We start from the raw sequence: 461,373 nt of genomic DNA, 5'->3' as shown, positions 1-461,373 counted from the left end.
GGCCATTCTGGCGCTCTCCACCAATGAAAAACCCTATGCCATTGATGACGATTTCCAGCTGCGCGGTAACCTGATCGATCTGCGTGATGAAACCCTGTTTGATCGGGAACCCCAGGCGATCTTGCGTATGTTCTATGTCATGGTACGCAATGAAAACATCAAAGGGATCTACTCCACTACACTGCGCCGCCTGCGTCATACACGACGTCATCTTGAGCAACCCTTATGCCAGTTGCCTGAAGCGCGTCGCCTGTTTATGTCGATTCTGCGTCATCCCGGTGCGGTCAGTCGCGCGCTGGTCCCGATGCATCGCCACAGCGTGCTCTGGGCTTATACGCCGCTCTGGGGCCACATTGTCGGGCAGATGCAGTTTGATTTATTTCATGCTTATACCGTCGATGAGCACACTATCCGGGTGTTGCAGAAACTGGAGAGCTTTGCCAATGAAGCAACGCGCCCGCAACATCCGTTGTGCGTTGAACTCTGGCCTCGCCTGCCACAACAGGAATTACTGTTAATGGCTGCGCTGTTACACGACATCGCGAAAGGGCGTAACGGCGATCACTCCGTGCTGGGTGCGCAGGACGCGCTGGCGTTTGCGGAGATGCACGGTCTTAACTCACGTGAAACCCAGTTAGTGGCCTGGCTGGTTCGTCATCATCTGCTGATGTCAGTTACCGCGCAGCGCCGCGACATTCAGGATCCTACGGTCATTCAGCAGTTCGCCGAAGTCATGCAGAACGAGAACCGGCTGCGTTATCTGGTTTGCCTGACCGTTGCCGACATCTGCGCCACTAATGAAAGCTTGTGGAACAGCTGGAAGCAAAGCCTGCTGCGAGAACTGTTCTTTGCCACTGAAAAACAGCTGCGCCGCGGCATGGAGAACAGCCCGGATCTCCGTGAGCGTGTCCGTCATCACCGTTTACAGGCGCTGGCACTGTTGCGCATGGACAACATCGATGAAGCCCGCCTGCACCACATCTGGAACCGGTGCCGTGCCGACTATTTCCTGCGTCACACGCCGAATCAGATCGCCTGGCATGCGCGCCATTTACTGGAACACGATCTGCGTAAACCATTGGTGCTGGTAAGCCCACAGGCTACACGAGGCGGTACAGAAATTTTTATCTGGAGCCCGGACCGGCCCCACCTGTTTGCCGCCGTGGCCGGTGAGCTGGATCGCCGCAATCTCAGCGTGCATGATGCGCAGATTTTTACCAGCCGCGATGGTATGGCGATGGATACGTTTATCGTGCTGGAGCCGGATGGCAGCCCGCTGGCTCCCGATCGTCATGCGCTTATCATTCAGGCGCTGGAACAGGCGATTACGCAGTCAGACTGGGTGCCGCCACGTACCCGCCGTCAGGCTGCCCGACTCCGCCATTTCAGCGTGGATACCGAAGTAAACTTTCTGCCGACGCATACCGATCGCCGGAGTTATCTGGAACTGGTGGCGCTCGATCAGCCGGGCTTGCTGGCGCGCGTCGGCGAGGTGTTTGCCGATCTCGGCGTATCACTGCATGGCGCGCGCATCAGTACCATTGGAGAACGTGTCGAAGATTTGTTTATTCTGGCCAATAGCGAACGCCGGGCACTGGATGAGGAAATGCGCCAGACCCTGCAACAACGGTTGACAGAGGCCCTTAATCCAAACGATAAAGTGTGACCCGCTTCAATTTGTGAACTTTCACTTTTTACCTGTGCTGGTCGCTGACCGGCACCACAAATGACAGATCAGGAAAAAATATGCAACAGTTACAGAGTGTTATTGAATCTGCCTTCGAACGTCGCGCTGATATCACCCCGACCAGTGTGGATACTGAAACCCGCGACGCGATTAATCAGGTTATCGCCAAACTGGACAGTGGTGAGCTGCGCGTTTCTGAAAAAATCGACGGTGAATGGGTAACGCATCAGTGGCTGAAAAAAGCCGTTCTGCTCTCTTTCCGCATCAATGACAATCAGGTCATGGAAGGCGCAGAAACACGCTTTTACGACAAAGTGCCAATGAAATTCGCTGACTGGGACGATGCGCGCTTCAAAGCCGCCGGTTTCCGCGTCGTACCGCCCGCCGCCGTGCGTAAAGGTGCCTTTATTGCACGTAATACCGTGTTGATGCCTTCCTATGTGAACATCGGTGCCTTTGTTGACGAAGGAACGATGGTGGACACCTGGGCCACCGTGGGCTCCTGTGCGCAAATTGGTAAAAATGTCCACTTATCTGGTGGCGTAGGCATCGGTGGGGTGCTTGAGCCCCTGCAGGCTAATCCGACCATTATTGAAGATAACTGCTTCATCGGCGCACGTTCTGAAATTGTTGAAGGCGTGATTGTTGAAGAAGGTTCCGTTATTTCAATGGGCGTTTATATTGGTCAAAGCACCAAAATTTATGACCGCGAAACCGGTGAAATTCATTACGGACGCGTACCTGCCGGATCGGTCGTCGTCTCGGGTAATCTGCCGTCAAAAGATGGCAGCTACAGCCTGTATTGCGCGGTTATCGTGAAAAAAGTGGATGCCAAAACACTGGCCAAAACCGGCATTAATGAATTGCTGCGCACGATCGACTAAGCTTGTGGACGGGCTGCCTGACAGCCCGTCATCTTTTGTTTACAGCTGTTACGGGTAATGTTGTTTTTCAACGCGAACCAACGGGTGCGTTTACTTTTCATCCAGGTCATAATTCGCGCCAGTTAAATCCTGTTGCGCACTGATTCATGTTATTTATGTCTACAGTCATTAAGTCATGAACAATTCTGCGCGCTTATCATTTGGTGGAAAAAACGTTATGTATGACAATATTAAGAGCTTAGGCATTAGTAACCCCGACGATATCGATCGCTACAGCCTGCGTCAGGAAGCGAATAACGATATTTTGAAAATTTATTTCCGCAAAGATAAAGGCGAATTTTTCGCTAAAAGCGTGAAATTTAAATACCCTCGTCAGCGTAAAACGGTCGTCGCCGATAATGCGTCGCAGGGCTACCGTGAAGTGCAGGAAATCAGCCCTAACCTGCGCTATGTCATCGATGAGTTGGATCAAATTTGCCAGCGCGATCAGGTTGAAGTCGATCTGAAACGTAAAATTCTGGACGATCTGCGTCATCTGGAAGGCGTGGTGTCACACAAGATCGCGGAAATTGAATCCGATCTGGAAAAACTGACCCGCAGCGGCCGTTAATCCCTTCAAACGTACTACGGCCTGCCGTCCTGAGTGAGCGTCACTTTGTGCGGCGGGCCTTTTTTATGCCCTGCTACTCCTGCCGCAGCAACGCCCCTTCACGCAAGACATCTTCAGTCGCCTCACGCCAGTCAAACCGGTCAATCCAGGATTGATAGCGTGCAGAACCCAGCGCATTATCCGCCAGCATAAGCAGGGGAATGACGCGCCCGCTGTTACGGTCGCGCGTCTTCCACGGCCAGCGGCGCGCAGAATCACTAAACGGTGCCATATAATCCAACGCAGCCAGCAGCGAGCCGCCCTGTTTGTCAGAGTAGTGCCAGAGATCGTCCTCACCGCGCTGAGACGACAAGGCCGCTATCGCAGTCAGCGCCTGTAAATTAAAAAAACTGTAGTGAAAAGAGCGGGTGCGGGCCAGTTCAAGCGGCTGCGTGCCATCACGCGCTATCTGCCCACCGATCTTCGTTTTAGCCAGCGCCATCATGTCCCTCATAACGGCGTCGTTATGCAGGTAAGCGGCAATCCCGGCCACCTGAACACAATACCAGCTACCGTGATTGTTGGCCGCATGCCGCTCCTGGCGCGCCAGCTTACTGGTTTGCAGCCAGGTAAGGTAGTCGTGGAACCAGCGCTGTAGCGCGGCCTCGTCGCCTGCACGCCAGCCAAGTGACTGACGCAGCAATATCAACGCATCAACAATGCGGGTGGCAAAATAACGCCCATCCAGTACGCCATCATGCCGACCCGTGCTGATGCCCGGCACGCCTTGCGCAAAGTTAAGGTTGGGGTTCATGCGGCTGGCAGGATCGATAAACCAGTGACGGATCATCGATTGGGCTTTACTGGCATAGCGTACATCGCCCGAAAAGAACCAGGCCAGCGTCAGTGCCTGCACATCGGCACTAAAACGCGCAAAACGCAGCCCGTCTGTTTGGTTGTTTTTTGTGTCGGGATTCACCTCGCCATCCCGACGCCTCCACGGAAGCCCCGTTTTCTGCCGGGCGTCCGGCCACCAGTACGCGCTCAGGCTGAGATAATCGTGTCGCGAGCCGCTGGGGGGCACCAGACCTTTGTCCATGACGCTGGGATCGGGCTGCTTAAGCGCCTTATCCGCCTGCTGTTTCAGCTGTTGCCAGGCTTGCTGCGTACGTGGGCTTGCCTGCTGATTCTGGATGGTCTGCCGTGTAGTGAGCAAAGTCTTTGTCGAGAGAAAAATCAGTGTGTCCGCCGCCGCCGCCTGGCAGGTGAACGCAAGTATCAGTAAGCCACATCCCCAACTCAGTGCGCGCATCAGTCTGTCCTCTTCGTTTTTTCGGGCCCTGTCAGCCCTGCTCATCCAGTTGGATCGCGATGTACAACAGCAGGCGATCGTCGACCTTGCCCAGGTTGAGTCCCGTCAATTCAGCGATACGATTTAAACGGTATTCCAGGGTATTTCGATGAATAAAAAGCGCACGCGACGTCGCGCCGGGCTGCACGTTGTTGCTGAACCAGGCACTCAGCGTGCGTCGCAGCAAACCGTTGCTGTCCATGCTTTTTAGCTTTTCCAGCGGACGCGCCAGTTCATTTGACTGCCAGCCACCCCGTAAGCTGTCGAGCAGGACCGGCAGTATCAAATCCTGATAAAAATAGCTGCGAACCTCGGGCATACGCTGCTTTCCCACCGCCATCGTTGTTCGCGCAGTACGATATGAACGTGCAATGCTGCCCATGCCCGTAAAGAAATTGCCCAGCGCGATACGCATGCGCAGATGACCACTTTCCTTCATGCGCTGCATGAGCTGTTCGATCCGCCTGCGGTGATCGTGTTGATCATAACGTCCGTGAGCATTTAATGCCGGTTTCAGCACGACCATTTCGGTTAGTGAGACGATGGCAATCAGGTTATCCCGCGCCGGTGTCGTCAATAACGTCTGCAACTGCTGTAATTCTGACATCGCGCTGTCAACGCCAAGCTGCCCGCTGTCCACTTCGATCACCGCCACGATTCGGGGCTGATTAAGATCGATGCCGAGGCGCTGCGCCCATTCGGTGAGTTGCGGGGAGATCGCGTCACTGCGAATGAGATTGAGCACCAACTCTTCCCGCAGACGGCTGTCCTGCGCCAGCATGTGCAACAGCCGCGCCTGCTCCAGCATCATCTCTGCGGCCATACAGACTAATTCACCATAGTGACGCAGCGCACCCGGCTCGCCCGTCAGACCAATCACTCCAACAATCATCCCGTCGATACGCAACGGCAGATTAATTCCCGGCCTGACTCCATGCAGATGCCGGGCCACCGCATCGTCAATATCCACAATACGTCCCTGAGACAGCACTAACAATGCACCCTCATGTAATTCGCCGATGCGCTCCCGGTCACCGCTGCCAATAATCCGTCCTCGTGCATCCATAACGTTGACATTGCCATCAATGATTTTCATAGTGCGCGCGACAATTTCCTGCGCCAGTCGTGCGTCGAGATGACAGGTTGCCATCCTGTACTCCTGAGTCATAAAGAGGGGGAAAACAGCATAGACGCGCGATACCGGGAGAACATTGTGCATCTGCACAAGGCCTGGCAGGCATTAACAGAAATGCGGCGACCATCACATTTGTGCGCGTCGCCATAAAAAAGGCGGACCGAAGTCCGCCTGTGATAAACCCCTGCCTGTGATTACTGCGCCAGCAGATACAGTGAACTGTCTCCGCGCTGCACGTTCAACGCCAGTACCGGTGGTTTGGTATCGAGGATTTTACGCAGTTCGCCCAGATTGCTGACGGCCTGCTGGTTGACGCCAAGAATCAGGTCGCCTTTTTTCAGGCCAATTCTGGCCGCCGCGCTGCCCGCTTTCACGCTGTCAACCCGAACGCCTTTCTCTTTACCTGAATTATTGCTCAGATCCGCGCCTTCAATACCGGTGTAAATGGTGGCGGACTGCACCTTGTCCTGCGTGCTCTGCTGCAGCTGAACCGTCACATCCAGCGGTTTACCGTCACGCAGTATGCCAAGTTTCAGCGTGGTTCCTACCGGCAACGAGCCGACTTCGGCACGCAGTGAAGCAAAGCTGGTTAACGGCTTACCGTTCATCGACACAATGACGTCACCCGCTTTAATACCGCCCTTCGCCGCCGCGGAGTTCGGTACGACCTGACTGACGAATGCACCGCGTTGCGCATCGACTTTCATCGCCTTCGCCAGCTCAGAGTTAAGCTCGGTTCCCATAATGCCCAGCTCACCGCGTTTAACCTGACCGTATTCCACCATTTGTGCCGTCAGGTTTTTCACCATGTTGCTCGGGATGGCGAAACCAATACCAATGTTGCCGCCGTCCGGTGCCAGGATAGCGGTGTTGATGCCAATCAGCTCGCCGTTGAGATTTACCAGAGCGCCACCCGAGTTACCCCGGTTGATGGCCGCATCGGTTTGAATAAAGTTCTCATAGTTTTCAACATTCAGGCCACTGCGTCCCAGCGCGGACACGATACCAGACGTAACGGTTTCACCCAGACCATACGGGTTACCAATCGCCACGGCGTAATCGCCCACCCGTAAATTGTCAGAGTCGGCCATCTTAATCGCGGTAAGATTTTTAGCACCTTCCAGCTGAATTAATGCGATATCCGAGCTGGGATCTTTACCAATCACTTTGGCATCGTAACTGCGACCATCGCTCAGTTTTACCTGAATTTTCGTCGCGTCGTTTACCACATGGTTATTGGTGACCACATAGCCTTTTTCAGCGTTAATGATGACACCAGAGCCCAGCGCTCTAAATTTTTGCTGCTGCGTATCTGGCGCGGCAGGGGCACCGCCACCGTCACCGCCCTGGCAAAGCGGTGAGCCCATGAACGGCGAACCGTCCTGGCAGAAAGGCGAATTATCGCCAAAAAATTGCTGAAACTGCTGCGGCATCCGTGGCGTTTTGACCGTCGTACTTCCTTCAACGCTGATACTCACGACTGAAGGCATAACCTTTTCCAGCATTGGCGCAAGGCTCGGCAACTGCTGGCTGTTGGTGGATGACACGGAAGAGGACGTTTCCGCAGCGAAAGCACTCACAGGGGTCAGTGCCATGCCAAGACTAAGCGCCAGGGCGCTTAACATTAACGAGGTTTTTTTCATTTTGGTATCTCACAATGATGGATATACTGACCATTGCTGTGGTCGAATGTTGAGATAAATGTTTTAGCGCGAAGTTCCTCTAAAAGTTTTAGGCAAAAGTAAAAATTTATTCGCGCTCTTTACAATTCTCGGGTTATTCCACCGCCATTAAGCGACGATACTCATCCCAGGCATAGAGATCCGTCATGCCACTAATGTAATCCTGAATCAGGCGAAAACGATAATAACGTTCCCATAACAAACGCTCATATTTATGCTCAACAACCAATGTACGCATTTTATACAAATAGGCTTTTCGGTGTTTACCAGACAGTTTATGGAACAGTCGGGTCTCTATGGGATGATGGCGTAAAAAGTCTTCATTTATCAGTGTGGTAAACGCTTCATAATTGAGCGACATCAGCGGCTGATATATTTCCAGCAAGCCCTTAATTACCCGATAACCCTGCAGTTCCAGTTGCTCAACTTCGGAATGATTAAACACCTGCTGGCGCGCCACGGTTTTAAAAATCTGTAATAAACGGCCCTCTTCACCTTCGTCTTCTAATAAAGCATGGTTGAAGTGCCCCTCGAATATGGCAGGCAGATTATCAATAAAACGTTTCACCGCGTAGGTGACCAAAACATTCTGAACATTGACCCGCAGCGACATAAAAAATTGATCGCTACGGCTACGGCGTTTTTTACTGCCCGCTTCGCGCCACGCTTCCCCCACTGTACGACTGAAGGCATCGTTATTATTTATTGTTCCCCAGGCCTTGCTGAGATATTCATACAGACTGTCCACGTTAAATATGGCTTTTTCAACGGCATCGTCTAAATCGGCAATACAATAGGAGATGTCGTCAGCGGCTTCCATGATATAGGTCAGCGGAAAGCGATGGTGTTCCGTCAAATTTGTGGCGGTGCGAAGCTCATCGATATATTCCCGCTCAGATAAATAGAAGCCCGGCTTTTTCATTAATACGCTAAACTGAGCCGGTTTTTCCCCCTGCCACCATGCGGGCGCGGTATATTTCAGGATGCAGGCTACCTGAGAATAGCTCAGGTTGAGTTGCAGCAGCGAATGCACCATGCGAATAGCCTGAGCATTCCCTTCGAAGTGGCACAAATCCTGACGAATCATGGCGTTCATGCGATCAAAGTCCGCGCGCTGCGCCTCGTTTTCAACACCCGCAACCAGCGGATCGACCAGTTCAGCGGGCAGGTTATCTTCAAACCAGTCATTAATGGCGGCTTCGCCAAAATGCCCAAACGGTGGGTTACCTACATCATGTAACAGGCAGGCCATTTCGACGAGGCTTTCGAACGCCCCTTCCATGTCATCCAGACCATATTTTGCCAGTCCACCCTGCATCTTTAGCGTCTGCAGAATTTCTTTGCTGATATACCGGCCGGTTTGTTGCACTTCAAGCGAATGCGTCAGACGGGAACGTACGGCGGCGTTGCGCTCAAGCGGGAATACCTGGGTTTTTTGTTGCAGTCGACGAATTGCCGCTGAATTAATGATCCGCCCACGATCGCTTTCGAAATGGCGGGTAATAAAATATTCCCCCTGTGGATCTTTACGGTTGCTATAAGGGCGAGTGAAGCTGATCTTCTTCCTGAAATTGATCGTCGCCATAGCTGTCCCCTTATTTTTTCGTGAAATAATCCCGTCACTGCCATGATAGACTATGCCTGATATTGACATCCATTACATTAGCGAGACGTAAAATGAAAGCAGGCATCATTGGCGCAATGGAGCAGGAAGTTACCCTGCTGCGAGACAAAATTGAAAATCGCCAGACCCTGTCTCTGGCTGGTTGTGAAATTTACACTGGCACACTGAATGGTGTGGACGTTGCGTTGCTGAAATCCGGCATTGGTAAGACCTCGGCCGCTATGGGCACCACATTGTTACTGCAATTGTGCAAACCCGATTTGGTGATTAACACCGGCTCAGCGGGCGGCTTAGCCTCTTCGTTAAAGGTAGGCGATATTGTGGTGTCCGATGAAGTGCGCTATCACGATGCCGATGTCACAGCCTTTGGTTATGAACCGGGCCAGATGGCGGGCTGCCCCGCGGCCTTTACCGCAGACAGTAAGCTGATCGCCGCCGCAGAAGCCTGTATTCAGCAGTTGAATCTCAACGCGGTTCGCGGCCTGGTAGTCAGCGGTGACGCGTTTATCAATGGCGCAGCCCCTCTGGCCCGCATTCGCGCCACGTTCCCACAGGCGATTGCCGTTGAGATGGAAGCCACCGCTATCGGCCATGTCTGCCACCAGTTTAACGTGCCGTTTGTGGTCGTCCGCGCGATCTCCGATGTGGCCGATCAGGAATCGCACCTGAGTTTCGATGAGTTCCTGAGCGTTGCCGCTAAGCAGTCCTCCCTGATGGTGGAAAATCTGCTGGCCCGCCTGGCACATGGCTAAATCCCTGCTGTTTTGCTGGCTGCTGCTGTTTTGCAGCAGCCTACCTGCTGCACCGCCCCGCGTCATCACCCTGGCTCCTCACCTGACTGAACTGGCTTTTGCCGCCGGCATCACGCCGGTTGCGGTCAGTGCCTGGTCGGGTTATCCCGCTGAAGCACAAAAGATTGAGCAGGTCGCGACCTGGCAGGGGATGAACCTTGAGCGCATTTTACAGCTTAAGCCCGATGTTGTGCTGGCATGGCCCGGCGGCACCTCATCCCGTCAGGTGGCGCAGTTAGTGCACTCAGGGATTCATGTGGAATGGGTCGCCACCTCGACACTGGATGACATGATTCATTCGCTGGCTGGATTAGCCCGATGGAGCCCGTCCCCCCAGCGTGCTACACAGGCCGCTACGCAACTACGCCAGCAGGTCGCAGCCTTGCGCCAACGCTACCGTCCGCAACCCCCCGTACGCGTTTTTGTGCAGTTTGGTCTTTCCCCCCTGTATACGGCGGCTAAAGCGACGCTGCAAAATGACATTATCGGCCTGTGTGGCGGGCAAAATATTTTTGCCGCAAGTCCGGTGAGCTGGCCTCAGGTGAGCCGGGAGCAGGTCCTGATGCGCCACCCTCAGGTCATTGTGACAACGGGCGGTTCGCAACAGGCTGAAACGCTTGCGCAGTTCTGGCGACCGCAGCTTAACGTACGCATCATTGCCATTAACGAGGACTGGCTCAGCCGTCCGGGCCCGCGTATCCTGTTAGCCGCAGAGCAGCTCTGTGAGGCACTGCATCCTGCCCCAAAGGCATCTTCAGGCCACTGAATATTGCCCTGCCGATTAAAGTAATCATTTTCACTGCCGTTAACGTTATTTAAGAGACGCGTGCCATGTAAGCCCGCCGTCCTTCAGCGCGATGCGCTTTTGACTACACCAGGAATTCACTATGACTAAAGCCCTGCTTATGGCCATAGGGCTTGTGATCGCGCAGCAGGCGTTCGCGGGATCCACGACCGGCTCTATCAATGTCAGACTTGTTATCTATTCACGTTGCGAAGTCAACAGCGTGCGAAGCCCGTCTTCGCCACAGGTTGACTGCGGTCGCCAGAGCAGCGCACAGCCGCGCGTGACGCAAACGGTGCTGAAGCGTCAGGGAAGCCGCACAACGAACGACAGACTGGTGACAATCGAATGGTAAGAGGCCGCCCGGAGAGAGCGGCCTGATGATCAGATGCTGAAGGAAGACCCGCAACCGCAGGTGGTTTTGGCGTTCGGGTTGGTTACGATAAAGCGCGACCCTTCCAGACCTTCGGTGTAATCCACCGAACCGCCTACCAGATACTGCAGACTCATTGGATCAACCACCAGCGAAACGCCCTGCTTTTCAATGGTCATATCACCGTCGTTCATTTGATCGTCGAAGGTGAAACCATACTGAAAGCCGCTGCAACCACCACCAGTGATATACACACGCAGCTTCAGCGCCGGGTTATCTTCGTCAGCAATCAGATTTTTCACTTTGTTGGCTGCTGCGTCGGTAAACTGCAACGGCAGTGCTACTACTTCATCACTCATGAGTTACTCCGTAAACGTCCGGGTCAGAAAACGACCTCAATGTTGCTATTATCTGCCAGCGACCCGCCGCAATCAAGCGCTCAGCTTCGCACTCTGTGCCGGATTGACGCGGAGAAGTCGTACGCAGGGATATCTGGCTTTCGTCGGCCGCCCCTCTTCCGTAGAATAGCCCGAAATTATATGAACTGCTGGAGCCGAAAATGAGTAAGTCTGAAAAACTGTTCGCCGAAGCACAACGCCTGATCCCCGGCGGTGTGAACTCGCCGGTCCGTGCGTTTACCGGTGTCGGCGGCGTTCCGCTGTTCATTGAGCATGCTGATGGCGCCTGTCTGTATGACGCCGATGGCAAAGCCTATATCGACTATGTTGGCTCATGGGGGCCAATGGTACTGGGACATAACAACGAAGGCATTCGTCAGGCTGTGATTGAGGCAGCCCAGCGCGGCCTGAGCTTTGGTGCGCCGACCGAAATGGAAGTCACCATGGCGCAGCTGGTATGTGACCTGGTACCGAGTATGGAAATGGTGCGCATGGTCAACTCCGGCACCGAAGCGACCATGAGTGCGATTCGTCTGGCGCGCGGGTTTACCGGACGCGATAAGATCATCAAGTTCGAAGGGTGCTATCACGGCCATGCCGACCACCTGCTGGTGAAAGCCGGATCAGGTGCGCTGACGCTGGGCCAACCCAACTCGCCGGGCGTACCCGCCGATTTTGCTAAGCATACGCTGACCTGCACCTATAACGATCTGGATTCTGTTCGTGCGGCCTTTGAACAGTATCCCGCGGCTGTCGCTGCCATTATCGTTGAGCCTGTTGCCGGCAATATGAACTGTATCCCTCCGCAGCCTGACTTCCTGCCGGGCCTGCGTGCCCTGTGCGATGAGTTCGGTGCGCTGCTGATTATTGATGAAGTGATGACAGGCTTCCGTGTGGCGCTGGGCGGCGCACAGGCACACTATAACGTGAAGCCGGATCTCACCTGCCTGGGCAAAATCATCGGCGGTGGCATGCCAGTGGGTGCGTTCGGTGGCCGTCGCGAGGTCATGTCCGCGCTGGCTCCGACCGGGCCGGTTTATCAGGCCGGTACGTTGTCCGGTAATCCCGTAGCCATGGCCGCCGGTTATGCCTGCCTGACGCAGATTGCGCAGCCAGGTATGCATGACAGGCTGAACCGTCTGACTGAACAACTGGCTCAGGGGCTGGTTGAGGCAGCCAGACAGGAAAATATTCCCGTGGTGGTGAATCAGGTTGGCGGCATGTTTGGCCTGTTCTTTACCGATGCCGACAGCGTCACCTGCTATCAGGACGTGACACAGTGCGACGTGGAACGCTTCAAGCGCTTCTTCCACCTGATGCTCGAAGAAGGCGTGTATTTTGCGCCGTCCGCATTTGAGGCCGGGTTTATGTCGCTGGCACACACTGATGAGGATATTCAGCACACCATCGAGGCGGCCCGGCGCTGTTTCGCGAAGCTCTGATGAGAAAAGACCGGCTGAGCCGGTCTTTTTTTTAACGTGAACGGCGCAGTAGCCAGATAAAATAGGGTGCGCCCAAAAAGGTCGCCATCAGGCCCGCCGGAATCTGACTGGGAAAGGCCAGCATGCGCCCGCACCAGTCTGCGGCCACCATTAACCCGGCCCCCAGCACGCCAGACAATAAAACCTGTGGCAGCGCGCGGCGAAAGCCCAACATACGGGCCATATGGGGTGCCATTAAGCCGACAAAGCTCAGCGGCCCAATCGTCAGCGTGGCGCAAGCCGTTAAAGCCGCCGCTAACAACAACAGGGCGAGTCGTGAACCCGTCAGTGCCATACCGACAGACCGTGCGGTCATGCTGCCAAGTGGCAGAATGGTTAACCAGCGGCTGGCCAGTGGCGCTAATGCCACTAAAACAGCCGCACAGCCTGCACTTTGCAGCGCCTGCGTAGCACTGATGTTGTAAGTTGATCCGGATATCCAGGTCAGTAACCCTGCCATGCGCGGATCGCCACTTGCCATCAACAGCATCAGAATGGTGACAAAGGCGCTGTTGAGTGCCATACCCGCCAGTAGCATACGTTCCGGTGAGAAACCACCACGACTGGCGACCAGCATAATAACCGCCAGCGTTATCGCCGCCCCCAGCGCACCTGCCGGCAACAGAAATGCCAGCGCGTTGCCGGGAACAAAGAACAGCATCACGACCACACCGCAGGCCGCGCCGGAACTGATGCCCAGCACTTCAGGACTGGCCATGGGATTACCGGTGAGGCGCTGGATCAGGCTGCCCGCCACACCGAGCATCAGGCCGACCTCCAGTGCCGCCAGCACACGCGGCGCGCGCCAGGGTAATAACTGTTGCAGCATGTCGCCAGACGTCCAAACCCAGCCATGCGCATCGCGCCCAAAGGCCAGGCACAGCCATGTCAGCCCGCCCAGCATCAGCAATCCCACCAGCGTCCAGCGCCCGTAACGGTATCGCTCGACCGGCACGTTGTCCCCCTGATCCAGCGCAGGCGGAACGGATCCGGTTCGCAGGCGAGGTAACAGCGCCAACAGAATGGGCACGCCCAGCAGCGCCGTCACGGTTCCGGTGGAGACCTCGCGCCAGTGCGCCGTGAGCCAGAGTACGCAGGCATCCGCCAGCCAGAGCAGCAGTGCACCAATCAGAGGTGCCAGCAGCATGCGGCTCAGTAACCGCCGTCCACCCAGCAGCCTTGCCAGCAGCGGTGCAAATAAACCAATGAAGCCAATGATCCCCGCTACGCTCACCAACTGAGCGCTCAGCAAGATGGCCAGAACCAGGACGGCCAGCCGCGTAGCAGACAGCGCTAACCCAAGATTTTTGGCGACGCCATCGTCCAGCCCCATCAGCGTAAGCGGTCTCAGTAGTGCCAGAGACAGCACCAGCGCCAGCACCAGACGTGGCCAGAGTTGGGTAACGCTGTCCCAGCTCATCTGATTCAACGTGCCGGTGCTCCACAGAAACATATTCTGCAGTTGATCGTGGTTAAAGATGGCAAATATTTGGTTCACTGCGCCGCTGTACAGGCTGAGAACCAGCCCTGCCAGAATCAGCGTAACGGGCGACAGACGTTTGCGCCAGGCCACGCTGAACACCAGCGCACCGACCAACAGCGCGCCACCCGACGCGGCGAACTGATGAGCCAGCGCCCCACCCGGCAGGTGCCATAAGGTCGCGACGGTCATTCCTAACTGCGCGCCGGATGAAACGCCTAACGTGCCCGGTTCGGCCAGCGGATTGCGCAACACCTGCTGAAACAGTAATCCGGCTAACCCCAGCCCTGCCCCCACCAGCAGCGCCAGTGACCAGCGCGGCAGTAAGCTGTAGTGAAAGACCATTTGCTCAATGTTGCTGCTGTCCGGTGTCCACAGCGCCTGCAACCACTGGTTCGTGGGCAGCGCCTGTTGCAGATTGATCGCGGTTAACACCAGCGCCAGGAAGAACAGCGTACCTGTCACGGCTAACGGGAAAAAACGATGACGCATTACGATTTCTCCAGCGCACGTTCCAGCACGCGAATAAAGTGCAGGGCTGACAAGGTCGCACCGTAGTACCACACCGCCGGAACGCGCTGGAAATGGCCGCTGTGAACAAACGGCATGGACTGCCATAACGGACTTCGCGACAGCTGCTGCATCACGGCATCATTGTCATGATCGAAGCAGATCGCCTCTACGTCATGGAAAACGGCCAGCCGTTCCAGTCCAATCACGGCGCTGCCCCAAAAACTGGTTTCGCCCTGCCAGGCATTTTTCAGATTCAAAAGCGCCATCACTTCCAGGAATAAGCTGTTTTTACCGAAGGTAATAGCGTGGCGGCTGTCGAGTAGCGACATCAGCAAAATGGCCCGACCGGCGTGCGGCGCCAGACGCTGACGCGCCGCCGCAATCTCCGCATCCACCTGTTGCAGATGCGCTTCAGCCTGCGCCTCCCGTCCCAGTCGGGCCGCCAGCGCCCGCAATGAGGCCCGTGCGCGACTCAGCGGTTTGCCATCGCCATTGTGCAGGTCAAACCCCATGATCGGCGCAATGCGCCGCAGCTTATCTTTCGGTGGACCGTAACCGTTCGAGCAGAGAATCAGCGAGGGATGCATCTGAGTCATCAGTTCAAGATTTGGCTCGGTACGTAACCCGACATCCACCACGCCCGCAGGCAATGGCGGCTGTCCGACCCAGACGTTGTAGTTATGCACGTCCGCCACACCCAACGGGTTCACGCCCAGCGCCAGGAGTAACTCGGTGGGCAGCCACTCCAGCGCAATAACGCGGTCGCTGTCAGGCTGTGCCGCAGGCGATGGGAAAGACGGGATGAGAGGCGACAACGCCATTGCCATCAGCAGGCGACGGCGATATAAATCCGGCATTATCGTATCCTTAACACACAAAACTCACCGGCGCGCCGCCGCCAGGATGGGGGAAGATGCCCATTGGGATACCGTAAATCGCCTGCAACACATCTGCCTGCATAATGTGTTCTGGTCCACCTTCTGCAATCAGTTTGCCGCCGCGCAAGGCGACCAGATGGTCACAATAGCGAGCCGCCATATTAATATCGTGTAAGACGGTAATGACCGTTAAGCCATGTTCATGGCTCAGCGTCTGAATCAGCGCCAGCACATCCACCTGGTGGGCAATATCCAGCGCAGAGGTAGGTTCATCCAGCAACAGGCAGCGGCTGTTCTGAGCGACCATCATTGCCAGCCATGCACGCTGGCGCTCACCACCAGAGAGGCTGTCGACCAGCCGCGAGGCGAATGGCGTTAGTCCAACCCGCGCGATTGCCTGCGCGACCCGCTCGCGATCGTCCTGCGTAAAGCGCCCCAGCGCACCATGCCAGGGATAACGCCCAATGGCCACCAACTCACGTACCGTCATGCCTTCCGCAGCCGGTAACTGCTGCGGCAAATAGGCGACCTCACGGGCAAACGCTTTGCTGCTCCAGCGATCAACAGGCTGTTCGTTGAGCAGAACCCGCCCTTCACTGGCCGCGTGATGCCGCCCCAGCATTTTTAACAGCGTGGATTTCCCTGAACCATTGTGCCCAATCAGCGCGGTGACTTTACCTGGCGTAAAAGCGAGAGAAACGGGATGAAGGAGCGTACGGCCCGGTACGCGAAAGCTGGCGTTATCCAGTCGGAAGGCGGTCTGTTGGTACTGCGGAAGCTGCATGGTTATCCCTGTAAACGGGCGCCGAAGCGCCCTCATCGATCAGAACCGGAACGTGGCGGTGCCGACAATTTGTCGCTCTGCGCCCCAGTAGCACGCGTATTCACGGTAGCAACTGGCAACGTAGTCACGGTTAAACAGGTTGTTAACGTTAACGCCAACCGTTGAGCCAGGCAAACCAAAACGGCCTAAATCATATTTCAACGCGGCATCGACGGTAGTGTAACCCGCGACGGTGAAGTTTTGGTTCACGTCGGGACCCGCACTGTATAACCCCTGTGTTTCGCCCACATAACGGACGCCCGCGCCCACCGTTACGCCGGACAGCGCCGTTTCATGGAAGGTATAGTCGCTCCACAGCGAGGCCATGTGCTTAGGCACCTGCACCGGGGTTTTGCCTTTAAGCTGTGTATCTTCCGTATATTCAGCATCGGTGTAGGTGTAAGACGCGGTCAGGTTGACGTTGGCATTGAGGGCCGCCTTGGCTTCCAGTTCGACACCGCGAGAACGGATTTCGCCGCTCTGGATGCTGAAAAGGGTATGGTCAGGATCGGCTGTTAAATTTTTGGACTTAGTCAGTTCATACATCGCAGCCGTAACCACGACAGGACGATCTTTCGGCACATATTTCACTCCCGTTTCGTACTGCTTAGCACGCGATGGGTCGAAAGGTTGCCCGCTCACTGTCGTCCCGGCCGTTGGGATAAAGGATTCGCTATAACTGAAATAAGGCGCGATACCGTTATCAAAAACGTAGTTTACGCCGCCACGCCAGGTGAAGGCCTGATCATGATTTTTGACTTCGGTATTGGTGTCGCGATTTAACGCAGATGTCATCGCGTAATCATAACGGCTGCCTAACGTCAGCACCCAACGATCCCACGCCATTTGATCCTGCGCGTAAAGGCCGGTTTGTTCCTGTTTGTTCAGATAACGATAGGGGAAAGGCGTGCCGTTAAGCGAATCATTACCGTACTGAGGAGCAACCGCATTCAAAGGAAATGCTGAACCAAACGCTGCGTTGATATCATTACGCATACGTTGATAATCCACACCAAGCAAAAGCGTATGGTCGAGTTGACCGGTTGCAAATTTTGCCTGTGCCTGGTTATCGACAGCGAACTCATTCAGTTTTTCGTCTGAAGTGGCATAACCTCGCGTGATTTCCTGGGTGGCGGCGTTAAATCCATTGCCATAAATGCTGCGGTAATCCGTCGTTAACTCGGCATAACGCAGGTTCTGGCGTACCGTCCAGGTCTCATCAAAACGGTGTTCAAAGCTGTAGCCGACCATTTTGGTGTTACGGGAGATGCGATTGCTCTTCTCCCCTTCATCAAAGTTGGTGGGCAGTTTGTACTGACTGCCATCAGGGCGCGTAATGGGCACGACCGTGCCTTCACGCGGTAACCAGCCGTAATAACCCGTGTCCGGTTCATTCTGGAAGTAGGTCAGCAGATCCAGACGGGTGTTTTCGTCTGGTCGCCAGCTGAAGGACGGCGCGATGATGTAGCGCTTTTGCTTGTTGTTCGCCTGCTGGGCATCCTGGCTGCTCGCCAGGCCTGTCAGACGGTAGCTGTAAACGCCTGCGTCATCGATCGCACCGCCAAAATCAAAGCCGGTAGAGTAAAGATTGTGATTGCCCATCTGGAACTGCACTTCACGCAGCGTTTCCTGGGTGGGACGTTTACTGACCAGCGCGACCACACCGCCCGGGTTGCTCTTACCGTACAGCACCGACACCGGCCCGCGCAGCAGCTCAGCCCGCTCCAGGAAATAGGGATCAATAGCGAATTCCGAGTAGTTGTCGCCCTGCAGCTTCAACCCATCGAGATACTGGTTGGTGTTGGTTTCGCTAAAACCGCGAATTGACAACGCATCATAGACGCCTGAACTGCCGCGGTTACCGGTAAGCACACCCGGCGTGTAATTAAAGGCCTGCTTCACGCTGGTGACGCTGCGCATCTCCATCTCTTCCCGCGTCACCACAGAAACCGACTGCGGATTCTTTTCAATCGGCGTGTCCGTTTTGGTGCCGGTGGCGCTGTGTTTTGCGGCGATGGTGGGCGCCGGGCCCCACGCGTTTTCCTGCGCTACCGCACCACCGCCATTTGCAGATACCACCACCGTTTGTTCAGCGTAAGCCATTACGCTTGCGCCGCTGGTCACCAGGGCAATGATCAAAGCCAGAGGCCGACGCGTAAATACGCCGGATGGAGAAGCAAAAGGGAAAGCACGCGCTGTCATGAAGGTGTCTCTCAAATGGGGATGATTAAGCGAATCGAAACGATAATGATTATTATAACGATTGGATAATATGCGAAGTCTCGCAATTTCTGCAAGCAGAATTCCCCGGCGTGGCGTCGTGTCACGGGCGATAACAAGGGGTTTTGATGTGGAATAAAAAAGGCACCGAAGTGCCTTTTTCATCCGCGTTTGACGGGTTATTTGCCGAACATATCTTTTATCCAGCCGGCAACGCCGTTGCTGTCTTTTTGTTCCTGCTGTTGCTGCTGCTGTAACTGCTGTTGTTGCTGGTCCTGCATCTGCTGCTGTTGCTGCATTTGCTGAACCTGCTGTTGCTGCTGCTGGCAGAGCGCATTCGGATCCAGCGTCCAGACAGGCAGCGTGCGCCATGTGCTGCTTCCTGAACCGCAGACAAAGTTACCCGCAGTATCGATGTTCATCATCGTCACATCTTCCGGCGGAGTAAGCTGCAGCGGCATCGGAGCCTGATTGTCCAGGTAGCGGCGGTAAATCTGCATCGCCCCGCTGGCACCATAGAGTTTGGTCGGCTGGTTGTTATCACGGCCAACCCAGGTGATCGCCACTTCTTTACCATCAATCCCGGCAAACCAGCTGTCGACCAGATCGTTCGTGGTGCCGGTTTTCCCTGCCAGGTGCGCATTCGGGAAACGTGCCCCCAGCGCCCGGGCGGTACCGCGATCGACGACCTGTTGCATGGTATACAGCGTTAAGTAAGCCGCCTGTGCCGGTTCTACGCGCTGCGCCTGCGGGAAGCTCTGGTACAGCACGGTACCGTCTTCCGCGATGACCGAACGCACGGCTGACAGCTCTGCATGATTCCCACCGCTGGCAATGGACTGGAAGGCCTGAGCCACTTCCACAGGCGTCAGGTTGAGTGCGCCCAGTAACATCGCCGGAACCGGATTCAGCTGATCTTTAGGCACACCCAGCTTCGTCCAGGTGTCCACCACCGCATTCAGTCCCAGCGTCATGCCCAGGTTAACCGTTGGCACGTTCATGGAGTTCGTCAGCGCATCGACCAGCATCACTTTGCCACTAAAGCGCCGGTCGTCGTTCATGGGTTTCCAGATGCTGCCATTCGGCTGTTTCAGCGCGATAGGCTCATCCGCAATCCAGCTGTTCAGGCGGTAAGTGTTGGGTTGACTCAGCGCGGTCAGATAGGTGGCCGGTTTCGCCAGCGAGCCGATGGATCGGCGCGCCTGCAACGCGCGGTTATACCCGGCAAACTGCGGATCAGCCCCACCGACCATCGCGCGAACTTCACCCGTAAAGCGGTCAACGACCACCATTGCGGTTTCCAGATCTTTCAGACCGCGCTGTTTTTTCAGGGTGGGAATACCGTCTACAACGGCTTTTTCGGCCGCATCCTGAGAAACCGGATCCAGGGTGGTGAAAATTTTCACGCCCGACAGATCTTTGACTTTGTCGCCCAGTTTTGCCTGAAGCTCATTACGCACCATCTGCATAAAGGCAGGCTGTGGCGTAATCACACCGCCTTTCGGCTGCACGCCCAACGGACGGGCCGACAGCATGTCGTACAGTTCCTGATCGATCACTTTCTGCTGCTGCAGCAGGCGCAGCACCAGATTACGTCGTTCCAGGGCCAGTTTCGGGTTACGCCATGGGTTATAGAGCGACGCCCCTTTCACCATGCCCACCAGCATCGCCTGCTGATCGAGACTCAGCTCGTCAACCGGGCGGCCAAAATAGTAGAGGCTGGCCAGAGGGAAACCGCGGATCTGATCGTTACCTGCCTGACCGAGATACACCTCGTTCAGGTAAAGCTCCAGAATACGATCTTTGCTGTAACGGGCATCCATGATCACGGCCATATAGGCTTCACGGGCTTTACGCCACAGCGAACGCTCATTAGTCAGGAACAGGTTTTTGACCAGTTGCTGGGTAAGCGTACTGCCGCCCTGCACCGCTTTTCCGGCGGTGATGTTCGCCAGGAAGGCACGGCCAATGGAGTACGGGCTGATGCCGTCGTGCTCATAAAAGTGGCGATCTTCCGTTGCGATTAAGGTATCCACCAACAGATCAGGGAAACCGGCACGGGGAACGAACAAGCGCTGTTCACCATTGGGTGACTGCAGCATCGTAATCAGACGAGGATCAAGCCGGAAGAAACCAAAATCACGCCCGGTTTCGACGTTCTTAATCTCACTCAGCTCATCTTTGCTGAATGTCATTCGGGCATGAATCTGCCCTTCTTTGCTGTCCGGGAAATCAAACGGACGACGCAGCAGTTCAATGGTGTTACCTTTGACCGAGAATTCTCCCGGACGCGTAATGCGCGAGACTTCGCGGTACTGCGTGCCTTCCAGCAGGGCAATCATTTCGCTTTTATTGTAGGCCATGCCAGGTTCGAGGCTGACCATACGACCGTAGACAGCAGCGGGCAGTTGCCACACTTTACCGTCAATGCGGCTGCGAATTTCCGAATCGAGGTATACGCCCCACGCGGCCATGACCACTACAAATACCAGGAACAGCTTAATAAACCATCCCAGCCAACGGCGTTTGCCGCGCGGCGGTTTTCCACCTTTACCTTTACGTGGCACCGGCGCTTCCTCCTCGTAATCATCATCAAAATCGTCCTGAGCGACATCACTATCGATGTCTCTGCGCCGCCCACGGCGGGCGCTGTTGCGCGGTGGCAACGGTTTTCCTTTGCGCCCAATAGGTTCGCGATCGTTCCCAGACATTGGTTTCATTCTCCAGGCATAGCTTACGGCTGCGCCGCTACTCTAACTGCTTTCTTCACTGTCGCATGGCAGAACCCTCTGAATTAAACAGCGGGCCCGCCCTGTGACGTATTCTTTTTCGTCCGCCGGGTCGGTATTGCGGAGGCCGGATCGTCGGGCCAGGGATGTTTGGGATAACGCCCTTTCATTTCTTTTTGCACATCTTTATAGGCACCGCGCCAGAACGCCGCCAGATCGCGGGTGATCTGTAAGGGACGCTGGGCGGGCGATAACAGCTCCAGCACCAGCGGCACGCGACCTTCTGCGACAGCAGGATTACTGGCTTCGCCAAACATTTCCTGAATACGCACCGCCAGCGCGGGCGGTTTATCTGCATCATAGCGAATCGGCAGCCGACTTCCGGTGGGCACAGTGTAATGAGTTGGCAGCACAGTATCCAGCCGCTGACGTTGTGACCATGTGAGCAAATGTAAGAGCGCAGTGACCAGATTGACCGACTGCAGACTCTTCAGATCCCGCACGGCGCTCATCTGCGGTTGCAGCCAGCGATCCAGCGAGTCAAGCAGGCTGGCCTCATCGACGGCGGGCCAGTTCTCTTCGGGCAGCCACTGGGCAGCACACTGGATACGTAACCGCAGTTGCTCAGCCTCCGGCGTCCATCCCAGTACCGATAACCCCTTTTTAGCGACCCAGCGTAGCAGCGCGGCCTGTAACGCCTCGGCATCCGGTCGGGCAAGCGGCTGAGTCTTCAGTATCAGTTCGCCAATCTGCTCACGGCGTAAGGTGCGCAACGTGCCCTTCTCGTCATCCCATTCCACGTCGGTACGCTGTTCGACAAGCTGTGGACAGGCCTGCGTCAATGCCGCAAGCTCGACGGGAAGGGCCAATAGGATACGTGCATCGGGGGCGCTGCTGCCCTGTAATAAGACAGGCGCAATGAGCCATTCGTAACGCGTGAGCGCCTGCTGTTCGTCCAGCCCTGCCCCCAGTCCGTTGGCTAACTGATAGCGTCCGCTGTTATCGCGTCGGCGCGCCAGACGATCGCGAAATCCCGCCGTTAACAACGCGGGAAAATGCGCGTCATCGACCCGTCCGCCTGTGACGCCAAGGCGTTTTTGCCAGTGCTGCGCGCGCCGCAACCAGTGCGGTAAAGGCCGACAGAGAACATCACGTAGATCAACACTGCCCGCGCGGGGCGGATCCTCCAGCACGGCGACGAGTAGTGCCGCGCTGGCCACCGCATCGGCATCACGCCCTGCGGCACATAATATAGCGCTCAGCCTGGCATCACTGCCGAGCTGCGCCATGCGTCTGCCCTGTGTGTTCAGTCGTCCTGATTCATCCAGCGCTCCAAGGCGTATCAGCTGCTGCTGCGCTGCCCGTAAGTGCTTTTCAGGTGGCCGATCGATCCACTGTAGCTGGTCGATGTCTGTACAGCCCCACTGCAGCAGTTCCAGCCACAATGACGCGAGATCGCTGTGCAGGATTTCGGCTTCGCCCTGTGCAGGCGCCCGTTCCGCCTGCTCCTGTGAAGTCAGGTGCAGGCAGATGCCCGGCATCAGTCGTCCGGCGCGTCCGGCGCGCTGCGTCATCGACGCCTGGCTGATGCGCTGAGTCTGCAACCGCGTCACGCCGCTGCGTGCATCAAACAGCGCGCGCCGCTCCTGGGCACTGTCCACGACCAGACGAATACCTTCGATCGTTAAGCTGGTTTCGGCAATATTGGTCGCCAGCACCACTTTGCGGCGTCCGGGGGCGGCAGGCAAAATAGCCTGCTGCTGAGCGGCCAGCGGAAGCGCGCCATAAAGCGGCGTTAAATCGACATCCTCATCGACACGGGTTTCCAGCTCGCGTTTTACGCGCGCTATCTCTGCCACGCCGGGCAGAAAAAGCAGCAGCGAGCCGCTTTCCTGTCGAAGCAACTGCGCGACTTCACGCGCTACCGCCTCGTCAAAACGCAGGCTCGGACTCAACGGAGCATAACGCCGTTCGACCGGATAGCTGCGACCTTCTGAGGCAATCAGCGGCGCGTCCGGTAGCAGCGTCGCCAGGCGAGTATTATCGAGCGTGGCTGACATCAGCAAAATTTTCAGATCGTCACGCAATCCCTGCTGAACATCCAGTAACAGCGCCAGCGCCAGATCCGCCTGCAGGCTGCGCTCATGAAATTCATCCAGAATCACCAGCGACACGCCATCCAGCATCGGATCCTGCTGCAACATGCGCGTCAGAATACCTTCGGTCACTACCTCAAGCCGGGTCATGGGTCCGCTGCAGTTTTCGCCGCGCATGCGGTAACCCACCGTGGCGCCGGGCTGTTCGCCCAGTAGCTCAGCCAGCCGTTGCGCCACGTTGCGTGCGGCCAGTCGGCGTGGCTCCAGCATGATAATGCGCCCTGACAGCGCCTTGTGCTGTAACAGCTGAAGGGGTAACCAGGTGGATTTACCTGCGCCGGTAGGCGCAGCCAGCAGGACGTTCGAGGCCTGATCAAGGGCGCTCAGCAGGTCAGGCAACACCGCGCTGATGGGGAGATCACTCACCAAAAACTCCGCTAATGGCTGTGTTAAGATGGCGCGCATTGTAGCACTCATCCGTGAGGATTACCGGAGACCGCCATGGCGTTACAGCGCTTATTTTTTGCTATTGCCCCACCCGAAGACCTGCAACAGCAACTGGTGCAGTGGCGAGCTGAGACCTTCAGTGAGGAGGCAGGTCGCCCGATTGCGGCCGCGAACCTTCATCTGACGCTGGCTTTTTTGGGCGAGGTCTCAGCGGAGACCTCAAAACAGCTGCAAACCCTGGCCTCGCGCATCCATCAGCCTGCTTTTGATGTGACGTTAGATGATGCGGGGCACTGGCCGCGCCCCGGCGTGGTCTGGCTGGGCTGTCAGCGTCCACCCCGGGGATTGCTGCAGCTGGCAAGTCTGCTGCGCGCCCAGGCCGCCCGGCACGGCTGTGAGCAGCCCGCTCAGCCTTTTCATCCACACATCACCCTGCTGCGCTCGGCGACGCAACCCGTTGCCCTGCCCGCTCGCGGCTTTCTCTGGCGCTTTACGGCCAGTCAGTTTTCGCTTTTTGCCTCAGAGTACGTAAAAGGGCGGACGCGCTACCGGACACTGGCCACCTGGCCGTTACAGTCATAATCAGGAGCCCTATGCTTTTTTCTCCCGCCCTCAAACCGGCACGTCTGATTACCCGTTACAAACGCTTTCTGGCGGATGTCATTACGCCAGAAGGCGAAACGCTCACCATCCATTGTGCCAACACCGGCGCCATGACCGGCTGTGCAACGCCGGGTGATACCGTGTGGTACTCCACGTCCAACAGCCTGACACGCAAGTACCCGCACAGCTGGGAGATGACCGAGACGCAGCAAGGCCACTGGATTTGCGTGAATACGTTGCGCGCGAATCAACTGGTAAAGGAGGCGTTAAGCGAAAACCGAATTCTGCCGCTGTCGGGCTACGAAGCGTGTCGGGCTGAAGTAAAATACGGCAGCGAAAAAAGTCGAATTGATTTCCTGCTTACAGCACAGGACCGACCTGAGTGCTATATTGAGGTGAAATCCGTAACGCTTTTACAGGAAGGTAAAGGCTATTTTCCGGATGCGGTGACGATTCGAGGACAAAAACACCTGCGCGAGCTGAGTCAGGCTGCGGCAGAAGGTCATCGGGCCGTTTTGTTGTTTGCCGTTCTGCACTCGGGGATTGAGGACGTTTCCCCGGCGCGTCACATCGATGCGGCTTACGCAGAACAACTGGTACAGGCGCGGCTGAGTGGCGTGGAAATTTTGGCGTACCGGGCAGAACTGTCATCAGAAGGCATGTTTATTACAACGGCTGTTGACGTAACGTTGTAATATCAGTGGCATCCTTCTGTGATAGGACTATCTTCTGTCAGGGGCCAACTACGCTGTTCCTCACAGGCTTGTCAAGATGGGCGCAGGAATAATTGCCAACCTTGACAGCTTCTGTTATTTATAGCGGCCTGTTTTTCCCCGTTGGGGGATCGATGTACCCAAGAGTGCGTCATCAATGAAGGTTAGTGTGAATATACTGGCCGATGGCAATCGAAGGGTATAGTGCGTGTTATCCAGGAGAAACAACATGCAAGAAGGGCAAAACCGTAAAACATCGTCCCTGAGTATTCTCGCCATCGCTGGGGTGGAGCCTTATCAGGAGAAGCCGGGCGAAGAGTATATGAATGACGCGCAACTGGACCATTTTCGCAAGATTCTGGAAGCCTGGCGTAATCAATTGCGGGACGAAGTTGATCGCACCGTTACACACATGCAGGATGAAGCCGCTAACTTTCCGGACCCGGTTGACCGTGCCGCTCAGGAAGAGGAATTCAGCCTGGAACTGCGTAACCGCGATCGCGAGCGCAAGCTCATTAAAAAGATCGAAAAAACGCTGAAGAAAGTTGAAGATGACGACTTTGGCTATTGCGATTCCTGTGGCGTTGAGATCGGTATCCGCCGTCTTGAAGCGCGTCCGACGGCCGATCTGTGCATCGACTGTAAGACACTGGCAGAAATTCGTGAGAAGCAAATGGCGGGCTAATGTTGCCGTCTGACTGCAGCCATGCGGCGGGAAAAGGCCCTCTTTTTCCGCCGTCTGGTTCATGAAACCTATGGCATTCTCATCCTGTATCGGGCGCTTTGCGCCGTCTCCCTCTGGTGAACTCCACTTTGGATCGCTGATCGCTGCCTTAGGCAGTTACCTTAGCGCACGCGCGCAGCATGGCCGCTGGCTGGTGCGCATTGAGGATATTGATCCTCCCCGTGAAGTCGCAGGGGCCGCCACGCGTATTCTGCGCCAGTTAGAACAGTACGGTTTGCACTGGGACGGTGAAGTCATGTGGCAGTCACAGCGCCATGACGCTTATCGGGACGCCCTACAGTGGTTAAGAGCGCACCGGCAGAGTTATTACTGCACCTGCAGCCGAAGCCGCATTCAGCAGCTGGGTGGTTTTTACGACGGGCACTGCCGGGATGCAGGTTCAGGTCCGGAGAATGCGGCACTGCGGTTGCGTCAGCATGCGCCGGTTTTCCAGTTTGAAGACCGGTTACGGGGCACGCTTGTGGCCGATCGGCGGCTGGCTGAAGAGGATTTTATTATCCATCGTCGCGACGGCCTGTTTGCCTACAATCTGGCCGTGGTGGTTGATGACCATCATCAGGGCGTCACCGAGATCGTGCGTGGCGCAGACTTAATCGAGCCGACGGTGCGGCAGATTGCCCTTTATCGACAGTTTGGCTGGGCCGTTCCGGATTATCTGCATTTGCCGTTGGCCATCACTGCTGACGGACACAAACTTTCTAAGCAAAATCATGCGCCCGCGCTGCCGGATGGCGATCCGCGCCCGTGCCTGGTGCAGGCCTTACGGTTTCTGGGACAGCCGGTCAGCGAAGGCTGGCAGGACGATTCTCAGGAGAAACTGCTGTCTAATGCTGTGAAGCAGTGGAATATCGCTTTGATACCGCATGATAACGCCCTGAGAGCGGATGCATAGACAACAGCATTCTCAAATGATTCACAACAGGCTATGATTAGCCGCTGATTTTACCTACACCCTAATTGTCACTGTCGAGGTGTCCCATTTTTACCCGAGTCGCTAATTTTTGCCGGAAAGTCCTGAAGCGTGATGACGAGGAAGCACCAGCAGAGGTTGAACCTGAGAGTCATATGACCATCATTCCTCGTGAAAGCCACACCATCTCACGTAAAGACATCAGCGAAAATGCCCTCAAGGTGCTGTATCGTCTGAATAAAGCCGGTTATGAGGCCTACCTGGTGGGCGGTGGCGTTCGCGATTTACTGCTGGGGCAGAAGCCTAAAGACTTCGACGTGACCACAAACGCCACGCCGGAGCAGATGCGTAAACTGTTCCGCAACTGCCGTCTGGTTGGCCGCCGTTTTCGCCTGGCACATGTGATGTTTGGTCCGGAAGTGATCGAAGTGGCTACGTTCCGCGGTCATCATCAGATTGAAGAGAACAGCGAAGATCACAATAATTCCCAGCGTGCCCAGAGCGGTATGCTGCTACGGGACAATATTTTCGGCAGTATTGAAGATGATGCCCAACGGCGTGATTTAACCATTAACAGCCTGTATTACAGCGTGGCCGATTTTTCGGTGCGGGATTATGTTGGGGGCCTGAACGATCTGCAACAAGGCATCATTCGGTTGATCGGCGATCCGGAAACACGCTATCGCGAAGATCCGGTGCGCATGCTGCGCGTCGCGCGCTTCGCGGCCAAACTGAATATGCGCATTGCTCCTGAAACGGCAGAGCCCATTCCCCGCCTGGCATCGCTGTTACGCGATGTACCTGCTGCGCGCCTGTTTGAAGAGTCGCTAAAGCTGCTTCAGGCTGGTTATGGCTACAGCACCTGGCTAAAACTGTGTGAATATCAGTTATTCCAGCCGCTGTTCCCTACGCTGGCACGCAACTTTACCGAACAGGGCGACAGCCATATGGAGCGCATGCTCGCCCAGGTGCTGAAGAATACGGATAACCGCATTCAAAATGATATGCGCGTTAATCCGGCGTTTCTGTTCGCGGCCATGTTCTGGTATCCGCAACTTGAAGCCGCCGAGCGCATTGCGCAGGAAAGCGGCCTGACTTATTACGATGCGTTTGCCCTGGCGATGAATGATACGCTGGATGAAGCCTGCCGCGCGCTGGCTATTCCTAAGCGCATTACGTCGCTGATTCGTGATATCTGGCAGTTGCAGTTACGCATGTCCCGTCGTCACGGTAAACGCGCCTGGAAGCTGATGGAGCATCCGAAGTTCCGTGCGGCTTATGATCTGCTGGCCCTGCGGGCTGAAGTGGAAAATAACCCGGAGCTGCTGCGCCTGAGTAAGTGGTGGGGAGAGTTCCAGGTCGCTGCGCCGCCGCAGCAGAAAACCATGCTCAACACGCTGGGAGACGATCCGGCACCGCGCAGCCGTACGCGCCGCCCGCGTCGTCGTTCTTCCGCGCCCCGTCGTGATAACTCTAACGCGTCATGACGCGCGTTTATCTGGCATTAGGCAGTAATCTTGCCGATCCGCTGCATCAGATTGATGCAGCGTTGTCAGCGCTGGATGCGCTCACCGATGTTCAGCGCATCGCCACCTCGTCCTTTTACCGCACGCCACCTTATGGCCCACCCGATCAGCCCGATTATCTCAATGCGGCGGTGGCCCTCGAGACCACGTTGTCGGCTGAGGCCTTACTGGATGAGACGCAGCGCATCGAGCGGGAACATGGCCGGGTGCGTAAAGCCGAGCGCTGGGGGCCACGCACGCTGGATATTGATATTATGCTGTTTGGTTCAGAGCAGATTCACAGCGAACGCCTGATCGTCCCCCATTACGATATGCTGAACCGTGCGTTTATGCTGGTGCCGCTGCTGGAAATTGCGCCCGATCTGCGCCTGCCTGATGGCCGTCCGCTCCAGCCGCTTATGGCAACGCTTGACTGCGCCAGCATCCGTCCCTGGCACAGCTGACCATCTATTCGCGCGTCACAGATTCCGCTCAGCAACGCGATACAGTAAAATGCGTCCATCTGAATTTCTGAGCTGAGATCGTCATGAAACCCACCACCCTTTCTCATCTGCGTCAGTGCAAAGCGAGCGGTAAAAAATTCGCGACGCTGACCGCTTACGATTTTAGTTTTGCCCGCCTGTTTGCTGACGAAGGCATTCAGGTTCTGCTGGTTGGTGACTCGCTTGGCATGACGGTGCAGGGTCATGATTCCACGCTGCCCGTCACGGTAAGTGATATTGCTTACCATACCGCCGCCGTCCGTCGTGGTGCGCCTCACGCGCTCCTGTTAGCCGATTTGCCTTTCATGAGTTATGCCACACCACAGCAAACTTTTGATAACGCGGCGCAGCTCATGCGCGCCGGGGCCAATATGGTGAAGCTGGAAGGCGGCGCATGGCTGGCCGACAGCGTGCGCATGCTGACCGAACGCGCCGTGCCCGTGTGTGGTCATCTGGGCTTAACGCCACAGTCCGTAAATATTTTTGGCGGCTATAAAGTGCAGGGACGTGATGAAGCCGGTGCAGAGCAGCTTATGGCTGACGCGCTGGCGCTTGAGGCCGCAGGCGCACAGCTGATGGTGCTGGAATGCGTACCGGTTGCCCTGGCCCAGCGCGTAACGCAGGCACTGGCAATTCCAGTGATTGGTATTGGCGCAGGCAACGTGACTGATGGACAAATTCTGGTGATGCACGATGCGTTTGGCATTACCGGTGGACATATCCCTAAATTTGCAAAAAATTTCCTGGCGGAGACAGGCGACATCCGTGCCGCCATTCGCCGCTATATTGCTGAGGTTGAAGCAGGAAGCTACCCCGCAGCGGAACACAGTTTCCAGTAATTCAGGAGAATGGCAGTGCTGATCATCGACACTCTGCCCATGCTGCGCCGTGAAGTGCGCCGCTGGCGTCAGCAAGGTAAACGTATTGCGTTAGTGCCCACGATGGGCAATCTGCACGAAGGGCATTTAACGCTGGTAGATGAAGCGCGTGAGCGGGCCGATGTTGTGATCGTGTCGGTTTTCGTTAACCCGATGCAGTTTGATCGGCCTGACGATCTGGCGCGCTACCCGCGCACGCTGCAGGAAGACTGTGAGAAACTGAACCGCCATGCGGTGGATGTCGTCTTTGCGCCCTCGCCTGCTGAGGTGTATCCACACGGGCTGGCTAATCAGACCTTTGTCGAAGTGCCGGTGCTTTCATCTTTACTGGAAGGCGCCAGTCGTCCCGGCCATTTTCGCGGCGTGGCGACCATCGTCAGCAAGTTGTTTAATCTGGTTCAGCCCGATATCGCCTGCTTCGGCGAGAAAGATTTCCAGCAGTTAGCCATCATTCGTAAAATGGTGGCAGACATGGGGTTCGATATCGAGATTGTCGGCGTGCCTACGGTGCGAGCCAGGGACGGTCTGGCCCTGAGTTCACGTAACGGCTACCTCACTGAAGATGAGCGTAAGCTGGCACCTGGCCTCAGCCAGGTGATGAATGCGATGGCCGCCCGACTGGCTAATGGTGAACGGCAGATTGACGATATTATTGAAGACGCAACGCGGTCGCTGCAGGAAAAAGGATTGCGTCCGGATGGCCTGGCCATCTGTGATGCGGAAACGCTGCAGCCTCTGACGGTGGACAGTCAGCGAGCCGTCGTGTTAATGGCCGCCTGGCTGGGGAACGCACGGCTGATCGATAATCAACAGGTAGACCTCACGCAGTAGTCTTGCAGGCTGAGGGTCACTCTTTTTGGCTGTATAACAAGGTTTCTGACTATGATTCGCACGGTTTTACAAGGCAAACTGCATCGCGTTAAAGTCACGCAGGCGGACCTCAACTATGAAGGCTCCTGCGCTATCGATCAGGATTTCCTTGATGCTTCTGGCATCCTGCAATATGAAGCTATCGATATTTATAACGTGACCAACGGTCAGCGTTTCTCTACTTATGCCATTGCCGCTGAACGCGGATCGAAAATCATTTCGGTCAACGGTGCGGCCGCGCGCTGTGCCTGTGAAGGCGATATCCTGATTATCTGCTCGTATGTCCAGGTCGATGATGCAGAAGCGCGCCAGTGGCAGCCTAAAGTGGCCTACTTTGAAGGTGATAACCAGATGAAGCGTCTGGCGAAAGCCCTGCCGGTGCAGCTGGCCTGAGTCTGGTCGCATAAAAAAAGCAGCGCTAACGCTGCTTTTTTTTCGCCGGTATCAGGTCCGCAATCCGCGGCCCCGCTGAATCAGAAAATACACGGCGATATAAAACACCACGATAAAGGCAATCAGTACCGACATGGTCAAGGTCAGAGGAACATCGTGAATGCCCAGAAAGCCAAAGCGGAAACCGCTGATCATATAAACCACCGGATTAAGTTTTGATACTGCCTGCCAGAAGGGCGGTAACAGCGTCAGCGAATAAAACACGCCGCCCAGATACGTTAGCGGTGTCAGCACAAACGTGGGGATCAGGCTGATATCGTCAAACGTGCGGGCAAACACCGCATTAATCAGTCCCGCCAGCGAGAACAGTACCGCGGTTAGCAGTAGCGTAATGGCCACCATCAGCCATGAATGCACATGAAACGGCACAAAGAACAGCGAAACGGCGGTCACCAGCACACCGACACAGATCCCGCGCGCGACGCCGCCGCCGACATAGCCAGCGATAATAATGTGCGTCGGTACCGGTGCCACCAGCAACTCTTCAATATTGCGCTGAAACTTGGCGCTAAAGAACGACGATGCCACGTTGGCATACGCATTGGTGATCACCGACATCATAATGAGCCCTGGCACAATGAACTGCATATAGCTGAAGCCGTTCATATCGCCGATGCGCGCACCGATAAGGTTACCGAAGATGATAAAATACAGCGTCATGGTGATCACGGGCGGCACCAGCGTCTGGATCCAGATGCGGGCGAACCGGTTCACCTCTTTGGCCCAGATGCTTTTTAACGCCACCCAGTACAAATGTGTCATGCTTTTGCTCCTGTTTTTCCTTGCGTCAGGCCGACGAACAGCTCTTCCAGACGATTCGCTTTATTACGCATACTGAGAACCTGAACGCCCTGTGCGCTGAGCTGGCTAAACACGCTGTTCAGCCCCTGCTCACGCAGGACTTCAACTTCGAGCGTCGAGGTATCCACTAACCGGTACTGGAAACCTTCCAGCGACGGTAACGGGCTGCGCGGGGCCAGATCCAGAATGAAGGTTTCGGATTTGAGCTTCGACAGCAGGGATTTCATTGAGGTGTTTTCAACCAGTTCACCATTTTGAATAATGCCGATATTGCGGCACAGCATTTCCGCTTCTTCAAGATAGTGAGTCGTCAAAATGATGGTCGTCCCCTGCGCATTCAAATCTTTCAGGAAAACCCACATCGACCGACGCAGTTCAATATCCACCCCGGCGGTAGGTTCATCCAGAATCAGCAGTTTGGGCGCGTGCATCAGAGCACGGGCGATCATCAGACGGCGCTTCATCCCGCCAGACAACATGCGCGCCCTTTCGTGACGTTTCTCCCACAGGTCGAGCTGTTTAAGGTATTTTTCGGCCCGCTGAAGGGCCTCACGGCGCTCAACACCATAGTAACCGGCCTGGTTCACCACGATCTGCATGACCGTCTCGAACGGGTTGAAATTGAACTCCTGCGGCACCAGGCCCAGCTGGCGTTTGGCATTGACGACATCTTTTTCCAGATCGTAACCAAAGACGCGGACGCTGCCTTCCGACTTATTCACCAGCGAACTGATAATCCCGATGGTGGTCGATTTGCCCGCGCCGTTGGGTCCCAGTAGCGCATAAAAATCACCGGCTTCGACGTAAAGATCGATGCCCTTGAGCGCCTGTACGCCGCCGGGATAGGTCTTAGTCAGCCGGGAAAGTTCCAGTGCATAGGTCATTCTGAATACATACCCTGTTTTATGGCATTGCAATGCCGTTTGAATTTAGGAAGCCTTCGCCTATAGTACGCGCACGCAAATGCGCAGTAACAGGTTGCTTAACGCCATGACAGACATTGATACCCTGATCAGTAATAACCGCGAGTGGTCCAGATTACTGGTCAAAGAAGATCCTGGTTTTTTTGAGCGACTGGCTCAGGCGCAAAAACCACGTTTCCTTTGGATTGGCTGTTCAGACAGTCGCGTCCCCGCAGAACGTCTGACCGGTCTTGAGCCAGGTGAACTGTTTGTCCACCGTAACGTTGCCAACCTGGTTATCCATACCGATCTTAACTGCCTTTCTGTGGTGCAGTACGCGGTTGAAGTGCTGGAAGTTGAACACATCATCGTGTGCGGCCACTATGGCTGCGGTGGCGTGCAGGCTGCCATGGATAACCCGGAGTTAGGGCTCATTGATAACTGGCTGCTGCACATTCGCGATCTCTGGTACAAGCATAGCGTGTTGCTGGGTGAACTGCCGCCCGATAAACGTCTGGATAAACTCTGCGAAATCAACGTTGTTGAGCAGGTCTACAATCTGGGGCATTCCACCATCTTGCAATCGGCCTGGAAGCGTGGACGTAAAGTCTCGCTACATGGCTGGGTCTACGGTATTCAGGATGGCTGCCTGCGTAACCTGAATGTTACCGCGAACAGCCGCGAAAACCTGGAGCAACGCTATCGTCACGGCATGGCTAACCTGTTAGTCAGTGGCGATTTTCACCGCCCCTGACGCTCGCGCGCGACAAGCCTACACGAATCCAGAGGTCAGAGCCTTGGAAGAATGTGCGGTCACTCGCCTGAGGATTCGAGGGGAACCACTTTGCCAATGTAAGGCAGATGGCGATAACGCTGCGCATAATCGATGCCAAAGCCCACCACGAACTCATCAGGGATAGCAAAGCCCACGAATTCAACCTGAACGTCGACTTCACGGCGTTCAGGCTTATCCAGCAGCGTACAGATGGCCAGGGATTTTGGCTCCCGCAGACGCAGGATTTCCCGCACTTTGCTGAGCGTATTGCCTGAGTCAATGATGTCTTCAACGATTAACACGTCTTTACCGCGGATATCCTCATCCAGATCTTTGAGGATTTTGACATCGCGACTGCTGGACATCCCGCTGCCGTAACTGGAGGCGGTCATAAAATCCACTTCGTGCGGAACGTCAATCACGCGGCATAAATCCGCCATAAACATAAATGAGCCACGAAGTAGCCCTACCAGCACCATATCGCTGCCGCTGTCGCGGTAGTGGTCGGTAATTTCTTTGCCCAGTTCCGCGATGCGCGCGGCGATTGCCTGCTCAGGGATCATTACGTCAACAGTGTGTTTCATTGCCTTCAGCCCGGTCTCTCACAAAGCCACGCAGTCTACCATAACAGAAGTCCCTACTGACGCCGCGCAGAGAACGCAAACGTTTACGTGCACTAAAAATCTTCACCTGCGCGCAGGCAGTTGCACAAACAGCATTACCTTAGAACAACCCGGCATTTAGCCGCATTAATAGCTGCATGATACGATTTTATCGACATATCGTTATGCAGTTAGCGACCTTATTGGGAGATCTCAATGACTTCACCCTCAAGTAAAAAAACGCACGTCGGCGACCGCCCACTGCATCCCGAAACACAAATGCTGAACTACGGTTATGATCCGCGCCTGTCTGAAGGGGCCGTGAAACCGCCGGTCTTTTTGACCTCCACCTTTGTGTTTAACAGTGCAGAAGAAGGCCGCGATTTTTTTGATTATGTTTCCGGCCGCCGTCAGCCTCCCGAAGGTAAAAGTGGCGGACTGGTGTATTCCCGCTTTAATCATCCCAACAGTGAGATTGTTGAGGACCGCCTCGCTCTCTACGAACAGGCAGAAAGTTGCGCGCTGTTTGCCTCCGGCATGGCGGCCATTTCGACGGCGTTGCTGACCTTTACGCGACCAGGGGAAGTGATTTTGCATTCCCAGCCCCTGTACGGCGGTACGGAAACGCTGCTCAGTAAAACCCTGCACAACCTTGATATTCGTGCGGTGGGTTTCACTGACGGGCATGATGAAGCCAAAGTGCGCGAGGCCGCCCAGCGTGCAATGGCGCAGGGACGCGTCGCCATGATCCTGGTGGAAACGCCGGCAAACCCGACGAACAGCCTTGTGAATATCGCGCTGATGGCCCGTATTGCGGACGAGATCGATCGTCAGCAGGGTTCACGCCCGGTCGTCGCCTGTGATAACACCTTACTGGGGCCGATTTTTCAGCAACCGCTCACGCTGGGCGCGGATTTATCGCTGTATTCCCTGACGAAATATGTGGGCGGTCACTCTGACCTGATTGCGGGTGCGGTGATGGGAAACAAAACACTTATGTCGCCGATCCGCGCTCTGCGTAGCGCTATTGGCACTCAGCTTGATCCGCATTCAAGCTGGATGATTGGCCGTTCGCTGGAAACGCTGTCGCTGCGCATGGAAAAAGCCTGCCACAACGCTGAAACCGTCGCCGCCTTTTTACGTACACATCCTGATGTCGCCGCCCTGCACTGGTTACCGTATCTGGATGCAGACAGCCCGGCAGGCAGAACCTATCGGGAACAATGCACCGGGGCCGGTTCAACTTTCTCTTTTGACATTGTCGGCGGACAACCTGCAGCGTTTCGTTTCCTGAATGCCCTGACGCTGTTTAAACAGGCCGTCAGTCTGGGCGGGACAGAATCGCTTGCCAGCCATCCTGCCACCACCACCCATTCTGGCGTGCCGGATACAGTGCGTCAGCGCATCGGGATCACCGACGCGACGATACGCTTATCCATCGGTATCGAGAACGCCGGGGATCTGGTGGAGGATATCCGTCTGGCGCTGGCGCAGGCCTGATATCAGGTCACGGTGAAGCCCAGCATCATGCCGGTGTCTTCATGCTCCAGTAAATGGCAATGCGCCATATACGCATGATCGGCGGCGGCAAGGTGGTTGAAGCGCACCAGCACTTCGCTACGCCAGCCGTCGACATTGACCATGTCTTTCCAGCCCTGACGGTGTGGCGCAGGTGGCTTGCCATTTTCAGACAGAATACGGAACTGGGTGCCGTGAATATGGAAAGGATGCAGCATGCTGTCGCCTTCACCGGAAATGGTCCATTTTTCAACGGTGCCCTGCTTCACATCAAAGGCTGGCCGCGTCATATCAAATGGCTGACCATTGATTTTATTGCCATTGTGAAAATCGTAGGCAGGCGCGGCCATCCCGTCATGGTCCATCTTCTGATGATCCATTCCCTGGGACGCGCTGTCGTGCTGCATCGCATGATCGTTACCGCTCATAGCCATATCATGGTGCGCGCCGTTCCCCATCGCTTTCGCGCCATAGCGTGCCATCAGCGCCTGCATACCTTGCTGATCCAGTTGGGGATCCATACTGAGTTGTAACCAGCGCGATGACAGACCGTCCGTTTTCGGTATGGCCGGTAATGTGGCTAGCTGATCCGGTAAAGTCGCGCTGGCCATGATCCGCAGCGGAATGATATTGACCAGCGGCAGGGGCCGATCGAAGGGAGCCAGCGTCATGCCCATTTGCGAAACAGGTAGCGTCACGATATCAAAAGCCTTGCCATCGGACGTATCGACCATAACTTCAAAGCGCTCGCCCGGCAGGAGCGGAAGGGAGTCGACCTTTACCGGCTCAGGCAGCAGACCGCCGTCACTGGCAATCACATACAGTGGGCGTTTATCGCTGGCAGCCAGATGCAGCGAACGGGCATTGCAGCCATTAAGCAAACGCAGACGTAACCATCCACGCGGTACGGCATGCTGAGGATACTGTGCACCGTTGGTCAGCATCATGTCGCCGAACCAGCCCACTGCGGCCCGCATAATATCAAGCTCATAATCGATGCGGTCACCGGATGAGGTGAGCTGTTTGTCCTGAAAAATCAGTGGAACATCGTCGGTGCCCCACTGATTAGGCAGACGAAGCGTCCCTGACGGCTGATCCTCTAACACAATCATGCCGGCCAGCCCCTGGGCAACCTGATGACCCGTTTTGCCATGCAGATGAGGATGATACCAGCAGGTGGCGGCAGGCTGGTCCGGCGTAAACGTCACCTGACGCGTGGCGCCCGGCGCAATGATTCCCTGCGGTCCACCGTCCACCTCGCCGGGGATTTCCAGACCGTGCCAGTGCAGGGTCGTCGCTTCACTAAGCCGGTTATGAATATTGATGGTGGCCGCCTTGCCACGCTGGAGCCGAATTGCGGGCCCCAACAGGCTGCCATTGTAGCCCCAGGTGGGTACGTCTTTGCCCTGCCACTGGCTGATGCCCGGCATCGCCGTCAGGCTGTACTCTCCTTTCGCATCCGCGTCCAGCAGGGAAGGAACCGGCAGCAGTGGCCGACTGGCCGCCATCAGGGATCGGCTCCAGAGCGGCAGCGCCCCTGCAGCACCCAGTGCCGCGCTCAGTTTCAGAAAGTGACGACGTTGCATAATCCGCATCCTTGTAACGAAATGACTTCAAGCCTAAACCCTGCCCTTATGGCAAGGTCAAGCATCAGCAGGCAGAATGCCCCAAAAATCGTAAATTGATCGAAAATCTTTACACAACTGTGCTAACGTCTTTCAGACGACTATTACATGAGAATATCTATGAAGAAGAGCATCAGGATCCTGCTACTGGCAGGACTCTTCGGCTTCTCCTCCACCAGCTTTGCCCTGAGCGAATCCGAAGCAGAAGATCTTGCCGATCTGACTGCGGTATTCGTTTATCTCAAGAACGACTGTGGCTATCAGGATTTGCCCGATGCGCAGATCCGCAAGGCGTTGGTGTTTTTTGCCCAGCAAAACCGCTGGGATTTAAGCAATTACAACAACTACAACATGAAAGCCCTGGGTGAAGACAGTTACCGTGATTTAAGCGGTATCGCGATTGCCAACGACAAAAAATGTAAGTCGCTGGCCAGAGATTCTCTCAGCTTGCTTGCCTATGTAAAGTAGCTCCCCAGCCCGCTCTCCCGTCAGACATTTGACCGTGCAACGACTATCATAGTTAGCTATGATGTTTCGCCGATTTTTATGGCAATGTCACGAAGGAGAGCCCCATCATGGCCCAAAACGAGATGTGGTATGAAACACTTCATACCGGCTTTGGCCAGTATTTTACCGTCGATAAAGAGCTTTATCGTGATAAAACGGCCCACCAGGATTTAATCATCTTTGAAAATGCGGCGATGGGCCGCGTTATGGCGCTGGATGGCGTGGTGCAAACGACCGAACGTGATGAATTTATCTATCACGAAATGATGACGCATGTGCCGTTGCTGGCGCATGGTGCCGCCAAAAGCGTACTGATTATTGGAGGGGGCGATGGCGCGATGTTGCGCGAAGTGTCCCGCCATACCGGCATTGAGAAAATCACCATGGTCGAGATCGACGCCGGCGTGGTGACCTTCTGTCGTCAGTATCTGCCGAACCACAGCGCTGGTGCGTACGACGATCCGCGTTTTAATCTGGTCATCGATGATGGTGTGAATTTCGTCAACCGCACCACCGAAAAGTTTGACGTTATCATCTCTGACTGTACCGATCCCATTGGGCCTGGCGAAAGCCTGTTTACGTCCGACTTTTATGCGGGCTGTAAAAATGCGCTGAATGAAAATGGGATCTTTGTTGCCCAGAACGGCGTTTGCTTCCTGCAGCAGGATGAAGCGGTTAACAGCCATCGTAAACTCAGCCATTACTTTGCCGATGTCAGTTTTTACCAGGCGGCCATCCCAACCTACTACGGCGGCATCATGACCTTTGCCTGGGCAAGCGATAATCCGGCCCTGCGCCAGCTTGATCCCGCCCTTCTGCAGGCGCGCTTTGCGGCCTCGGGCCTGAACTGCCGTTACTACACACCGGCGATCCACACGGGCAGCTTTGCTCTGCCACAATATCTGTTGAATGCTCTGTCAGAGACGCGCTGATCGATCATTTATAAGGGGGTGAATAAAATTGCAAAAGCTAAAACTGCATGGCTTCAATAATCTGACCAAAAGCCTGAGTTTTTGTATCTACGATATTTGCTATGCGAATACCGAAGCCGAGCGCGATGGTTATATTGCTTATATCGATGAGCAATACAATGCCAATCGCCTGACGGAAATTTTGACCGAAACCTGTTCGATTATTGGTGCGAATGTGCTGAACATTGCGCGCCAGGATTATGAGCCACAGGGTGCCAGCGTCACGATTTTGGTCAGTGAAGAACCTGTTGATCCTAAAGATATTGATACGTCTGAGCATCCCGGCCCGTTGCCTAATTCCGTGGTCGCGCATCTTGATAAAAGCCATATTTGTGTGCACACGTATCCGGAAAGCCATCCTGAAGGCGGCCTCTGTACCTTCCGTGCAGACATTGAGGTCTCAACCTGCGGCGTGATCTCACCGCTTAAGGCGCTCAATTACCTGATTCACCAGCTGGAATCTGACATTGTCACTGTGGACTACCGTGTACGGGGTTTTACACGTGATGTGAACGGCGTTAAACACTTTATCGACCATGAAATTAACTCCATCCAAAACTTCATGTCCGACGATATGAAGCGGATGTACGATATGGTTGATGTGAATGTTTACCAGGAAAACATCTTCCATACCAAGATGTTGCTGAAAGAATTCGATTTAAAACATTATCTCTTTAATACCCGCCCGGAAGATCTGACACCGCAGGAGCACAAACGCATTACTGACCTGCTGTGGAAAGAGATGCGTGAGATTTATTACGGTCGCAATATTCCGTCTGTGGGATTAAAAACCTACTAAGTTATGCCCCCTTTGCGGGGCATTCTCTCTTTCGTCTGCCTGTTATCTGTCACAGCCCGTTCAGGGCCACTTATTGCGCCCTGCGAACCAGGGTAGCCCCGGCTGCCTTTCTTTCGCGGCATGTGGTCTTGCGATGGTGAGACTGGCAGACCCGTTACGACGTTCTTCCGTGAAATAAATCAGCCGCCCCCTGCGTTCTGTTGTGAAGACGCTACTTCCGAGATCGTCCCGTAACGCCCGTCAGTAACAGGCCACAGTGTGGCACTAACACAAACTCACCACAGTAATCCCTGCCGAGCCGTTCGCCCCATGATAAAACATTAATTAAATTTACCATGAATACAGTAAGGATAATAAAGTTTTATGACACTATAAAATAGACCAGCCTCCCTTTCCTCGCCTGGATTTTATGAGGAAAATCACACTTTAACGGCCTGCTAAGTTACTTAATTTTCCATGAAAACTAAGATGATGGAGAAAAACCAGGAGCATTTAATTTATAAACACCTTTAAATCAATAAGATGAAAGATTGCGGATTAAAAACAGCGATAAAACATAAAAATAACTTAATGATTACCATTTGCTGTGATATACATTAGAAAACTTTAATATTTGATGATGTTTCTTGGTGGGGAGAGTGATATGAGTCACGGTTATTCTGTAGTAAACATAAATGAACTTAACATTTATGTGGAGTTAACAAAATGCAGTGTCCCGACCCGTAACAGGACCATCCTGATTAACGGTGCACTGGCAACCTCGTCTTCTTTCCGCAACTGGAAACGCTTCCTGGCGGATAAATCAGATGTCATTACGTTTGATCTTCCGTTCTCAGGCAAATCAAAACCCTTCAACGAACAGGGCTGCCATATCGTCACGCTTGATGATGAAGTCACGATTATTCGCGAGCTGATTTCAATTTATAAGCCCAATATTATTGCCTCAGCCTCCTGGGGCGGTGCATCGACTCTCAAGCTCTTGAATCACGGTGAGGAGGGCCTGGAACATGCCATCATCGCGTCCTATTCCTTTGAATTTAATGACCGTATGCGGACTTACGTGAAGCAAGCCAATCTGTTTTCAAAAGAGAAGAACTTTGTCGAGCTTGCGCATTTGATGAATGACGAAGTGGGTGCATATCTGCCGAATAAAATGAAGTTCTGCAACTTCAGGCATCTGACGTCGCTGGATGAGATTGAATACCGTCAGGGGCGTTTCCATCTTGAGCAGATTGCCACGCTGCGCAACCACGACTACAAAAACATTATTGATAACTCGGCCTGCCAGTTTCACTTTATCAACGGCGACCTGGATATTCATACGCCGCAAAAAAACATCGAAGAGATATGCGGCGAGTCGGATAAAACGCGCTTTTATCAAATCAGGGATGCGGGACATTTTCTGGATCTGGAAGGCAAGCGCAGCCGGGAAAGGACCGCTGCCGCCTTCAACACTATTTTTAGTCAGATTGGTGTCTGAGATGAAAGTGATTATTGGCGCACTGGGCTCAGCAGGCGATGTCTTTCCCTGTATTGAGATTGGCTCGCTGTTAAAAGAAAAGAATCATGATGTTTACCTGCTCGCTAACGACTATTTCAGATCTGAGGCAGTAGATCGCGGCCTGTCCTTTGTGGCGGTCGGCGACAAAGAGGCTTATGTGAAAGCCGTCCAGGATCGGGCGTTATGGGACAAAAAGCACGCCCTGAAACGGATTTCACATTATATGGCGGAACAGCAGGAGTCGATGTTCGATGCCATGAGCGCTCTTGTCGAAGATGACGCCATCATCATTCACTCTTTATGGTGTTTTGCGGCGAAAGCCGTCAGCGAGAAATACCGGTTAAAGAAATATGCTATCAGCCTGACCAATTCAAATTTAAAATTGCAGCCCGGGCGTATTATCCATGCGCTGGAAAAAAGCCTGCGTGTCAGTCTGAACTGGAAACTGGCTTTATTTCAACGGGCCCTGGTTTCGCCTGCACTCCAGCGTACCATCGACACGCTGCGACGCGACCATAATCTGCCCGCCTCTCGCAATATTTACGCTGACTGGGTCAATAACGAACCGCAGTCGATTGTGTTATACGAACCCTGGTTTTATCAAAAGAAAGCGCGCGAGGGATTTTATGCCGGTTTTTTACTGAACAAGAGCCGGGCGTCGCTGGATGACGATCGTATTACCGATTTTATTGACTCCCGTACGGTGGTCTTTTTTACCAGTTGGGCCCTGGCTGAACAATCATCCGTGACACGCGTTTTACAGGACTTAAAAACAGAAGGACTGAAGTGCGTGCTTGTTACGCCAACCGCAGCCGCGTTAGCGGTAAACGATGATGTGATGACGCTGCCGCATCTCAATATTGCCCTGACTGAAACCTGCTTATTTGCCATTCATCATGGCGGTATTGGCACCACCGCGCAGTTGCTCAAGAACGGGGTGCCTCAACTGATTTATCCGTGCGCATTTGATCAGTTTGAAAATGCCCGCGCCCTTGAACGACTGGCCTGCGGCCTCAAGGGAAAAGGGATCAGGGAAATCAGAAAAATGGCGGCACTTGCACGTCAGAAGAAACACAACTGCGACTTTTATGCTGTGCAACTGGCTAATCAAACCCACAGAGGTCTTGAGCTGGAACGCTTTCTGACCCGTTAAACGCGTCTTCAGGCCAGGCATCGGGGTGCATGCCTGGCCTGAAGGCATCAGACCTGAAACGCCGCGGTTAACATGCGCAGACTGCGCGCCTGTTCAGTTAAGGATTGCGATGCCGAAGCCGACTGCTCCACCAGCGCGGCATTGCTTTGTGTGACGCTGTCCATCTGCGTGACGGCAATGCTGACCTGCGAAACGCCCTGCATTTGTTCCACTGATGCCAGCGCCAGACCATCCATATACTGTGCCAGTGACGCGACTTCACTTGCCGCTTTAAGAATACTCTGGGCGGTATGATCGGCCGCCTGTACACCTTTCGCCACGCCGGTGACCGCTTCTTCAATCAGGTTACCGATTTCACGCGACGATGATGCGCTGCGCTGTGCCAGCGTACGGACTTCCGTTGCGACAACGGCAAAGCCACGACCGTGCTCACCCGCTCTTGCCGCTTCTACCGCCGCATTCAGCGCCAGAATGTTGGTCTGAAAAGCGATACTTTGAATAACCGCGGTAATCTCTTTCACTTTCGCCGCGCTCACCGAAATGCTGTGCATCGTGTGGCTCATTTCATTGACGGCTTTTTCGCTGGCGCGCGTCAGTGATTCCGTCTCCCGGGCCGAAGACGCTGTAGATTCAGCGACAGAGGTGTTATTGCGAACCGTCGCAGTAATTTGTTCCATGCTTGCCGCCGTCTGTTGCAATGCCGCAGCCTGCTCTTCCGTACGGGAGGACAGCTCGGTATTGCCCTGCGCAATTTCACTGGCCGCCAGTTCAACCGATGCCGCAGAATCTTTGATCTGGGTCACCAGGTTCCGCAAATGATTTTGCATGTTCGCCAGGGCCGTCAGCAGCTTTCCGGTTTCATCCTGACGGTTTACGGTAATCACAGAGGTCAGATCGCCCCGGGCAATGGTATCGGCCGTGTGCACCGCGACAGCCAGAGGACGAGAAATACTGCGGGAAATCAGCAGGCCCAGAATCAGGGAAATTCCCGCTGACAGTAGCAGTCCGGCCACCAGGATCACGCGCGTTTTGGTCCGCTCGCTTGTCAGTTCATCTTCACGCGATTTGAGTAACGATTTCTCCGTGACAATCATGGATTCAATCACGTTACGCATCGCATCCATTTGCACTTTACCTTCATCAGTCGCAAAGATGTCTAAAAAGTGTTGCTGGTCGAGGTTCCCCTGATTCAGACGCTCACGCGCCGCCATTACGTTACGGGCATAGCTTTCCAGCCAGTTCTTCTGTCTGCTTTCCAGATCGACTAAGCGTTGCTGCTGCACCGGATTGTCCTGCGTCAGCTGATGTGTACTCGCGGTGTAGTCGCTAAAGGCCTGTTTACCCTGATTAAAGGGTGCCAGCATTTGTGTCTGACCGCTAAGTGCATAACCCCGAAGGCCGGTTTCCATATTCAGCAGACTTTCGGTCACCTTATTCAGGCCTTCAACCACCTGATAGGTATGAACGTTAAGTTTGCTGGCCTGCGTGACGCGATTAAACCCCATATAAAACAGACTGCATACCACAATCATGACAAGCGTCATGGCACCAAACGCCATATAAAGGCGGGTTCTGATAGATGTATTGCTGAGCATAATATCTCCGCGAGTGGAAAGAGAATAATTAAATTCCATTAATTCACGAGAATAATGGCAAGGCACATTAATAAATCAGGCATATAAATTTAATGAAAAGCCTGACCACTCAACCGATCGGTGAGTGACGTAGAAATGAACGCATCAATGTTAAGTTGATTATTAGCGCTCTCGCGGAAATTTCCACTGCGTTACAATTTAAATTAGCGTTAGCGGAAATAACGAGAAAACAGGGAGGAGGATAATCCCTGTTATCGCCCTGTTCTCACGGTGCGCGTGGCCATAAAAAACTGAAAAATCAAACAGATTAAGCATTCAAAAAGGACAGTGAAGCCTGTTTCGTTTTACCGAACAATAAATTTGACTTAAGCGAGTAGTTGCATTCAGGTAACGAAATGTAACAGCACCCTTGGGGAGTACAGCATTACACATCGAACAGGGAGCGTAGGGATTTATTATATTTTAATAATGGAGAATATCGCGCCCTTTATTAAACAGGGCACAGCTATTCTCATCATTCCGCCAAATTTCCCCTGACTTATCCTGTCGAAACGCAATTCTGGCCTGCACATCTGCAGGCTCAGGTTTACTCATTCAGATACAGCTCCTCAATATAATGCAGCGCATCACAGAGCGTATCATCCGTCCCGAATCCCCCTGCTTTAGTGATAACGGGCAGATCATCGATGTCACTGTTTACGAAGGTGCCACACGGGATACAGGGCGCCACTTCACCATGGATACGGTAACCTTCTGCGCCGAGAGCATTCGCCACCGCGATCGCGATGTCGCCGCCCGTCAGGAACAGCCCACCCGTACGGGCACGATCCAGGATCGCTAAGGTGATATCCCCCATTCGCCGACTCAGCGTTTCGCCCAACGCCTCGCGACTCAATGCATATTTTCCGGTCAGCGCTGCAATCTGGTTACGGTCGTCCCCGTGGCTGCTGGTCTGCAGAACACAGTGCCTGTTCTGTGCAAGGATCTGGCACGCCTGCTCTACGATCTCTTTTTGCTCTTTCTCAGGTGCAAGCAGGGTTTCGACCGCGATTCTGACCACGTCAGCCCGCCCCAGACGTTGCGCCTGAGCTACCTGACGCCGGGTCATTTCACTCATCGAGCCCGCCACCACCAGAACCGGAAGCGTTTGATCGCTGTCCATATAGCTGTCGGTCGGAAGCGCGTTGGCCAGTCCCGCCGCCCCAACCAGCAAAGGGCGCGCAGCCATTGAGAGAGCAGCCCGGGCAATGAGGGCCAGATCGTTATCGCTTTCTGCATCAATAATGACGATGCTGGCGGGCTGTTGGCGCAGGTTTTCAAGCCGGTCTGCGAGGTCGCCACGCCTGACGTCGTCCAGCGTCATCTCCCTGACAGGCAGATCGGTCTGTAAGCCGATCAGCGTGCGGATACGCGAGGAGATAATCGGTGTGCGCGGATCGCTGGCAAACTCGGTTTCCAGCAGCGGGCGCTGGTGAACCCAGCATTCACCATTGCGCGTCATGCGCCCCGCAGACGGAATGGCTGCGGCGACAATCGCCAGCGTGGTTCCGCTGGCGGCCATAGCGGCAGCAATCTCTGCGCCGGGATTGCCACGAAAGGTAGAGTCGATTTTTTTATAGATCAGCACGCTGTTTTGCCCAGGGCGCACCCAGGGAGACAGCGCCTGTTTCACCGCAACCGCCGCCTGCTCAGCGCTGAGTGCCCGGCTGTCTGTGTTAATCACCAGCACATCAGCGCGACGTGAGGGCTTTTGCTGTGACGTCAGCATCACTTCCGTACGTGCCCCTTTTTTAGCCAGTTGCACGCCCGTATCATTCGCACCGGTAAAGTCGTCGGCAATAACGATCATTTTCATCGTGATTTTTCCGTAGATGAAGCGACAACCCGTCGCTGATTACCTTTTGCCACCCAGGAAGGTCAGCATCGGCGTTAAAAGGGCGGTGACAATCACCGATGTCGCAATCAGCGGCGTTGCCGCGGCGACCACACAAGACAGGGCCGGATCGGCCTGCGCCAGCGCAGCCGGCGTGACGGCAGTTGTCCTGGCCGCGGCCCCTGCCGGGACCGTATGAAGACCGCCGTTGCTGTTCTCCATCGCCGCAATGACCGCAACGGATGACAATCCCCACCGGCCTTCAGGGCCAGACAACGTATCGACAGACAGACCCAGCGCGACAGCAGCAAGACACTTCGTCACGGTGATACCGCCGCCCGTAACCCGCGCCTGGGGCAGCGCTTTAACCGATCTCATGCATAACAAAAAAACACCGATAAGCGCAGGCACGTCCTCTTTAAACGGTGCCGTCGTAAAGCCCCCTGTCCCTGAGGCGTCGGGAGCCAGCGTGTTAGCGGCGGCCCCCAGCACCAACGGGGTAATCATCATTCCGCCAGGCACTTTTTCGATTGTTTCCTTAATCTTCATACCACCACCTTAGTGATTAATTATAATCACCATGATGATATTAAATCACAAGAATAAAATATGCGGCGGGAATCTCAGATTAAAACGCTGATAATTGAGCATTATCAATCAACAAAGGAGGTAAATGGCGATCGGTGTGCAAGCTTTCAATCATTTGCCCGACATAAATCGCCGCCAGGCGGCAATCACGGCCAGGAAATCTTCCTTACCGCAGAAGCACAGGCTTTCTTCATCGTAGTAATTCATGCCCTCTTCCATCTCATCGCCTTCGAAATTCAATGTATTCGCGCGGACAATGACCTCTTCATCATCCATCCAGAGCGTATATTCGCGCCCGATGCGCTGCCACTGGCGCTCACTGCCTGTAAGTTTTTGGGCTTCGGCTTCAACCTCATCCAGCACGCTGGCGTCATGCCCGACTTCTTCATTAAACCAGTGGCCTAATGCTTCATGGCCCATCGACATGCGCACTTTTACCTTGCCCGTGATGTCGCGTAAAAATTCATACTCCATGATCTTATCTCTTTGTCAGTTACTCGCGCTGTTATACCGCTATTTTTATTGCCGTGCACCTGCTTAGCGCGCCTATCCAGATTCCCTGGACGCCCCTTTTCAGGCATAAAAAAAGAGGAGCGCCGGGGCGCTCCTCTCAAACAGAACGATCGTCACCTGTCAGACGGCAGTCTGGAAAATCACGCCGTCTGCTTTTTCCGTGTACTGACTCAACTGGTCAAAGTTGAGATAGCGATAGGTGTCAGTGGCTGTTTTATCAACCTGTGCCATGAACTGCTGATACTCATCTGGCGTAGGCAGTTTACCTAACAGCGATGAGACGGCAGCCAGCTCCGCAGAGGCCAGATAGACATTAGCCCCTGTACCCAGACGGTTCGGAAAGTTACGGGTTGACGTCGAGACCACCGTTGCGCCGTCAGCCACACGTGCCTGGTTACCCATGCACAGTGAACAGCCCGGGATCTCAATACGCGCACCGCTCTTACCAAATACGCTGTAGTAACCTTCTTCTGTCAGCTGAGCCGCGTCCATTTTGGTCGGTGGTGCAACCCACAGACGGGTTGGTAACTGGCCTTTATGGCTGTCCAGCAACTTACCTGCCGCACGGAAGTGACCGATATTGGTCATGCACGAGCCGATAAAGACTTCATCAATCTTCTCACCCTGCACATCAGACAGCAGACGCGCATCGTCCGGATCGTTTGGCGCACACAGAATCGGCTCTTTGATCTCAGCCAGATCGATGTCAATCACCGCGGCATATTCCGCATCGGCGTCGGCTTCAAGCAACTGTGGATCCGCCAGCCATTTCTCCATGCCTTCGATACGGCGCTCCAGCGTACGACGATCGCCGTAGCCTTCCGAGATCATCCATTTCAAGAGGACAATGTTAGAGGTCAGGTACTCTTTGATCGGCGCCTGATCCAGCTTAATGGTACAGCCTGCAGCAGAACGTTCTGCAGACGCATCGGTCAGTTCGAACGCCTGCTCAACTTTCAGATCGGGCAGACCTTCAATTTCAAGGATGCGGCCAGAGAAGATGTTCTTCTTGCCTTTCTTCTCGACGGTCAGCAGGCCCTGCTTAATGGCATACAGCGGAATGGCGTGAACCAGATCGCGCAGCGTAATGCCAGGCTGCATTTTACCTTTGAAACGTACCAGCACCGATTCCGGCATATCGAGCGGCATAACGCCCGTTGCCGCAGCAAAGGCGACCAGGCCCGAGCCTGCCGGGAACGAAATCCCGATAGGGAAACGCGTATGAGAATCGCCACCTGTTCCGACGGTATCCGGCAGCAGCATACGGTTCAGCCAGGAGTGAATAACCCCGTCACCCGGACGCAGAGAAATCCCGCCGCGGTTCATGATGAAGTCAGGTAACGTATGGTGCGTGTTCACATCCACCGGCTTAGGATAAGCCGCCGTGTGACAGAACGACTGCATGACCAGGTCAGCCGAAAAGCCCAGGCAGGCCAGGTCTTTCAGTTCGTCTCGGGTCATTGGACCGGTAGTATCCTGTGAGCCCACAGAGGTCATCTTAGGTTCGCAGTACGCACCGGGACGGATGCCGTCAACACCACAGGCACGGCCCACCATTTTCTGTGCCAGCGAGTAGCCACGTGTGCTTTCAGCCACGTCTTTCGCGATACGGAACACGGTACTGGCAGGCAGCCCCAGCGATTCGCGCGCTTTGGTCGTCAGGCCACGGCCAATGATCAGGGGAATACGACCACCAGCACGGACTTCATCGATCAGGACGTCGGTTTTCAGTTCAAAACTGGCCAGCAGGTCGCCGGTTTCGTGGTTGCGGACTTCACCTTTGAAGGGGTAGATATCAATGACATCGCCCATATTCAGGTTGTTCACATCCACTTCAATCGGCAGCGCGCCTGCATCTTCCATGGTGTTGAAGAAGATAGGGGCAATCTTGCCACCCAGCACAACGCCACCGCCTTTTTTGTTTGGCACGTTCGGAATGTCATCGCCCATAAACCACAGCACCGAGTTGGTCGCCGATTTACGTGATGAACCGGTGCCTACAACGTCACCGACGTAGGCCAGCGGAAAACCTTTGGCCTGCAGCGCTTCAATTTGTTTGATCGGTCCGATGTTGCCTGGCTCATCTGGCTCAATGCCTTCGCGGGCATTTTTCAGCATTGCCAGCGCATGCAGAGGGATATCAGGACGTGACCAGGCATCCGGTGCCGGAGACAGATCGTCTGTATTGGTTTCGCCAGTGACTTTGAAAACCGTTACGGTAATTTTTTCAGCCAGCTCTGGACGTGACAGATACCATTCGGCATCCGCCCATGACTGCATCACCTGTTTCGCATGCGCGTTGCCTGCTTTGGCTTTTTCTTCAACGTCGTAAAAGCTGTCAAACATCAGCAACGTGTGGGAAAGCGCTTTTGCCGCAATCGGCGCGAGTTTCGCATCATCTAATGCTTCAATCAGAGGATGGATGTTGTAACCGCCCTGCATGGTACCGAGCAGTTCAACGGCTTTTTCAGGAGATACCAGAGGAGAGGTTGTTTCGCCTTTGGCGACAGCAGCCAGGAAACCTGCTTTAACATACGCCGCTTCATCGACGCCGGGTGGTACGCGGTTGACCAACAAATCGGTCAAAAATTCTTCTTCACCCGCAGGTGGATTTTTTAGCAGTTCAACCAGCGCGGCCATCTGGGAAGCATCTAATGGCTTAGGTACGATCCCTTGGGCAGCACGCTCGGCAACGTGCTTACGGTATTCTTCTAGCACGACGTTCTCCTCGCTCTCATTGTATGGGTTTCCGGTGCACCCTGATGACAACGCATTCCATGAGTAGGGTAAGGTGCCCGGTTCCGCGTGGGGCAGCATAGCAGGATTTCAACAGCTTGTTAATCTGTTTACAAAAAAGCAACATTGCGGTTTTCTGCAGCAGAATGCGCTACCTGAACAGAGATAAACGAAAAAAACGCAGGGCTTAATGCCCTGCCGGTTAACCCAGTCATTTCGCTGTAAGCTTAACGATCGATCATGCCATATTCTGCATCCGCATAGCGTTCACCCCGCACGTTTTGCGGCGCAAAGAGCCTGTCCAGCGTGTCACTGTCCGCCCCTGTCAGGACGACATTCGCTGCGGCACAGTTTTCTTCCAGATGATGGGCCTTGCTCGCTCCCGGAATCGGCACAATATCTTCCCCCTTCGCCATGACCCATGCCAGCGCCAGTTGTGCCGCAGTAATACCATAACTGTGTGCCATCTCAGTGAGCTGCGCGACTAACTTTTGGTTATGTTCCTGTGCCTGCTCCTGAAAACGGGGCAAACTGCGGCGGAAGTCATGCGGATCCAGCGCGTCCACGGACGTCAGTTTGCCCGTCAGGAAGCCCCGGCCCAACGGACTGTAAGGCACAAAACCGACATTCAGTTCACGACAGGTCGCCAGAATGTCCTGCTCGGGATCGCGGGTCCAGAGTGAGTATTCGCTTTGTAAGGCAGAAACGGGATGGACGGCACAGGCGCGCCGCAGCGTAGCAGATGAGACTTCAGACAACCCAATATAGCGGGCTTTTCCCTCTTTAATCAGATCCGCCATCGTGCCAATCACGTCTTCAATCGGTACGCTCGGATCAAAACGGTGCTGGTAAAGCAGATCGATATGATCGGTCCCCAAACGGGTTAACGATCCTTCGACTGCACGGCGAATATGCTGAGGCTGGCTGTTAACGCCCGTCATCTTTTCCCAGCCCTGACCTTCGCCAGTAATCGCAAAACCAAATTTTGTGGCAACCGTGATATTGTCGCGGCGGCCTTTAAGGGCTTTAGCGATGAGCACCTCGTTGGTAAAGGGACCGTAGATTTCGGCGGTATCCAGAAAGTTGATGCCCAGTTCAAACGCGCGCGACAGCGTATTTAATGCCTGCTGCTCATCATGATTGCCATAGGCGAAGGTCATGCCCATACAGCCGAGTCCCAGTGCTGAAACCCGTAATCCCTGATTACCCAATTGACGTTGTTGCATGATGTTTTCCTCTTTGTTGCGGTGTTATTGTTATAATCCTCATCAATACCAACAACAATTGCGCTATTCTTGCCCATTCAGTGAGGAAAATTCATCAATGACACTTTCGCGGGCCACCCTGCAGGAACTGGAAATGTTCAGCGCCATTGCGCATCACCGGAGCTTCCGCAAAGCCGCACAGGCACGCAACGTGACGCCGTCTGCGCTGAGCCACGCCATGCGTCATTTCGAACAACGGCTAGGAGTGAGATTACTCAACCGCACGACGCGCAGTGTCTCACTGACCCAGGCTGGACAACATTTCCTGCAGCGCATTCAGCCTGCCTTACTTGATTTATCGCAGGCCGTGGATGAACTTAACGACTGGCGAGCCCGGCCTCACGGTACGCTGAAACTCAATATGCCCCGCTCTGCAGAAGCGCTGTTTTTTGACAGCCTGATCCTGCCATTCCTCCAGCGCTATCCGGACATTACGCTGGAAATTGACAGTAACGATGCGCTGGTGGATATCCTTGAAGCCGGTTTTGATGCAGGCATTCGCTACGGTGATGTGCTGGCGCAGGATATGATCGCCCTGCCCTTTGGCCCGGCAATGCGTACACTGGTTGTCGCAAGCCCGGCGTTTATCGAACGTCATGGTGCCCCGCAAACACCGGACGATCTGCTGCAGTTTCCCTGCATTGAGCGGCGTTTCCCGAGCGGGCAACGCTATCGCTGGGAATTCATGCACGCAGGGAAAAAGCGGGAAGTCGCCGTCAGTGGCTCTCTGGTGCTGGACAACAACGAACGAATATTGCAGGCCGCCCTTGCGGGAGCAGGGATTGCTTTTCTGCAGGAGGCCGTGGTCAGTGCCAGTCTGCGAAGTGGCTCACTCGTTGAGCTGTTAAGTCACTATACGGAGAATGCCGATGGCTTCTGGCTCTACTATCCTGGCTGGCGTTATGTCTCTGCACCATTACGTCATTTTATTGACTGGTTACGTGTTAATAATAACGAAGTGATCAACCATCAAAATTAACAGCAACATAAGAACCGAGAAATAATTATTTTAAAATAGTCATGAAAGAATCAGCATAAATAACATTTAAAATATAAAAGACAGAAATTTTTATTTATTAGCATTATGAAAAAATAAAAAACCAGGGGACAGTAAAATAATAAATGCGTAGACTGCGGTTGGGCGCCTGAAGCTTTCTGCTTTGGGTAAGAACCTGAGGTGGAAAGAGGAAGGAACCGCTCACATTAATCAGTCACCTAATGCGAGCGGAGGTCACTACCCTAACACCTCAACACTGTCAGGGTAGCCCCTCGCTCGATGAAAATCAAGAGAGGTGCCACCATGAAGTCGAAATACGGTTTACTTGTTATTAGCGGGTTAATTCTCTTAGGATTGAGTTTATCAAACCGAGGTTCATTATGTGAGCTTCGCCTCAGAATAATGAGTGCTGAACTTTCGGCTGTCTTGAATTACGAAACCAGGCAGTAAAACTTCGTTAGTGGCGGAGTTTACTCCGCCCTATATGCCAGTGTAAATGTGTTAGCGCAGGCGCCCTTTCCTTTATTGATTTTCTTATTCGATAATAATCAGCATAAAAAAACGGCCCCATAAGGGGCCGCTATGACTGTCCTGAGACTTATTTCTTCTTCGCTTTCGCGTTAGGCAGATCGGTGATGCTGCCTTCAAAAATTTCAGCCGCCAGTCCTACGGATTCATGCAGGGTTGGGTGCGCATGAATGGTCAGCGCAATATCTTCTGCGTCACAGCCCATTTCAATGGCCAGACCGATTTCACCCAGCAGTTCACCGCCGTTCGTTCCGACAATGGCACCACCGATAACACGATGGGTCTCTTTGTCGAAAATCAGTTTGGTGATGCCATCTGCACAGTCAGAAGCAATCGCACGGCCTGATGCCGCCCACGGGAATGTGGCGGTTTCATAGCTGATGCCTTTCTCTTTCGCTTCTTTCTCAGTCAGACCGACCCAGGCAACTTCTGGCTCAGTATAGGCAATGGAAGGAATCACTTTCGGATCGAAGTAGTGTTTCAGACCTGAAATGACTTCTGCCGCAACATGGCCTTCATGCACGCCTTTGTGTGCCAGCATTGGCTGACCTACAATGTCGCCGATCGCATAAATGTGTGGCACATTGGTGCGCATCTGCTTGTCAACGCGGATGAAGCCGCGATCGTCAACTTCGACACCGGCTTTGTCAGCATCCAGGCCTTTACCGTTCGGTACACGACCAATCGCAACCAGAACCGCATCATAACGCTGAGCCTCACCCGGCGCTTTTTTGCCTTCCATCGAAACATAGATACCGTCGTCCTTGGCTTCTACGGCGGTCACCTTGGTTTCCAGCATCAGGTTAAATTTCTTGCTGATACGTTTGGTAAAGACTTTAACCACGTCTTTATCGGCCGCCGGGATAACCTGGTCAAACATCTCGACCACGTCGATCTCTGAACCCAGCGCATGGTAAACGGTAGCCATTTCCAGACCGATGATTCCGCCACCCATAACCAGCAGACGCTTAGGCACTTCTTTCAGTTCCAGTGCGTCAGTGGAATCCCATACACGAGGATCTTCATGAGGAATGAATGGCAGTTCGATAGGACGTGAACCTGCAGCGATAATGGCGTTATCGAAGTTAATAGTGGTTGCGCCACCTTCACCTTCGACCACCAGCGTATTGGCACCGGTAAATTTGCCCAGGCCATTAACCACTTTCACTTTACGCCCTTTCGCCATGCCAGACAGGCCGCCGGTCAGTTGGTTAATCACCTTCTCTTTCCAGCTACGGATTTTGTTGATATCCGTTTGCGGCTGACCAAACACAATGCCGTGTTCTTCGAGCGCTTTCGCTTCTTCAATCACTTTAGCAACGTGCAGCAGCGCTTTAGACGGGATACAGCCTACGTTAAGACAGACACCACCGAGGGTGCTGTAGCGCTCAACCAGTACGGTTTCCAGACCTAAGTCAGCGCAACGAAAAGCTGCAGAGTAACCTGCAGGACCTGCCCCAAGTACCACGACCTGAGTTTTAATCTCTGTACTCATCATGACCTCTTATTGGATTTCCGGCGGGTCAGACGCTGAGCCTATCCCATTAGGCTAGTTAACTGGCCATATTGCGTCTGCTGCTGCAAACATTCCCCTATCGGATTTGCCTGCCGTGACTCAATCTGACTGCGCCAATTATGCCTAATGGAATAGGCTCATAATGTCCTTATTCCACCGGGACATGTTCACCGCAAGAGTTTACAGAATTGTTAATAAACTGCCAACAGCGGTGCCCTGAATGTTACAAAAAGGCCGGCATTTGCCGGCCTTTTGCGCTTTTTACATAACCAGACGACGAATGTCTGACAGCATATTGCCAATAATAGTAATGAAACGTGCACCATCCGCACCGTCGATAACACGGTGATCGAAGGACAGAGAGATCGGCATCATCAGACGTGGTGCAAACTCTTTACCGTTCCATACAGGCTCCATTGCGGATTTGGACACGCCAAGGATGGCCACTTCCGGCGCGTTAACAATCGGCGCAAAGTGCGTGGTGCCCAGGCCGCCCAGGCTGGAGATGGTGAAACAACCGCCCTGCATATCGCCTGCGGTCAGTTTGCCATCGCGCGCCTTTTTAGAGACCGCCATCAGCTCACGAGACAGCTCGGTGATGCCCTTCTTGTTCACGTCTTTAAAGACCGGAACGACCAGACCATTTGGCGTATCGACCGCCACGCCGATGTTGATGTATTTTTTCAACGTCAGCTTCTGCGCGTCTTCAGACAGGGAGCTGTTGAAACGTGGCATCTGCTCAAGCGCTGCAGCGACAGCTTTCATGATGAAAACAACTGGCGTGTATTTCACGTCCAGTTTGCGCTTCTCGGCTTCGGCGTTCTGCTGCTTACGGAAAGCTTCCAGATCGGTAATATCGGTTTTATCAAAGTGGGTTACGTGTGGGATCATCACCCAGTTACGGCTCAGGTTGGCACCCGAGATTTTCTGGATACGGCCCAGTTCCACTTCTTCAACTTCACCGAACTTACTGAAGTCAACTTTCGGCCATGGCAGCATGCCCGGCAATCCGCCACCGCTGGCTGCGGCTGGCGCAGCCTCTGCGCGTTTCACTGCATCTTTCACGTAAGCCTGAACGTCTTCTTTCAGGATACGGCCTTTGCGTCCTGTGCCTTTCACCTTCGCCAGGTTAACGCCAAATTCACGCGCCAGGCGACGAATCACCGGCGTGGCGTGCACATAGGCTTCATTCTCAGTAAACTCGCCTTTGCTGTCTGCTTTTGGTTCAGGGGCAGCGGCAGCGGCAGCGGCAGCGGCAGCGGCAGGCTTAGATTCCGCCGCCGCAGGGGCAGGGGCCGACTCTTTCTTAGCCGCCGGTGCCGCGGCAGGGGCAGCGCCTTCCACTTCAAACACCATGATCAGCGAACCGGTGCTGACTTTATCGCCCGTCGCGACTTTCAGTTCTTTGACGGTGCCCGCGAACGGTGCCGGAACTTCCATCGACGCCTTATCGCCTTCCACTACAATCAGTGACTGCTCAGCCTCGACTTTATCGCCGACCTTCACCAGCACTTCGGTGACTTCAACTTCGTCGCCGCCGATGTCAGGTACGTTAACGTCTTTTGCCCCTGCGGCCGCAGCGGGTGCCGTCGCAGCCTCTTCTTTCACTTCTGGCTTCGCATCAGCAGCCGGTGCAGCACCCTCTGTTTCAAAGACCATGATGTGAGAGCCGGTATTCACTTTATCGCCGGTGGCGATTTTAATCGCTTTCACCACGCCCGCGAACGGTGCCGGGACTTCCATTGAGGCTTTGTCGCCTTCAACGACGATCAGCGATTGTTCAGCTTCAACTTTGTCGCCCACTTTCACCAGAATTTCGGTGACTTCGACTTCGTCACCACCGATATCCGGTACGTTAACGTCTTTGCTGGCGCTGGCAGACGCAGCGGCGGCAGGGGCGGCCTCAGCTTTTTTCTCTTGAGCTGGCGCCGGTGCCGCTTCAGCAGCACCTTCTGCGTCAAACATCATGATCAGCGAGCCGGTTTCCACTTTGTCACCGGTTGCGATTTTGATCTCTTTTACTACGCCGGCCTGCGGCGAAGGCACTTCCATAGAGGCTTTATCGCCTTCTACAGTGATCAGCGACTGCTCGGCTTCCACCTTATCGCCAACCTTGACCAGAATTTCGGTGACTTCAACTTCGTCTGACCCGATATCCGGTACCTTGATTTCAATAGCCATTACTCTGTTACCTCTTAAGCCAGACGCGGGTTAACTTTATCGGCATCGATCTTGAACTTCACGATCGCATCCGCCACGACTTTCTTATCGATTTCGCCACGTTTAGCCAGTTCACCCAGCGCCGCTACCACAACGTATGCTGCATCCACTTCAAAGTGGTGACGCAGATTTTCACGGCTGTCAGAGCGGCCAAAGCCGTCGGTGCCCAGCACACGGTAATCGCTTGAAGGCACGTAGCTGCGAACCTGCTCAGCAAACAGCTTCATGTAGTCAGTTGATGCGACAGCGGGTGCTTCGTTCATCACCTGAGCGATGTAAGGCACACGCGGCGCTTCTGTCGGATGCAGCATGTTCCAGCGCTCACAATCCTGACCATCGCGGGCCAGTTCGGTGAACGAGGTAACGCTGTAAACGTCCGAACCGATGCCGTAATCAGCCGACAGGATCTGCGCGGCTTCACGCACATGGCGCAGGATAGAACCTGAACCCAACAGCTGAACTTTACCTTTGCTACCGTCTACGGTTTCCAGCTTGTAGATACCTTTACGGATACCTTCTTCGGCACCTTTCGGCATCGCTGGCATGTGGTAGTTTTCGTTCAGCGTAGTGATGTAGTAATAAATGTTTTCCTGCGCTTCACCGTACATGCGTACCAGACCGTCGTGCATGATGACAGCCACTTCGTAGGCATACGCTGGATCGTAGGAGATACAGTTTGGAATGGTCAGTGACTGAATATGGCTGTGACCATCTTCATGCTGCAGACCTTCACCATTTAGCGTAGTACGGCCTGAGGTACCGCCGACCAGGAAGCCGCGCGCCTGCTGGTCACCCGCCAGCCACATCAAATCACCAATGCGCTGGAAGCCAAACATCGAATAATAGATGTAGAACGGAATCATCGGCAGGTTGTTAGTGCTGTATGAGGTCGCCGCCGCCAGCCAGGACGATCCTGCGCCCAGCTCGTTGATCCCTTCCTGCAGAATCTGACCTTTCTCGTCTTCTTTATAGTAAGCCACCTGCTCGCGGTCCTGCGGCGTGTACTGCTGACCGTTCGGGCTGTAGATACCAATCTGACGGAACAGGCCTTCCATACCAAAGGTACGGGCTTCATCGGCAAGAATCGGTACCAGACGATCTTTAATCGACTTGTTCTTCAGCATCACATTCAGCGCACGCACAAACGCGATGGTGGTAGAGATCTCTTTGTTCTGCTCTTCCAGCAGCGCACTGAACTCTTCCAGAGCCGGCATTTCCAGCTTTTCCGTGAAGTTAGGCTGACGTGAAGGCAGGTAACCGCCTAACTTCTCGCGCTGACCATGCAGGTAGTTGTACTCTTCGGAACCTTTCTCAAAGGTGATGTAAGGCAGCGACTCAATTTTGTCGTCTTCGACCGGCACGTTGAAACGATCACGGATATAGCGTACGCCATCCATGTTCATCTTCTTCACCTGGTGCGCGATGTTCTTGCCTTCTGCGGTGTCACCCATACCGTAACCTTTGATGGTATGAGCCAGAATCAGAACCGGCTTGCCTTTGGTGTCCTGCGCTTTTTTCAGTGCCGCGTAAATTTTCTTCGGATCGTGACCACCACGGTTCAGTGACCAAATCTCATCGTCTGACCAGTCTTTCACCAGCGCAGCGGTTTCCGGATATTTACCGAAGAAGTGCTCACGCACGTAGGCACCATCACGCGATTTAAACGTCTGGTAGTCGCCGTCGACGGTTTCGTTCATCAGTTGGATCAGTTTACCGCTGGTGTCATTGCGCAGCAGTTCATCCCAACGACCGCCCCAGATAACCTTGATCACTTCCCAGCCAGCACCGGCAAAAATGCCTTCCAGCTCGTTGATGATCTTACCGTTACCGGTGACCGGTCCATCCAGACGCTGCAGGTTACAGTTGATGATAAAGACCAGGTTATCCAGTTTTTCACGGGTCGCGATAGTGATCGCACCTTTGGATTCTGGTTCATCCATCTCGCCGTCGCCCAGGAACGCGTAAACGGTCTGGCCAGAAGTGTCTTTCAGACCACGGTGTTCCAGGTACTTCAGGAACTTAGCCTGATAGATAGCGTTGAGTGGGCCCAGGCCCATTGAAACGGTCGGGAACTGCCAGAACTCCGGCATCAGTTTTGGATGCGGATAAGAAGACAGGCCTTTACCATCGACTTCCTGACGGAAGTTATTCATCTGCTCTTCGGTCAGACGGCCTTCCAGGAAAGCACGGGCATAGATACCCGGAGAAATGTGGCCCTGGAAGTACACCAGATCGCCGCCATCTTTCTCACTGCGCGCGCGGAAGAAGTGGTTAAAACACACTTCATAGATAGTGGCAGAAGACTGGAAGGAGGACATGTGGCCGCCAAGCTCCAGATCTTTCTTCGATGCGCGCAACACCGACATGATGGCGTTCCAGCGGATAGCGGATCGGATACGACGTTCAAGTGAGGTGTTGCCCGGATATTCCGGTTCATCTTCAACGGCAATAGAGTTGATATAGTTACTGATAGCGGCAGCACCGCCAGCAACTTTCACACCGCCTTTACGGGCTGCACTCAGCACCTGATCAATCAGATACTGTGCACGTTCAACACCTTCTTCACGGATGACCGATTCGATCGCCTGTAGCCAGTCACGAGTTTCAATCGGATCCACGTCATTGTGTAAACGTTCTGACATGGGGGTATTCCTTATCTGTGTCTAATACGTTGAAAAATCGGGAGCCTGTTAACGTCAGGGAGACAGGCTCGTCGCACATGTCCGCACGGTCTTTGCCGCGCGTTATTCCTTACGTTGCTGTAAACGACGTAGGGAGCGTTCTCGACGGCTCTGCTCCCGACTTCTGTCCAGCAAGATTTCCTCAATGAACGCCAGGTGACGGTGTGATGCCTCGCGTGCTTGTTCTGGCTCACGAGCCACAATCGCCTCAAAAATTCTGGCGCGGTGACCGCTCACTTTCGCCAGCATTTCCCGGCGAGAGTAGAGCAATTCAAAATTCTGTCGGACATTCTGTTCCAGCATAGGGCCCATTGATCGTAGCAAATGCAAAAGCACGACATTATGGGCCGCTTCTGTGACAGCGATCTGATACTTCATCACTGCGTCTGCTTCAGCGTCGAGATCGCCGCTGTCCTGCGCCTGTTGGATATGAAGATGACAGTCGCGAATACGCTGCAAATCTTCTTCTGTGCCACGCAGTGCCGCATAGTAAGCCGCAATGCCTTCTAAAGCGTGGCGCGTTTCCAGCAGATCAAACTGAGATTCCGGATGTTCGGCGAGTAGCTCTACGAGTGGATCGCTCATGCTCTGCCAGAGATGTTTTTGTACGAATGTTCCGCCGCCCTGACGGCGTAATAACAATCCTTTCGCTTCTAATCGCTGGATTGCCTCACGGAGAGACGGACGTGAAACATCGAATTGTTTGGCGAGTTCGCGCTCGGGGAGCAACTTCTCTCCCGGCTGCAGCGTCCCTTCCATAATGAGGGATTCCAGTTGCTGCTCAATCGCATCGGAGAGTTTGGGTTGACGAATCTTGCTATAAGCCATCTTCCCTTCTTAAAGTATGCCGGTCAAACAAAGTAAATTGGTAATACCAATTCAAAAAAGGTGCCCGTAAAGTAACAAAGTATTCACCTTGTGTCTATACGGCATCTGTGACACTTCAGTGAAGGAATGCGGGATGCGCGCGTTAAATCCAGAGATAAAAGTGGAGAATCAGGCCATACCTGGACGTTAATTTTTTTAACCTTTACCAAAAATTACACAGCATGTATGACTAAACCGATTTAGCCATCAGCGCCTGGTCAGCGCAGTTTGCTGCCGTTTTTCTCATCGGGGGTTAATAAGACGGCAGACCGTTTGATTCTTTTTAAGCCAACTCGTACCGGGGCTGGCGAAAGCAGGTGCAAAGCCCTGCGCTTATCACTATTCTGTTGGTCAGGTTACAGCTGGCGGCATTACGCAAGTCTGACACCTTAAAAACATCATTCTTAAGTGTATTTAATTCTTTACAGTCAGCACATTCTGAAGCGAAGAATAACAACATCATGAGGTGTGTATGGAACAACAGCACGGTGAATCGCTGAAGCGCGGTTTAAAAAATCGCCATATACAGTTGATCGCCTTGGGCGGTGCAGTGGGAACCGGCCTGTTTCTGGGCAGCGCGTCGGTCATCAAATCCGCAGGTCCCGCCGTTATTTTAGGCTATGCGATTGCCGGGTTTATCGCCTTTCTTATCATGCGTCAGTTGGGTGAAATGGTGGTCGAGGAGCCCGTTGCCGGGAGCTTCAGCCACTTTGCCTATAAATACTGGGGAAATTTTGCCGGTTTCGCCTCTGGCTGGAACTACTGGGTGCTGTATGTGCTGGTCGCCATGGCGGAGCTGAGTGCCGTCGGTAAATACATTCAGTTCTGGGCGCCCGATTTTCCCACCTGGGCATCAGCCGCTATCTTCTTCGTGCTGATTAATGCCATTAACCTGACGAACGTTAAAGTGTTTGGTGAAATGGAGTTCTGGTTTGCCATTATTAAAGTTATCGCGGTGATTGCGATGATCCTGTTTGGCGGCTGGTTACTGTTCAGTGGTACCGGTGGGCCGCAGGCAACCGTGCGTAACCTGTGGGAACACGGCGGCTTTATGCCGAATGGCCTCGGTGGGCTGGTGATGGTTATGGCGATTATCATGTTCTCCTTTGGCGGTCTGGAACTGGTCGGGATTACGGCGGCAGAAGCGGACAATCCTGAAACCACGATTCCAAAAGCCACCAACCAGGTGCTGTGGCGTATCCTGATTTTCTATATCGGCTCGCTGGCAGTGCTGCTGTCATTAATGCCGTGGACGCGCGTGACTGAAGATACCAGCCCCTTTGTGTTTATCTTCCACGAACTGGGCGATGCCATGGTTGCCAATGCACTGAACGTGGTGATCCTCACCGCCGCACTGTCGGTCTATAACAGCTGCGTTTACTGTAACAGCCGCATGTTGTTTGGTCTGGCCCAGCAGGGGAATGCGCCAAAAGCGCTGCTGAACGTGGACCGCCGCGGTGTGCCCGTGATGAGTATTCTGGTGTCAGCCGTCGCCACCGCGCTGTGCGTGCTGCTGAACTTCCTGATGCCGGGTGAGGCGTTTGGTCTGCTGATGTCGCTGGTCGTGTCTGCGCTGGTCATCAACTGGGCGATGATTAGCCTGGCGCACCTGAAATTCCGTAAAAAGAAAAACCAGCAGGGCGTTACCACCCGTTTCAAAGCGGTACTGTACCCTGTGGGTAACTGGGTTTGCCTGATCTTCCTGGCTGGCATCCTGGTCCTGATGGCGATGACGCCAGGCATGGCCATTTCCGTATGGCTCATTCCTGTCTGGCTGATCATCCTGGCTATTGGCTATTTCATCAAGAATAAGACGCAAAAAGCCTGACGGCATTGCCAGCCCGCCGACAGAAAGCGGCGGGCTGGCAGTCGGTAAACCCGACCCTGCTCACACTTCTCCCTGCACGGCTGTTTTGTCCATCATCCCAACAATTTCGTGCCGCGCCGCCTGTGGATTAAACATTAATAATCCTTTTATGTTTAATTCCTCTGCAGGTTACAACAATGACAGATAACCCCCTCTCATTCAGAGAAAAGCTGGGCTATGGCATGGGTGATGCGGGGTGCAACATGATCGGTGGCGCTGTCATGCTGTTCCTCAGCTATTTCTATACCGACGTTTTTGGCTTAGCACCGGCCTTAGTGGGCGTGCTGTTACTCTCGGTGCGCATTCTGGACGCCATCACCGACCCGATAATGGGCGCGATAGCTGACCGTACCAAAAGCCGCTGGGGACGTTTCCGTCCCTGGTTACTGTGGGTGTCAGTGCCCTACGTTATATTCAGTGTACTGATGTTTACCACGCCAGACTGGAGCTATTCCAGCAAGGTCGTCTGGGCCTTTACCATCTACTTTTTCATGTCCCTGGCCTATACCGCCATTAATATCCCCTACTGCTCGCTGGGTGGCGTCATGACTAACGATCCCGGTGAGCGTGTCTCCTGCCAGTCGTACCGGTTTGTCATGGTCGGCATTGCCACCCTGATTCTGTCACTGTCGTTGCTGCCGATGGCGGAATGGTTTGGCGGTGCGAACAAGGCGCGGGGTTATCAGATGGCGATGGCTGTGCTGGCCCTGGTGGGACTGGCAATGTTTCTGTTCTGCTTCGCCACCGTGCGAGAACGTATTCAGCCTGCCGTCCCTACTCATGATGAGCTGAAAAACGATTTGCGTGATGTGTGGAAGAACGATCAGTGGGTGCGCATCTTGCTGTTGACACTTTGCAATGTCTGCCCGGGTTTTATTCGTATGGCAGCAACCCTGTATTACGTGACCTGGGTCATGGGACAAACGGCGCACTTTGCCACGCTGTTTATCAGCCTGGGCGTGGTTGGCATGATGCTGGGTAGCACGCTGGCAAAAGTCCTCACCGACCGCTGGTGTAAGTTGAAAGTCTTTTTCTGGACCAATATCGCCCTTGCCCTGTTCTCCTGCGGTTTCTACTGGCTTGATCCCCACGCCACCGTGACAGTCGTTATCGCTTACTTTCTGCTTAATGTCCTTCATCAAATTCCCTCCCCTTTACACTGGTCTTTGATGGCGGATGTGGACGATTACGGTGAATGGAAAACCGGTAAGCGTATTACCGGCATCAGCTTTTCAGGCAATCTGTTCTTTCTCAAGGTCGGACTGGCCGTCGCGGGGGCGATGGTCGGCTTTCTGCTCTCGGCTTACGGTTATGATGCAGGTGCGAAACAGCAATCGGCTCACGCGCTCAACGGCATTGTCCTGCTGTTTACCGTTATCCCCGGGACTGGCTATTTGATTACCGCGGGCGTGGTGCGACTGATGAAAGTGGATCGCACATTAATGCAAACCATTCAACGCGATCTTGCCCTCCGCCAGATTCAGGCGCACGAAAAACACCCTACCGAGCTTCCGACTGGAGAGTTGAAATGAGCGAAAACTGGCCCAACCCCTTTATTGAACGGCGCGCCGATCCGTTTATCCTGCGCCACGGAGAACACTATTACTTTATTGCTTCCGTACCGGAATATGATCGTCTTGAGCTACGTCGTGCCAGCACGCTAACGGCCTTACGCACCGCGACACCGGTCGTGGTCTGGCGTAAACCCGATATTGGGCCGTTCAGTGAGCTGATCTGGGCACCGGAGTTGCATCGTATTGCAGAACACTGGGTTATCTATTTTGCCGCAGCGCCTTCGCGCGATATCAAAGATGGCTTGTTTCAGCACCGGATGTACGCGCTGGTGTGCAACGATGACGACCCGTTCAGTGGCCACTGGCAGCCCCCGCGCCAGGTGTTAAGTCATCTCGACAGTTTTGCGCTGGATGCCACCCACTTTGTTCACCAGGGGAAAAACTGGTACTTATGGGCGCAGAAAGATCCTGCAATTCCAGGGAATTCCAACCTCTATCTGGCTGAATTGCGTAATCCATGGACGCTCAAAGGCAAACCGGTGATGCTGAGCCGTCCGGAATATGAATGGGAGTGCGCGGGGTTTAGCGTCAACGAAGGCGCGGCCGCGATAGTGCATGGTGACTGGCTGTTTATTACCTATTCTGCCAGCGCAACGGATGAAAACTATTGCATGGGCCTGCTTTCCATTCCGCGTGATGCCGATCCGCTGAACGCGATGGCCTGGCAGAAATCAGCGCGTCCGGTCTTTGCAACCAGTTGGGAAAACCGCCAGTATGGACCGGGACACAGTTGTTTTACTCAGGATGAGGACGGGCGCGATCTGCTGGTCTATCACGCACGCAATTATACAGAAATTGAGGGCGATCCCCTTTGGGACGGTAATCGCCATACGCGTCTGAAATATTTTCACTGGCGTGAGGATGGCACACCCGACTTCGGGATTCCCCCTGCCGACTACACCAACGTGCCGTAAATGGTCAGCAACGCCACAACCACCACCAGCACCAGCGAAATGCGCTTCGCCAGCGCCACGGCGACACGTGGCGTTGCGACCTTATCGCTGTGCGGATCGCGAGCCAGCGAAAACTGCGCCAGCGTGGTTAAAACCTGGTACTGCGAGTGGTGCCTGTCCGTCAGCGAGGCAAACCAGGCAGGCAAGGCTTTCTCACCGTGCCCCAGCAGCGCATAGGCAACGCCCGCCAGCCGCACCGGGAGCCAGTCAACCACATGCAGAATGCTGTCCACGCCAGACTGAGAGCGGGCCATGGGCGTGCAGTGTTTTGCCAGCCAGCTTTGCCAGGCGCGTAAAAACGCATACCCCACGAGTAACACCGGTCCCCAGGCACCGCCCACCACGAACCAAAACATCGGTGCCAGATAGAAACGGAAGTTAATCCAGATGAGCGCATTCTGAAGCTCACGAAGGAATTCGCGTTCGCTGCACTCAACAGGCACACCGTGGATCAGGGTTAACTCTGCCGCCATGGCCTGATGTGCCGCGGCGTCATCACGACTCGCCGCCTGCAAATACGTATGATAGTGCTGACGCACCACACCCGCTCCGATGCACAGTAACCCCACCACGATCCAGAACAGAAGCTGAGGAATACCAAACAAAATGCCTTTCAGGCTCCCGACCACCAGCGCGGTCAGGCCCATCGCGATAATCAGCATCAGCAGTGTGCGCATCACCGAAAAGTGCTGACGGCGACGAAACACAGGCTCCAGCCGGTGATCCAGTTGCCAGTGCTCCCCCAGCTTAAACAGCCGTTCCCAACCTAAAACCAGTAACAAGGTAAATAACGTCATAGTTACTCCAATTTTTGTTGCTGTAACCGCTGTTTAAAATCGTCCCAGTCAAACGCCGGGCCGGGATCGGTTTTCCGTCCCGGTGCAATATCACTGTGGCCGGTAATGCGCGCAGGCGTTAACGGATAATGGGCTAACAACGTCTGCGTGACCTGATGCAGAGCGGCGTATTGTGCCTCGGTATAAGGTTCAATATCCGTGCCCTCCAGTTCAATGCCAATTGAAAAGTCGTTGCAGTTTTCCCGCCCCTCAAACTGCGAGATGCCAGCGTGCCAGGCACGTTTATCAAAGGGGACATATTGCACGATTTCGCCATCACGTCGGATAAGGCAGTGCGCCGCAACGCGCAGATGAGCAATCTCAGCAAAGTAGGGATGCGCGTCGGCAGGCAGCGTGCCGGTGAACAGTTTATCAATCCACGGGCCGCCGAATTCGCCGGGCGGCAGGCTGATATTGTGAATGACCAGAAGGGATGGCGCTTCATTATGCGGCCGATCATTACAATGGGGGGACGGCACCTGTCGCACACCGGACAGCCAACCTTTTTCTACTTTCATGCTGGATTCTCTTCGCAGGACCGGTTTGAGAATAGCATGAATTTTAAGGGATTATTGCGTCAAAATGCGTTGCGCTATCGGGCTGATAAACGCACATGTTAAGTATACTAAACAAAAAGTGACTAAGGACTGGTGCCTTCGCGCTATTCAGGCTATGGTAATCGCCTCTGTTAGCTGACATTTACTGGAGCGGAACGCGTATGTCTGTGCGTCGCTATGATCCTGACAGTCGCCATCAGGCGCTGCTTGAACGTATTGAAAATGATATCCCCGAGGCCGTTGAACGCGCATTAAAGGAAGATCTCGGCGGTGAGACAGAGAGCGACCGCGACATTACCGCGCAGCTCCTGCCAGCCGACAGTCGGGCACATGCTCAGGTTATTACCCGTGAAGCCGGTGTTTTTTGTGGTAAACGCTGGGTCGAAGAGGTGTTTAACCAGTTAGGCGCGCACACCGCCCTGACATGGCATGTGGAAGATGGACAACATGTTATCCCGGATCAACCCCTGTTTGAGGTTGACGGGCCAGCCCGCCTGTTGCTGACGGCCGAACGCACCGCATTGAATTTTGTACAAACCTTGTCCGGCGTCGCCACGGAAGTCAGCCGCTATGTCGCGCTGCTGGAAGGCACACAGACACAGCTTCTGGATACACGCAAAACATTGCCAGGCCTGCGAACAGCGCTGAAATACGCCGTGCTGTGCGGTGGCGGCAGTAATCATCGCCTCGGCCTGTCCGATGCGTTTCTGATTAAAGAAAACCATATTATTGCCAGCGGCTCAATTCGTCAGGCCGTCGAAAAAGCCTTTTGGCTTTATCCGGATGTCCCTGTGGAAGTCGAAGTTGAATCGCTGAAAGAGCTGGAAGAGGCACTGGCTGCGGCAGCCGACATCATCATGCTGGACAATTTTTCCCTTCAGGCGATGCGCGAGGCGGTGAAGATCACGGCTGGTCGTGCGCTACTGGAGGTGTCAGGCAACGTCACCGAAACGACGATTCGGGACATCGCCGAGACCGGTGTGGATTATGTCTCTGTCGGCGCGCTGACTAAGCATGTGCGTGCTCTGGATCTGTCGATGCGCTTTCAGGCGCAATAATCTCTGTTGCCGTGCCGCCGGCACGGCCTGTTTTGTGCACCAGCATCCAGTGACGTAGTCCTGTTCCTGTAACCCTCCAGATTTATTGCCTGCCCTTTTCCACTCTCCGGGTTTCCTGCTGTTATTACCCACAGCGTCTTCCTAGACTGCGGCCTTCTTACTCAGGAGGCAAATATGCACTATCAACAAGGATTCACGTTAGTTGAATTAATGATTGTGGTCGGCATCGTGGCGATCCTCAGCGCTATCGGGCTGCCTGCCTATCAAAATTATCTGCAGCGCGCCGCGCTGACCGACATGCTGCAAACCATGGTGCCCTTTAAGACGGCCGTTGAGCTTTGCGCGATTGAACGCGGCGGGCCTGAACAGTGTCAGGCCGGGCAACGCGGTATTCCGCAGGGCACAACATCACGTTACGTGTCGGCGATCACCGTGGTCAACGGCATGATTACCCTGACCGGGCAGGAGAGCCTGAATGGATTAAGCGTAGAAATGCTGCCCGTCTGGGACAGTAACGAAGGCACGCTCGTCTGGCAGCGTACCTGTACCAGCACTAACACCACGTTACGTGACAACTGTCAGGAACAATTCCGCTTTGACAGTCGTGGGGGCACAAATGAGTAAACCCGACGATGCGATAGCGCTGATCTGTCAGCGCTATCGCGCCATCATCCTCGACCACAACGCGACGCATTTACGTCTTGCTGTCGCTGAGCAGGTTCCGCCAGGACTGGCCGAAGCCCTGCAATTTGCCAGCCCGTGTCAGATCGCTATTGAGTGCTGGCCGCAGGCCCGGCTCGAACAGGCTGAAGCGATGCATAGCCCCTTGTGTGCTAAAGAGGGTGCCGCCACAGAATCGGCAATCGATACCGCCAGCCAGCTTCTGCATCAGGCCGCACAGCGGCGGGCCTCAGACATCCATATTGAGCCTTATCAGCACAGCCTGCGTATTCGTCTGCGCATTGACGGCGTGTTGCATCCCCTGCCCCTGCAACGGGACATACAGCCAGCGGCTCTGCTGGCGCGGCTTAAAATTTTGGCCGGACTGGATATTGCCGAACGTCGTCTGCCACAGGACGGTCAGTTCAGCCATGAGATTGACGGTCAGGTCGCTTCCTTTCGGCTCTCAACGTTGCTGACGCAGGGCGGAGAGAAAGCCGTCGTACGTTTGCTGCAGCGGGAAGGCGCTACACTGTCCCTGGACTCGCTGGGCTTACCCGCGGCACCGCTGCGCCTGCTCAAGGCTGCGCTGGCACAGCCCCAGGGCCTGATTCTGGTCACGGGCCCAACCGGCAGTGGAAAAACGTTTACCCTTTACAGCGGACTGAGCGCGATTAATCAGCCCGGAAAGAACATTTGCAGTGTGGAAGATCCCATTGAGATCCCTTTGCCGGGCATCAATCAGACGCAAATTAATCCAAAGTATGGGCTCGATTTTAATCGCGTGTTACGCGCGCTGCTTCGCCAGGATCCGGATGTCATCATGATAGGCGAAATACGTGACGGCGAGACCGCTGAAATTGCCGTAAAAGCCGCGCAAACCGGTCATCTTGTCCTCTCGACTTTGCACACTAACTCAACGGCTGAAACGCTAACGCGCTTACGCCAGATGGGCATTCCTGGTTATTTACTGGGCTCAGCGTTGCGCCTGATTATTGCTCAGCGCCTGGTCAGACGCCTGTGTCCGCACTGTCGTGAACCTGCACAGGCCGTGGCACATCTCCCGGCGTCAGTCTGGCCAGGCACGTTACAAACCTGGCGGGCACCGGGTTGCGATCACTGCTTTTCGGGTTATTTTGGCCGTCTGGCTTTATTCGAACTCCTGCCCGTTACAGCCAAACTGCAAAATGCTATCGCCGCCGAAATGCCTCTGGAGGAGGTATTGGCGCTGGCAAAACAGCAAGGGATGCGCACGCTACAGGCTTCGGGGCTGGACGCTGTCAGCCGCGGCGAAACCTCCCTGGAGGAGATGCAGCGCGTTATTGGGCTCGAATCATGACGCACCTTTTTCTTTATCGCTGGTATGCCGTAGATACACAGGGCAGACTGCAAACGGGTTATCATCTGGCCCCCGACAGTGAGACGCTGTCTGACGACCTTTCGCGCCGGCACTTAGTGCCGGTGAGCGAGAAGCGGGAAAAAATGATGCGCCGACGTGACTGGCGGTCACAGCATAAAATTGATTTCATTCGCCAGCTCGCCACCCTGCTAAAGGCGGGCCTTCCTTTATCGCAAAGCCTTGATCTGCTGGCATCAGGTCACCCGCATGCCGCCTGGCGGGCGTTGATGCAGGCCTTACAGCATCACGTCTTGCGTGGCGAGCCATTTTCGCAGGCATTACGCCAGTGGCCAGAGGTTTTTCCGCCACTTTTCGCTGCGCTAATGGCGGTCGGCGAGCTGACCGGTCAGTTGGATATCTGCTGCGAACAACTGGCGCAGCAACAAACACGTCAGCAGCATTTGCGCGCTAAGGTTCTGAAAGCCCTGCGTTATCCCCTGTTTATTCTGTTCGTGGCGTTGGCCGTCACCTGCGGTATGTTACTGTTTGTCTTGCCGGAGTTTGTTTCCGTCTATGCCTCGTTTGACGCGCCTTTACCCGCCTTCACCGCCGCCGTTATCACCGTGTCCGACGCATTACAGGCGGGCGGATTGCCGCTAATCGGGGGCATTGCCCTGCTGGCGACGGGCTGGTACCACGCGCGACGGCGCTCTGAAAACTGGCAGCGCTGTGAGCAACGCGCCCTGCTGCGTGTGCCGGTTATCGCCGGGCTATGGCAGGGTAGTCAACTGACGCAAATCTACAGTGTGTTGCAACTGACCCAGCAGGCAGGATTAACCCTGCTCCAGGGACTTGATGCGGCCTGTGTCACGTTGTCATCGCGGCTGTGGCAGGATGCCATCAAGGCTATTCAGCAGCACATTGCGCAAGGCAATCCTCTGCACCAGGCGTTGCACATGCATCCCCTGTTTACGCCACTTTGTCGTCAGTTGATTCGTGTGGGCGAAGAGTCAGGCGCACTGGATGTGATGCTGGCGCGTCTGGCTGAATGGCATGAAAGAGAAACGCTGACGCGGGCCGATAATCTGGCCGCCTCGCTGGAACCCGTGATGATGGTGGTGATTGGCGGCATTGTCGGCACACTGGTGATCGCCATGTATCTGCCTGTGTTTGGGCTAGGTGAGGCCATGCAGTAAAGGTGCTCCGTTCCTTTACTGCATGCTGAGCATGCGGGGTTAACGGGAAAAGATGCGGTTTTCCTGCTCGGCCACCCGAATAAACGTGGTGCGCTTGGTTAACTCTTTTAGCCGCTCAGCTCCCACATAGGTGCAGGCAGAACGAAGTCCGCCGAGAATATCGCGAAGGGTTTCTTCTACCGGCCCGCGCAAGGGGAGTTTCACTGTTTTCCCTTCTGCCGCACGATATTCCGCCACGCTTCCCGCATGACGTTTCATCGCGGATTCTGAGCTCATGCCGTAAAACAGCATAAACCGCTCGCCGTTTTCTTCTGTAATTCGGCCTTCGCACTCATCATGTGCCGCCAGCATGCCGCCCAGCATGACAAAATCCGCGCCGCCACCAAACGCTTTGGCGATATCACCCGGCACAGCGCATCCGCCATCGCTGACAATTTGCCCACTCAGGCCGTGCGCCGCATCGGCGCACTCAATCACGGCTGAGAGCTGCGGATATCCCACGCCGGTTTTGACGCGCGTGGTGCAGACTGAGCCCGGTCCAATCCCCACCTTCACGATATCCGCTCCGGACAGGATTAACTCTTCGACCATTTCCCCCGTGACGACGTTACCCGCACAAATCGTTTTGCCCGGGAAGATCTCACGCGCACGCTTCAGGAAATCGACAAAGTGCTCAGAATAACCATTGGCAACGTCAATACAGATGAACTGCAGGTCATCGCAAATGGCCATGACCGCGATAAGTTTGGTGAGATCGGCGTCTGAGGTGCCGGTAGATACCATCACATATTTCAGTACTGATGCCGGTACGCGTTGAACAAACGTCCGCCAGTCTTCCACACTGTAGTGTTTGTGTACGGCTGTTAAGACATTGAAACTGGCCAGCGCCTCGGCCATTGAAAAAGTCCCCACCGTATCCATGTTGGCCGCGATAACAGGTACGCCGCGCCAGTCCAGGCCGGAGTGTTTGAACGTAAAGCTGCGATCCAGTTCGACCTGAGATCGGCTTTTCAGCGTGGAGCGCTTTGGACGAATCAGTACGTCTTTAAAGCCCAGTTTCAAATCTTCTTCAATGCGCATACATAATGTCCTGGTAAGAGGTTATTCATCGCCATGAAGGGCGTTATCACAAAGCCAGTCACCTCATGATACGCGCCATTTGCACCGCAACAAGAGTGCGAATTTCACTTTATTTACGCTACAATCCATCAGATTCGACGGCGTCTTTCTAACGAAATCGGACGCGCAACATGATCGTGTCGTAACGCTTTGGCTTACCTGTGACTGAACGACTAAGAGAGTGAGAGTGAGAGATACGCCCTACACGGTGGCGCTGACCGGTGGCATTGGCAGCGGCAAGAGCACTATTGCCGCTTACTTTGCTGCAGAAGGCGTGACGATCATTGACGCTGATGTCATTGCCCGCGAGGTCGTCGAGCCGGGCACGCCTGCTCTGCAGGCGATTGTTGCACGCTATGGTGACAGTATTCTGACCGATCAGGGAACACTGCAACGTGCGCGCTTAAGAGAGATTATTTTTGCGGCACCTGATGAAAAAAACTGGCTAAACGCGCTGCTCCATCCCCTGATTAACGCCCGCACACAGCAGCTTAAAGCGCAGGCGACCTCACCTTATGTCCTGTGGGTCGTGCCGTTGCTGGTTGAAAACCAGCTCCAGCATCAGGCCGATCGGGTTTTGGTTATCGACACCGATGAAGAAACACAGCTGAAACGTACGCTCGCACGCGACAACGTTTCTCCTGAGCAGGCTAAACGCATTCTTGCGGCACAGGCGACGCGCCAACAGCGCCTCGCCTGTGCCGATGATATTATTGATAACAGTGGCGCGCCTGAAAATGCGCTACCCCAGGTTGCCAGACTTCATCAGCGTTATCTGAAGTTTGCGGCAGCGAAACAGGATTAATCCATGAGTACAGTCGTTCTGTTTGAACATCCACTGAATGAAAAAATGCGCACCTGGCTGCGTGTCGAATTCCTGATCGATCAGTTGCATCAGGTTACGCCATTGGAAAATACCGCCACGGCACTGACTTTTTTTCGTCTGATCGGCGAACTGCTGGATATCTTTGAACGCGGCGACATGCGCACCGAGTTGCTGAAAGAGCTTGAGCGTCAGCAAACCAAACTGCGCGCGTGGGCGGATGTGCCCGGCGTCGATATGTCCGTGGTGGATGCATTGCGCGACAAACTAAAAGCACAATCTGTTCTGCTTAACAGTGCGCCGCGTATGGGGCAGCAACTGAGGGAAGATCGTCTGATTGCTCTGGTTCGTCAGCGGCTCAGTATTCCGGGCGGGTGCTGCAGTTTCGATCTGCCTGGTCTGCACATCTGGCTGCATCTGCCGCAGACAACACGTGATGCGCAGGTGACAAGCTGGATGGAAACCCTGATACCGCTGCACAGCACACTGGCCATGTTGCTCGATTTAATCCGTCAGTCGGGCACTTACCGTTTACAAACCAGTCTGAACGGTTTTTATCAGGATAATGCCGAAGGCGCCGATCTTCTGCGTCTGCAACTGGACATAGAGGACGCACTTTATCCTCAGGTATCCGGTCATAAGAGCCGTTTTGCGATACGTTTTATGCCACTGGACAGTGAGCGCGGTGAAGTCCCTGCGCGCCTCAACTTCCAACTGGCCTGTTGTTAGAGGTGAACATGCAGGAAGAAATTATGACCGTTAACTGTCCGCAGTGCGGTAAAACGGTTATCTGGGATGAACTGAGCCCGTGGCGGCCGTTTTGCAGCAAACGTTGTCAGTTAATTGACCTTGGCGAATGGGCTGCGGAAGAAAAGCGCATACCCAGCAGCGATGAGTTGAACGACAGTGACAACTGGAGTGAAGAAGAACGCTAAGTCACGCGGTGGGGCATAATGCCCCACCCTGTTACAGTTCGCCTGCCACCAGACGCGCTATCAGTTCATGATTTGCCGCCGGAAATTCTTCAGCGATCAGCGCCCGCTGTTCGACCCAACGCTGTGGCTGACCTTCTTTGCCCCAGGGTTCACCTTTCCAGCCTTCGACCAGGAAAAAATGCAGCGTCACACGCAGATCGTCATAGGTATGATCTTTGATGCCAATGGCGCGGGCATCAGTCACCTCAATGCCGGTCTCTTCGAGCAGTTCGCGCACTAAACCCTGCTCAGGGCTTTCACCCGCTTCAATTTTACCGCCGGGAAATTCCCACTTATTGGCCATGTAGGAGGAAGCCGCACGCTGGGCAAGAAAAATGTGTTTATCAGCATTGCGGATAATGCCGACGGCAACCTGCAGGTGCTTCATGAAGGTATCCTGAAGAGTAGGTGAATGAGCGCTGATTCTAAAACATGTTAAGCGGGTTGTTAACCGCGCCATCGTTCAGCGGACAAAAAGCCAAAAAAAAGGAGCCAGAGGCTCCTTTTCAGTCAACACGTTATCAGGCCAGGCGACCATGACACTGTTTGTATTTCTTACCTGAACCGCATGGGCAAGGATCGTTACGTCCGACTTTACGCTCGCCGCCCTGCTGGGCAAGCGACTCGGCCGCCAGCACATCTTCGCTGACATGGCTGAGATGCTGCTGCTGCGCCAGACGCTCTGCCTCTTCGCGACGTTGCTGCTCCATCGCTTCCACTTCTTCTGGCATTCGCACCTGCACCTTGCTCAGTGTGCTGATTACTTCATACTTCAGCGTTTCAAGCATGGCGGCAAACATGGCAAACGATTCACGTTTATATTCCTGCTTCGGATCTTTCTGCGCGTAGCCACGTAAGTGGATGCCCTGACGCAGATAATCCATTGCCGCCAGGTGCTCTTTCCACAGGGAGTCCAGCGTTTGCAGCATCACGCCTTTCTCAAAGTTACGCATCATCTCCGCGCCCACGATCTCTTCTTTCGCCGCATAGCTATCGGCAGCGTGTTTCATAATGCGCTCACGCAGCGTCTCTTCATGCAGGTCCGGTTCTTTATCCAGCCATTCACTGATTGGCAGATCCAGATCGAAATCGTTACGCAGGCGCTCTTCCAGTCCTGGTACGTCCCACATTTCTTCCAGTGACTGCGGTGGAATGTAGCTGTCGATAATCGATTTATAGACGTCTTCGCGAATACTGTTGATGGTATCGGAGACATCAGAAACATCCAGCAGCTCATTACGCTGGCTATAGATCGCGCGGCGTTGGTCATTCGCCACATCATCGTATTCCAGCAGTTGCTTACGAATATCGAAGTTACGGCTTTCCACTTTACGCTGTGCGTTGGCAATGGCTTTGGTTACCCACGGGTGCTCAATGGCCTCGCCCGGTTTCATTCCCAGCTTGCGCATCATGTTAGAAACACGATCAGAGGCAAAAATACGCATCAGCGCATCTTCCATTGACAGGTAGAAACGTGAAGAACCCGCGTCCCCCTGACGACCCGCACGACCGCGCAGCTGGTTGTCAATACGACGCGATTCATGGCGTTCCGTACCGACGATATGTAAGCCACCTGACGCCAGCACGGCATCATGGCGAACCTGCCAGGCCGCTTTAATCGCCTCGATCTGCTCTTCAGTCGGATCCTGCAGCTCAGCGACTTCGGCATGCCAGCTACCGCCCAGCATAATATCGGTACCACGGCCCGCCATGTTGGTGGCGATGGTCACGGCACCCGGCTGACCAGCCTGAGCAACAATATCCGCTTCGCGGGCGTGGAATTTGGCGTTCAGAACATTGTGCTTAATGCCTGCGCGTGTCAGCTCGTTTGATACAACTTCTGACTTCTCGATCGAAATCGTACCTACCAGTACCGGTTGCCCTTTCGCGGTACGTTCGCGAATATCCTCAATAATGGCATCGATCTTCTCTTTCTCTGTCATGTAGACCAGATCGGCCAGATCTTTACGCACCATCGGACGGTTGGTTGGCACAACGATGGTATCGAGCTTGTAGATGGAGCTGAACTCAAACGCTTCTGTATCAGCCGTACCCGTCATACCGGCCAGCTTTTCATAGAGGCGGAAGTAGTTCTGGAAGGTGATCGATGCCAGCGTCTGGTTTTCGTTCTGGATTTCAACGCCTTCTTTGGCTTCAACGGCCTGATGCAGACCATCAGACCAGCGACGTCCTTGCATGGTACGACCGGTATGCTCATCGACAATGATGACTTCGCCATCTTTAACGATGTAATCAACATCGCGCGTGAACAGCGCATGTGCACGCAGCGCAGCCGTCACGTGATGCATCAGCATGATATTCGTCGGTGAATAGAGGGATTCACCTTCCACCATAATGCCCTGACTCACCAGCAGCTCTTCGACTTTCACCAGGCCGCGCTCGGTCATGTGCGCCTGACGCGCTTTCTCGTCAACCCAGAAATCGCCTTCACCCTGGAAGTGGTCAGAATCTTCTTTTTCCTGACGGATCAGGTGAGGAATGATTTTGTTCACTTTGGTATAGAGTTCAGAGCTGTCTTCTGCCGGACCTGAGATGATCAGTGGCGTTCGCGCTTCGTCAATAAGGATGGAGTCGACCTCATCCACCAGCGCATAGTGCAGTTTACGCTGTACGCGCTCTTCAGGGCTGAACGCCATATTGTCGCGCAGATAGTCGAAGCCATATTCGTTGTTCGTACCGTAAGTGATGTCCGCTGCATAGGCTTCACGTTTGGCGACGGAAGGCAGACCTGACATGTTGATACCGACACTCAGGCCAAGAAATTCAAACAACGGGCGGTTATTTTCCGCATCACGCTGGGCCAGGTAATCGTTGACGGTAACAACATGAACACCTTTACCGGTCAGGGCATTCAGGTAGGCTGGCAGCGTTGCCGTAAGCGTTTTACCTTCACCGGTACGCATCTCAGCAATACAGCGGTTGTTAAGTACCATACCGCCAATCAGCTGGACATCAAAGTGACGCATGCCAAAGACGCGTTTACTGGCTTCACGCACGGTTGCAAAGGCTTCCGGAAGTAAACTCTCCAGCGACTCGCCTTTTTTCAGGCGCTCACGGAACAGTTCCGTTTTCGCTTTCAGTTCTTCATCAGAGAGCTTTTCAAAATCCGGTTCCATCTTATTGATGATATCAACGGTTTTACGCATGCGGCGCAAAGTACGATCATTGCTGCTACCAAAAACCTTGGTTAACATTTTGATTAACATAATAAATATATTCTCAATTCAGCCGAATCGTCGGACTGCGAAATCTAAAAGGGTGTAATGAAAGTGATTAGCAGAACAATGAAGCGGGGCCGGCACGGATACCGTGCACTTTGCCATGCCAGGCTGCTCGCGTCAGGGCAGGCGCGTCAGACACAGGCAGCAGAGACAAACCAAAGGCGTCGTATGTCTGTGCTGTCTGGGAGGTCAATAAGGCATGAAGTGAATCGATTAACGCCAGCTTTTGCGCGGCCAGCGGATGTACCTGCTCTTCCGCCTGAGACTGCGGCGTCAGCGTGAAAGAGAGGTGGCGGATTACCGTGCGAATGGCATGCTGGTGCCAGTAGTCAACCGTAAAACTGGGACGTCGCGAGGCTTCCTGAAGACGAATAAGATGATCGAAACGAACGACATTGCCGATGAACAGGCTGCTGGCTGAGGATTCGGATCCGGTGTTAAGTTCCGCTGTTTGCGCACACGCCGGCAAGCCGAGACTGGCCGCCACCATTCCCAGCAGGAAATGAGGCCAGAAATAGCGTCTACCTATTTGTCGCCAGCGTAGAAGGATTCCGATCACAATTGTTCCATTGCGCATAACAATTTCATTATTCACTGCTGTTTTCAGCAGCATGCAGCCTGTAAAAGCGCCAGAGATAGTAACACTAATGTGGCGTGCCGACACCTGCGTTTAAAGCGACAACGGAAGAAATCGCACCTGATTGTGCAGCAATTCAGCAATTGTTTGCTTTAGCATGTGAAGAGTGTCGCAACACACAGAGAGCGAAGGCGGGGCAATAAAAAACGGCCGGCGCGACTGACCGGAGAGAGTGTCAGCGCAACCAGCCGTTTTTACGTTCTGATCAGGAATTAAGCCAGAACCAGATTTGGTGCTTTAAACGCCAGCGGCAATTCAGCTTCGTCTTCGAAGGTCGCCCATTCCCAGGCTTCCTGCTTAGCCAAAACGGCCTGCAGCAGTTTGTTGTTCAATGCATGGCCCGATTTGTACGCGGTAAACGCGCCGATAATGTTATGGCCACACATAAACAGATCGCCGATAGCGTCCAGCATTTTGTGACGGACAAACTCGTCTTCAAAACGCAGACCTTCTTCATTAAGCACGCGGAAATCATCAAGGCCTATCGCACAATCTAAACTACCGCCCAGGCACAGGCCTTTAGACTGCAGATATTCGATTTCATGCATGAAGCCAAAGGTGCGTGCACGGCTAATCTGACGAACAAACGCTTCGGCAGAGAATTTCATCTGGTAACGCTGAGAGCTGGCATCGATAGCCGGGTGTTTGAAATCAATAGTGAAATCAAGCGAAAAACCGTTATACGGTTTAATTTCCGCCCATTTATCACCATCTTCAACACGCACGGTTTGCTTAACGCGCACAAACTTCTTGGCGCTGCTGAGCTGCTCAATACCTGCATCCATCAGCAGATAGATAAAAGGCGCTGCGCTGCCATCCATAATCGGGATTTCAGGTGCATCGACTTCCACAATAATGTTGTCGATGCCAAGGCCCGCCAGTGCGGCATTTAAGTGTTCAACTGTCGAAATACGCACGCCTTCATCATTCACCAGGCAGGTACTCAGCATGGTGTCGCGCACGTATTTTGCATCAGCCGGAAAATCAACCGGGGGATTCAAGTCGGTGCGACGATAGATGACCCCGGTATTAGCCGGTGCAGGGCGCAACGTCAGGCTGACTTTCTTGCCGGTATGTAAACCGACACCTGTCGCCTGAACAATACGTTTTAATGTCCTTTGTTTGATCATCGTAATTATCTCGCAATATTACTTTCCGACCGCCAGTATACGTTACCAGCGGGCGAACACTTTAGCACAAAGAGCGGGAAAACCCAATTATAAGGTTATTCCTAGTCGGCCTGCTTACGCAAAAACGCCGGGATATCAAGGTAATCTGGCTCTTTGTTCGATTGCGCATTCTGATCGTTCACCACTTTCGCTGCAGGTTTCTGCTCCTGCGGCAGCGGCGACATACCGTGCTGCTGGTAACGGTGATCCATCACTGGCTGGCTGGCCGGTTTGTTGGTGACCAGCGTGATTTCAGGACGCTTGTCCATACCAATACCGGTTGCCACCACGGTGACGCGCAGTTCATCGTTCATTTCTGGATCCAGAGAGGTACCGATAACCACGGTGGCGTTGTCTGAGGCGAAGGCGCGGATGGTATTACCCACGGTTTCGAACTCATCCAGACGCAGGTCAAAGCCCGCCGTGATGTTGACCAGCACGCCACGCGCACCAGACAGGTCGATATCTTCCAGCAGTGGGCTGGAAATCGCCATCTCAGCAGCTTCTTCCGCACGATCTTCACCGCATGCCACGCCAGAGCCCATCATGGCATAACCCATTTCTGACATGACGGTACGCACGTCAGCAAAGTCGACGTTCATCAGGCCAGGGCGGGTAATCAGTTCAGCGATACCCTGCACTGCGCCTTTCAGCACGTCGTTGGCTGCGCCAAAAGCGTCGAGCAGCGAAATGCCGCGCCCAAGCACTTTTAACAGCTTGTCGTTAGGAATGGTGATCAGTGAATCGACGTGCTTAGACAGCTCTGCGATCCCCTGCTCGGCAAACGCCATGCGCTTCTTGCCTTCGAAGTTGAAAGGCTTGGTCACGACCGCAACGGTCAGAATACCTAAATCTTTCGCCACTTCAGCTACAACAGGCGCTGCACCGGTACCGGTACCGCCACCCATTCCCGCTGCGATGAACACCATGTCTGCCCCTTCCAGCGCAGAACGCAGTGCTTCGCGATCTTCCTCTGCAGAGTTACGGCCCACTTCCGGGTTCGCACCCGCACCCAGCCCTTTGGTAATGTTATTACCAATCTGGATGGTCTGGCCGACCGCTGTTTTACGCAACGCCTGGGCGTCGGTGTTAACAGCGAAGAATTCCACACCTTCGATACGCTCGCGTACCATGTGCTCTACGGCGTTGCCGCCGCCACCGCCGACGCCGATGACTTTAATCACCGCGTCATTGGTTAATTCCATAGGTTCAAACATGATTTCTCTCCGTTATGTGCCTGTCGCCTGGAGATCACAAAAGAAAACAGCATGATCCCCTTTTACAAAAATTAAAACTCTTTTTTTAACCAACTATTGATACGTTTAAACCAGTTGCCGACTGAAACCCGCTTTTCCGCCTCTGCGTCACCGTTCATGTGTGACTCTTTGCCGTAATGCAACAGCCCTACCGCCGTGGAATAGTAAGACTCCTGCGCGTAGTCCGTCAGGCCAGTAATGTTCAACGGCTGTCCAATGCGCACCTGCGTATGGAATACGCGCTGCGCGCAGGCGGCCAGACCTTCAATCTGCGCCGCGCCGCCGGTTAACACAATCCCCGCAGCAAGATGGTGTTTCACTCCCTGCTGGCGAAGCTGCTCTTGCAACTGCAAAATCTCGTCATTGACCAGATTTAAAAGTTCGGTGTAACGCGGCTCAATTACCTCAGCCAGCGTCTGACGCTGTAAGCTCCGTGGCGGACGTCCGCCAACGCTCGGCACTTCAACGTTCTCATCTTTTCCAACAATCGATCCCAGCGCGCAACCATGCCGGACTTTAATCGCTTCCGCATCGGTAGGCGGCGTGCCAAAGGCGTACGCAATATCGCTGGTAACTACATTGCCCGCATAGGGAATGACCTTCGTGTGGCGCAGTGCACCGCCAGTATAGACGGCGATATCCATTGTGCCGCCCCCGATATCCACCACGCAAACGCCCAGTTCGCGTTCGTCTTCGGTCAGTACAGCAAAGCTGGACGCCAGACCGGCAAAAATCAGTTGGTCAACTTTGAGGCCACAACGTTCAACGGCTTTAACAATATTTTTCGCCATATCATTGTGACAGGTGATCAAATGGACTTTCGCCTGCATACGTACACCGGAAAGGCCGACCGGGTTCTTGATGCCTTCCTGGTAATCGATGGCATATTCCTGAGGAATAACGTGCAGAATGCGATGCTCGTCACGAACGCGCACAGACTTTGCCGTGTGCACCACATTTTCTACATCATCCTGAGTCACTTCCTCTTCTGAAATCGGAACCATCCCGATTTCGTTCTGGCAGCTGATATGTTTGCCCGATAATGCAAGGTAGACGGAGGAAATCTGGCAATCCGCCATCAACTCAGCCTGATCAATGGCGCGCTGTACGCATTTCACCACCGACTCAAGATCGTTAACGCCACCTTTATCCATACCGCGGGACGGACAACTGCCGACCCCAATAATATTGACCATACCATCGGGCAGAATTTCCCCAACCAGGGCGGCGACTTTCGCAGTGCCGATTTCGAGTCCAACTACCAGTTTTCTGTCCGTTGCCTTGATCATTGTTGTTTAGCCTGTGCCTGGTTTTGTTGCTGATTACTGTCCTGTGGCTCCATCACTATCGGTGTCCAGCCAACGGAGGCGCCAGAGTCATAGCGTAAATCAACGGAGTTGATGCGCTTGTGTTCATTCTCGCCTTGTTGCTGCAACACCGGATAAAGCTCAATAAAACGATTCAGACGCTTCATGGTATCGGTACGGCCCAGTTCGATACGTACATCGTCACTGGTCACCAGCTGCCATGAACGTCGTGCCGTCATCGACGCCACCTTCAGGGTAAACTTCCTGGCTTTCAGCACATCATCCATACTGTGATAGCCCGCCAGGACCTCTTTTTCACTGCCTTCTGGCCCATACAACATGGGCAACGCTTCTTTGCCCATATGATTGGCCGGTACGCTAAATGACACGCCGTCGCTGTCCACCATATGCGCGTCGTTCCAGCGTGCCACCGGCGTGTACTCAACCAGATGAATCTTCAGTTCATCAGGCCACTGTTTGCGCACACTGACCTGTTTAATCCACGGCAACCGTTCAATCTGCTGCTGGATAATGTTCACATCCTGCGACATAAAGGTGCCGGGTGGCCCCAGGGATAAAATCGCCTGGCGGATGTCGTCGTGGGTGGTGTAATGCAACTCACCGGTGACCACCAGTTTCGACAGGGGTAAGCGGGATGCATCGTTCATCCACTTCAGCACCACTAATCCACCCGCAATCATTATGCCCATCACCATCAGCAGAAAGACGATGCCAAACAGCCGGGCACCGTTACTGCGGCCGGTGCGTGCCCGCTCCTGCGCCTCACGATTGCGTACATTCATCGCCGCCTGTGACATATCAGTCAGCCAGTTCCAGAATGCGTACGACCAGTTGAGAAAAGGTCAGTCCCGCCTGCTTTGCTGCCATCGGCACTAAGCTGTGGCTGGTCATGCCCGGGGAAGTATTGGCTTCCAGTAACTGAAAGCGGCCCTCACCATCGGTCATCACATCGACACGACCCCAACCCTGACATCCCAGCGCCTGCCAGGCAGACCACACCAGCTGTTGTAATTCTGCTTCACGCTCTGCACTCAGCCCTGCGGGACAGAAGTACTGAGTATCGTCAGAAATGTATTTAGCTTCATAGTCATAGAACTCGCTGGCAGTCTTTATTTTTATCGCTGGCAGAATCTGATCGCCCAGAATGCCCACGGTATATTCTTCACCACTCAGAAACGCCTCGATAAGCACGTTATCGTCGTGACGAAATGCCTCTTCCAGCGCGGCCAGCAGATCACCCTGCTGATTAACCCGGCTGATGCCAACGCTGGATCCTTCACTGCTCGGTTTAACAAACAGAGGGAAGCCCAGTGCGGCAATCGCCGCCGCTGTCGCGGCGTCCAGACCCGACTGCATCTGTGCACGGGTCATCCAGACAAACTTACCTGCCGGCAGTCCCCTGCCCTGCCACAGTAATTTGGTACGCAGCTTATCCATGGTCACCGCCGACGCCATGACCCCGCTGCCGGTATAAGGCAGTTGCAGGAATTCAAGCACGGCCTGAAGCGTGCCGTCTTCGCCACCGCGACCATGCAGCGCGATAAAGGCTTTGTCGAAGCCCTGCGCTTTCAGATCCAGTACAGACTGCTCGCGTGTATCAATACCGTGCGCATCAATGCCCGCTTCACGTAAACCGGCCAGTACGGCAGCCCCGGACATCAGGGAGACCTCGCGTTCGGCTGAGGTGCCACCCATCAAAACAGCCACTTTAGACATGACGGCCCTCCACTTTGCGCTCTGGCTGCAGTTTGCATTCCGCCAGTTTACGCGCCACTTTCCCGACGTTGCCTGCGCCCTGAACCAGAATCAGATCGTTACCTGATAATAACGGCGCCAGCATCTCGACTAACGCATCATGCTCCGGCACCAGAATGGGGTCGACTTTACCGCGGTTGCGGATTGCACGACACAGCGCACGGCTGTCAGCACCCGGAATCGGCGTTTCGCCGGCGGCATACACATCCAGCATCAGTAAAACGTCGACCTGTGACAGCACGTTAGCAAAATCGTCAAACAGGTCGCGCGTGCGGGTATACCGGTGCGGCTGAAAGACCATCGCCAGTTTTTTATCCGGCCAGCCTGCGCGCGCCGCTTTAATGGTGGCATCCACTTCCGTTGGGTGATGGCCATAATCATCAACCAGCATAGCCGTGCCAGGCGTGCCGTTGACCGGTTCGGTAGCAAACTCGCCCAACTGATCGAAACGACGGCCGGTTCCCTGGAAGCTCTCCAGCGCAGCCAGAATCGCGCTGTCTTCAATGCCTTCTTCGCTGGCAACCGCAACCGCTGCCGCCGCATTCAACGCGTTATGCCGTCCCGGCGCATTCAGCGTGATCGCGAGTGGTGCCTTGTCCTGACGAATCAGGTTGAAATGCACCTGAGCGCCACGCTGTTCAAAATCTTCAATGCGGAAGTCCGCATCCTCGCTGAAACCATAGGTCGTAATCTGACGTCCTACACGCGGTAACAAGTCGCGAATCACCGCATCATCAACGCACATCACCGCACGGCCATAGAAGGGCAGGTTGTGCAGAAAATTGATAAACGTCTGCTTCAGGTTTTCGAAATCACCCTGATACGTGTCCATATGATCGGCTTCGATATTGGTCACGACGGCAACCATCGGCTGCAGATGCAGGAAGGACGCATCGCTCTCATCCGCCTCGGCGATCAGATAACGGCTGCTGCCCAGACGCGCATGCGTGCCCGCCGCTTTCACCAATCCACCGTTAACGAAGGTCGGATCCAGGCCACCTTCGGCATAAATGCTGGAGACCATCGCCGTTGTCGTGGTTTTGCCGTGCGTTCCGGCGATCGCAATGCCATGACGAAAGCGCATCAGTTCTGCCAGCATCTCAGCGCGACGAATCACCGGGATACGTTGCTCGCGTGCCGCAACCAGCTCAGGGTTATCCTGAGAAACCGCACTGGAGACCACGACGACACTGGCATCCGTCACGTTTTCTGGGCGGTGGTTGAAGTAAATCGTTGCGCCCAGATTGATCAGATTTTGGGTTACCGGGTTAGGCGCCAGATCAGAACCGCTAATATGGTAGCCTTCATTCGCTAACACTTCGGCAATACCGCCCATGCCAGCACCGCCGATGCCGACAAAGTGAATGTGCCGGACGCGACGCATCTCGGGCACGATTGAACGCAGTTTTGCCAGTTGTTGTGTATTCATTACGCTTTCTTATACCTACTCATTCAGTTTGTGCTCAGGTTGTTGAGCACGGGCCAGCCAGGCTGACCTGATTCTTTAACGTGCGGCGCGAGCCACTTCCTGTGCAACCCGTTCGGTGGCATCAGGTACCGCTACCGCGTGGGCCTTTTCTGCCATCGCGAGTAATGTTGGACGGTCCCAGTGACGCAACGTTTCCGCTACCGCCTCCGCAGTAAACTGCGGCTGCTCAAAAATTTTGGCTGCCCCTGCGCCTTCAAGCGGCAGGGCATTCCAGTACTGCTGGCGATCTTTGTGCTGAAACGGCACGAAAATCGCCGGTAAGCCTGCGGCAGCGATTTCGCTTACCGTTAATGCGCCAGAGCGGCAAATCACCACGTCGGCCCAGGCATACGCAGCGGCCATATCATCAATAAACTCGGTCACTTTATGCTGCGGCTGACCGGCTTGGTGATAGGCCTGTTGGACTTCTTGCAAGGCGCCCTTACCCGTCTGATGCCAGAGGGTAATGGTCTCGCCCAGCCTGGCGGCAATCTGAGGCAACGTCTGGTTCAGAATGCGCGCGCCCTGACTGCCCCCGATAACCAGAATACGAATCGGTCCACTGCGGCCAGCCAGCCGTTGAGCCGGTGACGGCAGCGCCAGCACATCAGTACGCACCGGATTACCCACAACGTCCGCGTGCGGAAAGGCACCCGGAAAGGCCTGCATGACCTTGGTGGCAATTTTAGCCAGCCATTTATTGGTGAGCCCGGCAATACCGTTCTGCTCATGGAGTACCACTGGCACCCCGCAACTCCAGGCGGCCAGACCACCGGGCCCCGATACATAACCGCCCATGCCCAGCACCACATCGGGCTTCCAGGCTTTGATAATCTTGCGCGCCTGACGCCAGGCGTTGAAGATGCGTACCGGCGCTAACAACAGCGCTTTACTGCCTTTACCGCGTAATCCACTGATGCGGATAAAATCAATGTCGATACCGTGCTTCGGTACCAGGTCGGCTTCCATACGATCGGCCGTGCCTAACCAGCGCACCTGCCAGCCCTGCGCCTCAAGATGATGGGCCACAGCCAGCCCCGGGAAAACATGCCCACCGGTTCCTCCTGCCATGACCATCAATCGTTTACCGCTCATCGACCACCCCGGGTAAACGCCTGCGCTTTAGCCAGACGCGTTTCATAATCAATACGTAACAAAAATACGATGGCCGTCGACATAATGAGCAGGCTCGAGCCACCGTAACTAATCAGCGGTAATGTCAGACCTTTTGTCGGCAACATCCCCGCCGCCGCACCCACGTTGACCAGCGCCTGAAAGCTGAACCAGACGCCGATTGAGCAGGCCAGAAAGCCGGAGAAACGTTGGTCAAGTTCAAGTGCGCGGCGGCCAATCGACATGGCGCGAAAAGCCACGAAGAATACCATTAACAGGGCTAAAACCACACCGATGTAACCCAGTTCTTCTCCGATAATCGAGAAAATAAAGTCGGTATGTGCTTCCGGCAGGTATTCCAGTTTCTGTACCGAATTGCCCAGTCCCTGGCCCCAGAATTCGCCGCGGCCAAACGCCATCAGTGACTGAGTAAGCTGGTAGCCGCTGCCGAACGGATCTTCCCACGGATTCCAGAAAGAGGTCACACGGCGCATACGATAAGGCTCGGCGATGATTAACAACACCACCGCGAAGATGCCGGAACCGATAATCGCCAGGAACTGCCACAGCTTCGCTCCCGCCAGGAAGAGCATCGCGAGCGTCGTGACAAACAGCACCACCACCGTACCCAGATCGGGCTGAGCGAGCAGCAGCACCGCCAGCACGACCATCACCCCCATCGGCTTACAGAAGCCCCAGAAGTTATTTCGGACTTCCTCAACCTTACGCACCAGATAACTGGCGAGATAACAGAAGAGCGTGAGCTTAGACAGTTCCGCTGGCTGAATACGCAGTGGACCCAGTGCAATCCAGCGTGATGCCCCGTTTACGGAGCTTCCTACGACCAGCACAATCAGCAGCATGACGACCGACGCCATCAACATCACGTTGCTGTAGCGCTGCCAGAAATCCATGGGTACGCGCAGCGTGACCAGGGCAATACCAAACGCCAGCGCAATATAGAACGCATCACGCTTGGCAAAGTAGAACGGATCGTCATTCAGACGCTGTCCCACCGGCATTGAAGCCGATGTCACCATCACAAACCCGATTGCAGCCAGCCCCAGGGTCAGCCAGAGCAAAGTCCGGTCATAGAGCACCTGCGAGGTATCGTCGCTCTCACGCGCGCCCATCACCCAGTTACTCAGGCGACCTGACAGATAATTCACAATGCCCGCTCCAGGAATACGCATCAGCTTAACTCCCTGGCCAGTTGCGCGAAGACATCGCCGCGCTGTTCAAAATTGCGGAACTGGTCAAGGCTGGCGCAGGCCGGGGAAAGCAGGACCATGTCGCCTGGCTGTACCTGTTTTGCAATCTGCGCCATTGCCTCCTGCAGCGTTTCGGTCCTGACCGCCACGTCAGGGCGGAGCGCGGCCAGTGCATCACCATCGCGCCCAAAGCAAAACAGCCGGATACGATCGCCCTGCAGATACGGCTGCAATGGAGAGAAATCCGCAGATTTGCCATCGCCTCCCAGCAGTAACCAGAGCGTACCGTCAACCTGTAATCCTTTCAGAGCCGCTTCCGTACTGCCCACATTGGTTGCTTTTGAATCATTGATCCAGCGCACACCGCGGCTTTCATGAACCAGCTGGAAACGGTGCGCCAGACCTGAATAAGCCGCCAGTGCGGACAGACTGGTCGAGCGTGGCAGACCAACCGCATCGGCCAGCGCCAACGCGGCGAGCGCATTGGTGTAGTTATGCTGTCCGACCAGCGTCATCTCGTCTGTGTTCAGGACTTTTTCGCCTTTCGCCCGCAGCCAGACACTGCCCTGCTGCTTATTCAGGTGATAATCGCCGATATCAATACCGAAACTGACACAGCGTGCGTCGGCGCCGCGTACCGGCATGGTCATGCCATCGTCGGCATTCACCACGCAAACCTGAGCGTTCTCGTAAATCCGCAGTTTTGCCGCGCGGTACTGCTGCATACCTAACGGATAGCGATCCATATGATCTTCGGTCACGTTCAGGATCGTGGCCGCTGCGGCCTTCAGGCTGTAGGTGGTTTCTAACTGGAAGCTGGAAAGCTCCAGAACATAGAGCTGAGCGGGCGCTTTCAGCAGGCTCAGCGCGGGCAACCCAATATTACCGCCGACGCCTACCTGCCAACCGGCGGCTTTCGCCATTTCGCCGACTAACGTAGTGACCGTACTCTTTCCGTTTGAACCGGTGATCGCCACGATCGGTGCCTGTGCTTCCCGGCAAAACAGCTCAATGTCGCCGACGATTTCAATGCCCGCGTCTGCCGCTTCACACAATGCGGGATGGGCCAGGGCAATGCCGGGGCTGGCCACGATGAGATCCGCAGCCAGCAGCCAGTCGCGATTGAGACCGCCCACATAACGTTCCACCTGCTCAGGCAGTTTATCCAGCCCGGGCGGTGATACACGGGTATCCATCACGCGGGGCGTTACGCCCTGCGCTATAAAGAAATCAACACAGGACAGGCCGGTCAGGCCTAATCCGATGATGACGACTTTTCTCCCGCGGTAATCAGCCATGATTAACGTACCTTCAGCGTCGCCAGGCCAATCAGCACCAGCATGAGCGAAATAATCCAGAAGCGCACAATCACGCGCGGCTCTGGCCAGCCTTTCAGTTCGTAATGGTGATGGATCGGTGCCATGCGGAAAATACGCTGGCCACGCAGCTTGAACGATCCCACCTGCAGGATCACCGACAGCGTTTCAACCACAAACACGCCGCCCATAATCACTAATAAAAATTCCTGGCGCAGCAGGACAGCGATGGTACCGAGCGCACCGCCCAGTGCCAGCGAGCCGACATCGCCCATAAAGACCTGAGCCGGATAAGTGTTAAACCAGAGGAAACCTAATCCAGCCCCAACAATCGCCGTACAGACGATAACCAGCTCACCTGCGTGACGCAGATAAGGAATGTGCAGGTAATCGGCGAACTTCACGTTACCGGTCGCCCAGGCGACCAGGGCGAAACCGGCCGCAACAAACACTGTCGGCATGATGGCCAGACCATCCAGCCCATCAGTCAGGTTGACAGCATTGCCGGTACCGACGATGACGAAATAGGCCAGCACAATGTAAAACAGGCCAAGCTGTGGCATCACATCTTTGAAAAACGGCACCACGAGTTCCGTCGCAGGCGTATCTTTACCGGCCAGATAGAGCGCAAAGGCGACTCCGAGCGAAATCACCGACATCCAGAAATATTTCCAGCGGGCAATCAGCCCCCTGGTATCCTTGCGAACCACTTTACGGTAATCATCAACAAAGCCAATGACGCCAAAGCCCACCAGCACCACCAGCACGCACCAGACGTAGGGATTAGAAGGATAAGCCCACATCAGCACCGACAACGTAATCGACGTCAGAATCATGATGCCGCCCATCGTCGGCGTGCCCCGCTTGCTGAAGTGCGATTCGGGACCATCATTACGGACAACCTGCCCGATCTGCAGCTTTTGCAGCCAGGCAATCAGACGCGGCCCCATCCACAGCGAAATAAACAGTGCGGTCAGCAGGCTGACAATGGCGCGAAACGTCAAATACGAAAAGACGTTAAAACCGGAATAAAATGCGACCAGATGCTCGGCCAGCCAAACTAACATGTTCCTTTCTCCTGTAAGCTCTGTACTACCTGCTCCATGGCGGCACTACGCGAACCTTTAATCAATACGGTCATTTCTTTGTGTTCGGACAGCAACTGGCGTAATCGTTCAGTCAGCGCCGTTTTATCGCTGAAATGTTCGCCAACTCCGCTACTTTCACTCATAAAGTGGCTGAACTGCCCGGTGCTTAATACCCGGTCAACGCCTGCAGCTTTGGCGGCCAGGCCGACTTCGCGATGAAGTTGTTCACTTTCATCCCCTAATTCAGCCATATCGCCCACCACCATCACACGGTAGCCAGGCATTTCAGACAGCACCTGTGCCGCCGCAACCATCGATCCTACATTGGCGTTATAGCTGTCATCCAGGAGCAGTTGATGATCTGAGAGCCGGACAGGAAATAAGCGACCAGGAACGGACTGCAGGCTTTTCAGCCCGGTCTGCACCGCGCTAAGCGGTGCATCGACCGACAACGCAAGCGCCGCCGCCGCCAGAGCATTGGCGATATTGTGCCGACCGGGCAGAGGCAGAATAATGTCGATGTCACCACGGGGCGTATGCATGACAAAATGGGTGCCATCCTGGCGAATACGGATATCGCGCGCACCAAATTCGCAGTCTGCGGCCTGCGGCGAGAAGCGCCATACCGTTTTACCGTGCAGGTTCTCCTGCCAGCGTGGCCAGTCATTGCTGTCAGCATTTAAAATCGCCGTTCCCTTTGCGGGCAGGCCGTAAAAAATTTCACCCTTCGCTTTTGCGACACCTTCAAGCGATCCGAAACCCTCAAGGTGCGCGGCAGCCAGATTATTGACCAGCGCCGCTTCCGGACGAACCAGGTCGGTGGTATAGGCGATTTCACCCTGATGATTAGCGCCAAGCTCAATCACGGCATACTGATGTTCTGGCGTGAGACGCAGCAGGGTCATGGGCACGCCAAAATCGTTATTCAGGTTACCGGCGGTATGCAGCGTTTCGCCGCACTGGCGTAAAATCGCTGCGGTCATTTCTTTCACTGACGTTTTACCGGATGAGCCGGTCAGCGCAACGACGCGGGCACTGACCTGCTGACGCACCCAGGACGCCAGCTTACCAAAGGCGATGCGCGTGTCTTTGACAACGACCTGCGGCACCGACACAGGTAAATGCTTACTTACCAGCAAGGCTTTCGCGCCCTTGGCAATCGCATCCTCGGCAAAGTCATGTGCATCAAAGCGCTCACCCACAATGGCAACAAACAGACTGTCTGCGGTGACCTTGCGGGTGTCTGTCGTGACGGTGTTGAACGTCAAATCGTCGCCGTGCAGCGTACCGCTGGTGACCTGCGCTAAGGTGCGTAATGAAACCGGAATCATGCAATGCCTCCTAACAGCGTGGCGACCGTAGCACGATCGGAGTAGTCCAGCCGCTGATGACCAATAATTTGATAATCTTCATGGCCTTTACCGGCGACTAACACAATGTCGTCGGGCTGAGCCTGCATAATAGTGCTGGTGACTGCCTGTGCACGGCCCGCGACAACGCGAGCGCGGCCCGGATCAAGGAGGCCGCTCAGAATGTCCTGCACAATCGTCGCAGGATCTTCGCTGCGCGGATTATCGTCAGTAATCACGACCACATCGGCAAACTGTTCCGCAATGGCACCCATAAGTGGGCGCTTACCTTTGTCGCGATCGCCGCCACAGCCGAACAGGCACCATAGTTTACCTTTACAATGCAGGCGGGCGGCGGCCAGTGCTTTCTCTAATGCGTCGGGCGTGTGGGCATAATCCACCACGACAGTGGGTTTGCCCGGTGCGGTGAAGACTTCCATCCGTCCGGTAACCGGCTGCAGTTTTGCGGCAACGCGCAGTAAATCATCCAGTGCATAACCCAGCGCCAGCAGTGTGGCCAGCGCCAGCAACACGTTACTGACGTTAAAAGCCCCCATCAGACGACTGTCCAGTTCGCCATCGCCCCAACTGGAGCGGAAACGAATGTGGGCACCATTGTCGTGATAGTTCACCTCGGTTGCGCGAAGCCAGCGACCATGGCAGCCAGGCTGCAGGTTATTTTCCATCGAGACAGCAACCGCATCAGGCAGGTTTGCCAGCCAGCGGCGTCCGACTTCATCGTCGGCATTCAGGATGGCCACGCCCACCTGATGTTCAGAGAAGAGCAGCCATTTAGCTGACTCGTACTGTTGCATATCGCCGTGATAATCCAGGTGATCGCGACTGAGGTTGGTAAAGACAGCAGCAGCGAACGGCAAGGCTGCGACACGATGCTGCACCAGACCGTGGGAGGAGATTTCCATGGCGGTCAGCGACGCGCCCTTGCTGGCCAGTTCATCCAGAGTATGCTGGACGTCCACAGCGGAGCCGGTGGTGTTTTCGGCAGGCACGAGCTGGCCGACCAGACCATTTCCCACCGTCCCCATCACCGCGCTGGTTTCACCCAGCAGCTCAGCCCACTGGGCCAGCAACTGACTCGTGGTCGTTTTGCCATTAGTGCCGGTGATGCCAATCAGTTTTTGTCTTTCGCCCGGCTGTTGGTAAAAACGCCCCGCCAGAGCGGAAAGACGCTGGGGCAACTGTGCAAGATAGATAACCGGCACGCCGTGCATTTCGCGTATTTCACCGTCGCTCGCTTCCCCTTCGGCTTCCGCAATCACGGCGGCCACGCCCTGGGCAATGGCCTGAGGAATGAAGCGGCGTCCATCAACCTGATGGCCGGCGATAGCGACAAACAGATCACCCGCAGCCGCCACGCGACTGTCCAGCGTCATGTCACGCAACGGGCGCGCAGGTGCACCAGGCACCCACGGTCCGAGTAAGTCGCGCAGGTTACGATCTGTCACTTGTTTCCTCACTTCTGTTTGTCACCAACTCGTTCTTGTCATTGGTCGGCAGCGCATCCGGCTCGATGTTCATGGTGCGCAGTACGCCGCCCATGATGGCACCAAACACCGGTGCAGAAACCGCACCACCATAATATTTACCGGCCTGAGGATCGTTGATGACCACAACAAGCGCAAAACGAGGACGGCTGGCAGGTGCCACGCCTGCGGTATAGGCGATGTATTTGTTCACATAACGCCCGTCCGGTCCGACTTTTTTCGCCGTACCGGTTTTAATGGCGACGCGATAACCTTTAATGGCGGCTTTCACGCCGCCCCCGCCCGGCAATGCAACGCTTTCCATCATATGCACCACGGTTTTCACCAGAGCTTCAGGAAATACGCGCTCACCGCCCACCGGCGGATCCACTTTGGTGATTGAGAGCGGGCGGGCGATACCAAAGCTGCCAATCGTTGCGTAGACTCGCGCTAACTGTAACGGCGTTACCATTAGCCCGTAGCCGAAAGAGAAGGTGGCCCTCTCTATGTCAGACCACCGTTGTTTTTTAGGGTATAAGCCACTGCTTTCCCCGACCAGCCCCAAATTGGTCGGTTTACCCAGACCAAAGCGCGAGTAAGTTTCTACCAGCGCTGAGGAGGGCATCGCTAACGCCAGTCGGGAAACACCGACGTTACTCGATTTCTGTAGTACGCCAGTCAGCGTGAGTTCGTTATAGCGCGCTACGTCTTTAATCTCATGACCATTTACGCGATACGGCACGGTGTTCAAAACGCTGTTCTCTTTCACCACGCCGCGTTGCAGCGCGGTCATCACCACCATCGGTTTTACCGTCGAGCCGGGTTCGAAAATGTCGGTGATGGCCCGGTTGCGCATCAGATCTTTTGGCGTGTCGCTGAGGTTATTGGGGTTATAGGCAGGGCTGTTCGCCATCGCCAGGACCTCACCGGTATTCACATCCACCAGAACCGCCGTTCCCGATTCGGCTTTGTTAAAGGCGACCGCATTATTCAGCTCACGGTACACCAGCGCCTGTAAACGCTCGTCAATACTCAGAGTGAGGTTATGTGCCGCACGACTGTCCACCGATGAAATGTCTTCGATAACGCGCCCATAGCGATCTTTACGCACGGTACGCTCGCCGGGCTCACCCGTCAGCCATTTGTCAAAGCTCTTTTCGATGCCTTCGATTCCCTGACCATCGATATTGGTGAAGCCAATCAGATGTGAGGTGACCTGTCCGGCAGGGTAATAACGGCGTGATTCTTCGCGCAGATGGATACCGGGCAGCTTGAGTTTTTTGACGTATTCACCAATGGCGGGATTGACCTGGCGGGCCAGATAGATGAACCGGCCTTTAGGATTGGCATTTACGCGGGCGGCCAGTTGATCAATGGGAACAGAAAGCGCATCTGAGAGCGCACGCCAGCGACTGTCGAGCGTGACACCGCCCGCATCATGCAGCTCTTTGGGATCGGCCCAGATGGCGTTAACCGGCACGCTGACCGCCAGCGGACGCCCGCCGCGGTCGCTGATCATCCCCCGCGAGGTGGGCACGGCCTGAACGCGCAGTGAACGTAAATCGCCCTCTTTAACCAGTTTGTCCGGATTAATCACCTGCAGCCAGGCCACGCGTGATAACAGCCCACCTAAGGCCAGTAAAATGCAACCGCATAACAACGCAAAACGCCAGCTTACAAAGCTGGCTTTATCTTCTGGTTTTTTTAACTTCAGCGTTCTTTTTACGCCGCTCATTAGCAGTAACAGGTCCTTATTTTTGCACCACGATGTTTTCCTGCGAAGGATCAACGTGCTGCATCTGCAGCTTCTCGGTGGCGATCCGCTCAACGCGGCTGTGATCGCCAAGGGCATTCTCTTCCAGAATTAAGTTGCGCCACTCAATGTCCAGCGCATCACGCTCAAGCACCAGTTGCTCTCGCTGGGCAGTCAGCAAGCGTGTTTTGTGCGTCGTTGTCACGACCAGCACGGCAGAAACCAGCACAGCAATCAGCAACAGAAAAGGGAGTTTCCCTTTACGCATAATGTCGCCCGCGATGACAGCGGGTAAGCTGTGCCGTTCGTTGCCAATCATGCGTCAGTTCGCTCCGCAATTCGTAAAACGGAACTGCGCGCACGGGGATTCTCTTTCACCTCCGTGTCGCCAGGTACCATTTTGCCCAGCAGCTTCAACTGACGCCCACCCAGTGCATTCAGTTGCTGCTCGGTCATGGGTAAGCCATGGGGCACCTGCGGCCCGCGGCTCTGATCGCGCATAAACCGCTTCACCAACCGGTCTTCCAGCGAATGGAAGCTGATGACAGACAAACGCCCTTGCGGAGCCAGCACATCGACTGCACCTTTTAATGCGGTGTCGATCTCTTCCAGTTCGCTGTTGATCCAGATGCGAATGGCCTGGAAACTACGGGTCGCCGGGTGTTTGAACTTGTCTTTAACCGGTGTTGCTGCGGCAATCACCTCTGCCAGCTCTTTCGTGCGCGTCATCGGTTGATCCAGGTTGCGTTCCACAATCGCCCGCGCAATCCGCTTCGCAAATCGTTCTTCACCATAGGTTTTCAGCACAAAGGCGATATCGGCCTCTTCTGCCTGCATCAACCATTCGGCGGCAGAGTGGCCGCGCGTGGGATCCATGCGCATATCCAGCGGCCCGTCGCGCATAAATGAAAACCCGCGTTCGGCATCATCCAACTGCGGGGATGACACGCCCAGATCCAGTAATATGCCGTCAATCTGACCTGCCAGTTCACGCTCTGCCACATACTCCGCCAGCGCGGAAAAGGGGCCATGAACAATGGAAAAACGCGGATCCGTTATTTCAGCGGCCGCGGCGATAGCTTGCGGATCACGGTCAATGGCGATGAGCTTTCCGTTGGCGCCAAGCTGCGCCAGAATCAAGCGTGAGTGACCGCCACGACCAAAGGTGCCGTCAATATAGATTCCGTCTTCCTTGATGTTGAGGCCATTCACTGCCTCATCCAACAGCACGGTGGTGTGTTTATAATTTTCCTGCATAGCTATAGCGATAAATCCTGCAACCGCTCAGATAAAGGCGACTGAGCTGACTGTTCTGCGTCAATATCATCCCTGACTTGTTGATACCAGGTCTGTTCATCCCACAGTTCAAACTTGTTGAACTGCCCAACCAGCATCACTTCTTTGCTTAAATTTGCATGCTGGCGAAGGGTATTCGCCAGCAATAAGCGGCCCGCATTATCCATCTGACACTCACTGGCATGTCCCAACAGTAAACGCTGCACGCGGCGCTCCATCGGATTCATGCTGGACAGACTCGCCAGTTTTTTCTCAATGATTTCCCATGCGGGTAAGGTGTAAAGCAACAGGCATGGCTGATGGAGGTCGATGGTACAAACCATCTGCCCCTGCGATTCCTCGTTCAGCAAATTACGGTAACGGGTTGGTACCGCCAGTCGTCCTTTGCTGTCGAGATTGACTAACGTTGCTCCACGGAACATGTCAGTCTCACCCCTCAGTTACCCATTTGCACCACTTTATCCCACTTTTTACCACAAAACGAGTTTAAGGATCGTAGGAAATCATTGTCAAGCCGGAGCGGCAGTAGAATATGATTATTTACCGAGGCGGGAATTAACACTGAAAAGGTTTCAAAACGCCGGAAGATGATTAATCAAAATTAAACTAATGAATAATTGAATAAAAAATTCAGCTCTGAAAAAAAACGGCGAAAATTAACACGTTTATTACGGTTGAATAATCCGATGCCGTTTTGAGACAGGGGACGCATTTTAGGGGATTTCTTAACGGAAGCCTAGCCACTCGCCTGATGTTAAGGGGCTAAACCAGCGTTAAGTTGTAAGTAAACAAGAATGGTCTGTTAACTTAATTTGTTAGAATGAATGTTAAACGCTTACGCTTTTTTACTTTGGATAAGAAAGAGTTTAAAAACAGCATTTAAACATCGGGGCAGACAAATCGCTGCCCGTATTATTAATTAGAAATTCTGCTTAATTGTCCGCGACGTAATAAATTGCGGCGAATACGCGTTAATCCAGGCTTGGGTTTACGCGGTTCATCGAGAGACGCTAATACCAATTCCAGTACCCGTTCGGCTACATCACGATGACGCTGGCCTACCGATAACACCGGGCACTCCAGGAAGTCCAGCAGTTCATGATCGCCAAAGGTGGCGATCGCCAGATTGGACGGCAGGCGGCCGTTACGCTTCAGGGTCACATCCATCACACCCTGTAACAGGCCGAATGACGTGGTGAACAGCGCGTCTGGCATTGAGTGATCCTGCAAATACTTTTCGAACACGGCGGCCGACGCCGTGCGCTCAAAACTATTGCAATAGAGGAAGTCGATGGGACGCTCATCCCCTTTCCAGGCTTCTCTGAATCCCAGTTCACGCAGAAAGCTGACCGATAATTCTGGTAACGCGCCCATGAACAGAACGTTGCTGACCTTAAGCTGACGCAGTTCAGCCGCCAGGGCATAAGCATCGTCCTGGTCAGCACCGACCACGCTGGTAAAGTGTTCACGATCCAGCGCGCGGTCCAGTGCGATGATGGGCAGGGGATTGTTAATCCAGCGCTGATAAAAAGGATGCTCAGGAGGAAGTGAAGTGGATACGATAATGGCGTCCACCTGGCGTTGCAGCAGATGCTCAATACAGCGCATTTCATTGTCAGGCTGATCTTCAGAACAGGCGATCAATAACTGGTAGCCACGCTGGCGGGCCTGACGCTCAAGATAGTTAGCAATACGTGTATAACTGGTGTTTTCCAGATCGGGAATCACCAGACCGATCGAGCGCGTGCGCCCGGCGCGCAGCCCTGCCGCCACAGCATTAGGATGATAGTTATGCTCGCGGACCACCGCCATGACTTTCTCAACGGTTTTATCGCTGACACGATACTGCCGTGCCTTTCCATTAATGACGTAACTGGCCGTGGTGCGCGATACACCCGCCAGGCGCGCAATTTCATCCAGTTTCACTGTAACCCCACCGTTAAGCGGGTCTGATAACCCGCAGATAAGCTATGGACATTCTTTTATCACATCTAACAGCAGAAAAGTGCGCGGAGCAACCGCTTTTCTGATGGTGAACCTTGTTCTGCACAAAAAAGAAAAAACCCGGCATTTCGCCGGGTTACATTCGTTTTAGATCGTTACGGCGCGTGATTAACGCATTATCCGTTCGCCACGTGAAACACCAACGATGCCGGAGCGCGCGACTTCTACAATTTCAGCCACTTCGCGTACCGTGCTTAAGAATGCATCCAGCTTATCACTGGTGCCTGCCAGCTGAACCGTGTAAAGCGAAGGCGTCACATCAATAATCTGGCCCCGGAAAATTTCTGCGCTGCGCTTTACCTCTTCGCGGCCATAACCTGTCGCCTGAATTTTCACCAGCATAATTTCACGTTCGACGTAAGCGCCCTGCCCTAACTCGGTCACACGCAAAACATCGACCAGCTTGTGCAGCTGTTTCTCAATCTGCTCCAGGACTTTCTGGTCGCCAACAGTCTGAATCGTCATGCGTGACAGCGTAGGATCGTCCGTGGGTGCAACCGTCAGGCTCTCAATGTTGTAGCCACGCTGTGAAAACAGGCCAACAACACGAGACAATGCGCCGGATTCGTTTTCCAGCAAAACCGATAAAATGCGACGCATAATTAAGTCCTCTCCGTTTTGCTCAACCACATCTCATCCATACTGCCACCGCGAATCTGCATCGGGTAAACATGCTCACTGCCGTCAACGTTAACATCAACAAACACCAGTCGTCCTTTTGCCAGAGTTTCCAGTGCCAGCGTCAGCTTCTCTTCCAGCTCCGCAGGATGACTGATGGCAATGCCTACGTGACCATAGGCCTCCGCCAGGCGAACGAAATCAGGCAATGATTCCATATAAGACTGAGAATGGCGGCCAGAGTAAATCATGTCCTGCCACTGTTTCACCATGCCCAGGAAGCGGTTGTTCAGGTTCAGCACTAATACCGGCAGATCATACTGGAGCGCGGTCGAAAGCTCCTGAATGTTCATCTGAATACTGCCATCGCCCGTCACGCAAATCACCGTTTCGTCAGGCAGCGCCATTTTGACACCCAGCGCGGCAGGCAGGCCGAAGCCCATGGTGCCGAGGCCACCAGAGTTAATCCAGCGACGGGGTTTATCAAAGGTGTAGTAGAGCGCGGCAAACATCTGATGCTGCCCTACGTCCGATGTCACGTAAGCATCACCATTAGTAAGACGGCAGATGGTTTCGATCACGGCCTGGGGTTTGATTTTGTCACTGGTACGATCGTAGGCAAGGCACTGACGTCCGCGCCAGGTCTCAATCGACTGCCACCAGTCACGCAGACTGTCTAACTGCTGCTTCGCCTCCGTGTGATCAAGCAGTTCCAGCATCTGCTGTAACGTCTGTTTTGCATCGCCCACAATCGGAATATCCGCGGAGACCGTTTTGGAAATCGACGTCGGATCGATATCAATATGCATCACGGTGGCGTTCGGGCAGTATTTTGCCAGATTGTTGGTGGTGCGATCGTCAAAACGTACACCAACGCCGAAGATCAAATCGGCATTGTGCATCGTCATATTCGCTTCGTAGGTTCCGTGCATACCGAGCATACCTACGCACTGGCGATGGCTGCCAGGGAACGCACCCAGCCCCATCAGTGAAGTCGTGACCGGAATATTCAGGCGCTCAGCCAGCTGCAACAGCTCGGCTTCACACGACGATGTAATGGCACCGCCGCCGGCATAGATAACCGGCTTATGCGCCGCCAGTAAGGTTTGTAACGCACGCTTAATCTGGCCTTTATGGCCCTGAATTGTCGGATTATACGAGCGCATGCTCACTTCCTGCGGATAGTGATAAGGCAGCTTATTCGCAGGATTAAGGATATCTTTTGGCAGATCGATAACCACCGGTCCCGGGCGACCGCTGGATGCCAGCCAGAAAGCTTTTTTCAGTACCGTCGGGATCTCTTCGGTGTTTTTCACCAGAAAACTGTGTTTCACCACCGGGCGGGAAATCCCCACCATGTCACATTCCTGGAAGGCATCATAACCAATCAGCGAAGACGGCACCTGACCCGACAGAATGACTAACGGAATAGAATCCATATAGGCGGTCGCGATACCGGTGATCGCATTGGTTGCACCCGGCCCGGACGTCACCAGCACCACACCGACTTCACCGGTTGCGCGTGCCAGACCATCGGCCATGTGGACCGCACCCTGCTCGTGGCGGACCAGAACATGGTCGATGCCCCCTACAGTTTGCAGCGCATCATAGATATCGAGTACTGCGCCACCCGGATAACCGAACACTTGCTTCACGCCCTGGTCGATCAACGACCGGACGACCATTTCGGCTCCTGACAACATCTCCATCTTCTGCCTCCCGGCTTGAGGAACTGAATCCACTGGCGACGGCTTTTCCGCTAGCCATATGCATCCTGCCCTGTTTCGCCAATTAAAATCAAAACCTTATGTTTTTGCTAAGACCGCAAAACTCATTTCTGCGATCCAGATACAGAGAATTCTGCTGGGTTAATTTTTCTAAGAGTAGGTCGATTACCATAACCGTAGAAAAACGGGCTGGCAAACGCCAAACGCATTTGATGAAAGGCGGCGGGATTCAAAGCCTCTGCCCGCCAACTTTTGCCTGCGATTATTAAACTAAATACGTTCAATAATGGCAGAGGAAAATGCTGTGAATGATATTTTTTGTAGCCATATCTAAGAAATAAAAAAAACCTATGACGAACGGACTCAGCCAGCCATTTTTTCCTCATGCGTTTTTATGGCGTAATTATCTTATAAAAATTTAAAGCGCATGAGATTATGCTGCCTGAGATGGCCTGATTATGGATAAAGCGATACTGGAATATTAATTTATCATTATATTTCATCACCTTAAAAAGCAGCCTTTCTTCTGTAACCCCGTATCAGCAGTAATGAACGTCATGGGTTCTGTCCGCCTCGTTTAATACTCTGTGAGCGTCAAAAATGTCAGAACATTTTTCTTTGTGGCGGCTGAAAATAACCCTTCGCTTATGGTTGACATCGATTGTTGATTCCAGTACCAATAGATGCAGCAAAAAATTCACGGGGTTTGAAACATGTCACGTTCTTTTCGTCTATCAGGTCTACTACTTATCGCAAATTCTCTGCGCGGTAGACTTGTGGGCGAAATCAAACACTGATTCGAACCTGCTAAAAGTTAAAAACCCGCGCCTGTCGCGGGTTTTTTTATGCTCGTTGCAAGGCAAGAAACGCAAAAGGATGAACACGATGAGCCAGCAAGTTATTATTTTCGATACCACTCTGCGTGATGGTGAACAGGCCTTACAGGCCAGCCTGAGTGTGAAAGAAAAACTGCAGATTGCGTTAGCGCTGGAACGTATGGGCGTTGATGTGATGGAAGTCGGCTTCCCCGTCTCGTCACCAGGTGATTTTGAATCCGTACAAACCATTGCGCGTACCATTAAAAACAGTCGGGTTTGCGGCCTGGCGCGCTGCGTTGAGCAGGACATTGATGCCGCCTACGAATCATTGCGGGTTGCCGAGGCCTTCCGCATCCATACCTTTATTGCCACCTCGCCGATGCATATCGCCACGAAACTGCGCAGCACCTTACCCGAGGTAATTGAGCGGGCGGTGCGCATGGTAAAACGTGCCCGTAACTATACGGACGATGTTGAATTCTCCTGTGAAGACGGTGGTCGTACGCCCATTGACGACCTGTGCCGCATGGTCGAAGCCGCCATAAATGCGGGCGCAACCACCATCAATATCCCTGATACCGTTGGCTATACCCTGCCGAATGAATACGCCAACATTATCAGCCAGTTAATCAACCGCGTACCGAATATCGACAAAGCGATTCTGTCTGTGCACACACACGACGATTTAGGCATGGCCACCGGTAATGCGATTGCAGCGGTGCAGGCCGGGGCGCGTCAGGTGGAAGGGACATTGAACGGCCTGGGCGAACGTGCCGGTAACTGTGCGCTGGAAGAAGTGATCATGGCGATTAAAACCCGCCAGCAGATCATGAATGTTCATACCAACATTCACCATCATGAAATTTATCGTACCAGCCAGATGATTAGCCAGATCTGCAATATGCCGATTCCGGCCAACAAAGCGGTTGTCGGATCGAACGCGTTTGCCCACTCGTCGGGCATTCATCAGGACGGCGTGATTAAGAATCGTGAAAACTATGAAATCCTGACGCCAGAATCCATTGGCCTGCATAAAATTCAGCTTAATCTGACATCCCGTTCCGGTCGTGCAGCGGTAAAACATCGCATGGAAGAGATGGGCTACACAGAGAGCGAATACAATCTGGATTCCCTGTATGACGCTTTCCTGAAACTGGCGGACAAGAAAGGTCAGGTTTTTGACTACGACCTGGAAGCGCTGGCTTTCATCGACAAACAAAACGAAGAGCCTGAATTTTTCCAACTGAATGATTTCACTGTGCGGTCAGGCTCCAGTATTACGGCGACCGCGTCGGTCAATCTGGGTTGTGGCGAACAGACGAAATCAGAAGCGGCGACCGGGAACGGTCCGGTTGATGCGGTTTATCAGGCCATTAACCGAATTACCCAGTTCAATGCCGAGCTGGTTAATTACAAGCTGACGGCAAAAGGCCACGGCGAAAATGCCCTGGGCCAGGTCGATATTGTGGTGAGCTACAACAACCGCAAATTCCACGGCGTTGGTCTGGCGACAGATATCGTCGAATCGTCTGCCAAAGCGATGGTGAACGCCTTAAACAACATCTGGCGAGCCAAACAGGTCGAGAAAGAGTTACAGCGCAAGTCTAAAGATCAGAAGGAAACGGTGTAATCATGTCAAACTCTTCACATATCGCAGTACTGGCGGGCGACGGTATCGGCCCGGAAGTGATGGCGCAGGCTATCAAGGTATTAGATGCCGTTCGTCAGCGCTTTAATCTGCGTATTACCACCAGCGAATACGATGTGGGTGGCATCGCCATTGACCGCCATGGTGAACCGCTCCCCCCAGCCACTGTAGCCGGTTGTGAGCAGGCTAATGCGATTCTGTTCGGTTCCGTGGGCGGGCCAAAATGGGAGCACCTGCCCCCGGCTTCCCAGCCCGAACGTGGCGCGCTGCTTCCCCTGCGTAAGCATTTTAAACTGTTCAGTAACCTGCGCCCGGCGGCGCTGTACAGCGGTCTCGAAGCGTTTTGTCCACTGCGCAGCGATATCGCGGCACGCGGTTTCGACATTCTGTGTGTCCGTGAACTGACCGGCGGCATCTATTTTGGTCAGCCGAAAGGACGTGAAGGTAGCGGTCCGCATGAACGCGCGTTTGATACCGAAGTCTACCATCGCTTTGAAATCGAACGTATTGCACGTCAGGCTTTCGAGTCCGCCCGCAAGCGCCGCAACAAAGTCACCTCCGTGGATAAAGCCAACGTACTGCAAACCTCGGTCATGTGGCGCGAGATCGTCAACGAGATTGCGAAAGATTATCCCGATGTGCAGTTGAGCCATATGTACATCGACAATGCCACCATGCAGCTGATTAAAGATCCTTCTCAGTTCGACGTGCTGCTGTGCTCAAACCTGTTTGGCGACATTCTGTCAGACGAGTGCGCGATGATCACCGGTTCTATGGGCATGCTGCCCTCAGCCAGCCTGAGCGAAGACGGCTTTGGCCTCTACGAACCGGCTGGCGGCTCCGCACCGGATATCGCCGGGCAGAACATTGCCAACCCGATTGCTCAGATTTTGTCGCTGTCACTGCTGCTGCGCTACAGCCTGAACGCCGATGAGGCCGCTGCCAGTATTGAACGCGCCATCAGCCGTGCGTTAGCCGAAGGTTACCGCACCAAAGATTTAGCCGGTGATGGCCCTGCGATTAGCACCGATGAGATGGGCAGCATCATTGCTCGCTTTGTCGCCGAGGAAAAATAATAAAATGAAAACTTTATACCAGAAGTTATTTGATGCACATGTCGTTCACGAAGCGCCGAATGAAACGCCGCTGCTCTATATTGACCGTCACCTGATTCATGAGGTGACCTCACCGCAGGCGTTTGATGGCTTGCGGGCGCACGGTCGTAAAGTGCGCCAGCCGTCGAAAACCTTCGCCACCATGGATCACAACGTTTCTACCCAGACCAAAGATATTCATGCCTCGGGTGAAATGGCCCGTATTCAGATGCAGGAGCTGATCAAGAACTGTGCGGAATTTGGCGTGCAGTTATATGACCTGAATCACCCGTTCCAGGGCATCGTGCACGTCATCGGTCCGGAACAAGGCATGACCTTACCGGGCATGACCATTGTCTGCGGTGACTCGCACACGGCTACACACGGCGCTTTTGGCTCGCTGGCCTTCGGTATCGGTACCTCTGAAGTCGAGCATGTTTTTGCCACCCAAACCCTGAAACAGGGCCGTGCTAAAACCATGAAGATTGAAGTGACAGGTACGGTTGCCCCGGGCATTACGGCGAAAGATATCGTGCTGGCCATTATCGGCAAAACCGGCAGCGCGGGCGGTACCGGCCATGTTGTCGAATTCTGTGGTTCCGCGATCGAAGCGCTGAGCATGGAAGGCCGCATGACGCTGTGTAACATGGCTATCGAGATGGGCGCAAAAGCCGGTCTGGTGGCCCCCGATGAAACCACCTTCGCCTACCTGAAAGGACGTCAGTTTTCACCGGAAGGTGAGAAATGGGCGCAGGCCGTTGAATACTGGCGCACGCTGAAATCCGATCCGGACGCGAAATTTGACCGCGTCGTGACGCTGCGTGCAGAAGAGATCGCCCCGCAGGTTACCTGGGGAACGAACCCTGGGCAGGTTATCGCGGTGGATGCGCAGATTCCCGACCCGGCCTCGTTTGCGGATCCCGTGGAGCGGGCATCCGCAGAGAAGGCGCTGGCTTATATGAACCTGCAACCCGGTATCAAACTGACCGACGTCAGCATCGATAAAGTCTTTATTGGTTCCTGCACTAACTCGCGCATCGAAGATCTGCGCGCCGCCGCCGCGATTGCCAAAGGGCGTAAAGTTGCGCCGGGCGTTCAGGCTCTGGTGGTGCCAGGTTCAGGCCCGGTTAAAGCCCAGGCCGAAGCCGAAGGGCTGGATAAGATCTTTATTGAGGCCGGATTTGAATGGCGCCTGCCTGGCTGCTCCATGTGTCTGGCGATGAATAACGACCGCCTGAATCCCGGCGAGCGTTGTGCTTCAACCAGTAACCGTAACTTCGAAGGCCGCCAGGGCCGTGGCGGACGGACACATTTAGTCAGCCCGGCGATGGCCGCTGCTGCTGCCGTTAATGGCCATTTCGCTGATATTCGCAGCCTGACATAAGGACGCCATCATGGCAGAAAAATTTACGCAACATACGGGTTTGGTGGTGCCACTGGATGCCGCTAACGTCGACACCGACGCCATCATTCCAAAGCAGTTTTTGCAGAAAGTGACGCGTGTTGGTTTCGGTGCGCATTTGTTTAACGACTGGCGTTTCCTGGACGATCACGGCCTGGAGCCCAATCCGGATTTCGTGCTCAACTTCCCGGAGTACAAAGGGGCATCCATCCTGCTGGCACGTGAAAACTTTGGCTGTGGTTCGTCACGTGAGCATGCGCCATGGGCACTGACCGATTACGGTTTTAAAGTCGTCATCGCGCCGAGCTTTGCCGATATTTTTTATGGCAACAGCTTTAATAACCAACTGCTGCCGGTCACGTTGACTGAGGAGCAGGTAGACGAATTGTTTACCCTGGTAAAAGCCCGTCCGGGCATCCGCTTCGAAGTGGATCTGGAAGCGCAGGTGGTTAAAGCCGGCGACAAGACCTACAGCTTTAAGATTGATGATTTCCGTCGCCACTGCATGCTGAACGGACTGGACAGCATCGGCCTGACGCTGCAGCACGAAAGCGCGATTTCAGCTTACGAAAATAACCAGCCCGCCTTTATGCGCTAAGCTTCGTTATCACCGTACGGCCCGGTCTGCTGACCGGGCTTTTTTTTGTCCTGCGCATCTCACTGGCGCGGATCACGCCTCTTTGATTCTTCTGATCATCACCAACGTAACCAGCGAAATCGCTGCAATCACCCAGTACACACTGCCGTGCCCAAAATGTTCAACCAGCGCACCCTGACATAGCCCCGCCAGGATAATCCCGGTCGAAATGCTGTTAGTAAACAGGGTGGTGGCCGCGCCCGCCCGTCCAGGCATCAGATCCTGAAACCACAACATGCCAATGCCTGCGACCACGCCGATAAACAGGGCGTTAAACACCTGCAGGATCAGCAGCGCCAGATGGCTGTGAAACAGGATAAGGCCGCTGTAGAACACGACGGCAGCAGCCACGGCGGCGGCCATCATATTCCGCTTGCCCCATCGTTTGGCGTAAAAGCCCGCCACGATCATGACCGGGATCTCCAGCCCGGCAGCCGTACCCATTAAGATTCCGGCCAGATTTTCAGGTAAGCCCAGATCCGTACTGATCCATAACGGCATGTCGATGATATACATGGTGTTGCAGGTCCACATCAGCGTCGATGCGGCAAACAAAATACGTACATCACGAATACGCCAGCCACTCAGCGGAATTCCGCCTGACTGCATCAGGGACGCGGTGCGCGGCACCGAGGGCACCGTGAACCAGATCAGCAGAAAACAGAGAAAAAACAGCCCGGCGGCCACGCTGAACAATGTGACAAAGCCAAAATTCAGCGCCAGCGCAAATGACAATGGCGGGCCAATCACCCAGGCCAGAGAGACCTGAGCACGCATGATAGAGCTGAACATCACCACTTCGCGCGAAGCACTGTCGGCATATTCACGCGCCAGGGCAAAAAGCTGCGGCATGGCGACATTCGCCAGCGACGACAGCAGTACGCCCAGCGTTATCAGCGTCAGATAATGGCGGGTAAAGGCGAACAGGAGCGCGTTTGCCAATGCCAGCATGCAGCACAGCAAGATGATATTGCGGCGATCGCCGACCCGGTCGGAACGTTTTGCGATCATCATGCTCACCACAATCCCGGCAACGGCATTGAGGGTAAAAAACAGTCCAACCCACAGCGGCGGCACCTGCACTTCTCGCGATAAAAACAGGCTCAGCGTCGGTGCCTGAAGCGCGCCCGCTACGCCGAGGATAAAGGCGGTCACCATAAAAGCGAAAAACACTGGATTGAAACGGCGCGAGAATGCTAACAAAGATTTCATGCCTTATCCCTGACAGAACAACAATAGAAACGGGAAGCGTGTCCCCCGACCATAACCTGCAACGTAAAAAAAACCAGCAGAATAACTCTGCTGGCAAAATCGTAGCACACTACTCAGAAGGGACGGGCATCGCTGCCGTCCATGTCAGAGCGCCATCCATCGCTGAATGCCTCCCGCTCTTCCAATGCGAGAAAGTTTGCCTCTAAAATAGGGCAGGAAAAACAGAGCAGGTTTCAGAGGGAGTTCCTCTTTTATGTCGTCATCACGTTTGAAGCAGCAGTTCATTCGTCTGTGGCAGAGCTGTCAGGGGCAATCGCAGGAAACCACCCTGGGTGAACTGGCCGACGCCCTGCACTGTTCACGTCGCCATATGCGGAACCTGCTTAACAGGATGCAGGAAGCCGGCTGGCTCACCTGGCAGGCGGAGGCCGGACGGGGCAAGCGATCCGTGCTCACCTTCTGCTACACCGGACTAACCCTGCAGCAGCAGCGCGCTGAAGACCTGCTGGAACAGGATCGTATTGATCAACTGGTGCAGCTTGTCGGCGATAAAGATCAGGTCAGACAGATGATCAGCGCGCATCTGGGCCGCAGTTTCCGGCAGGGAAAACATATTCTGCGCGTTCTCTACTATCGCCCTCTGCTCAATCTGCTGCCTGGATCGCCCCTGCGTCGGTCAGAAACCCATATCGCTCGCCAGATTTTTAGCGGTCTGACACGCATAAATGAGGAAAAGGGGGAAATCGAAGCCGATATCGCTCATCACTGGCAGCAACATTCGGATCGACACTGGCGCTTTTATTTACGTCCGGCTATCCGTTTCCATCATGGCCGGGAACTCGACATGGACGATGTGATTGCCAGCCTTGAGCGCCTGCGCCAGCATCCGCTGTTTTCCCATCTTCAGCGACTTGACTCCCCTGCCCCCTGGACGCTGGATATCTATTTAGATCAGCCCGACAGCTGGCTACCCTGGCTGTTGGGCAGCGTCAGCGCCATGATTCTGCCGCGCGAGTGGCCCGATATGCGCGATTTTGCCCGTCAGCCCATAGGGACAGGGCCCTATCGGGTCATCCGCAATCAGCAAAGTCAGCTGAAGATCGAAGCCTTCGACGACTACTTTGGCTATCGCGCCTTGATCGATGACGTGTCGGTATGGGTGCTGCCCGAAATCAGTGACGAAGTGGTTTATGCCGGTGTTCGCCTGCAGGGCGAACAGGCCGATGAGAAACAGGAAGAGAGTCGGCTTGAAGAGGGCTGCTACTTTTTACTGTTTGACCAGCGCTCCGCGAAGGCAGGCGAACCGGGCATTCGACGCTGGCTTAGCTTCCTGCTTAACCCCATTGCCTTACTGAACAATGCGGATCTGGGTTACCAGCGTTACTGGTTTCCTGCTTACGGCCTGCTGCCCCGCTGGCACCACCGGCGCGATTTGACACCGGTAGAAAAACCCGCCGGTCTGACGCACCTGACGCTGACCGTTTATAACCAGCACATTGAGCACGTCAGTATCACCGATGCCTTGCGTCCACTACTGGCGCAACACGACGTGACGCTGGACGTGCGTGAGGTCAGTTATGAATCCTGGCATCAGGGCACAGGTGAAAGCGATATCTGGCTCGGCAGCGTCAACTTTACCCTGCCCCTGGACTATTCTCTGTTTGCGCTGTTATACGAAGTCCCGTTGTTGCAGCACTGCCTGCCGGTGAACTGGCAGCAGGATGCTGCGCGCTGGCGTGAGAAAACGCTCCCCCTTGCTGAATGGGCGAAACAGCTGGTTGAAAGCAACTGGCTTCATCCGTTGTTTCATCACTGGCTGCTGCTGGAAGGCCAGCGCAGTATGCGCGGGGTACGGATGAATACGCTGGGGTGGTTTGACTTTAAATCCGCTTGGTTTGCACCGCCCACGCTGTGATCCTTTCCCGGCGGGCATTAAATGACTAGAATGTGACGTTCTCAACGGGGTGCCTCTTTCCATCATGTCAGAGCGCTGAGATATACCCGTCGAACCTGAATCGGTTAATGCCGACGTAGGGATTTGAGAGGCAACTTTGCTCAGATCCTTTGCGACTCAACCCTGCCGCTATAGGAGCGCAAAGTGTTAAAAAACGTCCTGCCCGTGCTGCTGTTACTCTCTGCCCCGGTCTTCGCGGCCAAACCTGTCCTGACGGTTTACACCTATGATTCGTTTTCCGCTGACTGGGGACCGGGTCCGGCCGTTAAAAAAGCCTTTGAAGCCCAGTGCGGTTGCGAACTGAAATATGTGGCCCTGGAAGACGGGGTTTCGCTGCTGAATCGCGTCCGTCTGGAAGGCAAGAACAGCAAGGCCGATGTGGTCTTAGGGCTGGATAACAACCTCCTGCAGGCCGCGCAACAAACCGGGCTGTTTGCCAAAAGCGACGTTGATACCGGTAAATTGCAGGTTCCCGGCGGCTGGAAGGACACCACCTTTGTGCCCTTCGATTACGGCTACTTCGCGTTCGTCTATAACAAAAACACGCTGAAAAACCCACCAAAGAGCCTGAAAGAACTGGTCGAAAGCCCCGAAAAATGGCGCGTGATTTATGAAGATCCCCGCACCAGCACGCCGGGCCTTGGCCTGCTGCTGTGGATGCAAAAAGTCTACGGAGACAAGGCGCCTGAAGCCTGGCAAAAGCTGGCAAAGAAAACCGTCACGGTGACCAAAGGGTGGAGTGAAGCCTACGGTCTGTTTCTGAAAGGCGAGAGCGATCTGGTGTTGAGCTATACCACGTCGCCGGCTTATCACATTATTGAAGAGAAGAAGGATAACTATGCCGCGGCACCGTTTGCCGAAGGCAACTATCTGCAGGTGGAAGTGGCAGCCCGCCTGGCTAACAGCAAACAACCAAAACTGGCAGAGCAGTTTATGCAGTTCATGGTCACGCCCGCTTTCCAGAATACGATTCCAACCGGCAACTGGATGTACCCGGTGATCAAAACCGACCTGCCTGCAGGCTTTGCTTCACTCAGCGTGCCGAAGACGGCATTACAGTTTTCGCCTGAAGCCGTCGCCAGCCACCGTTCACAATGGGTCAGCCAATGGCAACGCGCCGTGAGTCGCTGATCCCCTTCTGGCTGATTCCGGGTTCACTCGCCACGTTGCTGCTTTGCAGCGTGGCGTTGTCAGCTTTTGCTGCACTGTGGATGGCGGCCCCGGCGACCGACTGGCGCGCGGTTCTGCAGGATACCTATCTGCATCATGTGATTGGCTTTTCATTTACGCAGGCGCTGCTCTCCGCCCTGCTCTCTTTGCTGCCGGCCATTCCGCTGTCCCGGGCTCTCTATCGACGCCGTTTTCCTGGCCGTCAGGGATTATTACGCCTGTGCGCCATGACGCTGGTCTTGCCGGTGCTGGTCGCGGTATTTGGTCTGCTCACTGTCTATGGTCGGGTGGGCTGGCTGGCCCGGCTTTGCGCCTGGCTTGGCGTGGACTATCACTTCTCGCCTTACGGGCTTCAGGGCATTTTACTGGCCCATGTTTTTTTCAACCTGCCGCTGGCCACGCGCCTGATGCTGCAGGCGCTGGAAAGCATTCCGGCCGAACAGCGTCAGCTTGCTGCACAGCTGAATATCCGTGGCTGGCATCACTTTCGGCTCCTTGAATGGCCGTGGCTACGTCGCCAGTTACTGCCTACCGGTGCGTTGATTTTCATGCTCTGCTTCGCCAGTTTTGCCACGGTTCTTTCACTGGGTGGCGGGCCGCGGGCCACCACTATCGAACTGGCCATTTTTCAGGCTTTAAGTTATGACTACGATCCGGGACGCGCCGCACTCCTGGCGTTGATTCAGCTTTGCTGCTGCCTGGTGCTGGTGCTTCTCAGTCAGCGCTTCAGTCACGCCATTCCCGCTGGCAACACGCAGCGCCAGGGCTGGCGCGATCCGCAGGATTCCGTGCTGGCGCGCATCAGTGACATTGCTCTCATCGGTTTAGCCTTGCTGTTACTGCTACCGCCCCTGATCGCAGTGATTATTAATGGCCTGGACGGCGGACTGCGCGGCGCCTTGCAACAACCGGCGTTGTGGCAGGCAACATTCACCTCACTGCGCATCGCCCTGGGCGCTGGCGTGCTGTGCGTGTTACTGACGACCATGCTGCTCTGGAGCAGCCGCGAACTGCGCCTGCGCCAGCGTAAACTCGCCGCACAATTTATGGACACCAGCGGCATGCTGATCCTGGCCATGCCGGGTATCGTGCTGGCAACCGGCTTTTTCCTGCTGCTGAATGCCACTACAGGGCTGCCCGATGCGGCGGATGGCGTAGTGATGTTCGCCAATGCACTGATCGCCATTCCCTATGCCCTGAAAGTGCTGGAAAACCCGATGCGGGATATCGCAGAACGCTACAACCACCTGTGCGGCGCATTAGGGATCAGCGGATGGAACCGCCTGACGCTGATAGAACTCCGTGCACTGAAGCGGCCACTGGCACAGGCGCTGGCGTTTGCCTGCGTACTGTCAATTGGAGACTTTGGCGTCGTGGCGCTGTTCGGTAACGCCGATTTCCGTACGCTGCCTTTCTACCTCTATCAGCAGATTGGTGCCTATCGCGGGGCCGACGGAGCCGTTACCGCATTACTGTTGCTGGTGCTCTGCCTGTCTCTGTTTACTCTGATGGAAAAATTACCGGGTCGCCATGCTGACACTGAATAATCTGACTTACCTGTATCAGCATTTGCCGATGCGTTTTTCCCTTCACGCCGGGCGCGGCGAACGGCTGGCGATTCTTGGTCCAAGCGGCGCGGGTAAGAGTACGTTGTTAAATCTGATTGCCGGCTTTCTGCCCGTCAGCCAGGGCAGTCTGATAATGGATGGCGTCGATCATACCCACAGCGTGCCCGCTCAGCGCCCGGTATCGATGCTGTTTCAGGAAAACAACCTGTTTCCGCATCTCAGCGTGGAACAGAATCTGGGGCTGGGCTTACATCCCGGGCTCAGGCTGACTGCGGACCAGCGTCAGCAGGTAGCCACCATTGCACAGCAGGTCGGGCTCAGTGAGATGCTGTCGCGCCTGCCAGGCCAGCTCTCAGGTGGACAACGTCAGCGCGTAGCGCTGGCACGCTGCCTGCTGCGCGAGCGGCCGATATTACTGCTGGATGAACCTTTCTCGGCGCTTGATCCGGCACTGCGTGGCGAGATGCTCAACCTGGTGCGTACCGTCTGCGAAGCCCGTGAAATCACATTACTTATGGTGTCGCACAGTCTTGAAGATGCGCAGCAGATTGCGCCACGCAGCGTGGTGGTGGTAGATGGACGGGTTTACTGGGATGGCGCAACGGACCGGCTGCTGTCAGGGGACGTGCGGGAAGCCGATGTGCTCGGCATCCCACGTCGTTAACCGATAAAGACCTGCCACAGCAGGTGGCGGAAAACTGGCATCATCGGGTGAAACTGAATACCGACGAAGGCCGCAACGGCCACGACCAGGCCCAGTGGCGCTAGCCAGCGCAGTCGTTCAGGCGGCAAATACGCGGTGGCCCAGTCGCGGGTCTTTTCACCGCGCCACCAGCGCCAGCACAGCCAGCATCCCAGCCACACCACAAGGGCAACGGCAACCAGCAGCCAGATAAAGTGACCGCCCTGGGCTTCTTTCGGGACATCAATCGCCACGCCTGCCAGAATCCCCGGCAACAGATAAAGCGGGGGCCATAAAATACAGCCGATCAGATTGGGGGGCAGAAACTTGCGTACCGGCAATTCCAGCATACCTGCCGCCAGCGGGATCAGCGGGCGAGTGGGTCCCACAAAACGGCCGACCAGAATGGTAAACATGCTGTGCTGATAGAGCGCATGTTCGGTTTTATCCAGCAGCCCTTTGTATTTTTGCAGGTACTTCCAGCGATGAAGCGGCCCCTGAAACTTCCAGCCAATCCCGTAAGAAACCCAGTCGCCAAGCAGACAACCGACGAAGCCAGCGGCCCAGGCGGGATACAAACCGATCTGCCCACTGCCCACCAGCGCGCCAAGGCTCGCCATCATCACGGTGCCGGGGAGCAGCAGCCCCACAAACGCCAGTGACTCCAGAAACGTCACCAGCGCCACGGCAAACAGCGCCCACTCCAGCGACTGTGTAATCAGGTGTTGAACCCAGGCTTCCATATCAATCCTCAGAAAAAGCAGAAGGCTGGATTGTCCAGAGCAGACATCACAGCGTCAAGGCAAGAATTGTAGGCCAATATTGACAAAACGCACCGGGAGACACTGTATAAATATCCATGTTATACTTTTTAACCGCATGTCCGATTCGCTATCAGCCTGGAGAATACGTGAATAAGCCCCGCGCAGGGTTTCTGCTGAGCCGTCACTGGCGCGATACGCCGCAAGGCACCGAAATTACGCTCTGGCTGGCCACCGATGACGGTGCTCAGCGCGTCGTGCTGCCCGTGCAGGAATCGGTGACGTTTATTCCCTGCGAGTACCAGGCGCAGGTCGAAACGCTGCTACAGGACGAGCGCCAGGTGCGCATGCAGCCTCTCCAGTTAACCGATTTTCGCCGCCGGCCGGTATTTGGCCTTTACTGCCGCCAGCATCGCCAGCTTCAGTGGATTGAAAAGAAACTGCGCGAAAACGGCATTCCCCTTTACGAATCCGATATTCGTCCGCCTGAACGCTATCTGATGGAACGGTTTATCACCGCGCCCGTGTGGTTCGATGGTGACGCGCAGGGCGATGCGCTGGTTAACGCCCGGCTCAAACCGCATCCTGACTACCGCCCACCGCTGAAATGGGTCTCACTGGATATCGAAACCACCCAGCATGGCGAGCTTTACTGCATTGGCCTTGAAGGCTGCGGCCAGCGTCAGGTTTACATGCTGGGACCGCCTAACGGCGATGCCAGCGCACTGGATTTCGAACTCATTTACCTGGAAACCCGCCCTCAACTGCTGGAGGCGCTCAATCGCTGGTTTGCCGACCACGACCCCGATGTGGTGATCGGCTGGAACGTGGTGCAGTTTGACCTGCGCGTTCTGCAGAAACATGCCGACCGCTATGGCATTCCGTTACGCCTGGGCCGCCAGCAGGCTGTACTGGAATGGCGTGAGCACGGTTTTAAACCCGGCGTGTTTTTTGCCCAGGCGACAGGTCGGCTGATCATTGACGGTATTGATGCGCTGAAATCCGCCTTCTGGGATTTCCCCTCTTTTAGTCTGGAGTCGGTTTCACAACAACTGCTCGGCGAAGGCAAAGCTATCGATAACCCGTGGCAGCGCATGGAAGAGATCAACTGGCGTTTTGCCAACGATAAACCGGCGCTGGCACGCTATAACCTGAAGGACTGCGAGCTGGTCACACGCATCTTCCATAAAACCGAGATCATGCCGTTTTTGCTGGAGCGCGCCGCCGTTAACGGGCTGGCGGTCGATCGCCACGGCGGCTCTGTGGCGGCCTTCAGCCATCTGTATATTCCCCGCATGCATCGGGTCGGTTTTGTCGCCCCCAATCTCGGCGATGTTGCGCCGGAAGCCAGCCCCGGCGGCTATGTGATGGATTCCCGGCCAGGCCTGTATGATTCCGTATTGGTGCTGGATTACAAAAGTCTTTATCCCTCGATTATCCGCACCTTTCTGATCGATCCCGTCGGCCTCATCGAAGGGCTGGCGCACCCAACGGATGCGGACTCGGTGCCCGGCTTTCGTGAGGCGCGCTTCTCACGCGAAACGCATTGCCTGCCCGCGATTGTGGAACAGATTTGGCAGGGACGCGAAACCGCGAAAAAACAGGGCAATAAGCCCCTGTCACAGGCCCTGAAAATCATTATGAATGCGTTTTATGGCGTGCTGGGCACCAGCGCCTGCCGCTTTTTTGATCCTCGCCTGGCCTCGTCGATTACGCTGCGCGGTCATGCCATCATGCAGCAAACCCGCGAGCTTATTGAAGCCGAAGGCTATGATGTGATCTATGGCGATACGGATTCTACCTTTGTCTGGCTCAAGTCCGCCCGGGATGAAGCCGAGGCGGAAGCAACAGGCCGCGCACTGGCCGCGAAGGTCAATGACTGGTGGCGTGAACATCTCCAGCAGCAATATGGCCTGACAAGCGCACTCGAACTGGAATATGAAAATCACTTTTGCCGTTTCCTGATGCCAACCATTCGCGGTGCCGAACAGGGCAGTAAGAAACGCTACGCGGGATTAATTCGTGAAGGCGACAGTGAACGTATGGTGTTTAAAGGGCTGGAGTCCGTCCGGACCGACTGGACGCCACTGGCGCAGCAGTTTCAGCAGGAACTCTACAGCCGGATATTTCATCGTCAGCCCTGGGAAGAGTACGTCCGCACAACCGTAACACAGCTGCTGGCGGGCGAACTGGACGATCAGCTCATTTATAAGAAACGCCTGCGTCGTCCGCTGAAGGAGTATGAACGCAATGTGCCGCCTCACGTGCGCGCCGCCCGTCTGGCGGATGAACACAACCGTAAACTGGGTCGGCCGCTGCAATATCAGACCGGAGGCCGCATTCGCTATGTGATAGCGACGGGCGGCCCCGAACCCGTTGAAGCCCGGACCACGCCGCTCGACTACGATCACTACGTCACGAAACAGCTGCAACCTGTTGCCGAAGGCATTTTGCCTTTCGTCGAGGGTGACTTTGCTACACTGATTACCGGGCAACTGGGGCTTTTTTGACAGGTGACGAATGCCCTGCCATCCAGTACCATAACGCCCTTCCTCAAAACTCACTGCTCTGACATACGCACCAGGCCCCTTTTGCCTGGTTGACATGCTATTGCCTGAGAATGGGGAACACCTTCAAAAACGTTAAAAATTCGAGCAAAAATTATATGGTTTTTACATTAGGTCAGCGTTGGATTAGTGATACAGAAAGTGAACTGGGATTAGGTACCGTGGTGGCGATCGATACTCGCATGATCACGCTGCTCTTCCCGGCCACAGGGGAAAATCGCCTCTACGCTCGCAGCGACTCGCCCGTCACCCGCGTGATTTTTAACCCGGGCGATACCGTGACCAGCCATGAGGGCTGGCAAATGCGGGTGGATGAAGTCCGTAATGACAATGACCTGATAACCTATATCGGTACGCGCCTGGATACTGAAGAAACCAACGTGATGCTGCGTGAAGTCATGCTCGACAGCAAACTGGTGTTCAGCAAGCCCCAGGATCGTCTGTTCGCTGGCCAGCTCGATCGCATGGATCGCTTCGCCCTGCGTTTTCGTGCGCGTAAATATCAAAGTGAACAGTACCGCCTGCCCGTCAGTGGCCTGCGTGGGATGCGTACCAACCTGATTCCCCACCAGTTGCATATCGCCCATGATGTGGGCCGTCGCCATGCACCGCGCGTTCTGCTGGCGGATGAAGTGGGTCTGGGTAAAACCATCGAAGCCGGTATGATCATTCAGCAGCAGCTGTTGGCTGGCCGCGCTGAGCGCGTACTGATTGTGGTACCAGAAACGCTGCAACATCAGTGGCTGGTTGAAATGCTGCGCCGCTTCAACCTGCGCTTTGCGCTGTTCGATGACGATCGTTACGCCGAAGCCCAGCACGACAGCGACAATGCCTTCGATACGGAACAACTGATTATCTGTTCGCTGGACTTTGTTCGTCGCAATAAGCTGCGTCTTGATAAGCTGGCCGACGCGGACTGGGATCTCCTGGTGGTCGATGAAGCGCATCACCTGGCCTGGTCTGAAGGTGAGCCAAGTCGTGAATACCAGGTCATTGAAAAGCTCGCCGAAAACACACCAGGCGTCCTGCTACTGACCGCCACGCCAGAACAACTGGGCATGGAAAGCCACTTCGCACGCCTGCGCCTGCTCGATCCCGATCGTTTCCACGACTTCGCCGCCTTCGTCGAAGAGCAACAGCATTTCCGTCCGATTGCCGATGCGGTCACCTCCCTGCTGGCGGATAATCCCATCTCGCAAGACGAGATGAATATGATCAATGAGCTGGTTGGCGAGCAGGATATCGAACCGCTGCTACAGGTCGCCAACAGTGACCGCGAGGGCAAACAAGAGGCGCGCCAGGAACTCATTTCCATGCTGATGGATCGCCACGGCACCAGCCGCGTGTTGTTCCGTAACACCCGTAACGGCGTGAAGGGCTTCCCGAAACGGGAATTGCATACCATTCGCCTGCCGTTGCCGGCTCAGTACCAGACGGCCATCAAAGTTTCCAGCATCATGGGCGCGCGTAAAAGCGCCGAAGAACGCGCGCGCGACCTGCTCTATCCGGAGCAGATTTATCAAGAGTTTGAAGGCGACACCGGCACCTGGTGGAACTTCGATCCACGTGTAGAATGGCTTATGGGCTATCTGACCAGCAACCGTAAAGAGAAGGTGCTGGTGATTTGCGCGCAGGCCGCAACCGCTCTGCAACTGGAGCAGGTATTACGCGAGCGTGAAGGTATCCGTGCCGCCGTGTTCCACGAAGGGCTGTCGATTATTGAACGCGATCGGGCTGCGGCCTGGTTTGCCTCAGAAGAAAACGGCGCACAGGTTCTGCTGTGTTCAGAAATCGGCTCTGAAGGCCGTAACTTCCAGTTCGCCAGCCGCCTGGTTATGTTCGATCTGCCGTTTAACCCGGACCTGCTGGAGCAACGCATCGGTCGTCTGGATCGTATCGGTCAGGCGCATGACATTCAGATTCTGGTGCCATGGCTGGAAAAAACTGCTCAGGCGGTCCTGCTGCGCTGGTATCACGAAGGGCTGGATGCCTTTGAGCACACCTGTCCGACCGGCAGAACCCTCTATGACAGCGTGCACGCTGAACTGATTAATTATCTGGCTGCGCCGGAAAACAGTGAAGGCTTTGATGACTTTATCGACGCCTGCCGTAAACAGCATGACGCGCTGAAATCTCAGCTTGAACAAGGTCGGGATCGGTTACTGGAGTTGAACTCGAACGGCGGCGACGCCGCGCAGATGCTGGCGAATACCATTGCCGAGCAGGATAACGACACCGAGCTGGTCAACTTTGCCCTGAATCTGTTTGATATCGTGGGCATCAATCAGGAAGATCGTAGCGATAACCTGATTGTGCTGACGCCGTCAGATCATATGTTAGTCCCGGATTTCCCGGGCTTACCTGAAGACGGCTGCACCATCACGTTCAACCGCGATCAGGCCCTGTCGCGTGAAGATACCCAGTTTATTACCTGGGAACATCCGCTGATCCGTAACGGCCTGGATCTGATCCTGTCGGGCGACACGGGCAGTTGTGCGCTGTCGCTGCTGAAGAATAAGGCATTGCCTGTCGGCACGCTGCTGGTAGAACTGATTTACGTGGTGGAATCTCAGGCACCTAAGCATCTGCAGTTAACCCGTTTCCTGCCGCCAACGCCTGTGCGTTTGCTGTTAGATCGCAAGGGCACTAACCTGGCAGGTAAAGTGGAGTTCGAGAGCTTCAACCGTCAGTTGAATGCGGTCAACCGCCATACAGGCAGTAAGCTGGTGAACGCCGTTCAGCAGGATGTTCACGCTATTCTTACCCTGGCGGAAAAAGAAGTCGTCAGTGAAGCACGTGCCATAATCGATACGGCACGGCGCGAAGCGAGTGAAAAGCTGGGGGCCGAGTTATCGCGTCTGGAAGCCCTGAAAGCCGTCAACCCCAATATTCGTGACGATGAAGTTGACGCGCAGGAAAGCAATCGTGAGCAGGTGCTGGAAAGCCTGGATGAAGCCACCTGGCGCCTGGATGCGCTGCGTCTGATTGTGGTTACGCATCAGTAAGTTCAGGGCCGCAAGGCCCTCTTTTTTGGAATAATGTATGGAACCCTATAATCCGCCGCTTGAGCCCTGGCTGCACATTCTCTATCAGGATGCGCACATCATGGTGGTGAATAAGCCCAGCGGCCTGCTTTCCGTGCCGGGTCGACTTGAGGCGCACAAAGACAGCGTGATGACGCGGATCCAGCGGGATTATCCTGAAGCCGAATCGGTGCATCGGCTGGATATGGCCACCAGCGGCGTGATTGTCGTCGCACTGACGAAAGCCGCTGAGCGTGAACTAAAACGTCAGTTTCGCGAGCGCGAACCCGCCAAAACCTATGTCGCTCAGGTCTGGGGACATCCGGCAGAGGAAAAAGGCCTGGTGGATTTGCCCTTGATTTGTGACTGGCCAAACCGGCCAAAACAGAAAGTGTGTTTTGATACGGGTAAGTCGGCACAAACCGAGTATCAGGTGGTGGAATATCGGGACGATAACAGCGCACGCGTCACGTTGAAGCCCATTACCGGCCGTTCGCACCAGTTGCGCGTGCATATGCTGGCGCTGGGCCATCCGATACTTGGGGACGGGTTTTATGCTCACCCGGAAGCCAGGGCAATGGCAAGCCGGCTTCTGCTGCATGCCGAATCGCTGACCATCACGCATCCTGCTTTTGGCAGTGCGATGACCTTCAAGCAGCCCGCCGATTTCTGACCGGCCCGTTTATGACTCGCGCCCCGCGGATGAATCACCGGGGCGCACGCCGCTTACTTAAAGCCTTTTTCTTTGCGAATCAGATCGTAAGCCGACTGAATGTCCTGCGCTTTCTGTTTGGCCATTTCCATCATTTCTGGCGGTAACCCTTTTGCCACCAGCTTATCGGGATGGTGCTCACTCATCAGTTTGCGATAGGCTCGCTTGATGGTAGTGGCATCATCACTGCTTTTCACGCCCAGTACATTACAGGCATCGTCCAGCGTAGGACCGCGTTGTGCCTGCTGGAAACCGCCTTGAGAATAACTGCGGCCGCCGCCAAACTGCTGGCCGCCTTCCATCATGCGCAGAAACTGATCGAACTGGCTGTGTGAAATGCCCAACTCTTCACCAATAACGTACAGGACCTGACGTTCGTTGGGATGCAGTGTGCCGTCGGCAAACGCGGCCTGAATCTGAATTTCCAGAAACATCCGAATCAGGTCAAAACGACCAAAGCAGGCACTGCGTAATTCGCGCAGTTTGGTCCGCAACGGATATTCGCCCTGTTTGCCCTCACGAAAAGCACGTTGTGCGGCAGTACGCGCCTCACCGTGAAGCTGCATGCGGTCCATAAACAGAGACGCAATCTGGATGTCCGCTTCCGTTACGCGCCCTTTCGATTTGGTTAAATGCCCCATCACCTGAAACGTGGTGCTGAAAAACAGTGACTGTCGGGTCTGGGTGTTTGAAAAGTACGCCTTGCTTTGTGCGCCGCGAACCTTGTCAAATCCATGCCCAATGATCAGGCCGATTACAATTCCCCAAAAGCCCGCGCCAGACAATAATCCCAGCACCAGACCTATAACTTTTCCCCAGTAGCGCATAAACTCCTCAATTCGCCATGCTTACGGCTGAAAATTGCATTATCATACCTGTCATTTATCTCAGCGCCTAACGGCAGCGCGGACAGAAAAGGATTAACACTGGCGCAACGCCAGGCAGTGCGTTAGTCTCTGACCCGATTGTCGGCATGATGCCAGTTTTCATGGAATTCTCGATACCGCGTATGAAAAAACGTATACCTACTCTGCTGGCCACCCTGATCGGCGCAGCCATTAGCCAGCAAGCCTTCGCCGACGATTTAATGTCGCAGTGTATGTTAGGCGTGCCGAGTTATAATCGCCCTCTGGTCAATGGCGATCCCAATCAGTTGCCCGTTACTATTCACTCGGATTCCGTGAAAGGCAACTATCCTGATGATGCCATTTTCAAAGGTGATGTAGACGTCAGCCAGGGCAACAGCCGCATGCTGGCTGATGAGGTGCAACTTCACCAACGCCAGCCAGAAGGTCAGACGACGCCCGTCCGGACCGTCGATGCGCTAGGTAATGTGCACTACGACGATAATCAGGTCATCCTGAAAGGTCCGAAAGCCTGGTCGAATCTTAACACCAAAGATACTAACGTCTGGGACGGTGATTATCAGATGGTCGGCCGCCAGGGGCGGGGTACAGGCGATCAAATGAAGCTGCGTGGACAAAACCGTTACACCATCATGGAAAACGGCACCTTCACGTCCTGTCTGCCCGGCAGTAACAGCTGGAGCGTGGCGGGGTCCGAAATCATTCAGGATCGCCAGGAAGAAGTGGCAGAGATCTGGAACGCGCGCTTTAAGCTTGGCCCGGTTCCGGTGTTTTACAGCCCGTATCTGCAGTTGCCGCTGGGCGATCGGCGCCGCTCAGGCTTCCTGATCCCTAATGCCAAATACGGCAGCAATAATGGTTTCGAGTTTATTCTGCCTTACTACTGGAACATCGCGCCTCAGGCCGATGCCACCATTACGCCGCACTATATGAGTAAACGTGGTCTGCAATTGCAGAACGAATTCCGTTACCTCACAGAAGCGGGCGCAGGCCTGGTCGAATTTGATTACCTGGCGTCGGATAAGCAGTACGACAATGAAAAAGCAGCGCGCGGCATAGCCCAAAGCGACAGTTCAGACCGCTGGTTATTTTACTGGCGTCATGCCGGTGTATATGACCAGCACTGGCGCTTTAACGCCGACTATACCAAGGTCAGCGATCAGTATTACTTCAACGATCTGACGTCGCCTTATTACAGCTCGACTGACGGCTATGCCTCACAGAAATTCAGCGTCGGTTATGCGGATACTAACTGGGACGCAACCCTGTCGACCAAAGATTTCCAGATTTTTGGTAATACCAGTAACAGCAATGTCTATCGTGCCTTTCCGCAACTGGACCTGAACTGGTACCAGAACGATGTCGGCCCGTTTGACACCCGCATCTATGCACAGGCCGTAAAGTTTACTAACGTGAACAGCAGTTTCCCCGAAACCACGCGTTTACATGTTGAACCTACGCTCGATCTGCCGTTATCAAACAGCTGGGCCAGCCTGGATACTGAAGCCAAATTTCTGGCCACGCACTATCAGCAAAAAGATGTTGATTACTACAACGCTAACTTTGCCCCCACCAGCACTACCAGCGGTGTCCTGAAAGACTCCGTCAACCGCACATTACCGCAGTTTAAAGTCGATGGGCGCATGGTATTTGATCGTGATATGGACTGGGCACAGGGTTACACCCAAACGCTGGAGCCAAGGGTTCAGTACCTGTATATCCCGTATCGGGACCAGAGCGACATCTATCCTTACGACTCCACGCTGCTGCAAACGGACTACACCGGCCTGTTCCGCGATCGCTCTTACAGCGGTCTGGATCGCATCGCCTCAGCGAACCAGGTCGCGACCGGTGTGACTACACGAATTTATGATAATGATCTGGTTGAACGTTTTAACGTTTCTGTGGGTCAAATCTATTCGTTCACGCCTTCGCGTACAGGCGTTAACCAGACCAATAAAGATGACGATACCGGCAGTCTTCTTTGGGCCGGGGATACGTACTGGAAGATCAGCGAACGCTGGGGCGTGCGTGGCGGGCTGCAATACGATACCCGCCTGAATAACGTGGCGCAGGGCAATACCGTGCTGGAATACCGTCGTGATGCTGACCGTATGGTGCAGTTGAGCTACCGTTACAGCAGCCCGGAGTATGTTGCTTCTGCGCTTAACGACAGCTCACTGGTGAATAACCCGATTTATAAAAACGGGATTTCACAGGTTGGCACCACGGCAAGTTGGCCAATTCATGATGCCTGGTCGGTGGTTGGCGCGTATTACTACGATACGCGCAATAATCGCCCGGCATCACAGCTGGTTGGCCTGCAGTACAGCTCGTGTTGCTACGCGATTCGTCTGGGATATGAACGTAAAATCAACGGTTGGGAAAACAACGACAGTAAGTACGACAACCAAATCTCATTCAACATTGAGTTACGTGGCCTGAGCTCGAATTATGGCCTGGGCACTGGCCAGATGCTGAGTCAGGGGATCATCCCTTACCAGCGTGCATTCTGATGTTGTGATGTTTGACAGGCAATCCCGCAGTGCGGAACCAATAATGGATAAAGTATGAAGAACTGGAGAATGCTGATTCTTGGTGTGGCGATCACTGCCAACACCGTGTTCGCAGCACCACAAGTGGTTGATAAAGTTGCAGCTGTGGTTAATAACGGCGTGGTCCTTGAGAGTGACGTGGACAGCATGATGAACACCGTTAAATCTCAGGCGAAACAGGCCGGCCAGCAGTTACCGGACGATAAAACCTTACGCCATCAGATCCTTGAGCGTGAGATTATGGACGCGATCATTCTGCAGTTAGGCGATAAAGCCGGTTTGCAAATCAGCGATCAGCAGTTGGATCAGGCCATTCAGAATATTGCCGCTCAAAACCACATGACCCTCGATCAGCTGCGCAGTCGTCTGGCCTATGACGGTATGGACTACAACACGTATCGGTCGCAGATTCGTAAAGAGATGCTGATCTCTGAAGTCCGTAATAACGAAGTCCGCCGTCGCGTCACCATCCTGCCACAGGAAGTGGATACGCTGGCAAAACAGGTGGGTGCGCAGAATACTCAAGGGACTGAGATGAATATCAGCACCATTCTTCTGCCGCTGCCTGAAAACCCGACACAACAGCAGGTTGACGATCAGGAAAAACTGGCAAAACAGCTGGTGAGCGAACTGAAGGGCGGTGCTGATTTCGGCAAACTGGCCGTTACCTACTCCGCTGACTCCCAGGCCCTGAAAGGCGGCAATATGGGCTGGTCAAAAATTGAAGAGCTGCCGACGTTGTTTGCTCAGGCTCTGGCCACGGCAAAAAAAGGCGATATCGTTGGTCCGATTCGTTCCGGTGTGGGCTTCCATATTCTGAAAGTGAACGATTTGCGTGGCGAAAGCAAAAACATCTCTGTCACCGAGGTGCACGCACGCCATATTCTGCTGAAGCCGTCACCGATCATGACTGACGATCAGGCCCGCGCGAAGCTGGAACAAATTGCCGCCGATATCCGCAGCGGTAAAACCACTTTTGCGGCCGCCGCAAAACAATTCTCTGACGATCCGGGCTCGGCTAACCAGGGCGGCGATCTGGGATGGACCTCGCCTGAAGTCTTTGACCCGGCGTTCCGCGATGCGCTGCTACGCCTGAAAAAAGGGGAAATTAGCCAGCCCGTTCATTCCTCTTTCGGCTGGCATTTGATTCAGTTGCTGGACACGCGTCAGGTTGATAAAACGGATGCAGCCCAGAAAGAGCGTGCTTACCGCATGCTGTTCAACCGCAAGTTCGCGGAAGAAGCGCAGACCTGGATGCAGGAGCAGCGTGCAGGGGCTTACGTGAAAATTCTGGATAACAATGCGCAGTGATTGTCGTGTGGTGATTACGCCCGGCGAACCCGCCGGGATTGGTCCCGATCTGGCTGTGCAACTGGCTCAACAGGCCTGGCCTGTTGAGCTGGTCGTTTGTGCGTCTCCCCAGCTCTTGCTGCAGCGCGCCGCATTGCTGGGTTTGCCTCTGACCCTGCGTCTCTACGATTCTGCCGAGCCTCCAGTGCCCCAGCAGGCCGGTACACTCACCGTCCTTCCCGTTGAACTCCCGCAGCCCGTCACACCCGGTACGCTTTGTGTCGACAACGGTCACTATGTACTGGAAACGCTGGCTCGCGCCTGCGACGGCTGCTTGTCCGGTGAGTTTGCTGCATTGATTACCGGCCCTGTGCATAAGGGCGTGATCAATGACGCTGGGATACCGTTTACAGGCCATACCGAATTCTTTGCCGAGCGTGCAGGCGCGCAGCGCGTGGTCATGATGCTGGCAACAGAGCAGTTACGCGTCGCGCTTGCGACTACGCACCTGCCGTTAAAAGCGGTCGCTGACGCCGTCACCCGGGATTGCCTGCATGAAGTGATCACCATCCTGCATCAGGATCTCAAAGAGAAATTCGCGATCGCCCAGCCGCATATTTTTGTTTGTGGGCTGAATCCTCATGCGGGTGAAGGCGGCCATATGGGTCGGGAAGAGATAGACACGATTATCCCGGCCCTGAATGAACTCCGCCAGCAGGGTATTCAACTGACTGGCCCATTGCCCGCGGACACACTTTTCCAGCCCAAATATCTGCAACATGCCGATGCGGTGCTAGCGATGTATCACGATCAGGGCTTACCGGTTCTCAAATTTCAGGGATTTGGTCGCGCGGTAAATATTACCCTCGGCCTGCCGTTTATCCGTACCTCAGTCGATCACGGCACCGCGCTTGAACTAGCCGGGCTGGGTCAGGCTGACGCGGGCAGCTTTATCACGGCGCTTAATCTCGCCATCACTATGATCAAGAGCAGTAATGAATAATCGCGTCCATCAGGGGCACTACGCCCGTAAACGTTTCGGGCAGAACTTCCTGAACGATCAATACATTATCGACAGCATTGTCTCCGCCATTCATCCGCAACGCGACGAAGCGTTAGTCGAGATTGGGCCGGGCCTCGGTGCCCTGACAGAACCGGTCGGCGAACGTCTCGACAGCTTAACGGTTGTGGAGCTTGACCGCGATCTGGCAGCCCGCCTGCAGACACATCCGTTTTTAGGTCCTAAGCTGACGATTTATCAGCAGGATGCCATGACCTTTGATTTTGCCGCGCTGGCTAAAGAGAAAGGCCAGCCGCTACGCGTCTTTGGTAATCTGCCCTACAACATTTCGACCCCGCTGATGTTTCATCTGTTCAGCTATACTGGTTCGATTAAAGATATGCACTTCATGCTGCAGAAAGAAGTGGTTAATCGCCTGGTGGCCGGTCCGGGCAGCAAAGCATATGGTCGCCTGAGCGTCATGGCGCAGTATTACTGCCAGGTCATCCCAGTGCTGGAAGTGCCACCACACGCTTTTACGCCGCCTCCTAAGGTGGATTCAGCGGTAGTACGTTTGGTGCCTTTTATGACGCCACCGCATCCGGTAAAAGACGTGCGTATTTTAAGCCGTATTACCACGGAAGCGTTCGGCCAACGTCGTAAAACGCTGCGTAACAGCCTGAGCCATATGGTGACTGCGGGTGCGCTGGAAGACTTGTCGATCGATACGGGCCTGCGTGCAGAAAACGTGTCGGTTGCGCAATATTGTCAGTTAGCAAACTGGTTGGCAGACCATCTGGATAAACCGCAGGAGTAACCTATGAGTGAACCGGCCCGCGTATCGATCCACGTCCAAAGCCTTTATGTCGCCTCGCAATCCTCACCGGAAGAAGAGCGTTATGTTTTTGCTTATACCGTTACGATCCGCAATTTAGGCCGCTCCTCTGTGCAACTGCTCGGGCGCTACTGGTTGATCACCAACGGCAATGGACGTGAAACAGAAGTTCAGGGTGAAGGCGTAATCGGTGAACAACCACACATTGCGTCCGGTAGTGAATACCAATATACCAGTGGCGCGGTGCTTGAAACGCCTATGGGCACGATGCAGGGCCACTATGTGATGGTGGATGAGCAAGGCGATACGTTTCACGTCGACATCCCCGTTTTCCGCCTGGCTGTTGAAAGCCATATTCACTGAACCTGATGCCTTTCGCCCGACTAACGGGCGACTGTTTTTTGTTGGATAATTCACAATGAATACTTACCTGATTGGCGACGTTCACGGTTGTTATGATGAATTACGTGCTCTGCTAAACCAGGTGAACTATGATCCTGGTCAGGATACCTTGTGGCTGACAGGTGATCTGGTCGCACGTGGGCCCGGCTCGCTGGAGGTACTACGCTACGTCAAATCGCTGGGAGACAGCGTTCGCCTGGTTCTGGGCAATCACGATCTGCATTTGCTGGCCGTTTATGCCGGCATCAGCCGCAATAAACCTAAAGATCGCCTGACGCCACTGCTGGAAGCGGAAGACGCAGATGAATTGATCAACTGGCTACGTCGGCAGCCTCTGCTGCAGGTTGATGAAGAAAAGAAGCTGGTGATGGGCCATGCGGGCATTACGCCGCAGTGGGATCTGGAGACGGCGCAACGCTGCGCGCGTGAAGTCGAAGCCGTCCTGGCCAGTGACAGCTATCCGCTGTTCCTTGATGCCATGTATGGCGACATGCCGAATAACTGGAGCGAATCCCTGTCCGGCCTGGCGCGGCTACGTTTCTCTACTAACGCGCTGACCCGTATGCGTTTTTGCTTCCCAAACGGACAGCTCGATATGATTTGTAAGGATGCGCCTGAATCAGCGCCGCCACCGCTTAAACCCTGGTTTACGATTGAAGGGCCCGTTGCCCGCGATCACACCATTGTGTTTGGGCACTGGGCATCACTGGAAGGCAAAGGGACACCAGAGGGCATTATCGGTCTGGATACCGGTTGCTGCTGGGGTGGGAATCTGACCCTGCTGCACTGGGAAACGCAGCGTTATTATGTTCAGCCTTCCAACCGCCAGCTTTCTGTACCAGACGATCTGTCACCCCAACAGTCAGCCAGCTGATCCACCGCCATAAAAACGCCTTGTCCCAACAACAAGGCGTTTTTCGATCCCCCATTAACGACGTCGTTCGAGAATCTCGAAGCAGTAGCTGTGCGAATTCTGCTCGTCAGCGTCATGGAATTCGCTAAAGGTAGAATGCCATTCATCCGGTTCGTAGTCCGGGAACTGGGTATCCCCTTCTACTTCAGCATCAATATGCGTCAGATAAAGGCGGTCAGCGCGGGCTAACATCTGTTCATAAATGCGGCCGCCGCCAATGACCATGATCTCTTCAGCTTCGCCCGCAGCGTTTACTGCGTCATCCAGCGACGTTACCCAGGTAACGCCTTCTGCGTGACCGGGTTTACTGCTGACCACAATATTCAACCGGCCCGGTAAAGGCCGGCCGATCGATTCAAAAGTCAGCCTGCCCATAATGACGGGCTTTTTCAGTGTGTTGCGCTTAAACCACGCCAGATCTGCAGGCAGGTCCCACGGCATGGCGTTTTCCATTCCAATAATGCGATCTGCTGCTAATGCCGCGATAAGACTAATCATGTTAAAAAGCTCGCTGAAAAAAAACAGGCGCCATGATACGTAAAGGTTAAACCTTCGTCGATAGCAGGAACGGGCTTCTTAAATAAAGCGGCATAGACACCGCCTTTCAGAGTTTGTACAGGGTTTTACTCCGCAAAAATCGCGGTTATAACCCTTAAATCGCCAGATAATGACGCGAGTGCGTGATAAACACAGAGAATAAAACGGCTCCAGACGGAGCCGTTGGGATTATCAGAAATCGTAGCGGAAGCGAACCAGATTCATGTCGCCCTGATTATCCGTGCTGGACGTGAAGACATGTTCGTAATCCACACGGAAACCATAGTCAAGGAACAGCGTTACGCCCAGACCATTGTCGATGCGCTGGTAGTTACGGCCATTCGCATATTCTAAACGGTCACCCATGACATAAGGCTGAACGGCTTTGACACCATATTGCGCCACCGGGATTTTATATCCGGCGTAATATTCGATGCCCCAGGCATCATCCGCAAAATAGTTATTCACGTTGCGCTGTTTGGTGGTCAGGAAGTTTTGGTACCAGCCACCCCCTGCTGACAGGGTCCAGTTACCTGGCGTCCAGCTCAATGCTGTTCCAAAAATGTTTTGGTCGTAATCTTTACTGTTGCCAGTAGCAGGATTACGCATGCTGGCGCGGGTGTAGTTCCAGGCCGTGCCCCATGCCAGGGTAGGCGTAATATTGTAATTCACACCCAGCGAGCCACCGCCCTGGCGCTTATAGCGCAGCCCGTTGCCCGGCAGATACTCGTTATCGCTAAACAGGTAAGAGGCGTAAAGATCGACTGCCCCATAACTGTTTTTGTATTTCAGCTGTTTACGAGAACGGTAGGAACCATCGTAATCACCGTTAATGCCGTTGCCCGGCGCCTGGGCCAGCATGTCGTAATCCCAGATATCCGTCTTGGCACCCACAACATCGTAATAAACGCTGTTCTGCTGACCAAAGGTTAACTGGCCCCAGGTTTTACTTTTCAGGCCGGTATAAAGCTGGCGGCGAGTAGTCTCGTGCGCACCTTCAGCGTAGTGATTATCCCAGTTAAACACGGCCGGAATGTTAACGCCCAGTTCATAGTAGCTGGTCCAGCTAATATCATCGAACAGGTAGTAGTCGGCGCTGAAACGGAAACGGGATCCGCCGTCAAAACCATTACGCTTGTAAGATTTATCGTTGACGCCGGTTTGATGATTAAACTGGGGGCGAATGCTGCCACCAAATTTGAAATCGAGACGGCTAAGGGGATCGCCTGCTTGTGGGTCTTGTTTAAGAAGAGTGATTTCAGCCTGGCTGGAAAACGTGACCAGAGCCAACAGTGCAGCCACTGCACTCAGTGCAAAATTACGCGCTTTCATTGTTATAAATATCCTGTTTACGCTCTCTTCATGAGCGGGCAGGATATTACATTGGCCATGCATGAGTTGGTAGTACTTTGTATTATAAATTCGTGCGAAAAAGCGAATCAGGCATGATTTGATAATAATTAAATCAAATTTCTTAAATTGTTTACCCACCTCTCTCTTTTGCCGGAATCGTATCAGACATCGTACGGCTTTTTTGCTTCAGTCATTTCCTGAAAAACGGTAAGAGAAACAGGCCCGCCTGGTAACTGTTATTGAAGATAAGACGCGTTCTCACAACGCACTGACTTCAGATAATGACGCGTCCATTAGGCACAGCATGGCACCATCTGTTTTTGTACTCTCCTGACATCGAACCATAGGAATAATAGAGAGGAACCTGTTTATCAGACGCCTCCTGATGCAAAGAGGTAAGATTCTTCCACATCAGCATCGTCCCCACTGCGCCCGCATTGCTGTCCATCCGGTAGCCAATATTGATAAAGTCCACAAACATGCCAACCTGGCTATTTACAGAGACCAGTAATTGCAGCCCGATTGGCTCATTGTTCAGGAACATCATATGCCCTTTGAAGCAGTGCTGGAACTCACGGAAAAAGGCTTTATTGATGTCTCTTTCAGCAATTGGCTGCTCCCGTCTCGCGCGATATAACGCTTCGAAAACCTCAAAAATATGCTCACCATCAAGATGATTTACATTAAGCAAACTCCCGCCATCAGCGAGGAATTTTCTTAATTCGCGTTCGCGGGTTGAGACAGTTTTTCGTGAGAAGTCGACAGCAGGGTTTTTCGTCAATGCTGCTTTATTCTTGCTCAACAAACGATAAGACGCATTAAGAAACGTATTACCGTGCAGATGATGCAACGACTTACAACGAAAGGGCAAAAGGACCTTTGTTTTGGTGTCGCGACAAAAGGGTATATAAACGGATGTTGATGGGGTCAGTAGCGCAGGAAGCGAACGCTGAGGGTTTTTACCATCGTTGGCGAGCCAGCCTTTTTCAACGCAAACGCTCCCTACCATAGCCCCTTTCACCTTATAGGCATAAAACGTGAAAGGCTGCTGATGGCGCATCCGGAAAGCGATAAATTCCGGCGCTGACTCACAGTTGTACCCAAAATCATCACACGCTTTTTGATAGTCGTTAAAAGAGCACTGCTCCCATCTGAAAAACCTGGGGATCAACATGGTAAATACGCACTTATATTAGCGAAAAAGGTTTACAGTACCTGTCGGCACTCCGGAACAGCATGGCCTTAACCAATTCCGCATTGTAAAGTTAAGCACAACAACAGAACAGTTTGTTATTCGCGACTTTATATAATAATGGCCTCCCGTTTAGATTTCGTTGATTTTTTGGCAATGGTTTAAAATAACAGGGCGAAACCTGACGAGCAATATTAAAAACAAGAGTAACGAGAAAAATAAACAATTTGATGAATAGCTAGATAAAACCAATTAAATATGAAAAACAAATTAACTTATAATTAATCTTTTTTAAACGGATGATCCATTGGCAACACAGCATTCTTATTTTTTATAGAATAAACTTTTCATCTGATTCAGAGCATATCTGGAATATTACAGCGCCGTTTAAACCTGCGGGCTGTGGGGCGGCCCTGGCCAGTGATGACGCATGGCCGAGAGCCACAGCCGCATTTAGACGGGGTGCGAATGGTGGCGTAAGACAGAAAAGGCACGCTGGTCAGGCTGTTGCAATACAACACTCTCTGCATCAGCTTTACAGGCACATCGTGTGAACACATGCGATGTAAACTGGACGTACTGCAAAAAAAAAGCCCCTGCCAGAAGCGCTCTGCTGATGGCAGATGCTCCCGACAGGGGCCTGAGCGCTCAGTCTGCGCTATTTATGCGCAAGGATTTGCGCATGCATCTCCTGCACCGAAATGACTTTTTCGGTTGGATCGGCATTTAGCGCCATTGCCGTTGCGAAGCCACCGTTCAGCGTCGTGTCGTAATGCACCTTATATTGCAGTGCGCTGCGACGAATCAGCTTGGAGTCTTCAATCGCCTGACGACCTGCTGTGGTATTTACGATATAGGCGTACTCACCGTTTTTCAGGCGGTCCTGAATGTGCGGGCGGCCTTCGTGAACCTTATTCACCAGGCGCGGGTTAATACCGGCCTCGCCCAGTACCACAGCCGTACCGTGCGTCGCATCCAGTTCAAAACCAAACTTCTGCAACTTCGCCGCGAGATCAACGATACGTTTCTTGTCGCCTTCACGAACGGACAGCAGCGCACGTCCGGTTTTCTTCATGTTGCTTTGCGCACCCAGCATCGCCTTGGCAAACGCCTCGGCAAAGGTACGGCCCACGCCCATGACTTCCCCGGTTGAACGCATTTCAGGTCCCAGAATTGGGTCAACGCCCTGGAATTTGTTAAACGGCAGCACCACTTCTTTGACAGAGTAGTAAGGTGGAATCACCTCTTTGGTGACGCCCTGCTCCGCCAGCGTTTTGCCTGCCATTACGCGGGCTGCCACTTTTGCCAGCGGAACGCCGGTTGCTTTTGACACGAACGGGACGGTACGCGCCGCACGCGGGTTAACTTCAATCAGGTAAACTTCGTTGTCTTTGACCGCAAACTGTACGTTCATCAGGCCACGCACATTCAGCTCAAACGCCAGTTTTTCAACCTGCTGACGCATGACATTCTGAATATCCTGACTCAAGGTGTAGGCCGGCAGTGAACAGGCCGAGTCACCCGAGTGAACGCCAGCCTGCTCGATATGTTCCATGATACCGCCGATCAGCACGCGCTCACCGTCGCAGATAGCATCCACATCGACTTCGACGGCATCATCCAGGAAGCGATCCAGCAAGACCGGCGCATCGTTGGACACTGACACCGCCGTCTGGAAATAGCGTTTCAGGTCGATTTCGTCGTAGACAATTTCCATGGCGCGTCCGCCCAGGACATAAGAGGGGCGGACCACCAGCGGATAACCAATGCCCGCCGCTTTTTCAACCGCCTGCTCCAGCGTGGTGACGGTGGCGTTAGCTGGCTGCTTCAGACTCAGACGGTCAACCGCCTGCTGAAAACGTTCACGGTCTTCTGCGCGATCGATGGCATCCGGGCTGGTGCCAATGACCGGCACACCTGCCGCTTCCAGCGCGCGAGCCAGTTTCAGTGGCGTTTGTCCACCGTACTGCACGATAACGCCTTTCGGTTTTTCGATGCGCACGATTTCCAGCACGTCTTCCAGCGTGACAGGTTCAAAGTAGAGGCGGTCAGAAGTGTCGTAATCGGTGGACACGGTTTCCGGGTTACAGTTGACCATGATGGTTTCATAGCCATCTTCACGCAGCGCCAGTGCTGCGTGGACACAGCAGTAGTCAAACTCAATGCCCTGACCAATACGGTTTGGTCCGCCACCCAGCACCATAATCTTGTCGCGATCCTGATTAGGATGAGCTTCGCACTCTTCTTCATAGGTGGAGTACATATAAGCGGTGTCTGTTGCAAATTCCGCCGCACAGGTATCCACGCGCTTATAGACTGGATGAAGATGATACTGCTGACGCAGTTTACGAATCTCGCCTTCCGCGACTCCCGCCAGGGCTGCCAGACGTGCGTCAGCAAAACCTTTTCGCTTCAGTGCGCGCAGGAAATCCGCGTTAAGGCCGTTGATGCCTTCACGCGCTACCTGCTCTTCCAGGCGAACCAGCTCTTCAATCTGCACCAGGAACCAGCGATCAATATTGGTAAGATTAAATACGCCATCGACCGACATGCCTGCACGGAACGCGTCCGCGATGTACCAGATACGATCCGAACCGGCATCTTTCAGCTCACGACGAATGCGGGTCAACGCTTCCGCATCGTCCAGATGCACTTTCGGGTCAAAACCATTAGCTCCCACTTCCAGACCACGCAGTGCTTTCTGCACCGACTCCTGGAAAGTACGGCCAATCGCCATGACTTCACCCACCGATTTCATCTGGGTGGTCAGACGGTCATTCGCACCGGCAAATTTTTCAAAGTTGAAGCGAGGAATTTTTGTCACGACATAATCAATAGACGGCTCGAACGAGGCTGGTGTGCGTCCCCCAGTGATATCGTTCATCAGCTCATCCAGCGTAAAGCCTACCGCCAGTTTCGCGGCCACTTTGGCAATCGGGAATCCGGTGGCCTTCGATGCCAGCGCTGAAGAGCGTGACACACGCGGGTTCATCTCGATGACGATCAGACGGCCATTTTTCGGGTTCACCGCGAACTGGACGTTGGAGCCACCGGTTTCCACGCCGATCTCACGCAGTACCGCCAGCGAGGCGTTACGCATGATCTGGTACTCTTTGTCGGTCAGCGTCTGTGCGGGCGCCACCGTAATGGAGTCACCGGTGTGAATGCCCATGGCGTCAAAGTTTTCGATAGAGCAGACAATGATGCAGTTGTCGTTTTTGTCACGCACAACTTCCATCTCATACTCTTTCCAGCCAATCAGCGATTCGTCGATTAACAGCTCGTTGGTAGGCGAAAGATCGAGTCCGCGTTCGCAGATCTCTTCAAACTCTTCGCGGTTATACGCGATACCGCCACCGGTGCCACCCATAGTGAACGACGGACGAATAATGCAGGGGAAGCCGACATCGGCAGCCACCGCCAGCGCTTCTTCCATCGTATGTGCGATACCGGAGCGCGCCGTATCCAGACCAATGCTTTTCATCGCCACGTCGAAGCGGCGGCGGTCTTCCGCTTTATCGATCGCATCGGCCGTGGCACCGATCATGGTTACGCCAAACTCGTCAAGAACGCCCTGACGTTCCAGCTCCAGCGCACAGTTCAGCGCCGTCTGGCCGCCCATGGTTGGCAACACCGCATCCGGGCGCTCTTTCTCAATAATCTTACGTACTACTTCCCAGTGAATCGGCTCGATGTAGGTTGCATCGGCCATTTCCGGGTCGGTCATAATGGTCGCCGGGTTCGAGTTCACCAGAATGACGCGGTAACCCTCTTCGCGCAGGGCTTTACAGGCCTGGGCACCGGAATAGTCGAATTCGCAGGCCTGACCGATCACAATCGGACCGGCACCAAGAATCAGGATGGATTTTATATCTGTACGTTTTGGCATGATTAGCTCCTGATTACTTTGCTTTCGAACGGAATGCGTCAATCAACTCGATAAAGTGGTCAAATAACGGTGCGGCATCACCCGGCCCCGGGCTGGCTTCAGGATGGCCCTGGAAGCTGAACGCAGGCTTGTCGGTGCGATGGATACCCTGCACGGTTTTATCAAACAGCGAAATATGCGTTACCCGCAGATTGGCGGGCAGATGGGTTTCATCCACCGCAAAGCCGTGGTTCTGTGCCGTAATCATGACGCGATTGTTATCGAGATCTTTCACCGGGTGGTTACCACCGTGGTGACCCAGCTTCATTTTTACGGTTTTTGCGCCGCTGGCCAGTGCCAGCAACTGGTGGCCAAGGCAAATGCCAAACACCGGAATGTCGGTTTTCAGAAAGGCTTCAATCGCCTCAATGGCGTAATCGCAGGGCTCCGGATCACCCGGACCGTTTGACAGGAAGATGCCATCCGGATTCATCGCCAGAACGGTTTCGGCGGGCGTTTTAGCCGGGACAACCGTCAGACGGCAGCCGCGGTCGACCAGCATGCGCAGAATATTGCGCTTAGCGCCATAATCGTAAGCCACAACATGGTAGGGCAGCGCTTCTGCTGACGTCTGCGCGGGTAAATCCCCTTCCAGCGTCCAGCTCCCCTGCAGCCAGGTGTAGGTTTCTGCCGTCGTCACTTCCTTCGCCAGATCCATCCCTTTCAACCCCGGAAACGCTTGCGCTTTCTGTAAGGCCAGAGCGGCATCCGGATTGTCGCCCGCGATAATGCAGCCATTCTGTGCGCCTTTCTCGCGCAGCAGACGCGTCAGCTTACGTGTATCAATATCGGCAATAGCAACAATGTTATTGCGCTGCAGATAGGCTGACAGGCTCTCTTCGCTGCGGTAGTTGCTGGCAATAAGTGGCAGGTCGCGAATGACAAGCCCCTGAGCGTGAATCTGGCTGGATTCTTCATCGGCGGGGTTGGCACCAACGTTGCCGATATGGGGATAAGTGAGAGTAACGATTTGACGAGAATAGGAAGGATCAGTGAGGATTTCTTGATAACCAGTCATTGACGTATTGAAAACGACTTCCCCCACTGCCGACCCTGTAGCCCCGATGGCCCGACCGTGGAATTGGGTTCCGTCTTCCAGAACCAAGAGCGCTGACTTAATCAAAACATCCTCCAGGGAATAAACAGTCACATTATCTGCATATTAATTCATAATGATGATCTGAATCAATGCAAAAACGGCCTGAGTGGTCAATTTTTGGCAAATTGCGCGCATTCTAATGATCGCTCTGGTACTTGTCCACCCTGAAGCCACTTTTTTAACATCTTTTCAGGCTCAGAGCGAAAAAAAAGAGGATAAGGGACAAAAACAGGGGCAAACATAATCAAATAATCGTTTGCTCATCGTGGAGAAGCATTATTCTGCCTGAGAAGGCTATTAATTTTGACCAAATGGTCAAATTTAACAGGTTTACCGTTAAGATGAAGAGAGAAGAAATAAGTTTATGAGCATTTATACAGAAAAAATAAATAAGAGGCTTATTTTTTACAAAATTAAGGGCAATAATATTATTGCCCTTTTTCAATCAATAAATTAGCGATTGAAATCACCACATCACACAGGTAAAACCCATTACAAACTGGCTAAATCAAGGACATCACGCATATCGTAAAGCCCTTTTTTCTTCGCACTTACCCATAATGCCGCCTTAACCGCGCCATTAGCAAACGTCATACGGCTTGACGCCTTATGAGTAATCTCTACACGCTCTCCGTCATCTGCAAACATGGCCGTATGTTCGCCGACAATGTCACCGGCTCGCACTGTTGCAAAACCAATGGTTTGAGCCTTACGTTCGCCGGTGTGCCCTTCGCGACTGTAAACGGCATGATCAGCCAGTTTCCAGTCCATGGCGTCGGCAATGGCTTCCCCCATGGCCAGCGCCGTTCCTGAAGGAGCGTCCACTTTGTGACGATGATGCGCTTCGATAATCTCAATATCCGCATAATCGCCCATCACGGTAGCGGCTTTCTCCAGCAGCTTCAGAACCAGATTGACGCCAACGCTGAAGTTCGCCGCAAAGACTATCCCCGTCTCTGTTGCCGCATCACGAATCGCCGCCTTACCGGCTTCGTCAAATCCGGTCGTACCAATAATCATTGCCTTGCGGTGTTCACGGCACAGTGCCAGGTAGGCCAGCGTCCCTTCGGGACGGGTGAAATCGATTAAGACGTCAAAATCATCCATCACAGCACGCAGATCATCGACAACGGGAACGTCCAGTTTGCCCACGCCCGCCAGTTCACCAGCATCGGTGCCGATTAATGACGAGCCCGGACGTGCCAGTGCCGCGCCCAGATCCACGCCGTTGGCATGAACGACCGCCTGAATCAGGTTACGGCCCATGCGTCCCGGCGCACCCACGATGGCAATGCGGATATTCTTCATATTTATTCATTCCTAAAACAAAACTATGCATGCAAGCGCAATCAGGTTAACCATGAGATAACAACTGCGCCACTTTTTCTCGGGGATAATAAGAATTTTTATGCCAGGCGAAGGCGATTATCAGTAAAAGCAATTTCACCTCGTCGTTGGCCGGGCGGCGGATAGCAAAAAGGCCGAACAGAGTCGGCCTTTTTGCTACTACAGGTTTGTTGTCACTGCACGTTGCGGACATCAACCCGCAACTCTTTGGGGACTTCAAACACGATATTTTCTTCCCGCCCTTCCAGGACTCTGGCTTCGCCGCCACCTAACGCCTGCAGACGGCTGATGACATTCTGCACCAGAATATCCGGTGCCGATGCACCCGCGGTGACGCCAACACAGCGGGCCGTGGCGATCCATTCGGGCTGGATATCCTCTGCATCGTCGATCAGATAAGCCGCTTTACCCATGCGCTGCGCCAGTTCGGCCAGACGGTTAGAGTTTGACGAGTTTTTAGATCCGACTACCAGCACGACATCCGCCTCTTCAGCGAGTGCCCTTACCGCTTCCTGCCGGTTTGTCGTGGCATAGCAGATATCATCTTTACGTGGGCCGACAATTTTCGGGAAACGGGCACGCAACGCATCAATCACTTCAGAGGTATCATCGACCGACAGCGTGGTTTGCGTCATGAAAGACAGCCGGTCATGATCTTTAACGTCCAGTTTCCAGACGTCATCCGGGGACTCCACCAGATACATGCCGCCCTTGGGGTTATTGTACTGCCCCATGGTGCCTTCGACTTCCGGGTGCCCGGCGTGACCAATCAGCACCGACTCTTCGCCCCGGCGGCTGGCGCGAGCGACTTCCATGTGCACCTTGGTCACCAGGGGGCAGGTCGCATCAAAGACCGTGAGATCACGGCTTTTCGCTTCGTTACGTACCGCCTGAGAAACGCCATGGGCAGAGAAAATCAGGATAGCACCATCCGGCACTTCGCTGATTTGCTCAATAAAAATTGCGCCGCGCTGGCGCAGGCTGTCCACCACGTAGCGGTTATGTACCACTTCATGACGCACATAGACCGGCGCACCAAACAGCGTCAGTGCGTTTTCAACAATGCTGATGGCGCGATCGACGCCAGCACAAAAACCACGTGGATTAGCCAGCAGAATTTGCATGGTTCGCCTCCAGTACCGGATCGATTTCCAGCACCTCAATGTCAAACTGAACGCGATGGCCTGCCAGCGGATGGTTAAAATCAACGGTGATTGAATCACCATTGATTTCGCGAATCACGCCCGGCATTTCACTGCCGCCCATGCCGGTAAACAGCATAATAGCCCCAATCTCAGGCTCGCCCGCTTCATTAAAGTCGCGACGCGAAAAGTACTGGATCAGATCAGGACTGACACCGCCAAACGCCTCTTCCGGTGCCAGTGAGAACTGATGTTTATCCCCGGCTTTTAAGCCCAGCAGTGCCTGTTCCAGCGCGCCGGACAGGCTACCGTCACCCAGACGAAACAGCGCAGGTTTACCGCTGGCGCGGGTGGATTCCGCCACTGAGCCATCTTCCAGCTTCAGAACGAAATGCAACAACACCGCGCTGTCGCGCTGTACAGACTCAGTCATGGTTTACCCTTTTTTAACCTGCTTGCTGGACGGATTAAAAAATCCCTCCAGCACCACCAACGCCGCACCGATACAGATGCCGCAGTCAGCGATATTAAATGTAGCAAAGTGCCAGTTACCGATATAGAAATCGATAAAATCCACCACGAAGCCATGATACGCACGATCAAACAGATTACCGACAGCGCCGCCGATAATGAGCGCATAAGCACTGTTGGCGATCTTCTGTTGAGCGCTGTTGCGATACATCATCACCAGCAGCGACACCACAATCGCCAGCGCAATACCGGCGAAGAACCAGCGCTGCCAGCCGCCTTTATCCGCGAGGAAACTGAACGCCGCGCCGTAATTGTGCGCGTAAAACAGGTTAAGGAACGGCATCAGCGGCTGCGTTTCATGCAGCATCATGTTGTTCATTACCCACTGTTTGCTGACAAAATCAACAACGATAACAACCAGCACCAGCCACAGCCAGCGCAATCCGGTGGAGAAAACAGGTCTACTCATCAGGCAAACTTACGCTCTTCACCGTTTCCGGCTACGTTAGTGTAACAGCGACCGCACACCGCAGCGTGCTCAGGGTTCTGACCGACGTCAGTAGTGTAGTGCCAGCAGCGCGGACATTTCTCGCCTTCTGCTTTGTGCAGGCCGATTTTCAGACCTTTTACCAGTTCACTCTGCTGCGCATCAGCGTCAGCCTGGGCGTAGTCGGCAACCTCAGCACCGGAGGTCAGCAGCACAAAGCGCAACTCATTACCCAGCGCCTTCAGCTTCGCCGCCAGCTCGGCATCAGCATACAGCGTGACAGAGGCTTCCAGCGCGCCACCAATGCGTTTATCGCTACGTGCCTGCTCAATCACCTTGTTCACTTCACCGCGCACTTTAAGCAATTCAGCCCAGTACGCATCGTTCAGCGCTTCGTTTTCAGGCAGACCAAACAGGCCGGTGTACCACTCTTCAGTGAACACATACTTCGCGCGCTCGCCCGGCAAATAGCCCCAGATCTCATCAGCTGTGAAAGACATGATCGGCGCCATCCAGCGCACCAGCGCTTCCACAATGTGCCACAGCGCAGACTGACAGCTACGGCGCGCCAGGCTGTCACCTTTCGCGGTGTACTGACGGTCTTTGATGATATCCAGATAGAAGGAGCCCATCTCAATGGAGCAGAACTGCATCAGGCGCTGAATCACTTCGTGAAAATCGTAGTGCTCGTAGGAAGCCACGATATCCGCCTGCGCCGCCTGCGCACGTCCTACCGCCCAGCGATCGACCACCACCATCTCTTCCGGTTTAACCAGATCGGTGGCCGGATTAAAGCCGCTCAGGTTCGCTAACAGGAAACGCGCCGTGTTACGGATACGACGATAGGCATCGGCAGAGCGCTTCAGGATTTCGTCAGAAACGGCCATTTCGCCCGAGTAATCGGTCGAAGCAACCCACAGGCGCAGAATGTCTGCCCCGAGCTTATCCATCACATCCTGCGGCGCAACGGTATTACCAATGGATTTGGACATCTTGCGGCCCTGACCATCAACGGTAAAGCCATGCGTCAGCACCTGACGATAAGGCGCTTTGCCTTTCATCGCTGTCGAGATCATGAGCGAGGACATAAACCAGCCACGGTGCTGATCCGATCCTTCCAGATACATATCCGGCGTATTACCGCCAAATTCCGGGCGCGCATCCACGACGGAATAGCTGGTCGATCCTGAATCGAACCAGACGTCCAGCGTATCCGGCACCTTCACATAGTTGTCGGCATCATCGCCCATCAGATCGCGGGGATCGAGATCCCACCATGCCTGAATACCGTCCTGCTCAACGCGCTGCGCCACTTTTTCCATCAACGACAGGGTGTCCGGGTGCAGTTCTTCGGTCTCTTTATGGACGAAAAGCGCCATTGGGACACCCCAGGTACGCTGACGGGAAATACACCAGTCAGGACGGTTGGCGACCATGGATTCAATACGCGCCTGGCCCCAGTCCGGGATCCACTGAACGCCTTTAATCTCTTTCAGGGACTGCGCGCGCAGGCCTTTCTGATCCATGCTGATAAACCACTGCGGGGTAGCACGGAAGATGATCGGGGTTTTATGGCGCCAGCAGTGCGGGTAGCTGTGCAGCAGTTTTTCAACATGCAGCAACGCGCCCTTCTCTTTCAGCAGTTCAACGATCAACTCGTTAGCTTTAAAGACGTTAATGCCGTCAAGCCCGGGATAGGTACCGGGCAGGTAGGCGCCATCAGGCCCAACCGGATTCGCCGTTTCCAGACCGTATTTCTGACCGATCACATAGTCATCCGGACCGTGACCCGGTGCTGTGTGAACCGCACCGGTACCGGCATCCAGCGTCACGTGATCGCCCAGAACCACCTTCGACTGGATCTGCGCCAGGAAAGGGTGCTGGAACAGTTGAAGCTCCAGTGCTGCGCCCTGGCAGGTGCCCAGCACAGTCCAGTCGCTGACGCCCGCGCGTTTCATGACGCTCTCAACCAGATCCTTCGCCAGGATTAGGCTGCGGCCCTCAATCTGCAACAGCTGATAGTCAAATTCGGGGTGCAGAGAGATGCCGCGGTTAGCAGGCATGGTCCACGGCGTGGTTGTCCAGATGACCAGCGAAACGGGGCCTTCTGAGGCCGTTACCCCAAATGCCGCACGCACGGCATCCGCATCCACGGCATTAAACATGACATCGATGGAAGGCGACGTTTTGTCATAATACTCAACTTCCGCTTCCGCCAGCGCAGAGCGGCAATCCATGCACCAGTGCACCGGCTTGGCGCCTTTGTGCAGGTGGCCATTACCGATGATTTTGCCCAGCGCACGAATGATATTCGCTTCGGTCGTGAAATCCATCGTCAGGTAAGGACGATCCCAGTCGCCCAGTACGCCCAGACGAATGAAGTCGGCTTTCTGTCCTTCAACCTGTTCGGCCGCGTATTTACGGCAGGCTTCGCGGAATTCGGCGGCGGTGACTTTCTCGCCCGGCTTACCGATCATCTGCTCAACTTTGTGCTCGATAGGCAAACCGTGACAGTCCCAGCCCGGCACATACGGTGAATCGAAGCCCGCCATGCCTTTCGACTTGACGATAATGTCTTTCAGAATCTTGTTAACAGAGTGACCAATATGAATGCTGCCGTTCGCATAAGGAGGGCCATCATGCAGGATAAAGGTTTTTTTCCCTTTTTTGGCTTCGCGGATGATGCCGTAAAGATTGTCATCATACCAACGCTGCAGCATTCCCGGTTCGCGTTTGGCCAGATCGCCACGCATGGGGAACCCCGTTTCCGGCAAATTCAGGGTAGATTTATAGTCACTCATCAGATTCTCGATTCCGTTTTTTGCTCAGGTTACAGGCCAAAAAATTGTCGGGCCGTTACCGTGTCTTTCGCAATTTGCTCTTTCAACGCGTCCAGTGAAGCAAAGCGCTGCTCGTTTCGTATTTTCTGCTTCAATACCACATCAATGTGGCGACCATAGAGATCCATATTGATGTCCAACAGGTGAACTTCAAGCTGTTGGCGTAAACCTTTTACTGTCGGGCGCGTGCCAATGTTGGCGACGCCGGGCAGGGGTTTCGGCCCCAGGCCCTCGACTTCTACCGCATACACGCCTTTGACCGGCGAGACGCAGCGGCGTAAAGGGAGATTGGCAGTAGGGAATCCCAGCGTGCGTCCCAGTGCATCACCGTGCACCACGCGCCCTGAGATACTGAAAGGATGGCCCAACAGCGACTGCGCCAGCGCCAGATTGTCCTCAGCCAGCGCCTGACGCACCGCCGTGCTGCTGATGCGTTTACCGCCGTCGCAAAACGTTTCTGTGCTGACGACGTCGAAACCGTATTCTACTCCGGCTTTCTGTAATAGCAGGAAATCCCCCTGCCGACCAGCGCCAAAGCGGAAATCATCCCCAACGGCCAGGTAGTTCACGCCCAGTTTGCTCACCAGCAATTCGCTGATAAAACTTTGCGCCGAGAGTGCGGCGAAGCGATGGTCGAACCGCACGCACAGCACATAATCCACGCCGATTTCTGCCAGGTACCTGAGTTTTTCGCGCAGGCGGGTCAGTCTGGCAGGGGCATTGCCACCGGCAAACAGCTCCAGCGGCTGAGGTTCAAACACCATCACCATGACCGGCAATTGACGTTTCCGGCCTTCTTCCATCAACCGCCCCATCAGCGCCTGATGGCCGCGGTGCACACCATCGAAATTACCAATGGTCAGAACGCAGCCGTGATGCTGCGCATTAAGATTATGAATACCGCGGATAAACTTCATGGCTGACTCAAACCGGTGGAAATCGGCGGATTATACCCTCGAAAGCCGCCGAGGTTAACCCGTGAACACGCCTTTCATGCGTAACAGGCCGTATTTACCGGCACGCAGAGCCACAAAGAGAATTTTGTTGCGAAATACTGTATTCAGGACACAGAAGCTGGTAGAATCTTGCGCCATCAAATACGTAACCGAGTGTCGTGCAGGTTATCACTTGTGAACGACGCTTATTTGCACAAATCCATTGACAACAGAAGGTCCAAAAGGCATAGTCCTCGGCCTTTGATTTGTCTCTATCGAACATATTTGGGAGTTGGACCTTGGCTAATATCAAATCAGCTAAGAAACGTGCCGTAACATCTGAGAAACGTCGCAAGCATAACGCAAGCCGTCGCTCTATGATGCGTACCTTCGTTAAGAAAGTATACGCGGCGATCGCTTCAGGCGACAAAGCTGCTGCGCAGAATGCATTTAATGAAATGCAACCAATCGTGGACCGTCAGGCTGCTAAAGGTCTGATCCACAAAAACAAAGCTGCACGTTATAAAGCAAACCTGACTGCACAGATCAACAAACTGGCTTAATCGCCTTTTGTTTATCGCTTTGTTGAAAGAACCGGCTCTGAGCCGGTTTTTTTATGTCTGCGATTCACTGCCGACTTTCCTCTTTCCCGCTTCCTTCGCCAGACAGCCCGCGCAGGTGGCGAACCGCTTCAAAGCTCGCCTTTCTGTGACATCGGATAGCCCACAGGCGACGGGAAAACGCTATCAGGCATAAGCGGTAGGTGCCCATGATTCAGCCTGTGCCGCCCCGATCCGATATCTGCCCTTTTCGCGTTATCCCCGTACGCAAAAACGTAATCTGTTATGTTCGCCCTGGCTGCATAACCGCGTCGGGGAAGACAAAAAGGAGGCGTGCGCCTCCTTTCGTTTACCGCAGTTTATATCGCAATAATGTGTAACCCAGCACAGCCGAGAGCAGTGAACCGCTCAGAATCCCCAGCTTCGAGAATGTCACCAGCTGTTCATGAGCCGCATCAAAAGCCAGCGAGCTGATAAAGATCGACATGGTAAAACCAATGCCGCACAGCACGCCAATCGCCATGATATCGCGCAGCGTCGTGCCATTGGGCAGCACCGCCAGCCTCAGCGTCACCGCCAGCCAACAGAACAGGGTAATCCCCAATGGCTTACCGATCAGCAGGCCAAGGATGATGCCCAGCGGCTCGGGTGACAGCACATCGCCAAAGGTAATCCCTGTCAGGGAAATCCCGGCGTTGGCGAAGGCAAACAGCGGCAGAATCAACCAGTTCACCCAGGGCATCAAGCCATGCGCCAGATGTTCAGCCGGCGAGTGACCGTCTTTCTCTTCCAGCGGGACAAAGAAGCCGACGACGACGCCCGCAAGCGTTGCATGGACGCCGGACTTCAGTACCGCAGTCCACAGCACCAGCCCGACCAGCATATAAACGGCGATATTACGCACGTTACACCGGTTCAGGATGGCCAGCACGACAATGGCTCCTACCGCCACGCTGAGGGACGTGACTGAGAGATCGCTGGTATAGAACAGCGCGATAATGATAATCGCCCCCAGGTCATCGATAATTGCCAGCGCCATCAAAAAAACTTTCAGGGCCGTCGGGACACGGCTGCCCAGCAGGGCCAGCACGCCCAGCGCAAAAGCGATATCCGTCGCGGTGGGAATGGCCCAGCCATTGCGGGCGATCTCATCCCCGTGATTAAACAGTAAAAACAGGATGGCAGGCGCCGCCATTCCCCCTAAGGCGGCAATAACCGGGAAGATGGCCCGATCGCGGCTGGCCAGTTCACCCGAGATGAGTTCACGCTTCACCTCCAGACCAATCAGCAGGAAGAACAGCGCCATCAGGGCGTCATTGATCCATAACAACAGATTTTTGCTGATATCCAGCTCACCGAAGCGAATCTGCACCGGTGTCTCCAGCAGCGCCTGGTAGCCCTGAGCGGTGGACGCACTGTTCGCGAGAACCATCGCCACCACGGCAGCCAGAATTAACACCATACCGTTGCTGGCATCACTCTCAATAAAACTTTTAATTAAATGCCTGATACGACGAGGTTTTGACAAAATGCACTCCTCCTGAGCGGAAAACACAATGCTGAGCAGTGTAACGATTCACTGAACCTGATAAAAAGCTAATTTATCCGCTTTTACGTAATGTCGACATTTTGGCGACAGCAAAGAGAAGAAGGAAAACAGGCAAGAGAAGACAAGGCCCTAGGTAACGGCGTACCTCCGCCCTGGTGCTGGCATAAAAAAAGCGGAGAATGTCCTCTCCGCTTTAGTGACATACGTCCGTGCGATTAACGAGTTAAATCGTCAAAAAACTTTTTCACGCCGTCAAAGAAGCTTTTGGAACGCGGGCTGTTGTGCTCGCCGCTGGGCCCACCAAAGCTCTCTTCCAGTTCACGCAGCAGCGCTTTTTGCTTGTCATTCAGGCTGACTGGGGTTTCCACCACGACACGGCACAGCAGGTCACCTACCGCACCACCGCGCACCGATTTCACACCGCGACCGCGCATACGGAACAGCTTACCGGTCTGAGTCTCTGCCGGTACCTTCAGCTTCACGCGTCCGTCCAGGGTAGGCACTTCTATCTCACCGCCCAGCGCCGCCATGGCAAAGTTGATCGGCACTTCGCAGTAGAGGTTGTTCTCTTCACGTTCAAAGATCGGATGTTTTTTCACCGTCACCTGAACGTACAGATCGCCCGCGGGTGCGCCCTGCTCACCGGCTTCACCTTCACCGCTCAACCGAATACGGTCGCCCGTGTCGACGCCCGCCGGAATTTTCACCGACAGCGTTTTGGATTTCTCGACGCGGCCATGACCATGACAGGCGTTGCACGGATCTTTGATCACCGAACCCCGGCCATGACAGGTTGGACAGGCCTGTTGCACGGTGAAGAAGCCCTGACGCATTTGCACCTGGCCTGCGCCATGACAGGTCGAACAGGTTTGCGGTTTGGTCCCCGCTTTGGCACCGCTGCCGTGGCAGACATCGCACTCTTCTAACGTCGGAATACGGATCTCTTTGGTCACGCCGCGAACCGCTTCTTCCAGCGTCAGCTCCATGTTGTAGCGCAAATCTGAACCACGGGCTGCGCGCTGACGGCGGCCACCACCAAAGATGTCACCGAAAACGTCGCCAAAGATATCGCTGAAATCTGCACCGCCGCCGCCAAAGCCGCCGCCGAATCCACCTCCGCCCATACCGCCTTGTTCAAAGGCGGCATGACCGTACTGATCGTAGGCCGCGCGCTTCTGGGCGTCCGTTAAGATTTCGTAGGCCTCTTTTGCTTCTTTAAACTTGGTTTCGGCGTCTTTATCGCCTGGATTACGGTCCGGGTGATATTTCATCGCCAGGCGTTTGTACGCCTTTTTGATTTCACGCTCGTCTGCAGATTTGGCGACGCCTAAAATCTCGTAGTAATCACTCTTCGCCATTTATTTAGCCCTTAACATGATCGCACGGGCGTGGAGAAAACTCCTACGCCCGTGCTGGTTTCAACGGCTGTCAGGGCAACCGTCGCGCCCGGTCAGGGGCAATTATTTCTTATTGTCTTTTACTTCTTCGAATTCAGCATCGACCACATCGTCATCTTTCTTCGCTGACGCATCGTGGGCATCCGCTGTACCCGCCTGAGACTGCTGTGCGGCTTCCATCAGTTTGCTGGAAACTTCCATCAGCGCCTGCATTTTGGCATCGATCTCTGCTTTATCTTCGCCTTTCAGCGCCGTTTCCAGCGCGCTCAGCGCCGCTTCGATTGGGGCTTTGTCATCCGCTGACAGTTTGTCGCCCGCTTCATCCAGCTGCTTACGTGTGCTGTGAGCGATCTGGTCACCCTGGTTGCGGGTCTGCACCAGCTCTTCGAACTTACGGTCAGATTCCGCGTTCGCTTCAGCATCACGCACCATTTTCGCAATCTCGTCCTCGTTCAGGCCGGAAGACGCTTTAATGGTGATCTTCTGCTCTTTACCGCTGTTTTTGTCCTTCGCTGATACGTGCAGGATACCATCCGCATCGATGTCGAAGGTCACTTCGATCTGCGGCATACCGCGTGGCGCAGGCTGAATGCCGTCCAGGTTAAACTGGCCCAGTGACTTGTTGTCGCTGGCACGCTTACGCTCACCCTGCAGCACGTGAATCGTTACCGCAGACTGGTTGTCTTCTGCCGTCGAGAACACCTGGCTGTGCTTGGTTGGGATGGTGGTGTTCTTGCTGATCAGCGAAGTCATCACGCCGCCCATGGTTTCGATACCCAGTGACAGCGGAGTCACGTCCAGCAGCAGAACGTCTTTCACGTCGCCACCTAACACACCGCCCTGTACCGCAGCACCGACCGCCACCGCTTCATCCGGGTTCACGTCTTTACGTGGCTCTTTGCCAAAGAACTCAGTCACTTTAGCCTGAACCAGTGGCATACGTGTCTGACCACCCACCAGGATAACGTCGTTGATGTCCGAAACGGACAGGCCCGCATCCTGCAGTGCGACTTTCAGCGGCTCGATAGAGCGCGCAACCAGATCTTCAACCAGCGACTCCAGTTTAGAACGGGTCACTTTGATGTTCAGGTGCTTAGGACCGGTAGCATCCGCCGTAATGTACGGCAGGTTAACATCGGTCTGCTGCGCAGAAGACAGCTCGATCTTGGCTTTCTCGGCCGCTTCTTTCAGGCGCTGCATCGCCAGTGGATCGTTGTGCAGATCGATGCCCTGGTCTTTCTTAAATTCTGCCACCAGATAGTTGATCAGGCGGCTGTCGAAGTCTTCACCACCCAGGTGTGTATCACCGTTGGTTGCCAGAACTTCAAAGGTCTTTTCGCCATCAACGTCGTCGATTTCGATAATAGAGATATCGAAGGTACCGCCACCCAGGTCATAAACTGCGATGGTGCGGTTGCCCTGGCCTTTATCCAGGCCGTACGCCAGCGCTGCTGCCGTCGGTTCGTTGATGATACGTTTGACTTCCAGACCTGCGATACGGCCAGCATCTTTGGTTGCCTGACGCTGAGCATCGTTGAAGTAAGCCGGAACGGTGATAACCGCTTCAGTTACGGGCTCACCCAGGAAATCTTCAGCCGTTTTCTTCATTTTTTTCAGCACTTCCGCAGAAATCTGCGGCGGTGCCATTTTCTGGCCTTTCACTTCCAGCCATGCGTCGCCGTTATCAGCACCCACAATTTTGTAAGGCATGATTTTGATATCACGCTGTACTTCTTCGTCCTGGAAGCGACGGCCAATCAGACGCTTGATCGCAAACAGGGTATTCTGCGGGTTGGTCACAGCCTGACGTTTAGCCGGTTGTCCGACCAGAGTTTCACCATCCTGTGTATAAGCGATGATCGAAGGCGTGGTGCGATCGCCTTCGGCGTTCTCAAGCACACGCGCTTTGGTGCCGTCCATGACCGCAACACAAGAGTTGGTTGTACCCAGGTCAATACCAATAATCTTACCCATCTAAACATCTCCCACTTAAATTCGTTGCCAGTTTGGGTTGTGAACCTTTTATGTGGGCAGGTTGATGACATTCAACCCGACCTCACATGCTTTTTTTTCCAACGTCCACAACGCTCGATGACAAGTAAATGGGGTCGCTTAGAAGCGCATCAAGGGTTAAATGAAAAAAAATTTTCAACGGCCGCTCAGGCTGCCTTAACCAAGATAATAAACTGACGCGCTCCCTGATGAGAGTGCGGCAAAATGCCGCCTCGAAACAGTCCACGTTTCGGTTCTGTTCATCCATACAATGGGCAGTCCGGGTACGGTACGCTTTTATCTGGCGCAGGGCGCGGCGGCGAGCATCAGACTGCACGCCGCGGCTGGCAGAGAAAAAGAAAGCGCGGAGCCGGGCTCCGCGTACAGGGTTCAGGCCTGCTTGATGCCTTCACTCAGGCAAGGCTCGTGGCTGATATCCTGTCTCAGCCAGACGCTGACGATCAGTCCCACCAGCGCCAGCGCCATGACATACCAGCCAGGCGCCAGGGGAGACACATTCATTAGCAATGTTACGCAAATCGGCGTCAGCCCGCCAAACACCGCATAGGAAAGGTTGTAGGAAAAAGACAGGCCGGTGAAGCGAACCTCGGCGGGGAACGCGCGCACCATGACAAAGGGCACAATCCCGACAACACCCACGCTAAGACCTGCCAGCCCGTAAAGCAAAAACAGGTAATCAGGATGCTGCGGTGCCAGCGAATAGAACAGCCCGCTGCACAGTGCGAGCAATACGCTTCCTGTGCTTAATGTCCGGCTGGTACCGAAGCGGTCCACCAGCAGTCCGGATACGATACAGCCCACACACAGCATAATAATCGCAATGCTGTTGGCTTTTAAGGTCAGCGCCGGCGCCATTCCATGCTGTTTCTGCAACCAGACCGGTGCCATCAAAATCACCACAACGATACAGGCCGACAGCATCCAGGTCAGCAGAATTGAAATCGCTACCGATTTTCGATGTTTCATGACCACGGTTTTCAGCGGCAGTTCCTGCGCCAGCGTTTTGCGCTGCTGCATCTCCACGAAAACCGGCGTTTCATGCAGCCAGCGGCGTAAATACATGGCGCCTAAGCCAAACGCCCCGCCCAGAAAGAAAGGAATGCGCCAGCCGCCATCGTGAATCGCCTGTTGCGTCAGCGTTGTATTAATTAAGGTTGCCACCACCGATCCCAACAGGATGCCAATCGTCAGTCCGGCGGTCAGCGTGCCGCAGGCAATACCAATGCGTTTGTAAGGTACATGCTCCGCCACAAACACCCATGCACCAGGCACTTCACCACCGATAGCCGCCCCCTGCAGCATGCGCAGAAGCAGCATCAACAGCGGCGCGGCAAGACCAATCGACGACCAGGTGGGCAACGCGCCCATTGCCAGGGTGGGTAAGGCCATCAGCAATATGCTCAGGCTGAACATTTTTTTACGGCCCACTTTGTCGCCAAAGTGCGCCATGATGATGCCACCAAGCGGACGCGCCAGATAACCCGCGGCAAAAATGGCGAACGTCTGTAACTGGCGAAGCCAGTCGGGGATATCGGCGGGAAAGAAGAGTTCACCGATAACGGCGGCGAAAAAAACGAAGATGATAAAGTCGTAAAATTCCAGCGCGCCACCCAGCGCAGCCAGTGCCAGCGTTTTATAGTCCTGAGGTTTCAGGCGCGGCGTCTCAAGTGTGGTCATAGGCGTCCAGAGATAAAGAGAACGGTTGTAAAGCTGTGCTTACTATACCGTCAATTTATCACCACACCAGCCAGGCTGTAGCTTATTCCTGAAAAGCAGAATATTTAGTTATTTATCTCACGTATGGCGCTTTTTGGGCGAAAAGCTGCTACGCATTCCGCGTGGGTTTCGACATAAGGTCCGTCGAGCAACTGTAAACAATAAGGTACAGCTGCAAAAATTCCTGGGACCAGGACGTTGCCCTGCGCGTCTTTCAGCCCCTCCAGCGTTTCTTTAATGGATTTCGGCTGACCGGGCAGGTTAAGGATCAGGGATTGTTTACGAATCACGCCCACCTGGCGCGATAGAATCGCGGTCGGCACAAACTTCAGGCTGATTTGCCGCATCTGCTCGCCAAATCCTGGCATCTCGCGATCGGCCACCGCTAACGTCGCATCCGGCGTCACATCACGACGTGCCGGACCGGTTCCACCGGTGGTCAGCACCAGATGACAGAAGCGTTCGTCCACCAGCTCGCAAATGGTCTGCTCAATCATGGGCTGCTCATCCGGGACCAGTCGCGTTTCCAGTTCAAAAGGCGTGCTGATCGCACCGCTCAGCCAGGCTTCCAGAGCCGGAATGCCCTGATCCTGATAAATGCCGTTCGCTGCGCGATCGGAAACCGAGATCAATCCGATACGTAATGTGTTCATGATGTTGTTCGCTGTGGTTTACCGCAGTGCGGTGATAAGGAAAGGACGTAGTGAAAAGAATAACAAACCGTGACGGAAAGGGAAAACCGTGGCGACGGTGCCGCCACGGTGAACGATTACAGCATTTCTGCCAGCATCTTCTCAAGTTTGCCCTGGTCGATGGCAAAGTTGCGGATACCTTCCGCCAGCTTGGTCACCGCCATCGGATCCTGGTTGTGCTGCCACAGGAACTCTGACTCGGTCATTTTCTCCGGACGCGCTTTCACTTCACCGCTGTAGCTCAGCTTACGCTCCAGCGTGCCCTCGCTTTCAGCCAGCTCCTTCAGCAGCGCAGGTGAAATGGTCAGACGGTCACAGCCAGCCAGCTCAATGATTTCACCGACGTTACGGAAGCTTGCCCCCATAACCACCGTTTCATAACCGTGTTGCTTGTAGTAGTTATAGATTTCAGAGACGGATACCACGCCTGGATCTTCGTGTGGCGCGTACTCTTTTTTATCGGTGTTCGCTTTGTACCAGTCGAGGATACGGCCTACGAAAGGCGAAATCAGATACACGCCCGCTTCCGCACAGGCACGCGCCTGGGCGAAGGAGAACAGCAGCGTCAGGTTACAGTTGATGCCTTCTTTTTCCAGCTGTTCTGCTGCACGAATACCCTGCCAGGTTGACGCCAGTTTGATCAGGATACGATCGTTGCTGATACCGGCATCGTTATACAGTTTGATCAGGCTGCGTGCCTTGGCAATGCTGGCTTCTGTGTCGTAAGAAAGACGCGCATCCACTTCGGTCGAAATGCGGCCCGGGACCAGTTTAAGGATTTCCAGACCAATGTTTACGGCCAGTTTGTCAGAGACCAGTTGCAGTTGTTGCTCTTTATCGTTGCTCTGCTGACGTGCCCACGCGATCGCTTCATCAATCAGTTTACGGTATTCAGGGATTTGAGCTGCGTTAAGAATCAGAGAAGGGTTGGTGGTGGCATCCTGGGGTTGATACAGCTTCATCGCTGCGATATCACCGGTGTCGGCCACTACGGTGGTCAGTTGACGCAGGGAGGTCAGTTTGTCCGTCATGTTCTTTTCTCTTAGTTAACTGTCAGGGTGATAAAAGGCTGTTGGGATAATATCACGCGGCAACGGCGGTGCAAGGTCGGGGAATGCCGTTTACGATAGCGCGAACGAATGGGAGTGATTTGCCGATCCTTGCGGCTTTTTTGCTACACTCGCAGCAACAATGACTGGCTCTCCCCTTTCTGAAAGGGACTTACCGAGGACGCGACGATGTTGATGGTGATCTCGCCCGCCAAAACGCTGGATTATGAAAGCCCCCTGGCCACGCAGCACTTTACCCAACCTGCCCTGTTAGAAAAGTCACAACAGTTGATTCAGATTGCGCGTACGCTGTCGCCTGCGCAGATCGCGTCATTAATGAGTATCAGCGATAAACTGGCCCATCTGAACGCCGAACGTTTCAACAGCTGGCATCCCGACTTCAGCCTGGACAATGCCCGTCAGGCTATTCTGGCGTTCAAAGGCGATGTCTACACCGGTTTGCAGGCTGAAACCTTTAGCGAACACGATTTCGACTTTGCGCAGCAACATCTGCGGATGCTGTCGGGCTTATACGGTTTACTGCGTCCGCTGGATCTGATGCAGCCGTATCGCCTGGAGATGGGCATCAAGCTGGCGAATCCGGCAGGCCAGGATCTTTACAGCTTCTGGGGCGACCTGCTCACTGAAAAACTGAATGAAGCCCTTGCCCGCCAGGGCGATGACATATTGATTAATCTGGCGTCAGACGAATACTTCAAAGCGATCAAACCGAAAAAACTGCAGGCGCGCCTGATCAAGCCGGTGTTTCTGGATGAGAAAAACGGCAAGTATAAAGTCATCAGTTTCTATGCGAAGAAGGCCCGGGGATTGATGAGCCGCTTTATTATTCAGCAGCGCCTGACCCAACCTGAGCAGTTAACCCGGTTTGACCTTGAGGGTTATCGGTTTGTAGCAGAGGAAAGCAGAGACAACGAACTGGTGTTTAAACGCGCCGAACAGTAAACCTGCCCGACGCGCGACTGAATGCAGGAAGGTGGCACGAGCCACCTTTCTTTTATTTCAGCAAAAAGGCCCGCAGTGAGGCAAAATCTGCCTTCATGGTATGCGACAGCAACGGCAGATCGGCACGCTCTGCCAGTTCAGTCGGCAGCGCCAGCTTCTGCTCCAGAATACTTTCCACGCTCTCCAGGAACTTCGCCGGGTGCGCCGTGCCAAGGAATAAGCCGTACTCGCCGTCCTGTAACTGGTCACGCAGCAAGCGCCAGGCAATCGCCGCGTGCGGCTCTGATACGTAACCCAGTTTCGCCAGATCACGCATCGCTTCGCGCGTCACCGCGTCGGATACCGCGCCGTAGGCTAAATCACTCAGGCGCCAGGTTTTGCGACGGAACAGCTCCTCAACGCGCGGCCAGTTATTCGGCTGGCTCACATCCATGGCGTTCGACAATGTCGCGACGGTCGCGTTAGGCTGCCATTCGCCGTTGCCAAGAAAGCGTGGCACCGTGTCATTGGCATTCGTTGCCGCAATAAACCGCTTGATCGGCAGCCCAAGTGACTTCGCCAGCAGACCTGCCGTCAAATCACCAAAGTTGCCACTTGGTACAGAGACGACCAGTTGATTACGTTTTTCCTGCGGCAGTTGCGCGACGGCTTCAAAGTAATAACAAATCTGCGCCAGCAGACGGCTGATATTAATGGAGTTGGCTGAGTTCAGGCCGATAGCTTTCTTCAGTTCCTGATCATCAAAGGCCTGTTTGACCAATGCCTGGCAGGCATCAAAATCGCCGTCAATCGCAATGGTTTCGATGTTGCCGCCCAGCGTACAGAACAATTTCTCCTGCAACGGGCTGATTTTGCCCTGCGGATACAGGATCACGACGCGCACATTTTCCATGCCGTAAAACGCATGGGCGACGGCGGCACCGGTATCGCCAGAGGTTGCCGTCAGAATCGTGATCTGCTCATCTGAACCACTTACATAGGACAGCATCTGCGCCATAAAACGGCCGCCAAAGTCTTTGAACGCCAGGGTTGGGCCGTGGAACAGTTCAAGACAGGCGACATCATCGGTCACCGCTTTGATCGGTGCCGGAAAGGTAAAGGCCGTTTTCAGGCGTTCGGTCAGATGCGCCGCCGGCACTTCGTCGCCAATATAGGCAGAGAGGATTTTGCTGCTGCGTGTAACAAAATCCATCTCCAGCATGGCATCGATATCGGTCAGTTCAAATTCAGGTAGCTCAAGCGGGAAAAACAGCCCTTGCTGTGAACCCAGACCTTGTTTCACCGCCTGGGCGAAGCTGACCTGCTCGTTATGATCCTTAAGATTGTAGAGTTTCATGCGTTATCCCAGTTTACGTGCGCCAGCCGTATCAAGACGGCAGATATGGACGAAGCCTTCATCGTTCTGCAGATAGTGCTGGCTCAGCCAGTCGGCCATCTGCTGTGCCGTTTCCATCTGGTTGCAAATGGCAAAGAGCGTGGGGCCAGAGCCCGAAATACCGCAGGCCAGCGCCCCGATATCCTGAGCAGCCTGACGTGCCTGGGCAAAGCCCGGTAACAGCTGAGTCCGGTACGGCTCAGCAATCACATCCTGCATCAGTTTAGCCGCCAGCGCGGGTTGGCGCGTATGGCAGGCGTGAATGAATCCGGCCAGCAGTCGGCCGTGCTTGATGCAGTCCTGCTTCGCGTACTGCGCCGGTAAAATCGCCCGCGCCTCCGCTGTTGACACTTTGATGCCCGGATAGGCCATCACCCACAGCCAGTCGTCAAAGCCTGGCACCGCCTGGGTAATGATCCCATTTTCCTCGATCATCAGTTGAATCCCGCCAAGGAAGCACGGCGCGACATTATCGTAATGCACGCTACCGGAAATGCGCCCTTCCAGCTCCCCCATTAACGTCAGGAGTTGGTTGTCATCCAGCGGTTTGCCACAAAATTCGTTCATGGCCATCAGACCCGCAACCACGGAACAGGCGCTGGAGCCCAGCCCCGAGCCTATAGGCATGTTTTTTTCCAGCGTGATCGCCACCGGCACGCTTTTGCCAATGGCTTCGCAGAACCGCTCCCAGCACTGATAAACGATATTCTCTTTAGGATCGCTGGGCAGTTTACTGACAAAGCGGCCAGTATTGCTCAGGCTAAAGCTGTCGGCCGCCTCGACCGAGACGCAATCTCCCAGCAATGAACCATCCACCGGCGAGACCGCCGCGCCCAGCACATCAAAGCCCACGCTGACATTGCCTATTGAGGCCGGCGCATGAATTTTTACCATCATTACACTCCCAACTTCCACGACAGTGTGCGCAGCAGATCGGCGAACACGCCCGCTGCTGTCACGTCATTTCCTGCACCGTATCCGCGCAACACCAACGGAATGGGCTGATAATAGCGGCTGTAGAACGCCAGTGCATTCTCACCGTTTTTCACTTTAAAAAGCGGATCGTTACTGTCTACTGCCTCGATCTTGACTTTGCACGCCCCGCCTTCTTCGATCACGCCGACCAGACGCAACACTTTGCCCGCCTCACGCGCCTGCGCCACTCGGGCGGCAATCGCCGCATCGACGTCGGGCAGTTGCTGCATAAACTGCTCAACATCGGCGATGGCGGTCAGGTGCGCTGGCAGCAACGGCTCAATCTCAATGTCGTGCATTTCGTGTTGATAGCCGGCTTCGCGGGCCAGAATGAGCAGCTTACGCGCGACATCCGTGCCGGATAAATCGTCACGCGGATCCGGCTCAGTGAATCCCATTTCGCGCGCCATGCGCGTGGCCTCCGACAGCGAGACACCTTCATCCAGTTTGCCAAAAATATACGACAGCGATCCCGACAGAATACCGGAGAAGCGGATCAATTCATCGCCTGCATTCAGCAAATTTTGCAAATTTTCAATAACGGGCAAACCGGCGCCCACATTAGTGTCGTACAGGAACTTACGGCGCGATCCGGCAGCGGCGGCGCGCATCTTTTGGTAATATTCCCATGACGCGGTATTCGCCTTTTTATTCGGCGTCACTACGTGGAAGCCCTCAGCCAGGAAATCCGCGTACTGGTCGGCCACCGCCTGACTTGATGTGCAGTCCACAATGACCGGATTGAGCAAATGATACTCTTTTACCAGACGAATTAAGCGTCCCAGATTGAACGGCTCTTTGGCCTGCTCCATCTCGCCTTTCCAGTTACTGAGATCAATACCGTGTACATTAGTTAACAGCGCACGGGAATTGGCGATACCGCATACGCGTAAGTCGATATGCTTCTGTTTGAGCCAGGCCTGCTGGCGATGCAACTGATCCAGCAGGGCGCCGCCCACACCGCCAACGCCCACCACGAAGACTTCAATCACCTGATCGGTGGCAAACAGCATCTGGTGCACCACGCGAACACCGGTGGTGGCGTCGTCATTGTTTACCACGACGGAAATCGATCGTTCAGACGAGCCCTGAGCAATCGCAATGATATTGATATTGGCCCGCGCCAGCGCAGAGAAGAACTTGGCTGAAATCCCGCGCAGGGTACGCATTCCGTCACCCACGACCGAGATCACCGCCAGATTTTCGATAACGTCCAGCGCATCCAGCAGACCATCTTTCAGTTCAAGATAGAATTCGTCCTCCAGCACGCGACGGGCGCGGGCCTGCTCGCTCTGAGGAACGCAGAAGCTGATGCTGTATTCAGACGAAGACTGGGTAATGAGCACCACAGAAATGCCGGTGCGCGACATGGTGGCAAAGACGCGGGCCGCCATGCCCACCATGCCTTTCATGCCCGGGCCGGAGACGTTAAACATCGCCATATTGTTCAGGTTGGTGATGCCTTTGACCGGATACTCATCCTGCTCGCCGTTGCCGCTAATCAGCGTACCTGGCGCCTGGGGATTAGCCGTGTTTTTGATCAGGCAAGGGATTTGAAACTGCGCGATAGGTGCGATAGTGCGAGGATGCAGAACTTTGGCCCCGAAATAGGACAGCTCCATTGCTTCCTGGTAAGACATGGATTTGAGCAGGCGCGCGTCCGGAACCTGGCGCGGATCGCAGGTATAAACCCCGTCCACATCGGTCCAGATCTCACAGCAATCGGCCCGCAGGCAGGCCGCCAGCACCGCCGCTGAATAGTCAGAACCGTTGCGGCCCAGCACCACCAGTTCACCCCGTTCGTTACCGGCGGTGAAACCAGCCATCAGGATCATGTTTTCTGTTGGGATCTGACTGGCTTCAATGCGGCGGGTTGACTCGGCGATATCCACGGTTGATTCCAGATAATGACCGATGGCCAGCAGTTTTTCGACCGGGTCGATCACGCTGACGCCATAGCCACGGGCTTCTAACAGCTTTTCCATAATGGCAATGGAGAGCTTCTCGCCCCGACAGATAATGGCCGCATTGACGCTGTCAGGGCACTGTCCTAACAGGCTGATGCCGTGCAGAACCTGTTTAAGTTGCGCAAATTCGCTGTCAACACGGCTTTTCAGCCCCTCATAGTCGAAACCGGGTTGTGCCTCGGCCAGCCCCTGCAGCAGTTCTGCGAAGATGCGCGTCGCATCACTCAAATTGGGCAACGCATCCTGACCGCTGATGGTTTTTTCAATCATCGCAACCAGGTGGTTGGTAATCTTTGCAGGTGCAGAAAGCACGGTAGCAACCTGTCCCTGTTGCGCATTACTTTCCAGAATATCGGCGACGCGCAGAAAACGCTCTGCATTGGCCACCGAGGTCCCACCGAATTTCAGCACTCGCATGATGTCAACTCTCCTGATTTTGAGTCAAAAAAAAACCCGCACTCGTGAGGTGCGGGCTTCTTTTTTTGTTTTTCCTGGATGCGTCAGCCCGCCCCGTTACCCATGGTAATGGTGGTGGTAATAATTGTGGTGTTCAGGCTGTGATTACGCATTCAGATTTATTTTCTGTCTGTCATTGATTGTCCGTCTGGTTCTAAGAAGTAAATCAAAGCGCACATCAAGTCAACGGTTTTATCCTTTGTGCAAAAAAAACTCGCCATGCTTAGCGTGTCATTGCAGGAAAAAAACCTGGCGAATCGTTTGGTATCGTGCGCTTAATTAACATCTGTCACTAAATAGTTACGCATTCCCCGAGGATTTCTCTGCGAGCTTTTTTTCCACATCATGTAACAGGCGATGCAGCATTGCACTGTCGCGCTGTTCCAGCAAACCAATACGCTGATTAATCCAGTCTGACATTTTGATGTCGTCGCTGACATCCAGTTGCTGGAGTAGCTGCGTCAGACGCTGGCGCAACGCATGCAATTGCTGCGCATCGGCAAGCGGCGTAACGGGCGCTGTGACCTGGTTAAGGGCCGCTAACTGATAACAGTACACCATCACCGCCTGCCCGAGATTTAATGAAGGATAGTCCTGCGCCATAGGGATCCCGGTGAGCAGGTCAACCTGATCCAGTTCCTCGTTGGTCAGCCCACTGTCTTCGCGACCAAACACCAGCGCCATGCTGTTTACCCACTGCCGCTTTTCAAGCAACCGGGCTTCAACCTGCTGGGGCGTGGCGTAGTAACGGAACCTGGCGCGACTGCGCGCGGTGGTGGCGACGGAAAAATCGATATCCTCCAGCGCATCAGCCAGCGTAGCAAATGTTTTCACGTTATCCAGGATGTCCCCCGCGCCGTGCGCCACACGCCGTGCAGCCGGGTCCTGCCAGGCATCGCTGGCGACAATGCGCAGTTCACTAAAACCCATGGTTTTCATGGCACGGGCCGCTGCGCCGATATTTTCCGGCCGGGCGGGCGAGACGAGGATAAGAGGAAAAAGCATGATCATTCCATCAGTAAATGTAGACGGTGCAGTGTAACATGTAGCGTGATATTAAGAGGTATAAGCTTTGAGGTTAACACTCTGAAATACATGTTAAAACACGTTAAAAAAAGCCATTGCGTCCTTTTTTACCATAAAGTGCACATTATCAGAAACTTCAAAATAAAAGCCTTTCAATTCAGCCCCCTGTGATAGTAAGTTTCTAACATCCCGTTTTGTGCTGTGCTGTGACTGTCGGTACAAAAATGACGTGTAATCGCCTTCTGCGTCAATTTTTCGGGATGTTTTTCACAGAAATGTTAACGTGCTACAATTGCATTTGATATAAGTCAACGAAGCGTTGTTTTTATGCTTAGCAGTTGTTGTTATTGCTGTTAGGTTGCTGTTAAGACAGTTAGTATATGTTTCAATTTATTATTCCGCAGGGCATGGAATTGTCGTTACGGCTGGCTGAGCGAACACGGTTGTTGACCTTGATAAAAGCTTATCACAATGACTTTCGTACAACGGTTCAGCAAAGCTTGCCGTTCTCCGCACTGGAGAGCACCTAACCGCTGTACGCCCTGTTTTCAATTTAGTTGGCAAAATTAGGTAGCTAAACATGCAGACCCCGCACATTCTCATCGTTGAAGACGAACTGGTCACGCGTAATACCCTCAAAAGTATTTTTGAGGCGGAAGGTTATGTCGTGTATGAAGCGACCGATGGTGCAGAAATGCATCAGGTATTGACCGACAATGATGTCAACCTGGTTATCATGGACATCAACCTGCCGGGCAAAAACGGCCTGTTACTGGCGCGTGAACTGCGTGAGCAAGCTAATGTGGCATTAATGTTCCTGACAGGACGCGATAACGAAGTTGATAAGATCCTTGGACTGGAAATTGGCGCAGACGACTACATCACGAAGCCATTTAATCCGCGTGAGTTAACTATTCGTGCACGTAATCTGCTGTTACGCACCATGAACTTACCGCTGCCTAATGAAGAGCGTCGTCAGGTCGAGAGCTATAAGTTCAACGGCTGGGAGCTGGATATCAACAGCCGTTCATTGATCAATCCCAACGGTGAGCAGTACAAACTGCCGCGCAGTGAGTTCCGCGCCATGCTGCACTTCTGCGAAAATCCCGGCAAAATTCAGACCCGTGCTGATTTGCTGAAAAAAATGACCGGACGCGATCTGAAACCTCACGATCGTACCGTTGACGTCACCATCCGCCGTATTCGTAAACATTTCGAATCCACACCGGATACGCCAGAAATCATTGCTACCATTCACGGTGAAGGCTACCGTTTCTGCGGTGACCTGCAAGAGTAACGGCCTCAGAAAAACGCCCTTTCGGGCGTTTTTTTATGCGTTAATGCCAGGGCATAATCGGCACGGCACTCAGCGCATTTTTCGGCGAACCATCCACCACCTTATCCGAATACGCCAGGTAGACCAGCGCATTGCGCTTGCTGTCAAAGAAGCGAACAACCTGCAACTTCTTAAAAATCAGGGAAGTACGCTGGCGAAACACAACGTCACCCTGCGCTTTTCCTTTGGCGATCTTATCACTTAACTCAACCGGTCCGGTTTGCTGACAGGAAATAGCGGCGTCAGACGTGTCCTCTGCGAGTCCCAGTCCGCCCTTAATCCCGCCCGTTTTGGCCCGACTGATATAGCAGGTTACATTTTTAACATCAGGATCATCGAACGCTTCCACCACAATTTTGTGGTCCGGCCCAAACATCTTAAATACGGTATCGACCGAGCCGATCTCTTCGGCCAGCAGCGAACTGGAAAATAGCAGACCGGCGAAGGTGGCGATCGCAAGACGAGTTATTGTCATGAGTTACCATTGCAAATGTAATAGATGAGCATGTAATGTACTGTCAATTGATACAATAACCAATGCAAAAAGGGTATAAACTCCCGCGTTAGTGAATAGTACAACTACCCCAATCAAAGCCGATCACGTCTTTACGCTATAAGTACTATTATTCGTCGACTTCATTTAGCTGCGCCACCAGAGTATGAGGATGTTTTATGGACCAAGCCGGTATCATTCGCGATTTGCTTGCCTGGCTGGAGAGCCATTTGGATCAACCCCTTTCACTGGATAACGTTTCCATTAAGGCAGGTTATTCTAAATGGCATCTACAACGGATGTTCAAAGATGTCACCGGGCACGCCATCGGCGCTTACATCCGGGCACGGCGTCTTTCTAAAGCCGCCGTCGCGCTTCGCCTGACCAGTCGCCCGATTCTTGATATCGCCTTACAGTATCGGTTCGATTCCCAGCAGACCTTTACGCGTGCCTTTAAAAAGCAGTTTAATCAAACCCCTGCATGGTATCGCCGTTCATCTGACTGGAACTCCTTCGGCATTCGCCCACCGATTCGCCTGGGCAATGACACACTGCCGGAACACCAGTTCGTTACGCTGCCGGAAACCGTACTGTTTGGTCAGACACAGAGCTACACCTGCACGCTGGAACAAATTTCCAAATATCGTGATGAAATGCGCCTCCACTTCTGGCGGCAGTTTCTGCTGGAAACGGATACGGTGCCGCCAGTGCTTTACGGTCTGCACCAGGTCCGTGCCAGTCATGAAAAGGATGATGAGCAGGAGATTCTGTATACCACGGCGGTGCCTGTGGACAGCGCAACGAATATGCACTCCGGGCAGAACGTCAGCCTGGAAGCAGGCGACTATGTGCAGTTCAACTATGCAGGTCCCCGCGTAGATTTGCAGGAATTTATCCTGTTACTGTATGGCACCTGCATGCCGACACTGGGACTGACTCGCCGTCAGGGCCAGGATATTGAACGTTTTATTACCCATGGCGGAAAGAAACGGACCGAACCCCCAGCAGATATTAAGTGCGAGTATCTGATCCCGATTCGCCGTTAATCGCGTTTGTGATTATGCCGTCGCGATGACGGCATGATCTGTCAACTTACCGCTGAAGTTCGTCCAGCGCGGGCTCGTCAAGATGCGAAATATCTCCCGCCGTTTCGACCACCCAGCCCGCTGCCAGCCAGGCGCTTTGTTGATGATCAACGCGGGAAATCGAACAGTTACGCAGACGAAGACGACGTTCCGCATACGCAGGCAATCCCAAAATGGTGCTCACCAGCACGCCCAGCGCCATACCATGGCTGACAATCAAGGGGCGGCTGCCAGCCGGTAACGCCAGGCAGGCATTCAGGGCATCCTGCATACGCTGCGCCAGTTCAGTCATAGATTCGCCCTGCGGAATACGGCCACCCTCAGTGCCGTTAACCAGCGACGCGCGCCAGCCCTCTTCTTCCGCACTCAACTCGTCCAGCAGGCGTTTTTCCAGCACGCCCATATTCAGTTCGCGCAGGCGGGCGTCAAAGGTGACATCGCAGCCGCAGGCATCGGCAATGATTTCTGCCGTACGTCGGGTACGTCCTAAGTCGCTGGAAATGATATGGGTGATACCTGCGTGTTTAATCCGTTCACCGACCTGACGGGCCTGGTGCTCGCCTTTTGCCGTCAGCGGACTGTCGGAGTGCCCTTGAATGCGGCGTTCTGCATTCCATACCGTTTCACCGTGACGAACAAGATAGACCTGTAGCATGCGTAGTTTCCGTTATACTGCGACCAAAATCGCCTTTATTACCTGAGGGTTCAATTAATTATGTACCATGTCGTCGCAGCTACCACCAATCCAGCGAAGATTCGTGCGATTGCTCAGGCATTCAACGACGTTTTCGGCGAGGGATCCTGCCATACAGAAGGGGTGGAGGTCGAGAGCGGCGTGGCAGCACAGCCCCTCTCTAATCTTGAAACCCGCACCGGCGCACGTCAGCGCGTCATGAATGCCCGTCAGGTTCGCCCGGAAGCCGATTTTTGGGTCGCGATTGAAGCAGGCATTGAAGAAGAGAGTGCGTTTGCCTGGATAGTGGTGGAAAACCACAAGCAGCGGGGTGAATCACGTTCAGCCAGCTTTACGCTGCCGCCGCCCGTGATGGCGGGTTTACGTGAAGGCCGTGAACTGGGCGACGAGATGGCGCGCCTGACCGGCATAGAAAACATTAAACACAAAGGCGGTGCGATAGGCACGTTAACCCATGGTCTGCTCAGCCGCTCCAGTGTGTATCATCAGGCGTTAATTCTGGCGCTCTGCCCGTTTACACATCCTTATTACGCGTAATCGACTCCGGGTGGCGCAGTTGGGCCTCCAGCCAGCGCTTGAGTGCGGGAGGCGCCTCTTTCAGGCTGTTCGATCCCCGGGTGATGGTCGCGATGCCGACGCCAAGCTCATTTTTCAACTCACGCTGGCTCATGTCGCCGTTCAGCAGCGATTCGATGATACGCAGACGTGTGCCAAAGGCTTCACGCTCATCGGGCGTCATCATGAGTTGCAGGAGCGGTAACGCATGCTGATCGGCAAACGCCTGCTGAATCAGATCAACAAAACGTAGCCAGTTCGACTCCGCAGCCTGTTCAGTTTCGGGTGGCACAGCAGGTTGGTTCATGAGAGGGCTTCCGTACTCACTAAAGAGTACGGAAGCTTAACACAGCTAGTAACGGCGATTCCACTCAGCATCTGACAGGATCTTGTCAGGCTGGCCCAGGAAGTAGCGATAGTAGGCATCATAAGCCAGCACATTCTTCACGTAACCCCGCGTTTCGGAAAACGGAATGGTTTCGATGAAGGCGACGGCACTCAGATTGCCCGCGGTGCTGTTTTGCCAGGTCCGTACGCGACCGGGCCCGGCGTTGTAGGCCGCCGAGGCGAAGATCCGGTTCTTATCAAACTGCTGATAGACATAATCCAGATACTGCGTGCCAATCTGGATATTGGTTTGCGGATCGAACAGCTGAGACGGATTCACATAGCCAGGAATGCTAAACATCTTCACGGTATGCGTGGCGGTGGCGGGCATAATTTGCATCAGGCCACTCGCACCGACCGGGGAACGCGCTTTCGGGTTCCACGCACTTTCCTGACGGGAAATCGCCATCGCATAGCTCTGCGGAATGGTTTTCCCCTGTGTGTTCTGCTTATAAAGATTCTGCCATGCCAGCGGGAAGCGTTCTTTCAGGCTGTCCCACATTTTTGCGGTGATGGTGGCCTGTACGCTGAGATCCCACCAGTCCTGCTCGCTTGCGTAACGCGCCAGCATCTGCTGCTGGACATGGTTTTTGCTGTTAATCAGGTTGGCCCATTCGCTTCGCGCCAGATTATCCAGCCCCCAGTACATCAGCTCGCGAACCCGGGCCAGCTCGGGCCCCTGTATCGTGGCGCTGTCGGGTTTCGGTGCGGCATCTACCTGCAGAGGATAATTCACGCCCAGACGCTGTGCAGCCACCATCGGGTAAAAGCCGCGTGACGTCATCAGTTTGCGCAGAATCTCATCGGCTTCTTCTTTGCGATCTTTGGAATAGAGCAGATCGGCCTGCCAGTATTGCCATTCGTCTTTCTCTTTCGCTTCTACCGGCAGACGGGCAATCCAGGTATTCAGGCCACGACGGTCATTTTCACTCAGCGCCAGGCGGACGCGCCGCTCCAGCAAGGCAGTTGATTCGCTGTTCATCACCACCGCATCGCGCCAGCGCGCTTGCTCAGAAGTCAGATCGCTGCCCATCATGCGCCAGACCACAATCTCCTTCAGCGCCTGTTCATCCTCCGGCCCCATTTTTTGCGCCCGGACCAGTTCGGGAATCATGCTGCGGGCATTTTCCATATCGGCACGCGCCACACGGGCGAAGGCAAAGATAGTGGCCTGGCGCGTAAAGTCGGTGGCGCCAACGCTGTTGGCAAAAGTCGTTACGGACTGGGGATCTTTCTGCAGCGTCAGTAAGGCATCCGACATCGTCTTATAATCAGCGGGCAGCATCTTCGCCAGATAGCTGACCAGGCTGTCATTGCCCGCTTTCATCGCCAGACGAATGCGCTCCAGCACCGTAATAGGCGAGAGCTGCCCTGAGGCCTGCCAGACTGAAAACAGCTTGTCACAGTCATTCGGCAAGGCGGTGCCGCGCAGCCAAATCGCTTTTGCGCCCGCAAAGGCCGCCTGCTGCTGACCGGTAGACCATTTTGCATAATACCAGTTGCAGCGCGCCTGCACCGGCGTCGGTTCATCCGGGCTGAAATTCAGTACGCCTTGCCAGTCCTGACGATGGGCCAGCACGTTCACAAACCGTGTTTTCAGCGACCGTGCCGGGGGCAAGGTGGGATACTTTTGAATGAAGTTCTGCACCGCCAGGCTGGTTTCCTGATCGAGATCCTGCGCCAGCAAACGGTATTCTAAGTAGGGATAAAGCGGATAATCCTGCAGCGTCGGTAACAGTTGATCGACTGTCGCCATCTGGTTACTGTCCCACGCCTGTTTAATCTGTTGATATCGTTGCCGTTGTTGATCAAGCGAATCAGCCCATGCGCTGCCGGCCATGCTCACCAGGCAGAACCCTATCATCCCGTTACGCCACTTCTCCACGTAAATCTCCTCTGTTGCTGGGCCCTGGCAGGGTGCCAGACGTTATTCATGCTAACCAGGGGAAGCCACTCTTGCCATGTTCTTCACAAAATTTACCTTTGCGCAGGCGTGGCGCACCGCAATGTCACACGTTCTGCGCTACGGCTGTGCATTTTATCATCACATAAACTTATGGCATGCCGCTTTATCTCTTTGATTCATCAAGTTAAAAATCTGGCACAGCCTTTGCTCTGTTGAATGCCATCTTGTATACCAGTTGGAATTTATTGCATGGCTTCAACATCTGGCTTGACCCTTAGCGAATGGCAGCAACGCGCCCGGCAGCACCCACAGCAGCTTCACACGTTGCTGGCAACCCACCTGGCGGAACAGGAACCCAGTGATAATGCCTGGATCTGTCTTGCCAGTCCGGCGCAACTCGAAGCACAAATCACGCCGCTTCTGGCACGCTATCAGCAGGATCCCGACGCGCTTCCTTTGTTCGGTGTGCCGTTCGCGGTCAAAGACAATATTGATGTCGCAGGCTGGCCGACCACCGCCGCCTGCCCGGCGTTTAGCTACACCGCCGAAGAGGATGCCTTTGTGGTGGCGCGCCTGAAGGCAGCAGGTGCGGTGGTCATCGGCAAAACCAACCTTGATCAGTTTGCAACCGGCCTGGTGGGCACACGGTCACCTTATGGCGCGGTGTGTAATACCTTTGATCCGGATTTTGTCAGTGGCGGATCCAGTTCCGGATCGGCCTCGGTACTGGCGCGTGGCCTGGTGGGTTTCTCACTCGGTACTGACACCGCCGGGTCAGGTCGGGTGCCGGCAGGGTTTAACAATATTGTCGGCCTGAAACCGACAAAGGGCTGGTTCTCTGCCCGTGGTGTGGTCCCGGCCTGTCGCCTGAACGATACGATTTCGGTGTTTGCGCTGACGGTTGAAGACGCCTTTACCGTGGCCAGCCTGGCCGGTGGCTACGACGAGAAAGACGCCTATTCGCGCGTGAATCCCCGTACGGCCCCAGCAGGCATGAAAGCCCGTCCTGATTTCGCCATTCCGGCTACACCGGAATTTTACGATGATGCTGCCGCCGAAGCCGCCTGGGATGCCGCGCTCAGCGCACTGAAGGCGACCGGCGCGACGTTGCATCCCATTGACTTTACCCCTTTCCGCCAGCTCGCCGAGCAGCTTTATCAGGGTCCGTGGGTCGCCGAGCGCACCGTCGCCGTAGGCGAGATGCTTAACCAGCCAGAGAACATGGATCCGGTGGTCCACGGCATTGTGGCGAATGGCCTGAAGTACAGCGCCGTGGATGCCTGGCAGGCCGAATACCAGCGTGCCGAACTGGCCCGGCACATTCAGCAGGTTCTGGCCTCGTTTGATGCGCTGGTGGTGCCCACCTCGCCCACCATTTACACGCTGGACGAAATGCAGCAGGAGCCGGTGCTGTATAACGCGCATTTTGGCACTTATACCAACTTCACTAATCTGGCCGATCTTGCTGCACTGGCCCTGCCCGCCCCGTTCAGAAACGACGACCTGCCGGCGGGCATTACGCTCATCGCTCCCGCCTGGCATGACCGCGCGCTGGCGCAGTTTGGACTGCGCTGGCAGCAGGCTCTGGCCCTGCCTCTCGGCGCAACCGGCCTGCCACTGCCGCCCTCCCCGATGGCGCTTCCTCCATCCCACGATCATGTTCGTGTGGCCGTCGTCGGCGCACACCTGACCGGGATGCCCCTTAATTTCCAGCTCACCACGCGCCAGGCCGTTCTGGTGGAAGAGACGCAGACCGCCAGCCAGTATCGTCTGTTTGCCTTATTAGAGGGTCCGATTAAGAAACCCGGCCTGATGCGCACAGAACAGGGGGCGGCCATTACCGTTGAACTCTGGGATATCCCGCTGGCGCGCTTCGGTGAGTTTGTGGCGGAAATCCCTGCCCCACTGGGCATTGGCAATCTGACGCTTGCCGATGGACGTGTGGTGAAAGGCTTTATTTGTGAAGGTGCCGCGCTAACCGGCGCGCTGGAAATCACTGAATTTGGCGGCTGGCGTAACTGGCTTGCCTCGCCTGGGAGTAACTAATTATGTTCAGCACAGTCCTGATTGCTAACCGGGGTGAAATTGCCTGTCGCGCCATCCGCACGCTGAAACGTCTGGGCATTAAAAGCGTGGCCGTGTTTTCCGATGCCGACCGCAACGCGCAGCATGTGAAAGAGGCGGATATCGCCGTGGGTCTGGGCGGCGACAAAGCCAGTGACAGCTATCTGCGTATCGACAAAATTCTGGCGGCGGCGCAGGAAACGGGCGCCCAGGCGGTCTGGCCCGGCTATGGTTTTCTGTCAGAGAGTCTGCCCTTTGCTGCCGCCTGTGAAGAGGCCGGTATCGTGTTTGTCGGTCCCACGGCTGCGCAGATTGGCGAGTTTGGGCTGAAACATCGCGCGCGTGAGTTAGCCGCGCAGGCCGGAGTACCGATGACGCCAGGCACGCCGCTGCTCAACACACTTGATGACGCCCTCAGCGCAGCCGAATCCATCGGTTATCCGGTGATGTTAAAAAGCACGGCAGGCGGCGGAGGCATTGGGCTGACGCGCTGTGCCGACGCCGGGGCACTGCGCAATGCCTGGGAGAGCGTCCGTCGACTGGGCGAACAATTCTTTAGTGATGCCGGCGTTTTCCTCGAACGCTGTATCGATCATGCCCGCCACGTGGAAGTGCAGATCTTCGGTGATGGCAAGGGCACCGTGGTGGCGCTGGGTGAGCGCGACTGTTCGCTGCAACGCCGCAACCAGAAAGTGGTGGAGGAAACCCCCGCGCCCTGCCTGCCCGCGGCCACGCGCGCGGCGTTGCTTGCCTCAGCCGTTCGGCTGGGTGAGGTAGTCAATTACCGCAGCGCGGGGACCGTGGAATACATTTATGATGCACAGCAGGACGCCTTCTATTTCCTGGAAGTGAATACCCGCCTGCAGGTTGAGCATCCGGTCACCGAATGCGTCACCGGCCTCGACCTGGTGGAATGCATGTTGCGCGTCGCCGCTGACGAAGCGATCGACTGGCCGCGCCTGCAGCAGGCACCGCAGGGCGCGTCGATTGAAGTCCGTTTGTACGCCGAAGATCCGTTAAAAAACTTCCAGCCCAGCCCCGGCGTGCTCACGCATGTCAGTTTTCCTGACGATGTCCGTGTGGACAGTTGGGTGACGACCGGCAGCGAGGTTTCCAGCTATTACGATCCGATGATCGCCAAGCTCATCGTCCATGCGGACACGCGAGAGGCGGCGCTGGAAAAACTGCAATGCGCACTGAACGCCACACAACTGCACGGTATCGCCACCAATCTTGATTATCTGCGGCAGGTCGTGGCCACCGAGGCGTTCCGTAGCGGCAAGGTCTGGACACGTTTTCTGGACAGCTTTACGCCCGCGGCAGCCGTAGTCGAAGTGCTGCAGGCGGGCACGTTCAGCTCCATCCAGGACGTGCCGGGCCGTCTGGGTTACTGGAATATCGGCGTACCGCCGTCAGGTCCAATGGATGATTATGCCTTCCGCCTTGCCAACCGCATCGTCGGGAATCACGAGTCGGCGGCCGGGCTGGAATTTACCCTGCAGGGCCCAACGCTGCGCTTTCATTGCGCGGCGACCCTTGCTCTCACAGGGGCAGACTGCGGCGCCACGCTGGATGGCATCCCTGTCAGCAACTGGCAGCCGATAACGGTCAATGCTGGTCAAACGCTGACACTGGGTCGCGCCCAGCGCGGTTGCCGCTGTTATCTGGCTATCCGTAACGGCTTTGATGTCCCGGAATACCTTGGCAGTCGTTCCACCTTTTCTCTGGGCCAGTTTGGCGGGCACGCCGGTCGCACGCTTCGGGTTGCCGATATGCTGCCTGTCTCGCAACCGTCACTGGCAGCCTGCACCACGCCCGCGCCGGTCAGCGCTCCGCAGGCACTCAGCCCGGCGCTGATCCCGACGTACACCAGCGAATGGCACATTGGTGTCCTGTACGGACCGCACGGCGCACCTGACTTTTTCACCCAGGCCGCCATCGATGAATTCTTTGCCAGCGACTGGCAGGTTCACTACAACTCCAACCGCCTTGGTGTACGTCTGGTCGGGCCTAAACCGGCCTGGACGCGCGCTAACGGCGGTGAAGCGGGCCTGCATCCGTCCAACGTGCACGACTGTGAATACGCGATTGGCGCAATCAACTTCACCGGTGACTTTCCGGTCATCCTGACCCACGACGGTCCCAGCCTCGGCGGCTTTGTCTGCCCGGTGACGATAGCCAAAGCCGAACTGTGGAAGGTCGGCCAGGTCAAACCGGGCGATAAAATTCGCTTCCATCCCATCAGCGTCGAAGAAGCCGTCGCGCTGGAAAATGCCCGGTTGCAGGTCATCGCCACGTTGCGTCCGCACACGGCGCAGACGTTTGACGTACCGTCGCTGGCCGACAACCGCTTTGGCTCCGCTACCGTGCTCGCCGCCGTTGCCGCCACCGACACCACACCGCAGGCGGTGTATCGTCAGGCCGGCGATAAATACATTCTGATCGAATATGGCGACAACGTGCTGGATCTGGCGCTCCGCCTCCGTGTTCATCTGCTGATGGCGTCGCTGCGTGAGCGACCGGTTGACGGCATCGAAGAGCTCTCCCCCGGCGTGCGTTCACTGCAAATTCGCTATGACAGCCTTACCCTGTCGCAGTCCCAGTTAATGTCCGAGCTGCTGGCCCGGGAAGCCATGCTCGGTGATGTCAGCACGCTGAAAGTGCCCTCTCGCATTGTCTGGATGCCGATGGCGTTTGAAGACAGCGCTACGCTCGGTGCCGTCGAACGTTATAAAGAAACCGTGCGCGCCAGCGCGCCCTGGCTACCCAATAATGTCGATTTTATTCAACGTATCAATGGATTATCCGATCGTGAACAGGTCCGCGATACGCTGTTCAATGCCAGCTACCTGATTTTGGGCCTGGGCGATGTTTATCTGGGTGCACCCTGCGCGGTGCCGATTGATCCTCGCCATCGCCTGCTCAGCTCCAAGTACAGTCCGGCCCGTACCTTTACCGCAGAGGGCACCGTCGGCATCGGCGGCATGTACATGTGCATTTACGGCATGGACTCTCCCGGCGGTTACCAGCTGGTCGGCCGTACGTTACCCATCTGGAACACCTTCCTGAAAAACCCGCAGTTCGGTGCCGGTGAGCCCTGGCTCCTGCGCTTCTTCGATCAGGTGCGCTTCTATCCGGTGAGCGAAGAGGAACTGGCGCAACTTCGTGATGATTTCCGCGAGGGCCGTGCTGCGCTGCGTATCGAAGAAACGGAATTCGATTTTGCCGCTCACCAGGCGTTTCTGGCGGCGAACGCCGACGACATTGCGGCGTTTCGCCAGCGCCAGGCCGCGGCATTTGAGCAGGAGGTCCGGCTCTGGTCGCAGGAGGAGCCGGAAGCCCCCGCTTCCACTGAGGCCGAGTCAGACGCGCCCGCTGAGGATAACAGCGCGCAGGCTGTACAGGCAGATATGAACGGCAATATCTGGAAAGTGCTGGTGCAGGCGGGCGAGACGGTGAGTGCTGGACAAACGCTGGTGATTGTTGAAGCAATGAAAATGGAACTGGCCATTACGGCTCCCTGCGCGGGTCGGGTGAAACGCGTGGCCTGCCAGGCCGGCCGCCCTGTCAGCCCTGGCGACACGCTGCTGTGGCTGGAATAAGGAGCGCCGATGACGACCCGATCACCACGAAGCAAAGCCCGCCCGGAAGCACTGGCAGAACGGGTTTACCAGGCACTGAAAAACGACATTTTTGAGTTCCGCCTGATGCCCGGCGACCGCTTCAGCGAAAGTGAGATTGCAGAGCGCATGGCGGTCAGCCGCACCCCGGTTCGCCAGGCCCTGTTCTGGCTGGAGCGTGAAGGCTATGTCGACGTGTGGTTTCGCAGCGGCTGGCAGGTGAAAGCCTTTGATTTTGCCTACTTCGAAGAGCTGTACGATTTGCGTACCGTCCTGGAGTGCGAGGCGGTCACGCGCCTGTGTGCGTTGCCGCCGACCCAGTGCGCCGACCGACTACGCGAGCTGTATCAGTTCTGGTGCGAAGCCGCGCAGGTGGAAGATGGCAAGCGGGTTTCACAGCATGATGAGGCGTTTCATATGACGCTGGTCGCCGCTGCAGGCAATGCGGAAATGGCGCGGATCCATGCCGAGCTGACAGAGAAAATCCGCATTATCCGGCGGCTTGATTTTACCCGGGAAGATCGTATCGCGGCGACCTATCGCGAACACGCACAGATTTTGCGAGCCATTTTATTGCAAGAGACCCGCGACGCCCGCCAGATCCTGACCGGGCACATTGCCGTCAGTAAAGCGGAGGTCAGAAAAATCACGCTACACATGCTCCAGCAGGCCCGGCTTCAACCCATTGAATAACGTATCCATATCATTAGGGGTTTATCATCGATGAAAAGACGTTCATTGCTTAAAGCTTTTGCTCTCTCAGCTACCGTCGCGGGCATGGGGTTCGCCTGGAGCGCTCAGGCGGCTGACACCATCAAAGTAGGCATCATGCACTCCCTTTCCGGCACCATGGCCATTTCTGAAACGCCACTTAAAGATGTCGCCCTGATGACCATCGATGAAATTAACGCCAAAGGCGGCGTGCTGGGGAAAAAACTGGAGCCCGTAGTGGTGGATCCGGCCTCAAACTGGCCGCTGTTCGCCGAGAAAGCCCGGCAACTGCTGACCCAGGACAAAGTGGCTGTGGTGTTTGGTTGCTGGACCTCGGTATCGCGCAAATCCGTGCTGCCGGTCTTTGAAGAACTGAATGGTCTGCTCTTCTATCCGGTGCAGTACGAAGGTGAAGAGATGTCGCCGAACGTCTTTTATACCGGTGCAGCACCAAACCAGCAGGCGATTCCGGCGGTGGAATACCTGATGAGCCAGGATGGCGGCGGGGCCAAACGTTTCTTCCTGCTGGGAACAGATTATGTTTATCCCCGCACCACCAACAAGATTTTACGCGCCTTCCTGCATTCAAAAGGCGTGCAGGATAAAGATATCGAGGAAGTGTACACCCCGTTTGGCTACAGCGATTACCAGACCATCGTCTCTAATATCAAGACGTTCGCCGCTGGCGGCAAAACCGCGGTGGTCTCCACCATCAATGGCGATTCCAACGTACCGTTCTACAAGGAACTGGCTAACCAGGGCATCAAAGCCACCGATATCCCGGTCGTAGCCTTCTCGGTGGGTGAAGAGGAACTTCGTGGGATTGATACTAAACCGCTGGTCGGTCAGCTGGCAGCCTGGAACTATTTTGAATCCTTAGATAATCCGACCAACGCGAAATTTGTTGCCGACTATCGGGCTTATGCAAAAGCGCACAATCTGCCGAATGCCAGCACCGTGGTAACCAATGACCCGATGGAAGCCACCTACGTAGGCATTCATATGTGGGCGCAGGCCGTCGAGAAAGCCGGTACGACCAATGTGGATAAAGTGCGTGCGGCCATGGCCGGTCAGACCTTTAAGGCCCCGGACGGGTTTACCCTGACGATGGATCAGACCAACCACCATCTGCACAAACCCGTGATGATTGGCGAAGTTGAAGAAAACGGTCAGTTTAACGTGGTCTGGCAGACGGACAAGCCGGTACGCGCCCAGCCCTGGAGCCCGTATATTCCCGGCAATGATAAAAAACCGGATCATCCCGTGAAAACGACGCAGTAAAACTCAGACCGCCCTCGCGCTGGCTGTGAGGGCGGCCGTCAGGACATCCTATGCTCGCCCTTTTGATGAGGCTCACCATGATGCTTCGCCTGAATTTTTTAGCGTTATTGCTGCTTCTGCCGCTGTTTGCCAGCGCCGGACCCGCTACGGACTTTGCCGCCGCCAGCCGAACTCAGCAGGCCGATCTGCTGCAACAGTGGGCCGCTGCGCCAGATGCCCGCCGTTTACCCTTGCTGGAAGCGTTAAAAGCGGAAACCGTCGTAACGGATCAGGACCACCATCCCTTTAGTAAAACCGGGAATACGCTTCAGCCACTGGATGACGCCGCACAGCCCAACGGCGACGTTAAAAAGCTGTTTATGAACAACCGCCTGCGTGTACTGGTCGCCAGTGCTCTCGCCGCCCATCAGTTGGTAAGCCCTGATGCCGGCGTGCGCCTGCGCGCGGCGCAACAGTTACAAAACGACGCGGCCGCAGACCTGCTTCCGCTCATAGAGAAACGCCTCAGTGTTGAAACGGATCCTCAGGTTCATGCTGCGCTGGCCATGACGGCAGCCAACCTGCAGCTGAGCAGCCCGCAGCCGATGGTGCGGCTTAGAGCGGTCAAACTGCTGGGCGAATCCAGCGATCCTAATACTCAGGCCAGCCTGCAGCGCCTGACGCAGCCCGCAGCCGAGCCCGATGAAACGGTGCGCGAGGCAGCGGCAGACAGCCTGAAGCAGATGAAAAGTCGCCTGATGTGGGGCGATCTGCTGGGGCAGGCATTCAGCGGGCTCTCGCTGGGATCGATCCTGCTGCTGGCCGCGCTGGGCCTGGCCATCACCTACGGTCTGCTGGGAGTGATCAATATGGCGCACGGTGAAATGCTGATGCTGGGCGCGTACGCCACCTGGCTGGTACAAAACCTGTTTCAGCAGTTTGCACCGCAGTATATCGCCTGGTATCCGCTGCTGGCGCTGCCGGTCGCGTTTCTGATGACGGCAGCCATTGGAATGGCGCTGGAGCGCACCATCATTCGCCATTTGTATGGCCGCCCGCTGGAAACCCTGCTCGCGACCTGGGGCATCAGCCTGATGCTGATTCAGCTGGTGCGTATGCTGTTTGGTGCGCAGAACCTGGAGGTCGCCAATCCCGCCTGGCTGTCGGGCGGATTGCAGGTGCTGCCCAATCTGGTTCTGCCCTGGAACCGCATTGCAGTCATCCTGTTCGTGGTGTTTGTGCTGATACTGACCTGGCTGCTCCTCAACCGCACACGGCTGGGGATGAACGTGCGCGCCGTCACCCAAAACCGGGCCATGGCCGACTGCTGTGGCGTGCCGACGGGCCGGGTGGACATGCTGGCATTTGGTCTGGGTTCCGGTATCGCGGGGCTGGGCGGCGTCGCCCTGTCGCAGTTAGGCAATGTCGGGCCAGAACTGGGCCAGGGCTACATCATCGATTCTTTCCTGGTGGTGGTGCTGGGCGGCGTCGGCCAGCTTGCCGGAACCGTGGTCGCCGCACTGGGACTGGGCATTCTCAACAAAGTGCTGGAGCCGCAGATGGGGGCCGTATTGGGGAAAATCCTTATTCTGGTGTTGATCGTGCTGTTTATTCAAAAACGTCCGCAGGGACTGTTTGCCGTGAAAGGAAGGGTGACTGACTGATGACGCAACCTCTCACCTTACGTCTGACGCGTCAGGCACCGCGCCTGACGCTGGGCATTGGCGCAGTCGTTACGCTGCTGCTGCTGATCATGCCGTTCCTGGCACTGCTGCCCGCCTCGCATCCGCTGGCGATCTCCACCTATACCTTAACGCTGGTCGGTAAAATTCTGTGCTACGCCGTGGTCGCGGTGGCGCTGGATCTGGTGTGGGGTTATGCGGGCTTACTTTCTCTGGGGCATGGCCTGTTTTTTGCGCTGGGCGGCTATGCGATGGGCATGTACCTGATGCGCCAGGCCTCCGGGGACAGCCTGCCCGCGTTTATGACCTTCCTGTCCTGGGATCGGCTGCCGTGGTTTTGGGCAGGCACGCAGCATTTCGCCTGGGCGCTGTGTCTGATTGTCCTCGTGCCGGGCCTGCTGGCGCTGGTGTTTGGTTTCTTTGCCTTCCGCTCGAAAATCAAAGGCGTGTATTTCTCAATCATGACCCAGGCGCTGACCTATGCCGGCATGCTGCTGTTCTTTCGCAACGAAACCGGTTTTGGCGGTAACAACGGCTTTACCGGTTTTACGACCCTGCTGGGCTTTAGTGTGACCTCAACCAACACGCGCATCGGCTTGTTTATTGCTACCGTCATGCTGCTGTTAGCAAGCCTGGTGCTGGGCTTCGCGCTGGCCCGCAGTAAATTTGGCCGGGTGCTGACCGCTGTTCGGGATGCCGAAAACCGCCTGATGTTCTGCGGTTACGATCCCCGGGGTTTTAAGCTGTTCGTCTGGACCCTCTCGGCCATGTTATGTGGCCTGGCAGGCGCGCTCTATGTGCCCCAGGTTGGCATTATTAACCCCAGTGAAATGTCCCCGACCAACTCCATTGAAGCCGCTATCTGGGTCGCACTTGGCGGGCGCGGTACGCTTATCGGTCCGCTGCTCGGGGCCGCCATCGTCAACGGCGCGAAGAGCGTCTTCACCGTGGCTTTTCCGGAGTACTGGCTGTTTTTCCTGGGGATGATGTTTATTTTGGTCACGCTGTTTCTGCCGCGTGGCGTGATGGGTTTACTGCGCCGGAGAAAAGATGACTGAGACCCTGTTCACCCAAACTCTGCCAGCCGATCGTTATCGTGCCCGGCGCGATCCGGTCCTGCAGTTGGCTAACATCACCGTAACCTTTGAGGGGTTTCGTGCGCTTAACAATCTCTCTTTACAGATTGGCGTCGGTGAACTGCGCTGCATCATTGGTCCTAATGGCGCAGGTAAAACCACGCTGATGGACGTTATTACCGGCAAAACGCGTCCCGACACAGGGCAGGCCATTTACGATCAGGATAAAAACCTCATCGCCCTGTCGCCGGTCGAGATTGCCCGTAGCGGAATTGGGCGCAAATTTCAGAAGCCGACAGTGTTTGAAGCGCTGACGGTATTTGAGAATCTGGAGATTGCCCTGAAAACCACCAAAACCGTCTGGGCCAGCCTGCGTGCGCGCCTTGACAGCGCGCAACGGGATCGGATCGATGAGATCCTGACGCTGCTGCGGCTTAGCGCCGCCCGCCAGCGACCGGCAGGTCTGCTGTCGCATGGCCAAAAGCAATTTCTTGAAATCGGCATGCTGCTGGTGCAGGAACCGCACCTGCTGCTGCTTGATGAGCCCGCTGCGGGCATGACCGATGCGGAAACTGACTACACTGCCGAACTGTTTCGCAGTCTGGCAGGCAAGCATTCACTTATGGTGGTTGAGCACGATATGGGCTTCGTGGAAACCATTGCCGATCACGTCACCGTTTTGCATCAGGGAGCCGTACTGGCAGAAGGTTCCCTGCGCGAGGTACAGGCCAACGAGCAGGTCATTGACGTTTATTTGGGGCGCTAAATGTTACAGGTATCTGAACTGCATCAGTATTATGGCGGCAGCCACATTCTGCGTGGCCTGTCTTTTGAGGTTAAACAGGGTGAAGTCACCTGCCTGCTCGGCCGCAACGGTGTGGGGAAAACCACGCTGCTGAAATGCCTGATGGGCTTAATACCGGCTAAATCGGGCGAGGTGCGCTGGCAGGACAATATCATCAACGGGCGAAAGCCCCACCAGCGCGTGCAGGCCGGCATGGCTTACGTGCCGCAGGGGCGGGAGATTTTTCCGCGTCTGACGGTTGAAGAAAATCTGCTGATGGGCCTGTCACGCTTTTCATCCTCGCAGGCAAAGCAGGTGCCTGAAGAGATTTACCAGCTGTTTCCGGTATTGTTCGATATGAAATCCCGCCGGGGCGGCGATCTGTCCGGCGGCCAGCAACAGCAGTTGGCCATTGGCCGGGCGCTGGCCAGCCGTCCACAGTTGCTGATCCTCGACGAGCCTACCGAAGGGATTCAGCCTTCAGTGATCAAAGAGATTGGCCTGGTGATCCGCCAACTGGCACAGCGCGGCGACATGGCGATTCTGCTGGTCGAGCAGTTTTATGATTTTGCCGCGGACCTGGCCGACCGCTATCTGGTCATGTCGCGCGGTGAAATTATCCAGCGCGGGCGCGGTGAAGAGATGGAAACGGATAACGTGCGGAGCCTGGTCGCCATCTGATTCTCCTCCTGTCAGGCAGGTCGGCGCGCAGGCTGACCTGCCTGGATCGCGGCACCCTGCGCTTTCTTCCCACCTGAGCCATGCACGCCCACGGTACGCATCCGTGACCGGCCCGTTTCTTTTCCGTCGTTAAATTCTTGTGTAATAACGCACAAGACATCTTGTAATAAATAACAGTAAGTATAATAATTCTCATTTGCATTCAATGTGCATAACACCTTTGTCACATGACTTTCTGCGCCTTTCTTCTGCCGGGCGCGTTGTATTTGCCTTTGTAAGGGATAAACAATGAGAATGCCTTTTGGCCCGAAACGGTTAGCGCTACTGTGTTCCATCGCCATTGCCGCCCCTGCGGTCTCCTTTGCCGCCGATACGCTGGTGGTGACAGCAAAGCCGGAAGAAACATCGACCACGCCCACTGAAGGCTACACGGCGACCGTCAGTAAAGGGGCAACCAAAACCGATCGTCCTTTGATCACCACCGGTCAGTCCGTTTCGGTCGTGACGCGCCAGCAAATGGCCGATCAGGGCGCAATGGATGTGAATCAGGCGCTTAACTACACCGCCGGTGCCTTCACGAACTTCGCTGGCGCAGCCACCCGCTACGACACGGTCTCTCTGCGCGGCTTCCACGGCGGCGATGTCGATAACATTTTCCTGGACGGTCTGCGCCTGATGAGCGATCCCGGCAGCTATAACGTGCTGCAGGTCGATCCCTGGTTCCTCGACCGTATTGATGTGATCAAAGGCCCCTCTTCTGCCCTCTATGGACAGACGGTGCCGGGTGGCTTAGTGATGGAAAGCTCCAGACGTCCGCAGTATGCGCCTGAGGGACATTTCCGTTTGTCTACCGGCAACCATAACACCAACAGCGCTGCGTTTGATTACACCAATGCCATCAACGATCAGTGGGCGTTTCGTCTGACCGGCATAACGCGTAACAGTGATACGCAGTACGATCACACACGCGAAGAAAAATATGCGATTTCGCCTTCACTGCTGTGGCAACCTGATGAGGATACGTCACTCCTGCTGCGCGCTTATCTGCAAAAAGATCCGTCCGGCGGCTATCACAGTGCCGTGCCAGGGGACGGCAGCATCACCGAACATAACGGGCGTAAGCTCAGCACCGGTTTCTATGATGGCGACAGCGCGCTGGATCAGTTCAAGCGGCGGGAGCAGATTTACAGCGCGGAATTCGCTCACCGCTTTAATGAAACCTGGGCGTTTCGCTCGAATGCCAGCTACTCCCATTCCAATGTCGATCTGGATCAGGTTTATCAGATTGGCTGGGCATCACCGCAGTCAGAACTGCTCAATCGCTACTATTCCGGCTCGCGTTCGTCGCTGCAGGCGTACGCGATTGATAACCAGCTGGAAGCCGACTTTGATACCGGTCCGGTGGATCACAAGGTGGTGCTGGGTGCGGAATACCATCAGTACACGAACGATTTACGGGGTGCCAGCGGCCCGGCCAGTTCACTCAATGCGCTGACAGGTCAGGCCATGGGCGTGAATCCGGCTTACGTGTTTACAAATTCACAGCGTCGTTACTATCAAACCGGCGTGTACCTGCAGGATGAGCTGAAATGGGACAAATGGCATCTGGATCTCTCAGGCCGCTACGATCGCATCGTGTCTGAAAACCGCCAGTACAGCACCGATACCCAATATCGTCGTCAGGATGATCACGTCAGTGGCCGGGCGGCGCTGCTGTATGCCTTCGATAACGGGATTTCGCCCTACGTCAGCTATAGCCAGGCGATTACGCCACAATCCCTTTCCGGACGGGATGGCAACCTGCTGAAGCCAACGACCTCGGAGCAGTATGAGACCGGCATTAAGTACCAGCCCGTGGGCACGTCCGATCTCTACTCCGCCGCGATCTACGACCTGACACAGAATGATGTCGGTAACCGCGTGGTAGTGGGCTCCTATTATGAACCGGCTGGCAAAGTGCACTCTCAGGGCCTCGAACTGGAAGCGCATAATCAGCTCACCCCGCGACTGAGCACGCTGGCGAGCGTGACGGTGAACCATGTGCGCTTCAAAGATTCCATCGACGGCAATAACGGCCACACGCCTTACGTGACGCCTGACTCGATGGCGTCTGCCTGGGCGAAATACCAGTTTGATGCGGGAATCAGCGTCGGTGCTGGCGTGCGTTACATTGGTCGGCAGTGGGCAGACAATGAGAACACCACACGTCTGCCTTCCGCTACGCTGTTTGACGCCTCGGTCCGCGCTGATTTAGGTGCCTGGAACAGCAGCCTCAAAGGCGCGTTTGTGCAGCTTAATGCCAATAACCTGACCGATCGCGACTACGTTTCTGCCTGCTACGGCACGGGCTTCTGCTACTGGGGCGCAGAGCGCACCGTGGTGGCGACCGTCGGCTACGATTTCTGATCCCTCCCAGGGCGGCAATCCGTGCCGCCTGTCAGCGCTTATGCCACAGCGGCGCAATGTCGCCGCTGTTTTTCTCGCAGAAAAACACGTACTAACCACAGCCACAGCACACCACAGATCAGATTCAACAGGCTGAAGCCTGCGGTACCGCCATGAAAATAGGCCGCTTTGCCTGCCTCAATCCCAAAAGCAAAGACCACCATACTGACCATGCCCAGCATTGCTGCCACGCTGCCCTTCCCTGCCTGACTGGAAAATAACGTCAGTCGGTACAGTCCGGCATTGACCATCCCGCTGCCGAAGCCGTACAGGCTGAGGCCAGCCGTGAGCCCAATGTAGCTGTCCGCCTGCCATAACGTGCTCAGCGCAGCGATCAAAAGCCCTGTAACCACAGGCCAGGCCCCCAACCGTAACGGCTGCTCGACGGAGAGACGGCTGGCCAGTCGTCCCAGCGTGAGATTCCCGGCAATCATTGCCATAAAGACCGGCAGTTGAAGCAGTGCGTAATCCAGTCGGCTCAGGCCCAGACCGTGAATCAGGATAACAGGCGAAAGCGCGACCCATGTCAGGCAGGGAATCGTCACCAGGCCAATAGCCAGCGAACCGCACATCACCTGGCGGTCTTTTAGCAACGCATAATAGCCCGCCGCCAGCGACGGCAGCGATACGGAGGTGCGTCTGTCACCAGCGGTTTCCGGCATCGACAGGCCCAGGCCAATGAGCGACAGCGCGGCCAGAGCAGCGAAAAACAGAAACAGTGTGCGCCAGTCTGCGACGGCCAGAAACGCCGTACCCGCCAGCGGCCCGGCCAGCGGAGCCAGCAGCGCAACGTTCGCCATCAGCGCCATCATCTTTACGCTGAGTGCCTCGTCAAAAGCCTCCTGAATGGCGGCATAGCCCACCGCACCGATAAAGCACAGGCTGATGCCCTGCAGAAAGCGCAGCAGGATAAACGGCCCGATGCCCTGCACCCAGTGCGTCGCCAGACAGGTCAGCATAAAAAACGCAACACCGGTCAGCAGGACCGGACGGCGGCCCAGCTTGTCGGACAGCGGCCCCAGGAGCCACTGTAACAGCATCCCGCCCATCAGATAGGCGGTCAGCGAGGTGGCCACCCACTCCGGGCCCACGTGAAACGCCTGTGTGACCCGCAGCATGCCGGGCTGAATCATGTCATGCGCGAGATAGGTGGCAAACTCAAACAGCACCAGCGATAAAGGAAATAACAGATGTCGTCGCGTCAGGCGCGAGACAGGTTGAAAACGAGCCATCGTCAGTATTATCCAGTAAAACGAGAAAAACGCGGCCGCCAGGGCGACCGCGCTGATGGGAAGGCGGTGATAATCCCGTTAACGCCACCGGGCGACAGGATTCTCCAGCGTGCCGGCAAACTTGAGGTTTTCGGCAGGATCGGACAGGTTGATCATCTGCTGATTATTGGCCAGCTGCAGGCGGTTCAGACAGGAGCGGGTAAAGGTGGGCGCAAACATATCGTAGCGGGCAAATTTACTGGCCAGCTGCGGATGCGCCTGCTGATAATCCTTCACGCACTGTGCCACCAACTGCCAGAACTGACTCTCGGGCAGCGTACCTGACTGGTGCAAAATCGCGCTGATAAAGCGGAAGATACAGTCAAAGACGTCGGTAAAAATCGACAACAGCTTCAGTTCTTCAGGCACGTCTACCGCCAGACGCTGGACGTTCTCCGGCAGTACCGCCTCCGGGTTCATGACGGCGATTTCTTCGCCAATGTCTTTCATGTAGGCGCTGACCGGCACATTGTTTTCCAGCAGCAGGATCAGATTTTCGCCGTGGGGCATAAACACCAGATCGTGTTGATAGAAGCAGTGCAGCAGCGGACTGAGGTAACAGTTAAGGTAACGTTCAACCCACTGTGCCGCGGGCAGGCCTGAGTCGGCGATCAGTGCGGGCAGTAACGGCTGCTGATGATGATCAACATGCAGGAACGCCGCCATGGTCATCAAGCGCTGGCCGGGCTGCAGATCAGGAACCGGATTATCGCGCCACAGGGCCGCAAACATTTTCTTATAGGCGGAATCGCCCTTAATGGCACGTTCGTAATGGCGGTTGTGATAGCCCACGGCGGCCACCTCGCGCAGGATGCGGAAGTTGCAGCGCTGAAGCCAGCCGTCGTTTGCCACCAGCGTTTCCAGCCATTCATTAATCGCAGGCGTGGTCGCCATATAGTACGGCGACAAGCCGCGCATAAAGCCCATGTTGAGCACCGACAGGGCAGTTTTCACATAACGCTTATGAGGCTGGCTGCGGTTAAAGAAGGTACGAATCGACTGCTGCGCCTGATACTGGTCATCACCGATGCCCAGATAAATAATGTCCCGACTGGCAATATCCGCCGCAAACACCGTCAGCAGCTTGTTCTGCCACTGCCACGGATGCACGGGCATAAAGATATAGTCCTCGGGTTCCACCCCGTGGCTTGTCAGCTGAGCCGCGAACCGATCCAGAATGGACTGCCCTAGCTCCTCCTGCAGCAACTGCGTATAGCTCAGCGCGCTGAGGCTGGAGAAATGGGCATGACGACGGTGCACGGCTACCCAGATGAGATTTACCGGCGCGGCGGCCTCTGGAGCATAAGCCAGGTAATCCCGCGCATCGAAGCCGATGCGGCCGTTATTGGCGACGAAGCAGGGATGCCCTTCCGTCATAGAGGATTCCACGGTCTGGAAGTCCGCTTTTACCAGCGCCTGGCTGTCTGGATTCTGCTTCTGCAACTTAAATACGCTGCTGCATAAGGTGCTGCTGATCTCTTCCATATAGGTGGCTAACAGCGCCTGAGGAATGCCGATCTGCGCATTAAACTCCTCAATAAACTGCAGCGCATCCAGCGGTAACGCCCGACCATTCTCCTGCTTTTCCAGTGAGGCAACGTCGATATCCCAGTGGTCCAGCGCCAGACGCTGAGCGGAAAAATGGTACTCTGCCTCGGCACCCGGCACGGCCAGGCGATAACGTCCTGGGTGCATTTCGTCGGGGACGATCAGCTTTTCATGCGCGAATTCGGCAATCGCTTTACGAATCAGTAAACGGTTAGCCTGCAGCCAGTGAGGTCCGGTGAGATGGGCACCGGTTAACAGTGAGGTGGCGTGATTCATTCGTGAGTCCTGCAGTAATGCCTGTTGATAATCGTCGCGCTGACAGAAGGCGAGCCAGGCGGTTTTGTGGCCCATATCAATGGTGTGCTGGTAGCGAAAACCCGCACGTTTGTTCAGGCGATGGATTTTGTCGTTGCGCACATCCGGCTCGACCACCACGCGACTGACCTCGGGGCGGCTGAACAGGTAGTCCATAACGGTGCTGAAGACCTGCCAGCTAAATTCCCTGACCGGGGTTTCCGCGGGCGCGATCAGAATATGCATGCCGTAGTCGTCCGGCTGAGCGGGATAGTATTTACCTACTTCATCCTCGCGGGCGCGATAGCATTCGACAAGGAAGGCCGGTTCACCATTGCAGCAGCCGATCAACGCCGCATGCGGATCCCTGGCCGTCAGCTGGTGGTAAAAGTCGGCGACCTGCTCTGGTGTGTCATTCTGCATTCCCCAGAAGCGGGCATAGTCGCGCGTCACCCAGCGATGAATCAGCGTGGCGTCAGCGGCCTGCATGGGGCGGAGGGTAAACTGGCCTGCCGGGCGGGCGGCAGTGAAAAGCGTTAACTGTGACATATTACGATTCCGATTGAGCCGGGAAAGTCTGGAAGGCAATCTGCCGTTCGACGGGATAGATCTCTTTGCCGGTGATTTCACGCAGCAGCACCGAATTGCGATAGCAGGCCATACCCAGATCCGGTGTAACGAAGCCGTGCGTGTGCAGCTCCGCGTTCTGCACGAAGATCTGGTTGTGGCGATCAATGCTGTAGTTACGCTGAACGTCGTAACGGCCCTTCTCGTCCCAGCGCAGACGCTGGCTGATGCCTTCAATAAACATCGGCGGACGATACTGATAGCCCGTTGCCATCACCAGACCGTGCGTACGGCGGGTAAAGGCACAATCCTGCTCCTGCTGATGCAGCGCGAGCTCGAACTCTCCGTTGGGTAATGCGCGCATTCCGGTCAGTTCTGAATGGGTGAACAGATTAACGTTCAGCGCGCCATCCAGTTGCTTAACGTACATCAGATCGTAAATAGCGTTGATCAGCGTGCTGTTGATGCCTTTATAGAGATTTTTGTGGCGCGCATTCAGCGCATCGCGTTTCTCACCCGGCAGCGCGTGGAAATAGTCCACCCATTCTGGCGAGGTCATCTCCAGCGTCAGTTTGGTATATTCCAGCGGATAAAAGCGTGGCGCACGGGTTATCCAGTTCAGCTGATAGCCAAACCGATCGATCTCCGTAAGCAGATCGTAATAGATCTCTGCCGCGCTCTGCCCGCTACCCAGTACGGTAATGGACGGTTTTTTCTGCAAATCCGCCTTATTCGCCAGATACTGACTGGAGTGCGTAAAACGCGACCGGAATGGATGGCTGCAGGCAGGCAGCCAGGCTTCAGGACCGGTGCCCAACACCAGCCTGCGGGTCAGCCAGTCCTGCTGCTGCCCACTGACCGTATCGACTGCCCGCACGCGGTAGCACTGCAACGCTTCGTCGTAGCTCACATAGTCCACGCGCGTGTTCCAGCGTAGGTTACTCAGCTTTGAACAGGCCCACTGACAGTACTGGTTGTACTCTTTACGCATCAGGAAAAAGTCTTCGCGGATATAGAACGAATACAGTTTTCCTTTCTGCTTCATATAGTTCAGCAGACTGTAAGGACTGGTGGGATCGGCCAGCGTCACCAAATCGGCCATAAACGGCGTTTGCAGATGCGCACTTTCCAGCATCATGCCGGTATGCCAGTCAAAGCCCGGATTCTGATCCAGAAAGAGGCCATTCAGCCCTTCAACAGGTTCACTCAGACAGGCCAGGCTGAGATTGAAAGGACCGATGCCAATTCCGATAAAGTCATAAATGTTGTCGTTCATCGTACCGTTCTCACTGGTTAGCGGCTTGCAAAGTCAGGTCACGTGCCTGCTCCCGGCCGTAATGGACAATCAGGGCAATGACGTCTTCCATGTCAGCCACCGTAGTGGTGGGATTCAGCAGGGTAAATTTGAGGTACTGGTGACCCTCGACTTTCGTACCGGCGATCACCGCGTTACCCGAGCGGAACAACGCCTTGCGGATACCGGCATTGATGGCATCCAGCTGTGCGGCCCGCATGTCAGGCCGGGGTACGAAACGGAAGATTTGTGTGGTCAGTTCAGGCGCATGCAGCACCTCAATGGACGGATGGGCTTTCAGCAACTGATGGGTTGCCTCGGTCAACGTCAGGATGGTATCGAATGCTTCCCCCAGCGCCGCCGGGCCCATGATGCGCAACGTCAGCCACATTTTCAGCGCGTCAAACCGGCGCGTCGTCTGAATACTTTTGTTGACCAGGTTTGGCGTCCCTTCCTGCTGGGCGCTGAGCGGATTGAGGTAATCGGCATGGTGCGTTACATGGCTGAGGTGCTGTTTATCGCGCACGAAAAACGCCCCGCAACTGACGGTCTGGAAGAATGACTTGTGATAATCCACCGTCACCGAGTCCGCTTTTTCGATACCACTGAGGCGCTGCCGCTGCGTTTCAGATACCAGCAGGCCACAGCCGTAAGCCGCATCGACGTGCATCCAGATGCCGTGCTGCTGACACAGATCCGCGATAGCGTTCAGCGGATCGATACTGCCAAAATCGGTGGTGCCACTGGTGGCCACGACGGCGATGGGAATCAGGCCCTGCGCATGGCAGTGCTCAATTTCGCGCTCAAGCTGTACGCTGTCCATGCGGTAGTGTTCGTCGTAATCCACGGAAATCACCGCATCGTAGCCCAGGCCAAGAATCGCCATCGACTTCTGAATACTGAAATGACTCAGTCGGGAGGTCAGCACGCGCCATTTCGCGGCCTCCGCCGGCAACCCCTTATGCTTGATCAGGTGACCCGGATGGTGCGTGGCGCACCAACTGTCCCGCGCCAGCAGCATCGCCATCAGGTTGGACTGCGTACCGCCACTGGTAAAGATGCCGTCTGCGCTCGCAGGCAGGCCGATGCGGCCCAGCGTCCAGTCAATGACCTTCTGCTCAATCAGCGTGCCGCCCGCGCTTTGATCCCAGGTATCGACGGAGCTGTTTACCGCCGCCATGATCTGCTCTGCCAGCAGCGAGGGCAGCACAACCGGGCAGTTAAGATGGGCGACATATTTGGGGTGGTGGAACCAGACGGCATCGCGCAGGTAAAGTGACCGCAGCTCTTCCAACGCGGCTTCGCTGCTGCCCAGAGGCTGATCAAGGTCGACGGCGCTGAACGCCGGGGCCAGCTCATGGGGCAGGATTCCGCTGAACGGCTTCTCCACGCGCTGCACCGTGCTGCTGATCAGCGCCAGCGCCGCGTGCGTTTGCTGCTGCCACGCCGTAATCTGCGCCTCGTTAAAGATGACGTCCTGAGCCGCAGGAATATCTTCAGACAGATGTCGGCGCGGGACCGACAGAGTTTGCTTACGTAACACCATATCCTGTTCCTTTGTTTAAGACGTAAGTCGCCTGGCCGCCCCGGTAAAAGGGCAGCAGATCGTGCCAGACCGCACGTGTCAGTTCAGATTCGGTAATCTTTAGCCGGTACAGCTAACCCATCAGCCCTGAAAAATTGAGAATTTATGTTCGCAAAAATCCAAAAAACTACATTTTGTGTGGTTTATTTGTATTTACTGAGTGATTGTTAACGAAAATGACAACATAAATAATAATCATTATCATTCAATTTATGGAAGTGTAACCATTCTCATAAGTATGACTAATATCTATTTACGTGATCTTGATCACAAAAAGTAGGCAAAAGGAGCCGCCAGGCTGACAAAACAGGCTTCCCCACAGCCCTGATTCCGTAGGGAAGTGCTGTTTTCAAGATGTGAATACAGATGACGGGATGCAGAGGCTCAGCCCCGGCACGGTTCTACATTGCGGTCTGGGCATCAAGCCTGAATACACTGACGTTCTCAACCAGCGCGCTGACCTGCTGGTCTAATGCCCGTGCGGACTGGGCTGACTGCTGTGATAAGGTTGCGTTTTGCTGCGTCGCGGCATCCATATGCGTCACCGCCAAATTGACTTGTTCAATACCGGCACTCTGTTCAGCGCTGGCAGCAGAGATATTCTCCATGAGCGTACACAGCTGTTTTACGCTCTCAACGATCGCCTGCATGGATGCCCCCGCGCCTTTTACAAGTGAATTGCCTTGCGCAACCAGCGTCACCGATCGATCCGTGAGTCCCCGAATCTCGCGGGCCGCCGTAGCGGAACGCTGCGCCAGTGCACGGACCTCTGAAGCGACAACGGCAAAACCGCGTCCGTCGTTACCAGCACGGGCGGCTTCTACCGCCGCGTTAAGGGCCAAAATATTCGTCTGGAAAGCAATGCCGTCAATTACCGTAACGATGTCATTAATTTCGCGTGAAAACTGATGGATATCTTCCATGGCAATGACCACTTTTTCGACCACCTCACCGCCATCATCGGCGCGCTGGCGCGTATCACGTGCAATGATGCTGGCATGATGGGCATTTTCTGCATTGATTTTTACAACAGAGGTCAGTTGTTCCATTGACGCCGCCGTTTCTTCCAGCGCACTGGCTTGCGCTTCATTACGTGAAGAAAGCTCACGGCTGCCATGTGCCACCTGATCTGTCGTGGCCGCAATGGCTTCTGTTCCACCGCGAACACCGATCACAATGCGTGTCAGGCTCGTATTCATATCGCGCAGTGCGGCCATCAATTGTGCCGTTTCATCATGTCCGCTGACGCTAATACGGGCGCGCAGGTCACCCGCTGCTACCGTTTTGGCTATCGTGATTGCCTGTTTCAACGGTTGCGTAATGCTCTGGATAAGCCACCATGTAATTCCCGCGCCTACTAACAGGATGCATCCCATTGCGATCAGCAACAGCAGGCGCGTTTGTTGGTAATGCGCAAGGTTACTCGCATCAATGTCCCGATGCATTTCCTGCGCACGCGCTAAGGTCGACGTGACCAGCGCATCGATTTGCTGGGTGGGCGCACGATCAATGCCCGTTACCTGATGATCGACCCGCGCGGGGCTGCTGATGTCGTTGATAACATAGCTGTTCAGCGCCGTCAGGTACTGGCGTTCCAGCCCGGCATGCGCCGCGCGCGCCTGCTCAACCGGGGCAACTGGCAGGTTCAGCTTGGCCTGAATCTGACTGAGCCGGGTCAATAATTGCTGCGTTTTCTGGCTTTCATTCAAAAAGGCCGTTTTATATTTATCAAATGTATTTTGTCCTTGTGTCCCACGCAGCAGAATATTCTTCCACTCCTGCACTTGTATTTTGAACTGCACCTGCGCGCTGCGTGCAGTATCAATACTTTCTGCAATGAGCATCTCCTTTGCCATAACGGCCTGACTGTTCTCTAAAGCCTGTCCGTTAACACGTAATCCGTTCACCCCCATCAACAGGGTTGCAAGCAGCAGCAACGTGGCAAGAAAACCGAGTCTTTGACCAATTTTAAATCGATTGAGCTTCATAAAAACTGTTACCTGATGAATAAATAGGAGAACAAACGTGACTTTCGTCACATTGATTATCGTCCTGGCGGGTAGCAACCTTTATGGAGCCGGTTGAGGAAATAACGTGACACTTTTGTGACAGAAAGCCCCCAAATAGCGACATTTTTACCCATAATATCTTGCCTTGCGCTTTCACAGCCTGTTCGCTTTGACCTGTAACGGAGGTTGCTCAGCGGGCATTACCGGTGCGACCTGCGCACTGGCATATTGCGCTGCGGTACAAACCGTCCGATATCGCGCAAAGACATTGTTAAAATTTCAACATCACACATCGGCTTATTGCAGGTTACAGTACGGTTCCCCGGGTGGCATGCCAGCGATTTACGGGATAATCGCTTTGCAGGTAAGATAAAAAACGGATGCGTCGAGCATGCAACGCCTTCTTTTTTGCCTTTATCAAAGGTCACGAAGTGAAAACGGGCGAGTTGAACGCCCCCGTTACCGGCCACCTTCGCGGTGTAACAGACATATGACGTCCTCCTCAAGGAATACAGGTTCAGAGATGACAATGGAAACCCGCCGCGACGAACGTCTGCGCAAACTCGCTCTGGCACTGAAGCGCACCGATAAACTTCACCTGAAGGATGCCGCCCGGTTGCTGGACGTCTCAGAGATGACGATTCGCCGGGATCTGAGCGAACCGACATCCAGCGTCGTCCTGCTCGGCGGCTATATCGTCAGCGATCCCAGAAGCCAACCCGGTCACTATTTTGTCTCCGATCAGCACGGCCAAAACGCCACCCGCAAACAGCAGCTGGCGCAGGCGGCGGCAGGTCTGATCGGGGAGAACGATACCGTCTTTTTCGACTGCGGGACGACCTTGCCCTATGTGGTGGATGCCATTCCGGATGCCCTGCCCTTCACCGCCATCTGCTGTGCCATGAATACTTTTCTGGCGTTAAAAGAAAAGCCCGCCTGCCATGTCATCCTGAGCGGCGGTGAATTCCATGCGGATAACGCCTTATTCACGCCGGTGGGCGGACAGTGCATTCTGGATGACCTGTGCCCTGACCTGGCCTTTATTTCTGCGGCAGGCGTCAGCCACGATCAGGGCGCGACCTGCTATAACCTCAATGAACTGCCCATGAAACACCACGCCATGCGGCGCGCCCGCCAGCTGATTCTGGTGGCGGACAGCAGTAAATACGGGAAAGTGTTACCGGCCCGCATTGGCGCGCTTTCACGCTTCGACCTGCTGGTCAGCGACAGCGCGCCAGATGCCACGCTGAGTCAGTGGTTAGCGCAACAGTCTATTCCCGTGCGGCTGCCCTGACTTCAGCCTGTCCACCGGCGTTCTGATGCGCGTAGCCCTGTGCCGGGTCGGTCTGACAACGGACATAAATCAAACAGTTATTCTGAACCCGCGGCCGCCATCGAATAATCCCGTCCCCTCGGCTGTGATTAGGCGGCGAAAAAGGCTAAACTTCGACATCATCCAAACGACAAACAGACCCAGAGGCTCAATACAACGTGGCTCAATTCGTCTATAGCATGCATCGCGTTGGCAAAGTGGTACCGCCAAAGCGTCATATTCTGAAAAACATCTCCCTCAGCTTCTTCCCCGGTGCGAAAATTGGCGTACTCGGCCTGAACGGTGCCGGTAAATCGACGCTGCTGCGCATCATGGCAGGCATCGATAAAGACATCGAAGGGGAAGCCCGTCCACAGCCCGGTATCAAAATTGGTTACCTGCCGCAGGAACCGCAGCTCAACCTTGAGCACACCGTGCGTGAATCCGTTGAAGAAGCGCTGTCGGAAGTGGTTGGCGCGCTGAAACGCCTTGATGAGGTTTATGCGCTTTACGCCGAAGAAGATGCGGATTTTGACAAGCTGGCAGCTGAGCAGGGACGTCTGGAAGAGATCATTCAGGCCCACGATGGCCATAACCTGAACACACAGCTGGAACGTGCCGCCGATGCGCTGCGCCTGCCAGACTGGGACGCCAAAATCGCGAACCTGTCCGGTGGTGAACGCCGCCGTGTTGCGCTGTGCCGCCTGCTGCTGGAAAAGCCAGACATGCTGCTGCTGGACGAACCGACGAACCACCTGGACGCCGAATCGGTCGCCTGGCTGGAACGCTTCCTGCATGACTTCGAAGGCACCGTGGTCGCGATTACCCACGACCGTTACTTCCTGGATAACGTTGCCGGCTGGATCCTGGAACTCGACCGTGGTGAGGGGATTCCGTGGGAAGGTAACTACTCTTCATGGCTGGAGCAGAAAGATGCCCGTCTGGCACAGGAAGCTTCGACTGAAGCGGCCCGTCGTAAATCTATCGAGAAAGAGCTGGAGTGGGTACGTAAAGGGCCAAAAGGCCAGCAGTCTAAAGGCAAAGCCCGTCTGGCACGCTTTGAAGAGCTGAACAATACCGACTACCAGAAACGTAACGAAACCAACGAACTGTTTATTCCGCCGGGTGCTCGCCTGGGTGATAAGGTGCTGGAAGTCAGCCACCTGCGTAAATCCTACGGTGATCGCGTGCTGATTGACGATCTGTCCTTCTCGGTACCGAAAGGTGCCATCGTCGGCATCATCGGTCCGAACGGGGCCGGTAAATCCACGCTGTTCCGCATGATGTCCGGTCAGGAACAACCGGATTCCGGTGAGATCGTGCTGGGTGAAACCGTGAAGCTGGCCTCTGTCGATCAGTTCCGTGACAGCATGGATAACGCCAAAACCGTGTGGGAAGAAGTCTCCGGCGGCCAGGACATCATGCGTATCGGCAACACGGAAATGCCAAGCCGCGCCTATGTCGGACGCTTTAACTTTAAAGGCGTCGATCAGGGCAAACGCGTCGGTGAGTTATCCGGTGGTGAGCGGGGCCGTCTGCATCTGGCAAAACTGCTGCAGGTTGGCGGCAACATGCTGCTGCTCGATGAACCGACCAACGACCTGGACATTGAAACCCTGCGCGCGCTGGAAAACGCCCTGCTTGAATTCCCTGGCTGTGCCATGGTGATCTCGCATGACCGTTGGTTCCTTGACCGCATCGCGACGCACATTCTGGACTACCAGGATGAAGGGAAGATCGAGTTCTTCGAAGGTAACTTTACCGAATACGAAGAGTACAAGAAACGCACGCTGGGCGCGGATGCGCTGGAGCCGAAGCGCATCAAGTACAAGCGTATTGCCAAATGATTCAGGGGCGGCAGCAATGCCGCCCTTTTCTTTTCCTCAGCGGTAAAAGTCGCGAAACACCGACGACTGCAACGCAAATTCAATAAACCTCATCAGCGCGGGCGAATTCAGTTTACGACTGGGATAGACCAGCCACAGCTCGTTTCCCTCAACCGTCCATTCCGGTAACACCTGCACCAGGCGCGCATCGCGCATCTCCCCGTCCGTTAAGAAACGCGGCAGTAGCGTAATGCCGGCATGCCCCAGCGCCGATTCGCGGGCATAGAGCAAATTGTCGGTCAGGTGCGCGGGCGGCAGCAGCCAGCGATGATACTGACTGTCGCGTTTAAGCACCCACTCGTTCCAGGCGCGGTGCGCGATACAGCGATGTTCAGCCAGCTGCTGCGGATGAGTAACCGGCGGATGCTGATCGAGATAAGTCTGCGAGGCCACCAGCAATCGCTCGCAGTAGCCGACACGCCGCCCAATCAGAGACGATTCCTGTGGCTGGCCGGTGCGTAAGGCAAGATCAAAGCCATCCTGTACCAGGTCGCGAATCTCGTCTGAAACGGAAATGTCCAGCGTGACATCAGGATAACGCCGTAAAAACGCGGCGTTACAGCGCGCCAGTAGGGTTGCCCCAATGCCCGCCGGACTGGTGATGCGCAGGCGACCGCTGGGATTTTCCCGCAGGTTGGCAATCGCCTGTTCGGCGCGTTCGCTGGCCTGCATCATCTCCTGACAGTGCAGCAGATAACGCTCCCCGGCAAAGGTCAGGTTAAGCTGGCGCGTCGTCCGGTTTAACAGCCGGATGCCCAGCCGCTGCTCAAGCTGGCTGATACGTTGACTGACGCTGGATTTGGGCAAACCTGCCCGCTCTGCCGCAGCGGTAAAGCTGCCGCACTCCGCCACCAGCGCAAACAGCGCCATATCCTGCCACTCACGAAACGCCATTGTTCACCTCAGACGAACACTCTAATAACTATTGTCCATCTTATCAGCCTGGCGGTGGGGTTCTACACTTGAAGAAACACTACAGGAGAATAAATTATGTCTGTCCGCGCGATTGCTGTTGATCCCGAAAACCCAAAAAACTTTACCGAAATTTTCCCGGAAACGCCTGTGCCCGGCGAGTATGACCTGCGTGTCCAGGTAAAAGCCGCCTCGGTCAACCCGGTGGATACCAAGGTGCATAAAGGCGCGATCAAAAATGGTTTGCAGGTGCCGCGTATCCTCGGCTGGGATGCCAGCGGCGTGGTGCTGGAAACCGGCAGCAAAGTCACGGGCTTCAAGCCCGGGGATGAAGTGTACTATGCAGGCGATATTACCCGCCCGGGCAGTAACAGCACCGAACAGTTAGTCGATTCCCGTATCACTGGCCATAAGCCGAAAACGCTCGACTGGGCGGCCTCTGCGGCGATTCCTTTAACGGCGCTTACCGCCTGGGAAGGTTTGTTCGAGCGACTGGATATGGCAGCCGCGCGTGACGATCAAACACTGCTGATCGTTGGCGGCGCAGGCGGTGTAGGCTCTCTGGCGATTCCGCTGGCGAAAATGCGCAGTAAGGCGAAAGTGATTGCCACTGCGTCACGCGAAGACTCTGCCCAGTGGTGCCGCGATCGCGGGGCCGACCTGGTGATCAACTACAAAGACATGCCCGCTGAGCTGGAAAAGCACGGCATTAAGCAGGTCGACTACATTTTCTGCCTTAACGACACTGACGGCCACTGGGAAACCATGAGCCAGCTCATCGCGCCCCAGGGTCATATCTGCACCATCGTCGAGAACGAACATCCGCTGTCAATGGATCAACTGAAGCTTAAGAGCGCCTCGCTGCACTTTGAGTTTATGTACACTCGCAGCATGTTCACCACGCCGGATATGGCGCAACAGGGTGAGATTCTGAACAGCGTTGCCCGCCTGTTAGATGACGGAAAGCTGCAAACCACCCTGAGTGAAACCCTGCACGGGTTAAGTGTGGAAACCCTGGAAGCGGCCCACCAGCGTGTACTGGAAGGCCATATGCGCGGCAAAGTGGTCATGGTTTACTGATCACCTGCGGATGCCGGTCCGTGCGGCATCCGCTCGCCCCGTTTCACGGGGCTTCCTCGGAGGGAGCCACAGGCGCGGTAAAAGCCTGCGGGTTCCCCTCATCGTCCAGCGCCGTGTAATCAACAAGGATCTGGCTCGCCGCGGAAGGCGACGCGTTTCCCATCAGGGGATACTCTTTGCTGGAAAAAGGCGCGAGCGTTTTATCCCCGTCCAGATAAACGGTGTAGCCTTTTCCGCCTGCCCGCACGGTCATTTTGCCCGGCGTGAAAAAGTAGCCACTACGGTTGGTGGCACGAATGAAAACCTGCCCCTGCATTTTCCTGACCTGAAAGGTGACGGCGTTCACCCGTGCCGTAAACGGTATCGCCTTCTTAAACGGTCTGTTGATCACTTTAAGTTGGGTATTCAGCGCCATGCTGATCTTATCGCTGCCCGGCTGTATCGTTCCTTTTTTTACGGCGCTGATTTCGTACAGATTGAGCCAGTAAAGGGATTCCCGATCCTGTGGCAGCGTTGCGGCCAGCTCAGTGCGTAAAACGGTAATCTGTTTTTTTTCATCTTTGTTCAGCGTAAAAACGCCGGGAAGCGCGACAAAAGGAAAGGCTTTACTGCCCGGCGATTTTTCCGGTGCGCCGCTGTCGACCCAGGTCTGGATCAGCACGGGTGCGTCGCCGCTGTTAACCAGCAGTAACGGGGTTTGCACCTCGCCGGGATGGAAGATCAGTCGGCTTTGCTGCGGAATTACCGCGGCCTGAGCGTTAATCACGATACACATCCATAACCAAAGAAACGTTTTCATCTTATTGCAGCCGAATGAGGATAGATGCGGTTGCATCAACATGGCCCGCCGTCACCGTTTTACCCGGGAGCTTTGTTAGACGGGCGTTGAAAGTACGCTGATACAGTTTCTCGTCATTCTGCTGGCTGCCGCTGATCACCTGCGCGTCCTCCAGCACCGGTCGCCAGCCCGCACTCCCGCTGAAGCTGCTCCAGCTTAAAAAGGAGACGGGCTGGCCACCTGACGTTTCCAACTGAATGCCCACGCCTTTCGCCAGCGACGGTAAACTGTCGTAATGATCGGACACCAGGTAGCGCGAAAGACCGTCTCCCGTCGTCAGTCCCAACTGCTGCGCCTGCAGCCACGCGGCGTAGCTCGGTTGAAACCCCAGAGACAGCTGACCCGACTGAACGCCAGAGAGGTTTTCGGTTCCGTTCGCACAGGCCAGCGTAATGCTGAGCGGCGCCGTCACCGCCTGGCCTTCATTGAGCGCATTGATGCTGATGCCGGGGAAAAGGACGTTTGCGGTATAATTCTCCACCCGGCAGCCCTGGGTCATATTTTGCGTCAGAGTGGCGACCGGCGCGGTATTCATCCCAAAGGCCATGTAACGTCCGGTTCCCCAGGTTTCAAAATGGTTCCAGCTGTCCTGACCCGCTTCGGGCACATTCATCCCCGGCCCCATAAACACCACATAGCCATTGGGCTGGTTGCAACTGTAGGAGCCAGTGTAATTATCAGCCGCCGCCCAGAGGCAGCCCCACGACGCGTAACCCGGCGTACGGTTGTTGCTGTCGGTACGAATGAGCTCCGCGCTGATGGGGCTGAAATCGCGCCCCCTGATCTTGATTTTGTTCCCGTCTATCTCATACTGCGTGAGCGGCACTTTTTGCCAGATACGGGTAAAAGGCTTACCACTGCGCACGTGAACCAGCTTTAATGCAGTAAAAGGAAAATAGGTCTGGAAATAGTTGTCCCCCATGTCCCAGGCACCGCCAACGTTGCTGTCACCGTTAGTGGCGAAGACTTCAAACAGTTGGTCTTTATCAGCAAGGTCACACTCGTACAACACGCGATCGGGATTGTTGTTAGCAACAGACGGCACCACCCGGAACACCGAACGGGCCAGCACGGTGCCGGCGGGCTGATAGCGAAGATTCATTAACCCGATATTGCCGAAATTCAGGGGCGCACCGCAGGCATCACAGCCCTGATCGACCGGGTTGACCCGGGTGCAGGTCGCGTAAGCCGGGAGCCATGCGGTCAAAAAAAAGAATGTCATTACCGCTAAAACGCGTTTCATCATTAACACCTTAGAATCTAAAAACGACAGACGGCATCCGCGTAGGTCATCACCGCGTCAGGTTCAGGTTGAGGAATGTGGTAATCCATCACACAGGACGATTGCGCATCGTCACCCCAGACGGCTTTCAGTCGGCCCTGGGTTTTCGCCACACGTAACCAGGCATTGCCGCCCTGGCCAAACGTGCCCACGCGCTTGCCCGTCTCATCCAGCAGATCCGCGCCCACAGGCACCATAGCATCGCGATTCGTACGGGTTTTCAGCATCAGGGGATAACCGCGTAAGGTTCTGAACGACACCTTCACCATCGCACCGGCATAAGGCGCGACACTTTTTTCGCTGTCCTGAATTTCCACATGACCATCGCTGCCGCTGGCACCCAGCGTAATGGTGTTGTAGTGATACGGGTTGAGCGAAGGGACCAGCGCATAGCCAAAGCGATCGATTTCACTGCCCTGGCTGTTCAGGATCCGTGCGCCCCTGGCCCCTTTCGCCTCGACGAGGGCGAAGGTATCGCCCAGATAATGGCCTAACGTCACACCACCGCTGTGGATCACCGCCGCCCCCATGGCGTTAACGGACATCTGATTAAACCGTGAAGAGGTCGAGGCAGTACCGGTCACGCTGGCCTCAGAAAAGGTTTTGCCCAGACTGCCGCTTACTGTCGTGTCACGCTGCTGCTGATCGCGATTTACATTCAGGCTGTAGCTGGTGCCGCTCTCACCACTCAGCCCGCTGAGCGACGCTGTGTAATTACTGCCGTTCTGGCTTCCACGGGATCCCCCCAGAGCCAGGTAAGGTGAAGTGGCGTCCGTGCCCAGCGGCACAGAGACACTGACCTGTAACTGGGTATCTTTATAAAACGTCTCGTCTGCGTACTGAGCCATGACAGCTCTGCGCGGATCGGTGGCATAGGCTCTGCGCGAATACTGGCGGGACAGGGAAATATTCAGTGCGATGTTTTTGGGCAGCACCGTGCCATAACCGACCTGAAACTGTGTCGTCCGTGAGCGACCGTCATAGTAATTTTGCTTCGAGCCGGAGAGATAGATGTTGCCCCACTGCCCCAGCGTCTGATTCAGGGTCATCTGCAGGCGGGTACGCTGCATATATTCGCTGGTAATACTGTTGCGGCCCGGCGTTTCCGCATTATTCAGTGCAATCACGTCGTTGAGATCGCGGTAACCCTGGGTGGAATACTGGTAGCCCGCAAACGTCAGAGTGGTATTCGTGGGCTGAAATGTCCGGCTGTAACTCAGTGCGTAACGCCATCCCTGGGTCGACTCACCGCCGTTCAGAACCGCGCTGGAATACGCGCTGTTAAATCCCACGGCCCCTATGTCTGAAGCCCAGACGCCGCCAGCCAGCACGGCATGATAGCGTTCGCCCAGCCTGACGCCGCCGTTCAGCGTAATGGCATTGCTCAGGCCGTGCCTGACGGTTAACTCAGTAAAGGTGTTGGCTTTGCTGTAATCCCTGACTTTACCGGCGGCAAAGTTGTAGTCTGTCCGGCCTGGACGCAGCGACTGCGGTAAGACCGCATACGGCACGCTAAAACGATGCAGGCTGCCGTCAGACTCCTGAACCTCCACGCTGAGATCGCCGCCATAGCTCACCGGGCTCAGATCATTGATCGTAAACGGCCCTGGCGGCACGGTTGTCTGATATATCCGTTGCTTGCCCTGCCAGACCGTCACGCGGGCATTGCTGTTTGCCACGCCGCGTACCAGCGGTGCGTAACCCCGAACAGAATCCGGCAGCATACGGTCATCAGAGTCCAGACTGACCCCGTTGAAACTGACCGCCGTAAACAGATCGCCGTTACTGAAAAGCTCGCCTATGCCCGCCTCACTTCGCAATGACGGCAGCGCACGTTGTACCCAGGCCCTGGCGCTTTGCCAGCGATTGCCGACCTCGTCATGCGTAAAGTTTCCCTGTTGACGAAAACGCCACATGCCGACATTGATGCCACTGTTAATACCCAGATACGTGGATTCGAAACGCTGCGCATTTTTATAATCGGAATAGAACTGGTTCAGATTGTAATTCACGAATCCCATGGTCGTGCCCGCCGTCAGGTTTTCGGGCGCGATATAGCCGACGGGCCGCTGAACCCGCATCGCCTGTGGGACGGTAACGTCTACACGCAGGCTGCCCGTATTCACGTTAACTGACGCGCCCGTCAAAAGCGCATCGGGCCTGGCACAGTCTTTCGCCTTGAGCGCAGTGAGATAGTGGGCTTTGACGCCGAAGGCCTGATAAAAGGACAACGGCAGGCATACCGAAAGCGCTCTGCCCGCACGAACGATATCAACCGACGTGGACTGTTGAAATTTACCGTTGAGATAAAGATCGACATCATAGCGGCCGGGCTGGAACCAGGCGTCCTGCACATTGTCAGGCATCGCAATCTGTCCAGGCAGCATTTCGCGCACTAAGGCAGGATCAAACAGATAGTCAGCCTGACCTTCAGCCGCCTGACCGCCCCGGAGGAAAAGCAGACTCAAAGCGAACAATAAGAATAATGAGACTATATTCATTTCTGCTACTTTTCGTTCACGTTTATTCTTTCGTCGGCACCAAAATCATTAATAAGAACGGCGTTAAGCGTATATCCCTGAAGGGATGACTGGCCTTTTAACGTAATACGCTGCTCACTAAACGGTGCCAGCGTCACGGCTTCATGCCAGGGAACACGGTTATTTCCTTTGACCAACGCAAAAGATCGAATATTGGCGTAAAAGGGCGAGGCATTGCGGAAGATGATGTCATGTCCCTGAATATGGTATGAGAGCGCATTCTTCAGGTTATCCATGGAAAAATTCAGTCCATTTGGGCGAACGATAACCTTTACTCTGTTCTTAATAATCAAATAGAGTTTATTCTTATCCTCCAGCCCTTTTTTTAACGAGGGGATCTCGGTGTAATCCATATAAAACAGTGACTCTCTGTCCTGAGGAAGATTATTCTCCGTCACGTTGAGCTTTACCGTTTGGCCGGCTTCAGGAGCAATCCTGAATATTTGCGGCAACGCCACAAAAGGTGGGACAGAATGATTATTGAGATTGATCGCCTGAATCTGAATCAGCGCTGGCTGATCGCCAGTATTCGTAAACTGAAGCGTTTTTTCTTTTTTCGCACCCTCTACAATGACGCGCGTGCCATTTAATACGACGCTTGCCTGACAAAACATGGCTGAAAAGGCCAGAAAAAGAAGAACAAGAGACTTCAACACAGGGTTCTCCTGCCCCCTTAAAAGAAGGGGGCCTGATGATTAGGGATAGCTGACAGAATATTGAACGCTACTTAAAACCGTACCGGCGCCCGCCTTTCCAGAGTCGCTGTAATAGACGACTGAAAAGTTTTGCGATGCGCTGGTGCTTCCGCTTTCCAGCGTCATACCGGTGACCCTGGCCGTCCCACCCGACAAATCTATCGCGTTGTCGTTACTGTCCAGTAAACGCAGCGCCACGTTTTCGGCGGTGCCGGTATTGAGTAAATCGCCGGTGGGTGAAATATTATTGCCAGCCAGATTAATTGCCATTGCCTGTGTTGATCCGGCGTCCGGTGCGACGCAACCGGTTAAGTTAATCGTAAAAGGTGTTTTACCGGCGGTTGATTTTGCTGTACTCAGCTCGGCCGTTGAAACGGTCGGCAGCAAAATAATCGGGCTGCCGGTTGCATCATTAACATTAACGTTACAGGTTTGTGCATTGACCTCGCCCTGAAAGCGAATTGTATTTTCTGAGGCTGCAAAAACATGGCAAGACATTAAACTCGCACTACAAACAACAAGCGTCATGCAGCGTGAAAAAGAGCTGGCTTTCATTGATTCCCTCTTATGATTTTTGATGAATAAAGATGCGCATTGGCGGCGAGGATCATAAGGCGCACGGCAGGGGAACGGTGTGTGAAATGTTCTGAGCTTATGTGAAGGAATGCACCATCAAATAGAAAGATATTTAAATTCAATTAGATGGTGTTAATCCTCTGTTACTGAAATGAGAGTCCCCTTAAGATAACCACAGGCCGGGAACCCACAAAGAACATTAACGATCGCCACGTTTTATGGCTTATTTTTCGCAGAGGTAAAGCGGAACAGGGCCCGAATAAAATGTCCAGGTGTCAATACCCGTCCTTTTGATGACAAAGGGAAACGTCGCCCCCACGTTAATAAAAAATGCCGGCAGCCACTTTTGCTGTTCCTGCTGGGACATTTGATTATCCGGGGACGATTCAATTAATGTTGACCGGGCAAGGTACAGATCGCCCTCGCGCTGATAAGTAAACCGGATAATTTTGCTCAGACGAGTAACGTTATTATCGTGATCGGTGAGTCGGCCGGTGATGGCGATAACACCGTGCCCCTCTCGCATATCATGAGAGGTGATGACGGAAAATGTCTCACCATTTCTGATGTAATTACTGTTTGCAATACAATGGACAGAATCCTGTCTGAATAAAAACACGACAATGCCTGCTGCTGTCATCACGATTACAGCCAACAGAAAGGTTAACTTCACTACTTACTCCTTATATAATAATACGAAATACAGTCGGGGGAACCGAAAAACGAGAGTGCATTTTTACATTGCAGTACCGAAATGCGTTCACCATTGGTAAATGCCGTGATATAAATCTTTCGTCGTTCTGTACAACTGACTTTACTGTCAACGGCGATGCGCGCGACCAGGCCATTACCGGCTTTTTCATTGGCGTATATTTCACATCCATTCATATCAAACCGTTTAATAAAAATCATCTCGTTGCGGTGAAGTGAAAAGGTCATGATGGCAAAACCACAAACCAGTATCGTCATCACCGCCAGTCCCGTGATAAAAAGATGCCGTGTCGAAATAGCATAGCGATAAGCGCCTTTGCTGACAGTGAATTCAGCAGGATCAGGACGGCTGATGGGCTGTTGAGATTCTGGCTCAGAATACGGTGCGTTCTTAATAAGGTTTTCTGAAATATCCTCATCATCCTGAATAACGGATTCCGTTGTATCGCACGCACTCGTCTCTTCACCGGACGTAGCGAAGGGCGGAATATTCTGTTCGTCTTTCTGGTCGTTTTTTCCTGCCCCAGCGTCCTCATCAGCAGGCGCAATTGTCGACTCCTCAATAAGAATCGCATTTGCCAGCATGAAGCCACGGCGTGGAATGGTCCTGATCACATCCTGACGGATATTGCATGCCAACAGCGCTTTTCTGATGAGCGAAATACTTTGATATAACGCATTGGCACTGACCTCCATCCCAAACCGTCGCCAGGCATACTGATAAAACGCCTCATGATCGACAATTTCGCCCTGCCGCGCGATCAGCAATTCAAAACAATATGAGACTGAAGAATGCAGCTTCAGCACCTGATTATTACCAATAATTTCCCTTTTCCCAGGATAAAAAACCACTTCATTACCAATACTTATCTTTTTCATATTATTAAATCCGGATATATCCTTATTTCTGTCTTATGAATGCTCCCTTAATATAAGCCAGTAAATAATATTGAACTTACATTTAACATAAACAAACAGAAGAAATAAAATAATTTCAGACTTTAAATACGAAATAATGTTACTCAGGAATTCAAAATTCTTTATTTTGTTTGTGTATGTTACGTACGTTATTTGGCGGGCGCGGTATTTCGCAAAGCATTATTTTTTGTAATCAAAAAGGCGGGAAAATAACAGGGGCAGAAAACAGGACGTGAGGAGCGGCAGGGTGTCCCCTCACCGCCCCGGCGTGCAGGCAAAAACCTCAAAGGGCGCTTTGTTCGCCCAGCATACCTTTCACCAGTTCAATACAGCGCAGGAAGCGCGCGTCATAATCTTCTTCCTGCACATGAACAAAGTCGATGTTGTTTTCACCTAACATCGCTATCAACATGCTCTGGAACTCGCGGCGATCGACAGAGCTGCCCAGGCTGCGTAACCCGTCCGCTACCCAGGGTACGTTGTTTTCCAGCAGGATCACCAGATCGAAGCGATACTCGTCAATCATGGCCTGAACAAACGGATGCTCACGGCCTTCATACTTTTTACAAAATGCCTGGGTCGTGACGAAATCGGTATCAATAAATGCCACTTTATTGGCATATTTCACCGCAAAATCGATGTACTGTGCATGGCCCAGCGCGATCTTGTCGTAGTCTGAATACTGAAGCGCCATCTCATCGCCGCCCAGATGTGAAAAGACATAGTCGCGGCCATATTCCCAGGCGCTGGACGTGTTAAAGATGTTCGCCAGCTTATTCACCAGCATCGATTTCCCACTCGACTCACCGCCCAGAATGGCCACGGTGCGCACAAAGAAGGGCTTCACTTCGGTGGGGATGTAATCCCAGAAGCGGAAAGGATCCTGACGAATCTGCGCGCCGCTGATATTCATAAACGATCGGTTCGGATCGATCAGTATGGTTTGAATGCCCAGATGCTGTTGATACATCTCAGCATCAGGTGCCTCACTGGTATAGACGCAGTCTGCCGCAATCCCCTGCTCTTCCAGAAAGATCTTTACCCCTGCGCTCCACACATCCCAGCCATGAGGATAGGGCTCAATCCCCTCTTCATCGAAGGCGTGAATGCGAATATTTTTCTGGTACTTAAAGGTTTGCAGTAACCAACGCAGACGATCACTGACGGTGGGCTGCTGCGACATGGCGCTGTTTTCAAACAGGCTCAGATCGCGCGGCTCGTCGTAGCCCATGATGATATGCAGCTCATCGACCTGACTACAGGCGCGCTGAATCAGATAGATATGGCCAGTATGGAGCGGATAAAACTTGCCAAAAATCACCCCTATTTTTTTATCGCGACGGGGGAATTCCAGGCCGAGAAAACGGTGCAGTGCCTCCAGCTTTTGCGCGCTGGGGCTTTTAATTTTCGCGTTAAGCAGTTGGCTTAAATACCCTTTGGTCATGCCACTGGCATCGGCCACCTGTTGAAGCGTGTGGCCCTGCTGGCGAATCGCCGTTTTTAAATAATCAAACGCCGACATGTGGTGCCTCCTGCAAACAATGTTCAACGAGGGGAAGAGCGTAGCCTGTCGTCTGCCCGGTGACCATACGGCCACCGGACAAACGGACTCGCTTAGAGATCATCAAGGATAGCCAACGCATCCGCCAGCTTCTTCGCGCTGTATACGCGCATGCCCTCAATCGGCTTTTTCGGTGCGTTACCCGCCGGCACGATCGCCCGCTTAAAGCCATGTTTAGCCGCTTCAGCAATGCGCTCCTGTCCGCTGGGCACCGGACGAATCTCTCCGGCCAGTCCGACCTCGCCAAAGATAACCAGATCCTGCGGCAAAGGGCGATCGCGCAGGCTGGACACCATCGACAGCATCAGGGCCAGGTCAGCACTGGTTTCCGTGACTTTCACGCCGCCGACCACGTTGACGAAGACATCCTGATCCGCCATTTGCAAACCGCCATGACGATGCAGCACTGCCAGCAGAATGGCCAGGCGGTTCTGTTCCAGACCGACCGCAACCCGACGCGGATTGCCCATCATCGAATGATCCACCAGCGCCTGAATCTCAACCAGTAAAGGACGGGTGCCTTCCCATAACACCATGACCGAACTGCCGGACGTGATCTCTTCACCACGCGACAGGAAAATGGCGGACGGGTTGCTCACCTCACGCATGCCCTGCTCGGTCATGGCAAATACGCCAAGTTCATTGACGGCACCAAAGCGGTTTTTATGGCTACGTAACGTCCGGAAGCGGGAATCGGCATCGCCGTCCAGCAGGACGGAGCAGTCAATGCAGTGCTCCAGAACTTTTGGCCCGGCCAGCGATCCGTCTTTGGTCACATGGCCCACCATGATAATTGCCACGCCACGGGTTTTAGCGAAACGCGTCAGATAGGCGGCCGTTTCACGCACCTGCGCCACGCTGCCCGGCGACGACTGGATATCCGCCATGTGCATCACCTGAATCGAGTCGATCACCATGATTTGCGGCTGCTCCTGCTCCGCAATCAGGCAGATCTGCTCAATGCTGGTTTCCGACAGCATGTTCAGATTGTCACTCGGCAATCCCAGACGATGGGCGCGCATAGCGACCTGCTGTAATGACTCCTCACCGGTGACGTAGAGGGTTTTCATGCTCTCGGCTAAACGGCACATCACCTGCAACAGCAGCGTCGATTTCCCGGCGCCGGGGTTACCGCCAATCAGAATGGCACTGCCCGGCACCACACCGCCACCCAGCACGCGGTCAAACTCTTTAAAACTGGTCGAAAAACGGGGCAAGGCTTCCAGACTGATTTCGGACAGCTTTTGCACCCGACTGGTTCCGGCATTGCCTGCATAACCGCTGAGGCGCTCATTGCGCGCCGCCGCCGGTGAGGCCGCAATACGGACCTCGGTAATCGTGTTCCAGGCGTGACAGGCGCTGCACTGCCCCTGCCAGCGTGGATAATCTGCGCCGCACTCGTTACAGACAAATGCGCGTTTTGCCGCTTTGGCCAAAACAACTCCTCAGTTAACGCTCTTCGTGAATCAGGCTACCGGTCAGGATGCAAAACACGCCCATCAAATCGGCATGGCGAATCGTGACGGCGGTTTGCTCATTGACTTTCGGTTTGGCATGGTAAGCAATGCCCAGCGCCGACGCTTTTATCATCAGCAAATCATTGGCACCGTCGCCGATCGCCACGGTCTGCTCTGGAGCAATCTCAAAACGCTTCGCCAGCTTTTTCAACGTTTCTGCTTTGTACTGTGCGTCAACGACAGGACCCAGCACCTCGCCGGTGAGTTTTCCGTCCCGGATTTCCAGTTCATTAGCGGCTATTGCCGCCAGATGCAGCTTATCGCGCAGGAACTCGGCAAAATAGGTGAAGCCACCTGAGGCAATCGCGACCTGCCAGCCCAGCGCCTGTAATTTTTTGGTCAGCGTGGTCAGACCCGGCATTAAGGGCAGTTCGTCGCGCACCTGCTTAAGAATATTGGCATCCGCCCCTTTCAGCGTCGCCACGCGCTGGCGCAGGCTGGCGGTAAAATCCAGCTCGCCGCGCATCGCCCGCTCGGTGACTTCTGCCACCTGCTCGCCGCAGCCCGCCAGTTTGGCTATCTCATCAATACATTCGATTTGGATGGCGGTAGAATCCATGTCCATAACCAGCAGGCCCGGCGTTTTCAGGTGGGGGATTTTCCCCAGCGGCGCTACGTCCAGCGCCAGCTCGTGCGCAAGTTTGCTGGCAAACGGCGTCAGGGAGCCCGCCAGGCGGATAACCTGATAGTCGTCGACGTTCCAGGCGCTGACGATCACCATGGCGGCCCCAAGCTGATGCTGGTAATCGGTCAGACGCTGTTTATCCAGACCGCGGCCATAGAGTAACCAGCCGGTTCGGCCAGCACGGTAATCCAGCGGCATGACTTCATCACCGCTCAGTGAAAGGGGCAACCCCGGCCAGAGAGAGACATCAGCAGGCAGATCGCACCAGGTAAGATGATTTGACATCAGGGCTCCTGTAGGAACAACAAAACCACGCAAGAGGCTACCTTGTCTGCGCTGCTTCTGGCAACATAATATCCAGGCTTTCTGTCGTCACGTGATTCGGATAATTAATGGCTAAAACCGCACTGAAATTTCGCTTACATCGCACGGTGATTGTTTTGATTTCACTGGCGCTGTTAGTGGTGCTTATGCAAGGCGCATCCTGGTTTAGCCTTGGCCATCAAATGGCCCGTTCTGAACAGGCAGAAGAGCTGGCCCAGACGCTGACCCGGCAAGTGGCTTTCAGTCTGAAACCCTTGATGGATAACAGCGAAGACAATCGTAGCCAGATTGAGGCCATCATCAGTCAGATGACCGACAACAGCCGTATTCTGGATGCGTCCGTCTATGCAGGCGATGGCAGCCTGGTGGCGCACAGCGGCGAAAATATCAACGTGCGCGATCGGCTGGCGCTGGATGGCAAGCGCGCGGGCAGTTACTTTAATCATCAAATTGTCCAGCCGCTCAGCGGCAGCAATGGCCCTGCTGGCTTTCTGCGCGTTACGCTGGATACGCACGTGCTGGTCACCGAATCACGCCAGGTGGATAACACCACCAATATTCTGCGCCTGATGATGCTGCTGGCGCTGGCCATTGGCATCATCCTGAGTCGCACGTTACTGCGCGACCGTCGCACGCGCTGGCAGCAGTCTCCGTTTTTGCTCACGGCCAGTACGCCTGTGAAAGAGGATGACGAAGAGGACGAGAAAAAAGACGACGCCGCGAAACCTTCCGCGTGACGGAAGGGTTTACAGGTCAACGTCTGACAGCCCTCTCCTGCTTTCCTTAACGCTTAGCCCAATGTAAAAGGCCCGTTTCACGGGCCTTACTGACGTTGCACTTCGGGCGAGAGTCAGCCTCTGAGCAGCGCCTCCAGCTCTGATAACGTGTTCACCCGCCAGTCGGGTTTAATTGCGTCAGGCAAGGGGCGCGTCCCATGGTCAACCCAACAGGTTTTAATACCGGCATTCATGCCGCCAAGGATATCGGATTCCGGCGTATCGCCGACCATCAGCACCCGATCGCGCGGTGGGTTTCCCAGCTGCGCGAGCGCATAGTCAAAGATTCTGGCGTCAGGCTTAGGCACGCCCACTTCTTCTGACACCACCAGCGCAGAGAAGTAATCAAGAAAGCCGGTACGCTCCAGACGGCGCTGCTGCAGGGCGGTAAAGCCGTTGGTAATGATGCCCATTTTGACGCGGCCGTGCAGCAGCGTCATCAGGCTGTCTGCGCCCTCCAGCGGCAGGCAAATTTCCGCCATCGCTGACAGAAAGCCATCGTTAAGAATGGCCGGCGCCACGCTCAGTTTTTGCCCCCAGCCGGCAAAGCGGCGAGTCTGAAGCTCCAGTGCGGATAACTGGCCATTCTGGTATTCCACCCATAACGGCTTGTTGACCGCCTGGTAATCTGCAAAATCCTGGTCGGTAAACCGGACATCGTACCCGGCAAACAGGCGTTGCAGGCCGGCATACGAATCAAAGTGAAACAGCGTGTCATCTGCATCAAACAGAATGCAATCCCAGTTATCTAACATCGACATTCCTTACAAGCGGCTACAGCGTCAGCGCCATGATCAAGGCATCTTCACGGCCACTGGCACAAGGGTAATAGTTGGTACGGCGGCTGACCTGGTTGAAATCCAGCTGTTCGTACAGCGCGATGGCCGGTGCATTGGACGCACGCACCTCCAGCCACAGCGTCATCACATTGCGTGCAAGCAGTTGATCGATTAAATGCTGCAGCAGCGCCCGCCCGAAGCCGCGCCGTTGATACGCCGGATCGACAGCGATATTAAACAGCGAAGCTTCATCCAGCACCACCTGGGTAATGGCAAAGGCGGCCATCTGGCCCTCGACATCCAGCCGCAGGTTGAGAAACCTCTCGCCCTGGTTGCTGATAAAGGTCTCTTCGCGCCATGGAAACGCATGGCTACGGCACTCAATCGCGAAAGCCTGGGGAATCGCGTCAGGCGTGAGAAAAGAAATGGCTGTCATGTTCACACATTTGTTGCCAGAGCGCGCGCCGGGCGGCACCGCTACTCAGGAGTTCATTGAAAGAGGCGCTCGATAACGCCACGCCGTTAAAGGATTGCTCGCTCTCAACGCCCAGCAACCACCCTGCACAGTTCAACGTTTCCGGCAGCATTTGCAGTTGATCCGGCGTAACGGTCATGACCTGAGTGGGTTTCAGACCGAGCGTGTGCAGAACATCACGCAGGAAAGGCTCCTGCAAACCGGGCGGATTTTCCGCCACGATAATCAGTTGGGTATCCGGCAAAAGCCGCACGGCGATTTCGCCCTGGAGCACGCGCGGGCGGCGCAGTTGATACTGCGTTATCCCCATTTGCTGTAAAAGCCAGTCGCGCCTGGACGTCATGGTATACCTGCTTTGCTCGCGGAATGCGACGCTATGCTAGCAAACCCATCGAACATGCGCCAACAAACCACTATAATCTCCGCTCAGATCTTACAGGAGCCCGACATGTCTGCTTTTACCCCGGCCAGTGAAGTCATTCTGCGCCACAGTGATGAATTTTCCACCCGCCACGTTTTATTTGCTGGCGACCTGCAGGATGACCTGCCCGCACAGCTGGAGACTGCCTCTTCCCGTGTGCATACCCAACAATATCATCACTGGCAAAACCTGAGCCGCCGCCTGGGCGACCAGGCGCGTTATGGACTGGTTGCGCAGGCCGACGATGTGCAGGGTTGCGATACGCTGGTTTACTTCTGGACCAAAAACAAACCTGAAGTGCAGTTTCAGTTGCAGAACCTGCTGTCGTTACTGCCCGTCGGCTGTGATGTGTTTGTCGTCGGTGAGAACCGCAGCGGCGTGCGCAGCGCAGAAGGCATGCTGGAGCAGTGGGTGACCCTGGAAAAAATCGACAGTGCGCGTCGCTGCGGTCTTTATCACGGACGTCTGGAGAAGCAGCCCGCCTTTGATGCTTCGGCCTTTGGCAACCGCTATCAGCTGGATGACCTGACCATCCATACCTTACCTGGCGTTTTCAGCCGCGACGGCCTGGATGCCGGCAGCGCGTTACTGCTTTCAACATTCACGCCCCATACCAAAGGCAAAGTGCTGGATATCGGCTGTGGTGCAGGCGTGATTGCGGCGTCGTTACCGGCGCATTCGCCCAAAGTGCGCCTGTGGTTATGCGATGTCCATGCCGCCGCAATCGAGGCCAGCAAAGCCACCCTGGCCGCTAACGGTCTGGAAGGCGAAGTGTTTGCCAGTAACGTCTTTTCCGATGTCACCGGGCGCTTTGACATGATTATCTCCAACCCGCCGTTTCATGAAGGCACCCAGACCAGCCTGGATGCAGCACAAACGCTGATTCGTGGTGCCGTTAAGCACCTTAACAGCGGCGGAGAACTGCGCATTGTGGCGAATGCCTTCCTGCCTTATCCCCAGGTGCTGGACGAAACCTTTGGCAATCATGAAGTGCTGGCGCAGACCGGTCGCTTCAAAGTTTACCGTGCCGTTTACGGTCGCGGTGCGAAAGCCCGTTAATCTTTTTTCTGCCTTTTTCGCCCTTTTTGCGTGTTGCCAGGCTGAAAACGTTGCTTTTTGCAGCGATCGTTTCCGTCTGGCGAAATATGTGTTGACGCATTGAGTAAAATCTCTAAAATGCGCCTCCGTGGTTGTAATACGGTAACGTATTACGGGTATGCGAAGGTGGCGGAATTGGTAGACGCGCTAGCTTCAGGTGTTAGTGTCTTAACGGACGTGAGGGTTCAAGTCCCTCTCTTCGCACCAAAATCACAGATTTCATATCGCGAGCACTGCGCGAAGGTGGCGGAATTGGTAGACGCGCTAGCTTCAGGTGTTAGTGTCTTAACGGACGTGAGGGTTCAAGTCCCTCTCTTCGCACCAATGCGGTGATATGAAAAGACAACAGGATGCGAAGGTGGCGGAATTGGTAGACGCGCTAGCTTCAGGTGTTAGTGTCTTAACGGACGTGAGGGTTCAAGTCCCTCTCTTCGCACCAACGTTGTCCTCCCTCTCTTTTTCTTCTGCTCCCTTTTTACTGTTACTATCCGGTTAATCTCACGCTAATCGCGGCCAGCACGCTCGCCAGCGCCAGACAGGAAGGCAGTAACACATAATGCCGCATCCGCTGATTAAACAGCATCAGCACTGTCAGCAGTAACGCCACCAACATCATCATACGCCACTGCCCGAAGCTGGGTTGCCACAGCGTCATGGCTGGTATTACCGCACAGGCCAGTACGCCCGCCCATGCACTGTCCAGTTTTATCCCGCGCATCATCGTCTCCTCATCTGTCATCGCTGTCAGGACAGTACCTGATCACATGGATGATAACCATTCCCATTATCATATGATAACTATTCTCAATGCGCAGCTTGTTTTTTGTGGCCCGGCGGGAAGATGACAGAGAAACAAGAAAATGCTAAATTGCGGCTGATTACACAATTTATAACAGCAATATTAAATCTGTCGTTCGGCTGAAATCATTTGCCGGCTTTTGCTTTGTTATTTCAGGGCCGTCACGAGTATTAATAATGAAAATAGAATCTTATGATGAATTGAAACACAGCAAATACCGCCTTTCTTTCATGCTCTTTTTGTTTTTAAACGCTGCAGTTTCACTATTTTGTCTGCTCCCTTTAGCAGAAAACAATGAAACACAAGTTACTTTACCGGTGATTATGGTGGCTTTCTTCAGTATGACGATGCTGGCCACGTGTTTAATAAAGGCAAAACTAAAATTACCCCTGTTAAATCCTGTGGCGTTGATTTTAGGCGGGTTATGGGCGTGGCATATTCAGCACCGCTACCAGTTTGTTTCTTTGACGGATGGTGGATTTCTGATTGTCAGTCTGCTGTGCGTTTTTTTTATCAGTGCGATTGCCTTAAGCGATTATTTAGTGGCGTTTTGTTTGCACATCACGCCCGCAATGCTCACCGTGCTGATGCTGGATCACGGACAGCATTTGCCCTTGATTTTATTGACCATTGCCCTGCCGCTGATCGGGTTTTCTTTACAACATTTAATGCGCCGACGTTCGGAAGATTTTACACTGCGCTTAATGTATCAATTATATGAAGAGAAAGAATCGTTTAGCGATCTCAGTATGCTCGATCCGTTAACCGGTTTATATAACCGCCGCGGACTGAAGAACCGCCTTGATAACATTCTGGATAATCATGCGGGTAGCCATTATGTGTTATTGCTTGATATCGACCATTTTAAGGCCTACAACGATAATTACGGCCACGCGATGGGCGATCAGGCGCTGGCCCGCGTTTCCGTCGCTATTCGTGACGCCGTTCGGTCACGTGATGTGGTAACCCGTTATGGCGGCGAAGAATTTCTTGTGCTGATGACCAATGTGAATGCCTCGATTGCCATGAAACTGGCTGAACGTATTCGGCAATATGTCGTCAACCTGGAAATACCGCATATGTTTAATGAGCGCGTTTCTACGCATGTGACTATCAGCGCAGGCATTGCCCCTATTTACGATGATGAATTTGATCAGGCGGTTGCGAACGCCGACCGTGCGCTTTACGTGGCAAAAAATCAGGGGCGCAATACCATCCTCGCCTGGGAAGATCTCCCCGTACTTCACAACACCGTCAGCGAGATCGGCTAACCGCCGTGCCGGGTCGCAGGACCACCAGCCGTCGGCACGTACATCACCGGGGGCTGTCTGTCCCCGGCCTGACGGCCATAGCTCTCTGTTAACGTACCGTTATGCATTCTGTTACCTATTCTTTCGCTCTGCCGTTTACACCACCGCGGGCTTATGGCAATTTCTACGCCTTCGATTAGTCGGGAGTAAAAAATGAGCCTGGAGTCTGTACGCCAGTTTTTTGCCGAGCGTGCGCCGGAAATAGACATCATTGAGATGCCATACAGTACGGCAACGGTAGAAATGGCGGCACGTGTTCACGGTGTTGAACCGGGACAAATTGCGAAAACGCTGTCACTCAAAGTGAAAAATGAGGTGATCCTGGTGGTCACACGCGGTGATGCACGGTTAGATAATCGTAAGCTGAAAGCGGTGATGGGTGCGAAAGCGCGCATGCTGAGTGTGGACGAAGTGATTAACTGGACCGGGCATCCTGTGGGCGGCGTCTGCCCTTTTGGCCTGGAAAACCCGGTGACCGTGTATTGCGATATCTCGTTAAAAAGCTTTGATGAAGTGTTGCCTGCCGCAGGATCGATTCACAGCGCTGTCCGCATTTCGCCGCAGCAAATGGCTGAACTCACTGCGGCAAAATGGGTAGATGTCTGTGAAACGCGCTAGTGCGTCTGCTTTGCCACCGTTCCCGAAATTGTCATGCCGCGCGTTTCCCGGCCAAAGGCGACAAACAGGCAAATCAATACTGCCACCGTCCCGGCTACAATGGCCATACCGAGACCGTAATTGCCGCCATGCGCTTCAGCAATGCGCGACTGCAGCGTCGCGTTGACGGACGCAATGAGATTCCCCAACTGATAAACAAAGCCGGGCAACACTGCTCTTGCGTTTCCCGGAACCAGTTCGTTCAGGTAAGTCGGGATCACGCCCCAGGCGCCCTGCACCATAAACTGCATCAGGAAGGCGCCAAGTCCAATCGTCCAGGAACCGCTGGAAAAGGCCCACAACGGCAACACAGGCAGCGTCAGCAGCGCCGCGATAATAATGGCTCGCTTGCGCCCAATGCGTTCTGACAGCGTACCGAAGAAAATGCCCCCCAGCATCGCAGCGATGTTGTAGGCGATAGCAATAATACTGACCGTGTGCGCATCAAACTGATGCTGCACTTTGAGGAAAGTCGGATACAGATCCTGCGTGCCGTGGCTGAAAAAGTTAAAACAGGCCATCAGCAGCACCATGTAAATACATATTTTCCAGTGCTGGCGCAGGACGGGCATCAGGGCACTGCTTTCTTTACGTTCACGCGCGGCCAGCCAGACCGGGGATTCCGGGACTTTAAAGTAGATGAACGGCAACAACAGAATCGGGACAGCGCCGATAAGAAACATGCCGCGCCAGCCTACCATGTCGAAAACCAGACCGAACACAATGGACGCCAGCAAATAGCCACAGGGATAACCCGCCTGGAACAGTCCCGACATCAGACCGCGTGAACGATCGGGTATCGTCTCCATCGCCAGCGAGGATGCCACGCCCCAGATTCCGCCCATGGCAATACCGTAGAAAACACGAAAGGCCAGAAATGCGGTGAAGGTGGGTGACCAGGCGGACAACAGCTCAAACGCCGAGAAAAAGACGATATTCAGCATCAGGATGGGCTTGCGGCCATATTTTTCCGCCATCCGGCCAAACAGTAAGGCACCCAGCGGGCGCACCGCCAGCGTCAGCATGATAGCGACCGACACGTCGGTGACGGAATTATGGAAGTACTGAGCAAGATTACTCAGGACAAACACCAGAATAAAAAAGTCGAAAGCGTCCAGCGTCCAACTGGCAAAACAGGCGAAAGCCACATTGCGCTGGGTCGATGTCCAGTCAAGCATACAAGTCTCCTCTCTGAGACACTCTGGCGCTCCGCCCAAAAATTTTCTGGTGGCTAACGAAGAGTGATGTGATTGTTAATCAAATGTATACATCATGTTTAGGAGGAGAGCGTATTGCGTAATTGTGAGGCAGTGGATCAGGCTGTAAGAAAGCGTGTCTGACTTTCTGCCAGCAGGTCAGGCGACGAATCGCCTGTACGTTATTCAGGAAGATGTTGAAATGCCGACTCAATGATGGACAGCAAAAGAGCGTTATCCACACTGTGCAGCACATGTACCAGCGCACCGCTGTCCGGTGGGATACCGACATCCAGCCGCAGGGGTTGACGATAACGCCAGCTTTTCCCGCGTGTGGCTCCCGGACGGAGCTCAATATCGACCCGGTAATCCGTGCCCCAGGCGACACGCTGATTAAGCAACCAGGCGACAACCAGCGCGTCATGAATCCAGCAACCTGGCAGATGCCGGGTCTGCATTGAATAATCTATCCAGGGCTGCAACGTTTCCCGCACAAAACGGGTCAGCGGATGAGCGTGCCGGGTAAGACGTTTGAGATCGGCCTGGGTCAGCATGGTTTGTGTTGTCACATCCATCGGCACCAGGGTAATGGCGGCACCGCTGTGCAACACCTGATGAGCCGCCTCGGGATCCACACCGAAATTCGTGTCTTTGATGTAGTCTTCCAGCGCAAAGACACCCCCCATAATCACAATCTCGGCTACCGATTCGGCCATTGCGGGAAAACGCTGCATGGCCAGCGCCACATTGGTCAACGGGCCAATCGCAATCAGGGTGATCTCGCCGGGATTATCACAGATGAGCTGCCCCATCGCCTCAGCAGCATCGTTTCCGTCAGCCGGTAATGCCGCAGGCTGAGGAACGCCCTGCCATAACGCCATCAGGTCGAGTTGTTCGACCCGCTTATCCAGTAGCGCGCGCCAGGGCGCAGGGTCTTCGCACAACGCCCGCGTAGCCCCCTGTACGACAGGAACCGCACAGCCCAGCCGCGCCATTAAGTCTTTAGCGACTCGTGCACCGACATCACTCGGGGTATTCCCGGCGACCGTCGTAATTAACTCCAGCGAGAGCCCTGGTGAGGCTAACGCCAGGGAAAGGGCCAGGCCATCATCAGTATTGGCCCCGGCAATCCCGTTCCCCGGATCGCAATCAATAATCAGTCTTTTCATTAGGTCGCTTTATTTGTTTTGTTCTGATGGCCGACAGCCACAAGATTCACCAATCTCAAGTTGGTGTGGGAATGCTTCAATCCGTGCCTCGCCATTCCACGCTTTCAGCATATGAATCGCACAGCGAGCCATCTCTTTAACCGGCTGGCGCACGGTGGTTAATGCCGGAACATGGTAGGCGGATTGATCGGTTCCGTTAAAACAGACCAGGGCCACATCGTCCGGCACACGAAGACCATGCTGGCTGAAGGCGCGAATGCAGCCAATCGCCTGACCTTCGTTGCTGGCAAACAGGGCGCGCGGCACCCGTTTACTGGCAATCATACGTAAAGCAGCCTGATAGCCGCCCTCACGTGTATAGGTTGCGGGGAAAATATTGGCATCATCGGCTGGCAAACCATACGCCCGCAGCGCATCGCGCCAGCCCTGAATACGATCCTGCGCATTCAGCATGTCCCGGGGACCGCTGATCATCCCGACCTGCTGATAGCCATGGCTGAGTAAATGCGACGTCACCTGAAACGCCGCGTCACGCTCATCTACCCGCAGCATGCTGACACCGGGTTGTGGGTCGACCCGATCCAGCATGACCAGCGGTGTCCCGCTGGCTTTGATGATATCGATGAAAGGATGGCGATCGACACTGGTGTAAAACAGACCGTCGACCTGACGGTTCAGCAGCCCCTGAATCAGCTCCAGTTCACGCTTGCGATCGTCGCCGGCATCACCCAGCAGCATCACATGGCCGTGGTTGAGCGACTCCTGAAGCAGCATATGCGCCATGGAGGCGACGAAGGGGTTACTGATATTGGGCACCACCAGACCAAACGTTTTGGTATTCCCTGACGCCAGGGCACGCGCGGCGGCATTCGGGCGATAGCCGGTCTGCTCTATTGCCGCCAGTACCCGTTGCCGGGTCGCGTCCGCGACCGGACGCGGGCCATTATTGATGACATAACTCACCACAGCGACGGAGGTCCCGGCAGCTTTAGCAACGTCACTCCGCGTCACGGCGGTTTTCACCTGTTTCGCCACTTCCCCTTCCTCACTTAACGTGCACTGCCTTTAGCATAGCCTGTTTCAGATAGCGTCCTCTGGCAGGTTAAGGTCGCGCCCACGTGTTTCCGGTGCCACAAACGTAGTCAGGAAACCAATCGTGGCCATCACGGAAAAATAGACGGCGATAGACCACCAGTGTCCGGTATAAGAGAGCATGGCCGCCGCTACTAACGGGGCGGTGCCGCCTGAAATAATAGAACCCAGCTCTTTCGCGACCGCCATCTTGGTATAACGGTGATTCACGCCGAACATCTCCACGCCCCAGGCCGCCTGTACGCCAAAGATGCCCAGAGAAGCCAGCGCCATGCCGACCACAATCACCGGAATCACGATGGCCGGTTCACGCGTATCCAGCAGGGTAAAAGCAGGCCAGGCATAGATCATCAGCAGCAGGCAGAACATGCGATAGACCACACGGCGACCAAAACGGTCAGACAGCCAGCCTGCAAACGGAATAATCAGGAACCCCAGCAATGAGGCGATAAACACCGCCGTGGTGGGCACGGATTTATCTACCATCAGCACCTTGGCGACATAGCCCACAATAAAGCCCTGGGCCAGATAAGAGGGGCCGTTTTCACCGATGCGCAGCCCGACCATTGTCCAGAAGGCACGTGTGCGCTGAAAGAACGGGCGTGTATCCGCTTCAGAACGATGCGCGGCAATCACCTGGGCGCGCGTTTCGGCAAGCTCTGCTTTCTTACGCTCGAATACCGGTGTTTCACGCAGATTACGACGGATCCACAAGGCCACCAGAGCGATCACCGCACTGCTCAGGAACGGAATGCGCCATCCCCACTCCAGCAGACTCTGCTTGTCCATTTGCACCACCAGCAGCCAGACCAGCGAGGCCAGCAACGTGCCGCTGTTAGAGCCGAGTGCAATGACCGATGACACCAGGCCACGGCGCCTGACCGGTGCATATTCACCCAGCATAACGGTTCCGCCTGAGAGTTCGGCGCCCGCCCCAAAGCCCTGACTGAAGCGTAACAGCACCAGGCAGGCCGGCGCCCAGATGCCAATCGAAGCATAGCTGGGAATCAGCCCAATCAACGTGGTGGAGGCGCCCATCAGGATAATGGTGGTGACCATGACGACCTTGCGGCCTTTACGATCGCCCAGCCAGCCGAAAAACAGGGCACCGATCGGACGGGCAATAAACCCAACGGACCAGGTGGCAAAACTGGCAAGCAGTGCCATCGCGGGCGTTTGTTCGGGGAAAAAGACATCACCAAAAATGATGCCCGCAGCCAGGCCATAGAGCGCAAAATCTGCATACTCCATTGCCGTGCCTAACCAACAGGAAACCGTAGCGCGCCAAAAATCTTTGCGGCCGGCTGAGGTGTTAAACCGCTCATCTGCGGCGGAGGTTGAAGGCAGTGATGCCTGTGTCGTAACGGAGTGCTGTGCCGTCATAAACGCTGTCCCTTGAAAATATGCAGATAGATAAATGCCATTCCGAGAGACAATTCCCTGACTGTAAGCAGAAGAATCGCTCTGGTGGCGACATTCAGTTGGCTAACCATGATGAAAGGAAAGTTAAAAGATTCCCTGGTGTTGGAATCCGCAGTATCGCGAGCTTCGCCGCTGTATTTTTCAGCGGTCGTATAAGTCTGGCGAATGTAACTTGTTCCTCGATCGGCCTACCGTGCATCGGGCACCGAGAGCAATCACTGGAAGCTAGTTTATCTACGCGCGTAGATAAATCAATAGCACTTGAGAAAATTTGTTAGATTTTCTTTAGTATCAAGCTGCATCAGATGCTATTTTTAACGCAAAATCAGAGAGTTAATTGTAACCTGACGCGCAAAAAAACAGCATAACGCTAGACCCGGTTCACTTTTCTTTTATCATTAAGCCAAACTGGCCGTCAGAACCTTTCATCAGATGCTGTTGTCGCATACTGGTGTGACTGCAAAATGACAACGCACCACGTTTGTATCGCGTACAGTCGCGCAGAGCCCTGTCCGCACCTGACCTGGAGGACGCTGTTTACACGTTATGACCATTATCCTGATGCGACACGGCAAACCCGCCCACCCTTTTGCCCGCCGTTTGAGTGCGCAGGGCATGGCGGACTGGTGCGAAGCCTATGATCTTTCGCTGGTCAGCGATGGGCCGCCTGAGCGCAGCATCAATATCGCGCGCAACGCCGCGGTTGTCGTCTGCAGTCCGTTACCCCGCGCCCACTCATCGCTGGCGCACCTGGGGCTGCGCCCCCATCATGTCGATGCGCTGTTCAGTGAAGTCGGCATTCCGCTGCTGCGGGCCGATCGCCTTCAGTTACCCACCTTTGTCTGGCAGGCCATTCTGCGTGCGATGTGGTTGTGTGGTTACGCGGGCGAGACCGAATCACTGCAACATGCGCGCGCACGGGCGTCGCGCGCCGCAGAAAGGCTGATCGCCTTATCGGAGAAAGGCACGGTTTTATTGCTGGGTCACGGCATTATGAACAAAATGATTGCCCGCGAACTGCGTAAGCGTGGCTGGCAGGCCGAAAAGCATGCCAGCAGCCGTCACTGGAGTTCCGCGATTTATCATCGCCCGTTTATTTAATCGATTTGGAAGTAGCTCAGCGTTTCATAACCCGCGCCCACTTCTGCGGTCACCACCACGGTCTGGCGCATCAAATCAATCACGCTTAACGTCTTATTGTCATCATGCGTGATCAGCAGCTTTTTTTTGTCCGGGCTGAAACAGCCATCGAGCGGTTGTCCAGCCAGCGTGATTCGCCCCAGCGGATTAAGCAACTCGTCAAACAGTGTCACAGTCGGCTCCTGATCACCCATTGCCATAAGGTAGTCCCCGTCCGGACTAAAGCGCACTTTCTGGCAGGGATGCTGATGATCGGGCAAAGCCAGCCTCTGGCGGATACGATGACTCTGGCGATCCACCACATACAGCAAGGGCGCATCGGCGGCGCTGGCGATCAGGTAGGGATGTTTGGGGGAAGCTGTCAGACCCGAAACGGGGCCCGGCATAAGCACCGTATCAATGACGCGCCCTTCCGCCTCACAGAGATCCACCACGGTGATAGTGGCGTCCTGCTCGTTGTCGGTAAATAATTTGCGGCCGCTCGGAGAGAGCGTCAGGCGATGGGTATTATCCAGCGGAATGGGAATGGTCTTTTCAACACGATGCGTCTGCGGGTCGATCACCACGACGGCCGTTGGATTCTCGCAACACAAATAGACTTTGCCATCCCGCCCTAACTGACCGCTGTGGGGCGCTTTAGACGGCGACAGATCAATGTAGTCGGTAATTTCCCGCCGTCGAAGATCAATTACGGCGACTTTGTGCCCGGGATGCGGGAGTTCACTTCGCATCGCATCGCCGTACAAGGGCAAAAAAGCTTTTCCCCAGGGCGCAAGCATCAGCAGTTCATGCAGCCGCGTCGGAATCACGTCCACGGCCTGGCTGACGGCAAACGTGTCGGGATCGAGAAACAGCGCACGGCGGGTTTGTCTGTCGATCGCCAGTAATCCTCGAGAGTCAAACGACATGGCATCTCCTTTATCATCGGTAAGCTTAAAGCGTAGACAAGGGTTATCGGGCTGCGTACACCTGAGAATTGATAAAATATGCTAAATAATTTTTTTATCCCGATTTAGCCTGTATCCCTTTGACAGCTTCACAGTGTATCGGTTTTTTTTGAAGTTAAATGTTCAGCATGGCGACAGACTCAGTTTGTCATAAACAAATAAACCATTAGCGTGAATAAATATTTATTTTTGTTTCCGGCTGAGCGTTATTTCCGTTTTATCCTAAAGTGTTTATCAGGCATAGCGAATGACTACATTGTGTTCTATTAAATAATCTGGCGTGGTTGATTTCGCCTGTTCAAAACGTCGTTGCCACATGCCATCGTCACATCACCCGGCAAGACGAATAAGCATTGCAGTACAGCGATGCCTGCTTTTATAGCGGTTCAGATACAGGCTGGCAGTTAAGCACGTTATTTTGACGACCGGCATAAAACACAATAACCAAAATAACAGGTGAAATATGACTTCGCATCGCCGTTCTTTGCTTCCGCTCTGGCGCCATTGGGAAAAACTCGCCTTCACCAGCCGTATGCTGCTGACGATGAAACAGCACCGTGCCCTCAGTGCGCCAGAATATGATCCTGGCCTTGAACACGATGTGGAACTGACCGCGGTGCCTAAGTCACTGCCTGCCATTGCCAGAACGGTCTGGCTCTATTGGCCTGGCGAACGGTTACCTGCCTCTGTCGCCTTAACAATTCGCAAACTTCGTCGCGATAATCCGGATCATGATGTTCATCTGGTGACTCCGCAAACGCTGAGTCATTGGCTGCCTGAGTTGCAGTTCATCTCTTCAGATCTGACGCAGGCGCTAAAAAACGACATCATCCGGCTGGAACTGCTGCTCCGTTATGGCGGCATCAGCATTGATTGTCATACCTTACTGTTTGAAGATCTGACGTGGATACATCAGGCCCACAGCCTCAGCCCCAGGGATTTGATCGGCTATTACCGCCAGGAATCCACCTGTCATTCACTCAGGCCGGTGATTGATACCAGCGTTCTCGCCGCGCCCGTCCAAAACCCGTTTATCCGGGAATGGCTCAAACAACTGGCACCGGTAAAATATGTCGGTATGCATAACTATCTACTGGAGTTAAAGAAACGCAGTGACTTCCCTGCGCTGAGACAAAACCTCAGCCATCCTGACAGTGAGCTGCCGTCGCTGGCCCACCAGCTGGCGATGGACGAACATCGTCGGGTCAATTTCTTTTTGCGTAAAGCCGAAGCGAGCGCCGGGTATTATCACAGGGTTGATGCCGGTAACAGCACGGCGTTTGTCCGCTGTGTTTTATTCCAGCAACGTCCTCTGACGCCTCCTCCGGTGATCAAACTGAGTGCCCGCGAACGCACACATCTTGATTTCAACCTTAAGCTGCGCTTTTACAATCGCTCCAGCCTGATAGGTGAAGTCATGCATCAAACTCTGTCGTCGCCCGCCAGACTGCTGGCCCCCCAGGAGCAACGCGCGTAATCCGTCACGGGTTCTTCAGCATTCGCGATGGCGTGTTTTTATCTGTTGGCAATGTGAATCTGCCGCCAAAATGGCGGCAGACAGGTTGCAGCCTGATGACAGCCAAGCTAGATTGAGCCGCAATTTAATGAAAATGTCCCCCTCAGAAGAGACAGGTTCACATAATAAGAGGATGTGACGTTGCCCGAATTCGTGTCAGTGCTCCTTTTTCTGACCGCGATTGCTGTTTATTCCTGTAAAGCAGGCCGAAACAGAATCTGGTTTTGCCTCGTCCTGGTGTTGCTCATGCTGTTTGTCGTGCTGAATGCCACGCTGTTTGCCAGCAATTATTTTACGGGCGAGGGCATTACCGATGCCGTGGTGTATACACTGACAAACAGCCTGACCGGTGCGGGCCTGAGCAAATATGTTGTACCCGGCCTTGGCCTGCTTATCGTGCTGTTTTTACTCTTTTGCGCCTTATCATGGCTGCTCCGACGCCGTAAGCGCCCTTTTCACCCTGGCTGGAGCCTGGTCGCATTTATCTGCGCCGCCGGTGCGGTGCAGACCACGCCGGCTTTTCATCAGGTCAGCACACTGATCACCTCTTACTCACTGCGGGACGACTCTGACTTCGACACCGTTTATAAGGTGCCGAAGAACCGCATTGAGCGGCCTGCGCTTAATGTCGTGTATATCTACGCTGAAAGCCTGGAGCGCACCTATTTCGACCAGATGGCCTTTCCGGGTCTGGCCCCCGAATTGAATCGCGAGAAAGAGCAAAGCCTGGACTTCAGTCAGACCGAACAACTGCCCGGCACGGATTACACCATTGCCGGTATGGTCGCATCGCAATGCGGCATTCCCCTTTTTGCCCCTTTCGACGGCAATGCCTCCGCTTCCCTTTCCAGCTTTTATCCACAAAATATCTGCCTGGGCGATATCCTGAAGAACTCGGGCTATGAGAACTGGTTTATTCAGGGGGCCGATTTACGCTTTGCAGGCAAAGATGTCTTTTTGCATTCCCACGGTTTCGATGCCGCACATATGTACGGTGCACAGGAGCTAAAAGATCAGGTGCGCGATCCCACGTACCGCAATAACTGGGGATATTATGACGACACGGTGCTGGATAAGGTTTACGACACTTATGCCTCGCTGTCACGCCAGCAAAAACGGTTTGCGCTGTTTGCGCTCACCGTCGACACGCACCATCCCGACGGTTTTATTTCTCGCGGTTGCCAGCGCAAAAGCTATAGCTATGCGGGCAAACCCAACCAGTCGTTCAGCGCGGTGTCCTGCTCACAGGAACATATCGCCCGACTGATCGCCCGTATCAAAGCGTCCCCGTGGTTCGCTGACACGGTGATTGTGGTTGCCTCCGATCATCTGGCGATGAACAATACCGCGCACCCTTTTCTGATAACGCATCCCCGCCACGATTTGTTTATGGTGATTCGCGGCGATCGGCCTGAGACCGACGTGATTGATATGAAACGCAGTACGCTGGATAACGGCGCCACGTTGCTGGATATCCTGGGCGGGGATAATGCGATTGGCCTGGGCCGCAGCAGTCTGTCAGCGGTGTCGTTATCCAGTCAGTTTGAGGACATGAAAACCAAAGTCTTAAACTGGAAGCCCGATATTATTCAGCTCTGGAATTTTCCCAGCAAAATCGACAGTTTTATTATCAATCAGGCAAAAAATACTTTCAGCTTTTCCGGAACCAGCTTTAAATTGCCGATTCTGTTGCGCGTAACAGATAAACATGTAGAGCCGCTGCCGGAAGGAGAATACTCCGCGCCGTTGCGTTTCCAGCTGGCCGATTTCAAAGCAGATGAGAAGTTTATCTGGGTCGATCGCTGTTTCAAAATGGGCCGCATCTGGCAACCTTCTCTGGCACTGTCCGGTGACTGGTGCGTTGCGATGGGGCAACCTGCGGGTCAGCCCACCGTCACACGCGTTGATACGCCTCAGTGGAAAGGTCAAGCCCGGTTTCCGGCAGCCCCCCTCAGCAATGCCCGCTACCAACTTGCTATGGCACAGCTGCGCATCGAAGATAATGCGATTCGTTATGACGCTGAAAGCTTTCTGTTTGCGATCCCCGGCGCGCCAGCCAGTGTGAAGCAGTTTAGCGGCATTTCGCGCCAGGAAAGTTGGGGACGCTGGTCGAATGCCCGTCTTGCCCCCGACGTGACGATTGAGTTTGTCGATCCGTTACCCGCGCACTTTGATCTGGTGATCACCGCTCGTGCCTACGGTCCGAACATCCACCGGCCAATACCGGTCAGGGTGGGCGATACTGAGCAGTTGCTGACGCTGGGGGAGATTCCCTCTACCCATACGCTACGTTTTGACAATCCTGAAGGAAGCCACCGGTTAACGCTCTCGCCGCCCGAGCCGCAACTCAGTAACCTCAACAATATCGCCGGACAAGATCCGCGTAAACTCGGTATTGGTCTGGTCGAGCTCAAGGTCGTTTCCCTTCCCTGAGTGGTCATGCCACTGACGTTGGCTGCCGGCATTGAAATGGCGATGTCGGCAGCAGCAAAGCGCTCATCTTTTTGCGAAGCGCCACGCAAAAAAATGATTATTACCTGTTTAACTAATTGATATTTTTGGATTTAATCCGCAAGATATTGCCTCTGTACTGTGACTGTTTCGGCTTGCCTGTCATGATGCCATCACGGTGTGATGAAACGGGAAGAGGCATGAATGGCGACCGCAATGATGAATACACATAAAGCGTTTAAACGTCTGCAACGGGCAGGCATCAATGACCGTCAGGCCGAAGTGATGGTCGATATTTTTGCGCAGATACAGCAGGACAACGCACTCTCGCGCGCTGATGTCATGCAGGCTTTTACGCGTCATAACCAGCATATTCTCAGGCTGAGTAAGCAGTCTGAGAATATGGAGACCGATCTCAGCGTGTTGAGAACGGACTTCGGTAGCCTGAAGAGTGATGTCAGCATACTGAGAACGGACTTCGGTAGCCTGAAGAGTGATGTCAGCATACTGAGAACGGACTTCGATAGCCTGAAGAGTGATGTCAGCATACTGAGAACGGACTTCGATAGCCTGAAGAGTGATGTCAGCATACTGAGAACGGACGTCGACACCCTGAAGAGTGATGTCAGCGTGCTGAGAACAGACGTTGACAGCCTGAAGAGTGATGTCAGCGTGCTGAGAACAGACGTTGACAGCCTGAAGAGTGATGTCAGCGTACTGAGAACGGACGTCGACACCCTGAAGAGTGATGTCAGCGTACTGAGAACGGACGTTGACAGCCTGAAGAGTGATGTCAGCGTGCTGAGAACAGACGTTAATAGCCTGAAAACCGATGTGAACAGGCTGACTATGGATGTCAGTACGCTGAGAACCGATGTGGATGAAATCAGGACGGATGTCGGCGGGTTAAAAAACGATATGTGCTGGGTTAAACGTCTGCTTATGGTCATGACCACCACTCTGCTTATGGCGGCCATGAAATACATGCTTGTCTGAACGACCAGGCAGGGGCAGATCTCAGCCCCGAAGCGTTTCCAGCTTTTCTCGTTGCTGGCCTTCACGGGTGAAGTTGGTCTCTGCCAGCCAGCGTTCAAAACCCGCTTTCACCTGCGGCCATTCGCTGTCAATGATCGAAAACCAACTGGTATCGCGCGTGCGACCTTTATAGATGCGGGCCTGGCGAAAATCCCCTTCAAACTGGAACCCCAGACGTAACGCGGCCCGGCGAGAAGGCAGATTGCAGCTGTCGCATTTCCATTCATAACGTCGGTAGCCAAGCTGTTCAAAGGCGTAACGCATTAGCAGAAAATGTGCCTCTGTCGCCATTCTTGTCTGCCGAAGTAAGCGGGAGAAGGTGACGAATCCCACCTCCATCACACCATTCGCCGCGTCAATACGCATCAGCGATAGCGTCCCCACAGCCCTGTCGGTTTTTCGATCAACCACACTGAAATGCAGCGGATCCCGACTCGCCTCCATGGTTCTGGCATGAGCTAACCATGCGGCCTCATCATCACAAGGACCATCTGAAAGGTAAGTCCAGTCACGACCATCTTCCGCCAGTGACCAGGCCTGCCAGAGTGCCGCCCCATGCGCAGCGACGCTAAAGGGTTCAAGCCGACAGACCTGTCCCTGAAAAATCTCGCGTTGTGGTAAAGGGCGTGACTGCCAGTCGGGCATTGATTGCCCTACCGGTTGACCATACTGATTGAGGTGCTGTGCCATCGTGCCTCCTGCGTTTCGGTTAATCAAAACACGTTGCCACGTTACGCAGAGGTTGAGAAGTCTTACTCTGATAAAACGAAAAAAAACGGCCCCGTGACGAGGCCGTTATTTCACATTCTCCGGTTGCGTCGTGCCGACGTCCGGCGACGGGGTTATCCGCGGAAGAAGATATCGCCTGATTTACCCATGACGATCTTACCGGTGTCATCGGTAATCAGGATGTAATTGGCATTGATATAAGCCCAATGCGTACCGGGCTGAGGCGCAGGCAGGTTACGTTTCTGCCACTCCGTGATGGTATAGGTCTTGCTGCGGTATTTATCTGGCACGGTATCACCGATTTTATGCTCTTTGTAATCGATGATGATGGTGCTGAGATCGTAGTTCGGCTTACCGGGATTACCCTCCGCATGCGATGGCGTGGTTGGCGTAATACCGTCGTTAGAGTCAGAACTCGCAGGTGCCTGGGACTGAACGGGTGCCGTTTCGGGTTGAGCCGCATTACTGCCTGGCTGTACGTTCGACTCGCCAGACGGGCTGGCAGGCGCAGCAGGTTGAACCTGCGGCGGCGGCGGCACATTGTCGGTGGTTTCGCCTGCGGCCTGAACAGCAGGGATAAGGCTCAGCGAGCCGAACAGTAAACCCGCTGAAATTAAAGCAATTTGAGTCCTGCGCATAATAATTTCCACATTGAATTGATTTTAATAACAGTAGACCACTCTGAAGACAATCTGAACAGGATTACCGTTCCATCACTCATAAAGGTAAGTGTAAGGAATCGCAACGTATTCCGGCTCCTGCTTACACCTTACCTGTCTTTTTCTGCCAGGTTAAGCAGCAATGTGATACCCAGGTAGTTACTCCAGTTAAACGCGTTTTGCAGCACCACAATCGCATTGCCAGCCTCTCTGTCAAAACCGATAAATGCCGAATAACCACCAATATAGCCTACCTGATAAGTGATGTTTCGCCCTTCCAGCCGGTCCGTTACCCAGGCGATGTTCTGCGTCTGGTTGCCCTGTTGGTATACGCGTTTATTCACCCCGGCGAACGCGCGGTTGATTTCAGGATACGGACCGGGCGTCAAATGTGCCCGCAGATAGACGCTGAGATCGCGGGCATTGCTGTACAGACTGCCTGCAGCCATCATATTACGTCTGAAGCGCCAGTCCGGCGTAATATCGCCGCGCGGAATAAACTTTGGCTGATCGCCAGCATGGCCCAGCGCCCGCGTGGGGAAACCGCTGAGGCGCTCAGGCACAAAACTCGTTTGCGTCATTCCCAGTGGACGAAAGATTCGCTGACGGGCCAGCCTGTCAATATCACTGTGGCATCGGGTGCGTAAGATATAGCCCAACAGCGCATAACCCAGATTTGAATACTGAGGAACGCGGTGACGGGGTGCCCTAAAGTCAGCCAGATAGCTGAGCACCCGGTCATCGTCGAGATTGCCGTAAAAATTCTGCCCCGTGCGAAGATAAGTCATGAACTGTATAAACATCGCCAGGTCCATGTCCTGGCGCGGCAATCCTGACGTGTGCGTCACCAGTTGTAACAGCGTGATACGACGGGCATCCGGGCTCAATGCCACCGTTGCGGGTAGCAGGGTTGCCAGCGTATCTTCCCAGCGCAGTTGCCCCTCATCGACTTGTTGCGTGATCACCTCTGCGGTTACGCCTTTACTCAAGGAGCCCAGCGCAAACAAGGTATCAGGCGTAATTGGATAACGATGGACATCGTCCGTCACGCCGGCGCTGTAGAACAACGTGGGCGCGTTTTTGTGGATAATGGCAATGCTGATGCCGGAGACCTGTTTGCGCTGCATGTAATGGCGCACCAGGTCATCCAGATTATCGTGGAAGGCGCTGTGAGTCAGATAAAGCCTGTCGCCCGTGGGGGCGGACGTTTGCGACAGTGTGCCGCAGGCGGTTAACCCTACCGCACCGATCGTCACTATGCCGAACCGTGTCAACATACCGCAGCATCCGGTCAGCAGGCCGGATAACGTCCGGATGAGCGTCTTTTTTCTGGTCACGTCCTCGCGCCCGTCTTATTGTCGTATCAGGGCGCTGACGAAAAGCTTCATCGCGATCCTGCAAGATGATACCGCTGTGCTTATATCGGCACAGTCAGCTAAATCTTTATCCGGTTGCCAGGCGGCGTTCCGCCTGTCGTTCCCTCTGGCATCAGGCCTTGCGGAGCCGGGAGAGTAACATAGCGACTGAGAGAATGCCTCTGTCGTGTTCCTTATTGCGTTGTGCATCTGATGGCGCTGCCATCAGATGCATAAGCGTGTACACTGCGCGCTTTTACACGCAGTCAATTTTCTGCTGAACCAGAAACGCCCGGAGAGAACCATGAAAGAAGGTCCATTAAGCGAGAAAGAGCTGCAGTGGCTTGATGATATGCTGGAAAAATACGGTAGCGAAGCATCTATTCTTGATGTGTCCGAACTGGATGGCCTGCTCACCGCCGTACTGTCAGGCCCGACAACGGTTGAACCCAACCGCTGGCTGGTTGCGCTCTGGGGCGGCGAAAAGCATATCCCTAAATGGAGCAATGAGCGCGAAATGACGCGCTTTATGGAGCTCTGCTTTCAGCATATGAATGATATCGCTGACCGCCTGTCCGAGTTTCCGGAGCAATTTGAGCCGCTGTTTGGCGTGCGTGAAATGGAAGGTCTGGAATTCACCGTGGTGGAAGAGTGGTGCTATGGCTATATGCGCGGCGTAGCGCTGACGGACTGGTCTGCGCTGCCTGCCGAACTGCATGAATCACTGGACGTCATCGCGCTGCATGGCAAGGAAGAAAACCTCGAAAAAGTCGATGCGTTAACGCCGGAAGAGATGGAAAGCAGCATGGATGCCATACGTCCTGCCGCTCTTGCGCTGCACGATTACTGGATTGCGCAGCCTGAGGCGATTCCTCAGGTTCAACAGCCTGTCACGGCAGCAAAGCAGCCCGGTCGCAACGATCCCTGCCCGTGTGGCAGCGGTAAAAAATACAAGCAGTGCTGTCTGCACTAAGCCACTCGGGGCCGGTAACCGGCCCCATTCACTGTTACAGGTACATGACATTAACGCGGCGCGGGAACGGGCTGCGCAGGTGACAGACCTTCGCCGTTCTTAATCCTGTCGATAGCCACCACGTTGTGCTTCATCGCGTCATTCAGCACCTGCACTGCCGAAGACGCATCGCGGTTTTTAATCGCCATAAACACCTTAATATGCGCTTCCACGCTCTCAAGGGTGATACCCAGCGAGCGATTCAGCTCTTCCAGGTAATAGTAGTAAATGTCCTTAATTGACTTCATCACGTTGTAAAACACGCTGTTATGGGAAGCCCGGATAATCGCCAGATGAAATTCATAATCGGCCTCCGAGTATTTCTTGTAATCCCCTTTGTTGATGAGCATGTTATTCAGGGCCTGCTCAAGCAGGGTAATGTCGTCTTCCGTCGCGTGTTCAACTGCCAGCTCGACACATTTAAACTCGACGGTCTGACGAAACACCATCATGTCATTAAACGCTTCCCGACTCAGGTGCATCAGCGGTCTGGCACTGCTGTTCAGCATCTGCGGCGTGAAATCTTCGCACACATAGCTGCCGCTGCCCTGACGGGTGATGATAATGCCAAGATCACGCAACCGCTGCACCGCACTGCGCACACTCACCCGGCTGACATTGAAAGAGTGTGTCAGCTCCGCTTCAGAAGGCAAGCGAGCGCCCGCGGGCCAGCTACCGTCCAGTAGCCGGGCCTTGATTTGCTCGAACACTTCGTTAACAACGTTCTGTTTCTGAATGGATTTTATGCTCACAACACCTTCTCATATGATGTCCTACATGATGCCATTCTATCTCATCCTTTCAGACAAAGTCCTGTGTTGACACTGTAAAGCACGCCGTTCGAAAACAGGTCATTATTCGCCGCGACGCGGGCTGAGCGCGGACACCCTGTGCTGACTGATGGCAGACTGTGCCTCCACCGCATCGGCTTCTGCGGTCAGATCGCGATCGGCCACCTCAGGCATGATCAGTGACGCCAGCAGACCGATGCAGGAATAACAGATTAACATCACCGCAATCGGGTGCCAGGAGCCGGTAAGTTGACAAAATATCCCCGCCAGCAGAGGACCTAATCCGGTGGCAAACAACCCGCCAATTTCTTTTGAAATCGCCATTTGTGCGAAGCGGTTTTGCGAACCAAACATCTCTGCCATGGTGATCCCTTCAATAGCGGCCTGGCCCAGCACCGCGATGTTATGAATCACGATCAGGCACACCATAATGGTGCTGACAGCCTGGGACTTGTCGACGATCAGTGAAATCATCGGGTAGGCCAGGAGGATCGAGCCGACGGTCAGTATGCGATAAGGAATGCGCCGCCCGACCCTGTCTGAGAGCCAGCCGAGCAGGGGAATCGTCAGAAAACCAATCACGGAACTGACCATGATGGCATCGGTGGGAATCGCTTTATTAAATAACAGCGTTTGCACCATATAGCCTGCCAGGAAGGTCTGAATAATCCCCGAATTTCCGGCCTGGCCAAACCGCAGGCCGGTTGCTATCCAGAACGCTTTCCCCTGAATTAACTGAAAAATGGACTGACTTTCCTTCGACCGGAGCGTAACGGTTGCGGATGCTGCCACATTTTCAAACACCGGGCTTTCTTTCAAATTAAAGCGCAGCCAGAGCGCAAACCCCATCACAACAAAACTGGCCAGAAAAGGAATACGCCATGCCCAGGCGACGACCTCTTCGTTAGTGAAAAACAAGAACATGACGGCCCAGATAGCGGTGGCACTCAAGGTGCCGCAGTTAGTGCCCATGGCAACCAGGGAAGCGATAAGGCCTTTTTTCCCTTTGGGCGCATATTCCGCCAGCATCGTACTGGCCCCGGCGATTTCTGCCCCTGCCCCTAATCCCTGTATTACGCGCAACGCGACCAGCAATAAAGGCGCCAGAATACCGACCTGCTGATAGGTCGGTAACACACCAATTAATGTGGTGCATATGCCCATTAATGCAATGGTCATAAACAGCACTTTTTTTCGGCCCACGCGGTCGCCCATTTTGCCAAAAAAGACGGCGCCCACAATACGCGCGATATAACCTGCGCCGTAGGTGCCCATGGCCAGAATTAACGCCATTGCGCCTGATTGCCCGGGAAAAAAGACTTCATGAAAAACCAGAGCCGCACCGAGGGAATATAACTGGAAATCCATAAACTCCAGCGTGGTACCCAACCATCCTGAAACAGAGGCCCTGACAAGATCAGACGTATTACGTTCTTTTGTACGCGTATGTGAATGACTCATGTTTTACCCCGAGGCCAACCCGGCGTTGACAGGTGAATAAAAGACAGGCGAGCGCAGTCCACGCGAGACGTGAGAGCATTTCACTCGCCCTGATCATTAAGGTTATTTGCACGCTGAATAACAGCGCTGTTGTGAATGAACTTAAAAGACGACTAACACTTTTGAATGCTGCGTTTTATCACTGGCGGCCTGCAAAGCCACTTCAATATCCTGATGCGCATACTGACCAGACAGGATCGGTCGCGGATCGATAATGCCTTTTTCCAGCCATTTCACTGCAACCGCAAATTCATCAATAAAACGAAAGGAACCTTTCCAGCTAATTTCTTTTACCAGCATCTGCGCGACAGGAAAATGAAGCGGGCTTTTTCCCATGCCAATTTGAACCACCGTGCCACCTGGCCGCGTCGCCAGGATACTGGTGCTGATGGCTGCCTCTGCCCCGCTGGCCTCCAGTGTGACGTCAAAGTAGCCCCGGTGTTCACAATAGCGGGCCATGGCCGCCGTATCGGCCGCGTCCACGGCGACATCGGCACCCATTTCACACGCAATACGACGACACCGCTCGCTGAGATCACAGGCCACAATTTCCGCTGCGCCCGATGCTTTTGCTGCGGCAATGGCTAACGCGCCTATGGGGCCTGCGCCCATTACCAGCACCTTTTTGCCCACGATACTGCCTGCCACATTAAGCGCATGAATGACGACTGCGGTGGGTTCGGCAACCGCCATCACGCTGGCCGGAACCTGCTCGTCGTAAGGCACACACTGCTGCGCGGACACCACGACATACTGTGCAAACCCGCCTTCCACATGCGGCGTGAACTGCGCACTGCCCATGAAGCGCATGGTTGGGCAGGCATTTTGTTTCCCGGCCTGACAATATTCACATCGCCCGCAGGGCTGCGACGGGTTAACCGCCACTTTCTGTCCGGGTTTGAGGGCAGAAGATTCCGGCGCATGATAAATCCGCCCCACAAATTCATGTCCGATAATAAAAGGATGCTGAATGACGGATAACCCGGCCCGCCCTTCGTGATAATAATGAATATCGGATCCGCAAATGCCGCCGCACTCCACTTTTATCACGACGTCATCTTCTGCGTAATGCAGCTCGCGCTCTTCTACCACAATGTCTTTTTTACCCTTTGCCACACAGGCCTGGGTCATTAAGCTATGCACGATGGGTTCCCCTTTGCAGGTCAATAAGGCTCACAACACGGCCAGCCAGCCGCCATCAACGTAAATCATCTGCCCGTTGATATAATCTGACGCGCGCGAAGCGAGGAAAACGGCGGTACCGGCCACTTCGTCTGGCCGGCCCCAACGTTGAGAGGGATTGCTGCTTTTCACCCAGCTATCAAACCGGGCGTCGTCCACCAGCGCACGGTTCATGTCGGTTAAGATATAACCCGGACCAATCGCGTTGGTCTGGATATTAAACTGCGCCCATTCGGCCGCCATTGAGCAGGTCAACATCTTGATTCCGCCCTTGGCCGCCGTATAAGGCGCAACCGTCGGACGCGCGGCCTGACTGGTTAACGAACCGACATTGATGATTTTCCCGCCCTGGTGACGGGCGATCATGCGCTTTGCCGCCGCGCGTGAAACCAGGAAGGCGCTGGTCAGGTTGGTATCAATGACTTTTTGCCACTGTTCAAGCGCCAGTTCCAGCATCGGTTTACGGTACTGAATGCCGGCATTATTGATAAGGATATCCACCGCAATCGCCTGCTCATCCAGCGCGGCAAATGCCTGTTCAATTTCGCCTTCATCTGTCACATCGAATACCCGCCCCGTGACGTGATAGCCTTTCGCCACGAGTTGTTCAACCGCCTCATCCAGCCCCGCTTTACGCGTGCCGTTCAAAATCACCTGTGCCCCGGCCGCCGCCAGGGCTTCAGCATAGGCATAACCCAGCCCACGAGATGAACCGGTGATTAATGCCGTTTTCCCGGTCAGATCGAACAGTGCAGTCATATTCCACCCTTAAATATGTATGACAACTATCTTATTAAGGTGAATTTACGCGCAGATTAAATCAATACGTAATGATGCGTTATGAGGCGTCTATCACAAAGCCCCCACCCTAAAATTGATTAGGATGCTGTATTTTAAGAAAATAAATCTTAACTACGTGCATAAAGTTCAGTCATTAGATCCCCATCACAGAATCGAAAGCTAATAAGGGCAACGACCCGGCTTTGTGATAAAACAGTCATGTTGTATGACAACATACCTGTTAGCCATGAGCAGCAACGAGCACGACGGTGGCGGTAAGTGGCCTGATAAAAGAGGAGCGATTGTGAGTAATCTGTCCATCACGAATGTTAAAACCATTCTGACTGCGCCCGGCGGCATCGATCTGGTCGTGGTTAAAATCGAAACCAACGAGCCGGGCCTGTACGGCCTTGGCTGCGCCACCTTTACCCAACGCATCTATGCGGTACAAAGCGCCATTGATGATTACCTGGCGCCTTTTCTGACGGGCAAGGATCCGGCAAGAATCGAAGATATCTGGCAGTCTGCCGCCGTCAGTGGCTACTGGCGCAATGGTCCGGTCATGAATAACGCCCTGTCCGGTGTCGATATGGCGCTGTGGGACATTAAAGGCAAACTGGCCGGATTGCCGGTTTATGAGCTGCTGGGCGGCAAGTGTCGCGATGGTATTGCGCTCTATGTGCACACCGATGGCGCAGACGAAGTCGAAGTGGAAGACAGTGCCCGCGCCAAAATGGAGGAAGGTTATCAGTATATCCGCTGCCAGATGGGCATGTATGGCGGTGCCGGTACTGACGATCTCAGACTCATCGCGAACCGCATGGTCAAAGCGAAAAATATCCAGCCTAAGCGTTCACCGCGCAGCAAAACAGCAGGCATGTACTTTGATCCGGAAGCCTATGCGAAAAGCATTCCACGCCTGTTTGATCATCTGCGCAACAAGCTGGGTTTTGGCGTAGAGCTTCTGCACGATGCGCATGAGCGCATTACACCGATTAACGCCATTCATATGGCTAAAGCCCTGGAGCCGTACCAGCTGTTTTTCCTGGAAGATCCGGTTGCGCCAGAGAACACGGAGTGGCTGAAGATGCTGCGCCAGCAGTCCTCTACGCCCATCTCAATGGGCGAGCTGTTCGTGAATGTGAACGAATGGAAGCCGCTGATCGACAATAAGCTGATTGACTATATTCGCTGCCATATCAGTTCCATTGGCGGAATTACGCCGGCGAAGAAAATTGCTGTTTACAGTGAATTAAACGGTGTCCGCACGGCCTGGCACAGCCCCGGCGATATTTCACCGGTCGGCGTGTGTGCGAATATGCATCTGGACCTGAGCTCACCAAATTTTGGCGTTCAGGAATACACGCCGATGAACGATGCCCTGCGTGAAGTGTTTCCCGGCTGCCCGGACGTCGAGCAAGGCTATGCGTACGTTAATGACAGGCCGGGATTGGGTATCGACATCAATGAAACGCTGGCGGCGAAATTCCCCTGCGAAGGCGGTAACCCCACCTGGACGATGGCCCGTACGCCCGATGGCACGGTCTGGCGTCCCTGAATCCGTTAACGGGAAGCAAAGGCGCAACAGGGTGCCTTTGCTTTATTCTTCCCAGTCCTGTAAACGAAACGAGCTCGCGTTCTGACCAGGGGCCGGGTCAGTGCCCCTGAGTCGCTACCGGTTCATCCACCCCAATCAGAATTCGACGTCTTCCAGGCTAAAGTACTCGGTCTGGTCGTTATAAGAGAAAATCTCCGCATAACGGCCCCAGTTAATCACACTATCCAGCGTCTCTTTAGCCGCACTGTCGGAAAGCGAATCTTCCAGTTCCTGTTCAAAACGCACGCGCGGTGCACGATGTCCCGGACGCTCATCCAGCACCGTTTTGATCAGGGCGGCCAGCGGCACGTAACGCAGCAGATGATCGGCAAACATCACCTTGCGCTGCTGCGTGTCTGACTCGGCAAACACCCGGGCGGGCGGCGTCAGGAAGATGTCCCCTTCCCGCACGTCCGCAAAGCCCAGCGACTGAAGCACTTCGGCTATCGGGAACAGTTCATCGACTTCCAGATGCAGCGAACGGGCCACCTCTGGCATGTCGGCGCGGCCGTGGTACGGTGCTGCTGCCAGGGTTTCGATCAACCCGGCCATCAGGTTGGTTGACACATGCGGCAGCCGCGTTCCCAGTCTGAGGCTCTTTTTCACATTATCGCTGGTAGGCCGTGCGGTCATTTGGGTATAAACATCATCGACCAGCCGACGAAAAGCCGGATCCAACCGGTTACGCGGATGGCCAAAGGGCACTTTGATTTCTGCCACTACGCGCCCGGGGTTAGAGGACAGCACCAGAATGCGGTCACACATAAAGACGGCTTCTTCGATATTGTGGGTGACAATAAGCACCGATTTCATCGGCATCTGTCCCTCATTCCACAGATCGAGTAAATCGGTACGCAGCGTTTCGGCGGTTAACACATCCAGCGCGGAAAACGGCTCATCCATTAACAACAAGGTGGGATCGACGACCAGAGCGCGTGCAAAGCCCACACGCTGACGCATGCCGCCCGATAATTCACGCGGATAGGCGTTTTCGAAACCGTCCAGGCCGATGAGGTCAATGGCCGCCAGCGCACGCTTTCTGCGTTCCGCTTTTTCCACGCCCAGCGCTTCAAGCCCGGCTTCTACGTTCTGTAGCACCGTTAACCAGGGAAACAGCGCAAAGGTCTGGAACACCATCGCCACGCCTTTGGCAGGGCCGTTCAGCGGTGCGCCCAGGTAGTCAACGGAACCCGAGCCGGGCGTAATCAGACCAGAAATAATGCGCAGCAGTGTCGATTTTCCCGAACCAGAGCGGCCCAGCAGCCCCACTATCTCGCCTTCCTGCAGAGTCAGATTAACGTCATCCAGAATCAGCACTTCACCGTGCGCTTTATCGTAACCGTGCTTAATGTCTTTTACCGTCAGGACCGCCTGGCGACCGTCCGTTTTTTTGGTCGACACGTCTGCATGGTGTGTGGGTTGATTGTTTAACATCTCGGGTCCCTTAATTAGCACGGAATTTTGATTCAGCGTAGACGTACAGCGGCCGCCACAGCAGACGGTTGAACAAGGTGACAAACAACGACATCACGGCGATACCAAGAATAATCCTCGGGAAGTCCCCAGCGGCCGTGGTTTGCGCGATATACGCCCCCAGGCCGTGGGCGGTGACCTGCGTATTTCCCCATTGTACAAATTCGGACACGATGCTGGCGTTCCAGGCTCCGCCGGAAGCGGTAATGGCACCGGTAATGTAGTAGGGGAAAATGCCGGGCAGCATCACCTGACGCCACCACTGCCAGCCGCGAATATGAAAGTTTGCGGCAGCCTCTTTGTAATCATTGGGAAAGGCGGTGGTGCCCGCCACGACGTTAAACAGGATGTACCACTGCGTACCAAGCACAATAAGCGGAGACAGCCAGATATCCGGATTCAGCCTGAAGTGCACAATCATAATGACGAACACCGGAAACATCAGGTTGGCCGGGAACGCCGCCAGGAACTGGGCAACCGGCTGAATTTTTCCGGCCAGTGCAGGACGCAGGCCAATCATCACGCCCAGCGGCACCCAAATCAGCGATGAAATCAGAATCAACACGGTGACGCGCAGAAGCGTAATCAGCCCCAGGCCGAAGACGTGTTTCACGTCCGCCAGCGTGACACCGATTTGCACATAGGTAATAACCCGCCAGACCACATACAGGGTCAGTAAAATGACGAAGGCGCCCCAGATAAAGTCACCCAGACACGAGCGGGATTCCGTGCTGCTTTCGGCCCGGACCGACCTGGAGGCAGGCCAGCGCCACGAGATACGCGCCAGCGCAGACAGCAGCAGGCGCAGCGGCGTAAAGATCTGGTGAATCAGGCGCGTACGGCGCATCAGATCACGCACCCATGAGGTCGGCGCACTCCCCGAACGTGTGTTTTCCATGCGGAACTTATCCGCCCAGGCCACCAGCGGCCTGAACAACAGTTGATCGTAAGCCAGAATCACGATCACCATCGTAAGCAGTACCCAGCCCACCGCATGGATATCTTTATGCAGAATCGCCTGTGCCAGATAGCCGCCCACACCCGGTAAGGTAAAGGTGTTGTTACCCACCGTGATCGCCTCTGAGGCGACAATAAAGAACCAGCCCCCCGACATCGACATCATCATATTCCACACCAGTCCCGGCACGGCGAAAGGCGCATCCAGCTTCCAGAAACGTTGCCAGCCGGTCAGATGAAAGCCACGTGAGACTTCCACCAAATCGGCCGGTACGGTACGTAGCGACTGGTAAAAGCTAAAGGTCATGTTCCAGGCCTGACTGGTAAACAGGGCAAATATCGCCGCCAGTTCTACACCCAGCACCTGCCCGGGAAACAGGGCAATAAAAAAGGTCACGGTAAAAGAGATATAACCCAGCACCGGCACGGACTGCAGGATATCCAGAATGGGCACTAACACCTTTTCTGCCCGGCGACTTTTGGCCGCCAGCGTGCCGTAGATCAGGCTGAACACCAGTGAAGCCAGCATCGCCACCAACATCCGCAGCGTGGTGCGCATGGCATATTCCGGCAGATTAGTCGGATCAAGGGAGATGGCCTGGGTTTTCAGGCTGTCAATCGGCATCAGCGTTTGATGAAAGCCCACCGCCACCATTGCAATCAGGCAAATAATCAGGGGAAATGCCACGGCATCCCAGACGTTTGGCAGCAACCGTCTGTTAGCCGCCAGCATGGTGAATCGGAAGTTCATGAGCCCTCTCTTCTTTTCATCACGGAGCGACTGAAGTATTTCAGGTGAGGGATTATCAGTCAGGATTATTAAACGTATGCTCACCTGATAGCGGGGTTTTTATTAATTTTTTATGAAAGCCCAGTCCCGGGTTTTTGCTGGCACGCGCAATGCTGTCCTTTTCTTAATACAAACAGACTGAATGATGTGGCAAAGGCCCCAACAATTTACGCCCATGCCTTACGCGACAAAGGCATCCTCGGCGCGTAAAACCCACGACATAATCACAGTTTGCTCTGTTTTTTGATGCCAGTGGTTGCTGAGACTGAGGGTTTAAAATATAAACCTTTTTAATATTTTTTGTACAGGCGCATGCGACAGGTTCTGGCAGCAAGCCATCTCTGTCTTGATAATCCATTTACTTAACGAATCGATTATTAAGACTGTTCTTAATCTCTCACCTTTCGCTGCGCTTTACTCTTTAACGGCACTAACCTGCCTTTCATTATCAGGGAGTGATCGAATGGCCTTACCACAACCGTATTCAAATTCTCTTCCGGATTACGGCGTGGGCCGACGGATGGGGCTGGTGTCAGCTGATGACATTGATTTTAACGCACTGGCGAATCGTCTGGATTGCATGCGGGACTTTAGCCAGGTCGGCATCATCTATTCTGACGGCCCACAGCAATGGCTGGTCCGGCCTTCGCGTTATCACCCTCAAGCCAGCAAAAGTCGTGTTAGCCATGTAGTAATAACGAAGGTCGATGCTATAAATCCTCAGGTTGCCATTAAGCCGCTGACGGAAACACTTAGTAAGCCTTCGCTGGCTGGCGAGATGATATCGACGATATTTTCATGTGGTGCTTAATTATTACGGGATTTCTTGCGATAGGTTCTGCCGTTGCCTTACCTTTGACAGCAGGAGCATCGGGTATTGTAGCAGGCATGATTATCGCAGGGGGTTTAGCGACAGGTATGCAGTGCGCCATCGGTAGCGCGCGATTATATGCTATCTACGAAGGTCAGGAAGACTATGTCGCGTGATTGATTCACAGTCATGGTATGTTGCAACAACGACCGCGCTGGATGTTATATCACTTGCCGGAGCGGGTGCCGGTCTAAAAAGCGCGATCGAAACGTATAAGGTAATGAAAGCGCCCTCTTCTGCAAAGGCCATCGACTGGCTTAAAACGTTAAGTCGCGCTGAGCGAAAAAAAATTACAGAGGAAATCATCCGCGCGCAAAACCCCGGTATTTCAAATGGCGGTATCAGGGCAGCCATGAAAGCAGGTGTGTACCCTAAACGTTATCCGGCCGAGGCTATACAAAAATCTCTTCAGCGTGAATTAACGTCTGCACTGGTGAATTCATCGGCGTTTGCTGGAAGCGCATTGACAGGCACGCTAAAAAACCCGCAAAACATTGTCCAGTCCGGGAAGTATATCATCGGCGTCATTCAGTCACTTCCCTCTACATAAGTTGTTAAAATGAAATACATTAATAAAACAATCAAGCTCAGCGAAAAAACGAACAAAGAAATAAATGTTAGTGGCGTTGATGAGCTGGAGCATATTAAAGATGACATGAAAGAAAAAATGGGTATGCCAATCGGATTACACACTTTTGGCGCCCCCTTAGTCATCAGTATGGTGCTGACGTTGATCAGCTTCTCCCTGCCTCAGTTTTCATTGTGGTTATTCATCTATGACCTGATGGGGTGGCAAAAACACGCTGTCTTTATCGGTATAATTGCTGCAGCGTTTATCTATGTCCTGGTCTTGTTTACAACAATGATGCTGGTTTCACGCGGAATATATTTGGCACTAAGAGCTTATATTTCCATCCTGTTTTTGGTATTAATGACTGCTTTAGTGTTTCTCTTTCTCACCATGGTTTCATCAATGAGTGGCAATAATAATTATTCGCTATCTTTTGCAGGTGCATTATTAAGCACTGCGTTAAGCCTGACCGCTCTCAAGTGCCTTAACAGTCAAATGTTTTATAAGTCCTGCGCTTTTATGCTTCATAATCGGGCCTGGCGAAAGCAACTCAAGCTCAGAAATAAAACGCATTCAAAATAGTCTTTTAAAACCTCAATAAAAACCCATGGTAACCATGGGTTTTATCATCTTACAGAGTTTCCCACAGCGATTATCCAGGCGGTTCTGACAAAACTGTCACATCCACATCGTTTGAATGACGTTTCCTTGTAGAAGATAAAGAAAGTTATTTATTTTATTTAATTGAGCCACTAAATCCTTTCGCACACGCTTTTAACGATAATGCCCATTTTACATCAGACAGAAATTATCAAGCCTGTTTTATACAACTCATCGCAACAGGCCCGTTTTTTTGTAACAGAACTCGTAATTAATGTTGCTCATACAAGCCCGGACACGCATAAAAATCAGACATACCTCACCCTTTAAAATAAAAAATCAAAACAACGTTTCATTTTTAATTGAAAGTCATTGGTGTGCCGAATAGGATGCGTGCAACTGGAATCAATAAGCCATTTATTACGTATTGCATTTACTATTCTATTTAACGGGAGATAAACGTGGATATCAGACAAAGCATTCACAGCGCGCACGCCAACACGCTGGATACACAAGGCCTTCGCGATGAGTTCTTAATCGAGAAAATCTTTGTCCCGGATGATTACACTCTGACTTACAGCCATATCGATCGCATTATTGTCGGCGGGATTATGCCTGTCACACGGACTGTCGCGATTAACAATGAGGTGGCGAAGCAACTGGGCGTCAGTGACTTCCTGGAACGCCGTGAACTGGGCATGATTAATATTGGCGGTCCCGGTAAAGTTACCGTGGATGGCGACGACTATGAGATTGGTCATCGCGAGGCGCTGTATATCGGCAAAGGCAGCAAAACGGTCGTGTACGCCAGTCTGGATCCACACCAGCCTGCAAAGTTTTATTTTAACTGCGCGCCAGCCCATAAAACCTTACCCATTCGTAAAGTCACGGCAGCGGATGCGGCCTCGGTCACGCTGGGCGATCCGCTGTCCAGCAATCGCCGAACTATCCATAAGTACCTTGTCCCCGAGGTAGTGGAAACCTGCCAGCTCAGCATGGGGCTGACCCAGCTCGAACCCGGCAATCTCTGGAACACCATGCCCTGTCATACCCATGCGCGCCGCATGGAAGTCTACCTCTACTTTGCTATAGCCGATGACGCCTGCGTGTTCCATATGATGGGAGAACCCCAGGAAACGCGTCATATCGTGATCCATAACGAACAGGCGGTGATCTCACCCAGCTGGTCTGTTCACTCAGGCGTGGGGACGCGTGCTTACAGCTTTATCTGGGGCACCGTTGGTGAAAATCAGGTGTTTGATGACATGGACCACGTCGCAGTCAACGATCTGCGCTAACCCATGGCGGCATGATGCAGTAAGCACAAGGCGATACGCCTGAAAGGAATCATTATGATACTGAACACATTTTCTCTACACGGTAACGTCGCGGTGGTCACGGGTTGCAACACCGGCCTGGGCCAGGGAATGGCGATAGGTCTGGCGGAGGCAGGCTGCGACATCGTAGGCATTAACCAGGTTGAGCCGGATGAAACCCAGGCGCGTGTTACCGCACTGGGGCGACGTTTCCTGAGCCTGAAAGCCGACCTGCGCAAGATTGACGCGATCCCTGCCTTGCTGGACAGCGCGGTTGCCCACTTTGGTCGTATCGATATCCTGGTCAACAACGCCGGACTGATTCGCCGTGAGGATGCCATCAACTTCAGTGAACAAGACTGGGATGATGTGATGGACCTGAATATTAAGAGTCTGTTCTTTATGTCTCAGGCCGTGGCCCGACACTTTATCGCACAGGGCAGCGGCGGCAAAATCATCAATATTGCCTCGATGCTGTCGTTTCAGGGTGGGATCCGTGTTCCGTCCTATACAGCATCAAAGAGCGGCGTCATGGGTATCACGCGGTTACTGGCAAACGAGTGGGCCAAATACCGGATTAACGTGAATGCTATCGCACCGGGCTATATGGCTACCGATAACACGCAGCAACTCCGGGCCGATGCGCAGCGTAATGCTGACATTCTGAATCGCATTCCGGCCGGGCGCTGGGGACAGCCGGACGATGTCATGGGGCCAGTGGTGTTTCTCGCCTCGCCAGCATCCGACTATATCAATGGTTATACCCTGGCCGTGGATGGCGGCTGGCTGGCACGTTAACCAGCATACGCTCATCGCCGTCTGTGTGGCGGTGTTATTGCGCATCACTGATACTCAGCGCGGAAATTATATTCTGGCCCTTGTTACGTGTTATTTAAATATCACGGATTAAACAACACAGTTTATATCGGTGTTAAATCGTCGCGCGTAAAAACGGGTAAGGTTCGCACCACGTAATAATGGCATCAATAAAAGAGGACGCTGTTTTTTACCTGAAACGTTTACGCCTTTTGGGCGGACAGCATTAAACACGGCCATTTGAAGCTGACGATTATCGCGTAAATCGCGAGGGCCAGGCATGAAAAATAATCACCATGGAATAATGATAAAACACAGGAATAACAATGACTACGCAATCTATTGAGCATCAACTCAATCTGTTACTGACGGGTTTTACACAGCTAAAAGACGAAGGACGATTTAACGAACCCAATATTGATGGCACAGCGGGAGATTATATTTCCTTCGCCAACTGGGAATGGCCGCAGGGCGTGGGATTATTTGGCCTCGTCCGGTTATGGGAACTCACGCAACGCAAAGATATTTACCAGCTTATTGAGACCTGGTTCCAGAATAATATTCAGAAAGGCCTGCCGCCCTTAAATATTAATACCACGGCACCGATGCTGCCGCTGTCGCTGCTGTGGGCTCACAATCGTGATCCTCAGTATCAAGCGGTGCTGGATCACTGGGCCAACAGGGTAATGACCGCGCTGCCGCGTACGCCGGAGGACGGGTTTCAGCACGTCGTGTCCGACGGCATTAATCCCATGGAAATCTGGGATGATACGCTGTTTATGGTGGTGCTGTTTCTTGGCCACTACGGCATGGCCGCCGGGCGACAGGAACTGGTGGAGGAAGCCGTGCGTCAGTTTTTACTGCATGCCCGCTATCTTAACGATCCGCAAACCGGTTTATGGTTTCACGGCTGGAGCTTCGCCGAGAAGAATAATTTTGCTCACGCCCGCTGGGCGCGCGGCAATGCCTGGATCACCGTTGGCATTATTGAGTTTCTGGAACTGACCGCGCTTCGCGGTGGCGTACGTGACTATCTGCTGGCGTGCCTGAAAACGCAGGTGAATACCCTCATCGATCTGCAATCCCCGCAGGGCGCGTGGCACACCCTACTCGATCATCCCGACAGCTACGAAGAAATCTCGGCCACGGCCGGGTTTGGCTATGGGCTGTTAAAAGGCGCGCGTCTGGGCTATGGCGATGACCGTTGGTTACAGGCAGGGTTGCGCGCGCTGGAAGCCGTGCAGCGAAATATTGATGACGAGGGCACCGTGCACAATGTGTCTTATGGCACCCGCATGGGAAGAACCCTGCAATTTTATAAAGACATTCCGCTTCAGCCGACCGGCTACGGTCAGGCGCTGGCCATCTTATGCCTGACCGAAGGGTTAAGGCACACCCAAAAATAATAATAACGCTGACACCAGGAGAATCGAATTATGACGCAGACAACCTATTGTCACTTTCCGCTGCAACAACGAGATGCTGTGCGCTACTGGCAGCTCTCGGCAGTGGCTTCACAACCCTATGACGTGGACGATGTTCCCATGTCGGGCGAGATGGATCCTTTTTTCTTTCTGAGCAAACATAAAAACTTTATTCCGCATACCTATCCCTGCCGTACTGAATTTCAAAAACAGTTCGCTGGCAAAAAACCCTGTCCGTTTGGCGACTGTACGCTGACAAACTGGTGGTTTCCTTTTGGGTCCGATCGGGTCGATTTGTCGGGGTTTTGGTTTCGCGCCACCCGCATTGGCGCACAGGCCGAAACCGCTCTGGTCGCAGCCGCGCCCGGCAGCCGTCGTTTTCGCCTGACCACCTGTGGCGCAGCACTGGTCACCCTGAACGGCGAGGAGGTTGCCTGGCTGGCCGATTATCAGCGCAACCTGGAAAGCCAGGTTGAATTTACGCTTAACCTTCAGGCCGGGTTAAATACGCTTCGCATCTGGTTTGACGATCTGGCCGAACGCGATGTCCGCTTCTTTTTCCAGCTGGATTACGTCGAGGGGGATCCGCTTCAGGTTGCGCTGGCGGTGCCGGCGGAGGCAGAACAGGTACGGCATATGGAGTCGATGCTGGAAGGAATGGCATTTGAACAACCGACTTATACGCAGGGGCCGGTTCGCCTGTGTTTCCCGTCCCCTGCGCCAGACACTTTCGATCTGAACGTTTTGGTTTCCGGCGATTTTATTTCGCTGGATGAGCCGGTGCGGCTTCGTACCGTTCTGGAGAAAGGCGAAGGGGCCGTCACGCTCGCCGAGAGCGACACATTGCCCGCCGATTTTCGCCGTTTTGCTGTCAGCCTGAAAAAAGGCGCTTTCCACATCACCCGCACGCTGGGCGTCGAAATCTGCCACGCTGAACGCCAGGCGCAGGTGCCTGACACTTTGGCAGCCAGGGCAGAAGAAGCCCTGAGGCACGTTGCGCTGCACGGCGAGTACAGCAGTGTAAAAGCGCTGGCACGCTTAGCCTGCGGGATGGATGACGCGGAAACCCAGTCGATGCTGGAAGGCGTTCTGCCTTCCGTTGAAGCCTGTCACGACTGCGCCGACTTTACCCTGGTGCCGCTGCTCTGGTGCCGGATCCAGTGGGCCGATCGCCTGGCCAGCGCCACACGGGAAAAAATCGATCGGGCCATTTTAGGCTTCCGCTACTGGATGGATGAACCGGGTAATGACGTGCAGTGGTACTTCTCAGAAAATCATGCCCTGCTGTTTCATACCGCCGCATACCTGGCAGGCAGCGCCTTTCCTGGCGCGACGTTTATCCGATCTGGGCGAACGGGCCGTGAGCAGGCCGCAGCCGGTCTGGCGCGCGTGCGGGCCTGGCTCGATCATTTCGAGCAGTGCGAGATGGCCGAGTGGAATTCAGCACCGTACTTCCCGATAGACCTGAAAGGTCTGAGCGCCCTTGCCGCCCTGGCAGAAGATGCGGACATCGTGACGCGCAGCCAGCGGGCCATATTGCGCCTGCTGGAGCAGCTCGCCCGCTCATCACATCAGGGCATGCTGACCGCCTCGCAGGGACGTTCCTATGAGCACACGCTGTGCGCAGGCCGCTCGCTGGAGCTGTCGGCGATCTCTCGCCTGCTGTGGGGAAAAGGTTACTACGGCTGCCGCTTCCATGCCCTGCCGCAGCTGGCCCTGCTGTTGCAGCAGAAAAAATTACCCCTTCCGCCCGGCCAGGCAAAGGTCGCCTGCTGGCAGGGTGACACCGCGCAGGAATGGTATTTTGCCCAGGGGAAAAACCGCATTGCCCGCCTTTATCACTATAAAACCCGCCACGCGGCTATGGGTTCGCTTGCCGGTTACCGCTGGGGCGAGTGGGGTTATCAGGAAACCCCGATTCATTTAAGGATTGGCGACGTGCCTGAGGCGCAAATCTGGATCAATCATCCGGGCGAAAAGCTGCACGGCGGTTTTGGACGCCCTTCGTACTGGGGAGGATGTGGCACATTGCCGCGCGTTCAGCAATATCGTGGCCTGGCCATCGTGATGTTCAACGTTCATGACGATCAGCCCGATTTTACCCATGCCTGGCTGCCGCAGCGCTATTTCAATGAGATGCGCGTCTGTGAGCAACGCATTTTGCTCCGCAGCGGTAACGGCATGGTGCAAATCTCGGGCAACCAGCCTTTCCGGCTGACAACCCGCGGTCCCGCGCAGCACTGTGAAGCCCGCTTAGCGGGAAAAGAGACCTGCTGGCTGATTCGTCTGAATGACGATCCGCAACTCAGCACGTTGGAAGAATTTGACTCGCGCTTCGCCCAGATCAGTGTCGAACAGCGTGAGGACGGCACGATTTGCGTGAACGATCCCCTTTACGGCGACGTGTTCTTCCAGCCGAATGGTTGTGTCTTTGGCCAGGGCCGGTTGCTGGATCCTGACAGCTGGACCCTTGCGGGAGAAAGCCATGAACTGGAGCTGCCTTCGGGCGCCCACGCTTAAGCTGAGAATGCGCAGGCCCGGCGACTGCAAGGCCTGCGCGGCCACGTAAAGGACAGGAAGCTCAGCGCCAGAGGATTTTCCTCTGGCGCTGCAAACGGATGGGCCTGTATGCCGCAGACAGGTTGCGTTCCGTCTGCGTGGTCCCTGTTTTTTGGGATGGCGTTCAGCTCTGTAATTTCCTCAGGCAGCGATCCATGGCACTGACCACCCAGTCGATATCGTGCGTCTGGAAACAGAGCGGTGGGCGGATTTTCAGCACGTTACCGTATGGCCCGGCAACGGAGGTCAGTACAAAGGCCTCACGTAACGCCTCCACCAGATCGAGTGCCAGACGTTTGTCAGGCGCTTTGCTTTCTCTGTCCTTCACCAGCTCAAAGCCGATAAACAGCCCTGCCCCACGGACTTCACCGATGCACGGATACGTTGCCTGCAGGGATTGCAGCGCCGCCAGCAGTGCAGCGCCGGTTTTCAGGCTGTGCGCCTGAAGTTCTTCCTGTTCAATGACATCCATCACCGCGTGCGCCGCCGCCATGGAGACCGGGTTACCACCAAAGGTATTAAAGTAAGGTAGCGCATCGCTAAACGCCGCCATGACCGGCGCTTTCGCCATCAGCCCCGAGACCGGAATGCCGTTCCCCATCGGTTTGCCGGTAGTTACGACATCCGGAACCACGCCGTGTCGGGCAAAGCCCCAGAACGCCTCGCCGGTGCGGGCAAAGCCAGGCTGCACTTCATCGGCAATAAAAATGCCGCCATTCTGATGCACCACATCAATCGCCGGTTTTAAAAAGCCGGGCTGACCGGGTAAAACGCCGTCTGACGAGAAAATCGAGTCGGCCAGGAACCCCGCAAATTTAATGCCGTGCGCAGCCATATCATCGATTTGCTTCTGAATTTCCTGCGCAAACCAGGCACCCTGATCCGCCGTCTGAATGCGATAAAAGTCAGGCGGGGCCACCAGCCGTGTATGCGGTGATAACGGCTGACCGCTGCCCAGCGCGGGCGAAACGCCGGAGGTAAGCGCACTGGTGCCGTGATAGGCTTCTTTGGACACGATGATGCCCGTACCACCGCTCCAGCACTGGGCAATGCGGATCGCCAGATCGTTTGCCTCAGATCCGGTACACATATACATGGCCCGATCGATCTCGGCCGGCATCGTGGCCAGAATGCGATCGCTGTACGCAAGGATCGATTCATGCAGATAGCGCGTATGGGTGTTTAACTGCATCATCTGTTTATGTACGGCATCCACGACCGCCGGATGACAGTGACCAATACTGGCAACGTTGTTATACATATCCAGATACTGATTGCCCGCCTTATCCCACAGATACTGGCCCTTTCCGCGCACCAGATGCACCGGATTGCGGTAAAACAGCCGATAGGACTCGCCCAGTACCTGACTGCGCTTATCGGTCAGTTGTCGAATGTCCGGTGCCAGCGTTTCCGCGTTTTCAGCACGAAAGCTGTTGGTATCCATTATGGTTGAACGTACCGTCATCGTGACTCCTTGGTCTTTGTGCTGCCCGGCGGCACGTTACGCACCGCCAGGCGGATATAAACGTTAATCGGTTTCTGCGGCAACAGAGCGCTGCGCGACAGCACCGCGGCGGGAGTGCGTGGTCAGGAAGTAGAGATAGCCCGCCACCATAAAGCCCACGAACAGCGCGCCGATCTGCGGGTTAAACCACAGCATCGCGATCAGGCAGATCACCGAGCCACACAGGGCGATGGCGGGGATCACCGGATAACCCGGTGCACGGTAGCTACGTGCCAGTGTCGGATCCGTGCGACGCAGTTTAAACAGGCTCAGCATACTCATGATGTACATGACGATCGCCCCAAACACCGACATGGTGATCATCGCGGCGGTCAGACTCATTCCCTGAAAGCTGATGCCATCAGAGAAAATGGCAACAATGCCGACCACACCGCCCGCCAGGATCGCCCGGTGCGGTGTATTAAAGCGCGACAGTTTTGCCAGTGAAGGCGGCAAATAACCTTCCCGCGCCAGCGCAAAGAACTGACGCGAATAGCCCATGATAATGCCGTGGAAACTGGCAATCAGGCCGAACAGGCCAATCCACACCAGCATGTGCATCCAGCGTGAATCGTTACCGACCAGCATTTTCATGGCCTGCGGCAGCGGATCGTTAATGCCTGACAGCGTGCGCCAGTCACCTGCCCCTCCGGCAAACACCATGACACCCATTGCCAGCACCACCAGCGTTAAAATACCGCTGATGTAGGCGCGGGGAATGGTCCGGCGCGGGTCTTTTGCCTCTTCGGCCGCCATGGCAACGCCTTCAATGGCGAGGAAAAACCAGATGGCAAAAGGTATGGCGGCAAACATCCCGGATACCGAGGCCAGAGAGAACGTATCCTGCCCTGCCCAGCCATGGGCGACAAAATTCGTCAGACTGAAGCCCGGCGCGACCACGCCCATAAACACCAGCAGTTCAATCACCGCCAGCAGCGTCACCAGCAGCTCAAAGGTTGCCGCAATGCTGACGCCGATGATGTTTAGCCCCATAAAGATCAGGTAGGCACAGACCGCAATGAGCTTAGGATTCACTTCCGGAAACTGCACATTGAGGTAGGCGCCTATCGCCATAGCAATGGCCGGGGGCGCAAACACAAACTCGATTAAGGTGGCAATGCCCGCAATCAGCCCGCCGGTATCACCGAAAGCACGGCGACTGTAGGCAAACGGTCCTCCGGCCTGCGGAATGGCGGTCGTCAGTTCGGTAAAGCTGAAGATAAAACAGGTGTACATGGCGGCGACAAAAAACGTCGTGACCAGAAAACCCAGCGTACCCGCGGCTCCCCAGCCATAGCTCCAGCCGAAATATTCTCCCGATATAACCAGTCCCACAGCGATGCCCCAGAGTTGCAGGGTACCAAGGGTGGGTTTCAGTTTCTCTTTCATCACTGCGTTCCCCGTCTGTGTAAAGTGAAAAGGCGATGCCTAAAAAGCTGACGGGTAGATGATGGACACAGCCGCAACAGAAAAACTTGACCGCAGAAAACAGAAACACGTCGGCTGGGGTCAAGTTGACCCGGGTCGGGTTGTGACGCCTCTGCCGAAGTCAATTTTTGCCTGCTCTCAGGTCAAGCGCGCCAGGCCGGTTCAGCGCCATGCTGCCTCCACACGCAGAGAAAGGGAGACAGACATGAGCATTAAGCAATATGACACCTTAACGAACGACAGCATTCTTCAGCTTGCCCACCAGGCGTTGCAGGCGTATCCGGCCTGTTTGCACGCAGAGGTCAAACTTCTGTGCCGTTCCGAGAACGCCACCCTGTCTGTCAGCACGCCGCAGGGCCGGTACGCGTTACGTATTCATCGCGGCGATTACCACGCTAAGCAGGATATTGAAAGCGAGCTGCACTGGCTGGATGCGCTTCAGGCCGCAGACATCTGCGTGCCGGTGGCGGTGCGCGACGGGCACGATAACCGCATTCAGACGCTGCCGCTGCCGGACGGCAGTGAACGCTATGCTGTGCTGTTTCACTGGATCGAGGGCGATATGCTCACCGATGCGGTCGATCCGGCCGCCTTTCGCCAGTTAGGCCGCATCACCGCGCAGCTCCACCACCACAGTCGGCGCTGGCAAAAGCCACAAACCTTTCGCCGTATCGTCTGGGATCATCACACGATGGTTTCCCCTACGGGTCACTGGGGTGACTGGCGCGATGTGGCCGGTTTAGCGCCATCACAACATGGCGTGATCGAAGAAACGCTGTCGCATGTCGGCCGTGAGATGGCAGCGTTTGGTCAGTCGCCCGACCGCTATGGTCTGATTCACGCCGACCTGCGCCTGACCAATCTGCTGGTACACAAAGGCGAAACGCGGGTCATTGATTTTGATGACTGCGGAATGGGCTGGTATCTGCACGATCTTGCCGCTGCGATCAGCTTTGTCGAACACCATCCCAGCGCCCCACAGTGGGTGGAAAACTGGCTAAACGGCTACGAACAGGTGGCGCACGTCAGCGATGAAGAGCTGGCGATGATCCCGTCCATGCTGATTCAGCGCCGCATTCAGCTGACCGCCTGGGTCGCTTCCCATCGCGAAACAGAAATGGCGCGCAGCCTGGGCGACGGTTGGGCGAACGACACGGTACGCCTGTGCCACCGCTATCTCGAAGGGGCCCGATTGCCGATTGGCGTCTAGCGCACTCTGGCGGTGCCTGAATGACAGATCGCGGTGCAATCTTCACGGGGGCGATGCTAAGTGCCTGTTAACTGGTGCCTGACGGCTGGTATGTTTCTTGCAGAAGGTAACGATGTTCAGTTGCAGGCGGAAAACATCATGACCAGCAGATTTCCAGAGGCCGCCATAACGGCCATGTCCAGCGCGGGTAGCAGTCACCGTGGCGTCCTGTCGGCCGCCGCGACGGGACTGGGTGATTTCATTAACGCCCAGGGTGGCGATGTGGATCGTATTTTCGGCATCAGCGGGATCGATCCGGATACGCTCGCCTGCCCGACGCTGAGCCTGGACCTGGTCAATTACTGTCGGGTGCTGGAAGAAGCGGCCAGCCAGGCGGGCGTGGACAACTTCGGTTTACAGTATGGTCATCAGTTCCGGCCACAGTCTCTGGGTCTGATTGGCTATATTGGCCTGTGCTCGGCCACGCTGGAACAGGCGCTGCAAAACGTGGTCAATGCCTTTCCCTACCATCAACACAACACCTGTATTCGTCTGACGGAGCGCAGCGACTGCTGGCAGCTGGATTATCAGGTGCGTCACGGCGCGATTCTGCAGCGCCGTCAGGATGCAGAACTGACGTTAGGCATGTTTCTTAACCTGATTCGCCACGCGGCAGGACGCCACTGGGCACCGCGTGAAGTGCATTTCGAGCATCCGCGCCCTGAGCACTGGCACGAGCACTGTAAAGTCTTTGATGCGCCGGTCTATTTCGATCAGCCCTTTAACTCGATGATCATCGCCAAAACGGATCTGGGCCGCAAAATGCCGGATCACGATCCCATGCTGCTGCTGGTGATGCAGGATGCGATCCGTCGGCTCAGCCCGCCCGTCATCATTCAGGATACCGTTAATCAAACCCGCACCGACATTCACCTTCAGCTACTCAACGGCGAACCCTCACTGGACATTATCGCCGAAAAACAGGGACTGTCTGCCTGGTCGTTACAGCGGCGACTGCGCGATGAGCAAACCAGTTTTTCCGCCCTGGTCGACAGCGTCCGTAAAGAGATGGCGACGCATTACCTGAAACAACACCATCTGTCGGTCTCTGAAATGGCCTTGCTGTTAGGCTATTCTGAAGTCAGCGCCTTCTCACGCGCCTTTCGCCGCTGGTTCGGTTGTAGCCCACGCGACTGCCGTAAATCGCAGGGCACGGTTTTTCTTTGACAGCATCAGGCTGTCTGGCCAACGCATTATGCGGGCCTTTCTTATTGAAGAAAGAAAACCCGGTTTGAATTATCGCTGAGCGGTTACGCGAGCGTATCGAATAAAAACGCCTCAAACAAATAGCCTTGAAATGCCGCAGCGTGCGGTCTGGCGAATTCGAAGTGTTGCGCCGTTTCGACGCCTTCTACAATAATAAATTCACAATAGTGTTTAATTTCCGCCAGCGTGGCTTGCCAGACGGGGCTGTTTTGATGCCGCCAGAAAAAATGCTTATCCATTTTCACGGCTTCATACATTCCACGCTGTAAACAGGGAAAGTGGGAAGCCGCACTGCCAAAATCATCCAGCCATAACGTGTATTTATTATGTAATTCCCGGAGTAAGGGATTATTTAATCCCTGCGCAAGATCGGGAAAGTGTTCCGCGACTTCAATGCGAAGAAAAGAGTGCGCTGTGGCGAGCTCAACAATATCCCGTTCTTCCAGCAGCGCAAAAGCCATTTCCAGATCGACATTTACAGAACACAGCAACTGGTTTTCTTCAAAAAAATGACGCTTCTTATCGATTAAAGAAAGTTGTTCTCGTAACAGCTTTATTTTCTGTTGTTTATTTAATTTCGCAATATGAAAACAGGGGGTTCCCGGTGCGGCGAATCGCGTCAGAACTTCTACAGCAATTAATGTCGACGCGTTGTTAACGACAGGTTCAGCAATGAACCACCAGGCACGGTTGTTATTATCGAGATTGTGGATTTCCATTCCCATGCTCTGATTCAACGCGATGAAGTAGCCTGATTATTGATCGCTACAGACTATCAATCAAATGTTATTTATCGGGTTAAGCTATGATTTAACCTATCAAAATTAAAAGATTGATCGTTAATCCCTTGTTATTTAATAAGGTTTCAGGAATTAAAATCTTTATTTTATGCTGGCCCGGATTGCGGAGCCTTTTACAACGCCTGCTGCATAAGGTATTGACCCGATTTCCTGCCCGCAGCTCAACGCGCCTGTATCCTTCGCGTGCTAAGAATTAAGCATTGCAGACCAGTGAAAAATGGAGACAGTGAGGAAAAATAAAAAGGATAATATTGCCGCATCCGGTTAACGGGTAACTTAAATACATCAATACCGGTCATTTTGAAAAATGGCTGACGCAGGTTTTTCCCACACGGCGTTTACAGCATTTACTATCGACGTTGGCAGTGATTTTTTACTTACCTGACACGGCAGGCTGAAGAAATAAATAAAAACGCTTTTTAAAGGACGTGCAGGGTATTTCAGCGACGTTGTTTAGCGTCGTCGGGGAAGAATGCTGTGAATAACGGTGATTCCGTAAATGCTGCCCTGAATCACCGTCACAGGAAGGGATCGGGCCTGACTATGGCTGCTGCGGTTTAAACACCTGCTGCACAAATTCGATATACGCAGGTCGCCAGACATCCATCTCATGCCCCAACCCCGGATATTGAGTGTAATGGAATTTTACGCCCTGCTTTTCCAGCTCGGCTTTGAGTCCGGCAATGTCTTTGCCGGTCACGATATCTTTATCGCCCACTGCCAGCGTAACGTTTTTCAGCTGCTTATTTACCGCCTGCGCCTGACTCAGCTGGCGTGTCACAGCCTCATTCGGCACCGTACTGGTGGTCACGCCGCTAAAGCTGGCCAGCCAGCCAAAGTCGTTCAGGTGCGTCATGCCTGACACCAGCGCCTGATAGCCGCCCTGAGACAGTCCGGCAATCGCCCGGTCTGCCGGTTTGCGACTGACGGTAAAGCGCTTTTCCACCAGCGGGATAATGTCCTGCATCAGTTCCTTATCGGCGGCGGCGGCATTGAGGGGATAAAAGTCTTTGCGACGGTCGGCTGGGGGAAAGTTTTCAGGAATGGCCTGCACGATGTCCGTTTCGGTATCGGGCACCACAACCAGCATCGGCGTGATTTTGCCTTCGGCCAGCAGGTTGTCCATGATCTGCGGCAGGCGGAGCTGCGAGATGGCGGACAGCCCGGTATCGCCAAAACCGTGATAGAAGTAGAGCACCGGCAACGGTTTACCGTCTGCCTTATAGCCCGGCGGTGCCCAGACAAAGACCTGACGTTCGGATTTCAGTGCGGTGGAATGATACGTCAGCGTCAGCACATCGCCGTGCGCCACGTTACGCTCATCCAGAATGCTGCCCGGCACCAGAATCATACTGGTGTTCACCTGGCGCTGCGGTTTGGTAAAGCGGCTGCCGGTATCCGGCGTGCGGAAACCATCCACATCAAAATAGTACTCATATAAATCGGGCTTCAGCGGCTCGCTGGTCCACGACCAGATGCCGGCACTGTCCTTTTTCATATCATGGGACTGCTGACTCAGCGGCGTGGCCCCCGTGACCACAGCAACCTGCTTCGCGGCGGGCGCAAACAGGCGAAAGGTAATGGAGTGATCGGGATTCAGCGCGGTGATATAGCGGCTCACGGGGATGTGAGTATCCGGGGTTTGCGGTAACGGTGCGGCAAGCAGTGCGGGTCCATATCCCATCAGCAGGCTTCCGGCCACCAGAGATAAACAGGTTAATTTTTTCTTCATTTTGCGTCCCGATAATTGAATTGATCACGCGGTATTTATTACATTTTTTCTCCGGGAAGCGAGGTGATAGCGTCGCAAAAAGCGCAGGCTGTGATGAACGTCAAAGAATGGCGTTAACCTGCCGTCAGCCTCACCGGCGCGCGATCGCCCCGGCGCGTTGAGATGCTGTTCAGGCGTAAACCGGTAAGGTCATGACATCAACGGTTCAATGATGATTTGCGAGGCACTATGCATATTACCTACGAAAAACTGGCCGAGCGGCATCTGAAAGAGATGTATGAAATCCGCTTCTCGGTGACGGAAAACCGGCTGCATGCTCACCAGATCCGCTATCTGCAGCGTGAGCAGGCGCTTGACGATATCCGCCAGGGCGGTGGCTGGATCGCCAACGTCGATGACGAGTACGTCGGTTACGGGCTGGGTATTTATGCGCCCGATCCGTTAATCGGTGGCCTGTTTATCAAGCCCGCGTTTCAGCGGCTCGGGATAGGTAGCCAACTGCTTGAAAACATCACCGACTGGTTCAGACAACAACAGGCCCAGTCGATGATGTTGACCACCGACACAGGTTCCCCTGCTGAACGTTTTTATGAAAAACACGGCTGGCGCGCGGCGGGCACTGATGAATATGGCCAACGGATTATGCGCAAGCCCTGAACCCAGTGTTGCCTGCGCAAACCCCAGTTATCGCAGGCACTCGTTGTGCCAGAGCTTTGCCATCGGGCCTGACCACTTTTTTTGCAACCATCGTACAACAGCCCTGCACTTTTTTGCCCACTCATCCTTCATTACGGTTATTGTCGCAGCGTAAACACAGCACTCCCGATAAGGATTAAGAAACGATGCGTAAACTTCCCCTTTTTGTGGTCACGCTTGGCCTGTTAATGTCGGTTGCCTCTCAGGCACAGGCAGAAGGCTGCCTGAAAGGCGCGCTGGTCGGCGGCGTAGCCGGGCACCTTAAACACCATGCGGTTGCCGGTGCCGTGGCGGGCTGCGCGGCAGGACATTACCTGGCGAAGAAGCATAAAGACGAAGAGAGTAAGCAGAGCCATTAGCGGTTCAATGGGGTTGCCCCTGTGCAACCCCGCTAAGTTTTTAGCTACCTCACTGGTTTACACCATTGGCACCGCCTCGCCCGGACCGGGCAATCTGCCCATCGCTACTGCGGCCGTCAGGCCGGGCTGGTGCTGGCAACCGGCGTCATCTCCGGCTCCCTGTGCCGGGGTTTGTTAACCGCCTTTGGCATCTCTGCGATTTTGGTTTCTTTCCACGGTTTTATTTTCTGGCTAAAACTGCCCGGCGCGGCCTGGCGGCACGTCCCGCACGTTCTCACACGCGTTTACGCGGCTACTATCTGCAAGGCCTGGGGTTGCACCTTACGAATCCCAAAGCCGCCCTGACCTGGTTCACGGTCACCAGCGTAGGCCTGACCCGCGGTGCCCCACAGTGGCAGGGCTATGTTCTGGTTGCTATCTGCGCGCTAACCGGCGTGATGATATTTGGGTTGTATGCGTGGATTTTGCTTCGCAAACGGCGGAGATGTATCTCAATCGGGCGCGGCGCAGTTTTGATGTGATTTGTACGGGGTTTTATGCGTTGGTGGCGGTGGGGTTTTTGGTGTCATAGATACAAAAGATGTAGGTCTAACATAACCTCAATAAATACCATAAGGACAAATAAACTCCCTATACAATCATTTTTTACAATTAACTAAATATGAAGGAAAAAAACATACATCTGTAGATGCAATGCATAACTTAATAAATTCATAAAAAGATCAATGAAAATTCATGATAACCATAAATGCAGTTTAGCTTGGTCACTATTAAGCCATTTTTATAATGAAATTTTTAAGATGTTACTTATAAATGACGCAATAATTCATTGTGTCATAAAACAAACTATCTGATGAAGTAGCTCTCCTTCTTACATAACCCAAAGATAAAAACATTTAAAATCATTAAGTTATATTGATTTGACAACATTTTACAGACCTCCTGCGACGCAGCAATTTCAACCAACTTTCTCACAGAACACAGGCTTTCATATTACTTTTTTAAAAAAACAAGGAATGTTAGTGCGAATGTAAATTAACCTTTTTTTATCATTTACATCACATTTAGCAGTCTGATATGTTAAGAACAAGCAGGGATAAGTGAGAGAAATTTATTGATTCACTACCAACTAAGCATCAATTCTTTCAGGCACGGAGTCTGTAAATGCCATTTCAAGGTCGTATTTTTTCAAAATCAAGCATTCCGGTACTAGCTTTCGTTGCGTTATGCTTAATAGGCGGAACAACGTGGGCACTTCAGAAAACGGGTCTAAACAATAGCTTACCTTTGTGGTCTGCAGGTATGAGATTCCTTATTGCGGGAACAATAATTTTTTTATTTCAGTTTTTACGTCGTCAATTTCAATTAAATAAAAACTTAATAAAACTCGCTCTCGCAAATGGGTTATTTTATTTTGCGGTACCTTTTGGAACAGTTTACTGGGCCTCATCACATGTCCCAAGTGGTTTGGTTGCGGTGCTAGCTTCAAGTATTAGTGTTTATGCCTTATTATTGAATCATTTCTTACGTGGTAAGCCAGCCTCATTCCGCCAAATACTTGGTGTAGCTTGTGCTGTAATAGGCATAATAATAGTTTTCAGCAACAGATTACATATTGAAAGTAATAGCATTGGCATTCTTGCGATGGTATCAATACTATTTGCGATGGGAAGCTCAGCAGCAATAACATTAAAAGTCCAACGTCACATTAGCGAGTTACCATTTCTAAACTTTGTATCATTATCGATGCTTTGTGGTGGCGTATTACTATTGTCGGCCAGCCTAATTTTAGAAAGTGGCGTTAGAACCTTTTCAAGTACAAGTTTATATGCCCTCCTCTATCTTGCTTTAATTGGTTCTGTATTAGGGTTCTCCCTTAATATATTACTTTTGAAACACTGGCATATATCTAAAGCAACCTCTCATTTGTTTATATCTCCAGTCATAGCGCTTTACATCGGATATGTCTTTATGGACGAGATTATCACTACCAATGTCGGAATTGGAACGTCCATAGTGATTTTAGGTGTAATGTTAATTAATTTTCCTCCTTTTAGAAAAGGTTTGAAAGATGTCAAATGTTAGAAAGAACTTAGCTATCATATGTCAAAACAGGAAACTGCCTTTTGTTTTCGAAGAGGCGGAAAAATTAGGGATCGACATCACTTTTTTTTACAACTCAGAAGAATGTGCTCCACCTTCCCTTCCTGCTGTAAAATATGCTGTACCTTTACCTCTGTTTAGCAATGAATCAGAAGCTTTAAAAATCATGGAGGAACAATATAAGAATCATCCCTTTGACGGCATATTGACACTCTTTGAGCCCGCTCTTAACTTCGCATCAAAAGTTGCAAAAAAATTAAAACTACCTTATTTACCTGAAAGTGTAATTGAAAACTGCAGAAATAAAAATTTAACTCGTCGCATAATGCTTGAGCATAGGCTAAATACGCCTACTTTCATTGAACTGAGCGAAGAAGAAATACCAAATGAAGCTGCCCTTGAATTTCCATTAGTTGTTAAACCTACTAACGGATTTTCAAGTCAAGGTATTATCCGTGTTGAAGATTATGAAAGTCTTGTTAAAGCTGTAAAAAAAGTATGGGAAATCAACCATACGGAATTAGGTAAGTTTGTATATGGTAAAGGTGGCGTAATTCTTGAATCTTTCATCGATGGCCCTGAATTTGCTATTGAAACCTTATCGAGTCAAGGTGTTGTAACTGTGCTTTCAGTTGGAGACAAAGGTGACTGTAAAGGCCCTTATTTCGAGGAAGGAATCTACATATCGCCAGCAAATATCGATAATAAATTACATCTGGATATATGTGATGAAGTTAAACGGGTTGTTCTAGCTTTGGGTATTACGGAAGGACCAGCGCATGTCGAATTACGTATTGACAGCAACAGGAAGCCTTATGTTATTGAGGTGGCCCCACGCATAGGCGGTTCTGGCATTTCACATTTTATAGTTAAAGCCAGTACGGGTATAAATTTCTTGCAACTTGTTATATGCCAGGCTTTAAATATAGCCAAACCAGATTTGCCCGATAATATAACAAGCAAACACACCGCCGGAAATTATATAATCCCACTTCAGGGAGATGGTATCTTCAAGGAAATTAAAGGAATTAATGAAGCAAACAACATGGAAGAAACTCAGAGGATATTTCAATTCATTGAACCGGGAACGAAAATCCTTCCATATCCTCACTTCTCAGGTTACCCTGGCTTTATCCTTACACAACATCAGAGTCATCAAGACTGTGTTGAATTTCATGAATATTTAGATAAAAACCTTACTGTCGTATACCAATAACTAATTAAATGGAAAATTAAAATGTTAAGTAGAACGATTCATACTTTAGGTCCTGCTGGAACAAATTGTGAAAAAGCAGGTTATTTATGGCTTAAAAATAATAACTTCAATGGAGAGGTTATACTTTACTCTACTCTTGAGGAAGCCCTGGTTGAGGTAAAAAAAAACAAGCAAGATCTTCTTTTGGGTTGTGCAGTTTACCCTGATTTACATCATATCGTTTTTAAAAACTTAATAGAAATGGAAATCAAAGACAGTTTTATTATGCCAACATGGAATATGGTTCTTGCAGTAAAGGATAAAAATACATCTTTAACAAAAGAATCAACTATTTCCTCACATCCAGCGCCAGCACACCTTGCTTCACTATATAGTGAGCATGTAAAGCTGGTAAATAGTAATGTACAGGCTGCACTTGAATGCGCTAATGACAATACGGTCGGCTGCATTACTACATTGAAAGCAGTTCAAGAAAATGGATTGCATATTATTGAGGACTTTGGCGAGGTTCCTATGTGTTTCACCATTCATGGGCATCGTCATTAATGGAAAATATTATGACAGATATTAAAAATAAAGTTTCCTCTAAACTCGTCCCAATGATTAATGAGTTTCAACGCTATCAGTGCAATACTGGCGCAGTCATTAATGAACTTACCCGAGCTGAGAAATTATTAGACGAGATTATATCTATTTCGGGCAATATACTTAAAGATCTCTCTCAAGATAATTATGCAACACATCTTATTGCTGACCTCAATGACTGGAAAAAACGAGGCCTTAATAAAGAGCCTTTTTTTGATAACTCTCTTGCTAACTTTGTAGTTCCCAAAGATGGTGAGACGACTTTCTGCCTGGCAGCAATTACCACACCCAACAGCGGCCATCAAAAGGGATACTGGTTAGAATGTTTTTTGGTACAGCGTAAAGAACCTGCGGTTGTTAAGGAAATTGAAGCCGAAATCCCGCACCCAAAAAATGTAAGCCAAACTGTATGCCTACTTTCATCTAGTTATGGTTTTTCAACTGGACGCTGCTTAGTTTTTTTTCCTGAAAATGTTAAGACAAAGGAAAAAATAACTGACCAATCTTTTGCTTTATTTTTTTTCGACAAGTTTCACAAAATCTACACTCAAGATACAATATGTAGAGCTGAAAATATTTTCAATTTGAAAGAAATCTATTCTAAAGAGATTGATGAAGAAAGCTGCTATGCCGCTCGCACAGTATGGGGATATCTTCATGATTATTATCATCATTGCGGCACCCGGCCTTTTGACAGAAACATACACGTTAAAATGAACTTCTGGGCTGGTATTCTCGAAGAAATAAAAGTTGACTGCAAGACAATTATGACTTTACAAGAGAGAAAGTATCCATGGTGGCAAGAAATCACTGAGTTTATCCTTTTCGAAAGACTGGCAAGGTACCCGGCCCAGCATGATGCAACGCGAAACTTTGATTCAGCAACAGGTGTCTTTTTATTTACCTGGTTAAAAAGAAATAACTTTTCTTTCTCATATGACGCTGCTCCTGATAAGCCCGCTCTCAATCTAAATGAATGCCTTAAAGGTATACATATTCTTGTTAACGAGATTGAAGAGCTTGAAATTATTGAGGATGACGCAGCTTTTAAAAAGGCGGTAGAATATTATGTCAAAAATATACTCACCCCTGGAGTTGACGGGGAGAAATATAACATCCCAGAGGATTATACCGTTCACAGTAGAAATATGGGAATAAAAATACCCGAGTTGCACTTCCAATAAGCTACTGATGGGTTTACGTACTTTGCTTACGGTTGTTGATGCGATATAACAATTTAATAGAAAAACAATATTTCCAGTTGAGAACCATAAAGTTATTACCTTTGATTAAAACCATAACCCAGAGTTTTCTTTAGTTTTTTATAATCAGCCCTGTTATATCGCGTATATTTTATTGATTAATTTAATAACATGACGACTCGGTACTCTTTCCCTGCGAGGTTTACCGATTCGTCAGCTTTTCTTTGGGTTCTATCCAAAAAGGCAATTACTATAAAGCGATCACACGTCTATTTTCCTTATAGATAAATACCTGTTTAAGAAGAATTTAAACATTTACTTTATGAGATAGACTGCAAATTTACCCTTATACTGCTTACGCAGCAAAACACTGCTCAAGCGCCGTAATCACCGCCCTGATGCGCGCGACCTTTTGCAAATCCGGATGGAGCACCAGCCAGATATCAACCGGGTCGCGTTTGTCGGGAAAGAGCGGGATTAATTGCGGATCGCGCTCAGCCAAAAACGTCGAGAGTAAGCCAATGCCAATCCCGCGTTTAATGGCGGCTTCCATAAGCAGTTGCGTATTGCATTCCAGCACCACCTGTTGGCTGTTTACGGCAAATCCACACAGGTTTTGTCGATGACGCGGCACAAGCTCTGCCGGAAACATCACCAATTGATGGTCGGTTAATCCACTATCTTCATTCGGTTCACCGAGTCTGTCGAAATAACGCTGGCTGACGTAAAGCCCCATCTGAATGGTCGCCAGACGTTTGACGATCAACTCCTCAGAATCTGGCCGTGCCCCACGAATGGCGATATCTGCGCTGCGGTAGGAGATATCGGCGAATTCCAGTCCGGTCAGCAAGGTTACGGTGATATCCGGATAGTCTTCACGCAGGCGTTCAATGGCAGGCATGACAAACGCCGAGGCGAGCGTGTCGGTGGTGGCAATGCGAACGTTACCTGCAGGGAGGTTATCGCCGCAGGCCGCTTTGCGACGCATTACCTGCATGGCGCTTTCCATGGCACTGGCTTCTGCCATCACCTGTTCGCCAAACTCACTTAGCGTAAAGGCACGGGGCGTGCGGATAAACAACCGGGAACCTAGCGCGCTTTCAAACGCAGCGATACGTCGTCCTACCGTCGCCTGATCAACATTTAACGATTTCGAAGCCCCGCGCAACGTTTTATGCCTTGCCAGTGCAAGGAAAAAACGGACATCATCCCAGTTCATCCACTACTCCATGTTATTTTAGCTAAACGTGTGTCTTCAAACTGGCTAAAAAACTATCGAACGCCATCAGCCATATCATAAAAACCACTATGCAATCATAAGTATTTTTGCATTATTGTGAAGCATTAATGCAACTTTTAAAATTTCAAATTGTGACTATGATGGGCCGTTTTTTGGATATAGCCTCGCTGTGTTTTATCCTGTAGTGGCCTCCATCTAACGCACATTTTATTGCCCGATCAGTTCTGATTATCTTTACTTTTATTCTAATGGATTTAGATAATGAAATTGTTTGAAGATGATAGTTTCGTAACCATCTACCCGGCGTTTAACTCCGATAAAGTTGTTGAAAATAATATTAGCGAAGCAGAAACTGCTTTGAATTTTGCTGAAGATCTTATTAATCAATTATACAATAAACAAATAAGTCACATTTTCTTAGTACCTGGTAAGTTGATTTATCCCATCATCAAAGCACTGGAAAAATCATCAATCATCGGAATTATGGGGGCACATGAAACCGCCTGCGGATTCATGGCTGACGGTTATGCAAGAGGTAATCGGAATTTTGGCGTTTGTTTGGGAATTTCCGGGCCTGGCACAATGAATTTTATACCAGCGATGGCAGCTGCCCGAGCTGACCGAATACCCGTGCTCTACATCACAGGCGGCGTAGCTACTTACCATGAAGCTCAGGGAGCCTTTCAAGATGGCAGTAATGGTGGACTTGATGAAATATCCGTCGTCAAACCTTTACTTAATAGTGCTATTGAAATAAAAACACCTTCTGTGTTTAACCACGAATTACGGCGTACCTTCGATCTACTTAACCCTCATAGAAAAGGGCGTGCCTATTTAAACTTGCCAGTAAACATTCAAAAGAAATCTCAACAAGACAACTCGATAAAGACAAATAGTATAAAACATGGTTTAGCGATTGATACATCAGCAATGGATATGCTTATTCATGATTATCTTTGTAATGATTTCAATGTTGCTATTTTAGCAGGTAACGGTGTTAATAATTATCATGATGCTAAACTGTTGAAAGGCGTAGCCGAGAAATTTTCTATTCCGGTAGCGACTACCCTTTCAGGTAAAGGTGCCTTCCCTGAAAAACACTCTTTAGCCCTTGGCTTATACGGTTTCGCCGGCCATACTCGCGCAATAACAACTATTAATGATACCAGTGTTGATGTTTTGATTGTTCTCGGTAGTGATTTAACACAGCGAGACAGCCTCAATTGGTGCCCAGAACTTCACAGTAATAAGACACTAATATTCATTGACGATGATTTCGAAAAGAACTGCTTACACTACCAACCTGATATTCAAATATTCTCAAATCTTAGTAAAACCTTAGATTACCTCTTCAATATCAAGATACCGAGAAGAACACCTTTGCTCGCGGCTAAACAGAAACGTTTACGCTGGATATCTGATATTCATAGATTACCGTTAACCATCTCTAAAACATCGATTTTTACAGCAAAGGATGAAAAAGATAACCGCTTGTTTGCTGGTGATGTTGTTCGCTACTTACGTAATATCTTGCCCGAGAATACTAACGTTGTTGTTGATTCTGGTGCGCATAGAATCTTTATGGCCCATTACTGGTCCGCTGCTGGGATCGGTGATTATCATACTTCCAGTGAGCTTGCCCCCATGGGCTGGGCTATCTGTGCGGGTATCGGCATTAAACTGGCCCAACCAGAACGACCGTGTATGGTGGTAACTGGTGATGGATGCATGCTGATGCACGGCATAGAAATTCAAACCGCAGCCCGTTACGGTGTTAAAACGCTTTTCGTAGTCCTGAACAACCAAGCCCACGGCGCTATGCACATTGATACATTACATCAACGTGGCGTTTCTGCAGACTTTACCCATCTTCCAGCCCATGATTGGGTAGGCTTTGCGACAAGCCTTGGTGTTGAAGCCACCCGCGTTACACGACTGGAAGAATTAAACACAGCCGTCGACGCAGCAAATCAACATTCCGGGCCTTTCCTGATCGAAATCGTTGTCGGTAATCACACAACACCGAATCACTACTACTCACAAAGCGTAACGGCTTATGAGGCACGAATTGCTGCGCAGAGTTTTTCTTTAATACCTCACAAATAAGATACTCAGGGAATGATTATGCTTAAATGGAATAATTTAATAATCGCGTTAACCACTATATTTTTCATGAATACTGTAATTGCAAAGACGGGAGTTGAAAAAAAAATCTTACTACAGACCGAGCGCTCATGGGATGGAAATATTTATCATGCCTATCCTAATGGCACACCAGAAATTACAGTTTTAAAAGTTGAAATTCCGCCTGTACATGTTCTTCCATGGCATTACCATAAATGCATAAGTACGGTCTATATGACGCATGGAAGCGTAACCCTCACAATGAAGAACGCAGAGAAAAAAATCACCTTCTCTGAAGGAGATACTTTTAGCGACACAGTGTACTCGGTTCATCAGGGGATTTCTGGTAGCCAGGGAGCGGGCATGTTAGTCTTCTTTGCCTGTTCAAAAAACACACCACTTACGACTGAAACCACAAACAATAAAAATCCTAATTAATAGGAGATAGAATACGATCATGGCTGTCTTATGGATGCTACTCGCTTGTATTTATTTTTCACTAATGAACGCAACAATAAAATCGTTATCAATAGAGGTGAGTTTTTTTGAGATAATTTTCTTTCGCTGTTTTATTAATATGCTTACCGTATCTGTAATGATGTTTTACAAAGGCATCACTTTTAGACCTAATGAGCCATTATTACATTTGAAACGTGCTTCATTAGGTAATAGCGCGATGTATTGTGGCTTTTATTCTCTTATGCATCTACCTGTAGCTATGGCTACAACGCTGAGTTATACAAACCCCATTTTTCAAGGAATAATCATGGTGTCTACCCAAAAAGGAAGATCATCCAGTCGCATACTGGCATCGATTTTACTAGGCTTTTTGGGTGTGGTCATTTTGTTAAATCCTAATTATCCCGTTAGCAGCCATATTTTCATTGTAGCTGGAATTTTATCGGGCCTGCTTACTGCGCTCGCTTATTATAACATAGGTAAATTGACCCTAAGCGGTGAACCAATCCTCAGAGTCGTGTTCTGGTTTTCATTGCCAGGTGCAGTTATTGGCCTCGGTGTGTGTCTGATGTCTGAGATCAGCCTGCCAACGTTAAAACAATTTATTGCTCTTATCGCTGTTGGTGGATTTGGTACCCTTGGTCAATTGGCGATGACGCGCGCATACAGTTTAGGTGAAGCAACCACTGTAAGTGTCATTTCCTATAGCACTATTATTTTCACAGCGTTTATTGGCTATTATTTATTTGGAGAGAAAATATCCATAATCGCTGCAGGTGGTATGTTATGTATAGTTGCATCCGGCATCCTGGCATCAATAAAAAAACGTTCGCCTTCGAAAATAAATTTAACATCAATGGAAGAAAAAAATGCATAAAACATTCAAGAAAATTATTTTTCTAACTTTTTTAAGTGGCGTAACCTCCACAATTAGCATGGATTTAATAAACAAAATCACATCAACAATCCATCTTATACCAGCACTAAATATCTATTTCATTGGCAACATGCTGTCACAATGGATGGAAGGTGATTTTATTTTTTCTCACCCCAGTGAAATCGCAACAAACAAAAACGGATTACTAATAGGTTACTTTTTCCATTACTTTGCAGGCATTGCATTAGCCTTTCCTTATTGCTGGCTATTTTTTAAGACAAATTTTATTTCTAACCTGTCAGTTTTCAAAACGGCTGTTTATGGGTTGATATGCTCATTGATAACCTTAGTTTTTATCTATCCTTCTGTAGGGTTGGGTTTGTGGGGAATGAAAAGTGGCAATTATGAATTGTTAATAGCGGCTCTCATCAATCATTTTGTTTATGGCTTGGCATTATTAGCAAGTTGTATCTTCATTACCCGCATCCTGCTTAACAAAACACATTCTGTATAAATCATCAAGCTGCATAAATGAAGACTTGTGATGCATTATTGTCTCTATTACAAGCAATAAGCAGACACTATTATCCATCTGTTTACTGCTCTGTGACATTAGCGCTTGCTAAGCAGAGCTGAATTATCTACAGCTCAGGAAATAAACATGTCAGAAGTGTTAACCATCAATAGCCGTTCGACAGACAAAAAAAAGTCTGTTTCCACAAAGAGCATTTTATTCTTTCTTGCACTGGCTTTGATCGCCGCCTTATTAAACAGCAGTGCGCCAACGCCGCTTTACCCTCTCTATCAACAGCAGTTGGGCTTAACCGCCGTCAGCCTGACAGTTATCTACGGCGCCTATGCGGCGGGCGTTTTGATTGCGTTATTTAGCGTGGGAAATCTTGCCGGGAAGGTCGCCGATCTGCGCAGCCTGATGATGCCCGCACTGCTGGCTGTCTTTGCCGGTGCCCTGCTGTTTTCTCTCGCCGATTCGTTTGCCTGTCTGTTTATGGCACGCCTGCTCGCGGGTGTGGGAACGGGGGCATTAACCGGCGCAGCGAATATCGCCCTGGTGCGGTTTGGTCCCAAAGATGGCGGTAAAGTGGCGGCCCTGCTCGCTACGCTCTCTTTCACCACAGGTCTGGCGCTGGGGCCGGTTTTTAGCGGCGTGGCGATTCAGACAGGTTTCCACAGTCAGACGTTACCGTTTCTGCTGATCATGCTGACGGCCGCAATCGCCCTTATCGGGTTACGTTTCAGTTGGCCAGATGGGCGTCACGACCAACCCTCGGTCGCCACCTCTTCACCTGCCACCTCAGTGGAGGCGACACTGAAAGCCGGACTGAAAGCGACAGGCGTGCGGTTTTTCCTCTGTGCCGGCGCGCTGTTTATGAGCTGGGCGTTTGCCGCCAGTATCTTGTCGATTGGTCCGACCGTGTCCGAGCATCTGCTTGGCATTCATAGCCAGGGCGTTTATGGCTATGTGATTGCGGTTTATTTAGTGGTGGCTGGTATCAGTCAGATTCTGAGCCGCCGGATTCGCGCCCGCACGTCTCTTGCTGCTGGCTGCCTTACGCAGGCCATATCCATCGTGCTTTTTACCTGGGCGATTGGCCACCACTCTCTGGTCTGGGCATGTACAGGATTGATCGTCGCCGGCTATTCCTATGGCGCGATCTTTGTAGGAAGTGCAACTCTGGTGAATATGCTCTCCCCTACCGCCAGTCACGCAAAACTGATTTCATTGTTTTACGTGATTGCCTATATCGCTAACTGGGTGCCCGTGCTGTTAGGCGCGGTGGTGGATCATGCCAGCCTGGACCTGGCCGTTAATTTGCTGTTCGGCATTGGTGCGGTTATCTGTTTGCTACTGAGTATCGCGGTGTTTGGGATAAAGATGGAAAAAGCACGACTAAATAACGTGACGTGATGAGGTTTACTGACTGGTTCTGACCGCGCTTAGGAAACACTTATCCGTGCCCAGAGTGACACATTGCTTCAGATATCACGACGGACATCTCGCGAATTTTTGCTGCGTAGCTTCACCAGAACCTGGTGAAGCTGACCAACAGAGAGATCTTTAACGACAGAATGCGGTTTTCCCCGCAGCCATTCAAAAAAGTAGCCAATGCCCAATAAATCGAGTCTTCACTGCTGAACAGGTATTCGTTTTCTTTCAAATCAAACAGTGTACGAAAATCGTCATCTTCGATATCGAAGCTGACGGCAAAAAACGTTTCGGCTGCCTCTAAAAAATCGACGCCATCCATACCGGCAAGATGAAGGTCTCGTTCCAACAATGTATTTTCATTGACGACTTTAGACTTCCATCCCGCATAGTCACGAACAAATGCGATGACTTCCTCCAGTTCAGGACTCATTTCAGCACCGGCCTCCAAAGGTTTATATGCCCCAGATTATCATTTTTTACTTCAGCCTCGGGATTGGCTGCCCGAACGGCTGAAAGAAAACCGGCAAAGTCCTGATTAAATAGCGAGTAGTTATTCAGGATACTGACTGTTTTTTCTGTCTGCGAGGCACCTGTGCGATAACGAAGCTGCCAGACACGACGATTGCTAATCTGCGTTCCGGTCGGTCTCACCTGAATAAGTTGGCCCAGCGAGATTTTTTATTAAAGATGTCTTCCTTACGCTTTTGGTAGAGGAAATTTGCCTCGTAATAGTAATCCTCCGTGTTCATCCCAAGACGTTTAAGCAGCGGTGTATCAATAGAAATCTTCTTCAACTCACCTTTAACAGCAAAGAAATCGTCTCGTTTGAACAGTGGCAGAAAGAAATACTTAATCAGCAAAATGATAAACGCCAGCGTTAAACTCAATGACAGAAAAGAATGCATATTATTATTTATTATTTATTATTTATTATTTATTATTTATTATTTATTATTTTTCAGGAACTTCAATTTTATAACACAACGACAATATTATCTTCTTTAAAACGCAGAACGCTGGCGATGCATAAAAGCCTCGACGTTAATCGTAAGCTTAATTTTAGCCTGTCTTCCTCAAAACCTGCCTGATCTGGGCCTGCGTCGACGTACCTTTCATTGGACCACGCTAACTCATTGCCAGCGAACCGCTGGTATTTGCCCATCTCAGAGCCTTCTGCGGCGATGTATCCGTCAGAAACAGGCTAACAAAGGTCGCGCCGAAACAGTCAGTGGCGTTGCATAAATTTCGATGGCTACCGACAGACTACTTCCGGAAAACAGACACGATGGACAGGTCACAGCTGACAATGAAGATCGTGAACTACGGAGTGAAGGCCAGGGGCATTTTCGAACTGCTTCACGACAGCAAAAACAGCGGTCAACCGCGCTGAGCGCGTCTGAAACGCTAGGCTTTGTAAGTGATAACAGGCGGCTGAGAGAATGCTGCAACGGCAGCGCCACAGGCCAGACCGATAGCACCCGGGATAACCGATTGGGCTGAGCCAAAAACAAGCAGGATAAAGAACACGACCAGGCAAAATGTCACGGCGACAGCAGCAATAATAAAGCGTCGGGCCAGGTCGTTAATCGCTTCGCCCAGTGTATCGCCAGAGCGTTGTGAAATGTTTTTTATTCTGCCCAGCTCACGTGACGTGAAACCGGCCTGCATAAGGGTTTCTTCGCTGACTTTCAATTTTTATCCTGACGTTAAGGGCGTTACGGGTCTGTATACCAGATTATCAAGAGCACGGCGACACAGAGGGATAAAGTAATAACGGAGCCTTACTGCATCTTCGTAGTCATCAACAGACATCACAGCTGCAAAGCATTCTGCGTAATTACGAGATTATTCGAAAGGATTTCAATATCAGGCGACGAGCCTATCTCTCTTGCTGTCCATCTGGCTTCAGCTATTTGGCTGCGGGTCGGATAATAAAGGTTTAATAACCATTTCGATGATTTCATCTATTTAAAAAGGCAGATGCGTTTTTCACTGCAAATATCACGCTGGACAACATATTCCGGCATGCAGGCAATCCCAGCCCCTGAAAGCACCGATTTTCGTAACGGCGTGCTGTCACAGATCTCAAGCGATTTGGGAATGTTGAAAAAGGGACGTTCCTTATTGTTCTCGTAAGCCCAGTCGTTGCTGCCAGTCAGCAAGCTGGCATCAGTAAGTATTGCGGTAAGGCAACGGTCACGAACGGCTCGGCGATCAGATTACGCTTCACCAGCGGAAGCGCCTGATCCTGTGGCTAGCTAAGGCGTTAACAGTGCCGATGTGGAAATTGTTATGGAGATCCCAGGAGAGTGCGAGTGGCTGATGAAGGATTTCGGGGTCAGGGTTTGGTGACGCGGTGAAAGTCCCGGAGGCGGTTTAGGCAAGAGCCACAGAATAGCGGATTGACGCTGAGGACGCGTGAAATGGTCGGGTATTTCCCCCTTCTTTTCGCCACTATCAGAATTTAGATCTGCCACTAAAAATGATGGATTACGTTGCGATTTGCGTGAAATTTCTGCGTACGCTTTCGCAGTTTGCTATTTTCACTCTCGCTGCGTTTTCTCCTGCCTGATTAAATATTCCGGTCATTTAGCGCGATACGAATGTGGGGCAACACATCCGCATCGCTAATCACAATCACTATTTACGAGGAATAGTAATCATGACTGCCTTTGATTGTATTTCAGGCCACACTGAACCTAAAGCACCAAACTATACCCAGCGCTATGCGACCGTGGGTTATGTGACCCGCACTCCAAATTATCGCCGCGTTCCAGCGATTACGCTGAAGGGCTGCTGGCTAAAAGAAGCGGGTTTTCCGATTGGTGTGCAACTGGATGTGAAGGTCACCTGGTGCCAGATTATTATCAGCTTTAAACCCAGGGATGTGATAAACGGGACGCGGGTGGGATCGATTAAGGATCTGGCTTCGCTGTCCGTGCAGCAGAGAAAGCGGGTGATGAAGGCAATTGGGCTGACTGAGTGGTAAGAGGTTGAGGGGGCTTGCTCCTGCGGAGGTGGGAGCATGCTGTATTCGTTACGCTTAGAGTAAATGCAGAATTACTATGACTGACGCCGATTTAGCGAAAATGGGTAGTGCCTGCGTAAAACGCCTTGCGGATGAAGATGGTAAGGCCTGTGCCATTGAAAAAGCGCCGGTAAGCGAGGTGGAATATGCTTTCTACCGCGATGCCGCTCCCCTTCTGGCCCAGCATGGCATTCTGACGCCCGTTGTGAAATCAGCCTGCCACGAACAACGAAAGCTCATACTCGAATATATTCCTGAACCCATCCAACAAGACGCTGTTACAGGCGATGCATTCCTTTCCGTTCTTGCACGATTACATTCTGTACCGCGTGATCCCTCATGGACGTTCAGCACACATCGGTGGGACGAGGCAGCACTGGAAAGCTGCCTAGATCTGCTTCGCCTGCCTGCAGAGGCGGAACGGCAGCTTCGGGCAATGCACAAGCACAGCAATGTGCTTTTTGAACCGCATTGCGTGATCTCCGGTGATACCAATGCAGGTAACTGGCGAAAGAGAGAGAATGGCGAACTGGTGCTGTTCGACTGGGAACGCTTTGGCCTGGGTAGCCCGGCGATAGATTTAGCGCCTTTGGTCAAAGGGATGGGAAGAGAAGAAGACTATCGGGTGATAGCGCGACGCTATTGTCAGTTGAATAGCAGGTTTAATGCGGATGTGCTGGCGAAAGAGATCGCCCTTGCTAAAGCGTGGATTGTGAATGAGGTGATGCTGATATTGAGTGAGCGGAGAAAGCCGGAATTGGCGCAGTATTTGGGATGGTACGGGGAGGTGCAGCCTGGGTGGTTGGCATCATTAATGATTAATGCTCAAACTACAATTATTTTTGTAGTTACGTCCAAAAATGAGAAAATAAACTGTTTAAAAATGGGTAAACTACCAATAGACAGGATGAGAAAATGCCACAAACTCTTAAATCACATAGTTGATTTTTTAAAAATCATGGAGAACGCATTTCTATGAAGAATGAATTTCACCTAAGAGCCAATAATAATTTCTCACATAACACTTAATACTTAATACTTAATATCGTTTAAAATATATAAAGTGGCGAGATTGAGATACGCCACTCACATTTTAGTTCGCCAGATCCAACTCTCGAACGCGCTTTTGAATAACTAACTTTTGCTCAGCATGTTGCATCGCTTCAATTAATTTTTCTGCTACAGCTCTAATGACGTTTATACAAACAGAATTTCCAAACTGCTTATAAATTTGGCCCTGAGATACAGCATCAACGATATACTCATCGGGAAAACCTTGTAATCGAGCACACTCGCGTGGGGTCAACTTTCTCGGATTTTTTCCAAGATGGGATTGATCAATTAAAATTTCAGATCCATCTTTATAATATCGAGCGCTAATTGTATTGGTATACTTACTCTCACTATTGAAAAGAGAATATCCGAAGCCATTCCCTTTCTTGCCATGTTCGAGCTTCCTTTTTTGATGGCCGAACCATAGTCTATCAGAAATAGTATATTTATCTTCTAATGAAGATAAATTACTTAAATCTTCAAGAATATCACCAACTCTAGTTTCTTCCATAGTTGGTTTTGGCCATTGGAATAGATCTTCGATATCAACACCGCTAAAATAATCCATATCAAAGCCTACAATAAAAATTCGCTCGCGATTTTGTGGTGCACCAAAATCACCAGCCCTCAAAACTCTATAATCAACCCAATAGTTAAGTTTTTCTGAAAGAGCCTTTCTGGCATCATCACTTATAGGAAAATCATTTGGCACTGTATCACTATTATTACCTCTCAATATATCTAGAATAGTTTTTAAAGTCCGTCCTTTATCATGACCTTGCAATTGTTTAACATTCTCAAGCATAAATGCTTTAGGCCTTTTAGCCGCGATAATTCTTTGAATTTCAAAAAACATGGTACCACGAGTGTCACTGAAACCCTTTTTTAAACCAGCTTGGGAAAATGCTTGACATGGGAACCCCCCGAGAAGTACGTCATGCTCAGGTATTTCAGTTGCCTTGATTTTAGTAATATCACCATGTGGCATTTCACCAAAGTTAGTAAGATAAGTTTTCTGAGAAAACTTATCCCATTCAGATGAAAAAACACATTGTCCGCCCTGTTGCTGGAAGGGAAGTCTTATCCCACCAATACCTGCAAATAAGTCAATAAATGTAAAATCACCTTTTTTTTCAATGGATTGACGGAAAGGTGCATTCTTCAGATATTCGTTAATTTTTTCTTCAACGTCGAGAATGGCTTGCCACTTCGCTTTAGAAGGAGAGTGCTCACCTTCCTCCCATCCGCGAATGGTGCGTTCACCTGAGCTGCCTAGCCCCAAAAGGTTTGCTAGCTCCGTTCGCCCAAGGCCTAATCTTTTCCTCAATTCTTTGATATATTGTGGTTTATGAGAGTCGGTCATTTAAATTTGCCTTATCCGGTTTTTCACCCTGCAAAACTATCAGTCTGTTGGTAACGAGTCAACATAGTTCTGATCTTATGAGCATCAAATCAGCAAAAGAGGAAAATATGTCCCAGATTTCACTTGAGCAACTTGAAAAGTTGAACTTATTTTGGAATGAATGTTCTGATTTTAAAGTGTTTTTTTTAGGCACAGGCTCTTTTTTTGAGGTTACTAATTCGTCAGGAAAAACTCACGACGTTTCGTTTCAATGCATTCTCCAATCATTGATTGACATTAGCAAAAGTAACAAAGCAAAACAATTCATAAACTATTCGATTCAACAACCATCCAAGATCACGAATATTCAAGCACTGGACCAAAAGATTTTTGATGACATTATTGAAACTGAAGCTGCAGAATGCACTGAGTGGAAATATTACGAAAAGATGGTTCGTGTTCTGGCAACATGTGTCCTTACATATTCCCGTGCTCGAGTAGTTGCATCAGAACAAACTAAACTTTTTTTTAATATTGTATCCAGAATAATTCACATTGCCAATAATCTGGACCCTAAAAATCTTGATAATTACATTCCTTTTAATAATGAAAAGCTTAGTATTTCCATTTCATATCTCGAACAGATAATTGATGCTTTCAGCTCAATAGCATGCAAAAAAAATATTAATCTGCATCAATCATTTCCCGAAAAGAAATTAAATACAATTTTTTTTGGCGCACCTGGGACTGGAAAAAGCTGGCTTATAGAACGTGAGACGATAAATGCTATTAAGGTTAGAACAGTCTTCTATCCTGATATGCAATATAGTGATTTTGTAGGTGCATTAAAACCTCGAATGATTAAAATTAATAATGATAAAAGAGTGGGCTATGAATTTCGTCCAGGTCCCTTTACCAATGCCTATATTAAATCTCTAAATAACCCAAGTGATTATGTTTATTTGATAATTGAAGAAATAAATAGAGCTCCGGCAGCTGCTGTTTTTGGAGAATTGTTCCAACTTTTAGACCAAGATGATACCTATGAAATTGATATTGATCCAGACATGTTAGATTATATAAATGATAACATTGAGAATAAAATAGAAAAACTTTTTCTCCCTCCTAATTTTACAATATTAGCCACAATGAATAGTAGTGATCAGGGGGTTAATTTACTTGATACTGCATTTAAAAGAAGATGGTCAATAAAATATATGCCTATTGATTACAACAACGCCACTCCAGGGATGTTTTTAATACCTGTTACGGATGCTACTTGTGAGATAAGCTGGGCTAATTTTTCAAAAATCATAAACGAAAAACTCACAAATTTAGGGATCCCTGAAGACAGATTGTTAGGTCACCGTTTCATTTCAATAAATGAAATATCTAGCAAAACGGCTGCTATTGACACTTTACGTTTTAAGATTTTTGCTTATCTTTGGGATGATGTATTACGTCACGGGAAGCGTCAACTGATATTCTCCCCTGAGGCATTAGGAGAGAAAATTAGCAATTTTGGCAATCTCATTTCAGCTTTTGATGCCGGCATGCCTATCTTTAATATAGATGTTGAAGAATCTATTTGTGCAGCAGGAATTATAACTTTATCGACGAATAAACCATGAAAATAAATATCCACGAAGACAGATGCATACTTAACCTTTTATCTAAAGATGTGATTAATCTTTTGAAGGTTAGAAATTTAATTAGAAATGAGCAAGAAAGAATTGATTTTTGCGGCATGGTTATCAGGCGAGAGGAAATTGACGTATTTATTCCTCGCAACAGTTCTATCAGGAAAAACAACGATACAAAAAGTATTTGTTCTTTGCTAATGAGAGCAATTCATAAATTTTCACTTAGCCGAGAACGATTTTCTTTATCGGATGGAGATACTGAGCATATTATAGGTGAATCGCTACTTAATCTGGCCTTCAGAATTCTTACAGATTACATTTCACATGGCGTTTATTCTAAAAGAGTTTATGAAATAAAAAAAAACTCATCGAAAATCGACTGGAACAGAACGATTAAGAAAAGTAAAATTTATCCTTCCTTTGATTCCTACATATATTTGGATAGTTATGGGAAACGAAAGAAAACATTCTATAATGATCCAGTAACACTAATTCATGTCAGTATCATACGTGAAATATATAATTTTTATGGATGGATATTTTTCAATTTTGACCCTCGAACAGAATCAAGTTTATCCGAATTTGAAACTCCTGTTAGTGATATAAAAATGAAGCTGATGATTTTAGAAAACGAGCTTAGGCATGTATATTCTGACCGAGAAACAAATTTAATTAAAGATATGATAGATTATCTCTCCGAAATTAATGGTCACCTAGGTCAAGATTGTGTTATTGGCATCAATAAATTTCAAACTATGTGGGAACATATGATAGATGCTTGTCTTGAATATAAGCTTGATATTAATAATAAGTTAGCAAAACCATGTTACAAAATTAATGGGCTTTATGAAGTGGCAAAAAATAAAGGTGGTCGTACAGATACGGTTCTCAGAGATGAAACTGGAAAAAAAATTGCAATCGTAGATGCTAAATATTATGGTGCAACTAACCCTAATGAACTTCCAGGATGGCCCGATATCATTAAGCAGTTTTTTTATGCTATGGCCCTCAAGGATATTTATCACAATTCAATAATCTATAACTATTTTATTTTCCCAGGTAATTTACAAAACATAGAGTCAATACATTTGCAAGATCCTGTTACTAAAACTTTAAAAGATGAAAGTTATGAACCTATAATTTGTATTTTTGTTGATCCAATCTTATTGATGAAAGCCTATAGTTCAGGAAGTAAACTAAAAGATTTATCAAATACGCTCCTCCATATTTAAATAATGGGAGTTAGTTGCAAAGCAATATATAAAAAATATTTTAAAGCATCATATAAACATTGATGCTTTAATTTTTCATGGATATATATATTCGGATAAAAATCTTTAAATACGAGTCCAATCACTCGGATGCATGTAACCAACAGTTAGTAAATCGTCACCTCTCCCATGATAAATAAACCATATACTCCCTGCAGGCGCATAAAAATCTTTACCATTTGCCATGTACAAACGTAATTCATTTTTCTCAGGCTTGGGAAATACTAAATTTAAACGGACAACGCCATTTTGATAGAGTTTAAATTCTTTGGCAGCCAAATCAGGATTACTTTTTACAGGCCCTCGACAAATTTTATCCGGACCAAAAAAATTTATCGCTAATTCTTTTTCATGGTCTGTTAAAGTTATTTGACTTTTTGTGGCCTCATCTGCTAGAGATATCTCAGAATAAGCTCCATCCAAAGCGTTAAAAAAACTTAAATGATTTTCATTAAATCTCATGGGTGGCTCCTTGTGTGTAATATACATTTAACCTTTTGAATAAAATATTAATTAAAACAAATTAAAATAAAAATTTATTGATGATAATCTAGTATTTATTGAACTAATTTAATATATACTAAAACTCTAGTGGTTAAATGTCTACTTTTTTTACAGCCACTCCACTCAAACAAAAAAAACTTAAAATACAATTAGTTGGTAGAATTTTGCAAAGGGGAACCTTGAGTCATTGTTCACAAAAACCATTTTTTAAAAAAACTTATTAAGATTTCTGCCCGCAAACACTCCTATTGGGCCAGTAAACAAAATGTTTCCGTTCAAGCACTAATTAAGTTATGCCCTAGATAAATATGCATTTGCAACGCCTAAACTCTTAGCGGCAAACCGATAGGGACAATTCTGCTAGACTGCAGGCACGACGTTGCTACAGACCGGTTACATAGCACTAACCTGCTCCCCGTTGATTAATACACCTTGATATTAGTAATGTCTTCATAAGCCACATGAGGACATCCCCATGAAGAAGCGTTTTTCCGACGAACAGATCATCAGTATTCTCCGCGAGGCTGAAACCGGGGTTTCTGCCCGTGAACTCTGCCGTAAGCACGCCATTTCCGACGCCACCTTTTATACCTGGCGTAAGAAGTATGGCGGTATGGAGGTGCCCGAGGTTAAGCGTCTGAAGTCACTTGAGGAAAAGAGCGCCAGACTCAGGAAGCTGCCTGCCGAAGCCATACTGGACAGGGAGGCACTTCAGGTGGCTCTAAGGCGAAAGTACTGACGACAGACCAGAAACGGGAAGCCGTTGAGTTTATGTGTGATGCGACCGGTCTGTGGCAACATCGTGCCTGCAGGCTTACAGGTTTGTCCCTGTCGACCTGCCGCTATGAGGCTCAGCGTCCGGCGGCTGATGCACATTTATCAAGCCGTATCACAGAACTGGCGCTCGAACGAAGGCGTTTTGGGACCGGCGCATCTGGCAGTTATTGCGTCGGGAGGGTCTTCCCGCCAACCACAAGCGGGTATAGCATTTACCACCTTAACGGCCTGAGAGTGAAGCGCAGACGACGTCATAAGGGGCTGGCGGCTGTGCGGCTTCCGCTTCTTCGCCCGGATGCGCCGAACCTGACATGGTCGATGGATTTTGTCATGGATGCACTTGCCAGCGACCGTCGGATTAAGTGCCTGATCTGTGTCGATGATTTCACGAATGTGTGTCTGACGATCACCGTTGCTCTCGGTATTTCAGGCGTTCAGGTTATGCGTATTCTGGACAGCATCGCGCTCTTTCGCGGCTGGCCGGCGACGATAAGAACCGAGCAGGGCCCGGAAATTACCTGCCGCGCACTCGGTCAACGGGCTTTTGAGCATGGCGTAGAGCTGCGACTTATCCAGCCGAGTGAGCTAACGCAGAACGGATTTATTGCGAGTTTCAATGCCGCTTTCGAGATGAATGCCTGAATGAATACTGGTTCAGCGATGTTCTTCATGCCCAGTCAATCATTAATGACTGGCGGCAGGACTATAACGAGTCCAGACCTCATTCATCGCTGAATTACCAGACGTCGGCTGAATTTGCAGCAAGCTGGAGAAATGGAAAATCAGAAGGTAAACAAACCGACATTACTAACTGAGCGTTGTATCTAATACAGGGGGCAGGTCATATCAGCTCCACGACGACTCATACCTAACTTCATCTCATGATAAATACCTGTCTATTTTATAATCTATGATGACCAAGGACAAGACGTGACCTGAAGTATCTATAGAAAGGTTTCAACTTACTAATTATTAAGGTGGTAGCCAATGGGACATCTTAGCCCGTACAGTAAAGCAGAATTACGTCTCCAGTCCGGTTGTGGGAAAGCAATGGGCGGTTATATCACTGCCAAGTGTGGCGACTTCCAACCTGATATGTAAAGGCATATGTGCAGCGAGTGCAATAAACGTTGGAATAAAGCTGTTAAAAAGATGCACGAGAAAGAATAGCAGGAACGAATCTGAGGGGCTGAAAAGCCCCAATGCAACCCGCTCAACTAATTATATTAATAGCCTGCTCATAGCCGCCTCGTAAAAATGAACCTCGCTAGATCTGTAGATTCAAGGATTGACCACATGCAAAAGAAGGTTCGCATTCCTATACCCGCCGACTTATCAGCATCTATTCTGTTTGAGTCAGATAAAACGTGTTGCGTTTGTAGAGATCCCGGCAAACCCATTCAGATTCATCATATCGACGAAAACCCAAGCAACAATGCCCCGGACAATCTATCGGTGCTTTGCCTCATATGCCATAACGACACCCAAGTGCGGGGCGGCTTTGGTAAACAACTCACTGAGACAGTTACAAGGCAATACCGTGATGACTGGCTAAATCGCGTTAAAGCGAGGCGCGACAGTGCAGACGAGCTAGCAGTGAGCATGATGTCTGGCAACAATCATACTTACCGCACCACCAAGCATTACACGGAACAAAGCTTACGGGTGCCATCAAACCGAGATGGATTATACGACTATATTGACTCGTTACCGCTGGTTAAAAAAGTACTGCTATCAAACTCTACCGAGGGGTGGGATAGAGGTTCAACTGCCTCTATGGTTGAGGCAAACGAGGCATACATAATTACTAATCGGGCTACTCGGCTACTACCAAAATAAGTGCTTCGAGTCGCAAAACCCACATGAGTTTTTAAGCGATGTAATATCAACTCGCTACCAATGGCACCGCCTAAGGCTAGAGCCTGAAGGACCAAATACAGGGGGCACAATAGTCCAAACTATACAAGGCGCTGCTGTGGCTAACGATCTTGAGCACATGATTGTGGACCTGGCGATAGCGCTTATCGGTTACGATGATTCACATAATTACAACGACTGGCATGTTGAGTGGCTAGGCCAGAAACGTCCGGTGTCGTCTGGCGCAACCGGGGCATAAGTATGGGTAGATTTTGTATAGCCTGTTTTTGGCGCATAGATATCATTAGCGCCGTGATGGGGTATTAACCGATCAGCGCCGTAGGCGTCATCTATGTTCTGCTTTCACTCATTCTCTTATCAGGTAGCCGTTATAGTCCGGTGGCTGAAACCGTGGCAGAGCCAGATGCTTTCCCGATCTGGTTAGGATTCCCATCTATCGCCTGTTTATTCCCTGTGCTGTCTCACGACATGGCATTACGGAACACCGCGCTATAAGTGTGAAACGAATGAAATTTTTGGGATGATTTAGAGACGTGAGCTAGGCGTCATAGCTTTCAAGTTGAAAACTGTACGTGTTTGAAGCTTGGAACTACACGCCGCTATGAGATAGTATTCCCTAGATCTGCCACTACTAACTACAGCGGCAATTTCTGGTTAAAGGTATTTGTCATTTCTTACATGTAAAAAAGGTAGAATTTTAAGCCTAACTTATTGATAAGTAATGATTTTTATGATTTGGTGCCGAAGGCCGGACTCGAACCGGCACATCTTTCGATGGTTGATTTTGAATCAACTGCGTCTACCGATTTCGCCACTTCGGCACTGAAGAGGATGCGGAAAACGTTGGCGATTATACCGTTACGTGCCCGGCGCGCAACTCTATTCCGCTGTGTTGTGCGCTAAGCGGCGAAAAAACACACGGAACCGGATAAACCCGCACTTTACCACCGCCAGAATCTTCCCAAACCGCCTTCCCCTCACCTTTCCGTCGGAACTTTCTCATCCGCACCGCCTCTTAGCAACACGAAGCACAAAACCCAACCGAGGTCGAAATGAAAAAGCGCCATATCGCCTGCGCCCTGGCAGCCCTGCTGCTGGCGGGCAATGCGTCAGCCGCAAGCTGGCAGGATCAACTGAGCAGTGCCGCCAACCAGCTCAGCCAGCAAAACAACGGTACAGCAGGTCAGCAGAACGGCGGGCTGTCGATGTCCTCCATTACCAGCCTGCTGAACAGCAACGACAAAGCCATGAGCGCCAACAGCATGACCAATGCCGCCGGCGTGATGCAGTACTGCGTGGAGCACAACGTGGTGAAAAACAACGTGCAGTCGGTAAAAGACCAGGTGCTGAGCAAACTGGGCCTGAATACCACCGCTGCGCAGGAGCAAAAACCGGATTACACCCAGGGCGTCGCCGGGCTGCTGAACACCGGCAATGGCCAGCAGCTGAACCTGCAAAGCCTCAGCAACTCGCCGATGGGCGAGAAGCTCAAAACCAAAGCCTGTGACGTGGTGCTGAAGCAGGGTAAAAACTTTATCTCCTGACAGTCGCCTGCCAGCCCCGCGCTGGCAGGTTTATCGCCCTTCCCTTCCGCCTGTTTACCGCCTGTCAGCACCCCGCCCGCTGTCTGTATCATCTTGTATCGCAACACGTTAAGTCATAAGTTTTCCTTCCTAATGCGTTGAGCGTTATAGTGATGTTTTGGATTTGAACAGGACGGCACGCATGAAAGGTATCAACATCGCAATTTACTTCGATCCAGACCTGATCACAGCCTGCGTAAATGCGTCAGAAGGGAGCTATGTAAACAAAAAGTTCGAGTACGACGATGGCGTGATCGAAGAGATCTACCAGTGGCTCGAAGAGTACGATCCCAACCGCACGCATATCTGCCTGATTGAAAACGAAAGCGCTGAGCTGCTGGCCGACGAACTGGTGGATAACGGTTATCACGTCCATCAGGTCACCATCCACCAGTTGCTGACCTGGTTCGCCGCCGAACCACCTAAATCCCCGGATGGCACACCGATGCGCCTGATGCTGCGCTACATGGCCGAAGAACACCCGCGCGAATATGAATCCCGCACGCCGCAAACCGAAGCGTTAATGGAGATGTTCGACGAGCTGGATGCGCTGGAGATGGTGGAAGACAACGAAGACGAAGACAACCTGCCCGCCGACCTGCTGCGCAGCATGAAGAAGCATAAAATCAGCGCCAGCGATGCGGCACAGCGCCTGATCCCGGACGTGAACGAACGCATCCGCGAGCACCTGATGCAGTACCCGGAGCTGATGACGCCGGAAATCCTGCAAGACTTCTTCCCGGAGCTGCTGGAAGCGCTGGAACGGCCTAAACACTAAGCGGAATAAGGCATGCTGGAGTTAATCAAAGCAATCGGGTTGGGGCTGGTGGTAATCCTGCCGCTCGCCAACCCGCTCACCACCGTGGCGCTGTTTTTGGGCCTGGCCGGTGAGATGAATTTTCGGGAGCGCAACCGTCAGGCCCTGCAGGCGAGCATCTACGTGTTCGCCATCATGATGGTGGCCTGGTATGCGGGCAGCGCGGTGCTGCATACGTTCGGCATCTCCATTCCGGGGCTGCGCATCGCGGGCGGGCTGATCGTGGCGTTTATAGGTTTTCGGATGCTGTTTCCGGCGAAGCCGGTGGGCCATTCGGTCGAAGCCAAACACAAGCACGATGAGCTGGAAACCGCGCAGGAGCCGGTGAACATCGCCTTTGTGCCGCTGGCGATGCCCAGCACCGCCGGGCCGGGGACGATCGCGATGATCATCTCCTCGGCGTCTACCGTGCGCAGCGGGGTGGATTTTCCGGCCTGGGTCATTAACGTCGCGCCGGTGCTGACGTTCCTGGTGGTGAGCGTGATTTTATGGATTTCCCTGCGCAGTTCAGGGGCGATCATGCGCCTGGTGGGCAAAGGCGGCATCGAGGCGATCTCGCGTCTGATGGGCTTTCTGCTGGTGTGCATGGGCGTGCAGTTCATTATCAACGGCGTGCTGGAAGTGATTCACACCTTCCACTGACGATCTGAGCCGCCCTTAACGGGCGGCTTATCAGCTAAGACGAAACTGGCATAGCTCAGAACAAACCGGCATTTTGACCTGCTCTGGCGCGGGTTACAGTAGGGTTATCAATCATTAAGGATAACCGCCATGCGCAAACCGCTGCTCCTGCTTACCGCCCTTGCTCTCTCCTCTGCCGCCCACGCGGCAACGCCAAAAGATACGTTCGTGGTCGCCGTGCCGCTGGACGGCATTATCAGTTTTGACCCGGCGGAAAGCTTTGAAACCGTCAGCAACAGCAGCCTGCGCAACATCTACCAGACGTTACTGGAGCCGGACCATCAGGATCCGCAGAAGCTGTCCCCGCTGGCGGCGCTGCGCTGGCAGCCGGGTAAAACCCCACACAGTCTGGTGTTTGACCTGAACCCGCAGGCGCGTTTTGCCAGCGGTAACCCGTTGACGGCGAAGGACGTGGTGTTCTCCTTTACCCGCGCGGTGAAGCTGAACAAAGCGCCCTCATTTATCCTGAGTGAATTTGGCTGGACGCCGGAGAATATCGACCAGCAGTTCACCGTCATCAACGCTCATCAGCTGGAACTGCGCTGGCCGGCACAAATCGGTCAGGATCTGGCCCTGCGCCTGTTGACCGCGCCGGTCTCCTCCATTGTCGACAGCAAGCTGGCGCAGTCGCATGCCGCCAGTAACGACTTCGGCAACGGCTGGCTGAAAACCCACTCGGCGGGCAGCGCGGCCTATGCGATCAAACAGTTCGTGCCCCTGCAGGCGCTGGTGCTGGAGGTCAATCCCAACAGCACCCAGAAAGCGCACCTGAAACGGGTGCTGCTGAAAGGCGTGGCCGATCCGGGCACCCGTCGGCTGTTGATCCAGCAGGGCGATGTGGATGCGGCGTATCAGTTGGGGCCGGATCAGCTGGCCTCGCTGAAAAGCGATCCCAATGTGCACATCGCAGCCTTTCCTTCCAGCCTGATCTACTACCTGGGCTTTAACACCAAAAGCACGCAGCAGCCTGCGCTGGGGAATCCGGCCTTATGGCAGGCGGCGCGCTGGCTGGTGGACTACGACAGCCTGGCGAATCAGCTGCTGAAGGAGCAATATCGTGTGCACCAGAGCTTCCTGCCGCAGGGCTTTGACGGCGCGCTGGAGACCAAACCGTTCCACTACGATGTCGAGAAGGCCAAAGCGATTTTAGCCAAAGGCGGCATTAAGCCTGGCGCGCATATCGCGCTGTCGGTGGTGAATCAGCCGCCGTATATCGACATTGCCCAGGCGCTGCAGTCGAGCTTTGCCAAAGCCGAGGTGAATCTGGATATCCAGCCAGTGGCGGAATCCGAGCTGTGGAGCAAGATGCGCAGCCGTCAGTTCGAATCCATCTTTACCTACTGGGGCGCGGACTATATCGACCCGAACACTAACGCCAGTACCTTCGCCTATAACGTGCCAAACGGCAGCAAAACGCTGGCCTGGCGCGTGGGGTGGGATATTCCGGAGCTGAGCGCCCTGACCCGCAAAGCCGCCGGAGAAAGCGATGCCGCGAAGCGCCGGGCCGATTACGTCTCGCTGCAACAGCAGCTTCAGCAGAACTCGCCTTACGTGGTCATGCTGCAGGGCGAGGTACAGGTCGCGCTGCGCAAGAACGTAACGCATGCGCAACAGGGCATTGGCGTGACGCTGCTGAATTTTGAAGAGGTGCAGAAGTAAATTTCCGGGCGGCAGCACGCAATCTTTACTGACGGCTGCCGCCCCGCTGGCTATGCTTGACGCATGACTGACTTTTCATCAGGTTCTTTCAACATTAAGCCGCACAGATCTTGTTGAGAGACGACAGGTTTTTTTCCTTATCAGATTTTTATCTCTCCCCACTTTGAAACCATCATGTAAATTTATACAACGCTCTTTAACGATGGACGCAGGTCATGATTACCTTGAAAAATGATTACGAAACAACCTCCAAAAGAGCTTAATTTAATAAAAAAATAACATTAATATATTTTGTCATTCATGAAACTTGATGTAATTTATCGTTTCTTACAAATGATGATAACAATCAAGGGAAGCTAATGAAAAAAAGCATGAAAACACTCGTTATGGCAGGGTTGGTTCTGGGAATGGCTTCACAGGCAGCCTATGCTGTGGATGGTGCCTACAGTACGCAGGCAAACCGCCCTATGACTGTCAGTGCACCTAACACCTGGTACACGCTCAATTTTCCAATCCCATCGGGGGCTATTCCGGTTAGCAATGCCACACTGACAGAAATATATTATGATTACTCACTTGGTCAGTCAGACGTGGGGAGTCGTGGTACTTTAACTGTCCAGTTGTGCCAGGGCTCTACCATAAACTGCACTGATGTTTCCTCAGCTAAATCAGGGTCGACTACTTTTTTCAAGGGTAAACCTGCTGGAAATCCACTGTTTCTGTACTATATGGTCAGTAGCAACCGAGCAACCGGAACCATTACTGGAAATGGTGTATCGCAGTTAAGCGTCAACTATACATCAAGCAAATAAATTTATTTGTGCCTGGTAAACGCAATCAGTGATAGCAGCCATCACTGATTGCGTTATTACTATTTCTGATGGGTAAAAATGGATTTAAGGCCAATGCTCCTGGTTATTCAGTCCTGTGATTGTTTTAATTTGCAAAGTTATAAAGTATGAACATCGCAGAAAAGTTGCCCGAATCAGTTTTTGCATCCGCTGAAGCAATTCGCCTAAAAGAAATAACCTATGCTTATGGGATACAGTCGGATGCTACAACCATTTTAAATAACATTTCTCTTTCAATTCATCGTGGTGAAACCTGTGCTATAACGGGACCATCAGGTGCAGGAAAAAGTACACTACTTAACCTTATTGGTTTGCTCGAAAAGCCTGTTAAAGGGAAGGTTATTATTTCCGGCTACGACACATCTACAGCCCTTCCTGACGAACGGGCAGTATTAAGAAATCGCCTGCTTGGATTTATTTTCCAAAATTTTAATCTACTTCCTCGTCTTAACGCCCTTGAGAACGCTGCTTTACCGCTTCTCTATCGGGGTATTAGTAAAGAGAAAGCTTTTATTCGCGCGAAAGATAAACTTGAACTGGTTGGCCTTTCAAATCGGTTAAATCATCGTCCACACGAATTATCTGGAGGACAAAGTCAGCGAGTAGCCATTGCAAGAGCACTTGTTGGAGAGCCGATACTCTTGCTCGCGGATGAACCCACTGGAAACCTTGATCGTAAAACAGGAGATATGATTGCTAATCTTCTTCTGTCGCTGAATGCATCACAAAATACAACGCTGATTATGGTGACACATGATGATGCTCTTGCGAGTAAAATGAAAAGACGCCTGAATGTACTCAACGGAAAAGTATTTGAATAAAAATGCAATTTTTTAGATGGCCCCACTTTTTTGAAAAATTCACGGATGGTGGAATGTATGGCCCTACGCCAAGACAACACTTCTTTTCTGCAATCGAAAACATTCGTTACCTTGGACGCAGAGCTGTACTCGCTTTTGCTGGAATAGCTATTGGTTGTTGTGCTGTAACCGCCTTGATAAATATGGGAAGCATGGCGCAGGCAGAATCGATTAAAGTTTTTAAAGGATTGGGCAGTAATCTCATTATAGCCAACCTTCAACCTTCCCCGGGAAAGTTTAATGCAGGTCTTACACCTCGAGAATTTAATCCATCTTCGCTTTTACGCGCTTTAAAAGATATAAAAAGTGCGAGTGGAGTGATTTTCACTTCATCTGAAGTAAAATATGGCAGCCGGATCATAGGTTCATTAGTTATTGGTGAAAGTGGCGAGCTCGCAAAAATAATGCAGTTAAAACTAACCTCGGGTCGTTTTTTGGGGGATGAAGATTCAGACAATACTTACGTCCTTGTTGGTTATAATGTCGCTCATCGCGCGGGTTATGCCTCTTTAAATACGGGTGAAAATATAGTTATTGGAAACTATATGTACAAAATAGTTGGCATTTTGAAAAGACAGGGTGAAAATTATCTCTTCCCTTTCAACATCGATGATGCCGTGGTTATGCCTGTTGAAGGTATGAAAAGAGTAATTCATCGGCCAATATTTTCTGCAATTATGATGGTATATCAAGAAAAATCTTCTGCAGAAGATACAGGAAAAAATATCAGTAATTATTTAAAAAAACTGAAAAATGGACTGTCGGTTAACATTCAGATCCCCGAATCACTCATTGATGGTATGAAACAGCAAACCGGGCTTTTTAGTTGGTTACTGATATGCATAGGCGGCGTCTCAATGTTAGCCGGTGGTATAGGCGTCATGAATGTCATGCTTATGAATATAGCCGAAAGAAAAAAAGAAATAGGTATACGACTTGCAATAGGTGCTCGTCCATTCGATATAACCATACAATTCCTTCTCGAGGCTCTCATCCTTAGCGCGGCAGGGGCTTTAGTTGGAAGCGTATGTGGAATCATTAGTTCACTTATATTTTTTTACTTTTCTGTATGGTCTCATTTTATTATTACGCCCTACTCTCTCATACTTGGCGTAACCAGCTCACTCGGGACTGGATTATTTTTTGGACTTTATCCAGCAATGAATGCATCTAAAATAGAACCTGTAAGAGTGCTTAATGATGCGTAAATATACTCTTATTCTTGCCATGATATATGTATTTACAGTTAACTCAGCCTACTCAAATATCTCAGCGCAATCTTCACATGGTGCAAATGAAAGTTCGCTCTCAACACCTGAACATAAAATTAAACTAAATTTAATTGATACCATTGCAATCGGTTTAAGAAATAATAGAGATATTCAAAGTGCCTACCTTGAAAGGATTTCTCAAAAATTCGATCTTCGGGTTGCCGAGGATAGTTTTACACCGAAGATGACTATTACTGGAGAATATCTTAACGGTGAAAATGATGAGAATGGTTATCGCCAAAACAGGATTGGACCGACTGCGACATTGCTCACTCCTTATGGAACGAGATTCAGCCTTGGATGGGCTTATCAAGACCGAAAATCTGATACGCAGAACTCATTCAGCAATGACGGTGCAAGCTTTACTGTAATCCAACCCTTACTTAAAAATGCAGGGAAAGACGTTACCACCGCATCTCGAGAGCTTGCAAGGATGACCGAGGCGCAAAACCGTTTATCTCTTAAATCGACTCTGTCTCACAAAATTACACAAATCGTTGTGGCCTACAGAAATTTTTTGAGATCGAAGGAAGAAATTAATATTGCTCAAGAGTCATTGGACAGAGCAAAAAATCTCACACAGGTCAACGAGGCTTTAATAAAAGCAGGAAGAATGGCTCGATTCGAGGTTGTTCAGACAGAAGCGGATGTTGCAAATCAAGAGTTATCTCTGGAGGAGGCCAGAAATAACTATGAAACTTCTCGTCTCGGTTTACTTAGCCTCTTGGCACTTGATTTAAATACGCCTATCGATGTATCTGAAAATGCTGATCCTGCTTATGCAAGTATAAATATTAATGAAGCAATTAGTGTTGCTAAAAAAAACCAGCCCGCTTACTTAAGTCAGTTGATTGAAAACAGAAAATCAGATATCAATGTTTTGCTTGCCAGAAATGGACAGCTATGGGATATATCACTTGTTGCTGGCGCAAGTCAAATTCGCTCTCATGCGGGAGATTCAAGTCCTGAAAAAACGTGGGATAAATATGTTGGGGTACAAGTTGAAATACCCGTAGGGGATCTTTCAACAAGAAAAACGCTTATTGATACAAGCGTGACAATGCAAATAAATAAACTCCGCACAGAAGATATGCAACAAAAAATAAGAGAAGATGTTCTCAATGCAGTCAACACAATAAATACTAAATGGAAACAGTACGAGATAGCTCAACGCGCTTACAGGCTGACTGCTGAAAAAGTAAAAATTGAAAGAGAAAAATTACTGGTAGGGCGTTCCACAAACTTCCAAATAATTTCGTATGAGAATGATCTTCGTAACGCAAACAACTTCAAACTGAATGCATCTATCAGTTACCAAAACGCCCTTACAGAATTGGATGAAATTGTTGGTACCACTCTTCAAAGCTGGCATATATCACTAAAAGATGAAGAAAGAAATGAGCCATAATCTTAATAAAAACTGGAAACTTTGGTCTCTGGTTATTTGCACCTGCGTAATTGGGGCTTGTTTATACTTTTCTAAAACGCCTGATGAATCACATCAAACCGCAGAACAATGGTATCCGATTGCACCGGGATCTCTGACGAATACTCTAGGCCTTATAGGGCATGTTGAAGCTGTTGAACAAAAGACGCTTAGTGCACCTTTTGACGGTGTCCTTGAAAAAATAAACGTTCAGGCTGGAGATAGCGTTAAAGCTGGCGATATGCTCTTTACTATGGGAACGTTAGAGCTTGATATTCAGATCAGGAACGCACTTTCAGAACTTCTTAAAACTAAACGGGAAGTCGTACGACTTAAGAACTGGGATCAAGATCCAGAAGTTCATCGCCTGAGACGACAGGTAAGCATAGCAACAGCAGTACTAAACAATAGCCGTAAAAATTTGAAAGAAACGACAGAACTCTACGACAGAGGTATTGTTGCACGCAATGAGGTTGACAATCTACGTCTTCAAATCCAGACGCAAGATCAAGACTTAAAAAATGCCAGGGAAGATCTGGCCACTCTTGAATCAAGAGCCGATAAAGATTCACTACAAATTGCTGAAATCGCTTTCCTTAACGCTCAAGCCCTCTATGAATCGCTTAGAAATATGGCTTTAAATTACCAGGTTCGGGCTCCTTTCGATGGCGTAATTGTTCCCGCCAAATTTTTTGGAGGTGACAAAAGCGTAATTGTAGAATCAGGGCAGCATATATCACAAGGCAATCCTGTTTTTTCAATCACTGGCCTAAAAAATTTTAAAGTACTGGCTCATGTTCAAGAAAGTGATATATCTTTGCTTAAAGAGGGCATGCCAGTGACAGTATCGGGAGAAGGGTTTGGAAACGTTTCCCGTCAAGGTAAAATAACCCGAATTGCTTTCCAAAACAGTAGTGATCAAAACTCAGGAGGGTTAGTTGAATACGAAATAACCGTTTCCTTATCTCCAGAACAGATAAAAAAAATAAATTCAATTAAATTAGGCATGAGCGCAACGCTGGAAGTGCTTGTTTATTCAAATCCACACGGTATAGCTGTACCTCCTCAGGCAATTATGCGAGACAATGATGGTAATGCTTACGTTTTGTACCGTAATGCCCCCCATTCATCACCTGTTAAAAGACCAATTACAACTGGAAAAAGTGTTTCAGCCGGGATTGAAATTTTTGGACTGGAATCTGGCGAGGTCTTACTTAAAAATTAAATTATAGCGTTAAGATCCGTTAACGCTGAAGTACCGCGGCAAGCGGGATGGCGTGGTGCAAACCATGGCAAAAAGCGCGGGACGACAGATTACTAACCAGATTATTCGCGGCATGCTGGGCAGCCTGTTTGGCGGTCGCCGTCGCTAAAGGTTGGTGGCAGCCTGGCTGCCACCTTAACGCTACTTGTGTTTCCAGCTGGTAGACACCGGGTTGGTGACGGTGTTCTTTTCCTGCGTGTAGGTGCCGTTCTGCTGGGCAATCGCCTCGCCGGTATCGACAATCGCGTTCTGGATAAACACGTTCTGCTTATCGCCGCGCACAAAGGTCAACTGATGGAAGGCGGTCTTGTTGCCCCAGTCGGTGGACGGCAGCGAGATAAAGCGCACCGTGAAGGTCTCATCATCGAACTTGCCCTGCATCACGTACACGCCGTAATGGTTTTCCCCCTGCGAGATGATTTTATAGGTGCCGTTGTCGTAGTAATAAATTTCGGCATCGGGGAAGGGTTTTTTGTCGTACATTTTACGGTAATGCAGAACCTGCTTAATGGTGGGCTTTCCGAAGCTGACGGTCAGATTTTTTCCATCGGCAGAGGTGGTCAGCCCTTCTGCGTGCGCGCCGATGCCACTCATTAACATCAACAGACTTGCGGTTGCCGCTGCGATTGCTTTCACGTGAATTCTCCTGGTCTGGTTCCATGGATAGGGTGCGTCAACGTACGGAGACTGCTCCCGAAATGTACACTGCTGTAACTGTTTATAAGAGTGGTAATTTTTAATGTTATTAGTTTTTAGGAACAGTCTGATCAGCACATCGCCCGACATGTTAAGACAGAGCGGTTTAGTACCAGACTTAACTGCGCTTTTCGGCCTGGATCGGGCAACGTTGACTTACTCAGCAGGCAAGCTGCTAAGATCAGGATATGGATAAACAACGCGAATTAAAACGGACCAAACGCCTGGCGCTCTCGCTGCTGCTGCTGGCCGCCATCACTTTTGTTGTCACACTGTTTCTGCCGCCCAACTTCTACGTCAGCGGTATTAAAGCCATTGCCGAAGCTGCAATGGTCGGGGCGCTGGCCGACTGGTTTGCGGTGGTGGCGCTGTTTCGCCGCGTGCCGGTGCCGTTTATTGCCCGTCATACGGCCATCATTCCGCGCAATAAAGATCGCATCGGTGAGAATCTGGGCCGCTTTGTGCAGGAAAAATTTCTGGATACCGATTCGCTGCTGAATCTGATCCGCCGCCACGATCCGTCGCACATGCTGGCGACATGGCTGAGCGCGCCCGGTAATGCCGATCGGGTCGGTCGCCATCTGTTGCAGGTGATGCGCGGCTTTCTCGATCTGACGGATGACGCACGCATCCAGCACTTTATGCGCCAGGCGGTGCACAAGGCGATCGACAAGGTGGATCTCAGCCAGACCGGCGCGCTGATGCTGGAAAGCCTGACCAAAAATAACCGCCATCAGGAGCTGCTGGATGCTGCGGTCGATCAGCTGCTGCGGCTGCTGGATAAACCCAGTACCCGGGAATTTATCGCCAACCAGCTGGTGCGCTGGCTGAAGCGCGAGCATCCCATCAAGGCCAAAATGTTGCCGACCGAGTGGCTGGGCGAGCACAGCGCAGAACTGGTGGCGAACGCGGTGGATTCGCTGCTGGATGATGTGGCGCTGGATCAGGGCCATGAACTGCGGCTGGGCTTTAACCGCGCGGTAGATCGCCTGATTGAGAAGCTGAAAAACGATCCGGAAATGGCGGAACGCGCCGAGGTGATTAAAGGCTGGCTGAAAGACGATCCTACGCTGAACCGCTATATCGGCGAGCTGTGGGGCGATCTGCGCGACTGGCTGAAAGCGGATCTCAACAGCGAGGCGTCAAAAGTGCAGGACAAGGTCCGTCAGGCGGCGCTGTGGCTGGGCGAAACCCTGGCCGCTGATGAAGGGCTGCGCAGCTCGATGAATCAGCATCTGGAAGACGCTGCCCGTAGCGTTGCGCCGGAGTTCGCGGCGTTCCTGACGCGCCATATCAGCGACACGGTGAAAAGCTGGGATGCGCGGGAGATGTCGCAGCAGATCGAGCTGAACATCGGTAAGGACCTGCAGTTTATCCGCATCAACGGCACGCTGGTGGGCGGCACCATCGGGCTGGTGCTGTATCTGCTGTCGCAGATTCCGGCGCTGCTGCCGGTGGTGAAAGGCTGGCTGGTCTGATTTAACACTGCCCTGTTCTGCTTAATTCAACGACATGATTAAAGGGAGGTAAACATCACCTCCCTTAGATGCGGCCTGAACGTGATTTACCTGAAGGACTTCACGATAATTTCAAGCAGTTGCAGTAGTGCAACCATGAGCTTCAGAAATACGCGAGCGATTTCTATCCATCTCATACGCTGGCTCCTGTGGTCAGGAGCACTTACAGCCTGCGTACCTTTCCGCTGCCTGTAACAGGCTGATTAGGTTGATAATGCATGATGTGCCCCTGGAGGTTAAGGCACTGACGGCACCACCCGTTGCAGCCAGGACTTGTCAGTCATGAAACGCATCTTTCACAGCACGATGCGGCCTCAGAGCACATCAACATCAACCTGGAAAAGCATAACAAAAACACTGTATAAATAAACAGAAAAATACAATGATTGTGAGCGAAGCCTCAAACCAATCCAGTCAGAGCGTACAATAAAGCATCACCTGCTTGCACCATGCCGGATTAATTCGTATAGTTCAAAACGTTGATAATGCATGATGTGCACCGCACGCAATCGTGCTGACGTAAACAAAAAACCTCGCCTCACCCGCGGGGTTTTTTGTTGTCTGCGCCAGAGAATAAACGGCGGTTATGCCTGATCCAGCGCCGCCTGCGCCACGGCCATAAACTGTTTTACCCTGTCCCGGTCCACATCGTTCCACCAGACGCCGTCCACCTTGAGCGCGCTGGCCACAATCACGCCCTGGGTGCGCCCCAGAATCTGGCAGACATTGGCGGGCGTGACGCCCGAACCCACCAGCAGCGGTAAGGCGGTGGCGGCGCGGATCTCGTCGATTTCGTCCAGCGTGGCGCTGTCGCCGGTACGCTGTCCGGTGGCGATAACCGCATCGGCTTCAAAGAAATCAACGTCGCGGGTCAGTTCCTGAATGGAGCGGTCGGCGACTATCGCATGGCTACCGTGTTTAACGTGGCTGTCGGCAAACACCCGAATATGTTCGGCACGTAGCTGGCTGCGGTAGCGCAGCGCTTTGGCGGCGGCCCCTTCAATAAAGCCTTCGTTGGCGATGTAGGCATTCGCCCACTGGTTGACGCGGATAAAATCCGCCCCGCCCGCCAGCGCGGTGGCAAAGGCAGGCAGCGCGGCATTCGCCAGCACGTTAATACCCAGCGGTACGCCAAAACGTTCGCGCACTTTTTCCGTAATTACCGACATGAATGCCGGCGTTTCCGGGCCAATATCCTCGGGTTTTGAAAAGGGAATATCGCCATGATTTTCCACGATCAGGCCGTGAACACCGCCGAGAATATAGTTTTCGGCATCGCGTAAGGCGCGCTCAATGATCGCGCTGACGGATTTGCCGCGATATTTTGGCGAGCCCGGAAACGGGTCACAGTGAATCACGCCAATAACGGCTTTGGGGCGGGAAAATATCGCTTGTATTGCGTCATTTTTTTCTGCTGATATAGCAACCATCGCGTCTTTATCCTGTTCAGGAAAACACTATGCGTGTTTATGTGGCTGGTAATATTACTGTCGATGAAACCTGGTCTGTCACGGATATTCCGGCTAAGGGCGCCTCTGTGCATGGTTATCACCGTTCGCAGGATATCGGCGGTAAAGGCGCGAATCAGGCGATCGTATTATCCCGCTGCGGCATCGAGACGGTTTTACTTGCCGCGACCGGTCATGACAGTAAAGGAAACTGGATCCGTCAGCAGCTTATACACGAGCCGGTGACGTTACTGCCTGCACAGCCTGTTGCGGCCCTGAGTGATACCTCACTTATTTTAAACAGCGCCGACGGCGATAACGCCATTATTACCAGTACAGCGGCGGCTGAGGAGCTGGATATCGCGACGCTCAGTCACCATCTTGCCGGCGCGCGTCCGGGCGATCTGCTGGTCCAGCAGGGTAATTTCTCGCCCGGGAAAACCCACGCGCTGTTCAGCCTGGCGAAATCCCTTGGTCTGATCACCGTCTTTAACCCCTCGCCGGTGCACGCCGGTTTTCACGCGTGCTGGCCGCAGGTGGATATCGCGGTAGTGAATCAGCATGAAGCCCAACAGTTCGCGCCCGGCGCCGTTAAAACGTTAGTGATTACTCACGGCAGCGCCGGGGCCTGGCTGATTCAGGGCGAGCAGCGGACGTTTTGCCCGGCCCAGCCCGCTCATGCCGTGGATACCACCGGTGCAGGCGATACCTTTCTTGCCGTGATGCTGGCATCCGCACTCCTGCGTGGGGGCGAGATTGATAAGTTAGCACTTACTCACGCCAGTAAGGCTGCCGCGCTGACCGTCAGTCGGCATGGCACACGTCAGGCCTTTCCCACCGCAGAGGAACTCGCCGCGCTGCTCCAGGCAGGCGGCGAGTCAGCGGTTATTTAAACATCGCGCGATAGCTGTCCACGTTGGCCTTGGTAACCACCGTGGCCGGCACCAGAATGGTTTTCGACACGGTTTTGCCTGCGGTAATCGCGTTCAGAGCCTTCACCGCCTCTTCACCCATCTTTTTCGGGTCCTGTTGCAGGACAGCCGTGACATACCCGCCATCGATGCCGCTGATAGCTTTGGAGGTCAGATCCCAGCCAAAGACTTTGATGTCTTTCTGGCGGCCCTGGTTTTCCACCGCCGCAATCGCGCCCAGCAGGGCCGGTTCGCCGGTCGCGTAGATGGCGGTTAAATCCGGGTTGCCGGTGATCAGGTTTTCTGCCGCCGTCATCGCCGTATCCTGCACGTTCTGGCCATCAACCACATCCGCGACGGTGATGCCTGGATGACTTTTAATGGTTTCTTCAAACCCTTTTTGACGCTGGTTCTGCACGGCTGAATTCAGCGCGCCCACAATGCCCAGTCGCGCTTTGCCGCCCATATTTTTCGCCACGTAGTCGACAAAATATTTACCAATAATTTTGCCGCCTTCCAGGTTATCCACGCCCACCTGTGCCGCCTGTGGGCCCGCCGGTAATACCGCATCAATCGCAATGACCGGTATTTTGGCGGCGGCCGCTTCTTTAATGGCCGGCATAATGCCGTTGACGTCAATCGCGTCCACCATAATGCCCTTCACGCCCTGCTGAATATAATTTTCGATCGCGTCGTTTTGCGATACGGGATTATCGTTGGCGTTAAAGATCACTAAATTTTTACCGCTGGCTTTCGCGGCTTCCTGTGCGCCCTGATTCATCTGATTAAAAAACAGGGCCTGCTGATTAATCTGAACCAGCGCATACGTCGTGGCGGCGTGCGCCAGTGAAAATAACGAACCCGCAGACAGTAAGCCGGTAGCCAGCGCAACCGCGCGCAGTTTTCTGGTGTTAAATGCCATCATCATAAAATTCCTCGTCGGGAATGTGCGATAACCAGTCGATCTCCGCATCGTAATGCAGAGGGATTATTGTTGGCGGGCAAATATCGTCTGAATGGCTGATTCAGCCAGGACCTGAATAACCGACTTTCTGTTCGCCGTCCATTATGGTGAACTTGTGAAAGGGATTAATCGGGTTTGGGAGTGACTCCCGGGTCATGCGGTAAACTGTCTCTACCATTCGCTTCCGGCAAAATTTTGTCAAGCGATTATTTTATCGTCAGCGGTCAGGGAAAATACTGTATTCGCTGCGCGTAACTGTGTTACTGATAGCCGATTGCGGGCAAGATGGCAGATGATATGAGTAAAAAACGGGTGTTGTTATCCGACGTCGCAGCGCTGGCCGGGCTGTCAAAAGCGACCGTATCCCGCTATATGAATCAAAGCATTATGCTGCCGCAGGAAACCATCGACCGGATTGAAGCGGCGATTCGTCAACTGGATTATCGCGGCAACAGCCTGGCACGCCGTCTGAGCAAGGGCGGTAGCGAAACCTTAGGGCTGGTCTTGCCCGATATTACCAACCCCTTCTTTGCCGAACTGGCCGATGCCGCCGAAGAAGCCGCCTCGGCCCACGGCTACAGCCTGGTGCTGTGCCTCACCCGCAACCATCCTGACAAAGAGAGCCAGTTTATTCGCTGGCTGGATACCTGCCAGGTGGATGGCCTGCTGTTTACCACTAACCATCCTGATAACGGCCTGTTACGCAAAGAAATTAACCGCCACCAGCGCATCGTACTGCTGGATGAAGACATTCCCGGCAGCATGGTGCCCAAGGTCTTTGCCGATAACGTACAGGGCGGCCGGATTGCCACCGAAAACCTGATCGCCGCCGGTCACCGCCATATCGCCTTTGTCGGCGGGCCGGATGAGCTGATGAGTGTGCGCGAACGCTATCAGGGCTTTTGCACCGCGATGACGCAGGCGGGCCTGCACGTGCCGCCCGAATGGGTGATGTACGGCGAATACCAGCGTGAATTCGGTGAGCAGGCGCTGGAAAGGCTGTTCAGCCGCGATGAGCGCCCTACCGCTGTCTTTGCCGCCAGTGATTATCTGGTGCTGGGACTGCTGGATGGCCTGCGCGCACGCGGGCTCACAGCTCCCGAGGCACTGTCGCTGGTGGGCTTTGATGATGCGACCTATGCCGACTTTACCCAACCGCGCATTTCCACCATCCGCCAGCCCGCGCGGGAACTGGGCCGCACGGCGGTTCACATCATGTTGCGCATTCTGAATGACGACCTCGCCGTGCCCGCCGAAACCCGTCTGCCGGTGGAATGGGTGGCGCGCGATTCGATACAAATGTGTTAACAACGTCCCAAAATGGCGCAAAAGTGCACAGTTTTAGCGCAAATAACGCGCTTTTTAATTTCACAGCGTTATAGTGAGTAAACCGGTTTACCTGAAGTTAACATTTAAATGTTTTTCATTACAAAAGGTTAGACCGTGAATGTCGCGCCTGTTCCCAGGCTGGCACGGAAGCTGCAATGTCGTACCCGGCAAACAAATATCGTTGTAGCGCGTTGTTCTGTGTGTCATGACAAAGGGTTTATCTTGCAGGTAAACCGGTTTACAAGGGCGTAAACCGTGCCAGATAACCTCTTTTTGCCCGCAGAACAACTTTCCCGTTAGCGGTGATGGGAGTGATCACATGCAGCAAATACAACCTGCCCCGGCACGGGTAGAAATGGTGAATATTACCAAGACTTACGGCGCGATACGGTCCCTGCGCGGCGTCAATCTGCAACTGGCCCCGGGCGAAGTGCTGGGCCTGGTGGGCGATAACGGCGCGGGTAAATCCACGCTGACCAAAGTGCTGTCTGGCGCAGTCGTGCCCACCAGCGGCACGATTCGTATCGATGGTGAAGACCAGCATTTCAGTAACCCGGCGGATTCCCGCCGCTGCCATATCGAGATGGTGTATCAGGACCTGTCGCTGTGCGACACCGTCGATGTGGCGGGCAACCTGTTTATGGGACGTGAGCCGATGAAGTCGATTCTCGGCATTCCGTTTCTGGACGAAGAAAAAATGCACGCTGACGCGCGGGAAATGCTGAAAGGCCTGGGCATTTCAATCCCCGACACGCGCTTACTGGTGCGCAATCTCTCCGGCGGTCAGCGCCAGGCGATTGCTATTGCGCGCGCCGCCGCCTTCGATCCCAAAGTGCTGATTATGGATGAACCCACCGCCGCGCTGGCCGTCGCCGAAGTCGAGGCGGTGCTGGAGTTGATCCGTCGGGTCTCGGCGCGTGGCGTGAGCGTCATCCTGATCACCCATCGCTTACAGGATCTGTTCCTGGTGTGCGATCGCATCATGGTGATGTACGAGGGCACCAACGTGGCGGAACGTCGCGTGGCCGACACGGATCTGACCGAGATCGTCAATTTGATCGTGGGTGAGAAGTTTGTCGCCCGCTCGGCCGCCGCGCACTGAGCGAGGTAACAGGATGACTATTATGAATCTGAGCAGTTCCCGTATGGCGCAACACTCGTTGCCGCGCCGCCTGCTGCACAACCACTCTGGCGTGGTGAGCATCGCGCTGTTTTTTGTGTTCTGCTGCGTGGTGTTCTCCCTGATCACCGGCAACTTTCTCAGCAGTGCTAACTGGCTGAATATCATTCGCCAGAGCGCGCCGCTGCTGATCGTCGCCACGGCGATGACGCTGGTGATCACCACGGGCGGCATCGATCTTTCCGTAGGATCGACGCTGGCGCTGGTCGGCGCGTTGTCCGCTATCGCGCTGAATAACTGGGGCCTGCCCTGGCCGGTGGTGTTGCTGGGTGGCTTGCTGCTGGGCGCGCTGGTAGGAGCCATCAACGGCTTCTTTATCGCCTATGAAGGCATTCCGGCCTTTATCGTCACGCTGGCGACGCTGGCGGTGGTGCGCGGCGTGGCGCTGCTGATTACGCAGGGCTATTCCATTCCCATCCCTGCCGACAGCCCGTTCGCTTTTATGGGCCGCGCCTGGGTACTGGGCGTGCCGATGCCCGCGCTGATCGGCATCGTGGTGCTGATCGTCGGCCATATCGTGCTGAATCATATGCGCTTTGGTCGCTATGTCACGGCGATTGGCGCGAATGCGGAAGGCGCGCGCCGGAGCGGGATTAACACCAAAGCCGTGACCATGAAGGTCTACATCATCAGCGGCATGGCGGCGGCGCTGGCGGGCATGATCATCACTGCGCGTCTGGGCAGCGGCTCCTCCAACCAGGGCGAAGGCTTTGAGTTACAGGTTATCGCTGCGGTGGTGCTGGGCAGTACCAGCCTGTTCGGTGGTTTCGGTACCGTTATCGGCACGCTGCTCGGCGCGCTGTCGATTGCCATCATCCAGAACGGCCTGATTTTGTCGCACATCTCCCCGTTTTATACGCAGATCGCCACCGGTACGATTATTTTGCTGGCCATCTGGCTGAACACCCGCATTCTCAACCCGACGCGATCGGCGGCGAAAGGATAGTTGATGAAACATTCTATTTTTCGCCATCCCGATCCGCTGCCGCTGGGCATCAACAGCGGCTATGTGATGACCGTACTCGGTCCGCTGCCGGTGAGTGAGATGGGCGTGACGCTGATGCACGAACATATTCTGCTGGATGCCTCCGGCAAATGGGTGCCGCCCTGCTGCTGTGGCGATCGTCACCTGGCGGAAATGCCGGTCAGCATCGAAAACCTGGGCGAGCTGTCGCTTAACCCGCTGATCAGTCGCGATAACTGTCAGCTGTTTGATGTGGATTTGGCGATTGAAGAGCTGATGAAGTTTCGGGCACTGGGCGGCGAGACGGTGGTGGATCCCACCAATATCGGCATTGGCCGTGACCCGAAAGCGCTGCAGCGCATCGCGCGCCTGACCGGGCTGAACATCATTATGAGCACCGGGCTGTATCTGGAGCCATCTCATCCGGACTGGGTCAAAACGATCAGCATCGAAGCGCTCGCTGACAAGCTGATTTACGACCTGGGCGGCCGGGAAGAGAAACCCGAGGTGCTGGCCGGTTTGATCGGCGAAATCGGCGTCTCCAGCCGCTTTACTCCCAACGAGGAGAAATCCCTGCGGGCCGCGGGCCGCGCCAGTGCCGCGACACGGGTGCCGGTTGAGGTGCATCTGCCCGGCTGGGAGCGATTAGGCCATCGGGTGCTGGATATTCTGGAAGAAGAAGGCGCTGACCTGCGTCACGTGGTGCTGTGCCATATGAACCCCAGCTTTGCCGATAAGCGCTACCAGCGCGACCTGGCGCAGCGCGGCGCCTTTCTGGAATACGACATGATCGGCATGAGCTATTACTACGCCGATGAGTCCGCGCAGTCACCGTCTGATGAAGAGAATGCCCGCGCCATTCGCGAGCTGATCGATGACGGCTTTATCGAACAGATTTTGTTATCGCAGGACGTGTTCCTGAAAACCATGCTGACCCGCTACGGCGGTCACGGCTATGGCTACATCCTTAAACATTTTGTCCCGCGCCTGAAACGCCACGGCGTCAGCGGCGAACAACTTGAAACCTTACTGATTGCTAACCCACAGCGCGTTTTTGGTGGGTAAGGGAGAAGCGTAATGCAGAAGAAAATTTTACTGGTCGGGGAATCCTGGACCAGCACATCCGTTCACGTCAAAGGCTTCGATCAGTTTGCCACCGCGACCTGGCACAATGGCGCGACCGACTTTATGGCGGCGCTGGCCGACAGTGATTATGCCATTACCTACATGCCCGCCCATGCCGCCGCGACTGAGTTTCCGCTGACGCCTGCCGGGCTTCAGCAGTGGGACGCGATTATTCTGTCCGACATCGGCGCCAATACGTTGCTGCTGCACCCAGATACCTGGCTGAAGAGCCAGCGCACGGCAAACCGCCTGACGCTGATCCACGACTACGTGGCGGCGGGCGGCGCGCTGATGATGATTGGCGGCTACTTCAGTTTTCAGGGCATCAACGGCGGCGCGCGCTATCGCAACACGGCGGTCGAGAAGGTGTTGCCGGTGCGCTGCCTGGCCTGGGATGACCGCATCGAAACGCCCGAAGGGGCCTATCCCAGCGTGACCGAATCTCACGCGCTGTTTACCGATATGCCGGGCGACTGGCCATGGTTACTGGGCTATAACGAAGTGGAAATGCACCCGGAAGGTAAACTGCTGGCGACCATTGCCGGAACGTCACATCCGCTGCTGGCGGTGCGCGAATATCAGCAGGGCCGCTCGCTGGTCTGGACGAGTGATATGTCTGCCCACTGGCTGCCGCAGGAATTTGCTCAGTGGCCGGGTTATCGCCAGCTGTGGATCAACTGCCTGGACTGGTTAACGGTGCGCGGCTGATGAGCGAGAGCCAGACACTGGCGCAGCAGCTGTTGCGCTTTGACACCATTAATCCGCCGGGCAACGAAGCAGCCTGCATGCACTTTCTGGCGGACTGGCTGGCGGAACGGGGCTTTGACGTCACCCTGTCCACCTTCGGCGAAAACCGCCTGAACCTGATGGCCAGCCTGCCTGGCAGCCAGCCCGGACCGCAGCTGGGATTTACCGGCCATCTGGATACGGTTCCGCTCGGCAATGCCGACTGGCAGCACGACCCGTTCGGTGAAATCGTCGGGGATAAACTGTATGGGCGCGGTTCGAGTGATATGAAGGCCGCCGTTGCAGCCTTTGCCGTCGCCTGCGTTACGCACCAGCAGGCGATTCGACAGGGTTCCGGCGTGGTGATGTTGATTACCGGCGGCGAAGAAACAGGCTGCGATGGTGCGCGGGCGCTGATCGACAGCGCTGACCTTCCCGAAGTGGGCGCGTTGATCGTCGGCGAGCCCACCGCCAACTATCCGGTTATCGGCCATAAAGGCGCACTCTGGCTGCGCTGTGAAACCCGGGGCAAAACGGCCCACGGCGCGATGCCGGAGCTGGGTATCAATGCCATTTATCTGGCGGCGGACGCGCTGGGCAAAATTCAGCATTTCTCACCCGGCGCGCCGCATCCGCTGATGAAGCAGCCGACCCTCAATGTCGGCCGCATCGTGGGCGGCCTGAACATTAACTCCGTGCCCGATCGCACGCAGTTTGACGTGGATATCCGCAGCGCCCCCAATCTGCAGCACGCCACCATTCGTCAGCAGCTCACGACGTTACTGGGCGACAGCGTAACGGTGACCACGCTGGTGGATCTGCCCGCGGTGCTGAGCGAAGACAATCAGGCCTGGATTCAGTCGGTTTATCAGCACTGCCAGCCGTTACATGATGCCCCGCTGACACCGCGCATTGTGCCCTACTTCACCGATGCGTCCTTGCTGCTGCCCGCGCTGGGCAATCCGCCCTGTATTATCCTCGGCCCCGGCGAGCCGTCGATGGCGCACCAGACCGATGAATACTGTCTGCTGAGCCGGTTAGCGGAAGCGGAGGTGCTGTATGGTGCGTTGATTCACGACTGGATGACGTGATGAAGAGATGATGCATGCGCGGAGCGGCGTCAGCCCCGCTTTCCTGAGGCTTAATCTTTTCCTGCACGGCGGTTTTTTTTCACTTCAAACCTTTCCGCCTTTACGCTGCGCCGACACGGCCTGATATCGACGTAAAAGCGATCAGGGATTTCCCCTCTATAATGATTGCGGTGTTTCAGGCCAGAGAGAACATGATGAGACGGCGAGCATGCGTGATAAAGCGTTATGTGTCTGCGTATCCCGATCCCCTTTTCGTGGAGGCAGGCGACGTTGCGGTGGTCAGCCACTGTGATCTGGCATGGCGAGGCTGGCTGTGGATAATTTTGCCCGGTGGAAAAGCAGGCTGGGCACCTCAGCAATACTTTTCGCTACGTAGTCCAAATCAGGTTATCTGTCGGCAAACCTACAGTGCGCAGGAACTGACGGTCAGTCCCGGTGAGCAGGTGAGCGTAACGACATCGCTGAACGACTGGTACTGGGCTGAACGCGCATCGGGCGAGTGCGGCTGGGTGCCTGGGGAATGCATCAGGCTGTTGGATGACTGACCGATGCGTAGTAGCTGCAAACAAAAAGGCCGCCCGAAAGGCGGCCTTTTTCACGGCAGACGCTTAACGCCGTTTCACCAGCATAAACAGACTGATGGCAAAGAAGACGAAGCTTGGCAGTATCGCGCCGAAAATCGGCGGCAGGCCGTAGACCAGGCTGAGCGGGCCGAAAATCTGGTCCAGCACATAGAACAGAAAGCCGAAGCTGATGCCGGTCACCACGCGAACGCCCATTGAAACGCTGCGCAGGGGGCCGAAGATAAACGACAGCGCCATCAGCATCATCACCGCAACCGACAGCGGCTGGAAGATCTTGCTCCACATGTTCAGGCGGTAACGACCGGATTCCTGGCCGCTCTGCTTCAGGTATTTACTGTAATCGTAAAGGCCGGTAATCGAGAGCGCATCCGGATCCAGCGCCACCACGCCCAGCTTGTCAGGCGTCAGGTTTGTTTTCCACTCGCCGCCCAGGCTTTGTGAGCCGGTAATTTGTTTGGGATCGGTGAGGTTCGATTCATCCACCTGCGACAGCACCCACAGCTTTTTGTCTTTATCCCATTTGGCCGAGGCCGCGTAGCGAACATTCTCTAAGCGGCGCGCGTCGTTGAAGTTATAAATACTGACGCCATCGATCTCATCGTCGCCTTTAATGCGCTCAATGTAGATAAAGCTGTTGCCGTCTTTTGCCCACAGACCGTTTTGTGTTGAAACCAGCGCGCCGCCGTAGAGCTGCTGCGCGCGGAAATTACGCGCCATCTGCTCGCCCTGCGGGGCAACGAACTCGCCGATAGCCATGGTCAACAGGACCAGCGGAATCGCCGTTTTCATCACCGACAGCGCCACCTGCATGCGGGTAAAACCCGCCGCCTGCATCACGACCAGCTCACTGCGCTGCGCAAGCGTTCCCAGTCCCAGTAATGCGCCTAACAGGGCGGCCATCGGGAAGAAGATTTCGATATCTTTTGGCACGCTCAGCAAGGTGTAGTAGCCCGCATCCAGCGCGCTGTATGCACCCTGACCGGTCTTACGCAACTGATCGACGAACTTGATGATGCCGGACAGCGAGACCAGCATAAACAGCGTGAGCAGAATGGTATTAAAGATGGTTTTACCAATGTAGCGATCAAGAACGCGAAACATCAGATCGATCCTCCGCGTGAAAAGCGCGCGCGAATCCGGCGCGCAGGCACCGTATCCCACAGGTTGAGCACAATCGCTAACGCCAGGTAGCTGAGGTTAACCACCCACATCCAGATGGCCGGATCCAGGCGGCCTTTGGCTCCACTTGAACGCAACGAACTCTGCAGCAGGAAGAAAATCAGGTACAGCAGCATGGCGGGCAGCATGGACAGTACGCGCCCCTGACGTGGATTGACCACGCTGAGTGGTACCACCATCAGGGCCATCACCAGCACAGAGAACACCAGCGTCAGACGCCAGTGAAACTCGGCCTTAAATTCCGGCGTGTTGTTGGCGTAGAGCGTGCTCAGGGGAGCCTGATCCACATCGTTAGGATCCAGCGTCGCCTGCTTATAGCCTATATAGGCCTGGTAGTTGGTGAAATCCGTAATGCGGAAATCACGTAACAACGCTGTGCCCTCAAAGCGAGTACCTTTATCCAGGGTGACGATCTGCGAACCGTCTTTTTCCTGTTGCATATGGCCGCTGTCGGCCAGAACGACGGATGGGCGGGCATTGCCTTTTGGCCGTAGCTGCGCCAGGAAGACATGGCCGAAATGGTTGCCTTTTACGTCTTCCACGAACAGCACATTATTGCCGTCGCTGGAGGTCTGGAACTGCCCGGCCGCCATGGCCGCTGCGCCGGGGTTGGCCTTGGCGTTTTGCGTAACCTGATCCTGATAACGTGACGACCAGGGGCCGAGCCAGATGACGTTAATCGCGGCCACAATCGACGTGAACAGCATCAGAATCATCGCCGCTTTGACCAGCACCGCTTTGCTCAGCCCGCAGGCGTGCATCACGGTGATTTCACTTTCCGTATACAGCCTTCCCAGCGTCATTAAAATCGCCAGAAACAGGCTAAGGGGCAGAATAAGTTGCGCCATTTCAGGCACACCGAGTCCTAACAGCGTCAGAACAAGGTTTGTCGGCACTTCGCCATCCACCGCAGCCCCTAAAATCCTGACCAACTTCTGGCAGAAGAAGATCAACAACAGGATAAACAGGATAGCCAGCTGGCTTTTGAGCGTTTCCCGAACCAGATATCTAATAATGATCACGCTTAATACGCCTGTGAAAACTTGTCTTTTTGCAGGAAAATCGCTAATTTCAACGCTTATTAGCCATTTTTCTTCATAAATGGCCGAAGCCAGCGCTAAAAATGTATACGAATTGCATGTGGGTGGTGAAAAAACAACACGTTGTCACCCTGATTCATTACGACCGTCGACAGCATGCTAGCATGTTGCACCGATTAATAAATGAGTCATGAATGCGCTACATTCTAGCGGCAGCTACGGCTGTTGTCTTTAAGATTCAGGAGAGTGCATGGAGTTCAGTGTAAAAAGCGGTAGTCCGGAAAAACAGCGCAGTGCATGCATTGTAGTTGGTGTTTTCGAACCGCGCCGTCTGTCACCGATTGCCGAGCAGCTGGATAAAATCAGCGATGGCTATATCAGCGCCCTGCTGCGCCGCGGTGAGCTGGAAGGTAAAGTGGGTCAGACGCTGCTGCTGCATCATGTGCCGAATATCCTGTCAGAACGTATTTTGCTGATTGGCTGCGGCAAGGAGCGCGAGCTGGATGAGCGTCAGTACAAGCAGGTGATTCAGAAAACCATCAATACGCTGAATGACACCGGCTCGATGGAAGCCGTGTGCTTCCTGACCGAACTGCACGTCAAAGGGCGCAACACCTACTGGAAAGTGCGTCAGGCTGTCGAAACCTCTAAAGAGGCGCTGTATAACTTCGACCAGTTGAAGAGCAACAAAGCCGAACCGCGCCGTCCTTTGCGCAAGCTGGTGTTTAACGTGCCGACCCGCCGTGAGTTAACCAGCGGAGAACGGGCGATTCAGCACGGCCTGGCCGTTGCGGCGGGCGTGAAAGCGGCCAAAGATCTGGGCAACATGCCGCCAAATATCTGTAATCCGGCTTACCTGGCTTCTCAGGCGCGTCAGCTGGCGGATGCCTACAGTAAACACATCTCAACCCGCGTGATTGGCGAGCAGCAGATGAAAGAGCTGGGCATGAACGCCTATCTTGCCGTCGGGGCCGGTTCGCACAATGAATCCCTGATGTCGGTGATTGAGTACAAAGGCAACCCGGATACCGATGCACGCCCCATCGTGCTGGTCGGTAAAGGGCTGACCTTCGACTCCGGCGGTATTTCTATTAAGCCTGCGGACAGCATGGATGAAATGAAGTACGACATGTGCGGTGCGGCATCCGTTTATGGCGTGATGCGCATGGTCGCCGAGCTGAACCTGCCGCTGAACGTCGTGGGCGTACTGGTCGGCTGTGAAAACATGCCGGACGGCAAATCCATGCGCCCGGGCGATGTGCTGACCACCATGTCTGGCCAGACCGTTGAAGTGCTGAATACCGATGCCGAAGGTCGCCTTGTGCTGTGCGATGCCCTGACCTACGTCGAGCGTTTTGATCCGGAAGTGGTCATCGACGTGGCGACGCTGACCGGCGCCTGCGTGATCGCGCTGGGCCATCACGTCAGCGGCCTGCTGTCGAACCACAACCCGCTGGCCCATGAGCTAATCAGCGCGTCAGAACAGTCGGGCGACCGCGCCTGGCGCCTGCCGATGGCCGATGAGTACCAGGAACAGCTGGAATCCAATTTTGCCGATATGGCCAACATCGGTGGCCGTCCGGGCGGCGCGATTACCGCCGCTTGCTTCCTGGCGCGTTTTGCGCGCAAATATAACTGGGCGCACCTGGACATCGCCGGCACCGCGTGGCGCTCCGGCAAGGCCAAAGGGGCGACCGGCCGCCCGGTGCCGATGCTGTCACAGTTCCTGCTGAACCGTGCAGGTCTGAACGGCGACGACTAAACGCCCGGGCAACCGAACCAACCGGGGTGGACGCCATGTCGCCCCGCTTTTCTTTTAGCAGGCAATTCGATGAAAAACGCAACCTTCTACGTGCTGGAAACCGATGCATCCCGCGACGGCTTAACCGCTGTGGAAGCGCTGGTGTGCGATCTGGCGGAAACACGCTGGCGGGCCGGTAAGCGAGTGCTCATCGCCTGTGAAGATGAGCAGCAAGCCATTCGGCTGGATGAGGCGCTCTGGCAGCGCCCTGCCAATGCCTTTGTGCCACATAACCTGGCTGGCGAAGGCCCGCGCTACGGCGCACCGGTCGAGCTGGCCTGGCCGCAGCGTCGGGGCAATTCACCGCGCGACCTGCTGATCAGCCTGCTGCCGCAGTTTGCAGATTTTGCTACTGCTTTCCATGAAGTGATAGACTTCGTTCCTTATGAAGAATCGCTCAAACAGTTAGCGCGCGATCGCTATAAAGCCTATCGCAGCGTTGGCTTCCAATTGAATACGGCAACGCCACCACAGCCGCAAACGACATAGCAGAAATGGATAAGACATATAACCCGCAAGATATCGAGCAGCCGCTTTACGAGCACTGGGAAAAGCAGGGCTACTTCAAACCGAATGGCGACACCAGCCAGGAAAGCTTTTGCATCATGATCCCGCCGCCGAACGTCACCGGTAGCTTGCACATGGGTCACGCCTTCCAGCAAACCATCATGGATACCATGATTCGCTACCAGCGCATGCAGGGCAAAAATACCCTGTGGCAGGCCGGTACCGACCATGCGGGCATCGCCACGCAGATGGTGGTTGAGCGTAAGATCGCCGCAGAAGAAGGCAAAACCCGTCAGGATTACGGTCGTGATGCCTTTATCGACAAAATCTGGCAGTGGAAAGCCGAATCCGGCGGCACCATTACCCGCCAGATGCGCCGCCTGGGCAACTCTGTGGACTGGGAGCGTGAACGCTTCACCATGGATGAAGGCCTGTCCAATGCCGTAAAAGAAGTGTTTGTGCGCCTGTACAAAGAGAACCTGATTTACCGCGGCAAGCGCCTGGTGAACTGGGATCCGAAACTGCGCACCGCGATCTCTGACCTGGAAGTGGAAAACCGTGAGAGCAAAGGCTCCATGTGGCACATCCGCTATCCGCTGGCCAACGGCGCCAAAACCGCCGACGGGAAAGATTATCTGGTTGTCGCCACCACGCGTCCGGAAACGCTGCTGGGCGATACCGGCGTGGCCGTGAACCCGGACGATCCGCGTTATAAAGATCTGATCGGCAAGTTTGTCATGCTGCCGCTGGTTGATCGCCTGATCCCAATCGTGGGTGACGAGCACGCAGATATGGAAAAAGGCACCGGCTGCGTGAAAATCACCCCGGCGCACGACTTCAACGACTATGAAGTGGGCCGTCGTCATAAGCTGCCGATGATCAACATCCTGACCTTTGACGGGGATATCCGTGAAAGCGCGCAGGTTTACGATACCAACGGCGAAGCCAGCACCGTCTACAGTGACGCGATCCCGGCTGCGTTCCAGAAGATGGAACGTTTTGCGGCGCGTAAAGCCATCGTGGCTGCGGTGGACGAACTGGGCCTGCTGGAAGAGATCAAACCACACGATCTGACCGTTCCTTACGGCGACCGCGGCGGTGTGGTCATCGAGCCGATGCTGACCGACCAGTGGTACGTCCGCACGGCACCGCTGGCAAAAGTAGCCGTTGAAGCCGTTGAGAACGGCGATATTCAGTTTGTACCAAAACAGTACGAGAACATGTACTTCTCCTGGATGCGTGACATTCAGGACTGGTGTATTTCCCGTCAGCTGTGGTGGGGTCACCGCATTCCGGCCTGGTACGATAACGACGGCAACGTTTACGTTGGTCGCACCGAAGACGAAGTGCGTAGCGAAAACAACATGGCCGCCGATGTGGCGCTGCGCCAGGACGACGACGTACTGGATACCTGGTTCTCTTCAGGTCTGTGGACGTTCTCAACGCTGGGCTGGCCGGAAAACACCGAGGCCCTGCGGACCTTCCACCCGACCAGCGTGCTGGTCAGTGGCTTTGACATTATCTTCTTCTGGATTGCCCGCATGATCATGCTGACCATGCACTTCATCAAAGATGAAAACGGCAAACCGCAGGTGCCGTTTAAAACCGTCTATATGACCGGTTTGATCCGCGATGAAGAAGGCCAGAAGATGTCCAAATCCAAGGGCAACGTGATTGACCCGCTGGATATGGTTGACGGCATTTCGCTGGAAGATCTGCTGGAAAAACGCACCGGTAACATGATGCAGCCGCAGCTGGCCGAGAAAATCCGTAAGCGCACCGAGAAACAGTTCCCGAACGGTATTGAGCCATCCGGTACCGATGCGCTGCGCTTTACGCTGGCCGCGCTGGCATCAACCGGTCGTGATATCAACTGGGACATGAAGCGCCTGGAAGGTTATCGCAACTTCTGTAATAAGCTGTGGAACGCCAGCCGCTTTGTGCTGATGAACACCGAAGATCAGGATTGTGGTCAGAATGGTGGCGAGATGACGCTGTCGCTGGCCGATCGCTGGATTCTGACCGAGTTCAACCATACGGTGAAAGCCTACCGTGAAGCCCTGGACAGCTATCGCTTCGATATCGCCGCCAACATTCTGTATGACTTCACCTGGAACCAGTTCTGTGACTGGTACCTGGAGCTGACCAAGCCGGTGATGAACAGCGGCAGCGAAGCAGAACTGCGCGGTACGCGCCATACGCTGGTTTATGTACTGGAAGCGCTGCTGCGCCTGGCGCACCCGATCATTCCGTTCATCACGGAAACCATCTGGCAGCGCGTGAAAGGCCTGAAAAATATCAGCGATGACACCATCATGCTGCAGCCGTTCCCGCAGTTTGATGCGGCGAAAGAAGATGCCGACGCCAAAGCCGACATTGAGTGGATGAAGCAGGCGATCATCGCGGTGCGTAACATCCGTGCGGAGATGAACATCGCGCCGAGCAAGCTGCTGGATGTGCTGCTGCGTGACTGCTCGCCGGCGGCCCAGCGCCGCGTTGAGGCCAACCGTAACTTCCTGTCGCGCCTGGCGCGTCTGGAAAGCCTGACCATTCTGCCTGCGGGCGAGAAAGGGCCGGTTTCGGTGACCAAAATTGTTGAAGGCGCCGAGCTCCTGATCCCGATGGCGGATCTGGTGGATAAAGCCGCCGAGCTGGAACGTCTGGCGAAAGAGCTGGTGAAACTCGATGTTGAAATCGAGAAGATTCAGACCAAGCTGGCCAACGAAGGCTTTGTGTCCCGTGCCCCGGAAGCGGTCGTCGCCAAAGAGCGTGAACGCGTTGCCGACATGGAACAGTCCAAAGCAAAACTGATTGAACAGCAGGCGGTGATTGCGGCATTGTAATGCGTCGTAGTCCGATAGCTTGAACCTGAAGCCGGGCTTTGCCCGGCTTTTTTATTGCGCTGACTTTGTACCGGAATCCTGATGAGAACCACTGCCGATATTCAGCTGCGGCCCATTACTGCCGCCGACAATCTCCATATCGCCCGGGTCATCCGCGACGTCTCTGCGGAATTTGGCCTGACGGCGGATAAAGGCTACACCGTTGCCGATCCTAATCTGGATCAGCTGTTTGAGCTGTACAGCGCTGAACACAGCGCTTACTGGGTGGTGGAACATCAGGGGAAGGTGATGGGCGGCGGCGGCATTGCCCCGCTCGCCTGCAGCGCGCCGGATATCTGTGAACTGCAAAAGATGTATTTCCTGCCCGCTATCCGCGGCTTCGGCGTGGCGCGCGAACTGGCGCTGTTAGCCATGGATCATGCGCGCCAGCGGGGCTTTCGCCGTTGCTATCTGGAAACCACCGGCAGCCTGACGCGCGCCATTAAGCTTTATGAATCGCTGGGCTTTGCGCGCATCGACCATGCGCTGGGCTGCACCGGCCATGGCGACTGCGAGTTCAGGATGCTGAAAACGCTGTAACGCCGTCAAAAAGCCGGGACGCCGCTGTGAAAGCGCAGCTCCGTGTCCGGCTCACTAATCAGCCTGGCCTCCGCTTCACCAATCGCCCGTACGCGCGCCGTAATGTCTTTGGGTGATATCTGTGCCGCCAGCGCCAGGTAATCCTGGTAATGGCGGGCTTCAGAACGCAGCAGCGAGATATAAAACTTCTCGAGTTCACTGTCCAGGAAAGGCGCCAGGCTGGCAAACCGTTCGCAGGAGCGCGCTTCGATATAGGCACCGCAAATCAGCTTATCCACCAGCGTATCGGGTTCGTGCGTGGTCACTTCGCGTAGTAGCCCTTTGGCGTAACGACTTGAGGTGATTTTCTCGTACACCAGGCCGCGCGACTGCATAATTTCCCACACCTGGTAAAAGTGATGCAGCTCTTCTTTAATCAGCAGCACCATTTTCTCTACCAGATCGTCCGCCCACGGCAGCGCATTGCGTACGATGATCGTTTTAGTCAGATTTTTATGGGCGTTGATAAAATCACTGTCGCCGTCTTCGCGAAAGATAAAATTCTCGTAAGGCCGCAGCCACGCCAGAATCCGGTCTCCACTTGGCTTGTCGGCGACATATTTGCGAATCAGCCAGACGGCGGTCTGTGCGGCTTTCAGTTCACACACCAGATGGTCGGTCAGGAGCAGTGTGAGATTTTCAGGTTTGCGCGCTTCATCAATCCAGGCCTGCGGCGTGCGGCAGTGTAAAAATTGCTGTATCGGTTCAAGTAAGGGTGCGTAATTCATGAATGTCAGACAGGGCCGGAAAACAGAAAAGGCGGAGCAGACTCCGCCCTCGTCAGATTAGTGGCGAATGCCGTTATCGTCTTCGTCGATGACATCGCCATCGTCTTCATCGTCATCCTGGGCATTCGGATCTTCAAAGTAGGTGCCCCAGCCGTCGTAGTCGACGTTATATTTTGCCACCAGATTCACCAGCTGCTCTACCTGCGCGTCGATCAGCTCCGCTTTCAACGCGCCTTCGCTGAGAATGTCCACGCACATGACGGTGGTGCCGTCTTCCAGCTCCAGCTCTTCCGGCTCGGTGACTTCATAGCCCAGCTTAAACGCGTCCACCGCCGCTTTTTCCAGCGAGTCAAAGTTGTTACAGGAGAGATGGTGCTCAATGGTATAGAGCGCATCGGGATCGCTGCCATCCTCTAACAGTTCTTCGATGATCAGCCGCGTCTCTTCACGCTGCTCTTCCAACAATGCTTCAAATGCCATGGCGATATCCTCTCTGAGTTCGGCAATAAGTCATTATTTTCCCATACTGCCTGTCGCGCCACTACACAAAACAGAAAAGATTATTCTCGCCAGGGTTGAAAATGCATATTCATACGGTTAAATTGAATTTTAATTCATTACGAAACCCGTACCGGAGTGCTGTATGAGTCAGTTGTATCACCGTCATTTTCTCAGGCTGCTGGATTTTACCCCGGCCGAGATCGATTACCTGCTTGCCCTGTCTGCCGAATTAAAACACGCCAAAAAAACCGCCAGCGAAACCCAATACCTGAAAGGCAAAAACATCGCGCTCATCTTCGAAAAAGACTCGACCCGTACCCGATGCTCTTTCGAAGTTGCCGCCTACGATCAGGGAGCTAACGTCACGTATCTTGGCCCGAGCGGCAGCCAGATCGGCCATAAAGAGTCGATGAAAGACACCGCGCGCGTGCTGGGCCGCATGTACGACGGCATTCAGTATCGGGGTTACGGTCAGGCACTGGTGGAAACGCTGGCCGAGCACGCGGGCGTGCCGGTCTGGAACGGCCTGACCACCGAGTTTCACCCCACCCAGTTGCTGGCTGACCTGCTGACCATGCAGGAGCATCTGCCCGCTACACCGCTGAATAAGATGACGCTGGTATACGTTGGCGATGCCCGCAATAACATGGGCAACAGCATGCTGGAAGCCGCCGCGCTGGTCGGGCTGGATCTGCGCATGGTTGCGCCGCAAAGCTGCTGGCCGGAAGCCGGGCTGGTCGCAGAATGCCGTCAGGTCGCCGAAAAGACCGGCGGTAAAATCACCCTGACGGCGGATATTGCCGAGGGCGTAAAAGGTGCCGATTTTATCTATACCGACGTCTGGGTTTCCATGGGCGAAGCCAAAGCGGTGTGGGAAGAACGGATTGCCCTGCTGCGCGACTATCAGGTGAACCGCGCGATGCTGGCGCTGACCGGCAATCCGGCGGTGAAATTCCTGCACTGCTTACCGGCTTTCCATGACGATCAGACCACGCTGGGCCGCCAGATGGCAGAACAGTATGGCCTTAAAGACGGCATGGAAGTCAGCAATGAGGTCTTTGAGTCGGCACACAGCATCGTGTTTGACCAGGCTGAAAACCGGATGCACACCATCAAAGCGGTAATGGTCGCCACGCTGGGACAGCGCTAATCAGACAGACGCAAACGGTTACCTGTTACGCGATTTTTCCTTGATGCCAACCCGCGATGGCGTATAATGCGCCACAATTTGCCGGAGGAAACATGCAACAGCATCGTGGACAATGTGACGCGCTATCTCGCCTGACCGCAGGCGGCACCGCTGTTTCTTTCCGTCATCGAACCGATCTCAAAAAAGCCCCTTTCTAAGGGGCTTTTTTTTGTCCGCAATCCGGCCGCGCAGAGGAGAGAGCTATGGCTAACCCGCTATATCGCAAGCACATCATTTCAATTAACGATCTCAGCCGCGACGAGCTGGAGCTGGTGCTGCATACCGCCGCCCGGCTCAAAGCCAACCCTCAGCCGGAACTGCTGAAACACAACGTGATCGCCAGTTGCTTCTTTGAAGCCTCCACCCGCACCCGGCTGTCGTTTGAAACCGCCATTCATCGCCTGGGTGCCTCCGCCGTTGGCTTTGCCGATGGCAGTAACACCTCGCTGGGCAAGAAGGGGGAAACCCTGGCGGATACCATTTCCGTCATCAGTACCTATGTGGACGCAATTGTGATGCGTCATCCGCAGGAAGGGGCAGCCCGACTGGCCACGGAGTTCTCCAACGGCATTCCCATTCTGAACGCGGGCGACGGCGCGAATCAGCACCCAACACAAACGCTGCTGGACCTGTTTACTCTCCACGAAACCCAGGGTCGTCTCAGCAATCTGAACGTGGCCATGGTGGGCGATCTCAAATATGGCCGTACCGTTCACTCGCTGACCCAGGCGCTGGCCAAGTTCGACGGCAACCGCTTCTTCTTTATCGCGCCGGATGCGCTGGCAATGCCTGCCTATATCACCGATATGCTGGACGAGCAGAATATTGCCTGGTCGCGCCATGACAGCTTTGAAGAGGTGATGCCTGAGCTGGATATTCTCTATATGACCCGCGTGCAAAAAGAGCGTCTCGATCCCTCAGAATATGCCAACGTCAAAGCCCAGTTTATTTTACGGGCAGCCGATCTGGTCGGGGCCCGCGATAACATGAAAGTGCTGCATCCGCTGCCCCGTATTGATGAAATTACCCCTGACGTGGACACCACGCCGTACGCCTGGTATTTCCAGCAGGCAGGTAACGGTATTTATGCGCGCCAGGCCCTGCTGGCGCTGGTACTGAACAGCGACATCGCCCTGTAAGGAGTGAACAATGAGCCACGATAACAAACTGCAGGTCGAAGCCATCAAAAACGGCACGGTTATCGATCATATTCCGGCGCAGGTGGGCTTTAAGCTCCTGTCGCTGTTTCGCCTGACCGAAACTGACCAGCGCATCACTATTGGTCTGAACCTGCCGTCAGGTGAAATGGGCCGTAAGGACCTGATCAAGATCGAAAACACCTACCTGACTGACGATCAGATCAATCAGCTGGCGTTCTATGCACCGCATGCGACGGTCAATCGCATCGACGACTATGAAGTGGTGGCCAAGATCGCCCCGACGCTGCCGGATCACATCGATCGGGTGCTTACCTGCCCGAACAGCAACTGCATCAGCCGCAGCGAGCCGGTGTTCTCCAGCTTCGCCGTCAAGCACCGCGCCGATGAGGTGCACCTGAAGTGCAAATACTGTGAGAAAGAGTTCGCCCGCCATGTCGTGCTGGGCCACTTTTAATCGTCCCGGGCGCGCCTATAATGGAACGCGTTCTGTTGCGGGCGGCATCGTTGCTGCCCCGGCCTTACTTTAAGGAGAAATGATGTCTCGTGAAATCAGTACGGAAAAAGCCCCTGCGGCCATTGGCCCTTACGTACAGGGCGTTGATCTCGGCAACATGATCATCACCTCGGGCCAGATTCCCGTGAACCCGGCCACCGGTGAGGTCGCCGATGATGTGTCTGCGCAGGCACGTCAGTCGCTGGAAAACGTGAAGGCAATCGTGGAAGCGGCGGGACTGACGGTAGGCGATATCGTTAAAACCACCGTGTTCGTGAAAGATCTGAATGACTTTGCGACCGTAAACGCCACCTACGAAGCGTTCTTTACTGAGCACAAGGCAAACTTCCCGGCGCGCTCGTGCGTGGAAGTCGCCCGTCTGCCAAAAGATGTGAAGATTGAAATCGAAGCGATTGCACTGCGTCGCTGATAAAACGCGTGCGCACCGGGTGCGCACGCGGCTTTCGGTCTGCCATTAAGCCTGGAATTTGCCCTGCTTACCGCCGACCGTTCACGGTGTGATCAACCTTAAAAGCTTTGCCAGTTATCCTGTCCGCCTGTCGCCAGAGCCATCACGGGTTTGGGCGCAACAACGGTTGTGGGTTGACGCTGAGGCGTCACATCAGCCGCCTGCTGGCCCGCGAGCGTAAACCTGCGCACCAGCGCAGCCAGGCCGTCGGCCTGCTCCTGTAGTGAGAGCGATGCAGCCGAGGCTTCTTCCACCAGGGCCGCATTCTGCTGGGTCACGTCGTCCATCTGATTGACCGCCTGATGCACCTGCGCGATCCCCTGGCTCTGCTCTGTGGCCGCAGCGGCGATTTCGTTAACCAGATCGGTAACCTGACTGACCGCACCGCGCATCGTCTCCATATTCTGATTCACGTTATCCGCCTGCGACGTTCCCGATTCAATCAATGCATTCGACGACTGAATCAGCGTTTTGATTTCACGGGCGGCGGTGGTGGAACGCTGCGACAAATTGCGCACTTCCCCTGCCACGACCGCAAAGCCGCGCCCGTGTTCGCCGGCTCGCGCCGCTTCAACCGCCGCGTTCAGCGCCAGAATATTGGTCTGAAACGCAATGCCTTCAATCAGGGTGATAATGTCGCCCACCTTGCCCGCGCTGTCACGGATCGACGTCATGGTATCCAGCATGGTAGTGAGTGCCGCAGAGCTGGTTTCGGAGAGGTTACGCGTATTTTCGGCCAGATTGCTCGCCTGGCGCGTGTTGTCGGCGGTCTGTCTGACGGTTTCGCTGATTTGCGTCATGCTGGCAGCCGTTTGCTCCAGCGAGGCAGCCTGCTCTTCTGTACGGGCAGACAAATCCTCATTCCCTGCCGCAATCTGTGCCGACGCACTGCTGACGGACTGTGAGGCACTGCTGACCGCATGCATAGCGGACGAAATGCTTGTCATCAGACGATTATAAGAGCGTGCCATGATACCGACTTCATCACGGCGGCTGTCATCGGCCTTCAGGGAAAGATCAAGCGTATTGCTGGCGCGTTCCATCAGCCCGCCCATGGCATTCAGGCTGCGGCGGACGCGCATGATGGTCAGTATCGTCAGCATCCCCAGGCCAGTAATCGCCAGGGCAATACCGGCGGCCATGCCCCATTTGGTCAGCCGATAAATATGTTGGTTTTGCAGGCGTAACGCTTCACCCATTTTGCTGTTAAATTCAAACTGATCGCGGTAACTGTTTTTTAGCTGGGTGATGGCGCCGCCAATACCTTCATCATCACTTAACAGCGCCAGGCTGCGTTCATTCTGATGTGCCCGGGAAGCCGTGAGAAATGCCGGAAGATTTTGTTTAACGGCATCGATTAACCGGAATGACTTTTCTGTCATCACCCGATCGTCATCGTTGGTAATGTCGTTATCGAAATAATATTTCGTCAGTGTCGAAATCTCCTCAATGCGTTTTTGAATAACCGCTTCGAGACTGGCCAGCTTGCCGCTCTCATCCTCTGTCTGATGACGATATAACGCCACAGAGAGGCGATTACTTTCATCCACCAGCCGGTTTAATACCTTGAGCGAATCAATCGTGTTTACCTGCACATATTCAAATCTCGCCTGAAAACCGGCGAGAAGTGAAAGTGTTACGATCCCCAGAATAATTAATGAACCTGCTAAAAGCGAAAAAGCCAGAGAAAGTCTTTGCGTCATATTCATTAAACCGAGCTCCTTTCTTTCCTCCGAGCCTATTCCCGAAGGAAGCCAGAAATTAATCGGCAATAATAAATAAAAATTTATTTCAATTTTTTTAAACCTGAATTCGATTTCAAGTTTAAATTAATTATTCATTGCAAAAACTTATCGAAATTAAATAAAAGACCGGAAAAAAACAATAACAAAACAAACTATATTTTTTTGAATAATAAATTTTTGGTGATATGTCAAAAAAAAGGCGTAATACCCTCGGGGCCAGCATAAAGGAGAAAAGCGGAACCGCGGGGACAGCGCGCCCCGCGGTTGTTGCATCAGGCGCGGGAGGACGGACGCCACAGCCACAGGAGGGTAATCGCCAGCGCGAACAAGGCGCCAAAGCCAATGCCGGTCGCCACGGCGGGGGCACCGGCGCGAATGGCCAGCGTATACAGCCCCAACATGATGAGCATGGCGGTGTTTTCAATCAGGTTCTGCACTGCAATCGCATTGCCCGCGCCGACGCTCTGTTGACCGCGTTCCTGAAGCAGCGCGTTGAGGGGTACAACAAAGAAACCGCCCAGCACGCCGATGATCATCAGCAGCAGGTAAGCATTCAGCAGGGTATGTTGCAGGGCGAAAATCACCACCATCACGCCGATCAGAACGCCCGCGGGCATACAGCGGCGCACGGTTTCCAGCGTCACCAGCTTTGCCGCCAGTGCCGCGCCCACCACAATCCCTACCGCGACCATAGCATTCAGCATGGTCGGCGTTTTGTTGTCGCTGATGCCCAGCGCCACGGGTACCCACAGCACCAGCAGAAAACGCAGCGTTACACCTGCGCCCCAAAACAGACTGGTACCGAGCAGAGAAAATCGGGTTTCGGCATTGTTCCACAGCAGGCGCGTCGCGCGGAGAAAACGGCCCAGCATGGCCGCCACATTCCAGCTCTGCCCCGGACGCGCGGCGCGCAGTCTGGGAATAAACAGGTTCGCCACCACCGCCACCGCATAGGTCAGAGCACAGGCGGCCAGTGCGGCAACCAGATTCCAGTCCGACAGGATGCCGCCCGCCACCGAGCCCAGCAGAATAGCTGCAATGGTGGAGGCTTCCATCAGCCCGTTGGCTTTAACCAGCTTTTCGCCATGCGCAATTTCAACCAGAATGCCGTACTTCGCCGGGGAGTACGCGGCAGCCCCGATTCCCACCAGGGTGTAACCCAGGAAAGGATTAAAACCGAAGCAGATCACCATCGCACCGAGCAACTTCAGGCTGTTGGCAAACATCATGGCCCGGCCTTTGGCAATGCTGTCTGCCATCTGGCCGACAAAGGGCGCAAGCAGAATATAAGTGGCAACAAACAGCATCTGCAGTACCGGCTGGCTCCAGTCGGGATAGAACTGGTTTTTCAGCAACGCCAGCGTGGCAAACAGCAGGGCGTTATCGCCGAACGCGGAGAAAAACTGCGCCACGATTACCGCTATCATGCCGCGCGACAGTAACGGCGCATCACGTTCTGGGATCATGCCTGGTCCTCTTCGGCCATTTTCTTCAGGGTGACATAGTCAGGTTTGCCACTGCCCAGCAGCGGCAGCTGTTTGACCACGCGGATATCGCGCGGTACGGCCAGATCCGCGGCACCCAGCGACCGGGCCGCCTTTTGCAAATCCTCACGCGCTAAGGCGCTGTCGGTAGTAAACAGCACTAAGGCTTCACCCCGATTACCGTCGGGCCGCAGCGAGGCCGCGTGCTGTTTCTCCGGCGACGCGCTCAGGGCGATCTGCTCGACCACTTCCAGCGAGACCATTTCCCCGGCAATTTTGGCAAAGCGCTTCGCCCGGCCCTGGATCTGGCAGAATCCGCCGTCATCAAAGCTGACGATATCGCCGGTATCGTACCAGCCCGCTTCCATCTGCCCTTCCCCGTTGTCCGCAGCCGGGGTTTCCAGTACGCCGGGATTCTCCACCCGCAGGTAGCCTTTCATGATATTTGGACCACGCAGTTGCAGCCGCCCGCCCTGTTCAATGCCCGGCACGGACATCAGGCGCGAATCCATTCCCGGCAGAATACGACCTACCGTGTGCGCTTTGGCGGCCATGGGCACGTTGATGGCGACAACAGGCGCGCATTCGGTGACGCCATAGCCTTCCAGAATCCGGATGCCGTATTTTTCCATGTACAGCTGGCGCGTGTTCTCCTGCAGTTTTTCTGCCCCCGCGACCACATAGCGCAGACGGGCAAAGTCATAAGGCTGCGCAAAACGGGCGTAATTCCCCAGGAAGGTTGAAGTGCCAAACAGCACGGTACAGTTGCGGTCGTACACCAACTCAGGCACCACGCGGTAGTGCAGCGGACTGGGATACAGAAAGACCTGCGCCCCGGTCATCAGCGGCGTAAACAGCCCCACAGTCAAGCCGAAGGCATGGAACAGCGGCAACGCTGACATAAAGCGATCGCGTGGCGTAAAGTCGGCCACCGTGCGAATCTGCTCAACGTTCGCCAGCAGGCTTTTATGAGAATGCACCACGCCTTTCGGATGCCCTTCGGAGCCAGAGGTAAACAGCACCATCGCGGCATCTTCCGGCTGTTGCGTCACCTGCGCCTGACGCGGCGCCAGCAAATGCGCCAGTATCCAGAGCTTATCCTGCAACGTGACGGTATCTTTCAGATCTTCCAGATAGATCCACCGCACCTCGGTCAGCGCCTGCGGCAGATGCCACAGGTTGCCTTTATCCAGGAACTGCCGCGACGTGAACACGGTCTTTACCTGTGACGCAGTCAGCGCCGCACGCAGGCCCGTTACGCCCGCAGAGTAGTTCAGCATGGCGGGCACGCGCCCACGTAATGATGCGCCCAGGATCGCCGCCGCCGTGACCGTGGCGTTGGGCAGCAGCAACCCGACGTAATCGCCAGGCTGGCTGTACCGTTCCAGAATGCGTCCAACGCCCAGCGCTTTTTTCAGCAGGCCGGTATAGCTGTCGGGTTTGAAATTCACGTCTTCGATGCATCGCTTAAACGCGCCATAGCGCTGACGGGCACTCAGGAAAGCCTCATACAGGGTTTCCCTGGGTCGCACCGCCATACGTGCTTCCATCATAATATGGTGCAGGTGCTCTCCGGCCAGCACGCGACGGTCGCGGGCGCGCTTCGCCTCGGGCATCGGAATATGGGTGCCGGGTAAAATGCTCAGGGTAATACGGGGAAACAGGCGACGCTTGAAAACGCCCGCCAGGCGACCGAACGGCGTAAATTCTGCCCCTTCAATGCGCATCGGCACCACGGTCGCGCCAGATTTTGCTGCAACAAAGCCCGCGCCGCTGTAAATCTTCATCAGCGATCCGGTTACGGTAATGCGGCCTTCGGGGAAAATAACCACCGGGCGGCCGCTGTCGATGAGCCGCACCAGCTGCTTCAGCGCCATCGGCTTCATAGGATCGAGCGGCACGAAATCCGCATAGGGTTTTATCAGGCGTAAAAACCAGTGTTCGCTAATAGACGAGTAGATTGCAAATACTGGCTTAACGGGCAGAAACAGCGCCAGTAGCGCGCCATCCAGGAATGAGGTGTGATTGGGCGTAATCAACACTTTCTGCTTGCGCAGCTCAGCGGTATCGCCCCGCAGTTCAACCCGCCACAGCAGGCGAAAAAGCAGACGGAAAAAAGTGAATAACATGCCGGCTCCTTAGCATGGTGAAAACAGCCACTCACGATGCAGGATTTAGCGGTAATCGACAACTGATTATTGGCGGATGCGCGGGAGAAAGCTGATGCAGATCATGACAAGACCAGGCCAGATTTCAGGCAAAAAAAACCCACGCATCTGCGTGGGTCGGTGTAATAACGACTGGCCTTGCCGGAGCAGTGCCCGTTTTCACACCCATCAATACCTCTGGGATTTCTATCCTCTCACCCTTTAGTCGGTCAGAGACAGATGAAAAAAGAAAATGAATTCGCCGAAATGAAACGAGGTGTAAAAACATCCACACCTCGCTTACAGTTTGATTTGATTAGGATTTATCTGAACCGTTATCCACAGGCTTACTGTAGATAGCATCGGGGGCGATATTCATGTGCTTCAGCACCGGCCCCATGATGTTGCCGAATACCGGCGCGGCCACGGAGCCACCAAAGTGATCGCCAGCGGTCGGGTGGTTAATCATGACGACCAGCGCCACCTCAGGATGGCTGGCGGGAGCAATACCAGCGGTGTAGTTCACATAGCCGCCGTCATATTTACCGCTGCTGCCCATTTTCTCCGCTGTCCCGGTTTTGGTAGCCAGACGATAGCCGGGTACCGCCGCCTTCATCCCGGTCCCGCCCGGTAAGACGTCACTTTCCAGCATGTGCACTACTTCTTTCACCGTTTCAGGATTGGCCACCTGCTTGCCCAGCACGGGTGGCGTGACCTTGGTGATCGACAGCGGACGATAAACCCCATAGGAACCCAGCGTGGCATATTCCCGGGCAATCTGTAGCGGCGTCACGCGTAAACCATAGCCGAAGGAGAAGGTCGCGCGTTCGATATCAGCCCAGCGCGTGCGGTGCAGCGGGAAGTAGCCGACGCTTTCGCCGGTTAAGCCCAGTCCGGTGGGTTTACCGAGGCCAAAGGCATAGTAGGTGTTCACCAGGGCTTCCGCAGGCATTGCCAGGGCAATATGCGAGACGCCGATATCGCTCGATTTTTGCAGGATGCCGGTCATCGTCAGACGCGGCCAGTGCCCGACGTCACGGATCAGGTGGCCGTTCACGCGGTAAGGCGTGGTATCCAGTACAGAATCCGGTCGCACCAGGTGGCGCTCCAGCCCTTCCATCACTACCAGCGGTTTCACTGTCGAACCCGGTTCATAACTGTCGTTGATGGCGGTATTGCGCATCTGTGCCGGTGTGGCACCCTGATAGTTGTTGGGGTTGAACGACGGATAAGAGGCCATCGCCAGAATCTCGCCGGTATCAATTTTGACCAGCACCGCCGCACCGGAGTCGGCCTTGTTGAGCAACACGCCGTCACGCAGTTTGCTGTACAGTGTGTACTGGCTGAATTTATCAATGCTGAGCTGTACCGTCGGCGGCTGCGTCGGCGGCTGATAGCTAATCATCGAAATGATATTGCCGGCCGCATCCTGGCGATACACTTCTTTGCCCGGCTGACCCTGCAGCACTTTATCGAAGCCTTTTTCCAGGCCGTTCAGACCGGTGTTGTCAGCACCGACGATGCCGATAAGCGGTGCAGAGGCTTCACTCATCGGATAGAAGCGGCTGTCGTCATAGACCTCACTGATGCCCTTCAGCTTGAGATCTTTGATGTCTTTGGCGATCCCCAGCTCCACTTTACGTCCCAGATAGAGAAAACGACGTTTAGGATTGGCGGTGATCTGTGACGCGACCTCTTCGGGCCGCATGCCCAGCGCCGCCGCCAGATAGGCCCATTTGGCGCTGGTAAAGTCGGGGTTACTTTCCAGTACGCGCTGCGGATCGGCGATCACGTCACGCGAGGGCACGCTGAGTGCCAGTGCCTCACCATTGCGATCCAGTAAGGTGCCCCGGCTGGTGGGCAGTGTCACGGTACGCAGGGAGCGCTGATCCGCCTCATGCTCCAGCATCGGCTGATTCAGGAACTGCAAATCGGCCACGCGCGCCAGTAAAACGACCATGCAGGCCAATACGCCCAGACAAATCAGGCGAAAACGAAACGGGTTAAACGGGGCTTTTATCTGGTCTTTACCCAGTAATTTTTTTATCCGGGGCATAGCAATCCGCTGCGCTTAAAAAAAAAGAGGTCAATCCAGCAGTTATAATCAAAGCGCGGGTGAAAACACAGGAAAACTGTGTATCAGTTCGTTATTGATCGTTTTCCTCGGGGCAAAAAAAACCTGCGTATCTACGCAGGTTGGTGTAATCAAAAAAATCAGTTGATGTTCACCCATCAATACCTCTGGGATCCTGACTGTAGCAAGCGGCGATCCCGTTCTGCCACGACAGAAACGCAACAGTTACCTGCAAAATGTAACCAGCCGTGTGATCCTTACGTATTTGTGCAAACGACATGTTTTTTGATGTCCACGAGGCAACTCATGGCGTTCGGCCCCTGGGTCAGTGACGAGGTGCCGATATCCAGCGTTAAGACATTCGGATTGCCCGCCCGATCAAACGGCTGCCAGGCGTTGCCAAAGCCGGGATCAAACCAGGCACCGGTAGAGATGATCACCACGCCCTGCTTCAGGCCGTCTGTTAAACGCACCCCAGCCAGAATCCTGCCGCGCGCATTGCTGACTTCAATCTCGTCACCATCGACAATGCCGCGCGCGTTCGCATCCTCAGGATGCATGTACAGCGTTTCATGGCCGGCGGTTTTATTGCCCTGCACGGTGGCGGTGGCATCCAGCTGACTGTGCAAGCGATCCGAGGGCTGAATGGAGATCATATGCAGTGGATAGTCCTGACTTGCCGGCGCTCCCAGCCATTCCCGCGGCTCACGCCATTCCGGGTGACCGGCCATATCCTCCAGCTGATAATCCGCAATGGTCTGGCAGAACAGCTCAATTTTGCCGCTGGCGGTCTGGATCGGATGCGCGAGGGGATCGGCGCGGAAGTCCGCCATAAAGACGTAGGGTTTACCGCCTTCGGGGATTTCAACGAAGCCGCGCTGCCAGAACGCCTCAAATTCGGGGAAAGCAATGCCGCGACGACCATGGGCGACGGCGCATTGTTGGTAAAGATGCGCGATCCACTGCATCTCGTTGCGCCCTTCCGTGAAGGTATCCCGATAGCCCAGTCGCTCGGCCAGATCCGCAAAGATATCAAAGTCGTTACGTGCCTGATGCTGGGGTTTAATCGCCTGATGCATCGCCAGCACAAAGCGATCGCGCGACGAGCCCCCGATATCATTGCGCTCCAGCGTGGTGGTTGCCGGCAGTACGATATCGGCCATCTGTGCAGCCGGTGTCCAGACGATATCCTGCACCACGACGGTATCCGGCTTTTGCCAGCCTTCCACCAGCCGGTTCAACTGCTGATGATGGTGGAACGGGTTGCCGCCCGCCCAGTGCACCATGTGAATGTCCGGGTAGTGCAGGGTTTCGCCCTGGAAGCTATAAGGCTGGCCGGGGTTAAGCAACATGTCACTGATGCGCGCCACGGGAATAGAGAGGCCCGACGGATTGGGTCCGGTACTCATCATCGGCGCGGGCCCTTCCTGGCGCGGATTGCCCACGCTGTTCATGGAGCCGTGACCAAATGAGAAGCCCGCGCCCGGCAGGCCTGGCTGTCCGAGCATGGAGGACAGCGCGATCATCATCCAGTAGGGCTGTTCGCCGCGATGAGCACGCTGGACAGAGTAGGAGCAGGTGATAAAACTGCGTTTGCCGATCAGCTGCTGCGCCAGTTGCACAATGCGCTCCGCCGGGACCGCGGTGATCCGGCTCGCCCAACCCGCCGTTTTGGCGATGCCATCGCTTTCGCCCAGCAGATAAGCACGCAGCTGCGGCCAGCCGGTGCAGTGACGGGCAAGGAAATCCTCGTCGGTCGCACCGCGCTGATAAATTTCATAACCGAGCGCCAGCATCAGCGCCACATCGGTATTCGGCCGGATCGGGATCCAGTCGGCGCGAACAAATTCAGGGCAGTCGTCGCGCATGGGGCTGATGTTGATGACGGGCGTGCCTTTCGCGGCCAGCTGTTCCAGCGCCGGTTTCAGGCTGTGCTGACCTGCGCCGCCGGAAGCCACCTGGGCATTTTTTAGCGCCAGTCCGCCAAAGGCGACAAAAATCTCGGCGTGTTCCACCACCTGCGGCCAGTCGGTGACGCGCCCGGTGAGCGGCATGTAGGTGCCCATAACATAAGGGAGGAAAAACTGCGCTGCGCCCCAGCTGTAGTTGCCTTGCTGATCGACCCCGCCGCCGCCCTGAAAATAGAAACGCCGTACCAGCGTGCGCGCATGGTTGACGCGCCCTGCCGATGACCAGCCGTAAGAGCCATTAAAAATGCCGGAGGCACCGTAGCGTTCACGAATGCGGCGATTCTCCTCAGCCACCAGATCCAGCGCCGTATCCCAGTCAACGGCGACAAAATCTTCGCGTCCACGCAAGGTGCGATCGCTGTTCTCGCGGGAGGTTAACCACGAACGCCGCACCATAGGCTGGCGGATGCGTTTATCCGAGTAGACCAGTTCAGGAATGGTGTTGAGCATGGGCGACGGATCGGCGTCGGCAAAAAAAGGTTCGCAACCGATGAGACGGTCGTTTTCGCTTACCGCGGTAAAGGCGCCCCAGTGCGCCAGATGTGGCACTTTTATTTTCATGGTCATCGCTTCGGCAGGTGTTGGGATAAGCAGCATATCACGGGCTGTGACCGTAGCAGAAGGCATCACGCATCGTCTGATTTTGCCCTGTTTGCGACCTTGCTGGCATTCTGTTGGCTTGATGTGCGTACGCTTTTCCGTAACACTGGAGCGATGTGTAAACGTTTCCCCAAAATCAGGTAAACCCATGGCTACCATTAAGGATGTTGCCCGGCTGGCGGGTGTTTCTGTCGCCACGGTTTCCCGCGTGATCAACAATTCGCCTAAGGCCAGTGACAGTTCGCGCCAGGCAGTGAATCAGGCCATGGAATCGCTCCAGTACCATCCAAACGCCAATGCACGGGCGCTGGCACAGCAGTCAACCGAAACCCTGGGGCTGGTGGTGGGCGATGTATCCGACCCGTTCTTTGGCGCGATGGTGAAAGCGGTAGATGAAGTGGCAGGTCAGACAGGCAACTTTTTGCTGATTGGTAACGGTTACCATAATGAGCAAAAAGAGCATCAGGCTATCGAACAACTGATGCGTCATCGCTGCGCGGCGCTGGTGGTTCACGCCAAGAAAATCCCCGACAGCGAGCTGGAAGTGTTGATGAAGCAGATGCCCGGCATGGTGTTAGTAAATCGCCTGCTAAAGGGGTTTGAACAACGCTGTATTGCGCTTGATGACCGCTACGGTGCCTGGCTGGCCACGCGCCATCTGATTCAACTGGGCCATCAAAATATCGCGTTTATCTGTTCCACTCACACCATTTCGGATGCGGAAGACCGCCTGCAGGGCTATTACGATGCCCTGGAAGAGCACGGCCTGCCCTGTAACGACAGGCTGGTCGCCTGGGGCGAACCGGATGAAGTCGGCGGCGAGCAGGCGATGACGGAGTTACTGGGACGCGGCAGAAACTTTACTGCCGTAGCCTGCTATAACGACTCCATGGCCGCCGGGGCACTGGCGGTATTAAGCGATAATGGCGTACAGGTTCCCGAAGCGATGTCCCTGATCGGTTTTGATGACGTGCTGGTTTCCCGCTACGTTCGCCCGCGCCTGACGACGGTGCGTTATCCCATCGTCACTATGGCGCAGCAAGCCGCCGAGCTGGCGCTGGCGCTGGCTCACCACCAGCCCGTTCCTGAAGTGACCAATATGTTCAGCCCGACGTTAGTCCGCCGCCACTCGGTCAGCGGCCCGGCCACCTCGTCCTGAGTTCCTGCCTTGCCGCGACCTTTGGCGCGGCATATGTTGATGGTGCAGGATGATACCCACCATTTTTTGCATCTTTTCTCTCTCTGTCTGTTCTGCGAAATAAGCCGGGCCTTCGCGCTGCAGGAAGGCGGCAAGATGAGCCATCCCCGGGAGCTTACTGTAGTCCGTGACCGTGATGGAGAACCGCAGACAATGCGCCTGCTGCGCGCACGCCAGCTTATTTGAAAGCATGAAGGAGGCGTTCAAGGGGCCGTACGAGTGCAATGACCGTCTCATCCTGCACCTGTGCCGCTGCATCCAGCTTCGCCTGCATCTGCGCCACCTCGCCCGCCCCAAAGGCCTGGTTACGTACATAGGCATCCACCATCGCCATGCCCATCACGCTCAGTGCATCAACCTGCCTGGCGCTGCCCGCCAGCGCATGGAGCGGCTGGGTGGCATTCAGTAGCGGCTGAACCTGCGAATAATTTTCGTGCCAGTGTTGTAACTGTGCACGAATCGCCGTCGCGGCGGCAGGATCGGTCCGGTCTTCAATCAGCAGGGCAACCTGCTTCTCCAGCGCCCGGACGGTATCACTTTCAGCCGGTAAGACGTCCGCCAGGCGATTCAGTGGTTCAAAGTAGTTGTAATGCCCGGCCTGAAACTTGAGATGCTGACGCGTATAGTATTGTGCCGGTTCCAGCGCCTGGGCCAGCACGCGCAGCGGCTCGATATGGGTACTGTTGGCCAGCCGCATCATCTGTCGTTCCGTCTGATCGTGCTGTTGCAGGCCGACGGAGATCGTTGTCCAGCGATCCATCGCCGCAAGCCGTTGATACATGCTGTCTGGATCGGTGACGTTCTGCGCTGACCATAACCGTTCGGCCACTACAAAAGCGCGCGGCCAGAGTTTAGTATCAATGATCGTGCTATTGACGTTTTCGGCCCACAGCGCGGCCTCGCCGCCCAGCAGGTTTTGCTGCTTCTGCCGCGCATCGGGCAGCACCGGCTGAATACCGGCTGGCACGGCATCAAGGCGTCGGCCTTCGGTGGCGTAGCGTACGTTCCCCACCCGCATATACCCGCTGAGCTGGTTACCGGTCAGCGTCACCACGGGCTGGAACGGTCCCATCCACGTATCGACCTCGAACGTCAGACGATCGGGTGCCAGCCACGCAATCCCTTTCACCAGACGGCGCGACTTACCCGCGAAATCAATAAACCCGCGCCAGCCGTCACGACCTTTAATCAGCGTAAAGCTGCCCGTCACCGGACTGCCTTTTAACCGCGGCATAGAGAACGACCAGCTCTGCGCCTGGTCACCCGGCTGAATGACATCTTTGCCCTCAAGCCCCTGGGGATAGATTTCATTGCGATAGTGATAGCTGGCCGGTTGCGGCTGATCCAGATAGAACCCGGTGGAGAGAATGCCGCGATAGCCATTTTTGGCGACGGTACCCAGCGCATCCTGGCCCTGCCAGGACTGGATCAGAATGCTGTGGGGCAGATCCGGATGGGCGATCTCATCCCAGCCCACCATGTGTCGTTGATGTTTTTCGAGAATTTTTTCAAGGCGCTGATTAAAGTACGCCTGAAGCGCGTGACTGTCGGCAAGACCACGATCGTGCATAAATTGCTGAATGCGGGATGATGCCTGCCACTGGCTGGGATCGACCTCATCGCCGCCAATATGCACATACGGATCGGGAAAAATGGCGGCGACTTCTCCGATTAGCGCATCAATGACCTGGTAAACCTGCTCATTACTGGGATCCAGCAGCGGCTTAAAGACGCCCCAGCCGCGCTCCATCCGATAAGGACCGGGGGCGCTGATCAGTTCTGGCATCGCCACTGCCAGCGCAGAGGCATGTCCGGGAAAATCGAGTTCCGGCACTACGCGCACGCCACGTTCCGCCGCATACTGCACCACGTCGCGCATCTCTTCCTGGGTATAGAAAAGGCCGTCGCTGGCGTTTTGTTGTAGTTGAGGATAGCGGCTGGAGGCGAAACGCCAGCCCTGATCGTCCGTCAGATGCCAGTGCAGCACGTTCATCCGTGCCGCCGCAATGCCATCAATCTGCCGCTTAATCGTTCTGACCGGCATGAAGTGGCGGGCACTGTCGATCAGGATGCCGCGCCACGCAAAGCGCGGTTTATCCTGGATCGTCACCCAGGGAATGCGGGTGCCTTCGGGCGTGTTTTCAATCAGTTGCAGCAGTGTTTCCATGCCGCGCATCGCACCAAAACGGGTGTTGGCCCGTAGCAGAACGCCGTCACTGTTGACGTTAAGCTGGTAGCTTTCATCGCTGTCTGGCTGCGGAATGGGATCGGTAACCGTTGCAATCTGCAGGCGAATCGTAGGCGGGGTTATGGCCTGATCGGTTGGCAGTAAAGGCCAGCCGGTTTGTCGGGCAATGCGTGACAACCAGCGCGTTTCGGCACCGGGTAACCTGTCCCCCTCGATGCGCAAGGTGAGCTGTGGCGTCAACGTCAGCCAGCCTGCGTTGGCAGGTTGCTCTACCTGCTGTGGCCATGGCATTAACGGCAACGTGTCCGCTGCGGCAGAAAAGGACAAAGCACAACAACAGATAAGCACATTTCGGCGTAGCGACATTGGCACGGTACCCTGCAAGTCGATGGCAAAAAAGGTCGGTCACCAGAGTAATGTCATTTTGCGTGGCTGATCAAATCAGTCCGTCCGAAAAGGCGCCCCCGGGGCGATTTTTTTGTCGTGCTGATTTTCTGCGCGTGTTTACGGCTTCTTTGTTTCAGGTCAAAACGAGACGAATTAATTCGCTGCAGTCACTACATGTTGAGTCTAAAATCCGAAACAACACCTATATGTAGTTAACGGAGAGAACATGGCAACGGTGGTGATAAAGCGCGACGGATGCCGCGTAAGCTTTGATGCACAACGTATCGCAGCGGCCGTTATGGCGGCTGCGCGGGCAGCGAACGTCGACGATGCCGAATGGTGCGACGCGGTGGCCGGACAGGTTAGCGCACAACTGGTTGATCGTCAGGACGTCGACATTCAGGATATTCAGTGTGCGGTGGAAGAAACGCTGATGGCCGGACCTTATCCACAACTGGCACGGGCTTATATTGCCTATCGTCACGATCGTGACGTCGAGCGCGAACGCCGCAGCCAGTTGCATCATGCCATCCGTGGCCTGGTCGATCAGACCAATGCCGCCCTGCTTCATGAAAATGCCAATAAAGACAGCAAAGTGATCCCGACCCAACGCGATTTGCTGGCCGGGATTGTGGCGAAACATTACGCCCAGCAGCAAATCCTGCCTCGTGATGTGGTTCAGGCGCATGAGCGCGGCGAGATCCATTATCACGATCTCGATTACTCGCCTTTCTTCCCCATGTTTAACTGCATGCTGATCGATTTGAAAGGCATGCTGACCAACGGTTTTAAAATGGGTAACGCGGAGATCGAGCCGCCCAGGTCGATTGCTACCGCCACTGCGGTGACCGCGCAAATCATTGCCCAGGTTGCCAGCCATATCTATGGCGGAACCACGCTGAATCGAATTGACGAGGTGCTGGCACCCTATGTTGAAAAAAGTTTTGCCCGGCATAAAGAGGTAGCGCAGCACTGGGATATCCCGCAGGCGGAAGCCTATGCCCGCCAGCGTACCGAAAAAGAGTGTTATGACGCCTTTCAGTCGCTGGAATATGAGGTGAACACGCTGCATACGGCAAATGGCCAGACACCGTTTGTCACGTTTGGATTCGGGTTGGGGACAAGCTGGGCCGCCCGTCTGGTGCAGACATCCATCTTGCGTAACCGTCTGGCAGGACTGGGTAAAAATCGCAAAACGGCCGTCTTCCCGAAGCTGGTGTTTGCGATTCGGGAAGGCGTTAACCGTCGTCCGGGCGATGTGAACTATGACATTAAGCAACTGGCGCTGGCCTGTGCCAGCAAACGAATGTATCCCGATATTCTCAATTATGATCAGGTCGTTAAGGTTACCGGCTCCTTTAAAACGCCGATGGGCTGTCGCAGTTTTCTGGGCGTTTACGAAGAAAATGGCGAGCAGATTCATGAAGGGCGCAACAATATCGGCGTCATCAGTCTGAATCTGCCACGTATCGCGCTGGAAGCAGAGGGTGATGAGGCGCGTTTCTGGGCGTTACTGGATGACAGGCTGATGCTGGCGAAACGGGCATTGATGACGCGTGTTGCCCGGCTGGAAAAAACCAAAGCCCGGGTTGCGCCCATTCTTTATATGGAAGGTGCCTGCGGCGTGCGTTTGCAGGCAGACGATGAGGTGGGGTCGATTTTCCGCAATGGCCGCGCCTCCTTGTCTCTCGGTTTCATCGGCTTGCACGAAACACTGAATGCGTTGAGCGGCGCCTCAGTCCATCCTTTTGATGATGCAACCCTGCGCGCCAAAGGCGTGGCCATCGTGGCACGTCTGCGCGCGGCGACCGACGCCTGGAAAGCGGAAACGGGCTATGGCTTTAGCCTCTACAGTACCCCCAGCGAAAACTTATGTGACCGTTTCTGCCGTCTGGATGCGGCTGAATTTGGTGTGATAAAAGGCGTGACCGACAAAGGTTATTACACCAACAGCTTCCATCTGGACGTTGAGAAGAAGGTGAATCCTTACGAAAAAATCGATTTTGAAGCCCCCTATCCGCCACTCTCCAATGGCGGTTTTATCTGTTACGGCGAATATCCCAATGTGCAGCACAACCTTAAGGCGCTGGAAGACGTCTGGGATTACAGCTACGACCGCGTGCCTTACTACGGCACCAACACGCCAATTGACGAATGTTACGACTGTGGCTTCAACGGGGAGTTCACCTGTACCAGCCGCGGATTTACCTGCCCGAACTGCGGCAATCACGATCCTGCACGGGTTTCGGTCACACGGCGGGTTTGTGGCTATCTGGGCAGTCCGGACGCGCGCCCGTTTAATGCGGGAAAACAACAGGAAGTGCAGCGTCGGGTGAAACATCTTAATAGCGGCCAGCTGGAATGATGCGCATTCATCGTTACTACGATGTCGATATCGTGAACGGCCCCGGCACCCGCTGTACCCTGTTTGTCTCTGGCTGCGAGCACCAGTGCCGCGGCTGTTACAATCAACGTACCTGGCGGCTGGATTCCGGGGTGCCGTTTACCCTGGCGATGGAAGAACAACTGCTGGCCGATCTGAACGACACGCGCATCCCACGACAGGGCTTATCGTTAAGCGGCGGCGATCCCCTGCATCCACAGAATGTGCCGCATATTCGTCGTCTGGTGAAACGCGTCAAACAGACCTGCCCGGGCAAAGATATCTGGCTATGGACCGGCTATGAAATGGCGTCACTGACGTCCGCGCAGCGTGAAGTGCTGCCCTGGATTGACGTTCTGATCGACGGGCGCTTTGAAGAAGCCGAAAAAGACGCCACCCTCTTATGGCGCGGCAGTCGTAATCAGCACATCTGGTATTTACGCTGAAGAGCGGGGAATCGCCCCGGATTCAATGAGGGTGACGCCGGCTTTATCCATGAAGGCCTGCTGATGCAGACAGCGGGCCACATCCTGTGCTGACACTGCACGCCAGTTGCCGGGCAACCAGGAAAACAACGGTGCCATCAGGCTTTCTCCGCGGCGTTTCTCTTTTCTTTCACCGAGCAATAAAGATGGCCGGACGAAAACCAGGCGTGCCCAGTTCTGGTGGCGCAGCGTATTCTCCATCTCACCTTTTACGCGGCTGTATAAAAAGGGCGAATGGCGATGCGCGCCGTGCGCACTCACCACCAGCATCTGCGTGGCACCCAGTCGTAAGCCATTCAACGCGGTGTCCACCACCAGCGTGTAATCCACATGAATAAAGGCCGCTTTACTGCCTGCCTGTTTGCGCGTGGTGCCCAGGCAGCAAAATACCGTGGTCAGTGGCCCATCCAGGGGCTGAAGCACATCGGTCAGATCGTCCTCAACCGGATTGATCACCTTGTTCATAACAGGCAACGCGCGGCGCGTCGGGGCGATAATCTCATCGATGCGAGGATCATCAACCAGTAAACGCAGCAGATATGACCCGACTAATCCGGTTGCGCCGGTCACTAATACGCGATTCATCTCAGAATTGTCCCTGTTTCATCACCAGCCGTGCAAAATCTGGTCAATGTGCGCCGTCTGGCTTGCTTTCCTGATGTCGGCAGCCAGGCTTAATGCGTATCAGGATAGCGCATTAAGCGCCTAACATGCCTACAGGAGGGTAAAGATGAGCACCAAAATTGCGGTATTGATCACCGATGAATTTGAAGACTCTGAGTTTACCTCGCCAGCGGAAGTGTATAAACGTGCTGGCTACGAGGTGGTGACCATTGAGGAGCAGGCGGGTAAAACCGTTAAAGGCAAACAGGGTGATGCGGAAGTGAAGATTGACCGCAGCATCGACGATGTCAGTGCGGCTGAGTTTGACGCGCTGCTGCTGCCTGGCGGCCATTCACCTGACGCCCTGCGCGGCGACGACCGCTTCGTCGCTTTCACCAAAGACTTCGTGGCAAGCGGCAAACCGGTGTTTGCGATCTGCCACGGGCCACAGTTGCTGATCAGTGCCAATGGCGTCCGCGGCCGAAAAATGACCAGCGTAAAAGCCATTGCGGTCGACCTGATTAATGCCGGGGCTGATTTCCGCGATGAAGAAGTGGTGGTGGACAGTGACAAGCTGGTAACCAGCCGCACCCCGGCTGACCTGCCTGCTTTTAACCGTGAGTCCCTGCGCATTCTGGAAGCGCTGTAACGCGTTGGCGCCCTTTTCCGTCAGGGATCAGGGCGCACTACTCTTCCCGCAGCCAGGCAATCTTTTTGCCAAATCCCAGCGCGTTATCGGTCATTTTCAGCTCATCGAGCGTGATTTCCCACAGCGGTGCAGACACGCTGCGTGACATCGGGAAACGGCGCTGATAGGCATGGCGAGCTTCAACCGCCTCCTCCTCACGCAGTTGCCTGATGCGTCCACGATACTGCACCCCTTTTATCAGTAAGACCGTTTTCGGCTGACCATTGATCGTTCCGGCCACGTGAGGATTTTTGCTGGCCAGAAGGCCATGACGTGTATCCGGTTCCGTCATCAACCAGAATGCCATACGTGCCTCATCAAACACGTAGTAACAGTTTGCACACCACAGTTCATTTCCGGCACTGCAGCACAGTGACAGGACATGTTGCTTCTTCAGGTAGCGAATAAGATGGGAAAGATCAGACACAATCAACTCCGGATAAGGGCAACGGATAGCGCACGATGGGGAAGCGCGTTACACTGCCGGGCAGGCATTTCTGGGACAGATTATGAGTCAGCACTGGCAACTTTACCTGATAAAAACGGCCGCCGGTCTGTTATATACCGGCATCACGACCGACGTCACGCGCCGCCTTGCGCAACATGAGTGTGGTCGTGGAGCCCGGGCCCTGCGCGGAAAAGGCCCACTGGCGCTGGTTTATGCCTGCGCGGCAGGTGACCGCGCGCAGGCATCCAGGCTGGAATATCAGGTCAAGCAACTTCCCCGGCAACGCAAACTGCAACTGGTTGCCGAGCAACCGCAGAGTCTCGAAACCTGGCTTAGCGCAGTGCGTTAAAGGGAGCTGCATACTCAATGCGCCCTTCCGCGTCGTCGAAGGCATTATCGGCCAGACGGTAAACCTGGAAAGCGGCTTCACTGTCCGGCCAGCGACAGTGCAATCCCCGGCGCGCCGCAGGTTCAAATCCCAGCGGATGAAACAGCGCAGGCTCGCCAAGTACGACTACCGCGCTGTAACCAAACTCATTGAGCGTATCCAGACCTTCGTAAATGAGGCGTTTCGCAATGCCCTGTCCCCGTAAAGGTTCATCAACGGCCAGCGGCGCAAGGCCGACCCAGCCGCGATCCTCGCCCTGCATCGTGACCGGACTAAAGGCAGCATAACCCAGCACTTGTCCTTCATCATCGGTTGCCACGACGCCAAGCGTTAACAGGCCATCTTCGCGCAGTGCCTGTGTCAGTTCCGCCTCGGCCGATGTAGGGAAACAACGTCGGAGCAGTGCATCGATTCCGGCGGCGTCAACGCCAATTTCCGTTCGTATTAACATGAAACACCTGCGCGTGCCTGTACGGCGTTCGCGTCCTGTTGCATCGTTGTTTCCACAATCGCAGCCATGTGCTGAATGGCGGTACGTAACCCTACGGGCATGGTGTCGAATTCTATTGCATCCATTACGTTCTTAACCTCCAGTCCCAGTTCAGTATCCCCTTCAATCAGCAATCGACGCTGAAAGAAAAGCATATCAGGATCCGCTTTACGCGCGGCTACCAGCAACAAATCATTGGCATTGCCCCGGAACCAGACATCTGCTTCGGCATGCTGCAACACCTTCAGTCGGCCATCCTCTAGCGTGGTCATCCAGGTGAGATGCATATCAAGGATCTCAATGCCTAAAAAGCGTCCCTGAAGGAAGTCTAACTCACCTTCAGCCAAAACATGACGAAATTGCCAGTTTAAGAGTTGCTGCAAGAGGGGCTTCTTCAAGGTAAACGGGGCAATCTTCGCCGGTAAACCAATAATTTTAGGACCATTTTTCACTAAACTGGCTGAAAACCGCTGAAGCACGCTCGTCACTCCTGTTAAAAACATTTTAGCTATATTGCCACAGACACCGGTTATCGCCGTCGGTGAGATCAATAAAACCAACAGCTGACCGATTAAAAATACGCCAGCCTCACGCATCAAAACGGCTTTCACTGCCCCAAATCAAGATTTGCGCAACGCGGCATGACTAGACTCGGGCTCCATCTGTATGTCGAGAGGATTGGGTATGGAGTTGCTGTGTCCGGCCGGGAGCCTGCCAGCCCTGCGCGCCGCCGTTGAGAATGGGGCCGATGCGGTCTATGTCGGGCTAAAAGACGATACCAATGCGCGTCATTTTGCCGGGCTAAACTTTACGGATAAGAAATTACTTGAAGCAGCCTGTTATTTACATCAGCATCGTCGCAAACTGCACGTTGCCATTAATACCTTTGCACACCCTGATAGCGTGCATCGCTGGCAGCGGGCCATTGATGTGGCGGCGGACTGTGGAGCGGATGCGCTGATACTGGCCGATATCGCCACGCTGGCCTATGCCCGCGAACGCTATCCACACATAGAGCGACACTTGTCCGTTCAGGCCTCGGCCACCAATCTGGAAGCCATCCGTTTTTATCACCGTCATTTCACTTTGCATCGCGTAGTGCTGCCCCGTGTTTTATCCCTCCATCAGGTAAAACAACTGGCGCGCAGTACGCCAGTCCCGCTGGAAGTATTTGCCTTTGGCAGCCTGTGTATTATGGCCGAAGGTCGCTGCTACCTGTCCTCCTGGCTCACAGGGGAATCGCCAAACAGCAAAGGCGCCTGCTCGCCGGCGAAGTTTGTGCGCTGGCAGCAAACGCCTGCCGGGATGGAGGTGCGCCTGAATGACGTATTGGTTGACCGTTACGGTGCGGATGAAAGCGCGGGTTATCCCACCCTGTGTAAAGGGCGTTACGAGATTGACGAACAGCGCTACCACGTGCTGGAAGAGCCCACCAGCCTGAATACCCTGGAACTGCTGCCTGAGCTGCTGCGGGCGGGCATTGCCTCAGTGAAGATTGAAGGCCGTCAACGCAGCCCAGCCTATATTTCTGAGGTGGCGCGCGTCTGGCGTCAGGCGATCAATCGCTGTCAGGCCGCGCCGGATAGCTTTGACGTCAGCGAGAAATGGATGCAGACATTAGGGGCGCTGTCTGAAGGAACGCAAACCACGTTAGGTGCTTACCATCGTGACTGGCAATAAGGAGACAGCATGAAATATTCCCTTGGCCCGGTGCTGTGGTACTGGCCTGGCGACACACTGCAACACTTTTACCACCTCGCCGCCCAAAGCAGTGCCGACATCATTTACCTGGGCGAAACCGTATGCAGCAAGCGCCGCGCAACCTCGTTTGCCGCCTGGATGGATTTAGCGCGTGAGCTGGCTGCCAGCGGCAAGCAGGTTGTCGTGAGCACGCTGGCGCTGCTGCAATCCCCATCCGAACTGAAAGAGTTACAGCGTTATGTCGAAAATGGCGAGTTTCTTATCGAGGCCAACGACATGGGGACGGTCAACATGGCGGCGGAGCGCAAGCTGCCCTTTGTCGCCGGTCCTACCCTGAACGTTTATAACGCTGACACCTTACATCTGCTGGTGAAAGAAGGTATGGCGCGCTGGTGCCTGCCCGTTGAAATGCCACGAGACTGGTTGTTAACTCTGCTGGCGCAGTGCGAAACGCGCGGTATTCGCGAACAGTTTGAAGTGGAGGTGCTGGGCTATGGGCATTTACCGCTAGCCCTGTCAGCGCGATGCTTTACGGCCCGCTCGGAGAATCGTGCTAAAGATGACTGCGAAACCTGCTGCCGTCATTATCCGAACGGACGCAGGGTGCTTTCGCAGGAGCAACAACAGGTTTTCGTTCTGAACGGTATTCAGACGCTGAGTGGCTACTGTTACAACCTGGGCAACGATCTGGTAAGCATGCACAACTGTGTCGATATCGTGCGACTTTCACCACAAAGCGAGGAAACCTTAAGCCTTGTTGACCGTTTTCGCGACAACGAAGCGGGCCAGGCCCCGTTAGCGATCGAGAAAAACCGGGACTGCAATGGCTACTGGCGTAAACTGCCGGGGATGGTTTTACAGACCACCGACTGAAACGCACATACAGGCAACAGAGAGTGGGCGTAAAGCGTTTTAATATAGCGAATGTTGCGCAATACTTAATAGTGCAGGGTATGAAACCTGCGCTATAACCTCTGGAGTACCCATGTCTGAGAAAAAAAACGTTCGCCTCTCTGTACTCGATCTTGCCCCTGTTCCTCAGGGCGCTACGCCACGTGATGCGTTTCAGAATTCACTTGCGCTGGCACGTCAGGCCGAAGCTCTGGGATTTGAACGTTACTGGTTAGCTGAGCACCATAATATGACCGGCATCGCCAGCGCCGCCACAGCCGTGTTAATCGGCTATCTGGCCGCAAACACCACGACGCTGCGTCTGGGCTCTGGCGGCATTATGTTGCCCAATCACGCGCCGCTGGTGATCGCAGAACAGTTCGGCACCCTGGCATCGCTGTATCCCGATCGCATCGATCTGGGATTAGGCCGTGCGCCAGGATCGGATCAGCGCACGATGCTGGCTTTACGTCGCAACCTGTCAGGCATGCAGGCCGATACGTTTCCGGATGATGTGGCCGAGCTGATTCACTGGTTTGATGCAGAAGCTGGCGCGCAGCCGCCTGTTCAGCCGGTACCTGGTTTAGGGATGAAAATTCCCGTCTGGTTACTGGGTTCCAGCCTGTACAGCGCCCAGCTCTCGGCCAAAATGGGGCTGCCGTTTGCGTTTGCCTCGCATTTCGCACCGGACCAGCTGTTCCAGGCTCTGCATGTTTATCGTGAAAACTTTACACCGTCAGCCCGCCTTGCTGAACCTTATGCTACCGTCTGCATTAACATCGTGGCGGCGGACACGGAAAGCGACGCCCGTTTTCTGTTTACCTCAATGCAGCAGCAGTTTATTAATTTGCGTCGCGGCAAGCCCGGTCCGTTACCTGCCCCGGTGCAGAACATGGACAGCCTCTGGTCGCCGTCAGAACAGTATGGCGTCCAGCAGGCTCTGAGCATGTCGCTGGTCGGGGACGTGGATAAAGTGCGTCACGGTCTGGCCTCGCTGCTGCGTGAAACGCAGGCCGATGAGATCATGGTCAACGGTCAGATTTACGATACCGATGCACGTCTGCACTCCTTTAAGCTGGCGATGGAGGCGGCACGCGGGCTGTAAACGCCTCGTTCTGTTTCGCGCCAGGTAAAAGGCAAAGACAAAAAGGGAAGCCTGCTGGCTTCCCTTTACTTATCTTGCTTCCCCGCTGTCTCAGCCGGTCTGCCCTGACAGGGATTTACCGCAAGGGCAAAAAAAAGGGAAGCCCGCAGGCTTCCCTTTTTATCATGCGAAATCGTCTCGCTTATGCGTCACGACGACGAGGTGCAGCAGCACCGTCTTCACGACGTGGACCACGACCGCCTTCACGGTTAAAGCTGCGTCCACCTTCACGGCGCTCAGAAGAGAAACGACGGCCCTGACCTTCAGGACGAGGACCACGACGCTCGCCAGAACCTGAACGACGCTCACCACGGCCACCTTCATGCGGCTGTGCATCACCCAGCAATTGCATATTCATCGGCTTGTTGAGAATACGCGTACGGGTAAAGTGCTGCAGGACATCGCCCGGCATGCCTTTCGGCAGTTCGATCGTCGAGTGCGTACCAAACAGTTTGATGTTACCGATGTAACGGCTGCTGATGTCGCCTTCGTTAGCAATCGCGCCAACGATGTGACGAACTTCAACACCGTCATCACGGCCCACTTCAATGCGATACAGCTGCATGTCGCCAACATCGCGACGCTCACGACGTGGACGATCGCCATCACGGCTGTCACGTGGACCACGGCTGTCGCGACGATCATCACGCTCACGGAATTCGCGGCGCGGAGGACGCGGTGCGTCAGCAGGTACGATCAGCGGACGCTCACCCTGTGCCATTTTCAGCAGGGCGGCAGCCAGCGTTTCGATATCCAGCTCTTCTTCAGGCTGCATTTTGGTCAGCAGTGCACGGTACTGTTCCAGATCGCTGCTTTCCAGTTGCTGCTGAACTTTCGCGGCAAACTTAGCCAGACGACGCTGACCCAGCAGCTCTGCGTTTGGCAGCTCAACTTCCGGAATAGTCAGCTTCATGGTGCGTTCGATGTTGCGCAGCAGACGACGCTCGCGGTTCTCAACGAACAGCAGTGCGCGCCCCGCACGACCCGCACGACCCGTACGGCCAATACGGTGAACGTAAGATTCGGCGTCCATCGGGATATCGTAGTTAACAACCAGGCTGATACGCTCAACGTCCAGGCCACGAGCCGCAACGTCAGTCGCGATCAGGATGTCCAGACGACCATCTTTCAAACGCTCCAGCGTCTGCTCACGCAGGGCCTGGTTCATATCACCGTTCAGGGCCGCGCTGTTGTAACCGCTACGCTCCAGCGCTTCAGCGACTTCCAGAGTGGCATTTTTGGTACGAACGAAGATGATCGCCGCATCAAAATCTTCTGCTTCCAGGAAGCGAACCAGTGCATCGGTTTTACGGCCGTAAGCCGTCCAGTAGCTCTGGCTGATGTCAGGACGCGTTGTCAGGCTCGACTGAATACGCACTTCCTGCGGATCTTTCATGAAACGCCTGGTGATGCGACGAATCGCTTCTGGCATGGTGGCAGAGAACAGCGCGGTCTGATGACCTTCCGGGATCTGCGCCATGATGGTTTCAACGTCTTCGATGAAGCCCATACGTAACATTTCATCTGCTTCGTCCAGCACCAGACCACGCAGATTAGACAGATCTAACGTGCCACGCTTCAGGTGATCCAGCAGACGACCTGGGGTTCCCACAACAACCTGGGGTCCCTGGCGCAGAGCACGCAGCTGCACGTCATAACGCTGGCCGCCGTAAAGGGCAACTACGTTCAGACCGCGCATGTGCTTAGAGAATTCGGTCATCGCTTCAGCAACCTGAACCGCCAGTTCGCGGGTCGGAGCCAGCACCAAAATTTGCGGTGCTTTAATAGTCGGATCAATGTTGTTTAACAGCGGCAGAGAGAACGCTGCCGTTTTACCACTCCCGGTCTGCGCCATGCCTAACACGTCACGGCCCGCCAACAGGTGAGGAATACACTCAGCCTGGATTGGGGATGGCTTTACGTAGCCCATGCCGTTCAGTGATTCAAGGATGTCGGCGTTCAGGCCAAGGTCTGCAAAAGTGGTTTGAATATCAGTCATGTAGTACACGTGCCTCGTTGATTGCGGCGGCCAGTCTACATAACTCGTCGTGAAAACTTTCAGTCATTTTCATCAAAAAGTGTGAACCGGCTCAAATTAGAAGTTTTGACGAACAGAAAAGCCCTCATCCCTGAAGATGATGACTTGACAGGTTTACAGGCAAAAAAGTTCGTCAGCTATTGCTGGTCAGATTCTGATAAATCGTCTTGTGCCTGGCCGAGTAGCGCCAGTTCCAACAATGCGTATCGGTGTTCAACAAAGTTATTCACGTTGTTGGCGACCGCCAGTTTGAACAACGCTTCTGCGTTGTCCTTCTCCCCCAGACTTAGGTAATACTTACCTAAATAGAAGTTGGTTTCACTGAGATGTTCAGCGAGCGAGGTGTTATCCGTTGCGTCCGCCTTGAGACGTTCCATCAGTGTTGCTTCGCTGATGTCGCCCAGGTAGAACTCGACAATATTCCATCCCCATTGGTCCTTAACCGCTTTGTCGTAACGCTGTTTAAGCGCCACTTTTGCTTTGGCTGCGTCCATCTTGCTTTCAACAAGATAGAGCCACAAGCTACGGAAAGGATCGTTAGGATCGTCTTGATAAAACGCCAGCAGATCATCTTGCGCTAACTTGTATCGACCACCGTAATAGAGGGCGATACCACGATTTAAATGCGCATAGTTGTAAGTTGGATCAAGCTCAAGTACAGAATCAAACGCTTCATAGGCGGCATCATAGTTGCCCGCCTGCGTTAAGTATATACCAAGATAGTTAAACACTTCTGGCATATCAGGTCTTATAGACAGCGCTTGCGAAAAATCGTTCCGCGCTAATGCCCTCAGACCCAGACTATCATACAACACTCCGCGCTCATATAACAGCTGTGCGCGTTCATCATCGGTAAGGGCTCGACTGGCAAGAATTTGTTCCATGCGAGCCAGAATCACTTCCTGCTGCAGTGTGGGCTGTAAAGGTACTGCAAGAACTTCGTTCTTACGCCAATTGGAGTTGCTGCATCCTGCCAGCGTCAAAGCTGTCGCAACAAAACACCAGCGCAAAAAAGGCTTCATTTCCCACTCCCGAATACAAACATTGGGACAACCGTCCTGTCATCCGCCTGCTGTGCACAAGGATTCCTGCCCTCGCGATGACACAAAAGCCTCCCCCTGCCAGGCAAGGAGAGGCAAATCAGGAAAGACTTATTCAGCGTCAGGTGCGCTCTCAGCTGCAACAGCCTCAGGCTTGGTTTCTGTCGCTTCTTTGATGCTCAGACGGACACGGCCCTGGCGATCCACTTCCATCACCTTCACCGGTACTTCCTGACCCATCTGCAGATAATCCGTCACTTTCTCAACGCGCTTATCAGCGATTTGTGAAATGTGCACCAGACCTTCTTTACCGCCGCCGATAGCAACGAAAGCACCGAAATCGACAATGCGCGTGACTTTACCGCTGTAAATGCGGCCCACTTCGATTTCAGCGGTGATCTCTTCGATGCGACGAATCGCTTCTTTCGCTTTCAGGCCATCAGTTGCCGCGATTTTCACCGTACCGTCATCTTCGATTTCGATGGTGGTGCCGGTTTCTTCGGTCAGCGCACGGATAACAGAACCGCCTTTACCGATCACATCTTTGATCTTATCTGAACTGATCTTGATGGTGTAAATGCGCGGTGCGAACTCAGAGATTTCCTGACGCGGCGTGCTGATAGCCTGCTCCATCACGCCCAGAATGTGCAGACGTGCACCTTTGGCCTGATTCAGCGCTACCTGCATGATCTCGCGGGTGATGCCTTCAATTTTGATGTCCATCTGCAGCGCGGTGATACCGTCACGGCTACCCGCCACTTTGAAGTCCATATCACCCAGGTGATCTTCATCACCCAGAATGTCAGACAGAACAACAAATTTGTCGTCTTCTTTTACCAGGCCCATCGCGATACCGGCAACAGACGCTTTAATAGGTACGCCCGCGTCCATCAGCGCCAGAGAAGCACCACAGACGGAAGCCATAGAAGATGAACCGTTTGATTCAGTGATTTCAGACACGACACGAACGGTGTAAGGGAAATCTTCCACTTTTGGCATTACGGCCAACACGCCGCGCTTCGCCAGACGACCGTGACCAATTTCACGACGCTTAGGCGAGCCCACCATACCGGTTTCACCTACTGAGTAGGGAGGGAAGTTGTAGTGGAACAGGAAGCTGTCGGTACGCTCACCCATCAGTTCATCCAGGTTCTGCGCATCGCGGGTGGTACCCAGCGTTGCGGTCACCAGCGCCTGTGTTTCACCACGGGTGAACAGGGCTGAACCATGGGTACGCGGCAGTACGCCGGTCCGCACGTCCAGACCACGAATCATGTCTTTTTCACGGCCATCGATACGCGGCTCGCCGTTCAGAATACGGGTACGAACAACCGTCTTCTCCAGGCTGTGCACGATATCACCGATTTCAGCCGCATCCAGGGATTCGTCTTCCGCCAGCAGCGCCGCGATGGTTTCGTCTTTGATGGCATCAACCTGGGCATAACGCGCTTGCTTGTCAGTGATACGGTACGCATCGCTGATACGCGCTTCAGCCAGGGCCGCGACACGTGAAATCAGTGCAGTATTGGCCGCTTCTGGCTGCCAGTCCCAACGCGGCTTGCCCGCTTCAGCGACCAGTGCATTAATGTTTTCAATCACCACCTGCTGCTGATCGTGGCCGAACAGCACAGCACCCAGCATTTGTTCTTCAGACAGGATTTCTGCTTCAGATTCCACCATCAGAACGGCGTTCTGCGTACCTGCAACCACCAGATCCAGACGTGACGTTTTCAGTTCGTCAGCCGTTGGGTTCAGTACGTACTGGTCATTGATATAACCCACACGCGCCGCACCGATTGGGCCATTGAAAGGCAGACCCGACAGCGCCAGCGCGGCAGAGGCACCGATCATCGCAACGATGTCTGGGTGAACCTGTGGGTTGACCGAAACAACGGTCGCAATCACCTGAACTTCGTTAACGAACCCTTCCGGGAACAGAGGACGCACCGGACGGTCAATCAGACGTGAAATCAGCGTTTCACCTTCGCTTGGACGACCTTCGCGACGGAAGAAGCTGCCCGGGATACGACCAGCAGCGTAAGTACGCTCCTGATAGTTAACGGTCAGTGGGAAGAAGTCCTGGCCTGGTTTGGTTTTTTTCTGGCCAACAACGGTGACAAAAACAGCGGTGTCATCCATGCTCACCATAACGGCGGCAGTCGCCTGGCGAGCCATCATGCCGGTTTCCAGCGTGACGGTATGTTGACCATATTGGAATTTGCGTACGATCGGATTAAGCAAAATCAAAGTCCTTAACATCGGGGCAGTGCTATCTTGGCCTGCCATTAATTACCGATCTCCGTTGCATCCTCGCGACTAATGACAACCCTTAACCGCCCCTGCGGTAAAGCCTCTCATTAGCCGCGCGAACCTCTGCAAACAAAGATCACACCCAACAACAATACATGAGTTTGCTCAGGATTGCTGCGCATTGCTCGAAAAAAGGGGCCATAAAGGCCCCCTTTTCATGAAACTCGCACAAATCTGATCGCCAAAGGGGTTTTAGCACACATTTGTGGCATCCCAGACGATCCGATTTTAAGACTTAGCGACGCAGACCGAGGCTTTCGATCAGGCTGCTGTAGCGTGCAACGTCTTTACGCTTCAGGTAGTCCAGCAGCTTACGACGCTGAGATACCATGCGCAGCAGACCGCGGCGGCTGTGGTGGTCTTTTTTGTGCTCAGAGAAGTGGCCCTGCAGATGGCTGATCTGCGCGGTCAACAGTGCAACCTGAACTTCAGTTGAACCGCTGTCGTTAGCACCACGACCATATTTAGCAACGATCTCTGCTTTAGCTTCTACGCTTAGAGACATAATAAACTCCAGTTAAATGAATGTATGGGCGCCGATCTCTAATTCAGCATCCCGCTTTAAAGCCGCGCTATTCTACTCTTCGCCAGAAGGCAACGCAAATGCCCTTAATGAAAAGCGCACAACTTAATTCTGATACTCAACCACTAAACGGCGTGGAGCAATCCGGCCATCGTCGGCCACTTCTGCCATACCGATAAACTTGCGTGTTTCACCTTCGGTGACCCGAACCAGCCCCTGGTCAGGTGCCTGACTTGCATGCACCGGCTGGCCCTGTTTAAAGTAGGCCGCCACATCCGCTGAGAGGTTGACCGCAGGAAAATCCGCAGCCGGACTGTCCATGGGCAGCAGCAGAGGATCGAGCTGTAACGCCAGATCGTCGCCTGAGGCGTTCGCCTCTGCCTGCAACGCCTGAAGCTGCTCCAGCGTGACCATTCTTTCGAAGGGATAACGTGCTACCTGCAAACGACGCAGCATGATGACATGCGCACCGCAGCCCAGCTTTTCACCCAAATCGTCAATAATGGTACGGATGTAGGTACCTTTAGAGCAGTGAATTTCCAGCTCAAGCTCACTGCCCTGCCAGCGAATAAACTGCAAGTCATACACGGTGATCGGCCGGGGCTCACGTTCGATAGTGATGCCTTCGCGGGCATATTCATACAGTTTCCGGCCCTGATGTTTCAATGCTGAAAACATCGACGGCACCTGCATAATGTCACCACGAAAACTGTCCAGTGCGGTATCCAGATCGGCCTGGGTAAAGGTCACGGGACGGGTTTGTACCCGGTTCCCGTCCGCATCGGAGGTATCGGTACGTTCACCTAACCGGGCAATCACGCGATAACGCTTATCGGAATCCAGCAGATACTGCGAGAACTTGGTGGCTTCACCCAGACAGATCGGCAACATGCCGGTTGCCAGCGGATCAAGTGCACCGGTGTGTCCTGCACGGTTAGCGTTAAAAATGCGCTTCACCTTCTGCAGAACATCGTTAGACGACATGCCTTGTGGCTTATCCAGCAACAAAACGCCATGGACGTCGCGACCGCGACGACGAGGACGACTCATTACGCCTCCTCGTCATCATCCGTGGTTTCTGGACCACGACGCTCAACGTCTTTTTTCACCACGTTAGTCACGAGGTTGGACATGCGCATCCCTTCAATCAACGAGTTATCGTAGAAGAAGGTCAGTTCAGGCACGATACGCAGGCGCATGGCTTTACCCAGCAGCGTACGGATATAACCCGAGGCTTCTTTCAACGCTTTCAGGCCATTTTTTACGGCTTCTTCATCTTGATCGTTGAGGAATGTCACAAACACTTTGGCGTAAGCGAGGTCACGTGATACCTCAACACCCGAAACGGTCACCATCATGCCAAGGCGTGGATCTTTAATCTCACGCTGCAGAATCATCGCAATCTCTTTTTGCAGCTCCTGTGATACACGCTGCGGACGGCCAAATTCTTTCGCCATTTTTATTTCTCCCAAATAATTCGGGAGGCCAGCGGCCTCCCAAATTGCATCATCAACGCCAGGACTTAAGCGATGGTGCGTTTAACTTCAATCACTTCGAAGACTTCGATCATATCGCCGACACGAACGTCATTATAGTTCTTCACGCCGATACCGCACTCCATGCCGTTACGCACTTCGTTAACGTCATCTTTAAAGCGACGCAGTGATTCAAGCTCACCTTCGTAGATCACCACGTTATCGCGCAGGACGCGGATTGGGTTGTGACGCTTGATGTTACCTTCCGTCACCATACAACCTGCGATAGCACCAAATTTCGGTGATTTGAACACGTCACGCACTTCAGCCAGACCGATGATCTGCTGTTTGTACTCTGGTGCCAGCATACCGCTCATTGCGGCTTTCACTTCGTCAATCAGGTTATAGATGACGGAGTAGTAACGCAGATCCAGGCTTTCAGCGTCGATGACGCGACGCGCAGATGCGTCAGCACGGACGTTAAAGCCAAGGATAATCGCGTTAGATGCGGCTGCCAGCGTCGCGTCGGTTTCGGTGATACCACCTACGCCTGAACCCACAATCTTCACCTTCACTTCGTCGGTGGAGAGTTTGAGCAGGGAGTCGGAGATCGCTTCCACAGAGCCCTGAACGTCGGCTTTCAGCACGATGTTCAGTTCAGATACTTCGCCTTCGGTCATGTTAGCAAACATGTTTTCCAGCTTAGATTTCTGCTGACGTGCCAGTTTCACTTCGCGGAATTTGCCCTGACGATACAGTGCCACTTCACGAGCTTTCTTCTCGTCACGCACCACGGTCGCTTCATCACCTGCCGCCGGAACACCGGACAAGCCGAGGATCTCAACCGGGATAGACGGGCCCGCTTCCATGACTTCACGTCCCAGTTCGTCACGCATTGCACGAACACGGCCGTATTCAAAGCCACACAGAACGATATCGCCTTTGTTCAGCGTACCTTCGCGTACCAGAACGGTCGCAACCGGACCACGACCTTTGTCGAGGAACGATTCGATCACAACGCCGCTGGCCATACCGGCACGAATGGCCGTCAGCTCAAGCACTTCTGCCTGCAGCAGAATCGCGTTCAGCAGATCGTCAATACCGGTACCCGCTTTCGCAGAGACGTTGACGAACATGTTTTCGCCGCCCCACTCTTCCGGAATGATGCCGTACTGTGTCAGTTCATTTTTAACACGATCCGGATCGGCTTCTGGCTTATCGCACTTGTTGACAGCTACCACAACCGGCACTTTCGCGGCTTTGGCGTGCTGAATCGCTTCGATGGTTTGTGGCATCACACCATCATCTGCCGCCACCACGAGGATAACGATATCCGTTGCCTGCGCACCACGTGCACGCATCGCGGTAAACGCGGCGTGGCCCGGGGTATCCAGGAAGGTGATCATACCGTTGTCGGTTTCGACGTGGTATGCACCGATGTGCTGTGTAATCCCGCCCGCTTCGCCAGAGGCGATTTTGGTCGAGCGGATGTAATCCAGCAGTGAGGTTTTACCGTGGTCAACGTGGCCCATAATGGTCACAACCGGCGCACGCGCTTCCTGCGCTGCATCGGTATCACGATCGTCCATTACCGCTTCTTCCAGCTCGTTTTCACGACGAAGGGTCACCTTGTGGCCCATTTCTTCGGCAACCAGCTGTGCGGTTTCCTGGTCGATAACCTGGTTGATGGTCGCCATAGCGCCCATTTTCATCATCGCTTTGATGACCAGTGAACCTTTAACGGCCATTTTGTTAGCCAGTTCAGCAACGGTGATGGTTTCGCCAATCACCACATCGCGGTTAACCGCCTGTGCTGGCTTGTTGAAGCCCTGCTGCAGAGCGCTTGGCTTACGATGCTTACCACCTTTACCACCACGAACCTGCGCACGGGCTTCTTCGCGGTCGGTTTTGGCTTCTGAATGCTTGTTGCCTTTTTTCACCGGACGCGCGGCTTTAGCACTGCGCGTGCGGGCACGACCCGCTTCGACCTGACGATCGTTCTCGTCTTCGGCCTGACGGGCATGTGTTGAGGTGGTGACGTGATAGTCGCCCTTATCCTCTTCTTCAGGCTTTTCCCATTCAGCCGCTTTTTCTTCGGCTAAACGGCGGGCTTCTTCCGCGGCGAGGCGGGCAGCCTCTTCCAGCTTACGACGCGCTTCTTCTTCCGCTTTACGCTTCAGTTCAGCGGCTTCAGCTTCACGACGTGCTTTATCGGACTGGGCGGCCTTGGTCACTTCGTCGGTAGGTTGATTAGTCACTTTCTCATTTTCCGCTGCTGCACGCTTAGCCTTTTCAGCGGCTTCGCGCCTGGCTTTCTCTTCGGCTTCACGTTGCGCTTTTTGTTCCGCTTCACGACGCGCCTGTTCAGCGGCCTCGCGTTGCGCCTGCTCTTCCGCTTCACGCTGCGCCTCGGCTTCTGCTTCTGCCTGAGCTTGCTCAGACTCTGCATCACCTTTTACATACGTGCGCTTTTTGCGGACTTCGATTTGCACCGATTTACTTTTACCCCCGGTGCCAGGAATATTCAAGGTACTACGCGTTTTGCGCTGCAGGGTCAGTTTGCCTGAACCGGCCTGACCATGCTTCAGGTGAGACAGTAAGGTTTCTTTCTCATGCTGGGTCACCGCATCATTTTCAGACTTTGGGATCCCCGCATCAGCAAACTGCTGTACCAGGCGATCGACCGAAGTCTGAATTTCTGCTGCCAGCGATTTTACGGTTACATCTGTCATGCTGTTCCTTCCTGTTATTACGCGTCATCGCCGAACCAGCAGATATTGCGTGCGGCCATAATCAGCGCGCCAGCTTGCTCATCAGTCAGCCCTTCAATATCAGTCAGATCGTCAACACCTTGCTCAGCAAGGTCTTCCAGCGTGCAAACGCCTTTGGATGCCAGGCGGAAAGCCAGTGCACGATCCAGACCCTCAAGATTCAAGAGGTCTTCTGCAGGTTCCTGATTCCCCAGGCTCTCTTCTTTAGCCAGTGCCAGGGTGGTTAACGCATTTTTTGCTCGTTCACGCAGGGCTTCAATGGTCTCTTCGTCGAGGCCGTCGATTTCCAACAGCTCGTTAATTGGCACATAGGCCAGTTCTTCCAACGATGAGAAGCCCTCTTCCACCAGAATGGTGGCGAACTCTTCGTCGATGTCGAGATGTTTAGTGAACATATCGATCGCTGCATGGGCTTCAGCCTGATGCTTCGCCTGCAGATCATCGACGGTCATCACGTTCAGCTCCCAGCCACTCAGCTGTGAAGCCAGACGCACGTTTTGGCCATTACGGCCGATCGCCTGGGCCAGATTGCCAGCCTCAACGGCGATATCCATCGTGTGGTTGTCTTCATCAACCACGATTGACGCCACATCAGCCGGAGCCATGGCGTTAATAACAAACTGTGCCGGGTTGTCGTCCCACAGCACGATATCGATACGCTCGCCGCCCAGTTCACTGGACACGGCCTGAACACGCGCACCGCGCATACCGACGCAGGCACCCACCGGATCAATACGTTTGTCGTTCGTTTTTACTGCAATTTTAGCGCGTGAACCCGGATCGCGGGCTGCGGCTTTAATTTCAAGCACTTCTTCGCCAATTTCTGGTACTTCAATGCGGAACAGTTCGATCAGCATTTCTGGCTTTGAACGGGTCACAAACAGCTGTGCACCACGCGCTTCCGGGCGAACGGCATACAGAACACCACGAATACGGTCACCAGGGCGGAAGTTTTCGCGCGGCAGCATATCCTCACGCAGGATTACCGCTTCAGCATTGTTGCCCAGATCCAGTGAAATATTGTCACGATTAACTTTTTTCACCACGCCGGTGATGATTTCGCCTTCCTGCTCACGGAACTGATCCACGACCATTGCGCGCTCGGCTTCACGTACTTTTTGCACGATAACCTGTTTTGCGGTCTGGGTAGTAATGCGGTCAAAGGTGACAGATTCAATCTGATCTTCAACGTAGTCGCCCAGATTGAGGGACTCATCTTCGTAGCGAGCCGCATCCAGCGTGATCTCACGCGTTGGCTGAGTGACCTGCTCTACGATTTCCCAACGGCGGAACGTATCAAAGTCGCCACTTCTGCGGTCGATGCTGACGCGGACGTCAATTTCCTGCTCGTACTTTTTCTTGGTCGCAGTCGCCAGCGCGCTCTCCAGCGCTTCGAAGATTTTCTCACGCGGCAGGGCTTTTTCGTTAGAAACGGCTTCTACAACAGCTAAGATCTCTTTGTTCATCCTGGTTAGCCTCAATCCGGACTTTTAAAAGTGGGGGACCAGGTTCGCTTTCTGAATATTACTCAGCGCGAACACCTCGTCATTACCCTCAACGTTTACCGTTATCATCTCGCCTTCTACAGACTTGATGATTCCCTGCCATTTACGGCGGTTTTGAACGGCCATACGCAGCACCAGGCTCACCTCATCGCCGGTAAAGCGTGCATAATGTTCTGCAGTGAACAGAGGACGGTCGAGCCCCGGTGAGGACACTTCAAGGTGGTAAGGGACGGTGATGGGATCTTCCACATCCATCACGGCACTCACCTGGTGGCTGACGTCCGCGCAATCGTCAACATTGATGCCATCTTCACTGTCAATATAGATGCGCAGGGTTGATGTGCGACCACGAACGAATTCAATTCCGACCAGTTCGTAGCCGAGCGCTTCTACCGGAGCAGATACCAACTCTGTCAATTTTTGCTCTAATGTGGACAAGCCCACCCCCAAGACATAAAAAAAGGGCCTATAGCCCAGTATTACGATTCGCTAATAACAAAAAACCCCGAATAGTCGGGGCTTTTTATCACTGGACCCTGTATGCCGCATTGCGGCCCGGACGCCCATCCAAAAGAATTTTTTTCAAAATTCGCTGCTAATGCGCCCGTCGATGCATACAGTATATTTGAAAAAGAACTCTAAGGGAAAGTGGTTGCGGGGGCCGGATTTGAACCGACGACCTTCGGGTTATGAGCCCGACGAGCTACCAGGCTGCTCCACCCCGCGTCCGAAAACGTGGCGAATGTTACGCCGATCATGCATAAAATGCAAGTCTAACTAAGATTTGGTACCGAGGACGGGACTTGAACCCGTAAGCCCTTTCGAGCACTACCACCTCAAGGTAGCGTGTCTACCAATTTCACCACCTCGGTACTGCACTGACTGCGACGCTGAACTGCCGCTTATGACGCTTAACGCTATTAATGCGGGATATCGTTGCCCGGCGTAGCCGGTTTAGCTGGCTGAGTCTGCTGTTGAGACTGAGCTGGCGCAGTGAGGTTATCCCACTCACTTCCTTTGGCTGTTTTATTACTGTTCAGGTTACCCAGAATCAAGCTGATGACAAAAAACAGCGTAGCCAGTACGGCGGTCATACGAGTCATGAAATTACCTGACCCTGTTGAACCGAACAGCGTACCTGACGCGCCTGCACCGAATGATGCACCCATATCAGCGCCTTTGCCTTGCTGCAGCATGATAAGACCTACCAGGCCAATTGCTACAATAAGGAAAACAACCAACAGAGCTTCGTACATAATCAACCTGTTTCCTTGCGCGTAATCCGCACAGTTAAAGCTTCAACCAATTTGACGGGGAGTTTCTTCATCACCCATCAGAAGCGGGTGTGAATACTAACCAATGGCGCATACCTCTGCAAGTGCAATTTACATGCGGCACGCTGATTGCAGAAAAAAGCGCCAGTGCGATGATTTTGCAGGCAGGTTCACTGCGATGTCCCCGCCTGCCAGCTGCCTCAGACGGCTTTAACCGCATCGGCAATTCGATTCGCCAGCGCCGTCACCTGGGTTTCATCCTCACCCTCTACCATTACGCGGATTAGCGGTTCCGTGCCCGATTTACGCAGCAGCACGCGTCCTTTTCCGGCCAGGGCTTTTTCCACATCCTCGGCTACCGCTTTAACGGCATCGCTTTCCAGCGGATCGTGCTCGCCGGCGAAGCGGACATTTACCAGCACCTGAGGCAGCATTTTCATGCCGGTGCAGAGATCGTGCAGGCTCATATGGTTACGAACCATAGCTGTAAGTACTTGCAAACTTGCAACGATGCCGTCACCCGTAGCGATCTTATCCAGCAGGATCACATGACCGGAGTTTTCCGCTCCCAGGCGCCAGCCTTTTTCCTGCATTTTTTCCAGTACATAGCGGTCGCCCACTTTTGCACGAACAAACGGAATACCCAGCTGTTTCAGCGCCAGCTCCAGCCCCATGTTGCTCATCAGCGTGCCGACCACACCACCGCGCAACTGTCCCTGACGCAGACCTTCGCGGGCGATGATATACAGAATCTGGTCCCCATCCACTTTCTTGCCAAGGTGGTCGACCATCATGATGCGATCGCCGTCACCGTCATAGGCCAGACCGATGTCCGCTTTTTCAGCCAGTACGCGTTCCTGCAGCATCCTGAGATCGGTCGCACCACATGCTTTATTAATGTTCATGCCATCAGGCTGGACGCCAACTGCAATCACCGTCGCACCGAGTTCACGCAGGACGTTGGGCGCAATGTGATAAGTGGCACCGTTTGCACAGTCGACGACAATTTTCAGCCCACTGAGGCTGAGTTCGCTGGGGAACGTACCTTTACAAAATTCTATGTAGCGCCCGGCCGCGTCAACAATACGGCTGGCACGCCCCAGCTGGGCGGATTCCACGCAGGTAAGCGGTTTTTCCATTTCCAGTTCGATCGCCTCTTCCACGTCATCGGGCAGTTTCGTCCCTTCGGCGGAGAAAAACTTAATGCCGTTATCATCAAACGGATTGTGCGACGCGGAAATCACGATGCCGGCTTCGGCACGGAACGTGCGGGTCAGATAGGCAATAGCGGGCGTGGGCATTGGGCCGGTAAAGGCCGCGGACAACCCTGCGGCTGCGAGACCGGCTTCCAGCGCGGATTCCAGCATATAGCCTGAAATGCGCGTGTCTTTACCAATGATAATTTTTTTGGAGCCGTGACGGGCCAGTACTTTACCCGCCGCCCAGCCGAGCTTTAATACAAAGTCAGGGGTAATCGGTGACTCACCGACTTTGCCGCGAATCCCATCGGTACCGAAATATTTACGTTCGCTCATGCTCTTCATCCTTTCGCTCTTTGTGTCGCTTCAACCACCCGCATCGCTTCGACGGTTTCTTTTACATCGTGGGCGCGAATAATGTGCGCGCCCTGCATGGCGGCAATAACCGCACAGGCCAGGCTGCCCGTCAGGCGCTGGGAAGGCCCCACATTCAGCAGTTGTCCAATCATTGATTTGCGTGACATGCCAACCAACAGCGGCAGCGCAAAACGGTGAAATTTACTGAGGTGGGCCAGCAGTTCATAATTGTGGCTGAGATTCTTACCGAAACCGAAGCCCGGGTCGAGTAACAGATTCTCTTTTTTTATGCCTGCGGCTTCGCAGCGGGCCAGTTGTTCAACGAAGTAAGTGTCCACTTCGCTTACAATATCCTTATAGGCTGGTGCCTGCTGCATCGTACGCGGTTCGCCCTGCATATGCATCAGACAAACCGGTAAGCCCGTTGCCGCTGCCGCTGCCAACGCGCCAGGCTCAGACAGCGAGCGCACATCATTGATAATGTGAGCCCCTGCGCTGGCGGCTTCACGAATCACGTCGGCTTTGGACGTATCGACTGATATCCATACCTCAAAGCGTTGAGCGATAGCTTCGACCACCGGAATCACCCGTTCAAGCTCCTCCTCAACGCTCACTTCATCAGCGCCCGGACGCGTGGACTCGCCCCCCACGTCAATGATTGTTGCGCCAGCGTTCACCATCTCGTTAGTGTGCGTTAACGCATCGACCAGCGCATTGTGTTTACCACCATCGGAAAAAGAGTCCGGCGTGACGTTGAGAATGCCCATCACATGTGGAAATGACAAATCGAGATGGGAATCACGGGCGAACAGTTTCATGGTGAAAAACTCCTTGTGGCTCAATGTATAGATGTAAAAAACCCCGGACCAGCCGGGGTTTTATTAAAAGACCTGACGTCTTATTTGTCGAACTGTTCTGACATGGTATTGCCTGGATTCGGCGTACGCGGTTCATCGACCGGACGCGGGGCCTTTGGCGTACCGTTACTGTCTGAATTGCTGCTGCCCGGATCTTCCCAGCCTGCTGGCGGACGCACTTCACGGCGTGCCATCAGGTCGTCAATCTGCGGTGCATCAATGGTTTCATACTTCATCAGCGCATCTTTCATCGCGTGAAGAATGTCCATGTTTTCGCCCAGGATCTGGCGAGCGCGCTGATAGTTCGTATCGATCAGGTGTTTAACTTCCTGGTCGATAATACGGGCAGTTTCATCTGACATATGCTTGGCTTTTGCCACTGAACGGCCCAGGAACACTTCACCGTCTTCTTCAGCATACAGCAGCGGGCCCAGTTTCTCAGAGAAGCCCCACTGGGTAACCATATTACGGGCCAGGTTTGTTGCCACTTTGATATCGTTAGAGGCACCGGTAGAGACATGTTCTGCACCGTAGATGATCTCTTCCGCCAGACGACCGCCGTACAGGGTCGAAATCTGACTTTCCAGCTTCTGACGGCTTGCGCTAATCGCATCGCCTTCAGGCAGGAAGAAGGTCACACCTAATGCACGACCGCGCGGGATAATGGTCACTTTGTGCACCGGATCGTGTTCCGGCACCAGACGACCAATAATCGCGTGGCCGGCCTCATGGTAAGCCGTAGACTCTTTCTGTGCTTCGGTCATCACCATGGAACGGCGCTCTGCACCCATCATGATTTTGTCTTTGGCTTTTTCGAATTCCACCATCGACACAACGCGTTTATTGCTGCGTGCAGCAAACAGCGCCGCTTCGTTCACCAGGTTCGCCAGATCGGCACCGGAGAAGCCTGGCGTACCGCGCGCAATGATGGCCGCATCAATGTCGGTTGCCAGGGGTACACGACGCATATGCACTTTCAGAATCTGCTCACGACCACGTACGTCTGGCAAGCCCACGACAACCTGACGGTCAAAGCGGCCAGGGCGCAGCAGCGCAGGGTCAAGTACGTCTGGACGGTTGGTCGCGGCAATCACGATGATGCCTTCGTTACCTTCAAAGCCATCCATTTCAACCAGCATCTGGTTCAGAGTTTGTTCACGCTCATCGTGCCCTCCCCCTAAACCGGCACCACGCTGGCGACCAACGGCATCGATCTCATCGATGAAGATAATGCACGGTGCCGCTTTCTTAGCCTGTTCAAACATGTCACGGACGCGAGACGCACCCACACCGACGAACATTTCAACAAAGTCAGAACCTGAAATGGTAAAGAACGGTACTTTCGCCTCACCGGCAATGGCTTTCGCCAGCAGGGTTTTACCGGTACCCGGCGGGCCGACCATCAGAACGCCTTTCGGGATTTTACCCCCCAGCTTCTGGAAACGGCTCGGTTCACGCAGGTATTCGACCAGCTCACCGACTTCCTCTTTCGCTTCGTCACAGCCTGCTACGTCAGCAAAAGTGGTTTTAATCTGATCTTCCGTTAGCATGCGGGCTTTGCTCTTACCAAAGGACATTGCGCCTTTGCCGCCACCGCCCTGCATTTGCCGCATGAAGAAAATCCACACACCAATCAGCAGTAACATTGGGAACCAGGAAATGAAGATCGACGCCAGCAGGCTCGGCTCTTCAGGCGGCTCACCAACCACTTTAACGTTCTTGGTCAACAGGTTATCGAGTAACTTGGGATCATTGACAGGAATGTAGGTGGTGTATTTATTACTGTCTTTTTTGGTTACGTTAATTTCACGCCCGTTAATACGTGCCTCGCGGACCTGATCCTGGTTCACTTCCGACAGGAAGGTTGAATAATCAACCCTACGGCCATTTGACTCGCTGGGCCCAAAGCTCTGGAAGACTGACATCAGTACAACCGCGATGACTAGCCAGAGAATCAGGTTTTTCGCCATGTCACTCAAGGGATTAACCTCATATTACAACGGTGTTAACAGATAGCGTAGGGTACTATAGATCCTTCGTACATGGAATCGCAGCGGGAAGGCTGGATGATCCACCACGTTGGCTACAGCTTGCGCCCAGTCGCCACAATATAAACTTCACGTGAACGTGAACGTGAAGCATCAGGCTTACGTATTTTCACTTTCGTGAACAGGGATCGAATTTCCCGCAGGTATTCATCAAAGCCATCCCCCTGAAACACTTTCACTACAAAACTCCCGCCGGGAGCCAAAATGTCACGACACATCTCTAACGCCAGCTCAACCAAATACATCGACCGGGGAATATCTACGGCAGGTGTACCACTCATATTCGGTGCCATATCAGACATGACGACCTGGACTTTCTGATCGCCCACACGCTCAAGCAACGCGTTAATCACCGATTCTTCACGAAAATCGCCTTGAAGAAAATCGACACCAACAATAGGATCCATAGGCAGGATATCACATGCAATGACACGCCCTTTGGACCCAATTTGCTGTACCACATATTGCGACCAGCCACCGGGTGCAGCACCCAGATCTACCACGGTCATACCGGGTTTGAAAAGCTTGTCACCCTGTTGTATTTCATCAAGTTTAAACCAGGCGCGCGAACGCAACCCTTTTTTCTGTGCCTGGAGCACGTATTTATCGCTAAAGTGTTCCTGTAGCCAGCGGCTGGAGCTGGCTGAACGCTTTTTACCGGTCATAAAATTTCCAACTAAATCGTCATCGTAGCGATAAATCTGCACGCAGTAGGTTGCGTCGATTTGGCGATATACCCGAGATGGCGGTAGAATGAACCGTTTTCAATCCCCGAGTAAGTAAATAATACGATGAATCTAAGTACCAAACAAAAACAGCACCTGAAAAGCCTCGCCCATCCGCTCAAGCCAGTCGTCATGCTCGGAGGCAATGGCCTGACCGAAGGTGTGCTGGCAGAGATCGAACACGCGCTGGGACACCACGAGTTAATCAAGGTGAAAGTCGCCTCTGAAGATCGTGAGACCCGGCAGCTGATCGTCGACGCTATCGTACGTGAAACTGGCGCCGTCAACGTTCAGTTGATAGGTAAAACGCTGGTGCTGTATCGCCCCGCTAAAGAGAGCAAGATTTCTCTGCCACGTTAAGTGGGCAAAGAAAGTGCCATGCTCTTACATGGGATAAAAGGCCGCAGCGCGGCCTTTTTCCTTTCTTTACATTGTACTGCAACCCGTTACAAAAGGTTGCCACCTGTCAGATGTATTCCACCTTCAGGATTTCGTACTCCACATCGCCGCCCGGCGTTTTGATAATCGCCACGTCATCGGCTTCTTTACCCACCAGGCCACGCGCCATTGGCGAGTTAACAGAAATCAGATTTTGCTTAAAGTCTGCTTCATCGTCACCTACGATGCGGTACGTAAACTCTTCATCCGTATCCACATTCAGGACCGTCACCGTCGCGCCAAAAATGACGCGGCCGGTTTTAGGCATTTGGGTGACGTCGATAACCTGCGCATTTGAGAGTTTGGCCTCAATCTCCTGAATGCGTCCCTCACAGAACCCCTGTTCTTCACGCGCAGCGTGGTATTCGGCATTCTCTTTCAAATCGCCGTGCTCGCGGGCCTCCGCGATGGAGGCAATAATGCGCGGGCGTTTCACCGTTTTCAGCTCATGCAGCTCTTCGCGCAGCCTTTCAGCGCCTCTTAACGTCATCGGAATCTGGTTCATTTTAGCTCCTCGTCATCAATCCTGTTTCACGGTGCATCCTGACCGGTGACTGCAGAAAAAAGCGTTCTGCGGCGCCATGCCTCATTTTGCAAATAAAAGAAGACTGACCCGGAAATGTTCCAGGCCAGAAAAGGTTTTGCAATTTGATACGTATTTTACCCCAGAGTTCCCTGCGGGTCATCGTTTACTTTGCACCGTCCAGGGACGTAGTATTGTCGCCTTCACCTGTCAGTTGCCGCGAGATTATGCGATTTTCACGACTTGTTACCGGATTAACCTGTGCGTTTATGCTACAGGCACAAGCAGCACCCGTTGATGAATACATGCAGTATCTGCCAGATGGTGCCAACCTGGCTTTACTGGTGCAAAAAGTGGGCGCAACTACGCCGATCATTGATTACCACGGGAAACAGATGGCGCTTCCCGCCAGTACCATGAAAGTCATCACCGCGCTGGCGGCATTACTGGAACTGGGCGGTGATTATCGTTTTCAAACGACCTTTGAGACCAAAGGTGCGCTGATCGATGGCACACTGAATGGCGATCTTGTTGCCCGTTTCGCTGGCGATCCCACGCTGGGCCGCCAGGATCTGCGTAATATGGTCGCAGCCTTAAAAAAACAAGGCATCACGCATATCAAAGGCAATCTGGTCATTGATACCTCGGTGTTTGCCAGCCATGATGCGGCGCCGGGTTGGCCGTGGAACGATATGACGCAGTGCTTTAGCGCACCGCCCGCTGCGGCTATCGTCGATAAAAACTGTTTCTCCGTGTCGCTCTACAGTGCGGATAAGCCCGGCGAAAACGCCTTCGTGCGCATCGCCTCTTATTATCCGGCGCACATGCTGAGCCAGGTGCGCACCATTGGGCGCAACAGTGGCGAGGGGCAGTATTGCGAACTGGATGTGGTGCCGGGTGAGCTGAACCGCTATACCCTGACCGGCTGTCTGCGTCAGCGTAGCGATCCCCTTCCGCTGGCCTTTGCCGTTCAGGATGGTGCCGCCTGGGCCGGCGAGATTCTGAAATCTGAACTGCGTTCCGCCGGTATTGATTACAGCGGACATCTCCTGCGCCAGACACAGGTCACAGAGCCGGGCACCGTGCTGGCCTCAACCCAGTCTGCGCCGCTGCATACGCTGCTGCATATGATGCTGAAGAAGTCCGACAATATGATCGCCGACACGGTGTTCCGCACCATTGGCCATCATTACTTTAATGTGCCGGGCACCTTCCGCGCCGGGTCAGACGCGGTGCGCCGTATCCTGCGTGAAAAAGCGAATATCGATTTGGGTAACAGTATCCAGGTTGATGGTTCCGGCTTGTCGCGCCACGATCTCATCTCTCCTGCCACCATGATGCAGGTGCTGCAGTACATTGCGCAAAATGACAGCAAGCTGGATTATATTTCCATGCTGCCCCTGGCGGGTCATGACGGCACGCTGCAATATCGAGGCGGCCTGCATGAAGCCGGTCTGGATGGCAAAGTCTCTGCCAAAACGGGTTCGCTGCAGGGCGTTTACAATCTTGCCGGTTTTATCACCACGTCCAGCGGGGCGCGCGTCGCGTTTGTGCAGTTCCTGTCCGGCTATGCGGTACCGCCGGAAGATCAGCGCACGCGCCGTATTCCACTGGTGCGGTTCGAAAGTCGGCTCTATCGCGATATCAACAAGAACTACTAACTGATGTCGATAAAAGCGCAGTGGGATCAACGCCGCTGCGCTTTTTTATTGCCCTGACAGGCGTTCGCCCTTCCCCTTTCCCTCACTGTTTTATTCTTACTGCCATCGCGTTAGTGACGTTCCTCGGGCTGACGCCACGGGCCATTAAACACGCCGTGAGCCGCGATACGTTAGCCACATAAGCGAACCTCAGGCTTTTATGCGAAGGAGGGAAAGCATGGTGAAATGTAGGCTGTATGAAGAAACTGGCAGACATACGCCAGGGCTGCGCGGGTGAACCCAGCGCCTGCCCGCTGGATTTCGGCGTATACGTCGAAGCGGGTAGCAGGAGGTTTGTCCACTGCCTGCGGCATTTGAGTTATCAACGGCAAGGCGTGATAGCGGTCAAAGACAGGCCGGAAAGAATACTGCCCCCATTCCGGCAGAAGGGGGCAGCAAAGTGTGTTAACGCTGATAAATGATTTCGACGCCTTCGTCGTCATCTTCATCCCAGTCGTCATCCCACTCTTCATCGTCTTCAACAGCCGCGTTCTCGAGGGCTTCTTTGTGGTAGTCGTCCCACATGAATTCCACTTTCTCAGGCTGTTTTTCTTCAACGTCCGCTTCTTTCGGATTGGCGTTGATAAAGCTCATCACATCCCAGCACAGGTCGGTCACGCCCTGACGGCTGGCCGCCGAAATAAGGTAGTACTTCTCTTCCCAGCCCAGCGCCTCAGCAATGGCTTTTGCGCGCGCCTGTGCTTCTTCTTCATCAATCAGATCGACTTTGTTAAACACCAGCCAGCGCGGCTTGTTGAATAACTTATCGCTGTATTTTTCCAGCTCACCCAGAATAATACGGGCGTTCTCAACCGGATCGCTCTCGTCAATCGGGGCGATGTCAATCAGGTGCAACAGAACACGGCAGCGTTCCAGATGTTTCAGGAAGCGAATCCCCAGACCGGCGCCTTCTGCAGCACCTTCAATCAGCCCCGGAATATCGGCGACGACGAAGCTCTGCTCACTGTCCATACGTACAACGCCCAGGCTGGGTACCAGGGTGGTAAAAGGATAATCAGCCACTTTCGGCTTGGCAGCGGAAACCGCACGGATAAAGGTGGATTTACCGGCATTCGGTAAGCCCAGCATGCCCACGTCAGCCAGCAGCATCAGCTCCAGTTGCAGGTCACGTTTCTCGCCTGCGGTGCCCATGGTTTTCTGCCGTGGGGTACGGTTGACCGAGGATTTAAAACGGGTGTTACCCAGACCGTGCCAGCCGCCTTTTGCCACCATCAGCGTCTGCTGGTGACGCGTCATATCGCCCAGTGTCTCGCCCGTTCCCTGGTCAATAACGCGGGTTCCGACGGGGACTTTAATCGTAATATCTTTGCCGCGTTTACCGGTACAGTCGCGACTCTGACCATTCTGACCACGCTCAGCGCGGAAAGATTTTTCGAAACGATAATCGATCAGGGTGTTAAGGTTTTCGTCAGCGACTAAATATACGTCACCGCCGTCACCACCATCACCGCCGTCCGGGCCGCCTTTTGGGATATATTTTTCACGGCGGAAACTGACACAGCCATTACCGCCATCACCTGCGACGACCAAAATTGTCGCTTCATCAACAAACTTCATTTTCTTTCTCCGTCACACAATCGTCTGCAACAGGCTGCAAACGGGTCCGCCAGGGTCGTTCTGCGCTGACCAGCGGCGGATAAATCAAAACTGGCTCTCGCCAGCATGTACATAAAGTGTACAACACGCAGCCAGGCTATGTCGCCTGTCTGGCGACAGGTCGCAGAATGTAAAAAGCCCCGCAAGAGTTGCGGGGCCTTCAATTCGTGCGTTCAGACGGTAACCGTCTGCGTCACGACAACCTTACTCAGCAACGATGCTGATGTATTTACGGTTGTTCGGACCTTTAACTTCGAATTTTACTTTGCCGTCTGCGGTAGCAAACAGAGTGTGGTCACGACCACAACCTACGTTGTTACCGGCGTGGAATTTGGTACCACGCTGACGAACGATGATGCTACCTGCCAGAACAGATTCACCACCGAAACGTTTTACACCCAGACGTTTTGCATTGGAGTCACGACCATTTCGAGTCGAACCACCAGCCTTTTTATGTGCCATTTGTCAGATCTCCTCTTACGCCGTGATACCAGTGATTTTCACATCAGTGAACCACTGGCGATGGCCAGCTTGCTTACGGTAGTGCTTACGACGACGAAACTTAACGATTTTAACTTTCTCGCCACGACCATGAGCAACAACTTCTGCCTTGATCACACCGCCTGAAACCAGTGGCGCGCCGATTTTCACGTCTTCGCCATTTGCAATCATCAGAACCTGGTCAAACTCGATGGTTTCACCGGTTGCGATGTCCAGCTTTTCCAGGCGAACGGTCTGACCTTCGCTTACTCGGTGTTGTTTACCACCACTTTGGAAAACCGCGTACATATAAAACTCCGCTTCTGCGCTTGCCTTTTAGTTCATCAGGCGGCGCGCTAAATATTCACAATAGGGCGCGAATTCTACGCAAAACTCAAACAGAAGACAAGAGCACTTTGCACACTCTTGCAGAAAAAAAACACAGGCTCAATGCAAACGTTTCTCAACCTGAAAATTCAAGTACAATCAGTAACAGATTACTGAACGCTGGCTGGGTAAAACCGCTTACCATGGCAGAGAAACGAGTCATAGCTGAAAAGACGAATGAACTTAGAACAGATTAACGAATTAACCGCACAGGACATGGCTGCCGTTAACCAGACCATACTCGACCAGCTGAATTCAGATGTCTCGCTCATCAACCAGCTGGGTTATTACATCATCAGTGGCGGCGGTAAACGCATCCGGCCCATGATTGCCGTGCTGTCTGCTCGCGCCATGGGTTACCAGGGCGATTTACACGTGACCAACGCGGCGCTAATCGAATTTATCCACACCGCCACGCTGTTGCATGACGATGTCGTGGATGAATCCGATATGCGCCGTGGAAAAGCCACCGCGAACGCCGCATTTGGTAACGCGGCCAGCGTACTGGTCGGTGATTTTATTTATACCCGCGCTTTCCAGATGATGACCAGCATGGGCTCGTTGCGCATTCTGGCGCTGATGTCCGAGGCGGTGAACGTGATCGCTGAAGGAGAAGTGCTCCAGCTGATGAACGTCAACGATCCCGACATCACCGAAGAGAGCTATATGCGGGTGATATACAGCAAAACCGCGCGCTTATTTGAAGCCGCCTCTCAGGCCTCGGCGATTCTGGCGGAAGCGACGCCAGCGCAGGAAAAAGCGCTGCAGGATTACGGACGTTATTTGGGAACGGCTTTCCAGTTAATCGATGACTTACTGGACTACAGTGCCGATGGTGAAACCCTGGGCAAAAATACCGGTGACGATCTCAGCGAAGGTAAACCCACGCTGCCTCTGCTTCATGCTATGAACAACGGATCGCCTGAACAGGCTAAAATGATCCGTGAGGCGATTGAACAGGGGAACGGCCGCCATTTACTGGCTCCCGTTCTGGAAGCGATGAACCAGTGCGGCTCTCTGGAATGGACGCGCAAGCGTGCTGAGCAGGAAGCGGATAAAGCCATCACGGCATTACAAATCCTGCCTGAAACCCCATGGCGCACAGCGCTGGAATCTCTGGCTCACATGTCGGTTCAACGCGATTTCTAATCGCTGACGGGGCCTGACGGCCTCGTCTTCTTTCTTTCCCCCGCCGCTGTTGCAGTCATTACCATCCTTTTGCGTCAGGCCGCGCAGTTCTGTCTGCTTACGGAAATATTACTGGAACCTTATGGAAACTTTCTGATATAAACCACCATAAGTTTCCAGATGTATTTTAAAGCACGTCAGAATCCCCCCGCGCGCTTCGCACTGACAAGGAGAAAACAGTAATGCAAAAAAGGACAGAGGACTGGCATCCTGCCGATATTATTGCCGCACTGCGCAAACGTGGTACAACGCTGGCGGCATTGTCCCGCCAGGCAGGATTAAGCTCATCAACACTGGCTAACGCCCTTTCACGGCCATGGCCAAAAGGGAAATGGCTGATTGCTGATGCGATCAATGTCCACCCATCAGAGATATGGCCAAGCCGCTATTACGATCCTGAAACGAACAGCCTACTGGATCGAAAAAAACGTGTGCGATCGTCCGATCAGACGACCAAAAACTAACATCGGGTTAGTGCCAGACGAAAAAAAACCAGCCCGTATGCCAGGCTGGTTTTTTACAGGCCTGTCCGAAACACTATTCGCCGCTGACGCGCTCGATGTTTGCGCCCATCGCTTTTAGCTTATCTTCGATATGCTCGTAACCCCGATCGATGTGGTAAATGCGATCGACCAGCGTTGTGCCTTCCGCAATACACCCTGCCAGCACCAGGCTTGCCGATGCACGGAGATCCGTCGCCATCACCTGCGCGCCCGACAAGGTTTCCACACCGTGACAGATTGCGGTATTGCTCTCAATTTCTGCGTGAGCACCCATACGAATCAGTTCAGGGATGTGCATAAAACGGTTTTCAAAAATGGTTTCGGTGATTAGCCCCGTGCCTTCCGCGACCAAATTCAGCAGGGTGAACTGCGCCTGCATATCGGTCGGGAACCCCGGATGAGGAGCGGTACGCACGTTGACCGCTTTAGGGCGCTTACCGTGCATATCCAGGCTGATCCAGTCTTCACCGGTTTCAATGTCTGCACCGGCATCACGCAGTTTCGCCAGCACTGCGTCCAGGGTGTCAGGCTGCGCATTGCGGCACAGCACTTTCCCCCCCGAAATAGCAGCCGCCACCAGGAAGGTGCCGGTCTCAATACGGTCTGGCAGGACGCGATAAACCCCACCGCCCAGACGCTCAACGCCTTCAATGGTGATTTTATCCGTGCCTGCGCCCGAAATTTTTGCACCCAGCGTATTAAGGAAATTGGCGGTATCCACGATTTCAGGTTCACGCGCCGCGTTCTCAATCACCGTGGTCCCGGTTGCCAGCGTCGCGGCACTCATAATGGTCACCGTCGCGCCTACGCTGACTTTATCCATCACGATCAGCGCCCCTTTCAGGCGACCGTTAACTGAGGCTTTTACATAGCCTTCTTCCAGCTTAATCTCGGCACCCAACTGCTCAAGACCCGAGATATGCAGGTCTACCGGGCGCGCACCGATGGCGCAACCACCAGGCAGTGAGACTTCGCCCTGACCGAAACGGGCCACTAACGGACCAAGCGCCCAAATAGAGGCACGCATGGTTTTCACAAGGTCATAGGGTGCACAAAAAACGTCTACGCCGCTGGCATCGACGTGAACGGAACCGTTGCGCTCAACCTTCGCACCTAACTGGGTTAACAGCTTCATAGTGGTGTCGATGTCACGCAGCTTCGGCACATTCGTAATCTCAACCGGCTCTTCGGCCAGTAAAGCTGCAAACAGAATTGGCAGTGCGGCGTTCTTCGCCCCGGAAATGGTGACTTCACCACTTAAACGGGTGGGGCCTTGCACACGAAATTTATCCATTAACACGGTTCTCAATTAACTGGCTATTAAACGGTCGCGCAGGTGGCGCAGCCCTTGCGGGGATCAGAAACCGTTCAGTTTACGGTCACGCGCCCACTCTGCAGGCGTGTAGGTTTTGATGGATACCGCATGAATGCGGTTATCCGCAATGAATTCCATCAGCGGCGCATAAACAGCCTGCTGTTTCTTAACGCGGCTTAACTCACCAAACAGTTCGCCCACGGCGATCACCTGGAAATGGCTGCCATCGTTGCTCATGACATGAACTTCTTCTAAAGGCAGTGCTGCCATCAGCACAGCCTGAATTTCACTGTTTTCCATCGCTCTTAACTTCACTTAATAATAATAAGGCTGACATAGTAGAGGAAAGTGCCTGATTCTTAAATACGCAAAAGCCCCTGTCGGCGACCGGGGCTAAGGCTGAGAAGGCGAATACAGGCGCTTTAATCCGCAGAAACAATAATTTGTTGCAGGTTGTAAAGGGTGATCAACGACTGCAGTTTGTCACCGATACCAACAAACTGCAGCGCGCCGCCCTGCTGCGAGACGATTTCCCGCAGGTGGACCAACAGCGCCAGGCCTGAGGTATCCACCCGTTCCAGAGCTGAAACGTCGATCAGCGTCGCCCCGCTAATCAACGTTTCACGCTGCTCCCAGAGATCCAGCAGCGTGTCACGATCCAGCTCACCTTCCAGCCGTAGCGTGTTCGCCTCGCGGCTCCAGTGCAGTGAGGGCTGCATTATTTGTTTTGATCCAGTGTGATTGGCTGTTTCGCTGACGCTTCAAGTTGCGCAGTCAATGCATCAATCCCTTTCGTACGTAACAGATCGCCCCACTCATTTTGTTTCGTGGTGATCATGCTGACCCCTTCTGCGATCATATCGAACGCCTGCCAGTTACCGGTCTGGCTGTTTTTACGCCACTGGAAATCCAGGCGCACTGGCGGACGGCCCTGAGGATCGATGATCGTCACACGGATGGCGACAATATTGGCATTGCCCAGCGGTTTCGCAGGTTCGATCTGGTAAGTCTGACCGTGATAAAGCGCTAACGCCTGGCCATAGGCCTGAGCCAGATAATCACCAAAAGCCTTAAAATAGGCTTCGCGCTGTGCCGGTGTGGCTTCCCGATAGAAACGGCCCAGGACTAACGCCCCCGCATATTTAATCTGCACATAAGGCAGCAGCTCCTGGCGGACAATATCACGCAGGTAGTTGGGATTCTGCTTGATTTTCGCCTGCTCGCTTTTCAGGCGGGTAAAAGTTTTATTAGCCGCTTCATTCATCAACGTATAAGGATTGCTTTGATCGGCTGCTGTCGCCGCCAATGGCGCGATCGCCAGCATGGCAATCATCAGAAAACGTTTAAACATCATGTTATCCCTCTGTTAAGGTTGAGCGGCTGCGGGAGCGGCAGTATCGCCACCCTGCGCATCCTTACTGTCACCGGTTTGCTTGTTACCTTTGTTGTCGCCGCTTTTATACAGGAACTGGCCTATCAGGTCCTCCAGTACCATCGCCGACTTGGTATCGCGTATCGTGCCACCATCGTTTAACATCGCCGAGCCCAGCTCAGGATCGTCAAAGCCAACGTTTAACGACAGAAACTGCTCGCCCAGCAAGCCCTGAGTACGGATGGCCAGCGAACTGGTGTCCGGAATCTGGTTGGCATACTTGTCGCTGATATCCATCGTGACGCGTGGCAGTAATGTTTTCGGTTCAAGTGAAATATCTGCCACCCGACCAATCACGACACCACCAATTTTAACAGGCGAACTGACTTTCAGGCCGCCGATATTATCGAAGGTGGCATACAGCTTCCAGGTGGGTTCTGTCCCCAGCGATTTAAGATCCGCCACGCGCAGGCAAAGGAACAGCACCGCTAACAGTGCCATGATCATAAAAACGCCAACCCAAATTTCGCTTTTTTTGCTTTGCATCGCATCAATTCCCAAACATCAGTGCTGTCAGCACAAAATCTAAACCGAGGACCGCCAGTGATGCATGCACCACGGTGCGCGTCGTGGCGCGACTAATACCTTCAGAGGTCGGAATCGCATCGTAACCATTAAACAGCGCGATCCAGGTAACCGTGACGGCAAAAACGGCGCTTTTAATAATGCAGTTAACCACATCGCTACGAAAATCGACGGCATTTTGCATCGCCGACCAGAAGAAGCCAGGGTCAATACCTTTCCAGCTCACGCCCACCAGCGCGCCGCCGGTAATCCCTATGGCGGTGAAGATGAGTGCCAGCAGCGGCATGCTGATAAAGCCTGCCCAAAAACGTGGTGAGACAACACGGCGCAGAGGATCGACCGCCATCATCTCCATGCTGGACAGCTGTTCCGTGGCCTTCATCAGCCCAATCTCAGCCGTTAACGCTGACCCTGCCCGACCGGCAAACAGCAGGGCTGTGACAACCGGCCCCAGTTCACGTAGCAATGACAGTGCCACCAACATGCCCAGGCTGGTTTCTGCACCATAAGTGTTTAATACCAGATAGCCCTGCAACCCCAGCACCATGCCAATAAATAACCCGGAGACCACAATGATCACCAAAGACAGGACGCCAATGCTGTAGAGTTGTTTGACTAACAGCGGGAAGTGTTTGCGAAACGCGGGTTTACCGACCAGCGCATGAAAAAGCATCAATCCGGCACGCCCAAAGCTGGCGCAGGTTCCAATCCCCCGACGTCCTAATGACGCCAGTGCTTTTAACAACATCAGCTTAGCTTCTCCCTGACCCGGTTAAATCGGCCAAATAATCGCCCGCCGGAAAACGAAACGGTACGGGCCCGTCCGCGATGCCGTCGATAAACTGGCGCACGCGTGGGTCATTGTTGGCACGCAAATCGGGCGTGGTCCCGTGCGCGATAATTTTTTGTCCCGCCACGATATAAGCATAATCGGCAATACTTAACACTTCAGGCACGTCATGCGACACCACAATGCATGTCAGTCCCAGTGCATGGTTAAGCTCATCAATCAGTTTAACCAGTACGCCCATGGTAATAGGATCCTGACCCACAAACGGCTCATCGAACATAATTAACTCAGGCTCCAGAGCAATAGCCCGAGCCAGGGCCACCCTGCGCGCCATTCCGCCCGAAAGCTCCGCAGGTTTCAACTGCGCGGCACCCCGTAACCCCACGGCTTCCAGCTTCATCATGACGGTGCTGTGCAGAAGCGCCGCCGGCAACCGTGTGTGTTCACGAAGCGGCCAGGCCACATTTTCGTAGACGGTTAAATCGGTAAAAAGTGCACCGGACTGAAACAGCATGCTCATCTTTTTACGCGCTTCATACAATCGGGTGCGCGACAATGTCGGAATGTTCTCGTCCCGGAACCAGATCTCGCCGCTGTCAGGCTGAAGTTGCCCGCCAATCAAGCGCAGCAGCGTTGTTTTCCCGATCCCTGACGGCCCCATGATCGCCGTCACTTTGCCTTTGGGTACCGTAAGGGAAATATCGTCGAAAATTTTGCGATCGCCACGTGAGAAACTCACGCCACGAACCTCAACCAGGTTCGTTTTTTGTTGGATCATTATCACCTCTATTACGGATCGGGCGTAAACATAGGGTACGATGGTAGCCTGTTAAGGTTAAACGCACGATAGCTTTACAGAAACTTAATGCAAAGATTTGGCGAAAACGGTCATAAAATTTACTTTTGTCGCTCGGACGGTCAAAATCAGCGCCTGTTTTGTCACATCGAACCTGAAGGCAAGCCAACAGGGGTTTTAAGCAAGGATTTTTCATGTTCGTCGCAACCGCACTGCTGATTATCGGACTGCTTTTACTGGCTTATGGTGCCGATCGTCTGGTGTTTAGTGCTGCAATACTTTGCCGATCGTTCGGGATCCCACCGTTAATCATCGGCATGACCGTCGTCAGTATCGGTACCTCGCTTCCGGAGATCATCCTTTCCTTCTCCGCTGCGCAGTATGGCCAAATGGATCTGGCGGTGGGCACCGCGCTTGGTTCGAACATCACCAATATACTTTTGATTCTCGGCGGCGCGGCGCTGTTGCATCCGCTCAGCATCCATTCCAACTTAATTCGCCGTGAACTGCCGCTGATGGTGCTGGTCTCATTACTGAGCGGTATTACGCTGTTTGATAACTATCTTAGTCGACTGGACGGTATCGCCCTGATTGCCATCGCCGCGATTTATCTGATTGTGACTATTCGCATCGCGCGTAAAGCAGAAAATGACAATAACGATACGCTGACGCGTGAACAACTGGCTGAGCTGCCACGCGAAGAGACGGGTAACACCGTGGCCTTTCTCTGGCTGGCTGTCGCCCTGATTATCCTGCCCATGTCAACACACATGGTGATTGATAATGCGACGGTCTTTGCCGACTACTTTGGCGTGAGTGAACTGGTTATGGGGCTGACGCTTATCGCCGTCGGCACCAGTCTGCCGGAGCTGGCCACGGTCATCGCCGGTGCGTTGAAAGGCGAAGATGATATTGCGATTGGCAACCTGATTGGGGCCAATATTTATAACCTCGCTATCGTGTTGGGCCTGCCGGCACTGATTCACCCCGGCAGCGTCGATTATCACGCTTTTGCACGCGATTACTGGATAATGCTTGGCGTAAGCGTACTGTTCGCCATGCTTTGTCTGTTGCGCCACCGCCGCATTGGCCGTACGGCGGGGACGCTTTTACTCTGTGGTTTCTTCGTCTGGGTAACGTTGCTGTGGCTACAGCCAGCGTTTATGGGCGGCTAAAAAGGACAGATTTGCCATGTCACATCAGCAACCAACGGTAGAGTTTGATTTTCAGCGAGCCGGTAAAACGGTTCTGCGCATTGAGCGCGAAGGCCTTGAGCAGCTTGACCAGTATATCAACGAGGCCTTCTCCGACGCCTGCGCCATGATTTATGCCTGTAAGGGCAAAGTGGTGGTTATGGGCATGGGCAAGTCAGGTCATATTGGTAAAAAAATGGCGGCGACTTTTGCCAGCACCGGCACGCCGGCTTTCTTTGTGCATCCAGCGGAAGCCAGCCACGGCGACCTGGGAATGGTGGGTAAAGACGACGTGGTGCTTGCCATTTCCAATAGCGGCGAATCCAGCGAGATTCTGGCGCTGATTCCGGTGGTGAAACGCCAGCAGATTAAACTGATCTGTCTGACCAGTCGACCTGAAAGCGCCATGGCTCGGGCCGCCGATATTCATCTTTGCGTCAAGGTGCCGCAGGAAGCCTGTCCGATGGGCCTGGCACCTACGACCAGTACCACCGCAGCTTTGGTGATGGGCGATGCACTGGCTGTCTCCCTGCTGGAGGCACGCGGCTTCACGCCTGAAGATTTCGCGCTGTCGCATCCGGGCGGTGCGCTGGGCCGTAAACTGCTGCTGCACGTAAGCGACATCATGCACAGCGGTGATGAGTTACCGCACGTCACGCGGGATGCATCATTGCGGGATGCGTTGCTGGAGATAACCCGTAAAAATCTGGGCCTGACCGTGATTGTTGACGATTTGATGAAGATTGAAGGCGTTTTTACCGATGGTGACCTGCGCCGCATCTTTGACATGGGCATCGATTTTCAAAAAGCGACCATTGCAGAAGTCATGACGCGTGGCGGCATCCGCGTACGTCCGAACGTGCTGGCCGTCGATGCGCTGAATTTAATGCAAACCAAAAACATTACCTCCCTGCTGGTAGCCGATGACGACCATCTGCTGGGTGTGGTACATATGCATGACATGCTGCGCGCAGGCGTAGTGTAAACAGGAAGACACAATGCAGTCTGAGATTGCCGCTATAGAAACATGTTACGGCCCGGTCAGTGCCGACATTATGGCCCGTGCCGGGCACATTCGCCTGCTGATTTGCGATGTGGACGGCGTGATGTCTGATGGCCTGATCTACATGGGTAACAGTGGAGAAGAACTGAAAACCTTTAATGTGCGCGATGGTTACGGCATTCGTTGCCTGCTGACCTCGGACATTGAAGTGGCTATTATTACCGGCCGCACGGCCCGGTTACTGGAAGACCGCTGCAAAACGCTGGGGATTCGCCATCTTTATCAGGGGCAATCAGATAAGCTTTTGGCCTATCGCGAACTTCTGGATACACTGTCGCTCTCTGACGAGCAGGTGGCTTATATTGGTGACGATCTGATCGACTGGCCAGTTATGGCAAAAGTAGGGCTCAGCGTAGCGGTGGCCGACGCGCACCCGCTGCTGTTAGCGCGAGCGCGTTACGTCACACGTATCGCCGGTGGGCGCGGCGCAGTGCGTGAACTGTGCGATCTCATTTTGATGGCGCAAAATAAATTTGAGGATGCCAAAGGGCAATCAGTATGAGTAAAAGCAGGCGTTGGATAACGTTGGGGCTGGCCTTGATTGCGCTGGTGCTCATTGGCTGGAATTTCACTAACCGGGACAGCGACGATGGCGCACCGGTAATGAATAATGATCAAACGCCAACCTACACCAGTGCCAATTCGCATACCGTAGTTTACAACCCTCAGGGTGGCCTGGCTTATAAGCTGATCTCGGACAAAGTTACGTATTTCGAAAATACGGGAACCAGCTGGTTTGATAATCCGGTCATGACAACCTACGACGAGAATAAAATGCCGACCTGGACGGTACGTTCAGATAAAGCAAAGCTCACTAAAGATCGTATGCTGTATTTATATGGTCATGTTGAGCTGAATGCGCTGGCGCCAGATTCTGAACTGGAGCGCATCAAAACGGATAACGCTCAGGTCAATCTTGTCACTCAGGACGTCGCCTCGGACGATCAGGTGACGTTATATGGCCGCAGTTTTAACTCTACCGGCATGAAAATGCGTGGAAATTTACGGACAAAGCAAGCCGAGTTACTCGAAAAGGTCAAAACCTCTTATGAAATTCAAAATGAACAAAAACAGCATTAAGTTTTTACTGGCCAGCCTGCTGCTTGCAGCCAGCCTGCCGGCGCTGGCGCTGACCGGTGACTCGGACAAACCCGTTAATATCGACTCTGAAAATCAGTCGCTGGACCTGCAAGGCAACGTCGCGACCTTTACCGGTAATGTGGTCGTAACTCAGGGGTCGATCAAGATTACGGCAGATAAAGTCGTGGTGACCCGTCCGGGCGGCGACAGCAAAAAAACTATCGTTGATGCCTACGGCAATCCGGCGACCTTCTATCAGATGCAGGACAACGGTAAACCGGTACAGGGACACGCGTCCAAACTGCATTACGAGCTTGCTAATGACTTTGTTGAGCTGACGGGCAATGCGTACATTGAGCAGTTGGACAGCAATATTAAAGGCGACCGCATTACTTACCTGGTCAAAGAGCAAAAAATGCAGGCTTACAGCCAGGGCCAGAGCAAGCGCGTGACCACAGTTCTGGTGCCATCGCAGTTGCAGGACAAGCCCGCGTCAACCAATAGCGAAAAAAAGAGTAACTGATCACTATGGCCACATTAATCGCAGAGAACCTGGCGAAGGCGTACAAAGGCCGTCGCGTGGTTGAAGACGTCAGTCTGCAGGTAAAATCCGGTGAAATCGTCGGCCTGCTCGGCCCAAACGGTGCCGGTAAAACCACCACCTTCTATATGGTGGTCGGGATTGTTCCGCGCGATGCGGGCCGCATTGTCATCGACGATGAAGACATCAGTATTCTGCCGCTCCACGCGCGTGCGCGTCGCGGTATCGGCTACCTGCCCCAGGAAGCGTCAATCTTCCGGCGTCTGAGCGTTTACGACAACCTGATGGCCGTGCTGCAAATTCGTGATGATTTAACCGAAGAACAGCGACAGGATCGGGCGAATGAGCTCATGGATGAGTTCCATATTGCACATCTGCGCGACAATATGGGACAGTCACTGTCGGGCGGTGAACGTCGCCGTGTGGAAATTGCCCGTGCGCTGGCCGCAAATCCCAAATTCATTCTGCTGGATGAGCCTTTTGCCGGTGTTGACCCGATTTCCGTTATTGATATCAAAAAGATTATTGAACATCTGCGCGACAGTGGGCTTGGCGTGTTAATCACTGACCACAACGTGCGTGAAACGCTGGCGGTCTGTGAACGGGCCTATATTGTCAGCCAGGGCAACCTGATTGCTCACGGTACGCCGAATGAAGTCCTTGCAGATGAGCAGGTTAAACGTGTTTATTTGGGTGAAGAGTTCAGACTCTGATAAGGTGTCGTTAATACTGATGGTTACCCGGGAATATTCATCCTGTCTATGAAGCAAGGTTTACAACTCCGGCTCAGCCAGCAACTGGCGATGACCCCACAACTGCAACAGGCGATACGTCTGTTGCAGCTTTCTACGCTTGAACTTCAGCAAGAGCTACAGCTGGCCCTGGAAAGTAATCCCCTGCTTGAACAGACTGAACAGCATGAAGAAATAGACGCAAAAGAGTATCAGGAAGGCGAAGCGGGACTTGATACGCGTGAAGCGCTGGAACAAAAGGATATGCCCGAAGAGCTGCCGCTCGACGCGACCTGGGATGAAATCTATACCGCGGGAACGCCATCAGGAACCGGTACGGACTATCAGGATGACGAACTGCCCATCTACCAGGGCGAAACCACCCAGTCGCTGCAAGATTATCTGATGTGGCAGGTTGAGCTGACGCCGTTTAGCGATACCGATCGGGCGATCGCAACGTCTATCGTCGATGCCATTGACGATACGGGTTACCTTACCGTTTCGCTTGAAGACATTCTCGACAGTATCGGCGACGATGAGCTGGAAATGGACGAAGTTGAGGCCGTTTTAAAGCGCATTCAACATTTTGATCCGATCGGCGTAGGTGCACGTGATTTGCGTGATTGCCTGCTGGTACAGTTGTCGCAGTATGCGCCTGAAACGCCAACGCTCTCTGAAGCCCGCCTGATCGTCAGCCATCATCTGGATCTGCTGGCCAACCATGATTTCCGCAGCCTGATGCGCGTCACGCGTTTAAAGGAAGACGTACTGAAAGAGGCAATGCTGCTGATTCAGTCGCTCGATCCACGTCCGGGCCAGTCGATCAATACTGGCGAACCTGAATACGTTATTCCTGATGTGCTGGTCCGTAAAGTTGCGACGCGCTGGACGGTGGAACTTAATACCGACAGTCTGCCGCGGCTTAAAATCAATCAGCACTATGCCGCCATGGGCGGTGCTGCGCGTAATGACAGTGACAGTCAGTTTATCCGCAGTAATTTGCAGGAGGCGCGCTGGCTGATCAAAAGTCTGGAAAGTCGCAATGAGACGCTGTTAAAAGTCTCACGCTGCATTGTTGAACAGCAACAGGCCTTTTTTGAGCAGGGCGAAGAGTTTATGCGTCCGATGGTGCTGGCCGATATTGCCCAGGCGGTGGATATGCATGAATCCACGATTTCCCGCGTCACCACGCAAAAATATCTTCACAGCCCGCGTGGCATTTTTGAACTGAAGTATTTTTTCTCCAGTCATGTTAATACTGAAGGAGGAGGCGAAGCCTCATCTACTGCGATACGGGCACTGGTAAAAAAATTAATCTCGGCGGAAAATCCCGCTAAGCCCTTGAGTGACAGTAAACTGACCTCCATGTTATCTGATCAAGGGATCATAGTGGCACGTCGTACCGTTGCAAAATATCGAGAGTCTTTGTCCATACCGCCTTCAAACCAACGTAAGCAGTTGGTTTAACAGAGAGAAGGAAGACCTATGCAGCTGAACCTTACCGGGCAAAATGTTGAAATCACCGAGCCACTGCGTGAATTCGTCACGGCGAAATTTGCCAAACTGGAACACTACTTTGATCATATCAACCAGGTATATGTTGTCCTGAACGTTGAGAAGGTGACACAGGTTGCTGATGCCACATTGCACGTTAACGGGGGCGAGCTGCACGCCACATCGGAAGCGGAAGATATGTATGCGGCAATTGACGGGCTGATTGACAAGCTGGCCCGTCAACTGACCAAATATAAAGATAAGTTAAAAAAACACTAACCTTCACGCTGGCAGGCGCGCCGGGCGCGCAGAGCTGAAAGGATGGGGCGGATTAACCGCCCCGTTTTGTCATCTGTGCCAGCGCCATGATTCCGCTACGTGATTACCGCGTACCGGTTTACTGGCTAAGTGAACTCGCAAGTGAAACGAAAATGAACAATGATTTAACACTGGAACTGAGCACAGTGCTTTCGCCAGACTGCACCCGCAGCAGCGTACACTGCCAAAGCAAAAAACGGGCGCTGGAAATTATCAGTGAACTGGCCGCTAAGCAGCTCAACCTGCCGCATCAAACGCTGTTTGAAGCGATACTGACCCGCGAGCGCATGGGAAGTACCGGTATTGGCAACGGTATTGCTATTCCGCATGGCAAGCTGGAGGAGGATACGTTACGTGCCGTCGGTGTCTTTATCAGCCTTGAGCAACCCATCGCATTTGATGCCGTGGATAATCAGCCTGTCGATCTCCTTTTTGCGCTCCTCGTGCCCGCGGACCAGTGTAAAACTCACTTACATACACTGTCGTTAGTCGCCAAACGGCTGGCGGATAAAACGGTTTGCCGCCGTCTGCGTGCTGCGCAGAGCGATGAAGAGCTGTATGCCATCATTACCGAAGAACAAACAGAGCAATAAAGCGCGTGATTTACCGGCGTGAGCCGGCTTTAAAACGGGAGAGAAGGTCATGGTGCTGATGATCGTCAGCGGTCGGTCAGGCTCAGGAAAATCAGTGGCGCTGCGCGCGCTGGAAGACATGGGTTTTTACTGCGTGGATAACCTGCCGGTCGTGTTGTTGCCTCAGCTGGCAGAATCACTGGTTGAGCGCAATATCTCAGCGGCGGTGAGTATCGATGTGCGTAACATGCCTGAGTCGCCTGAAATTTTTGAAACCGCGCTCAATAATCTGCCTTCCGGATTCTCGCCCCAGTTGCTGTTTCTTGATGCCGACCGCAATACGCTGATCCGCCGTTACAGTGATACGCGTCGCCTCCATCCCCTGTCCAGCAAAAATCTGTCGCTGGAAAGCGCGATTGATGAAGAGAGTGACCTGCTCGAGCCGCTGCGCTCGCGTGCCGATTTGATCATTGATACGTCAGAGATGTCGGTGCATGAACTGGCTGAGATGTTGCGTACCCGCTTACTGGGTAAACGCGAGCGGGAGCTGACTATGGTGTTTGAGTCGTTTGGCTTCAAACATGGTATTCCCATTGATGCGGACTACGTCTTTGACGTGCGTTTCCTGCCCAATCCACACTGGGATCCCAAACTGCGCCCGATGACGGGGCTGGATCGTCCCGTCGCGGCTTTTCTGGATCGTCATACCGAAGTCCATAACTTCATTTATCAGACACGCAGTTATCTGGAACTCTGGCTGCCCATGCTGGAAACGAACAACCGCAGCTATCTCACCGTGGCGATTGGTTGCACCGGTGGCAAACACCGCTCGGTGTATATTGCAGAACAGCTCGCTGATTATTTCCGCTCCCGGGGTAAAAATGTACAGTCCCGTCATCGCACACTGGAAAAACGTAAATCATGACCGTTAAGCAAACCGTGGAAATCAGAAACAAGCTGGGCATGCATGCACGCCCCGCCATGAAGCTGTTTGAACTGGTGCAAAGTTTCGATGCCGAAGTGCTGTTACGCAACGAGGCCGGCACAGAAGCCGAAGCCAGCAGCGTTATCGCGTTGCTGATGCTGGATTCCGCCAAGGGCGGCCATATTGAGATCGAAGCCAGCGGCCCCCAGGAAACTGACGCGCTGGCCGCCGTCATTGAACTCTTCGAAGCCGGTTTCGACGAAGAGTAACGTCAGTCCAGATGATTGCGCTGCAGGAAGCCTTCTCCTCCCAGTTGGCGCATCTGTCGGAGTATCCATTGCTGGCGCTGACGCACATAGCCTGACGGCGCGTCGGCACGAAAGCGCAGCGGGTTAGGTAAAACGGCCGCCAGTAACGCCGCTTCTGACATGGTTAAGCGACTGGCAGGCTTGTTGAAAAAACGCCGGGACGCCGCCTCAACACCAAAGGTCCCTTTACCAAACTCCGCGATATTCAGGTAAACCGTTAAGATACGGCGTTTAGTCCAAACGGTTTCCAGGCCGACCGTCAGACCCGCTTCCAGTCCTTTACGCATCCAGCTACGTCCATCCCACAAAAACAGATTTTTAGCCGTTTGCTGTGACAGCGTTGACGCACCGCGCATCCGGTTATCATCGCTGTCCAGTACAGACTGAATGGCTGCCACATCAAAGCCCCAGTGGTGAGGAAAGTTTTGATCTTCCGACGCGATAACGGCCAGCCTTATCCAGGGCGACATCGCCTGTGTCCCCACCCAATCCGAATGTGAGACATAGCTGAAATCGCCACGCAGCCAGGCACCGATCTGGCGTTCAGCCATCACGGCAGAGAAAGGCACCGGGAGAAAGGAAAAAAGTAAAATACCTGCCAGCCACAGCCCTGCCCAAATCAGCAGAATGCGCAGCACAATGCGCTTTACACCCTGCCAAAGCTTCCCTTTATGCTTACTCATACAATCGTCTCATCATTATGTCGTTTTTTAATTAATTTCAGGTGTAATCACCCCTGATGATAAAAAGCGTTCCTGAAAAATTCGCCGTCCGGGCCTGTCACCTTTATGATATGGCAAAGAAAATGCATCTGCGATGCAACAATAGTATGAATGAGTTCAATAAGTTCCCTTAAAAAGGAATCGGTTCCATTTACGAAGTCTCACACCATTCCTTGCAGGGCGATGAGACTAATTTGTGATAATTGCAGCCATCAATGTTTCATAAAACTTATATTTTATTTCGGACGCGCCTGAACACAGGTTGCAGCAATGCGGCAGGCATTAACGTACTTATGGCATTTCTTCACCGCAATGCATGTTTTTTTATTAATACATTTCCCCAAACATTACAAACTTTTCTATTGGTAAAACCTTTTAAGCGCCAGGGCGGATGACGTTTTCCGAAACGTTTTGGACCTTCCTGACCCGATCCTTTCATTATTCTTTATTATCATAAGCTTATAGCCAATTTAGTTCGCATCAGTGACGAATCATTTGTGTTAAGAGGCTTAACACAGGCTTTGTTAACAAATTTGGGTTAAACCCGTACAAAAAACAGAACTTTTGTTCAAAAAACAACCAATGTAACGGTAAAATTGATTCCTTTCTTGACTATGTTGGCAAATTAATGTTTCCTGTATTTAAACGCTGTTCAACATCACAAATTTTAATGAATCTTGTCACAAGCTAATTCGAATTTGATAAGGTGTTGCATGTGTTAACCAATACCCGTTGTTGCCTTGAAAAACACTAAGCATAGCAGCAGCGACTTTTTCCCTGGTGTTGGCGCAGTATTAGCGCACCCCGGCCTCGGCTGGGGTCATTTTTTTTGGATCACCGCTGTTTCTCAGCCACCCACTCGCGCAATATCTGCACATCGTGCCGCCATTCACGCTTCAGCTCTTCCACCCATTCGCCCACGTTATCCCACCAGGCCGGTAATTCTGGGCTTTGAATTTGTTTCGCGATCTGTTGAAGATGCTGTAAGCCAACGGACCCTGCGGCACCTTTGATTTTGTGGCCCTCTTCAGCAATGCCTTTTTCGTCGCGTGCCATCAGGTTGGAGTCCAGTACCTCCAGGTAGCCCGGCATCATCTGTTCGAAGATGGTCAGGCTTTGCGTAATCAGACCGGGTCCCACCAGTTCCAGATACTGTTCAAGCATTGGAATGTCCAGCAAGGTATCGGACTGACGACTGCCCGGCGTCATAACGGCCTGATCATCGTTTCCGGGTTGGTCATCCCAAAACTTTTTGATGATGGCCGTTAACGCAGGTACGGCAAGCGGTTTACTGAGCACATCGTCCATGCCCGCATCAAAATACTCTTTTTTATCTTTCAATACGTTGGCGGTTAAGGCAACCAGCGGCGGCAAATGCGCATCAGGATACCGTTGACGAATGGCACGCGACACGTCCATGCCGGTCATATCCGGTAACTGAATATCCAGCAGCACCAAATCGAACTCCAGCGGGTCAAACATCTCAAGCGCTGCTTGCCCCGTCATGGCAACGTCAACGCTGCATCCCAGTTTTTCCAGAACCGAGCGTGCCACAATGACGTTCAGCTCAATGTCTTCCACCAACAGCACGTGCAGGGCCGGAAGCGGCAGCGTATCGTCAACGCCTTCATCTTCTACTTCCTCGGCAATACGCGGCGCTTTAATCACCACGGTAAAACAGGAGCCCTGGCCCGGTGCACTACTGACGCTGATATCCCCGCCCATCGCCTGCGCCAGACGGCGGGAGACCGCCAGGCCGATACCGGTTCCGGTTGCCGGTTTGCCGCCATGCTGATCGGTAACCTGATAATACATGGCAAAAATTTTGTCCTGCTCTTCCTCGCGAATGCCCTGCCCGGAATCCTGTACCTCAAAGCGCAGCGTTTCATCCTGTTCATAGGCAATACGCACGATGATTTCACCCTGCTGAGTAAACTTCACGGCATTGCCGATCAGGTTCCACAGGATCTGCCGTAGTCGTGTACCATCCGTTGAGATTTTATGGGGCAGCGGTAACTGCGGGGCCATGACAAACTTCAGGCCTTTTGGCTGCGCCAGCAAGCCAGAGAGATTCTCCAGATCGGCCAGGAAACTGGTGAAATCCAGCGGCTGGTTGTCCAGCTGTACCTTGCGTCGCTCGATTTTGTCCACTTCGATGACGTCGTTAAAGATATTGCCCAGGGTGATGGCAGAGACATGGATGGTTTTCAGGTACTTGAGCTGCTCCTGATTCAGATCGGTATCCAGCAAAATGCGGCTCAGACCGACAATGCCGTTAAGCGGCGTACGAAGCTCGTGGCTGATCGTAGAGATAAAGGTGGTCTTTTCCCGGCTCGCGTTCTCCAGCGCGTCCTGATAGCGTTTACGTTCGGTTATATCGCGGCCAAAGCCCATCAGGCCGCTGCGCTTACCGACCCGGTCATAATAAGGCACTTTACGAATTTCAAAACAGGCTTTCCGCCCATCGGGATACTGCAGCCACTGCTCATAGGTGAGCGAGACGTTATGACGAAAGACTTTTTCATCGGTTTCCAACACTTTAGTCGCCGTGTCATTGTCATAAATATCATGTGGCGTGAGCCCGATAAGCTGTTTTTCACTTTTACCAGTCAGCAGCTCCATGGCGCGGTTACAGCCTGAGAACTGCTTGTCGATATTGCGATAAAAGACCAGATCTGGTGATGCATCCAGAAAAGAGCGCAGGAAAGACGACTGTTGTTCCAGCTCTATTTGCGCCTGCTCGCGCCGCGCCACCTCTTCGCGTAGCTTAGCCATGACCTGCTCACGTGCCTGCTCCGCTTTTTTACGATCGGCAATTTCCTGATTGAGTCGGGAAATGGTCTCTTTCATCTGCTGATTCAGCTCAAGATCGCGCGTACGCATTTCTTCCAGCTTATCCACCAGCCTGGCAAGACGCTGGCGTGACTCTTCCAGCTGATCGACCACCACGGAAAGAAAATAAACCGCCCAGGGCGTGATCAACAGACCGAAAAAGACCGATCGCACCATATCAATACTTTCGACATGGCCACGCAGTACCATGGTCACCGCCATCTGCACAATCATGGCCAGCACGACCAGTGCAGACGCCAGCAGCAGCGAAAAACGGATCAGGCCAAGCTTGACCATTAAATCAACATAATATTGCGCCAGCAGGCGAATCTGTTTCATAAACACTCCCTGGGTGAGAACAGCCACATGATAGCGTATTTACGTCACCGTCGTCTTAGTGCATCCGGCGAGATCGCGACCGTCATGCACTTATATGGTGCAAAACGCCGTTGCTTCGCCGACGTTTGCCCCATTATTGCTAAAACCCTTGACTAATTGTGCTAACTCAATGAATCTGTAGGGCCGTCTGCTAAACAGGCGCGCGTATCCAACCTCTTCTTTTCCGTCTGACAAGGCTTTATTGTCACGACGCCCTGTTTTTCATGCATAGCCATTCACATTATTCGAAGTTTTAAGCAGCGCGACCTGATTAATTTTACTAATCACATGCCCCTTATTGATTCAAATTTGCTGCTATAAGAAAAACAGATACATCCTGCGCTTCCACTGCCTGTAGCAGCATTTGATGCTGTTTAGTACCCTGTCGCCAGCATACTTCAGCGATTTCACGCCACTGGCACAGTGATAGAGTTCACATTTCCCTCTCTGCCGCTTAATGAAAAACTGACACATTTTAGACACAAAAGCATAATAAATTCATTTGGTTATCGACATAAAGACGTGATTAAACTGTGTCAGGCTCGCTATTTGACCTTGATTCGCTTTCCCGATAAGTTGGAATTCCGCTGAAAGCTTTCATGATGGGCAAGCGTCACGGCATATCTATGCAACATGACGCCCGCATGGTTTGAGTCATCTCCTTTCGAGAACGGAAACACCACGCGCTACACATCCACGGACTTATCCTCCTGCCGATGAAAAGTGCGTAAAACGAAATCGCGCAGGCTGTCAGGCGCGGGAATAAAAGAATGCGCGCTGGGAAGAGTGTTTAACCAAGCTCAGTGCCTGAAACAATGCAGGTAATGTCAAAAGCAGTTTAAGGAGACCCTCAATGTCCACTAAAAAACCTGAATCCTATGGCTTATATAACCCAGCAGCAGGAAGTGACAGCTGTGGTGTAGGTTTCATTACCCGTAAGGACGGCGAGCAGACCCACGACATTCTGCGTATGGCGCACAGTGCACTCTGCACGGTTCCGCACCGTGGTGGCATGTCCGCTGAAGGCGTGGGTGATGGCGCGGGTGTCAACGTCGATCTTTCACTGCACTTTTTCCGTAAAATTACCGGTCAGGCGCTGGAAGCCGGTCGCTTTGGCGTGGGTAACTTCTTCGTTCCTAAAGATGCTGAACTGCGTGCCAATGCGGAGCGCCTGGTAGAAGAGACGCTGCGTCATTTTAATCTGCCGGTGATCATGAAACGCGAAATGCCGCTGGATAACAGCGTGACGCGTCCAGCCGCTGTCCAGTTTCAGTTGCCCATCGTGCAATGGATTTTTGCTGCGCCTCAGGATGTCAGCCACCAGAACGATTTTGAAAAACGGATTTATCGCGCCCTGCTGGCGATTGAGGCAGAGGCCTTTACGAAAAGTGAGTTTGGCGGTTTGTATCCGCTGTCGCTTTCGTCCCGTACCCAGGTATTCAAAGCCCGTCTGAATTCCAATGAGGTCATTCCTTATTTCAAAGATCTGACCGATCCCGATCATCAGGTCCGTGGGCTGTTTTTCCATACCCGCTTCTCAACCAATACCGATCCGCACACCACTATGGCGCAACCTTTCCGGTTAATGGCCCATAACGGTGAGCTGAATACCGATCGTAAAAACCGGATTGCTGAATCCGCGCTGGCCTCTGCGCGTGGAAAAACTATCGTTCGCCCGAAAGGTCAGTCAGACAGTTCCCGTCTTGACCAGAGCATTCACAGCCGCCTGATGGAAGACGATCTCGACTTAATCACCGCCGTAGTGTCGATGATGCCACCTGCATGGGAAAATGACACCGCGCTCTCTCCGGCGGTGCGTGACATGCTGGAATATTTCTCACTCTATGAAGAGAAGAACGACGGCCCTGCGGCGTTGATCTTTGGTAATGGGGAAGTGATTGGCGCACGTCTTGACCGTCTGGGTCTTCGTCCACTGCGTTCGGTTGAAACCGCCGAGTATATTGGTGCCATGTCGGAAGCCGGCCAGATTGCCTTTCCCCCGGAAAGCGTACTGCGCCGTGGTCGTATCGAAGCCGGCGGCATGCTCTATTTTGATCATCGCGAAAAACGCAGCTATACCACGCATGAAGCGCTGGAAAAGCTGGCTGCGGAAAAAGATTACGCTGCACTGCTCGGCAAATCTCGCGTCGATCTCAATGAGTTGCCTGTCATCCCTGCTGAGAAACAAGGGTCGCCTCTGCGCTATCGCGGCGATCTGAAAACCTATCAGCGCTTTGTGGCTTACTACTATAACCAGGAAAGCTTCAAATTCATGATGGACCCGATGCTGAACACCGGGGCCGAGAAAATCTCTGCTATGGGTTACGGCAACGCGATCAATGGTCTGTCCGATCACGAAGGCGGCATGGCGCACTACTTTTCGCAGCGTTTTGCACAGGTCACTAACCCACCGCTGGACTCCATCCGTGAAGCGGACGGTATGACGCTGCGCGTGGCACTGGGAGCCAAACCGCACCTGGGACGCAGTAAAGGCCGTCAGATTATTGTGCCGACGCCTATTCTGACGCACCTGGACATGCTACAGCTGCGCGAACAGAACGTCGCACCTTATGCCCGTTTTGACATGCTGTACGAACCTGTCACCGGCAAAGACCTGCTCAGCCGTACGGCCAACGCCACTGCGCTGGAGAAGGCGATTGACGATCTGGCTCAGCAGGTCGTGGATTTCGCGCGTTCCCAAGGCGGGATCGCCGTCCTGACCGACCGCCACATCTCGTCCACCCATGCCGCCCTGCCCATGCTGTTGGTGGTTTCTGCGGTGAACCAGCGCCTGGTACAGGAAGGATTACGTCTTGACGTGTCCCTGGTGGTGGAGAGTGGGCAGATTATCTCGTCGCATCACATTGCCGCGACGCTGGGCTTTGGTGCCTCTGCTGTCTATCCGCTCGGCGTACAGATGCGTGCCGAGGAGAAATTCGGTGAAGGTGAAGAAGGCAATAAAGCCTTTAAACGCTATGCCAAAGCCGCCGAAAAGGCCCTGATGAAGACTATGGGTAAAGTGGGCCTGTGTACCGTTGAAAGCTACAGTAGCGGTGAGTTCTTTGAACCTAACTTCCTTAACACTGACGATCCGGTGCTGAAGAAGTATTTCCCGAATATCAAAACGCCTGTTGGTGGCGCGGGCTTTGCCACCATCGCGCAAATGGCAGTGGACTGGCATCAAAGCGCGCTGAAAATTCAGGGCGAATCAGAAGTGCCATTACTGGGGCTGTTTAAAGAGCGCGCAGAGGGCGCAGGCCACTCCTACGGCACCATTGCCGTGCGTACCTTTATTGATATGACGGAAGAGCCGATTCGCTTTGCGGACAAAGCGCGCGAAGAGGACAATTTCATTCGTCTGATGACGCTGGCCCGTCTGGATAATGCGTTTGGCATCAAGCCTGACACGTTCAAGGACAGCAGCTTTGAGCGCATTCCTGATGACGTGATGAATAACTTTGCCATCACAGCCGATTACCGTCAGTTCTCCAGCCTGATGTATGAAGAGCGTAAACGCCGCCCTGCTGCGCTGCGTGACATTCTGGCCTTCCCGGCCGATCTGACGCATATCGACAGCGAAGCGGAATTCCGCCGTAAACTGGGCCGTTATTCGCTGACCAACAACGGATTTGCTACTCGCGGCCTGGAATGCGAGGCCATCGAAGGCAGCCCGAACACCTTTATGCTGCGGCTGACCGATGCCATCGCCGGGCTGAAGCCGGAAAGCGAACGTCTGCTGAATCTGTCACGGGCTCTGAAAGCCCGCTTCAGTGACGAAATCGAATCGGCGGACGTGGTCGCAGGCGGCCTGAAAATCACCGCCGTAGGTAAAGCTGCCGACTATCTGTCGCGCATTTTTACTGCGCTGCCCTCACTGCCGTTAAGCGAAATTCAGCCTGCCTGTGAAATCACTCGCACTTTCGCCTCCGGGGCGATGAGTCACGGCGCGCTGGTGGCACCGGCACATGAAGCTGTCGCACATGGCACCAACATGGTCGGCGGCATGAGCAACTGCGGGGAAGGCGGCGAGCACTATTCCCGTCATGGCACTATCCGTGCGTCCCGTATCAAGCAGCTGGCGTCAGGTCGTTTCGGCGTCTGGGCGGCGTACCTGGCCGATCCGATGCTGGAAGAGCTGGAGATCAAAATTGGTCAGGGTGCAAAACCTGGTGAAGGTGGCCAGTTGCCTGCGGCGAAAGTCACCGTCGAAATCGCGGCGGCACGTGGCGGCACACCGGGCGTTGAGCTGGTCTCGCCACCACCGCACCACGACACCTACTCTATCGAAGATTTGGCCCAGTTGATTCACGACTGCAAAGCGGCGCGTGTTCGCGTCATTGTGAAGCTGGTGTCCTCTGAAGGGATTGGCACCATTGCTGTGGGCGTAGCGAAAGCCGGTGCTGACGTTATTAACGTCGCCGGTAACACGGGCGGTACGGGCGCCGCCTCGGTGACCAGTCTGAAATATACCGGTCGTGTCGCGGAAATCGGCATTGCCGAAGTCCATCAGGCGCTGTGTGCGAACGGCCTGCGCGACAAAGTCCTGCTGCGCTGTTCAGGTGCACAGCAGACGGGCAGCGACGTGGTGAAATCCGCGCTGCTGGGCGGTGACAGCTTTGAATTCGGTACGACTGCGCTGATGATGCTGAAATGCGTGATGGCAAAGAACTGTAACGTCAAATGCCCGGCAGGGTTAACCACGAATGCTGAAGCCTTTGATGGCGATCCGCGTCAGCTCGCACAGTATTTCCTGAATGTGGCGCACGAAGTCCGCGAAATCCTGGCGCGTATGGGCCTGCGCTCGCTGCGTGAAGCCCGTGGGCGCGCTGACCTGCTCCATTTGATGGATCACCCGCTGGAAGTCGGCAAGCTGGATCTGCGCGCCATGCTCACCGTGGTGCCAGAGCTGAAAATCGACAAGCCGGTTTATCTGGAAAAAGATTTTGAGCTGGATGATGGCTGGGTGGAAGAACTCAACCAGCAACTGGTGACAGCGGGCAAGACATCGCTGCAGTTAGGTCACGACGTCGTCCTGAACAACCGCAATAAAAGCGTGGGCGGTCAGTTGGCGATCGATATCGAGCGCATGCTGAATCATACCCTGACAGCAGAGCAACTGCAGGCGATGCCCTCTGTGCTGCAGGACGATCGCGGTCGTCGCTATCTGGCGCCGGCCACGGTGCATATTACGACCACCGGCTCAGCCGGTCAGTCCTTCGGTGCCTTCTGCAATGACGGCATGCTGATGCAACATCGTGGCACCTGCAACGATGGCGTGGGCAAAGGCCAGTGCGGCGGCGAGCTGGTGGTGTTATCACCGGGCGGCGGCGCACAGGACAGCGATGGCAACGTCCTGATCGGTAACTTTGCTCTGTTCGGCGCAACGGGCGGCCGCCTGTTCGTGCAGGGCCAGGCCGGTGACCGCTTCGCAGTGCGTAACTCTGGCGCCACTGCGGTAGTGGAAGGCGTCGGTGACTTCTGTTGCGAATACATGACCAACGGTGCCGTGTTGAACCTGGGCACCTTTGGTAAAGGCTTCGGTAACGGCATGAGCGGCGGCTTTGCTTACCAGTACGATCCGTACGGCTCACTGGCCAACCATGCAGCGGGCGATTCCGTTCTGTTTGGTTCCATTGCCGATGCCGATGAGCTGGCACAGATTCATAAGCAGGCCGTGCTGACCATGCTGAACTGGCATCTGGACGCCACGCAGTCACCACGTGCGGCCTGGCTGCTGGAGCACTGGGAAACCGAATGTCAGCACTTCGTGTATGTGATGCCGCGCTCTCTTCTGCTGTATCAGGATGGTGGTGAAATCCTGAAGGCGAAATCCCGTAAGGATTTGCTGGAAGAACTCTCAACCGCGCTGGCAGCGCATCAGGTCGCAAAATTCAAAGCCGCGTGGCGTGAGGGCAAAACCATTGCAGACGGTGCCGTACCGGCTTATGGCGCGACAGATACGGTCGAGATGTTTGTATTGCTCAATAACTACACCGTATTGAGCTTCGCGCAGCAGCTGGCTCTCGGCAAGTTACCGAAAGGCACCCACGTTGAGGATCCGGCGGTCGAGAAAGCGGTTCGTAATTTACTGATGACAGAGGACTTTTCGCTGGTCAGTAAACTGCAGCGCCATGCGCGTGCAGCCATTGAGAACTACAGCGACAGCGAATTAGCCAGCCTGATCGGTTCAAAACGCATGTCCGATTACAAAGCGGCACTGACGCAACGCAACATCCGTTCCATGGACAGCCTGGCCACCTATGGCTGGATCATGTATCAGGATGCCTGCAACCGTGAAATCCTTGGTCGTCTGCCTGATTTTGAAGAGTTGTTTGCACGTGCGGCATTACCTGAAATTGCGGCGGCGGTAGGGAAACTGGCCTGACAGCCGCGTCTGTAAACTGAACTGTGTTTAATCATGATTACCCGGAGGGTTTCGCGGTACCGGGCGGAGGTCAATCCCGAGCCTCTCTGTGGCAGACGGCCGCTGAGAGGACGGGTTTCGCCACACTCACGGCGGTGCGAAACATGATGGTTAAGAGCGGGATTGAGTAAAGGTATCCATGAAAATTCCATACATTCCTGAAGATGCACCTTTCAATGGTGATCAGAAATACTGGCTGGCGGGCTTTCTGGCTGGCCTGCACTCCCGTTTGCTGGTGTTAGAAGACAAACAGCAACCTGCCGCGGGCAACGCCGCCGCTGCAACGACCCAACTGCACATTCTTTATGGTTCGCAGACCGGTAACGCTGAAGCTCTGGCCCAGTCTGCGGCCAAATCGGCCCGTGCTAAAGGCCTGGTGCCTGTCGTTCAGGCGCTGGGCGATGTGGATCTCGACGTGTTTGCCACAATGCGCCACGTGCTGATCGTCACCTCGACCTACGGTGAAGGTGAAATGCCGGACAATGCCCAGCTATTCTGGGACGCCATCTCCGCCAGTACCGCACCGCGTCTGGAGCAGATGCACTTTGCCGTTCTGGCTATCGGCGACACCGGCTATGACGGTTTCTGCCAGGCCGGTAAATTCCTGGATATGCGCCTGGAACAGCTGGGTGCCAAACGTGTTGTTGATCGTATTGACTGCGATATTGATTATGAAGAGCCTTCGCATGCGTGGCTGAACAGCACGATGCCACAGTTCGCCAGCAGCGCAGGCAGCAGCGGCACGGTTCTGGAGAGCGCACCGGAAGCCCCGGTCATCCCCGGCAGCAACAAATCCAATCCTTATGCCGCAGCCCTCATCACCAACAAGCGCCTGTCGAGTGAGCAGTCTGCGAAAGACATTCGCCATTTCGAATTTGATCTGACTGACAGTGGTCTGAAGTACGAAGCGGGCGATGCGCTGGGTGTGATCCCGGTGAACGAACCGTCGCTGGTCAGCCTGCTGCTGACACAACTGAACGCCGATTATCAGACGCCCGTCCCCGGCTTCGACAGAAGTCTTGGCGATCTGCTGACCTACCAGTTTGAAATTTCTGAGCCTTCACGCAAGCTGATTGAGTGGGTTGGACAGAACACCACGAACCAGGAACTGCGTCACGTACTTCAGCACGATGATAAAGATGCCCTGGGTGTCTGGCTGTGGGGCAAAGATACGCTGGACCTGCTGCAACTTGAGCTGACCCGCAGCCTGAGCGTGCCTGAGTTCGTCGCCCTGCTGCGTCCGCTGCAGCACCGTGCCTACTCCATTTCGTCCAGTTCCAAAGCGCATCCTAACCAGGTTCACCTGACGATTGCGGCTGTGCGCTATCACAGTGGCGGCCGCAACCGTAGCGGAGTCTGTTCAACCTACCTGGCCGAGCGCGTGCGTCGTGGCGAAAAGCCGGCGATCTTTATTTCGCCGAATAAATCCTTCCGGGTTCCGGCCAACGGCAATGCGCCCATGATCATGGTCGGCCCGGGTACCGGCATCGCCCCTTTCCGTGCGTTCCTGCAGGAACGTCAGGTGACCGGTGCGCAAGGCAAAAACTGGCTGTTCTTTGGCGATCAGCATCAGGAGCATGACTTCATTTACCGTGAAGAACTGACGGCCTGGCATGAGAGCGGTTTGCTGACGCGTCTCGATCTGGCGTTCTCACGCGACCAGGACAAAAAGGTCTACGTGCAAAACCGCATGCTGGAACAGGGCGCAGAACTGTACGCCTGGTTGCAGGAAGGTGGGTATTTCTACGTCTGTGGTGATGCCTCACGCATGGCGAAAGACGTGGATAATGCGCTGTATGAAATCGTACGCCAGTTTGGTGGTCTGTCCAGCGAGCGCGCGGCGGACTACATCGATCAGTTGAAGAAAGAGAAACGCTACCTGCGCGACGTGTACTAATCTCAGCCGCAGAAAGCAAAAATCCGGGTACGCTGTGCGCCCGGATTTTTTTTCGCTCATCATTCTGACGATCAAAAAAATGCCTGTCGGCTGACAGGCATTCTGAGTTATTTCACCACACGCAGTGCGGGACGACCGCCGCGCGGTGGCGGATCGTCATCAGGTGAGTTGTCGTCATCGCTGGCATCGTCAGGGCGATCGCCATCAATCACTGACATGACCGTCTCTTCCTGATTTTCCGGGAACGCCTGGGATGCCCCTTCATAAGCCGGTTCAGGCTCAAACATGGTCCCCGCACCGTTTTCACGCGCATAGATGGCCAGAATGGCCGCCATCGGCACGTTCACCTGGCGCGGCACGCCACCAAAGCGGGCATTAAACGAGACTTCCTCGTTACCCAGCTCAAGATTGCCTACAGCGCGCGGCGCAATGTTGAGGACGATCTGACCGTCCCGGGCATATTCCAGCGGAACCTGAACGCCCGGCAGGTTGATATCGACCACCAGATGCGGCGTCAGCTGGTTATCCAGGAGCCAGTCATAAAAAGCCCGCAGCAAATAGGGGCGACGGGCCGTAAGTTGCGACATTTCCATAAATCAGCCCCGGGCTTGCAGGCGCATTTCACGTTCAGCTTCAGTCAGTGAAGCAAGGAAGGAGTCACGTTCAAATACGCGGTTCATATAGCCTTTCAGCTCTTTTGAGCCCGATCCCAACAGATCGATGCCCATTGACGGTAAGCGCCACAGCAGCGGTGCCAGGTAGCAGTCAACCAGGCTGAACTCGTCGCTCATAAAGAAAGGTGAACGTCCAAACAGGGGGGCAATCGCCAGTAACTCTTCACGCAGCTGCTTACGCGCCGCTTCGGCTTCCTGACCGCTGCTGTTCTCGACCTTTCTCATCAGGCTGTACCAGTCTTGCTCGATACGGTGCATCATCAAACGGCTTTCGCCACGCGCAACCGGATAAACCGGCATCAAAGGCGGGTGTGGGAAACGCTCATCAAGGTATTCCATGATGATGCGTGATTCATACAGTGTCAGTTCGCGATCCACCAGCGTCGGCACAGTACGGTACGGATTGAGGTCAATCAGATCCTGCGGCAGGTTATCCATTTCGACCTGCTCGATCTCTACGCTGACACCTTTCTCGGCCAGCACAATACGCACCTGATGGCTAAAAATGTCAGTAGGACCAGAAAACAGCGTCATTACCGAACGTTTGTTGGCAGCGACAGCCATGAAAACCTCCCAGTTTGTTCACAAAAAGTTACTGCGAATGGCCAACCACACGGCGACTCACCTGCTCATAGAACTCGCTCGCAATCCGCGCTAACCACTCCCGACTGATGCCAGGCGCATAACGCGCCAGCTTGCGGGCGCAAAGTGACAGGGAGTTTACCAGATTTTAGGCAGCTTGTGGGCGGGGGAATGCATTTTTGCGGGTAAAATGCGAACAGCATTGTTGTTTTCTGTGACTGCGCCGCCTGGCATGAAAAGCAAAAAACCCGCCGAAGCGGGTTTTTTGTGCCAACTGTGACTGCCGAAGCAGCAACAATTAACGTTTGGAGAACTGAGGACGACGACGTGCTTTACGCAGGCCGACTTTCTTACGTTCAACCTGACGAGCATCGCGAGTAACGAAGCCTGCTTTACGCAGTTCGCCACGCAGTGACTCATCATACTCCATCAGAGCGCGGGTGATACCGTGACGGATCGCGCCTGCCTGACCAGAGATACCACCACCTTTAACGGTGATGTACAGGTCCAGTTTGCCAACCATATCAACCAGTTCCAGAGGCTGACGCACGACCATGCGTGCAGTCTCACGACCGAAATACTGCTCCAGAGAGCGTTGGTTGATGACGATGTTACCGCTACCCGGCTTGATGAAGACGCGTGCGGATGAGCTTTTGCGGCGACCAGTGCCGTAGTTTTGAGTTTCAGCCATTGCCTTTAATCCCGATTAAATGTCAAGAACTTGCGGTTGCTGTGCCGCATGGTTGTGCTCGTTACCTGCGTAAACTTTCAGTTTACGGTACATAGCACGACCCAGCGGGCCCTTCGGCAGCATGCCTTTAACCGCGATCTCAATCACGCGCTCAGGACGGCGAGCAATCATCTCTTCAAAGGTCGCCTGTTTGATACCACCGATGTGACCAGTGTGGTGATAGTAAATCTTGTCAGAACGCTTGTTGCCGGTGACAGCAACTTTCTCAGCGTTCAGAACGATGATGTAATCACCTGTATCAACGTGCGGAGTGTATTCCGCTTTATGCTTACCACGCAGACGGCGTGCCAGTTCAGTCGCCAGGCGACCCAAGGTTTTGCCAGTTGCGTCAACAACATACCAGTCACGTTGGACGGTTTCTGGTTTAGCTGTAAAAGTTTTCATCGAAAAGCTTACCCAAATTAAGTTACACGTTGGTGAAATCCCAAACGCTTAAGTAAACGAATGAGGCTCACACGACCATTTTGACCAGCAAGCCACCCCTTCGGATAGCGTTACCGGCGCGCAGAGGATTTGGGAAAAAAATCCAGTGCCGTAACGTGGGGTCGCAAGATTATAGAGAAGTCGATTACAAAAATCGAACTCTATTTTCATTTATTACCGGGAATCTCAGGGTAAATGCGCCAGCCGCAGATACTCTTCGCTCTGCATTTCCTGCAAACGCGACAGGCAGCGCTGGTATTCAAATTTCAGGCGCGTGCCCTGATAAATTTCGAACAACGAGGTTTCCGCGGCGACGACCAGTTTGACATGGCGCTCGTAAAACTCATCCACCAGCGCCAGAAAACGCCGCGCCTGATCTTCCGTTTTATAAATCATGACCGGCACGTCAAACAGCAGCACGCTGTGAAAGCGGCGCGACAGTTCGATGTAATCGTGCTGGCTGCGCCCTTCCCCACACAGGGTTTTGAAGTCGATTGCCACCACGCCTTCACTGACACCCAGCGTGGGCATTTTGCGATGGTTGATCTCCAGCACCGGTGCGCTGTCGCGTTTTTCCCCTGACAGCGCCTGGAACATGCGGTCCATATCGGCGTAGGTTTCTGGCCCTAAAGGAAACTTCCACAGATGCGCCGACGTCAGCGTGCGCAGACGGTAATCAATGCCCGCATCAACATTCATGACGTCACAATGTTGCTTGATCTGCTCAATGGCCGGCAGGAAACGCGCGCGCTGTAAACCGTTTTTATAGAGGTTATCGGGCGGAATATTCGAGGTGGCGACCAGGCTGATGCCCCGTTCGAACAACGCTTCCATTAACGTGCCCAGCAACATGGCATCCGTAATATCGGACACAAAGAATTCGTCAAAACACAGAATATCGGTTTCGGCTTTGAAGCGATCGGCGATGATCAGCAGCGGATCGCTGTGCCCCTGCAGTTCGGTCAGCTCTTCGTGCACGCGCAGCATAAAGCGATGAAAGTGTAAGCGCAGCTTGCGGTTGCCAGGAATAGACTGAAAAAACAGATCCATGACCCAGGTTTTCCCGCGCCCCACGCCGCCCCACATATACAAGCCACGTACCGGCGTTTTGACCTGGGACTTTTCTTTACCCATCAGCTTCGACAGACGACCAAACAACCCCTGCGAGGCAGGTTCAGTCGTCTGCTGGCGGGCGATGAGCCCTTGCTGGATAGCATCTAAGCGGGTGATCGCTTCACGTTGTACATCGTCGGGCTTAAAATCGCCCTGCGATAGCGCCTGCTCATAGCGGGCAAGCGGAGATGAGGTTTGCATGGTTCGCTCAGTGTCCCTGAATGTTGTCTTATTCACACATCGTTTGTCGAAAAAAAGGCCGCTCTACACTAAGGCATGGCGCTCCAGAGTTCCACATCCATAAGATTAACGGGTATAGTGACTATTATTAAGTGGTGCAACGCCCTACGGAACAACGGAAATAACACGGGAGTCATTATGACCTGGGAATACGGGCTAATTGGTTTAGTGGTAGGTATCATTGTCGGCGCAGTAGCCATGCGTTTTGGCAACAGGAAACTGCGCGAGCAGCGCAGCATGCAGTATGAGCTGGATAAAACGAAAGCCGAACTGGCTGATTATCGTGAAGAGCTGACCAACCACTTTGCGCAAAGCGCCGAGCTGCTTGACAACATGGCACGCGATTACCGTCAGCTTTACCAGCATATGGCGAAAGGATCTAATGACCTGCTGCCAAACATGCCTGGCGACAAAAATCCCTTTGCCTGGCAACTGACCGAAGCGGAAGCCGATAACGATCAGGCACCGGTTCAGATGCCACGCGATTACTCAGAAGGCGCTTCCGGTTTACTGCGCGGTGAACGCGCCGTGCGCGACTAAGCGCATCGGGCACAGCCACGCTGTGCCCGCTGTTTTTGCGAACCCCGGCCGCAAACGGCTGTCTCACTGATTTATTCCCCCCACTTTTTGCAGCGAGAGCGTTGTAGCAATGAAAAAACAAGCACGACTGTTAAGCGCGTTAGCCTTGAGTATTGGAATGAGTCTTGCCGCTGCGCCCGGCGCAATGGCGACGCTACCTGCACAGATTCAGGGGCAGCCACTGCCCAGCCTGGCACCGATGCTGGAAAAAGTGTTACCTGCCGTGGTCAGTGTCCATGTTGAAGGCACGCAGTCGGATTCACAGGCCCAGGATATTCCTGAACCCTTAAAGCGTTTCTTTGGCCAACTGCCTGGCGGCGGTCAGTCTCAGCCGCAACCGTTTGAAGGCCTGGGTTCCGGCGTCATTATCGACGCCGCGAAGGGCTACGTGTTAACGAACAACCACGTGGTCAACGGCGCCGATAAAATCAATGTCCAGTTGGGCGACGGCAGTGAATATGACGCCAAACTCATCGGTCACGATGAACAAACGGATATTGCCCTGATTCAGATCCAGGGCGCTAAGAACCTGACGCAGATTAAAGTCGCGGATTCCGACCAACTTAAGGTGGGCGATTTTGCCGTCGCTATTGGTAATCCCTTTGGGCTGGGCCAGACGGCTACGTCCGGGATTATTTCGGCACTGGGCCGCAGCGGACTGAATCTTGAGGGGCTGGAGAACTTTATCCAGACGGATGCCGCCATCAACCGCGGTAACTCCGGCGGTGCGCTGGTGAATTTAAACGGCGAACTGATTGGTATTAACACCGCCATCCTCGCCTCCAGCGGCGGTAATATCGGCATTGGCTTTGCGATTCCAAGCGATATGGCAATCAACCTGGCCGATCAGTTGATTAAGTATGGCGAAGTCAAACGCGGTCAGCTTGGCATTAAAGGCACGGAAATGACTGCGGATATGGCCAAGGCGTTTAACGTCGATGCCCAACGCGGCGCGTTTGTGTCAGAAGTGCTGCCGCAGTCGGCGGCACAGAAAGCCGGTATTAAGTCGGGAGATATCATTGTTTCTGTGAATGATAAACCCATCACCAGTTTTGCTGAGTTGCGCGTAAAAATCGGCACCACGGCACCTGGCGAGAAAGTGAAGCTGGGCCTGCTGCGTGAAGGCAAACCCGTCAGCGTTGAGGTCACTCTTGAGCAGAGTGCTCAGACAACCGCCAGCGCACAACTGCTGTCACCGGCTCTTCAGGGTGCCACGCTAAGCGATGGTCAGACGAAAACCGGTGATAAAGGCGTGAAGATTGACGGCATCGAAAAAGGCACGCCGGCTGAACAAGTGGGCCTGCAAAAAGATGATGTCATCATTGGCGTTAACCGCACGCGCGTCCAGAATATTGCCGAAATGCGCAAAGTGCTGGAAGCCAAACCACCTGTGCTGGCGCTGAATGTCGTGCGCGGTCAGGAAAGCATCTATCTGTTATTGAGATAAACCACGCATAATGGCGGACACAAGCACGTGTGTGTCCGCCCCGCGCATGGTATTCTCCCCAACGTTCTCCCCTGACGTGATTTAACACCATGTTTCTTAAACTTTTGCGTTCAGTGGTGTTGGGACTGATTGTTGCGGGCATCTTGCTCGCAGCGTTGCCCGCACTGCGTTTGGGCGGTGCTGCCCTCTATAGTCAAAATGACAGTAACGATGAAACGCCCTTTGGCTTCAATCAAGGGGTGCGCCGCGCTGTGCCTGCCGTGGTCAACGTTTATAACCGCAGTACGCAAGGGAACAATAACCGTGGTATCACCACGCTGGGTTCCGGCGTGATCATGAATGCCAAAGGCTATATTCTGACCAACAAGCACGTCATTAATAATGCCGATCAAATCATCGTCGCTCTGCAGGATGGCCGCTTCTTCGAGGCGACGCTGGTTGGGTCGGATGCGATGACCGATTTAGCGGTGCTGAAAATCACCGCGCCGAATCTGCCGGTGATCCCCATTAATCCCAAACGTGTCGCACACATTGGCGATGTCGTGATGGCCATTGGTAACCCCTATAACCTTGGGCAAACGGTCACGCAGGGCATTATCAGCGCAACGGGTCGGGTCGGACTGAGCTCGTCAGGCCGCCAGAATTTCCTGCAGACCGATGCCTCCATTAACCAGGGCAACTCCGGTGGCGCGTTAATCAATTCGCTGGGCGAGCTGATGGGAATTAACACCCTGACCTTCGACAAAAGCAGCGACGGTGAAACGCCCGAGGGAATCGGTTTTGCCATTCCCACCGCACTCGCGTCGAAAATCATGGATAAGCTGATTCGCGATGGCCGGGTTATACGTGGCTACATCGGTATCACAGGGCGCGAAGTGCCCCCGCTGCACGGTCAGGGAAACAGTCTGGACAGAGTTCAGGGGATTATCGTCAGCGTCGTTACGCCCGGCGGCCCGGCAGATAAAGCCGGTATTGAGCCTAACGATGTGTTGCTGAGTGTGAACGGAAAACCGGCTATATCGGCACAGGAAACCATGGACCAGGTTGCCGAAATCCGTCCCGGCTCAGTGATTGATGTCCAGGTGCTGCGTAATGATAAGAAGCTGACCCTGCCGGTGACGATTCAGGAGTTTCCGGACAACAGTCAGTAGGCAAAACATTTTGACGGGAACGCCCGCGGGAAAAACAGACAAGGCCGCGCAATGCGCGGCCTTGTCTGTTTCTGGCTCAGGTCAGTAGGCTTCTCAGCGTAAGCTGGCGCGAAGCCTTGACTAGCAGCGGTCTACCGGAAAGGCGATAACCTCACTCAGCGAGTCGGCCTTCAGTGCCAGCATAATCAACCGATCTATGCCCAGCGCTACGCCTGAACAGGCTGGCATGCCATGTTCCAGCGCCGCCAGCAGGTAATGATCAATCGGGTGCTGCGGCAGCCCGCGTGCTGCACGGCGGCGATTATCCTGTTCAAAACGCTGACGCTGTTCACGGCTGTCCGTCAGTTCACGGAAGCCGTTCGCCAGTTCAATGCCCTTGTAATAAACCTCAAAGCGTTCGGCAACGCGATGGTCTTCTGTGCTGATCTCCGCCAGTGCCGCCTGGCTGGCCGGAAAGTGATAGACAAAACAGGGCTTATCCTGACCAATTTTGGGTTCCACGCCCAACATAAACAGCAGCATCAGCAAGGTATCGCGATCCTCTTCCCGATTCGCCAGCTCGCCCTCACCCAGCTTTTCTGCGGCCTCCCGCAATTGCGTTTTATCCGCAGAAAGCGGGTCCAGATCAAGATGACGAATAAACGCCTGCTGATATGAGAGGGATTCCGCGCTGTCGCACTCCAGCACCTGCTGAAGCAAATCGTCCACTTCGTTCATCAGCCGGTACATATCATAATGGGGGCGATACCACTCCAGCATGGTGAATTCAGGATTGTGGTGCCGTCCGGCCTCTTCATTGCGGAAACAACGTCCCATCTGATAAATCGGCCCGCTACCGGCTGCCAGCAGGCGTTTCATATGGTATTCCGGGCTGGTCATCAGCCAGAGGTCGCATCCGTCGGACATGCCGGGGCCGACAAACCGCGTCTGGAAAGGCACCAGATGGATATCGGTGACGGTCGCCTGACTCATGGCTGGCGTATCCACTTCCAGTACGCCACGATCGGCAAAGAAACGACGCACTTCAGCCACAATGCCTGCGCGTTTAATTAAATTGGCAATGGACGCGCCCGGTTGCCAGCTTGCCGTTTCACTCATGGTGATGACTCCTGATACAAATAAGGGTGGGAAGTCTACTCGCAATGGCGGTGCCAGACAATCATGGCGCAAAACTGTCCAATAAACTGGCCGGGTTCTATAATTAACAGGTTAAATAACAAAGGAATCTTTTTATGTCTCCATGGAAAACACTGGTCGCCAGCCTGAGTACCTTCTTGTCCGTTGCCTGCTCAACCACACCGCCGAAGAATGTTACCGTCGTTGAACACTTCGACAGTGAGCGTTATCTCGGTCAATGGTATGAGATTGCCCGGCTGAATCACGGCTTTGAACGCGGTCTTGAACAGGTGACGGCAAACTACAGTCCTCGGGAAGACGGCGGCCTCAAGGTGGTTAACCGCGGCTATAACCCGAAAAAGCAGCGCTGGCAGGAGAGCGTGGGCAAAGCTTACTTTACCGGCGACAAACAACGCGCCGCGCTCAAAGTTTCTTTCTTTGGCCCCTTTTACGGTGGCTATAACGTTATTGCGCTGGATCCCGACTACCGCTATGCGCTGGTCTGCGGACCTAACCGCCACTATTTATGGATTCTGTCCCGCACGCCGCAGTTGGACGACGACGTGAAGCAAAAACTGGTACAGCAGGCACGTCAGGCCGGTTTCCCGGTGGATGAGTTGATTTGGGTTAAACAGGGATAGAAGAGAAAATAAAGCCGGTACGAAAGACGTTCGTACCGGTTTTTGGAGCTTACTGCGCGCTACGTTGAATCGCCTGACCGCCTGCTTCAACGTCTTCGCCAACGCCACGCGTGGTATTACAGCCTGACAACAATGCTGATAACATCACCACAGAAAAAATCGCAACAATACTTTTCTTTAACATAAGCCAGTTCCTTTTTTACGTTGCATTAAAAGTACAGCTTTTAAAGCATAGACCGATTACGCCACGTTGCGAGCCTAACCCGCTGAAAAAAGGAAATTCTGCCGTGTTACTTCGCGGCGCGAGAAATAGCCCCACCCAGGTGAGAGACATCCTCGCCAAAACCGTGAAAGGTATTACAGGCGCTCAGTCCAGAAGAGACCAGCAACGCCAGCGCGATAAGTTTTGCCAGTTTTTTCATTGTTGAAACTCACATAAAAAAGGCGCATCACAGGATGCGCCTCTCAGGATTATTTTACGCGTGAAACGTATTCGCCAGAGCGGGTGTCCACTTTCACCACCTCGCCAATCTGAACGAATAAAGGTACTTTAATGACGGCGCCGGTAGACAGCGTGGCAGGCTTGCCGCCTGTACCCGCGGTATCGCCTTTCAGGCCTGGGTCAGTTTCAATCACTTCCGCTTCGATAAAGTTCGGTGGCTGAACTGCAATCGGTTTATCGTTCCACAAGGTTACGATACACTCCGCATTGTCCTGCAACCACTTCTGTACTTCATCCAGCACTTTAGCTTCAACCTGGTACTGCTCAAAGCTTTCCGGGTGCATGAAGTAGTAGAAATCGCCGTCGTTGTAAGAGTACTGCAGCGTCATATCCTTCACGTCTGCGCCTTCGGCAGAATCGGTTGATTTGAAGGTTTTCTCAACGCGTGAACCGGTCAGCAGACGACGCATTTTTACACGTGCAAACGCCTGACCTTTACCCGGCTTAACAAACTCGCTTGATTCGATGGCATAAGGTTCGCCTTCGAACATGATTTTAAGACCGGTACGGAAATCGTTGCTAAGATAAGTCGCCATAAAGGCCCTCTGTAGATATTAACTGGTAATAGCCAAAAAAATGGCACACATTGTAACCCTAAATTCCCCTTCCAGAGAAGATTGGTTGCAGCAACTTGCTGATGTTGTCACTGATCCTCATGAATTACTGCAACTTTTAGCGCTCGATCATCTTCCGGATCTGGCTGCTGGCAGCGATGCACGTCGGCTTTTTGCCCTGCGCGTGCCGCGCGCATTTATCCAGCGGATGAAAAAAGGCGATGCGCAGGATCCCCTTTTGCTTCAGGTATTGACCAGCCGCCAGGAATTCATTGAAGCGCCAGGTTATAGCACCGATCCGTTAGATGAGCAAAACAGCGTGGTGCCGGGATTACTGCACAAATACCAAAACCGGGCCCTGCTGCTGGTCAAAGGTGGCTGCGCCGTGAATTGCCGTTACTGCTTCCGCCGTCATTTTCCTTATCAGGATAATCAGGGCAATAAGCGTAACTGGCAGGCAGCGCTTGATTATATTGCCGATCACCCTGAACTGGATGAGATCATCTTTTCTGGCGGCGATCCGTTAATGGCGAAAGATCATGAACTCGCCTGGCTGATTGAGGCGCTGGCTGCCATTCCCCATCTGAAACGGTTACGCATTCACAGCCGACTGCCGGTGGTGATCCCTGCGCGCATTACGCAGGCGCTCTGTCAGACGCTGGCGGAAACGCGCCTGCAGGTTCTGATGGTCACCCACATCAATCATGCCAACGAGATCGATGACGCCCTCTGCGACGCCATGACGCGCCTTAAGCGCGCTGGCGTAACGTTACTCAATCAGAGCGTGTTGCTGCGCGGCGTGAACGATCGGGCGCAATGCCTTGCGGCATTGAGCAACGCACTGTTTGATGCGGGCATTCTGCCCTACTACCTGCACGTACTGGATAAAGTGCAGGGCGCGGCGCATTTCTATGTTTCGGATCAGGACGCGCGTGCCCTGATGCGCGATCTGCTGCCTTTGGTCTCCGGTTATTTGGTACCGAAGCTGGCGCGCGAAATCGGGGGTGAGCCCAGTAAAACCCCCCTGGATCTGCAACTTCGGCAGGAATAATCCGGCCCTGACAAGCCCTGTTTCGGCACTGAAGCAAAGCCTCGCGGAACGGTTGCACTTCAAGCAAATACAGCCTCTTACATTTCATCCACGCATAAAAAAACGACCGGCACGCGGGCCGGTCGTCTCAGAAATCTTGCCAGTTCATTGCCCGATCAGTTAGGGCACTTATAAACCTGGCCGGTCATTTTACTGTCGAGTGGTGCAAACGCTGAAAGCAGGTTTTGTGTCGGGCTGGTCGCACCGTAAATCACGTTACCGCCCATTTCTGCTGCACGGTTACGCAGATCGTTAGCCGCACCACGCAGTGCGCTGGTTTCACCACCGGCTCCGCTTAACCAGTTACTTTGTGAGCCGGTCAGGGTGCCCAGAAGCTGACACTGTTTGCCAGGCTGCTGATCGGTAAAGGTGACGCGCTGACCTGCAGAAGAGAGTTCGGTTGAGCTGCTGCAGCCCGCAAGCAATAACGCGCCAGCCGTCAGACCGAGCAAGAGGTTAATCCGCATTATAATCCCCATTTATTATCATCAGAGTCGGATGGCAGCGTAGCAGAAAAACACGCATTTTTTCTGCACATTCATTGCCCTAATCCGTGCCAACGTAACCGTTGCGCCACTACTTATACCTTTTCCTCAGCAAAAGAAAAACCCCCGACCGTTTCCGATCGGGGGTTCCTGTGACGCAAGGGTCAGGGGGCAATTACATCATGCCGCCCATTCCGCCCATGCCACCCATACCGCCAGCGCCTGCACCTAAATCTGGCGCATCGCTTTTCGGCAGGTCAGTGACCATACATTCGGTGGTGATCATCAGGCCAGCAACCGACGCCGCGTACTGCAGTGCAGAACGGGTCACTTTGGTTGGGTCCAGAATACCGAAGTCGATCATGTTGCCGTATTCTTCAGTCTGCGCGTTGTAACCGTAGTTACCGTCGCCCGCTTTCACGTTGTTGGCAACAACAGAAGGCTCTTCACCGGCGTTAGAAACGATTTGACGCAGCGGAGCTTCCATTGCGCGCAGCGCAACTTTGATACCCACGTTCTGGTCTTCGTTCTGGCCACGCAGTTCTGACAGCTGTGCTGCCACACGAACCAGCGCCACACCACCACCAGCAACCACGCCTTCCTCAACCGCAGCACGGGTTGCGTGCAGGGCATCTTCAACGCGCGCTTTCTTCTCTTTCATTTCAACTTCAGTCGCTGCGCCTACTTTCAGTACGGCTACGCCGCCTGCCAGTTTAGCCACACGCTCCTGCAGTTTTTCTTTGTCGTAGTCAGAGGTCGCTTCTTCGATCTGCTGACGAATCTGGGTAACGCGGCCCTGGATGGTGCTTTCTTCACCCACGCCATCGATGATAGTGGTGGTGTCTTTATTGATAACCACACGCTTCGCCTGACCCAGATCTTCCAGCGCAGCTTTTTCCAGCTCCATACCGATCTCTTCAGAGATAACGGTACCGCCAGTCAGGATAGCGATATCCTGCAGCATCGCTTTACGACGATCGCCGAAGCCAGGTGCTTTAACCGCAGCCACTTTCACGATACCACGCATGGTGTTCACCACCAGGGTAGCCAGCGCTTCGCCCTCTACGTCTTCCGCGATGATCAGCAGCGGTTTGCCTGCTTTCGCAACGGCTTCCAGCACTGGCAGCATTTCGCGAATGTTAGAAATTTTCTTGTCAGCCAGCAGGATGAACGGGGATTCCAGTTCTACTGCGCCTGTTTCTGGCTTGTTGATGAAGTACGGAGACAGGTAACCGCGGTCGAACTGCATACCTTCAACCACGTCCAGCTCGTCTTGCAGACCGGTGCCTTCTTCAACGGTGATAACACCTTCTTTACCCACTTTTTCCATCGCCTGCGCGATCAGGGTACCGACGGTTTCATCAGAGTTTGCAGAGATGGTACCCACCTGCGCAATCGCTTTAGAGTCTGAGCAAGGCACAGACAGTTTTTTCAGTTCTTCAACTGCAGCAACAACCGCCTGGTCGATACCGCGCTTCAGATCCATCGGGTTCATGCCCGCCGCAACGGCCTTCAGGCCTTCGGTGATGATGGACTGCGCCAGTACGGTTGCCGTGGTGGTACCGTCGCCCGCCGCATCGTTGGCTTTAGAGGCAACTTCTTTCACCATCTGCGCACCCATGTTTTCGAACTTGTCTTCCAGCTCGATTTCACGCGCAACAGAAACGCCATCTTTCGTGATGGTCGGTGCACCAAAAGATTTATCCAGAACTACGTTACGGCCTTTAGGACCCAGGGTAACTTTTACTGCATCTGCCAGTACGTTTACGCCACGCAACATTTTTACGCGTGCGTCATTACCGAATTTTACGTCTTTAGCTGCCATTTCAAATTTCCCTTAAATTCGTTTCGTTCAGTGAATTACGCGTAAAACTTACGCTTCAACAATCGCCAGAATGTCGCTTTCAGAGATGATCAGGACTTCTTCATTGTCGATTTTCTCCGTTTTGGCACCGTAGCCTTCGCTGAAAATCACAACGTCACCCACTTTCACATCCAGCGGCTTCACTTCGCCACTTTCAAGAATACGGCCTTTACCCACAGCCAGCACTTCACCGCGCGTGGATTTGCCTGCAGCAGAACCGGTCAGCACGATGCCACCCGCTGACTTAGCTTCCACTTCTTTACGCTTCACGATTACGCGATCGTGTAATGGACGAATTTTCATTTGATAGCTCTCCTTTGAGAAGTCCAATCATTCATTTTTGGGTTGAATACCGGGCTGTGTGGCTTCCGGCCTCGTGACCAGAGAGATAGGGCCGCGCTTTCCCTCTTTCAAGGGGGGAACCTACAAATTTTTTTTGCCTGATGATGCGACTGATGACTTTTTGAACAAAGGTGGCAAACGGGCGGGCGAACAAACAAAAAGCGCGACCCGACGTCGCGCAGGGTGGGAATTAACGATCCTTAGGATCGTCATGGTGTTCAAGACGATCGGTATCTTTACGTTCGTACTCGCCATCCATGGTATAGCCACTGTCCGGGCCCGCTCCCGGCCCGCGCCAGACGCGCAAATGCGGCATCAGCTTCAGCGTGAGGTGCTTTTGCACCGGTGGCAGCAGCAGAAGCAGCCCCAGCATATCGGTAAAGAAACCAGGCAGCAGCAGCAGGAAACCGGCAATGATCAGCGAAACGCTTTTGATCATCTCCTGTGCCGGGCTTTCATTACGTGCCAGCTTCTCCTGCATCAGCATAAAGTTTTTCATGCCCTGATTTTTGACTAAAGACACGCCAATGCAGGAGGTGAAAACCACCAGCAGCATGGTGAGCAGCACGCCCAGGACGTGTGCAACCTGAATGAAAAGTGAGATCTCAATCCAGGCCAGTACGAAAAAGATCACTAAAGGTAACCAGCGCACCGGATTCTCCTGTGAGTCAGGCTGCCCGGTCGTTAACCCGACAGCGTGGAATATGGATGTGAAAAAGGTAAAAAACAGAGATGGTTATTCTGATCGTCAATTTCAACCGCACCCGGCAAATTTTTGCTTACGGGTTATTTTTGTGAGCGATTTCACATATTGTTAACGTAACGCGGCCAGACAGGTGATCTCTGTTCGCGCTTTGCGTCTCTGTCAGAATAGGATCGTGCTCACCTGCCTGAATACGGATAAAATAGCGGTTCTGGCGCTTCCCCACAAAACAAACACATCATCTGCGATGGTTAGCAGTGACAACAAGAAGGTTATCATGGCGAACAACATTCGTATCGAAGAAGACCTGTTAGGCATGCGTGAAGTTCCGGCGGATGCTTACTATGGCGTTCATACTTTGCGTGCGATTGAAAACTTTTACATCAGCAACAGCAAAATCAGTGACATTCCTGAGTTTGTTCGCGGCATGGTGATGGTGAAAAAAGCCGCGGCGATGGCAAACAAAGAGCTACAAACCTTACCGCGTGATATCGCCAACACCATTATTCAGGCCTGCGATGAAGTGCTGAACAACGGTCGCTGCATGGATCAGTTTCCGGTTGATGTTTATCAGGGCGGCGCAGGCACCTCGGTGAATATGAATACCAATGAGGTACTGGCGAATATTGGTCTGGAACTGATGGGGCATCAAAAAGGCGAATATCAGTATCTGAACCCGAACGACCACGTGAATAAATGCCAGTCCACTAACGATGCCTATCCGACGGGTTTTCGTATTGCCGTGTACAGCTCACTGCTGAAACTGCTCGACGGTATCAGTCAGTTAGCGGACGGGTTTCAGCGTAAAGCCGATGAATTCCAGACCATTTTAAAAATGGGCCGTACCCAGCTACAGGATGCGGTGCCGATGACGCTGGGCCAGGAGTTCCATGCCTACAGCGTTCTGCTGAATGAAGAGACGAAAAGCATTTTGCGCACTGGCGAACTGCTGCTGGAAGTGAACCTGGGCGCAACCGCTATCGGTACGCGCCTGAACACGCCGGACGGTTACCAGCAGCTGGCGGTGCAGAAACTGGCGGAAGTCAGCAACCTCGCGGTAGTGCCCGCCGAAGACCTGATCGAAGCCACTTCAGACTGCGGCGCCTATGTCATGGTGCATTCATCACTCAAACGCCTGGCTGTCAAACTGTCGAAGATCTGTAATGACCTGCGCCTGCTTTCTTCCGGTCCACGCGCGGGCCTGAACGAGATTAACCTGCCGGAGCTGCAAGCCGGTTCCTCCATCATGCCTGCCAAAGTGAATCCGGTGGTGCCTGAAGTCGTTAATCAGGTGTGCTTTAAGGTGATTGGTAACGATACGACGGTCACGATGGCGTCGGAAGCCGGCCAGCTTCAGCTCAACGTCATGGAGCCGGTCATCGGTCAGGCGCTGTTTGAATCGATCAGCATTCTGACCAACGCCTGCTATAACCTGCTGGAAAAATGCGTCAACGGTATCACGGCGAACAAAGCGGTCTGCGAAGCCTACGTGTTTAACTCCATTGGGATTGTGACCTATCTGAACCCCTATATCGGCCACCATAATGGTGACATCGTGGGTAAAATTTGCGCCGAAACCGGCAAAAGCGTGCGCGAGGTGGTGCTGGAGCGCGGCCTGCTGACCGAAAGCGAGCTGGATGATATTTTCTCTGTGCAAAACCTGATGTATCCGGTTTACAAGGCGAAACGCTATACCGATGAAAACGAACAGTAAGGCGTAATTGCGCTTACTGGTGTAAAAGGCACATCGTAATCAAAACGATGTGCCTTTTTGTTTGTTAAAAGGATGGGTTTGCTTTTCGGCTCATCATCATTTCGGGAGTGGCACATGTTCCTGGTTGAACTGTTTATCGTGGTACTGGCGATCTGGCTGGGCGCGCGTCTTGGCGGGATCGGGATTGGCTTTGCGGGCGGCATGGGCGTGCTCATCCTGACGCTTGGCTTTGGTATGAAGCCAGGTGCCATTCCGTTTGATGTGATTGAAATCATCATGGCGGTCATCGCGGCGATTGCGGCCATGCAGGTTGCTGGCGGCATGGACTACCTGGTCAGCCTTGCCGAACGCCTGCTGCGTCGTCATCCCCGTTATGTCACCTTTCTTGCCCCTCTGGTCACCTATGTAATGACGCTGCTGGCGGGCACCGGTCATACCGCCTTCTCTACCCTGCCGGTCATCGCCGAGGTGGCGAAGGAGCAAGGCGTGCGTCCTTCTCGTCCGCTGTCGATGGCGGTTGTCGCATCTCAGGTTGCCATTACCGCCTCGCCAATCTCGGCGGCGGTCGTCTTCTTTGCCACGCTGCTCGAACCGCGCGGCGTAAGCTATATCATGCTGCTGGCCATCGCCATTCCGGCTACCATGGTTGGGCTGTTTCTTGCCGCGCTGGTCACTAACTTCCTGGGAAAAGAGCTGAAAGATGACGCCGTTTATCAGGCTCGCCTGGCGAAAGGCGACGTGGCCCTGCGTGGGGAAACCGTCTATCACGCCAGACCTGGCGCCAGAAAGTCTGTCCTGCTGTTCCTGGTCGGGATTGCTGCCGTGGTGATCTATGCGACCATTACCAGCGAAAGCGTAAACCTGATCGTCAATCCGCCCCTGCCGCGCAACGAAGCGATTGTGGTATTTATGCTCACTATTGCCACGTTGATTAGTCTGACCTGTAATATTGACAGCGGCGCGATTCTGAGCGCCAGTACGTTTAAATCCGGTATGAGTGCCTGCGTCTGCGTCATGGGCGTAGCCTGGCTCGGCGATACCTTCGTCAAAGCCCATCTGGCTGATATCCAGATGCTGGCGGGGGATACCTTAAAAACCTATCCGTGGATGCTGGCGCTGGTATTGTTCTTTTCTTCGATGCTGCTCTATTCTCAGGCAGCAACCGCGAAAGCCCTGCTGCCTGCGGCGTTAGCCCTTGGCGTCACCCCTTTGACAGCTATCGCTTCTTTTGCCGCCGTGTCAGCGCTGTTTGTGTTACCGACCTATCCCACACTGTTAGCCGCCGTTGAGATGGATGACACTGGCTCGACCCGAATCGGTAAGTTCGTGTTCAACCATGCCTTTATCATTCCCGGCGTGCTGGCCATCACCCTGTCTGTCGTGTTCGGCTTTATTTTTGGTGGGCTGCTGCTGTAGTCCCGACCGCACAGTGAACGTGCTATCATCGACGCGATTTTCAACAGGAGCCTCATGATGAATGCCGTTGTCATCCTCTGCACCGCCCCTGACCAGGCGTGCGCGCAGCAGCTTGCCACCCAGGCGCTGAAGGCCAGACTGGCCGCCTGTGTCACCCTTTTACCGGGTGCCACCTCGTACTACGTCTGGCAGGGCCAGCTGGAGCAGGCCAGCGAAGTTCAGATGTTACTCAAATGCGATACAGCTCATCAGCAGGCATTGCTCGATCTGCTTAAGCGCTCACATCCTTATGACGTACCAGAACTGCTGGTGCTTCCGGTTCAACATGGAGACAGTGAATACTTGTCATGGCTGCACGCATCGCTCGCTTAATTACCCTGATACTGGCCCTGTTTATCTGCCTGCAGGCGCAGGCAGACCTGTTTGCCCCCAAAACCACCAGCCGCTTTTTGCCCGTCGACCAGGCTTTTGCTTTTGATTTCGATCAACAGGGCGCACAGCTCAATCTGCACTGGAAGGTTAAAGACGGCTACTATCTCTACCGCCAGCAAATCAGGGTCGTCGCCAACAATGCGCGTATCGCGCCTGTGGCCTTGCCAGCGGGTCAGCCACACGAAGATGAATTTTTTGGTAAGAGCGAGATTTATCCGCAGAACCTGAACGTGCCCGTCACGCTGCAACAGGCCGCCAGGGGCAGTACGCTGAGCGTAACGTATCAGGGCTGTGCTGCCGCTGGCTTCTGTTATCCACCTGAAACGCGCAGCATTCCACTCACGCCCGTTGTCGCCAGCGCGGATGCAGACTCAGGGGAGCGCCCGCCCGCCACCGCCAGCCCGCTCCCCTTTTCGCCATTGTGGGCGTTGCTGATTGGTATCGGTGTGGCATTTACGCCCTGCGTCTTACCGATGTATCCCCTGATTTCGGGCATTATCCTTGGCGGTAAGCGTAACAACTCGCTGGGTCGCCTGTTCGCGCTGGCCCTGGTTTATGTGCAAGGAATGGCGCTTACCTATACCTTGCTCGGCGTGACAGTCGCCGCGGCTGGCCTGCGTTTTCAGGCGGCCTTACAGCATCCCTATGTCCTGATCGGTTTATCCGTGCTGTTTGTAGTGCTGGCCATGTCGATGTTTGGCCTGTTTTCGCTACAGTTACCCGCCAGCGTACAAACCCGTCTGACGCTGTGGAGCAACCGTCAGCAGGGCGGCTCACTGCCCGGCGTTTTCCTGATGGGCGCGCTGGCAGGTTTAATTTGTTCCCCCTGCACCACCGCGCCGCTCAGTGCCATCCTGCTCTATATCGCACAGAGCGGTAACCTGCTGGCGGGTGCCGGTACATTGTGGCTGTATGCCATCGGTATGGGCTTACCGCTGATTGCCGTGACGCTGTTCGGTAGCCGCTTCCTGCCTAAAAGCGGCCCCTGGATGCAGACCGTCAAGGAAGGGTTTGGGTTCGTTATTCTCGCGCTGCCGGTTTTCCTGCTGGAACGGGTGCTGGGTGAGCTGTGGGGCGTGCGCTTATGGAGCCTGCTGGGCGTCGCCTTTTTTGCGTGGGCCTTCAGTGCCAGCCTGCGCGCCAGCGGCGGCAAATGGCGCATCGTGCAAATGCTCATGCTGATCGCCGCCCTGATCAGCGCTCGCCCTTTGCAGGACTGGGCGTTTGGCAATGACGCGCCACAGCAAACTGTCGCGCACCTTCCCTTTCAGTCTGTTCAAACGGTTAGCCAGTTAGATCAGGCGCTGCAACACACACAGGGCCGCATGACGATGGTGGATTTGTACGCGGACTGGTGCGTGGCCTGTAAAGAGTTTGAGAAGTATACCTTTAGCGACAGTGCGGTACGTGCCAGTCTTAAGGATGTCCAGCTGTTACAGGCTAACGTCACGGCGAACACGGCTACCGACAATGCGCTGTTGCAGCATCTTCACGTGCTGGGGCTGCCCACGATTTTATTCTTTGATGCTCAGGGAAAAGAAATTCCCGGTTCACGTATCACCGGTTTCCTGAAGCCAAAGGATTTTGACGAACATTTGCAGAAACTGCGTGAGTAAACAACACTGGAACCTGGACACAGCCCGTTGACCTGAACGGGCCTGCATCGCAGAGGAGAACGGTTTGCAACGTGAACAGATACTTGACCATGCATTAAATGTGCTTGAACAAAATGGCTTAGCGTCCACCTCGTCGCTGAAAATCCTGGCCGAAGAGATGCGACTCAGCGAGCAGCAACTTGAGCAGTTCTGGGCTGACCGCGACGCACTGCTCTACGACGCATTGCAGTTTCATGCCCAGCAAATCGACAGCTGGCGACAAGAGGTATTACAAAACAGCGCACTGCGACCCGAACAGAAGTTAATGGCGCGCTACGAAGGGTTAAATGAGCATGTCACCAAGGGACGCTTTCCCGGCTGCCTGTTTATCGCCGCCTGCAGCTTCTATCCGCATCCCGATCAACCCATTCATCAACTGGCAGAAAAACAGAAGCGCGCCTCCTGGGAATTTACCCACACTATTTTAAATGCGCTGGGTCTGGATAACCCGAGTATGGTGGCTGATCAAATGGAGCTGGTGCTGGAAGGCTGCTTAAGCAAGCTGCTGATCAAGCGCAATGTGCAGGATGTGGATGTCGCTAAACGTCTGGCGGAAGATATATTAAGCATTGCCCTGTGCCGTAAAAATGGCGCACTGGCGTGAGTTTCAACGCCTTTGACTGAAATTCAGGCAATCAGTCACGTTTTGCAGGGTTTTTTCATGAAAGCCGTTGACGGCCTGCGGCCTTTACGGTTTAATGCGCCCCGTTGCCCGAATAGCTCAGTCGGTAGAGCAGGGGATTGAAAATCCCCGTGTCCCTGGTTCGATTCCGGGTTCGGGCACCAAAATTTGAAACCCTCGCTTCGGCGGGGGTTTTTACGTTTTAGCACTCATAATGCGCCTTAGCACCGCAAGAAAGTGAATTTTCTACGTTCATCATGACCAGTCGCCCTTTCTGCATGACAGCCTGCCTGTGATAGCGGTTGCATTCGCCATCTCCTCCTCTGTAGTCATGCGCCCTTTCCTGTATTGGATTCAGAGGCGTTGCCTTTTAACAAGAAAAAGCGATGAAACATTTTTCACTGTTCAGGATTCGCCATGAACGCTTCGACCAGCATCAACATCGGCCTGCTGCTGTTCCCCGCAAAGACGCCTGGCGACACAAAAGCGGCGGCCAGGCTGGGTGATAACCGATTGGCGTAAGCGATGGCTTTCAACTGTGCGACAACAAACGCTGTCACTGCCGCAACCAGAAAGCCACCAGTCATCTGACCCGCATGTCGTTGATTTCCCCCCTGCTCACCGCTTCGTGACGCACGGGCATCGGTAAGAATGAAAAAGACATTCCATGTTACTTACACTCTGAGAAGCATGTCGGGCTGACATCGTGCTGCTCAGCACGTTGAAGGCGCGTCTCTACGTCGAGCATTTCGGATCCCTCTGGCAATCCAGAGCTGAACTAAATGCGTTTTTTCATGGCGAACATGCAAAGACACCTGGGTGTGATCTTCAGTATGCTGACGTTATCTGATACGTGGCAGAAACGGAGCGGCCGACGAGACGGATAAGCGTTATGGACAGCAGATATTTTCTGAGGTCGTCAGCACGATTCGGGCGCGTGGCCATAACTTCCACTCAGACGTGCTGAGAAGTCACACCCGGGCCTGCCAGTGCTGTGACGCGCAGGGAATAGTGCACATTAAAGGAAGCGCTTTCACGCAGCGACTCAGCAGGTTGCGTCGGCTATTCCGGGCCTGAAGGTCAATGCATAACGCCATCTCCAGCCTCGCCTTGCGTTTGCGCGCGGTCATCTTCGTTATGACGTTCACGATCAGGCTGCGGAATGAATGCAATGCCTGCCCTGCATCGGGGACCGGCGCGACAGTGAAAACGCGGCCCCTTTTCAGCATTGCGACATTTGACCCAACGTGGAATAGCAAGATACTGACGCGATGACAGAGCCCCCTACGGAAATTCACCCCGCCAAAACATGCGCCATTTCCGTCGAGGGCCCGACACTGAATGACAAAGCCGGAAGTTAAAAAAACCGTAATCTGAATAGCATATACAACACCAGATAAGCCACTCTGGCATTCACATTCATGACGTGGTACTTCACTTTCTCGCTTCTGTTTAATAATGCCAGTACGTTTGCCGGATAGCGTTTCTCTTTGATCCGTTTGATACTTTTCCGGATTTCATTAATGTTAAGCGTGGTGTAATACATGGCGGTAACGATTTGCATATCGAGGGTGAGCTTACGTTTGGTGACACCAGTAGAGAAAAGCGACAAATCCTCGTTTTTATATTTAACAAATAACCTTTCATACAGATCAGTCAGGTAACGCTTACGATCCAGCAATTCTTCATACGGGACGCGTCTTTTCGACAGCGAGTTTTCCACATCATCATAGTGATAAGATGCACTGTCAAAAATAAACAGATCATCGACATAGTAAAGACAGTTGAGATTAAACAGCAGGTCTTCACTCATCGATATTCCTTTAGTGAAGCGGAGCTGGTGATCCTCAAGCAACTTTCTTCTGTAGCACTTGTTATGGAGATAGCCAATGTTATCACTTAACTCAAGCTCATCCAGCACAGCAGGAATAGACTGATGGCCGAAATGGCCATAGGTGGAAAGGCTACCCACGCGCGAGCACCTGAGGTTCCCCACCAGTAAATCAACAGGTTGTGAAACGCTCGGAGAAAGGTGCTGATGAAACATAGCCAGAAAGTCATCATCAACCCAGTCATCAGCATCAACAAAAATAACGTATTCTCCCGTAGCCACTTCCAGGCCTGCATTTCGCGCTGCGCTGACGCCGGCATTACTCTGCGAGATAACATTAAAATTTTTATAGTGTTTAAATTCATCAAGAACAGAGGCGCAGTTATCTTTGCTGCCATCATTCACCAGGATAACTTCATAATCTTTGCATGTCTGAAGGAGAAGACTTTGCAGGGTACGCATAATCGTCTTTTCAGCATTATAAACAGGTATTATTATACTGAATAAATATTTATCATTCATTTCAAAACCTCGTAACCAGCCCTAATGCCTGCCGCCCTTAAAAAGGCGAAAAAGATAATGAAAATAAAAGCCTTTCCTTTTCCTGATAACCGAAAAGAAAATAAGCATCTAATTATTTATTAACCCACTCTAAGATTATAAAAGCGCGAAATTAAACTGACCGTAAACGGGCATTATTCGGATCATGAAGATACGCTTTCATTTTTATTAAGCGATAATTAAAAAAACGAACAGGCAGGGTACATCCTCCCGCCACATGGCAGGATATTAACGTTACTCACGCGCAGATAAAAAACGCGTTATATTAAAGATGCCGTTCAAGACGTTTTATTTAAACGTCTTACAACGCATATCTTTAAGAAATATCTGCATCACCGCCCAGAAAAGAGCGAGCGATTAATAAGAAACCACAGTTTTCCGGGTTGAATGAATATTTTGTGAATTTTCATCATCGGCTGCCCACGGAAGAAATAGTTTAACAGCGTAAAGGCCATAAACTCAGTAATCACCACACTTATGGCACCGCCAGTAATGCCGAAGGCTGGCACCAGTGTCACCGTCGTGATCAGACATACCGCCAGCACACAGAACGTTTTTTTGATCAGGTAGCGATAGCCATTGTATTTAATAATGAAGCGATCCATGACGCTGCTTAGTACACCAAACATGGCGCCGATGCTTAATAACACCATCGGGGCAATCGCTTCGGTGTAAGCTGCGCCGTAGAAATGCCGGATAAACCAGGGGCCGATCAGGGCGATACCGCCGATAACGGCCCCCGACACGGCAATGACCATTAGCTGTAACTTCTGCGCGCGGACAATCGCCACATCAGGATCACGTTCGGCAAACAACGCGGGATAAAACGAGGCAAGTAAAGCGTTGGGTAAAAAGACCCAGGCCACCGACAGCGTCATCGCGACAGAAAAGATGCCCGCCTCTTTTAACCCTAAGAACCATGAAACGCTGAGCTGGTTAAGCCGGGTATAAATCGTAATCGCAATCACCGACAGCACCAGGGATCGTCCGGCCTGCAAAATATACCCGCTGTAACGTCGGATATGAGTGAGTCGGGGAAGCGGCGGCTTCTCATGCGTACGTCGTTGGTGCCAGCTAAACACACAGAGTTTGATCAGAAAAGGAATGAAGGTAGCCAGCACAATGGGAATGGCCAGCAATTCCGGTTTGAGCTGGAACCAGGAAATCCCATAACGGATAGCCAGACTGATCAGGAGACCGGTAAGGTTAGCCATCACGTTCAGCTTCGCATTTAACACCGCTTCATTGTAGATGTTAACCAGATCGATAGCTGAGAACAGACAAGCCAGTGCCGCCGCGCAGATAAAGACAAACGCTTGCGAGTTCATCTCTTCCCGCATCACCACAATGCCAATGGTAGAGAGCACACAGTAAAGGCTAAACACCAAAATGACAGCCGGCACCATAAGGCGGATGCCAGAACGGTGATTCTGGGCAATGCGCTTGAGCAGGATGACGTCGCAGCCCATCATCGCCACAGACTGGATAAACTGAAATATCAGCATGGAAATGGCGATCACACCAAACGTGACAGGCCCGACGTACTTAGCGACGAAGGACGTTACAAACATCAGGCCAAATACCGCAACCAGCTTCTCAATGATCATCCATAACGAGTTTTGCAGCTTTTGTTTCACGAACGCGCCCTCAACAGAGTCTGTACGGCATGACGCAGCCCGGACACCAGGCGTGGAGACAGGTAGAAAAGCGTAAAATAAAGGCTCCAGGCATCTGGGAGCATGCCCGCGGCAATATAGGCACGATAGTTTTGCCGGTAAAGTTCAATATACTGCCTGACGAATGCCGCGCTGAACGTCCCACTATACAGGGCTTTATAGATGTGCGAGGCCGTAACCTTCAGAAATAAGAAGTAGTAATAGCGTTCCTGCGGCCGTAGCAAGACGCGTTTAATCCCTGTAAAAGCCCGGACGTAAGTGAAGTGTTTTTCTTTGAGCGCCGAGCGCGTTGCCGAATCGTGTGACTCAACATAGTGGTAGACGACCCGAGGGCTGAACACGACCTGTCCCTGCGGGGCACCGGACAGGTAGCTGATCACAAACAGCAGATCTTCAAAGTTGAAGATATCTTCCCGAAAGCGTAACTGCTGCTGTTGCACGATCGTCCGGCGGAAAAACTTGTCACAGATACCGTGTTTCGGCGTGTGGTAGAGCAGTTCACCGATCGCCTTATCAGCGCGCAGACTGCGCAGTGCGGTCTCTTCAGGCTCCCCGGACAGCGGCTCGCCGTCATGAGAAAAGGTGCGGGATTCGCCTACGGCCAGAATGACGTCTTCATTCATCAGCCCCAGCCAGGTATCCAGCACACCTGAAGGCAGAAAGTCGTCGGCATCGATGAAAGAGAGGAATGTGCCACGCGCAGCATCCAGACCGCAGTTACGTGCCGATGAAACGCCGCCATTGGGCTTATCTATAATCTCTACGCCAGGATAATTCTGGTATTTTCTCATTAGCTCAAGTGAATTATCACTTGAACCATCATTGACTAAAATAAGCTGGCAATGCTCAGCATGAGGTTGCTGAAGAATACTCTCGACGCAACGTTCAATAAACATCGCGCCGTTATAAACAGGCACGATAAATGACACTAAAGGGGCGTGTTGCTCATTAAACATATAACCTCTGGTGTGACATATTTATTAAAGTGTAGCGCAGGAAAAGTGTCGGTTAGTTCCAGCTATTTTTATTCGTAAAAATTTTTCGCTACTCTAAATCAGTCATCTGTATGCACATCGCCAATTTTTGTATCAAAATATGTATAGCATGAAACCAGGAAATAAAAGACAGCATAAACATGAGGATGACATCAAAACTAAGAGTATTCTGTAATTTAAAATGGCGTTACTGAACTCTGCAGAAATACAAAGAACCTGCCTGTGATACTCTACTCAGGCGCGGACCGTTTCCGCAATAAGCCACCTTCGCAATGTAAAGCGTAAAGAGAACATTCAGACAATAGCCAGTAAAGTGAAAAATGGAAGACACTTTTCCCGGAAAAAATTAATAAGAACTTCCTTATAAAAATCGACATATTTCAGATAACACATTAATAAAAAACAACGCGTGTCCAGTAAAAATAAATAAATATGCCAGAAGAAACAGAAGTGTTTAATTAACGTTTAACTTTTTGGGGCATATAAAAAATCTCAGCGCCTGAAAATATGCGTGGACTGGCACACCCCGGGGCTGCATGGACTGGCTTTCTGCGGTGAGATTGATTCCGCCCGGGTCGCGGAGAGAATCGCTAAATATGCTTCCGGCATTGCCTCTTCGTTCAACGGCGACCGAGGAAGCCGTGCGATCAGGCTGGTAACCTTATCGTCATTGCTTTCCGGCGGCTCCGTCTGCCCACGGTTATCATGGGCAGCCGCACGCATCCCCGTCGTCCTCAGTCGCTGGCGTGCCGGTGCTCAGCACATCCCGCACAGCCGCCACATCCTGTCTTACGCGATGAGGTGAGCGGTGCGGAAACCGGCTTCGTGCGCGCACGTCCACCTGCGTGGCGCAGCAGGCTAATGACCAGACCGTTAAGCACGACCACACTCATCAGGCACAGCGCGCTAAACCCCGGATGCAGGCGAAAACTGACACTCTGATAAAACAGCGTAGCAACGGAGTACGCAACGTTCAGGCCCCAGAAAAAGGAAAACAGCATCCAGTTTTTCCCGGCTTCCCGGGCTATTGCGCCCATCACCGATACGCAGGGAACGTAGAGCAACACAAACAGCAAATAGCTGTACGCTGCGAAGCCGTTGCCGAATTTCGCACTCATCACGCCCATTTGCGTCGCATTGATTGTACTGTCACCTTTACTCGCTTCAATAGGGTTGGCCAGCGCACGCAGGCTGAATGCGCTCTTCAGGCTGTCACCGGTTTCTTTCAGCGCATCCCTTAACTCACCCGACAGCGAAAAGTCCTGCGGGCGAAACGCGCCGCTTTGAACATCTTCGCCGACATAAAGGCTGTTCAGCGTACCGACCACGACTTCTTTCGCCATGATGCCTGTCACCAGCCCGACCGTGGCCTGCCAGTTGTCTGATGTCACGCCGACAGGTCGCAGGGCTGGCGTGACGACTTTACTCACAGTAGCCAGCGCAGAATCATTGATATGGTCTACGGTTGCCCCACTAAACGAAAAGTTGCTGAGTAATCCGATCACCATGCTGACCACAATAATGACGCGACCTGCGCGTACGATAAACATCTTTAAACGTTGCCAGGTCTGGATCAGCAGGCTTTTCACATGGGGGCGATGGTAGACCGGCAGCTCCATAAGAAAAGGTGACGCTTCGCCGCGCAGCAGCGTATTTTTCAGGATAAGCCCAGTGACGATGGCCACGATAATGCCCAGCACGTACAGAGAGAAAACCAGGCTGGCACGCCAGGCGCCAAAAAAGGTGGCGGCGAAAACCGCAAAAATCGCCAGCCGCGCACCGCAGGACATAAAGGGCGCAATTAGCACGGTAAGTAAGCGCTCACGGGGCGTATCCAGCGTACGCGTGCCCATTACTGAAGGCACGTTGCAGCCAAACCCGACAATAAGCGGTACAAAGGATTTTCCCGGCAAGCCCAGCGACTGCATCAGGCGATCAATTACAAACGCTGCACGCGCCATATACCCCGAGTCTTCAAGAAAAGACAGAAACAGGTACATCAGGCCGATCTGGGGCAGAATCGGCAACACTGTGTTAATCCCGGCCCCTATGCCCTGCGCAAGGAAGACCGTTACCCAATCGGGAAAGTGGCAGGTATAGCCCAGCCACTGCGCGCCATGAATAAACAGCGCCACCGATCCGCTGTCGAACAAAGGCTGGAAGGCTGCACCGATGTTAATTGACAGCACAAACATCAGATACATCACGCCCAGAAAAACCGGTATTCCCAGGAACCGGTTCAGCACAAGGTTGTCCAGCCACTCAGTCAGCGCAGCGGGTGCGGCTTTATTGAGGTTACAGACCGCGGCGCAGAGCGCGTTGATAGCCTGATAACGACAGTTCACCACATGCATTGCCGGATCGCCGCCCGCCGCCTGCCTGATCGCCGGCAGTTGGGGGACGACTGTGGGACAGATGCGCTGACTGTTAATGTCACCCGCCAGCAGCTGTAGCGCCAGCCAGCGCTGCTTTTGCCTGGCGATGTCCGCAGGCATCATCGTTTGCAGGCGCGCGATGGCCGTCTCAATTTCACAAGGATAAACCAGAGGTTGTGGCGGTCTTTCTCCCTGCCAGTCGTCAATGGCGCGTTTAAGCGAGGCGATGCCTTCGCCACGTGTTGACGTCAGCGCCACGACCGGGCACCCCAGCCGGGCTGACAGCGCTGCCCTGTCGATGATGATATTCTGGCTGAGCGCGATATCCTGCATGTTTAACGCCACGATACAGGGCATGCCCAGCTCCAGTAGCTGAAAAGTCAGGAAAAGATGACTCTCCAGGTTTGAGCTGTCTACCACATTAATCACCAGGTCGGCGTGATCCTCAAACAGATACCCACAGGCGATACTTTCATCGATGGCGCTGTCCGCCGAAAGCGTTGTAAGCGAGCGCGTGCCTGGCAGATCAACCAGCCGTACATCCGTTTCAGTCGTAAAGAACTGCCCTTCCTTGCGTTCTACCGTCACGCCCGCCCAGTTCCCTACGCGCTGGCGGGCCCCGGTAAGCTGATTAAATAACGTGGTTTTACCGGTATTCGGGTTGCCGATCAGACCCAGGGTTAATGTTTTCATCAGCGGACTTCTTCCAGCAGAACCGAAGCCAGATCGCGTTGCCGCACCGCCAGACTGAGGCGACGCGTACGGATATGAACGGGATCGCCCAGTGGTGCAGTACGGATAATGTCAATCAGCGTGCCGGGCAGCACGCCCATGGTTAGTAATTTTTGCCGCCAGGCGGGATCAACAGAAGACTGGTAGCCTCTGACACGATAGGTGGTGTGTGTTTTGATTTTCACAGATATATCCCAACCGTTAACAACTAAGGCAGGAATTATACAAATGATAACTATTCTTGTTTCTTGATCTGGATGGGGGTGATGCGCAGGATAGCGACAAAAATACGCTGATATGCCATTTCACCCTGACGGCCCGCTCGGGTTAAGGGCCATCCGGAAAGAAGCATTGCGGAAGATTGTCAGAAACGCCCCTCAGCGGTGGGCAAATAACAGATGGTGTTGCCATACCTATTTTCAGCCCCCTGTCTGTGAAGCACGGCTTATACAGCGAAGACGGACACAACGTCAGATTGCGGTCACGTATGAGGGCAGCGAAAAATAATAACGCGCAAATGTCTCATACAAGCCTTCATCTTATTATTGCGCGAAAAAAACGTAACTCCCGGTACATTTCTGCATAAACGGACCCTTGATCACCCCCGTTTTTGTGACTATGCCAAGCTATTAAAAAAACACGCTTTTCCTGAAAGCGTCATTTTATTTTTAAACTAATCGTCATAGATCACATTATTTATGGCGTCACTATTAAGGTAATCCGTTAAATACCGATATACCTGTATCCACGTTTATCAGGTATCGCCGCCATGTTTAAAAACCTTAAAATTACAACGGGCATTATTGCCGTATTGTTTTTGTTCAGTGCGCTGTTAATACTTACCGGGTCGCTTTTTTATTCGTCTGTCAGCCAGGCGGGACGCAACTTTTCTCACACTGAACAACTGACGCTACAACAACAGCAACTGAGCGACAGTGTGCAGACGCTGATAAAGACGCGTGTCACCGTCAGCCGGGTAGCTATTCGTTTTCTGAAAAACCAGAAGGATCCGGCATCTCTGGCCTCGATTGCCACACTGCTGGACACAGCGAAACAATCTGCTGAAAAAGCCGATGAGTATTTTTCAGCCTACAAAGCCGCCCCGCCCTTACCCGGACAGCATGCGGAACTGACCCAAAACGTGCAGACGGCTTACAGCAAAATGCACGATACCATGCTCGCGTCGGTCGAGTTCCTGCGAAATAACAACTATCAGGCTTACGGCAATCTTGATGCACAGGAAGCGCAGGATCAGCTGGATAAGGCTTATCAGGCCTGGCGGAGCGCTAACTATCAGCTGATGAAGGAAATCGCCGCAGAAAACGATCACAACTACACCAATATGCTGTGGACCTTGTTGATTATCGCAGTTATTGCTCTGGTGACCGTTGCCAGCGTATGGGCTGGCCTGCGGACACTGTTGCTGAAACCTCTGACTCTGGCAACCGACTACATGCGCGCGATCTCTTCCGGGGATCTGACCCGTGAGATCGCCAGCGACAGTCACAATGAAACCGGACGGCTCCTCAGCCAACTGGAAGAGATGCGCAGCGCGCTGGTGGTGACGATTCGTTCTGTCGATGATGCAACGCAGTCCATTTTCACCGGCGCAGCAGAAGTGTCGGCCGGCAGCATCGACCTCTCTGCCCGCACCGAGCAACAGGCGGCCGCACTGGAAGAGACGGCAGCCAGCATGGAGCAACTGACCTCGACAGTAAAACTGAACGCGGAAAATGCACAGCAGGCCACCGCGATGGCGAACGATGCCGCGGTGATGGCGTCGCAGGGCGGCCAGATTGTGGCGAAGGTGATTTCCAATATTGAGCAGATCAGTGAAAGTTCTAAACAGATTGCCAGCATCATCGGCATTATCGACAGCATTGCGTTCCAGACGAATATCCTGGCGCTTAACGCTGCGGTCGAAGCCGCACGCGCAGGCGAACAGGGGCGCGGTTTTGCTGTAGTCGCCGGTGAGGTGCGTTCACTGGCGGGACGCAGTGCAAGCGCGGCGCAGGAGATCCGCACGCTGATTGAACAATCGACGCAGCGTGTCAACAGCGGTTCGACTCATGCCTCCGAAGCGGGTGATGTCATGGGAAGCATTGTGCATTCCGTTAACAGCGTGACCCAGTTGATGGCTGAGATTGCCTCGGCCTCGGCCGAGCAGACGCGCGGTATTGAACAGGTGACGAAAGCGGTATCGGAAATGGACGGCGTCACGCAACAAAACGCGGCGCTGGTAGAGGAATCGGCCAGTGCGGCAGCCTCACTGGAAGATCAGGCTACGCAGTTACGTCAGTCGGTCTCCGTGTTTAACACGGGCAGAAAGCCGACCACAGGTCTGGCGACGTCCCGCAGCACAGCTTTGAAAAAACCCGTTATGACGCCTGTGTCTACCGCACCGTCAGCGGATAACTGGCAGTCATTCTGATCGACCTGCCGCGGAGCGATGCCCTGCTCCGCGGCAAACGGCTTCAGGCGCGGTGGGCCATATCAACGACCTTCGTTTCACTGCCCCAGTCGGCCTCAAACACAGAAGAAACCAGGGCTGGATGAACGCCCGTAACAGCCACATCAACCAGTCCCAACGCCACAAAGGGATCCTCGGTCAACCTGTCGCGAACAGCCTGCTCATCAGAGGCGAGAAACAGCACAACGCCGCCCTGCTGATTTTCCAGCGGTCCGGCCAAAACCACCTCGCCCGTCTTGATGTGCTCCATCAGCCAGCTTTTATGACCCGCGCTGTGTTTTTCACGTTCGGCGGCGGCACCACGATAACTCAGCGTAACAATGTAAAGCATAAGGTTCTCCTGTGGATTACAACGCAAGTGACTGGATGAGCGTGCTGGCGGCATTAAACGCGTTGCCGATTTCACGCTGTTGAATGGCTTCCCCTTTTGAAGCCCCTTCTGCACGGATAACATGAATATGCTCAACGCCTAAAAACCGAAAAAAAGCGGCCAGATACCGTTCCTGAAAATCCCACTCTTCAAGGGAACCGCCGTGGTAAAAGCCGCCCCGCGCCGAGGCCACGATCACGGTTCGCCCACCTGACAACCCCACCGGGCCTTGTGCCGTATAACTGAATGTTTTGCCTGCCTGCGCGATCCGGTCCAGCCAGGATTTTAGTTGGGCAGGCACCGAAAAGTTGTACATCGGCGCACCGATGACTATCACATCACTGGCAAGAAACTCCGCCACCAGCAGGTCAGATAAGCGATGCTGTTCTGCTATGTACTCACTGACGTTGTCGTCGTTTCCCGCCCTGAAACCTGCCGCGATGGCCGCGTTAAGAGGACGGATTTCCTCGGCCACGACATCACGGTAAGTCGCCTGAGCAGCGGGGTACTTTGCCAACAGTTTTCTGACGATGTCCGCGGTAAGCTGCCGGGTAACCGACGGCGTCTGGAAAATACTGGCGTCAATATGAAGTAATCTGTTCATGGGATTCCCCTGAGAGTGATGGTGCTATGACGATGGAAGGGTTCTGGCCGCGCGATCGATAAACGCAGCCACCTGTTCAGGATGTGAAACCAGCGATAAATGACTAGATGCGAGACGCTGAACGCGTGCGCCAATATGCGCAGCAATGTCAGACTGGACACGGGGCGGCAGCGCCCGGTCTTGCGTGGTCAACAAATACCAGGTGGGTTTGCTTTTCCATGCCGCTCGCGTCACCTTGTCAGTGAAAGCGCTCGCCTCAACAGGTTGTTGTACCGCAGCCAGTTCACGCACCCGCGCACCAGGCACGTCGCCGGCCAGCATTTCACCAAACTGTTGGGCATTATCCAGCCAGATCATCCCATGTTTATCCGGCCTCATTTCCGTCATCGGGGCATGAAGTCGTTGCAACAGCCCGGCAGCAGATTCATTACTGTCGGGCACCAGCGCAGAGAGAAAAACCATGCCCCTTACGCGCGAATCGTTGCCAGCATCAGCCACCACCACACCGCCCCAGGAATGCCCAACCAGCAGCACCGGGCCTTGCTGACGCGCAATGACCGCCTCCGTCGCCTTTACGTCATCCTGCAATGAGGTCAATGGATTCTGAACGGCGGTGACGTGATAACCTTTGTGCTGAAGGCGTGAAATCACCGCCCGCCAGCCTGAGCCGTCAGTAAACGCCCCGTGGACTAAGACGATGTTTTTCACCGTCGCCTGCGCAGCGAGCGGCACATTCAATAACGTCAGCCCCAGCAGCACCGCATGCTTTAATCTTTTCGCCTTACTGCTCTTTCGCCGCATCTCGCCTGTTCCTGTGGTCGTTTTCATGCTGACCATGGTAGATCGGGCGAAAAGAGCGTGTAAGATGGCGAATAAGACAACTAACAGGCAAAACTCGCCATAAGGAGTGACTGGTTATGCGCATAGCGATTGTGGCGCTGGAAGGCAGCCTGCCTTCTGCCGTCAACGGCTTTTGTGACACCTTATGGATTGCGCGCCAGGTGATTGCGTCTCGCCCCGATACTGCGGCGCAACTGACCCGCGCGCCGCTGGAGGTCCAAATCGTAAGTGCTGATGGCCAGCCCGTGCGCGATGCGCAGGGACGATGGCTACATGTCGATGCTGATTTCAGCCAGGCAGAGGCGTCAGATATCGTCCTGGTCGGGGGAATGGCGTTGGGCCGCGATCGGTTTCCGCAGCATCCGGAGGCGGTCATACAGGCGGGGACCTGGATAAAAAAAATGTACCATCAGGGTGCCATCGTCGGTGCCGCCTGCGCGGGCTGTCTGGTGCTGGGCGAAGCGGGGCTGCTCAGTCGTCGGCGTTGTACCACCACCTGGTGGCTGTTTCCGACCCTGCGGGAGCGCTATCCGGATGCGCGTCCGGTATGGGGACAAACGCTCGAACAACAGGAAAATATCATTACTACGGGTGGCCCACTCTCGTGGAGCGCGCTCACGTTGCATTTGCTGCACAGGATACTGGGGGCGGACGTCTCCAGACAGGTTGCTGATATGGCCGTTGCCGATGCCCAGCCCGTGTCGCAACGTTTGTATGCGCCGCCCGGGTTTATTAACACTCAGCACCCGTTGCTGATGCGGGCGGAAGAGATTATTCGCTATCAACAGCCAGGCATCACGGCAGAACGGCTGGCCTCTGCGTTACATACCAGCGAACGTACGTTGCACCGTAAAATGAAAATGCTGACCGGCGAAAGTCCTAAGGCGTTTATTACCCGGGTCCGCATTGAAGGTGCCTGTCTTCTCCTGGAGAACCCCACCGTAAGCATCCGTAAGGTGGCCGCCGATTGTGGCTATTCTGACGAAAGCAGCTTTCGCAAAGCGTTTAATCAGGTGATGGCGATGACACCCGCGCGTTATCGACAGTGGATTGCCGCCAGAGCGGCGCCCGCAACGCGTTAATCAGCGTAGCGCATGCAGCGCTGCCCAACTGGCGTCTTTGATTTGGCCGTCTTTAGCAAACAGCAACGGTCCGGTGGCCAGCCCATCGCTTGCCTTCGGCGTCGCCGCCGTCCGGTGGGGCGTGTCCCAGACACCCCACGTGAGCACTGCGTCGACACCGGCTTCCAGCACAAGCGAAAGATAGCGCTTATAGGTGCTGGCGACCGCCATGGCGCGGCGCGCCATCGGCAGGCGGCTGTCATCAACATCCAGTTCGGTGATATACACGGCCAGGCCCAGCGCTTTCACTTCACGAATAAATGTCGCCAGTCCCGGACCAGACGCGTACTGCGGACCGGCCTTGAGATGAGACTGAATGCCCAGCGCACCAATGGGGATCTGTCTGTCCTGCAAATTGCGCAGCAGCGCCAGCACAGCGTCACGTTTTCGTTGTGCGTTGTCATGGTCGCTTTCCAGCCCGTAATCGTTATAGCAAATGACGGCGTGAGGATCGGTCTGATGCAGCGCGTCACAGGCGATATCCAGATAACGCGTTCCCAGACGTTGATACCAGAAACTGTTGCGCCATCCGCCAGGCAAACCGTCAGACAGGTTGATAATCTCGTTCGCCACGTCCCAACTCTGTATCTGTCCCCGATAGCGCCCCGCGACGGTATGAATATGGTCTCTCAACACTTTTTCCAGCAGCGTGGCATCGCGAATCGCCAGCAGCCAGTCCGGCACCGCGCGGTGCCAGCAAAAGGTATGCCCGCGTAGCAGCAGGCCCTGCGCTCTGGCAAAGGCGGCAAGCGTATCCGGGCCAGAAAAATCGTAGCGATTCTGCTCAGGCTGCACGACCACCCACTTCAGCGCGTTTTCCGGAACAATAATATTGGCCTGGCTGGCCACAAACTGCCGGTAATGCGCATCGGACCGCAAACGCTCGGGCCGGACCGCGAACCCAAACAGAAGATGACGCTGCGCAGCTATGCGCTTTAAGGGGGGGAAAGCCGGTTCGGCCGCGAAGGCCGGTATCGGCAATGCGGAACCCAGCAACAGTGCCGCGCTGCGTTTTAAGAACCGACGTCGCGGCGTGGATGTGAAGCCAGAGAGATTATGAGGTTTCATCAGTGCCACGTCTCCTGTGACGTTTTTGCCCGATCATCGTGAAGGTCGCATCACACCAGCCCGGTATTCTTATAACCCTAAGCCCTAAGGCCCGTCAGCAACGATTTTGTCCACGTCGGTAAAGCCAGATTTCTGAATGTAAAATCCCTCGCTTTACGGTATCGGGTTTTCTGGCATTCGCGGGGCTGTGTGCCTGCACGTTTCAGGACGGGCGCTGCCGTGCCAACGGTAAAAGTGACCTTTGCTACCTTGTTATGCCGCACTGGCTGACAAACCGAATGAAAAGCTGTCGATTTACCTTTGCTAAGCTGATAAGTACACCTGATACGTTTAATAAAGGAGAATGCTATGACGCAGCCTAAAACCCGCCCCCTCGGCAACAGCGGCCTCTCTGTGCCGCTTCTGACCTTTGGCGGCAATGTCTTTGGCTGGACGGTAGACGAGAAAACCTCGTTTTCTCTGCTCGACGCGCTGGTGGAAAAAGGCCTGTTCTTTATCGATACCGCCGATGTCTATTCACGCTGGGCGCCCGGCAATCAGGGGGGCGAATCCGAAACCATCATCGGCAAATGGCTGAAGAAAAGCGGTAAACGCGACAGGATAGTGCTGGCGACCAAAGTCGGCATCGAAATGTCACCGGAGAAGCAGGGACTGAAACCTGGGTATATTCGCCAGGCCGTCGAGGACTCGCTGCGCCGTCTGCAAACCGACGTGATCGACCTCTATCAGGCGCATCGCGATGATGAAACCACGCCACTGACCGACACGTTAAGCGCCTTTGACGCTCTGATCAAAGCCGGCAAAGTCCGGGCTATTGGGGCCTCCAACTACAGCGCCGCGCGACTGCAGGAGGCGCTGGACATCAGCAAACAGCATGGGCTGGCGCGTTACGAAACCCTGCAGCCGCTCTACAACCTTTACGACCGTGAAGAATATGAAAGCGAGCTGGAGCAGGTAGCGCGAGAGAATCAGCTTGGCGTGATCAACTACTACGCGCTGGCCAGCGGCTTTCTCAGCGGCAAATATAAAAAACCGCAGGATGCCAGCAAGAGCGCGCGCGGTCAGGGTATTATAGATAAGTACCTGAATGAACGCGGTAAACGCATTGTTGAAGCGCTGGAAGACGTGGCGGCGTCACATGATGCGTCAGCCACGCAGGTGGCGCTGGCCTGGCTCATCGCGCGCCCGAGTATTACCTCCCCTATCGTCAGCGCGACCTCCTTGTCGCAGCTTGATGAACTGGTCAAAGCCACTGAGTTGACGCTGAGCAAGCAAGAAATTGAAGAGCTGTCTCAGGCCAGCAAGCCATAAATCCCCCAGGGATGCCGCGGCATCCCTTTTACTTTGCCTCGCAATAAATGCCTTTTTAGTTATAAAAATATTCATTCAGCGATAACTGTCACAATTGCGTTAATTCCTTACCACTTTGCAGTTACATACGCACAGATTTGCAAAAATTGACATTTAGTCAGCATTATTCTCTGCCCTGTCTTTTCCTGTCATTTCATAAAGAATAACGCTGATGAATACAAAAAAAGCAGTGCAGTTTATGCCTCGCCTGGCCGCGGGCAGCCTGATGTTTGCGATGCTGAGCGCCTCCGCGCTGGCCGCCGATGCCTTTAGCTATGACTCACCTTACCTGTTTGGCGACTGGGGCGGTAACCGAACGCAGTTAGAAAACGACGGCATTAAGTTAGATGTTAACTACACCATGGAAAGTGCCGCCAATCTGGGTGGCGGAGCTGACAGCCATACCTCGATGCGCTACAGCGACCAGTGGGCGTTTGGTGCCAATTTCGATCTGCAAAAACTCCTCGACTGGCAGGATACGCAGTTCCAGGTCACCATTACCGATCGCAATGGCCGCAACATCTCCGATCAGGTGGCCGATCGCCGCACCGGGATGCTCTCTTCTACCCAGGAGGTGTACGGTCGTGGCCAGACGTGGCGCCTGACGCAGTTCTGGTTAAGCAAAGGCCTGTTCGATAACACGGTCAATCTGAAAGCCGGACGCGTTACCGTCGGCGAAGATTTCGATAACTTCGACAGCAAGTTCCAGAACCTGGCGTTTGGCAGCGGCCAGGCCGGTAACTGGCGCGGCGATCGCTGGTTTAACTGGCCGGTTTCGCAGTGGGGCGGCAGGCTAAAAGTCAACGTTACGCCAGAGGTGTTTTTCCAGGTCGGTTTCTACAATCAAAACCGTGCGAATTACGACCGTGGCGATGGTTTCCGGCTGGATACCAGCAACTCAGAGGGGAATCTGGTGCCGGTCGAGTTAGGCTGGAAACCGACGTTAGGCCCCGACAAGTTGCCGGGTAACTATCGTATCGGCTATTACTACTCGTCCGCAAATGGCGACAACTATGGCAGCTGGCGTGACGGCGCTTACCAGCGCAAAAATCATGCTTACGGCGGCTATGTCCTGTTGCAGCAGCAGTTGACGGCGCAGGGCGGCGATGCCAGCCGGGGTCTGGGCGTGACGGTTCAGGCGGTGATGAACGACCATAAAACCTCGAAAACCGATAACTATCAGTCCGTCAGCTTCACCTGGAAAGGACCGTTCGATGCCCGTCCGCAGGATGAGATTGGCATCGGCGCGGCGCGTATTCACGTCAACAGCGCCTACACGCGTTCGCTGCGTGAACAGAACGACGCCAGCGGGCAGACCGATTTTAACAGCCCGACCTATCTGCCTGTTCAGGACGGTTCGGAGTACAACTACGAAATCTATTACAACGCGCAGCTGACCAAATGGCTGCAACTGCGTCCTAACCTGCAATACGTTGTTGCGCCGGGTGCCGTTAGCGACGTGAAAGATGCCTTTGTCGGCGGAATCAGCGCTAACGTGAATTTCTGATCCGCCCATCAGACCTGCCCGCAGGGCAGGTCTGCTTTCCCGCCTGCCCTGACGCTTTCATCCCGTACCTGCTCTGTTGATTCGCCTCAGTTTTCCGCAATTTTTTGCAAGCCCTGCCCCACTTCACGCGGTATAACCTCATCCATGTCTTACCACTGCGCATAACGGAAAAACCATGAAAACCTATATCAGCAAAGCGTTCTCAGCCGACCGGGCCTGGGGTGCACTCGACATCGCTAACTTTGATGGCACAACCGTACGGCTTCACTGGACGGATCAACCCTACAAGTGGCACATCAATGACGGTCAGGAAGTTTTTGCGGTGATGGATGGCTGTGTAGAGATGCACTACAAGGAAAACGGAGACATCAGGACAGTGCGCTTGCAGACAGGGGATATTTTTTATGCCAGCGTGGGCACGGAACATGTTGCCCATCCACAGGGCGAAGCGCGCGTACTGGTGATCGAGAAAGCGGGATCGGTCTGACCCCAACCGGCCCTGAGGCACGATGGCTGGCGCACATTTTCCGCGTATACTGAGGCGCAAACACAGCCTTGACGGAGGTTTCGCCTGATGACACCGTTGCCGCCGCTTGCACATCTGGGTCCGCGCATTTGTATCATGGGCCCCTCAAACAGCGGTAAATCTACCCTGGCCGTGGCGATTGCGGAAAAGCAGTCGCTGCCCGTTATTCATCTCGATCAGCTTTATCACCAGCCCAATACCGACTGGCAGCCCAGAGAGCACGCCGTGTTTTTACAGCTTCACCGCGAGGCAATCAGTGCAGAACGCTGGGTTATCGAAGGCAATTATACGCGCTGCCTGCCCGAAAGACTGGCGCGCGCAACAGGCTATATCCTGCTGGATCTCGCGATGCCTGTCAGTTTACTGCGTTATATCCGGCGCTGCTGTGCCACCACGCCGCGTGCCGGGGCGCTGCAAGGCAGCACCGATCACATCAATCTCGCCATGCTCAGGCATATCACCTGGGTGACGCCGGGCAATCGCCGTCGCTATCACCTCCTGTATCAGGGACTTAGCCTGCCCAGGTGCCGTCTGGTAGGTGCAAAAGCGATAAACCGCGCCTGGCAGGAGTGGTGCCTGACGCCCCGTCCTGCGACAGGGATCTTACCCGGCAAAACAGGCCGGTAGCCTTTCCTGCCTGTCTTTTGTATTGTCATGATCCTTACTGGCTCACTCCGGGATCGCAGAATGCACATCACGCTCGCGCAGGATGACCACATTCCCGCCCTGCAACAGATTTATGCTCACCATGTTATGCATGGCACGGGCAGTTTTGAACTGGATCCGCCTGATGAAGCCGAACTCGCCAGCCGGTTAGAAAAAATCCGTGCCGCCGGACTGCCCTGGTTTGTGGCCATCGAAGACGGCCAGGTTTGCGGTTACTGTTATCTGGGCTTTTATCGTCCGCGCCCGGCTTATCGTTTTACCCTGGAAGATTCCCTTTATATCCATCCGGCTTTTCAGGGGAAAGGTGTGGGTAAACGCCTGCTGGCGCACGCGATTGACTGGGCTGAAAGCAGGGGCTTTCGCCAGATGGTCGGGAATGTGGGCGACAGCGCCAACGTGGCCTCCATCGCTCTGCACCGATCGGCGGGCTTCACCGTGGCCGGTACGCTAACCTCCGTAGGCTACAAACACGGGCGCTGGCTGGACACGGTATTGATGCAGCGGACACTTGGCGCGGGCGACAGTATCCCGCCTGAAAACGGATAGCGCAGGATGCGTGCCAGGCGGGCCGCTGCCCAGGGCTCAGGCGGAAGCGCCCAGCTCGTGTGAGATCGCCTGGGCGGTCGCTACCACCTTCGCCATCAGGTTTTTTGCCCCAATCTGTTGCAGCTTGGCCGTCGGCAGCGAGACCGACACCGCATAGGGAACGCGCTGCTGAATATCAAATACCGGCGCGGCGATACAGGTCACGCCCAGCTCGTTCTCTTCGCGATCCATCGCGGTGCGCTGCTGCAGAATATCTCTCAGTTCCTGCTGCATCTCAGGCAAGGTGGTGATGGTGTTTTTTGTCAGTTGCTCAATGCTGTCCTGATGGCTTTGCCAGTAGTGCAGCAGGTATTCTTCACTGCCCCAGGCCAGAAAAATTTTGCCCATCGCCGAGCAATAGAGCGGCATATGCTGCCCGATGTAGGCGCGTGTGCGCATCATGCCAGTGGTAGGTTCCAGTTTATTGATCAATACAACATGATCGTCTTCACGGCTGGAAAAGTTAACCGTTTCGCCCACGTCCAGGTTGAGCTTTTCCAGATGCGGTCCGGCTACGTGGATGATATTGAGCGATGACAGCGCTTTCTGACCGACCGAAATAAATTTGGTCGTCAGGCGATAGCTGCCAGGCGACGGGGCCTGGGTGACATAGCCACTGCTGTGCAGCCCCTGTAACAGGCGATGGACGGTGCTTTTATTCATGCCGGACAGCTCAGCGAGATGGGCCAGCGGGCAGCCGTTCGGGAAATTGCTCAGTAACTCAATTAACTGAAGGCCACGAAACAGACTCTGTGTTCCCAACGGCTTATCGTTTTTATTTTCCTTCGCTTTATCCACTTTACCCACCATCCGCCGATCCTCTCCGTTTCTGACTTCCTGAGCGCACTATCGCATGATGTTAACTCATGGCATAACAACTGGGAATCTTTCGCTTTTTTAGTGTGGCCTGGCGATCGCATTCCGCCTGGCAGGAATTGCGCTGTTCATCACAATTTCAAAACAATATTTTAACCCTATGTTTCTAATGAGGAAATAGTCGCCTCGCTTCTTTGCTTTTCCGCATTTTCAGGGATAGTATTTTTTGGAATAGTATTTCACATGTTGAAATCAGCAAGAGCGCGTCACCACGCTTGCTGCCACTACTCACCAGGCGTCACGGGAGGCTGGAATGCAAACTAACCCGGATAAACCGGTCCTGACACTAAGCCATATCACCAAACGTTTCGGGGGGAACCCTGCCGTCAATGACGTAAGCCTGGATGTCTTTCCGGGCGAAGTGGTCGCGCTGTTAGGTGAAAACGGTGCGGGTAAATCGACGCTGATCAAGGTACTGGCCGGCGTTTATACCAGCGACGAAGGCCAGATAACCTTTAATGGCAACCCCATCCCCTCAGCGGCCGCGCTAAAAACCGCCACCAGCCAACCTGTCGCCTTTATTCATCAGGATCTGGGGCTGATCGAGTGGATGACGGTGGCGGAAAATATGGCGCTGATCATGGGCTTCAACCGTCGCCTGGGCCTGATTAACTGGCGGGCCGTGCGTGAACGGGCACGTTTAGCGCTGGAAGACGTCGGTATTCAGCTCGATCCCGATGCCCGCGTATTTGAACTGTCACGCACGGAAAAATCGCTGCTGGCCATTGCCCGCGCGGTAGCCGTCAACGCGCAAGTACTGGTACTGGACGAACCGACCGCCTCGTTACCCGCCAATGACGTACGGCATCTGTTTAGCGTGATAGAACGCCTGAAAAGTCGCAACGTCGGCATGATTTACGTGACTCACCGTCTGGATGAGGTGATTGAAATTGCCGATCGCATTTGTGTGATGCGGGACGGTAAACGCGTCGCAGAGGGCAACACGGCAGACTACAGGTTGCACGATCTGGTTGAAATGATTGTCGGCGAAGCGCTGGAAAGCAATCAGCGCCTTGTGCTGCCTGAGGGGCGTCCGCCCGTGCTGTCACTGAATCAGCTCTGCATCGATGAAGTGGGCCCGGTCTCGTTCAGTCTGCAACCCGGCGAAATGCTGGCGCTGGCCGGCCTGCGTGGTGCCGGTCAGGAAGAGATTGGCCGGATGCTGTTTGGCCTGAAACAGGCTACCCAGGGCCAGGTCATTTTTCGCGACAAGCCCTGCCATTCCCGATCGCCTCGCGAGGCTATGGCGGCAGGCATCTCGTTTGTGGCAGGCGATCGCACCGGTGAAAGTCTGGTTATGTCGATGAGCGTGCGTGAAAACCTGTTTCTCAACCCCTGCGCGAGCGGGCACCGGGTGATGTCCCATTATGGTCGCCGCGCGGAGGTAGGTGCCAGCTGGTGGAAAGTGCAGCTTTTCGACGTGCGCCCTAAAAACGTGGATCTGGATATCAGCGCCCTGTCCGGTGGCAACCAGCAAAAAGTGGTAATGGCCCGCTGGATGCACCTCAGTGCCCCGTTGCTGATTCTTGAAGATCCCACTGCGGGCGTCGACGTGGGCGCGCGCGAAGAAATTTATCACCTGCTCAACAAAGCGCTGGCAGACGGCGTGGCAGTGCTGGTGATCTCGAATGACCTGGAGGAAATCGCGCATATCTGTAACCGCGCGCTGGTGTTTAACCGGGGCCAGGTAGTGGGTGAACTGAAAAACGAACAGGTCACTTTTGCTAATTTACTGGAGCTGGCCTCAGCCAGCTCTGCTGCCCCCTTCGCTACCGTCTGAAAAGGCAGTCAGGAGAAACGCTATGTCTAAAACCTCGGTGAAATCTACTGCACTTGAACAACGGGTCAGCCTTGCTCAGCATGGTTTTGCGCCGTGGTCGATGCAGGTCGTCACCCGCTACGGATTACTGTTGTTATGTGTGCTGCTGGCGTTACTGTTTTCGGTACTGTCCCCAACTTTCGCATCCCTGCTCACCGTGCAGGCCATTCTGTCCAGTAAGGCCAAAATCGCCCTGCTGGCGCTGGCCGCCACCTTGCCGATGATTGTGGGCAAAATCGACCTGAACGTCGGTTTCGGGATCGTGCTGTGGCACATCCTGGCCATTACGCTTCAGGTGGAATACGGCTTTTCCTGGCAGATGGCGGTGCTGACGGTGCTGGTCTTGTCGGCGCTGTATGGCCTGCTGAACGGCATTCTGGTGGCGCTGGCGGATATCGACAGCTTCGTCGCCACGCTCGGTTCCGGCACGGTGCTGTATGCCATTGCGTTGTGGCACTCCGGCGGTCGCCAAATTGTTGGTGACTTACCGGATGCCTTTAGTGCGCTGCACAGTACCGAAGTATTTGGCATTCCGATTGGTGCCTTCTATGTGCTGGGCCTGGCGCTGGTATTGTGGCTGATCACTGAGCACACGCCACTGGGAAGGTGCATGTATGCCGTGGGCGGTAATCCCGTCGCCGCGCGCCTCAACGGTATTGCCGTAAATAAATACGTGATCGGCGCGTTTATCGCCTCCAGTGTGATCACCGGCTTCAGCGGGGTGCTGATTGCGGCGGAACAGGGCGTCGGCCAGGCCAGCGTCGGGATGGATTACCTGCTGCCTGCGCTGGTCGGGGCTTTTCTGGGCAGTACCACCATTCGTCCGGGGCGGGTAAACGTCTGGGGCACCGTGGTCGGCATCGCTATCCTGGCTATCGGGATTGCCGGTATTCAGCAGTTTGGCGGCGCGTTCTGGGTGGAACCGCTGTTTAACGGTGCCACGTTGCTGCTGTCGATTACGCTGGCCGGCTACGCTCAGCGCCGCCGTATGTTGAATCAAAAAGCCGTCGTGCGCAGTCAGAGCGCGCCGGCGACCACACCTGACTCACAGCAAAAAACCATCACACCAGGGAACTCATTATGAAAAATCCGGTATTTGGTCTTTCTCTCATCGCCATGCTGGTCGCCACCTTACCAGCCCATGCAGACAGCTATCTCGATCAGGCGACAGCGGCCGTGGCCAAAGCGACGGCCAGCGCCACGACCTGGGACGGTCCGACGACCGGGCCAACGCTACAGCCTAAAAAGAAACTGATCTTTATCGCCTCGGATATGAAAAACGGCGGTGTGCAGGGCGTTCAGCAAGGCCTGAGCGAAGCGGCGAAAGTGGCTGGCTGGACGCTGGATACGCTGGACGGCGCAGGCTCTGTCAAAGATCAACTGGCGGCGCTGAATCAGGCGATTGCCCAGCGCCCTGACGGTATCGTTATCGGCGGCTGGAACCCGAACGTCGCCAAAATGCCGCTGAAAAAAGCCCTGCAGCAAAAAATCGTGCTGATGGCCTGGCACGCAGAGCCTCAGCCGGGCCCGATTAAGCAGTACGGGATCACCGATAACATTACGTCCGATTCTAATGAGGTTGCCCGTCTGGCGGCGCAGTACGCCATTGTGAAGTCAGGCGGCAAAGCGCAGGTGATTATCTTCACCGACTCGCTGTACAAAATCGCGCTGGATAAAGCCAATGCGATGAAGCAGGAAATTGAGAAGTGCAGCGAGTGTAAAGTCATCGACTTTATTGACACGCCGCTGGCCGATACCTCTAACCGTATGCCGTCGCTGACCTTTAGCCTGTTACAGAAGTACGGCGACCGCTGGCAGTACTCGCTGGCGATTAATGACCTTTATTTTGACTTTATGGCACCCGCGCTGAAAACCGCAGGGAAAGGCGGCAAAAACGCACCGTATAACATCTCGGCAGGCGACGGCTCGGTGTCGGCCTTCCAGCGCATTCGCAATGGTGAAAGCCAGGTCGCGACCGTCGCTGAACCGCTAAAACTGCATGGCTGGCAACTGCTGGATGAGTTCAACCGCGCCTTCGCCGGACAGCCCCCGTCAGGCTATGTCACGCCTGCGCACCTGATTACACCGGAAAATATCAGCCGGGATGGCGGACCGCAGAACCACTACGATCCGGAAAACGGCTATCAGGACCATTACAAAGCCATCTGGGGCGTGAAGTAACGGAGGCCAGCATCATGCAGGTAGAAAAACTGTGCTCCCCTGCTACCTGGGCCGAAGGCCCAGTCTGGTTACCGGCGCTTGATGGGGTGGTATTTAGCGATGTCAAAGGCAACCGTATGTACTGCTGGCAGCGCAATGGCGAGCTGAGTATCTGGCGTCATCATTCTCACTATGCCAATGGCAATGCCCGCGACCATCAGGGACGCGTGGTCAGTTGCGAACACGGTCGCCGGGCTATCAGCCGGACAGAAACAGACGGTACGGTGAACGTGCTGGTGGATAAAGTCGAGGGCAAGCGGTTTAACTCGCCTAACGATCTGGCGATCCGCTCCGACGGCACCATCTGGTTTACCGATCCGCCTTACGGGATAGTCAGCGATCATGAGGGTTACCTGGCTCCCAGCCAGGTGATCGGCTGCTATCTCTACTGTTTTGATCCGGAAAGTGGGCAGCTCAGCATTGCCGCCAGCGATCTGCAGCGGCCAAACGGGCTGGCGTTCTCGCCTGATGAAAGCGTGCTGTACGTGGCGGACATGTCGGTGGTGGATTTCCCGACGCTCGGCCGCCATGAGTTGCGCACCTATAAAGTGGACGGTCGCACGTTGTCTGCAGGGCAATTTTTTGCCGATGTCTCACCCGGTTTCCCGGACGGATTTTGTGTGGATGCCAACGGCGATATTTACTGTAGTTGCGCTGACGGCGTGATTATTTTCGACAGCAGCGGAAACCGTAAAGGCAAAATCCCGATTCCTGAAACGGTATCCAACTGCACCTTTGGCGGACCGAATAATGATGAACTTTATATCACAGCCAACACTTCACTCTACCGGGTAACGCTGCGCTAACGCCCCTGCACAGGCAGGGCGAAAAGCAGAGCAAAACAGGTCAGCTGTCTCTCAGCTGACCGGCCTGACTGTGGCCGGAATCGGGCAAAAAAGCCCAAGATCACAGAAGTCAGAATTAATTACATCCTGTTGATTTAAATGAAATAATTTTTGAGTCATTTCTTTGACTCGCTGCATTTTTCCCCATAGCATTTAGTTGAAATTTCATTCCACATTATGAAATAAGACGCGGGGAGTATCAGTCAGATGAGAATCAGCTATCAGCAGTTGTATCAGGAGTTTCTTCGCGTACTCCTCAGCCGCAACGTGCCTCAGGCCAAAGCCGAGGCCTGCGCGCGCATGTTTACTGAAACCAGTCTTAACGGCGTCTATTCCCATGGCGTTAACCGCTTCCCGCGTTTTATTCAGCAACTGGATGCCGGCCACATTATTCCCGATGCGGATGCGCAAAAAGTCCTGTCGCTGGGTGCGATTGAGCAGTGGGATGCGCAACGCGCCATTGGCAATATCACCGCCCATAGCATGATGGAGCGCGCGATGGCGCTGGCCACGGAACACGGCATTGGGCTGGTGGCCTTACGCAATGCCAATCACTGGATGCGCGGTGGCAGCTATGGCTGGCAGGCGGCGGAAAAGGGCTTTGTCGGCATCTGCTGGACCAACTCCATTGCCGTAATGCCGCCCTGGGGCGCAAAAAGCTGCGCGATCGGCACCAATCCGCTGATTATCGCGGTACCGGGCGAGCCGGTTACGATGGTGGATATGTCCATGTCGATGTTCTCCTACGGCATGCTGGAAGTGAATCGCCTGGCGGGGAAAAGCCTGCCGGTCGATGGCGGCTTTGATGATGAGGGCAACTACACCCGCGATCCGGCCACGCTGGAAAAAAACCGCCGCATTTTACCAATGGGTTACTGGAAAGGCTCAGCGCTGTCTGTGGTGCTGGATATGCTGGCCACCCTGCTCTCTAACGGCGCCTCCGTGACTGAAGTCACTCACGACAACGGCGATGAATTTGGCATTTCTCAGGTGTTTATCGCCATCGACGTCGATCGGCTCATTCCGGGCGAAACCCGCCAGCAAAAACTCGATCGTATTCGCGCATCCATTACCGGTGCGGAACCGGCTGACAGCACACAGGCGATTCGCCTGCCGGGCGACAAATTCCCGCCACTGCGTGAAGAAAACGAACGCCTGGGTATTCCGGTTGATGAGCGCGTCTGGGCGCGCATTCAGGCGCTACAGGAGAAGGCATCATGATTACCGGACACCTTGCCAATACCGATCCCCGTCACTATCCCGCCGCGATTGCTCATGCCCTGGCCTACCTCGCCGGTCATGATCTGGCAAACATGGCCGCCGGCCGTTATCAGGACGAAGAAACCGGCTGGGTCGTACAGGTGTTAGATCTTCACACGGTTCCCGCCGCAGAGAATTACCCGGAGGCGCACCGCTATCACATCGACGTGCAGTATCTGGTGGCAGGCGAAGAAGTGATCGGCGTCGCCACACAACCGCTGGATCTGGCGGTGCATCAGCCTTACGACAGCGAACGCGACATCGTTTTTTATCATCATGCCCCCGATGAAACCCAGGTACGGATGCTGCCCGGCACGTTCGCCGTATTTTTTCCTCAGGATATTCATCGTCCTAACTGCGCGGTCAGTCAGCCCGGTCCGATCCGCAAAGTCGTGGTGAAGATCCCCACGCGCGATCTGGTGTAAGGCAGGGAGGCACGATGAGCATCACCACAAGCGCTGTCAATCATGAAAAGGTCCCTGCACTGCGCTGGCTGCGGATCATTCCGCCGATTCTGATTACCTGCATCATTTCGTATATGGATCGGGTCAACATCGCCTTTGCGATGCCGGGCGGCATGGATGCTGAACTGGGCATCAGCGCCTCGATGGCCGGGCTGGCAGGCGGCATTTTCTTCATTGGCTACCTGTTCCTGCAGGTGCCCGGCGGCAGGCTGGCCGTTTACGGCAACGGTAAACGCTTTATTGGCTGGTCGCTGCTGGCCTGGGCGGTGATTTCCATACTGACCGGCATGGCCACCAGCCAGTATCAGCTGCTGGCGCTGCGCTTTGCGCTGGGGATCGCCGAAGGCGGCATGTTACCGGTGGTGCTGACGATGATCGGCAACTGGTTCCCGGATGCGGAGCGCGGTCGCGCAAATGCCATCGTGATCATGTTTGTGCCGATCGCCGGGATCATCACGGCTCCGCTCTCAGGCTGGATCATTACCGGCTGGGACTGGCGCATGCTGTTCTACGTGGAAGGCGCGTTATCTCTGGTCGTGATGGCCCTGTGGCATTTCACGATCAGTAACCGCCCGCAGGAGGCGAGATGGATTTCGCCAGCCGAAAAACACTATCTCATCACCACGCTGCATAACGAACAGCTGATGATCAAAGGGCAGAACGTGCGCAACGCCTCGCTGATGCGTGTGATGCGCGAACCGGTTATGTGGCGGCTGATTCTGGTCAATTTCTTCTATCAGACCGGCATTTACGGCTACACGCTGTGGCTGCCCACCATCCTGAAAGGACTGACGCACGGTAATGTGGAGCAGGTGGGCTTTCTGGCCATTCTGCCCTACGTCGGGGCGATCGTCGGCATGTTTCTGTTTTCTGTTCTGTCGGACGCGACCGGACGGCGCAGGCTGTTCGTGGCGCTGCCGCTGGCCGGCTTTGCGCTGTGCATGGCGCTGTCGGTGTTACTGAAAGCGCATATCTGGTGGTCCTACGCGGCGCTGTTGGGCTGTGGCGTCTTTATCCAGTCTGCGGCGGGCGTGTTCTGGAGTATTCCGCCGCGCCTGTTTAATGCCGAGGTGGCTGGCGGCGCGCGCGGCCTGATCAACGCGCTGGGCAACCTGGGCGGCTTCTGCGGTCCCTACATGGTGGGCATTCTGATGGCGTTTTACAGCCGGGATGCCGGGGTTTACAGCCTTGCCATTTCACTGGCGATTGCCGCCCTGCTGGCGATGACGTTGCCCGCACGCTGCGATTCCCCTCAACAGGAGGCATTATGAAACGCTGGCTGGGACTGGACTGTGGCGGCACCTTTATTAAAGCCGGGCTTTACGATATACAGGGCCGCGAGCTGGCCGTCGCCCGGCAAAACCTGCCGGTTGTTGTACCGGAACCGGGTTATGCCGAACGCGATATGACGCTGCTGTGGCAACAGGCGGCAGCCGTCATCCGTGAGGTGCTGACCACCAGCGGCGAGGATGCGGCGTCGGTCGCCGGTATGGGCATTTCCGCACAGGGTAAGGGGCTGTTTCTGCTGGACAAACAGCACCGCCCGCTGGGCAACGGCATCCTCTCCTCCGACCGCCGCGCCCTGAGCCTTGTGCAACAGTGGCAACGGGAAGGCTTGCCGCAGAAACTCTATCCGCTGACCCGACAAACGCTGTGGACCGGCCATCCGGTGTCGCTGCTGCGCTGGATCAAGCAGCATCAGCCACAGCGCTATGCGGCGATTGGCAGCGTCATGATGGCCCATGACTATCTGCGTTTCTGTCTGACCGGCGAGCGGGCATGCGAAGAAACCAATATCTCTGAGTCCAATCTGTATGACATGCAGGCAGCCGACTGGTCGCCTGCACTGGCAGAGATGTCAGGTATCCCGGAGATAATATCGGCACTGCCGCCGATTATCGGCCCGACGCAGATTGCGGGCTATGTTACCGCCGGGGCCGCTGCCGAATGCGGTCTGCTGCCCGGTACGCCCGTCGTGGGCGGCCTGTTCGATGTGATGTCAACAGCGCTGTGCGCGGGCCTGAATGATGCGACGCGCCTGAACGCGGTGATGGGAACCTGGTCAGTGACCAGCGGCATTACCGACTGCATCAGCGATGAAGCAGACTATCCCTACGTTTATGGTCGTTATGCCATTGAGGGTCAGTACCTTATCCATGAGGCCAGCCCGACGTCGGCGGCCAATCTGGAATGGTTTTGTGACCAGTGGGGCATTAAGGACTACAGCCAGCTTAATACGTGGGTAGCAGCGCTGGTGCCCGCCAGCAGCAGTGTGCTGTTTCTGCCTTTCCTGTATGGCACCAATGCCGGTGCCGATCTGCACGGCAGCTTTTTTGGCCTGCAGGCAGGTCACACGCGCGCCCATCTGGTTCAGGCCATCTACGAAGGCGTGGTGTTCTCACATCTGACGCACCTCAACCGTATTCTGCAACGTTTTCCTCAGGTTACCGCCCTGCGTCTGAGCGGTGGGCCTACGCGTTCTGCGCCCTGGATGCAGATGTTTGCCGATGCCAGCGGCCTGACGGTTGAAGTTCCGCAGATCAGTGAGAGCGGCTGTCTGGGCGCGGCGCTGGTGGCATTAACCGGTACCGGGGCTTATGCCTCACTGCAGGCGGCCCAGCAGGCCCTGGCCCCTGACATCGTGTGCTGGCAACCGGACAGCACGTGCTATGACCGCTACCAGCAAAAGTATCAGCGTTATCAACATCTGATTCGCGTCCTGCGCGACGCCCAGGGAGACCTGCCATGAGCCTGCCCTTACTCCAGCTGGCGCTGGATCACACCAGGCTGGATGCCGCGCTCACTACCGCCCGGCAACTGCATCCGCATGTCGACATTATCGAAGCCGGTACGCTTTTGTGCCTGAGCTGCGGTGTTGAAGCCGTACGTCATCTGCGCCAGCAGCACCCGGAAAAAACGCTGGTCGCGGATTACAAAGTGGCGGATGCCGGCGGCACCCTGGCGGAGATGGCTTTTGCGGCAGGGGCTAACTGGATGACGGTGATCTGTGCCGCGCCGCTGGCAACCTTTGCCAGCGCGCTGGCGGTGGCGCAGCAGTACCAGGGGGATATTCAGATCGAACTGTTTGGCAACTGGACGCTGGATGATGCCCGGCAGTGGCGAAAGCTGGGTCTGACCCAGGCTATTTATCACCGTGGACGGGACGCACAGGCCAGCGGGCAACAGTGGAATCAGCACGATCTGGATACCATGAAAGCCTTATCAGACCTGGGTTTTGCCCTGTCCGTCACGGGCGGTATCACCCCGGATGACCTTTCTCAGTTTCGCGATATCGATGTGAAGGCGTTTATTGCCGGCCGCGCCCTGAGCGATGGCGAGAACGGCATTGCATGCGCCACCGCATTTCACCGGGCCATTGGCCGCCATTGGGGGACAGTATGAAACGCCTGCACCCGTTAGGGATTTACGAAAAAGCCCTGCCTGCGAATCTCACCTGGCCAGAACGTCTCGCGCTGGCCAAAGCCTGCGGGTTTGATTTTGTGGAAATGTCGGTCGATGAAACCGATGAACGGCTGGACCGGCTGAACTGGAGCAAAGAGCAGCGCCTGTCGCTGGTCAACGCGACCATCGAAACCGGCGTCACCATTCCTTCCCTGTGCCTGTCCGGCCATCGCCGCTTTCCCTTTGGCAGCCACGATCCGGCGATCCGCCAGCGCGCAGACGATCTGATCGATCAGGCCATCCAGCTGGCGAAAGATGTGGGGATCCGCACGATTCAACTGGCGGGCTATGACGTCTACTACGAACCGCATGATGCAGGCACGGTCGCGCGGTTTGCCGAGGGCTTGTCACGCGCAGTGCAGCGCGCAGCAGCGGCGCAGGTGATGCTGGCGGTGGAGATCATGGATACCGAATTCATGAACGCCATCAGCAAGTGGAAAGCCTGGGAACAGCAGCAGGCTTCTCCGTGGTTTTCCGTTTATCCGGATGTAGGCAATCTCAGCGCCTGGGGCAATGACGTGACTGCCGAACTGACGCTGGGCATTGATCGCATCGCCGCCATTCATTTGAAAGATACCCAACCGGTCACCGCCCATTCGCCGGGGCAGTTCCGCGATGTGCCCTTTGGTGAAGGCTGCGTGGATTTCGTTGGCGTGTTTCGCACGCTCAAAGCGCTGAATTATCGCGGATCGTTTCTGATTGAGATGTGGACCGAGAAAGCCGAGGAGCCGGTTGCCGAGATCGTACAGGCACGGCGCTGGATTGAACAGAAAATGCAGGAAGGAGGCTTACTATGAGCATTGCCATGATGAAAGAGCAGGTGCTGGCGGCAAACCTGGCGCTGCCGCGCCACCATCTGGTGACGTTTACCTGGGGCAACGTCAGCGCCGTCGATCGTGCGCAAGGGCTGATGGCGATTAAGCCCTCCGGCGTGGAATACGACGGCATGACGGTAGACGATATTGTGGTACTGGAACTGGCAAGCGGCCGCGTGGTGGAGGGCACGAAAAAGCCTTCATCGGACACGGCCACCCATCTGGCGCTCTATCGGGCCTTTGAGGACATCGGCGGCATTGTGCACACGCATTCGCGTCATGCCACCATCTGGGCGCAGGCGGGCCAGGACCTGCCAGCCTGGGGCACCACGCACGCTGACTACTTCTATGGTGCCATTCCCTGCACCCGACTGATGACGGAGGCCGAAATTATTCACGATTACGAGCACAATACCGGCGAAGTGATTATCGAAACCTTCCGCTCACGCGGCATCAGCCCGACGGCCATTCCCGCCGTGCTGGTTAATGCTCACGGGCCGTTTGCCTGGGGGAAAGACGCAGAGAATGCCGTGCATAACGCAGTCGTGCTGGAGGAAATCGCCTATATGGGGATTTTTTCCCGCCAGCTGACGCCTGATATCACCCGAATGCAGCAGCCGTTACTGGATAAACACTTTCTCAGAAAGCATGGAGCAAACGCCTATTACGGCCAGTAATTCTCTTCTTTTTACTCAGCGGGAGCGGTGAAAAATGAAAACAGGGTTTTATCTGACGTCCCCGGCCGATCGGCATTACGGTGCGGCGCTGTGGGCAGGGTTTTGGGGCGGTAACGTCGCCAGTTTTGTCAAATGGGGCACGGAGAATCCGTTTCCGCCCAGAACGCCGGACAGGGCAATTCCCCCCGCCGAGATGCTCCAGGATATGGGAATCAACGTCAGCAACCTGGTCTATCACTATTCCGGTCATGTGGTGAACTGGGGCGTGGCCGGTGTTCATCATCTGTTCTCGATTTTCTTTGCCCTGCTCTACTGCGCCCTGGCCGAGATTATCCCGATCATTACGCTGGGTCAGGGCGTGGCGTTCGCCCTGATCATTACCGTGGCATTTCACGCCGTGATCCTGCCCATAAACGGCTGGGCACCGCCCTTATGGCACCTGCCGCTGGCGGAAATTGCCTCGGAAACGCTGGGACATATTCTGTGGATGTGGACGATAGAAATCTTTCGGCGCGCTCTGGGTGGACACGTATCGCCGCGCCGCGCTGCATGAGTCTGTTGCGCACGTAAGTTATCAATTTTGGTTAAGAACCCTCTGAAAACCTGATGGCGCACTTTTCTCCTTGTGCGCCTAACAGCCTCGATCGCCGCGCTTTATTCAGCAAAAATACGCTATCGTTTGGAAATGTATTTTTCTGCCCGATAAACGGCGGTTGACCATTGTTAAGTCATTTTTACAATACGGCCTACGCTTAACCGTATCGGCTCGCCCGCGCGACTGCCGCTAATGAGTCAACCGACAGGCTGTAACATTCATGAAAATCGTCTCAATCCAGTATCTGCGCGGCCTTGCTGCGTTACTTGTGGTACTGGCGCACAACTCATCGCTGTTAGAGGGTCACTGGACCCGACACATTCCAGGCGCGCTGGGCGTGGACGTGTTCTTTATTATCAGCGGCTTCATCATGACCTTCATTACCCATCAGTTTAACGAAGCCCCGACCTCATTCATGGTGAAACGCTTTTTCCGCATCTGGCCGGTCTTCTTTGTCGTCTGGCTGTTGTCTTTCGCAGTGGTGTATCACGATCGCTCTCTTCATGATATGTCCTGTGCGCTCTATTTCTGTCTGCAGGATTACAGCAGCGCCGGACCGACGTTTGGATTCAGCGCGTTAGGGCCGCCCTGGACGCTGTCTTACGAGATCCTGTTTTACGCCGTTTTCACCGTAGCGATGTGCATCAACTACCGCTATCGCAGCTACCTTTGTGCACTGATTTTCATCGTCTCCAGTGTGGGATTTCAGCTTTACTACAACGGCAGTTTTGACTTTTCCTCACAGGTTTCGCCGCATCTGACGGTGACGCACTGGTGGCAGGCGTGGATTAAGTTAATCAGTAACACTATCTGTATGGAGTTCATCCTGGGGATGCTGCTGGCAGAATTGCTGGTGAAGCGTAAGCTACCGGAACTGGATAACAGAATGCGCCGACTGCTTCAGGCAGGGCTGGTGCTGGCGGTCATTACCGCCCTGATTACAGGACCTCAGCCCTTTGGCCTGCACGGCGGTTTCTGGCTGGCCGCCGCCATCATGATCATGACGGTGATGCTGAGCTACCGTGCCGACACCGGTCACAACCGTACGCTGATTTTCCTGGGGGATATCTCATATTCGCTGTATCTCATCCACTATCCGCTCATGGTACTGCTGATGAACAGCCTGGCAGATAAAGCCTGGACAGATAACCTTATGATTTTCGTACTGTCGGTCAGCGCCAGCGTGGCGCTGGCGTCGGTAATGTTTTTCTACATTGAAAAGCCCGCCATCAAAGCAGGTAAGCGCGTCGCCCGCTGGTTGTCTGCCCCGCTGACGCTGCATCGCAGTTCGTAATCCGGTAAACACAGTGGCCTGAACCGGTCACTATGTTTGTTGTACTCAACACGCTGCCAGGATAACGGGCGTGAGGCTTGCCCGGCGCAACACCGGGCAAAAATACCGACTCAGAACAGCACGGAGTAGTTCAGACCAAACGTCCGTCCCCGGCCTTTGTACTGATACAGCGACGGTGAACCATAGGTCGGGCTGTAGTACAGCGGCGCGCGCTGGCCCCATACCGTGGTGTAATCACGATCCAGCAGGTTTTCCACGCTGAAGCTCAGCTTGCCGACAGGCAGTTCATAGCTGCCAATGAAATCAACAGTGGTGTAGCCGTTGATGTTGTAGCCCGCTTCGTCGCTGAGATTAAACGAGGTAGTGCTCTGCACCTTCAGGCTCCACGGATCCGGCGACCAGCCAACATAGGCGGTCGCTTTCGACGGGCTGGCCACTTTCACGTCATATTTTCGCCAGCTGCCATCCACTTTGGACTCGGTTTTGAGCACGTTGAAGTTTGCTCCGGTGCTCCAGTCGGTGTCCGGGATAAAGTAATCCACGGCCCCTTCCACCCCGTAAATGCGGCGCTTATCGTCAACCACGCTGATCGTCAGGTCCTGATTCTGCTGCACATTCTTGTCTGACAGCGAGTAATAGGCGCTGAGCTGCGTACGCAGATTATCGCCGGTATAGCGCCAGCCCAGTTCCCATGAATCGACTTTGATGCCCTGCAACTTGCTGGCATCCACATTAACGCTGTTGGTCAGCGGGAGATTGCCGTTAACCGCCCGGCCATAGGTGCCGCGCCCGTAATATTTGCCTGGATCGGGCAGCTCAACGCCCTGCGAGAAGTTAAACCAGGCCTGCTGCCGCGCCGTGATATGCATCAGGATACCGGCGTTATACAGGAAGTTATCGTAATCGGTAGACCCGCCTGGAATCGCATCGGCCGAGCGCGCGGTACCGTTGGCAATCGCCTGCTGCTGAGCGTAACCGACGAAATCATCCACCTTGTTTTCGGTGTACTGATAGCGCACACCGCCACTCAGCGTAAACGTCTCATTGATGTCGTAGCTGGACTGCAGGAAGGTCGCCAGATTAGTAATGTCATAACCCGGATAACGGCCCGTGGTGTAGATGCTCTGGTTGTTCAGCCCGCCCGAGGCGGCAGACTGGCCCAGATCAAAGAACATCTGGTTGGAACTGAAACGCTCATGATCGGCGTCTACGCCGTAGGTCAGCTGCAGCCCATCGACCGGCTTACTGGTGATCGCCAGCTTACCGCCGTACTGATCGGTGTTCTGCTCTGAGGAGGACAAACTGGTGACGCGTCCGCCGGACACCGTGGGGAACGGATAAAACGCCAGTGACTCGTCCCGGTAGTAAACCTGCCCCACCAGCTCCTGACCAAGAAAATCAGTATTGGAGTACTGCAGGCTGACCAGATGGCGTTCGGTGCCGGGAAGGCGGTCGGAGTTCAGCCCTTTGCGGGTGTACGCGGTGCCTCCGCCCGTTACTGCGGAGAAGTTACGCCCAAGATAGAGGCCATAATCGTCATCGCCCTGACTTTTGTAGTACTGCGTGACCAGCTGCAGTTGCTGGTGGTCATCAATCTCCAGCGTGCCGGTGCCCATAATATCCAGACGATCGGAATACTGCAGGCCCGTCTGGGTATTGTCCATCAGCAGTGAATCGCCCTTGCCATCATACCAGCCGCCAAACTTTTGGTAGGCAACAGACAGGCGTCCGGAGGCACGATCGGTGCCGCCGGAGAGGGCAGCCGCCACGCGTTCATCATGGTCTTTGCTACTGTTGAATCCGGTTTTGGTGCCGGTTTCAAACTCGAACTGGGTCCCTGGCTGGCCTTTTTTGGTCACGATATTGATCAGGCCACCGGTACTGCCGCCGCCGTATAGCGAGGTGGAACCGGAGATCACTTCAATATGATCGATATTAAACGGATCGATGGAATCCAGCTGACGGCTGTCGGTACGCGAGGAGTTAAGACGTACGCCATCCACCAGCACCACAATTGCGCGGCCACGCATGTTCATACCGTAGTTGGTGCGGCCCTGGCTACTGACGTCCAGGCCCGGTACCAGCTGTGCCAGCGCATCTTTAAACTCTTTTCCGCCCTGGACCTGTTGCTCCAGTTCGGCCCCTTCAATCACCCAGGTGGTCTGTGCCATTTCCGCCACGGTGCGGTGCGTACGGCTGGCGGAGACAACCATTTCATTCTCACTGGTTTGCTGTGCCACCGCCGGTGCCATCATGGCTAATAACAGCGGATTAAGCAGCCAGATATTTTTGTTTTTAGTCTTCATCGTCGTTCCTGCATGCGAGGTTAAGGTTTACCCCAAGGACTCGGTATAGTTTTGAGTGGATGCAGCACCCTGCTGCGGTTTTTCCCGGCTCGCGCTGCGCCACTGAATCAGGGCAGGCGGCGTGCTGAGATCGAACAAATCACGCCCCAGCGCGCGATTCAGAATACGGGCGGAACGCCAGGCCATCAGGCTGAGTTGCGGTTCAGCGATGCCGTGCGTTTGCATACTGGCGTTGACCGCAAAGATGTTAGTGTCCCTGGGTCCGTTCCACTCCAGCGTGAAATCTTCGCGCACGCTGAACGTGCACTCGTCTTTCATGGTCAGGCGGCTCATCAGCGGTGACAGTAGCTCGGGCAACGCCGGGCGATAACCGGTGGCAAAAATCACCACATCGCACTCAATCAGGTCATAACCCTGATCGAGCTGATGCTGTAACTGTAGCTGCCAGCATTGCTGATGGCGGGTCAGTTCCACCACCGAGCGGCTGGGAAGCAGATGCGCATTGCGCGGCTGCCTCAGCACCTCAAAGCGATGATACAGCTCGCGATAAATCGTCAGCAGCGACGCTGCCGTAATGCCATCCGAAGTCATCTTTTGCTCATCCAGCATGGTCTGGCGCGCCTTCTCACTCAGGCCGACAAAGCTGGATACGTACTCAGGGGTGAAATATTCATTGGCAAAGGCCGCTTCATCCAGCGCGTTAAAGTTATTGCGGCGCGACACCCAACTGACATTCGCCGGTTCACCCCACTCTCCCCGGAAGGCGTTCAGGAACAGATCGGCACCGCTCTGCCCTCCGCCGATTACGGCAACGCGTTTGCCGCGCAGATCGGGCTTGCGCAGGCTCATCTCACTGGCGTGGAAACAGGTCGCACTGATGCGGTTGACGCACGGCGGCAGATAGGGTTGTTTACCAATACCAAGACAAATATTGCGTGCGTAGCGCTCACCGTCATGGCTGTGAATCACGAAACGCTGTTTCGTGTCGTCAAACTCGATGCGCTCCACCGTGTGATTAAAGTGCAGGTTATCCATGCCCTCGGCGGCCCAGCGCAGATAGTCAGAAAACTCATCCCGCGATACGGTTCGCAGCTCTGCCGTCATAAAGCGGTAGAATTTCTTACGCTTCACAAGGTAGTTCACAAAGCTGAACGGGCTGGTGGGCGCAACTGCCGAGACCAGATCTTTTAAGAAAGAGGTCTGCATATGGCAGTCCGGCACCAGCATGCCGGGATGCCAGGCAAAATCCGGCCGACTGTCTAAAAACGCACTGGTAAAACCCTCGGCTTCGTGTGCCAGCGCCGCGATACTCAGGTTGAACGGGCCAATACCGATGCCAATAAAATCAACAGTGTTTGTCATGATTCAGTCCTTGGTGACCAGCCACAGCGGGTTTTGCAGATTTTCCAGGTAAGTGGGCAACATACGGCTCCCGCCATCCTGATCGGGCCAGGTGAGCTTTACCGGGTTCAGCACGACGCGAATGATTTGTGGCTTGAAGAGGGAGAAAAGCGCAAAGCGCGCCGACAGCTGCGGGTGCGCCTGCATGTAATCGCTCAACACTGCGGCAAGCAGTTGGTAAAAGCGCCGCTCGGGTACGCCAAGGCGCGCCATCAACGGCGAAATAAAACGCAGAACCGTAACAAAATGTCCGGTTTGCAGGTCATGAATCAAATAGTCCGCGCTCAGGCGGGCCGTGACATCACGGACCGCCTGAGGCAGAGAGGCCATCTCGGGAAAATCGTCCTTCACCAGCCGCATGTCGCCCTGAAAATCCTTCAGCAGGACGCGCTGCGGAATACTGTCTTTCATCGCCAGGGTAATATTTTGTCCGTGCGCGATCAGCGCCACGCCGTAACGGCACAGCAGGTGATACAGCGGCACGACGACCACGCGAAACATCTGACTGAGCCAGGCCTCGGCGCTCAGGCCCGAGCGGGCAATGTAGGCACCGATAAGCGGCTGTCCCTGCTCATCGCACTCCATCAACGTCGCCATCAGAATCGGCGTTTCGTCCTGATGCAGCCAGCGCGCAGGATTTTCGCGCCAAATCACGCCCAGCATTTCCTGGTAGCGATAGGGGGCTTCGGCCAGCGCGGCGTAACCTTGATGAGCGACATAGCCTGCGGCCGGTTCGCCCAAAATCACCGCCCCGCTTTGCTGCAACGTTGCATCAGTGGCAAAGACATGTTGTAACCAGCGCGAGGCCAGCGGGCCCGCCGCGATGTATTTGCCAGGAATGCCGCGATAGCAGGAGGTGTTGTAGATCGTCAGCGGCAGTTTGATATCCAGTCCGCCCTGACGGCTGGCATTGGTCAGCGTGCGCAGTGACTGCTGTGCCAGCCACCGATCGCCAAACTCGCCCAGCGAGACCATTTTGCCGGTGGCCAGATCCGCGACAAAATCGAGTGCGATTTTTTGCTGCCATTGCCAGGGATGAACCGGTAACGGCAGCCAGCTGTCGTCCAGTCCCTGTGCCTGCCAGGCCTCGGTGAACCGGGCGTATTCGCCGTCATCCATCGCGGCATGCAGCAGTTGCTGGATGTCCAGCGCGCTGTCGCAGCGCCAGACCAGATGCTCACGCTGAACCGCCAGCCAGTGCAGGCGGAACGTGTTCAGGTATTCCGGGGCGTAGCGCGCCAGTGCCGCCAGTCCCCAGCCGCGTCGGCCTTTGTTGAAAACAAATTTGGGATGGCCGCTGAGCAGGCACTGCAGGCGGTCGGCATCCAGATCGATAAGCGCGTCCGCGCTCATTCCCTGACGCGCCTGCATAAGCTGAAGATCGCCGCGCAAGGTGGCGTAGAGATCCTGCATATGCTCCGCTACCGTGGCATCGCTCATCGACAGCACCGGCTGTAACTGGCAGAGCAGGGTCTGGGCCAGTACCGGCGTATCCGCACAGCGCAGGCTTTGCGCATCGATCCATAGCCAGCCCCAGATGCCGCGTTCGGCGGTAAAGTGCCACTCAGCGCCCGGCAGGCTGATGCAGTAACGGTTATCGCCCTGCGCCTGGGCCTGAAAGACCTGCTCGTACTCCAGCTCGGCCAGCATTTTCGCCACCAGCTGACGGTTCACGGTTTCCCATGCGTGCGGATTCATCACAGGCCCACCTCGCTGAAGAAGCGGGCACGCCGGGTCATCACCAGGCGAGAGCGCTTGTGAGGGAAGTCGAACTCTTTAACGGTGGCATAGCCCGCAGGTGCCAGATGACGGAACAGGCGCTGATTATCAGCGCGTGGCTCCAGCACCAGCCGCTGGGTGTGCGGGTTATCCAGGAACAGGTAGTGGCTGATACCGCGCAGCCAGCTCTGCACATAGTGCGGTCCGCGCCACTGCGATTCGCCCACCAGCAGGTGCAGGCCGCGGTCATACGGCTGCCAGCTGTAGTGACGTCCGATACGGTCTTCGGCGGCCCAGTAGATTTCAAAGTAGCTGAAAGGCGCATCATCAAAGCAGCCAATCAGCGGAAAGGCATAGCTGCTGGTGAGCTGGCGTTGCAGGTAGGCGGTCTGCACCGCCAGCGATCCGCTTTGCTCCCAAAAATAATCCACGCGCGGATCGTTCATCCAGCGGGTGAACATCTCGGCATCCCGCGCAGGATCGGCCACGCGGAAGCTCAGCGTCCGGCGCACGCGCGGATCGTAACGGCGATAGACTTCGCCTTGAGGACGCGGCGGACGCTGGGGGAAGTAAATCTCACGTTCGGCATCAAAGACCATCTCGCCGGACGCCTGCTGAGGCGGCGTGGACAACCACAGCGGCAGTTGCCAGAACGCCTCGCGGTGCACGATATCGCTTTTCAGCGCGGCAAACAGGGCCAGCGCCTGCGGCTCTTCCCGCCATTCGGCATAGGGCAACACAATGGCGGAAAGCGACGGGGCCGCGATAAACATCTGATCCAGCGCATCACGCAACCAGCCTTCGGCAAGCGGGCCGGTATAATGCAGGACCGCACTGTTGTCCTGTCCCCAGCCCAGATTCAGGGCCTTACCAGACTTCTCGCAGCGCAAACCGTGGCCGCTGTGAACAATCGTTGCCTGAGACATTTAGCGCTCCTGGGACAGAAGGGGATTGGTGAAGTTGAAGTAGATTACCGACGGATCGACGATGGTGTTTTCGTTGTGATCGTGCAGGTAACAGAAGAAGTTGCCTTTCACATTCCAGTGCGGACTTTCCAGCACGTAATCGAGACAGTCCGTGTGCATGACCTCGCAGCGCAGCGCAGACAGCGCATCACGTACGCGCGCCATCAGGTGCATTTCGCTGTCCATGCCCGCCGCGCCCAGTGCCGCCGTGACCGCGAACGTGGAATTCACTAACAGGTAATAGGGGAAATAGCGCAGCAGCTGTTCGCGGCTAAAGACGTTTTCTGCCTGCGCTTCGCTAATCTCATCCAGCCAGCCTGCGGCGTGCGGCATAAAGGCGCTGCCCTGGCAATCGCGATAGATCAGGCCAACCGGCAGGTCTTGTGCCATTTCCACCAGGATATTTTGCTGATGCGCTAACAGCACCAGTCCGTAATCGGCTTCGGCCGTAAACAGCGGTTTCAGCACCTGCTGGCAGTATGCATCCACCCAGGCATGGGCGGCCTGTTGTTCGCTGATACGCAGGCGCTGGCTCAGGCGCTTAACCGCCGCCGTCAGCAGTGCGTCGCCGCCGTCCGGCGCGGACTGCGTCAGGGAGACCAGCACGTTGGTCTGACTCTGCGGCTGGTCGACAATCAGGTTTTCACGCAGTGCGAACAGGCTCTCTTCCCTGATCGTGCCCTGCATATCACGCAGCCCGGCCCAGCCGTCTTCCTGCATCACACGAAACGTCGGGAAACGCGCCTGCATCGCCTGCCAGCGCGCGGTCTGCGCCAGCCGCGCCAGCCGCATGCCGCGTTTGACTTCTTTCACCGATAAAGTGCGGACGGAGTTAGTGAGTCGCACGCTCAGCGAGAACTTGATCATGTCACGACTGGTCGCGCAATAAAGCGAGCGTGATGACGTGGTGGGCAGCCAGGATGTTCCCGCCTCACCCAGATCCTGTAGCCGTCCTTGCTCCATCAGTTGCTGACACCAGCTCTGCTGCAGCAAATAGTCGGCCTGCCAGGGATGCAGCGGGAATAACCACCGCTGGTCCGTCAACGCATGCAGCAGTTGCGGTGCATTCTCAGCCGCAAAACGCGTCAGGCGCTGCTGTAAGTTCAGTTTCAGGCTGTCGCCCGCCAGGTAATCTTTATCCACCGCGAACCAGCGCAGCGGAAAATGCGGGGCAAAATCGGGCAGGTAGCGTCTGGCCTGCTGCGGCGTGAAAGGTTCGTGCGATTTGGGGGCAGGATGGAAAGCGTGCCCGACCAGCAGCGCCTGTTCGGCCTCGGCAAAATTGAGTGCGTTTTCGCGCAGGCCGCCCCAGTCATGACGGGACGCCGCCGCTTCGCGGGTGTGAGCATGACTTTGCATTACGCGCTGGTAAAACGCCTCGCAGCCTGCGACGGGCAGCGCGTGCTGGTGTTGTAACTTATCGACAATCAGCCTGGCGACGGTTTCAAACGCCACCGGCTGGCTGCCACGCTGCGTCACCAGCCGGGCTGGAAAGACAAAACGGTGGTGCTGCGTCGGAGAAAAGTAAGCCACCTTAAAGTGTAAGGTCTGCTGTTCATCCAACGGGATCGTCAGTTCGGCGGGGTCACCCTGGCTCAACTGCCAGTCCCTGGTTTCACGGATCAGGGCGTTCAGGAAGCATTGTGCCGCCACGTCCCAGGCCCCGTCATGCGTTGATTGTATCATTATCAAACAATTTCCAGTCGTTATGATAATGCGAATTCTGCCGATAACAGTTCTCATTATCAACGACAATTGTTAGAATTGGCAGAATAAATTTTACAAATACATACAACAAAGATACGGGTTAGCAACATCGTGACATCTCCTGAACTGGCCATGACGCAAAAAAAAGCGTTAGTAAACTGGCCTTTAGCCATCAGCGCCGGGTTGCTGGGTGTGGGACAAAATGGCCTGCTGGTCGCGATTCCGGTGCTGGTTGCTCAGACCAGCCTGAGCCTGTCGGTGTGGGCAGGACTGTTAACGCTTGGCTCCATGTTGTTTTTGCCCGCGTCGCCGTGGTGGGGAAAGCAGATTGCCCGTCAGGGAAGTAAACCGGTGGTCCTGTGGTCGCTGGCCGGTTACGGCACCAGCTTTTTGCTGCTCGGTCTGGGCTGTGCGCTGCTGTCTGTGCAGGCCGTCAGCGCACCGATTGGATTAGGCATATTAATTATTGCCCGGGTTTTTTATGGCTTGATGGTATCGGCCATGGTGCCCGCCTGTCAGGTATGGGCGCTGCACCGGGCGGGCGAAGAGAAGCGCATGACGGCGCTGGCGACCATCAGCTCCGGCCTGAGCTGTGGCCGACTTTTTGGCCCCCTCTGCGCGGCCGGAATGCTGGTGATTCATCCGCTGGCCCCGCTGGCGCTGTTGGTGGTGGCGCCGCTGCTGGCGCTGGCCCTGTTGCTACCGTTACAACGTTCGGCCCCGCAGCCAGCGGTGACGCGTAAAAACGCCCGCCTGCGCCCTCATTGCCTGCCCTACCTGCTATGCGCCCTGCTGCTGGCGGCCACCGTCAGCCTGATGCAACTAGGGCTGTCTCCGGCGCTGGCCCGACAATTTGCCGGGCAGACGGCGGCGATAAGCCATCAGGTTGCCTGGCTGCTGAGCGTTGCCGCCATCGCGTCACTGGGTGCGCAGTTTCTGGTGTTGCGTCCGCAGTTACTGACGCCGCTTTCACTGTTAATCAGCGCCGGGATCCTGATGGCGCTGGGCCTGGGCATGATGCTGACCACGCCGCTCTGGCTGTTTTATGTCGGCTGTGCCGTGATGTCGTTCGGTGCGGCGCTCGGCACACCCGCCTATCAGTTGCTGCTCAACGACACGCTGGCAGACGGCGCCGGAGCAGGCTGGATCGCCACCAGTCATACGCTGGGCTATGGCTTGTGTGCCCTTCTGGTGCCAGTGATCACGCACTCGCACGGCGAAGCCGCGCTGATTGCCGCCGCACTCACTGCCGCCATGCTCTTTATTGCCCTGTCGGGGCTGATCTGGCGTTCACGATCAGCCTTATCGGCTCATTAACCACAAGGAACGACGATGGCTGACGTCCCTGCTTACCGCCTTTTTGAGGTCAAACTGGCCCGCAAACATCACCTTTCACCTTCGATGCTGAGCCTGGTGTTTAACGGGCCCGACGTGGCACAAATGAAATCGGATGCGCCCGACCAGCGGATTAAGATTTTGCTGCCTGCCGAAGATGGCAGCCTGCCCGACCTGCCCAATAACGATGAGTGGTACCAGACGATTCTGTCGCTGCCCAAAGCGCAGCGGCCGCTGCTGCGCACCTATACGCTGCGCCACCTGGATGTCCAACGTGAGGAGCTGACCATTGAGTTTGTCAGCCACGGTACAGAAGGTCCGGCCTCGGCCTGGGCCATCAACGCGAAACCGGGCGACAGCCTGGTGATCGTTGCGCCGAATGCGGCGTTTGAGGCCGACAGCGGTGGCTATGAATGGACGCCGCCAGACGGCCTGCGCAATGCGCTGCTGATTGCCGATGAAACCGCCTTGCCTGCCGCGAAAGGCATTCTGGAATTGCTGGCCCGCCAGCCCCATCCGCCCCGGGTTCAGGCTTTTTTTGAGGTGCCGGATGCTGAGGATTGCGTCGATTTACAGGCGTACGCGTTTGCTGACATTGTGTGGTTGCCCCGCAAACCTGCGTTTGCTTCACATGGTGAATGCCTGATCGCGGCAATTCAGTCCCAGGTCAGCGTACCCGATGGCGGCCAGCAGCAGGCCGTGCAGGAAGAGGAAGACGGTGAGTTACTGTGGGATCGTGCGCAGGCGCGCAACAATGAATTTTACGGCTGGGTGGCCGCCGAATCGACCGTCGTGAAACTGCTGCGTCGCCATCTGATTGGCGAGCGCGGCGTTGATCGCGAAGCGATTAACTTTATGGCGTACTGGGCCAAAAAGCGGGCACACTAAGCGTCTTCTTAAGCGCATTTTATTCAGGGAAGCCAGCATGATTTCAGGACGTTGTTTATGCGGAACGGTGGTATTCAGGCTGACACAAAAGCCCAGTCATTTTTACCGCTGCCACTGTTCGCTGTGTCGTCGCCAGACCGGCACGGGCCATAATCTGGCGACGATCGTTAATGCAGACCACTTTCGCTGGTTGGCCGGTGAAACCTTTATCGCCAGCTGGCGTCGCCCGCAGGGATACCGCAATGACTTCTGCAGGAACTGTGGATCCACCGTGCCGAACGACTTACGTGACCGGCCGCTGATCTGGCTGCCGATTGGCCTGCTGGATGACGATCTTGATCTGCATTGCGCCGGCGACTATTGCCTGGACGATGCCCTGTCGTGGAGCGGTCATCCGGTTGAAAACCGCCATCAGCAGGCTCCTGTCTCGCTGGATGCCCTGCTTCACGCCCTGCACGTCACACCGTAAATCCAGTCCGCCGCGTAACTGGCTCACGAAAGCTGTGCCGTGGCGGATCGTCTGCCCGGCCCGTGGCGCCCGTTACGGTACGTCCGTTTGCGGTGCCGTTTTCAGCAGGTCAAGTAAGGTCGCGATGGGCGGATCCAGCATGATAATGTCTTTTTTAATCAGCAGATGCAGCGTGGTGGCGCGGCGCACCCCATGCCGAAGCGGCAATATCTTCAGGATGCCCTGTGCCAGTTCGTGACGGATGCGCTCCTGCGGAATCCAGCCATAGCCCACCTGATGCATTACCGCTTCTACCGCCGCGTCAATGGTTGAGAAAGACCAGTAATCGCCACTGCTGCTTTCATTCTGCACTGTAAAATGTTCGCGATCCGCAATGCGAATCAGCGGATACCGCGCCAGTTGTTCCTCATCCAGGTCTACGCCGCATTGATGCAAGGGGTGATCGCGATGCGCCACCGCGACAAAATCCACGTTCATCAACCACTCGCCCCGCCCGGCCATATCCTGACGCTGGGTTACCACCATCACATCGGCCTCAGCATAATCGGTATCGGTTTCGAGCACTTCGGTGAGATTAATTTGCGTGTGTGGGTGGCGTTGCTGAAAGGTTTTCAGGACAGCGAACAGGCGGCGGCGCGGAAAGATGCTGTCCACCACCAGATCCAGTTTGGTTCTGACGCCGCTGCGTATGGCGCCCGCATACGCCTCCAGCGAATGAAACGCCTTAAGAAGCGGCCGCACCTGCGCCAGCAGCAATTCACCGGCGGGCGTAAGTACCGCTTTGCGCCCCTCAATGTGCAGTAAGGTGATGCCAATACGCTGTTGCAGCATGGCAAGATTGTAACTGACTGAGGACTGGCTGCGGTTGGTCAGGTCGGCGGCTTTTGCAAAGCTGCCTTCTTTCATAACCTTATCCAGCAGGCTCCATTGTTCCAGCGTGGTTTTATGCATCATCAATCCATTTTTTGAATGGTTTTCATCATAAATTAGCGTTTTTAATTCATAAAGTGAATGACTAAGCTGGGTTCACCAACAGAGGAGAACGAAAGATGAGCAGCTTCGACAAACACAATCTTGACGGTTTCACAGGTAAACATCTGGTTTATACCTACGACAACGGCTGGAATTATGAGCTGTACATTAAAAATGAAGACACCATTGATTATCGTATCCACAGCGGGATGGTGGGCAATCGTTGGGTCAAAGACCAACACGTTTATATCGTCAGAGTCGCGGAAAATAGCTATAAAGTGTCCTGGACCGAACCTACCGGCACCAGCGTCAGCCTGATTGCCAACATGAGCGACAAGTTGTTCCACGGCACCATTTTCTTCCCACGCTGGGTCATCAATAATCCTGAACGTACCGTCTGTTTCCAGAACGACCATCTGGACGAAATGGCGAAATACCGCGATGCGGGCCCAACCTACCCAATCGAAGTGATCGATGAGTTTGCCACGATTACCTTTGTACGGGATGCCGGAAAAAATAACGAAGACGTGATTGCCTGCGCGGCAAGCGAGCTGCCGGCGAATTTCCCTGAAAACTTAAAATAATCACCAGGCAGGAAAGGGGCTAAGCCCCTTTTTGTTCACCAAGACGCACACAGCAATACGATTCCGCCAATGCAAAACGGCCCGGTTGATCTTTACTGGCGGTTATCCCTGACCGGTTCCTTTCCCTTATCAGGCCTCTTTTATCCTGTCCGGACATTCACCTCTGTCCGTACCCTCTCCCCGTACACCTGGCGCAAAACAGATCTGTGCACAGAACTTTTATGTGCCTCACACGAAGCCGATTGATAAAGACGGCAGATGCCGTCATCCTGCTTTAAAAGCCGGTAAGCACAGTTCGTCAGCTGTGTGAAAATAGCCTGTGACAGTCGTCAGCAGAAGATATTGCCCGGCCACCGCAGCGCGACCACGTTATTTGCGCTGAGGCGCATGGCGTTGCAGGTAAAGCGCAATCGCGGTCGTTCACCTGAGAGCGACGGTGAACGCTAGCTGGAACAGGGCGTGTTTAAAGCACGCATTGGCAGAGCACAAGGAGTCAACGGTAATGCATATCGATCTGGACCATTTTACGCCGATTCAGAGTCTGGCAGGTGGCCTGCTGATTGGCGCAGCGGCGGGTCTGTTAGTGCTATTTTGTGGCCGCATCGCCGGTATCAGCGGCATTCTGGGCGGCCTGCTGAAACGTCAGTCGGCTGACAAGCCGTGGCGGTTCGCGTTCATTGCGGGCCTGGTGTTGTCACCGCTGGTGTTTCAGTTATTCAGCGCGCTGCCCGCTATCGACATTGACGCCTCATGGGGACGCCTGGTGCTGGCCGGCTTACTGGTGGGCCTGGGCGCGCGCCTGGGCTCGGGCTGTACCAGCGGTCACGGCGTCTGTGGTTTATCGCGACTGTCGCCGCGCTCACTGGTGGCGACACTGGTCTTTATGTTAACCGCCATGCTGACCGTCGGCATGATGGGTCACGGGTAAACATCAGGAGGCACGATGGTCGTTTTATTTTCTCTGCTTAGTGGACTGTTGTTTGGCACGGGCTTGCTCGTCAGCGGCATGGCGAATCCGGCGAAGGTTTTGGGTTTTCTGGACATTACCCGCGCCTGGGATCCCTCTCTGGCGCTGGTGATGGGCGGCGCGATTATCGCCGGGCTGGTAACGTTCTGGCTGGCTTCCCGACGCAAGCGGCCCGTCTTTGAGGAAACGTTTTATCTGCCTGGCAACCGCACACTGGATAAACGGCTCATCAGCGGCGCGGCCCTGTTTGGCATCGGCTGGGGACTGGCGGGCATCTGCCCCGGCCCGGCGCTGGTCCTGCTCGGCGGCGGCGTGCTCAAAGGCATTGTCTTTGTCCTGGCGATGCTGGCAGGCATGCTGCTTTTTGAGTGGCTCGACAGCCGCACGTTATCGCGTGGTCAGTAATCCCAACTGGCCATCATGAAAACGTTCAGATGGCCACATGGCGAAGCACGGCCTGATACCGTCCCCGTTTCGTGAGCCCTGTCCGTAATCTTGCCCTGATGCAGAAACGGAGTGGCAACAGCACGGGATCGGTTACCTGAACCACGCTTGTGGCCTGCCGCTGAACCGGATCACCCCGCCAGCGAGGAGCGGTAGCGCAGCCTGGCGGGCAAAACGATCTGCCGCTCCGCCAGGTCCTGCCCCTGAATCATTTGCGTGATGACCGAAAAGCACTCCTGCGCCAGGCGCGGCACATCCTGCTCTACGGTATCGATATGCAGTGACAGCGAGTCATATAAATAGTGATCGTCGAAACTGGCGATATGGATATCACTCTCCAGCAAATGGTGCTGGCTCATGTAGCGCAGAACCCCTTCCAGTAAGCCACAGGCGGCGGTAAACACGGCTTTCGGCGGCCTGCCTAACCGCGCACAGAGCGCGGCAAACATCTCATAGCCGCTGCTGGGGTGGTAGTTGCCCTGGATAATCCATTCCGGTCGCGGCGTGACGCCCGCCCGCGCCAGGCCCTGCATAAAGCCAGCCAGCCGATCTTTCGTCGGTGACAGGCGCGGCTGCCCACCCAGAAAATAAACCTCATCAGGATGCGCGCGCGCCAGACGTTCTACCAGCTCGGCAGTTGGCGTTAGTGAATCCGTTATCACCAGCGGCAAACTGCTGTTATTTACGTGGCGGTCAAACAGCACGACCGGCAGTTGCTCGCTCAGCTTCAGGTAGTCGCTGTCGCTCTGCTGACTGGAGGCGACGATCAAACCATCCACCTGACGCGAGACCAGATTGTTGACCACCAGGGTTTCCTGACTGGCATTTTCATCGGTGCAGGAGATTAGCAGTTGCAGACCCGCTTCACGGCACAGGTTTTCCAGCGCGTGAGAAAACACGGCGAAACCATAGTTGGTGATTTCAGGCACCACCAGCCCCAACGTATGGCTGCGATTTTCACGCAGCAGACGCGCGTGGATGCTGGGCTGATAGTGATGTTGCTGAGCAAGGGCCATGACGCGTTCACGCGTTTCCTGCGCCACGCGCAGTTCTTTACCGCGTCCGTTAAGCACCAGGCTGGCCGTGGCTTTTGACACCCCGGCCAGCGCAGCGATATCACTGATGGTAACGCGCTTTGTTTTTTTCACGACGGTGCTTCGGTTAAGGAAACAAGGGCTTATTCTACCATGCAGGATCGTAACGACCAGTAGCAGGCCGTGACTTCTGCGCTACCGCGCAGGCGTAACTCCGCCGGATGCGTGGGAAAGTAACGGCTACTCATCACGCCTTCTCCGTCATTGATAAAAATCTCTACGCTGGAGTGGTCACACAAAATATGCAGTTTGTGCGCCCGCCCGTTCCAGTGGCGGTAAAGCCATTCGCCGGTTTCCAGACTGCGGCGCGCCAGGCACAATGCATCCGCATGCCAGGTCAGCAGCAGTGAACCGGCGAAATCCAGCGTGATCCCGCCGCCTGATTCCAGCATCAGCTCAAGCCGTTGTGCAGCGAGTAACGGAGCCTGACTGGCGTTGCCGTGATAGCGCTGCGTCTCGCCGCGCAACGCCTGCAGTTCCGCCACCGGTTGCTGGTACAGTTTACCGTCGCGCGCGCTCAGTTCCCGAATACAGGTCATTTGATGAATCCAGCCGAATTTCACGGTAGGCTGATGCATCTCCTCTCCGTCCGGGACGCCCATCCAGCCCACCAGCAGCCGACGGCCATCCTCGGTCAGCGTGGTCTGCGGCGCATAGAATTCAAACCCCGCATCCAGCTCAGTGAACCCCCCGTGCGTATAGCGGGCGTTTTCATAATCCAGCGTGCCGCTGAGACAGGCGCAGGGATGGCTGTTCAGAAAGCGTTTCTCTTCCCGTTCAATGCCCTGAGGACAGCAGATCAAAAACGTCGATTCTCCCAGGGTGAACATGTCCGGGCATTCCCACATATAACCGGCTTCGCCCAGTCCACCCAAACCGCTACCGGCAATTTCGCCGAGGTTTTCCCAGTGGCGCAGATCGCTTCCGCGCAGTAGCAGGACTTTGCCCTTGAGCTGCTTGTCCTGCGCGCCCAGCACCATGTACCAGTGTGCGCCATGACGCCAGACTTTCGGATCACGAACATGGCCGGTGTAGCCCGCCGGCAGGGGAAGCACCGGCCCCAGCTTATCGAATCCCCCGTCAGGGTTCTGCACCGCCAGGCACTGCCAGGCGGTACGGGAGCCGTCGGCAAACTTAACGTTGCCGGTATAACACAGGGTTAAGGTGCCATTATCGTCTACCGCGCTGCCTGAATAGCAGCCGCTCCGGTCGTACTCTTCGTCTGGCAGCAAGGCGACAGGTTCATGCGACCAGTGCAGCAAATCCGCAGAGCGCCAGTGGCCCCAGCATTTATGCTTATGCTCACAGCCCAGGGCGTTCCACTGGTAGAACAGGTGATAGTGCCCGTCGAAATGGATAAACCCATTGGGATCGTTAAGCAGCCCGGTGACCGGCGCCAGGTGCCAGCCCGGATAGTGGCTGTCCTCGCGTGCTTTAGGCTGGCCTTTCATTACCGCCTTCAGCATGGCGGGCAGCAGAGTGTTGTTAGCCATCATTCAGAGTCCGTTTTGTATTTCAGCAGGAAGGCGATCACAAAGGCGACGCTAAAGGCGATAACCATACCAATAATATAATTCAGCAGCGAACTGGCCTGAACGATCGCCATACCGGGTAAGCCCGTCAGGCCCACCGCCGTCATATACACTTTCATCGACACCACCCAGGCACCGCCGATGGCTCCCCCGATCAGGCCGGCGATGAAGGGCTTCATGAAGCGCAGGTTAATACCAAAGATGGCCGCTTCGGTAATGCCCAGCAAGGCAGAAAACGCAGAGGGTAAAGTAATCGCCTTGATTTTGGCATCCTGCGTTTTGAACCACACGGCCAGACATGCGCCGCCCTGTGCCACGTTAGCCATCGCCCATATCGGCAACAGGAAATTGACGCCGATAGACGGGTTACCCAGCAAGCCAGCTTCAATCGCGTGGAAACTGTGATGCACACCAGTAATCACGATAACGGAATACAGCCCGCCAAACAGCAATCCGGCCAGCCAGCCTGCATGGGCAATCAGGGTGCTGAGCACAAAGGAGATACCATCCCCCAATGCGCGCCCGGCCGGGCCAATGATGAGCAGTGCCACAAAGCCAGAGATGATCACCGTCAGGAAAGGCGTCAGGATCAGATCGAGCGCATCCGGGATGATGCGGCGCAGCTGTTTTTCCAGCAGACTCATAAACCACACGGCCAGCAGGACCGGAAAGACCGTGCCCTGGTAGCCAATCATCGCCACTTCGATACCAAAGAAGTTCATGGTATGGAAACCGGCCGCCACGCCCCAGGCATTAGTCAGCGCAGGATGCGTCAGAATACCGCCCAGCGTAGCGCCTAAGAACGGGTTACCACCAAACTCACGGGCCGCCGTAAAGCCAATCAGAATCGGCAGAATGATAAACGCCGCCGAACTGCACATATCCAGCATGATATACAGGGCGTTTTCCGGGTTAACCCAGCCATAGGTTTTGACCATGCCCAGCAGGCCCATCAGCAGGCCGGAGGCAACGATCGCCGGAATAATCGGGACAAAAATATTCGACAGCAACCGGGCGATACGCTGGAAGGGATTGAGCTTACGGGCCGCAATGTCGGCCGCTTCCGATTTACTGGACTCACTGATGCCCGCTTCCGCCACAAACGCCGCATAGACTTTGTTGACCACGCCAGTCCCAAAAATGACCTGCAGCTGGCCCGCGTTGCGGAAACAGCCCTTCACACCGTCGATTTTACCGATCGCGGCGGTATCCGCTTTGGCATCCTCGACCAGCACCAGCCGGAGCCGGGTTGCGCAATGGGCTGCGCTGGCAATATTTTCTTTGCCTCCCAGCAGCGGCAGTAATGCGCGGGAGATTTGTACAAAATCCATAAAAAACCTCTGTGTTGTCGTGTAATGTTGTCAACCCGGTTGAAACGGCCCTACAGGGCCGCCCGGTCAGAACCAGGTTTCCATTTGTACGCCGAAGTTCCATTCACCGCCGGCTTCAAAGCCGCTGCTGCCAAACGCATCGCCGCGCGCATAGTTGTCCAGTCGGTGATCCCAGTCCATCCAGGTGGCGAAAAGGCGAATTTCCGGACGTTTCAGGAATTCCCCTACGTTGCTGGCTTTCAACGTAGGCGCAACGGTCAGTTTGTAGAAGTTACCACTTACTGCGCTACGCTGATTGAAGCCTTCCGGACGCAGATCCATATATTGATAGGTGGCTTCGTACTGCATTTCGAAATTCTCCGTCAGCCCCTGAATCAGGCGCATGTTGGCGGTCGCCCACTGATAGCTGTCGCCTTTGACGTAACGATCTTTACTGCTCTGCGCCAGCACCGCCGGAGCGATATGCCAGCCGCCGCCCAGTGGGGTGATCCCGTAGCTGGCCAGACGCCAGGTATCCGCATCCGGCAGCAATGCGCCGTCGGACCCAATGGCTTTGACCTCTGCACCTAAGCCGTGACCATACAAGAGCGCGGTTTTCGCCGTTCCTTCACGCAGACCATAAAAGCTGTCGTTGTGCAGCCCCACCAGGGCATGCAGACCGGTATTCGCAGCATCGCCTTTCACTTTCAGGCCATTCACGTCCAGCCGATCGTCATTGTCTTTGGCGCGCATACCGCTGAGCATCAGCTGGAACGGGCCGTAATAGTTGTTGGCTGTCAGAATGTAGTTCTGTGCGGTGTTATCGTTGTTTTCGATATCACCAAAGGTGCGCCCGTAGAGCGACAGGTTGCTGTGAGCCTGATCGCTCCACTTCATGTCGTAAATACCGGCACCGGTCCCGGCGAGGAACACGACGTCGGAGTCGATCCAGTGAATATCGAAATTGTCACGGTCAAAGCGTTTCCCCGCCCAGACGGTGGTGTCTTTGAACGCGCCCGTAAAGGTGGGCAGTTGACCGAGTTCCACAAACGCCTGCCGCAGGTTGAGATCGCTACTGGCGGCCGTCCAGTCGTTATAGGTCCGCTGACCGTCGGCCAGCATGGCTTTAAAGCGGGTGGTCGCCCCGTTTTCCAGCGTTTGCTTATGTTCCAGATTCAGTTCGACATAGGTATCCGGTTCGTTGCCCAGGCGCCCGACATGCCCACCGGTTTCCCCTGCCGGCGTCACGGTCGGGCCGCCCTGCGTTTTGGCCGCCGAGCTGTTCATTAATAAGCCAGAACGCGCATAGCCGTGAAATTCAAAGCCCCCGTCATCACTCGCCTTCTGTTCCAGCTTTGCCGTGCGCTGTTCCACCTGGGTGGCAGTAGCCTGGGTTTGCTGTTGTGCGCTGGCAAGCTGCTGGGCCTGTTTTTCTGCTGAAGCGGCCTGTTTTTCTGCGGCGTTTGCGCGACGTTCGGCGGCGTCAGCACGCTGCTCAGCCGCCTGCAGGCGCTTTTCCAGCGCGGCCAGCCGGGCTTCGATACTGCTCATGCTCGGTTCCGCAGCCAGAGCCGGGCCTGCGCAGAGCAACAATCCAACGGTTGCAGCAAGTCTCTTTTTTCTCATCGTTTTGCCATTCCAGAAAGGTTCAGGTCGTGGTGTTGTCATTTTGCTAAACCGGTTTAGGTTTTGGATAATATTGATCGCCGGATTTCCAGGCAAAGCAATTTGCTAAACCGTTTTTATGATTGTGAGTCAGTTCGCAAAACGACACGATGTGGTGGGAAAGGAAGCGGCAAAAAGCGGGGAGCGCGGACAAAGCAATGGGCAGTCTCCTGCCCAGTGTTAAGGGGATAATTGTGCGTCAGACAGGCTGCCGACGTAATGCTGTCAGCGGCCCTGGCCCGCTGAGCGTGAAGACGGAAAGCAGCGTGAAGGCCAGTGCAATACAGCCAAGCACCAGATACGCGCCCTGGAAGCCAATGCTTTCGTACATATTGCCCGCCAGTACCGACATAAAAATCATCGCTAACTGCTTAAAGAAGCAGAAGCACACCAGATAAATCGTGGCGGAGAAGCGCACCTCAAACTGGCTGGTGATGTATTTAAAACAGCCGACGATCAGGAAAGGGATCTCAAACATATGTAATGTTTTCAGGATCACCACCTCCACCGCCGTGGTGGCAAAAGAGGAGCCCATAATGCGCACAGACATGATCATGCCCGCCAGCAACAAGGCATTTTTGCCGCCGATACGGTTAACGATGAGCGGCGCAAAAAACATGATGCAGGCGTTCAGCAATTCGCCCAGCGTGGTGACGTAACCAAAAACGCGCGTGCCCTGCTCACCCGACGTAAAGAACGAGGTAAAGAAGTTGGCGAACTGCTGATCAAATACATCGTACGTACAGGAAACGCCCACAACATATAGCGACAAAAACCACAGTTTGGGTTGCTTAAACAGCTCCAGTGCCAGCTTCAGACTGAATGCGGACTGGTTCGCCCCCACGGCCTGCGCCACCGTGGCAGATGAGGAATTGCTGGTGCGTGAAAAGAACAGCAGCAGCGCCAGGATCACGGCACAGCCAGAGCCTAACCAGAAAACAAACTGGTTATTAATGGTGAACATGATGCCGACGATAGAGGCGCACAGTGCCCAGCCAACGCAGCCAAACATACGGGCCCGGCCAAATTCAAAATGGCTGCGGCGACTGACTTTCTCAATATAAGCTTCAATTGCAGGTGCCCCCGCATTGTAGATAAAGCCCAGATAAATACCGCCCACAACCGAACCCGCCAGAATATTCACCTGCAGGAGCGGGCCAAATACATAAATAAAGAAAGGGGCGAACATCACCAGCATGCCGGTGATCACCCATAACAGGTGTTTGCGCAGCCCGAGTTTGTCGGAAAGCAGCCCAAACAGCGGCTGGAACAGTAAAGAAAACAAAGAAATACTGGCGAAGATAATGCCGGTGTCCCCTTTGCTGATGTGATTAATATCATGCAGCCAGATGGGGAAGAACGGGAAATAGGCACCCATGATGAAAAAGTAAAAGAAGAAGAAAAGGCCAAACAACCAAAAGTTAGTATTTTTTAAATAGTACATAGCGGACTTCCTTATGCGAGAGTCAGGCAGGCCGGAGCCTGCCCGCTAAGTTACTTTTGTTGCCCCCAGGTAAACTGGTAGCCATAGCGTCCGGCACTAAGCAGGAATTCAGGGGACACCGACGGACTCCAGGAGTCATCGCCGCCGACGCCCATATGGAAGCCATCAATGTTGAGCCAGGTGCCTGCTTCAGGCTGCAAAAGGTGACGGTGGCGGGTGTCCATCAGCTGTTTCTGGCTGTAGCGGCTGATGTTGAACTGAAAATCACCGCGCCACTGATGGACACCGTACCGCAGTTCACGCGTGCCACAGCGCAGGCCGTTCTCGGTGGGGAAGACATACGGCGTGTACATGTCGTCCAGCGATAAATCCCAGCGATCAAAACAGGCCGCGGTCAGGCGATCCGGGTAGTTTTCATGGGGACCCAGACCTAACCAGTTCACCCGATCAGCCACCTCCGCTAACTGGCAACACATCCCGATGCGGGCCGGATACGGCGTATCGCGGGCGACCTCGACATTGACCGTCACCTGCATCTCACCAAAGCCATCGATACGGTATGTTTTGCGGCTGACAAACAGGGTCTTGCCCTGGAACTGCCAGGCATGCGCGGTGGTAATCAGTACGGCATCGGTGAGCGTTTCCGCGCTGCACTGCAGGGTGATAACGTCCGCCTGGTAATGCCCCGCCGCTTTCCAGCGCTCAACCCAGGCGTTGGGATCGATACGCGTGGCTTCGCTGACACCGATATCGTTATCCAGTGGCGCGCGGGTGAACTGGTCCGTCAGCGGCGACAGTAACTGTGCTTTTTCATCAATCCAGTACTGCGTCAGGACGCCCTGCTCCCGACTGAACGCCCAGCGCTGGTTATTCACCACCACGCTAAAGCGGTCTTCGCTGCGCTCAAGCGCGGGGGCGCTGGCGGCCACAGACGCAGGCGCGATATCAAGAATCGTCTCCAGCGGCCACTGCTGCCAGGCACTGATGTGTCCGGCTTCGGACCAGGCGGTAGGTTGCGGCTGCTCTACGCGCACCGTTAACCACAATTGCCCTGCGGATTCTGGCAGTGGCATGGCGGGCAGGGTAATACGCTGACGGCCCTGCGGTGCGATGTCGAGCGTGACCTCACCTGTCGCCAGCAGATTACCGTCCTGGGCCACGGACCAGTGCAGAATTTCATTGTCACTATGGCGGAACAGGTATTCGCTGGTGACCTCCAGCGTGCGCTCACTGCCGGGCAGCAGGCTGAACTGGAAGAACTGCTGTGCGTGGCGCGCTTCATACAGCGACGGATGCGGCGTCCGGTCGGCAAAAACCAGCCCGTTCATGCAGAACTGACGGTCGTTGGGCGTATCGCCAAAGTCACCGCCATAAGCGGACCAGGCTTCGCCGTTCTCATCGTACCGAATTAAAGACTGATCGGCCCAGTCCCAGACAAAACCGCCCTGCAGGCGGGGATACTGACGGAAGGCCTGCCAGTACTTCGCATAGCCGCCCAGGCTGTTGCCCATCGCATGGGCGTATTCACACAGAATCAGCGGCCGCTGCTCGCCCGGCATCGACAGCCATTTCTTAATCGACCATTTTGGCACCGCCGGGAACGGCTGGTCCTGATCGACGCGCGCATACATCGGGCAAATGATGTCAGTGGCCGCCGTGTTGGCGCCGCCGCCTTCATACTGCACCGGACGGGACGGATCTTCGCTTTTCAGCCAGCGGTAGAGCGCATCATGGTTGGCACCATGGCCTGATTCATTGCCCAGAGACCAGATAATAATGCAGGGGTGATTGCGGTCACGCTGCACCATGCGCGTAACGCGCTGGCTCATCGCGGGCAGCCAGGCCGGATCGTCACTCAGGCGATTCATTGGCACCATGCCGTGGGTTTCGATATTGGCTTCATCCACCACATACAGCCCGTAATAATCACACAGGCTGTACCACAGAGGATGATTGGGATAATGGGAGCAGCGCACGGCGTTAAAGTTATTCTGCTTCATCAGCAGAATGTCCTGCACCATCGTGTCGCGATCCATCACCTGGCCGTGGACAGGATGGTGCTCATGACGGTTGGTGCCGCGGATAAGCAGTGGCTGGCCATTGAGTAACAACAGGCCGTTCTCAATACTGACGTGACGGAATCCCACATCGCAGGCTTCCGCTTCAATCAGCGTGCCGTCCGCCCGGTGCAACTGCACCACCGCCCGATAGAGATGCGGCGTTTCCGCGCTCCAGAGCGCAGGATTGTTCACGCGGAGGGACAGCGTTGTCCGATCGTTCCAGGCGCCGCGCTCGTCAACGATCGCACTGCCCAGTGGCGATGTCGCGTCCCCCACCAATTCACTGCCTGCAAAGAGCTGTATGCTCACCTGTAAGTCGTCATCCAGCGTGCCGGCGACGCGCACCTCGGCGTCCAGCCGGGCACGGCTGAAATCGTCATTGAAATGTGTGCGGATACGCAGATCGCAGATATGGGTGGCCGGTTTGTGCAGCAGGGTGACATCGCGGAAAATGCCGCTCATGCGCCACATGTCCTGATCTTCCAGGTAGCTGCCATCGCTCCAGCGTAACACCATGACGGCAAGGCGGTTTTCACCCCTGACCAGGTACTCCGTCAGATCATATTCCGAGGGCAGACGACTGTCCTGACCATAGCCAACCCAGCGGCCATTGCACCACACATTAAACGCTGAATTCACACCGTCGAATACCACTCGGGTTTGTCCTGACACCAGCCACCCGGCATCCACATTAAATGTGAGCGAATAACATCCTGTGGGGTTTTCAGTGGGAACGAAGGGGGGATTTACCGGGATGGGATAGGTGACATTGGTATAGATGGGAACATCATAACCCTGCATCTGCCATACCGACGGCACGGCTATCGGCGCGGCTTCGGCCAGATCCTGCGTCCGCCAGCTCTCCGGTACGGCCTCGGGCGCGGTGAAATAAGCAAATTGCCACTCGCCATTCAGACATTTAACATGCGCTGACTGATGCTTCTCACGCGCTGCTTCTGCACTGCGCCAGCTGCAAAAAGGGGGATGGGCTTCCAGCCGGTTACGTTCGCTGATGCCAGGGTTTTCCCAGTCGCGCCGGGCCAGTACGGCAGCCAGTGAATCTCTCTCCAGGGCCATGTTACTCTCCTGCGTAAAATTGTTATCCGCTCACATAAAAATGACATTACGAGCCAGGTCAGCGCTTGTAAAGCAGGGAAAGGCGAATGAGTGAACTGCCTCACAGCAAAGCGCATTCGGGCATAACGTAGCGTCGGGGGCCTGGCGAAGCAGGACAAAGCGGGCGCGGTCAGGCAACGTCGAAGCCGTCACAGGTCAGTGAAATCAGCCGGAAACCTGATAAGGCCAGCACAACGCGGTGAAATGATACGGCAGGAGAAGGGGGGCAGGTTCGGGTGCGTAATCCGTCGTGGTCGCCAGGGTGACGGAACGCGCGCATCTGGGCGTTCCGCCAACGGTCACCTGCCCCGTATGGGTTCTGCTGCCCGCCGGGCGGGCCTGCGCGCGGCGACAGTGGGCATTAGCCCGCAATCTGATGACGATAGGGCAGCGCCGTCATCGCGCCTTTGGCGGTCGTCGCCAGTGCGCCACATTGCTGAGCGCTGGTTAAGCATGCCGCCAGCTCCGTTTCATTGGTGGGCAGGCCTTTTTCTGCCAGTCCCCACAATAACCCCGCGACAAAAGCGTCACCGGCACCGGTGGTGTCCACGCTCACCACGGGCAACGTGGGATAGTGATAATGCTGACCCTGGTGCCAGACTTTTACGCCGGCTTTGCCCTGGGTGACCATCAGCAGACTGATCGCATAGCGTTCTGCCAGCATCTGCAGGCT

The 461,373-nt window shown here is 54.0% G+C and carries 390 protein-coding genes, 7 tRNA genes, 5 pseudogenes, 1 riboswitch and 1 other annotated feature (2 of these 404 running past the window's edge); of the genes and pseudogenes, 196 read left to right on the top strand and 206 right to left on the bottom strand.

Going from position 1 to position 461,373, the window contains the following annotated elements:
• From glnD to C7434_RS13685, 3 genes are all read left to right on the top strand, one after another.
• Window positions 1-1,666 carry the 3' portion of a bifunctional uridylyltransferase/uridylyl-removing protein GlnD gene (gene glnD, locus C7434_RS13695; protein WP_039338672.1) on the top strand. 983 nt of this gene lie to the left of the window's left edge, so the window shows 1,666 of its 2,649 coding nt (coding positions 984-2,649); its start codon lies beyond the left edge, outside the window; the stop codon is at window positions 1,664-1,666.
• A gap of 80 nt (window positions 1,667-1,746) precedes the next feature.
• Window positions 1,747-2,571: a 2,3,4,5-tetrahydropyridine-2,6-dicarboxylate N-succinyltransferase gene (dapD, locus tag C7434_RS13690; protein WP_033740308.1), complete on the top strand. Its 825-nt coding sequence runs from the start codon at window positions 1,747-1,749 to the stop codon at window positions 2,569-2,571.
• Between the two features lie 217 nt (window positions 2,572-2,788).
• The gene (locus C7434_RS13685) at window positions 2,789-3,181 is read left to right on the top strand and encodes a DUF3461 family protein (protein ID WP_006117754.1); all 393 of its coding nucleotides are present in this window, start codon (window positions 2,789-2,791) and stop codon (window positions 3,179-3,181) included.
• A gap of 73 nt (window positions 3,182-3,254) precedes the next feature.
• On the opposite strand, the gene C7434_RS13680 is transcribed toward C7434_RS13685, so the two are convergent.
• From C7434_RS13680 to dgt, 4 genes are all read right to left on the bottom strand, one after another.
• The gene (locus C7434_RS13680; protein ID WP_133745548.1) at window positions 3,255-4,472 is read right to left on the bottom strand and encodes an alginate lyase family protein; all 1,218 of its coding nucleotides are present in this window, start codon (window positions 4,470-4,472) and stop codon (window positions 3,255-3,257) included.
• A 31-nt stretch (window positions 4,473-4,503) separates the two neighbouring features.
• Window positions 4,504-5,661, bottom strand: a complete 1,158-nt coding sequence (locus C7434_RS13675) for a CdaR family transcriptional regulator (protein WP_133745547.1) — start codon at window positions 5,659-5,661, stop codon at window positions 4,504-4,506.
• Window positions 5,662-5,840: 179 nt separating this feature from the next.
• On the bottom strand, window positions 5,841-7,289 hold the full coding sequence (degP, locus tag C7434_RS13670) for a serine endoprotease DegP (RefSeq protein ID WP_033740303.1): 1,449 nt from the start codon (window positions 7,287-7,289) through the stop codon (window positions 5,841-5,843).
• Window positions 7,290-7,422: 133 nt separating this feature from the next.
• Window positions 7,423-8,913 carry a dGTPase gene (dgt, locus tag C7434_RS13665; protein ID WP_006117749.1) on the bottom strand — a complete coding sequence of 497 codons (1,491 nt, stop codon included), beginning with the start codon at window positions 8,911-8,913 and terminating at the stop codon, window positions 7,423-7,425.
• A 92-nt stretch (window positions 8,914-9,005) separates the two neighbouring features.
• Here dgt and mtnN point away from each other — a divergent pair, with 92 nt between their 5' ends.
• The 3 genes from mtnN (at window position 9,006) to C7434_RS13650 (ending at window position 10,882) form a co-directional block, all read left to right on the top strand.
• Entirely contained in the window at window positions 9,006-9,704 is a 699-nt protein-coding gene (mtnN, locus tag C7434_RS13660; RefSeq protein ID WP_006117747.1) for a 5'-methylthioadenosine/S-adenosylhomocysteine nucleosidase, read from the top strand.
• Entirely contained in the window at window positions 9,697-10,509 is an 813-nt protein-coding gene (btuF, locus tag C7434_RS13655) for a vitamin B12 ABC transporter substrate-binding protein BtuF (RefSeq protein WP_006117746.1), read from the top strand. Before mtnN ends, btuF begins: the two co-directional genes overlap by 8 nt.
• A 121-nt stretch (window positions 10,510-10,630) precedes the next feature.
• Entirely contained in the window at window positions 10,631-10,882 is a 252-nt protein-coding gene (locus C7434_RS13650) for a hypothetical protein (protein ID WP_110267836.1), read from the top strand.
• Between the two features lie 29 nt (window positions 10,883-10,911).
• Here C7434_RS13650 and erpA read toward each other — a convergent pair whose 3' ends face one another.
• Window positions 10,912-11,259, bottom strand: coding sequence for an iron-sulfur cluster insertion protein ErpA (gene erpA, locus C7434_RS13645; RefSeq protein WP_006117744.1), 348 nt, complete (start codon window positions 11,257-11,259; stop codon window positions 10,912-10,914).
• 200 nt (window positions 11,260-11,459) lie between these two features.
• On the opposite strand from erpA, the gene hemL reads away from it, so the two are divergent.
• The gene (gene hemL / locus C7434_RS13640) at window positions 11,460-12,740 is read left to right on the top strand and encodes a glutamate-1-semialdehyde 2,1-aminomutase (RefSeq protein WP_033740299.1); all 1,281 of its coding nucleotides are present in this window, start codon (window positions 11,460-11,462) and stop codon (window positions 12,738-12,740) included.
• 31 nt (window positions 12,741-12,771) lie between these two features.
• Here hemL and fhuB read toward each other — a convergent pair whose 3' ends face one another.
• From fhuB to hrpB, 6 genes are all read right to left on the bottom strand, one after another.
• Window positions 12,772-14,751, bottom strand: coding sequence for a Fe(3+)-hydroxamate ABC transporter permease FhuB (fhuB, locus tag C7434_RS13635; protein ID WP_110267837.1), 1,980 nt, complete (start codon window positions 14,749-14,751; stop codon window positions 12,772-12,774).
• Entirely contained in the window at window positions 14,751-15,629 is an 879-nt protein-coding gene (fhuD, locus tag C7434_RS13630; RefSeq protein ID WP_039338689.1) for a Fe(3+)-hydroxamate ABC transporter substrate-binding protein FhuD, read from the bottom strand. The genes fhuB and fhuD overlap by 1 nt, the downstream gene beginning before the upstream one ends.
• A gap of 10 nt (window positions 15,630-15,639) precedes the next feature.
• Window positions 15,640-16,434 carry a Fe3+-hydroxamate ABC transporter ATP-binding protein FhuC gene (gene fhuC / locus C7434_RS13625; protein WP_039338691.1) on the bottom strand — a complete coding sequence of 265 codons (795 nt, stop codon included), beginning with the start codon at window positions 16,432-16,434 and terminating at the stop codon, window positions 15,640-15,642.
• Between the two features lie 39 nt (window positions 16,435-16,473).
• A complete protein-coding gene (gene fhuA / locus C7434_RS13620; protein WP_133745546.1) occupies window positions 16,474-18,675 on the bottom strand; it encodes a ferrichrome porin FhuA in 2,202 nt (733 codons plus the stop codon).
• Between the two features lie 197 nt (window positions 18,676-18,872).
• Complete coding sequence (gene mrcB, locus C7434_RS13615) at window positions 18,873-21,404, bottom strand: bifunctional glycosyl transferase/transpeptidase (RefSeq protein ID WP_039338694.1); 2,532 nt, start codon at window positions 21,402-21,404, stop codon at window positions 18,873-18,875.
• Window positions 21,405-21,487: 83 nt separating this feature from the next.
• The gene (gene hrpB / locus C7434_RS13610) at window positions 21,488-23,983 is read right to left on the bottom strand and encodes an ATP-dependent helicase HrpB (protein WP_133745545.1); all 2,496 of its coding nucleotides are present in this window, start codon (window positions 23,981-23,983) and stop codon (window positions 21,488-21,490) included.
• 36 nt (window positions 23,984-24,019) lie between these two features.
• On the opposite strand from hrpB, the gene thpR reads away from it, so the two are divergent.
• The 9 genes from thpR (at window position 24,020) to panD (ending at window position 31,085) form a co-directional block, all read left to right on the top strand.
• Window positions 24,020-24,547 (top strand): RNA 2',3'-cyclic phosphodiesterase, encoded by a 528-nt coding sequence (thpR, locus tag C7434_RS13605; protein WP_133745544.1) that lies wholly within the window; start codon window positions 24,020-24,022, stop codon window positions 24,545-24,547.
• 11 nt (window positions 24,548-24,558) lie between these two features.
• Window positions 24,559-25,263, top strand: coding sequence for a DNA/RNA nuclease SfsA (sfsA, locus tag C7434_RS13600; RefSeq protein WP_133745543.1), 705 nt, complete (start codon window positions 24,559-24,561; stop codon window positions 25,261-25,263).
• Between the two features lie 247 nt (window positions 25,264-25,510).
• Entirely contained in the window at window positions 25,511-25,966 is a 456-nt protein-coding gene (gene dksA, locus C7434_RS13590) for an RNA polymerase-binding protein DksA (RefSeq protein WP_006117731.1), read from the top strand.
• Window positions 25,967-26,036: 70 nt separating this feature from the next.
• On the top strand, window positions 26,037-26,918 hold the full coding sequence (gene gluQRS / locus C7434_RS13585; protein ID WP_133745542.1) for a tRNA glutamyl-Q(34) synthetase GluQRS: 882 nt from the start codon (window positions 26,037-26,039) through the stop codon (window positions 26,916-26,918).
• Between the two features lie 86 nt (window positions 26,919-27,004).
• A complete protein-coding gene (pcnB, locus tag C7434_RS13580; RefSeq protein WP_203232196.1) occupies window positions 27,005-28,423 on the top strand; it encodes a polynucleotide adenylyltransferase PcnB in 1,419 nt (472 codons plus the stop codon).
• Window positions 28,420-28,905, top strand: coding sequence for a 2-amino-4-hydroxy-6-hydroxymethyldihydropteridine diphosphokinase (gene folK, locus C7434_RS13575; RefSeq protein ID WP_006117727.1), 486 nt, complete (start codon window positions 28,420-28,422; stop codon window positions 28,903-28,905). The genes pcnB and folK overlap by 4 nt, the downstream gene beginning before the upstream one ends.
• Window positions 28,906-28,988: 83 nt before the next feature.
• Window positions 28,989-29,783, top strand: coding sequence for a 3-methyl-2-oxobutanoate hydroxymethyltransferase (gene panB / locus C7434_RS13570; protein WP_033740290.1), 795 nt, complete (start codon window positions 28,989-28,991; stop codon window positions 29,781-29,783).
• Between the two features lie 15 nt (window positions 29,784-29,798).
• On the top strand, window positions 29,799-30,653 hold the full coding sequence (panC, locus tag C7434_RS13565; protein ID WP_033740347.1) for a pantoate--beta-alanine ligase: 855 nt from the start codon (window positions 29,799-29,801) through the stop codon (window positions 30,651-30,653).
• 51 nt (window positions 30,654-30,704) lie between these two features.
• Window positions 30,705-31,085, top strand: a complete 381-nt coding sequence (gene panD, locus C7434_RS13560; protein ID WP_033740289.1) for an aspartate 1-decarboxylase — start codon at window positions 30,705-30,707, stop codon at window positions 31,083-31,085.
• Between the two features lie 51 nt (window positions 31,086-31,136).
• Here the strand turns inward: panD and C7434_RS13555 are convergent, their stop codons facing one another.
• Window positions 31,137-31,907, bottom strand: coding sequence for an ABC transporter permease (locus C7434_RS13555; RefSeq protein WP_006117722.1), 771 nt, complete (start codon window positions 31,905-31,907; stop codon window positions 31,137-31,139).
• Window positions 31,904-32,830, bottom strand: coding sequence for an ABC transporter ATP-binding protein (locus C7434_RS13550; RefSeq protein WP_133745541.1), 927 nt, complete (start codon window positions 32,828-32,830; stop codon window positions 31,904-31,906). The genes C7434_RS13555 and C7434_RS13550 overlap by 4 nt, the downstream gene beginning before the upstream one ends.
• A 106-nt stretch (window positions 32,831-32,936) precedes the next feature.
• Between C7434_RS13550 and can the strand changes: the two genes are divergently transcribed.
• On the top strand, window positions 32,937-33,602 hold the full coding sequence (gene can / locus C7434_RS13545; RefSeq protein WP_033740288.1) for a carbonate dehydratase: 666 nt from the start codon (window positions 32,937-32,939) through the stop codon (window positions 33,600-33,602).
• A gap of 59 nt (window positions 33,603-33,661) precedes the next feature.
• Here the strand turns inward: can and hpt are convergent, their stop codons facing one another.
• Window positions 33,662-34,207, bottom strand: a complete 546-nt coding sequence (gene hpt / locus C7434_RS13540; RefSeq protein WP_006117719.1) for a hypoxanthine phosphoribosyltransferase — start codon at window positions 34,205-34,207, stop codon at window positions 33,662-33,664.
• Window positions 34,208-34,441: 234 nt separating this feature from the next.
• Here hpt and C7434_RS13535 point away from each other — a divergent pair, with 234 nt between their 5' ends.
• Window positions 34,442-35,725 (top strand): cystathionine gamma-synthase family protein, encoded by a 1,284-nt coding sequence (locus tag C7434_RS13535; protein ID WP_033740287.1) that lies wholly within the window; start codon window positions 34,442-34,444, stop codon window positions 35,723-35,725.
• Window positions 35,726-35,727: 2 nt separating this feature from the next.
• On the opposite strand, the gene cueO is transcribed toward C7434_RS13535, so the two are convergent.
• On the bottom strand, window positions 35,728-37,329 hold the full coding sequence (cueO, locus tag C7434_RS13530; RefSeq protein ID WP_133745540.1) for a multicopper oxidase CueO: 1,602 nt from the start codon (window positions 37,327-37,329) through the stop codon (window positions 35,728-35,730).
• Between the two features lie 159 nt (window positions 37,330-37,488).
• Between cueO and C7434_RS13525 the strand changes: the two genes are divergently transcribed.
• The 5 genes from C7434_RS13525 (at window position 37,489) to C7434_RS13505 (ending at window position 42,299) form a co-directional block, all read left to right on the top strand.
• Window positions 37,489-37,836: a YacC family pilotin-like protein gene (locus C7434_RS13525; protein WP_006117717.1), complete on the top strand. Its 348-nt coding sequence runs from the start codon at window positions 37,489-37,491 to the stop codon at window positions 37,834-37,836.
• Between the two features lie 107 nt (window positions 37,837-37,943).
• Complete coding sequence (speE, locus tag C7434_RS13520) at window positions 37,944-38,807, top strand: polyamine aminopropyltransferase (protein ID WP_006117716.1); 864 nt, start codon at window positions 37,944-37,946, stop codon at window positions 38,805-38,807.
• Between the two features lie 28 nt (window positions 38,808-38,835).
• Window positions 38,836-39,645 (top strand): adenosylmethionine decarboxylase, encoded by an 810-nt coding sequence (gene speD, locus C7434_RS13515; protein ID WP_033740284.1) that lies wholly within the window; start codon window positions 38,836-38,838, stop codon window positions 39,643-39,645.
• A 643-nt stretch (window positions 39,646-40,288) separates the two neighbouring features.
• Window positions 40,289-41,125 (top strand): alpha/beta hydrolase, encoded by an 837-nt coding sequence (locus C7434_RS13510; protein WP_033740283.1) that lies wholly within the window; start codon window positions 40,289-40,291, stop codon window positions 41,123-41,125.
• Window position 41,126: 1 nt separating this feature from the next.
• Window positions 41,127-42,299 (top strand): nucleotide disphospho-sugar-binding domain-containing protein, encoded by a 1,173-nt coding sequence (locus C7434_RS13505; protein ID WP_133745539.1) that lies wholly within the window; start codon window positions 41,127-41,129, stop codon window positions 42,297-42,299.
• 47 nt (window positions 42,300-42,346) lie between these two features.
• Here the strand turns inward: C7434_RS13505 and C7434_RS13500 are convergent, their stop codons facing one another.
• From C7434_RS13500 to C7434_RS13475, 6 genes and pseudogenes are all read right to left on the bottom strand, one after another.
• A complete protein-coding gene (locus C7434_RS13500; RefSeq protein ID WP_006117711.1) occupies window positions 42,347-43,894 on the bottom strand; it encodes a methyl-accepting chemotaxis protein in 1,548 nt (515 codons plus the stop codon).
• 586 nt (window positions 43,895-44,480) lie between these two features.
• Window positions 44,481-45,749 (bottom strand): four-carbon acid sugar kinase family protein, encoded by a 1,269-nt coding sequence (locus C7434_RS13495; RefSeq protein WP_133745538.1) that lies wholly within the window; start codon window positions 45,747-45,749, stop codon window positions 44,481-44,483.
• Window positions 45,746-46,316, bottom strand: a pseudogene (locus C7434_RS13490) (2-keto-3-deoxygluconate permease). Before C7434_RS13490 ends, C7434_RS13495 begins: the two are co-directional and overlap by 4 nt.
• Before the next feature lie 150 nt (window positions 46,317-46,466).
• Entirely contained in the window at window positions 46,467-46,829 is a 363-nt protein-coding gene (gene yacL / locus C7434_RS13485) for a protein YacL (RefSeq protein WP_006117708.1), read from the bottom strand.
• A 159-nt stretch (window positions 46,830-46,988) separates the two neighbouring features.
• Entirely contained in the window at window positions 46,989-49,586 is a 2,598-nt protein-coding gene (gene acnB, locus C7434_RS13480; protein WP_133745537.1) for a bifunctional aconitate hydratase 2/2-methylisocitrate dehydratase, read from the bottom strand.
• Window positions 49,587-49,831: 245 nt separating this feature from the next.
• Window positions 49,832-50,830, bottom strand: coding sequence for an aldo/keto reductase (locus tag C7434_RS13475; protein ID WP_133745536.1), 999 nt, complete (start codon window positions 50,828-50,830; stop codon window positions 49,832-49,834).
• A gap of 97 nt (window positions 50,831-50,927) precedes the next feature.
• Here C7434_RS13475 and C7434_RS13470 point away from each other — a divergent pair, with 97 nt between their 5' ends.
• Complete coding sequence (locus C7434_RS13470; RefSeq protein WP_133745535.1) at window positions 50,928-51,848, top strand: LysR family transcriptional regulator; 921 nt, start codon at window positions 50,928-50,930, stop codon at window positions 51,846-51,848.
• Between the two features lie 616 nt (window positions 51,849-52,464).
• Here the strand turns inward: C7434_RS13470 and lpdA are convergent.
• The 4 genes from lpdA to pdhR form a co-directional block, all read right to left on the bottom strand.
• Window positions 52,465-53,889, bottom strand: coding sequence for a dihydrolipoyl dehydrogenase (gene lpdA / locus C7434_RS13465; protein ID WP_028724707.1), 1,425 nt, complete (start codon window positions 53,887-53,889; stop codon window positions 52,465-52,467).
• A gap of 282 nt (window positions 53,890-54,171) precedes the next feature.
• A complete protein-coding gene (gene aceF / locus C7434_RS13460) occupies window positions 54,172-56,091 on the bottom strand; it encodes a pyruvate dehydrogenase complex dihydrolipoyllysine-residue acetyltransferase (RefSeq protein WP_133745534.1) in 1,920 nt (639 codons plus the stop codon).
• Between the two features lie 14 nt (window positions 56,092-56,105).
• Window positions 56,106-58,772, bottom strand: a complete 2,667-nt coding sequence (aceE, locus tag C7434_RS13455; RefSeq protein WP_033740274.1) for a pyruvate dehydrogenase (acetyl-transferring), homodimeric type — start codon at window positions 58,770-58,772, stop codon at window positions 56,106-56,108.
• Between the two features lie 102 nt (window positions 58,773-58,874).
• Window positions 58,875-59,639: a pyruvate dehydrogenase complex transcriptional repressor PdhR gene (gene pdhR, locus C7434_RS13450; RefSeq protein WP_033740273.1), complete on the bottom strand. Its 765-nt coding sequence runs from the start codon at window positions 59,637-59,639 to the stop codon at window positions 58,875-58,877.
• Window positions 59,640-60,150: 511 nt separating this feature from the next.
• On the opposite strand from pdhR, the gene aroP reads away from it, so the two are divergent.
• The 3 genes from aroP (at window position 60,151) to C7434_RS13435 (ending at window position 64,033) form a co-directional block, all read left to right on the top strand.
• Window positions 60,151-61,506, top strand: coding sequence for an aromatic amino acid transporter AroP (gene aroP, locus C7434_RS13445; RefSeq protein ID WP_058702053.1), 1,356 nt, complete (start codon window positions 60,151-60,153; stop codon window positions 61,504-61,506).
• A 176-nt stretch (window positions 61,507-61,682) separates the two neighbouring features.
• Window positions 61,683-63,077 carry an MFS transporter gene (locus C7434_RS13440; protein ID WP_133745533.1) on the top strand — a complete coding sequence of 465 codons (1,395 nt, stop codon included), beginning with the start codon at window positions 61,683-61,685 and terminating at the stop codon, window positions 63,075-63,077.
• Window positions 63,074-64,033, top strand: a complete 960-nt coding sequence (locus C7434_RS13435) for a family 43 glycosylhydrolase (RefSeq protein WP_133745532.1) — start codon at window positions 63,074-63,076, stop codon at window positions 64,031-64,033. The genes C7434_RS13440 and C7434_RS13435 overlap by 4 nt, the downstream gene beginning before the upstream one ends.
• Here C7434_RS13435 and ampE read toward each other — a convergent pair.
• Entirely contained in the window at window positions 64,015-64,869 is an 855-nt protein-coding gene (gene ampE, locus C7434_RS13430; protein ID WP_006117697.1) for a beta-lactamase regulator AmpE, read from the bottom strand. The two genes, C7434_RS13435 and ampE, sit on opposite strands and share 19 nt — an antisense overlap.
• Window positions 64,870-64,871: 2 nt before the next feature.
• Window positions 64,872-65,426 carry a 1,6-anhydro-N-acetylmuramyl-L-alanine amidase AmpD gene (gene ampD / locus C7434_RS13425; RefSeq protein ID WP_006117696.1) on the bottom strand — a complete coding sequence of 185 codons (555 nt, stop codon included), beginning with the start codon at window positions 65,424-65,426 and terminating at the stop codon, window positions 64,872-64,874.
• Between the two features lie 200 nt (window positions 65,427-65,626).
• Here ampD and nadC point away from each other — a divergent pair, with 200 nt between their 5' ends.
• The 4 genes from nadC to hofC all read left to right on the top strand — a co-directional run bounded on the left by nadC (window position 65,627) and on the right by hofC (window position 69,718).
• Window positions 65,627-66,523, top strand: a complete 897-nt coding sequence (gene nadC, locus C7434_RS13420) for a carboxylating nicotinate-nucleotide diphosphorylase (protein WP_033740266.1) — start codon at window positions 65,627-65,629, stop codon at window positions 66,521-66,523.
• Window positions 66,524-66,697: 174 nt separating this feature from the next.
• Window positions 66,698-67,147: a prepilin peptidase-dependent pilin gene (ppdD, locus tag C7434_RS13415; protein ID WP_006117693.1), complete on the top strand. Its 450-nt coding sequence runs from the start codon at window positions 66,698-66,700 to the stop codon at window positions 67,145-67,147.
• The gene (gene gspE / locus C7434_RS13410) at window positions 67,140-68,522 is read left to right on the top strand and encodes a type II secretion system protein GspE (protein WP_054688150.1); all 1,383 of its coding nucleotides are present in this window, start codon (window positions 67,140-67,142) and stop codon (window positions 68,520-68,522) included. Before ppdD ends, gspE begins: the two co-directional genes overlap by 8 nt.
• Window positions 68,519-69,718, top strand: coding sequence for a protein transport protein HofC (hofC, locus tag C7434_RS13405; protein ID WP_133745531.1), 1,200 nt, complete (start codon window positions 68,519-68,521; stop codon window positions 69,716-69,718). The genes gspE and hofC overlap by 4 nt, the downstream gene beginning before the upstream one ends.
• Before the next feature lie 39 nt (window positions 69,719-69,757).
• Here hofC and C7434_RS13400 read toward each other — a convergent pair whose 3' ends face one another.
• Window positions 69,758-70,798: a GMP reductase gene (locus C7434_RS13400; protein WP_058709137.1), complete on the bottom strand. Its 1,041-nt coding sequence runs from the start codon at window positions 70,796-70,798 to the stop codon at window positions 69,758-69,760.
• A 226-nt stretch (window positions 70,799-71,024) separates the two neighbouring features.
• Here C7434_RS13400 and coaE point away from each other — a divergent pair, with 226 nt between their 5' ends.
• The 3 genes from coaE to yacG are packed head-to-tail and all read left to right on the top strand — an operon-like array spanning window position 71,025 to window position 72,595.
• Window positions 71,025-71,642, top strand: a complete 618-nt coding sequence (gene coaE, locus C7434_RS13395) for a dephospho-CoA kinase (protein WP_054634497.1) — start codon at window positions 71,025-71,027, stop codon at window positions 71,640-71,642.
• 3 nt (window positions 71,643-71,645) lie between these two features.
• A complete protein-coding gene (gene zapD, locus C7434_RS13390) occupies window positions 71,646-72,389 on the top strand; it encodes a cell division protein ZapD (RefSeq protein ID WP_006117688.1) in 744 nt (247 codons plus the stop codon).
• Between the two features lie 8 nt (window positions 72,390-72,397).
• The gene (gene yacG, locus C7434_RS13385; protein ID WP_006117687.1) at window positions 72,398-72,595 is read left to right on the top strand and encodes a DNA gyrase inhibitor YacG; all 198 of its coding nucleotides are present in this window, start codon (window positions 72,398-72,400) and stop codon (window positions 72,593-72,595) included.
• 31 nt (window positions 72,596-72,626) lie between these two features.
• Here the strand turns inward: yacG and mutT are convergent, their stop codons facing one another.
• From mutT to ilvI, 22 genes are all read right to left on the bottom strand, one after another.
• On the bottom strand, window positions 72,627-73,022 hold the full coding sequence (mutT, locus tag C7434_RS13380; protein ID WP_006117686.1) for an 8-oxo-dGTP diphosphatase MutT: 396 nt from the start codon (window positions 73,020-73,022) through the stop codon (window positions 72,627-72,629).
• A gap of 133 nt (window positions 73,023-73,155) precedes the next feature.
• Complete coding sequence (secA, locus tag C7434_RS13375) at window positions 73,156-75,861, bottom strand: preprotein translocase subunit SecA (RefSeq protein WP_033740260.1); 2,706 nt, start codon at window positions 75,859-75,861, stop codon at window positions 73,156-73,158.
• A gap of 67 nt (window positions 75,862-75,928) precedes the next feature.
• Window positions 75,929-76,435 carry a secA translation cis-regulator SecM gene (secM, locus tag C7434_RS13370; protein WP_243835879.1) on the bottom strand — a complete coding sequence of 169 codons (507 nt, stop codon included), beginning with the start codon at window positions 76,433-76,435 and terminating at the stop codon, window positions 75,929-75,931.
• 290 nt (window positions 76,436-76,725) lie between these two features.
• Complete coding sequence (gene lpxC / locus C7434_RS13365; RefSeq protein WP_033740259.1) at window positions 76,726-77,643, bottom strand: UDP-3-O-acyl-N-acetylglucosamine deacetylase; 918 nt, start codon at window positions 77,641-77,643, stop codon at window positions 76,726-76,728.
• A gap of 101 nt (window positions 77,644-77,744) precedes the next feature.
• Entirely contained in the window at window positions 77,745-78,899 is a 1,155-nt protein-coding gene (gene ftsZ, locus C7434_RS13360; RefSeq protein WP_006117682.1) for a cell division protein FtsZ, read from the bottom strand.
• A gap of 71 nt (window positions 78,900-78,970) precedes the next feature.
• Window positions 78,971-80,227 carry a cell division protein FtsA gene (ftsA, locus tag C7434_RS13355; protein ID WP_006117681.1) on the bottom strand — a complete coding sequence of 419 codons (1,257 nt, stop codon included), beginning with the start codon at window positions 80,225-80,227 and terminating at the stop codon, window positions 78,971-78,973.
• Entirely contained in the window at window positions 80,224-81,063 is an 840-nt protein-coding gene (gene ftsQ, locus C7434_RS13350) for a cell division protein FtsQ (RefSeq protein ID WP_033740258.1), read from the bottom strand. The genes ftsA and ftsQ overlap by 4 nt, the downstream gene beginning before the upstream one ends.
• 1 nt (window position 81,064) lies before the next feature.
• The gene (locus C7434_RS13345) at window positions 81,065-81,982 is read right to left on the bottom strand and encodes a D-alanine--D-alanine ligase (RefSeq protein ID WP_133745529.1); all 918 of its coding nucleotides are present in this window, start codon (window positions 81,980-81,982) and stop codon (window positions 81,065-81,067) included.
• Window positions 81,975-83,450: a UDP-N-acetylmuramate--L-alanine ligase gene (gene murC / locus C7434_RS13340; protein WP_006117678.1), complete on the bottom strand. Its 1,476-nt coding sequence runs from the start codon at window positions 83,448-83,450 to the stop codon at window positions 81,975-81,977. Before murC ends, C7434_RS13345 begins: the two co-directional genes overlap by 8 nt.
• Before the next feature lie 75 nt (window positions 83,451-83,525).
• On the bottom strand, window positions 83,526-84,584 hold the full coding sequence (gene murG / locus C7434_RS13335; protein ID WP_033740256.1) for an undecaprenyldiphospho-muramoylpentapeptide beta-N-acetylglucosaminyltransferase: 1,059 nt from the start codon (window positions 84,582-84,584) through the stop codon (window positions 83,526-83,528).
• Window positions 84,581-85,795, bottom strand: coding sequence for a cell division protein FtsW (gene ftsW / locus C7434_RS13330; RefSeq protein ID WP_033740255.1), 1,215 nt, complete (start codon window positions 85,793-85,795; stop codon window positions 84,581-84,583). Before ftsW ends, murG begins: the two co-directional genes overlap by 4 nt.
• A complete protein-coding gene (murD, locus tag C7434_RS13325) occupies window positions 85,795-87,111 on the bottom strand; it encodes a UDP-N-acetylmuramoyl-L-alanine--D-glutamate ligase (protein WP_006117675.1) in 1,317 nt (438 codons plus the stop codon). Before murD ends, ftsW begins: the two co-directional genes overlap by 1 nt.
• Before the next feature lie 2 nt (window positions 87,112-87,113).
• Window positions 87,114-88,196, bottom strand: coding sequence for a phospho-N-acetylmuramoyl-pentapeptide-transferase (mraY, locus tag C7434_RS13320; protein ID WP_033740254.1), 1,083 nt, complete (start codon window positions 88,194-88,196; stop codon window positions 87,114-87,116).
• On the bottom strand, window positions 88,190-89,548 hold the full coding sequence (gene murF, locus C7434_RS13315) for a UDP-N-acetylmuramoyl-tripeptide--D-alanyl-D-alanine ligase (protein WP_033740253.1): 1,359 nt from the start codon (window positions 89,546-89,548) through the stop codon (window positions 88,190-88,192). The genes mraY and murF overlap by 7 nt, the downstream gene beginning before the upstream one ends.
• On the bottom strand, window positions 89,545-91,032 hold the full coding sequence (murE, locus tag C7434_RS13310; RefSeq protein WP_033740252.1) for a UDP-N-acetylmuramoyl-L-alanyl-D-glutamate--2,6-diaminopimelate ligase: 1,488 nt from the start codon (window positions 91,030-91,032) through the stop codon (window positions 89,545-89,547). The genes murF and murE overlap by 4 nt, the downstream gene beginning before the upstream one ends.
• Window positions 91,019-92,785, bottom strand: coding sequence for a peptidoglycan glycosyltransferase FtsI (locus C7434_RS13305; RefSeq protein ID WP_006117671.1), 1,767 nt, complete (start codon window positions 92,783-92,785; stop codon window positions 91,019-91,021). Before C7434_RS13305 ends, murE begins: the two co-directional genes overlap by 14 nt.
• A 16-nt stretch (window positions 92,786-92,801) precedes the next feature.
• Complete coding sequence (gene ftsL / locus C7434_RS13300; RefSeq protein ID WP_006117670.1) at window positions 92,802-93,122, bottom strand: cell division protein FtsL; 321 nt, start codon at window positions 93,120-93,122, stop codon at window positions 92,802-92,804.
• Complete coding sequence (gene rsmH / locus C7434_RS13295) at window positions 93,119-94,060, bottom strand: 16S rRNA (cytosine(1402)-N(4))-methyltransferase RsmH (protein WP_033740250.1); 942 nt, start codon at window positions 94,058-94,060, stop codon at window positions 93,119-93,121. Before rsmH ends, ftsL begins: the two co-directional genes overlap by 4 nt.
• Before the next feature lie 2 nt (window positions 94,061-94,062).
• Window positions 94,063-94,521, bottom strand: a complete 459-nt coding sequence (gene mraZ, locus C7434_RS13290; RefSeq protein WP_006117668.1) for a division/cell wall cluster transcriptional repressor MraZ — start codon at window positions 94,519-94,521, stop codon at window positions 94,063-94,065.
• Window positions 94,522-95,014: 493 nt separating this feature from the next.
• Window positions 95,015-96,025 (bottom strand): catabolite repressor/activator, encoded by a 1,011-nt coding sequence (gene cra / locus C7434_RS13285; protein ID WP_006117666.1) that lies wholly within the window; start codon window positions 96,023-96,025, stop codon window positions 95,015-95,017.
• Window positions 96,026-96,211: 186 nt separating this feature from the next.
• The gene (gene ilvN / locus C7434_RS13280) at window positions 96,212-96,703 is read right to left on the bottom strand and encodes an acetolactate synthase small subunit (RefSeq protein WP_006117664.1); all 492 of its coding nucleotides are present in this window, start codon (window positions 96,701-96,703) and stop codon (window positions 96,212-96,214) included.
• 2 nt (window positions 96,704-96,705) lie between these two features.
• Complete coding sequence (ilvI, locus tag C7434_RS13275; RefSeq protein ID WP_006117663.1) at window positions 96,706-98,430, bottom strand: acetolactate synthase 3 large subunit; 1,725 nt, start codon at window positions 98,428-98,430, stop codon at window positions 96,706-96,708.
• Between the two features lie 903 nt (window positions 98,431-99,333).
• On the opposite strand from ilvI, the gene leuA reads away from it, so the two are divergent.
• From leuA to leuD, 4 genes are read left to right on the top strand one after another with little or no spacing between them, the layout of a single operon-like run.
• Entirely contained in the window at window positions 99,334-100,896 is a 1,563-nt protein-coding gene (leuA, locus tag C7434_RS13265; RefSeq protein WP_133745528.1) for a 2-isopropylmalate synthase, read from the top strand.
• A 2-nt stretch (window positions 100,897-100,898) separates the two neighbouring features.
• Entirely contained in the window at window positions 100,899-101,990 is a 1,092-nt protein-coding gene (leuB, locus tag C7434_RS13260; RefSeq protein ID WP_006117661.1) for a 3-isopropylmalate dehydrogenase, read from the top strand.
• A gap of 4 nt (window positions 101,991-101,994) precedes the next feature.
• Window positions 101,995-103,392 carry a 3-isopropylmalate dehydratase large subunit gene (gene leuC, locus C7434_RS13255; RefSeq protein ID WP_006117660.1) on the top strand — a complete coding sequence of 466 codons (1,398 nt, stop codon included), beginning with the start codon at window positions 101,995-101,997 and terminating at the stop codon, window positions 103,390-103,392.
• Between the two features lie 10 nt (window positions 103,393-103,402).
• Complete coding sequence (gene leuD, locus C7434_RS13250) at window positions 103,403-104,008, top strand: 3-isopropylmalate dehydratase small subunit (protein WP_033740246.1); 606 nt, start codon at window positions 103,403-103,405, stop codon at window positions 104,006-104,008.
• Window positions 104,009-104,080: 72 nt separating this feature from the next.
• On the opposite strand, the gene C7434_RS13245 is transcribed toward leuD, so the two are convergent.
• A complete protein-coding gene (locus C7434_RS13245; RefSeq protein ID WP_133745527.1) occupies window positions 104,081-105,259 on the bottom strand; it encodes an MFS transporter in 1,179 nt (392 codons plus the stop codon).
• A gap of 253 nt (window positions 105,260-105,512) precedes the next feature.
• On the opposite strand from C7434_RS13245, the gene sgrR reads away from it, so the two are divergent.
• From sgrR to thiQ, 4 genes are all read left to right on the top strand, one after another.
• Entirely contained in the window at window positions 105,513-107,174 is a 1,662-nt protein-coding gene (sgrR, locus tag C7434_RS13240) for an HTH-type transcriptional regulator SgrR (RefSeq protein WP_110267854.1), read from the top strand.
• Window positions 107,175-107,209: 35 nt separating this feature from the next.
• A riboswitch (TPP riboswitch) is annotated at window positions 107,210-107,314 on the top strand.
• 43 nt (window positions 107,315-107,357) lie between these two features.
• A complete protein-coding gene (gene thiB / locus C7434_RS13235) occupies window positions 107,358-108,344 on the top strand; it encodes a thiamine ABC transporter substrate binding subunit (protein WP_054634688.1) in 987 nt (328 codons plus the stop codon).
• A complete protein-coding gene (thiP, locus tag C7434_RS13230; protein WP_133745526.1) occupies window positions 108,320-109,930 on the top strand; it encodes a thiamine/thiamine pyrophosphate ABC transporter permease ThiP in 1,611 nt (536 codons plus the stop codon). Before thiB ends, thiP begins: the two co-directional genes overlap by 25 nt.
• Window positions 109,914-110,615 (top strand): thiamine ABC transporter ATP-binding protein ThiQ, encoded by a 702-nt coding sequence (thiQ, locus tag C7434_RS13225; protein ID WP_133745525.1) that lies wholly within the window; start codon window positions 109,914-109,916, stop codon window positions 110,613-110,615. Before thiP ends, thiQ begins: the two co-directional genes overlap by 17 nt.
• On the opposite strand, the gene C7434_RS13220 is transcribed toward thiQ, so the two are convergent.
• Complete coding sequence (locus C7434_RS13220) at window positions 110,612-111,376, bottom strand: DedA family protein (RefSeq protein ID WP_006117654.1); 765 nt, start codon at window positions 111,374-111,376, stop codon at window positions 110,612-110,614. The genes thiQ and C7434_RS13220 overlap by 4 nt on opposite strands.
• A gap of 167 nt (window positions 111,377-111,543) precedes the next feature.
• Between C7434_RS13220 and polB the strand changes: the two genes are divergently transcribed.
• The 3 genes from polB to rluA all read left to right on the top strand — a co-directional run bounded on the left by polB (window position 111,544) and on the right by rluA (window position 117,657).
• Window positions 111,544-113,904 carry a DNA polymerase II gene (gene polB / locus C7434_RS13215; RefSeq protein WP_033740235.1) on the top strand — a complete coding sequence of 787 codons (2,361 nt, stop codon included), beginning with the start codon at window positions 111,544-111,546 and terminating at the stop codon, window positions 113,902-113,904.
• 155 nt (window positions 113,905-114,059) lie between these two features.
• Window positions 114,060-116,966 (top strand): RNA polymerase-associated protein RapA, encoded by a 2,907-nt coding sequence (gene rapA / locus C7434_RS13210; RefSeq protein WP_133745524.1) that lies wholly within the window; start codon window positions 114,060-114,062, stop codon window positions 116,964-116,966.
• Window positions 116,967-117,003: 37 nt separating this feature from the next.
• A complete protein-coding gene (gene rluA / locus C7434_RS13205) occupies window positions 117,004-117,657 on the top strand; it encodes a bifunctional tRNA pseudouridine(32) synthase/23S rRNA pseudouridine(746) synthase RluA (protein ID WP_133745523.1) in 654 nt (217 codons plus the stop codon).
• 53 nt (window positions 117,658-117,710) lie between these two features.
• Here the strand turns inward: rluA and djlA are convergent, their stop codons facing one another.
• On the bottom strand, window positions 117,711-118,523 hold the full coding sequence (gene djlA / locus C7434_RS13200; protein ID WP_006117650.1) for a co-chaperone DjlA: 813 nt from the start codon (window positions 118,521-118,523) through the stop codon (window positions 117,711-117,713).
• Window positions 118,524-118,705: 182 nt separating this feature from the next.
• Between djlA and lptD the strand changes: the two genes are divergently transcribed.
• The 6 genes from lptD to apaH are packed head-to-tail and all read left to right on the top strand — an operon-like array spanning window position 118,706 to window position 125,518.
• Complete coding sequence (gene lptD / locus C7434_RS13195; protein WP_166649057.1) at window positions 118,706-121,078, top strand: LPS assembly protein LptD; 2,373 nt, start codon at window positions 118,706-118,708, stop codon at window positions 121,076-121,078.
• Between the two features lie 54 nt (window positions 121,079-121,132).
• The gene (gene surA, locus C7434_RS13190; protein ID WP_033740234.1) at window positions 121,133-122,428 is read left to right on the top strand and encodes a peptidylprolyl isomerase SurA; all 1,296 of its coding nucleotides are present in this window, start codon (window positions 121,133-121,135) and stop codon (window positions 122,426-122,428) included.
• Complete coding sequence (gene pdxA / locus C7434_RS13185; protein ID WP_033740233.1) at window positions 122,418-123,410, top strand: 4-hydroxythreonine-4-phosphate dehydrogenase PdxA; 993 nt, start codon at window positions 122,418-122,420, stop codon at window positions 123,408-123,410. Before surA ends, pdxA begins: the two co-directional genes overlap by 11 nt.
• Window positions 123,403-124,224: a 16S rRNA (adenine(1518)-N(6)/adenine(1519)-N(6))-dimethyltransferase RsmA gene (gene rsmA, locus C7434_RS13180; protein ID WP_033740232.1), complete on the top strand. Its 822-nt coding sequence runs from the start codon at window positions 123,403-123,405 to the stop codon at window positions 124,222-124,224. The genes pdxA and rsmA overlap by 8 nt, the downstream gene beginning before the upstream one ends.
• A gap of 3 nt (window positions 124,225-124,227) precedes the next feature.
• Window positions 124,228-124,605 carry a Co2+/Mg2+ efflux protein ApaG gene (apaG, locus tag C7434_RS13175; protein ID WP_006117645.1) on the top strand — a complete coding sequence of 126 codons (378 nt, stop codon included), beginning with the start codon at window positions 124,228-124,230 and terminating at the stop codon, window positions 124,603-124,605.
• A gap of 55 nt (window positions 124,606-124,660) precedes the next feature.
• On the top strand, window positions 124,661-125,518 hold the full coding sequence (apaH, locus tag C7434_RS13170) for a bis(5'-nucleosyl)-tetraphosphatase (symmetrical) ApaH (RefSeq protein WP_033740231.1): 858 nt from the start codon (window positions 124,661-124,663) through the stop codon (window positions 125,516-125,518).
• Window positions 125,519-125,572: 54 nt separating this feature from the next.
• Here the strand turns inward: apaH and folA are convergent, their stop codons facing one another.
• The 11 genes from folA to ribF all read right to left on the bottom strand — a co-directional run bounded on the left by folA (window position 125,573) and on the right by ribF (window position 140,870).
• Complete coding sequence (gene folA, locus C7434_RS13165; protein ID WP_006117643.1) at window positions 125,573-126,055, bottom strand: type 3 dihydrofolate reductase; 483 nt, start codon at window positions 126,053-126,055, stop codon at window positions 125,573-125,575.
• A 231-nt stretch (window positions 126,056-126,286) separates the two neighbouring features.
• Window positions 126,287-127,426, bottom strand: a complete 1,140-nt coding sequence (locus tag C7434_RS13160; protein WP_033740230.1) for an autotransporter domain-containing protein — start codon at window positions 127,424-127,426, stop codon at window positions 126,287-126,289.
• 295 nt (window positions 127,427-127,721) lie between these two features.
• Window positions 127,722-128,621, bottom strand: coding sequence for a transcriptional regulator (locus C7434_RS13155; RefSeq protein ID WP_110267858.1), 900 nt, complete (start codon window positions 128,619-128,621; stop codon window positions 127,722-127,724).
• A 676-nt stretch (window positions 128,622-129,297) separates the two neighbouring features.
• Window positions 129,298-132,528 carry a carbamoyl-phosphate synthase large subunit gene (carB, locus tag C7434_RS13150; RefSeq protein ID WP_033740229.1) on the bottom strand — a complete coding sequence of 1,077 codons (3,231 nt, stop codon included), beginning with the start codon at window positions 132,526-132,528 and terminating at the stop codon, window positions 129,298-129,300.
• A 13-nt stretch (window positions 132,529-132,541) separates the two neighbouring features.
• Window positions 132,542-133,690, bottom strand: a complete 1,149-nt coding sequence (gene carA / locus C7434_RS13145; RefSeq protein WP_006117640.1) for a glutamine-hydrolyzing carbamoyl-phosphate synthase small subunit — start codon at window positions 133,688-133,690, stop codon at window positions 132,542-132,544.
• A 468-nt stretch (window positions 133,691-134,158) separates the two neighbouring features.
• Complete coding sequence (gene dapB / locus C7434_RS13140; protein WP_033740228.1) at window positions 134,159-134,974, bottom strand: 4-hydroxy-tetrahydrodipicolinate reductase; 816 nt, start codon at window positions 134,972-134,974, stop codon at window positions 134,159-134,161.
• Window positions 134,975-135,186: 212 nt separating this feature from the next.
• Complete coding sequence (gene ispH, locus C7434_RS13135) at window positions 135,187-136,137, bottom strand: 4-hydroxy-3-methylbut-2-enyl diphosphate reductase (RefSeq protein WP_039338773.1); 951 nt, start codon at window positions 136,135-136,137, stop codon at window positions 135,187-135,189.
• A complete protein-coding gene (gene fkpB / locus C7434_RS13130) occupies window positions 136,118-136,588 on the bottom strand; it encodes an FKBP-type peptidyl-prolyl cis-trans isomerase (protein ID WP_033740226.1) in 471 nt (156 codons plus the stop codon). The genes ispH and fkpB overlap by 20 nt, the downstream gene beginning before the upstream one ends.
• 3 nt (window positions 136,589-136,591) lie before the next feature.
• On the bottom strand, window positions 136,592-137,095 hold the full coding sequence (gene lspA, locus C7434_RS13125) for a signal peptidase II (RefSeq protein WP_006117636.1): 504 nt from the start codon (window positions 137,093-137,095) through the stop codon (window positions 136,592-136,594).
• Window positions 137,095-139,914, bottom strand: coding sequence for an isoleucine--tRNA ligase (gene ileS, locus C7434_RS13120; RefSeq protein ID WP_133745521.1), 2,820 nt, complete (start codon window positions 139,912-139,914; stop codon window positions 137,095-137,097). Before ileS ends, lspA begins: the two co-directional genes overlap by 1 nt.
• Before the next feature lie 29 nt (window positions 139,915-139,943).
• A complete protein-coding gene (gene ribF, locus C7434_RS13115; RefSeq protein WP_006117634.1) occupies window positions 139,944-140,870 on the bottom strand; it encodes a bifunctional riboflavin kinase/FAD synthetase in 927 nt (308 codons plus the stop codon).
• 317 nt (window positions 140,871-141,187) lie between these two features.
• On the opposite strand from ribF, the gene rpsT reads away from it, so the two are divergent.
• The gene (gene rpsT / locus C7434_RS13110; protein ID WP_006117633.1) at window positions 141,188-141,451 is read left to right on the top strand and encodes a 30S ribosomal protein S20; all 264 of its coding nucleotides are present in this window, start codon (window positions 141,188-141,190) and stop codon (window positions 141,449-141,451) included.
• Between the two features lie 346 nt (window positions 141,452-141,797).
• Here the strand turns inward: rpsT and nhaA are convergent, their stop codons facing one another.
• The 6 genes from nhaA to tal all read right to left on the bottom strand — a co-directional run bounded on the left by nhaA (window position 141,798) and on the right by tal (window position 149,846).
• Window positions 141,798-142,976 (bottom strand): Na+/H+ antiporter NhaA, encoded by a 1,179-nt coding sequence (nhaA, locus tag C7434_RS13105; protein WP_033740225.1) that lies wholly within the window; start codon window positions 142,974-142,976, stop codon window positions 141,798-141,800.
• 236 nt (window positions 142,977-143,212) lie between these two features.
• Entirely contained in the window at window positions 143,213-144,355 is a 1,143-nt protein-coding gene (gene dnaJ / locus C7434_RS13100; protein WP_006117631.1) for a molecular chaperone DnaJ, read from the bottom strand.
• 102 nt (window positions 144,356-144,457) lie between these two features.
• Complete coding sequence (dnaK, locus tag C7434_RS13095; protein WP_033740224.1) at window positions 144,458-146,368, bottom strand: molecular chaperone DnaK; 1,911 nt, start codon at window positions 146,366-146,368, stop codon at window positions 144,458-144,460.
• A 408-nt stretch (window positions 146,369-146,776) separates the two neighbouring features.
• Window positions 146,777-148,084, bottom strand: coding sequence for an MFS transporter (locus C7434_RS13090; RefSeq protein WP_033740223.1), 1,308 nt, complete (start codon window positions 148,082-148,084; stop codon window positions 146,777-146,779).
• 104 nt (window positions 148,085-148,188) lie between these two features.
• On the bottom strand, window positions 148,189-148,776 hold the full coding sequence (gene mog, locus C7434_RS13085) for a molybdopterin adenylyltransferase (RefSeq protein ID WP_033740222.1): 588 nt from the start codon (window positions 148,774-148,776) through the stop codon (window positions 148,189-148,191).
• 116 nt (window positions 148,777-148,892) lie between these two features.
• Window positions 148,893-149,846 carry a transaldolase gene (tal, locus tag C7434_RS13080; RefSeq protein WP_033740221.1) on the bottom strand — a complete coding sequence of 318 codons (954 nt, stop codon included), beginning with the start codon at window positions 149,844-149,846 and terminating at the stop codon, window positions 148,893-148,895.
• A gap of 207 nt (window positions 149,847-150,053) precedes the next feature.
• On the opposite strand from tal, the gene yaaA reads away from it, so the two are divergent.
• A complete protein-coding gene (gene yaaA, locus C7434_RS13075; protein ID WP_006117625.1) occupies window positions 150,054-150,827 on the top strand; it encodes a peroxide stress protein YaaA in 774 nt (257 codons plus the stop codon).
• A gap of 52 nt (window positions 150,828-150,879) precedes the next feature.
• On the opposite strand, the gene thrC is transcribed toward yaaA, so the two are convergent.
• The 4 genes from thrC to C7434_RS13050 form a co-directional block, all read right to left on the bottom strand.
• A complete protein-coding gene (gene thrC, locus C7434_RS13070) occupies window positions 150,880-152,163 on the bottom strand; it encodes a threonine synthase (RefSeq protein WP_006117624.1) in 1,284 nt (427 codons plus the stop codon).
• Between the two features lie 3 nt (window positions 152,164-152,166).
• Complete coding sequence (gene thrB / locus C7434_RS13065; RefSeq protein ID WP_006117623.1) at window positions 152,167-153,096, bottom strand: homoserine kinase; 930 nt, start codon at window positions 153,094-153,096, stop codon at window positions 152,167-152,169.
• Between the two features lie 2 nt (window positions 153,097-153,098).
• Entirely contained in the window at window positions 153,099-155,561 is a 2,463-nt protein-coding gene (gene thrA / locus C7434_RS13060; RefSeq protein WP_033740220.1) for a bifunctional aspartate kinase/homoserine dehydrogenase I, read from the bottom strand.
• Between the two features lie 25 nt (window positions 155,562-155,586).
• Window positions 155,587-155,706, bottom strand: a sequence feature (Thr leader region).
• Between the two features lie 194 nt (window positions 155,707-155,900).
• Window positions 155,901-156,605: a tRNA/rRNA methyltransferase gene (locus C7434_RS13050; RefSeq protein WP_033740219.1), complete on the bottom strand. Its 705-nt coding sequence runs from the start codon at window positions 156,603-156,605 to the stop codon at window positions 155,901-155,903.
• Between the two features lie 601 nt (window positions 156,606-157,206).
• Here C7434_RS13050 and arcA point away from each other — a divergent pair.
• Window positions 157,207-157,923, top strand: a complete 717-nt coding sequence (arcA, locus tag C7434_RS13045; protein ID WP_006117620.1) for a two-component system response regulator ArcA — start codon at window positions 157,207-157,209, stop codon at window positions 157,921-157,923.
• Between the two features lie 40 nt (window positions 157,924-157,963).
• Here the strand turns inward: arcA and creA are convergent, their stop codons facing one another.
• Entirely contained in the window at window positions 157,964-158,437 is a 474-nt protein-coding gene (gene creA, locus C7434_RS13040) for a protein CreA (RefSeq protein ID WP_006117619.1), read from the bottom strand.
• Window positions 158,438-158,634: 197 nt separating this feature from the next.
• On the opposite strand from creA, the gene robA reads away from it, so the two are divergent.
• Complete coding sequence (gene robA, locus C7434_RS13035) at window positions 158,635-159,501, top strand: MDR efflux pump AcrAB transcriptional activator RobA (RefSeq protein WP_006117617.1); 867 nt, start codon at window positions 158,635-158,637, stop codon at window positions 159,499-159,501.
• Between the two features lie 46 nt (window positions 159,502-159,547).
• On the opposite strand, the gene gpmB is transcribed toward robA, so the two are convergent.
• Window positions 159,548-160,195: a 2,3-diphosphoglycerate-dependent phosphoglycerate mutase GpmB gene (gpmB, locus tag C7434_RS13030; RefSeq protein ID WP_033740218.1), complete on the bottom strand. Its 648-nt coding sequence runs from the start codon at window positions 160,193-160,195 to the stop codon at window positions 159,548-159,550.
• A 60-nt stretch (window positions 160,196-160,255) separates the two neighbouring features.
• Between gpmB and yjjX the strand changes: the two genes are divergently transcribed.
• Window positions 160,256-160,771, top strand: a complete 516-nt coding sequence (gene yjjX, locus C7434_RS13025; RefSeq protein ID WP_006117615.1) for an inosine/xanthosine triphosphatase — start codon at window positions 160,256-160,258, stop codon at window positions 160,769-160,771.
• On the opposite strand, the gene trpR is transcribed toward yjjX, so the two are convergent.
• Entirely contained in the window at window positions 160,749-161,096 is a 348-nt protein-coding gene (trpR, locus tag C7434_RS13020; protein WP_033740217.1) for a trp operon repressor, read from the bottom strand. The two genes, yjjX and trpR, sit on opposite strands and share 23 nt — an antisense overlap.
• Before the next feature lie 45 nt (window positions 161,097-161,141).
• Window positions 161,142-163,061 carry a murein transglycosylase gene (gene sltY / locus C7434_RS13015; protein WP_033740216.1) on the bottom strand — a complete coding sequence of 640 codons (1,920 nt, stop codon included), beginning with the start codon at window positions 163,059-163,061 and terminating at the stop codon, window positions 161,142-161,144.
• Window positions 163,062-163,331: 270 nt separating this feature from the next.
• Here sltY and atzF point away from each other — a divergent pair, with 270 nt between their 5' ends.
• The 9 genes from atzF (at window position 163,332) to C7434_RS12970 (ending at window position 177,366) form a co-directional block, all read left to right on the top strand.
• Window positions 163,332-165,128 carry an allophanate hydrolase gene (gene atzF, locus C7434_RS13010; protein WP_033740215.1) on the top strand — a complete coding sequence of 599 codons (1,797 nt, stop codon included), beginning with the start codon at window positions 163,332-163,334 and terminating at the stop codon, window positions 165,126-165,128.
• 2 nt (window positions 165,129-165,130) lie between these two features.
• The gene (uca, locus tag C7434_RS13005) at window positions 165,131-168,748 is read left to right on the top strand and encodes an urea carboxylase (protein WP_033740214.1); all 3,618 of its coding nucleotides are present in this window, start codon (window positions 165,131-165,133) and stop codon (window positions 168,746-168,748) included.
• 9 nt (window positions 168,749-168,757) lie between these two features.
• The gene (locus C7434_RS13000; protein WP_006117610.1) at window positions 168,758-169,459 is read left to right on the top strand and encodes a GntR family transcriptional regulator; all 702 of its coding nucleotides are present in this window, start codon (window positions 168,758-168,760) and stop codon (window positions 169,457-169,459) included.
• A 30-nt stretch (window positions 169,460-169,489) separates the two neighbouring features.
• Window positions 169,490-170,758, top strand: coding sequence for an urea ABC transporter substrate-binding protein (urtA, locus tag C7434_RS12995; RefSeq protein WP_033740212.1), 1,269 nt, complete (start codon window positions 169,490-169,492; stop codon window positions 170,756-170,758).
• Between the two features lie 77 nt (window positions 170,759-170,835).
• Entirely contained in the window at window positions 170,836-172,401 is a 1,566-nt protein-coding gene (gene urtB, locus C7434_RS12990) for an urea ABC transporter permease subunit UrtB (RefSeq protein WP_033740342.1), read from the top strand.
• Window positions 172,401-173,477 carry an urea ABC transporter permease subunit UrtC gene (gene urtC, locus C7434_RS12985; RefSeq protein WP_033740211.1) on the top strand — a complete coding sequence of 359 codons (1,077 nt, stop codon included), beginning with the start codon at window positions 172,401-172,403 and terminating at the stop codon, window positions 173,475-173,477. Before urtB ends, urtC begins: the two co-directional genes overlap by 1 nt.
• A complete protein-coding gene (urtD, locus tag C7434_RS12980) occupies window positions 173,470-174,261 on the top strand; it encodes an urea ABC transporter ATP-binding protein UrtD (protein WP_133745520.1) in 792 nt (263 codons plus the stop codon). The genes urtC and urtD overlap by 8 nt, the downstream gene beginning before the upstream one ends.
• On the top strand, window positions 174,262-174,960 hold the full coding sequence (gene urtE / locus C7434_RS12975) for an urea ABC transporter ATP-binding subunit UrtE (RefSeq protein WP_033740208.1): 699 nt from the start codon (window positions 174,262-174,264) through the stop codon (window positions 174,958-174,960).
• Window positions 174,961-175,248: 288 nt separating this feature from the next.
• On the top strand, window positions 175,249-177,366 hold the full coding sequence (locus C7434_RS12970) for a TonB-dependent siderophore receptor (protein ID WP_033740205.1): 2,118 nt from the start codon (window positions 175,249-175,251) through the stop codon (window positions 177,364-177,366).
• 38 nt (window positions 177,367-177,404) lie between these two features.
• Here C7434_RS12970 and C7434_RS12965 read toward each other — a convergent pair whose 3' ends face one another.
• The 5 genes from C7434_RS12965 to C7434_RS12945 all read right to left on the bottom strand — a co-directional run bounded on the left by C7434_RS12965 (window position 177,405) and on the right by C7434_RS12945 (window position 185,952).
• Complete coding sequence (locus tag C7434_RS12965; RefSeq protein ID WP_033740203.1) at window positions 177,405-178,637, bottom strand: MFS transporter; 1,233 nt, start codon at window positions 178,635-178,637, stop codon at window positions 177,405-177,407.
• Window positions 178,638-178,715: 78 nt separating this feature from the next.
• The gene (locus C7434_RS12960; RefSeq protein ID WP_133745519.1) at window positions 178,716-181,067 is read right to left on the bottom strand and encodes a GNAT family N-acetyltransferase; all 2,352 of its coding nucleotides are present in this window, start codon (window positions 181,065-181,067) and stop codon (window positions 178,716-178,718) included.
• A gap of 1 nt (window position 181,068) precedes the next feature.
• Window positions 181,069-182,361, bottom strand: a complete 1,293-nt coding sequence (locus tag C7434_RS12955) for a lysine N(6)-hydroxylase/L-ornithine N(5)-oxygenase family protein (protein WP_033740201.1) — start codon at window positions 182,359-182,361, stop codon at window positions 181,069-181,071.
• A 10-nt stretch (window positions 182,362-182,371) separates the two neighbouring features.
• The gene (locus C7434_RS12950; protein ID WP_033740200.1) at window positions 182,372-183,925 is read right to left on the bottom strand and encodes an aspartate aminotransferase family protein; all 1,554 of its coding nucleotides are present in this window, start codon (window positions 183,923-183,925) and stop codon (window positions 182,372-182,374) included.
• A gap of 440 nt (window positions 183,926-184,365) precedes the next feature.
• Entirely contained in the window at window positions 184,366-185,952 is a 1,587-nt protein-coding gene (locus tag C7434_RS12945; protein ID WP_133745518.1) for a methyl-accepting chemotaxis protein, read from the bottom strand.
• A gap of 550 nt (window positions 185,953-186,502) precedes the next feature.
• On the opposite strand from C7434_RS12945, the gene deoR reads away from it, so the two are divergent.
• Both deoR and ettA read left to right on the top strand, forming a co-directional pair.
• Window positions 186,503-187,267: a DNA-binding transcriptional repressor DeoR gene (gene deoR / locus C7434_RS12940; protein WP_133745558.1), complete on the top strand. Its 765-nt coding sequence runs from the start codon at window positions 186,503-186,505 to the stop codon at window positions 187,265-187,267.
• 197 nt (window positions 187,268-187,464) lie between these two features.
• The gene (gene ettA / locus C7434_RS12935; protein ID WP_006118292.1) at window positions 187,465-189,132 is read left to right on the top strand and encodes an energy-dependent translational throttle protein EttA; all 1,668 of its coding nucleotides are present in this window, start codon (window positions 187,465-187,467) and stop codon (window positions 189,130-189,132) included.
• Between the two features lie 36 nt (window positions 189,133-189,168).
• Here the strand turns inward: ettA and C7434_RS12930 are convergent, their stop codons facing one another.
• A complete protein-coding gene (locus C7434_RS12930) occupies window positions 189,169-190,065 on the bottom strand; it encodes a LysR family transcriptional regulator (RefSeq protein ID WP_033740197.1) in 897 nt (298 codons plus the stop codon).
• A gap of 96 nt (window positions 190,066-190,161) precedes the next feature.
• On the opposite strand from C7434_RS12930, the gene C7434_RS12925 reads away from it, so the two are divergent.
• Entirely contained in the window at window positions 190,162-191,163 is a 1,002-nt protein-coding gene (locus tag C7434_RS12925) for a zinc-binding alcohol dehydrogenase family protein (RefSeq protein ID WP_006118291.1), read from the top strand.
• A 43-nt stretch (window positions 191,164-191,206) separates the two neighbouring features.
• On the opposite strand, the gene C7434_RS12920 is transcribed toward C7434_RS12925, so the two are convergent.
• The 10 genes from C7434_RS12920 to serB all read right to left on the bottom strand — a co-directional run bounded on the left by C7434_RS12920 (window position 191,207) and on the right by serB (window position 202,711).
• The gene (locus C7434_RS12920; RefSeq protein WP_006118290.1) at window positions 191,207-191,962 is read right to left on the bottom strand and encodes a molecular chaperone; all 756 of its coding nucleotides are present in this window, start codon (window positions 191,960-191,962) and stop codon (window positions 191,207-191,209) included.
• Between the two features lies 1 nt (window position 191,963).
• Window positions 191,964-193,247 carry a fimbrial protein gene (locus C7434_RS12915; protein WP_033740196.1) on the bottom strand — a complete coding sequence of 428 codons (1,284 nt, stop codon included), beginning with the start codon at window positions 193,245-193,247 and terminating at the stop codon, window positions 191,964-191,966.
• 14 nt (window positions 193,248-193,261) lie between these two features.
• On the bottom strand, window positions 193,262-195,784 hold the full coding sequence (locus tag C7434_RS12910) for a fimbria/pilus outer membrane usher protein (RefSeq protein ID WP_033740194.1): 2,523 nt from the start codon (window positions 195,782-195,784) through the stop codon (window positions 193,262-193,264).
• Window positions 195,785-195,789: 5 nt separating this feature from the next.
• The gene (locus tag C7434_RS12905; protein WP_033740193.1) at window positions 195,790-196,479 is read right to left on the bottom strand and encodes a molecular chaperone; all 690 of its coding nucleotides are present in this window, start codon (window positions 196,477-196,479) and stop codon (window positions 195,790-195,792) included.
• 39 nt (window positions 196,480-196,518) lie between these two features.
• Complete coding sequence (locus C7434_RS12900; RefSeq protein ID WP_226374626.1) at window positions 196,519-197,016, bottom strand: fimbrial protein; 498 nt, start codon at window positions 197,014-197,016, stop codon at window positions 196,519-196,521.
• A 301-nt stretch (window positions 197,017-197,317) separates the two neighbouring features.
• The gene (locus C7434_RS12895) at window positions 197,318-197,767 is read right to left on the bottom strand and encodes a hypothetical protein (protein ID WP_006121842.1); all 450 of its coding nucleotides are present in this window, start codon (window positions 197,765-197,767) and stop codon (window positions 197,318-197,320) included.
• Window positions 197,767-198,684, bottom strand: a complete 918-nt coding sequence (locus C7434_RS12890) for a winged helix-turn-helix domain-containing protein (protein ID WP_033740189.1) — start codon at window positions 198,682-198,684, stop codon at window positions 197,767-197,769. The genes C7434_RS12895 and C7434_RS12890 overlap by 1 nt, the downstream gene beginning before the upstream one ends.
• Window positions 198,685-199,006: 322 nt before the next feature.
• Complete coding sequence (gene nadR, locus C7434_RS12885) at window positions 199,007-200,245, bottom strand: multifunctional transcriptional regulator/nicotinamide-nucleotide adenylyltransferase/ribosylnicotinamide kinase NadR (protein ID WP_006121839.1); 1,239 nt, start codon at window positions 200,243-200,245, stop codon at window positions 199,007-199,009.
• Window positions 200,246-200,337: 92 nt separating this feature from the next.
• The gene (gene radA, locus C7434_RS12880; RefSeq protein ID WP_006121838.1) at window positions 200,338-201,720 is read right to left on the bottom strand and encodes a DNA repair protein RadA; all 1,383 of its coding nucleotides are present in this window, start codon (window positions 201,718-201,720) and stop codon (window positions 200,338-200,340) included.
• Between the two features lie 13 nt (window positions 201,721-201,733).
• Window positions 201,734-202,711, bottom strand: a complete 978-nt coding sequence (serB, locus tag C7434_RS12875; RefSeq protein WP_033740188.1) for a phosphoserine phosphatase — start codon at window positions 202,709-202,711, stop codon at window positions 201,734-201,736.
• Window positions 202,712-202,818: 107 nt separating this feature from the next.
• On the opposite strand from serB, the gene C7434_RS12870 reads away from it, so the two are divergent.
• Window positions 202,819-203,487, top strand: a complete 669-nt coding sequence (locus C7434_RS12870) for a YtjB family periplasmic protein (RefSeq protein WP_033740187.1) — start codon at window positions 202,819-202,821, stop codon at window positions 203,485-203,487.
• Window positions 203,488-203,600: 113 nt separating this feature from the next.
• Here C7434_RS12870 and yjjG read toward each other — a convergent pair whose 3' ends face one another.
• The 3 genes from yjjG to C7434_RS12855 are packed head-to-tail and all read right to left on the bottom strand — an operon-like array spanning window position 203,601 to window position 205,123.
• A complete protein-coding gene (gene yjjG, locus C7434_RS12865; protein WP_006121835.1) occupies window positions 203,601-204,281 on the bottom strand; it encodes a pyrimidine 5'-nucleotidase in 681 nt (226 codons plus the stop codon).
• A 19-nt stretch (window positions 204,282-204,300) separates the two neighbouring features.
• Entirely contained in the window at window positions 204,301-204,741 is a 441-nt protein-coding gene (gene rimI / locus C7434_RS12860) for a ribosomal protein S18-alanine N-acetyltransferase (protein ID WP_033740186.1), read from the bottom strand.
• On the bottom strand, window positions 204,713-205,123 hold the full coding sequence (locus tag C7434_RS12855; RefSeq protein WP_006121833.1) for a DNA polymerase III subunit psi: 411 nt from the start codon (window positions 205,121-205,123) through the stop codon (window positions 204,713-204,715). The genes rimI and C7434_RS12855 overlap by 29 nt, the downstream gene beginning before the upstream one ends.
• A 105-nt stretch (window positions 205,124-205,228) precedes the next feature.
• Between C7434_RS12855 and rsmC the strand changes: the two genes are divergently transcribed.
• The 4 genes from rsmC (at window position 205,229) to C7434_RS12835 (ending at window position 206,738) form a co-directional block, all read left to right on the top strand.
• Window positions 205,229-206,260, top strand: a complete 1,032-nt coding sequence (gene rsmC / locus C7434_RS12850) for a 16S rRNA (guanine(1207)-N(2))-methyltransferase RsmC (protein ID WP_054634539.1) — start codon at window positions 205,229-205,231, stop codon at window positions 206,258-206,260.
• 159 nt (window positions 206,261-206,419) lie between these two features.
• A tRNA-Leu gene (locus C7434_RS12845) sits at window positions 206,420-206,506 on the top strand.
• 30 nt (window positions 206,507-206,536) lie between these two features.
• A tRNA-Leu gene (locus tag C7434_RS12840) sits at window positions 206,537-206,623 on the top strand.
• Between the two features lie 28 nt (window positions 206,624-206,651).
• Window positions 206,652-206,738: transfer RNA gene (locus tag C7434_RS12835), tRNA-Leu, on the top strand.
• A gap of 45 nt (window positions 206,739-206,783) precedes the next feature.
• Here C7434_RS12835 and C7434_RS12830 read toward each other — a convergent pair.
• Entirely contained in the window at window positions 206,784-207,017 is a 234-nt protein-coding gene (locus tag C7434_RS12830; RefSeq protein WP_006121831.1) for a DUF1435 family protein, read from the bottom strand.
• A 257-nt stretch (window positions 207,018-207,274) separates the two neighbouring features.
• On the opposite strand from C7434_RS12830, the gene C7434_RS12825 reads away from it, so the two are divergent.
• Together C7434_RS12825 and C7434_RS12820 are read left to right on the top strand one after the other, a co-directional pair.
• On the top strand, window positions 207,275-208,369 hold the full coding sequence (locus tag C7434_RS12825; protein ID WP_039338799.1) for a diguanylate cyclase: 1,095 nt from the start codon (window positions 207,275-207,277) through the stop codon (window positions 208,367-208,369).
• A 192-nt stretch (window positions 208,370-208,561) separates the two neighbouring features.
• Entirely contained in the window at window positions 208,562-209,026 is a 465-nt protein-coding gene (locus tag C7434_RS12820; RefSeq protein WP_033740183.1) for a YbaK/EbsC family protein, read from the top strand.
• Here the strand turns inward: C7434_RS12820 and C7434_RS12815 are convergent.
• From C7434_RS12815 to C7434_RS12800, 4 genes are all read right to left on the bottom strand, one after another.
• The gene (locus C7434_RS12815; RefSeq protein ID WP_033740181.1) at window positions 209,023-210,243 is read right to left on the bottom strand and encodes an MFS transporter; all 1,221 of its coding nucleotides are present in this window, start codon (window positions 210,241-210,243) and stop codon (window positions 209,023-209,025) included. The two genes, C7434_RS12820 and C7434_RS12815, sit on opposite strands and share 4 nt — an antisense overlap.
• Window positions 210,244-210,443: 200 nt before the next feature.
• Entirely contained in the window at window positions 210,444-211,430 is a 987-nt protein-coding gene (locus tag C7434_RS12810; protein ID WP_033740179.1) for a nucleoside hydrolase, read from the bottom strand.
• A gap of 9 nt (window positions 211,431-211,439) precedes the next feature.
• Window positions 211,440-212,465 carry a LacI family DNA-binding transcriptional regulator gene (locus C7434_RS12805; protein WP_033740178.1) on the bottom strand — a complete coding sequence of 342 codons (1,026 nt, stop codon included), beginning with the start codon at window positions 212,463-212,465 and terminating at the stop codon, window positions 211,440-211,442.
• A 45-nt stretch (window positions 212,466-212,510) separates the two neighbouring features.
• The gene (locus C7434_RS12800) at window positions 212,511-213,905 is read right to left on the bottom strand and encodes an MFS transporter (RefSeq protein WP_006121824.1); all 1,395 of its coding nucleotides are present in this window, start codon (window positions 213,903-213,905) and stop codon (window positions 212,511-212,513) included.
• Window positions 213,906-214,490: 585 nt separating this feature from the next.
• On the opposite strand from C7434_RS12800, the gene C7434_RS12795 reads away from it, so the two are divergent.
• Window positions 214,491-215,045, top strand: coding sequence for a histidine phosphatase family protein (locus tag C7434_RS12795; protein WP_033740177.1), 555 nt, complete (start codon window positions 214,491-214,493; stop codon window positions 215,043-215,045).
• On the opposite strand, the gene C7434_RS12790 is transcribed toward C7434_RS12795, so the two are convergent.
• Window positions 215,042-215,992 (bottom strand): YncE family protein, encoded by a 951-nt coding sequence (locus C7434_RS12790; RefSeq protein ID WP_033740176.1) that lies wholly within the window; start codon window positions 215,990-215,992, stop codon window positions 215,042-215,044. The genes C7434_RS12795 and C7434_RS12790 overlap by 4 nt on opposite strands.
• A gap of 502 nt (window positions 215,993-216,494) precedes the next feature.
• Here C7434_RS12790 and C7434_RS12785 point away from each other — a divergent pair.
• The 3 genes from C7434_RS12785 (at window position 216,495) to C7434_RS12775 (ending at window position 220,994) form a co-directional block, all read left to right on the top strand.
• Window positions 216,495-217,508, top strand: coding sequence for a capsular polysaccharide synthesis protein (locus tag C7434_RS12785; protein WP_033740175.1), 1,014 nt, complete (start codon window positions 216,495-216,497; stop codon window positions 217,506-217,508).
• A 180-nt stretch (window positions 217,509-217,688) separates the two neighbouring features.
• Window positions 217,689-219,980, top strand: coding sequence for a phosphatidylglycerol--membrane-oligosaccharide glycerophosphotransferase (gene opgB / locus C7434_RS12780; RefSeq protein ID WP_033740174.1), 2,292 nt, complete (start codon window positions 217,689-217,691; stop codon window positions 219,978-219,980).
• Between the two features lie 234 nt (window positions 219,981-220,214).
• Window positions 220,215-220,994, top strand: coding sequence for a coiled-coil domain-containing protein (locus C7434_RS12775; protein ID WP_166649056.1), 780 nt, complete (start codon window positions 220,215-220,217; stop codon window positions 220,992-220,994).
• A 21-nt stretch (window positions 220,995-221,015) separates the two neighbouring features.
• Here the strand turns inward: C7434_RS12775 and C7434_RS12770 are convergent, their stop codons facing one another.
• From C7434_RS12770 to C7434_RS12760, 3 genes are all read right to left on the bottom strand, one after another.
• Window positions 221,016-221,723, bottom strand: a complete 708-nt coding sequence (locus C7434_RS12770; protein ID WP_033740173.1) for a GNAT family protein — start codon at window positions 221,721-221,723, stop codon at window positions 221,016-221,018.
• A 152-nt stretch (window positions 221,724-221,875) separates the two neighbouring features.
• The gene (locus C7434_RS12765) at window positions 221,876-222,400 is read right to left on the bottom strand and encodes an RcnB family protein (RefSeq protein WP_033740172.1); all 525 of its coding nucleotides are present in this window, start codon (window positions 222,398-222,400) and stop codon (window positions 221,876-221,878) included.
• 131 nt (window positions 222,401-222,531) lie between these two features.
• Entirely contained in the window at window positions 222,532-223,698 is a 1,167-nt protein-coding gene (locus tag C7434_RS12760) for a serine hydrolase domain-containing protein (protein WP_033740171.1), read from the bottom strand.
• Window positions 223,699-224,080: 382 nt separating this feature from the next.
• Between C7434_RS12760 and C7434_RS12755 the strand changes: the two genes are divergently transcribed.
• Window positions 224,081-224,749 carry a YecA family protein gene (locus C7434_RS12755; protein WP_033740168.1) on the top strand — a complete coding sequence of 223 codons (669 nt, stop codon included), beginning with the start codon at window positions 224,081-224,083 and terminating at the stop codon, window positions 224,747-224,749.
• A 50-nt stretch (window positions 224,750-224,799) separates the two neighbouring features.
• On the opposite strand, the gene C7434_RS12750 is transcribed toward C7434_RS12755, so the two are convergent.
• From C7434_RS12750 to C7434_RS12735, 4 genes are all read right to left on the bottom strand, one after another.
• Window positions 224,800-225,540, bottom strand: coding sequence for a FadR/GntR family transcriptional regulator (locus C7434_RS12750; protein WP_033740167.1), 741 nt, complete (start codon window positions 225,538-225,540; stop codon window positions 224,800-224,802).
• Between the two features lie 102 nt (window positions 225,541-225,642).
• Entirely contained in the window at window positions 225,643-227,040 is a 1,398-nt protein-coding gene (locus C7434_RS12745) for an MFS transporter (protein WP_033740166.1), read from the bottom strand.
• Between the two features lie 141 nt (window positions 227,041-227,181).
• Window positions 227,182-228,210, bottom strand: coding sequence for an L-idonate 5-dehydrogenase (idnD, locus tag C7434_RS12740; RefSeq protein WP_033740164.1), 1,029 nt, complete (start codon window positions 228,208-228,210; stop codon window positions 227,182-227,184).
• Between the two features lie 42 nt (window positions 228,211-228,252).
• Window positions 228,253-229,020 (bottom strand): SDR family oxidoreductase, encoded by a 768-nt coding sequence (locus C7434_RS12735; protein ID WP_033740163.1) that lies wholly within the window; start codon window positions 229,018-229,020, stop codon window positions 228,253-228,255.
• Between the two features lie 325 nt (window positions 229,021-229,345).
• Between C7434_RS12735 and C7434_RS12730 the strand changes: the two genes are divergently transcribed.
• Entirely contained in the window at window positions 229,346-230,599 is a 1,254-nt protein-coding gene (locus C7434_RS12730; protein WP_033740161.1) for an enolase C-terminal domain-like protein, read from the top strand.
• Between the two features lie 135 nt (window positions 230,600-230,734).
• On the opposite strand, the gene C7434_RS12725 is transcribed toward C7434_RS12730, so the two are convergent.
• Window positions 230,735-232,072, bottom strand: coding sequence for a nitrate/sulfonate/bicarbonate ABC transporter ATP-binding protein (locus C7434_RS12725; protein WP_033740160.1), 1,338 nt, complete (start codon window positions 232,070-232,072; stop codon window positions 230,735-230,737).
• 10 nt (window positions 232,073-232,082) lie between these two features.
• The gene (locus tag C7434_RS12720) at window positions 232,083-233,819 is read right to left on the bottom strand and encodes an ABC transporter permease subunit (RefSeq protein WP_033740159.1); all 1,737 of its coding nucleotides are present in this window, start codon (window positions 233,817-233,819) and stop codon (window positions 232,083-232,085) included.
• A 502-nt stretch (window positions 233,820-234,321) separates the two neighbouring features.
• On the opposite strand from C7434_RS12720, the pseudogene C7434_RS12715 reads away from it, so the two are divergent.
• From C7434_RS12715 to C7434_RS12690, 6 genes and pseudogenes are all read left to right on the top strand, one after another.
• Window positions 234,322-235,279, top strand: a pseudogene (locus C7434_RS12715) (hypothetical protein).
• Between the two features lie 9 nt (window positions 235,280-235,288).
• Complete coding sequence (locus C7434_RS12710; protein WP_033740157.1) at window positions 235,289-235,882, top strand: hypothetical protein; 594 nt, start codon at window positions 235,289-235,291, stop codon at window positions 235,880-235,882.
• A 479-nt stretch (window positions 235,883-236,361) separates the two neighbouring features.
• Window positions 236,362-237,198: a 5-dehydro-4-deoxy-D-glucuronate isomerase gene (gene kduI / locus C7434_RS12705; protein WP_033740156.1), complete on the top strand. Its 837-nt coding sequence runs from the start codon at window positions 236,362-236,364 to the stop codon at window positions 237,196-237,198.
• 54 nt (window positions 237,199-237,252) lie between these two features.
• Window positions 237,253-238,014, top strand: a complete 762-nt coding sequence (gene kduD / locus C7434_RS12700) for a 2-dehydro-3-deoxy-D-gluconate 5-dehydrogenase KduD (protein ID WP_039338815.1) — start codon at window positions 237,253-237,255, stop codon at window positions 238,012-238,014.
• Between the two features lie 344 nt (window positions 238,015-238,358).
• Window positions 238,359-239,438 carry a glycoside hydrolase family 88 protein gene (locus C7434_RS12695; protein WP_033740152.1) on the top strand — a complete coding sequence of 360 codons (1,080 nt, stop codon included), beginning with the start codon at window positions 238,359-238,361 and terminating at the stop codon, window positions 239,436-239,438.
• 30 nt (window positions 239,439-239,468) lie between these two features.
• Complete coding sequence (locus tag C7434_RS12690) at window positions 239,469-241,976, top strand: hypothetical protein (RefSeq protein ID WP_133745516.1); 2,508 nt, start codon at window positions 239,469-239,471, stop codon at window positions 241,974-241,976.
• A gap of 163 nt (window positions 241,977-242,139) precedes the next feature.
• On the opposite strand, the gene C7434_RS12685 is transcribed toward C7434_RS12690, so the two are convergent.
• Window positions 242,140-243,480, bottom strand: a complete 1,341-nt coding sequence (locus tag C7434_RS12685; protein ID WP_033740150.1) for an aspartate aminotransferase family protein — start codon at window positions 243,478-243,480, stop codon at window positions 242,140-242,142.
• Window positions 243,481-243,543: 63 nt separating this feature from the next.
• The gene (gene eat / locus C7434_RS12680; protein ID WP_033740149.1) at window positions 243,544-244,908 is read right to left on the bottom strand and encodes an ethanolamine permease; all 1,365 of its coding nucleotides are present in this window, start codon (window positions 244,906-244,908) and stop codon (window positions 243,544-243,546) included.
• A gap of 244 nt (window positions 244,909-245,152) precedes the next feature.
• On the opposite strand from eat, the gene C7434_RS12675 reads away from it, so the two are divergent.
• Window positions 245,153-246,157, top strand: coding sequence for a phosphotransferase (locus tag C7434_RS12675; protein ID WP_033740148.1), 1,005 nt, complete (start codon window positions 245,153-245,155; stop codon window positions 246,155-246,157).
• 138 nt (window positions 246,158-246,295) lie between these two features.
• Entirely contained in the window at window positions 246,296-247,363 is a 1,068-nt protein-coding gene (locus C7434_RS12670) for an AraC family transcriptional regulator (protein ID WP_033740338.1), read from the top strand.
• A gap of 83 nt (window positions 247,364-247,446) precedes the next feature.
• Here C7434_RS12670 and C7434_RS12665 read toward each other — a convergent pair whose 3' ends face one another.
• Together C7434_RS12665 and C7434_RS12660 are read right to left on the bottom strand one after the other, a co-directional pair.
• Window positions 247,447-248,121: an EAL domain-containing protein gene (locus tag C7434_RS12665; protein WP_226374785.1), complete on the bottom strand. Its 675-nt coding sequence runs from the start codon at window positions 248,119-248,121 to the stop codon at window positions 247,447-247,449.
• A gap of 622 nt (window positions 248,122-248,743) precedes the next feature.
• Window positions 248,744-249,886, bottom strand: a complete 1,143-nt coding sequence (locus C7434_RS12660) for an alpha/beta hydrolase-fold protein (protein WP_052133195.1) — start codon at window positions 249,884-249,886, stop codon at window positions 248,744-248,746.
• Between the two features lie 276 nt (window positions 249,887-250,162).
• Here C7434_RS12660 and C7434_RS12655 point away from each other — a divergent pair, with 276 nt between their 5' ends.
• The 6 genes from C7434_RS12655 (at window position 250,163) to C7434_RS12625 (ending at window position 256,077) form a co-directional block, all read left to right on the top strand.
• On the top strand, window positions 250,163-250,591 hold the full coding sequence (locus C7434_RS12655) for a GNAT family N-acetyltransferase (RefSeq protein WP_033740145.1): 429 nt from the start codon (window positions 250,163-250,165) through the stop codon (window positions 250,589-250,591).
• Between the two features lie 185 nt (window positions 250,592-250,776).
• Window positions 250,777-250,989 (top strand): hypothetical protein, encoded by a 213-nt coding sequence (locus C7434_RS12650; RefSeq protein WP_033740144.1) that lies wholly within the window; start codon window positions 250,777-250,779, stop codon window positions 250,987-250,989.
• Window positions 250,990-252,153: 1,164 nt separating this feature from the next.
• A complete protein-coding gene (locus C7434_RS12640) occupies window positions 252,154-253,074 on the top strand; it encodes an EamA family transporter (protein WP_072193753.1) in 921 nt (306 codons plus the stop codon).
• A complete protein-coding gene (locus C7434_RS12635; protein WP_054688199.1) occupies window positions 253,061-254,308 on the top strand; it encodes an ATP-grasp domain-containing protein in 1,248 nt (415 codons plus the stop codon). Before C7434_RS12640 ends, C7434_RS12635 begins: the two co-directional genes overlap by 14 nt.
• A 21-nt stretch (window positions 254,309-254,329) precedes the next feature.
• Window positions 254,330-254,854 carry a hypothetical protein gene (locus C7434_RS12630; RefSeq protein WP_033740141.1) on the top strand — a complete coding sequence of 175 codons (525 nt, stop codon included), beginning with the start codon at window positions 254,330-254,332 and terminating at the stop codon, window positions 254,852-254,854.
• Between the two features lie 11 nt (window positions 254,855-254,865).
• A complete protein-coding gene (locus C7434_RS12625; protein WP_050504892.1) occupies window positions 254,866-256,077 on the top strand; it encodes a DUF6421 family protein in 1,212 nt (403 codons plus the stop codon).
• Between the two features lie 373 nt (window positions 256,078-256,450).
• Here the strand turns inward: C7434_RS12625 and C7434_RS12620 are convergent, their stop codons facing one another.
• Window positions 256,451-257,314, bottom strand: a complete 864-nt coding sequence (locus tag C7434_RS12620; RefSeq protein ID WP_033740138.1) for a LysR family transcriptional regulator — start codon at window positions 257,312-257,314, stop codon at window positions 256,451-256,453.
• Between the two features lie 282 nt (window positions 257,315-257,596).
• Here C7434_RS12620 and C7434_RS12615 point away from each other — a divergent pair, with 282 nt between their 5' ends.
• The 5 genes from C7434_RS12615 to C7434_RS12595 all read left to right on the top strand — a co-directional run bounded on the left by C7434_RS12615 (window position 257,597) and on the right by C7434_RS12595 (window position 262,722).
• Window positions 257,597-259,441 carry a thiamine pyrophosphate-binding protein gene (locus C7434_RS12615; RefSeq protein ID WP_050504891.1) on the top strand — a complete coding sequence of 615 codons (1,845 nt, stop codon included), beginning with the start codon at window positions 257,597-257,599 and terminating at the stop codon, window positions 259,439-259,441.
• An 18-nt stretch (window positions 259,442-259,459) separates the two neighbouring features.
• Window positions 259,460-259,897 (top strand): cupin domain-containing protein, encoded by a 438-nt coding sequence (locus tag C7434_RS12610; RefSeq protein ID WP_033740137.1) that lies wholly within the window; start codon window positions 259,460-259,462, stop codon window positions 259,895-259,897.
• 19 nt (window positions 259,898-259,916) lie between these two features.
• Entirely contained in the window at window positions 259,917-260,795 is an 879-nt protein-coding gene (locus tag C7434_RS12605) for a DMT family transporter (RefSeq protein WP_033740135.1), read from the top strand.
• Window positions 260,788-261,309, top strand: a complete 522-nt coding sequence (locus tag C7434_RS12600; protein WP_050504889.1) for a DUF2938 family protein — start codon at window positions 260,788-260,790, stop codon at window positions 261,307-261,309. The genes C7434_RS12605 and C7434_RS12600 overlap by 8 nt, the downstream gene beginning before the upstream one ends.
• A gap of 147 nt (window positions 261,310-261,456) precedes the next feature.
• Complete coding sequence (locus C7434_RS12595) at window positions 261,457-262,722, top strand: MFS transporter (RefSeq protein WP_033740133.1); 1,266 nt, start codon at window positions 261,457-261,459, stop codon at window positions 262,720-262,722.
• 112 nt (window positions 262,723-262,834) lie between these two features.
• Here the strand turns inward: C7434_RS12595 and C7434_RS12590 are convergent, their stop codons facing one another.
• The 3 genes and pseudogenes from C7434_RS12590 to C7434_RS12575 all read right to left on the bottom strand — a co-directional run bounded on the left by C7434_RS12590 (window position 262,835) and on the right by C7434_RS12575 (window position 264,435).
• Complete coding sequence (locus tag C7434_RS12590; protein ID WP_226374616.1) at window positions 262,835-263,173, bottom strand: hypothetical protein; 339 nt, start codon at window positions 263,171-263,173, stop codon at window positions 262,835-262,837.
• Between the two features lie 698 nt (window positions 263,174-263,871).
• A pseudogene (locus C7434_RS22205) lies at window positions 263,872-263,976 on the bottom strand (sugar kinase); the annotation flags it as partial.
• Window positions 263,977-264,147: 171 nt separating this feature from the next.
• Window positions 264,148-264,435: a hypothetical protein gene (locus C7434_RS12575; protein WP_033740129.1), complete on the bottom strand. Its 288-nt coding sequence runs from the start codon at window positions 264,433-264,435 to the stop codon at window positions 264,148-264,150.
• A 970-nt stretch (window positions 264,436-265,405) separates the two neighbouring features.
• Between C7434_RS12575 and C7434_RS12570 the strand changes: the two genes are divergently transcribed.
• Both C7434_RS12570 and C7434_RS12565 read left to right on the top strand, forming a co-directional pair.
• Entirely contained in the window at window positions 265,406-265,732 is a 327-nt protein-coding gene (locus tag C7434_RS12570; protein ID WP_033740127.1) for a SymE family type I addiction module toxin, read from the top strand.
• Between the two features lie 76 nt (window positions 265,733-265,808).
• Window positions 265,809-266,750, top strand: a complete 942-nt coding sequence (locus C7434_RS12565; RefSeq protein ID WP_205949894.1) for an aminoglycoside phosphotransferase family protein — start codon at window positions 265,809-265,811, stop codon at window positions 266,748-266,750.
• Window positions 266,751-266,864: 114 nt separating this feature from the next.
• Here the strand turns inward: C7434_RS12565 and dcm are convergent, their stop codons facing one another.
• Window positions 266,865-268,187: a DNA (cytosine-5-)-methyltransferase gene (gene dcm / locus C7434_RS12560; protein ID WP_033740126.1), complete on the bottom strand. Its 1,323-nt coding sequence runs from the start codon at window positions 268,185-268,187 to the stop codon at window positions 266,865-266,867.
• 107 nt (window positions 268,188-268,294) lie between these two features.
• Between dcm and C7434_RS12555 the strand changes: the two genes are divergently transcribed.
• Both C7434_RS12555 and C7434_RS12550 read left to right on the top strand, forming a co-directional pair.
• Window positions 268,295-269,797: an AAA family ATPase gene (locus C7434_RS12555; protein WP_050504888.1), complete on the top strand. Its 1,503-nt coding sequence runs from the start codon at window positions 268,295-268,297 to the stop codon at window positions 269,795-269,797.
• On the top strand, window positions 269,794-271,041 hold the full coding sequence (locus C7434_RS12550) for an LlaJI family restriction endonuclease (RefSeq protein ID WP_033740124.1): 1,248 nt from the start codon (window positions 269,794-269,796) through the stop codon (window positions 271,039-271,041). The genes C7434_RS12555 and C7434_RS12550 overlap by 4 nt, the downstream gene beginning before the upstream one ends.
• A 105-nt stretch (window positions 271,042-271,146) precedes the next feature.
• Here the strand turns inward: C7434_RS12550 and C7434_RS12545 are convergent, their stop codons facing one another.
• Entirely contained in the window at window positions 271,147-271,542 is a 396-nt protein-coding gene (locus tag C7434_RS12545) for a hypothetical protein (protein WP_133745514.1), read from the bottom strand.
• A gap of 517 nt (window positions 271,543-272,059) precedes the next feature.
• Between C7434_RS12545 and C7434_RS12540 the strand changes: the two are divergent.
• The 3 genes and pseudogenes from C7434_RS12540 to C7434_RS21975 all read left to right on the top strand — a co-directional run bounded on the left by C7434_RS12540 (window position 272,060) and on the right by C7434_RS21975 (window position 274,477).
• Window positions 272,060-273,176, top strand: a pseudogene (locus tag C7434_RS12540) (IS3 family transposase).
• A gap of 481 nt (window positions 273,177-273,657) precedes the next feature.
• Entirely contained in the window at window positions 273,658-274,200 is a 543-nt protein-coding gene (locus C7434_RS12535) for an HNH endonuclease signature motif containing protein (protein ID WP_033737199.1), read from the top strand.
• 136 nt (window positions 274,201-274,336) lie between these two features.
• Window positions 274,337-274,477 carry a hypothetical protein gene (locus C7434_RS21975; RefSeq protein ID WP_166649055.1) on the top strand — a complete coding sequence of 47 codons (141 nt, stop codon included), beginning with the start codon at window positions 274,337-274,339 and terminating at the stop codon, window positions 274,475-274,477.
• Window positions 274,478-274,975: 498 nt separating this feature from the next.
• Here the strand turns inward: C7434_RS21975 and C7434_RS12530 are convergent.
• A tRNA-Leu gene (locus tag C7434_RS12530) sits at window positions 274,976-275,060 on the bottom strand.
• A 231-nt stretch (window positions 275,061-275,291) separates the two neighbouring features.
• Here C7434_RS12530 and C7434_RS12525 point away from each other — a divergent pair.
• The 10 genes and pseudogenes from C7434_RS12525 to C7434_RS12480 form a co-directional block, all read left to right on the top strand.
• Entirely contained in the window at window positions 275,292-275,783 is a 492-nt protein-coding gene (locus C7434_RS12525; protein WP_058702596.1) for a DUF2501 domain-containing protein, read from the top strand.
• 181 nt (window positions 275,784-275,964) lie between these two features.
• Window positions 275,965-276,600, top strand: coding sequence for a hypothetical protein (locus C7434_RS12520; RefSeq protein WP_006121820.1), 636 nt, complete (start codon window positions 275,965-275,967; stop codon window positions 276,598-276,600).
• Between the two features lie 12 nt (window positions 276,601-276,612).
• Window positions 276,613-277,281: a MarC family NAAT transporter gene (locus C7434_RS12515; protein WP_133745513.1), complete on the top strand. Its 669-nt coding sequence runs from the start codon at window positions 276,613-276,615 to the stop codon at window positions 277,279-277,281.
• Window positions 277,282-277,410: 129 nt separating this feature from the next.
• Window positions 277,411-278,979, top strand: coding sequence for an ABC transporter substrate-binding protein (locus C7434_RS12510; RefSeq protein ID WP_133745512.1), 1,569 nt, complete (start codon window positions 277,411-277,413; stop codon window positions 278,977-278,979).
• Between the two features lie 359 nt (window positions 278,980-279,338).
• Window positions 279,339-279,791: a flagellar protein FlhE gene (locus tag C7434_RS12505; RefSeq protein ID WP_110267927.1), complete on the top strand. Its 453-nt coding sequence runs from the start codon at window positions 279,339-279,341 to the stop codon at window positions 279,789-279,791.
• Window positions 279,792-279,937: 146 nt separating this feature from the next.
• Window positions 279,938-280,651, top strand: a complete 714-nt coding sequence (locus tag C7434_RS12500) for an ABC transporter ATP-binding protein (protein ID WP_133745511.1) — start codon at window positions 279,938-279,940, stop codon at window positions 280,649-280,651.
• Window positions 280,652-280,704: 53 nt separating this feature from the next.
• Window positions 280,705-281,898, top strand: a complete 1,194-nt coding sequence (locus tag C7434_RS12495) for an ABC transporter permease (protein WP_166649054.1) — start codon at window positions 280,705-280,707, stop codon at window positions 281,896-281,898.
• A complete protein-coding gene (locus tag C7434_RS12490) occupies window positions 281,888-283,369 on the top strand; it encodes a TolC family protein (protein WP_226374615.1) in 1,482 nt (493 codons plus the stop codon). The genes C7434_RS12495 and C7434_RS12490 overlap by 11 nt, the downstream gene beginning before the upstream one ends.
• The gene (locus C7434_RS12485; protein ID WP_166649053.1) at window positions 283,359-284,612 is read left to right on the top strand and encodes an HlyD family efflux transporter periplasmic adaptor subunit; all 1,254 of its coding nucleotides are present in this window, start codon (window positions 283,359-283,361) and stop codon (window positions 284,610-284,612) included. Before C7434_RS12490 ends, C7434_RS12485 begins: the two co-directional genes overlap by 11 nt.
• Before the next feature lie 37 nt (window positions 284,613-284,649).
• Window positions 284,650-284,760, top strand: a pseudogene (locus tag C7434_RS12480) (helicase HerA-like domain-containing protein); the annotation flags it as partial.
• A 32-nt stretch (window positions 284,761-284,792) separates the two neighbouring features.
• Here C7434_RS12480 and C7434_RS12475 read toward each other — a convergent pair.
• Window positions 284,793-285,287 (bottom strand): hypothetical protein, encoded by a 495-nt coding sequence (locus tag C7434_RS12475; RefSeq protein ID WP_133745508.1) that lies wholly within the window; start codon window positions 285,285-285,287, stop codon window positions 284,793-284,795.
• Between the two features lie 248 nt (window positions 285,288-285,535).
• On the opposite strand from C7434_RS12475, the gene C7434_RS12470 reads away from it, so the two are divergent.
• Window positions 285,536-286,825, top strand: coding sequence for a DUF445 domain-containing protein (locus C7434_RS12470; RefSeq protein ID WP_133745507.1), 1,290 nt, complete (start codon window positions 285,536-285,538; stop codon window positions 286,823-286,825).
• A gap of 623 nt (window positions 286,826-287,448) precedes the next feature.
• Here the strand turns inward: C7434_RS12470 and C7434_RS12465 are convergent.
• On the bottom strand, window positions 287,449-288,294 hold the full coding sequence (locus C7434_RS12465) for a BtpA/SgcQ family protein (protein WP_133745506.1): 846 nt from the start codon (window positions 288,292-288,294) through the stop codon (window positions 287,449-287,451).
• 29 nt (window positions 288,295-288,323) lie between these two features.
• Here C7434_RS12465 and C7434_RS12460 point away from each other — a divergent pair, with 29 nt between their 5' ends.
• Entirely contained in the window at window positions 288,324-289,205 is an 882-nt protein-coding gene (locus C7434_RS12460) for a PfkB family carbohydrate kinase (protein ID WP_133745505.1), read from the top strand.
• Here the strand turns inward: C7434_RS12460 and C7434_RS12455 are convergent.
• Complete coding sequence (locus tag C7434_RS12455; RefSeq protein ID WP_039339103.1) at window positions 289,198-290,148, bottom strand: substrate-binding domain-containing protein; 951 nt, start codon at window positions 290,146-290,148, stop codon at window positions 289,198-289,200. The two genes, C7434_RS12460 and C7434_RS12455, sit on opposite strands and share 8 nt — an antisense overlap.
• 324 nt (window positions 290,149-290,472) lie before the next feature.
• Here C7434_RS12455 and C7434_RS12450 point away from each other — a divergent pair, with 324 nt between their 5' ends.
• From C7434_RS12450 to C7434_RS12420, 7 genes are all read left to right on the top strand, one after another.
• Window positions 290,473-291,495 carry a LacI family DNA-binding transcriptional regulator gene (locus tag C7434_RS12450; protein WP_033739239.1) on the top strand — a complete coding sequence of 341 codons (1,023 nt, stop codon included), beginning with the start codon at window positions 290,473-290,475 and terminating at the stop codon, window positions 291,493-291,495.
• A gap of 376 nt (window positions 291,496-291,871) precedes the next feature.
• Complete coding sequence (locus tag C7434_RS12445; protein ID WP_161784123.1) at window positions 291,872-292,618, top strand: ATP-binding cassette domain-containing protein; 747 nt, start codon at window positions 291,872-291,874, stop codon at window positions 292,616-292,618.
• A gap of 22 nt (window positions 292,619-292,640) precedes the next feature.
• On the top strand, window positions 292,641-293,642 hold the full coding sequence (locus tag C7434_RS12440; protein ID WP_161784121.1) for an ABC transporter permease: 1,002 nt from the start codon (window positions 292,641-292,643) through the stop codon (window positions 293,640-293,642).
• A 3-nt stretch (window positions 293,643-293,645) separates the two neighbouring features.
• Window positions 293,646-294,725, top strand: coding sequence for a phosphotriesterase-related protein (locus tag C7434_RS12435; protein WP_033739235.1), 1,080 nt, complete (start codon window positions 293,646-293,648; stop codon window positions 294,723-294,725).
• A 12-nt stretch (window positions 294,726-294,737) separates the two neighbouring features.
• On the top strand, window positions 294,738-295,493 hold the full coding sequence (locus tag C7434_RS12430) for a glutamine amidotransferase (protein WP_033739233.1): 756 nt from the start codon (window positions 294,738-294,740) through the stop codon (window positions 295,491-295,493).
• Window positions 295,493-296,602: a M20 family metallopeptidase gene (locus C7434_RS12425; protein ID WP_133745556.1), complete on the top strand. Its 1,110-nt coding sequence runs from the start codon at window positions 295,493-295,495 to the stop codon at window positions 296,600-296,602. Before C7434_RS12430 ends, C7434_RS12425 begins: the two co-directional genes overlap by 1 nt.
• Window positions 296,603-296,814: 212 nt before the next feature.
• The gene (locus C7434_RS12420; protein ID WP_243835878.1) at window positions 296,815-297,147 is read left to right on the top strand and encodes an SH3 domain-containing protein; all 333 of its coding nucleotides are present in this window, start codon (window positions 296,815-296,817) and stop codon (window positions 297,145-297,147) included.
• A 63-nt stretch (window positions 297,148-297,210) separates the two neighbouring features.
• Here C7434_RS12420 and lptG read toward each other — a convergent pair whose 3' ends face one another.
• Both lptG and lptF read right to left on the bottom strand, forming a co-directional pair.
• Complete coding sequence (lptG, locus tag C7434_RS12415; protein WP_033739231.1) at window positions 297,211-298,287, bottom strand: LPS export ABC transporter permease LptG; 1,077 nt, start codon at window positions 298,285-298,287, stop codon at window positions 297,211-297,213.
• Window positions 298,287-299,387: an LPS export ABC transporter permease LptF gene (gene lptF, locus C7434_RS12410; protein WP_033739230.1), complete on the bottom strand. Its 1,101-nt coding sequence runs from the start codon at window positions 299,385-299,387 to the stop codon at window positions 298,287-298,289. Before lptF ends, lptG begins: the two co-directional genes overlap by 1 nt.
• A gap of 268 nt (window positions 299,388-299,655) precedes the next feature.
• Between lptF and pepA the strand changes: the two genes are divergently transcribed.
• From pepA to C7434_RS12390, 4 genes are all read left to right on the top strand, one after another.
• A complete protein-coding gene (gene pepA, locus C7434_RS12405; RefSeq protein WP_033739229.1) occupies window positions 299,656-301,167 on the top strand; it encodes a leucyl aminopeptidase in 1,512 nt (503 codons plus the stop codon).
• A gap of 69 nt (window positions 301,168-301,236) precedes the next feature.
• The gene (locus tag C7434_RS12400) at window positions 301,237-301,695 is read left to right on the top strand and encodes a DNA polymerase III subunit chi (RefSeq protein ID WP_033739228.1); all 459 of its coding nucleotides are present in this window, start codon (window positions 301,237-301,239) and stop codon (window positions 301,693-301,695) included.
• Window positions 301,696-301,700: 5 nt separating this feature from the next.
• Window positions 301,701-304,556, top strand: coding sequence for a valine--tRNA ligase (locus tag C7434_RS12395; protein WP_133745504.1), 2,856 nt, complete (start codon window positions 301,701-301,703; stop codon window positions 304,554-304,556).
• Window positions 304,557-304,637: 81 nt separating this feature from the next.
• Window positions 304,638-305,135, top strand: coding sequence for a GNAT family N-acetyltransferase (locus C7434_RS12390; protein ID WP_050504827.1), 498 nt, complete (start codon window positions 304,638-304,640; stop codon window positions 305,133-305,135).
• 5 nt (window positions 305,136-305,140) lie between these two features.
• Here the strand turns inward: C7434_RS12390 and miaE are convergent, their stop codons facing one another.
• Window positions 305,141-305,902: a tRNA isopentenyl-2-thiomethyl-A-37 hydroxylase MiaE gene (gene miaE, locus C7434_RS12385; RefSeq protein WP_033739224.1), complete on the bottom strand. Its 762-nt coding sequence runs from the start codon at window positions 305,900-305,902 to the stop codon at window positions 305,141-305,143.
• 57 nt (window positions 305,903-305,959) lie between these two features.
• On the bottom strand, window positions 305,960-306,382 hold the full coding sequence (gene rraB / locus C7434_RS12380; RefSeq protein WP_006121795.1) for a ribonuclease E inhibitor RraB: 423 nt from the start codon (window positions 306,380-306,382) through the stop codon (window positions 305,960-305,962).
• 163 nt (window positions 306,383-306,545) lie between these two features.
• On the opposite strand from rraB, the gene argF reads away from it, so the two are divergent.
• From argF to ridA, 4 genes are all read left to right on the top strand, one after another.
• Complete coding sequence (argF, locus tag C7434_RS12375; RefSeq protein WP_006121794.1) at window positions 306,546-307,553, top strand: ornithine carbamoyltransferase; 1,008 nt, start codon at window positions 306,546-306,548, stop codon at window positions 307,551-307,553.
• Window positions 307,554-307,795: 242 nt separating this feature from the next.
• Window positions 307,796-308,731, top strand: a complete 936-nt coding sequence (gene pyrB / locus C7434_RS12370; RefSeq protein WP_039338874.1) for an aspartate carbamoyltransferase — start codon at window positions 307,796-307,798, stop codon at window positions 308,729-308,731.
• A gap of 10 nt (window positions 308,732-308,741) precedes the next feature.
• On the top strand, window positions 308,742-309,206 hold the full coding sequence (pyrI, locus tag C7434_RS12365; RefSeq protein WP_054634587.1) for an aspartate carbamoyltransferase regulatory subunit: 465 nt from the start codon (window positions 308,742-308,744) through the stop codon (window positions 309,204-309,206).
• Between the two features lie 82 nt (window positions 309,207-309,288).
• Complete coding sequence (ridA, locus tag C7434_RS12360) at window positions 309,289-309,675, top strand: 2-iminobutanoate/2-iminopropanoate deaminase (RefSeq protein ID WP_006121790.1); 387 nt, start codon at window positions 309,289-309,291, stop codon at window positions 309,673-309,675.
• A gap of 98 nt (window positions 309,676-309,773) precedes the next feature.
• Here the strand turns inward: ridA and C7434_RS12355 are convergent, their stop codons facing one another.
• From C7434_RS12355 to C7434_RS12335, 5 genes are all read right to left on the bottom strand, one after another.
• On the bottom strand, window positions 309,774-311,423 hold the full coding sequence (locus C7434_RS12355; RefSeq protein ID WP_133745503.1) for a methyl-accepting chemotaxis protein: 1,650 nt from the start codon (window positions 311,421-311,423) through the stop codon (window positions 309,774-309,776).
• A 308-nt stretch (window positions 311,424-311,731) separates the two neighbouring features.
• On the bottom strand, window positions 311,732-312,925 hold the full coding sequence (gene lplT / locus C7434_RS12350) for a lysophospholipid transporter LplT (RefSeq protein WP_133745502.1): 1,194 nt from the start codon (window positions 312,923-312,925) through the stop codon (window positions 311,732-311,734).
• The gene (gene aas / locus C7434_RS12345) at window positions 312,922-315,072 is read right to left on the bottom strand and encodes a bifunctional acyl-ACP--phospholipid O-acyltransferase/long-chain-fatty-acid--ACP ligase (RefSeq protein WP_110267940.1); all 2,151 of its coding nucleotides are present in this window, start codon (window positions 315,070-315,072) and stop codon (window positions 312,922-312,924) included. The genes lplT and aas overlap by 4 nt, the downstream gene beginning before the upstream one ends.
• Window positions 315,073-315,406: 334 nt before the next feature.
• Window positions 315,407-317,146, bottom strand: a complete 1,740-nt coding sequence (locus C7434_RS12340) for a penicillin-binding transpeptidase domain-containing protein (RefSeq protein ID WP_133745501.1) — start codon at window positions 317,144-317,146, stop codon at window positions 315,407-315,409.
• 275 nt (window positions 317,147-317,421) lie between these two features.
• Window positions 317,422-319,695 carry a molybdopterin guanine dinucleotide-containing S/N-oxide reductase gene (locus C7434_RS12335; RefSeq protein WP_039339105.1) on the bottom strand — a complete coding sequence of 758 codons (2,274 nt, stop codon included), beginning with the start codon at window positions 319,693-319,695 and terminating at the stop codon, window positions 317,422-317,424.
• A gap of 187 nt (window positions 319,696-319,882) precedes the next feature.
• Between C7434_RS12335 and galR the strand changes: the two genes are divergently transcribed.
• Complete coding sequence (gene galR / locus C7434_RS12330; protein WP_133745500.1) at window positions 319,883-320,893, top strand: HTH-type transcriptional regulator GalR; 1,011 nt, start codon at window positions 319,883-319,885, stop codon at window positions 320,891-320,893.
• A gap of 217 nt (window positions 320,894-321,110) precedes the next feature.
• Here the strand turns inward: galR and C7434_RS12325 are convergent, their stop codons facing one another.
• On the bottom strand, window positions 321,111-323,486 hold the full coding sequence (locus C7434_RS12325; RefSeq protein ID WP_133745499.1) for a family 20 glycosylhydrolase: 2,376 nt from the start codon (window positions 323,484-323,486) through the stop codon (window positions 321,111-321,113).
• 247 nt (window positions 323,487-323,733) lie between these two features.
• Here C7434_RS12325 and nrdD point away from each other — a divergent pair, with 247 nt between their 5' ends.
• Together nrdD and nrdG are read left to right on the top strand one after the other, a co-directional pair.
• Window positions 323,734-325,872: an anaerobic ribonucleoside-triphosphate reductase gene (nrdD, locus tag C7434_RS12320; RefSeq protein ID WP_133745498.1), complete on the top strand. Its 2,139-nt coding sequence runs from the start codon at window positions 323,734-323,736 to the stop codon at window positions 325,870-325,872.
• On the top strand, window positions 325,869-326,336 hold the full coding sequence (nrdG, locus tag C7434_RS12315) for an anaerobic ribonucleoside-triphosphate reductase-activating protein (protein ID WP_033739209.1): 468 nt from the start codon (window positions 325,869-325,871) through the stop codon (window positions 326,334-326,336). The genes nrdD and nrdG overlap by 4 nt, the downstream gene beginning before the upstream one ends.
• On the opposite strand, the gene C7434_RS12310 is transcribed toward nrdG, so the two are convergent.
• Window positions 326,328-326,960, bottom strand: coding sequence for an NAD-dependent epimerase/dehydratase family protein (locus C7434_RS12310; protein ID WP_110267944.1), 633 nt, complete (start codon window positions 326,958-326,960; stop codon window positions 326,328-326,330). The two genes, nrdG and C7434_RS12310, sit on opposite strands and share 9 nt — an antisense overlap.
• Before the next feature lie 145 nt (window positions 326,961-327,105).
• On the opposite strand from C7434_RS12310, the gene C7434_RS12305 reads away from it, so the two are divergent.
• On the top strand, window positions 327,106-327,627 hold the full coding sequence (locus C7434_RS12305; RefSeq protein ID WP_006121777.1) for a type 1 glutamine amidotransferase domain-containing protein: 522 nt from the start codon (window positions 327,106-327,108) through the stop codon (window positions 327,625-327,627).
• Window positions 327,628-327,664: 37 nt separating this feature from the next.
• On the opposite strand, the gene C7434_RS12300 is transcribed toward C7434_RS12305, so the two are convergent.
• Window positions 327,665-328,093, bottom strand: coding sequence for a YhbP family protein (locus tag C7434_RS12300; protein ID WP_033739205.1), 429 nt, complete (start codon window positions 328,091-328,093; stop codon window positions 327,665-327,667).
• Between the two features lie 82 nt (window positions 328,094-328,175).
• Here C7434_RS12300 and C7434_RS12295 point away from each other — a divergent pair, with 82 nt between their 5' ends.
• On the top strand, window positions 328,176-328,463 hold the full coding sequence (locus C7434_RS12295) for a GIY-YIG nuclease family protein (protein WP_006121775.1): 288 nt from the start codon (window positions 328,176-328,178) through the stop codon (window positions 328,461-328,463).
• Here C7434_RS12295 and C7434_RS12290 read toward each other — a convergent pair.
• Together C7434_RS12290 and C7434_RS12285 are read right to left on the bottom strand one after the other, a co-directional pair.
• Window positions 328,447-328,953 carry an N-acetyltransferase gene (locus C7434_RS12290; protein WP_033739203.1) on the bottom strand — a complete coding sequence of 169 codons (507 nt, stop codon included), beginning with the start codon at window positions 328,951-328,953 and terminating at the stop codon, window positions 328,447-328,449. The two genes, C7434_RS12295 and C7434_RS12290, sit on opposite strands and share 17 nt — an antisense overlap.
• Complete coding sequence (locus C7434_RS12285) at window positions 328,947-329,495, bottom strand: SCP2 sterol-binding domain-containing protein (RefSeq protein WP_133745555.1); 549 nt, start codon at window positions 329,493-329,495, stop codon at window positions 328,947-328,949. Before C7434_RS12285 ends, C7434_RS12290 begins: the two co-directional genes overlap by 7 nt.
• 181 nt (window positions 329,496-329,676) lie before the next feature.
• On the opposite strand from C7434_RS12285, the gene C7434_RS12280 reads away from it, so the two are divergent.
• The 3 genes from C7434_RS12280 (at window position 329,677) to C7434_RS12270 (ending at window position 332,689) form a co-directional block, all read left to right on the top strand.
• Window positions 329,677-330,672 (top strand): peptidase U32 family protein, encoded by a 996-nt coding sequence (locus tag C7434_RS12280; RefSeq protein WP_133745554.1) that lies wholly within the window; start codon window positions 329,677-329,679, stop codon window positions 330,670-330,672.
• Window positions 330,673-330,681: 9 nt separating this feature from the next.
• Window positions 330,682-331,566, top strand: a complete 885-nt coding sequence (locus C7434_RS12275) for a U32 family peptidase (RefSeq protein ID WP_033739200.1) — start codon at window positions 330,682-330,684, stop codon at window positions 331,564-331,566.
• A gap of 112 nt (window positions 331,567-331,678) precedes the next feature.
• Window positions 331,679-332,689, top strand: a complete 1,011-nt coding sequence (locus C7434_RS12270) for a luciferase-like monooxygenase (RefSeq protein WP_006121770.1) — start codon at window positions 331,679-331,681, stop codon at window positions 332,687-332,689.
• Window positions 332,690-332,870: 181 nt separating this feature from the next.
• On the opposite strand, the gene C7434_RS12265 is transcribed toward C7434_RS12270, so the two are convergent.
• The 16 genes from C7434_RS12265 to rlmE all read right to left on the bottom strand — a co-directional run bounded on the left by C7434_RS12265 (window position 332,871) and on the right by rlmE (window position 350,790).
• Window positions 332,871-334,727, bottom strand: coding sequence for a DEAD/DEAH family ATP-dependent RNA helicase (locus tag C7434_RS12265; RefSeq protein WP_033739197.1), 1,857 nt, complete (start codon window positions 334,725-334,727; stop codon window positions 332,871-332,873).
• A 176-nt stretch (window positions 334,728-334,903) separates the two neighbouring features.
• Window positions 334,904-335,788 carry a lipoprotein NlpI gene (gene nlpI, locus C7434_RS12255; protein ID WP_033739194.1) on the bottom strand — a complete coding sequence of 295 codons (885 nt, stop codon included), beginning with the start codon at window positions 335,786-335,788 and terminating at the stop codon, window positions 334,904-334,906.
• Window positions 335,789-335,917: 129 nt separating this feature from the next.
• Window positions 335,918-338,047: a polyribonucleotide nucleotidyltransferase gene (gene pnp / locus C7434_RS12250; RefSeq protein ID WP_133745497.1), complete on the bottom strand. Its 2,130-nt coding sequence runs from the start codon at window positions 338,045-338,047 to the stop codon at window positions 335,918-335,920.
• Window positions 338,048-338,351: 304 nt separating this feature from the next.
• Entirely contained in the window at window positions 338,352-338,621 is a 270-nt protein-coding gene (rpsO, locus tag C7434_RS12245) for a 30S ribosomal protein S15 (RefSeq protein WP_006121766.1), read from the bottom strand.
• Between the two features lie 123 nt (window positions 338,622-338,744).
• Window positions 338,745-339,689 (bottom strand): tRNA pseudouridine(55) synthase TruB, encoded by a 945-nt coding sequence (gene truB / locus C7434_RS12240; RefSeq protein WP_006121765.1) that lies wholly within the window; start codon window positions 339,687-339,689, stop codon window positions 338,745-338,747.
• On the bottom strand, window positions 339,689-340,096 hold the full coding sequence (rbfA, locus tag C7434_RS12235; RefSeq protein WP_006121764.1) for a 30S ribosome-binding factor RbfA: 408 nt from the start codon (window positions 340,094-340,096) through the stop codon (window positions 339,689-339,691). Before rbfA ends, truB begins: the two co-directional genes overlap by 1 nt.
• A 65-nt stretch (window positions 340,097-340,161) precedes the next feature.
• On the bottom strand, window positions 340,162-342,846 hold the full coding sequence (infB, locus tag C7434_RS12230) for a translation initiation factor IF-2 (RefSeq protein WP_028723648.1): 2,685 nt from the start codon (window positions 342,844-342,846) through the stop codon (window positions 340,162-340,164).
• Window positions 342,847-342,863: 17 nt separating this feature from the next.
• Window positions 342,864-344,351, bottom strand: a complete 1,488-nt coding sequence (gene nusA / locus C7434_RS12225) for a transcription termination factor NusA (protein WP_006121762.1) — start codon at window positions 344,349-344,351, stop codon at window positions 342,864-342,866.
• 24 nt (window positions 344,352-344,375) lie between these two features.
• Window positions 344,376-344,828: a ribosome maturation factor RimP gene (gene rimP / locus C7434_RS12220; RefSeq protein ID WP_006121761.1), complete on the bottom strand. Its 453-nt coding sequence runs from the start codon at window positions 344,826-344,828 to the stop codon at window positions 344,376-344,378.
• A 211-nt stretch (window positions 344,829-345,039) separates the two neighbouring features.
• Window positions 345,040-345,116 (bottom strand) — tRNA-Met (locus C7434_RS12215).
• Between the two features lie 59 nt (window positions 345,117-345,175).
• Window positions 345,176-345,262, bottom strand: a tRNA-Leu gene (locus C7434_RS12210).
• A 48-nt stretch (window positions 345,263-345,310) separates the two neighbouring features.
• Complete coding sequence (gene secG, locus C7434_RS12205; RefSeq protein WP_006121760.1) at window positions 345,311-345,646, bottom strand: preprotein translocase subunit SecG; 336 nt, start codon at window positions 345,644-345,646, stop codon at window positions 345,311-345,313.
• A 218-nt stretch (window positions 345,647-345,864) separates the two neighbouring features.
• Window positions 345,865-347,199, bottom strand: coding sequence for a phosphoglucosamine mutase (glmM, locus tag C7434_RS12200; protein ID WP_033739188.1), 1,335 nt, complete (start codon window positions 347,197-347,199; stop codon window positions 345,865-345,867).
• Between the two features lie 5 nt (window positions 347,200-347,204).
• Window positions 347,205-348,038, bottom strand: a complete 834-nt coding sequence (gene folP / locus C7434_RS12195; RefSeq protein ID WP_006121758.1) for a dihydropteroate synthase — start codon at window positions 348,036-348,038, stop codon at window positions 347,205-347,207.
• Window positions 348,039-348,118: 80 nt separating this feature from the next.
• Window positions 348,119-350,047, bottom strand: coding sequence for an ATP-dependent zinc metalloprotease FtsH (gene ftsH, locus C7434_RS12190; RefSeq protein WP_033739186.1), 1,929 nt, complete (start codon window positions 350,045-350,047; stop codon window positions 348,119-348,121).
• Between the two features lie 113 nt (window positions 350,048-350,160).
• The gene (gene rlmE / locus C7434_RS12185; protein ID WP_006121756.1) at window positions 350,161-350,790 is read right to left on the bottom strand and encodes a 23S rRNA (uridine(2552)-2'-O)-methyltransferase RlmE; all 630 of its coding nucleotides are present in this window, start codon (window positions 350,788-350,790) and stop codon (window positions 350,161-350,163) included.
• Window positions 350,791-350,916: 126 nt separating this feature from the next.
• On the opposite strand from rlmE, the gene yhbY reads away from it, so the two are divergent.
• The gene (gene yhbY, locus C7434_RS12180; protein ID WP_006121755.1) at window positions 350,917-351,210 is read left to right on the top strand and encodes a ribosome assembly RNA-binding protein YhbY; all 294 of its coding nucleotides are present in this window, start codon (window positions 350,917-350,919) and stop codon (window positions 351,208-351,210) included.
• A 106-nt stretch (window positions 351,211-351,316) separates the two neighbouring features.
• On the opposite strand, the gene greA is transcribed toward yhbY, so the two are convergent.
• Complete coding sequence (gene greA, locus C7434_RS12175; protein ID WP_006121754.1) at window positions 351,317-351,793, bottom strand: transcription elongation factor GreA; 477 nt, start codon at window positions 351,791-351,793, stop codon at window positions 351,317-351,319.
• 245 nt (window positions 351,794-352,038) lie between these two features.
• On the opposite strand from greA, the gene dacB reads away from it, so the two are divergent.
• The gene (gene dacB, locus C7434_RS12165; protein WP_033739262.1) at window positions 352,039-353,472 is read left to right on the top strand and encodes a serine-type D-Ala-D-Ala carboxypeptidase; all 1,434 of its coding nucleotides are present in this window, start codon (window positions 352,039-352,041) and stop codon (window positions 353,470-353,472) included.
• A 444-nt stretch (window positions 353,473-353,916) separates the two neighbouring features.
• Here dacB and cgtA read toward each other — a convergent pair whose 3' ends face one another.
• The 3 genes from cgtA to rplU all read right to left on the bottom strand — a co-directional run bounded on the left by cgtA (window position 353,917) and on the right by rplU (window position 355,917).
• The gene (gene cgtA, locus C7434_RS12160; protein WP_033739183.1) at window positions 353,917-355,089 is read right to left on the bottom strand and encodes an Obg family GTPase CgtA; all 1,173 of its coding nucleotides are present in this window, start codon (window positions 355,087-355,089) and stop codon (window positions 353,917-353,919) included.
• A 243-nt stretch (window positions 355,090-355,332) separates the two neighbouring features.
• Entirely contained in the window at window positions 355,333-355,590 is a 258-nt protein-coding gene (rpmA, locus tag C7434_RS12155; protein ID WP_006121751.1) for a 50S ribosomal protein L27, read from the bottom strand.
• 15 nt (window positions 355,591-355,605) lie between these two features.
• Window positions 355,606-355,917, bottom strand: a complete 312-nt coding sequence (gene rplU / locus C7434_RS12150) for a 50S ribosomal protein L21 (protein WP_006121750.1) — start codon at window positions 355,915-355,917, stop codon at window positions 355,606-355,608.
• A gap of 255 nt (window positions 355,918-356,172) precedes the next feature.
• On the opposite strand from rplU, the gene ispB reads away from it, so the two are divergent.
• Both ispB and C7434_RS12140 read left to right on the top strand, forming a co-directional pair.
• Entirely contained in the window at window positions 356,173-357,144 is a 972-nt protein-coding gene (ispB, locus tag C7434_RS12145) for an octaprenyl diphosphate synthase (protein WP_033739181.1), read from the top strand.
• Window positions 357,145-357,365: 221 nt separating this feature from the next.
• On the top strand, window positions 357,366-357,647 hold the full coding sequence (locus C7434_RS12140) for a helix-turn-helix transcriptional regulator (protein ID WP_133745496.1): 282 nt from the start codon (window positions 357,366-357,368) through the stop codon (window positions 357,645-357,647).
• A gap of 73 nt (window positions 357,648-357,720) precedes the next feature.
• Here C7434_RS12140 and murA read toward each other — a convergent pair whose 3' ends face one another.
• From murA to mlaF, 7 genes are all read right to left on the bottom strand, one after another.
• A complete protein-coding gene (gene murA, locus C7434_RS12135; protein ID WP_006121747.1) occupies window positions 357,721-358,980 on the bottom strand; it encodes a UDP-N-acetylglucosamine 1-carboxyvinyltransferase in 1,260 nt (419 codons plus the stop codon).
• Between the two features lie 63 nt (window positions 358,981-359,043).
• Window positions 359,044-359,301, bottom strand: a complete 258-nt coding sequence (gene ibaG, locus C7434_RS12130) for a BolA family iron metabolism protein IbaG (RefSeq protein WP_006121746.1) — start codon at window positions 359,299-359,301, stop codon at window positions 359,044-359,046.
• A gap of 122 nt (window positions 359,302-359,423) precedes the next feature.
• Window positions 359,424-359,720 (bottom strand): lipid asymmetry maintenance protein MlaB, encoded by a 297-nt coding sequence (gene mlaB, locus C7434_RS12125; protein ID WP_006121745.1) that lies wholly within the window; start codon window positions 359,718-359,720, stop codon window positions 359,424-359,426.
• On the bottom strand, window positions 359,720-360,352 hold the full coding sequence (gene mlaC, locus C7434_RS12120) for a phospholipid-binding protein MlaC (RefSeq protein WP_033739260.1): 633 nt from the start codon (window positions 360,350-360,352) through the stop codon (window positions 359,720-359,722). The genes mlaB and mlaC overlap by 1 nt, the downstream gene beginning before the upstream one ends.
• A 15-nt stretch (window positions 360,353-360,367) precedes the next feature.
• On the bottom strand, window positions 360,368-360,919 hold the full coding sequence (mlaD, locus tag C7434_RS12115; RefSeq protein WP_033739258.1) for an outer membrane lipid asymmetry maintenance protein MlaD: 552 nt from the start codon (window positions 360,917-360,919) through the stop codon (window positions 360,368-360,370).
• A 4-nt stretch (window positions 360,920-360,923) separates the two neighbouring features.
• The gene (mlaE, locus tag C7434_RS12110) at window positions 360,924-361,706 is read right to left on the bottom strand and encodes a lipid asymmetry maintenance ABC transporter permease subunit MlaE (protein WP_033739175.1); all 783 of its coding nucleotides are present in this window, start codon (window positions 361,704-361,706) and stop codon (window positions 360,924-360,926) included.
• A 4-nt stretch (window positions 361,707-361,710) separates the two neighbouring features.
• Window positions 361,711-362,526, bottom strand: a complete 816-nt coding sequence (gene mlaF, locus C7434_RS12105) for a phospholipid ABC transporter ATP-binding protein MlaF (protein ID WP_006121741.1) — start codon at window positions 362,524-362,526, stop codon at window positions 361,711-361,713.
• A gap of 212 nt (window positions 362,527-362,738) precedes the next feature.
• Between mlaF and C7434_RS12100 the strand changes: the two genes are divergently transcribed.
• From C7434_RS12100 to npr, 11 genes are all read left to right on the top strand, one after another.
• On the top strand, window positions 362,739-363,719 hold the full coding sequence (locus C7434_RS12100) for a calcium/sodium antiporter (RefSeq protein WP_006121740.1): 981 nt from the start codon (window positions 362,739-362,741) through the stop codon (window positions 363,717-363,719).
• 16 nt (window positions 363,720-363,735) lie between these two features.
• Window positions 363,736-364,722, top strand: a complete 987-nt coding sequence (gene kdsD, locus C7434_RS12095) for an arabinose-5-phosphate isomerase KdsD (protein ID WP_006121739.1) — start codon at window positions 363,736-363,738, stop codon at window positions 364,720-364,722.
• A 13-nt stretch (window positions 364,723-364,735) separates the two neighbouring features.
• Window positions 364,736-365,302: a 3-deoxy-manno-octulosonate-8-phosphatase KdsC gene (kdsC, locus tag C7434_RS12090; RefSeq protein WP_039338895.1), complete on the top strand. Its 567-nt coding sequence runs from the start codon at window positions 364,736-364,738 to the stop codon at window positions 365,300-365,302.
• Window positions 365,299-365,880, top strand: coding sequence for an LPS export ABC transporter periplasmic protein LptC (gene lptC / locus C7434_RS12085; protein WP_006121737.1), 582 nt, complete (start codon window positions 365,299-365,301; stop codon window positions 365,878-365,880). Before kdsC ends, lptC begins: the two co-directional genes overlap by 4 nt.
• Window positions 365,849-366,403, top strand: coding sequence for a lipopolysaccharide ABC transporter substrate-binding protein LptA (gene lptA, locus C7434_RS12080; protein ID WP_033739170.1), 555 nt, complete (start codon window positions 365,849-365,851; stop codon window positions 366,401-366,403). Before lptC ends, lptA begins: the two co-directional genes overlap by 32 nt.
• A 5-nt stretch (window positions 366,404-366,408) precedes the next feature.
• Window positions 366,409-367,134 (top strand): LPS export ABC transporter ATP-binding protein, encoded by a 726-nt coding sequence (lptB, locus tag C7434_RS12075; protein ID WP_006121735.1) that lies wholly within the window; start codon window positions 366,409-366,411, stop codon window positions 367,132-367,134.
• A 48-nt stretch (window positions 367,135-367,182) separates the two neighbouring features.
• A complete protein-coding gene (gene rpoN / locus C7434_RS12070; protein WP_033739167.1) occupies window positions 367,183-368,619 on the top strand; it encodes an RNA polymerase factor sigma-54 in 1,437 nt (478 codons plus the stop codon).
• A gap of 18 nt (window positions 368,620-368,637) precedes the next feature.
• Window positions 368,638-368,925: a ribosome hibernation promoting factor gene (hpf, locus tag C7434_RS12065; RefSeq protein ID WP_006121733.1), complete on the top strand. Its 288-nt coding sequence runs from the start codon at window positions 368,638-368,640 to the stop codon at window positions 368,923-368,925.
• Window positions 368,926-369,077: 152 nt separating this feature from the next.
• Window positions 369,078-369,557 (top strand): PTS IIA-like nitrogen regulatory protein PtsN, encoded by a 480-nt coding sequence (gene ptsN, locus C7434_RS12060; RefSeq protein WP_033739256.1) that lies wholly within the window; start codon window positions 369,078-369,080, stop codon window positions 369,555-369,557.
• Between the two features lie 49 nt (window positions 369,558-369,606).
• Window positions 369,607-370,461, top strand: a complete 855-nt coding sequence (rapZ, locus tag C7434_RS12055) for an RNase adapter RapZ (protein WP_006121731.1) — start codon at window positions 369,607-369,609, stop codon at window positions 370,459-370,461.
• Window positions 370,458-370,730: a PTS phosphocarrier protein NPr gene (gene npr, locus C7434_RS12050; RefSeq protein ID WP_006121730.1), complete on the top strand. Its 273-nt coding sequence runs from the start codon at window positions 370,458-370,460 to the stop codon at window positions 370,728-370,730. The genes rapZ and npr overlap by 4 nt, the downstream gene beginning before the upstream one ends.
• A 2-nt stretch (window positions 370,731-370,732) precedes the next feature.
• Here npr and mtgA read toward each other — a convergent pair whose 3' ends face one another.
• A complete protein-coding gene (gene mtgA, locus C7434_RS12045) occupies window positions 370,733-371,452 on the bottom strand; it encodes a monofunctional biosynthetic peptidoglycan transglycosylase (protein ID WP_033739165.1) in 720 nt (239 codons plus the stop codon).
• An 873-nt stretch (window positions 371,453-372,325) separates the two neighbouring features.
• Window positions 372,326-374,662, bottom strand: a complete 2,337-nt coding sequence (arcB, locus tag C7434_RS12040; RefSeq protein ID WP_033739163.1) for an aerobic respiration two-component sensor histidine kinase ArcB — start codon at window positions 374,660-374,662, stop codon at window positions 372,326-372,328.
• A gap of 892 nt (window positions 374,663-375,554) precedes the next feature.
• Between arcB and C7434_RS12035 the strand changes: the two genes are divergently transcribed.
• The gene (locus tag C7434_RS12035; RefSeq protein ID WP_039338902.1) at window positions 375,555-381,086 is read left to right on the top strand and encodes a glutamate synthase-related protein; all 5,532 of its coding nucleotides are present in this window, start codon (window positions 375,555-375,557) and stop codon (window positions 381,084-381,086) included.
• A 178-nt stretch (window positions 381,087-381,264) separates the two neighbouring features.
• Window positions 381,265-383,022, top strand: a complete 1,758-nt coding sequence (locus C7434_RS12030) for a sulfite reductase subunit alpha (protein ID WP_006121726.1) — start codon at window positions 381,265-381,267, stop codon at window positions 383,020-383,022.
• Between the two features lie 107 nt (window positions 383,023-383,129).
• Here C7434_RS12030 and sspB read toward each other — a convergent pair whose 3' ends face one another.
• The 5 genes from sspB to zapE all read right to left on the bottom strand — a co-directional run bounded on the left by sspB (window position 383,130) and on the right by zapE (window position 386,766).
• A complete protein-coding gene (gene sspB, locus C7434_RS12025; protein WP_006121725.1) occupies window positions 383,130-383,615 on the bottom strand; it encodes a ClpXP protease specificity-enhancing factor in 486 nt (161 codons plus the stop codon).
• 3 nt (window positions 383,616-383,618) lie between these two features.
• Window positions 383,619-384,260 carry a stringent starvation protein SspA gene (gene sspA / locus C7434_RS12020; protein ID WP_033739161.1) on the bottom strand — a complete coding sequence of 214 codons (642 nt, stop codon included), beginning with the start codon at window positions 384,258-384,260 and terminating at the stop codon, window positions 383,619-383,621.
• 316 nt (window positions 384,261-384,576) lie between these two features.
• Window positions 384,577-384,969: a 30S ribosomal protein S9 gene (gene rpsI / locus C7434_RS12015; RefSeq protein WP_006121723.1), complete on the bottom strand. Its 393-nt coding sequence runs from the start codon at window positions 384,967-384,969 to the stop codon at window positions 384,577-384,579.
• A 15-nt stretch (window positions 384,970-384,984) separates the two neighbouring features.
• A complete protein-coding gene (gene rplM / locus C7434_RS12010) occupies window positions 384,985-385,413 on the bottom strand; it encodes a 50S ribosomal protein L13 (RefSeq protein WP_006121722.1) in 429 nt (142 codons plus the stop codon).
• 225 nt (window positions 385,414-385,638) lie between these two features.
• Entirely contained in the window at window positions 385,639-386,766 is a 1,128-nt protein-coding gene (zapE, locus tag C7434_RS12005) for a cell division protein ZapE (RefSeq protein ID WP_033739160.1), read from the bottom strand.
• Window positions 386,767-386,943: 177 nt separating this feature from the next.
• Here zapE and zapG point away from each other — a divergent pair, with 177 nt between their 5' ends.
• From zapG to degS, 3 genes are all read left to right on the top strand, one after another.
• The gene (gene zapG / locus C7434_RS12000) at window positions 386,944-387,345 is read left to right on the top strand and encodes a Z-ring associated protein ZapG (protein ID WP_006121720.1); all 402 of its coding nucleotides are present in this window, start codon (window positions 386,944-386,946) and stop codon (window positions 387,343-387,345) included.
• A gap of 109 nt (window positions 387,346-387,454) precedes the next feature.
• Window positions 387,455-388,831 (top strand): serine endoprotease DegQ, encoded by a 1,377-nt coding sequence (degQ, locus tag C7434_RS11995; protein WP_039338905.1) that lies wholly within the window; start codon window positions 387,455-387,457, stop codon window positions 388,829-388,831.
• A gap of 89 nt (window positions 388,832-388,920) precedes the next feature.
• Window positions 388,921-389,982: an outer membrane-stress sensor serine endopeptidase DegS gene (gene degS, locus C7434_RS11990; RefSeq protein WP_033739158.1), complete on the top strand. Its 1,062-nt coding sequence runs from the start codon at window positions 388,921-388,923 to the stop codon at window positions 389,980-389,982.
• A 120-nt stretch (window positions 389,983-390,102) separates the two neighbouring features.
• Here the strand turns inward: degS and epmA are convergent, their stop codons facing one another.
• Complete coding sequence (epmA, locus tag C7434_RS11985; RefSeq protein WP_033739156.1) at window positions 390,103-391,080, bottom strand: elongation factor P--(R)-beta-lysine ligase; 978 nt, start codon at window positions 391,078-391,080, stop codon at window positions 390,103-390,105.
• Window positions 391,081-391,214: 134 nt separating this feature from the next.
• Between epmA and C7434_RS11980 the strand changes: the two genes are divergently transcribed.
• Window positions 391,215-391,739, top strand: coding sequence for a lipocalin family protein (locus tag C7434_RS11980; protein ID WP_033739153.1), 525 nt, complete (start codon window positions 391,215-391,217; stop codon window positions 391,737-391,739).
• Between the two features lie 49 nt (window positions 391,740-391,788).
• On the opposite strand, the gene C7434_RS11975 is transcribed toward C7434_RS11980, so the two are convergent.
• The 3 genes from C7434_RS11975 to efp form a co-directional block, all read right to left on the bottom strand.
• Window positions 391,789-391,923 (bottom strand): entericidin A/B family lipoprotein, encoded by a 135-nt coding sequence (locus tag C7434_RS11975; RefSeq protein ID WP_006121715.1) that lies wholly within the window; start codon window positions 391,921-391,923, stop codon window positions 391,789-391,791.
• Between the two features lie 106 nt (window positions 391,924-392,029).
• Window positions 392,030-392,161: an entericidin A/B family lipoprotein gene (locus C7434_RS11970; protein WP_006121714.1), complete on the bottom strand. Its 132-nt coding sequence runs from the start codon at window positions 392,159-392,161 to the stop codon at window positions 392,030-392,032.
• A gap of 49 nt (window positions 392,162-392,210) precedes the next feature.
• Window positions 392,211-392,777, bottom strand: coding sequence for an elongation factor P (efp, locus tag C7434_RS11965; protein ID WP_006121713.1), 567 nt, complete (start codon window positions 392,775-392,777; stop codon window positions 392,211-392,213).
• Window positions 392,778-392,817: 40 nt separating this feature from the next.
• Between efp and epmB the strand changes: the two genes are divergently transcribed.
• Window positions 392,818-393,846 carry an EF-P beta-lysylation protein EpmB gene (epmB, locus tag C7434_RS11960; protein ID WP_033739151.1) on the top strand — a complete coding sequence of 343 codons (1,029 nt, stop codon included), beginning with the start codon at window positions 392,818-392,820 and terminating at the stop codon, window positions 393,844-393,846.
• A 155-nt stretch (window positions 393,847-394,001) separates the two neighbouring features.
• Here epmB and C7434_RS11955 read toward each other — a convergent pair whose 3' ends face one another.
• The 4 genes from C7434_RS11955 to C7434_RS11940 all read right to left on the bottom strand — a co-directional run bounded on the left by C7434_RS11955 (window position 394,002) and on the right by C7434_RS11940 (window position 397,228).
• Window positions 394,002-394,352 carry a DUF4156 domain-containing protein gene (locus C7434_RS11955; protein WP_006121711.1) on the bottom strand — a complete coding sequence of 117 codons (351 nt, stop codon included), beginning with the start codon at window positions 394,350-394,352 and terminating at the stop codon, window positions 394,002-394,004.
• Window positions 394,353-394,545: 193 nt separating this feature from the next.
• On the bottom strand, window positions 394,546-396,195 hold the full coding sequence (gene groL, locus C7434_RS11950) for a chaperonin GroEL (protein WP_006121710.1): 1,650 nt from the start codon (window positions 396,193-396,195) through the stop codon (window positions 394,546-394,548).
• Window positions 396,196-396,243: 48 nt separating this feature from the next.
• A complete protein-coding gene (locus C7434_RS11945; protein WP_006121709.1) occupies window positions 396,244-396,537 on the bottom strand; it encodes a co-chaperone GroES in 294 nt (97 codons plus the stop codon).
• Between the two features lie 229 nt (window positions 396,538-396,766).
• Window positions 396,767-397,228, bottom strand: coding sequence for an FxsA family protein (locus tag C7434_RS11940; protein ID WP_006121708.1), 462 nt, complete (start codon window positions 397,226-397,228; stop codon window positions 396,767-396,769).
• Window positions 397,229-397,556: 328 nt separating this feature from the next.
• Here C7434_RS11940 and aspA point away from each other — a divergent pair, with 328 nt between their 5' ends.
• From aspA to C7434_RS11910, 6 genes are all read left to right on the top strand, one after another.
• Complete coding sequence (gene aspA, locus C7434_RS11935; RefSeq protein WP_033739147.1) at window positions 397,557-398,993, top strand: aspartate ammonia-lyase; 1,437 nt, start codon at window positions 397,557-397,559, stop codon at window positions 398,991-398,993.
• Window positions 398,994-399,107: 114 nt separating this feature from the next.
• Window positions 399,108-400,409 carry an anaerobic C4-dicarboxylate transporter gene (locus C7434_RS11930; RefSeq protein WP_110267952.1) on the top strand — a complete coding sequence of 434 codons (1,302 nt, stop codon included), beginning with the start codon at window positions 399,108-399,110 and terminating at the stop codon, window positions 400,407-400,409.
• Between the two features lie 57 nt (window positions 400,410-400,466).
• Window positions 400,467-400,781 carry a divalent cation tolerance protein CutA gene (gene cutA / locus C7434_RS11925; RefSeq protein ID WP_006121705.1) on the top strand — a complete coding sequence of 105 codons (315 nt, stop codon included), beginning with the start codon at window positions 400,467-400,469 and terminating at the stop codon, window positions 400,779-400,781.
• Window positions 400,757-402,457 carry a protein-disulfide reductase DsbD gene (locus C7434_RS11920; protein WP_058707929.1) on the top strand — a complete coding sequence of 567 codons (1,701 nt, stop codon included), beginning with the start codon at window positions 400,757-400,759 and terminating at the stop codon, window positions 402,455-402,457. Before cutA ends, C7434_RS11920 begins: the two co-directional genes overlap by 25 nt.
• Window positions 402,458-402,521: 64 nt before the next feature.
• On the top strand, window positions 402,522-403,100 hold the full coding sequence (locus C7434_RS11915; protein ID WP_006121703.1) for a transcriptional regulator: 579 nt from the start codon (window positions 402,522-402,524) through the stop codon (window positions 403,098-403,100).
• 106 nt (window positions 403,101-403,206) lie between these two features.
• Window positions 403,207-403,282: transfer RNA gene (locus tag C7434_RS11910), tRNA-Phe, on the top strand.
• A 234-nt stretch (window positions 403,283-403,516) separates the two neighbouring features.
• Here C7434_RS11910 and C7434_RS11905 read toward each other — a convergent pair.
• The 6 genes from C7434_RS11905 to C7434_RS11880 all read right to left on the bottom strand — a co-directional run bounded on the left by C7434_RS11905 (window position 403,517) and on the right by C7434_RS11880 (window position 411,473).
• Window positions 403,517-403,705, bottom strand: coding sequence for a hypothetical protein (locus C7434_RS11905; RefSeq protein WP_033739138.1), 189 nt, complete (start codon window positions 403,703-403,705; stop codon window positions 403,517-403,519).
• A gap of 770 nt (window positions 403,706-404,475) precedes the next feature.
• Window positions 404,476-405,471, bottom strand: a complete 996-nt coding sequence (locus C7434_RS11900; RefSeq protein WP_133745495.1) for a glycosyltransferase — start codon at window positions 405,469-405,471, stop codon at window positions 404,476-404,478.
• A 371-nt stretch (window positions 405,472-405,842) separates the two neighbouring features.
• Window positions 405,843-407,147 (bottom strand): oligosaccharide flippase family protein, encoded by a 1,305-nt coding sequence (locus C7434_RS11895; protein ID WP_039338998.1) that lies wholly within the window; start codon window positions 407,145-407,147, stop codon window positions 405,843-405,845.
• The gene (locus C7434_RS11890) at window positions 407,144-408,142 is read right to left on the bottom strand and encodes a glycosyltransferase (protein WP_133745494.1); all 999 of its coding nucleotides are present in this window, start codon (window positions 408,140-408,142) and stop codon (window positions 407,144-407,146) included. The genes C7434_RS11895 and C7434_RS11890 overlap by 4 nt, the downstream gene beginning before the upstream one ends.
• Before the next feature lie 773 nt (window positions 408,143-408,915).
• Window positions 408,916-411,249, bottom strand: coding sequence for a Fe(2+) transporter permease subunit FeoB (feoB, locus tag C7434_RS11885; RefSeq protein ID WP_133745493.1), 2,334 nt, complete (start codon window positions 411,247-411,249; stop codon window positions 408,916-408,918).
• Window positions 411,249-411,473, bottom strand: coding sequence for a FeoA domain-containing protein (locus C7434_RS11880; protein WP_033739127.1), 225 nt, complete (start codon window positions 411,471-411,473; stop codon window positions 411,249-411,251). Before C7434_RS11880 ends, feoB begins: the two co-directional genes overlap by 1 nt.
• A gap of 584 nt (window positions 411,474-412,057) precedes the next feature.
• Between C7434_RS11880 and C7434_RS11875 the strand changes: the two genes are divergently transcribed.
• Window positions 412,058-413,719 carry a methyl-accepting chemotaxis protein gene (locus tag C7434_RS11875; RefSeq protein ID WP_133745492.1) on the top strand — a complete coding sequence of 554 codons (1,662 nt, stop codon included), beginning with the start codon at window positions 412,058-412,060 and terminating at the stop codon, window positions 413,717-413,719.
• 43 nt (window positions 413,720-413,762) lie between these two features.
• Here C7434_RS11875 and C7434_RS11870 read toward each other — a convergent pair whose 3' ends face one another.
• From C7434_RS11870 to C7434_RS11860, 3 genes are read right to left on the bottom strand one after another with little or no spacing between them, the layout of a single operon-like run.
• Window positions 413,763-414,089 (bottom strand): YciI family protein, encoded by a 327-nt coding sequence (locus tag C7434_RS11870; protein ID WP_133745491.1) that lies wholly within the window; start codon window positions 414,087-414,089, stop codon window positions 413,763-413,765.
• Between the two features lie 16 nt (window positions 414,090-414,105).
• Entirely contained in the window at window positions 414,106-414,732 is a 627-nt protein-coding gene (locus C7434_RS11865; RefSeq protein ID WP_033739123.1) for an NAD(P)H-dependent oxidoreductase, read from the bottom strand.
• Window positions 414,733-414,756: 24 nt separating this feature from the next.
• Window positions 414,757-415,533, bottom strand: coding sequence for an alpha/beta hydrolase (locus tag C7434_RS11860; protein WP_133745553.1), 777 nt, complete (start codon window positions 415,531-415,533; stop codon window positions 414,757-414,759).
• Window positions 415,534-415,649: 116 nt separating this feature from the next.
• On the opposite strand from C7434_RS11860, the gene C7434_RS11855 reads away from it, so the two are divergent.
• On the top strand, window positions 415,650-416,654 hold the full coding sequence (locus tag C7434_RS11855) for a helix-turn-helix domain-containing protein (RefSeq protein WP_054688370.1): 1,005 nt from the start codon (window positions 415,650-415,652) through the stop codon (window positions 416,652-416,654).
• Here C7434_RS11855 and C7434_RS11850 read toward each other — a convergent pair whose 3' ends face one another.
• Window positions 416,655-417,761 carry an endo-1,4-beta-xylanase gene (locus C7434_RS11850; protein WP_039339006.1) on the bottom strand — a complete coding sequence of 369 codons (1,107 nt, stop codon included), beginning with the start codon at window positions 417,759-417,761 and terminating at the stop codon, window positions 416,655-416,657.
• Between the two features lie 348 nt (window positions 417,762-418,109).
• Between C7434_RS11850 and C7434_RS11845 the strand changes: the two genes are divergently transcribed.
• From C7434_RS11845 to C7434_RS11825, 5 genes are all read left to right on the top strand, one after another.
• A complete protein-coding gene (locus tag C7434_RS11845; protein WP_006121615.1) occupies window positions 418,110-419,072 on the top strand; it encodes an aldo/keto reductase in 963 nt (320 codons plus the stop codon).
• A gap of 211 nt (window positions 419,073-419,283) precedes the next feature.
• Window positions 419,284-420,618 (top strand): carbohydrate porin, encoded by a 1,335-nt coding sequence (locus C7434_RS11840; protein ID WP_033739112.1) that lies wholly within the window; start codon window positions 419,284-419,286, stop codon window positions 420,616-420,618.
• A gap of 175 nt (window positions 420,619-420,793) precedes the next feature.
• Window positions 420,794-421,105 carry a cupin gene (locus C7434_RS11835; protein ID WP_006121617.1) on the top strand — a complete coding sequence of 104 codons (312 nt, stop codon included), beginning with the start codon at window positions 420,794-420,796 and terminating at the stop codon, window positions 421,103-421,105.
• An 87-nt stretch (window positions 421,106-421,192) separates the two neighbouring features.
• Window positions 421,193-421,771 (top strand): ATPase AAA, encoded by a 579-nt coding sequence (locus tag C7434_RS11830; RefSeq protein WP_033739110.1) that lies wholly within the window; start codon window positions 421,193-421,195, stop codon window positions 421,769-421,771.
• 60 nt (window positions 421,772-421,831) lie between these two features.
• Window positions 421,832-422,356 carry a GNAT family N-acetyltransferase gene (locus C7434_RS11825; RefSeq protein WP_033739108.1) on the top strand — a complete coding sequence of 175 codons (525 nt, stop codon included), beginning with the start codon at window positions 421,832-421,834 and terminating at the stop codon, window positions 422,354-422,356.
• Between the two features lie 36 nt (window positions 422,357-422,392).
• Here the strand turns inward: C7434_RS11825 and C7434_RS11820 are convergent, their stop codons facing one another.
• Window positions 422,393-423,205 carry an IclR family transcriptional regulator gene (locus tag C7434_RS11820; protein WP_006121620.1) on the bottom strand — a complete coding sequence of 271 codons (813 nt, stop codon included), beginning with the start codon at window positions 423,203-423,205 and terminating at the stop codon, window positions 422,393-422,395.
• A 319-nt stretch (window positions 423,206-423,524) separates the two neighbouring features.
• Here C7434_RS11820 and C7434_RS11815 point away from each other — a divergent pair, with 319 nt between their 5' ends.
• From C7434_RS11815 to C7434_RS11755, 13 genes are all read left to right on the top strand, one after another.
• The gene (locus tag C7434_RS11815) at window positions 423,525-425,051 is read left to right on the top strand and encodes a sugar ABC transporter ATP-binding protein (RefSeq protein WP_033739106.1); all 1,527 of its coding nucleotides are present in this window, start codon (window positions 423,525-423,527) and stop codon (window positions 425,049-425,051) included.
• 22 nt (window positions 425,052-425,073) lie between these two features.
• Window positions 425,074-426,174, top strand: a complete 1,101-nt coding sequence (locus tag C7434_RS11810) for an ABC transporter permease (RefSeq protein ID WP_033739104.1) — start codon at window positions 425,074-425,076, stop codon at window positions 426,172-426,174.
• Complete coding sequence (locus C7434_RS11805; RefSeq protein WP_033739103.1) at window positions 426,171-427,271, top strand: substrate-binding domain-containing protein; 1,101 nt, start codon at window positions 426,171-426,173, stop codon at window positions 427,269-427,271. The genes C7434_RS11810 and C7434_RS11805 overlap by 4 nt, the downstream gene beginning before the upstream one ends.
• Before the next feature lie 14 nt (window positions 427,272-427,285).
• On the top strand, window positions 427,286-428,116 hold the full coding sequence (locus C7434_RS11800) for an SMP-30/gluconolactonase/LRE family protein (protein WP_006121624.1): 831 nt from the start codon (window positions 427,286-427,288) through the stop codon (window positions 428,114-428,116).
• Window positions 428,117-428,362: 246 nt separating this feature from the next.
• Complete coding sequence (gene yiaK / locus C7434_RS11795; protein WP_033739101.1) at window positions 428,363-429,376, top strand: 3-dehydro-L-gulonate 2-dehydrogenase; 1,014 nt, start codon at window positions 428,363-428,365, stop codon at window positions 429,374-429,376.
• Window positions 429,373-429,840 carry a YhcH/YjgK/YiaL family protein gene (locus tag C7434_RS11790; protein ID WP_033739099.1) on the top strand — a complete coding sequence of 156 codons (468 nt, stop codon included), beginning with the start codon at window positions 429,373-429,375 and terminating at the stop codon, window positions 429,838-429,840. The genes yiaK and C7434_RS11790 overlap by 4 nt, the downstream gene beginning before the upstream one ends.
• Window positions 429,841-429,854: 14 nt before the next feature.
• Window positions 429,855-431,150 carry an MFS transporter gene (locus tag C7434_RS11785; RefSeq protein WP_033739097.1) on the top strand — a complete coding sequence of 432 codons (1,296 nt, stop codon included), beginning with the start codon at window positions 429,855-429,857 and terminating at the stop codon, window positions 431,148-431,150.
• Entirely contained in the window at window positions 431,147-432,628 is a 1,482-nt protein-coding gene (locus C7434_RS11780; protein ID WP_033739096.1) for an FGGY-family carbohydrate kinase, read from the top strand. Before C7434_RS11785 ends, C7434_RS11780 begins: the two co-directional genes overlap by 4 nt.
• Window positions 432,625-433,281, top strand: a complete 657-nt coding sequence (gene ulaD / locus C7434_RS11775; RefSeq protein WP_133745490.1) for a 3-keto-L-gulonate-6-phosphate decarboxylase UlaD — start codon at window positions 432,625-432,627, stop codon at window positions 433,279-433,281. Before C7434_RS11780 ends, ulaD begins: the two co-directional genes overlap by 4 nt.
• A complete protein-coding gene (locus C7434_RS11770; RefSeq protein WP_006121631.1) occupies window positions 433,278-434,138 on the top strand; it encodes an L-ribulose-5-phosphate 3-epimerase in 861 nt (286 codons plus the stop codon). The genes ulaD and C7434_RS11770 overlap by 4 nt, the downstream gene beginning before the upstream one ends.
• A complete protein-coding gene (araD, locus tag C7434_RS11765) occupies window positions 434,135-434,833 on the top strand; it encodes an L-ribulose-5-phosphate 4-epimerase (protein ID WP_033739093.1) in 699 nt (232 codons plus the stop codon). Before C7434_RS11770 ends, araD begins: the two co-directional genes overlap by 4 nt.
• Window positions 434,834-434,867: 34 nt before the next feature.
• A complete protein-coding gene (locus C7434_RS11760; protein WP_033739091.1) occupies window positions 434,868-435,386 on the top strand; it encodes a DUF1440 domain-containing protein in 519 nt (172 codons plus the stop codon).
• A 262-nt stretch (window positions 435,387-435,648) separates the two neighbouring features.
• Complete coding sequence (locus C7434_RS11755) at window positions 435,649-436,722, top strand: acyltransferase (protein WP_033739089.1); 1,074 nt, start codon at window positions 435,649-435,651, stop codon at window positions 436,720-436,722.
• Between the two features lie 110 nt (window positions 436,723-436,832).
• On the opposite strand, the gene iutA is transcribed toward C7434_RS11755, so the two are convergent.
• From iutA to iucA, 5 genes are read right to left on the bottom strand one after another with little or no spacing between them, the layout of a single operon-like run.
• The gene (gene iutA / locus C7434_RS11750) at window positions 436,833-439,028 is read right to left on the bottom strand and encodes a ferric aerobactin receptor IutA (RefSeq protein WP_033739086.1); all 2,196 of its coding nucleotides are present in this window, start codon (window positions 439,026-439,028) and stop codon (window positions 436,833-436,835) included.
• A 27-nt stretch (window positions 439,029-439,055) separates the two neighbouring features.
• Window positions 439,056-440,390: an NADPH-dependent L-lysine N(6)-monooxygenase gene (gene iucD, locus C7434_RS11745; RefSeq protein ID WP_033739084.1), complete on the bottom strand. Its 1,335-nt coding sequence runs from the start codon at window positions 440,388-440,390 to the stop codon at window positions 439,056-439,058.
• A 3-nt stretch (window positions 440,391-440,393) separates the two neighbouring features.
• Window positions 440,394-442,127 carry an aerobactin synthase IucC gene (gene iucC, locus C7434_RS11740; RefSeq protein WP_033739082.1) on the bottom strand — a complete coding sequence of 578 codons (1,734 nt, stop codon included), beginning with the start codon at window positions 442,125-442,127 and terminating at the stop codon, window positions 440,394-440,396.
• Window positions 442,127-443,074, bottom strand: a complete 948-nt coding sequence (gene iucB / locus C7434_RS11735; protein WP_033739081.1) for a GNAT family N-acetyltransferase — start codon at window positions 443,072-443,074, stop codon at window positions 442,127-442,129. Before iucB ends, iucC begins: the two co-directional genes overlap by 1 nt.
• Window positions 443,075-444,799, bottom strand: coding sequence for an aerobactin synthase IucA (gene iucA / locus C7434_RS11730; RefSeq protein WP_033739080.1), 1,725 nt, complete (start codon window positions 444,797-444,799; stop codon window positions 443,075-443,077).
• 153 nt (window positions 444,800-444,952) lie between these two features.
• On the opposite strand from iucA, the gene C7434_RS11725 reads away from it, so the two are divergent.
• From C7434_RS11725 to C7434_RS11715, 3 genes are read left to right on the top strand one after another with little or no spacing between them, the layout of a single operon-like run.
• Window positions 444,953-446,137: an MFS transporter gene (locus C7434_RS11725; RefSeq protein WP_226374613.1), complete on the top strand. Its 1,185-nt coding sequence runs from the start codon at window positions 444,953-444,955 to the stop codon at window positions 446,135-446,137.
• A gap of 15 nt (window positions 446,138-446,152) precedes the next feature.
• Complete coding sequence (locus tag C7434_RS11720) at window positions 446,153-447,043, top strand: siderophore-interacting protein (protein ID WP_033739076.1); 891 nt, start codon at window positions 446,153-446,155, stop codon at window positions 447,041-447,043.
• A 37-nt stretch (window positions 447,044-447,080) separates the two neighbouring features.
• On the top strand, window positions 447,081-447,512 hold the full coding sequence (locus tag C7434_RS11715) for a GFA family protein (RefSeq protein ID WP_033739075.1): 432 nt from the start codon (window positions 447,081-447,083) through the stop codon (window positions 447,510-447,512).
• A gap of 72 nt (window positions 447,513-447,584) precedes the next feature.
• Here the strand turns inward: C7434_RS11715 and C7434_RS11710 are convergent, their stop codons facing one another.
• Window positions 447,585-448,463 carry a LysR family transcriptional regulator gene (locus C7434_RS11710; protein ID WP_033739074.1) on the bottom strand — a complete coding sequence of 293 codons (879 nt, stop codon included), beginning with the start codon at window positions 448,461-448,463 and terminating at the stop codon, window positions 447,585-447,587.
• A 98-nt stretch (window positions 448,464-448,561) separates the two neighbouring features.
• Here C7434_RS11710 and C7434_RS11705 point away from each other — a divergent pair, with 98 nt between their 5' ends.
• The 3 genes from C7434_RS11705 (at window position 448,562) to C7434_RS11695 (ending at window position 450,440) form a co-directional block, all read left to right on the top strand.
• Window positions 448,562-449,068 (top strand): phenolic acid decarboxylase, encoded by a 507-nt coding sequence (locus tag C7434_RS11705; protein WP_033739073.1) that lies wholly within the window; start codon window positions 448,562-448,564, stop codon window positions 449,066-449,068.
• A 502-nt stretch (window positions 449,069-449,570) separates the two neighbouring features.
• Entirely contained in the window at window positions 449,571-449,996 is a 426-nt protein-coding gene (locus tag C7434_RS11700) for a hypothetical protein (protein ID WP_033739072.1), read from the top strand.
• Window positions 449,997-450,011: 15 nt separating this feature from the next.
• Window positions 450,012-450,440 (top strand): DUF6691 family protein, encoded by a 429-nt coding sequence (locus tag C7434_RS11695; protein WP_033739071.1) that lies wholly within the window; start codon window positions 450,012-450,014, stop codon window positions 450,438-450,440.
• 170 nt (window positions 450,441-450,610) lie between these two features.
• Here C7434_RS11695 and C7434_RS11690 read toward each other — a convergent pair whose 3' ends face one another.
• The 7 genes from C7434_RS11690 to C7434_RS11660 form a co-directional block, all read right to left on the bottom strand.
• Complete coding sequence (locus tag C7434_RS11690; RefSeq protein WP_033739070.1) at window positions 450,611-451,627, bottom strand: substrate-binding domain-containing protein; 1,017 nt, start codon at window positions 451,625-451,627, stop codon at window positions 450,611-450,613.
• A gap of 29 nt (window positions 451,628-451,656) precedes the next feature.
• Complete coding sequence (locus tag C7434_RS11685) at window positions 451,657-453,066, bottom strand: sucrose-6-phosphate hydrolase (protein ID WP_033739254.1); 1,410 nt, start codon at window positions 453,064-453,066, stop codon at window positions 451,657-451,659.
• Window positions 453,066-454,436 (bottom strand): sucrose-specific PTS transporter subunit IIBC, encoded by a 1,371-nt coding sequence (locus C7434_RS11680; protein WP_033739068.1) that lies wholly within the window; start codon window positions 454,434-454,436, stop codon window positions 453,066-453,068. The genes C7434_RS11685 and C7434_RS11680 overlap by 1 nt, the downstream gene beginning before the upstream one ends.
• A gap of 66 nt (window positions 454,437-454,502) precedes the next feature.
• Window positions 454,503-456,041, bottom strand: coding sequence for a carbohydrate porin (locus C7434_RS11675; RefSeq protein WP_033739066.1), 1,539 nt, complete (start codon window positions 456,039-456,041; stop codon window positions 454,503-454,505).
• A gap of 238 nt (window positions 456,042-456,279) precedes the next feature.
• Window positions 456,280-457,524: an MFS transporter gene (locus C7434_RS11670; protein WP_054688393.1), complete on the bottom strand. Its 1,245-nt coding sequence runs from the start codon at window positions 457,522-457,524 to the stop codon at window positions 456,280-456,282.
• 50 nt (window positions 457,525-457,574) lie between these two features.
• Window positions 457,575-460,661: a beta-galactosidase gene (locus tag C7434_RS11665; protein ID WP_033739061.1), complete on the bottom strand. Its 3,087-nt coding sequence runs from the start codon at window positions 460,659-460,661 to the stop codon at window positions 457,575-457,577.
• A gap of 400 nt (window positions 460,662-461,061) precedes the next feature.
• Window positions 461,062-461,373, bottom strand: partial view of an aminoimidazole riboside kinase gene (locus tag C7434_RS11660; protein ID WP_033739058.1) — the 3' portion only. 606 nt of this gene lie beyond the right edge of the window; 312 of the gene's 918 nt are visible here — the last part of the coding sequence; its start codon lies off the right edge, out of view — the gene reads right to left on this strand; the stop codon is at window positions 461,062-461,064.

This window comes from Pantoea sp. PNA 14-12, assembly GCF_004364735.1.
GTDB lineage: Bacteria > Pseudomonadota > Gammaproteobacteria > Enterobacterales > Enterobacteriaceae > Pantoea > Pantoea stewartii.
The sequence above is the reverse complement of the archived record's forward strand: the minus strand, read 5'-3'. Positions and strand labels throughout refer to the sequence as shown.

Excerpts from the sequence above, each read along its gene's own strand:
- dapD (WP_033740308.1), top strand. The coding sequence starts at position 1,747 with ATGCAACAGTTACAGAGTGTTATTGAATCTGCCTTCGAACGTCGCGCT.
- C7434_RS13685 (WP_006117754.1), top strand. The coding sequence starts at position 2,789 with ATGTATGACAATATTAAGAGCTTAGGCATTAGTAACCCCGACGATATC.
- C7434_RS13680 (WP_133745548.1), bottom strand. The coding sequence starts at position 4,472 with ATGCGCGCACTGAGTTGGGGATGTGGCTTACTGATACTTGCGTTCACC.
- C7434_RS13675 (WP_133745547.1), bottom strand. The coding sequence starts at position 5,661 with ATGGCAACCTGTCATCTCGACGCACGACTGGCGCAGGAAATTGTCGCG.
- degP (WP_033740303.1), bottom strand. The coding sequence starts at position 7,289 with ATGAAAAAAACCTCGTTAATGTTAAGCGCCCTGGCGCTTAGTCTTGGC.
- dgt (WP_006117749.1), bottom strand. The coding sequence starts at position 8,913 with ATGGCGACGATCAATTTCAGGAAGAAGATCAGCTTCACTCGCCCTTAT.
- mtnN (WP_006117747.1), top strand. The coding sequence starts at position 9,006 with ATGAAAGCAGGCATCATTGGCGCAATGGAGCAGGAAGTTACCCTGCTG.
- btuF (WP_006117746.1), top strand. The coding sequence starts at position 9,697 with ATGGCTAAATCCCTGCTGTTTTGCTGGCTGCTGCTGTTTTGCAGCAGC.
- C7434_RS13650 (WP_110267836.1), top strand. The coding sequence starts at position 10,631 with ATGACTAAAGCCCTGCTTATGGCCATAGGGCTTGTGATCGCGCAGCAG.
- erpA (WP_006117744.1), bottom strand. The coding sequence starts at position 11,259 with ATGAGTGATGAAGTAGTAGCACTGCCGTTGCAGTTTACCGACGCAGCA.
- hemL (WP_033740299.1), top strand. The coding sequence starts at position 11,460 with ATGAGTAAGTCTGAAAAACTGTTCGCCGAAGCACAACGCCTGATCCCC.
- fhuB (WP_110267837.1), bottom strand. The coding sequence starts at position 14,751 with ATGCGTCATCGTTTTTTCCCGTTAGCCGTGACAGGTACGCTGTTCTTC.
- fhuD (WP_039338689.1), bottom strand. The coding sequence starts at position 15,629 with ATGCCGGATTTATATCGCCGTCGCCTGCTGATGGCAATGGCGTTGTCG.
- fhuC (WP_039338691.1), bottom strand. The coding sequence starts at position 16,434 with ATGCAGCTTCCGCAGTACCAACAGACCGCCTTCCGACTGGATAACGCC.
- fhuA (WP_133745546.1), bottom strand. The coding sequence starts at position 18,675 with ATGACAGCGCGTGCTTTCCCTTTTGCTTCTCCATCCGGCGTATTTACG.
- mrcB (WP_039338694.1), bottom strand. The coding sequence starts at position 21,404 with ATGTCTGGGAACGATCGCGAACCTATTGGGCGCAAAGGAAAACCGTTG.
- hrpB (WP_133745545.1), bottom strand. The coding sequence starts at position 23,983 with ATGCGCGCCATCTTAACACAGCCATTAGCGGAGTTTTTGGTGAGTGAT.
- thpR (WP_133745544.1), top strand. The coding sequence starts at position 24,020 with ATGGCGTTACAGCGCTTATTTTTTGCTATTGCCCCACCCGAAGACCTG.
- sfsA (WP_133745543.1), top strand. The coding sequence starts at position 24,559 with ATGCTTTTTTCTCCCGCCCTCAAACCGGCACGTCTGATTACCCGTTAC.
- dksA (WP_006117731.1), top strand. The coding sequence starts at position 25,511 with ATGCAAGAAGGGCAAAACCGTAAAACATCGTCCCTGAGTATTCTCGCC.
- gluQRS (WP_133745542.1), top strand. The coding sequence starts at position 26,037 with ATGGCATTCTCATCCTGTATCGGGCGCTTTGCGCCGTCTCCCTCTGGT.
- folK (WP_006117727.1), top strand. The coding sequence starts at position 28,420 with ATGACGCGCGTTTATCTGGCATTAGGCAGTAATCTTGCCGATCCGCTG.
- panB (WP_033740290.1), top strand. The coding sequence starts at position 28,989 with ATGAAACCCACCACCCTTTCTCATCTGCGTCAGTGCAAAGCGAGCGGT.
- panD (WP_033740289.1), top strand. The coding sequence starts at position 30,705 with ATGATTCGCACGGTTTTACAAGGCAAACTGCATCGCGTTAAAGTCACG.
- C7434_RS13555 (WP_006117722.1), bottom strand. The coding sequence starts at position 31,907 with ATGACACATTTGTACTGGGTGGCGTTAAAAAGCATCTGGGCCAAAGAG.
- C7434_RS13550 (WP_133745541.1), bottom strand. The coding sequence starts at position 32,830 with ATGACCTATGCACTGGAACTTTCCCGGCTGACTAAGACCTATCCCGGC.
- can (WP_033740288.1), top strand. The coding sequence starts at position 32,937 with ATGACAGACATTGATACCCTGATCAGTAATAACCGCGAGTGGTCCAGA.
- hpt (WP_006117719.1), bottom strand. The coding sequence starts at position 34,207 with ATGAAACACACTGTTGACGTAATGATCCCTGAGCAGGCAATCGCCGCG.
- C7434_RS13535 (WP_033740287.1), top strand. The coding sequence starts at position 34,442 with ATGACTTCACCCTCAAGTAAAAAAACGCACGTCGGCGACCGCCCACTG.
- cueO (WP_133745540.1), bottom strand. The coding sequence starts at position 37,329 with ATGCAACGTCGTCACTTTCTGAAACTGAGCGCGGCACTGGGTGCTGCA.
- C7434_RS13525 (WP_006117717.1), top strand. The coding sequence starts at position 37,489 with ATGAAGAAGAGCATCAGGATCCTGCTACTGGCAGGACTCTTCGGCTTC.
- speE (WP_006117716.1), top strand. The coding sequence starts at position 37,944 with ATGGCCCAAAACGAGATGTGGTATGAAACACTTCATACCGGCTTTGGC.
- C7434_RS13510 (WP_033740283.1), top strand. The coding sequence starts at position 40,289 with ATGAGTCACGGTTATTCTGTAGTAAACATAAATGAACTTAACATTTAT.
- C7434_RS13505 (WP_133745539.1), top strand. The coding sequence starts at position 41,127 with ATGAAAGTGATTATTGGCGCACTGGGCTCAGCAGGCGATGTCTTTCCC.
- C7434_RS13500 (WP_006117711.1), bottom strand. The coding sequence starts at position 43,894 with ATGCTCAGCAATACATCTATCAGAACCCGCCTTTATATGGCGTTTGGT.
- C7434_RS13495 (WP_133745538.1), bottom strand. The coding sequence starts at position 45,749 with ATGAAAATGATCGTTATTGCCGACGACTTTACCGGTGCGAATGATACG.
- yacL (WP_006117708.1), bottom strand. The coding sequence starts at position 46,829 with ATGGAGTATGAATTTTTACGCGACATCACGGGCAAGGTAAAAGTGCGC.
- C7434_RS13475 (WP_133745536.1), bottom strand. The coding sequence starts at position 50,830 with ATGCAACAACGTCAATTGGGTAATCAGGGATTACGGGTTTCAGCACTG.
- C7434_RS13470 (WP_133745535.1), top strand. The coding sequence starts at position 50,928 with ATGACACTTTCGCGGGCCACCCTGCAGGAACTGGAAATGTTCAGCGCC.
- lpdA (WP_028724707.1), bottom strand. The coding sequence starts at position 53,889 with ATGAGTACAGAGATTAAAACTCAGGTCGTGGTACTTGGGGCAGGTCCT.
- aceF (WP_133745534.1), bottom strand. The coding sequence starts at position 56,091 with ATGGCTATTGAAATCAAGGTACCGGATATCGGGTCAGACGAAGTTGAA.
- aceE (WP_033740274.1), bottom strand. The coding sequence starts at position 58,772 with ATGTCAGAACGTTTACACAATGACGTGGATCCGATTGAAACTCGTGAC.
- pdhR (WP_033740273.1), bottom strand. The coding sequence starts at position 59,639 with ATGGCTTATAGCAAGATTCGTCAACCCAAACTCTCCGATGCGATTGAG.
- aroP (WP_058702053.1), top strand. The coding sequence starts at position 60,151 with ATGGAACAACAGCACGGTGAATCGCTGAAGCGCGGTTTAAAAAATCGC.
- C7434_RS13440 (WP_133745533.1), top strand. The coding sequence starts at position 61,683 with ATGACAGATAACCCCCTCTCATTCAGAGAAAAGCTGGGCTATGGCATG.
- C7434_RS13435 (WP_133745532.1), top strand. The coding sequence starts at position 63,074 with ATGAGCGAAAACTGGCCCAACCCCTTTATTGAACGGCGCGCCGATCCG.
- ampE (WP_006117697.1), bottom strand. The coding sequence starts at position 64,869 with ATGACGTTATTTACCTTGTTACTGGTTTTAGGTTGGGAACGGCTGTTT.
- ampD (WP_006117696.1), bottom strand. The coding sequence starts at position 65,426 with ATGAAAGTAGAAAAAGGTTGGCTGTCCGGTGTGCGACAGGTGCCGTCC.
- nadC (WP_033740266.1), top strand. The coding sequence starts at position 65,627 with ATGTCTGTGCGTCGCTATGATCCTGACAGTCGCCATCAGGCGCTGCTT.
- ppdD (WP_006117693.1), top strand. The coding sequence starts at position 66,698 with ATGCACTATCAACAAGGATTCACGTTAGTTGAATTAATGATTGTGGTC.
- gspE (WP_054688150.1), top strand. The coding sequence starts at position 67,140 with ATGAGTAAACCCGACGATGCGATAGCGCTGATCTGTCAGCGCTATCGC.
- hofC (WP_133745531.1), top strand. The coding sequence starts at position 68,519 with ATGACGCACCTTTTTCTTTATCGCTGGTATGCCGTAGATACACAGGGC.
- C7434_RS13400 (WP_058709137.1), bottom strand. The coding sequence starts at position 70,798 with ATGCGCATTGAAGAAGATTTGAAACTGGGCTTTAAAGACGTACTGATT.
- zapD (WP_006117688.1), top strand. The coding sequence starts at position 71,646 with ATGAGTACAGTCGTTCTGTTTGAACATCCACTGAATGAAAAAATGCGC.
- yacG (WP_006117687.1), top strand. The coding sequence starts at position 72,398 with ATGCAGGAAGAAATTATGACCGTTAACTGTCCGCAGTGCGGTAAAACG.
- mutT (WP_006117686.1), bottom strand. The coding sequence starts at position 73,022 with ATGAAGCACCTGCAGGTTGCCGTCGGCATTATCCGCAATGCTGATAAA.
- secA (WP_033740260.1), bottom strand. The coding sequence starts at position 75,861 with ATGTTAATCAAAATGTTAACCAAGGTTTTTGGTAGCAGCAATGATCGT.
- lpxC (WP_033740259.1), bottom strand. The coding sequence starts at position 77,643 with ATGATCAAACAAAGGACATTAAAACGTATTGTTCAGGCGACAGGTGTC.
- ftsZ (WP_006117682.1), bottom strand. The coding sequence starts at position 78,899 with ATGTTTGAACCTATGGAATTAACCAATGACGCGGTGATTAAAGTCATC.
- ftsA (WP_006117681.1), bottom strand. The coding sequence starts at position 80,227 with ATGATCAAGGCAACGGACAGAAAACTGGTAGTTGGACTCGAAATCGGC.
- ftsQ (WP_033740258.1), bottom strand. The coding sequence starts at position 81,063 with ATGTCACAGGCGGCGATGAATGTACGCAATCGTGAGGCGCAGGAGCGG.
- C7434_RS13345 (WP_133745529.1), bottom strand. The coding sequence starts at position 81,982 with ATGTCTAAAGTGGCTGTTTTGATGGGTGGCACCTCAGCCGAACGCGAG.
- murC (WP_006117678.1), bottom strand. The coding sequence starts at position 83,450 with ATGAATACACAACAACTGGCAAAACTGCGTTCAATCGTGCCCGAGATG.
- murG (WP_033740256.1), bottom strand. The coding sequence starts at position 84,584 with ATGAGCGGTAAACGATTGATGGTCATGGCAGGAGGAACCGGTGGGCAT.
- ftsW (WP_033740255.1), bottom strand. The coding sequence starts at position 85,795 with ATGCGTATTCCTGGAGCGGGCATTGTGAATTATCTGTCAGGTCGCCTG.
- murD (WP_006117675.1), bottom strand. The coding sequence starts at position 87,111 with ATGGCTGATTACCGCGGGAGAAAAGTCGTCATCATCGGATTAGGCCTG.
- mraY (WP_033740254.1), bottom strand. The coding sequence starts at position 88,196 with ATGTTAGTTTGGCTGGCCGAGCATCTGGTCGCATTTTATTCCGGTTTT.
- murF (WP_033740253.1), bottom strand. The coding sequence starts at position 89,548 with ATGATTCCGGTTTCATTACGCACCTTAGCGCAGGTCACCAGCGGTACG.
- C7434_RS13305 (WP_006117671.1), bottom strand. The coding sequence starts at position 92,785 with ATGAGCGGCGTAAAAAGAACGCTGAAGTTAAAAAAACCAGAAGATAAA.
- ftsL (WP_006117670.1), bottom strand. The coding sequence starts at position 93,122 with ATGATTGGCAACGAACGGCACAGCTTACCCGCTGTCATCGCGGGCGAC.
- rsmH (WP_033740250.1), bottom strand. The coding sequence starts at position 94,060 with ATGCAGGAAAATTATAAACACACCACCGTGCTGTTGGATGAGGCAGTG.
- mraZ (WP_006117668.1), bottom strand. The coding sequence starts at position 94,521 with ATGTTCCGTGGAGCAACGTTAGTCAATCTCGACAGCAAAGGACGACTG.
- ilvN (WP_006117664.1), bottom strand. The coding sequence starts at position 96,703 with ATGCGTCGCATTTTATCGGTTTTGCTGGAAAACGAATCCGGCGCATTG.
- ilvI (WP_006117663.1), bottom strand. The coding sequence starts at position 98,430 with ATGGAGATGTTGTCAGGAGCCGAAATGGTCGTCCGGTCGTTGATCGAC.
- leuA (WP_133745528.1), top strand. The coding sequence starts at position 99,334 with ATGAGCCAGCAAGTTATTATTTTCGATACCACTCTGCGTGATGGTGAA.
- leuB (WP_006117661.1), top strand. The coding sequence starts at position 100,899 with ATGTCAAACTCTTCACATATCGCAGTACTGGCGGGCGACGGTATCGGC.
- leuC (WP_006117660.1), top strand. The coding sequence starts at position 101,995 with ATGAAAACTTTATACCAGAAGTTATTTGATGCACATGTCGTTCACGAA.
- leuD (WP_033740246.1), top strand. The coding sequence starts at position 103,403 with ATGGCAGAAAAATTTACGCAACATACGGGTTTGGTGGTGCCACTGGAT.
- C7434_RS13245 (WP_133745527.1), bottom strand. The coding sequence starts at position 105,259 with ATGAAATCTTTGTTAGCATTCTCGCGCCGTTTCAATCCAGTGTTTTTC.
- sgrR (WP_110267854.1), top strand. The coding sequence starts at position 105,513 with ATGTCGTCATCACGTTTGAAGCAGCAGTTCATTCGTCTGTGGCAGAGC.
- thiP (WP_133745526.1), top strand. The coding sequence starts at position 108,320 with ATGGCAACGCGCCGTGAGTCGCTGATCCCCTTCTGGCTGATTCCGGGT.
- thiQ (WP_133745525.1), top strand. The coding sequence starts at position 109,914 with ATGCTGACACTGAATAATCTGACTTACCTGTATCAGCATTTGCCGATG.
- C7434_RS13220 (WP_006117654.1), bottom strand. The coding sequence starts at position 111,376 with ATGGAAGCCTGGGTTCAACACCTGATTACACAGTCGCTGGAGTGGGCG.
- rapA (WP_133745524.1), top strand. The coding sequence starts at position 114,060 with ATGGTTTTTACATTAGGTCAGCGTTGGATTAGTGATACAGAAAGTGAA.
- rluA (WP_133745523.1), top strand. The coding sequence starts at position 117,004 with ATGGAACCCTATAATCCGCCGCTTGAGCCCTGGCTGCACATTCTCTAT.
- djlA (WP_006117650.1), bottom strand. The coding sequence starts at position 118,523 with ATGCGCTACTGGGGAAAAGTTATAGGTCTGGTGCTGGGATTATTGTCT.
- lptD (WP_166649057.1), top strand. The coding sequence starts at position 118,706 with ATGAAAAAACGTATACCTACTCTGCTGGCCACCCTGATCGGCGCAGCC.
- surA (WP_033740234.1), top strand. The coding sequence starts at position 121,133 with ATGAAGAACTGGAGAATGCTGATTCTTGGTGTGGCGATCACTGCCAAC.
- pdxA (WP_033740233.1), top strand. The coding sequence starts at position 122,418 with ATGCGCAGTGATTGTCGTGTGGTGATTACGCCCGGCGAACCCGCCGGG.
- rsmA (WP_033740232.1), top strand. The coding sequence starts at position 123,403 with ATGAATAATCGCGTCCATCAGGGGCACTACGCCCGTAAACGTTTCGGG.
- apaG (WP_006117645.1), top strand. The coding sequence starts at position 124,228 with ATGAGTGAACCGGCCCGCGTATCGATCCACGTCCAAAGCCTTTATGTC.
- apaH (WP_033740231.1), top strand. The coding sequence starts at position 124,661 with ATGAATACTTACCTGATTGGCGACGTTCACGGTTGTTATGATGAATTA.
- folA (WP_006117643.1), bottom strand. The coding sequence starts at position 126,055 with ATGATTAGTCTTATCGCGGCATTAGCAGCAGATCGCATTATTGGAATG.
- C7434_RS13160 (WP_033740230.1), bottom strand. The coding sequence starts at position 127,426 with ATGAAAGCGCGTAATTTTGCACTGAGTGCAGTGGCTGCACTGTTGGCT.
- C7434_RS13155 (WP_110267858.1), bottom strand. The coding sequence starts at position 128,621 with ATGTTGATCCCCAGGTTTTTCAGATGGGAGCAGTGCTCTTTTAACGAC.
- carB (WP_033740229.1), bottom strand. The coding sequence starts at position 132,528 with ATGCCAAAACGTACAGATATAAAATCCATCCTGATTCTTGGTGCCGGT.
- dapB (WP_033740228.1), bottom strand. The coding sequence starts at position 134,974 with ATGAAGAATATCCGCATTGCCATCGTGGGTGCGCCGGGACGCATGGGC.
- ispH (WP_039338773.1), bottom strand. The coding sequence starts at position 136,137 with ATGCAAATTCTGCTGGCTAATCCACGTGGTTTTTGTGCTGGCGTCGAT.
- fkpB (WP_033740226.1), bottom strand. The coding sequence starts at position 136,588 with ATGACTGAGTCTGTACAGCGCGACAGCGCGGTGTTGTTGCATTTCGTT.
- lspA (WP_006117636.1), bottom strand. The coding sequence starts at position 137,095 with ATGAGTAGACCTGTTTTCTCCACCGGATTGCGCTGGCTGTGGCTGGTG.
- ileS (WP_133745521.1), bottom strand. The coding sequence starts at position 139,914 with ATGAGTGACTATAAATCTACCCTGAATTTGCCGGAAACGGGGTTCCCC.
- ribF (WP_006117634.1), bottom strand. The coding sequence starts at position 140,870 with ATGAAGTTTATCCGCGGTATTCATAATCTTAATGCGCAGCATCACGGC.
- dnaJ (WP_006117631.1), bottom strand. The coding sequence starts at position 144,355 with ATGGCGAAGAGTGATTACTACGAGATTTTAGGCGTCGCCAAATCTGCA.
- dnaK (WP_033740224.1), bottom strand. The coding sequence starts at position 146,368 with ATGGGTAAGATTATTGGTATTGACCTGGGTACAACCAACTCTTGTGTT.
- C7434_RS13090 (WP_033740223.1), bottom strand. The coding sequence starts at position 148,084 with ATGACCACACTTGAGACGCCGCGCCTGAAACCTCAGGACTATAAAACG.
- mog (WP_033740222.1), bottom strand. The coding sequence starts at position 148,776 with ATGAACACATTACGTATCGGATTGATCTCGGTTTCCGATCGCGCAGCG.
- tal (WP_033740221.1), bottom strand. The coding sequence starts at position 149,846 with ATGACGGACAAACTGACCTCCCTGCGTCAACTGACCACCGTAGTGGCC.
- yaaA (WP_006117625.1), top strand. The coding sequence starts at position 150,054 with ATGTTGATGGTGATCTCGCCCGCCAAAACGCTGGATTATGAAAGCCCC.
- thrC (WP_006117624.1), bottom strand. The coding sequence starts at position 152,163 with ATGAAACTCTACAATCTTAAGGATCATAACGAGCAGGTCAGCTTCGCC.
- thrB (WP_006117623.1), bottom strand. The coding sequence starts at position 153,096 with ATGGTAAAAATTCATGCGCCGGCCTCAATAGGCAATGTCAGCGTGGGC.
- thrA (WP_033740220.1), bottom strand. The coding sequence starts at position 155,561 with ATGCGAGTGCTGAAATTCGGTGGGACCTCGGTGGCCAATGCAGAGCGT.
- C7434_RS13050 (WP_033740219.1), bottom strand. The coding sequence starts at position 156,605 with ATGCTTTTTCCTCTTATCCTCGTCTCGCCCGCCCGGCCGGAAAATATC.
- arcA (WP_006117620.1), top strand. The coding sequence starts at position 157,207 with ATGCAGACCCCGCACATTCTCATCGTTGAAGACGAACTGGTCACGCGT.
- creA (WP_006117619.1), bottom strand. The coding sequence starts at position 158,437 with ATGACAATAACTCGTCTTGCGATCGCCACCTTCGCCGGTCTGCTATTT.
- robA (WP_006117617.1), top strand. The coding sequence starts at position 158,635 with ATGGACCAAGCCGGTATCATTCGCGATTTGCTTGCCTGGCTGGAGAGC.
- gpmB (WP_033740218.1), bottom strand. The coding sequence starts at position 160,195 with ATGCTACAGGTCTATCTTGTTCGTCACGGTGAAACGGTATGGAATGCA.
- yjjX (WP_006117615.1), top strand. The coding sequence starts at position 160,256 with ATGTACCATGTCGTCGCAGCTACCACCAATCCAGCGAAGATTCGTGCG.
- trpR (WP_033740217.1), bottom strand. The coding sequence starts at position 161,096 with ATGAACCAACCTGCTGTGCCACCCGAAACTGAACAGGCTGCGGAGTCG.
- atzF (WP_033740215.1), top strand. The coding sequence starts at position 163,332 with ATGGCTTCAACATCTGGCTTGACCCTTAGCGAATGGCAGCAACGCGCC.
- uca (WP_033740214.1), top strand. The coding sequence starts at position 165,131 with ATGTTCAGCACAGTCCTGATTGCTAACCGGGGTGAAATTGCCTGTCGC.
- C7434_RS13000 (WP_006117610.1), top strand. The coding sequence starts at position 168,758 with ATGACGACCCGATCACCACGAAGCAAAGCCCGCCCGGAAGCACTGGCA.
- urtA (WP_033740212.1), top strand. The coding sequence starts at position 169,490 with ATGAAAAGACGTTCATTGCTTAAAGCTTTTGCTCTCTCAGCTACCGTC.
- urtB (WP_033740342.1), top strand. The coding sequence starts at position 170,836 with ATGATGCTTCGCCTGAATTTTTTAGCGTTATTGCTGCTTCTGCCGCTG.
- urtC (WP_033740211.1), top strand. The coding sequence starts at position 172,401 with ATGACGCAACCTCTCACCTTACGTCTGACGCGTCAGGCACCGCGCCTG.
- urtD (WP_133745520.1), top strand. The coding sequence starts at position 173,470 with ATGACTGAGACCCTGTTCACCCAAACTCTGCCAGCCGATCGTTATCGT.
- urtE (WP_033740208.1), top strand. The coding sequence starts at position 174,262 with ATGTTACAGGTATCTGAACTGCATCAGTATTATGGCGGCAGCCACATT.
- C7434_RS12970 (WP_033740205.1), top strand. The coding sequence starts at position 175,249 with ATGAGAATGCCTTTTGGCCCGAAACGGTTAGCGCTACTGTGTTCCATC.
- C7434_RS12965 (WP_033740203.1), bottom strand. The coding sequence starts at position 178,637 with ATGGCTCGTTTTCAACCTGTCTCGCGCCTGACGCGACGACATCTGTTA.
- C7434_RS12960 (WP_133745519.1), bottom strand. The coding sequence starts at position 181,067 with ATGTCACAGTTAACGCTTTTCACTGCCGCCCGCCCGGCAGGCCAGTTT.
- C7434_RS12955 (WP_033740201.1), bottom strand. The coding sequence starts at position 182,361 with ATGAACGACAACATTTATGACTTTATCGGAATTGGCATCGGTCCTTTC.
- C7434_RS12950 (WP_033740200.1), bottom strand. The coding sequence starts at position 183,925 with ATGGTGTTACGTAAGCAAACTCTGTCGGTCCCGCGCCGACATCTGTCT.
- C7434_RS12945 (WP_133745518.1), bottom strand. The coding sequence starts at position 185,952 with ATGAAGCTCAATCGATTTAAAATTGGTCAAAGACTCGGTTTTCTTGCC.
- deoR (WP_133745558.1), top strand. The coding sequence starts at position 186,503 with ATGGAAACCCGCCGCGACGAACGTCTGCGCAAACTCGCTCTGGCACTG.
- C7434_RS12930 (WP_033740197.1), bottom strand. The coding sequence starts at position 190,065 with ATGGCGTTTCGTGAGTGGCAGGATATGGCGCTGTTTGCGCTGGTGGCG.
- C7434_RS12925 (WP_006118291.1), top strand. The coding sequence starts at position 190,162 with ATGTCTGTCCGCGCGATTGCTGTTGATCCCGAAAACCCAAAAAACTTT.
- C7434_RS12920 (WP_006118290.1), bottom strand. The coding sequence starts at position 191,962 with ATGAAAACGTTTCTTTGGTTATGGATGTGTATCGTGATTAACGCTCAG.
- C7434_RS12915 (WP_033740196.1), bottom strand. The coding sequence starts at position 193,247 with ATGATGAAACGCGTTTTAGCGGTAATGACATTCTTTTTTTTGACCGCA.
- C7434_RS12910 (WP_033740194.1), bottom strand. The coding sequence starts at position 195,784 with ATGAATATAGTCTCATTATTCTTATTGTTCGCTTTGAGTCTGCTTTTC.
- C7434_RS12900 (WP_226374626.1), bottom strand. The coding sequence starts at position 197,016 with ATGTCTTGCCATGTTTTTGCAGCCTCAGAAAATACAATTCGCTTTCAG.
- C7434_RS12890 (WP_033740189.1), bottom strand. The coding sequence starts at position 198,684 with ATGAAAAAGATAAGTATTGGTAATGAAGTGGTTTTTTATCCTGGGAAA.
- nadR (WP_006121839.1), bottom strand. The coding sequence starts at position 200,245 with ATGTCGGCGTTTGATTATTTAAAAACGGCGATTCGCCAGCAGGGCCAC.
- serB (WP_033740188.1), bottom strand. The coding sequence starts at position 202,711 with ATGTCAAATCATCTTACCTGGTGCGATCTGCCTGCTGATGTCTCTCTC.
- C7434_RS12870 (WP_033740187.1), top strand. The coding sequence starts at position 202,819 with ATGGCTAAAACCGCACTGAAATTTCGCTTACATCGCACGGTGATTGTT.
- yjjG (WP_006121835.1), bottom strand. The coding sequence starts at position 204,281 with ATGTTAGATAACTGGGATTGCATTCTGTTTGATGCAGATGACACGCTG.
- rimI (WP_033740186.1), bottom strand. The coding sequence starts at position 204,741 with ATGACAGCCATTTCTTTTCTCACGCCTGACGCGATTCCCCAGGCTTTC.
- C7434_RS12855 (WP_006121833.1), bottom strand. The coding sequence starts at position 205,123 with ATGACGTCCAGGCGCGACTGGCTTTTACAGCAAATGGGGATAACGCAG.
- rsmC (WP_054634539.1), top strand. The coding sequence starts at position 205,229 with ATGTCTGCTTTTACCCCGGCCAGTGAAGTCATTCTGCGCCACAGTGAT.
- C7434_RS12830 (WP_006121831.1), bottom strand. The coding sequence starts at position 207,017 with ATGCGCGGGATAAAACTGGACAGTGCATGGGCGGGCGTACTGGCCTGT.
- C7434_RS12825 (WP_039338799.1), top strand. The coding sequence starts at position 207,275 with ATGAAAATAGAATCTTATGATGAATTGAAACACAGCAAATACCGCCTT.
- C7434_RS12820 (WP_033740183.1), top strand. The coding sequence starts at position 208,562 with ATGAGCCTGGAGTCTGTACGCCAGTTTTTTGCCGAGCGTGCGCCGGAA.
- C7434_RS12815 (WP_033740181.1), bottom strand. The coding sequence starts at position 210,243 with ATGCTTGACTGGACATCGACCCAGCGCAATGTGGCTTTCGCCTGTTTT.
- C7434_RS12810 (WP_033740179.1), bottom strand. The coding sequence starts at position 211,430 with ATGAAAAGACTGATTATTGATTGCGATCCGGGGAACGGGATTGCCGGG.
- C7434_RS12800 (WP_006121824.1), bottom strand. The coding sequence starts at position 213,905 with ATGACGGCACAGCACTCCGTTACGACACAGGCATCACTGCCTTCAACC.
- C7434_RS12795 (WP_033740177.1), top strand. The coding sequence starts at position 214,491 with ATGACCATTATCCTGATGCGACACGGCAAACCCGCCCACCCTTTTGCC.
- C7434_RS12790 (WP_033740176.1), bottom strand. The coding sequence starts at position 215,992 with ATGTCGTTTGACTCTCGAGGATTACTGGCGATCGACAGACAAACCCGC.
- C7434_RS12785 (WP_033740175.1), top strand. The coding sequence starts at position 216,495 with ATGACTTCGCATCGCCGTTCTTTGCTTCCGCTCTGGCGCCATTGGGAA.
- C7434_RS12775 (WP_166649056.1), top strand. The coding sequence starts at position 220,215 with ATGATGAATACACATAAAGCGTTTAAACGTCTGCAACGGGCAGGCATC.
- C7434_RS12770 (WP_033740173.1), bottom strand. The coding sequence starts at position 221,723 with ATGGCACAGCACCTCAATCAGTATGGTCAACCGGTAGGGCAATCAATG.
- C7434_RS12765 (WP_033740172.1), bottom strand. The coding sequence starts at position 222,400 with ATGCGCAGGACTCAAATTGCTTTAATTTCAGCGGGTTTACTGTTCGGC.
- C7434_RS12760 (WP_033740171.1), bottom strand. The coding sequence starts at position 223,698 with ATGTTGACACGGTTCGGCATAGTGACGATCGGTGCGGTAGGGTTAACC.
- C7434_RS12755 (WP_033740168.1), top strand. The coding sequence starts at position 224,081 with ATGAAAGAAGGTCCATTAAGCGAGAAAGAGCTGCAGTGGCTTGATGAT.
- C7434_RS12745 (WP_033740166.1), bottom strand. The coding sequence starts at position 227,040 with ATGAGTCATTCACATACGCGTACAAAAGAACGTAATACGTCTGATCTT.
- idnD (WP_033740164.1), bottom strand. The coding sequence starts at position 228,210 with ATGACCCAGGCCTGTGTGGCAAAGGGTAAAAAAGACATTGTGGTAGAA.
- C7434_RS12735 (WP_033740163.1), bottom strand. The coding sequence starts at position 229,020 with ATGACTGCACTGTTCGATCTGACCGGGAAAACGGCATTAATCACCGGT.
- C7434_RS12725 (WP_033740160.1), bottom strand. The coding sequence starts at position 232,072 with ATGTTAAACAATCAACCCACACACCATGCAGACGTGTCGACCAAAAAA.
- C7434_RS12720 (WP_033740159.1), bottom strand. The coding sequence starts at position 233,819 with ATGAACTTCCGATTCACCATGCTGGCGGCTAACAGACGGTTGCTGCCA.
- C7434_RS12710 (WP_033740157.1), top strand. The coding sequence starts at position 235,289 with ATGAAATACATTAATAAAACAATCAAGCTCAGCGAAAAAACGAACAAA.
- kduD (WP_039338815.1), top strand. The coding sequence starts at position 237,253 with ATGATACTGAACACATTTTCTCTACACGGTAACGTCGCGGTGGTCACG.
- C7434_RS12695 (WP_033740152.1), top strand. The coding sequence starts at position 238,359 with ATGACTACGCAATCTATTGAGCATCAACTCAATCTGTTACTGACGGGT.
- C7434_RS12690 (WP_133745516.1), top strand. The coding sequence starts at position 239,469 with ATGACGCAGACAACCTATTGTCACTTTCCGCTGCAACAACGAGATGCT.
- C7434_RS12685 (WP_033740150.1), bottom strand. The coding sequence starts at position 243,480 with ATGACGGTACGTTCAACCATAATGGATACCAACAGCTTTCGTGCTGAA.
- eat (WP_033740149.1), bottom strand. The coding sequence starts at position 244,908 with ATGAAAGAGAAACTGAAACCCACCCTTGGTACCCTGCAACTCTGGGGC.
- C7434_RS12675 (WP_033740148.1), top strand. The coding sequence starts at position 245,153 with ATGAGCATTAAGCAATATGACACCTTAACGAACGACAGCATTCTTCAG.
- C7434_RS12670 (WP_033740338.1), top strand. The coding sequence starts at position 246,296 with ATGACCAGCAGATTTCCAGAGGCCGCCATAACGGCCATGTCCAGCGCG.
- C7434_RS12665 (WP_226374785.1), bottom strand. The coding sequence starts at position 248,121 with ATGGAAATCCACAATCTCGATAATAACAACCGTGCCTGGTGGTTCATT.
- C7434_RS12660 (WP_052133195.1), bottom strand. The coding sequence starts at position 249,886 with ATGGGATATGGACCCGCACTGCTTGCCGCACCGTTACCGCAAACCCCG.
- C7434_RS12655 (WP_033740145.1), top strand. The coding sequence starts at position 250,163 with ATGCATATTACCTACGAAAAACTGGCCGAGCGGCATCTGAAAGAGATG.
- C7434_RS12650 (WP_033740144.1), top strand. The coding sequence starts at position 250,777 with ATGCGTAAACTTCCCCTTTTTGTGGTCACGCTTGGCCTGTTAATGTCG.
- C7434_RS12640 (WP_072193753.1), top strand. The coding sequence starts at position 252,154 with ATGCCATTTCAAGGTCGTATTTTTTCAAAATCAAGCATTCCGGTACTA.
- C7434_RS12635 (WP_054688199.1), top strand. The coding sequence starts at position 253,061 with ATGTCAAATGTTAGAAAGAACTTAGCTATCATATGTCAAAACAGGAAA.
- C7434_RS12630 (WP_033740141.1), top strand. The coding sequence starts at position 254,330 with ATGTTAAGTAGAACGATTCATACTTTAGGTCCTGCTGGAACAAATTGT.
- C7434_RS12625 (WP_050504892.1), top strand. The coding sequence starts at position 254,866 with ATGACAGATATTAAAAATAAAGTTTCCTCTAAACTCGTCCCAATGATT.
- C7434_RS12620 (WP_033740138.1), bottom strand. The coding sequence starts at position 257,314 with ATGAACTGGGATGATGTCCGTTTTTTCCTTGCACTGGCAAGGCATAAA.
- C7434_RS12615 (WP_050504891.1), top strand. The coding sequence starts at position 257,597 with ATGAAATTGTTTGAAGATGATAGTTTCGTAACCATCTACCCGGCGTTT.
- C7434_RS12610 (WP_033740137.1), top strand. The coding sequence starts at position 259,460 with ATGCTTAAATGGAATAATTTAATAATCGCGTTAACCACTATATTTTTC.
- C7434_RS12605 (WP_033740135.1), top strand. The coding sequence starts at position 259,917 with ATGGCTGTCTTATGGATGCTACTCGCTTGTATTTATTTTTCACTAATG.
- C7434_RS12600 (WP_050504889.1), top strand. The coding sequence starts at position 260,788 with ATGCATAAAACATTCAAGAAAATTATTTTTCTAACTTTTTTAAGTGGC.
- C7434_RS12595 (WP_033740133.1), top strand. The coding sequence starts at position 261,457 with ATGTCAGAAGTGTTAACCATCAATAGCCGTTCGACAGACAAAAAAAAG.
- C7434_RS12590 (WP_226374616.1), bottom strand. The coding sequence starts at position 263,173 with ATGAGTCCTGAACTGGAGGAAGTCATCGCATTTGTTCGTGACTATGCG.
- C7434_RS12570 (WP_033740127.1), top strand. The coding sequence starts at position 265,406 with ATGACTGCCTTTGATTGTATTTCAGGCCACACTGAACCTAAAGCACCA.
- C7434_RS12565 (WP_205949894.1), top strand. The coding sequence starts at position 265,809 with ATGACTGACGCCGATTTAGCGAAAATGGGTAGTGCCTGCGTAAAACGC.
- dcm (WP_033740126.1), bottom strand. The coding sequence starts at position 268,187 with ATGACCGACTCTCATAAACCACAATATATCAAAGAATTGAGGAAAAGA.
- C7434_RS12555 (WP_050504888.1), top strand. The coding sequence starts at position 268,295 with ATGTCCCAGATTTCACTTGAGCAACTTGAAAAGTTGAACTTATTTTGG.
- C7434_RS12550 (WP_033740124.1), top strand. The coding sequence starts at position 269,794 with ATGAAAATAAATATCCACGAAGACAGATGCATACTTAACCTTTTATCT.
- C7434_RS12545 (WP_133745514.1), bottom strand. The coding sequence starts at position 271,542 with ATGAGATTTAATGAAAATCATTTAAGTTTTTTTAACGCTTTGGATGGA.
- C7434_RS12535 (WP_033737199.1), top strand. The coding sequence starts at position 273,658 with ATGCAAAAGAAGGTTCGCATTCCTATACCCGCCGACTTATCAGCATCT.
- C7434_RS12525 (WP_058702596.1), top strand. The coding sequence starts at position 275,292 with ATGAAAAAGCGCCATATCGCCTGCGCCCTGGCAGCCCTGCTGCTGGCG.
- C7434_RS12520 (WP_006121820.1), top strand. The coding sequence starts at position 275,965 with ATGAAAGGTATCAACATCGCAATTTACTTCGATCCAGACCTGATCACA.
- C7434_RS12515 (WP_133745513.1), top strand. The coding sequence starts at position 276,613 with ATGCTGGAGTTAATCAAAGCAATCGGGTTGGGGCTGGTGGTAATCCTG.
- C7434_RS12510 (WP_133745512.1), top strand. The coding sequence starts at position 277,411 with ATGCGCAAACCGCTGCTCCTGCTTACCGCCCTTGCTCTCTCCTCTGCC.
- C7434_RS12505 (WP_110267927.1), top strand. The coding sequence starts at position 279,339 with ATGAAAAAAAGCATGAAAACACTCGTTATGGCAGGGTTGGTTCTGGGA.
- C7434_RS12500 (WP_133745511.1), top strand. The coding sequence starts at position 279,938 with ATGAACATCGCAGAAAAGTTGCCCGAATCAGTTTTTGCATCCGCTGAA.
- C7434_RS12495 (WP_166649054.1), top strand. The coding sequence starts at position 280,705 with ATGTATGGCCCTACGCCAAGACAACACTTCTTTTCTGCAATCGAAAAC.
- C7434_RS12490 (WP_226374615.1), top strand. The coding sequence starts at position 281,888 with ATGATGCGTAAATATACTCTTATTCTTGCCATGATATATGTATTTACA.
- C7434_RS12485 (WP_166649053.1), top strand. The coding sequence starts at position 283,359 with ATGAGCCATAATCTTAATAAAAACTGGAAACTTTGGTCTCTGGTTATT.
- C7434_RS12470 (WP_133745507.1), top strand. The coding sequence starts at position 285,536 with ATGGATAAACAACGCGAATTAAAACGGACCAAACGCCTGGCGCTCTCG.
- C7434_RS12465 (WP_133745506.1), bottom strand. The coding sequence starts at position 288,294 with ATGGTTGCTATATCAGCAGAAAAAAATGACGCAATACAAGCGATATTT.
- C7434_RS12460 (WP_133745505.1), top strand. The coding sequence starts at position 288,324 with ATGCGTGTTTATGTGGCTGGTAATATTACTGTCGATGAAACCTGGTCT.
- C7434_RS12455 (WP_039339103.1), bottom strand. The coding sequence starts at position 290,148 with ATGATGGCATTTAACACCAGAAAACTGCGCGCGGTTGCGCTGGCTACC.
- C7434_RS12450 (WP_033739239.1), top strand. The coding sequence starts at position 290,473 with ATGGCAGATGATATGAGTAAAAAACGGGTGTTGTTATCCGACGTCGCA.
- C7434_RS12445 (WP_161784123.1), top strand. The coding sequence starts at position 291,872 with ATGGTGAATATTACCAAGACTTACGGCGCGATACGGTCCCTGCGCGGC.
- C7434_RS12440 (WP_161784121.1), top strand. The coding sequence starts at position 292,641 with ATGAATCTGAGCAGTTCCCGTATGGCGCAACACTCGTTGCCGCGCCGC.
- C7434_RS12435 (WP_033739235.1), top strand. The coding sequence starts at position 293,646 with ATGAAACATTCTATTTTTCGCCATCCCGATCCGCTGCCGCTGGGCATC.
- C7434_RS12430 (WP_033739233.1), top strand. The coding sequence starts at position 294,738 with ATGCAGAAGAAAATTTTACTGGTCGGGGAATCCTGGACCAGCACATCC.
- C7434_RS12425 (WP_133745556.1), top strand. The coding sequence starts at position 295,493 with ATGAGCGAGAGCCAGACACTGGCGCAGCAGCTGTTGCGCTTTGACACC.
- lptG (WP_033739231.1), bottom strand. The coding sequence starts at position 298,287 with ATGTTTCGCGTTCTTGATCGCTACATTGGTAAAACCATCTTTAATACC.
- pepA (WP_033739229.1), top strand. The coding sequence starts at position 299,656 with ATGGAGTTCAGTGTAAAAAGCGGTAGTCCGGAAAAACAGCGCAGTGCA.
- C7434_RS12400 (WP_033739228.1), top strand. The coding sequence starts at position 301,237 with ATGAAAAACGCAACCTTCTACGTGCTGGAAACCGATGCATCCCGCGAC.
- C7434_RS12395 (WP_133745504.1), top strand. The coding sequence starts at position 301,701 with ATGGATAAGACATATAACCCGCAAGATATCGAGCAGCCGCTTTACGAG.
- C7434_RS12390 (WP_050504827.1), top strand. The coding sequence starts at position 304,638 with ATGAGAACCACTGCCGATATTCAGCTGCGGCCCATTACTGCCGCCGAC.
- miaE (WP_033739224.1), bottom strand. The coding sequence starts at position 305,902 with ATGAATTACGCACCCTTACTTGAACCGATACAGCAATTTTTACACTGC.
- rraB (WP_006121795.1), bottom strand. The coding sequence starts at position 306,382 with ATGGCATTTGAAGCATTGTTGGAAGAGCAGCGTGAAGAGACGCGGCTG.
- argF (WP_006121794.1), top strand. The coding sequence starts at position 306,546 with ATGAGTCAGTTGTATCACCGTCATTTTCTCAGGCTGCTGGATTTTACC.
- pyrB (WP_039338874.1), top strand. The coding sequence starts at position 307,796 with ATGGCTAACCCGCTATATCGCAAGCACATCATTTCAATTAACGATCTC.
- pyrI (WP_054634587.1), top strand. The coding sequence starts at position 308,742 with ATGAGCCACGATAACAAACTGCAGGTCGAAGCCATCAAAAACGGCACG.
- ridA (WP_006121790.1), top strand. The coding sequence starts at position 309,289 with ATGTCTCGTGAAATCAGTACGGAAAAAGCCCCTGCGGCCATTGGCCCT.
- C7434_RS12355 (WP_133745503.1), bottom strand. The coding sequence starts at position 311,423 with ATGAATATGACGCAAAGACTTTCTCTGGCTTTTTCGCTTTTAGCAGGT.
- lplT (WP_133745502.1), bottom strand. The coding sequence starts at position 312,925 with ATGATCCCAGAACGTGATGCGCCGTTACTGTCGCGCGGCATGATAGCG.
- aas (WP_110267940.1), bottom strand. The coding sequence starts at position 315,072 with ATGTTATTCACTTTTTTCCGTCTGCTTTTTCGCCTGCTGTGGCGGGTT.
- C7434_RS12340 (WP_133745501.1), bottom strand. The coding sequence starts at position 317,146 with ATGCCCCGGATAAAAAAATTACTGGGTAAAGACCAGATAAAAGCCCCG.
- C7434_RS12335 (WP_039339105.1), bottom strand. The coding sequence starts at position 319,695 with ATGAAAATAAAAGTGCCACATCTGGCGCACTGGGGCGCCTTTACCGCG.
- galR (WP_133745500.1), top strand. The coding sequence starts at position 319,883 with ATGGCTACCATTAAGGATGTTGCCCGGCTGGCGGGTGTTTCTGTCGCC.
- C7434_RS12325 (WP_133745499.1), bottom strand. The coding sequence starts at position 323,486 with ATGTCGCTACGCCGAAATGTGCTTATCTGTTGTTGTGCTTTGTCCTTT.
- nrdD (WP_133745498.1), top strand. The coding sequence starts at position 323,734 with ATGGCAACGGTGGTGATAAAGCGCGACGGATGCCGCGTAAGCTTTGAT.
- nrdG (WP_033739209.1), top strand. The coding sequence starts at position 325,869 with ATGATGCGCATTCATCGTTACTACGATGTCGATATCGTGAACGGCCCC.
- C7434_RS12310 (WP_110267944.1), bottom strand. The coding sequence starts at position 326,960 with ATGAATCGCGTATTAGTGACCGGCGCAACCGGATTAGTCGGGTCATAT.
- C7434_RS12305 (WP_006121777.1), top strand. The coding sequence starts at position 327,106 with ATGAGCACCAAAATTGCGGTATTGATCACCGATGAATTTGAAGACTCT.
- C7434_RS12295 (WP_006121775.1), top strand. The coding sequence starts at position 328,176 with ATGAGTCAGCACTGGCAACTTTACCTGATAAAAACGGCCGCCGGTCTG.
- C7434_RS12290 (WP_033739203.1), bottom strand. The coding sequence starts at position 328,953 with ATGTTAATACGAACGGAAATTGGCGTTGACGCCGCCGGAATCGATGCA.
- C7434_RS12285 (WP_133745555.1), bottom strand. The coding sequence starts at position 329,495 with ATGTTTTTAACAGGAGTGACGAGCGTGCTTCAGCGGTTTTCAGCCAGT.
- C7434_RS12280 (WP_133745554.1), top strand. The coding sequence starts at position 329,677 with ATGGAGTTGCTGTGTCCGGCCGGGAGCCTGCCAGCCCTGCGCGCCGCC.
- C7434_RS12275 (WP_033739200.1), top strand. The coding sequence starts at position 330,682 with ATGAAATATTCCCTTGGCCCGGTGCTGTGGTACTGGCCTGGCGACACA.
- C7434_RS12270 (WP_006121770.1), top strand. The coding sequence starts at position 331,679 with ATGTCTGAGAAAAAAAACGTTCGCCTCTCTGTACTCGATCTTGCCCCT.
- C7434_RS12265 (WP_033739197.1), bottom strand. The coding sequence starts at position 334,727 with ATGACTGATATTCAAACCACTTTTGCAGACCTTGGCCTGAACGCCGAC.
- nlpI (WP_033739194.1), bottom strand. The coding sequence starts at position 335,788 with ATGAAGCCTTTTTTGCGCTGGTGTTTTGTTGCGACAGCTTTGACGCTG.
- rpsO (WP_006121766.1), bottom strand. The coding sequence starts at position 338,621 with ATGTCTCTAAGCGTAGAAGCTAAAGCAGAGATCGTTGCTAAATATGGT.
- truB (WP_006121765.1), bottom strand. The coding sequence starts at position 339,689 with ATGAGTCGTCCTCGTCGTCGCGGTCGCGACGTCCATGGCGTTTTGTTG.
- rbfA (WP_006121764.1), bottom strand. The coding sequence starts at position 340,096 with ATGGCGAAAGAATTTGGCCGTCCGCAGCGTGTATCACAGGAGCTGCAA.
- infB (WP_028723648.1), bottom strand. The coding sequence starts at position 342,846 with ATGACAGATGTAACCGTAAAATCGCTGGCAGCAGAAATTCAGACTTCG.
- nusA (WP_006121762.1), bottom strand. The coding sequence starts at position 344,351 with ATGAACAAAGAGATCTTAGCTGTTGTAGAAGCCGTTTCTAACGAAAAA.
- secG (WP_006121760.1), bottom strand. The coding sequence starts at position 345,646 with ATGTACGAAGCTCTGTTGGTTGTTTTCCTTATTGTAGCAATTGGCCTG.
- glmM (WP_033739188.1), bottom strand. The coding sequence starts at position 347,199 with ATGAGCGAACGTAAATATTTCGGTACCGATGGGATTCGCGGCAAAGTC.
- folP (WP_006121758.1), bottom strand. The coding sequence starts at position 348,038 with ATGAAACTGTTCGCCCGTGATTCCCATCTCGATTTGTCATTTCCACAT.
- ftsH (WP_033739186.1), bottom strand. The coding sequence starts at position 350,047 with ATGGCGAAAAACCTGATTCTCTGGCTAGTCATCGCGGTTGTACTGATG.
- rlmE (WP_006121756.1), bottom strand. The coding sequence starts at position 350,790 with ATGACCGGTAAAAAGCGTTCAGCCAGCTCCAGCCGCTGGCTACAGGAA.
- yhbY (WP_006121755.1), top strand. The coding sequence starts at position 350,917 with ATGAATCTAAGTACCAAACAAAAACAGCACCTGAAAAGCCTCGCCCAT.
- greA (WP_006121754.1), bottom strand. The coding sequence starts at position 351,793 with ATGAACCAGATTCCGATGACGTTAAGAGGCGCTGAAAGGCTGCGCGAA.
- dacB (WP_033739262.1), top strand. The coding sequence starts at position 352,039 with ATGCGATTTTCACGACTTGTTACCGGATTAACCTGTGCGTTTATGCTA.
- cgtA (WP_033739183.1), bottom strand. The coding sequence starts at position 355,089 with ATGAAGTTTGTTGATGAAGCGACAATTTTGGTCGTCGCAGGTGATGGC.
- rpmA (WP_006121751.1), bottom strand. The coding sequence starts at position 355,590 with ATGGCACATAAAAAGGCTGGTGGTTCGACTCGAAATGGTCGTGACTCC.
- rplU (WP_006121750.1), bottom strand. The coding sequence starts at position 355,917 with ATGTACGCGGTTTTCCAAAGTGGTGGTAAACAACACCGAGTAAGCGAA.
- ispB (WP_033739181.1), top strand. The coding sequence starts at position 356,173 with ATGAACTTAGAACAGATTAACGAATTAACCGCACAGGACATGGCTGCC.
- C7434_RS12140 (WP_133745496.1), top strand. The coding sequence starts at position 357,366 with ATGCAAAAAAGGACAGAGGACTGGCATCCTGCCGATATTATTGCCGCA.
- murA (WP_006121747.1), bottom strand. The coding sequence starts at position 358,980 with ATGGATAAATTTCGTGTGCAAGGCCCCACCCGTTTAAGTGGTGAAGTC.
- ibaG (WP_006121746.1), bottom strand. The coding sequence starts at position 359,301 with ATGGAAAACAGTGAAATTCAGGCTGTGCTGATGGCAGCACTGCCTTTA.
- mlaB (WP_006121745.1), bottom strand. The coding sequence starts at position 359,720 with ATGCAGCCCTCACTGCACTGGAGCCGCGAGGCGAACACGCTACGGCTG.
- mlaC (WP_033739260.1), bottom strand. The coding sequence starts at position 360,352 with ATGTTTAAACGTTTTCTGATGATTGCCATGCTGGCGATCGCGCCATTG.
- mlaD (WP_033739258.1), bottom strand. The coding sequence starts at position 360,919 with ATGCAAAGCAAAAAAAGCGAAATTTGGGTTGGCGTTTTTATGATCATG.
- mlaE (WP_033739175.1), bottom strand. The coding sequence starts at position 361,706 with ATGTTGTTAAAAGCACTGGCGTCATTAGGACGTCGGGGGATTGGAACC.
- mlaF (WP_006121741.1), bottom strand. The coding sequence starts at position 362,526 with ATGATCCAACAAAAAACGAACCTGGTTGAGGTTCGTGGCGTGAGTTTC.
- C7434_RS12100 (WP_006121740.1), top strand. The coding sequence starts at position 362,739 with ATGTTCGTCGCAACCGCACTGCTGATTATCGGACTGCTTTTACTGGCT.
- kdsD (WP_006121739.1), top strand. The coding sequence starts at position 363,736 with ATGTCACATCAGCAACCAACGGTAGAGTTTGATTTTCAGCGAGCCGGT.
- kdsC (WP_039338895.1), top strand. The coding sequence starts at position 364,736 with ATGCAGTCTGAGATTGCCGCTATAGAAACATGTTACGGCCCGGTCAGT.
- lptC (WP_006121737.1), top strand. The coding sequence starts at position 365,299 with ATGAGTAAAAGCAGGCGTTGGATAACGTTGGGGCTGGCCTTGATTGCG.
- lptA (WP_033739170.1), top strand. The coding sequence starts at position 365,849 with ATGAAATTCAAAATGAACAAAAACAGCATTAAGTTTTTACTGGCCAGC.
- lptB (WP_006121735.1), top strand. The coding sequence starts at position 366,409 with ATGGCCACATTAATCGCAGAGAACCTGGCGAAGGCGTACAAAGGCCGT.
- rpoN (WP_033739167.1), top strand. The coding sequence starts at position 367,183 with ATGAAGCAAGGTTTACAACTCCGGCTCAGCCAGCAACTGGCGATGACC.
- hpf (WP_006121733.1), top strand. The coding sequence starts at position 368,638 with ATGCAGCTGAACCTTACCGGGCAAAATGTTGAAATCACCGAGCCACTG.
- ptsN (WP_033739256.1), top strand. The coding sequence starts at position 369,078 with ATGAACAATGATTTAACACTGGAACTGAGCACAGTGCTTTCGCCAGAC.
- rapZ (WP_006121731.1), top strand. The coding sequence starts at position 369,607 with ATGGTGCTGATGATCGTCAGCGGTCGGTCAGGCTCAGGAAAATCAGTG.
- npr (WP_006121730.1), top strand. The coding sequence starts at position 370,458 with ATGACCGTTAAGCAAACCGTGGAAATCAGAAACAAGCTGGGCATGCAT.
- mtgA (WP_033739165.1), bottom strand. The coding sequence starts at position 371,452 with ATGAGTAAGCATAAAGGGAAGCTTTGGCAGGGTGTAAAGCGCATTGTG.
- arcB (WP_033739163.1), bottom strand. The coding sequence starts at position 374,662 with ATGAAACAGATTCGCCTGCTGGCGCAATATTATGTTGATTTAATGGTC.
- C7434_RS12035 (WP_039338902.1), top strand. The coding sequence starts at position 375,555 with ATGTCCACTAAAAAACCTGAATCCTATGGCTTATATAACCCAGCAGCA.
- C7434_RS12030 (WP_006121726.1), top strand. The coding sequence starts at position 381,265 with ATGAAAATTCCATACATTCCTGAAGATGCACCTTTCAATGGTGATCAG.
- sspB (WP_006121725.1), bottom strand. The coding sequence starts at position 383,615 with ATGGAAATGTCGCAACTTACGGCCCGTCGCCCCTATTTGCTGCGGGCT.
- sspA (WP_033739161.1), bottom strand. The coding sequence starts at position 384,260 with ATGGCTGTCGCTGCCAACAAACGTTCGGTAATGACGCTGTTTTCTGGT.
- rpsI (WP_006121723.1), bottom strand. The coding sequence starts at position 384,969 with ATGGCTGAAACTCAAAACTACGGCACTGGTCGCCGCAAAAGCTCATCC.
- rplM (WP_006121722.1), bottom strand. The coding sequence starts at position 385,413 with ATGAAAACTTTTACAGCTAAACCAGAAACCGTCCAACGTGACTGGTAT.
- zapE (WP_033739160.1), bottom strand. The coding sequence starts at position 386,766 with ATGCAAACCTCATCTCCGCTTGCCCGCTATGAGCAGGCGCTATCGCAG.
- zapG (WP_006121720.1), top strand. The coding sequence starts at position 386,944 with ATGACCTGGGAATACGGGCTAATTGGTTTAGTGGTAGGTATCATTGTC.
- degQ (WP_039338905.1), top strand. The coding sequence starts at position 387,455 with ATGAAAAAACAAGCACGACTGTTAAGCGCGTTAGCCTTGAGTATTGGA.
- degS (WP_033739158.1), top strand. The coding sequence starts at position 388,921 with ATGTTTCTTAAACTTTTGCGTTCAGTGGTGTTGGGACTGATTGTTGCG.
- epmA (WP_033739156.1), bottom strand. The coding sequence starts at position 391,080 with ATGAGTGAAACGGCAAGCTGGCAACCGGGCGCGTCCATTGCCAATTTA.
- C7434_RS11980 (WP_033739153.1), top strand. The coding sequence starts at position 391,215 with ATGTCTCCATGGAAAACACTGGTCGCCAGCCTGAGTACCTTCTTGTCC.
- C7434_RS11975 (WP_006121715.1), bottom strand. The coding sequence starts at position 391,923 with ATGTTAAAGAAAAGTATTGTTGCGATTTTTTCTGTGGTGATGTTATCA.
- C7434_RS11970 (WP_006121714.1), bottom strand. The coding sequence starts at position 392,161 with ATGAAAAAACTGGCAAAACTTATCGCGCTGGCGTTGCTGGTCTCTTCT.
- efp (WP_006121713.1), bottom strand. The coding sequence starts at position 392,777 with ATGGCGACTTATCTTAGCAACGATTTCCGTACCGGTCTTAAAATCATG.
- epmB (WP_033739151.1), top strand. The coding sequence starts at position 392,818 with ATGGCACACATTGTAACCCTAAATTCCCCTTCCAGAGAAGATTGGTTG.
- C7434_RS11955 (WP_006121711.1), bottom strand. The coding sequence starts at position 394,352 with ATGCGGATTAACCTCTTGCTCGGTCTGACGGCTGGCGCGTTATTGCTT.
- groL (WP_006121710.1), bottom strand. The coding sequence starts at position 396,195 with ATGGCAGCTAAAGACGTAAAATTCGGTAATGACGCACGCGTAAAAATG.
- C7434_RS11945 (WP_006121709.1), bottom strand. The coding sequence starts at position 396,537 with ATGAAAATTCGTCCATTACACGATCGCGTAATCGTGAAGCGTAAAGAA.
- aspA (WP_033739147.1), top strand. The coding sequence starts at position 397,557 with ATGGCGAACAACATTCGTATCGAAGAAGACCTGTTAGGCATGCGTGAA.
- C7434_RS11930 (WP_110267952.1), top strand. The coding sequence starts at position 399,108 with ATGTTCCTGGTTGAACTGTTTATCGTGGTACTGGCGATCTGGCTGGGC.
- cutA (WP_006121705.1), top strand. The coding sequence starts at position 400,467 with ATGAATGCCGTTGTCATCCTCTGCACCGCCCCTGACCAGGCGTGCGCG.
- C7434_RS11920 (WP_058707929.1), top strand. The coding sequence starts at position 400,757 with ATGGCTGCACGCATCGCTCGCTTAATTACCCTGATACTGGCCCTGTTT.
- C7434_RS11905 (WP_033739138.1), bottom strand. The coding sequence starts at position 403,705 with ATGACTGGTGGCTTTCTGGTTGCGGCAGTGACAGCGTTTGTTGTCGCA.
- C7434_RS11900 (WP_133745495.1), bottom strand. The coding sequence starts at position 405,471 with ATGAATGATAAATATTTATTCAGTATAATAATACCTGTTTATAATGCT.
- C7434_RS11890 (WP_133745494.1), bottom strand. The coding sequence starts at position 408,142 with ATGTTTAATGAGCAACACGCCCCTTTAGTGTCATTTATCGTGCCTGTT.
- feoB (WP_133745493.1), bottom strand. The coding sequence starts at position 411,249 with ATGAAAACATTAACCCTGGGTCTGATCGGCAACCCGAATACCGGTAAA.
- C7434_RS11875 (WP_133745492.1), top strand. The coding sequence starts at position 412,058 with ATGTTTAAAAACCTTAAAATTACAACGGGCATTATTGCCGTATTGTTT.
- C7434_RS11870 (WP_133745491.1), bottom strand. The coding sequence starts at position 414,089 with ATGCTTTACATTGTTACGCTGAGTTATCGTGGTGCCGCCGCCGAACGT.
- C7434_RS11865 (WP_033739123.1), bottom strand. The coding sequence starts at position 414,732 with ATGAACAGATTACTTCATATTGACGCCAGTATTTTCCAGACGCCGTCG.
- C7434_RS11860 (WP_133745553.1), bottom strand. The coding sequence starts at position 415,533 with ATGCGGCGAAAGAGCAGTAAGGCGAAAAGATTAAAGCATGCGGTGCTG.
- C7434_RS11855 (WP_054688370.1), top strand. The coding sequence starts at position 415,650 with ATGCGCATAGCGATTGTGGCGCTGGAAGGCAGCCTGCCTTCTGCCGTC.
- C7434_RS11850 (WP_039339006.1), bottom strand. The coding sequence starts at position 417,761 with ATGAAACCTCATAATCTCTCTGGCTTCACATCCACGCCGCGACGTCGG.
- C7434_RS11845 (WP_006121615.1), top strand. The coding sequence starts at position 418,110 with ATGACGCAGCCTAAAACCCGCCCCCTCGGCAACAGCGGCCTCTCTGTG.
- C7434_RS11840 (WP_033739112.1), top strand. The coding sequence starts at position 419,284 with ATGAATACAAAAAAAGCAGTGCAGTTTATGCCTCGCCTGGCCGCGGGC.
- C7434_RS11835 (WP_006121617.1), top strand. The coding sequence starts at position 420,794 with ATGAAAACCTATATCAGCAAAGCGTTCTCAGCCGACCGGGCCTGGGGT.
- C7434_RS11830 (WP_033739110.1), top strand. The coding sequence starts at position 421,193 with ATGACACCGTTGCCGCCGCTTGCACATCTGGGTCCGCGCATTTGTATC.
- C7434_RS11825 (WP_033739108.1), top strand. The coding sequence starts at position 421,832 with ATGCACATCACGCTCGCGCAGGATGACCACATTCCCGCCCTGCAACAG.
- C7434_RS11820 (WP_006121620.1), bottom strand. The coding sequence starts at position 423,205 with ATGGTGGGTAAAGTGGATAAAGCGAAGGAAAATAAAAACGATAAGCCG.
- C7434_RS11815 (WP_033739106.1), top strand. The coding sequence starts at position 423,525 with ATGCAAACTAACCCGGATAAACCGGTCCTGACACTAAGCCATATCACC.
- C7434_RS11810 (WP_033739104.1), top strand. The coding sequence starts at position 425,074 with ATGTCTAAAACCTCGGTGAAATCTACTGCACTTGAACAACGGGTCAGC.
- C7434_RS11805 (WP_033739103.1), top strand. The coding sequence starts at position 426,171 with ATGAAAAATCCGGTATTTGGTCTTTCTCTCATCGCCATGCTGGTCGCC.
- C7434_RS11800 (WP_006121624.1), top strand. The coding sequence starts at position 427,286 with ATGCAGGTAGAAAAACTGTGCTCCCCTGCTACCTGGGCCGAAGGCCCA.
- yiaK (WP_033739101.1), top strand. The coding sequence starts at position 428,363 with ATGAGAATCAGCTATCAGCAGTTGTATCAGGAGTTTCTTCGCGTACTC.
- C7434_RS11790 (WP_033739099.1), top strand. The coding sequence starts at position 429,373 with ATGATTACCGGACACCTTGCCAATACCGATCCCCGTCACTATCCCGCC.
- C7434_RS11785 (WP_033739097.1), top strand. The coding sequence starts at position 429,855 with ATGAGCATCACCACAAGCGCTGTCAATCATGAAAAGGTCCCTGCACTG.
- C7434_RS11780 (WP_033739096.1), top strand. The coding sequence starts at position 431,147 with ATGAAACGCTGGCTGGGACTGGACTGTGGCGGCACCTTTATTAAAGCC.
- ulaD (WP_133745490.1), top strand. The coding sequence starts at position 432,625 with ATGAGCCTGCCCTTACTCCAGCTGGCGCTGGATCACACCAGGCTGGAT.
- C7434_RS11770 (WP_006121631.1), top strand. The coding sequence starts at position 433,278 with ATGAAACGCCTGCACCCGTTAGGGATTTACGAAAAAGCCCTGCCTGCG.
- araD (WP_033739093.1), top strand. The coding sequence starts at position 434,135 with ATGAGCATTGCCATGATGAAAGAGCAGGTGCTGGCGGCAAACCTGGCG.
- C7434_RS11760 (WP_033739091.1), top strand. The coding sequence starts at position 434,868 with ATGAAAACAGGGTTTTATCTGACGTCCCCGGCCGATCGGCATTACGGT.
- C7434_RS11755 (WP_033739089.1), top strand. The coding sequence starts at position 435,649 with ATGAAAATCGTCTCAATCCAGTATCTGCGCGGCCTTGCTGCGTTACTT.
- iutA (WP_033739086.1), bottom strand. The coding sequence starts at position 439,028 with ATGAAGACTAAAAACAAAAATATCTGGCTGCTTAATCCGCTGTTATTA.
- iucD (WP_033739084.1), bottom strand. The coding sequence starts at position 440,390 with ATGACAAACACTGTTGATTTTATTGGCATCGGTATTGGCCCGTTCAAC.
- iucC (WP_033739082.1), bottom strand. The coding sequence starts at position 442,127 with ATGAATCCGCACGCATGGGAAACCGTGAACCGTCAGCTGGTGGCGAAA.
- iucB (WP_033739081.1), bottom strand. The coding sequence starts at position 443,074 with ATGTCTCAGGCAACGATTGTTCACAGCGGCCACGGTTTGCGCTGCGAG.
- iucA (WP_033739080.1), bottom strand. The coding sequence starts at position 444,799 with ATGATACAATCAACGCATGACGGGGCCTGGGACGTGGCGGCACAATGC.
- C7434_RS11725 (WP_226374613.1), top strand. The coding sequence starts at position 444,953 with ATGACGCAAAAAAAAGCGTTAGTAAACTGGCCTTTAGCCATCAGCGCC.
- C7434_RS11720 (WP_033739076.1), top strand. The coding sequence starts at position 446,153 with ATGGCTGACGTCCCTGCTTACCGCCTTTTTGAGGTCAAACTGGCCCGC.
- C7434_RS11715 (WP_033739075.1), top strand. The coding sequence starts at position 447,081 with ATGATTTCAGGACGTTGTTTATGCGGAACGGTGGTATTCAGGCTGACA.
- C7434_RS11710 (WP_033739074.1), bottom strand. The coding sequence starts at position 448,463 with ATGCATAAAACCACGCTGGAACAATGGAGCCTGCTGGATAAGGTTATG.
- C7434_RS11705 (WP_033739073.1), top strand. The coding sequence starts at position 448,562 with ATGAGCAGCTTCGACAAACACAATCTTGACGGTTTCACAGGTAAACAT.
- C7434_RS11700 (WP_033739072.1), top strand. The coding sequence starts at position 449,571 with ATGCATATCGATCTGGACCATTTTACGCCGATTCAGAGTCTGGCAGGT.
- C7434_RS11695 (WP_033739071.1), top strand. The coding sequence starts at position 450,012 with ATGGTCGTTTTATTTTCTCTGCTTAGTGGACTGTTGTTTGGCACGGGC.
- C7434_RS11685 (WP_033739254.1), bottom strand. The coding sequence starts at position 453,066 with ATGGCTAACAACACTCTGCTGCCCGCCATGCTGAAGGCGGTAATGAAA.
- C7434_RS11680 (WP_033739068.1), bottom strand. The coding sequence starts at position 454,436 with ATGGATTTTGTACAAATCTCCCGCGCATTACTGCCGCTGCTGGGAGGC.
- C7434_RS11675 (WP_033739066.1), bottom strand. The coding sequence starts at position 456,041 with ATGAGAAAAAAGAGACTTGCTGCAACCGTTGGATTGTTGCTCTGCGCA.
- C7434_RS11670 (WP_054688393.1), bottom strand. The coding sequence starts at position 457,524 with ATGTACTATTTAAAAAATACTAACTTTTGGTTGTTTGGCCTTTTCTTC.
- C7434_RS11665 (WP_033739061.1), bottom strand. The coding sequence starts at position 460,661 with ATGGCCCTGGAGAGAGATTCACTGGCTGCCGTACTGGCCCGGCGCGAC.